Raw genomic sequence first — 461,373 nt, 5'->3', positions numbered from 1 at the left:
TATTTTAAAGAGCTGATCGCCGCTTACGAAAAAGCCAATCCAAACGTCACCATCAAATGGATGGATCAGCCTTCTGACAACTATGAGGAAAAGCTATCTTCGCAGGCGGCCGCAAAGGAACTGCCCGACATTGTCGACGCCGGCCCATCCCTGCAATATGGCCTGGCCAAGGCTGGTGCCTTGATGAACATCACCAAAGAGGATCCTGGTGCCAAGGATCAGTTCTATCCCAACGCATGGAAAGCCGTGACCTTCTCCGGTAAGGGCATGCAGACCGCTTCATACGGGTTCCCATGGTATGTCAATGACGGGCCGAACTACTACAACACCCAACTCATGCAGAAGTGCGGACTCGACCCGAATAAGCTTCCCGTGACCTGGGATGATTATTTCTCGCAGGCTCAGACGATGGTCAACAGTGGCTGTGGCGCTTACATGTCGACTATGATGGCTGCCGATGCCGGTGACTATGCCTCTGCTGGCGTTGATTTCATGAACAAGGATCAGACGGAATATACGTTCAACACGCCCAAAGCCGTCGCGTTCCTTCAAAAGTTCGTCGATTTGTTCAAGGCCAAGGGTATCCCTGCGGAGGCTTTGGACGCTTCCTGGTCACAACAAGGCGACTTCTTCCAGCGTGGCTCGATTATCGCGATGGGTGGAAGCGCGTATTCTGCGGCGGACTTTAAGAAGAACTCCCCGGATCTATACAGCCATCTGACTGTGGGGCCGAAGATAAGCGATCTGGGCAAATCCGCGACTGTGGGTTATGAGATGCTCAGCGTCAGCGCCGCCACCAAGCATAAGGACGAGGCGTTGAAGTTCGTCAAATTCGTGACGAATAAGAAGAATCAGCTTGAATTCGCCAAGAAATCCAGCACTTTCCCCTCCAGCAAGGGCGGTCTGGAAGATCCGTACTATGCAAAGATTGATGAGGGCGACTTGCAAGGCAAGGCGCTGAAAATCACGCTCAAAGCCGTCGAGAACGGCTTCTCCAGCCGACCGGCGCAGTTCACCGATGCTGCTGGAAGCAAGTACCTGCAGCAGCAAGTCGCACTTGCCCTGCAAGGTAAGCAGACGGCCAAGCAGGCCCTTGATAAGGCCGTGGACTTCGCCAACGGTAAATTGAACAAGTAATCAAGTGAATTCGGTCAAATCTATGTCAAGAAACACCAGTAACGGGTCGGAGGCTTTGTCCTCCGACCCGGCTGGGGCGAAAAGGGATAAACCGGTCAGGCATCGGCAGTCAGTGCTGAGGACCTTGGCGCCGTATCTCTTTGTGGCTCCGGCCTTTAGTATTGTCTTTATATTCGTAATTGTCGCGGCGCTTAATACCTTCAGGTTGGCGTTTACGGATTCCACGCTCTTGGTGCCCGGCAAGTTCATAGGTTTCCAGAACTTCGTGGATATCTTCCACGATGAATACTTCTGGACGGCGTTGCTCAATTCCACGCTCTATGTTGTTTGTGTAGTGCCGTTCATGGTGATTCTGCCTTTGATTTTGGCGTCATTGGTCCGTGGGAACTCCAAGATCATGGGTTTCTTCCGCACGTCCTTCTATACTCCAGTGGTCATGTCCGCCGTCGTTGTGGGCATGATTTGGACGAATCTGCTTGATTCCAAGGGATTGATCAACTCGCTGTTGGAAGGCATGCACCTTATTAAGCAACCCATACCCTTCCTTACTGATCGATGGATGATTCTTTTTTCCGCCATGTTCGTCACCATATGGCTTGGCTTGGGATATTACATGGTCATCTATTTGACGGCACTGGCCAACATCGATGATTCCTTGTATGAGGCCGCATCGCTGGACGGTGCCGGCCCCGTCCGCAAATTCGTCTCGATTACCATGCCCGGTGTTAGATCGACCATCGTTCTTATCATGATGCTTTCCACCATCGCGGCCTTCCGTGTCTTCAACGAGATTTATGTGTTGACCAACGGTACGGCCGGTCCTGGCGGACAGGACATAACCATGTCGATGATGATCCAGCAGGAGGGTACTGGCATACAAGCCCACACGGGTTATGCAAGCGCATTGTCCCTGATTGTGTTGGTGATCGTTGGATTCATGCTGATCGTTCAGCAGATCTTCCAAAGTAGGAGCGAGAACTGATGGGAAGCAGTCGTAAACATGTCACGGTAGGCAAAATTGTTCAATACGCAATTCTCGTCCTTGTCTTCATCCTTCTGGTAGGTCCGTTCGTCTGGGAACTTTCACTGTCGCTTAAGGGACCGGGGGACAACGTATATGCAGTGCCTCCCTATATCGTTCCGAAAACGCCGACGATGGAGAACTATGCTCAGGTCTTCAGACAGGTTCCTGTGTTCCATTACATGTGGAACACCATTCTTGTGGCCGTCATGTCGATTGCTGGTAATGTCCTGTTCTCGACGATGGCCGGTTATGCGCTTGGCAGGCTCGAGTGGCGTGGCCGCAAGTTCTTGTTCCTGCTCTTCATGGGGACGATGGTGATTCCCATCGAAGGCGTTATCATTTCCCAGTTTCTGATTATGCGTGCGGTCAATCTGCAGAATACGCTGATTGCGGTTGCGCTCCCGGGTATGTGCGGCGCCATCAACATTCTGTTGATGACCAACGCATTCAAGGCCATTCCGAAGGAATTGGAGGAGGCCGCCGAAGTCGATGGAGCAAATGTCTGGCAGCAGTTCATCCACGTCTGCATCCCTGAAGTCAAAGGAACGATGACAGTTGTGGGCATCTTCGCCTTCGTCGGTTCATGGAATGACTTCCTTTGGCCCCTGATTGTCATCTCGGATGAAAAAAATTATACGTTGACTTTGGGCATGAACCGTCTCAAGGGCATGTTTGTTTCAGACCCGAGGCTGATCGCTGCCGGCGCTTTGGTGTCGTTGATCCCGATATTGGTCTTCTTCGCCTGCTTCCAGCGTTACTTCTTCCAAGGTTTGGAACAGGGCGGCATCAAGGAGTGAGCGCAATGAGATTTGGTGTGAACTACACGCCGTCGCACGGTTGGTTCCATATGTGGCTTCACCCTGATTGGGATTCGGTGCAGCGTGATTTCGATGCCATCGCCAATTTGGGAATGGACCATGTCCGACTGTTTCCGTTATGGCCGGTGCTGCAGCCAAATCGTACGTGGATCAATCAGGACGGCATCGATGATGTCCGTCATATGGCTTGCTTGGCCAGTGATCGCGGTCTGGATGTGTATTCGGATGTTTTGCAGGGGCATTTGTCCAGTTTTGATTTCGTGCCTTCGTGGCTTGTGTCGTGGCATGAAACCAGTATGTTTGACGATGAGAAGGCGGTGCAGGCGCAGAGCGAATTGGTCGGGGTGCTGTATGATGCACTCTCGACGGTATCCGGTTTCAAAGGGCTGACCGTAGGCAATGAGTGCAACCAGTTTGCCGATCGGGTGCATCCCCGGCGTATGTCGGCCAACACTGAGAGCACCGACGCTTGGTTGCGTGCACTGATCGATCCAATCAGGCAGAAGGCGCATGCCAATGGGCATGTGCTGTTGCACAGCGAGAATGATGCTGTTTGGTATTCGGATGGGCATCCCTTTACTCCTCGGCAGGCTGCCGGAATTGGAGATGTCACCGCCATTCATTCATGGGTGTTCAATGGTACGGCGCAGAAATACGGTGCACTGAGCGAAGCAGGTACTCGTCATGCCGAGTATCTCGTCGAACTCTCCAAAGCGTTTGCATTGGAAGCAGATCATCAGGTGTGGCTGCAGGAGATAGGTGCCCCACAGAATGTGATCGACGTTGAAGATGTCTCGGAATTTTGCAGAAAGACCGTGGAGCATGCTCTGGATTGCACCGATCTGTATGGGGTGACCTGGTGGTGCTCACACGATGTGCCACAGGCGATGTCCGATTTTCCACCCTTCGAACATGATCTGGGGCTTATTGACGAGCAGGGGAGAGTCAAGCCAGTGGGCAAGGAGTATGCTCAGCTTGCCAGCCAATATCGGCACCGTGCGGAACCTCAAACTCGTTCGACGGCGGTGGTTGTCGAATGTGGGGATGACGGCAATCCCACGATGCGTGCGGCTTGTGCACCTGGAGGATCGGTATTCGAGAAGTGGATGTTGCTGAGCGAACAGGGCGAACGTCCCACTTTGGTGACTTCACAGACTGCCGACGATGTTATGAGACTCCGGGCTCGCGGCGTAACCGAGTGTATGAGAGTGCCGATGAAGTCGGGTGACGCTTATAGTGCGGTTTCTGATCCGTCTTTGGAGAATGCCATCGCTGAACACTAGATATTGCAGGCCGATTATGGGGGGGGGGTATTGCTGTCCGTTATCGGCCTGTACCTGCGACTCGACGATGAGGAATTGAGATGCGTTCGCAATGTAGAGAACGATGGTCAGCGGTTGGATGCCAATCGCGCGCTTATTTCTTGTCTATGGAGAGTTTTGAATTGCAAGAGGGAGATTCCAGCTTTGGTTTTGCTCCGCTAATGCCCCGTTCATAATCCTTGGTCTTTGAAGTAGCCGTTGGATTGGCAAGACCGCAGGTAATGAGACACAGAAGCACGGTAGAAGTGGAGGTGGTCGACGGAATCCATATTCGTTTATATTCGTTATTCAATGGGATGACGATAATCAAGACGGGATAATACAATGATGAATAGGAACTTGCATATCGACGTTTCCGAGAGACTGCGACCATTATGTTCGGCTGTGGCGATTGCCGTGATCGCTGCGACCATGCTGGTGTTTGCGCCGGCCGCTGGCGCCATTGGCCAGTCGGAACCATCCGCCTTGTCCGAGCAGCAGCAAACTGCTACCCAGAAGCGACATTTCATGGTATATTACCGTGCCTGGCGCGACAAAACCATGAAAGGAGTGAACACCTCGTTGACCGATGACAACTGGATCACGATGAATGACATCCCCTACGGAGTCGATGTCGTCAATGTGTTCAGCTATGTGCCCTGTGGTCAGGACGCTCAGGCCCAGCCGTTCTTTGACAAGCTGAAAAGTGACTACGCCCCAAACCTACATGCCCGTGGTGTCAAGCTGGTGCGAGGTTTCGACTATGGAAAACTGTTGCGTGTTCCTCATGCCAGTGCCGAACCCACCGAGACCGAATATCTCGACTATGCCAAGCAGCTGAAAAGCGAGCTGATGGATGCGTGGGGACTCGATGGTCTGGATATTGACATGGAGACTCGTCCCACCACCGAGCAGATCAAGCTCTCCGATGGCGTGATCAAAGCGCTTTCGACGTTGGTCGGCCCCAAAGCGAACAATGGCACAATGCTATTATATGACACCAACGGAAGCGACCTTCGTCCTTTACGCAACGTCAGTGACTGTTTCGACTACGTGGCCTATCAGCAATATGGTGACGACGCGGCGCGTACGGCTTCGGCATTGAACGACTATCAGGATCTGATCGGTAGGGACCGGTTCGTTCCTGGTCTGACGTTCCCCGAGGAACAGGACAAGAATAATCGTTGGTATGATGCCGTGGAACCTTATACGAGCAGTCATATCAATTCTGTGTCCTCATATGTCAGAGATCATGGTCTAGGTGGTATGTTCCTGTATGCTCCTGATCGTGACGGGCGTACGTATGGTGACCCGGATTTGAACCATATCTTGCCTTCGACGATGTTGTGGACCAAAACTGCCGTTGCGCAGAGCCAAGGCATGAGCCTTGCCAAGTCAAAAGCAGCGGCAAACCACTATTTGTTGAGAATGTCATATAGCAGTCCTGCGCCGAAGTCGGTCGGTGATGCGGTCTCGTCTGCGACCAATATCTACGAGGCTAACAAGGCGTTGCTGGGGCCCGATTACACCGGCGGATATAGCAAGATCTACGATCCAACACTAGAACGCCAACTGGAAAGTGTTGATTTGAACGGCTTATTGACGTTGATGGACAAGGCAGATTCGATTCTGAATGTCGCAACTGTCAAAACGAGCAGTGAAGAATTTGCAGCGCTGCGGGTTGCAAGGGATTCAGCGGCTCAGGGGATTGCTGCCAAGAGCTATGCGCAGGTTCAGGTCGCTCAGTGGAGTGATGCACTGACTAAAGCGTTAAAGCCATATGCTCCCGCACCGGTAAAGGACGCCAAACAACCGGGTACGACGTTGTGCACATCGCTTAATGCTCATGACCCTGCCACTGCTTCGACCTCGAAGAATCAAGGACAAGGCTTGGCAAAGACGGGTGTTTCCGTGGTTGGGTTGTTTGCGGCTGTTGCCGGGTTGATATCTGGATCTGGGACGTTGCTCATGTTGCGAAGACGCATGAGTCGATGACTGGAGGATTACATACCGTTGTTCCAAGGTGACGCCTAGCGGTTTGGGCGTCGCCTTACTTATAAGGAGGGCTGTGTCCAGTGTGCTTTCCATGAATATGAAAGAGGGTGTGTTTGCACAGACTAAAGCGCTTTGCCGAGAGTGTCCAATATACTGGTTCTACAGAGGTCTGAATTGTTCCCGATTCACAATGCCATGGTTCCTTCTGATGCCGGTGGAACTTGAAGTCGAAGGGCAGGTTGCCGCAGTGCGAGTTAGAAAAGACGTATCAGGGGAAGGAGCTGGTGTGCCGGCGCACCATCGTGTCAGTCTCAAGGATGTGGCCGAGGAACTTGGTCTTTCACAGACAGCTGTTTCTTTTGCAATCAATGACAAACCGGGAGTTTCCGAGGAAACGAAAAACAAGGTCAAGCAGACCGCCAAGCGCATGGGCTGGAGCCCGGTCTATGCCGCGCAGGCCCTGAGCTCGTCGCGCACCATGACCGTGGGGTTCATGCCTTCGCGTTCGGGCGGTAACCTGCAGACCGAGTCCTTCATGCTGCATTTCATGGCCGGCCTGCATGACTCGCTGAGTCGTAAAGGTTACGGCATTCTTTACCGTCCAGCCCAATCTCTACAAGAGGAACTGAATATCTATAGGGATTGGAGCCGACGTAAAAGGGTCGATGGCGTGGTTCTGGTCGATTTGCGCACTGAGGATCCAAGACCTCGGCTGCTCGATGAATTGGGGATTCCGGCGGTGTTGGCAGGTGGGCCGGATCCGAATGACCTGGTGCCGTCTCTGTCGATCGACGACTCGGGCACAATGGACAGGATTCTGCGACACCTGTTGGATGTGGGACGCACCCGCATCGTCTATTTCTCCGGTGACCGCGACCTCGACTACAGTAAGATGCGTGTGGCTGCCTTCAATGAGCTGGCCACCAAGTATGCGTTGGAGTTTTCTGCGGTGTGTTACACCAACTTCGACTCACAGTCCGCCGCCACGCAGACCTGCTCGATGATGAACGGCGGGTTTGCCCCTGATGCGTTCATCTATGAGAACGAGACGATGGCGGCTGCTAGTCTACGTGCCTTGGAGCGATTGAGCGTGTCCGAACAGGCCCCGGACAATCTGCGCAGTATGCCGGGCAGTCCTTTCCCGAAGAATCTGCCTGCTATCGTCAGCTTCGAGGACAGCTTCGTGTGCACTGCCACCTATCCGTCGATTACCGCCGTTCACCGTGATCCCGGCGAGTACGGCAAGCGTGTGGCGAATCTGTTGATCAAGCGTCTTATGGGGGAGTCGGTTTCCGGTTCTAGGCGCATCCTTCAACCGAGTCTTGTTGTCCGTGAAAGCACGGCTGGTTCGAGCGGCATATCGCAGTGATGCCGCGAATCGAAACACGCATTATTGCGCCGCTTTTATGTGACCCGGTGTCTTATGCCCTGAAGCCGCACAATAATGCATGTTTGTTGCTGTTGTTTGTTGAACGGCGACCTTACTGCGCGTTCCTGACGGCGGTGGCAATCGAGACCGCAGGGTCGAGGAACGGCACGAGCGTGGATTGGAAGGCATGGTAGACGTCCGACTTGCCCGGCCAGACGGTGCCGATGACCTTGTTGTCCTGGTCGAGCTGGTGGAACCATGAACCGCCGTCGTGGTCAATCAGGTGTTCGTCGACGTATTGGGCGAACTCGGCATACCGCTCGCGGTATTCCTCCTTGCCTGTGACCTTGTAGAGCGTGGCGCTGGTGTTGAGGGCTTCGGCCAACGTCCAGTGCATGCGATCGGTGACCACCGGCTCGCCGTTCCAATCAACGGTGTAGGCCATGCCCAAAGTGCCGTTCCTGTTCCAACCGTCGGCCACCGCCTGGTTGAACAGATGCTCTGCGGCGTGGATATAGGGTAACGTGCCCTCTTTGTTGGCGAATGAACTCAGCGCCCACTGGACGATGAGTCTGGCCCACTCGATGCCGTGCCCCGGGGTTGCACCGTATGGTTTGAATTGGTCGTCCTTCTTGTCGGCGTTGTATTCAAGATCGATTGACCAGTCCGGGCCGAAGTGTTCGGGAATGCGCCAGTGGTTACCTCTGGCCCATTGGACGACGTGGTCGATGATGCGTCCGGCACGTTCTCGATATGTATTGTTTCCGGTGGCGTCAGCCACGGCGAGGAACGCCTCGGTGGTGTGCATGTTGGCGTTGATGCCGCGATAATCGTCAAGGGTGCTGAAAGTGGTGTCCCAGGTGTCAACGGCCAGGCCTGTCTGGTCATCCCAGAAATATCGGTCGTGGATTGCAAGCACCTCATCCAACAGTTCTTTGGCCCCTGGACGTTTAGCGAGCAGCGCCGAAGAGGCCCCCAGAATGACGAAGGCGTGCGCGTAGCACACTTTTCCGGGCTCCGGCGAGCCGTCGGCCTGAATCGATGGATACCAGCCGCCGTTCGACTCATCGTGCAGAATCCCGGTAAGTCCCTTGAGCCCTGCATCCGCAAGCTTGTCGGCGCCTGGCCAGCCCAGCATCGCGCCGATCGAATAGACATGGGTCATTCGCCCGGTGATCCACGTCTGCACACCGTGCGACAGATCTATGCGTCCTTCGTCATCGAGCCAGCCGGAGCCGCCTTGCGCGGCCGGGAAGCCTTTGCCGAACTCCAACAGTTCATATGTCTCGGCCCCCATGAACACGCGGTTTGACAATGAGCCCAACATATACTTTGGATTCGTCATGACACCGTCCCCCCTTCATATAGAACGTTGGTTTCGCAGCCCTTCCTGCCACCAATCTTCCCACGACCGCTAAACGGGGTAGCCGCGCAGAACGTCCTGCTACTTAACCGTTTTAGGCTACCATTTTCAGGTGACTTCGTGTCTTTGGTGTGTCTGAGGTCGTCGGTTCGACCGTTATCGGATAATCGTCTGAGGAGTGGATTTGTGAACTGTCCGGATAAAATCACAAGAAGTGGCGACGGCTTCCCGTGTTTTGCATACCGGATTTCACTGTCCGGCGAAAGTACAGTATCGAGCGACTTGCGGTTACAAGGAAAATTGATATACTGGTCGTAGCTTCTATAAGTAAGGAAAGTAAACTAAATATTTAGATGTATTTAATGTCTTTTCGTTACTGCCGGAAGCCCGGGAAGAATCAAGGTTCCGATTTTTCCTCGTTGGCGTATTGGACGATACGCGTTCATTGATTTGATGTGATGAAACCCTCGAAGGAGTGGGCTATGAAGAAAAAGATTTTGGCGTCTGCCGCCGTTTCGTTGTCGGTCGCCATGCTGCTTGGGGCTTGTGGCGGAGCGTCCGGTAGCAAGTCCGTCGAAGATGCCAAGGATCAGACGCTAACGGTTTGGGCGATGCAAGGCGACTACACCAATGAGACGTTGGACGCCATCAATAAGGAATTTACCAAGCGGACCGGAGCGAAGGTCAAAGTTCAGACGCAGCAGTGGAACAATATCACAACTAAGGTAACCACCGCACTCTCGACCGCAACTCCGCCAGACGTGATTGATATGGGCAACACCCAGGTCATGGGCTTCGCAAGCAGTGGCGGCCTGATGGACCTGACGAGCCATGCCAGTGAGCTGCATGGCGGCAGTAAATGGCTCAGTGGCCTTGAGGAGCCGGCGACCGTGGATGGCAAGCTTTATGGTGTACCTGCATTCGGCGCCGCCCGTGCCGTTATCTACAGCAAGAAAATCTGGAAGGATGCAGGAATCGAAAAGGCGCCGACTACCTGGGACGAGTTCACCGCCGATCTCGACACCATCGCGACCAAACACGCTTCCGACCCCGACTTTATTCCGTTCTATCTGCCCGGTCAGTATTGGTACTCCGCATTGCAGTTCGTTTGGGACGCAGGTGGTGATTTGGCCAAGAAAGACGGGGACACCTGGAAGGGCACGACTTCGAGTGAAAAGTCCATTGAAGGGCTCAAGGCCTGGAAGGATTTCCAGAACAAATACTCGAACAAGGCTTCTCAGACCGCGACGGAGGTTGACCCCGTCCAGGATCAGTTCCTGGCGCAAGGCAAGGCTGCCGCTTACTTGGGCAACAGCTCCGCGATTCCACAAATCAAGAAAATCGATTCCAGTATCACCGATGACGATCTGGGCACATTTGCGCTTCCTGGTCGCCTCGGCAAGAACCAGCCGAGCTTGGTCGCTGGTTCCGATTGGGCGGTGGCCGTCAAGAGCCAGCATCAGGATCTGGCGGTCAAATGGCTTAAGATCGCTTCCAGTGAGGAGATTCAGCAGAAGTGGGTCTTCGGGCATGACGGTTGGCTGCCTAACTCCGTTCAGGGACTTGACAAGGCCATGAAGTCCAGTGATTTCAAGCAGGTAAACACGGGCTTCTTCGAGGCCGCCAAGATCTCCAAGTCCACCCCGGCCTCGCCGCAGTGGGCGACCATCGAGGGCGACAAGTCCATCAACGAGCTTGTCGAGGGCATCGCCACGGGCAATACGTCCGTTGAAAATGCGGCCAAGACCTTCGATCAGCACGTTGAACAGGTGCTGAACAAGAAGTGACGGACTGAAAACCGAAAAGTACGTGGTCGTGGCGCGACGGTTCACCAATGGCCGCTGCGCCACAAAACCGGTGGAAGCGTTTTCGAGAGCGTTTTCACCGTTTGGACATCATGATGATTGTATCGTAAAAGAGGTTGATATGCGGACTCCAAGCCAACGGCCATCGAATGTCAAGGCACCCCCTCGACGGCTGGATGCGGGCAGACCGAACAAAAAACTTTCCCAAGGGCGTTTCGCGGCGATGCTGTTGACCCCTACGGGTGTCATTCTTCTGGCTTTGGTGCTTGTGCCTATTCTGTTCCTGATTGTTACGTCTTTCACCGATTTCAATCAGGCCTCGCTTTTCACCGGGACATTCAAGTTCAAAGGATTCGCGCAATATGTCGTAGCACTTAAGGACATCGAGTTCTGGAAGGCGTTGTTGCGTACGTTCATATTCACTGCGGCTCTGGTGATAGGCAGCCTCCTCATCGGCATGGCTGTAGCCCAGATGATGACCAAGCTGGGCACGGTGATGCGCTATATAGTCACTTTCGTGCTCATCTTTGCCTGGGCTATGCCCAACGTTGCTTCCTCGGTGGTTTGGAAGTGGCTGTTCCAGCCCGGCTATGGCATCGTCAATTGGATGCTTACCAAACTGCACGTCTTTGGCAACATGCTTAACGTGGCCTGGTCGAATAACACGACCCTTGCTTTCTTATGCATTTGGATGCTGGTGATTTGGCAGGCTGTGCCATATATCGCCATCACGTTGTACGCCGCCACCACCCAGCTGGATCAGTCCTGTCTTGAGGCTGCGCAAATCGATGGAGCGGGTCATATCCGTACATATTGGCAGATTGTCGTTCCGCTCATCAAACCGAGCATCATGGTGATTGCCATGCTTTCGATTATCTGGGACTTCAATGTGTTCAACCAAATCTGGCTGGTGTCCCAAGGCGGCCCCAATGGCACCACGTCGACAATCGGCGTGTTCACTTACAAGAAGGCCTTCGTGAACTTCGATATTGCCCAAGGCGCCGCCATATCGGTGATTACCGTCATTATTCTCATGGCGTTGACCGGCGTGTACGTGCGCAATCTTTTGAAATCGGGGGAGGATCTATGAGCGAGACCATGAATGTCGTGTCGCGGGCGCATGTGAAGTCAGGTGCGGCAATGACCGGCGCCCACAGGCGTTTCGGTTGGCGTCGATGTGGCACCAATGTCATCGCCTTGATATTCTGCGTCGTGTGGATTTTTCCGGTCTACTGGATGACTGTCACCGCGTTCAAGCCACGCAACGAGATTATGACCACTACGCCGGCGTTCATTCCCAAGCACTGGTCGTTGGTCAATTTTTATTCTGCGATCATGCAGACCAGCTTCCTGCAAAACTTGGAGAACTCGGTGATCGTCACGTTCTCGGCCATCATCATCTCGGTATTCTTGGCGTTCCTTGCGTGCGCCGCCCTTACGCTGTACCGTTTCCGCGGCCGTAGGGTCATCATGGTGCTGATTCTGGCGATGCAGATGCTGCCGGGCACCGCATTGTTGATTCCCCAGTTCATCGTGTTCAACCAGATGGGACTGCTCAATCGGTATATCGGTCTTATTCTTGCCTATATCGCCATGGTGCTGCCGTTCTCGATTTGGAACATGCGCGGCTTCTTCCTCGCCATACCTGTCGATATCTTCGAATCGGCAAGGGTCGAGGGAGCCAGCGAGTGGCAGATTCTCCGGAAGATCACTTTCCCGTTGGTGGCGCCCGGTGTGGTTTCGACTTCGGTGTTCGCCTTCATCACGGCCTGGAACGATTACCTCACGGCATACACCTTCATGCGGGATCAGGCGAAGTATACGCTTCCCGTCTGGCTTTCGAGCTTCACGACTCCTGCGGGTACGGACTTCGGCGGGCAGATGGCAGCTTCCGTGCTGTTCTCCTTGCCCGTGGTCGTTTTCTTCATGATCGTGCAGCGCAATATCGCCAAGGGCTCGACCGCTGGCGCGGTAAAGTAGCCGTGTCCGGTCTTGTGTGAAGCGTATAGGTTGTGCGACAAGGGAATTGCTCAATGGTGTCGATGGGCGGAGGAGTGAGGCGTGGTCGATGATAAGTTGCGGTGGTTCGATAAGGGAGGGCGGCGCATCGATCGCACCACGAACGATCTTCTTTCCGCTGCATCGCCCACGGATGTGAGAATCCGTAATCGTACGGCTGTCCTGAGGGCGATGTACTCAGGGCGAAAACGTTCCCGTTCCGAGCTGGCTTCCATCACCGGCTTGTCGAAGGTCTCCACTTCGGATGTTGTAGCGGACCTGATGGATGAGGGCTACCTGACAGAGGGCGGATATAAGAGCTCTGCGCGGCCCGGTAAGCCTGCCCTGATGCTTGAGTTCAACCCATCGGCCGCTTCGGTGATTGCAGTCGATCTTTCGGAGACGAACGAGATCGTGGGGGCGGTCGTCGATCTGGATGGCAGAATTTTGTGCAGGGAACGCCGTGAGCTGCCTTCCGGCAGGGGGCTTTCGATCGATCAGGTCATTGGGTTGTGCCGCGTGCTTGTGGAGAGCAATCGTTCGCCGTTGCTGGGCATAGGCGTTGCCACGCCCGGTTTTGTCGATGAACATGGCGTCGTCTTGGATGCGCCGAATCTGGGGTGGAAGAACGTGGACATCGTCGGGCTTCTCGAACGGCATTTCGGTTGTGGCGTATCCGTCGCCAATGATGCCGATTGCGCGGTGTTCGCGGAACGGTGTTTCGCGAATGGTTCACCAAGCATGATGTATGTGCAAATTGCCAAAGGGGTTGGCGCTGGTCTGCTGGTTGCTGACCAGGTGGTGCATGGCGTGGATAACACGGCGGGCGAGATCGGGCATGTGGTTGTCGATCCGGAAGGGTTGCCCTGTCTGTGCGGCAAGCGTGGATGCCTTGAGACGTTGATCGCGGTGCCGTCTCTTGAACGGCAAATGAGCGAGCATCCGGAAAAACGCTGCGAAATCATCACTCATGCAGGTCATGTGCTTGGCAATGCTTTGGCAATGGTGGTGGCCATGACTGGCGTTACCGACGTGGTGGTCTCAGGTCCTGAGAACCTCGTTGATTCTTCTTTTCGGCAGGCGACCGAGCGGTGCATCAATGATTTGGTTCATTCCCGTTTCATCGACGTGGTGAAGGTGAGGGACTCGCGTTTCCAAGGCGATACGGCTTTGCTGGGGGCCGTGGCGACGGTGCTGCGTCGACGGCTGAATCTGTTGTGAAACGTCGTTGCATCCCATTTTGGAGTTTTTGAAAGGAACTTATTTGCAATACTCAATAGGTGCGCAAAAGCGTCATTTCGACCTTATCCCGGCTCCTTCAACCGCTGAATTCTCGGGGGCGGCCATGCATTTGCCCTACGCCGGCACCATCGTGGAACGAGACGTCGAATGCGATCCTGGTTGTCTGTTTGGCGCTCAGCTGGCGGATGACATCGAGCGTGTCACAGGCATTCGCTGGGATGTTGCGAAAGGGCAGTGCTGGCGGTCGTTCATCAGGATCGAAATCGATGGCTCCTTGGGGGCTCAGGCTTATCGGCTCGGTATCGCCCAGACAGGAATAAGCGTCAGAGGCGGCGATTCGGAGGGGATCAGGAACGGGGCGCAGGCGCTCCGTCAGATCATCAGACAATGCGGCCCGGTGTTGCCTGTCGTCTTGATCGGCAACAAACCGGAATACAAGGTCCGCAGCTATTACCTTGACGTCACTCGTGGTCGCGTGCCTACCATGGCATGGCTTAAACATTGGGTCGACGAACTGTGCCTCTATCAGTACAACCAGTTGCAGCTGTATATTGAGCACAGCTTCCGCTTCGACGGGCTCAGTGAGACCTGGCGTGGCGTCGACGCGCTTAGGTCCCAGCAGATCGTGGAGCTGGATTCGTACTGCGCCGAGCGCGGCATCGAATTGGTGCCATCGGTGTCCACGTTCGGCCATCTTTACCAGGAGCTTCGTACTCGTGGGCTGCGCGATATGGGCGAGTTTCCACAGGATGCGGACCGCATGTTCAGCTTCATCGAGCGGCAGCTCCACCACACGCTGAACGTCACCGATCCGAAGGCCTTCGAATTCTCGACCTCGTTGATGGATTCGTATATGGGGTTGTTCCGATCGAAGCAATTCAACATCGGGGCCGACGAGACCTTCGATCTTGGCAAAGGGCGTTCGGCCGGGTATGCGAAGGAGCATGGCGTAGCCCAAATGTATGCGGACTACGTCACCAGACTGTGCAACCACCTGGCCGAGCAGGGTCGTCGGCCGATGCTTTGGGCCGACATCGCGATCAAAATGCCTCGGATGCTGCCCTCTCTTCCGAAGGACGCCATGCTGCTCAACTGGCTTTACTCGCCCGAAGTGGGTGAGGAGGAGGTCAGGCTGCTGGCCGACGCGGGTCTGCGGCAGTATGTGTGTGCGGCGGTCTGGTGTTGGAACTCGCTTCTGCCGAGGGTCGACGATGCGTGGAATAACATAACTCGTCTGGCCCGGGTCGGCATCAAATATGGTGCGGCCGGCTTCATGGTCACCGATTGGGGGGACTACGGTCATGTCAATGATCCGCGGATGGCCATGATCGGGTTGGCTTATGGAGCCCAAGCCGGGTGGCACCCGAGTGTTCCTGTGGAACGGGACGAGATGGACCGTATGATTTCGCATGTGGTTTTCGGCGACGAGACCGGTGGGTTCGTCACGGCCGTGGCGGATGCATCGCGTTGCCGGGCTTTTGGCTGGGATGAAGCGGTGCAGTATGTTGAGCTCGATGATGGTCATGGCGGGTTGAACCGTGAAGTGTTCGATATCGTACGAACCAATAATAGTGGTCATGCTGGGATGACCGGTGACGCGCTCAGTGTGTTCCAAGCCAGAAAACTGATGCTCGCCGGTAAATCCGAACGTCTGTCGAACGTTGATGAATGCCAAAAGAGATTAAAGCAGGCCGGTATGTGTTGCCAATCCGCGCTTGCCGCGGCCAGGGGTGACCGCTCCGGCTTCATGCGGACGTTGGCGATCGCTCTTGAGGGCCAGCTTCTACTCAACCGTTTCGGTGCTGCGATGGCTCTCAAGACAGGGGCAGTGCAGGGTGGCATCGGCACAAATGAATGCGCTGAGCTTGCGGGGGAACTTGAGCGGTGGGGCGAGGCCTACGCCGATGCTTGGCGAAGCGTCAGCCAGCAGTCCGAACTCGGACGGGTCTTGTCCGTGATATGGCGTTGCGCTGATCTTTTGAGGGAGGATGACCCGTCGCTATGAACGACGGGTGGAAACGAATAAGGGGTTTGCATTGCATTGCACTTCCTCTGGAAAGGATGAAGGATGCCTTTGTCGGAGTATAAGGTTGGCGTCGATGTAGGGGGCACGAGCATTGAAGGCGTGCTGGTTGACGCTCAAGGACATATGCTTGCCCGGCATTCTGTAGGGGCCAGGCGCGGCGGTCAGAAGGTAATTGAGGACATCGTCGGCGTCGTCCGTGCATTGGCCGATGACGCCAAGGTGCGACGTTTGGATGGGGTGGGCGTCGGGATTCCCGGTAGCGTGGATACCAAACATGGCGTCGTCAGCGATGTCGTCAATCTCGACATCATCTCGCTGCCTCTGGGCCCTGAACTTGCTGATCTGTTGGACGGCGTGCCCGTGTTTGTCGAAAACGACGTCAATGCCGCCGCCCTTGGTGCCGCAAAAATGCTGCTCGCCTCCGATGACACGGTGGCCCGGATTCCGGATACTGTCGTCTTCGTCAATTTTGGCACCGGCCTTGCCGCCGGTGTCTTGCGTCAAGGGCGTATCGAGCATGGTTTCAGTGGAGCGTTCGGCGAGATCGGGCATTTGCCGGTCAACAGCCTGCGATTACAGTGCTCTTGTGGACAAAAAGGCTGTTTGGAGACGGTGGCATCGGGTGGGGCCGTCTCCCGGCTCTGGCCGCAGGCATACCCGCCGATGCCTGATTTACTTCAGGCGGCGCGAGGTGGCGACGCGCATGCACGGGAGATCCTTGACCTCGTGGTCTCGGCCATAGCGGACACCATCCAAATCGTCGCGCAGAGCTATGATCCGCAATATATAATTCTCGGTGGCGGCATGACGAAAACCGGACGGCCCTTCATGGACGTAGTGGAGGCCGAATTGCACAGGCGTGAGGAGCACAGCCATTTCCTACGCATGCTGGATCTCGTCTCGCGGCTGCGGCTTGTGTCCAAAGGGGAGCCGATCGGCGCTCTCGGCGCGGCGCTGGCGGTCGAGGACGTTCCGAGGTGACATCAGTCCGTAACGGTGCTTTGAATCGCTCTTCGCTGTGGCGAGTACGTTCGCTGGTCAAGTTCGCTTCATCGTACGCGTTGGCATATTATTCATATAATAATATATGTACGAATGACACGGAATCATGTGTGTCTGCGCTCGCTCAGCTTTTGTACAGGCGCTCTGAAGAGCACAGTGGGCTGTGATTCGGTAGTTGTCCTCACCGATTCGCAAGCAGGAGGGAACCCACTTCATGGCGGCATCCGATACGACGATGGTCAAGGCGTTGCCCACCCAGGCAAGAAGCCATAATAAAGCGGTCGTTTTACGGTTGCTTTATCCGGATCGCAGGATGACGCGTGCCGATCTGGCTCGAGCCACGGGGCTGACCCGTGTCATCATTTCCGACATTGTCGCGGAGCTCATTGATGAGGGATTCGTTGTGGAGGGTCCTTTGAGCGATGCCAAAGGACCCGGCAAGCGCGGCAGGCTGGTCAAGATCGACGAACGGAGCCGTGCGGTCATTGCAATCGACCTTTCCCAACCATATGTGCTCGGCGGGGCGGTGATGGATCTGGCTGGACATATTCTGCGACGTAGCGAAGTGGCGGTTCCGGATTGTCGTGAGGTGCCGCTGGACCTTGTCGGCCAGTTGTGTGATGATCTTACGGCCGTGGCCGATTCGCCGTTGCTCGGGGTGGGCGTTTCCAGCCCCGGCATCGTGTCATCCGATGGGATGGTGATGCGTGCGACCAACATCGGTTGGTGGCATGTCCAGCTTCATGACTTCCTGACACAACGGTCAGGTGCACCGGTTTTTGTGGACAACGATGCCAATATCGAGGCCGTGGCGGAACTGCGATTCGGTGAACGCGACCAGGACATGATGCTTATACAGATGTCTCGTGGAATCGGCATTGGGCTCATTCTTTCCGGAGGGCTCGTCCGGGGCTCCAACATGGCCGCAGGTGAAATCGGGCACGTGGTGGTTGAACCTGAGGGCAAACTGTGCCGGTGCGGCAAGCGCGGTTGTTTGGAGACTGTGGTGTCGATGGCTGATCTGCTGGCTCGGATCGAACGAGAACCCGGGGAACGGTCGAACATTTTGCGGCAGGCCGGGGCGTATTTGGGTGATGCGCTCTCCGTGGCCTTGGGGCTTGTCGATCTTCCGAAGATCATGGTGTTGGGTGATTCGCGGGTGGTGAATGGTACATTCCTTGAAGCGGTTGAAAAGCAGGTCAACAAGGATCTGGCGATGGAGTTCCGGCGGAATATCGTCGTCCATCGTTCTGCACTGGGTGGGGATGCCAACTTGATGGGTGCCTGCGCGGCGGTGCTTGACGGTTGTTTGATGAATTTCTGATGGTGGGAAACCGCCCGGTTCCGACGGTCGAGACGACATTGGGTGGATCGTATCATGATATCCCTATTTGTTAGTATAGTATACAATGCAGGGAAGCCTCGAAAGCGACGTGGTTAAATGGCTCCACGTCGGTGTGCGGCTTTACCGACGACATGTGTGAGCAAGGAGAAAACAACATGGCAGAGATCATCATCACCAACAGCGAAGACGAGGCTGGCGAGATTTACGCTAAGTGCGTCGCGGACCTGATTGAACGCAAACCGGATGCCGTGCTTGGTCTGGCCACTGGTTCAAGCCCACTGGCCGCTTACCGGCAGCTGGCCAAGGAGGTCAAGGCACGAAATCTCGACGTAAGCCGGGTCCGTGGTTTTGCGCTTGACGAGTACGCTGGTCTTGACCCGGCACATCCACAGTCGTATCGCAGCACCATCACCCGCACGGTCGTTGAGCCGCTTGGACTCGATCCTGACAAGGTGCGCGTGCCCAATGGCAACCTTGAGACCATCAAGGACGCTGGGCGTGAATATGATGCGGCCATCGAAGCCGCCGGTGGGGTGGACGTTCAGATTCTCGGAATCGGCACCGACGGGCACATCGGTTTCAATGAGCCTGGTTCCTCGCTGCAAAGCGGCACCCGTATCAAGACGCTTGCGGAGCAGACCCGCATCGACAACGCTCGTTTCTTTGACGGCGATATCGACCAGGTTCCCACGCACTGCATCACGCAGGGCATCGGCACCATCATGAAGGCACGTCAGCTTGTGCTTCTTGCATTCGGTGAAGGCAAGGCCGAGGCCATCAAAGAGACCTGCGAAGGCGGCATCAGCGCATTCTGCCCGGCTTCAGCGTTGCAATTGCACCCGCATGCGACCATCATCGTGGATGAGGCGGCTGCTTCGAAGCTTGCGCACAAGGACTACTACCGTTACTCCTATTCCCACAAGCCGGCTTGGCAGGGCATCTGATCGCTGCCGCATGATTCCGTGTGGCCCGCCTGCCGCAGGCAGGTCGACCAAAGGCAGGCTTGTTCATGAGACTGGTCTTCCCTGTGACAAGTCCTACAATAAAGTCAGCTCAAGGCGGGGTTTGCTCATCGAATCAGATTTGTGCGGTAACATCCTCGTCGAACGGAATGGCCGTTTCGGAATTCGGAATTTGCAATTCGGAACGAGGCGCGCAATCGTCCGGTCTCCGGTTGTCCTGTCAGCGTCCCTGTTTCGGCAGTAGGTGATGATATTGCCGAAAAAGGGACGTTTAGAGTCGCTAATTGGCTCTTTTTCGGCAGTTTAAATCGTCAGCGCCAATTTGGTGCGGTGGTGGTTATTGAGCGGTCTTGTTTGAGGCGGTAAATGGACATCGAAAGAGTACGAAGCTGTGGGGCGGGCCGGTTATGGTTGTGGTCGGTACCCTCGAAAGGTGAAAGATAATGAGCGATCAGGTAATGAACGGCAGAGTTCAGACGGTGGAGCAGGTGACCAAGGTCGTCACAAGTGGGCCGGATCCGTGGATTGTCGTGCGGAACGCTCGCAAAGTGGATGCTCGCGGCATCGAACAAGACTTTTGGGTGATCGCGCATGACGGCGTTATTGCGGCGACCGGTTGCGGCGATGAGGCTTTAGCTTCGGTGTACTGCGTCTTTGGAATCGAAGACGGCGCGGCGGGTATGCCTTCGGGACGAAAAGGCCTGGCTGAAGGTGAAGGCCATGACAAAGGCGACGAGCGCGCCGGCATCGCCATGAGCACATTGCGTGCATCCGACGGTGCGCCGGTCGAGGTCGTGGACGCCGCGGGCCGTAATCTGACCCCCGGATATGTCGACATCCATGCACACGGTGCTTGGGGTATGTCCTTTGATGATGGGGTAGAGGGCATCGGCACGGCGCGCGCCGGTCATATGATGCATGGAACCACGCGTCAGGTTCTCTCCCTGATCACGAACCCCATGGACGTGATCTGCGATAATCTCAAAACGGTCCGGTCTCAGATGGACCGGCGTCCGGACGTGCTCGGCGCGCACTTGGAGGGGCCGTTCCTGGCATTGTCACGTAAAGGTGCGCACGACCCGAACTGCCTTAAAGATCCGACCGACGATTCAGTGGATCAGCTGCTTGAAGCTGGTGACGGATCCATCCGTCAGATCACGATCGCCCCCGAACTGCCGCACGGAGTCAGCGCCATCAGACGTTTCGCCGCCGCCGGGGTCGTGCCGGCCGTCGGCCATTGTGATGCGGATTATGAGACCGCACGTCGAGGCTTTGAATCAGGCGCCGGCATCATGACCCATATGTTCAATGCGATGAACGGCCTGCATCATCGCGAGCCGGGTCCGATTCCCGCCGCGGTCGAGGATCCGCGCGTTACGATCGAGCTGATCAACGATGGTTTCCATGTCCAGAATCCGGTTCTGAAGATGGCGTTGAATTTCGCCCCGCATCGCATCGCATTCGTCACCGACGCCATGTCGGCCACGGACTGTCCGGACGGTCCCTACAAGCTAGGTGCACTCGACGTGACGGTGAAGGATGGCCACGCGCGCTTGGTCTCCAACGGCGCCATAGCCGGTTCGACTCTGCTTTTGGAGAAGGCGGTCCAACGTGCGATCACCGTGCTGGGCATCTCTCCGGCAGATGCCGTTGAGGCGGCCACGCTGACACCGGCTCATGCGTTCGGCTTCGACCGATCAAATCCGGTCACCGGCGCTCCGATTGGGCTGCTAAGCCCCGGATATGCAGCCGACCTGCTGTTGAGCGATCCTGAAACGTGGCGTGTCGAACGAGTTTGGTGTGCAGGACGCATCGTGCGCTAGACCGTGTAAGCGGGACGGACTGTATTTACGGAGTCGCGGAATGAGTCGCTGCTTCGATTTGATAACCCGAGTTGCGGGCTTGGGGATCTCGTTAGCCGTCTTCGTTGTCTCCGTGTCGGCTGAAGACTGAATATATCGTTGAAAAAGCAATGCCGAGCGGATTGGTTGAGCCGCTCGGCATCGTCAGTGTTGATGTAGAAGCGCAGATGTGGCTACTCTGCTGCACTTTCGGCGGCGGCGAGATAGTCCGGCATTTCAGCTGGGTAGGTGGGCCAGGCGCCGTGCTGCGTGCAGACGAAGGCGGCGGTGTTGACTGCCGCGCGATGGGCTTCGGTAAGCGTCGATCCGGTGAGAATCCTGGCCGCGAAAGTGCCGGAGAAAGCGTCGCCGGCGCCCACGGTGTCCACTACGTCCACAATCGGGGTGTCCACCGTCGAGCTTTCGCCGCCTCGCGCGACGATGGTGCTGAAGGTGGAACCGCCGGTCAGAATCACATAATCGAGGTCATAACGCTCCATGAACCAATCGCATGCCTGCTCGTCCGACGTGCCGCCAATATTGAACAGGTCGCGCAGCATCAACAATTCGACATCGTTGATTTTGAAAATGGTGGCCTGATCCAACAATTGCTCTATCAATTCTTTGGAGTAGTAATCGCCGCGGATGTTGACATCGAAGAACTTCATGGCCGAAGGTTTCGTATGTTTCAACAGTTCGATGATGGTCTCGCGTGATTCCGGCGAGCGCATCGCCAGAGTGCCGTAGCAGACCGCGTCGGCCTGGGAGGCCATGTCGATCAGTTCCCGGGTGTACAGCAGGTGGTCCCAGGCCACACCTTCGATGATGTCGTATTCGGGAATTCCGTTTTTAAGGGCAACTTCGACGGTGGAAGTGGGCCATGCGTTGCGTTGGATGATCGAATCGACGCCCGACTCCTGGGTCGCCGTCACCAGTTCATCTCCTAACGGATCCTGTCCGACGGCGCTGATGGAATGGCTTTCGGCCCCGTTCATGCTCGCATGGTAGGCGAAGTTGACCGGTGCGCCTCCTGCGCGTTTGCCGGTGGGCAGCATGTCCCAGAGCAGTTCTCCCAATGACAGAACGATTGGCTTGGTCATGATGTTCCTTTCCTGAACCCTTATGGTGTTGGATGATGCGGCTGTTTACGTTTCAATCAGCCTTCTTTGGCTCGGCCCCCATGCTTCGGCCCTGACCTGTCGTTGTCGAAGAACCGGGAGGGATGATCCAAAAATTCGGTGATTGCGGTCGCTGCGGCGCCCAGCACGGCGGCGTCGGTGGGTAGATTGGAGACCGTGATTCGCGTTGAACGCGCGATTTCCGGAACGACCCGTTGATTTACGATTTCCCGCGCGGCTTCGATGAGTGGACGGCCGCCACGGGCGGCGATGTCGCCAAGAACGATGCTGGAGGGGTTGAATGTGTTACAGATCGTCACGCAGCCATAGCCGACGTACCGACCGATGTCACGCACCAATGCGCGGGCTTGTTCTTGTATCTCATCGGAATAAATGGAGCGGCCGATCCCGGTGGCGGTATTGTCATGACCGGATTGGTCCGGCGAGACTTGATTGCATAGGGCGAACAGCGCCTCGCATGCTTGGGCGTGACCCATGTTTCTCGAGCCGTCGACGATTCCAAGCTCGTTGACGCGTTCGTGAATCGCCCCCGCCGAGCAATATCGCTCCAGGCATCCGGTATTGCCGCATTCGCAGGGCCGGCCGTTTAACGCGTCGATGGAGACATGTCCGATCTCCGTGGCCGCTCCGAGGGCGCCCCGTATGAGTTCGCCGTTTTCGACGACCCCGAGGCCCACCCCTTCCCCAAGTAGGAAATACGCCAGGCAGTCGGTGGTTTCATGCCCGCCGAACAGTCGTTGCGCCAAGGCTCCGGCACGGGCGTCCTGTTCGATGAATACCGGCACGGGGCTTTCCGTTGCGAATTCCCTGCGGAAGTTAATGGCCCGCCAGTGCGGCATGGATGAGATGAGCGCGGCGCGTCCTTCGTCTTTGAGGTAAGGACCGGGCACCGCCATGCCTATCGCCACGATCAGGCGGTCGTGCGTGAGACTGTCGTCGACGTACCGGTGAATGGCGTCTATCGTTCGCGAGATGTGGTCGTCGTCCACCGGCGGCAGGGTGGTGAGGCTCAGGCGGGTCCCTTTCAGATCGAAGACGCCGACCTGCACGAGACTGCGGGCGAACTTGATGCCCATCACGTGGAAGTTCTGTGATTTGAGTTCAAGCCCTATCGACCGACGCCGTTTGCTGCCTTGGATGTCACCGACCTCCTCGATGATGCCGGTCTCGATCAGGTGCGCCGTGATCTTGGTGATTGCCGCCGGCGTAAGGTCTAGGGCCTTGGCGAGCTGTGCGCGCGAGGAGACGCCGTGGTGATAGAGGTGCCATAGGATGTGCGAGCGGTTGGACTCGGGGTCCTTCATGCGGGCGGGGGTTTCAGGTGAGATCGATGCGACGCGGGTTTCGGGTGGCATGGGTCGGGAGTCGTCGGAGGAAGTGGAACCGGGCGCAACGGGGGAGACGAATGGCATGCTGTTTTCGCTTGGCAAGCCGACACCTCCTCGAATCGTGATCGGCACGCACCGTCAACATGCCGATAAGTTGAGTAAACTTAATTTATATATTAACTGCGTTAACAAGAAAACGCAATGTAGCGTGTCGTTGCATCGCGATTCCGAATGTCGGTGTTGACGGAGCTGATTGGGGTGTACGGATTTGGTGTTCGTTGGCCGGGGTGCAAGACGGTGTGCATCCGCCGGGATGCAAGACGGTGTGCGCCCAGAGGTTGATCAGAGCGTCATCATCGACGATGTCGCACAAATCGATGGTCACCGACTTGGAGCCGCTGCTGCTGTCGATGTGATTTCGCGGGCCTGCCCGTGGGGCCGTTATGTTGGAATGCATATGCACTCTCCTGATGTCGAGCGTCTTTCCCGGCGTCATGTCAGGCATGAGGATATCGTCCCGTGAGTGCAAGATGCCTTCTTTGTAATCATCGTATTTCCAAGCGTGCGGTAAGTGGGCGATGCTGACCGGCTTCTGTCAAATCCGTCAAAACGAATCGGCGCGTCTGATGGTCGGTGCTTTTGATAGACTGTTTGAGTCGGCATCCGCCGACGTGGGGCTTTAGCTCAGTCGGTTAGAGCAGCGGACTCATAATCCGTCGGTCCTCGGTTCAAGCCCGAGAGGCCCCACTCATATAAGCCTTGCAACCACAGCGGTTGTTAGGCTTTTTTCTGTGCCTGAATGGTTTGTGCAAAAACTGTGTGTCATCTTTCGGTTTTTCAAAAAATAGGATCTTCGGCATGCGCGCTTATTCGGGGAGTATGGACCCGGCAGTGGATGGTTTTGAATTGTGAAGCTTTCTGAATTTCCGTTCGACTGACTTGATGTTATTTCATGCTAATATTATGATATTTATGGCAACCAAGAAAGAAAGTTTCAAAAATGAAACCAAAAGGATTGGATAAGCGCCATCTGCGTCGTCATCGGCACGATATGCAGCTTGGTCAGCCTCATTGTCACGCTGATGCAATGATGATGTGAAAGCCACGGGTTTCGAACAGCCCAGAAGTCCGGAACCCGCCGCCACAATCCAATCCGAACAACCAAACAAAAGGAGAGAAATGAACAAGACCAGAATCATGTCCGGCATCGCCTCCATCGCGGCCGGAGTGTCGGGACTCGTCTGCGCGCTGGCTGCGGCACCCGCATGGGCGACCGGACTTCTCGCGCTCGCGGCCGGAATGTTCGGCCTCGCCGGAGCGCTGCACCGGTGACCGAACACTACCTCGGCCTTACGGACGTGGCGGTGCGCCTCGGAATAACCAAAGGCGCGCTCGCCACCCTGCACCTGCCCGAACCCGACGTCATGATCGGCCGTACCCGCGGTTGGAAGCCGGAGAGCATAGACCGGTGGAACGTCTCACGCCCCGGGCACGGGGGACGGCCACGGAAGGAGGATTGAACATTCTGCTTCTGGTCATCCGATAGACATTTCGGTCTGTGGGTTCATGTAAAGCCAAGGACATGTATAAGCTTTAGGACTGACGTCGGGAGCGGATAATGAAGTCGGCGAATCGAACTGCTGTTTTTTATAGGATACAGCGAAGGTCTCGCAACATTGAAGAGTTCCTGTTCGGATGGGTTTTTCGTGGCGACATGCCCCGGTTCGTTCGGTTTGACGGGGCTTGTGCGCCCGTGCCTTCTAGATGTGAGCAATGATGCCTTGTCGTTGATGCCTGTGCGCCGCAAGGGTATACGCCGCACGTACTTGACAATCCTGGTGGTCAATACAACGGATGTATGGAGGCCCACCTGCGTGATGATGTGCCCGTCCTGTATTCGCCTTCCGCTCCGATCACCGGTGTCACGATGCGCCTCATCGGCACTCATAAGGAGTTGCGGACTGGCCATTTCGGCGCCGAAATGGCGTGCTGAGTAGGCGGATATCCCATGTGCCTCGGTCCCGAGTACGGTAAGTGCTGTGGCTGTGAAACATTTGCTCAATGCGTTGTGCCGTGGGCGGATTTGCGCCGTCCCGGCAAACGACTATAGTAGTCAAGGTTCCGGTTCACGTCTAGCCGCAGGGGTTAGGCGACCCGGGTCACCTGAATTCCTTAGGAGACAACTATGAAGCAGGGCATCCATCCTGATTATCACACCGTGCAGGTCACCTGCTCGTGTGGCAACACCTTCGTCACCCGTTCGACCGCTCCCGGCGATCACATGACCGTCGATGTGTGCTCGAACTGCCACCCCTTCTACACCGGCAAGCAGAAGATTCTCGACACCGGTGGCCGTGTTGCCCGTTTCGAGCGCCGTTACGGCAAGAAGGCCAACTAGCTTTATCGAAACGCCAGCACCGCATCTCGGGTTTTCTTCTCAGATGCGGGCTGGCGTTTTCGTATGTGGCGATACGATACGCCGCGGAATATGACAGTGGAGCAGCGGGCGTACATCGAACGAGACGCTGCGAAGTCGTTTGAATCTTTAAAAACCGAAGGACTTTAGAATATGGCTGACGATCAGTTCCCTGCGGCGCAAGGCGCATTGGAAGAGTACGAGCGCATCGAACGGCGAATGGGCGAGCCCGATGTGGCCAGTGACGCCAACGCCATGCGCAAGCTCGGTCGACGCCATTCGGAACTCGGTGTGATCGTATCGGCCTACCGCAACTGGCGGCAGGTTTCGGATGACCTCGCTGCGGCGAAGGAGTTGGCCGGGGACGACGAGGACTTCGCCGAAGAAGCCAAACAGCTGGAAGAACGCCTGCCGCAAGCCGAAGAAAAATTGCGCAATGCATTGATACCCCGCGACCCCGATGATGTGCGCGATACGATTATGGAAATAAAAGCGGGTACGGGTGGCGAGGAAGCGGCTCTGTTCGCCGGTGATTTGCTACGCATGTATACACGCTACGCCGAGAAGCGCGGCTGGACCACAACCATCCAAAGCGAGAACGGCACTGAGCTCGGCGGCGTGAAGGACGTGCAGATTGCCATCCGCGCCAAAGGCAACCCTGCTCCTCAGGACGGCGTGTGGGCCTCTCTCAAATACGAGGGTGGCGTGCACCGCGTGCAACGCATTCCCGTCACCGAGTCACAGGGGCGCATCCAGACCTCGGCGGCCGGGGTCATCGTGTTTCCAGAGGCCGACGAGGATGACGACGAGATCGAGATTGATCCGAAGGATCTTAAGATTGACATCTTCATGAGCTCCGGCCCTGGTGGCCAGTCCGTCAACACGACGTATTCCGCGGTCCGCATGACGCATATACCCACCGGCGTGGTGGTGAGCATGCAGGATGAGAAGTCGCAGATTCAGAACCGTGCGGCCGCCCTGCGCGTGCTCAAGTCCCGCCTGCTTGCGATGAAGCACGAGAAGGAGGCCGAGGAGGCGGCCGACATGCGCCATTCGCAGGTGCGCTCGCTCGATCGCTCCGAGCGCATCCGTACCTATAACTTCCCTGAGAACCGCATCGTCGATCATCGCACCAATTACAAGGCCTACAACCTCGATCAAGTGCTTGACGGCGATCTGCAGGCCGTGATCGACAGCGATATTCAGGCTGACGAAGCCGAGCGTCTGGCCGGGGACAAGAAATAGGGGAGGGCGCTGAGCGCGGGGCATCCGGCTGATGGTCATGGCCCGGCATGAATCGTATCGCATTGAATCCGTCGGTCCGATGGTTTGCCTTGACCTGATGCGTTGCCAGCGGACGTCGTTTCGTTGTCCGGCTTCGGTCGTCGGATTTGATAGGGTGGAAGCCAAGCGATGCCCGTATCATCAAGGGTGTGCGGATCGACTATTGTTTCGGTGATGGTTTAAGCGTGCTGACGGGTCGAGTTTGGGGTGGGATTGTGACAATACAGAGTGCGGTGTCTGCTTCTGCAATGTTGAACGCCGCTGCAGCGCGGCTTCTGGCGGCCGGAATCGACACTCCTCGTAACGACGCAAAACTATTGCTCGCTGAAGCCTATGCGGTCACTCCAGCGGATGTTGAGAAAGCCGTTCTACTCGGAAGACCTCTGGCTGCGCCGTTTGATAGGCCTGCCGAATCCGGTCGAATCGGTTCTGATATATCTATCGGTGCTGAGTCTCCGTGCACAGCACAAGCTGACACAACTGCCGATGGTCATGATGACAAGGGCTTCGCAACGGCCGCATATCAGCGTTTTGAGGCTATGATCGAGAGGCGTGAGCGCCGTGAACCCTTACAGTATATTGTCGGTCATGCGCCCTTTCGTTACTTGGATTTGCAAGTCGGTCCGGGGGTTTTCATTCCCCGTCCCGAGACGGAGACCGTGGTGCAGGTCGCCATTGATTGGCTTGCGAATCAATGGTTGAAGGCGCCCAGACTGGTGGATCTGTGCGCCGGCAGTGGAGCGATCGGGCTTGCATTGGCCACGGAGGTTCGGAGTTCTCAGGTCTGGGCCGTCGAACGTTCCGATGACGCGCTGCAGTGGGCTCGACGCAATGAATACGCTACGTTTGGCTGTTCTGGTGACTCGAAACGAGGCAGTGTGCGCTCGCGTCGGTCAGTGAAGGACGGATCATTCGCCGCACCTTCAGGTAAACGGGACGGAGCGATTCCGGGCGATGCACCGCGGGCTGCGATGGCGGATCGCGGACAGAGTATGGGTTCAGTCGTATCAGACCTCCGGTGTAATTATCGCTTGATTCAGGGTGACGCGACCGATGCCACCACGTTGGCGGAACTCGATGGGACGGTCGATGCGGTGGTCACAAACCCGCCTTATATTCCAGCTGACCAGATACCGCAACAGCCCGAGGTTCGCGACCATGACCCTGCAGAGGCATTGTATGGCGGGTCAGTGGACGGACTGTGCATTCCGGAGCGGATCCTGTTGCGCGCAGCGAACTTGCTACGGACGGGCGGTGCGCTCATCATGGAGCACGATAGTTCGCAAGGTGACAGTCTGGTGGCTTTTGCGGTGGCGCACGGTTTCGTCGACGCCCACACGGGAGAGGATCTGACCGGACGGTCGCGTTACCTGTTTGCCGTAAGACGGTAAATAGACGGGGCAGGTCGGTTCGAATTATCGGTGCTCGCATTGGTCGGATCGAATTGTCGCCATCAGGGCATCTGCGATGGTGCGTCGTCAAGATCCGTTCGCTGATGGACATCAAATGGTATATTCGTCTGTGTTCCTTGCATCTAAAAGCACGTCGGAGAAGGTCTTTGTTCGTCTGTGGGCAATGATGCAATAGGGGCATAGGGACTTTGGGAGGTTACATGAGTCGTGTGTGCGCGATTGACGAGAGGTCGCTTGCGGAGGCCAAACGAGTGGTGGATGCCGGTGGGCTGGTGGTGCTGCCCACCGACACCGTGTATGGGGTGGCCTGTGACCCCTTCGATACCCGGGCGGTGGCACGTGTGTATGCGGCGAAACGCCGCCCTCTAAACAAGCCGCTTCAGGTGCTGCTGGCATCGGTGGACGATTTGGATGCGTTGGGTTTGGAGCTGCCTGAACCGTTGGCGCTGTTGTCCCGGGCTTTTCTGCCCGGGCCATTTTCACCGATTGCCGTGGCTCGACCCGATTCCCGCCTCGGTACCTTATGCGAGCAGGATGGTGGTCGTCGTACCCAAGCGGTGCGTGTGCCCGATTCCCAAGCCTGCCTGAACGTGCTACGCTCAACCGGCCCGTTGGCTTGCTCGAGTGCCAATCGTAGTGGGGGTGAAAGCCCTCAGACCGTCGAGCAGGCGCTCACGGCATTGGGTGATGACGTGGATTTGTATCTTGACGGCGGACCGACTGCCGGTCATGTGGCCAGTACGGTCGTTGCTGCAGATGGCAGCGATTCGAATGGTGTCCAAATCGTGCGCGAGGGTGTCATTGCCTCGGCGGAGGTCCGAAACGCGCTCGCCCTTGAGTCTGGAGGGCTGCGGGGGTGAGGGTCTATCTGTTCATCGCCGCTATCGCCGGTGGGGTCACATGGTTGATCACGCCGTTGATTCGCCATATCGCCATCGCCATCGGCGCGGTGGGTGAGGTGAGGGCGCGTGATGTTCACAAAGTGCCAACCCCGCGTATGGGTGGGCTGGCGATGCTGATTGGTCTGATGGTGGCGATGCTGTTCGCCAGTCGCATGCCCTTCATCTCGGGTCTTTTTGTCGGGTCGCATCAGGCGTGGGCTGTTCTGGCCGGAGCGGTGCTGATCTGCCTGCTTGGCATGGCCGATGACTTGTGGGACTTGGATTGGATGCTCAAGCTTTCGGGCCAGTTGCTTATTTCGGTGTTTGTGGCCTGGGGCGGCGTGCAGATCATCTTCTTGCCGTTCGGCTCGCTCGTGACGGCTTCACCGAGCATTTCCATGGCGATTACGGCGTTCCTCATCGTCGCTTCGATCAATGCGGTCAATTTTGTTGACGGGCTTGATGGACTGGCTTCCGGCATAGTGGCGATCGGCGGAATCGCATTCGGTTTCTACTCATATTACATTGCGCGTTCATCGCCGAGCTACGCTTCGATGGCGACTCTGCTTGATGTGGCGCTGGTCGGCATATGCGTCGGGTTTCTGCTGCACAATTGGCATCCCGCCAAGCTGTTCATGGGGGATTCCGGCTCGATGCTCCTGGGTTATCTCATCACCTGCGCATCGATTATCATGACCGGCCATCTTGATCCGGCCACTGTGCACACCAGTGTTTACATGCCTGTGTTCATGCCTATTCTGCTGCCGATCCTGGTGCTCTTCCTGCCGGTGCTCGACATGTGTCTGGCCATCATACGACGGTTGAGCAAGGGTCAGTCTCCGATGCATCCCGATCGTATGCACCTGCATCATCGCATGCTGCGGATAGGCCATAGCGTGCAGGGCGCCGTGCTGATTCTGTGGGGCTGGGCGGCACTGATCTCCTTTGGCTCGATCATGATTCTGTTTTTCCCGGTCATGTATGTGCTGGTCGGCATGGTGATCGCCGCCGTGGTGCTTGCGGTGTTCACCATGGCGCCGTACGTGCGTAGCCGCCTGCTTGAGATCAGGACGGAGAACGTCATGGCCTCAGCCGCTCAGGACATCAGGCGCACGTCGGTGGCGCCTGCGGGTCCAACCGCGGATCCGACGCGTGGCAACGCAGGGCATCGTCATCATGTCGCTAATTCGCGCCACGGCAAGTAGAACTTCGTCAGGTCTGGCTCCTATAGTTGGCTCATGGCTATAAACTACCAAGAAAAACAGTCTGCTTCCCCTGAACTTCCCATGGCTTTCAGCCGTCTTGGACTCGCCTATGACGATGTCCTCCTGTTGCCCAATGAAACCGATGTGATTCCTTCGCACGTGGACACGACGACACACCTGACGCGCGAGATCACCATGAAGGTTCCCATCATTTCCGCGGCGATGGATACCGTCACCGAGTCGGACATGGCCATCGTCATGGCACGAAACGGCGGTATCGGCGTATTGCACCGTAACCTTTCCATTGACGACCAGGCCTCGCAGGTCGATGTGGTCAAACGCAGCGAATCGGGCATGATCACCGACCCGCTCACCGTGAACCCTGAGGCCACGCTTGCCGATCTTGACCGGCTGTGTGGCCGTTTTCATATTTCGGGCCTGCCGGTGGTGGACAACGACCGCAAGCTTGTGGGCATCATCACCAACCGTGACATGCGTTTTGTGGCTCCTGAGGATTACGGCCGCCTCAAGGTTTCGGACGTCATGACCCGTAAGGGTCTGATTACCGGCCCCGCTGATATCTCGCGTGAGGACGCCCATGAGCTGCTGGCCAAATACAAGGTTGAGAAGCTGCCGTTGGTGGATACGCAAGGTCGGCTCGCCGGTCTGATCACCGTCAAGGACTTTGTCAAGACCGAACAGTATCCCGACGCCACCAAGGATGACCAGGGACGTTTGCGTGTGGCCGCCGGTATTGGTTTCCTCGGTGATGCGTGGCAGCGTGCCTCGGCCCTGATGGAGGCCGGTGTCGATGTGCTGGTGGTTGACACGGCCAACGGCGAGGCGCGGCTTGCGCTCGACATGATCAAGCGTTTGAAGTCAGACCCCGCTTTCGCCGGCGTGCAGATCATCGGCGGCAACGTCGCCACGGCTTCGGGCGCCCAGGCCATGATCGACGCCGGTGTGGATGCGGTCAAAGTCGGTGTGGGACCTGGATCGATCTGCACCACCCGCGTGGTGGCCGGTGTCGGCGTTCCGCAGCTCACGGCGGTCTACGACGCGGCGCAGGTGTGCCGTGCGGCCGGCGTGCCCTGCATCGCGGACGGCGGCATCCACTATTCCGGTGACATCGCCAAGGCTCTTGTGGCCGGCGCGTCGACGGTCATGCTCGGCGGCGCGCTCGCCGGCTGCGAGGAGGCTCCGGGCGAGAAGGTGCTCTTGCATGGCAAGCAGTACAAGCTCTACCGTGGCATGGGCTCGCTTGGTGCGATGGCCCCGCGCGGCAAGAAGTCGTATTCGAAGGACCGCTATTTCCAAGCGGATGTCACCAGCAACGACAAGGTCATCCCGGAAGGCGTCGAGGGCGAAGTGCCGTATCGCGGCCCCCTCAACGCAGTTTTATATCAGATGATCGGCGGCCTGCACCAGTCCATGTTCTACATCGGTGCGCACAATATCGAGGAGATGGCCGAAAGGGGCCGTTTCATCCGCATCACTGACGCCGGCTTGCGCGAGTCGCACCCCCATGACATCGTCATGACCGCCGAAGCCCCCAACTACAGTGGTTTCCACCATGAGTGAGGCCTGAGCGTCTTATTCGCAGGAGTCAGGCTCCGCCACATCAGAAGTAATGCATTTTGCAATTCAGTCTGTTGCCCGCAGGGCCTTTTCTTTTTGCATCTTAGGTGGTTGAATCATCGTTGCGGGCACCAGCTTGTTGTAGACAAGTGTCTACAGGTATTTGCGCCAAGCGCGTCCTTGGCCGATGAAATCGGCTATAGTTAGTCATGTATGACTGATGAGACTGATTCATTGGCGAATAGGAGCCAGCATGGGCTACGGCGATGTTGACAATGGCGGTACCGGCGTTGAATGCGGCGGCGATGATCCCGTGACGCAGGACGTTGGAATGGCGAAGTCGGATGCCATTGCCCCTTTGCGGCTGGCTGTGGCCGACAACGACGATTTCACCTTAGCGGCGCTGTGCGATTTGATTCCCAAGGCCGTTCCGGGTTGCGTCATCGTTTGGCGCACGACCTCGGCGGCCACTGCCATCGAGCGAATGCTGGACCCGGAGAGCATACCCGATATGCTTCTGCTGGACATGTCGCTCGGCGTTTGCTATAAGGGTCCGCAGGTCTGTCGAACGCTTCGTTCCCGACGCTGCGAGGCGCCGATTCTCGGCATCACGTCATATACCCTGCACTACTACGCCGCCGATCTTGCCGATGCCGGAGGGCAGGGCATCGTCGCCAAATCCGATTTGAAGATGATTGTGCAGGGCATTGACGCGGTGCGCCACGGCGGCACGTTTTCGCCGGTGGAAGGCGTGAGCTTCGCCACCGTTCCGCAGGTACTGCGTCGGTTGGGGAAGATTCCAAGCTCCAGTCAGGTTCCGCTGAGCGCCCAGGAGAACCACGTCATGGAGTCACTTTCGCAAGGAATGAAGTACTCTCAGATAGCCGAGGAATGCAATGTCACTGAGTCCTCCATACGAACGGAGGCGCACCGTGCGGTCAAAAAGCTCGGCGCGGCCACACTCAGTCAGGCAGTGGTGATGTGGGTGCTGGGGGAGAATCGATGAATGTCCGAGCGTGGCCGGTCAGCGTGCTGCGGTGGCTTGAAACCCATATTACGCACGACAAATTTATTATCGCGGTTGCAGTCGTTGGGGCGGTGGGATCGTTAGCTGCCAGTGTCTTTGATAAGGAGTTCACGGACTCGCCGGTGCGGATTTTCGTAGCAGGTCTGCTGTCTTTGGGGTTGCTCGCCACTTTGATGACAACGGCCGTGAGTACTAGTGTGGTGTTTTGCTGTGTAATCGTGGTTTCCTTTTGGAGCGACTATTCACCCGTCGATTGGCTAATCGTTCTGGTCTGTTGCTGTATTCTTCTTGGATATGTAGATGAACTCAAGCCGTGGTTAGATGCCTTGCCGTTTTTGGGACTAGTATTGATGCTGATCGATACGGCCATACATAATGGTTTTAACTTCAGTGTGTATGTTCTGATGGGTGGTATCTTTATCGGGGCATGGCTTGTTGGGCGATTTGCCAGAAAACAGCAACAATTGCAGCAGGTCATGAGAATAAGGCAGCAACTAGAAATCGCCAATATGAGACTTCGACAACAACAGCGCAATCACTGGCTGGCTCGGGATATCCATGACTCGGTTACGAACGAACTGTCATATATTATTTTACTTTCCACTCTTGATGATGCACCGTTAACGGTAGAGAAACAACATCTGATTGGTCGGAAAGCGAAAGAAACTTTAAACAAAGTGCATGAAATCATTGACATTCTTGATTGCAATGGGGATGCGTCTTTGGGGATTACCGAATCATCACCGCAATCTTTCAGAGAGCGAATGACTGGCTACTGTAAAAAGCAAGATGAAGATTTGCGTCAGGCTGGTTATCAAGGAACCTCAACCGTGATTGGTGAAGGTGAACTCAACGGTGTTGCAAAATCCGTTGTCTGGCACCTGTTGACAGAATTGTATGCAAATATTGTACGACACTGTACGCCTCATGTTGATACATATTCTCTTGTTGTACGATTTACCGAGAGGGACATCAGTGTTTTGCAGACCAATACTTGCGACAAAGGGGTGCGTTATGTCAATGGAATCAGATCGGGCAAGGGCCTCAATCTGCAGCAAGCCGCTGTCCAGTCGCTCGAAGGGCAGATGACGATGACATATGAAGACGGAACGTGGCTGGTTTCTGTGAGGATACCGATTGTTTGATTGTTGTAGTCAGATGTCCACAAAATGCATAGTACATTTACATGTTGCATGTTTATATGACAAAGTATAACTGAGTTTCTTGCTAGACAAGGAACTTCTGTCGGTATGAAACACCCAATTAGAGCGAAGGAGCTGTTCCGATGAGGAAGAAGGAATCAATGCATTTCACGGATTTAGGTCCGGAAGAGCTGGAGCCGGTTTTCGGTGGAGAACGTATTGGTGATTGGCTACATACGGCTTTGCATATGTTATACAAAAATTGAGAATAGGTTGGAAAGTTTCTATTTAATGAAGGGGCATCGCTATGAAAGTGAAAGAACTCACTGATGAAGAGCTCAACGCCGTCACTGGATCTGGCGGCTGGTGGAATGGCCTTTTGAATGGCATCGGAAAAGTCCTTTTGTTCCCATTAACCCACCCGGTCTTTTGCTGATGGGGTGTTGTTGCAAATTATGTCAGGCGGAAACTGTTAGTGGTTTTTCGGCTGACATAATTTTGCATAACCTGTGTAAAAATTCTGGTGGTGCTACTGGCGGTCTTCGGTAGAACACCTATTTTACTCAGTGTTTTTGTTTTATTTAGTGGACATGAGTCCACAATTGTCTCATATTTCTAACGGGACAGAATGTTCTCGGCTTTACTTGTTTTTAGGTTCAGTAATGAGCCTCCAGCTTGTCAAGGTGGAAGGTTGGAAACAGAAAGGAATGATTGTTATGGTCACCCAAAATATGAATGTCCAAGAGCTGGCCACTGTTGTAGGTGGCGACCCGGATTATTGGTGGAAGTTCGTTGATGGGGTCTCGTACGCGTTTGGTTATGGTGCAGGAAGAGCCTCGCAAAACATTGGTTTTGGGACTCCGTGCTTATACCCTATTTGGAGGAAGAGGTATTAGGTTTCGGATTCCTGTGGTTGTTTTGAAAATTGGCGGGATTCAGTTGATTCTTGGACACAAAATTTGACACACTGTAATCGGTTCAATGCGGAACGCTGTTTCTTCTGTGTGTTAATTCAAGGAAATCGCGTGAGTTGAACCGTCGATAAAATTTGTCCTGACGATGAATGATTAGCTTAATTATTAATGAGGAGAATATAGCATGACGGCTAAAACGTTTGCAATAGTTGATGCAATTGAACTGGAAAATATTTCAGGAGGAGGTTTCCCATGGCTGCCAATTCCTGACTTAATTAGGCTGGCAGGTCATTTCTGGAACCATATTATTCTCAAGGTTTCAAAAACGGAGTACATGATTGGGAATGACGTCTTTGAAGAGCTATTGCTCGTCGGGCGCGGAGTTTTAACTCGATACTGCATGTTGGACAATAGCTTTTGCTTAATTGTCGATGAATTGTGGAAACCACAATGAGAATCATCGTAAAATGGGAAGAATATATTTGCCTGTAAAAGGCAGTAGCGTACTGAGGCGGTATTATTCTGGTATGGTTCGATATCCAAGTTTTGGGTTTGCGGCTTAAAATGTTTTGATTTTTCATTGCGAAAGCGCCGGTATATCATACGGGTATGCGAAGAGGCTATAGGTATTTCTTTCGAGAGCTATTGCTGAGCGTATTTTGCGATTTCATCGCTTTTTATAAGTGCGTGGCAACGTTCGTACATATTTACAAGGATGCAGGAAGATAGGAGTTACCGGCATGACGGGTGCTACAGACGAATCCGTAAACGAGAACGTGGACAGCAGGGTTTCTGTCTTAACTGCGAAGAAGGCGGTAGGGCGGGCTGCATCTTTTGTTTTAGCCTGGATGTTAACCGCTGGACTGGCCGGAGGTATCGTAATGCCTTTTCTTTCTATGTATTTCGATAGTAAGGGAATGCCCAATATGAGTTCGCTGAAAGTCTCGACTGCCGCTTCTCTGATTGGGGAGCCGATAGGTTCGGCAATCGTATTGTTGTATTGGTATTCCCTCGTTTCGGGTTCGCAGCCGGAATATGGCAATCGCTCATCGCTGCCCACTCACCGCGACACCATGAATGTCGGGCGCCTGATAATGATTTTCGTGCTTTTGGGCACGGTATTGCTCATAGAGTCTGGTCTCGATCAGCTGTCGCGTTCAATCATCCACTTGTCCGATCTCTCGATTGACAATCCGATGGACCCGCTTGTCGCCTCGGCGGGGAATACATGGTTTGTCTGGTTACTTATGTGCATTGTGAGCCCTGTATGCGAAGAGCTGGTGTTCCGAGGGGCGATATTGCGTACTCTGCGCCAGTATGGTGAGATGTTTGCCATCGTAACTTCTTCGGTCCTCTTCGGCTTGGGCCACATGAACATCTACCAGCTTCCCGTTATTTTTTCCGGTTTGCTGTTTGGCTATGTGGCGTGCAGATACTCGATAAAATATTCCATTTTACTGCATATAGTCATCAATATATTGGCTTCGCTCTCGATACCGGATTCGGTTATATGGGTTGTCGAAGGTATCTGTGCGGTGGTGGCAATTATTGTGTATCTTAAAACGAAAGGCTGTCGGGCGGTGCCCTGGATTCCTGACGAGCCGCATGTCTACCGCGCCTGGAGATCGCCGTTGTTTTTGGTGACTGTAGCGTTCATGGTGTCCGGAATCGTCTCTCAGTTTCTATGAGTTCTACTGGTGGTCAAAAGTGTTCCAAGCAGAATGTAAGCGTTTTGCGTGGAATCTCAGATGACGGGAGCTCTGGTGCGGACGTTGGCCGATTCGTCCGGTGCATTGCTGATGGTATCGCCTATACGATCGATTTTGCACATGCAGAGTTTCGTTTTTTGTTGGTGATTGAAGGTGAGTCGTAGATGAGTATAAGGATTACTTTTTGGTCGGGTTCTGTGGAGCGCAGAAGGTAGATTTCGGGATTGTGGCGTAGCTGTCCTGGTGTAGGTGCTTTCCGTTCCGTCAATTACCCCATATCAGGCGAAAACCTTAATGCCGCCATAAGCAGAAACATGAGTATGGTGAATATGAACAGGGGCGATAGCCACGCCCGGTAAATGTGCTTAGGCGAGGCGTTAACGCGCCTGAATTCCCCGATCTTTTTCCTGTATATGACCGCTAGTACGCACAAGAGGATGAGGGCGGTGACCTCTATGGGAGGATAGGGAATCGTGGGATGTTGTGCCTCGAGTGTGGCAATGAAATTATTGAGTGCATGAATGGCGATCGACCAAGACAATGAATATCGATTGGCGATGTAGCCCAGTAGGAGACCGGCGAGAAACGCATCGGCACCTTGTGCCACGTCGCCGTGGGAGACGCCGAATAGGATTGCAGATGTGAGAATCGCGAAAATGTCACCGTAGCAACGCAGATTTTCCATAATGATTCCGCGGAAGATGATTTCTTCGCAGATGGGTACGACGGCCCAACCGTCCAATATGCCTATAACGTTCTGATTCAGCGCGCCGATATCTGCCGATACGCTCGTCTCCTTCCAACCCAGTGAGGTGGTGATGGATTGCACCAAGGCTTCTATTCCCTGTCCGCATGCCCCCACCGACAGCATTGCCGTGGTGATAATGATCAATGCCAGGGGAGTCATGCTTTGCCCGGATCTTATGGATAGCGATAGGGCTCTCGTTGATGTTCCCTCATCCTGATCATCTTTGGATAACGCCCACGCAAAGGAGAAAATCACTGCCGTCGCGACTGGTTTGGCGATGAAATCAGCCAGAGCCAGCAAGGTCGAATTGTTCGCACTATGGTTGAGCAGCATCGCTGGGGCATATACGAACCCCATCACAAGGTCGGATATCAGAAAGAAGCCCAGCACGAATCCTGATTGCCGACCCACGAATTTTCTGGCCCGGGTAATGGCGGTCGCGCCATGTGTCGTTTTAGCCAATGTGGTTCCTCAATTACGTGATGATGGGCTTGCTGAAATACATGATACGCCTGTAAGCCTTGGTTGTGTGCTTCATTGTTTTTCTGTGGACAAAGGTCTACAAAAGTCGGGTATCGCCGGCGGTCGGTGTTGTTTTCGATTTTACCTGTTCTTAGGTCCACAGATGGGCCCGCAACCTTTCAAAGAGGAAGGTGCCGAGAAGATAAGGAGTTGATCATGGCAACAATTGAGACTACGTCGCTGAAGCCGCAGGTTCTGGACATGACGTCGGCGTTTCTCGAACATCAGGGGCTTGAGAGGTACCAGCCCCTGAAGTCCGAGGACCTGGAACAGATCGATGGCGGATTAAGTCCGTTTGGAATAGGTTTTGCGATAGGGGTTGTGTGTGGATTTGGTTATTACACATGGAAGCATTTTTGTCGTTAATATGAGAGTTGTTGAAAATCGTATTTGATGGAGGGGAAAATGAATACTGTTTTGGAATTAAGCGATAATCAATTACTGGTTATTGAAGGCAGTAAAGGCTTACAGTCTTTTGTCGACGGATGGCTTGCCGGGTTTGATCTTGGACAGATATTGGGCAATCTTTTCTGGGGCTGACCGTTCCGAGATGGCGAAGGCTTATGCGCCGATACCTCGATAGCTGGAATATAACACAGCCGGTGATTGGTGGGGGATTGTTATTGTTCTCTGCCGGTCACTGACTTCACTTTGAAGTGAACAAAAGTGCGGTTTTCTGGAGTTGGTTCTGGAGATTGGATTGCGCATCTATAGTTTTTCTCAAAGATTGGTGCTGCTCAAGGCCATTGGCGTCCATGAAAGCGATCGTGTTGTGAAGGGGTAAGAGATATGACAAATGTGACGGTGGGTGTTGATATCAAAGAAGAAGTGAACGATTTGGGCGTCAACGGTAAAGGCGTTGGTCTATCTCCACGAAAAGCCGTTGGGCGCTCGGCTCTGTTTTTGTTGATACTTATGGTAGCGACCAATTTCGTCGGGTTTATATGCGTTGGACTGCTGCACGGCAAGAATGTGGGTCCTGACGAATATACGAAGTTGACGACTGCTCTCACGATGGTCGTAGAAGTGGTGGTCGTGGCGATTGTATGCTGGTATTGTCGCTGGCGAGCCTGTGGGAAACGGCGGGAAGGCGGCAATCTCTCGGCTCACCCGACCCATCATGATGCCATGACCATCGGGCGTTTGCTGATGCTTTTTGCCATGTTGGCGGCGGTGATGATGCTTGAGACGGCATCGGGCGAGCTCGTGCAATTTGGCGTTCATGCGGCGGGGTCGTCGGCAGCCAACCCAATATCGTCGGTATCCGATTTGGCTCAAAACACGTGGTATATATGGTTGTTCATGTGTGTCGTGGGGCCGGTATGCGAGGAGCTGCTGTTCCGCGGGGCGATATTGCGTACCCTGCGTCAGTACGGTGAGGTGTTCGCCGTCGTGACCTCGTCGGTACTGTTCGCCTTGTTTCATGGGAACGCGTTCCAGTTGCAGGTTGTCCTTCTGGGGCTTCTACTGGGATATGTGACGTGCAGGTACTCGATAAAGTACGCGATTGGGCTGCACGTCGTCAACAACGTGCTGGCTTCGATGTTGTCTGATATCCCTGATCTTGCGCTGTGGGTCGTCGGCGGTGTCTGTCTGGTGGCGGCGCTGATAGCGTATTACGCCTATCGAGGTGTGCAGAAGTCGCAGTGGATTCCTAATGCTCCGCACGTCTATCGTGCCTGGTTATCCCCGCTGTTCCTGATATTGGTTGTCCTTATGATTGTCGAGATTGTCTTGCAGCTGGTAATGTGATTCGTGGGTGTTCTTGAAGCCATCCGCAGCAACGCGTGTGAGTACGCTATTGGTGTGTCAACATTTGTCTACAATGTCCGTACCGATGCGATGCCCTTTTCTTTTTCTCCGTAATCTTGTGACCATCGATTCAATCCTTGCGAAGGGGCTTTTATGCTGCATCGATATGCGTATGTACCTCAGGTTGATGCTCGGGACTGCGGGGTTGCGGCCTTGGCCACGGTGGCGAAGCATTTCGGTTCCACGTATTCGTTGGCGTATTTACGTGAAATCGCCAAGACTGATATGGAGGGTACTACGGCTCTTGGCCTTGTTGAGGCTGCAAAGAAGATCGGGATGGAGCCTAAAGCCGTCAAAGCCGATATGTCCCTGTTTGATGCAGACGATGTGCCGTTTCCTTTTATCGCTCATATCATCAAAGATGGCAAGCTGCTGCACTTCGTGGTGGTCTACAAAGCCGGCAAGGATTCGTTGGTCGTTGCCGATCCGGATCCGCACGCGGGTGTGCACAAGGTTCCGAAGGAGCGGTTCGAAAAGGAATGGACCGGTGTGGCCCTGTTTATTGCCCCCGCACCAAGCTATGTGCCGCATAAGGAGAAGAACAATGGGCTGCTGAGCTTCGTGCCTCTCTTGCTGAAGAACAAGAGGCTGGTCGTCAACATCACCATTGCGGCCTTGCTCGTCACCATTGTCAACGTGCTCGGTTCCTACTATATGCAGGGGCTTATCGACACCTATATTCCCGACCAGATGAAAACGACGCTGGGCGTCGTCTCAATCGGCTTGGTTGTCGCGTATGCCGTCCAGGCGGTGCTTTCGTTCGCCCGCCAATACCTGCTCACGGTGCTCGGACAGCGCTTGACCATAGATGTGCTGCTTTCATATATTCGGCATATCTTCAAACTGCCGATGAAGTTCTTCGCCACAAGACGCACCGGTGAGATCGTCTCCCGTTTTTCCGATGCCAATTCCATCATCGACGCGCTGGGCAGTACCATCATCTCGGTGTTCCTCGATGTGGGTACCGTTGTCGTGGTCGGAGCCATGCTCGGCTTCCAGAATGTTAGGCTATTCCTTCTGACCCTGGTCGCCTTGCCTGTATACACCATCATTATCCTGGCGTTCATGAAGCCGTTTGAGCGGATGAACAACGATACCATGCAGGCCAACTCCATGGTCGGCTCCTCGATCATCGAGGACATCAACGGCATCGAAACCATCAAATCGTTGGCGAGCGAACAGACGCGGTACGCCAAGATCGATCACGAGTTCGTGGATTATCTCGACAAATCCTTTAACTATGCAAAGGCGGTGAACCTTCAGGAGGTGCTTAAATCGGCGGCACAACTGATTCTCAATGTCGCCGTTCTCTGGTTCGGCGCCCAGTTGGTGATGGGCAACGCCATCAGCGTCGGTCAGCTCGTTACGTTCAACACCCTACTGGGTTACTTCGTCAATCCGCTGCTGAATATCATCAATCTACAGACCAAGCTTCAGCAGGCGCGTGTGGCCAACAATAGGCTCAACGAGGTCTTTCTGGTCGAACCCGAGTCCAATGAGCGTCAGACCATCACGGATCAGGCCCTGCTTCGAGGCCCAATCAGTCTTGACAATGTCTCGTACAAGTTCGGGTACGGGCGTAATACGCTTACCGATGTCAACCTTGAAGTGGAACCCGGTCAGAAACTTGCGGTCGTCGGCATGAGCGGATCGGGCAAGACCACCTTGGCGAAACTGCTCGTGAACTTCTATGACGCTACAGAAGGCTCGGTATCCATCTCCGGGGTCGATGTGCGCGACATCGATCGAATGGCTTTGCGTCATACGGTGAACTATCTGCCCCAAGATCCGTATATTTTCTCTGGGTCAATTCTCGAAAACATTATGCTGGGTGCCAAACCGGGTGCCACCCAGGCCGACATCATGCATGCGGTCGAGTTGGCGGAGATTCGTGATGAGATCGAAGCAATGCCGATGAATTATGGAACCCAGCTCACCAGCGACGCGGTTATCGTTTCAGGTGGGCAGAAGCAGCGTATCGCGCTGGCCCGTGCATTGCTTGCGGATACCCCTGTTTTGGTGCTCGATGAGGCCACCAGCAATCTGGACGTTGCCACCGAGAAGAAGGTCATCGATAATCTGCTGGGGTTGGAGGATAAGACCATAGTCTTCATTGCACACCGGCTGATGGTGGCTAAACGATGCCAATCCATCGTCGTGATGAAGCGCGGTCGTATCGTTGAACATGGGTCCCACGACGATCTCATGGATCAGCAAGGTGAATACTATCGTCTATTCGTTGACTGATTCATGATTTATCGACCATAGGAAAGCGAGAAGATGAACATGGATACGGAAATCTTTGAAAGCTCGGAATTTTACCGAAGAAGATACGATAATTTCTCCACGATGATCGTGTTCCCGGTTTTTCTTGCAGTCGTGGGGATTCTTCTGTTCTCCTTCGTCGGGCATCGTGAGATTACGGTCAAGACCGTTGGCGAAATAGCGCCGGCGGGTACGGTTGCCCAGGTGCAGTCCACGAGCAACCAGCATATCGTGGTTAATAATCTTATGGAGAACAAGGTGGTGCGTAAGGGGGATACGTTGCTTGCGTATGACGACAATCAGGATTCCACTCAGATGGCCGCTCTCCAACAGCAGCTCGATGTGGCGAATCGGCAACAGGTTGCGGCGCAACAGCTCAAGGTAGGATTACAGAATGATACGAATCCATTCTCCGATCCGGATGAGTTTGGGTATTCCAGCATGTTGGACGATTATCGCGCACAAGCTGCTGTCACAACACAGGATGACGGACGCGATGCCGCCAACGTCAATAGTCAGAATCAGGCTGTAGCGGCTGCGCGCGACGCCGCGAATCAGCAGTTGAGTGAAAATGAGGCCAAGCTCGCGGACTATCGAGAGTTGCGGCAGGCCGTGGCAGGCGGAGGACAACTGCCGGCTGACAATATCTTCGCCTCGACGTATCAGCTATATCATAGTCAGATCGAGGAGAATCCTTCGCAACAAGGCTCCATCACCGCTCAGACTCTCAGCGGCATCGATAGCTCGGTACGGGAGCTTGAGCAGACCAGCGCCACCGTCAGGTCGCAGCAGGCCAGCACCAGCTTCTCGGCGAAATCCACTAGTTCAGGCAGCAAGATCTCCGCTTTACACGCACAATATGTGCTTGAAGCGGACAAGGAACTATCGAAGATCTCATCAACGAAACTTGAACTCGAAACCAAGATCGCGCTAGGTAAGTCTCAGGGCAGCGCCTCCACTGTAAAGGCGAAGTGCGGGGGTATCCTGCATGTGAACAGTCAGATAAAAGGTATGGATACGATTCCCAACGGAACCGTTGTGGCGCAGATATATCCAGACTTGGACCATGCCAGCAACATTGAAATCGTGCTTGATGTACCGGCTGACGACATTGACGGTATCCATAATGCGCAGCAGGTGCGTTTTTCCAGCTACCAGAACAGCGCCAAACCCTTGATTATCAACGGATCGATCATTAGCGTCGCTTCCTCTCCGACGAGGACCAGACAGGGCAATTACTATGAGATCCGCGCCCGTGCCTCGGTCGATGACGTGACGATAAACCGTATCCGATATGGGTTCCAAGGCACCGCCGTCATTATTACCGGAAAGAAAACGTTCTTTGATTATTACAAAGACAGGATTCTGCATCCGTGACTGTTGTGGACGTTGTCGGGTCGTGTTTTCCGTCATGCGCATGCGATAGGCTGTAGAGTTCTGTTGTTGGCAGCGAAAGGGTCAATATTATGGTGAATGCTCAGGATGACGAGACGTATTCGGCGGAGGGTTCCCGCCTGATCTGGATCGATTGCGAGATGACCGGCCTCGACATCTTCGGCGGCGACGAGCTGGTCGAGGTCTCCGTGGTCCCCACCGATTTCAACCTCAAGGTGCTCGATGAAGGTGTGGATTACGTCATCAAGCCGTCGCAAAAAGCAGTCGACCACATGGGCGACTTCGTGCGCGCCATGCACACCCGCTCCGGGCTGATCGACGAGTGGGAGCACGGGCTGAGCCTTGCCGACGCCGAACAGAAGGTGACGGAGTATGTCGCCCGTTTCACCCCCGAAGGCGTCAAACCGCTTTTGGCCGGCAACACCATCGGCAGCGACAAGAAGTTCCTCGACCACTACATGCCGAATTTCATGAGCCGCCTGCATTATCGCAGCGTTGATGTGAGTACCCTCAAAGAGCTCGCCCGTCGCTGGTACCCGGCCGTCTACCTCAACCGTCCGCCCAAGAACGGCGGTCATCGGGCCCTGGCGGACATCATCGAGTCGCTCGACGAGCTGCGCTACTACCGTGAGGCGTTCATGACGCCAGCCCCCGGTCCGGATGATGTCGCGGCCAAGCAGATCGCCGCCCATATCGAGGCCACGAGTCTGCTGAACAAGTAACGGAGGGTGACCGGATCGGATGAAATAGCTGGCTCTTCCGGCGTGCCGAGCGGTGCAAGGCATGTTTTATCCATGTGTTTTCGTTGGCGGTATCAGGTGGTTGAGCCGCGAACTGTGTGTCTTGGTTCGCGTTCGCCGGTTTGGTTGTTGATGCCGGCGGGGGGGGGCGTGGCGGAGGTGCTTCCCGTCGTTGATGCGTTTGTCGTGGTTATGGAGGTAACGGTATGAAGCAATCCGAAGCGCTGACCATATTGGGTGCCGGTGCCAACGTGTTCATCACCGGCGCCCCCGGTGCAGGCAAGACGTATGTGCTCAACGAATTCATCAGTGCGGCCCGTAAGCGCGGCGCCAGCGTGGCCGTCACCGCTTCGACCGGCATCGCTTCGACCCATATCAACGGTCAGACCATCCACTCGTGGAGCGGGGTTGGCGTCTCGCAGGTGATGACCGCCGATCTGATGAAGCGTATCCGATCGCGCCGTAAACGGAAAATCGAAGCGGCGGACATCCTTGTGATCGATGAAGTTTCGATGCTGCACGCCTGGTTGTTTGATATGGTCGATCAGGTCTGTCGTAATCTTCGCCATAATCCGGAACCGTTCGGCGGTTTGCAGGTCGTGCTTTCTGGCGATTTCTTCCAGTTGCCGCCGGTGCGCCGGCCGAATCGCGGTGACGACATGATGACGATGATACCGGAGTTCATTGAATCACGGCGGCATTACACCCAAGCAGGCAAGGATCCAGACGGATTCGTCACCCAATCGTTGGTGTGGGACGAACTGAACCCGGTGGTCTGCTACTTGACCGAGCAGCACCGTCAAGATGACGGTCAGCTGCTCACGGTCCTGACCGACATTCGAGAGGGTGGGGTCAGCCAGGATGACCATGACGTGCTGGCCGGGCGTCTTGGGCAGGTTCCTGCCTCTGGCGAGGTGGCCGTGCACCTGTTTCCGGTCAACAAGCAGGCCGATGCGCTCAACGACCTACGTTTGGCGCAGATACAGGACGAAACGCACGGATATGTAGCCGAGTCCGCCGGTGCGGCGAATCTGGTCACCAGGCTGAAAAAGAACATGCTCGCCCCGGAAAGGCTTGTGCTCAAGACGGGCGCGGCCGTGATGGCGTTGCGTAATGACGCCGACCGTCAGTACGTCAACGGATCGATAGGCATCGTCAAAGGATTCGCTGCCGAAGCCAAGGGCGGATGGCCGATCGTTGAGTTCGAAAACGGCAACACCGTGACGATGAAGCAGGCATCGTGGGACATGATGGACGGGGAGACCGTGCTGGCCAGCGTCAAACAGGTGCCATTGCGGTGTGCCTGGGCCATTACCATCCACAAATCGCAAGGCATGACGCTCGATCGTGCCGAGATGGACCTGACCCGCACCTTTGCGCCCGGTATGGGCTACGTGGCATTGTCGCGTGTCGAAAACCTTGAGGGCCTTTACCTTGACGGCATCAGCGAGCGTGCGTTCTTTGTTTCTCGGGATGCCGTGGAACTTGACGGTGTACTGCGTGACGATTCCAAGATTGCATGCGCTCGTCTTGCCGACGAGGGTGAGTGCGCTTTCACCAAGCAGGCCGCAGGCCAGCTCGCTGCCGCTGAAGGCGACGAATTCGCGCAAGGGGATCTGTTTTAGAAGATTTCCTTGGGAGGGGTGCGTAAGGCTGGCGGCCTAGATTTATGCGACGTTTCATGAGCGTTGCAGTTCGCTGACACGTTGCGTGGTCAATCCCACTATCTGTGCGATATCCGCGAGCTTGAGTCCTTGGCCCCGTAATTTCGTGATAGTCTGCCGGGTGAGTGCCGACGCTTTGTTCTGTGCGGTTTTCGCCTCGTCCCGGGCTTTATACAGCCTTTCGACCATGTTGTCGTCTTCGGTGGTGGCCAGTCGGATCGTGACGTGGACGGCATCGACCGGTTGTCCTAGCGTCCGTGCTGCGTCGTGCACCATAGGTTCGACTTGGCTGAGCCTTCTGACCTGGGTGAACAGGTCAGGTCGCTGTGGTACCTCAACGGCCCACCACGCCCCGCTCCGTGTGGCGATCGCCGTGACTTCATCTGTGCTCATTGAGGTTCCTTTCCGCAATAGCGGATGATGCTTGTCGCTGTGATCTCGTTGATTTCGCGATGGCGTGGCATGGCCACGCGCATCGTGCGGATGAGGGCGATTGTGCGGTTGCCGCCCTGTCGAAATGTGATGGCAAGGTTGTGCTTGCGCGCTATGTCGGTCAGTATTCGTTCCAGTTTCCTCCGCTTCACATTGTATTCTTTATCTATTGATATTTCAATTCAATGTGTATTGATTTTTATGCTTCGGTCGTTGTTGGCATCACACGGGTTGGGGGAGTGGGTGATATGCTTGGTATCTATTCAACGTATGTATTCAATGACGGTCAAGGCGAAACGGGTTCTGTGGACCCAATCGAAAGGCTTCGGCGTGTCGTGGATAACTCCGTGGACGAATTCCGTTATGCATAATCTGCGTTGGGCCGTGTCCAGTTGTCGGCTTGCGCGAATAATTTAGGGATTATGACTAAAGCACTTCGTATGTCCACCATGTTCCTGCGTACGCTGCGCGAGGACCCCGCCGACGCCGACGTCGATTCGGCGCGTCTGCTGCAAAGGGCGGGCTACATCCGCAAGGCCGCCCCCGGCATCTGGACCTGGCTGCCGCTGGGGCTGAACGTCCTTACCAAGATCGAATCCGTCGTCCGTGAGGAGATGAACGGCATCGGAGCCCAGGAGGTGCACTTCCCGGCACTGTTGCCGAAGGATCCTTATGAGGCGACGCATCGTTGGGAGGAGTATGGTGAGAACATCTTCCGTCTGAAGGATCGCCACGAGGCGGATTACCTGCTTGCGCCGACGCACGAGGAGATGTTCACGCTTCTGGTCAAGGACATGTATTCGTCCTATAAGGATCTGCCGCTGACGTTGTATCAGATTCAGACCAAGTACCGCGACGAGTTCCGTCCGAGGGCGGGTCTGGTGCGTGGGCGTGAGTTCATCATGGAGGACGGCTACTCGTTCACTATTGACGAGGAGGGCCTCAAGAAGGCGTATGTCGAGGAACGCGACGCATACGAGCGCATCTTCAGACGTCTCGATCTGGGCTATATCATGGTGCACGCCGTCTCCGGCCCGATGGGCGGTTTCGAATCACAGGAGTTCCTGTCTCCGATGGCCATCGGAGAGGACACCTTCGCGAAGGCTCCGAGCGGCAAGGCTTGGAACGTCGAGGCTCTGACCACCCCTGAGGTGCCTGAAATCGATTGCTCGAAGACCCCCTCCATGAGCCTGCGTGAGCTGCCTGATGCCGAGTCCATCGACGATATGGTCCGGCAGTGCGAAGCCCTCTACCAGCGCCAGGACGGTCGCGGCTGGGTCGCCTCCGACATGCTCAAGAATGTGGTCATCGCGGTCAAGCATCCGGGTGAACCCGATGACGAGGTTGAGGAGCACCGCAAGCCTTGGCGTGAAATCGTGGTCGTGGCCCTCCCCGGCGATCGCGTCGTGGATATGAAGAGGCTCGAGGCTCAGTTTGCCCCGGCCGAGATTGAAGAGGCGAACGAGGCGGACCTCAAGGGGCATCCGGAGTTCGTCAAGGGATACATCGGGCCCAAGGTGCTCGGTCCGCAGGCGCGAGGCAAGGATTCGGGCATTAAGGATCCTGTGCGTTACCTTGTCGACGCCCATATCGCCAAGGGGTCCGCATGGGTCACTGGCGGCAACAAACTTGGCGTCGACGCTTTCGATATGGTCTACGGGCGTGACTTCACCGCCGACGGTACGGTTGAGGCCACTGAAGTGCGTGACGGTGATATGAGCCCCGACGGCTCAGGCCCGTTGAGCTTCGAGCGTGGTGTGGAGATCGGTCAGGTGTTCCAGCTTGGCCTGAAATATTCCGAAGCGCTCGGCCTCAAGGTGCTCGATCAGAACGGCAAGGCCGTGCCGGTGTGGATGGGCAGCTACGGCATTGGCGTGTCGCGCGTCCTGGCCTGCATTGCCGAAACGCATCATGACGATAAAGGACTGGCTTGGCCAGCGAACATCGCGCCTGCCGCAGTGCATGTGGTGGCTACCGGCAAGCAGGAAGAGGCGTTCGAAGGCGCCGAGAAGTTGGTCGAGCAGTTGGAGGCTAATGGTCTGGAAGTCATTTACGACGATCGCAGGAAGGTTTCGCCGGGCGTCAAATTCAAGGATGCCGAGCTGATCGGCGTGCCGTTGGTGGCCGTGGTCGGTCGCGACTATCTTAACGACGGCACCATCGAGGTGCGTGGGCGTGACGGTGCCGACACCGTTGTGTTGCCGGCTGCCGAGGCATCCGATGAACTGCAGCGTCGTTTCGAGGCGTTGCTAAGTAAATAAGCGATATCGGGTCATTCCCGGACGCAACGGTGCGCCCGGGAATGACTGCTGTCGTACATGTGGGTGTGTGGTCACAGTCGTTCAAAAACCCAAGCCTTAAGCTTTAAACGCGCTTTGATCGGGTAACAAGGTTTGGCGGCCGGGCTTTTGCTTTGTATGACCCGTTCCGGGGCCGAATCTCGTCTGTTGGTCTATCGGTTGTTTTGTTTCATCACGGCGTTTCGGATTGTTTCAACAGTTGACTCTGAATTGCCTGTGTTGGGCGGTCCGATGTTGTGGATAACGCAGAGTCATCCACATGGTTATCCACGGCACGCCGAGAGGGTCTTGATTTAGACCACAGTCCTGATTTGGCTTGCCTGACCTGATGGCGACGATACATACTGATGGAACCGCGGGAATCCGGACAGATTGCACAGCAATTTGTTGAAAGCGAGGCGGTTGTGTATATAACCGCATCCCTCTGGGGGTTCCCGCAGTCCATTTTCATGTGATGACATCCATCTCGTTTGGAAAGGAATGCTGGTATGGCGCAGCAATCGACAGTAACGATCAACGGATTCGTGGGGGCCGATCCTGTCAGTTTCGGCAGGGAAGGGGATAGTGCGGCCTGCTCGTTCCGAATCGGGTGCACCCCGAGATACTACAATTCGTCAACGGGACAATGGTGTGACCGATCCACCACATGGTTGACGGTCAAAGCGTATCGTGCTTTGGCACTCAATGTCATGCGCTCCATTCACAAAGGCGATCCGGTAGTGGCCACCGGCGCCTTGTATGGTGAGGAATGGAGCAAGGACGGAGTCAAGCACGTCAAAATGGTCATGGAGGCGACCGGCATCGGACACGACCTCAGCCTCGGTGTCAGCCATTTCAAACGAACCAAGGCAAATGGCTCAACGTTCGATCCTCGTCAGAGCCGGCAGGCTCCCGGTAGCGATCCTTATCACGACGCTTCTAATGGTGCCGCTTCCTATACGGATGTGGCTGGCGCGGCTTATCCAAATCACGCTCCGCGCACCAATGATGATGCCTGGAGGTCTTCTGCGAACGCTGATTCTTCGGTGGATCAAGTTTCCCCGGATGAATTTGGCGCCCAACCCGATGAAGTTCACTGACCACGGGAAGCGTGATTCGCTATGAGATTCGTCTTTGGATCATGGGTGCTCAACGAAGGCTCGTTCGACGTGTTCGCGGGGAGAGGGAGTCGTCATCGAAGCATAGTTGTCAGTTCTTTGCAATAATAACGAAACGCCCTCTCCGCTTTGCCTCCCAGATGGTATGAAAGTCATCATAAAGGGCGTGCGAAGAGGGTGTGATGGACGGAAACGTCACCAAATGTGTACGCGTTCCTCCGGCGCCAGCCACATCCGGTTGCTCGGCGTCACGTCGAAGGCCTTGTAGAAGAGATCCACATTCCGGCTTATCTGGTTGGCGCGGAATTCCTCCGGGGAGTGTGGGTCGATCTGAAGGTACTGTTCGCAGATCTCGTCACGCTTGGAGCACCGCCAGATGGTCGCGTAGCTCAGGAAGAAGCGCTGCAAGCCGGTATAGCCTTCGATGACCGGAGCCTCTTCGAGCGAGTGCTCAATGCTTTCGGTCGAGCCGTCCTTTCTCTGGCCGTGGTCGGTGTCAAGTGCGAAGGCATAGGCCTTCAACGCGATATTGACTCCGGAAAGGTCTCCGATGTTTTCACCGGTGGTCAATGCGCCGTTGACGTGAGGCATCGAGGCGGGTTCGTCCCCATATTTGTCCGCTAGCTGGGAAGGAGTCAGCGCATTGTACTGTTCGATAAGCGCTTTGGTGCGATTCTGGAAATTAGCCTTATCGTCGGCCGTCCACCAGTCGTTCAGATTGCCGTCGCCATCGAACTGGCTGCCCTGGTCATCGAAGCCGTGGCCGATCTCATGGCCGATCACAGTGCCGATGCCGCCGTAGTTCGCGGCGTCGTCGGCTTCGGGATTAAAGAACGGAGGTTGCAGAATCGCCGCGGGGAACACGATCACATTCATGGTCGGCTCGTAATAGGCGTTGACCGTCTGCGGGTTCATCCCCCATTCCTCACGGTCCACGGGTTGGCCCACGCGCGAGAGCATATAGCCCATTCCATAGGTGCTGGAGGCCTTGATGTTGTCCATCAATCCCTTGTCGCTGCTGACATCCAAGGCGCTATAGTCGCGCCAGTGGTTCGTGTAGCCGATCATGGGCTTGAACTTGTTAAGTTTGTCGAGCGCTTTGGCTTTGGTCTGCTCGCCCAGCCAGTCGCTGCCGCTGATGGAGACGCGATAAGCCTCGATGATGTTGCCTACCAATTCCTCCATACGCTTTTTGGAGCTGGCGGGGAAGTGACGGCGCACGTACTCCTGACCCACGTCCTCGCCGGTGAGCCCATTGACCAGGGAAACGCCACGCTTCCAGCGATCGCGTTGCTCGGTGGACCCGGAAAGAACCTTGCCATAGAAGTCGAAGCTGGCCTGGTCGAAGTCATGGCTCAGGCAGCTGGCTGCGCCGATGATGGTGTGGACGCGCGTCCACAGCTTGATGTCATCGAGACTTGCGGCCGCCCACTCGTGGTCGAGACCTTGGAAGAATGGTGGTTCCATTACGTTCAGACGGGCGAACGCGGTTGTGAAGTCCGCGGGCAGTAACCTGGACGTGGGGGTTGTGTCGTACGCCTGCTGTGCGGCGTCGACCCAAGCGGCCATGTCGAAGTTCGGCATCATCGTTTGAAGCTGGTCAAAATTCATCAGATTGAACGTTTTTTGCGGATCACGTTCCGTAACATTGTCGAAATGATGTGAGGCGATTTTGGTCTCGAAAGCCATGACGCGTGCGGCTTTGTCGCGGGCTTCGGTTTCGTCGTCGCCGGCAAGGGTGAGCATGCGTACCATCATGTCCATGTATTTGGTGCGGATGTCAGCGTAGCGATCTTCGCGGTAATAGGCTTCGTCGGGCAGACCGATGCCGCCTTGACCGATCCACAGTATGCGTTTGTCGGAGGAAGGGTCCGACGGGTTGGCCTCGACGCTCATCCCGAACAGGTCTGCGCCTCCGGTCACCGTCTGCGTGCCCAACAGGCGTGTCATGGCGGCCTTGTCGGCTATTTTGTCTATGGCCTTAAGGGATTCGGCAATGGGGCTCATGCCCGCCGCTTCAATCGCTTCGGTGTCGATGAAGGAACGGTAGAGGGCCTGCGATTTTGTGGCTTTGCAGTCCGGGTCTTCGAGGATATCGTGAATCTGTTCCTCGGACTGCTCGGCGAGCCTATCGAAATTGCCGTAACGAGAACGGTCGGCAGGCATTTCAAAGGTGTCTATCCAAGGGCCGTTGGCGAAGCGAAACAGATCGTCCGCAGGATTGATGGTGGTGGAGAAGGAGGAGGTGTCAAGACCTGAAATCATCGGTGTGTCCATGGTTCCAGCGTACTGATTCTCGCTGACAAGGGACAAGGATAGCACTGTTCGTCCATCATTGCTCTCGGTTTTGGATGGGGGAGCCATGTCATGCTTATGTCGGCGGTTTCAATACCGTTGCCGATTGACTTGTGTTGTTCATGGTGTTTTTATGACGATGCTGTGTTGTTCGAAGGTTTCCGTAACTTCAACTTCTGGTCGGCAGTGTGGGTTGGGATTAAAAAAGCGGGAGTCATCATCGCACCGGATGCCCCCAAGCGTTCTATTGCACATGTGAATACCATAAAAAGCTGTGTGTGCAACCCCTGATTATGCCCTCGGCTACTAGTGGCATCATATGGCATTGCCGTCTAGAATCATACATGAACACAAGAGGCAAGGAGCTGACTGCGATGACATATGAAGACATGAACGGTAATGGCCCTCAAAACGGTGGTGAACAGCAGTACGGCGTTCCACGGGCGACCGATCCGAACGGTGCTGGGCCGCAATTCGGTGATCCGAATGGCGGGGGTACCCAATTTACGGGTCCGAACATGCCTGGCGGGCAGCCCGGTGGCGACTGGTGGCATATGAACCCATTCAAGCTGGTCGAGTCCTGGCTTCCCGAGCAGGCCAAGCGAACGATTCGCGTGGTTTACGGTGTTGTGGGTCTGGCGGCGGTTGTGCTGGGGTTGGCGCTTTTGTTCTGGCCCGGCAAGACCTTGGTCGTTTTCACCGTGGCTCTTGGGATTTATTTCCTCATATCCGGCGCCATTCGCATTGTAGGCGCCATAGTCGAGATGGGTCTGCCGGGTGGCTGGCGTGTGCTGGACATCCTCGTAGGCGTGTTGTTGGTGGTCGGTGGCATCGTGATGTTGAAGAACACCCAGCTTTCCGCCACCGTGCTCACCGTTCTGGTCACCATGACGGTGGGTATCGGCTGGATTGTCGAAGGCATCATGGCTTTGGCCGAGTCGTGGAGGATTCCGAGTTCGGGGTGGGCCATCGTCTACGCCGTCATCTCGCTAATTGCCGGCGTTGTCGTGTTGTTCTCCCCGATCACTTCGATGGTGTGGCTGATTGTGTTCTCCGGCTGCATCATGGTGGTGCTCGGCGTTCTTTCCGTGGTGCGCGCCTTCCGTTTCGGACGCAACTGATTCGGTGTGTTGAATCGTAAGTCTCAAATTCTGTTTATACGGGCGTTGCGCTATACCGATAGGTATATGTGCGACGCCTTTAGTCGTGTTGTGGCGTTGTAACCGATGCCGGCCCGGTCGGCTGCGTAGTTAAGGTAATGTGAATATGATCGAACTGAAAACACCCTCCGAAGTGGCTGCCATGAAGACGGCGGGTCGATTCGTGGGCAGCATCTTGCAGGAATTGAAGGAGACCACGAAAGTGGGCACCAACCTACTGGAGATCGACGACCTGGTGCGGCGCCGCATCGAAGGCCGCAAGGGCGCAGAATCGTGCTATGTGAACTATGCCCCTGATTTCGGAACCGGTCCGTTCAAGCATTACATCTGCACGTCCGTCAATGATGCGGTGCTGCACGGTGTTCCCTATGACTACAACTTAAAGGATGGTGATTTGGTCAGCCTCGATCTCGCGGTCAGTGTCGACGGCTGGTGCGGGGACTCAGCCGTGAGCTTCGTGGTCGGTGGCGATCCGGATCCAAGCGATCTTGCACTGATCGCCTGCACGGAAGAGGCGTTGGCTGCCGGAATCGCGGCGGCGCAGTCGGGCAATCGCCTTGGTGACATCTCGGCCGCGGTTGGCGATGTGGCTCATGAGCATGGGTATACGGTCAACATGGAGTTCGGTGGCCACGGCATCGGTCATGTGATGCATGGTGACCCGTTCGTACCCAATGACGGCAAGGCGCACCATGGATACAAGTTGCGTCCGGGTCTGACGATCGCCATCGAGCCGTGGTTCATGAAGACCACGGACGAGATATATCAGGACGCCAAGGACGGTTGGACCTTGCGCAGTGTCGATGGCTCCACCGGCGCACATAGTGAGCACACCATCGCCATTACCGAGAACGGACCGGAGATTCTCACCCTCCGCAAGTAGGCGGAACTTCGCAGCTGTCGATGGCGGTCTGGTGCCTTTGTCTAACGGCCGTTTGCCTTCGAAGGTTTGCTTATCATGGTTTGTTTGCAGTAATAAGGTGGAGCTGCGGACAAACCGGTTTTGGGCGATCCATTGCAAGTATTCCCGGTGATGTGGTGGTAGTTGTGGGGTGGACGGCGGTTTCGTCATCCTTGATCCAGGGTCTCTCGCGACGGCGCAGTGCGAATCCAAAATCACCTATATCGATGGTCGATGTCCGATTCCGCGATACCTGGGATATTCAATCGAACAGCCGTGTGGGCAATCCGATTTCCTTGAAGTCGCTTGGCTGTTCCAATATGACGAATTGCCGGATCGCTTGGAATATGAGTGCATCTGTGATGATCTGAACCACCGTAGGATGGTTGGTGATTTTCGTGGCTTCGTATCCTCCTTCCTTGGCAAACGCCCAGCCGATGAGCATATTGGCCAGTGTCATCAACGCGTTGGCGGTCTTTTACCCGGACGTCGCCGATATCGTCGATCCCGATCAACTTGAACAGTCGGTTCAGATCATCATGGCGCAGGCCCGCACGGTCGTCAGCTCTATTTTCCGCAGGAGGCACGATGAGCCCATGATCTTTCTTGATGTGGTCCGGGGTATGTCGATGATTTTTTCGCATGTGTTTCGTTGTGTCGTACGAGCCATATGAGACCCACGAATTGTCGATGCATGCGTTGGGACGGCTGTCGATCATGCACGCCGACCACGGCCGGAACTGCTCGATTTGAGCACTCAACTTGGCAATATTGCTTTGCGCGATGATTATTTCGTGTCATGTCACCTGTATCCTAACGTTGATCTTTACATCGGACTGATTTATCGCTTGCTTGGTTCCCGCTCCCTCGATGTTTGCCCCCCCCCCACTCTTTGCCCTTGGTCGGATTCCTGGTCGGATCGAGCAATACCGCGAGATGCTGGTCGACCCGTTGACCAAGATCGGGCGTCCGCGTCAGGTCCACATTGGTGAGGGCGAGCGTGACTATGTGCCGATGGATCAACGCTGAAGGCGGTTGCGTTCCAGATATGGTTTCGATGGAGAAATCCAGTGACAGGGTGTGCGCCATCGTAGGACACTGTTCTGACCGTGGACATTAAAGGTAAATGTGTCGTTACGTGAGTAGATGTGAACCAATGACTGTGTGGGAGTCACCGGACCGGTCTGTTTGTTTTTACGAATTATCCCGTTCGGCTGTGGCTGCTGGGAATCGGGAACCGTTGATGGCCAAGTGATTCATGGGCTGGTAGCGTAACCCGTTTTATAACATGGTTTCGTCAGTGGGACGAAAGCGGTGTCCCCTGAACCTCATTGGGTCATCAAGTCGGACTTGATGACCCAATGAGGTTCAGAGAAATAATCATGCTCCATCCGCTCGCTCCGGTTCAGTTCCTGTGGAGCTTGGCGTTCAGTTCGATGCCGGTCTTTCGATAGCGGGCCTCGATCGCTCCGGTCATGGAGTTGCGGATGAAAAGGATGTTGTCCCTGCCGGAGAGGTCCGCGCCCTTCACCGTTTCGAGGGGCTTGCCCGCCTCGATTCTGCTTTTGTCGTATATCGTTATCTTCGTGCCGGCCGTGATATATAGGCCGGCCTCGACCACGCAGTTGTCGCCTAGGGAGATGCCGATTCCGGCGTTGGCGCCCAGCAGACTGTGCTCGCCGATCGAGTTGCGCAGTTTGCCGCCGCCGGAAAGCGTGCCCATGATCGAGGCGCCGCCGCCTACGTCGGAGTTGTTGCCGACCACGACACCTTGGGAAACGCGGCCTTCAATCATACATGTGCCCAAGGTGCCGGCGTTGAAGTTCACGAATCCCGCGTGCATCACCGTGGTACCGACGGACAGATAGGCGCCCAATCGCACGCGGTCGGCATCCCCGATTCGAACCCCTGAAGGTATCACATAGTCGGCCATACGCGGGAATTTGTCGATTGCCAGTACGCTAACATCGGCGTGCGGGGCAGGCACGGTTGCGGTCGCGTCGCCGGTTGTCGCAGTCGATTGTTCCGCCGCGTTCATGACTTCCAACTTTCGCAGTGCGAAATCATGTACCGCGAACGGTCCGTAATTCGTCCATACAACGTTGTTCAGTGCTGCGAAGATGCCTTCGAGGTTCAGGGTGTTGGGCTTCGCCAGCCGCATGCTCAGCAGGTGCAGCTTCAGATACGCTTCGGCGGCGTCGGTGACGGGGGAGTCGAGTGGACAGACGGTGAACACCGGCACTCGTCGCACCCCGCGCGCATCGCTCTGGTTATGAGCCAGCGCTCCGAATCCGTGCTGCGGGCGGTCCGCTTCGCTTGGCGCTTGGCCGAGTTTCAGCTTCGGATACCATACGTCCAGGGTATTGCCCGCCTCGTCGATTGAGGCCAGTCCCCAGCCCCATGCGGTCTGTTCATTGCTCATCGAGTCCACCTTTCGGAAATGAAATTCAATATCTCAAATGTACCGTACGTGTCGTATTGGTCAGTGGCCTGGTCCGAGAAGGTTGGTTGGGCAGTCATCTGGAATTGTGGGCTCCGGTGATTAAGCAACCACGTGGAATAATGAAATCCGGCGTGGGCGTTAAGGTGGGTGGTATGGGACATTACAGGGGCGAGCGGGAGCGGCGCGAAGCCAAACGGCGGAACGTCGCGCGTATCGTGTGCCTGATAGTGGTGGCAGCCATGCTTTTGGCATTGGTGATTCCTGCGATTTATGCTGGTCTTTGACGACCGACAAATCAAGCGCGCGGTTTTTCGCTTTCGTATATGGCGAGTGCCGTCAGCGTATTCAATATGACTTATAGGATTGTATCGGACTGACGATTATTACAATATTAGGGGTGGGATATGGCGGAGTTTGATTTCTCGCAGGCCCTTGGTGAGGCTCGCAGCAAGTACGAGTCGATAGCCAAGGCACTTGATGTCGAACGCATCAAAACCGACATCGCGGCGCTTGAGAAGGAGGCCTCTGCGCCCAATCTGTGGGATGATGTGGACAATGCCCAGAAGGTGACCAGTCGTCTTTCCGCCGCACAGTCAAGGCTTAAGAAACTCGAGGATATGGCGGCTCGTCTTGATGACATCGAGACCCTTTTTGAGTTGGGGCAGGAGGAGAACGATGCCGATTCGATGAACGAGGCCCAGGGTCAGGTCGACCGGTTGCAGAAAGATCTCGACCAGATGGAGATCGAGACTCTGTTGGACGGCGAGTACGATGAGCGTAGCGCCGTGGTGACCATCCGTTCCGGTGCGGGTGGAGTCGACGCGGCGGACTTTGCCCAGATGCTGCTGCGCATGTATTTGCGTTGGGCCGAGCGCAACGGCTATAAGACCAAGGTGATGGACACCTCATATGGCGAAGAGGCCGGCATCAAATCGACCACGTTCGAAGTCGATGCGCCGTACGCGTATGGCAGACTCTCGGTAGAGGGGGGCACGCACCGTCTTGTGCGCATCTCTCCTTTCGACAATCAGGGTCGTCGGCAGACCAGCTTTGCCGCGGTCGAGGTGGTGCCGCTGGTCGAAGTCACCGATCATATCGATGTGCCGGATTCCGACATTCGTGTGGACACCTACTGTTCTTCGGGGCCAGGTGGACAAGGTGTCAACACCACCTATTCCGCAGTCCGCATCACCCACCTTCCCACCGGCATCGTGGTGACGATGCAGGACGAGCGCAGTCAGATCCAGAACCGCGCCGCCGCCATGGCGGTGCTGCAATCGCGTTTGTTGGTCTTGCGTCACGAGGCCGAGGCCAAGAAGAAAAAGGAGCTGGCGGGGGACATCAAGGCCAGTTGGGGCGATCAAATGCGCTCTTACGTACTGCATCCCTACCAGATGGTCAAAGATCTGCGCACCGGATACGAGACCTCCCAGACCCAGGCCGTCTTCGATGGTGACATTGACGGATTCATTGACGCCGGCATCCGTTGGCGTCATGAGCAGCGCCGCGAGGCGGCCCTTGAGGAAGAGTCGGCCGAGACCGCTTGATTCGGCTGCGCGGTCGGAGCGCGGAGCATGTCAAACGCAACTGTTGCAGGCGGGGTTTCGCAAGCGGTTCAGGCCATAAGGCATACGGAACGGCGTCTCAAAAGGTAAGGTTTTTGCAAATGTGGTTGAACTCGCGTTGCTCGTGTCGTGCATGCGATATCGTAGAGGAAGCATTATATCGGTGTCGCCGACCTGCCGGGTGGACGGCTTCAGGCGACGGTAAGGGAGACGGTGTATGGCGTTGATTACGTTGGATAGTGTCACGAAGATCTATCCCAAGGGAGCCCGCCCAGCCCTCGATCATGTCAGCCTCAACATTGAGCGCGGTGATTTCGTGTTTCTCGTTGGAGCCTCCGGTTCCGGCAAAACCACCCTCTTGAGTCTGCTGCTTCGAGAGGAAGAGGCCACGGACGGCGAGATACGTGTGGCCGGCAATGATCTCAGACGCCTGACGGCGCGCCAGGTGCCGCAATACCGACGTTCCCTCGGCTTTGTGTTTCAGGATTACAAGCTTCTGACGAATAAGACCGTGTGGCAGAATGTCGCATTCGCGCTTGAGGTCATCGGCGCAAAGCGGTCCACCGTCAGATCTTTGGTTCCGAAAGTCCTTGAAACCGTTGGCCTGACCGGTAAGGAAAAGAACTACCCGCATGAGCTTTCGGGAGGTGAGGCCCAACGTGTGGCCATCGCACGCGCCTATGTCAACCATCCACAGATCATTCTGGCCGACGAACCGACCGGTAATCTCGATCCCACGACTTCCTTGGGCATCATGGAGGTGCTGGACGCCATCAACCGAACCGGCACCACGGTGGTCATGGCCACCCACAACGAGGAAATCGTCAACTCCATGCGTAAGCGCGTCGTTGAGTTGCACGAGGGAAAGATCGTGCGTGACGAACAGGAGGGGTCCTACGATTCCGCGCTGTACTTCCCGGATGCCGAAGTGGAGTCGAAGGCTCAGCGTGTGCTCGATCCTTACAAGAAGACAGGCTCCGCTAACGTTTCCCCCAATCAGACCTCGCAGCGGCACGGTGTGGCAGGCGTCGGCATTGCCGAGTCAGCGATGACGGGGGTCACGGGGTCCGAGAATGACGGTATCGCCAGACTGGCCAAGTCCGTGCATTCGGGTCGCAAAGGTCGCTATGGCGAAGCCTTCCAGTCCGCCGAGGTCACGATGACTTGGGGTAAAGGTTTTACCCCAGTGAGCACGGAACAGTCTGCGGATGCGACCAACGGGACGCCGCACGGTCAACATGCGTCAAGCCCTGAGACACGGACTGAGGCACCTGCGATCCCTGCCCCGGCTGCCCCTGAAACTCCGACGGCACAGGCCAATGACGATTCGTCGGCTTCCGAAACCGCCGTTCGTGCCCAGTCCCATCCTCAGCCAGTTGATGCTTCGGCAGAGAAGAAAACGTCAACACCTTCGGCCGCCTCGATTCCTCCGCCTCCGACCCCGCCGGCCCGGGCAAGCCGTGCGAAAGCCGGGTCGCCGATACGTAAGACCACGACGAATGACCCCAACGAGCATAGCCAAGAGCAGTAAGGGAGATCAGGCATGAGAGCACGGTTTATTCTTTCCGAGACGTTTACGAGCCTCAAGCAGAACGTTTCCATGATACTTTCGGTGATGCTCGTCATCTTCATCTCCTTCTTGTTCATCGGCACCTCGGGCCTCATGCAGGCTCAGATCACCAAAGCGAAGGGCGACTGGTACAAGGAGGTCGAGGTCGTGGTGTGGCTGTGCCCCGACGGAGCCAGTCAGTCTCCTAACTGCTCGGCCGGCAAAGCGCCCACCAAACGTGAAATCGTCGATCTTGAGCAGAAGATTCATCGGGATCTTAACGACGAAGTCGCCAAGGTCACCTACCAGAGCCGAGATGAATTCTATAGGAAGACTTTCCTCAAGCAATACCCTGACGGCATTTACCAGGGGCGTACGTTGACGGCTGCGGATATGCAGGATTCCCTACGCCTCAAGCTCAAAGATCCGACCAAATATCATGAGGTTTCCGAGGTACTGGGCGGCACCCAAGGTGTCGAAGAGGTGCGAGACCAGCGCGAGATCTTCGATCCGGTCTTCAACGTTCTCAACAAGGCCACGGCCGTGACCATTGTGCTGGCGGCCGTGATGGTATTGGTGGCCGTGTTGCTTACCGCCACAACCATACGCATGTCGGCCGCAAGTCGGCGCAACGAGACTGAGATCATGCGTTTCGTGGGTGCCTCGAACTGGACGATTCGCCTGCCGTTCATTCTCGAGGGCGTATTCGCTTCCCTTCTCGGATCGTTGCTTTCAGTGGTGACTTTGAGCGTGATGGTGAAAGTGTTCATCACCGACTGGCTGGCCAAGACGGTGCAGTGGATGCCATATATCAATCAGACCACGGTGTGGCTGATGGCGCCTGCTCTCATTGTCGGCGCTATGGCGCTTTCGGCCTTCGCCTCGGCGATCTCATTGCGAAGGTATCTCAAAGCCTAGCTCGTTGACCGATGTTTTTGTCCTGCGTCGGCGAGGTGATTTGCCTACGGCTGTGGCATGGTGGAAAATGGTCAGACCTCTGAGATACAACGGAAAGTCGAGCGAACTGCCTGCCATATCCCTGATTTGGCGATCCGTTGGGAGTGTTGTGGAGCGATGGCTCGCGCAGGCCGGCGGTGCGGAGGCAGACATGGAGTGATACGGTCGGCCGTGGTCGAAAGTGGCGCGTAGCCATTACTATTGGGATGAACGGAGGAAGCCAGGAGGCGAGGGGCTATGGCCAAAGAGCACGGAACGCAGATGATTGCGCAGAATCGCAAGGCGCGGCACAACTACACGATTGAAGATCACTACGAGGCAGGTCTTGTGCTTACCGGCACCGAGGTAAAGTCGCTGCGCGAGGGTCGTGCGTCGCTTGCCGAGTCCTTCGTCTCCATCGACCGTCACGGTGAGATGTGGCTTGAGGGTGCGAATATCCCCGAATATCTCAACGGAACTTGGAATAACCACGCGCCAAAGCGCAAGCGCAAACTCCTTTTGCATGCCTCGCAAATAGCCAAACTTTCCCGGCAGATCGAGGCCAAGGGCTATACCATCGTGGCGTTGAGCCTGTATTTCAAGGATGGGCGCGTCAAGGCCGAGATCGCTTTGGCGAGGGGTAAGAAGGAATACGACAAGCGACAGGCGTTGCGCGAGGAACAAGACAAACGCGAGGCGTTGCGCGCGATGCGCTATAGGAACCGGCAAATGCGGTGACGCCGAAACAGGCGGTTCATTGCTTCAAGTTAGGCACTGTAGTTTGCGGGTGACTCGGATCATGCATCGGTTTTCACTGAACGTCTTTCGCGATCGATGTGGATGGATTGCCGGAACCGTTCATGTGGACAGGCTGTGTGACCGGTTTTGCATGGCTGTCGAATGGCGTGCGAAATCATGTATTCGAAGACGACGCGTGGTATGGGGTTCGTGTCATGCGAGTCGTTCTGTCACATCAGGAGGGATGTCTGCTTGCCTGAACGGTCCACCTCGGAAATGGTGTCTCGAAAAGTCCGAATACTGAGATATGTTTTGTATAAAATACATGATGATGCATAATATGCGAATGTCGGCAGACATATGGAAACACAATGATGAGGGGTGATGTGAACATGCAACATGATATGCGGAAAGTTCTGAAGCGGATGACGGCCGGTGTGTGCGTCGGTGCGATGCTGTTGGGTGTGAGTGCCTGTGGCACCAAGGATGAGGCCGATGTTGCGGCCGACAATCAAAAATCAAACGCCGCCTTTGACGTTGCTCAAGTGAAGAAGGACGACAGGATCGCCGCAATGCTGCCGAAGTCGATCACCGAGGATAATAAGTTCACCGTCGGTGTCTCACCGGATTATGCGCCGGCTGAGTTCCTCGACACGGACGGTAAAACCCCGATTGGCTACGATATGGACATGGCCAAGGCCGTTGCGGCCGTCTTCGGACTCAAGTTTTCACCGACCGCAGCCGAATTTGATTCGATCCTGCCCTCCATCGGCTCGAAATTCGATGTCGGCGTGTCCGGCTTCACCATGGATCCGGCCCGCAAGGACGTCGGTGAGTTCGTCTCGTTCCTGAATGTGGGCGCCTCGTTCGTGGTGCGGAAGGGAAACCCTAAGAAGCTCGACGCAAAGAATCTCTGCGGACACGGCGTGGCGGTGCAGACGGGAACGGTCCATGAGACCACGGTCAAAAAGTTCAACGATGAATGCGTTGCGGCGGGCAAGAAGCCGATTGACATCCAATCGATGAAGGATCAGACGGTCGTGGCCACCAACGTGGTCAGCGGCAAAGCAGACGCCTTCTGCGCCGATTCACCCGTAGCGGGCTACGCCATCAAGCAGAGCGGGGATAAGCTCGAGCCGTTGGGCAAGGCGTTCAACATGACTCCTGAAGCCGTTGTGGTCAAGAAGGGGGACATGCAAACGGCCAAGGCCGTGCAGGCCGCGGTTCAGAAGCTGATAGACGATGGCACATACGCGAAGATACTGAAGACCTGGGGCAATGAATCCGGGGCAATCACCAAGTCAGAGATCAACGATTACTCGTCGGTTCAGTGACCGGTATACGTCTGGTCAATGATTCGGTGACGTATGGAGCGTCGGGAACGGCAATGGATGTCGCTCCCGATGTCTGTCTATGCGGGGCTTCGCATAGTATACGAATTACGAGAATGATAGGTGGCGTCGTCTCGTCGCGTGATGTGTCGGCGTAACGGTGTGACGGTGTACATGTACGGCGGACGCGCGGCGCGTCTGCAGGGGGAGGGTTCCATGACACGCAGGAATCAATCGGATGGGCTTGACATCCCAGGGCGGATCAAGGCACGGCCGGTGCACCGGCCCGGTTCGCTGGTCGCCGGTATCATCGTGGCGCTACTGGCGCTGATGCTTGTTGACGGGATGGTGACCAACAAACAGTTCGACTGGCCCATCGTGTGGAAGTATCTGTTCAACGAGCATGTGCTCAACGGCATCGGTTGGACGTTGGTGCTTACCGTCACCTCCATGCTGATTGCGATTGTTCTGGCAATTGTGCTGGCGGTGATGCGCAAGTCCGTCAACGCGGTGTTGCGCGGGGTCAGCTGGTTCTGGATCTGGTTCTTCCGTGGTACGCCTATTTACACACAACTGGTGTTTTGGGGACTGTTCGCGGTTCTGGTTCCGAAGCTCACTCTCGGTGTGCCGTTCACTGATATTCACTTTTGGCAGATGGACACGGCTCAGCTCAACAAGGTGATCGCCCCGGGCTTCCTGGCTGCGATGATCGGTCTGGCACTCAACGAATCCGCGTATTTGGCTGAAATCGTACGGGCCGGGCTTGAAGCCGTTGATCCCGGCCAGGCCGAGGCCGCACAGGCTCTGGGCATGCCGCACTCGATGATTATGCGGCGTGTCGTGCTTCCTCAGGCGATGCGCATCATTGTGCCTCCGACGGGCAATGAGGTCATCAGCATGCTCAAGACCACCTCACTGGTTTCGGCGGTACCGTTCTCCCTTGAGCTGCAATTCGCCACTGATGCCATCTCGCATCGTATCTACAAGCCCATTCCCCTGTTGATTGTGGCGTGCATCTGGTACTTGGTGATTACTTCCGTGCTGATGGTTGTTCAGGCTTGGCTGGAACGATACTTTGGCAAGGGGTTCAACGCTTCACGCGCTGCTGATACTGTGGAAGGCCTACGAACCGACGGTCATGCGAGCTTCGATGACGACGTCAAGAAGAAGGCCGAGCATGTCGGTTTTCTTGGATTGAATGCGTAGGGGAGGTCGGTTATATGACAAGCGAGAATGAGGCAATCTTGAATGACGAGATCTCAACGAGCATAGGCGCGGGTGTGGGTGTTGCTGATGGCGTGCAGCCTGATGGCGGCGCCGGAACTGCTACCCAGGCTTCTGCTAAAGCCGCTTCCGACGTACCGGCTGTCAAGGCCACCGGGGTTCACAAGGCCTTCGGCGGTCTGCATGTCTTGAAGGGCATCGACATGACCGTTGAGCCGGGTACAGTGACCGTGATTCTGGGGCCTTCCGGTTCCGGCAAATCGACGTTCCTGCGGTTGATCAACCAACTGGAGACGATTACGGCCGGATCGATTGAGATCAACGGAGAACTCATTGGTTTCAAACATGTCAACAAAGGCGGGCGCGATGTGCTGCAAACGTTGAATGATCGCGAAATCGGCCGACAGCGCGCCGAACTGGGTATGGTGTTTCAACGATTCAACCTGTTCCCGCATCGCACCGCGCTCCAAAACGTGATGGAGGCGCCTGTGCACGTGGCCAAAACGCCGAAAGCCAAGGCTCGAGCCGAGGCGATGGCACAGTTGGAGCGCGTGGGTATGGCCGACCGTGCCAATTACTACCCGATGCAACTTTCAGGCGGACAGCAGCAGCGTGTCGCCATCGCGCGCGCCTTGGCGATGCACCCGAAAATCATGCTTTTCGACGAGCCGACTTCCGCGCTGGACCCAGAACTGGTAGGCGAAGTGCTTGGTGTAATGCGCACACTCGCCGATGCCGGTATGACCATGATTGTGGTGACGCATGAAATCGGGTTCGCCCGTGAGGTCGCCGATCAGGTGGTCTTTATGGACGGCGGGGTGGTGGTGGAACGTGGGTCTTCCTCCATCATTGACCATCCCGCCGAGCCAAGGTTCCAGGACTTCCTAAGCAATGTGCTGTGAACACGGTGAGTGAAATTTTGGAATGATTTGAGCTTGACCGCCCATGTCTCTGCAAAATCTCACGTAGACTTGAAAACCATGTGTGGAATCGTTGGATATGCGGGAACCGTGACGGCATGTGGCAAACCCTTGGAAGTGTGCCTTCAGGGGCTTGGACGTTTGGAATACCGGGGCTATGACTCCGCAGGAGTGGCGTTGGCTGCACCGGGTATGGCGAAAGTGGCCGTGCGCAAGAAGGCCGGCAGACTTGCGAACCTCGAAGAGGACGTCGATCGCCGTCCGATGCCTGAAGCGACCGTGGGTATCGGACATACCCGTTGGGCCACGAACGGTGAGCCCAATGATGTCAACGCGCATCCCCATGTCAGCGAGGACGGCAAGATCGCCATCATACATAATGGCATCATCGAGAACGCTGGAGTGCTACGTGCCCGGCTTGTTGAAGAGGGCTACACCTTCGCTTCGTCCACGGACACCGAGGTAGCAGCCAAATTACTCGGCAAAATGGCCAATGTCGTGATTGAGCAGACCGGCAAGCCGGATCTGTTCGAGGCATTGCGACGCGTGGCCCGCATGTTGAACGGCGCGTTCACCATTCTCGCCGTGGATGTGCGCCAGCCCGATATCGTGGTCGGCGCGAGGCATGACTCTCCGTTGGTCGTGGGTCTCGGCGAAGGCGAGAACTTCCTGGGTTCGGATGTGGCATCCTTCGTCGCGTATACGAAGGATGCGATGGAGGTCGGGCAGGATCAGGCCGTGTGCATCAGCGGAAACCGTGTGGCCGTCACTGATTTCGACGGTAACGAGATTACGGATTCCAAGCGCTTCACCGTGGATTGGGATGCGTCCGCGGCCGAGAAAGGCGGCTGGGACTCCTTCATGGAAAAGGAGATTCACGAGGATCCGACGGCGGTGAACGACACGCTGCTTGGTCGCTTCAATCAGGCCGGTGACATCGTGCTCGACGAGGTACGCATCGAACCCGACGTGTTCCGTTCGATAGACAAGATCATCGTCGTGGCTTGCGGCACCGCAAGCTATGCGGGCATGGTCGCCAAATACGCCATCGAACATTGGGTGCGTATTCCCGTGGAAGTGGAGCTGGCGCACGAGTTCCGCTATCGGGATCCGATCCTGACCCCGCGCACGCTCGTGGTCGCGATCTCGCAGTCCGGTGAGACCATGGACACGCTGATGGCCCTTCGGCATGCCCGGGAGCAGGGGTCTCGCGTGCTGGCCATATGTAATACTCAAGGTTCCACGATTCCTCGGGAATCCGATGCCGTGCTCTACACGCACGCCGGCCCGGAGATAGCCGTGGCATCCACCAAAGCGTTCGTCGCACAGATCGTCGCCGCGTACCTGCTTGGCCTGTATCTCGCGCAGGTCAAGAACACGCTTTTTGCCGACGAGATTCACCAGATAGTTGCCCAGCTCAAGGCGATGCCGGCCAAGATCCAACGAGTGCTCGATACCCAGGCCGGTACGGTCGAGGCCACCGCGAAACGCCTGCTTGATGCGCATTCGTTCCTGTTCCTTGGACGTCATGTGGGTTACCCGGTGGCGATGGAAGGTGCCCTGAAGCTCAAGGAGATCGCCTACACTTTCACCGAAGGCTTCGCCGCCGGCGAGCTCAAGCATGGACCGATCGCCTTGGTGGAGGCAGGCGAGCCGGTCGTCGTGATCGTGCCTTCCGCCAGAGGTCGCGACACGTTGCACAACAAGGTCATCTCCGGTATCGAAGAGGTCAAAGCCCGTGGCGCTTACACTGTGGCTGTGGCTGAGGAAGGCGATTCGGATGTGGGCAAATATGCCGACGTTGTCTTCTGGAGGCCCGAATGCCCCACGCTGCTTAGTCCTCTGGTGGACGTGGTGCCGTTGCAGCTGTTGGCTCTCGACATGGCGCGGTTGAAGGGGTATGACGTTGATAAGCCGCGCAACCTCGCCAAGTCCGTTACGGTCGAGTGAGGGTTGAGCGCAATTGCATGCCGGTATTGCACCTGTAACCGGGCAACGAGCATTCTTCGGGATGCTTTTTGCGGTTCAGTCTGATTTGATCGTCAATAATGCGTCTCTTCCGATGGTCGATGTTCCCGTGAGCATGTGGCACGGACTGAGTGCCGGATCAGGACGTGATCGATGAGCCGCCACCGATATGTGACCGAAGAGCCGGAGGTGCCCTTTGAACTTCGGGTGATCTACGAAGACTCGGCGATCATCGTGGTTGATAAGCCTCATTTTTTGGCGACGACTCCGCGCGGGATGTGGTATCGGCAAACGGCACTGATACGGCTGCGCGAACGTTATGGCGAGCCGCAGATCACCCCGGCTCACCGGCTTGACCGCATGACCGCCGGCGTGGTGCTTTTTGTCCGCGATCCGGCCTTTCGTGGAGCCTATCAAAAGCTGTTCGAGCGGCATCGGGTTGAGAAGACCTATGAATGTCTGGCGCCTGCGCGGCCTATTTCACGGCCCCGAACCGGCATCATTGAACGTTTGGAACCGCCGGCCGTCTTCCCGCTGCGGCGGCGTTCGCATATCGTCAAGGAGCGCAGGAGGCTGCAAGCGTATGAGAAGCCAGGCGAAGTGAACGCCGAAACCGTTATCGAGCTGGGAAAGGCTGGCAACGAGGTCGAGCATAGTAGTCAAGACAGCGATGCTTATGAGCATGTAATTGCTCGGCTTAGTTGCTGCAGTTCATCCAATTCCCAAGGATTACGTCGTTATGTTCTCCATCCCAGAACCGGCAAGACCCACCAATTGCGGGTCCATATGAATTCCCTGGGGCTTCCTATTGAAGGTGATGATCTGTACCCTCGAATTGTCGAGCCGGATTATGCCGACTTTTCACGCCCGCTTGAGTTGGTGGCCCGGCGGCTCAGCTTCGTCGATCCGGTCAGCGGTGAGCCGCGGGTATTCGTTTCGCGCGTTGCTTTGGGTGTCGGGAGATAATCCGGTGGATGCGATATAGGTGAGGTTCAGACTGTTGTGAGAAAGCGGAAGTTCGTTGAAATGAACATGGTCGACCTTTGAAGCGTAATAAACCTGGAACAAGAATAGGCTTTATAATGGCTGTAGCTAGTATTGAATCGATACAAAAGGCTCTATATGGACGAGAAACCGAATCGGGATGCGTGTGACGTGCCTACTACGAACGCTTATCTTTTCGCATATTTCACCGGGAGCGAGCAAAAGGCTTCCGATGAGCAGATATATTTCGCGCTCAGCCGGGATGGCTGTCACTGGATGGATGTCCGTCGATACGGAGATCCGGTGCTGATGAGCGACATTGGTGAACGAGGGGTGCGTGATCCGTTCCTGATTCGTGCTCATACCGGCGGTTTTTATCTGATCGCGACCGATTTGAGCATACATCATCGCGGCGGTTGGGACTGCAGTACACCGACTATGGACGGAAGTCGCAGTATTGTTGTGTGGGAATCACCGGATCTTGTCAGCTGGTCCAAGCCCTGGCTGGCCGATGTGGCTTCGTCAATACCTCAATGCGGCATGGCCTGGGCCCCTGAGGCGGTATGGGATGAACAACGTCAATGGTACATGGTGTATTGGGCGAGTAGTTGCGGAATCGGACAGGAAAACCGTGAATCGACCAATATGTACTATGCGACGACCCGTGATTTCGTCCGGTTCTCGAAACCCGTGTGCTGGATCGATCGTGAACGGAACTGCATCGATACCACCATGCTCAAGGCTGATGACGGATGGTGGTACAGGGTGTCGGGTGATGGTGAAATGACCATCGAGCGGACCCGGAATCCGTATGCGGTCGCTGATGCGGCTCAGGCATGTCTTGAAACAGGGCCAGGTATCGATGAGTGGGTCTACGTGGGTACGTTGAGTTCCATTTTCGATGACGAGAATTACAGCGGTGATTTTTTGGAAGGTCCGGAGCTTTTCCGCTTGAACCAACCGGATGTCGGTCGCATCGGCAGCAGGTCCATGAAGTATGGCCTGATGTGTGACCAGTTTAAGCGGTCCAAGGGCTATCTATCGTTCCTCAGTTCTGATTTGTCGAAGCCTTCCGGGCGATATTGGCGGCGTGTCGACGAGATCGCCTTGGGTGAGCTCAAAAAAAGGCATGGCAGTATTTTACCGATTACCGAGGCGGAATATCAGCGGGTCCATTCCGCTTTATCGCGCTGATTCGGTACATGCTTCGCGGTGTCCACGAGTCAAGGATGGATGAGCAAGATCGGGATTAGGTGCAATCGCGGCATAGGACTTCGTTTTTGCCTTCGAAGCTACGCGACGGCGGAAACTCATGGCGACGACGGAAAGTCATGAAGGAAAAACGAAAGGCGGAATTGCGCCGGATGCAAGCCATTGACGCAATCCCGCCATGAAGTTAGAAACTTAAAAACTAAGTGGCCGGATGTAGGAACCGACTTGCGGCATGACTCTCCGTATGTTGCCTTCGGCGTCATACGTCAGGGGGGCGAAGACTATTTCCCGGTGTGATCCGTCGCCGCCGTTCCAACGACGGCCGTGTGGGCCATATGCGAAGCGATGATAAGCGATGACCCATTCGTCGGTGCCGGGGATGTTGGTTATACTGTGATGGCCGGTGGCGTAGATGCCGTGCGCCGAATCCTGTGAGATCAGCGTTTTTGGTTCGCTCCAAGGGCCTTGGGGCGATTTGGACATCGAATAACGTACGCGGTATTCGGGGTCGCGGGTGTCGTTTTCGGACCAGGAGGCATAGTACAGTCCGTTGCGCTGGTGCAGCCAGATGGCCTCACGGAAGTTGTCAGGTGTCCTGGAGATCACCTGTCGCCTATCAATGCTGAGGCAGTCGTCCGATAGAGGAGAGGCGTAGGCCTGCGTGTTGCCCCATAAAAGGTATGGTTTTCCGGTTTCCGTGATGAATACGCTTGGATCGATGTTGCCCATATGGAAATCGTCGTGGTCGATCAGAGGTTGCGGCGTCGCTTCGAACGGGCCGAACGGGGAATGGGATACGGCCGTGCCGATTCGTGAATCGGCCACGAAAAACAGCACATAGTCTCCGTTGGTGTTGCGCGTCACGGAAGGTGCCCATGCACCCGCTTCGCCCTTCCACCAAGGCACGTCATGAAGATCGAGTATGGGTGTGCGTTGCCAATGTGCCAGGTCATCGGAGACATAGACGCTCAATGACGTCGTTGCCCAGTCGTCGATACCGTCGTCCGTGCAATAAAGGACATAGCGGCCGTCGATGATGGTGAGGTTGGGGTCGGCGCAATAGCGGCCTAACGGCGTGGTGCTGAGCTTTGTCGTGTTTTGTGGTGCAGGATTGAAGTACATGTTCATCGTGCTGCTCATATTGGAATCTGAAACCTTAATCGTAGTGTCGCTTGAATGGGTCGCCGGCGGTCGTGGAGAGAAGGCGCGACTGCCGGCGATGGATGACCAGGGCGAATTTCACCCCTTCACCGACCCGGCCACCAGACCGGAGACGATCCACTTCTGGCAGAAGATGAAGAAGACGAAGACCGGTAGCAATGAAAGCACCGTTATGGTCATGAAACTCGGCCAGTCGGTCGAGAACTGACCGACCGCGTTGTAGACCTGCAGAACGATGGTGCGTAGGTTCGAAGAGCTGAGGAACACATTCGCGTTCATGAAGTCGTTCCAGGTGCTCATCGTTTGGAAGACCACCACGGTAATGAGTATCGGTCGGATCAGCGGCATCACGATGTTCCAGAAGATGCGCAGGGCCCCGGCGCCGTCGATGCGTGCCGCCTCGATGAGTTCGAACGGCAGGGAACGCATGTAGCCGACGATGAGGAAGTAGCAGAAGACCGATCCGCCTAGGTAAATGATGACCAGACCGGTGAGGGTGTTGACCAGACCGGCCTGCGCCTCCATACGATACAGCGGGATAAGTGTTGATTGGGCCGGTACTACGAAGGCGACCATGAGGATGGTTCCGATAACCGCGGTGAATGTCGACTTGCGCAGAATCATGCCATAGGCCGCCAACGCGCCGACGATGACCTCAATGAGCACTCCGAATACGGTCACGATCAAGGTGTTCCACAAAGATCGCGTTGTGAAGGCGTTCGTGTAGTTTGCGAACGTCCAGTGCTCCGGGAGCGCCAATGGGTGAGAGGCCATGTCGGGAATCGTCTTGAAGGTGTTGATGATGATGTACCACAGTGGAATCGCGCAGATCAGGGCGATGGCGATCATGACCACGCTGGTAACGCCGGATATGATGCTTTTGCGACGGCTTAGTGTCAACCTGTTGGTCTTTTGCGTGCTGTCCACGTGCACGTTATTCGAGCTTGTTGCCTTGTTCATTATTCAAACCTCGCTGAAATCACATTTGAAAACCAGAGTTGGAGCATCACGACCACTGCCGTCGCCAGGAAGAACAGAACAGCCAACGCCGAGCCCACGCCATATTGCGATTGGCCGATTCCCTGTTGGATGATTGACTGGGTCACCGTATAAGTGGAATAGCCTGGTCCGCCTTTTGTCATCGTGAATGGAAGGTCGTAGACCTTAAGCCCGCCGGACATCAACAGGAACGTTGAAGTCACGATGCCTGGCATCAGCTGCGGTACGGTGATGTGCATGAACTGCTGGAAGGGGCTTGCGCCGTCCACCGTGGCCTGCTCGTAAAGGTCTGCGGGAATCGACTGCAGGAAGGCTAGGTAGAGTGTCGCGTGCCAGCCGATCTGCGCCCAGATGGCGATGAAAATGACGCAGAATTTGGCCAGTCCGGAATTGCTGAGCCAAGGGATGGGTGCTATGCCGAAAACGGACAGTACGCTGTTGACGACGCCGCTCTTCATAGGAGAGAAGATGTATTTCCAAACCATTCCCATGATGGCGAGCGATGGCACGGAAAAGAAGAAGAACACGCTTCGGACGAAGTTGTGCCCGAAGAATTTGTGGTTGACCACCACCGCCAGTGGAATCGCCAGCAGTGTCACGCCGATCATCACCACGATGGCGTACAGGATGGTGAATCCGAGCCCTTCAAGGGTCGAAGGGTCGGAGAAGACCTTGCGATAATTGCTCAGGCCCTGCCAGTGAAGGTTCATGCTGTAGCCATTGAAGTCCGTGAAGGAGAAATATAGGGTCTGGATCAGCGGGACCAGGAACAACACGACGAATACCGCCAGTATCGGTAGCAGGAACCAGAAAGATGTCACATCCTCCCTGAATCCCTGCATGCGTTTTCTGTTTCGGTATTCGCGCGATTCATGCGCCGATGCGTTGACTGAAGTTGTTATTCCACTCATCTGATGTCTTTCATGATTGTGGTTGCTGTATCCCCGGACTGGACGAACGGCGTCCTCGGCCGCTTGGGCAGTCCGGGAGCACGGGTTCATCATTGTTACTGTGCGGACGCCATCTTGGCGTCGACGTTCTTGGCCCATTGATCGGCGCTGATCTTGCCTTGAACCAACTGCTGCGTTTCGGCCTTGGTCGCGGTTTCGAAGACGTCCGGTTTCTTGTAGAAGTTGTTCATGAGGAAGTACTTGCCGGTTTTCACGTTCTTGGTGTAGACGTCCTCATATTGGCCGACGACCTTGGAGTCGAAGGCTGTCGCCGTGACGGCATCGCCGTTTCGGCTCTGCTGTTTCAATGCCCATTTGCCGGACATGAAGGCGAGGAACTTTTCGGCGGCTTTGAGCCTGTCTCCGCTCAGCTTTGAATAGATGGCCAGCCCCGGAGAAGGCGAGCCTTGTGAATAAGGCTCATAGTCCGAGGACAGCGCCGGCATTTGCGCATAGCCCCAATTGAGGCCCTTGGCTTGCTGGAACGTGCTGAAGTCCCAAGGTCCGGTGCAGATCATGGCGACCTGTCCATTGACGAACTGGGTCTTCACGTCATCGGCGCTCATGCCGACGGTGTCTCGCGTGACCAGATTCTGGTCATACAGTTTCATCCATTCCTTGATGGCCTGCTTCTCGTCTTCTCCTGGTGTTTGCCTGCTTTTGGAGGCCAGGGATGTCACATCAGTGCCATCCTTGGCGAATTTGGCTCCGGTGAAGGCGTCCGGGATGCGGCTGCGCCCGTCGGCGACCGTTTCAAGGTAGGGGGTGACGCCGGCTTTCTTCAGTTTCGCGCATGCGGCAAGAAAGTCGTCCCAGGTCTTCGGAACTTCCTGTGTGCCCGCCTTTTTCAACAGGTCTTTGTTGTAGACGATGCCGGAGGCCCATGAACTGGTCGACATGCCATAGACCTTTCCATCGCGCGTCACAAAATCCTTGTTCGCCTGCGCGATGTTCTTCATGAATGGTTCATCGGTCAGATCCTTGACGTAATGGTTGTTCATCAGGTCCGCCTTGTTTTCCGAGGTGATGACGAATACGTCAGGTGCTTGGTTGCCCACGAGTCTGGTCTGCAACGTCTGAATATATTCTGGTGTAGGAGGCGAGTAGGAGAAATCTATGCTGATGTCGGGATTCTCTTTCTCGAATTCATCGATGAATGGTTTGGAGGCCTGCTCGTTGTTCCAGCTCAGATAGCTGAGCTTTATTTTATCTGCATTTCCGCCTGCGCCGCATGACGCTAAGGGCAAGATCAACGCCCCTGCGGCAAGGGACGCCATGATGATGCGCGTTGATTGTTGAAGCTTCATTGTCTCTCCTTCATTGAAATACAAGAAGTTAAGGTATTGGGCATCCGTAGAACCGCTGAGACTTCATTGACACGATTCAAAACGGATACAATAAGTTCTACCATAAATTTGAAACGTGTCAAATCGCGATAGGACTGGTAGTATGTTGATGCAAGGCGAGCGTGCCGAGAATTCCAAAGCATTACTGTTGGTTCCGATGGGGTGATGAAAAGTGGTCACGATGGGAGATGTCGCCAGAGCCGCCGGCGTATCGCGGGCGACGGCATCCTATGCATTGCGCGGGGATTCCCGCATTGCCCTCCCGACTGCCGAAAAGGTGCGTCGGGCCGCAGTGAAGCTGGGGTATACCGCCAATCTGTCCGCTAGATCATTGCGCTCTGGGCGGAATGGTGTTATCGGCGTTGCCATTTTTGAGCTGGACAAGGCTTACCCCTCGCAGATGAGCGCCGCAATTTCCCGGGAAGCCACGCGCCGTGGCTTGCAGGCCATAGTCCAACAGACCGCGAATTCACAGGAGGGCGAGGTTGCCGTTTTGCGAAAGGTCACGAGTCAATTGTGTGACGGAACCATCTTCAGTCCTGGTCATGTTTCGGATGCGGAGATTTCCGAGCTTTCCGGGAACAAACCCATCGTTCTGCTGGACGATCGGTCTGACCGTCAGATGTTCGATACGGTCTTCACCCCTTGCCGAGCCGGAGCCAAGGCGGCCATATTGCATCTTGCTGAGGCCGGATGTCGGCATATCCTGGTCCTGGGGGCGGATCGACGCGCTGCGGCCGATGAGCCGAACGCGGTGGGCGGACGCCGCGTGCAAGGGGCGTTGGAAGGTTTCGAGCAAGCCGGCTTGCAATCATCGGAAGCTGATTTCGTCGGTCTGGCCGATTGGGATTTTGCGACCTCGCGGCGGAAGGTCCATGAACTCGTTGATCGGGGGAGCTCCTTTGACGGCCTTTTCTGCATGACGGATTCCATTGCGTTCGGCGCCATCCGCGGACTGGCGGATCGCGGGATTCATGCCCCCGATGACGTGGCGGTGATGGGTTTCGATGGGGTTGTTGAAGATGAATTTATGATTCCTTCGCTGACCACGATTGCGATAGACAACGATGATCTGGCCTGTAAAGCCGTGTCCTTGCTTGTCAGGCGTATCGAAGCAGGCGATGGGGGCGTCCAGCCGACAAGACTGACGGCCAGGTTTGATGTGGTGAAGCGCGAATCAACGAGAAGGCGGTGATGGCGGTAATGTTGTCATCGGTGATTCAGAGGGATGCGGCCACGTGGGCGAGCTTCGAAAGCCTGTGCATCGTCGAAGAGCCGCCGGGCGTGTTGAACGGGCGGTGAGTTATCGGATAATCAGCATTTTCTCAAAGCAATGGAGCGTTATATATGTTTAGCAAGGGACGATATCGTTGGCCGGAACCGTTGAAGGGCGATAAGCCACGAATCTGGTACGGCGGAGATTATAACCCCGATCAATGGCCCGAAGAGGTATGGGACGAGGATGTGCGTTTGATGCGGAAGGCCAAGGTCAACTTTGTCTCGGTCGGCATCTTCTCCTGGGCAAGGATTGAACCGCGAGAAGGGGAGTTTGATTTCGGTTGGCTCGACCGTGTCATCGACAAGTTGGGGCGTGCCGGCATCGCGGTTGATTTGGCCTCGGCCACCGCTTCGCCGCCGATGTGGCTGACCCAGGCGCATCCGGAGGTGTTATGGCGCAATGAAAAGGGTGACGTCTGCTGGCCCGGCGCCCGACAGCATTGGAGACCCACAAGCCCGGTCTTCCTCGATTACGCGCTGAGACTGTGCCGCGCGATGGCCGAACATTACAAAGATAATCCTTATGTGGTCTCCTGGCATGTGGGCAATGAATATGGCTGCCATAACCGTTTCGACTATTCCGACGATGCCATGCGGTCATTCCAGAACTGGTGCAAGGAGCGGTACGGCACCATAGACGCGGTCAACGATGCCTGGGGAACGGCTTTCTGGAGTCAGTCGATGACCGATTTCTCGCAGATTCTGCCTCCTCGTTATATCGGAGAAGGCAATTTCATGAATCCCGGCAAGCTGCTTGATTTTAAACGGTTCAGTTCGGATGCGCTCAAAAAGTTCTATTGCGCCGAACGTGATGAGTTGAGCCGTATCACCCCGGACAAGCCGCTTACCACGAACTTCATGGTCAGTGAGGCCGGATCCACCCTTGATTACGATGACTGGGGCCGTGAGGTCGATTTCGTCTCGAATGACCATTATTTCACCCCCGGTCGGTCGCATTTGGACGGACTGGCCTATTCGTCAAGTCTGGTTGACGGCATCGCACGCAAACGGCCCTGGCTGCTCATGGAGAACTCGACCTCCGCGGTCAACTGGCGTCCCGTTAACTATGCCAAGGAACCCGGTCAGCTGGTGCGGGACGCTTTGGCCCATCTGGCGATGGGCGCCGATGGCATTTGTTTCTTCCAGTGGCGGCAGTCGACCGCAGGAGCCGAGAAGTTCCACAGTGCCATGCTGCCTCATGCTGGTGAGGACAGTGCGGTCTTCCGTGATGTCCGGCAGTTGGGGGGCATTCTCGAACGTTTGGGCGATGCGGGTGTGCCTGGAACGCGGTTGTCGAAATCGGATGTCGCCATCGTCGTGGATTATGAAAGCCAGTGGGCCACCGAGCATACGGCCACACCGACGCAATGTGTGCGCCACATGACTGAACCGTTCGATTGGTTCCGCGCATTTGCCGATCTTGGCATTACGGCTGATGTCGTGCCTATTCGTGGTCATTGGGACGACTATGATGCGGCAGTGTTGCCGAGCGTCTATCTGTTGAGCGATGAGGACAGTCGGAGGGCACGTGAGTACGTCAGAAGGGGCGGAAGGCTCTTTGTCACCTACTACACGGGAATTGCTGACGAACGTGATCGCGTGTGGGCCGGCGGCTACCCCGGGTCGATCGGCGATGTGGTGGGCGTACGCAGCGAGGAGTTCGTGCCGATGGGGTCGAGCGCCGACAATGACGGTGCGCTCGATCATCTGAGGCTGAGCAACGGTGTCGTGGCCCATGATTTTGCGGATCATATAACTTCCTTGGCCGATACGGTCGATGTTTTGGCGACCTATCAGGCGGGGGAGTTCACGGGAATGGACGGCGTACCGGCGATCACCCTTAACCGGTTCGGTGATGGTCTGGCGGCCTATGTGGGTTGCCGGTTAGGGCGCTCGGGGCTTGCGTCGAGCCTGCCCGATCTGCTTGACCGGATGGGTCTGAAGCATGACCCTGATGTCGAGGGCGGCAGGTTGTTGCGTGTCGAGCGTGTGGGTGGCGCCGGGCATAGTGAAGGTGCCGCAGGCGGCAATCGGTTTACGTTCCTGTTCAACCGCACCATGGCTCCGGTCGAAACCGCCGTGTCGGGACATGTCCTGGTCGCTTCGCACGCGACGATCGACGAAGATCGGCATAATGCGATGATTGAGCCCAACGGAGTCATCGTTACCGCACGATAGGAGTTTATGTGGTCCGCATGTTAATTCCTTGAGAGGAGTCGGTCGTCAGGTGGCACGGGTTAGACTGGGCTTACCGAAACGGACGATAGAGGTGAGGTGCGGTATGGCGGCAGGCAAATGGGGCAGAAGGCTCGGAACGGCGCTGGCGACGCTTGTTCTCGCGGTCGCCTCCATGGCCGGCTGTGGTGCCGCACCTGACGACCGCACCGTCATCACGGTGTGGTCTTGGGAACCGAGCATGCGGGCCGAGGCGCGGGCCTTCGAGAAGGACAATCCCGATGTGCGCGTCGACATTAAGTCCACCAGCGGCTACGACAATCTCAATTCCGCCATTCAGGACGGTTATGATCTGCCGGATGTGGTTCAACTCGAATATTTTGCGTTGCGTCAATATGCGGTCAGTGGGCAGTTGCGGGATCTGACCGACGGCACGCGGGGCTTTGGTGATGCCTACACCCCCGGCACATGGTCCAGCGTGCAGCTGAACGGCCGGGTCTACGGGGTGCCGATGGATTCCGGCCCCATGGCCTTCTTCTACAACGAGGACGTATTCCATCAAGCCGGAGTGGACGCGTCGCGGATTCGCACTTGGGACGACTATTATGAGGCGGCCAAAAAGCTCAAGGCCATCGGGGTATACATCGCGGCCGACTCCGGCGACGCCAGCTTTTACAACGCGATGGTCTGGCTTGCCGGAGGCAGGCCGTTTAAAACGTCCGGGGACGGGAAAACGGTAACCGTCGATTTGGCCGGCGATAAAGGCACCCTGAGATTCACCGAATTCTGGCAGAAAATGATCGACGAGGGGTTGGTCGAGACAAGGCTCGCCACATGGTCCGACGGTTGGAAGTCCGCCGTTGCTTCCGGTCAGGTGGCCTCGGTGCTTTCAGGAGGATGGATGCCTTCGATGCTTTTGTCCGACGTGCCCGGAGGCGCCGGATTGTGGCGTGTGGGGTGCATGCCCACTCCCGATGGGTCGCAGGTGAACGCCGAAAACGGTGGATCGGCCTTGTCGGTGTTGCACTTGACCCGTAAGCCCAATGCGGCCATGCGCTTCGTCGAATATGTCTGTCGGGATAAAAAAGGCATCGCTCGGCGTGTGGACGGTGGGGCGTTCCCCGCCGACGTGGCCACCCTCAATTCCGAAAAGCTGTTGACGAAAACGACCATACGCGACGTACACGGCAATGACATAGCCTATTTTGGAGGCCAGGAGTTCAACCGGGTTCTGGCCCGGGCCGCAGAGAACGTGTCCACGGGCTACCAGTACTTGCCGTTCGAGGTTTACGCGCGTGGTGATTTCCGGTCGACTGTGGGCAAGGCGTATAGCTGGCAAAGCGCTGAGCAGACGCGGTTGCGTGTGCGGCGACAAATCGAAGCGGGGCGGACGAACGCTGACGGTTCCCCCTTGCAGTTGCCCGACGACCCCGGTCCCAGGGTTAGCCTTGCCGACGGCATCGCGTTGTGGCAGAAGGATCTTAAGGAATACGGCAACAATCAGGGATTCACAATCAACTGAAGGCGTGTCGTCTTGTGGAAAGCGGTCCGCACGACCTTACGAATTCAGTTGGTATATGAGTTCCATCCCCTTGAAAATAAGGTCCGGATCATATACGTCGATCATGTCCGTGTCGTCCATGAACACCGAACCAAGTCCTCCGGTGGCAATCACTTGGAATGGCTCGTCGATTTCTTCGTGGAACTGCCTGATCGTACGCTCGATGCCTCCAAGGAAATTATAGTATAGTCCTGCCTGCATGGCGGTTTTCGTGCCGGTGGCGAGTATCGAGTCCGGGCGGGTTATCTCCACTTCGGGAAGTTGTGCGGTTCCGGAAACGAGCGAATTGGCCGCTGTCTGAAGGCCGGGGCTGATAAGCCCCGACATTATGGCTTTGTGTTCGTTCACGTAGTTGAACGTGGTTGCGGTTCCGAAATCGGCCACGAGTACCGGTCCGCCATATACCCCGTAGGCCCCCACGCAGTCCGCCAGGCAATCCGCGCCCAGCGATTTCGGGTCGTCCAGACGAATCGACAGACCGGACTTGACCCCGGGTCCGACCACCATCGGTTCGAGCCCCAGGAACTTGACGATCGAGGCGCGGAATGAGTGCATCACCTGAGGCACGACCGAAGCGATGATGACGTCGTCCACGTCCTGCGCCTTGAGACCCTTGACGGCAAGGAACTGCATCAACATGAGCCCATACTCGTCCGAGGTGTGCCGTGCCGCAGTCGTGACGCGGAACGTCCCGGTTATTTGCCGGCCGTCGAGAAATCCGATGACGATGTTGGTGTTGCCGATATCGACCGCGACGAGCATACCTGCTCCCTTACTCTGGCTGAATGTGGCTGTTGGCTGCTTATTATTATAGGTAAGCCTTGGGTCAAGGCGATATCGTGGTACCGGCTTCCGACGATTGTGCGCTGCTTCGTATGGGGTTGCATAATGTCAAGCAGGACAGGAGGGGTGTAATGCCGACCGCGGCGATTGAGACAGAGGCTATTGCCGTCGTTCCGCCTGTTCGGAAGCCCGACCTGGAATGGGCGAGCAGATGTTGCGTATTGTTCTGGACGTAGTGGCATGGACGCGTACCGAACCGGATGTCTCCGGCTGGTGGTGACGCAAATTGATCCGGACAATCAGGAGGTATGGAATTATTCGGCGTAAATGGGTTCCAGGCGACGGGGTCGATCACGACGATTCTGAATTCAGTATTTGCGATATGGCACACTGGCGCCAATTCCCGGCTCGTCTGGATTCGAAGTCCGTTAATGGCGACTGCCGCGTTCCGTGTGGCGATAATGGTAGCCGTCTTTCGCGGAAAGCAGTCGGTCGTCGGTGAAATGCTGAAATTGCGGTTCTGGTTTTTACGTTTCGAAACGGTTATAGACAATTCCTTGACCACTCGATGAGGTCTTTCGTCCGATGCCGCACAATATGACGACCTTCATGGGCGACTTGACGCCAGTCTTTCAGTGCTGGGCTTCAGCATTGGCAACCTGCTTGTGGCGCTTCGGCAGTGCGGTCGTCTCCGCTGATCGGTCATGCCTCGTTCATTGGTTTTCAATCGCGGCCCTGATTTCTTGGTGGTAAGCTATCCTTGAGAAGTGCAGACGACCTTAATAGGCGGCTAGCGCAAGGGGTGTCTCCGGAGGACACCTGATAAATGGGGTACCGGTGCGTTTGATGGCGTATCGCGTTGCTGAAGAGGGGATTATGCCTAAGATGACAGGTGCGTACAACGACAATGACGCAACCGATGAAATGGCTGAGGACACTACGAATTCAAGCGTCGAGCCGGCGCCTGATGCCCATGATTCGGATACCGTCAACGCAACGCCGGGTGCGATCGAGAATGGTTCGGCTATGGTCAATGCATCCGACGCTTCTGCGGCAGGCTCGGGCTCGGGTGCCATTTCAACGAGTGGTTCAAGTACCGATCCGTCGCTCAATGCTCATGTGAAACATGTCAGAGGTGCCGGGGCTGTTAGCCGGGCTGATTCTCGTGACAGCATACATCGTCGTGGGACGGTCAGGTCGGGTGGCGGTGTTCGAGGAGTTCGGCAGGGCGTCATTTGGACCATCTTCGCTATTGTCGTGGTGGTCGCGATGATCTTCGTCATTACTTTCGCCAAACAGCAGGCCCCAAAGGTCAAGCCTGCAGGCAAGCCGGCGGATACCGTCACCATCGGGCTTAAGCTTGCGCCCACGAACCTTGACATACGTAATCAGTCGGGCTCCTCCCTCGATCAGGCGTTGATCGGCAATGTGTACGAGGGGCTTGTCGCCCGTAGCGTGGACAACAAGGTCGTTCCGGCCATCGCAAAAAGCTGGGTTAGAACCCCGGACGGCAAGTCCTACATTTTCCATCTCAATGATGGGATGTCCTTCTCCAACGGTGACAAATTGGACGCCTCCGACGTGGTGTGGTCAATCGATGAGCTTATGCGCAACGGTTATCAAGGGGCCGATACGCTACTCAATTTCAAATCCATAACGGCTGTTGACGAAAGAACGGTGCGTCTTGATTTGACGGCTCCGTATGCCGACCTGCTTTGGGTGCTGGCCGGACGGCCCGGCCTTGTGCTCGATAAGGACGGCAAGGTCGATATGAAGACGCAGGCGTTGGGGTCCGGACCGTATACCGTTGCGAAATATGTGCCCAACAGCTCCTTGACGCTCAAAGCCAATGACCGATACTGGGCAGCCACGAAGCCTGCGACTCAGACCATCGTATTGCGGTATTTTTCCGACGACAACGCGGCGGTCAATGCTTTGAAGTCTGGGGCCATTCAGGTTTTGGCGCCCATCGACCAGAGGCTTGTCTCCCCGTTCAAAAAGGATACGGACCATTATGTGGTGGCCTCCGGCGACGACACCGACAAATATGTGCTCGCGATGAATTGCGCTGGTGAGAAGACCTCTGATAGGCGGGTCCGGCAGGCGATTCGCTACGCGATCAATCACCGTGAGCTGATCGCATCCCGTGGAGGTGCCGATAAGCCCCTTGGTGGTCCGATTCCCAGCTTGGACCCGGGTTATGAAGACCTTAATGACGTATATCCATACAATCCCGACAAGGCTAGGGAATTGATGCGGCAGGCCGGCTACACTCCTGCCCATCCTCTGGAGTTGCGACTGACCTACGCCAATATCTACGGCACTGAACTGGGCGATCAGCTTCGTAGTCAGTTGAAGGCCGTCGGCATAGATCTGAAGGTCAATGTCGTCGAATTCTCCACCTGGCTTCAGGATGTGCTCAAGAATCACGATTATGATCTTTCGCTGGTAGACCACAATGAAAGTCACGACTTTGCGTCATGGGCCAACCCGAAGTATTACTACAACTACGACAATCGTGACGTGCAGTTGCTCTACGGCCAGGCAATGGTGTCCTTGAACGACAAGGATCGTGACGACTATCTTCGGCGGGCGGCGAGAAGAGTCAGCGAGGATGCGCCTGCGGACTGGCTGTTCAATTATCGAATCACCACGGCGATGGAAAAGGGCGTTGTGGGCTTTCCTCTGAACCTCAACCAGACGTTGCTGCCTTTGAGCTTAGTGAAGTATACACCGCTTGTCTAGGGTTGCCTTGTGGATTATTTGCCAAGTGGGAAGGCGGCTTGTGACTGCCGTCGGACGGGATGAGGGCAGGCAGGGTGAAGGCAAACAGGCTGTTTGTGCCCTGCATTGTTGGATTCAATGGGTTGCTTGACGGTTGCCCTATCTTCATGTAAGGGTGTTTGGAGCTTCGATGAGGTTTTTGATACGACGTCTGGTATCGTTCGCGGTGGCGTTGTTGGGGTTGTCCGTGGTGATCTTCGCGGCGTTGCGCATTCTGCCGGGAGATGTGGCTGTCGTTATGGCCGGTCTGAATTCACCGCCGGGGCGCGTCGCGCAGTTGCGGGCCGAAATGGGTCTGAATAGACCCTTGCCCCAACAATACATCGACTGGATGGCCGGCCTTCTGACAGGAGATTACGGCAAATCAATGCTGACCGGACAGTCGGTGACATCGATGGTGGTCGAGCGTGCGTCCATCACTTTTCCGCTGATTATATTTGGATTGCTCATCGCATCGGCCGTAGGGCTTGGTCTTGGAGTGGCCGCCAGTCTGGCAACCGGCAACGGTGTGCGCACCTTCTTTCGTGTCTTTGGGATAGTGGGCGGTTCGATCCCTGCGCTTTGGGGTGGATTGCTGCTTGTCCTGCTGTTTGCGCGCGGGGTCGGTTTGATTGGGCTCTTCCCGTCGCAGGGTTTTCCCCAGGAGGGTTGGGGCTCTCCTGGGGCGGCGTTCGCCTCCCTGGTGCTGCCGGCGTTGACCGTTGGTCTGATTGATGGTGCAAGTCTGATGCGGTATACTCGTTCCGCTCTCGCAGACGTAATGCATAATGGTTGTATGATCGAGGCGATGGCCTGCGGGTATACGCGAGCGCAGGCGTTGATTCACGTGGGATTGCGTGTGATTGTGCCGCAACTGGTCAGCGTGGCGGGACTCATGTTCGCCAACATGGTCACTGGGGTAATGGTCATTGAGAATCTTTTCGCGTTGCCTGGCGTCGGGTCCGGCCTGATCGCGGATTTGGGTGACAGGGACCTTATCGCGGTGCAAAGCGAGCTGTTCATGTTGGCGGCGTTCTTCCTTCTGGTTGGTTTGTTCGTTGACGTTCTGCATCGTGTGCTTGATCCGCGCCTGCGTCGTTCGTCGGAAGGGCGGATGTGATGGCACAACATGATATGTTGCCCGCGGAGACCGTGCACGACGGGCGGTTGGGAATCTCCGATGTCGTGGCCGGTTCGTGCCAGGCGGATGCCGTTGGACCGGCCGGTGCCGAGGGTTCGCCTCAAGGCAGGGATTCGAGTCCGCGGCCGGCCTTGCATACGCCTGATGAACCGGTTTCGTTGAAGGGGCTGGGCAAACTAGCCGTCGTGCTTCGTTCGATGTGGTCGCAAGGCGAGGGGCGTTTCGCGTTGGTCGTTCTTGCGTGTTGGATTGTGGTTTCACTGGCGTCTATCGTCTGGACGCCAAAAAAATTGTGGGAAACCGACGGGTATCATGTATGGGCGCCGCCAAGCGCCGATCATCTGCTGGGCACGGATGGCACCGGCGCGGATGTGTTCAGTTGGCTGATGGCCGGGGCTCGTACGAATCTGTTGATCGCGATACTGTCGGTGATGCTGGCGGGGGTGGTCGGTGTGACCCTGCTGATGGCGATGGTCTCTCGTTCGAAGATGGTTTCGGCCATATCGGTTGTCGCCGTTGACGCGCTCATCTCCATTCCCACGGTGCTTATCGCGCTTATTCTGGCTGTGCCGATGGGCGCGTCAATAGCGGTCATCATCCTTGCCTGCGGTGTGGGTTACGGGCTCAACCTAGCACGGATAGCCCGACCACAGGCCTTGTTGGCCGCTGGTTCGGACTATGCGGTCTCGGCCCGTGCCTCCGGCGCTTCCGGCGGCTACGTACTGTTCCGCCATGTGTTGCCTAACAGCCTTCCGTCCATTATGGTGCAGCTTTCGCTGTCCGCCGGCACCGCGATTCTGGCCGAGAGCGGGTTGACCTATCTGGGCGTGGGCGTGCCCAGTGGAGTGCCGAGCTGGGGGCATTCGTTGTCTACGTCGGTCAAGCTTATCGACGTCTACCCGCTCACGGTGGTCTGGCCGGGGTTGACCGTCACGGTCGTGGTCGTGGCTTTGAACCTGTTCGGAGATGTGTTGAGGCAGGCCATTGACCCAATCGTCAACACCGCCCTGCGAAAGGTCGCCGCATGAGTGTTTCGATACGCGATCTAGGTATCGTGATCGGCTCCCAAACCCTGGTTTCGGATGTCGATCTCGACATAGCGGATGGTGAGCGTGTGGGGCTTATCGGCTCGTCCGGGTCCGGTAAGTCGATGATTTCCAAAGCGATGCTGGGACTGACTCCTGATGATGCGGTGCTTTCGGGCTCCGTTAATTTGTCAGGGGTTGAGGCGGTTGGTGCCGATGAGGTCACGCTTGCGGACCTGAGGGGTCGATATGTGGGAACCATATTGCAGGATCCTTTTTCCAGCCTGAACCCGGTTACGACTGTGGGTCGTCAAATCGAACTGCCGCTGAGGCTGCACTATCGATTGAGCAAGGCTGAGCGTGCCGGGCGCGTTCGCAGGATGTTGGCTAAGGTGGGCCTTGACGCTGGTCTGGCCGACAGGCATCCAAACGAGCTGTCAGGCGGTCAGGCCCAGCGCGCCGCCATCGCCACCGCGTTGATTACCTCACCCCGGCTGATTGTGGCGGATGAACCGACCACCGCGCTTGACTCCATTGCGCAGCGTCAGATCGTGGACCTGTTGGTTCGGTTGGTGGATGATTCCGGTGCCTCGATGCTTTTCATCACGCATGATTTTTCGGTGTTGGCCAGAGCCACCACACGCGCATACGTACTGGAGCATGGACGTGTAGTGGAGTCGGGGGCGACCTCGGATTTATTGGCCAAACCCTCAACGCCGCAGGCTGGACGGCTGGTCGGTGCGGCAAGGAAACTGGCACTTGAGTAGGGATGATAATGCACATGGGTTATGTGGAGAATGCTGGCGTACGAATGGCGCGCGATGGGCGGGGGCATGATCCGCGCTTTCCGTGCGGATGAAACGGGAATCGTGAAGTTTGGTTTTTGTGTGATTGTGTCTTGACGACATTGCAGGATCCGATGTGGAATGGTGGGGAATATGGATGAAAAGCGCACCGGCATATTACGCGGGGTGGGCATAACCCGTAGCTTCGGGCGGCATTCGGCTTTGGCCGGTGTGAACGTCGAGGTGGAGGCCGGCCGGTGTCTGGCGATCATCGGTGGGTCCGGTTCCGGCAAATCGACTCTGGTGCGCATCCTTCTGGGGCTCGATTCACCGACCTCAGGCAGCGTCGATTACCGAGGTCTGCCGGTGAGCGGTCCACGTTCTGCCGGGTATCGCGCGTTGCGACGTGAATCGGGACTGGTGTTCCAAAATCCGTTTGCCTCGCTTGACCCGCGTTGGACGGTGGGGCGTTCCATCGCGGAGCCGTTGGCGATTGGTGGCGGTCATTCCGGCGATAATAGCAGTGACCATGCCGTATCGGGCCGCAAGAATACCGATGGATGGTCCGCTCGGCTTGGCGGGTTGTTTGGCATGGGCGGTCGTCGACGATTGTCCCATGACCGGCTGCGAGGCCGTGCCGCTCGGGCCTTGGCGTTAACCGGCCTGGATCCCGCCGAATTCCTTGATCGTTACCCGGCGGATCTTTCGGGCGGACAGGCGCAACGCGTGGCCATCGCCCGCGCCGTTGTCGCCGAACCGAATATCATTGCCGCCGATGAGCCGATGAGCGCCATTGACGTGGCCGCCCGTCTGCAGATCCTCGATGCGTTCGCGGCCATCCGTGAACAGCGCCCGAACACCGCCCTGATTATCGTTTCCCACGACCTTGGGGTGGTTCAGCATATCGCTGATCGCATTCTGGTGCTTCATGAAGGCCTTATCGAGCAAGAAGGCACCGTGGCCGAGGTTTTGGGCAATCCGACGTCCGACTATACGAGGCAGCTGGTGGCGGCCGCTCAATGGTGAAGCAAACTGTTTTGCTTGGCCTGCCTGTCGGCTGCGTAGGGCCATATCGCACTCATGTTTGCAAGCGCATGTTTACCGGCGCAACCGTTGTTCATCCGTTGGAGTCGTCGTTTGTGCGCCCTTGACTGATCGTTGTAAATACTGTAATTACAGATGCTGCGTACGCTGGTCATTCGGAATAACCGGTTGGCGCCTGTTGCGCGCGGACTTCGTCCAATGGTCCTGTCGGCGCGTCGTTCGTGCCGCCATATCCTTATAATCGTCAGATGCGACGATGTCGGCGGGACCTCCGTCGTGCACGCGATCAATGAGAGGCGGCATTATGGTTATCGGCCGGCGGGGTGTTCTGGCGGACAGTATACGTACGAATGGAGCCACGCCGAACCCTTGGTGGGCGGACGCGGTGGTCTATCAGATATATCCTCGCAGCTTCCAGGACACGAACGGCGACGGTTACGGGGACATCAAGGGCATCACCTCGCGGCTTGGCTATCTTGCCGACCTGGGGGTCGATGTGCTCTGGCTTGGTCCCGTCTACCAGTCCCCGCAGAACGATAACGGGTACGACATCTCGGATTATGAGGCGATAGATCCGCTATTCGGCACCATGGACGACATGGAGGAGCTTATCGCCAAAGCCCACGGACGCGGCCTGAAAATAGTAATGGATCTCGCGGTCAATCACACATCCGACGAACATGCGTGGTTCCAAGCCAGCCGCGACAAAACCGATCCGCATGCCGACTGGTATTGGTGGCGGCCGGCGCGTAAGGGGCACGAGCCGGGCACGCCAGGCGCCGAGCCGAACAAATGGGGCTCCTGTTTCGGCGGGTCGGCATGGACCTACGATCCCAAGCGTGGCGAGTACTATCTGCACCAGTATTCGAAAAAGCAGCCGGACCTCAATTGGGAGAACCCTCAGGTGCGCAAGGCCGTGTACGCGATGATGAACCGCTGGATGGACCGGGGCATTGACGGCTTCCGCATGGACGCCATCACACGGATTTCCAAACGTGTGGACCGGCACGGCCGGTTGCCAGGGGAGGCGGGCAGTCATATTCCTGACTTCCCAACCGATGCGAACGGCCATTCCTCGCCGTTCTCGGCGTGCGGCGACGGGCCTCGTCTGGACGAATTCCTGCGCGAAATGCGCCACGAGGTCTTTGAGGGACGCGAAGGCTGCCTGATTGTCGGAGAGGCTCCGGGAATACGACCAGAACGCATTGCGCGGATTACCGACCCGTCCAACGGCGAGCTTGATATGATGCTCCCCTCCGGCCATGTGTCGTTTGACGGGAAAAGGAACGACAAGTGGAATCCGGTCCCCTTCTCGGTCAAGACGCTGCGCAAGGAGCTTGAAGGCGAGCAGAAGGCCGTGCGCAAAGCGGGTTGGGAGGGTCTCTACTTCGAGAACCACGACCAGCCTCGCGTCGTCTCCCGTTGGGGAGACGACAGTCCGGAGGTGCGGGCGCGTTGCGCCAAGGCATTTGCTTTGCTGCTCCATATGCATCGCGGCACGCCCTATGTTTTCGAAGGCGAGGAGCTGGGGATGACCAACGCGCATTTCCGACTGCTCAACCAGTATCGCGACATCGAGGCCATCAACGAATACCATGAGCAGGTCGAGCAATTGCATGCGCGCAGTCCCCAGCAGATGCTCGATATCATGGACGTCCGCGCCCGTGACAATGCGCGCACGCCGATGCAATGGGACTCCTCGCGCTACGCCGGGTTCACCGCCTCCGACGCGCCCGTCGAGCCGTGGATCGAGGTCAATCCGAATCACACGGAAATCAACGCCGAGGCGGAGATGTCGAATCCGGACTCGGTCTACTCGTTCTACAAGCGGCTTATCGAATTGCGTCACACCGAGCCAATCGTGGACGCAGGCGATTTGAAGCTGGTCGACGCCCGCGACAATCTCGTCTACGCGTTCACCCGCATGCTCCGCGACGAGAAGCTGTTGGTGGCGGTGAATCTTTCGGGAGCCACCGTGCCTATTCCGGCGCAGTCCGCTCGATTGCTTGCCGAGAGCGGCAGTCTTGACGTCTCCCGCCTGCTGATTTCGACCACGGGTCGGTTGCCCGAGAACGAGCAGTTGCGACCGTGGGAGGGCTTCGCGTATCGGTTGTGACGATCGTGCGGTCATGGAATACTATGTTCGCAATGACGGCTGTGTATCAAGGCAATGATCGTGAGGGCTGGCTGGTGATGACGTTGATGGCGGCAGTACCGGCGATGACGGTGTATGGCTGGTCGGATCGGCACAATGGGGGCATGAACAGAACGATGGAATCATACAATGAGTGAAGCGACGACGAATGGGAGCGGCGGCGGTGGTCGTGCACTCGCGGCCCTGAAGCGGTATTTCGGCTATGACTCATTCCGGGCCGGGCAGTCGGGGCTTGTCGAGGCGATCCTTGCCGGACGAGATGTGTTGGGCGTCATGCCGACCGGTGCGGGCAAGTCGATTTGCTATCAGGTGCCGGCCACGATGCTGCCGGGTCTGACCATTGTCGTCTCACCCTTGATTTCGCTGATGCGCGATCAGGTCGACGCGCTGAACGAAGTGGGTATCCCTTCCGCCTTCATCAACACGACGCAAGATTCCGATGAACAGGCCATGGTGCTTGCCCAGGCTGCACGTGGGGATGTGAAGATGCTCTATGTGGCACCGGAACGGTTGGAAACCGAACGGTTTCGTGACATCGTGTCACGCATGTCGATTTCTTTGATCACCGTCGATGAGGCGCACTGCGTTTCTCAGTGGGGGCAGGATTTCCGTTCGTCGTATTTGGGCATCGGTGAGTTCATCGCCTCATTGCCAAGCCGGCCCACCGTGGCCGCTTTCACCGCCACTGCCACCGAAAAGGTGCGGAGGGACATCGCGCGACTATTGGGATTGAAAAATCCAAAGGTCACCGTCACCGGTTTTGACCGTCCCAATCTGTATTTCGACATCATCAACATGCCGACGAAAAGCAAGAACACATGGATCGCCGATTATGTGGCCAACCATCGAGATGAGTCCGGCATCGTCTACTGCGCCACCCGTAAGGAGACGGAGGCGCTCGCGCAAGAGCTCAACGATCAGGGGCTGTCCGCTGTGGCATACCACGGTGGTATGGCCTCCGAAGCCCGTGAGCGGGCCCAACGTGACTTCGTGACCGACAAGGTTCCGGTGGTCGTGGCCACCAACGCCTTCGGCATGGGCATCGACAAGTCCAATGTGCGCTATGTCATCCATCACAACATGCCTGAAAGCATCGAAGCCTATTATCAGGAGGCCGGTCGTGCGGGTCGCGACGGCGAGCCCAGCCGTTGCACCCTGCTGTGGAACGAGTCGGACATCGTCACCCGGCGCCGACTGCTCGATATGGATTCGGACAATGAGCGCCTGAGCTACGAAGAACGCGAAATCGTCCGTGCCAGTCATCGACGCCTGCTTAACGCCATGATCGGCTATTGCCGTACCACCGAATGTTTGCACCGCTATATGACTCGTTATTTTGCCGACCCCACCGGCATCAAGATTGCCGGTGAGACCGCGCCGGAGGCTCTGTCCGGCTCTGCACGTTCCGATGGAGCGAACATGCGGGCGAATGCCGGCGCTGGTTCGGTCGTGGCACCAAGTGTTCAACTTGTTGATCAACAGGTTGAACAGCCTGCCAGTGAGTTTGCAGGTGGATGCGCCGATCGGGTCAACGGGCCGACTGGCGCACCCTTTCAGGCCGGGCGGGTTACCGGTGATAGACCGGCATCTGCGGCAACGGTTGTGGCGGTTCTGCCTTCCTGTGGGCCCGAAGCGGGCAAATGCGGCAACTGTGCCAACTGCGAGCGCACGTTCGAAAGCATCGACGTCACCGACGTTGCTCGCGCCGTGAGCCGTTGCGTGCATGACCTTAACCAGAGTTTCGGCATGGGTAAGATCGTTTCGGTCTTGCGCGGTTCGAAGGCTCAGGACCTCATCAACCGCCGACTGGACCAGGTGCCCAGTTATGCGGCGCTTAGTGAGGTGCCGGACGCGCGTATTCGCGATGTGCTCAACCAAATGGCGACCGACGGATACCTGTCCATTTCGGAGGGCCGTCTGCCGGTCGTGCGTTTCGGAGATCGGGCTGCGGAAACGGTCAGTCCTGACTTCCACTACGAGCTCAAGCGTATTCAGCGCCATCGGTCCGTCGAGTCCCGTGGTCCTGCACGTGGTCTTGCGCTTGGGTCCTATGATCCCGACGATGAGGGGGCTTCAAACGCCGGCCGTGGCGTTCGCCGTTCGTCCGGCGGTCCTGGCGGCTCCTCGGCACTTGAAGACTATGAACCCACTGAAGAGGATGAGGCCCTCTTCCAGAAATTCCGCGAGCTGCGCCGCACCATCGCCAGCGAGATCGGCAAGCCCCCGTACATCGTCTTCTCCGACAAGACCTTGCGTGACATGGCCCGTATCAAGCCGGTCACCGATGCCCAGTTCCTCGCGGTCAATGGCGTAGGTGAAAACAAGTTGCGTCTCTACGGTCGGCGTTTCATGGACGTGGTTCGTTCGCAGTGAGATGTCGGTTCGCCGTATAGCGCGAATTTCCACACCCGGTGGCCTGTGTTAGACGCTACCAATGACGTGATGGAGCGACAACCACCAGTGATGATTTGTTATCGTGGGGGGGGGCTTAGGTATGTCGGGCGGCGAGGTCGGGTTGATGGCGTCAGGCGTCTGATTTGTGGCCGAGACAGTCTATATTTGACTTAGGTGTGCGATACGTAATTGCTTGGCGGTCGCTGACGACGTCATCGGTTGTGTCGGATGTGTTGGTGTTTGAGCGGTGTATAGGAGGGTTTCGGATGGGCATACACGGTGCAGCTCGAAAGGCGATGGCCGGTTGCCGTAGCGGCGGTCTTGTTCGCGATGACTACCCAGCCGGCGTTTGCGGCTGAACGTTCCAGTGCCCCCCCCCACGTTTCACAATCTGCATCCGGGGGGGGGATTCCTCGACCTTTGCACAGTCTTCTTTAACCTCCGAATCCACTGCCTCCGCTCTGTCTGATTCTGGTCCTGCGTCTTCGACTGATAGAAATTCAATCGGGGGGGGGGCTAAACGGCTTGATTCCCGGCCTCGGGCAATTCGGCGCAGGTAGGTTCTCAAACTAATTCGCCACAAACAAAAACGGTGGTTTCGCCGCAAGGCGTTACATGCGGTACGGTTCCCGCTCATACGCCATGGTCCGGCACGGGTGGAACGTTACTTCACAATATTCATCTTAGCGACGATGGCGACGATTGCGTTCTTGAGTCGGAAAGTGGCACAATACCGGACTATGGTACGCAAAGAAGCATCGTTTGGTATGGTAATCGGACGATAACTCGGATAGTCGTTTCCGGACATGTATCTGCGATATTGGCGAACCGCTTATTTGAGGGATATGATTTGGACACCGGTAACCGGTTCGCCTCGAATCTGCGGTCCGCCGATTTAGGCAAGCTCGACATTTCACGGGTGTCCGATTTTGAGAGCATGTTTGCCGATAATCATCTACTTACTTCAATTACAGGTCTGGATAAATGGGATTTGGGTCAGTCTGGCCAATCGAATGCACAAAATCTGCGGTACATGTTCGAATACTTGGGGTCTCTATCTTCGAGGGATATGTCGAAGTGGGATTTTTCTCGAATCCGTACCAAGGATGCGATGTTTTCTGATTCTCCGGGCATCCGTTTCATCCGCATCGGTGCCAATCAGACTTTGCCAGCGGCATCCTTTCGCGATGATGTTACCAGTGCGTGGCCTGGCATGCACTGGTACAGGGATGATGGTATGTGGACTGGAGAGCCCTTTGATGGCGGCATTCCATCACCTTCAAAAATGGCTTGGCATGGCCGTCCGTATACTGTCTCATTCAACGCCAATGGAGGAACAGGGTCGACGGCTGATATGAGAGGCGGATGGCCCGACCATCCGGGTGTCACCTTGGCTTCTGGTTCCGGTTTCACTCGTTCCGGCTATCGCTTGGCTGGGTGGAGCAGTAAAGCCAACGTAACTTCTCCTGATTACGCGTTGGGCAGCTCGTACACGCCAACCGACGATGTGACGCTATATGCGCTATGGGTTCCGTCGCCCATCGTCTCCAATGATTTGGTATTCCCGTGGATGAACGGCGGAGAAATTGATAAGTTGAAGGTTTCCGGTACGGTTCCGCAAGGTGGCGGTATCCGGGCGGTGCAATCCGGCGACAAGATCGAAGTCGCGCTGATGCCCAAGGGCACCCCTGACTCGACGAATCCAAGCGACGGCACGCCCGCCGCGGCTAATGACGTAACGTTGGATACGACCTCATGCTCTTCGACCGCCTGTAACTGGTCGGCCATGTTTCCGATATCCGCGTTGTCCGATGCCGACGATGTCGGTCAGGGCATGCCATATGTGTTCCGCGCGCGGCTGATGACGACCTTGGCCGGCAATTCGGATTACGCGTTCTCGGCGGGCAGACGGACTGATCTGGTCGCTCCGTCAATTGAAGGAGCGACCTTCAACAAGCGGACCCGTACGGTCTCTGCTGCCGTCTTCAGTTCCGGCGATACGTCCAAGCAGCCCAATCGTGTCGAGGAAACCAGGTTTTCGGTGACCGTGACCTGGCCGACCGGTTCGTCGCCTGTTTCCACAACGCCGACCTGAAATTCCGGCACCGGCAACATCGTCGGCGCAACCTGTCCGGCCTCAGGTTCCAACGATGGCACGTTCACGTTGCCGATACCTGATGGAGTACTGCTTAAAGGTGACTCGCAGATGCAGGCAAAGGACGCCCCGGCCGCCGAAGAACCGACGTCGATGGGCAGCGGAGAGCCCAACGTCTCGTCCACAGTGAAGTTCGATACCACCATGCCCGTGGTCGCCTCGTTGCCCATGACAGGCGGTGAGGCTCCAAAGGAATGGCGGCATCGCATCCTGCTTCCTGCCCTCTTTACCGGCGTAGTTGCGCTCGTAGTTGGCGCTTGCCGTCGGCGACACGCCCTGCGATGAGGATGTCCCGTTTTTCTTTTCGCTTAGGACTTGATGCGAACGGGCAAAAGATCCATTCGCCCTCCTGTGTCACCCAATGATCGTGTGGTTTCCCCAACTTCGTGCCTCTAACCGGTCAATAGTGCCTCCAAACGTATATTTTGTCGACAAATAATTAACGGTAAAGGGCAGGAGTGAGCGGTTAGAGGCATTTATGACCGGCTAGAGGCACGAAGTGAGGTGGATTGGGGAGGCTGCGGTTATCGTCGTCAGACGATTCATTGTCCGTGTCCGCCTTGGATCGATGCGTTTTCCGAAAGATTCTGGGTCACAGTGTGGGTGTCTACGCGCGTATGCCTGTCCGTTCATAGCGAACGGCTGCAGCCATGGATTCCAAAGCGTGAAACGGTTCGTGGCCGCTATCCGACTGGTGTGCTAGCATCTATCAGTACAAGCGCTGATCCGTTATCGGCGGGGAGCTTTCGGAAGAACGGTTGCGGGCGTGGCTTGTTTCGTGACTTATTAGAACCGACGGGAGAGCCCGAGACAGCTCGACTTCAAGTGGCTGCGCCGAGGTGCGTTGACGCGGCAAGCGGGGTGGTACCGCGGTGGTGGTGTGCGGACGGAAGCAGTACGTCGCATGGCATCCATCGTCCTCGCAGGTAGTTGATATGAACCTGCGAGCGAGGAGAGTAGCGGTGAACGAAACCACCAATGCCAATCATGTTTATCCCAAGGCCGCGGTAGGCGCGGTCGGTTCGAGCGTCGCACCGAATCCGAGCTTCCCGAAGATGGAGGAAGCGGTACTGGATTACTGGGACAAGGACGACACCTTCGAAAAGTCCATCGATCGCAACCCGTCGGGGGACCACAGCGACAATGAGTTCGTCTTCTTCGACGGGCCGCCGTTCGCCAACGGCCTGCCGCACTACGGCCACCTTTTGACCGGTTACGCCAAGGATGTCATTCCTCGCTATCAGACCATGAAGGGCCGCAGGGTCAATCGCGTCTTCGGCTGGGACACCCACGGCCTGCCCGCCGAACTTGAGGCGCAGAAAGAGCTGGGCATCGAGTCGGTCGACCAGATCGAGCAGATGGGCATCGAAAAGTTCAACGCCGCCTGCCGCGCCTCCGTGCTTAAATACACCAACGAGTGGAAGGACTACGTTCACCGCCAGGCCCGTTGGGTCGATTTCGAGCATGGCTACAAGACGCTCGACACCAGCTACATGGAGTCGGTGATGTGGGCGTTCAAGACCCTCTACGACAAGGGCTTGGCCTACAAGGGCTACCGCGTGCTGCCGTACTGCCCCAAGGACCGCACCCCGCTTTCCGCGCACGAGTTGCGCATGGATGCCGACGTGTATCAGGATCGGCAGGACACGACCGTCTCCGTGGCCGTCAAGATGCGCGACGAGGACGATGCCTACGCCGTCTTCTGGACGACAACCCCGTGGACCACGCCCACCAACTTCCTGATCGTGGTGGGTCAGGACATCGACTACGTTGAGGTAAAACCGACCGAAGGCAAGTTCGCGGGCAAGAAGTTCTATCTGGGCAAGCCGCTGGTGGGCTCGTACGCCAAGGAACTCGGCGAGAACTACGAGGTGGTGCGAGAGCTCAAAGGCAGCGATCTGGTCGGCCGCCGCTACTGGCCGGTCTTTCCGTACTTCGCGGGTGATCAGGCCGAGTCCGAGGGTCATGTGCCCGGGCCCAACGCGTACCAGATCATGGCCGCGGATTATGTCGACACCGTCGAAGGCACTGGCCTGGTCCATCAGGCTCCATATGGTGAAGACGATATGAACACGCTCACCGCCGCCGGGGTCAACTCCGTCGACGTGCTCGACGAGGGATGCAGCTTCACCTCCGCGTGCCCCGATTATGAAGGCATGTACGTGTTCGACGCGAACCTTCCCATTTTGCGCAACCTACGCAATGGTGACGGTCCTTTGGCCCAGGTGCCCGAAGACCGTCGCGCCCTGCTTTTCCAGGAGAAGAGCTACGTTCACTCCTATCCGCACTGCTGGCGTTGCGGCACCCTGCTGATCTACAAGCCGGTCTCCTCGTGGTTCGTCTCCGTGACCAAGATCAAGGATCGTCTGCTGGCCAATAACCAGTTGATCAATTGGATTCCCGACAACGTCAAGGACGGCCAGTTCGGCAAGTGGCTCAAGAACGCCCGTGACTGGTCGATTTCGCGCAACCGCTTCTGGGGCTCGCCGATTCCGGTGTGGGTCTCCGACGATCCGAAGTACCCGCGTGTGGACGTGTATGGTTCGCTGGAGGATCTCAAGGCCGACTTCGGTGACTATCCGCGCGATGGTGAGGGCAAAGTCAACATGCACCGGCCTTATATCGACAACCTCACACGGGTCAACCCTGACGACCCGACCGGTCGATCACATATGCACCGTATCACCGATGTGCTTGACTGCTGGTTCGAATCCGGTTCCATGCCGTTCGCCCAGTTCCATTATCCCTTCGAGAACAAGGAGTACTTCGAGCAGCATTTCCCGGCGGACTATGTGGTCGAGTACATCGGCCAGACCCGCGGCTGGTTCTACTTGCTGCATGTGATGGCCACGGCGCTGTTCGACAGGCCGGCGTTCAAGAACGTCATCTGCCACGGCATCGTGCTTGGCGACGACGGCCAGAAGATGAGTAAGCACCTGCGCAATTACCCGGACGTCAATGGCGTGTTCAACGACTATGGCTCCGACGCGATGCGCTGGTTCCTCATGTCCTCGCCGATCCTGCGCGGCGGCAACCTCATCGTCACCGCCGACGGCATTCGCGACACGGTGCGTCAGGTGCTGCTGCCGGTGTGGAGCTCCTATTACTTCTTCACGCTCTATGCCAACGCCGCGAACGGCGGGAAGGGATACGATGCCCATCAGTTGCATCCCGACGAGGTGTCCGGCCTGCCGAACATGGACCGGTATCTCTTGGCTCGCACGCGCCGTCTGGTGGAGTCGGTGGAGCACGCGCTCGACACCTTCGCCATCTCCGATGCCTGCGCCCAGGTGCAGGACTTCATCGACATGCTCACCAACTGGTACATCCGCAACAACCGCGAGCGTTTCTGGAACGAGGATAGGCGCGCTTTCGACACACTTTACACCGTGCTCGAGGTGCTGATGCGCGTCATGGCGCCGCTCGCCCCGATGGAGGCCGAGTCCGTGTGGCGTGGTCTGACCGGGGGGGAGTCGGTGCATTTGGCGCAGTGGCCGTTCGTCACCGAGGCCGGCCAAGGCTCGTGTGGCGCCGGGGCGGATGCGCTTTCGCCGGATGCGCTCGACAAGGGCGAGGCCACCGAACTGGGGCGTGTGCTGGTCGATGATCCGGCGCTCGTCGTCGCCATGGAGCAGGTGCGCGAGGTCGTCTCCGGCGTCCTGTCGTTGCGCAAGGCCTCGCAGATTCGAGTGCGTCAGCCGTTGGCCAATCTCACGGTGCTGGTCGATGACCCTGAGGGCGTCGAGGCGTACAGCGGTATCCTCAAAACCGAACTCAATGTGAAGAACGTCGAATTCTCCACGCTCGCAGACGCATCCAATCACGGTCTGAAGATCATTCATGACCTTAAGGTCAATGCTCGTGCGGCGGGACCGAGGCTCGGCAAACAGGTGCAGTCCGCCATTAAGGCCTCCAAGTCCGGTGACTGGCGCGTCGATGCGGAGACCGGGGCTCCCGTCGTTTCGACGCCGAGCGGCGAAGTCGCTCTTGTACAGGGTGAATACACCTTGGTCAACCAGGTCGAGAAGGACGGTGACGAGGGCCGCGCGAGCGTGGTCTCCGCAGCATTGCCCTCCGGTGGCTTCGTGATTCTCGACACCGAGATGACGGACGCACTGGAGGCCGAAGGCTATGCCCGTGACGCCATCCGTGCCGTGCAGGACACGCGTAAGGACGCCGGGCTTGACATCGCCGACCGTATCGCCCTGACGCTTAACGTCCCTGCGGTCGACGTGCCGAAGGTCGAGCGGTTCCGTGATCTGATCGCCCATGAGACCTTGGCCACGTCGATCGATGTCAACTCCGACGCCGAAGCCAAAGATCTTACAGTGAAGGTCGCCAAGGCCTGATTCCCGCCAGGCTCTTGCATCGGTTTGACCCGGCGGGCATTGTGGGCACGCACAACTCAATTTGTGCGTGCCCACAATGCCCGCCGAGGGGCTACCGGTAGGACACGAGGGCCGTAGAGACGATGGACCTTATCTGGGTACGCAAAAGCCGGGTGTATGGGTCATCGTTCAAAACCGATGAACGGACGGACCACACACCCGGCTTTTGGCCGTGCCTACTTGCTGGTCACGGATCCAACGACCTCGCCGACTTTGACGTTGCCGGAGGGGTTGACCTTAAGCGAGGCTACCTTGTCGCCGTTGGTGAAGACAACGATCATGTCGGTGCCTTTGCCTGCGGCCTTGATGGCGTCCAGATCGGCTTCGGCGACCTTCTGACCGGCGGTCAACACGTCGCCCTCCTTGACGAGGACGGTGAAGGGGGTGCCTTTGAGCTGAACGGTGTCGATGCCCATGTGCAGCAGCACCTCAAGACCCGAGTCGGTGATGATGCCGATGGCGTGCTTGGTCGGGAAGACCGTGGAGACGGTTCCGTCCAGAGGCGCACGGACATCACCGTTCGTGGGCTGCACGGCATAGCCGTCGCCAAGCATCTTCTCGGCGAAGGTCTCGTCGGAGACCTGTTCGATCGGGATGAGCTTTCCTTCGGTCGGGGCGACGATATCCTGCGTCACCGATTCGGAGGCGGACTCGACGGGGACCGCGGCCATGTCCGCTTCGACCTGTGCACGTGAGGCCTCGTCGGTAAGCGGCTCGCGGGCATGGGAACGGAACTCCTCGAGGGCATCGGCCACGAACTGAACCTCGGTGCCGACGATGATCTGGACGTTGTCTTTGCTGATGATCTTGACACCGGCGGCACCAGCCGCCTTGATGGCGGCCTGGTCGATGATGCCGCTGTCGGCCACGGTCAGGCGCAGGCGCGTGGTGCAGTTGTCGACGACCTTGAGATTGTCGGAACCGCCGAGCGCCTTGAAGAAGCGGTCGGCCATGACGACGAACCTGTCAACGCCGTTGGCCTTGGCGACCGCGTCAGTGTCGTCGTTCGTGCTGACGTCCTCGCGACCCGGAGTCTTGAGGTTGAACTTCTTGATCATGAAGGTGAAGACGAAGTAGTAGAGCAGAGCCATGACCACGCCCTGTACGAGCAGCATGTACGGCTTGTCCGCCATCGGGGACCTGAAGGCCAGCACGTAGTCGACCAGACCAGCGGAAAAGTTGAAGCCCGAGGTCCAGTGCATGAAGGCGGCGAAGGCCACGGAGATGCCCATGAGCACCGCGTGAACGATGTAGAGCGGCCAGGCGTCGAACATGAAGGAGAATTCGAGGGGTTCGCTCACGCCGGTGAAGAAGGTGGCGAAGGCCGCGGCCATCATCAGGGACTTGGTCTGCTTCTTGTTTTCAGGCTTCGCGCAACGGTAGATGGCGAAGGCGGCGGCGGGCAGTCCGAACATAAGCACGGGATAGAAGCCGGCCTGGTACATGCCGGTGACGCCGAAGGTGCCCTTGCCGGACCAGAAGTTGCCGATATCGTTGATGCCTGCGATATTGAACCAGAACACATTGTTCAGAGCATGGTGCAGGCCGGTGGGGATGAGCAGACGGTTGAAGAAGCCATAGAGACCGGCACCGAACCAGCCCAGACCCACAATGGCCTTGCCGAACATGGTCAGAGCGTTGAAGGCGAAGGGCCATGCGAACAGCATGAACAGCGAGACCACCGCCATGGCCGCGACGGACAGGATCGGAACCAGACGGCGGCCGCTGAAGAAGGCCAACGCCGTGGGGAGCTTGGTGTCACGGAATTTGTTGTAAAGAGCGGCTGCGATAAGGCCGGTCAGAATGCCGAAGAAAACGTTGCTGTTGTCGACCGCGTTGAAAGCCGGGGGAACAGGGTGTGCAGCCGAGCCGTCAAAGCCGAGGAAGGCGCCGGCGTTGGTCGGACCGAGCAGGGATGTCACGGTCAGGAATCCGACCAGACCTGCAAGTGCGGAGGCGCCGTTCTTGTCCTTGGCCATTCCGATCGCCAGACCGATGGCGAATAGAATGCCTAGGTTGCCGGTGATGGTGTTGCCGGTTTTGAACAGGAAGGCCGAAACGATATTCACGTTCTTGGGGTCGATCCAGTTTGCGATACCGATGAACAGGGCGGCTGCGGGCAGCGTCGCCACGGGAAGCATCAGGGATCGCCCTAATCGCTGTATATACTCTTTCATTAGTGGTTTTCCACCTCCTTGGGGGGAAGCTTTCGGCCTGTAACAGGCGTTGTTAGACCAATTTCAGGCAACGTTCTCTCTCGTACATCGCCTAAGCGGACGAGTATAGCACATCCCAGGAATTGTTAGCATGGTTTACTTTATGGACAGCATGTCGATGCGAGACCGTGGGCCCTCGGCACCATCAGCGCCAAGTGACCTTGCGTGCATACTGCGCCCGATATCAGTGCAGATCATGAGAAAGCGGCCGCAGATGATTGGTGTGTGCCCTCATGGTAGGGGAGTTCATTGTGGAATGGTCGTTATCGCGTTCCTTGGTTGTTCTTCGTTAAGGCGTCCGCGCCTCAAGCGCGGTATGTCATGTCCTCTTCGTTGGAATCGTATTCGTCGCGCAGGGCGTGAATTCGGGTGTCGATCAATGAAATCGGCGGCTTGTCCGAGGGAATTCGGCAGCAGCATATGGGCTATCCGCTTTGATTCTGTCCAAAGTCACGCTCTGTCTTGAACGTTACAAACGGAAACGAATGCGTTTGGTCGAGTCGTTACCTTGTGGTTTTCAAAGGCTTAGAGGCGTCGGGCGGGGGAGTTCCTCTCCCCTCGCGCCGTGGTGCACCGCCCCCCTAGGGGAAACCAGCGCGAAAGATGTTGCCGGCACCTGCAGGGGTTATGTGAGCAATGTGCCGTCACGTACGAGTCCTCAATTTGTATGTGAGGTGAACATATTTGGGACCGTCTGAGAAGTCTATCGTTGTTCTGCGTGCAAAGTGGTTTGAAAGGCCTGGCCGGCGACGTGCATCTGCCAAGCTTGCGCCGGGCATCCGGATCAAGGGGGGGGGAATCATGCAGTCATTCACGTTCGTCGTCAGGGATCTGGTCGCAAACCATCAAGGATACGGTCGTATCCTTGTCCGTCTGGCGGGTCTGTTTTATCGATCAATTCCAGGCCTTCGACTCCGTTGCGACGCTGGTGGTCAATGGGAGGAACGCGGATGACGGAAGGATTTTCGGTGCAATGGCTTGGGTGCGACGTAGAGTGACGATTTCAAGGTGACCGACGAGCATTCCGACGAGGCAACGTAGCCCGAACGGCTTCTGTCAAGAAGCGCTTCACGGATAACGCCGCCACCTAACCCGAGCGTTTCGGGAGTGCGCTGAAGAAGGCTGGCAAACAGCTCAACATGGAAAATCGATGCTCTTGCGTTCGGGGTTCACTGATGGGGGGGGCGACCCTCCGGTTGTCTGCGGTAATGTCGGAAGATGCTCGTTTCGCAGAATATCGGAAGGAGTAATCAGAGGTCAAATCGTTGGAATTTCTTGGGACTCACCGATGAGTGGTAAAAATCCGTCAATTGGGCTATACTAGACGAGTCGTCAATCTTGTGGTTGATGATGTTGCGCCCGTAGCCCAATGGATTAGAGCAGCTGACTACGGATCAGCAGGTTACAGGTTCGAATCCTGCCGGGCGCACTTTTTCTCTGTCTTTTTATGTGTTTTCATGCTTCACATTGTTATGGTTCGTTCAATGCAATGCCGCATCGGGCGGGTACGTATCCGTCGGAACCAGACATCGGGCATGTGCGCGGTGTCCTACGTTCGTCGCTTGTGCCGTGCTTCGCTGTAGGGGTAGCCTGAAATGCGGGGCGAATGGTGCCTATAATGACGAAGTACGGAGTGGTTTTACTACGTTGCTCAAAGGGGACGATATGTTACAGGGGTTCAGGAAATTCATAGAACGTGGCAACATGATTGATTTGGCGGTTGGCGTCGTCGTAGGCGGCGCCGTCACCGCTGTCGTCAACTCGATAGTTGACAATCTGATCAATCCGCTGATTTCGATGCTGTTCGGCAAACCGGATCTGAGCAAAACTTTGACCATCACCTCCAACCACGCCACTATTTCGTTCGGTGCGATCCTAGGCGCCTTGCTGAACTTCCTGGTCATCGCCGCGGTGGTGTACTTCTGCATCGTCGTGCCCGTCAACAAATTCCGCGACGTATCATCGAAACTGCTGCACTCGTCGTCCAAGGCCGGCGGGGAGGACGCCGAGAAACCCAAGACTCCGGCTCCGGACGAGCAGACCGTGAAGTTGCTGACACGTATTGCCGACAGGCTTGACGCAATGGACGAGCCCCAGGCCTCGCGGTCTCCCGAAGTGCCGCAAATGCCGGAAGTGCCGCAAATGTAACGTACCATATGCCGTGCGTTCCGGTCGGACTGCTTTCGGCTCGATGTCGAGGCGTCCGGCCGTGGCCTGTGCGTGCCTAGGTGAGTGCGGTTGCATGGACCGCGTCCTTTCAGGATGGGGGCCGGGGGTTTGCGCAAAAGGCACGGCAACGTTTCGTGGCGCGTATGTGGGGGTCATATGATGTCGAGCTATTTAAGTTGAAAATGAGAATCATTGTCAAGTTGCTGGTGTATATCTTGATTTGTCGGGCGAATTATCGTTGCCGTTATCTGCGGCGTGCAGGTAAGAGCGGATGATGGTCTGACGGAAATGATGTCCACGAAACTTAGGGGAAACGGCAGATGATTCGCATGAACCGCATGGTGATTCGTGTGCTCGCCACAGTTGCGGCGGTGTCGCTCTTCTTAGGCCTTGCGGCTTGCGGAACGACGAACGAGGCATCCAGGCACGACGGTCCCATCACAGTGGTGGCATCGGTGAACCAGTGGGGCACGCTCGCCCGGCAAGTCGGCGGACCGGATGTGCATGTGACCTCGATTGTCGATTCCATTGCGGTCGACGCTCACGATTTTGAACCGAAAACCAGTGATGTCGCACGTCTTGAAAAAGCGGACGTGACACTGACCAACGGCATTGGCTACGATGCGTGGGCCACCAAAAACCTTGAGCATTCCAGTTCGGACGCCATCGACATCAGCGCGGCCGAAGCGGCGGGTGCCAAAGAGGGCGATAACCCGCACCTGTGGTTTTCCTCCAACGCCAGGAAAAAAGTCGCCAGGGAGCTGGAGTCCGCCTTCGTCAAACAACGCCCCGATAAGGCGAAGACCTTCTCCGCGCGGCTTGAAGCATGGATGGAAACCGAGCGAAGCCTTGAACAACGCTTCCGGCAGATCTCCTCAGAACACGGTGGCGTTTCATATGCTGCAACTGAGGCAGTCGTCTACTATCTGCTCAAGGACATGGGCTTGACGGACGGCACGCCCGTGGGCTTCGCCCGTGCCGTGGCCTCGGATGGGGAGCCGGCCCCGGCCGATTTGAAGGCGTTCCGTAACGTGCTGGCCGAGGGCAAGGTCGCCATGCTCGTCAACAACGAACAGGAGGCCGATGCCACGACGAAGGCGCTGGTGAAGTTGGCGGGGCAGTCCGGCGTGCCGGTGGTCAACGTTACCGAACAAATCCCCCCGGATCGGCGGACGCTGAACGATTGGATTGGCATGCTGGCCGATCACGTCGAGCGGGCGATGGCGACGGGGGCGGGCAAGGAATCGAAGGCCCACAATACATAGATACTTGAATTCAAGGTGCCAGGGTTTGGTCTGGCCTATGCGGACAGGTCGTGAATTCGGGGGACGGTCAGCCGGTTTACGGGTTTTAGGAGCCGGGGAACAACGGTCAATTTGGAAAGCGAGGAGGTCGGACATGGTCGGAACGTACGACATTGACCCAGCTGACGGCAGGGTCGCTGCGTCGAACGTCTCTGTCACGGGCGACGGGAAGCCGGGAGAACCTCCCGCCTTCGAGTTCCGCGACGCCAGCGTGCGCAGAGATGGCCGTCTGATCTGGAGTCGTGGAACGTTTACGATTCCAGCGGGTACGGTGACGGCCATCGTCGGCACGAATGGTGCCGGTAAGACGACCATGATGAAAACCGAGCTCGGACTGGTGCCGTTGCATGGCGGCTCGATTAGGATCTTCGGCTGCAAGCCGGGTCATATGAACGGGTGCATTGGCTATGTGCCGCAGGATTACGCCAGTGACATCGAAACCAATCTGACCGCTAGGCAGTCGGTGACACTCGGACTGACCGGCACGCGTTTCGGGCTGCGGCCCGTGCGCGCATCCGAGCGCGACAAGGTGCGACAGGTGATGCGATTCGTCGGTATCGACGACCAAGCCGGTCGTCGGCTTTCGCAGCTCTCGGGCGGGCAGCGTCAGCGGGTGGCCATCGCTCAGGCGTTGGTCAGCGAGCCGAAACTCATCATGCTTGACGAGCCGCTGGCCAATCTTGACCTTGCCTCGCAGCGGGAGGTGGTGCATGTGCTCGCACGGCTTAACCAGGACTTGGGCGTCACCGTGCAGGTCGTCGCACACGATCTGAACATGCTGCTGCCGATTCTCGATGGCGCGGTCTATCTACTGGACGGACACCCGCATTACGCCAAGATGAACGAGGTGCTTGACGCGAAGCTGCTCACGCATCTTTATGGCACCACCGTGCAGGTTGTAACGACGCCGCAGGGCGACATGTTTGTCACCCCAAGCCACGACGAGCCAAGGGGCGTGGTGCCGGACACCCACGACCCGGACGAAGTCGCCTATTTCCATGTGGGGCATACTGATCATGTGCGGCACAGTGGTCGATATGACATCCATGACAATGCTGGGGATTCCCGCAATCAGGAGGTGTCGCAATGAACGGCGTACGCTTTGCTTTCGACCCGGACTGGGCCATTACGCTCACGGCTCCTTTTATGATCCATGCCTTCGAAGCCGGATTGTGCATCGCAATCGCGGCCGGTGTGATGGGCTACTTCACCATTGCCCGCCATTCGACGTTCACGGCGCACGCCTTGGCTGATATCGGCCTGCCAGGTGCGACCGGAGCGGTGCTGCTGGGGTTGCCGGTGACCTTCGGTTTTGGCCTGTTCGCCCTGCTGGGGGCTGTTGTGATCGGCATGTTGGGCAAGAAGGCATCACAGCGCGAGGTCGCGACGGGTTCGGTGCTTGCCTTCGCCACCGGCCTTGGATTGTTCTTCGCGCGCATGTCGAGCGCGGCATCGCAACAGATGCAGGCGATCCTGTTCGGCTCGATTCTCAGCGTCACCGGTACGCAGGTCAAGGGATTCGCCATATTCGACATCATACTTCTTGCCGTACTGGCATTGATCTACCGTCCGCTGCTGTTCAGCTCCCTGGATGAGCAGGTCGCACAGGCCAAGGGCGTGCCGATCATGTTGATGAACGGTTTGTTCATGGCGATGATGGCCGGGGTCATCACCATCGCAGTGCCCGCCGTAGGTACTTTGCTGATTTTCGCACTGGTCATCACTCCGACGGCCACTGCCAACATTGTCACGAGCTCACCGTTCGCGGCGATGATCGTGGCGAGTGTGCTGTGCCTGGTGGCGATTTACGGCGGGCTGCTCATTTCCGTGATGTTCCCGATGCCGCCGAGTTTTATCATCGTCACGCTTTCCACGCTGTTCTGGGCCGTAGCCAAGGTGTACGAAGCGTTGCGGCGGTGAAACGATGGTTTTGCGGAGTCGGAGCAGACAGGTTGCTGGGCAGGTTTCGGGTGGACGAGCTTAGCGTTGTAGAACAACGGTGATCGGACGCAGATTGTCCCGGGCGTAGCGGGTTCGGTCTGCGGTCAGCACCGTCCGAACGGTCGGGCTTTGTCTGGATGTATGCGTTTGGTTACAGCGACGAACTTTGTGTGAGTCTGTAGGCTCGATATCAGTGTCACCGGCCTTCCCGCGATACGAGCTGCATGACGGTGATGACCGTCTTATGGACGCATGGACGCAACGTCATCTCTGTCGGTGGCGCGCCGACGTCCAAGCTGGTTGTAGGGCGCATGTTAGTCTGGTGCCGTTAACGAACGTTGGGTTGAAGGAATTGCAGTGATGCGTGTAGATGAGGATCATGAAGACAAGAACGAGCAACAGACGGATTCGCCTTTGGGTCAGACGTATCATCGCGGGTCGGTGCTGATGCGTGGTTCGCAGATTCCTAGCCATACCTCGGATGAGAATTTGCTGCGGGCCGATCCCGATAGTGTCGATTCCGGTGGAGGTCACGCGGGTGATTGGCGTCATGCAGACCCTTGGCGCGTATTACGTATTCAGTCTGAATTCGTCGAAGGGTTCGACGCATTGGCCGGCCTGGGTCCGGCGATGTGCGTGTTTGGTTCGGCGCGAGTCGGGCGCGACGAAAAGGAATACGGCGATGCACGGCGCATTGGAACGCTAATCGCAGGCGAAGGTCTTGCGGCCATCACCGGTGGTGGGCCTGGCATTATGGAGGCGGTCAACCGCGGCGCCGCCGAGGCAGGCGGGATCTCCGTGGGGCTGGGTATCGAATTGCCGCATGAACAGAGGCTTAACTCCTGGGTCAATCTGGGCATGAACTTCCGGTACTTCTTCGTACGCAAACTGATGTTCGTCAAATACTCATCGGCGATTATTGTATGTCCCGGCGGTTTTGGCACTCTTGACGAGATGTTTGAGATTCTCACCTTGGTGCAGACAAACAAAACCTCGCCCAAAACCGTTGTGCTCTATGACTCTGCCTATTGGAAAGGCCTGCTGGATTGGCTGCGCGCAACGGTGGCCGAGCGTGGGCTCATCAAGACGGAGGACGTCGATCGCATCGTTATGGCGGATACGCCCGAAGATGCGGTGCAGCTGGCTAAGGCCGGCATGGGGCGTTGAACCCGGCGTCCGTGTTCAACGCCGAACCGGAGTTTGCCGGCACGAACCGCCAGGCGCAGCGGATTGTGTACTGCGGCCAGTCCATTGTCGTTATGCCGATGGTTTGGCACGTTATCGATGGACCGGCCTGATCTTGTTGTTGAGTGTTTACCGCTTCACCGCCAGCAACAAACCGGTCCCGGTGGGGGTCAGGGCGCTGTCGAAACGGTCGTCCTCTTCGACGGCTTTCAGCAATTCCTGCATCATGGAGGCTTTATCCGGATCGTTGGAAACCGTTCCGCACATGTCGGTAAAGGCCACAATGCCGTGGCCTCTGAGCAGACGTGCGGCTTGGTTGAACGTCGGTTGATAATTCGTTGCGTCACCGCATACCGCAATCAAATCATAGCTTTCCGCATTGAGCCTGGGCAGAAAAGCCTCGGGTGACGCATTGACGGCCCGCAGAGTCGTCTTGACCTGCCCCTGGTCGGCAATCGAGGTGAAAAGCCTGCGGATTTGGCCGATGCCGTGCGACGAGGAATCAACGGCGGTAAGCAGACTATCGTTGCCCAAGGCCTCCACCAGCTCCAATGTCTCCATAATCGAACCACTGCCGACCGTGATGACGGAAGTGGCGTTCATGGCGGATGCAATGAATCGCAGCAGATTAGCCTGTGCTTGCGAGCCTTGTTGTAGTCCGGCCTGTTCCGCTTGATTTCGGGCTTCGGACAGACTCGGCCTTTCCATGTGTCGGGCGTGTTGCTCGGCCAGTTCCCATGCTTTGGCCGCGTTGGTATATGACATTTTATCCATGGAAACCACTGTAGTGGTGAGCCTCACCGGGAGGGAATCACCGTGCGTTGACGCGTTCGGTCAGACGCCACATTTCCTCGCCTACATCTATGCCGCGGGGGCATCGGCGTGAGCAGGCGCGCACGGACTGGCAGGCCGCGATGCCGTCCTGCGACGCGATTTCCTCGAGTCGTTCGGCGGTGGCGGTATCGCGGGAATCGTTGATGAACCGTGAGGCGGACACCAACGCTGCGGGTCCGACGAATGCCTCCCCGCCCGCGTAGACCGGGCAACTGCCTTCGCACACGCCGCACGAGATGCAATTGCTCAACAGTTCGATGCGCTTGAGCTCCTCGGGGCTTTGCAGGTATTCGAACATGTCGATTTTCCCGTCAGTGGTGGTGGCAAGCTTTCCATCGGCCCTGAGATAGGGGGAAAGCGCCTTGATCTGGTCCATCATCTGGGCGATGTCGACAATCAGGTCGCGTACTACCGGGAATCCGGGTAGTGGTGCCAGCTCCACGACGCCCAGGCTTGAAGTGGCTGCGGTTTCCAAGTCCGTTTCGGGCGGTACCGTCACTGATTTGGTGAGATTGCCTGAAGTGGCCGAGCCATGCACGTCCTGCGTGACGTGGGCTGACGAGGTGTTGGTTGTGAGGGTCTGTTCCGAAGACGGTATTCCGGATGATGCCTCTGCTCCGTTGACGTGCGAATCCACGGCCGCTGTCCTTGAGGTTATGCCGCGGTTGGACGTTGCATGAGCGTTCGAAACCGCACTGTGACGAAAGGCCGCCGAGTCGTTGGCTCCATTGGGTTTGGCGAATTCTCCCACCGTCGCGGTGCACAACAGCGTGGGAATGCCATTGACGGCTACCGCGTCGGATCCGCAGACCCCGTGACCGCACGAATACCTGAACGACAGCGTTGGATCGATGGTGCGCTTGATCGTCAAGAGGCAATCAAGCAACGTATCGGTAGAGCGTGCCCGAACTACGTAGTCTTCGACTCTTTTTCTGCCACGGATGCGCGGATGACGGGCTTTAAGCGAGGCGGTGGCGTCTGTCTGGTCAGAAGTATCGCCAAATGGACTGCCTGTGCGGTGGCGCGTCGTGCGGTCGAAGGGACTTCCCGTGTGTGGTGGGCGTTCCGTGGAGTCGTCGTTTGCTTTCCGGCCGAACGGGCTTGAAGCACGTGTGCGGGTGCGCGTGTCTGACGAGGCATCCTCGATGCGGCCAAATGGATTTGAACGGCGCCCTGAACGTGAACCGAACGGGCTTGAACCGTGGTTTTGATCGCCGTCGGCCAAGGGGCTGAAACGGTGGATTCTCAGAGTAACAGTATGTATTGTGCCATTTGAAACTGTCATGCAATCCGCCTCACTTGTTGTGTCTATGTGTCAGTGTGCCACACGCCATGCCCTCAAAGGCGCGGTATGGAAAATCATCGGCTGGGTTCGGTTGGTTGGGCTGGTTAGGTTGATTTGGCCGGGTGGTCGGCCTGAGCGGTTTCGGTCTGGCCGACCACGCGCTCGGCCAGTCCCGGTTTGGTCGGTCTGGTGGCCGTTCCTCAAGAACGATCGGTTGTGAGGCGATTTACCTTGACCCGGTCGTACCCCGAGCGAATTTGCTGCCATGTCCTCCTGTCCTCCTGTTTGCCCGCTTGCATCCGTTGTCGGCTGTCCTCTGATTTCCGTGTGCATTGGGGCAGGTCGTCTGCCGCTCCGATCGTGAGCGGCATCGCATGTCAATACGCGCGGGACCGGGGCGGCATGTCAACGATATGAACCGGTTGCCAATCAACCTCGCCATGTTCGTTGGTCATGGAATGTCGCAGGAACTGCTCGTCGTTTCGAGACGGGAAGTCGGTGCGCGTGAACGCGCCTCGTGATTCGTGGCGTGCCTCCGAAGCGCTGAGCATGGCACGACCCAGCTCGATGAGGTTTTGAGTCTCCCATATCGCCGTAAGCTCCTGATTGAACGCCGCAATGGACGAGTGGCATGTCAATGCGTGCGCTCGCGGAGCGACTGAGTCGGTGATCAGTGTCCGCGCGTGGCGGATGGTGTCGGCATCGCAACGGACGGCGACGGCCCGTTCCATGATGTTTCCAAGTTCGCCTATAAGTCGATAGGGGTTATCGTCTTGCAGCGCACCGTCCGGTGTTGCCGTCGCGGTGGGAGGCGCTGCGGACGTTGCCGAGGATGCCGGGGTCGTCGCCGTTCGCTCGGCTGTGGCGGGGGCCGTGTTAGGGGCGACCAAACCATCCGTGACGTTCTGGGTTCCGGGGTCAACGGCATTGGCTTGTTTGTCGCGGCCGGTCAGCAGCCGGACCACATCCAGTGAACGTGCCCGCGCCGCATTGTGCAGTGGGTCAAGAGACGGGGCCGATGCCCGGGCGTCAAGCCGTGTGGGTATTTCCGTGCCGTTGTGGTCGCTGGGGTGGCGAGTCTGCCCGGAATGATGAGCATGGTCTTCGGCGGTGTCGTTCACCAGCCGTTTGGCGATGGATTGACCGGAACGCGACCCGAACAGGCATGCGTCCAGCAGTGAGTTGCCGCCCAATCGGTTTGCTCCGTGCGCGCTCACGCACGAGCATTCGCCGGCGGCGAAAAGGCCTTCGACGACGTGGCGTGTGCCTTCGTGCCACTGATATACCTCACCATCGAGCGTGATGGGAATGCCGCCCATGGTGTAATGGGCTGTTGGCTTGACGGGCACCCACTGAGTGCTTGGATCGAGTCCGGCGTAGTCGCGTATGGTTTGAGTCACCTGAGGCAGCAACCGTTCCATGCGTTGCGCGCCGATGCCGGTCATGTCAAGCCACACGCAGTCCTTCGGACCGTCCGGGTCTTTGGGGTCGGCTACGCCACGACCGGCGTCCACCTCCGCGATGATCGAGCGGCTTACTACGTCACGAGCGGCTAGATCCTTGTGTTCCGGCGCATAGCGAGCCATGAACGGCTCGCCGTTGGCGTTACGAAGGATGCCGCCCTCGCCGCGGGAGGCTTCCGAAAGCAGGATTCCGGTATGCGCCAATCCGGTTGGGTGGAACTGGACGAACTCCACATCTTCCAGTTCCAGACCAGCTTTGAGGGCCAGAGCCATCCCGTCGCCGGTGAGGTCCCACGAGTTGGAAGTCGTATGGAACAGCCGACCCGCGCCGCCGGTGGCCATCAGAACGTTGTGTGCGGCAATGGCGTGTGTCTTGCCGGTGTGCATGTCGAATGCGACGATGCCGGCAACTTTGTGCGTCCCCTTTCCGGTCTGGTCGATTTGGTCGGTCAACACCAAATCAGTCACATACCACTCTTCGGCGAATCCCACCCCGGACCCCACGCATTGCTGCCACAGTGTGTAGAGGATCTGATGGCCGATGCGGTCCGCGGCATAGGCTGCACGGCGTACCGGTGCCTTACCATATTGCGCGGTATGCCCGCCAAACTTGCGCTGTGCGATATGCCCGTCGTCGGTCCTGGAGAATGCGACGCCGCACCGTTCAAGGTTCACCACGGTCTGTGGCGCATATTGAGCCAAAACGGCGGCCGCGTCCTGATCAACCAGCCAATCGCCGCCCTTGACCGTGTCGTAATAATGCCAATGCCAGTCGTCGTGTTCCACATTGCCCAGACTCGCCGCGATGCCGCCCTCCGCTGAACCGGTGTGACTGCGCAAAGCCTGTAGCTTGGAGATCACCAGCAGTTTTGGTGTACGTCCTTGCGCTTTCAACCGTGCGAATTCCGATGATTCCACCACCGCAAGGGCCGCAGACAGCCCGGCCGCCCCTGCACCGATAATCACCACGTCGTATTTGTCTTCTACAAATTCTGGCTCCATAGTCACGATTCTTGCACAAGCCCTGAAAGAAGCACCGTCGTTTGGTGCTGTTGGATCAGACGTGGTGCGGCGGATGGCATTGCGCTCAATCGGTTTCGAACAAATTGGGCGCAACCGTCACGTGGCTGGTCATGTGCGAGCGGGGCGAGCGCGATCGAAAGGTTCTCTGTCGTTGGATAGGAGTGTGACGTGACATAATGGGAACATGGTCGAATCGTTCAATGCAGCCGTGTATCAAGTGGTGCAACGGATTCCAGCGGGTAAGGTCGCCACTTATGGTCAGGTGGCGGCGCTCGCTGGCAATCCGCATAGCGCCAGATTCGTTGGTTACGCTTTGCATTCCAATCCCAGTCCGGGGGTGATTCCGTGTCATCGCGTCGTGTTTCGTGACGGCTCGCTGGCTCCGGGTTTCGCTTTCGGCGGACCTGATCGGCAGCGCGGGTTGCTGGAGGAGGAGGGAGTGCTGTTTATTCCTCCTGTCTCCGGTCATCGGAATGCGGGCGACCCCGGTTGGTGCGTCGATATGGAGCATTGCCAATGGCAGGCGTGATTGACTGATTGATTGAACGGGAATCGGCTAGGGCATCAAACTCCTTGAGTGTGATGTGCTTGCGCCAGCGGATTCAGACGCGGAGCGATTTGTTGCGGCAAGGCGATGGGATCCGGTCAACTGTTGCGTCGTGTACCAATAGGACTAGGCACCTGTTGCGGCACGACAATGGGCACAAGGGATGATTCGTGTCGCGTCATCGTCCGATCGAGGCATTGCTGGTCGGACTGATGACATGTGTCGGTTGCTGTCTGCATTGTCTCCTGCCCCTCGTGTCGTCTCCTGTTTTTTCGTGTCACCTCCTGTCTTTCGTCGGTTCGATGATTCCCCGAGACGTGGTGATGAAGCCGTCCAACTCCATTTGCCCCAGCATTCCTTCCAGCTTGGCTACTGACCACTGGCTGCCGGTCGGTTCAGAATCTCCATCTGCAGAGGGAGCTTCTCTGTTAAGCGTTTGCAGGAGAGAATCATGGGTTACCGGTATCTTTCTACGTCTGCAATATTGTATTGTTTCAAGTATGTCAAGTTCCGCTTGATTGCAGTCTTTTGAGTTTACAGCTTCTGAGGTCGATTCATCATGCCTGGCCTTTTCAACGGATTCGAGGATGGACGGTGTTCCCGCAACGGTCACGTGTGGCGGTGTCGTTGTGTCTTGGGATTTTTCCAAAACGGTGTCGGGCGATATTGCTTGCTTTTCGTGCGATTTTACCGTCGAATTCTTCGTTGTCTGTTGTCCGCTGCTCTGCAAACTGTTGCCAAGACCATGGGCGATCAGTGGGGCGTGGCGCTTGTGGCAAATCTCGGATGTCATGTTCACCGAATACAGGATCGTTGCCCGTTGCTCCTGGATCAACCAATTGCAGCCGGTGTTGCTGGGGATGTTGATGTTGCCCGGGGCTGCGTAGACCGGCCGACCGAGTTCGGCAGCCCAGTTTGCGGTGTTGAGTGCACCTGAGCGACTGCGGGCCTGCGCCACGACCACTGTGTCCGCTAATGCCGCGATGATGCGATTGCGCAGTAGAAAGCGGCGTGGCTCAGGAATGGTGTCGGGACATAGTTCGCTGATCAGCGCGCCTCCATTTGATGTAATGTGTTGGAATAGTTCGTGATTGCGTTCCGGGCCGATATGATTCAGCCCTCCCGCGAACACGGCTACCGTCCGACCGCTCTCCTCGGATCCCAGTTCGCCCATGGCTTCCAATGCTCCCCAATGTGCTGCCGCATCACCACCTATTGCGCCGCCTGAAATGATGAGGTGGCCTTGTTCGGCCGCTTTTTTGCCCACGGTTCTCGCGACGTATCGTCCATAGTCGTTGACGCCGCGCGAGCCAACCACTGCCAACGGCTTGGCGCAGCTGGTAAGTGCCCGGGGATCGCCGTAACCCCACAGGCATAAGGGTGAGGCCCAGTCTTTTCGGACGGAAAGGTCATCGACCTGATGCGGCCAATAGGGGCTTGTCGGTCCGATGATCCACTGGGTTCCTCCGTTGGTGAACCAGTCGGTCAGTACTTTGGCTTGGCATGTGGGCAAAAGGTGCAAACGATCCCGCCATCTGGCCAGGGCGTTATGGAATGCGTTCATGGCTTGCGGGCCAGCTCGACGGCCCCATCGTGCAGTGCCCGTGGCAAAAGCCTCATCCAGCCGATTCTGGTTTTTGCGGTCGTCAATTCGGCCCGTGATCAGCCTTAACGCATCGGGTGCTGAGCCGGCACCTTTGATTGTGGCGAAAAGGAATGCGTCGGCGCTGTCGATGAGGAATGTAAGCACTGCCCGCGCCAACGTATCCTCGTCGACCATCAGATGGGAGGTGTTGGAATATTGCGCCTGTTTTCTTGTTGTCGTGTATTCGCCCTTGCCTGGCGACCGGGGGTCATGGGCTTGGCGGGTGGCCTCTGCCGTCTTCATGCTGGGCTTGGCTTCCGGCACTGAGTCATGTGCCGCGGATCGAATATGTCGGGCGGTCATTGTCTCTGGACTTGTGGCGGTTGATGCTCCAGGCTCTGCTTTTATCTTGTCGTGCTCCACGCCCTCGTTTTGCCGTATCATCATGCCTCCCTAGTGCGAAGTGCGATGCCCTGCATCATTTCCTCGTGACCAGGGGAGTTTTTCCCCGCCAAGTCGGCGAGCGTCCACGCAACCCGCATAGCGCGGTCCGCCCCTCGCAAGCTCAATCGTCCCTCTTCGAGTGCGCGGTCGATTGAACGTAGAGCGGAGGTTGAGGTGTTGGCGCGCAACCATGTGCCGGATGCCTGTGCGTTGCAAGTCCAATGCTTGTCAAGGAAGCGTTCCTTGGCCGCAAGACGTGCCGTAATGACATTCCGTCGTATTTGTGCGCTAGTTGTTTCGGACGTCGGTGAGGCGGTGGCAATATGTTCCACTGGGGGAACTTCGATTTGGATGTCAATCCGATCGAGGATGGGGCCGGAAAGCCTCGAAAAGTACCGTATTCTGTCTTTCTCCCGACAGGTGCATCGTTCGGCGGTTCCATATCCATACCCGCAAGGGCATGGGTTGGAGGCCATCACCAGCTGAAAACGTGCAGGGTAGTATGTTGTGCCTTTCGATCGCGACAGCGAGACATACCCTGATTCCAGAGGTTCGCGCAAAGTCTGCAGGGCGCGTGGCGAAAACTCGGGTGCCTCGTCCATGAACAGTACCCCGCAGTGCGCTCTGGTGATGGCCCCGGGTTTGGCGACCCCCGAACCGCCGCCGACCAATGCCGCTGTGGAGGCGGTGTGATGAGGAGCCTCAAACGGCGGTATGTCGCTGATGCCATAGCTTGGCAATGTGCCGCACAACGAGCGGATGGAAGCAACTTCAAGTTGTTCTTCCTCGTTCAATGGGCTCATGATGCCCGGCATGCGTGAGGCGAGCATGGTTTTGCCGCTACCGGGCGGACCCGTCATCAGAAGGTGGTGTCCGCCTGCGGCGGCCACCTGCAATGCCCATTTCGTGCGTTCCTGACCGATCACTTCGGCCATATCGCCGCCGGTGGTCGCAGTCCACGCCTCTTCGTTTTGTCCGGTGCAGTCCACGGGCGACTTGGTGTCGTCTATTGAATAATGCGATGTGCCGCCCGTCATTTCGATCAACTCGCCCAAATGCCGTATGCCAATTACATCCAGCCCGTCCACCAGTTTCGCCTCCTCCAAGTTGGCCTGCGGCACGATCAGGCGATGGATGCCGTGTTCGTGTGCGTACAGACAGATGGGCAGCACGCCGTTGACTGGCAGCACCGAGCCATCGAGGTTAAGCTCACCCAGCACCACCGTTTCGGCCAAACAATCCTTGCCGATGGCACCGGCCGCTCCCAAGACGCTCACCGCAATCGCTAGGTCGTGAGAGGCTCCGCGTTTGGGCATGGAAGCCGGTGAAAGGTTCACCGTCACGCGAGTTTGCGGCCAGGAGAACCCGCTGGCTTGGCAGGCTGATTTCACGCGTTCACGTGCTTCGCTCAGTGACGCGTCGGGCAGTCCGATAATCGAAAAATATGGCAGCCCCTGCGAAACGAACGCCTGCATCTGTATGACAAATGCTTTGAGGCCTACCAAACCTACGGAAAGTGAAGTGCCGATGACCATCAGAACGCCCCCTTGATGTGATTGACGAACAGATCCCGGCCTTCCACGAGTATCGCCACCACATCGAACCGTATGCCGGTGCGTGGTGTCGAACGTCCGGGGCCTGCAAGCCACAGTGCGGCAGCGTGGCGCAGGTGCGCCTGTTTGCGGGCACTCACGGCTTCTTGACCGGGTCCATACCGTCGGGTGTGGCGTGTTTTAACCTCCACGAACACCACGACCTGCTCGGGGGTCAGCATGATGACGTCGAGCTCGCCGTAGCGTGTATGCCAGTTTCGGGCGAGTGTGCACCATCCAAGCTGTTCCAGCCACCGTGCGGCGTAGGATTCGCCGGCCATGCCCAGTTCGCGCGAATTCAGGTCGGACCCGACAAGCCGCTGTTCAAGACGGGTCAAGGTATCGGTGTGATGTTGTGCATATTCGGTGCTGTCGAAGTCGATGATCGTTTCCATGTCTTCAACTACAGCATTGGGATGCAGGATCGCCAACTCAAAACAGGCAATGTGCATAACCGAATTGCATTTTCGAAATCTTCGGCGTTTCTGTTGATAACTTCGTGATCGACTCGGTCGGTTGTGAATAACGCGGTGGTTTGCCGTTCAATCCGTTCACAACTGCATCCACAATTGTGGCGAATGGCGTAAAACGTCTGAATAAAAGAGCGGGCGAACGAATCGATGCGATGTTTCAGCGTGCATGATCAGTTGAATATCTTGAGCCAGACCTGTCCACAAGCCGCATAAAAAGGTGCGAAACGGTAATGTCCCCAACCGAATAGCGCTTGTTCAGATTGCGAGAGGCTACTTCTGCGCCAGTCCGGTCAGCTCGCCCAAGTTGAGTTCGAAACTTACGCCACGCTTTTGAAAATCCGGCTGGTGTCGCGTGGATTCCATCGCGTGCCGCACGAACTCGCCGGCGATTCGAGCCGCTTGAGCCAAATTCCTGCCTGCCATCACCGCACCGCACAACGCCGCAGCGAAGGCATCGCCGGTGCCATGGATCATATATGGCAACTTGTCGTGAACCAGCTCGATGCGCGAGGCCGCGCCGGCCTGAGCGTTGCCCACGAAGTTACGGATCTTGCCGTCGGCGCGGTCGATGCCCTTGAGCACCACGTTCTTTGCTCCCAGGTCCAGCAGCGTTCCAACCCATTCGGTGGCTTCGCTGTCGGTCAGGCCGCGTCCGGGGTAGTCCCGCCCAGTCAACAGGCTCGCCTCGGTCAGGTTCGGCATCAAAACGTCAGCCCCGTCCGCCAACGTCCTGACGGCTTGGCACATCTGCTTGGTGTATGTGGGATACATCGCTCCGGCGTCGCCCATCACCGGGTCCACCAGCCGCAGCGCCTTGGGATATTCGCGGTACAAGCGTTTAATTAACTCCACCTGCTCTGCCGAACCGAGAAAACCGGAGTAAATGCCGTCGAGTTTGACGCCGATTTTGCCCCAAGCGTCGAGATAAGCCGGCAACATGTCGGTCGTGTCTTGGAAGGTGTACACAGGAAACTTGGTGTGCGCTGAAAACAGAGCCGTGGGCACCGGGCATACGTCACAGCCTGCCGCCGAGAGGATGGGGATGGCCGCTGTCAGTGAACACTTGCCGTAGCCGCACATGTCATGGACCGCGGCAACTCGGGGAATGTATTCCGGGTTGCGCTGATAGAGTATCGTTTCCTGTTGCATTTCATGACCTTTCAGAAAGTCTATGAATAATATGATGTCGTGCGCCGATCCTGATAAGCCTCGCTTCGTCAACACCAACTTTAGCTATGTCGGCGACAAAGTGCCGGATCTCCGTCGTTCGGCTGTTGGCGCGCTCGTCTACAGGCGTGGTGGATTTCGATGGATTTTTGTCGGTGCGCCTGCGGCCCTGACTTGCGCGTTTGTGATGCTCTTAGCGATGCGTTGGAAGATTCGTGTCGCGGATTGTCAGTGAAGTCTTGGGTGGTTGGGCGGTTGGTTTGGTACCGTGTAGTGACTGATCATGAACGGCGCTTGAGAGAGTGTTTGTGGCGTGCTTCGTGGTGTTCACTGTTGTCCGGGCAGTTGTCGGCAGGTCTTGATTCATTCAAATTCGTCTAGATTCCAACGGGTTGCAATCGGTTATAGATAACGTCGATAGCCTTTCGGCAGTGTCGCGTTCGGTGACGGTTTAAAGTGCCTGTAACAGTATCGGCAGACTGATTGAAGCAACCGCCATGCGTTCCTTAAGACATTGCACGAACGCGAAACCGCCGTTTTCAAGGAGACCTAACCCCATGACTGAAACCACCTCGAAACAGTATCATTTTGAGACACAGCAATTGCATGTGGGGCAGGAGCGGGCCGATCCGGCCACGGACGCCCGTGCCGTGCCGATTTACGCCACCACCAGTTATGTTTTTCATGATTTTGACCATGCCGCGGCGCGCTTCGCTCTTGAAGACCCGGGCAACATCTACGGGCGTCTGACCAACTCCACCGAGGACGTCTTCGAACGACGTATGGCCGCGCTCGAAAACGGTACGGGGGCGCTGGCGCTTGCCAGCGGAGCCGCGGCCGTCGAGGCCGCGATCCGCAACATCACGCAGACCGGCGACCACATCGTCTCATCGTCGCACATATACGGCGGCACCTTCAATCTGCTGCAGCACACTTTCCCTCGTGACGGCATCACGACCACCTTCGTGGACCCCGCCGATCCGAGGAACTTCGAAGACGCCATTCAGGAGAACACGAAGCTTATTTATTTCGAGACGTTTGGCAACCCGAACGCCGACCTGGTAGATTTCGAAGCCATCGCCGAAATCGCGCATGCCCACAACCTGCCGGTTTTCGTGGACAACACCTTCGCTACCCCGTACCTGTTCCGTCCGCTTGAGCATGGCGCGGATATCGTGGTCGAATCCGCCACCAAGTTCATCGGCGGACACGGCACCACGCTCGGTGGCGTAATCGTGGAGGGAGGCAACTTCAACTGGGCCACAGTGCCGGGCAAGTTCCCGACCCTGACCAAGCCTGACCCCTCCTACCACGGCATGAACTTCTACGAGGCGCTTGGCGGCACGGCCTTCGTCACCCGCGCGCGTGCCATCTGGCTGCGCGACACCGGCGCCTGCATCAGCCCGTTCGCCGCGTGGCTGCTGCTGCAAGGCACCGAAACGCTGTCTTTGCGCGTCGAACGTCACGTTGAAAATGCGCTGAAGGTGGTCGAATACCTCCGGACCGTACCTGAGGTCGAATCCGTCTCGCACCCTTCGATTCCCGGCCGGCCGGACCATGAGCTCTACGAGCGCTATTTCCCGAACGGCGCCGGTTCGATTTTCACTTTCGACATCAAGGGCGGCAAGGACGCGGCACGCGTGTTCATCAACAACCTTCACCTGTTCAGCCTGCTCGCCAACGTCGCGGATGTGAAGAGCCTGGTGGTGCACCCCGCATCCACGACTCACGCCCAGGAAACCGCCGAAGAGCTGGAGAGCCAGGGAATTCATCCCGGCACCATCCGCCTTTCGATCGGCACCGAGCACATCGACGACATTCTCGACGATCTCAAAGGCGCCTTCGATGCGGTCCGCGCGTCGGGCTTGGCGAAGTAACCCGGTCCTGCTGCGAAGGGGTCTTGCTCCGGTTTCGCCGTAACCGTTAACAGACCGAACCTGACGTAGTGTCAGGTTCCGTTTCTTCATGGTCCGGGCCGCGTGAGTTCCATCATTGTGATGTAACGGAATCTGAGGGTGCATCAGATTCCTTTGATGACAGTATGATTTCAACGGATTGATGGTGGAATTCGCTCTTGACTCGCCGTACGGTGCCGACGTGGGCGTAAAAAGCGGTGCATGCGCGATTCACCGTCGGGCCGCTGCTGCCTCATGTTTGGTACAGTTGGCCAGGAAACGAAAAGGGAGGTCGCGATGGCGTTGCTGGCGAGATATTACGTTCCGGGGTTGGCGGTGGAGGATCGCTCGATCAATGTGCCGCTCGATTGGCGTGGCAACAGGCCGGGCGAAGGGTTTGAGGGGCCGAGTCTGAGTCTGTTCTATCGCATCGTCGCCGCGCCGGAACGTGTTCACGACGACATGCCGCTGCTGGTCTTTTTGCAGGGCGGACCGGGTGGGGCCGGGCCGCGGCCATTGAACCCGTCAAGTGACGGATGGATGGCGGAGGCCATCAAGCATTTTCGCGTCATCCTGCCCGATCAACGCGGCACCGGACGTTCCTCCTGCGTCGATTCCAACGTGATGCGCCGTCTTGAACCTCAAGGGGCGCAGACTCAGGCGGATTACCTCAAGCGTTTTCTCGCCGGGTCGATCGTGCGAGACTTCGAACATCTGCGCCGTACCGAGTTCGGTGGACGGCGTTGGGTGACGTTGGGCCAGAGCTATGGCGGTTTCCTGACCCTTTCCTATCTGTCGTTGTTCCCGCAAGGGGTCGCCGCGAGCTTCACCACCGGCGGCATCCCGCACGTCCCGGCCGATGCCACTGAGGTCTACGAGCACACGTTCCCGCGTATGGTCACCAAGACTGAGCAATATTATCAGCGATATCCTTTGGATGCCCAGCGTGTGGCAATCATTGCGGACAAGCTGTCCGAGGTCGCCGATTTTCGGGATTCCGACAGTGTGTGCGTAACGGCGGCAAAGTCGACTTTTAACGGCATCCCCGCCCTGCCCAACGGCGACCTGCTGACCGTTGAGCGGTTGCAGACCCTCGGAGGAAATTTCGGCATGAAACCCAGCTTCGAACGTCTGCATTGGATTGTGGACTCGGCCTTTGCGGACGGTGACGGTTCAGCATGCCCCGATTCGCCGCTTTCCGACACATTCCTGGCCTCGGTGATGAACGCGACCGCATCGAACCCCCTGTACTGGCCGCTTCAGGAGTTCATTTACGCCGACGGCGAGCTTGAGCGCCCCATAGCATGGGCGGCGCAGCGTGTGCGCGACAGCCGTCCCGAGTTTGCTCCCAGTCATAGGCCGTTGATGTTCACTGGTGAGGCGATGTTCCCTTGGATGTTCCGGCAGGAGAAGGCTTTGCAACCGTTCCGGCCCGCCATGGACGTGCTGATGGCCGACACCCGTTTCGACAAGATCTATGACGCCGAGCAGCTCAAGCGTAACGAGGTGCCGTTGGAGGCCGGCGTCTATTTCGACGACATGTACGTTGACTCCGGGATGCAGCTGGACACCCTTTCACGCGTGGGCAACTCGCACTATTGGGTCACCAACGAGTTCGAACATGACGGACTGCACGGCGACAAGGTCTTCGGCCATCTCTACCGCGAGGCACTTGACCGCGGCGATTTGGCGGATCTGATATGACAGGTTTCGCCGCAGTGAGAACATGATGGTGGTGACGCCGGTGTTGGGGCGCCCTCCAGTATCTCTCATGTTACGAAAACCGGGGGTACAATCAAAACGTCGACATCGTATAAGGAGTACTTCATGACGCAGGACATCAGCGGAATCACCATCGGATTCATCGGGTTCGGCAATATGGCGCAGGGCATCGCCAAAGGGCTGATAAACAAGTCGGTGATCGCCGGCGAGCAGATCGTGGCCAACTCCGGGCATTTCGAGAAAGTGGAGCGCGACTGCGCCGCCATCGGAGCCAAAGCCACCCATAACGCCAAAGAGACGGTCTCCGAGGCCGATGTGATCGTCGTGGCCGTCAAACCCGGGGTCATCGAGGCCGCCTTGGCCGATGTGATCGAGGATCTGCAGGGCGACAATAAGTTCGTCGTCTCCATCGCGGCCGGGCGCACGCTCGACTACTACCGGAATCTCCTGGGCGAGCAGGCACACGTGCAATGCGTTATTCCGAATACGCCGGTCGAGGTCGGCCAAGGCGTATTCGTCACTGAAAACGCCAATACGTTGACCGACGACCAGCGTGCCACCTTCGAAGCGTTGTTCTCGCCAGTCGCTCTGATCGAACGCGTGGACACCAACCTTATGGACATCGGCTCATCGGTCGCCGGCTGCGCACCCGCCTTCACCGCAATATACATCGAGGCGCTCGCGGACGCCGGTGTGAAATATGGCCTTCAGCGCGAGACCGCCTACCGCCTGGCCGCAAAGATGATCGAAGGTGTCGGTGCGCTGTATCTGGACACCGGCACGAATCCCGGGGCCATGAAGGATGCGGTGTGCTCGCCCGGCGGCACCACCATCAAAGGCGTCGCCGAACTTGAGAAGCAGGGCTTCCGCGGAGCCGTAATCAGCGGGGTCGAGGCCATTCAGACAGGAAGATAACTCGATTACGGCCACTGCCGACCAGCGTTGTCTCGACACCGTCAGGGCGCGGCGGTGACGGGAGATTTGAGTTCATATCAAGTTCGGATATGGTGTTCCGGGCATGGCCGCTGTTCCGCGAACACGAATCACCGTAAGATAGACGGTCATGTTGCCCGCTTGACATTTGCCTAGACGTGGGGATCGTGCATGTCTTAGCGTTTTTGACGTATGATATGGGTAGCAAAAGTGCAATTGTTAGGGAGGTGGCCGTTGCACAGGTTGGTGTTGGCATCCAGACCGATGCCGGCGCTCACGGCTTTGCGATCCGTGACGGCCGGCGCCTCCAATCAGGCCGGCCTTTTGCCTCAGGACCCTCTATCCGGCCTGCGCGTAGCCTATATTCCCAACGCGAACGACCATGACCCCAGCCGCCATTTTCGTAAACTGATCCTTGGCGCTCTTCGACGGGCAGGTCTTAAGGTGCGCGTCCTAGATCTCGCCCATACCGGCCGTGACATGATTGCTCGTGTGCTTGAGGAATGTGAGGTCATCTGGGTCGGTGGCGGCAACTCGTTCTACCTGCTTCAGGAATTGCGCCGTTCCGGCGCAGGTCAGCTCATCGCCCGGTTGGTGGATCATGGCAAGCCATATGTCGGCGTTTCTGCCGGAGCCGTTGTCGCTGCGCCTGATATCGCGTACATTGAACCAATGGATTCGCGAGAAATGGCACCCGAGCTTCAGGACACCAAGGGCCTGGCACTGACTGGAATGCGCATTATTCCCCATCTTGGCAACGCGATGATGGGCAAGGCCGCCAAGGCGATCAGGGACAAGGCCGCCAAGGAGTCGGGGCCGTCCATGACGCACGCCGTGAGCGATATGGAGGCTTTGATCGTCAAGGACGATGAGATTCGCCGTCTGAATCAACGCGATTAAGCTTTCTGGTGACAGCCCAACCTTTCTCGGTTCATGACGAGGTGCAGGTTCGTCTCTCGCATACCACGTTCGCCGGTTTTCGGTGAATCTTCGTCTACGGCTGAGGCGACCCATGAATGTCGCGTTTCTTCGGTTGGGGCTACGATGGAACCTCGGGAAGCGGTTCTTACGGATAGGAGGGGCAATGGCGTCACGACAAGCCAAGGCCGATGGTCGTCACCATTTATTCAAGTTCGTATTGCGTACCGGATTGCTCGCTGTGGGAGCGGCCGCTTGGGTCGTGAGCCCTCGTTTGGCCGGCACCCGCAGACGTGACGGGGTGTCGGCCGTGCCGGATGTCTGGTATGCACATCGAGGGTTGCATGATGCAGGTTCGGGGCTGACTGCAAAGTATGCGGAAGGTTCGGCTGAATATGTGGCGCTCGCGCGCCGTATGGCGCGTAAGGCGGGCTATGGTGCCGCGGTGCCTGAGGGCACCGAAGACCCGATGGGCCCGGTGATCGCTCCGGAAAACTCCCTGCCCGCTTTTGCCGCCGCATGTGAGGCTGGTTTCGGCATCGAGCTCGATGTGCGGTTGACTGCGGACAACAAGGTGGTGGTGGCGCATGATTCCACTCTTGCAAGAGTGGCCGGCGACCGCCGTCGCATCGCCGATCTGACATATGACGATTTGTGTCTTATTCCGTTGTTTCCGGCGCCTTGCAAGGCCGGCGATGTCAAAGTGCCGGTCGGCGGGGTTGTCGTGGATTCAAAGGCGGCGCAGGACAAGACCGTGACGGGTGATGCCGCTGCCACGGCGGGTCGTCAAGAGGGCGCAGGCTCGGCAAGGCGTTCGAGTCTGCAAGCGGACTGCGTTCATGTCCCCTTGTTCGCCGACGTGCTCGAGTTGGTGGCCGGCCGCGTTCCGATTATCGTGGAATACAAAATCGATCATCAGGGGTGGGACGCCCGCGACCGTGAGTTGATGGAGCGTGGCGACACGCTGTTGCGCGACTATGAACAACGGTACGGCGGCCCTTACGTGGTTGAGTCGTTCAGCCCCATGGCGATGCGCTGGTACCGCAACGCGCACCCGCAGGTCGCCCGTGGTCAGCTGGCGGGCGCCGCGCCGTTCAAACCGGTTCTCGACCATGGTGGCGGTAGGGCGTCGGTGGACTCGGCGCGTGCCTGGCTTGCCGGGCTGCTTGCCTTCGACTGGCTTTCCCGCCCTGACTTCATCGCTTACAACTGGCATGGCGGAGATTCGTTGCCGGTGCACTTGGCGCGACGATTCGGAGCCACGCCCGTGTCGTGGACGGTGCGTAGCCCCGATGAGCTCGAGCAGTGCGAGGCTGATTTCGATCGTCACATCTTTGAAGCGTTTGTGCCGTCGCAAGCGCGCCTGGAACAGAGCTAAATCGGAGACGGGGCTGGGTTCGGCCTAGAAGAGCAAGGATGACAGTCGCTTTGGCAACACCAAGGAGGCGAGGTCGTCGAGATGAGCCCGGCTGTGTTTTCGCCTGAGGACGCAGTCAGCTGATTAATGCAACGGTTTTAGGCGGAACCGAAGTGCCACCGCCCGATTCGGTAACCGGTGCCTCGTCATTGCCTGAGTGTGTTCGAAGGCGACACATCGATTTCATCAAGCGGAATGATGTGGGTGTGGTGTTTGAACTTATAGCCTAAGTAGAGAACCAGCACCAGCGGAATGTCGATGTAGGTGATGCCGATCTGACCCCAGTCCCAGTTGACGAAGGCGTCGATGTTCTGCCCGGCGATTACCACCACGCATAGGACCAGCGCAACGATTGGCCCGAAGGGGAAGAGTTTGGCGTGGTACTTGAGCTCCGAAAGCTTGTGGCCCTGGTGCACGAACGCGCGACGGAAGCGGTAGTGGCTTAGGGCGATGCCGGCCCAGGCCACGAAGCCGGTGAGTCCCGAGGCCGCCACCAGCCACATGTAAACCGTCTGCCCAAAGATCGATGCCGCGAATGCCGCCAATGAAATGATGCTGGTGACGATGAGGGCGGCTAGCGGTATTCCATGCTTGGTCGTCTTCCTGAACATTTTCGGGGCGTCGCCGTCGACCGCCAAGGAGTAAAGCATGCGTGTGGATGCGTACACGCCGGAGTTCGCCGAGGAGAGCACCGCCGTAAGCACGATGGCGTTCATCAGGCTCGCCGCGAACGCCAATCCGGCGCGGCGAAGCACCAGAGTGAAAGGCGACATGGCTATGTTGCCCCCAGCCGACGCCAGAAGGTTCCTGCTGTCATAGGGGATAAGCGCAGCAATCACGAAAATCGACAGCACGTAGAACAGCAGAATACGCCAGAAGACGCTGTTGATTGCCTTGGGTACGGCATGTTCCGGATCCTCGGATTCACCGGCCGTCACCCCAATCAGTTCGGTGCCTTGGAACGAGAAGCCTGCCACAAGGAACATGTTCAGGATGGCGGCGAATCCGCCCACGAACGGGGCTTGTTTATATGTGAAATTGCTCAGGCCGGCGGCTGGTCGGAACAAAATGCCGAGGATCATCATGAAGCCCAGGATCAGGAACACGATGACAGTGATGATCTTCACCAACGAAAGCCAATACTCCGTCTCTCCGAACGCCGAGACACTCAGGGCGTTGATTGAGAAAATGACCACAAGCACCGCTAGGCTCCATACCCAACCGGGGGTCTCGGGGAGCCAGTATTGGATAAGCAGGGCGGCGGTGGAAATGTCGACGGCCACGGTGATGGCCCAGTTGAACCAGTAATTCCAACCCATCGCGAAGCCGAGCGCGGGATCTACGTATTTTCCGTTGTAAACGGCGAACGATCCTGAAACCGGTTGGTTGGTGGCGAGCTCGCCGAGGCTGGTCATCAAAAAATAGACCATGACCCCCATGGCGATATAGGCCACGAGCGCCCCGCCGGGGCCGGCCTTGGAGATGGTCGAGCCGGAGGTCATGAACAGACCCGTCCCGATGCACCCACCCAAAGCGATCATGGAGATATGCCGGGTCTTGAGCCTACGCTTCACCCCGCCGGTGTTGTCCGGAACAGGATCGGGGTTCGTGCCGTTGTGGTCCGAGGCTTGCGGTGTCTTAAGTCCCGCGGCGCGGGCATGTCTGTTTTCTGCCGGCATGGCTTTCCCTCCGTCACATAGAGGTTCTGACGTCGGCGTCAGGCGCTCTGCTTTCGCTTTTGCTGGAAGCGACCATGAACATCTTATCGTCAGCGCTCCGCGGCCGGCTGGCCGCGACAGTCGCGAACCTGTTCGCCCCGCGCCCAACCTCCGACGGTGCACGGGCGTCGGGGATTTCGGCTGGATCCCCTTTCGCGGGCGGTCGCAGGCTCCGTTTCGCCTCGCGTCCGATACTGATGAATCCAGCGACCTCTTCGGTAATGATTGATTAGCGACAACTGTAACGGCTTTTCAAGACAAAGCGTAAAGGGGTACGCGATTGCTGGCATTGTCGGCTTAGTCCAGCAAACCTTTAGACTTGAGGTATGTCTTTAACAATCGGAATCGTCGGACTGCCCAACGTCGGCAAATCCACCATGTTCAACGCCCTGACCCGCAACAACGTGCTTGCGGAGAACTACCCCTTCGCCACCATCGAGCCGAACACGGGCATCGTGCCTCTGCCGGACAAACGCCTGCCTGTGCTGGCCGATTTGGTCCACACCGAGAAAATCGTGCCCGCCACGGTGACCTTCGTCGATATCGCCGGCATCGTCAAGGGTGCCTCGGAGGGTGAGGGCTTGGGCAACAAGTTCCTCGCCAACATTCGTGAAGCGGACGCGATCTGCGAGGTCGTGCGCGCATTCAACGACGACGACATCGTGCACGTCAACGGCAAGATTGACCCGGCCGACGACATCGAGACCATAAACACCGAGCTGATGCTCGCGGATCTGCAGACCATCGAGAACGCGCTGCCGAAGCTCGAGAAGGACCTGCGCGGCAAGAAGGTCGACGCCGGCTACGTTGATGCGGTCAGGAAGGCGCAGAGCATCCTCGAGGCGGGTGAGACCATCGACCACGCTGCGGCCGCCGGCAAGATAGACAAGGCCGACGTTTATGATCTGCATCTGATGACCGCCAAGCCGTTTATCTACGTGTTCAATGTGGATGACAACGAGCTGGCGGATGAGGAGATGAAGAAGCGGCTTGCGGACTCCGTGGCACCCGCGCAGTCGATCTTCCTCAACGCTCAGTTCGAGTCGGACCTTACCGATCTCGATGAGAACGACGCCCGAGAGATGCTGGCTGACGCCGGGCTGGAAGAATCCGGGCTTGACCAGCTGGCGCGAGTCGGCTTCGACGTGCTGGGGTTGCAGACGTTCCTGACCGCCGGTGTCAAGGAGGTGCGTGCGTGGCAGATTCATCAGGGGTGGACCGCCCCGCAGGCCGCCGGAGTCATCCACAGCGATTTCGAGCGTGGCTTCATCAAGGCCGATATCGTCTCCTACGATGATTTCGTGGCCGCCAAGGGTTCCATGACCGAAATCAAGGAGGAGGGCAAGTTGCGCCAGGAGGGTCGCGACTACGTGATGCAGGACGGCGACATCGTCGAGTTCAAGTTCAATGTGTGAGGTTTCCATTCGTTCTTTCTAATGAGAGTGGTTGCGTTATTCCATGCACGACCACTCTCATTTGCATTTGCGCTTCATCTGCGTTAGCGGTCGTTGATGAATTCGTGTTTTTGGTGAGACGGTCGTTGAATGGAACGCGACGCACGGCTAAGATGGGATGCAAGTTTCCTCGAACTTGGATCGTTCCGTTGATGGGGGTATTCGGGCGCAGGAGGCCGAACGTGTGAGCAAACCAAAGAAGGAGCGGTGCCATGCATCTGTTGTTGACCTCGATGTTGCATCCGAAGATGAGCAAAGTGCTGACCGGCAAAGTCGTGTATATCGGCGACGCGGCGAGGACGCTGTTGGAAAGCCCCGGACGGCGCAAACATGCCGATTGGGAGCATGAGCAGGTGGAGCAGCTGGGCTTTGAGATGGTCGATCTGATGGTCGCAACAACCCCTCTGGAGCAGATCTCGGACGTTCTGGACCATGCCGACAGCATCTACATGGCCAGCGGCGAGACCTTCGATCTGCTGAACGCCCTGAAGACGTCCGGCGCTGATCAGCTGATCATCAACAAAGTGCGCGAGGGAATGCCGTATGTCAGTTCTTCCGCCGGTTCCGTGGTCGCGAGCCCGAGCATCGACCCCATCGGCGTGATGGAATTCGGCCAGCCTTGCCCCGGACCTCCACGATTACACCGCCTTGGGCTTCATAGACAGGTTCATCATTCCTCACGCGCAAGGCACGGGGTCATATGGTCCTGAAGTCATCTCCGAAACCGTCGAAAAATACGGCGGCGACTACCCGCTGTTGCTGCTCAACGACGGGCAGGCGTTGGAAGTGGATGGTGACGGTCAGCAGGTGATTTAGTCCCGATGTCGGGGCTTGATTGGGTGTCCGAGCCGTCTCTTGGCGCATTGTCGGCTCCGCGGTTTTGGCTTCGGCGCAATTGCGGCGTTGCTGTGCTTGGTTTCCGGCGATTTCCTACGGCATGCCTATTTCCTTGTTTGGCAAGCCATCAGGTTTGTAAGCCAAAACGATGAAGTTGTGACTTCCGTTCAGGCCGCCTGTTCTGCGTGGCGGTATCGTTTGGATCTCCTTGCCGGTATCAGCCGACAGAACGTTTTTTGTGCGGCAGATAACTTTTTCGTTTATGACTTTCGATTGCCGGGAAAATGAGGGGGGCGGAATAATGAACCGAAGAAATAGGAGTTTGAGCGCGGTGGCGACTTTGGCCCGGATTATGCCTTTGGCTCGGCAGTCGGCTCCGACGTGCATGATAAGCAAAGGTTCGTCCGCATTTCGTATATTGATGGGTTTAACTGGTCCTGTATGGGAAGCCATTGGCGTTGTCCCCCCCCCCTCGGTGATTGCGGGTACCATGTGCCGGTAGAGGTCGGGCCACGCCCTCACGGGCGGCGGTGTGTGGCAGGTGTCTCATATTGGGATGTTTCTTTCGCGTGTGTGCATGGTTCATGGTTGAATAGTTTTTCCACGTTTTTGAAACGAAAGGCTGATGATGCAGTGACAACAGTACGTGTGTGCCAAATGCGGCAATCAGCGGTATGTTTCGGACCAGTTCCAGGCTACCGGCGGCGATTTTGCTAAGCTGTTCAATGTACAGAACAAGAAGTTCATCACCATCAGTTGCACCAACTGCGGTTACACCGAGCTCTACCGATCTGAAACGACCGCTGGCATGAACGTGCTTGATTTTCTGATGAACTAAGCCGCTGGCATATATTTGATAGATCGCTATTCGTTGCTTGTTGGTACGGTGCCTCCAGCACAGGCTACGTAGGTGGTATGTCTTTGGTTCGGTTCCGGTTGCGTATGCGTCGCTCGTCTTGTACAACGTGGTCGGTCGCGGAAAATTACGGGTTCCATCGTGCCTGTTGGCGGACGGGTAAGTTTGTATCAACCACTCTCATGGGCTCGCCTGTGCGCCAGACGTGGTTGGCGGGCGGATAGGTTTTTCGTCGCACCCGCTGGGTTCCGGTTGTGTCATGTGATGATATGAGAGATGATTGCATCATGAGGATTATGTTGAAACGTGTGTATGAGCCGGCTGACGATGGGGATGGATTCAGGGTTTTGGTCGACCGGCTATGGCCGCGCGGCATTTCGAAGGACAAGGCCCGGCTTGACCTGTGGCTCAAGGGAATTGGGCCCAGTACCGACTTGCGTAGGTGGTTTGGTCATGATCCGTCAAGATTCGATGAATTTTCGCGCCGCTATGGTGCCGAATTGGACGTCAATCGCGAGGCGGTTGACACGTTGTTGCATATCTGCCAAGACAATCCGACCGTTACGTTGCTGTATGCCGCCAAGGACCCGGACCACAACCAAGCGGTTGTATTGCGGGATTATCTCGAAAGGCAATAATATCGCTGCGTTCGCCTTGCAATCGGTTCCGTCGCGCGACCGTGGGTCCGGTCTGACCGCTTCCCGATGTCAATGTCTCCAGCGGCTGTGTTGCCGTACTGTTGACGTTCAATGGTGCTAGTGGAGTTTTGTCTGCGCATGGTCCGTGGCGCGCGTGGGCTGCGTTCCCCGCGATGGATCCTGTCCGCTTTGATGCGGATTTACCTGAAGTGCCTGTATCCGTTATTTCGACGTGTTTAAGTCATTTTTTGGCGTAGTATAGATACTATGGCGACAGTGACGTTATCGATTCCGCGGGCACGGCGGCGTGAGCGTGCCATTTGCGAGTATTTCCACATGTGGGTGACGCGTGATTTTGACCGGCTGGACGGCATTTTTGCGCCGGATTCCGTGTATGAGGAGTGGAACGGTCATATTTACGAGAACCGTAATCAAATACATCTGTGGATTGATGATACGCTCGAACATCGGGTCGTTCTCAACTGGACGGCCGCTGGTTTCACGCATGCGCGTGGTCGAGAAGGTCAGCCTTCGATCACGGTTTTCTGGACGTTGAACAGCCGGGACGAGAAAGAGGGCAAGGGCTGCATCGACGGTGTTTCGGTGTTCGAATTCAACCGGCAGAACAAAATTCAGCGTGTACGCGAGTTCAAGGCTGAGCATCGTCGGGATTACCCGTATCGTAATCAATGATGCCACAAGGAATCCTGGTCGGCTCCTGTCGGGATCGTGTCTCATGGTTCAGCGATCTCTTTCGGGTTTAGCCATGCAATGAAGGTGGTTGATTTGCAGGTTCCGTGTTGTTTTTGAAAACTTGAGTGAGGTGCACTCAAGTTTTGTTCACTCAAGGTAAAAAACGGGAAGCATGGGTTGGAATATCGGTTGACCAAAGTGACACGCAGTGAACGGAACCGCAAGGTTCAGGGATTCACGGCCGGACGTGGTGCCAATGCCGCGTGGGTTCGTCGAATCCTTCTTGATGGTAAGGAGTTTGATTATGGCTATGTTTCCGGCTTTGATGCATGATTCGTTCAGTGATTTCTTCGATGACCCGTTCTTCTCCGGCTGGCGCAATTCCGCGTCCCATGTGGGCGCCCCGGTCGCCGCGAACCTTATGAAGACCGATGTTCGTGAGAGTGAGAAGGGCTATGACGTGGCCATCGACATGCCTGGATTCAACAAGGACGACATCGCCCTTGAACTGCATGACGGCTATCTGACCGTTTCCGCCAAGCGTGATGAGCACCGCGACGAGAAGGATGAGGGCGGCCGCTGGGTGCGCCGTGAGCGTTACGCCGGTTCGTGCTCGCGCAGTTTCTACGTCGGGGACGACGTGAAGGATTCCGATGTCAGCGCCACCTACAAGGACGGAACGTTGCACATCGATGTCGCCAAGGTGCAGCCGGCGCCCAAGGTTGAGAATCGTCATCAAATCGCCATCGAAGACTGACCGAATCGATCGTCGATTGACAAGGCCTTGTCGCATCGCCAGCATGCAGCTGGTGGTTCGGCAAGGCTTTTCGCTGTGGTAAGCGCGCTACGCCTGTCGTCGTCGTTCTCGAAGAAAACCGGGCCACAATAAAATGTTTGTGATGGATCGCTTCGAATAAACTGAGCCAAGCGAACCTGCGATCGGGTTTTACGACACTGTCTTGCGGCGACCTGCGCGTGCGTCGAGCGCAGGATACGTTCTGGGTTGTGCAATAATGGAACGGAATCGATTTCTGGGAGGTTTTCAATGGGCATGCCAATGGACCTGTATCTGGTACGACATGGCGAATCGGAGGCGAATGTCATCGTCAACGCGGGGCAGCACGGCGACAACTCCCTGTTCACGCAAGACAATGTCACCGTGCCCGATCGTTCGTGGAGACTTACCGCCAAGGGCCGCAAGCAGGCATATTGCGTCGGTCGCTGGCTGGTCAGTCAGCAGCATCTGTTTGACCGATATATGGTCTCGCCTTACGTACGCACACGCGAGACGGCCGCCACGATGGCATTGCCCAAGGCTCGCTGGGAGGAGACGCGCGTGCTGCGTGAACGTTCGTGGGGCGAAATCAGCACCGTGACGCAGGACGAGTTCAAAACGAACTATGCCCGCAACTGGATGTTCAAGAAAACCGATCCGCTGTATTGGTGCCCTCCGGCGGGTGAGTCCATAGCGGATGTCGCCGAGAACCGTGTGCATAACCTCCTGACCGCGTTGAATCGTAGGGCGGAGGCGCAGTCGGTGGTGGCCGTGACGCACGGTGATTTCATGCTCGCGATGATGCTCACGCTTGAGGATCTCTCCGATGAGGAATTCCTGCGTCGTGCCGCGGCCGAGTCGATCACGAACTGCACGTGCCTGCACTACTCTCGGCGCGATCCGGTCAGTGGTCGCACCTCGGAACGTATTCAATGGGAACAGACCGCGCGACCCGTGCTCAATGCCGACACCGGTCGTTGGCAGGTCGAGGTTTCTGCCTGGCGTGAATTTCAGCGGCCGATTCTGTCGAATGGTGATTTGGTGGATGTGGTGCAAACGGTCGATCCGCATCTGTAATCGAGCGGCGCTCACACGAATGGTCGGCACTGGATGTCTTTCGGTGGCGTAGGGCGAAACTGAGACGACAAATGCTCGCACTGCTATCGGTTCTGTTTCATTTTTCCTTTCACGGTCAGGTTCAAGCAAATGCATGACCGGATCGCAACCGAGCGGATATCAGACAGATTGTTGTTTTGTGCGTGAATCAGTCGGGTATCTGACCGTATGTGTGTGTCGTCTCTTTTGTCCGCCGTTGCACTATACTTGTCTGCGATGCGCGACGGAATCACGCCGCGTGATAAATCCGGTATTTCCGTTTTTGCGGTAGTACTATGCCTGGAGGGAAGAGGAACGATGGGCAATATGTTCACATGGAAGATTCACGGCGATGGCAAGACGTTGAAGCCTGACGATGTGGTGGCTCCCGACGAGTGTCTGACGTGGGGGCGTACTGCCGGCATCGGCGCTCAGCACGTGGTCGCCATGTTCGGCGCGACGTTCCTCGTGCCGATACTGACCCATTTCGACCCCTCGACGACATTGTTCTTCACGGCAATGTCGACGGCATTGTTCCTGTTGATCAACAAAAACGAGCTACCCAGTTATTTGGGTAGCTCGTTTGGTTTTATAGCCCCGATCATGGCTGTGGCAAGCGCCGGCAAAGGCATCGCGGTGGCGAGCTTCGGCATCATGTGCACGGGTTTGCTGCTTGCGCTAATCGGCCTTCTGGTGCATTTTGCCGGAGCCAAATGGATCGACATCATCATGCCGCCGGTGGTCAACGGTGCCATCGTGGCCATCATCGGGTTCAACCTTGCGCCCTCGGTGTGGAACAATTTCAAGCAGGCACCAGACACTGCGGCGGTGACGCTTGTCGCCGTGCTGCTTGTCACCGTGCTGTTCAAGGGGCTGGCCGGCCGTCTCAATATCCTGCTTGGCGTACTGGTCGGTTATGCCTACGCGTGCCTCCGTGGTCAGGTCGATTTCAAGGCCGTCGCTGACGCCGGTTGGATTGGTTTTCCTAAGTTTCACCTGCCGGTGGCTGACTTATCCGTACTACCTATGTTCATCCCTGTCGTCATGGTTCTGATCGCCGAAAACGTCGGTCACGTCAAGTCCGTGGCGCAGATGACCGGCCGTGATTATGACGACCAGATCGGCACGGCTTTGTTCGCCGACGGTCTGGGCACCACGATCGCCGGTTTCGGCGGCGGTTCGGGCACCACCACTTATGGTGAGAACATCGGGGTGATGGCCGCGACCCGCGTCTATTCCACGGCCGCATATTGGTGTGCCGCCGCGTTCGCTCTGATCTTGAGCCTATGTCCGAAATTCGGGGCTGTCATCAACACCATTCCCGCCGGCGTGCTCGGCGGCGTCACGACCCTGCTCTATGGCATGATCGGCATGATGGGTGTGCGTATCTGGGTAGACAACCATGTCAATTTCGATCGTCCGCTCAACAACATGACGGCCGCCGTCACCATGATCATCGGTATTGCGGACTTCGGTTTCGCTGTGGCCGGGGTCAAGTTCAACGGCATTGCCATCGGCACCGTGGTCGTCCTGGTCGTCTATCACGGTCTGAAGGCCATCGGCCACCTGACCGGAGCCATCCCCAAGGGCGAGGACGACTGAGGGGACGTTGAGCATGCGTCATGCCGGGTCGCTTCTGTTCGGTTCTCAAACCGGCGGGAGCGGCGCGGCATGGTTTTCGGTTTTGGTTCCAGTCACCCATCTGCCACAGAGTGGCGGGGTCCAATCGAACATGTCTTTTCTTTCCTCGTCACGACGGGAGTACGTCACGCGTCCAGGCAGACGGCATCGTAGTTTCCGGAGTTCGGCTGTTCCGTCGGATTACGGCACCGGATGCGGGGATTCATATCGAGACAAAAAAGTATGCTCTTTGCGTAATTTAGTCATTCTTTTGACATGACCACTGAGAACGGTTATAGTGTCCATCGTCAGTGTTCGATGCAAGGACGCAGGAGAAGTTCATCATGAGTTTTCATGTCGTGATTATGGGCGTTGCCGGTTGCGGAAAGACCACAGTCGCCGAAGCGGTGCGTGACCAGCTGGGTTATGTTATGGCTGAGGGGGACGATTTTCATTCACAGGCCAATGTCGACAAGATGAGTCACGGCATACCTCTCACCGATGAGGACCGATGGCCTTGGTTGGCATCCATCAACACGTGGATGGCCGACCACGACGCCAAAGGCGAGTCGACGGTCGTTTCATGCTCGGCGCTGAAGAAGTCCTATCGTGATGTGCTCCGCAAACAGATTAATGTGTTTTTCGTTCATCTTTCCGGTTCCCAGGAACTGATCGGCGAGCGTCTGGCCAAACGTAAAGGGCACTACATGCCGTCGTCACTGTTGCCTAGCCAGTTCGCTGATCTGGAGCCGTTGCAGGACGGGGAAACGGGGGTCGAAGTCTCCGTAAACGGCTCGCCTGAAGAAGTTGAACGACGTGTTCTGGCGGGCATTAAGCAGTATTGCGCCGAACAAGGGAAGTGACCGGCGAAACCCCGTTGGAGGGGCAGTGGATCGCCTGCTCCCGTAGGGAGTTGAGATTAAAAGGCGAACCCAGTCTGGAGGGAGGGACAACGTGAGTTTTTCCATACATGATTTTGAGCTGACTGACAAGGTGGTGCTTATCACCGGTGGGGCGAGCGGTCTGGGAAAGTACTATACCCAGGCCGTCAGTGCGGTCGGAGCGGATGTCTGTGTGGTCAGTGCCACGGAGAATGGTTGGGATGAGACCAGGTCGATCGTCGAGGGAAACGGCCGTAGGGTGGTCTTCATCCGTCAGGACGTCACTGAGGACGGCGCCGCCAAGCGCGTGGTCGATAAGGCAATTGACGAGTTCGGACGCATTGATGCGCTCATCAACAACGCCGGGATCCAGCTGCGTCATGATCTTGCCGATTTCCCTGATGAGGACTGGCGAAAAGTCATTGACGTAAACCTCAATGCGCTTTACTATCTGTCGCACGAGGTCGCGAAGGTGATGATGAAGCAGAGGAGCGGCAAGATCGTCAACATCGGCTCGATGCAGTCCTATCGCGCCGGCAAGCGTATCTTTCCGTACGCAGCGAGCAAGCACGGTGTGGTCGGGCTGACCAAAGCCTATGCCGACGCGCTTGCGCCATACAATGTCCAGGTCAATGGTCTGGCTCCCGGCTATATCAACACGCCGATGACCGAGGCATTGCAGAACGACCCTGTCCGCAGCGTGGAGATTCACGACCATATTCCCGCAGGCCATTGGGGTGAGCCGAGTGAGCTTATGGGGGCCATGGTCTTTTTGTGTTCCGCCGCCTCGAACTACGTCACGGGAGTGATGTTGCCGGTCGACGGAGGCTATCTGCTTCGCTGACCATATGTGCCGAAGCCGGCATGGAGATGTTTGTCCCCCGCGTCAACGGCGCACGAAAAAACAATAATCAATGAAGAGTAAGTAGGAATCATGCCATTAATAATCGTGGCCTGCGCTGTCGCAGTGCTTATTTTCCTAATCGCAAAATGCAAGCTGAATACATTCGTTTCCTTGGTGGTCACTTCGATACTGGCCGCATTGGTTCTGCAGATCCCGCCTGCGAAGATTCCGCAGACCATCGAAAACGGCATAGGAAGCCAGTTGGGGCACCTGGCCATCATCTTCGGGTTCGGGTCGATGCTCGGTAAACTTGTATCCGATTCCGGCGGCGGACACCGGATCGCGATGACCCTTATCAACAAGTTCGGTCGAAGGCACATCCAGATCGCGGTGGTGCTTGCCTCCTTCATCGTCGGTATCGCGTTGTTCTTTGAAGTGGGTCTTGTCGTTCTGCTGCCGATTATTTTCGTCATTGCCCGCGAGATTGACATGCCGTTCATGCAGCTTGGCCTTTCGGCAGCCGTCACTCTGAATGTGGCGCATGCCTTTCTGCCACCGCATCCCGCGCCCACGGCGATCACCGGAACGCTCGGCGCCGACATGGGTCAGGTCATGATCTACGGCATCATCGTTTCGATTCCCACTGTCATCATCTCAGGTCCTTTGTTCAATCACCTGTTGCACAAGCTGCGTCCTGGTCTCTACCGCAAAGACATCTCCATTTCGGTGCTTGGCGAGTACAAGGAGTTCAAGACCGAAGATACACCAGGTTTCGGCATCTCCGTACTTACTTCTCTCATGCCCGTGCTGTTGATCGCGGTGGCGACCATTTGCTCGTTCGTCTTGCCCAAGAAGAACTTGGTTAATGACGCGATCCAGTTCATCGGTGCGCCTGATATAGCCATGCTTCTGGCCATGCTTTTTGCGGTCTGGTCGATGGGCTTCCGTCAGAAGAAGAACATGCGGGACATCACCGGCTCAATGGAGCAGTCTGTCAAGCAGATCGCCATGATGCTCCTGATTATCGGTGGTGGCGGAGCCTTTAAGCAGGTGCTCGTGGATGGCGGTGTCTCCGATTATGTATCTCATATGTTCACCAACATTTCCATGCCGCCGCTGATTGCGGCCTGGCTTATCACCGCCATCCTGCGTGTATGCGTCGGCTCGTCGACCGTCGCGTCGTTGACCGGGGCCGGCCTCGTATTGCCTCTGCTGGCTTCCACTGGTGCCAATCCAGCCCTGATGGTATTGGCGGTCGGTGCAGGTTCTGTGTTCTGCGACCATGTCAATGACGCGGGCTTCTGGATGATCAAGGAGTATTTCGGGCTTTCCCTGAAAGACACGCTTTCGTCGTGGACCGTCGTCACGGCCGTGATTTCGGTCGTCGGCCTGCTTTCGGTGCTAGCCCTTTCGCTGTTCGTGTGAGCAACGCGCCGTTATCCTTCTCCCGATTAGAAGAGCCGATCTGAGGAGTTGAGGTCTTCTTACAACTGGATTAGCAGGTGTGGGATTGGCATCTCGGCTTCGGCTTAAGTGGTTGGGTGGGGGGTGCACCTTATGACAGATTAGGCGCCGACAACGGTTCATGCACCGGCGTCTGAAGGTCGTCTCTCTATTGTGGCTGCCTCCAGGCAGTCGGTGCTGGCCGGGGGTGTCAAGTGCAAAAAGCACAAGACCGTCTTTGTCGCTTGGATTATCTGCCATGAAACCAGCGTCGGACGACAGGATTCATGCCTGTCGTCCGACGCTGGTTGGTCTATGACTGTTCCGTCGAGGCTCGTACCTCGTCGACTATACGGGTCATTGCTTCCTTGGCAAGATCCGCGTCACCCTTCCAAATCGCATCCGCAACTTGTTCATGCGCGTCCAAAGCCTCAGGTCGTGGTTTTTCCGGGTAAAGGCCCTGCTCGACGCGGCTGACGAGCACGATGCTGACCAATGACGATAGTGCGGAAAACAATTCATTGCCGCTGTTGGTGAGGATTTCATTGTGGAACCGCACATCGATCCTGTGGAATTCGTCCAAGTTGCCCGATTTGGCCTTTTTGCGTAATTCCATAGCCAGAACCGGCATGAGTGCACGGGTTTCTATGGATGCCTTGATCGCGGTGTCCGCGGCAGCGATGGGCTCCACCGCCAGTCGCAGTTCGTTGAGCGTCAGCAGTTGCCGTCTACGGTGATTGGAGTGCAGTTTCCAGCGTATTACCTGTGTGTCAAGTGAGAGCCATTCGTGAAGGTCCTGGGCAATCAGTCCCACCCGCTTTTTGACAATGACCGCGTGGGTGGATTCCAGTGTATGGGCCACCTCACGGGCGACCGTCCTGGAAATCGAGAACCGTTCCTGGATGTCGTTGAGCGTCATGCTTTGACCCGGTTTCCATCGTCCTTCGATGATGTCGATCGCCAGCTGCTCGGTGATGGCGTAGTGCATGGCCGTCGTATGGTTTGCTTTGTCCCTGTCTTCACGTGTTTCTGATTGACTCACCTGTGTTCGCGGTGTCCTGTCGTCCTTCGAGCCTGTCATGGGTCTGTACGGTTGGGTCGTTCGAGCCAACGGCTCGCCGTGTTCGCTTTTCTGGTCATTGCTCGTGATGGACGCATACCGGGACGACTGAATCATATGCATATCGTAGCAAAGGGACGGTAAGCATGCTTAATCGGGGGCAAAGGGACGGAGTATATTCAATGATACTATTTTATATTTATTTGATAATTCTTAACTGAAATATAGTATGCTGTTTTATGAGTATATTCAGCGACGATAGGAGAATCCGATGCAATTGGGAATGATTGGTTTGGGACGTATGGGCGGCAACATGGCCGAACGGATCCGTCGAGCGGGTCACGAGGTGATCGGGTACGACGTCAGCGCCGATTCCGGTCGTGACGTCGACAATCTCGAGGCATTGGTTGCGCGACTAAACGCGCCACGCATTGTTTGGGTGATGGTTCCTTCGGGCAAACCGACGGACGACACCTTGTCACAACTGGGAACTCTTCTGGAGGCCGGTGATTTGATTATCAACGGCGGCAACTGTAGGTATACGGATGATCGTAGGAATGCGGACTCATTGGCGGCCGACGGCATTCAGTACATGGATTGCGGCGTTTCCGGTGGCGTATGGGGTTCCGAGCGCGGCTACGCGCTGATGGTGGGAGGGGACGCAGATGCTTACCAGAGGGCTTTGCCCATTTTCGAGGCTTTGAAGCCGGAGGGTGAGAACGGACTGGTGCATGCCGGTCCTGTGGGTGGCGGGCATTTTGCCAAAATGGTGCATAATGGCATCGAGTACGGCATGATGCAGGCGTTCGGTGAAGGATTCGCTACCATGGAGCGCAGCGAGTATATCCAGAACACCGCCGAAGTCATGGCTTCGTGGCGGTCGGGTAGTGTCGTGGATTCATGGCTCCTTGATTTGCTGGTGCGTGCCATGAACGATGACCCCGACCTGAAACAAGTGCCGCCGGTGGCCGATGAAACCGGTGAGGCGAAATGGACGATCGAGGCGGCGGCTGAACTTGGGGTGCCGACTCCCGCGATTAGTGCGGGACTTTACACCCGGTTGGCCTCCCGTGGCGGTGCCGATGACGTCCTGCGTGTGGTCACTGCGATGCGTGGTCAATTCGGAGGACACGTCACCAAGGCGTGAACCGGAAATGGAATCAGATATGGGGCCGAGCGGTTCGGCTGCGGCTCCACGCCTAACCACGATGTCATTTCACACCGGGAACACCGGCCGGGAACACCGGTCGGTGACACGGGTTTTATTGGTCTCGCCCGGCGTCGGTTTTCCGTCCCCGACGAAGGATGCCGTCAACGATGCCGATCGCGATGCCGGCCGCGGCGGGAATCAGCCATGTTAACTGCTCACTGTAGAGCGGTAGTGAGGCCAGGAAGTTACTGACCGTTGTCAGCTCGATGCCGAAGACTGCCAATAGCCTCACCAGACAATCGAAAACCGTGAAAACGGCTACCAGAACCACGCTCCACAGGTAGACACGGGGGAACTTGGATGAGAAAGGTCGTTCAGCCATATAGAGCAGCACCAGTACGATTGCGATAGGGTAGAGAGCCCCGAGCACAGGCAGTGAGACGGTGATGATGGCGCTCAGTCCCGCGTTCGAGACGATGAAGCTGAAAATGGCGACGATGGCGCTCCACTGCTTGTAGCCGACGGCATGACCGGCCACGGTGGGAAAGTGTTCTTCGAAATACGAAGCGCATGTCGAGAGCACCCCGGTGCACACATTGAAGCATGCCACGATGAAGACCAAACCGACAAAAGTAGTGCCGGCCGTACCGAAAGCCGAGGTCGTCAGGTTCGTCAGCACCGTGGCCCCCGTGTCTTGCGCGCCGTTGACCGACCTGATGCTCCCGCTGATTGCTCCTATGAACGACAGCACCGCGTAGACCACAACCAGTAGCACGCCCGCCTCGCCGCCGGCGATTCGTACCTCACGATGGTTTGCCTTCGGTTCCGTGACTCCGAACTGGTTGATGTTGGCCGAAATCACGATGCCGAAATACAGGCTGGCCAGCAGATCCATGGTTTGGTAGCCGTTGATGAACCCTTTGAGCAGGGCCCCGTGCGCATACTCGCTATTGGGTGCGCCGAGTGGGGCGTGGGGTACGAAGACGCAGGTGATGAACATAACCGCGATTAGGATGATCAGCAGGGGACCCATGATGCGTCCGAGCGATTTGGTCAGCTTTTCCGGGTGAAGGCTCAGCAGGAATGCGATCACGAAGAAGACCAATGAATATAGGAAGAGGGCAAGCCGGTTGTTTTCGCCGATGAACGGAGTCAGGGCCATTTCGTATGAAGTCGTCGCGGTGCGAGGTATCGCAAAGCACGGACCGATGGCCATGATGATCACGAATGCAAGCACCGCCGCGAATCTGGGCGAAACGTGTGAGGCGAGATGCTCGAACCCTCCGGCCGACGCGACCGCCAGTACGCCTAGGACTGGCAGTCCCACCGCCGAGACGATGAAACCGAGAGCCGCCGGAATCGTGGCGGATTGGGCCTGTGCGGCCATCAGCGGTGGGAAAATGAGGTTGCCCGCGCCGAAGAACATCGAAAAGAAGGTGAAGGCGGTGATCATGCGGTGTTTTCCGCTCAATTTAGTAGCGCTGTTGTTGTCCGGCTTGTGGTCGGTTGCTGTCGTTGTAGTCACGCTCATTCCTTTGTGCTGGGGACGTTGCCCGGAGCGGAGCTTCGATCCTTGCCCGCTTCGTCGTAAGCTCACTATAGGAGGGGTTCCTTATATATTTCCATGAAATGCCATATTTTGGAGCACTATCTAGACTGGGCCAGGCGGAAACAGGCTACGCTTTCGGTTTCGACGCATAGCAACGGCGGCGACGAAAAGCGTTGCAGGTTGTGTCGGGCTTCGCAGAGATGCGGCAGCATTCCGTCGTTGCTCGGCAGGTCGCTGTTACAAGGCGGTCCATGGTTTGCGGAGGAGTTGGATCGTCGTCGGATGGGAGGAATGAACGCTTTTGTTGCTTGTGCCTTCATGGTTTTTAGGGTTCGACGGTTTGAGCCTGAGGGTGAATCGGGCGACACCTTTCGGTATGATGGGCGTATGTCTTTGTTTGACTTTTTGGGCGGTTTCCCCGACCCCAGCAACTTCGACCGGCCTCGACGTAGTGGCAGCGGCGACGATGATCGGGATGACGATCCTACGATTCTTCATGTGGAAACGGACGGTGAGCATTCCGGTGCTTCCGACGAAGGACATGATGGCCCTCGCCGTCCCTCGTATGGTTGGAATGTCGGCCTCGGGAATCGGCGTATCTCCAATCGGTCATATACGGTCAGACCGCCTCAGGTGGCCCGTAAGGGCACGAAGGTGCTCATCGGCATCGTTGCGGTAGTCGCGGTTGTGCTGGGGCTGATTCTTGGCCTTGACCGGTTCGTCACTGATCTGATGTGGTACGACCAGCTCGGTTTCCAATCGGTGGTGTGGACCCAGCTGTGGACGAAGATCGGACTGTGGGTCGCCTATGCGTTGCTGATGGCAATCGTCAGCTATACGGCCGCCACCATGGCGATTCGCAAGCGCCCTGACTCGGCGGACGGTTCTACCATCCGCATTCACGGTGACGTGGTGGAAGTGGGTAGGTCGGTCTCCTCGAAGTCCGCACGCCGCGTGGCTGTTGTCATTTCGCTGATTGTCGGTCTGCTGTTCGGGTCGCAGTTCAATACGAATTGGTCCGAGATTCTGTTGATGTTCCATGCCCAGAAGTTCGGCGTAAAGGATCCTCAATTCGGTATTGACAACGGGTTCTATGTCTTTGTGCTTCCCGGTTTGCAGTTGGTGCTTTCGGCGCTGACCATGCTCCTGCTATGCGGACTTGTGTTTTCGGTCGTCACGCACTTCGCAATGGGTGGCATCCGCATCACCATGCCGATCCACGGACGTGGCATTTTGTCCATGACCAAACACGCCCGTCGTCAGATCGGTGTGTGGGTTATGCTTAATATGATATTGTGGGCCGTGCGTCAGGTTGCCGATGTTTTTGCGAATCTCACCGCCGAAGGTGACCGTTTTACCGGAGCTGATTATACGACGGTCAATGCCACGATTCCGGTCACTTTTGTTATCGCTGCGCTGACGGCGGTGCTCGGGGTGCTGCTTGGGGTCTGGTTGATTCGGTCGCATTCCTTCGATGGGCCGGCAAGTGTAGAAGTTCGTGCTACCAAAGCCCTAAGGGCATGGCGTGTGCCTCTTGTAGCCATAGCCACCGTCCTGGTTATTTCGCTCGTGTTCGGTTTGCTGTGGCCCATGCTGCTGCAACGTTTCCGCGTGGCGCCCAACGAACAGGAGATGGAGTCTAACTATATCGCCCGCAATATCGAGGCGACGCAGCATGCCTACGGACTTGACAAAATCAAAGTCGAACAATACCACGCCACCACTGAGGGCAAATCCGGAGCCCTTGCCAACGATCCCGAGACCACCGCGCAGATCAGGCTGCTCGACCCCCAGATAGTGGCCCCTACCTTCAAGCAACTGCAACAGTCCAAACAGTATTATACGTTTGCCGATTCGCTTGCGGTCGACAAATACGATATCGACGGCAAAAGCCAGGATACGGTCATCGCGGCGCGTGAGCTCGACCTGAACGGCAATGACAACCGCAACTGGGTCAACGATCACACGGTCTTCACCCACGGTTACGGTGTTGTGGCGGCATCCGGCAACAAAGTTACGGAAGACGGCAATCCTAGGTTCTTCGAGTCGGGTATCCCTGTGCATGGGAAACTGACCGATTCCGAACATTACGAACCGCGTATCTATTTCTCTCCGAAATCCCCTGACTATTCGATTGTGGGTTCGCCCGCAGGCAGTAAACCGTGGGAGTTCGACTATCCGAAGGGTTCCACCGGCGCCTCCAACACGTTCGAAGGCAATGGCGGCCCAAAGATCAGCAATCCGCTGACCCGTCTCCTGTATGCGATTCGCTTCCAGTCGGATCAGATTTTCTTTTCGGACCGTGTCACTTCGAATTCGCAGATATTGTATGACCGTAATCCACGCGAACGCGTCGCGAAGGTCGCTCCATACCTCACTCTTGACGGAAGAGTCTATCCCGCCGTGGTTGACGGACGCGTCAAGTGGGTGGTGGACGGCTATACGACTTCCGACGCATACCCCTACTCACAGACCACGGATCTAGGGGAGGCGACCCGCGACTCGACCACCATCACCTCCAAGACGATTCAAGGGCTGAATTCACAGCCCGCCAATTACATCCGTAATTCAGTCAAGGCGACGGTCGATGCCTACGATGGCTCGGTGAATCTCTACGTTTGGGACGCGGATGATCCGGTCATCAAGGCTTGGCAGAAAATTTTCCCTGGTCAGTACCACCAGATCTCTGATATCTCCGGCGACCTGATGAGCCATTTGCGCTATCCGGAGAGCCTGTTCAAGGTGCAGCGGCAGCTACTGTCGAAATATCATGTGACTAGTCCTGGTCAGTTCTTCTCCGGCGAGGACTTCTGGCAGACACCGGTTGACCCGACTGAGTCCAAGGACGCACAGCAGCGTGACGTCCTTCAGCCTCCGTATTATCTGACGCTTAAAACCGGAGGATCGGATCGGCCTTTGTTCTCGCTGACCTCCACTTATATTCCGGCCGGGGCGCGCAACTCGACCCGTGAAATATTGACCGGGTTCCTTTCGGTCGATTCCGACGCCGGACATACCAAAGGCAAGGTGGGGCCGAATTACGGCACCGTGCGGTTGCAGGAGTTGCCCAAGGATTCCAACGTGCCGGGGCCGGGGCAGGCCCAGAACAATTTCAATACCGATGCGACGGTTGCCAAAGACCTCAATCTGTTGGTTTCCGGATCGACCAAAGTGGTGTGGGGCAATCAGCTCACATTGCCGTTGGGTGGCGGATTGGTCTATATCGAACCGGTCTATATCAAGTCGAGCGGGAACACCAGCTTCCCTCTGCTCAAGCGCGTGTTGGTGGCGTTTGGCGATCAGGTCGGTTTCGCTCCCACGTTGGACGAAGCGCTCAACCAGGTCTTCGGCGGCAATTCCGGGGCATCGGCGGGGGATGCCGAGAACGCGGAATCCGGTAATCCTGGTGGTGCGGCCTCTTCCGAACCTGAAAATTCCGGGTCAGGCGACCGTTCGGCGGCCGCAGGTGCCGGACAGTCCGGCAAGGACACGACATCCGGAAAGGGCCAGAACGGCAAAGCTGACGGTTCCTCCAATTCTGCGGCGAATCCTGAATTGAAAGATGCGCTTTCCAAGGCGTCCCAAGCGATGAAGGACTCCGATGCTGCGATGAGGAAAGGTGACTGGGCTGCCTACGGCAAGGCCCAACAGACCCTTAATGACGAGCTGAACCGTGCACTGGAACTCGAAGGGACCAAGTAGCGGGGACGGCTGGTTCGCGGGGTTGTTGCAAACTTGGTCATCCTTTTGTCTGAAAGGGAGGGCCGTGCGGAGTTCCGATAAGGTTTGGGTGATACTTAAGGTGACGCGGAGCGGTAAACGGAAGCTCGATTGAAATGCGCATGCAGTTCTGTGGGCGATGCCGGAATTGATCGGCCCTTGCTGAATCCCGTTTTTGTGTGGTTCCGCCGGCATTCCCAATGTAATCCGTCTAGGCGTTCCTGAGTGCCTGTTGGTTTCGATAATCGAGTAGTTTTGGTAATCGGGGGAGGTATATCATGACCACGGCCAATCGGATTCGCGACGCACGGGAAGGCGATTTGCAAGCGATCACCGACATTTACAATGAAGCCGTGATCGCTGGTGGTTCGTCCGCCGACCTCACTCCGCGTACGCTGGACCAGCGTCGTGTTTGGGTCGAAAGTCACTGCCCACGTGACCTGTACCCGGTGGTCGTCGTAGAGGATGAGTCCGGCAAGGTGGTCGGTTTCGGTTCGCTCTCACGTTTTCACCCGCGTGCAGGCTACGACGGCGTGGTCGAGCTGAGTTACTACGTGGCTTCATCGGCGCAAGGGCAAGGTTACGGCACCTCTTTGGTCGATTGGCTTGTCGGCGCCGCGCGCGCCCGCGGGCATCGCGTCGCAACCGCCCTGATCTTCGCTACCAACACCCCGTCAGTCTCGCTCGTTCGCGCCCACAACTTCCAACGTTTTGGTCTTCTGCCGCACGCCGTCCGTACCGCGACCGTCTCCGGCTATCTGGACATGTCGTACTGGTATTTGGAGTTGTAGATAAGTGCCGTTAAAACCGATAATCGATTTGCATTGATAGCATTGAATCTATAACTGCAGTATCCTGTATGGTAAGTGGAGGTTTCAATGATGAACCAGCAGAACAATCAATCGGCCAACTGTCTGCCGGAGCGATGAGGTGGAACCATCCAAACCGTGATACGTTGATTGTTTCAGATGTCTGCCGAATCGGCGAGGTTGACTGTTTGCAACGGCTTTCGATATGCCTGGCAAGGTAGCCTTTTTTCATGGATTGGAACGTTTGTCCGACTATTTCCGTTCTATGTCGTGCAATATAGCCGTTGAAAAAATGAATTGCGACATCGCTTTTAAAAGAAAATGAATTTGTGATGCGCTGGTGAGCGCCACAGGTGGTTTTCCTATTGATGAAGGTTCCCTTCATTCTCGCCTCACTTCGCTTGGGCGACGGCGATTTCGTCCCATCGGGTCGTGGAACGCGGGGAGAGCATATCTCGGCGCATTGTCCATGCTGCCCCCGTGTCCTCATTGGCCTGACCTTTGCCGCGAATGCCCGCGTAGCCGACGCCGACTCGTAGTGGACCGAAGCGTTTGGCGGCTTCGTCGAGCACGGCACCTAGGCCGTGAGTGTCCTGTTTGGGTTCCAAACCGTTCAAGGTCTTGAATCGCGCAGCATCCGTCAGTCCCAATAACAGTACGCCGGCTCGGATGTAGCGGGCGTGGGGGTCGAAGCGGTTTTCGACCGCCTTGCATGCGGCCTTGCTGATGATCAGAGGGTCATCGCTTGGGTCGGGCAGGGTTGCCGTGACATGAAGGGAGGAATAGGTGCCTTCCGCGCCGTAAGGACTGGTGGCGCAGAACACTGAAACGTATGAACATAGGCTGCCTTGCTGTCGTAGTCGGTGGCATGCTCGTTGGGAGTAGACGCTCAAAGCCTGGCTCATCTGTGTGAAGTTGGTGATAGGGGTGGAAAACATGCGGGAGCACAAAATCTCGGTGGTACGTTTGCCGCCGTTGGCGCTGGAATTTGCATCATCGTCCGGCACGCACGGTATCCCGTTGAGTTCATGTACCGTACGTTCAAGCAGAATCGAGAACCGGTGCCGTATGTCCACAGGATCATGATGCTGCAGGTCCAGTGCGGTCACAATGCCGAGGGCCTGCAGCTTTTTAGTCAGGCGTCGACCCACGCCCCATACATCGTTTATCGGCACGTTGGCGAGCGCCGCATCTCCTTCGGCTTCGACAATGTCGTTCCACAGGGCCACGCCTTCGCATTCCGGGTGTCGTTTGGCCCAATGATTCGCCACTTTGGACAGCGTTTTGGTTGTGGCCAGCCCCACGCTCACCGGCACGCCGACGCCTTTGAGCACCGCTTCGCGCATGCGTTTGGAAGTTTCCACGGCGTCGTCTGCTTCGAGAGTGGTGGTGAAAAAGCATTCGTCGATTGAATACACCTGTTGGTCGGGAAAGTATCGGCTCATCACCGACATCATCCGTGCTGAAAGGCTCGCGTACAGCTCGTAATTCGAGCTGCGTGCCACAACCCCTTGCCGTCGTGCCTCTTCGCGAATGGTGAACCACGGCGTGCCCTCCCGGATGCCTAGGCGCTTTGCTTCGGCGCTGCGCGCGACCACGCATCCGTCGTTGTTGGACAGTACGACGACCGGTTTATTGGTGAGGCTGGGGTCAAACACGCGTTCGCATGAGGCGAAGAAACTGTTGGCATCGGCAAGCACCACGAGCCGACCTGTGGAAGGTTCGCCGTCACTCACGGTTTATTCCCCCATCCCATTCGGTGGCTGGGAAGGCATATGCATTGGTGGGTGGTTGTGCTGCGCAGGAAGACCGTTGCTGCGGTCTCGTGTCGGTTGCCTGCTGGGGGTTTTCGCTGGCTTTGTATTCGCTGTTGGCACGGATGGAGGTTGTTGCGTTGTTGTGTTGACTGTGCTCGGTGGAGTGGAGCCCTCGGGTTGAGGTATTGGGCGTGGTGGCGCTGCGAGACCGCTGCCGTGTGGGTTGCGTGGACTGTGTACGGCTCATTCCCGGTCGTGTTACCCTCGTCGTGGGTCCGGATCCGCGTCCCGCGTGGATTTGCGAGTGGAAGTTGCCCACCACCACTCCCCAGATGATCAGTTCCTCGGCTTCGGCTGGTATGAAATCGGGGTAGGCTTGGTTTTCCGCGTGCAGCACGGGGTGCCCGGCTTCGATGATCAGCCGTTTGATGGTCAGTTCGTCATCGAGGATGGCGATTACGACATCACCCGGTTGCGGGTCGAGCGAACGGTCCACGACCAGAAGATCGCCATCCCAGATGCCCGCGCCTTGCATGGAGTCGCCGGCCACGGTGATGATGAATGTGGTATCCGGATGCTGAATGACGTGCTCGTCAAAGCTGAAATCGCCCGCAAAATAGTCTTGGGCAACCGAGGGGAAACCGGCGTGTACGGCCTCCAGGGCCATAGGTATGGGTGTGGGGGCAATTTTGGGTTGGAAAACCTGCTGCACGAGGCATTGGTGAACCTTTGTGCTGGTGGGCTCGCAAGCAGTCTGATAAGTCACTCGCGTTACTGCCGCAGTCCTCATGCCTACCTCCGTAATCGAACGTTTGTTCGAATAAGTATGGCTGAAAGCTCGGACATGTGATGGATTCGGCGAGTTCGGAAATAGGGCAAGGGTTTTCGAACTCGGGAATCGATATCCGCGTCCGACGGCTTCGTTTGGATGGCCGAAGAGCTTAAAAATTCCTCAGATGCGAGGGTTCCTTGACGCTGGAAGAAGGGTGCGGTTGTTCGGCGGGGTTTCATAAAAGAGCGACGCAGAATCGACTACGACCGTGTCGTGGCACGAATCGGATCACACCAGGTTGCGTTTTGCGCTCCTTAGCGGGTTCGGTCTTCGGGAATGTGGTATTTGGGCAGGGTGATTTCGAAATCGGCCCCACGCTTGTCATCCACGACTTTGACATTGCCACCGTGCAACTGTGCCGCCCACCGCGCGATTGAAAGTCCGAGTCCGGTGCCTCCCGACTCAGTGCCGGGTCCTGTTTTGCCCTTGACGTAACGGTGGAAGATGTCGGCGCGACTTTCCTTGGGAATCTGCGATCCGAAATTGACTACGTTGGTCACCACGGTGCTATGTGTGCGGTCCTCGTGTGTCTCGATGAGGATGGTGGTGTTGTCGGCAGAATGCTTGAACGCGTTTGAGATGATATTGGTGAACAGTTGGCGCAACCGGTCCTGGTCTCCTTCCAGTTCGATGCTTTCCGGCACATGAACCTCGACTCGGTGCGCATGTCCTGAGTCTGCGATTTCCAAGGGCTTCACGGTCTCGTCGATAAAGTCCGCGAAGTTAAACCGTTCGATTTCCAGGCTTGCCGCCCCGGCCTCCATGCGCGACAGATCCAACAGGAACGCGATCAAATCCGAAAGCCGGTGCGTCTGTTTGAGGATGCCTTCAAGATTGGCCGGGGTCGGTTCGACCACCCCGTCAGCCAGGTTTTCGACCATCGCCTGGAGGGCGGAGACGGGAGTGCGTAGTTCGTGGCTTACGTTGGCCACCATGTCGCGGCGCATCTGGTCGGCGTGCTGCAACTCTCCGGCCATTTCGTTGAACGACCGTGCCAGCTGCCCCACTTCATCGGTGCGGCTTTCATCGACTTTCACGCGCATCATGTAATCGCCTTCGGACATCGCCTCGGCGGCGTCCCGCATCTGGCGCAGGGGTGCGGTCAGTCCTCGCGAGAAGAAGTATGTGATGCCAAGCGCCACGATCAACGTCAATGGCATGGAAATCCATCCGCTCAGATGCATTTTCAGAAGGAACCATGCCATGACGAACGCGATGGCCGTGGCAATGACGATAATGACGCTCAGCTCGACCTTGAGGGACGAGAAAAACCCGAACGAACGTGTGCGGTCGATGAGGTCCTTCGCGTTTGCCTTATCGTCGGTCTTCAGAGGCTTTGTGGGTTCAGCTGCTGATTGTTGCGATGGTTTCAAAACTGCCTCTTTTGTTTTCGTCCTCAGAACGATTGGGAATACGAAAAACGTCTTAGGCTTCGGGTGCGAGGTCCGCGTTCTCCGGAGGTTCAAACGCGTATCCGACTCCATGCGCGGTGCGAATCATGTCGCTGCCGAGCTTATGCCGCAGGGCTTTGACATGCGAGTCGACCGTGCGGGTGCCGGAGGCGTCGGGCCAGTCCCAGACCTCCTCAAGCAGTTTCTCGCGCTTGAACACCGACTTTGGCCGGCGTGCGAGGGTCGCCAACAGATCGAACTCCGTTGGGGTCAGGTGCACCTGTTCGCCGTTCTGGATCACAATGCGCTGGCGTGGGTCGATGATCAGGGAGCCGAAGTCGAGAACCTTTTCGTTCTCGTTGTTTTTGGCAATGATGGTGGCACGCTCAACGCGACGCAGCAAGGCCTCGCACCGCGCGATCAGCTCGCGAGGGGAGAAGGGTTTGGTCATGTAGTCGTCTGCGCCGGCTGAGAGCCCTATCACCTTATCCGCTTCGGAATCCCGCGCAGTAAGCATGAGCACGGGAACGGGGCGCTCAGCGATGATGCGTTTGGTGGCTTCGATGCCGTCCATCACCGGAAGCATGATGTCCATGATCACCAGATCGGGCTTGAGCTGGCCTGCGGCACGCACCGCACTGGCCCCGTCGGAGGCGACTCGTGCGGTCCATCCGTTCGCCGTGATGCGCTGGGCGATGGCCGTGGCGAGGTCGGGCTCATCCTCCACCACCAGAATGGTGCGTGGCGTCTTCTGGGGTGCCGAAGTGTTGAGCATGTCTCTTCCGCCTTTCATGAACCGTATAGCAGATTGTCCATTATAGTTCTCGCCACACCCAATCTCACTGCCGAAGGCAGCGTTTGCGCCGTGTAAGGTCTGTATCGCAACCATGTTTGTGCTGTTTTCATGGTAAGCGGAAGGTCTGCGCCAAGTGAAATAATCGAACGAGGTTTCTGGTTTTCAGTCGTTTTCGGAGGTTTCATGGATTACAAAGTCGGCGATGTAGTGGTATATCCGCGTCATGGAGCCGCGAAGGTGGTGGCTTTGAGCCAGCGCACCGTAAAAGGGGTCACTCGTGACTACCTCCAGCTTTCGGTCCTTTCTTCTGACGGCCTGGTCATTGACGTGCCAGTCGAAAACGCAAAGAAGGTCGGCATTCGCAATATCGTGGACGGCAACGAGGTCGAGAAGGTCTTCGAGATTATCCGCACGCCCATTGTCGACAGCGAAAAGATGAACTGGTCCCGTCGTTACAAGCTTAACGTCGAGAAAATCGCCACTGGTGACGTCAACAAAATCGCCGAGGTCGTGCGTGACTTATCGCAGCGTGATGTGGACGAGCATGGGCTTTCCGCCGGCGAGAAGCGCATGCTGACCCGTTCCCGCAGCATATTGACCTCTGAAATCGCCTTGTCGGAAAACATTGACGAGGATGAGGTCCAGCGGCTGCTTGACGTCAATCTCGGCTATGCGGATCCTCGTCCTGACGATGCCTTGCATCATACCAAGGCACCTGAGGAAGCCGCGGATAAGACGCTGGCTCGTCTCGAGGCGCAGAGCAAGGAAGCCAAGAAAAAGAAGAAGTAACTTTAGACTTTCATCAATGGTGGCCTGGCTGTGCCGTTGTTTCGGTACGGTTGGTTGTATTCGTCGCATCGTCTACAACGCTCGACTCGCTTTACGGCGGAGCCCTTTTTACCAAGGTTCGCTTATTTAAGCGGCCAATTCAGCCTAGTTGCAATGCCCTACTTGCCGGGGTCGGTTTGACCTTGATTGGATGGCATGTGCTCGCTATTCGTCGGCTGGTGTTCGGAGTCGCTTATTCCACTGTCCGGGGTGCTGTCGGAACTGTGATTCCGGGAGGCATCCGCGCCATCGACTTTGCGGTGCCCTTCTTCGGTGTTGTCGAAAGCGGTCATCGCGCTCTGGAACTGCTCGATCAGGGCCGCTATCCACGAGCCCAGCGTTTTCTGATCAGACGGCATCTGCTCCGTGATGTCCACGACCGGCAGTTGGCTACGCCCGGCCGCGCCGGTTATCGTGTTCGTCATATCGTTGGCTTGCTGTGTGTCGTTGACAAGCACGTTGATGGTACGGCTGGAAGCCAGCATCCGCAGATTGTCCATATCGGCGCGATCCGGTTGCGCTCCGGTCGTCATTGCCTGTATATAACCCTGAGGCGTCTTGTCGGTAAATCCAAGGTCATCCATGAGGTAGTACGCCACGGATTCGGTCGCCGCGTATGTCGCGTCAGGGTGGTCTTTCTTGAAACCCGCCATCGTCTTTTCCAGCTTTTCCTCATCGGTTTTCCAAGCCTTGAGCCTCGCGGCGAAGCGTCGCGCTTTCGGAGGGTCGTGCCTTGGCGAACGCATTTTCGAGTTCGGTCGCCATCGCCGAGCGGGCGTCCTTGGAGAACCAAAGGTGCGGGTTATCCCCGTTGGTGGCGCCCACGGTCGTGCTTGCGGAAACGGTCACGGCATTTTTGCCGAGCTTGCCGGTGGCCCATGAGTCATAGCCGGCTCCGTTGGCCACGACGATTTCCGCTCCGGTAAGTTTCGTCGTATCGGCGTTTTGCGGTGTGAAATCGTGCGTTTTAATCGACGTCGAGTCGAGAATCGAGCGCACGGTGACATCCTGCCCACCGATCTGCTTGGCCAGCGATCCCCATTGGTTTATTGAGGCGGTCACCATGATTGGCGCAGCCGGCTCCTGAGCCTGCGGTTGTGGTGTTGGACCGGGTTCCTTGCGACCGCAGGCGCCCGCCGTAAGTGCCAGGCATGCGGCGGCGGTCACCGCAGCAATGCGCAATCCGTGTCGTTTCATCCCACACCCCCCATCTTGATCGGTTCGGAGCGAGGCGGTCCCATTCGATGCTTTGGGCCGTGTTCGCAACGGCGACGTCACCTTACTATACTCTACAATACAAGTTATTTGGCGAACCTTAGCGGAGGAGAGGTCCTATGGCACAAAAACTCGACGGCAAACTAGTGGCGGCGGCGATCAAGGACGACCTGCGCTTGCGTGTCGCAAGACTGCGCCAAACGGGCGTCGAGCCGGGATTGGGCACTATCCTCGTGGGAGACGATGTCGGAAGCCGCAAATACGTGGCCGGCAAGCATGCGGACTGCGCCGAGGTGGGCATCCGCTCGATCGCCGTCGAACTGCCGGGCTCCGCTTCGCGTGCCGAGATCCTTGAACAGATGGAACGGCTCAACTCCGATTCTTCGTGCACCGGTTACATCGTGCAGCTGCCGTTGCCGAAGGGCGTCGATTCGAACGCCGTCATCGAGCGGATCAATCCAAGCAAGGACGCGGACGGCATGCACCCGTATAACCTTGGCGAATTGGTGCTGCATATTGACGGCGGTGATTCGTCCCCTCAACCTTGCACGCCTAGGGGAATCATCACGCTCTTGTCGCATTACAACATCGATCTTAGCGGCAAGGAAGTGTGCGTATTGGGTCGTGGAATCACCGTAGGACGCACCATCGGCCTGATGCTTGCCGCACGAGGAGTCGACGCCACTGTCACCTTGTGCCACACAGGCACGCGCGACGTGCATGAGCTGATGCGCCGTGCGGATGTTGTCATTGCCGCGATGGGCAGTGCCGGTTTCGTCAAACCTGAGGATGTCAAGCCCGGAGCCGTGCTTGTGGACGTTGGGGTTTCGCGCGTTTATGACGAAGAGGCGGGCCGTTATCGGGTCAAAGGCGATATCGACCTCGGATGTCGTGAAGTGTGTTCCGCATATACTCCGAACCCCGGTGGGGTGGGGCCGATGACGCGAGCCATGTTGCTGACCAACGTGGTTGAGATGGCCGAGCGTCGGATGAACGCCGCAAACGATTTGGCCGTCTGACGGCGCCGTGTTCTCGAGTGGTTTTCGCTCCGGTTTTCAGCCACGAAGTCGACCGTTTCGACACGCCCGGAATTGTCGTCTCGGTTTGGCTAGGGGCACTAGTATTCTAGTGCACTGCATGGTTCTGAGGATCGTGCGTCCATAACTTAATAACGATAATATCCATCCAACTAATGAACAGAAACCAATTTAATGGCAGAGAACAATAACGAAGTCGCCAAGGTCGCTATCAACGATATCGGCACTGAAGAGGACTTCATCAAGGCAGTCGATTCCACCATCAAGAACTTCGACGATGGTGATTTGGTCGAGGGTACGGTAGTCAAGGTCGATCATGACGAGGTGCTCCTGGACATCGGCTACAAGACCGAGGGCGTGATTCCCTCCCGTGAGCTTTCCATCAAGAAGGACGTCGATCCCGACGAGGTTGTTGAGGTCGGAGACACCATCGAAGCCCTGGTCGTCACCAAGGAAGACAAAGAGGGTCGTCTGATCCTGTCCAAGAAGCGCGCGCAGTACGAGCGTGCTTGGGGCGACATTGAGAAGATCAAGGCTGATGACGGTGTGGTTGAAGGCACCGTTATCGAGGCTGTCAAGGGCGGCCTGATCGTCGATATCGGTCTGCGCGGCTTCCTGCCGGCATCGTTGGTCGAAATGCGTCGTGTCCGCGATCTCTCGCCGTACATCGGTCAGAAGATCAAGGCCAAGATTCTTGAGCTCGACAAGAACCGCAACAACGTGGTGCTCTCTCGCCGTCAGTATCTCGAGGAGACCCAGTCCGAGGTTCGCGAGACCTTCCTGGCGCAGCTCAAGAAGGGCCAGATTCGCGAAGGCGTCGTTTCCTCCATCGTCAACTTCGGCGCGTTCGTCGATTTGGGCGGGGTGGACGGCCTCATCCACGTCTCCGAGCTTTCTTGGAAGCACATCGATCATCCGTCGGAGGTCGTCAAGGTCGGAGACAAGGTCACCGTCGAGGTGCTCGACGTCGATCTCGATCGTGAGCGTATCTCCCTGTCTCTCAAGGCGACACAAGAGGATCCGTGGCAGCGTTTCGCGCGTACCCACGTTCCCGGCCAGATCGTCAAGGGCAAGGTCACCAAGATTGTGCAGTTCGGCGTCTTCGTGTCCGTCGAGGACGGCATCGAAGGCTTGGTGCACATCTCCGAGCTCGCCAACCGTCATGTGGAGAACCCCGAGACCGTTGTCAAGCAGGGTGACGAAATCTTCGTCAAGGTCATCGACGTCGATCTCGATCGTCGTCGCATCTCCCTGTCGCTCAAGCAGGCCAACGATTCCGTTGATCCGGCCAGCGAGGACTTCGATCCGGCTCTGTACGGCATGCCTGCCGATTACGACAAGGACGGCAACTACAAGTACCCCGAAGGCTTCGACCCGCAGACCAACGAGTGGATTCCGGGTTACGAGAAGCAGCGCGAGGAGTGGGAAAGCCAGTACGCCGCCGCCCACGATCTGTGGGAGCAGCACAAGGCGTTCGTCGCCAAGCAACTCGAGAACGCCGAGGAGTCCGCGGAAGAGGATGGACAGGGCACCAAGGCCGAAAAGCCGGTCGAGTCGACGGTTTCCGACTACTCTTCGCAGATTGAGAGCGAGGGCACTCTCGCGGACAGCGATAAGCTTGCCGCTCTCCGCGAGCAACTGCTCAACGAGAAGAAGTGAGTGAATACCACCGATAGTGTGGATTCATGATGAGGTTCGGTGCGGGTCAACATGACCTGTGCCGGACCTTTTTCGTAGCATCGATTGTTTCGGGATGAAGGGTGATTGCTGATGAGGATCGGATTGACCGGGGGTATTGCCGCAGGCAAGAGCACGGTGGCGGCTCACCTGACCGAGCTCGGTGCTGTCATCATCGACTACGACAAGCTCGCTCGTCAGGTCGTGGCACCGGGAAGTCCGGGGCTGCAAAAGATCGTGCACGCCTTCGGGCCTGAGGCGTTGATGCAGGACGGTTCACTTGATCGAGCGTGGCTGGCCGGTCATGTGTTCGGCGTCGCGGATGAAGGCGCGCGCAGGAGGCTTGATGCCATCGAGCATCCGCTGGTGTATCAACTGGCTGAAGTCAAGGAATCCCAGACACTGTTGGAACATGCGCATGTACCGGCGGAACAGACGGAGGAAGGCCGGCATGCAGGCGGAGGCCGGAGCGCCGACTTGAGGGGTGGATCCTGCGTGGTAATCGTCCATGACGTGCCGCTGTTGGCCGAGGTCATCGATGAGATCCCGTTCGATTTCGACCATATTATTACGGTCGAGGCACCTGAGGAGGTGCGTGTGCGACGCATGATGGATACGCGGGCGATGAGCCGCGAACAGGCCGAGGCCCGTATCTCTCATCAGTCCACGCGTGCCCAGCGTGAAGCCATCGCGGACGTGGTGGTTGATGCGACGCAACCAGTCGAACAAATGTTCGAGCATGTTGATATGCTGATTGCACAATGGCAAGCGTGCTGAACGGCGTAGGTCGTATCGTGGTTGAGAAGTTGTCCGTGGTGAGGGATCCGGATATGAGTGATTTCTTCGGCTGAAGTTTCGTGCGAGGTCGAGGTTCGGGGTTCAGCGCTAGGCAGGTTTGAGAGGGGTAGACGAGTATGGGGTTCAATATCGAGCGTACGCACAAGCCGTTTGTGGTCAAGTCGCCATACCAGCCTTCAGGCGACCAACCTGAGGCCATCGACGAGCTGGCCACACGCATCGAGAACGGCGAGAACGACGTGGTGCTCATGGGCGCCACAGGCACCGGCAAGACGGCCACCACCGCATGGCTAATCGAAAAGCTCCAGCGCCCCACCCTCATCCTTGAGCCGAACAAGACGCTGGCCGCCCAGCTGTGCGCAGAGTTCCGTGAGCTTATGCCCGACAACGCCGTGAGCTATTTTGTGTCGTATTATGATTATTACCAGCCTGAGGCGTATATCCCGCAGACCGACACCTATATCGAAAAGGACTCGAGCATCAACGACGACGTGGAGCGCCTTCGTCACGCGGCCACGGCAAATCTTCTGACGCGTGACGACTGCGTGGTGGTGGCCACCGTCTCATGCATCTATGGCCTGGGTACGCCGGAGGAATATGCCGGGCGCATGCTGTTTTTGCGGGAGGGGGAGCAGGTCGATCGCGATTCACTGTTGCGTAAGTTTGTCGCTATGCAGTACAAACGCAACGATGTGGCCTTTACTCGCGGCACCTTCCGTGTGCGTGGTGACACCGTTGAAATCATTCCGGTGTACGAGGAGCTGGCCATACGAATCGAATTCTTCGGAGACCAGATCGACCGCATATCGACACTTCATCCGCTCACCGGTGATGTGATCGCCCATGAGCCGGAGGTCCATATCTTCCCGGCATCTCATTATATCGCCGGTCCGGAGCGCACCGAACATGCGCTCAAGACCATCAAAGACGAGCTGGTCGATCGTGTGGCGGAGTTTCGCAAACAAGGCAAGGAGCTTGAGGCACAACGTCTTGAGATGCGCACCAATTATGATCTGGAGATGATTCAGCAGGTCGGTTTCTGTTCCGGCATCGAGAACTATTCACGCCATTTTGACGAGCGTGAGCCGGGTAGCGCGCCGCACACGCTGCTTGATTTTTTCCCCGACGATTTTCTGCTGGTGATCGACGAGTCGCATGTCACGGTCCCGCAGATCGGTGCGATGTACGAGGGGGACGCCAGTCGTAAGCGTACGTTGGTCGACAACGGCTTTCGTCTGCCTTCGGCAATGGATAACCGGCCTTTGAAATGGCCGGAGTTCCTCGATCGTGTGGGGCAGACGGTCTATCTGTCCGCTACTCCCGGCGACTACGAGCTGGGGCTTTCCGACGGTGTGGTGGAGCAGGTCATCCGTCCGACCGGCCTATTGGATCCGGTGGTCGAGGTACGCCCTGTCAAAGGGCAGATCGATGACCTGTTGGGCGAGATCAAGACTCGTGTCGCCAAGCATGAACGTGTGCTGGTGACCACATTGACCAAGAGGATGGCGGAGGATCTGACCGACTATCTGTTGGAACGCGACATCAAGGTCGAATATCTGCACTCCGACGTCGATACGTTGAAGCGCGTGGAGCTGCTACGTGAGCTACGTGAGGGCAAGATTGACGTGATCGTGGGTATCAATCTGCTGCGCGAGGGTCTTGACTTGCCTGAGGTTTCATTGGTGGCGATCCTCGATGCCGACAAAGAGGGCTTCCTGCGTTCGTATCGTTCGCTGATCCAGACGATTGGCCGTGCGGCGCGCAACGTGCAGGGAACCGTGCTGATGTACGCCGACGAGGTCACCGATGCGATGGACAAGGCCATCGGCGAGACGAACCGTCGGCGTGCCAAGCAGATTGCCTACAACAAGGCGCACCATGTCGACCCCAAGCCGCTGGTCAAAAAGATCAGTGACGTCAACGATATGCTTGCCAAGGAGGACGTCGATACCGAAACGCTGCTGGCAGGCGGCTATCGCGACGACAAGAAGGCCGGTTCCGACAGGCGCGTCGCCTTGACTAGCCTCGATGAGCAGGACCTGCAGAAGCATCGCGATGACATCATCAACGCAGGTCTGCCCGCGCAAGACCTAGCCGATCTCATTCGGCAGATGAGCGATCAGATGCACACGGCCGCCGAGCAGCTTCAGTTCGAACTGGCCGCCCGACTGCGCGACGAGATTCGCGACCTGAAAAAGGAGCTCCGTCAGATTACTGAGGCCCAGAAGTAGAGTAGCGGTTGTATGGCCAGATGGGGCTGGCGTCTTCTATTGTTTTGGTGATGATTAAGTAGTGATTGGGCAATGGCCGGGTAGCGGTTGGAGGGTAATGACTGGGGCATGGTCTTTCTTTCCGTATCCCTCTATCCCGCCGTTGCCTTATAAAACCCGGGATGGAAGTCCTGCGTAGGCTATTCGTCGTGGGTCCGGTCGGAGTGGGGATCGAGCTGAATCGATAAGGAAAAATGTTGATAAAATCAGGAACGTTAATTTCATATTTTGAAACAAGATTGTATTAAATCTTTTATTGAGTCGTTGTTAAAGAACGATTTTCCATCAGTTACAATACGATAAAATTTGTAGATAAGAATAATATATTGCTCTGCTGTAGTTTTGCTTGAAAAAGTAACACGGAGAAGCAAGCGTTCACTTTTTTCTGGTGCTTATTGCTGAGCGTCCGCTAATACTCTGAAGTACTTTCTTGTTGCGCTGTGATGTGTTCCGCGGTACCATCTTTAATCGTTTCCATTATGTAAAGGAATGGATTCGCAATGTCGTGATCGACGAGGTGCGGCATGAGAGTGAGAGAGAAGGGTACGTAATGATCCGATTCCTAGAGATACAGCACAAGCCTCCAGTTCCGGCCGAGCAGGCCGAGTCGCTGTTCGCCAGATACAAATGGTTGTCACTGGTGGGGGTGTTCGTCGGATACGCCGCGTTCTACATCGTGCGCAACAACTTCACTCTGTCGACCCCGGAGTTGCAACAGCAGTTGCACCTGAGCAAAGGCCAGGTCGGTATGCTTTCCAGCTGCCTGCTGATTTCCTACGGACTCGGCAAAGGTTTCATGAGCTCCCTGGCGGACAAGGCCAACCCCAAGCGCTTCATGGTGACCGGCTTGGTGATCTGCGCCCTGCTCAACATCGGTCTGGCGTTTTTCGGCGTCACCTTTTGGGCGACGGCCTTCATCCTCATCCTTCTGGGCTTGTTCCAAGGTATGGGCGTAGGCCCCGCGTTCATCACGCTTTCGACATGGTTCAAGAAGAAGAACCGTGGTTTCATCACCTCGGTGTGGAACACGTCACACAATGTCGGTGGTGGTCTGGTTTCCCCGCTCGCCGGTTTCATGCTGGGCGCAGTGGGAACGGGCAACTGGCGCATCGCATACTACGTCTTCCCGGCGATCATCGCGCTCGTGGTCGCCGTGGTCATCTACTTCCTGATCAAGGGCCGCCCCGAGGAAGAGGGTCTTCCGCCGCTTGAGGAGACCACCAAGGAGCAGGAGGACGTGGACTACAAGGATCTCTCATCATGGCAGATCCTCACCAAGTACGTTTTCCCGAACCCCGGTGCCTGGCTCGTCTCGTTCATGGACACCTTCGTCTACATGATCCGTTTCGGCATCCTCACCTGGCTGCCGATCTTCCTGATCCAGGCCAAGGGTTTCAGCCACAGTCAGATGATGGTGGCCTTCACGTTCTTTGAATGGGCTGCGATTCCGTCTACCCTGCTTGCCGGCATCGTCTCCGACAAGCTGTTCAAAGGTCATCGCATGCCGCCGGCCATCATCTCTCTGATCGTCATCGTCTTCTGCATCATTGGCTACTGGACCAGCGAGTCCGTCATTGTTGTCACCGTGTTCGCGGCGCTAGCCGGATGCCTCGTCTACATTCCGCAGTTCCTAGACTCGGTGCAGACGATGGAGGTCGTTCCGCCGTTTGCGGTTGGTTCGACGGTCGGCCTACGCGGCTTGATGAGCTACGTACTCGGCTCCACCCTCGGTACGAGCCTCCTGGGTGTCGAGGTCGATCACTACGGCTGGAACGCCGGCCTGATTATGCTGCTGATCGCCGTCGTGCTCTGCACCGTGTGTGCCGTCCTGTTGCACTTGTTCACACTGAAGAAGGAGCGCGCCGCCAAGCAGGAAGCCTGATCCTGGGTCAGGTGAGGAGCGGTGACGCTTCAAAGGTGCTGTGGGCTGTTTTCGGATTTGGCCCACAGCACCCCTTTTTATATGCGTCATCTCGGGCGGTCATCGCCACGCCGTAATCTGAAGCCTATGTCTACAATTCCATTTGTCTTCAAAGCCGTCACGTTGGCCGTGCTTCTCGTGTTTTTCGTCGTCGATATCTTTGTCGTCGGTCGTAACCCACGAGAACCCTCGACCAAGGAGTGCTTGCGGCACATCGTCTTTTTCGTTGTTGCCGCACTCGTGTTCGGTGCGCTCGTCTGGCTGGTGTCAGGTGCCAAACCGGCGCTGGAGTTCTATTCCGGATGGCTGACCGAATACTCGCTGAGCATCGACAACCTGTTCGTCTTCGTCATCATCATCGCGAACTTCGCAGTACCCAAAAAGCTGCAACGGTATGTTTTGAGCGTTGGCATAGCCGTGGCTTTGGTGCTGCGCGGCTTCTTCATTCTGGTCGGCGCCGCAATCGTGCAACGCTTTACCTGGGTGTTCTTTTTGTTCGGTGTGTTCCTGCTGTACACGGCCGTAAAACTGGTCGTCGGTGGATCGGATGACGACGAGGAGTACCACGAGAACGCCGTCGTTCGTTCATTGCGTCATGTCGTGCCGATTACCGACGAATACGACGGCGAGAAGTTGCGCGTCGAGAAGGAGGGTCATCGATACTTCACCCCGATGCTCATCGTCTTCCTGACGATCGGTACCACCGATGTAATGTTCGCGTTCGATTCAATACCGGCCATTTTCGGGTTGACGCATGATCCATTCATCGTTTTCACTTCCAACGTGTTTGCTCTACTTGGCTTACAGCAGCTTTACTTCCTGCTGGGGGCTTTGCTTGATAAGCTTGAGTATTTGCCATACGGACTTGCGGCCGTCCTTGGTTTCATCGGGGTCAAGCTCGTCATGGAGGCGCTGCACGGCAACACGTTGCCGTTCATCAATGGTGGCCGGTCCATTTCCTCTGTTCCCGAAATACCTACATGGGTCTCCCTGGTCGTCATTGTGGTATGCATCGGTGCGGCCGCAGTGGCGAGCATTGTCAAAATGAGGATCGATAAGGGACTCCAGGCTGAGCCCAAGTAAAGGCATGACATCGTGCGGCAGTATGTGAGCGCTCACATACTGCCGTGTGTTGTCCGTTCTTTAGTAGTGTGTTGCTAGTAAACTGATGTCTTGTGACCGGTGCAAGCCACCGAAGTACATGGTAGTAGTAACAATTTAACGGAAGCAGATAGATTTTATGCGCAAGGCAAAGATCGTAGACACCATCGGACCAGCGAGCGAATCACTGGAGAACCTCACCAAGCTGGTGGAAAACGGCATGGATGTGGCGCGCCTCAATCGTTCTCACGGCACTCCAGAAGACCATCTTAAAGTGATGCACAATGTGCGCGAGGCAGCTAGGGCCACCGGTCGCAATGTTGCGGCTCTGGTGGATCTTCAGGGGCCAAAGATTCGTTGTGGTTGGTTCAAGGAGAATGAACAGGGCGAGGATAAGGTTCAACTGACCGAAGGTCAGGAGTTCATTATCACCACCGACGACATCAAGGGTGACGAGCACATCACCTCCACGACCTTCAAGGGTCTGCCGGGGGATTGCCACGTCGGCGATCCCATTCTGATCGATGACGGCAAGGTTCGCCTTGAGGTCACCAAGGTCGAAGGCAATAACGTCCACACTAAGGTTGTCGTGGCGGGTCCGGTTTCGAGCCACAAGGGTATCAACCTGCCGGGTGTGGCCGTGAGCTTGCCGGCGTTGACCGAGAAGGATGAGACCGACCTGCGTTGGGCGATTCAGAACGGTGCCGACATGATTGCCATGTCGTTCGTGCGTTTTGCCTCCGACATCGACCGCGCCCACGAAATCATGGATGAGGAGGGGCGTCGCGTCCCCGTCATCGCCAAGATTGAAAAGCCGCAGGCCGTGGAGAACATCGAAGAGATCGTCAAGGCGTTTGACGGCATCATGGTCGCGCGTGGTGATATGGCCGTGGAGATGCCGTTCGAGGAGGTGCCGCTGGTCACCAAGCGTTGCATTGAGCTGGCGCGCCAGTACTCCAAGCCGGTTATCGTGGCAACTGAAGTCTTGGGCTCCATGGTCAACTCGCCGGTGCCGAGCCGTGCCGAGGCCTCCGACTGCGCCAACGCCATCCTTGATGGAGCGGATGCCACCATGACCTCCAATGAGACTGCGGTCGGCAAGTACCCGTCCCAGACAGTGAACACGATGGCCCGTATCTCCAATTATGCCACCGAGCACGGTTTCGAGCGGATTCCTCGTATCAATGACCTTGACATGTCCTCGACCGGTGCCGTTTCTTCGGCTGCCGTCGACCTGGCGAGCAAGGTTAACGCCAAGGCAATCGTGTCTTACACGCTGACCGGTTCCACGGTTCATCGCGTCTCGCGTGAACGCCCGTCCATGCCGATTTACGGCATCACCAACGATGAGCACACCTATCACTGGTTGGCTCTGAGCTGGGGCACCGAGGCGTTCTGCGTCGAGGAGAACTACCATGACAAGAGCCGCCATGATCTCATGGTGTTCACGGACAAGTTGCTGCGCGACGCCGGCAAGGTTGTCAACGGCGACAAGATCGTTGTTCTCAGCTCCGCTCAAGGTGAGAACAAGCCGGGTCGTACCGACTCGATTTACGTTCATACCGTTGGCGCCTGCGACGAAGACTGAGCTGACTGACAGTTCCTTCTGATATGTTTGGGCCCGCTACGATGGTGGTCATTGCGGTTATTCCGTTTCGACCATCAGCTGTAGCGGGTTTTGCGTCTTAAGACACTGGCACCGATGTGACGAAACCGGATAGAACGACGGAAGCATGAGATCCCAGTGTCAGGGTTACAGATGAATACCGGGATGTAGGCCGTTCGGCGGTTTTGTAGGCGAGGATATCGGTTCGAACCAATTCGTGACACTCATTCGACGGCCGACCAAAAAACGAAAAGGCTCGAAGAGGCAAATATGAATCGTTGTTTACTGATAGCATAATCCGAAAATGTGATGTTTGTCGTCTGTAAAGGTGTGTCTTGGGTCTCGTCAGGTCGTTTGGTCGTGGTATCGTATCAAGAGTTGCGACGCTCAAGGTGTCGTAAGATACAAGCCCTTGTATCCCAATTGGTAGAGGAAACAGCCTCAAAATCTGTGCAGTGTGGGTTCGAGTCCCACCAAGGGCACGTCGAGTCCCTTGCCGCTTTCATATGTAGCGGCTAGACTTTTTTGCCGGTCCTCTTGTTACTATTGTTATAGAAGAAGGACTGAAGAAGCAAGAATCGCGTGTGGGAACGGAAAATGGTTATGGATGAAATATTGACGAATGAGGAATTGCAGGCGGCTGCACAGGGTGAAGTCGCTTCGACTGAGGCCACCAAGCATGAAGATGACGGCAAGCCACGTCAGCGCACGGTTGTGGTGGCCGAAGACGAATCGGTGAATCGTATGGATCTTGTCGCCATGCTTGAAGACAACGGATACAAAGTGGTCGGTGAGGCCGCGAACGGCGAGGAAGCGGTTGAGCTGACGCGTAAGTTCCGTCCGGATGTGGTGTGCATGGACGTCAAGATGCCTCGTATGGACGGCATCACGGCCGCCGGCACCATTTGCGACGAGAACATAGCACCTGTTGTGATGCTCACCGCTTATTCTCAGACTGATTTGGTCAGGCAGGCCACAGGTGCGGGCGCTATGGCCTATGTCACCAAGCCCTACGAGGAATCCAAGCTTTTGCCTGCTCTCGAAGTGGCCATGGGTCGTTTTGCCGAGATCAACGATTTGCTGGATAGCGTAGAGCGCAGCGAAGGGAGGCTCAAGGAAGCTGAAAGCAAACTCAAAGAGGCTGAGCAAAAGCTTAAGAAGGCCGAGGACTCGCTCGAGGAACGTAAGCTGGTCGACCGTGCGAAGGGCTTGTTGATGGATAAGGCGGACTTCTCCGAGCAGGGTGCGTTCCGTTGGATTCAGAAGACCTCCATGGATCAGCGAATCCCGAAGAAGCGTCTCGCTATGGCAATTATCGCCAAATATGGCGATCCAAAGCCAGAATCTGGCATCGAGCGCTAAGAGGCGAAACGATAGACCGTCCGTATCCCAGCGAGTTCGCGGGATACGGACGGTTTTGTATTTGGTTCGACAGTATGACTTACCGGTTGTAGAGCGTGGTTGGGATACTGGGTGAAGCAGTAACGAGTGCCAGGCACTACGGTGCGGGATGGCAGTACGTGGGGAGATGCAATGAGCGAAGCCGAAGACAGAGGGTCTGAACAAGAGAACGGCCGGGGTGGGAAAGCCAATGGAACATTACTGGTGGTGGACGGACACTCGCTGGCCTTTCGTGCCTTTTTCGGACTACCTGTTGATAACTTCACCACCAATGCAGGTCAGCCGACGAACGCGGTGTGGGGCTTTGCCACCATGCTCGTGCAGGTTATTGAGGATGAAAAACCCGATCACATCGCCGTGGCATTCGATATGTCAGGTGGGACATTCCGCAATAAGATGCTGCCTCAATATAAAGGCACCAGGGATGCCGCGCCCGAGGATCTGCTCACACAACTACCCATCATTCAGCGGCTTTTGACGGCTCTCGGCGTCAAATACGTCGAAATGAAAGGGTACGAAGGCGACGACATCATCGGCACTATGGCAAAAATGGGGGAGGATGCCGGGTATCGCACGCTGGTGCTTTCCGGTGATCGCGATGCCTTTCAACTGATTGACGACGATGTTACCGTGCTGTACCCGGGGCGTCACTTCAAGGATTTGAAGCATATGACACCCGAATCCGTGTTTGAAAAGTACCATGTGACCCCGCAGCAATACCCGGATTTGGCGGCGATGCGGGGCGAGACCGCCGACAATATTCCGGGTGTGCCGGGGGTCGGTGACGGGTTCGCCGCCAAATGGATCAATCAATACGGCAGCTTGGAAGGCGTGCTCGAACATGCTGATGAACTGCCCGGCAAAAAGGGGCAGTCGCTGCGCGACAACATCGATCAGGTGCGCCTGAATAGAAAAGTCAACGCGGTATTGCGGGACTTGGATCTGGGCGTGCAAATGAAGGACCTCGTGTTGGGGAATCCCGATCTTGCGGCAGTCGACAAGATATTTGCCGAACTGGAATTCGGTGTCAGGACTAAAAATAAGATCCTCAAGGCGTTTAACGGCGGAGTGATACCGAAGTTCGGGGCTGAGGTGGCCTCGGAAAGCAACAACGAGCCGGAGATCGCGAGCGTAAATGTTGAGAGCATCCAAAGCGCCGACGATTTCCATCATTGGGTTGATGAGCATATCGTTTCCGGCTTCGGCCCTGTCGACGGTTCGAATGGCGGTGACGCGGCGGGTGGTCCCGGTCCGGACGAACTTGTTGAACAGCTGATTGTCGAAGGCAAGACTGGCCCGGAGCTGGTTGATCAGAATGCGCAATGCCATGAGGATGTCGGGCATTCGTGGGCGCTTCATGCCTCAGGCAGTTCCAAACCCGGAGCATCGAAACTCGAAACCGTCACGGTGTTGGCGGGCGATCAGGCTGCCATGATCGAGGCGTCACTGTTGGGTAAAACAAAGGGTTCGGATGCGGATGATTCTTCTTCCGTGGCGCGTGAGCTTCAGATGCTGATCGATCGTTACCATGGGTCAATGGTCGTGTTCGGCTACAAGGAGCAGCTTCACATGCTTGCAACGGTGGGCATACGCATGGCAAGCCCGCTGTTCGACGTCAAACTGGCTGGATACCTGGTGCACCCCGACTTCCATGCCGAAAATATTGAAAAGGCCGCTTCCCACTTCCTCAATCTGGATTTCTCCGAACAGCCGAAGAACGTTCAGGGTGAATTGGATTTCGACGGTGCCGGCGAAACGGAATCCTCGGAGAAGCATGACAAAAGCGTGTTGTGCGGGCGACAGGTCGCGACGCTTGCGGCTCTGGCAGCATATCTTGCTCCTCTGATTGATCAGAGACAGCAGTTCGGGTTGTTGCGTTCGATTGAACTTCCCGTTTCGCGTGTTCTGAGCGGTATCGAAGACGCCGGGGCGAGAGTCGACATCGAACGTCTTACCGGTCTGCTCAACCAATTCTCGGCGGAGGCGGATCAGGCACAGAACATCGCATTCGAGGCGGCCGGTCATCAGGTCAATCTGCAAAGTCCCAAGCAGCTTCAGCAGGTGCTGTTTGACGAAATGGGACTCAAGCCATCCAAAAGGACCAAAAACGGCTCATACACCACCAATGCCGCGACACTGCAAAGTCTGTACGTCAAATATGCGAACAATCAGCAGGCGAGCGATTTCCTCGGCGCTTTGCTCCAGCATCGCGAGACCAATAAGCTCAAGCAGATCGTGCAGACCTTGTTGGATTCGGTCAATCGACATGACATGCGTATCCACACAACTTTTGAACAGACCGTGGCCGCGACGGGACGTCTGAGCTCAGTAGACCCGAATTTGCAGAATATTCCCAATCGAAACGCGACAGGTCGTGAAATACGTTCGGCTTTTGTGGCCGGTCCAGGCTACCAGTCGCTACTGAGTTGCGACTATTCCCAGGTCGAGTTGCGCATTATGGCCGACCTTTCGGGCGATGAGACCCTGATCGAAGCATTCAAATCAGGCACAGACTTCCACAAATACGTGGCAAGCCTGGTGTACGGACTGCCAATCGATCAGATTTCCGCCGATCAACGCAGTCATGTCAAGGCGATGAGCTACGGCCTGGCCTACGGGCTGAGCACGTATGGACTGTCCCAGCAGCTCAAAATCAGTCCGGCCGAGGCCGACGTGTTGAAAGACAAGTACTTCGCCACTTTCGGCAAGGTGCATGACTATCTTGAATCCCTGGTCGCAACCGCAAAGCAAAAGGGATACACGGAGACGCTGTTCGGCCGCAGGCGGTACTTCCGTGACCTGAAATCGACCAACCGAGTGCGACGTGAAGCCGCCGAACGAGGGGCTCTTAACGCGCCGATTCAGGGTACTGCGGCGGACATTATGAAGATCGCCATGATCCGCACCGATCATGCGTTGCGGCAGGCCGGTCTGAACAGTCGCGTCATTCTGCAGATCCATGACGAACTGGTACTCGAAATCGCTCCGGGAGAGAGCGAATCCGCCGGCGAACTGGTTCGTGATGCCATGGAACACGCCGTCGACCTTGCGGTGCCGCTCAGCGTCTCGATCGGGGAGGGCGCGAACTGGCAGGATGCCGCGCACTGATAGGGAAGGCGGAGCGCTGTCGCACCGGGTGGCTGTTTGATTCGCTGGATCCACCGAGCGCACTACGTGGACGATAACATTGTGCCTGTATTGTTTTTAGAGTGGCGAACAGGCATGATTGCGTTGTTATCAAACAAGGAGGATGTCATGGTAACTGCTTCATATGGCGAATCGGAGCATCCAAGGGAGCGCGCCCTCCTGTCGGCTGATGCGAAAGCGCCGACTCTGGCTGAAGTCGTAAGGGTTTTACAGACGCTCTATCCACTGCAATACGCTGAAAGTTGGGATCATCCGGGGTTGATTGTGGGTGATCCCACCGACCCGGTCCGTCGTATCGTTTTCGCGGTCGATCCCACGATGGCGACGATCGATCGTGCTCTTGAAGCCGGGGCGGATCTTATCGTCTGTCATCACCCGTTGTTGTTCCGCTCGGTGCATGAAGTCAGCGGTTTCGGCGTGCACGGTGCGATTGTGGGCAAATTGTACCGGGGGCATTGCGCATTGTGGGTTGGACATACCAACGCGGACGCGGCCTTCCGTGGGGTCGGTCAGGCGGCGGCCGATGCTTTCGGACTTGTCGAGGAACGGCCTTTGGTGGTCACTGGGCAGCAGAACGGCATGCAGATTGGTATCGGACGCGTCGGTTACTTGGCCGAACCCATGACGTTGAGGGCGTTCGCACAACATGTGGCTGACGTCGTACCGAAAACCGAATATGGCATTGAGGTGGCGGGTGACCTCGAGGCGTTGGTGACGAAAGTGGCCATTTTGCCGGGTTCTGGGGACTCCGAATTCGATCAGGTGCGAGCCGCCGATGCTGATGTATACGTAACCAGTGATTTGCGGCATCATCCGGCCACGGATGCGTTGGAACAGGCCCGTCACGAGGCGGCGTTGCGTCGTGCCGGTGTGGATGTCGGCAAAATGACGGAGCGGCGGGATGATGCCGACGTCGAATTTGATTCCGATGATGCTAATGCTTCTGGCAAGTTTGACGTTTTCAGCGGAACGGCTTGTGTTGAGGCGGCCGGTTCGGGCCATTATGTTGGGATTGGTGCACAGAATCGAGTCGAATCAGTAGGGGCGGCTGACGTGATGCGCCCGGCCCTGATCAACACTCCGCACTCGGCCATAGAATCGATGTGGTTTGACTACGCCGCTCAGGACGTGCCGGCGGCCATTGAACGAGTCACCGGCTATCGTCCCGATGTTGTAAGACTGACGGAAAGCACCGACCCGTGGCTGCTGGTGCTTGGTCGGGATTGAGAAGGCGTGTGGCCTGGCGTTTCTTTAATCGTTGTAGGTCGCGGCATTGGTGGTGTGCCGTCGGAAGGTTGAGGAGTCTCGTTCACGCCGGAACGTGCACTGGTGCTGTCGGCATCTGAGTCGCTGAAGGTGCCGGTCGTTGGTGGTTGGAAGGTGAAAGGGTGGATACCGTGATTCAAAATAGGCAGAACTCGAACAATAATGCTGAGGTTCGTCATAAGGTCAATCAGCGGTTACGGCAGACTTCGGACGGCATCGACATGGACGCCGAGCCGACCGTTCTTTCAAGTCAGACGGTGTATCAGGGCGCCATTTTTCATGTCGACGATATGCGAATCGCCCTTAACCGTGAGAAGCTTGACTTGGATGGGAGTTCGGCTCAATATGGCGAACAGGGTATCGAAGCCACCGAGCACGGCGGTTTGGAGGCTGCCCCTCGGCCAAACGACGTAGTTGAAGGTAATGGTGGAAATGGTTTCGGCTCGCACGGTCAGTCTTCCGATCAGGTGGTCATTCGCAGACAGGTGGTGCGCCATGCGGGTTCGGTCGTGATGCTGTCGCATGATACCGTCCACGACTTGTATCTTATCGAGCGCGAATATCGTGTGGGGTCGGGCGGTTTCGTCTATGGCCTGCCTGCAGGGCTCATTGACGGCGACGAGAATATCGAGGTCGCAGCTCTGCGTGAACTTCGTGAGGAGACCGGTATTGAGCCGGTCGAAGACCATCCGTTCGATTTTGAAACCATCGCCAGCTGCTACCTTTCCGAAGGCATGAGCTCGGAATGTTCGAACATCATGGCCGTGCGCATGGGGCAGTGGCGGCGTGGTGAGCGACATTTCGACCCTGATGAGCATGTGCAGTCGGCGTGGGTGAATTGGGATGAGCTCGCGGCGCTTGAATTCAAAGGGGCACAAGTGATCATCGCGTTGCAGTATGAACAGTTGCGTCGCCTTCGAGCCGGTCTGATTTCGTAAAGTGTTCCGTCGTGTTCCGCTTACGTTGCAAAATATGGATCACTGTCCCGCGATTGTAAGGTTTCGGCCCGGTATGTGTGCCTAAAACTGACGACTGTGTGCGACCCCGTGCCTCTGCGATCATTGTTCATGCGGACGGTGTGATGCGGGAGTGGATTCGTCTTCCCCTCGTTGGTTTGACCGCGTCCACCGTATGCGCGGGGATGTTGACGGTGGTCATCCCCGCCAAATCCGTAACCGCCCCGGCTGCGCTGACCGCATCCGCGGTGTTCATCGAACCGCCTGACGCGAGGCTTGTCGCAGCGGCGAGTCCGGCTTCTTCGTTGGCCGTACGCACGATTTGTTCGGCGATACGGTCGGATTCAATGGATGCGATCTGACGTGAAAACATGATGAACCAGCCAAGGAAGCACATCGCGGCCAGGGCTTCGGCGTTCGTCATGGTGCTATGCCCGGTCAACCATTGCCGCATTTCAACCGAGCAGACTGCAACGGCCAGATAGCCAGCTGCATAAATCGAAATCGAGAGCTGTGGGGCGATCCAAGGCAGCGCGATCAACAGTATCGCAGCTGCGGCGGTCAGTCCTTGTGCCGAGCCGTTGTGCAGCATCGGGTGCGGGGTGTAATGGAATGTGCCCACCCCCATGAATCCCATTCCGGCGAGCGTAAGCAATAGGGAAAGCACTGTCAGGCGCAGTTTGTAGTGCTTGATGGTGTGTCCGCCTTGCAAAGGGCCTTGGTTCTGGCGCCATTCGACGCGTTGACGGTAGGTGGTGATGAGCTCGGAGACACAGAAATAGCTGATGATGATAATGCAGATGCCGGTCAGAATCGCGGTGGAGTTGAACATTTTGGCTGCGAATGTTGTGCGATCGCCCAGTTGCGAGAAATTGTTGGTGTACCAGTTCTGGTCGTCGGTGGTCAGTCCCGCGACACTCACTCCGGCTATGACGAAAACCGGCAGCAGACTGGCCAGCGTTTTCGCGTCCATCATCTCGGCCTGCACCAGCGTTACGTACCCTGCGATGCCGGAAAGACCCGCGCAGATGGCGGTCAGATAGTCAAGAAACAGCGGCCCCATAACCGCATTGACGATGTAGAGTGCGGCATACGATGTCAGGAAAATCGTGGATGCATACACCGTCGCCAGTGCAAGCGTTTCGGCCAGTCTGCGGATACGTGAGAGCCAACGGAGTCTCGTGTTTTGCGGGTTCTGTGACGGATGCGCATAGCCGAGAATAAACGAGATGGTGCCGCATGCGGCGATGATAACAGACGCCACAAGAAGTCTGCGCAGACTGATTTTCCATGCCGCGGAGAGCAGCGTGCCTGCGAGGCTCATCGCACCGGCTCCGGCGGCTGCGCAAACGAGGAATGAAAGGATGCCTGCGGTTTCGGTGCGCTGATGCAACCCCATGGCAGTTCCTTTCGTATATGCAATGACCTACGCCATTGTAGCGAGTCGTCTGCCCCCATGCGTTATACTGATATACCGTGCCGTTGTTTATGAAGCAGAACGGCACATCGGGGCGTAGCGCAGTTTGGTAGCGCGCCTGCTTTGGGAGCAGGATGTCGCAGGTTCAAATCCTGTCGCCCCGACTGAAAACCCTTGGAAACACTGGAGTTTCAGGGTATCGCCAAAACTGGAACAAATCGAGTCGGTAACGATTGGTGACGATTGCTTGCATGTCCTCGCCGGATGGCGCTGTCGGTAGCGTTGCCGGCCCCGTCATAAGAGGTGTCGCATCGGTCGTGCGGTTATCCGTTGCGTGAACGTGAAATGGATGGGCGCCCATGGCCGACGGAAGCGTGCATGCCGGCTCGTAGGCCGCCACGGGCGGTGCCATATGCGTTGGCCCATCGCTGCCGCTCTTCTGTCGTGATGGGAACGGCTTTGGCTTGCCTTGCGGGTTGTAAGACGGGTCGATTCGACGACGGCAGGACCGAATGGGTGGACCGAGCTGTTGTGTGCCGTAGTCGTGCGTTGAATCGTCCGGTCTTTCCGTGAACGGTCATGCGGGATAGACGAAACGCGCCTGATAACGCTGTTATCTTCGGTGGTAAGATAACAGCGTTATCTTTATGCAGGGGAGGAATATGGTGCATTCGGCGGCGGATTCGGAGCGGCGCTTGCTGGCGGAGACGGTCAAGGCCATCGAGCGGAACGGGTACATGAATATCTCCCTGCGTGACATCGCCTCGTCCGCTGGGCTGACCACGGGCTGCCTGTACCGTCATTTCCCCGACAAGGAGGATCTGCTGGTCCGGGCGGGCTACGTGGTCTCCGAGGATCTCGCCCGGCGCGTGGTTCCGGAGGACGGGGGTGGTGCGGACGCGTTCGACGCTCTTCTGCATGTCGGCGTGGAACTGCTCTCGTTGACGCGGACGGACCCGAACCTGGTTGATTTCTTCTTCTATGGGCCCTTGTACGCCAAGGCGGCGAAAAGCGGATACGGCGGTACGCCACCACTGTTCCTCTCCCGGATACGTGCGATCGTCGAACAGGCCTGCCTCCAGTATGAGCACGCCGGTGACCCGGACCTTCTACTCACTCAGGTCTGGTCGTTCATACAGGGCTACAGCCTGCTGGTGCGTCATGGAACCGTCGCATACGACGAGCGATCGCTCGTGATTACGTTGCGGGATTTTCTGGGTGCCCGACGTCATTGAATCCGTTTCGGAATATGATCTCCGCCGCCATCTTCGAATACGAACGCCATCGACCAGCAACAAACCGGAAGGAACACATATGAGTAACTATGTCGTCGTGTACTGCCATCCCTACGAGAAGAGCTTCAACCACGCCATTCTTGGACGAGTCCTCGAAGCGTTGGAAAGCCGGGGGCATTCGACGCGGCTCATCGACCTCTACGCCGAAGGATTCAACCCCGTCTACGACAGGGAGGAGCTGCGGCTTTTCCACACCGGCGGGACCCACGACCCGCTGGTCGGGAGATACCTCGACATGGTCCGCTCGGCCGACGGCATTGTGTTCGTCACGCCGGTCTGGTGGAACAGCGTACCTGGAATGCTCAAAGGCTTCATCGACAAGGTCATGAAGGAGGGCGAGGGGTTGAGCCACACCGTCACCCCCACCGGCATCCACGGCGAGCTGGGCAACATACGCCACACCTACGTGTTCACGACCTCGACCTCGCCCACCATCTGGCTGAGGGTCATGGCCGGTGACGGCATCAAACGCGTGTTTGTCGATGGCACCCTCAAACAGCTCGGGATGAAGGGGCGCAGGTGGGTCAATTTCGGCGGGGTCACCGGCTCCTCGCCCGAACGCCGTCGCAGGTACCTCGACAAGGTCTCCGCGATTCGTTTCAAATAGATTCCAGGGGGCGCAGCCCATAACCGTCCGCAGAAGCGGCCGTCGGCAGGCTCAGTCCGCTGCTGGTGTTGAACTCGGACGGCCGCCACGTCAACGTCGAAGCCACCGGCACCGACCAGTCATCAGTCACATACGAGAGATTCCAATGCACCTGGTGAGCCACCGGCAGATCGGCAAACCCGTCGACCCGTACATGGGCGACGGCGCCCAATGGAACGACACCGCCGCCAAACTCGGCTACCCGGTCTCCCGCAGCCCCAGGCCCGGCGACGTGATGTGCTTCGAGGCGGGAGTGCATGACACCGACCCCGTCTACGGGCATGTGGCCGTCGTCGAGCAGGTTAAGGACGACGGGTCGGTTCTCATCAGCCGGTCTGGCACCGGATGGATGGCCGTCGTCACCGAAACCATCAGCCAGCAACAACTCCAATCCATGGGCGACGGCATCAGCTTCATCCACTAAATACACGGGAGAGAGGGGAAGAGGAAGCTTGTTGACAGGAAACGCAAGAAACTGCTGATGGTACTGGAGTAATCATTGTGACCGGACTGTGCGTGATGGCCTTCTGTTCTACTATGCCAAATCATGAAGCCGCACTCCCGTCCAACTTGTTGTTTGCCCCTCCCTCCATTCCGATTCAATCGGTTATCATCAATAAACCAAAACCGATAAACATGGAAGCGACAATGATCAGCCCGCCGAATCGCCTCCGCACCTAAGGTCGTCAACAAGACGCCGCTGTCTACAATGTATTGATTGACCCGGAAATCTTAGATAGTGTATTTTCGATTGTGGTCAAGATGAGAATCGGAAAGCGGGCAAGAGGGGACACACTGAATGCCGCTTCATAGCTGAGCCATAGATGTATGCGTACAAGTAGGTTATTTTATGTAGTTCATCGGGATGTGTGAGCTTACGAGTTTCCAAATGAAGTAGAAAACCGCGATTAGCAGGAGGTTCGCGATGATGGCCGTACCGGATATCGTTCCTAGGGCTTGTAAGCTTCCGGTCTTCTGGTTGTTCCAGACCATGATCGGAAAGATGTTGATGAATTGGCTTGCACCCGCGAAGTCGGAGTTGTAGCCGATGGCCCAGGTCAGTGCGGTTTGGTGGAGCAGTCTTGGCAGGAGGACCATGCAGCCTTCTGCGATGGTCACGGAGAGGTAGATCCCGAACGTGAAGATCGCCGATACGACGACGTTCCTGAAAAGGAATGAGAGATAGGAGACGACCATGAAGATGAGGAGGAAGGCTATGATTCCCAGCAGGCGGGACGCCCTGTCGTAGGCGATGACTTTCGCCACGTCGGCTCCGGTGAGGTGCGTGGACAGCGTGTACGCGGTGAATGGGCATTCCAACAGGGTGAATACGAGGAGGATGCAGAAGAACGTCACCGCCTTGAGGGTGAGGCCGTTGGTTTTTCTGCTTGGCAATGTCAGGAGCAGATAGTCGTTGGCCCCGTTTCCGTATCGAAACAATTCGAATGCGAAATAGCATATCGTGAAGCACCATGCGATGATGCGTATCATTCCAGCGATGCTCACGACTGCGGGCGTCGAGCGGAATATGACGCTGACGGCATCGCACAGCAGCAGCATGGCCAACAGAGCCGCGCTGAAGTGCAGGTACTTGCGTGCCTGGATTTTCGTCTCGTTGAGCAGCATTCTCATTGTCGGCCGTTTCGTCATTATCTCGCCATTCTGTCTTTGAACGCCCGTTCCAGCGTGTCGGATTCTTTTTTGAACTGTTCCACGGAGTCATTCGCGATGATGCGTCCGTTGTTGATCATGATTACGTGGGAGAATATCCCCTCTATCTCGGCGATGATGTGGGTGCTCATCAATACGGTCGAGTTTTTGCTGGTGGATTTCTGGATGATCGAGAGCAGTTTGTCCCTGGTAAACGGGTCCACCGATGCCAACGGCTCATCCAGCACGTACAAGGGGCATCCCCTGGAAAGACTCAGTATCAGATGGGCTTGCTCGGTCTGGCCTTTGGAAAAGGAGGACAGCGGCCTGTCAAGAGGCAGGTTCAATTCGCGGACAAGGCTCAGGGACTTCTCCTGATTGAAGTCCGGATATCGGTTGGCGAAAAGATTCACGCATTGCTTGATGTCGAGGAACGGGTAGAGGTACGGCTCATCCGGCACATACGATATGGCATCCGGGCTTGGGGCGCCGACCGTGCCGCCGAACCGGTTGATCAGTCCCGCCAACGTCCTGATCATCGTCGTCTTACCCGCTCCGTTCGGTCCGAAAAGCCCTATGGTCTGCCCGCTGAGCTCGAACCCGTCCGCAGGCACGTCCAGAACCGTCCGTTTCCCGTATTTGACTGAAAAATCAGTGAAATAGACTTTCCCTTGGGTGGCTACGCGTTTCATATTCATACGAAATGCCTCCAAATATCGAACACCAACATTGACGCGGAATAGATCGCCACAAACCAGCTTACAACGTTTATGATCTGTGCGACTTTACCGTAGTCATGAACATGCCTAGGTTGCGCCTCTCCAAGGATAGTGAATAGAATCTTTTGTCCGTCGGATTTCAGTATAGGCAGTAAATTCCATATGATGCCATACGTAAAGATGTTAACTGCTGAGAACAAAACAGCATTTTGGAAAAAAATATTATTAATCAAGATTGTGCCTGCACCAAGGCAAACATTAGCGAAGAGCCCAGCAGAATGGACGACTATACGATCACGCTTGGGTAAAAGGTAAACTTTGTTCATCCTGACATAGAATGCTGGGAAAACACCATAATTCATCTTCATTCCCACTTTATCTATATTCGCCTTGCAGTATTTCAAGGCTAGTATGTGAGAATACTCATGGCATACTACACTCACTAGGCTATAGCCAAAAAATAATAACAGGCCTACGGGTTTTACTAGTTGAGATAGCGACGACTTATAAGAGTTTATGTACTGGTAAAGAAGATATGCGAAGGCAATAATCCATATGACAGTATAAGCAATGAATATTGTTCTTTTGATATGTGGCACTACGGGGGCCCAAATAATATTAGTCGGTAATGAGTCGACTTGTACTTGGAAATAGTGATTGTTGCTTTTGTTTCTGATGACCGCTGTGCTGCCAGTTTTGAGTATTTCGACGTCATCATCGGAGTAATATTCTTCTAAAGATGATTTCATGACTGGACTTTGTCTGGCAACGTCTTCCTGTAGGCTTGATCGATATAGGGAAGTAATGCTTCTAAAGTCTTGGAATTGGCAAATATCTTCCGGCAAAGATCGCACGGGTCAACAACGGGTACCTTGGTCAGATCAGGTCCTATGCCATGCTCTTTACATATTTCTGCTATGCCTCGTAGACCTATTCTTTGCATGAGGGCAAATAGTTTGTTTCTGGAAACCCTCTCCAAGGCGGTGTGGGTTGGCGTATTGCTCACTTCACCTATGCTTAGGCAGGTGTGGAATACGGCTGGTGAGCAGCAGGGATAGACGTCACCGTTGAAATGATATGTAATTTGTAGGCCAGGACAGATTAAAGGATCGTTGGCGTCGTAGTGTGAATAGATATTTTCTTTCGGTAATTGTGCGGCGGCTCCTACGGGAACGACTGGGAATCTGGTGATTGGTATGGTGAAACCAGCCTCGCCTAAATCGTGGATTAGTTCTTCGCCGGTATGGTCCTTTGTGACAGCCATGCTTATGTGGCAGGGAATCCCTATATATTTATTAGCTTGGAGGATGTTGATTATTCTTTGTGTGGGGATGAACTTTTCGTGGAATTCATCAAAACTCAGCGTCAGTGTCGATAATCCTGCATTCTTTAACAAGGTCAATATATTCTGGGCGTTTGCAACAGAATGTCCCCAGAAACCGTTCGATACGAGGGTGGTCTTCAGATTTCCCTCCGATGCTCTTTTCATCAGGCTTAATAGAAGATTTCGATGAAGCAAAGCCTCTCCGCCTGAGAATCCTATCGAATTGACATGAGCATTTGCAATCGCATCATCTACGATTTTTACACTTTGCTCTTCTGATAAGTGGTCTTCTGAGTGAGGGCCACAGCTAAAGCAACAATGAGCGCACGAGATGTTGCATTTAGAACTGAAGGTAAGGCAAATTGATGTCATAATGATAGCCGATTCCATATATTCTGTTACTTTGGGAAGCCCGAGGTGGGATGTATGTCATTTTGTCCCACCTAGGCTAGCGGTTGTTGATCAAGAGCCCATAATCCAGTTGCCACCGCCCTTGATGAAATACCACAGATCGTCTTGGTCTTCGAGGTCGATGACATTCTCGTTGGCCTGCAAACTGTTTAGGATTTCAGACGACTTTTCCATAATCGCCTCCTTTCGAATAAAAAAATAACAAAATGTTATTCTTATCACAGTATAAGTTATTTATTATATTATGCTGACGGAAAATATGGTGTTGCGATTTTTGATAATGTCAGGCTTGTTGTGCACTTCTGGTTTTCAGCCTTGATTGCCTTCGTGCGGTGTTTCTACCGTTTTTTCGGTTTTCGGTTCGGGTAGGGACATGTCGAGGTATCTGCGGTCTGGCCAGCTTTGGGTGACGTGGCGGATCCTCGCGGTGACGGGCATGAGGGTGCTCTTCCCGTCGAGGAACTGGCCGACGACCCGGGTCCTGCGGCGTATCTCCCTGTTGAGGCGTTCGATCATGTCGTTGGTGCGAATCAGCTTCCAGTGTTCCATGGGGAATTCCGGCAGCTGATGGGTCGTGGTCTCTCCGATGCCCTCGCACAGGTATCCGGCGGCCTCCTTCAGTTTCATGCCGTCCAGCTCCACGGCGACCGATTCGGCCTTGGCCAGTGTCTTTCCGCGGTCCTCTTATGGCAAACACGGCCTTGAGCATGGCCACCACCTGCTTGCTCTTCCGGTGGGGCACCTTGGTTAGGACGTTGCGTTCGAAGTGGACCATGCACCGTTGGTAGCGGGCCTGCGGGGGAGCAGCTCGCCGACGGCGCGCGCCAGACCCGGGTTGCGGTCGCCTATGACGAGCCTGACGCCGGCCAGCCCGCAGTCGAGCATCGAGCGGATGAACGATTCCCAGCTGGCAGAATCCTCCTTCATGCCCTCGGCTATGCCGACGGTCTCGCGGCGACCGTCTTCGCCGACGCCGATGGCGACCAGGACGGACACGTTCTCGATGCCCCCGCCCCAGCTGCGTTCCGGCCATATCCCGTCCATGAACACGTACGGGAAGGCCCGTTCCAACGGCATGTTCCGCCATGCGTCGATGCCCCCGTAGACCCTCTTCAGATCGTCCGAGAGTGTCTGGGGCGGCACCCGCTCGCCCCAGAGCGCCTGGCTGATGTCGTCGACCCGGGGTCGACACCCCCACTGAAGTGCATCTCCATGAGCGCCTCCTCGACGCTCGACTCGCGCGTCCGGTAGCGCTGGATGACGACCGACTCGAACAAAGCCCCTCTTGAGCTTGGGCACCCTGACGGTCATGCTGCCGGCCTTCACTATCAGGCTCCTTTCGTAATGGCCCGCGCGATATAGACCTTCCTTCCTACCTGTCTTGCGCTCGTAGCGCGCGGCGCCGGCGGCCTGGTCGGGCTCCGCGTCGAGTATCGCATTGAGGATCTCCTCGACCTTCGAGGAGACGAGCCGGCCGAGCTCGGTCTCGAACTTGGACTCGTCGACCTGTATGATTCTGCTGTCGGGCATGGTCCCAACCCGCTCTCCAATCAGCGATTATTTGATCTGGCGATTGAAAATCGCACACAGGCAAGGGGCCACGCCCCCTATCAAATCCGAAAACCCAATTTGCGCAAACTACCAGACACTGCCATAGGGTTGGATACCGTTTGGGTTAGAAAACGTAATAAATAGTATTGAATTTAGGTGGTGCGCATTAAGCGTAGCTTACTTGTGCGCCACCTATGAATATCTATTGGTCCACTGTTTTCAGAGATGAAAAAAGTATTGATAGTTCAGTCTGATACTTTTCTGCTAAAAGAACTGCTCTCTGTTGAATTAATGTCTTTACGATTACACAAAAAGTTTCAGCGTTCATTATGCTTAGACGGATGAACTCGTTCTTTACTGTACTGGAAAGATATGGTTCTAGGCAGAAAACGTTAATGAATGTGTCCCATCCTTTTTGCTCATCGCCAAATTGTTCGTAAAACGTTCTGTGCTTATTGTCTGGATCGTATTTACATTGGAAATTATTTTTTTGATTAAGACAAAAGAAGCCATAGATTTTTTGTAAATAAGCATCAATATAATCCTGTAGACCGGTAAATCTGCCTCGGTTTATATCGCATTGTCTGTGGTGAGGGTGCCAGCCGTGGCCTATTCCTTTTGGAGCTATCCAAAAATTCGCAAGGCAATGATAAAAAGCATAATATTCTCTTAAATAGGGTGGCCACTCACGCTTATCTTGTGAACTTCGCTTGTTTGCAGGGGCAATGTAAAAGTTGTCGTTGTCTTTCAATTCTTTGCTTGCATTAGTGGCGATTGCATTAAAGGAGTTTATCGTATCGCCGCAGACGTCTATAAAGGATTTATCGAAATTAATTTTTTTAGAATTTCCTATATAATAATGTTAATGTAATCAGGCCATAGCGCTAGATAAAACTTCATCGCTATATCGGACATATCAGGATCGTGATTACCAGATGTCACATCACATTTGTAAGAAGTAAGCAGTTGATTATTTTTTATGCTACATGTTCTTGCTTGATTTGTGCTGATTGGTAGCAGTAGAAGTTCGCTTATTTTAGACTCTGAAAGCAATTGCATGATGCTCCTTTTGCAATACGATTATGTGGCAGTATATTTTAATTTTACGATTCTTTTCGAAAAAGATTATCAAACACTTAAATTCATCCTGCCTGCAACAATAGCGTAAGTATAGTTTTGAAAAACATTTTGCGTCCGCCTATATTCCACTCTGAGGGGTAGAGACTGATATCCGGCTGCGCGTCCGCGTGGCCGATTTTCTTGCTTTTGTAAGGGGTGTGGCTGTGACGCAGTTGCCGCAGATATTGGAGTTGTTCAGTAAGTTCGCCATCATCGGCGGCGGCCTGTGGGCCGTGTGGGGCGCAATCACGTTCGGCGGCGCGCTGAAGGACCAGAACGGTCCCGACATGAAGTCGGGCATGTGGCAGATTCTGGGCGGTGCCTGATTTGCGCGGCTGCGGCGATCTTCAAGACGGTCGCCCTCTGATATGTCCGCGTTGCAGGACCTCGTCGTCGGCATGCTCAACGCCGTCGTCGGCGGAGGGGTCGGCAACCTTGCCTCGAGCCTGCTGTTATCGAGTCCGGAGGCGTGGAACAGCGGCCTCTATCAGACTGCCCTGAACATCCACCAGACGGCGGTGAAGCCGTTGACGGCTGTCGTGCTGGCGGTCATGTTCAGTATGGAGCTGGCGCGCAACTCGGCGACGGGGACGCGTTGATCATCGCGCACAACGTCGGCGAGGGTAGCCTCAAAATAACCAGCACCCCGCGAAACATGTGGAAATGCCTTGAGAACGAACATCGCATAATTGGCGGAGGACAGAGCTGCAACATCGGCAGGCTCAGTCCGCTGCTGGTGTTGAACTCGGACGGCCGCCACGTCAACGTGGAGGCCACCGGCACCGACCAGTCATCAGTCACATACGAGAGATTCCAATGCACCTGGTGGGCCTTCATCCGCCGCCGGCAGATCGGCAGACCCGTCGACCCCTACATGGGCAACGGTGCCCAATGGAACGACAGCGCCGCCAAACTCGGTTACCCGGTCTCCCGCAGCCCGAGGCCCGGCGACGTGATGTGCTTCGAGGCGGGCGTGCACGGCACCGACCCCGTCTACGGGCGTGTGGCCGTGGTCGAGGAGGTCGAGGACGACGGGTCCATCATCATCAGTCAGTCAGGCACCGGATGGATGGCCGTCGTCATCGAAACCATCAGCCCGCAACAACTCAAAGCCATGGGCGACGGCATCAGCTTCATCCATTGAGACATACGAGGGGAACAAGAGAATGTTCGACAGGAAACGAAAACTGGCGCTGGCTGCGCTTGGCACGATTATCGTTGTGGGCCTGCTTGCGATGCCTTTGGCCTGCCGGCATCCGCCAACAGGAGACACGTCCGGCCTCCCAGACCATCGGTATCGATATGCCGAAAACCGAATACAGAAAGAAGAGCCATGCCGTCCCAGTCCTGGAGCCTGAGCAGGTGTGCGAGCGGATAGCGCCCAAGGCACTTGCCGACTACGTCACCGACAGCCCGGATCGCACTGAGAAACTAAGGCAATACTTCGCCAAGGATGCTAAAGGGTTGGATATATCGCTCTCGGACATCCAGTCGCAACCGGCCCAAACCTTCAACCGGCTACCTCGCCTTCGGCCGAGACAACGACACCCCCATCTGCAACGTATGGACCGGCCTTGAAAGCCCATGGAGGCTTACTTTTCATTATCGGCAAACAAATGGTTGAAAATCTAGACAAGTTGAAGGACCTATCCAGAATGGCCTATGAATTAACTATTAGGGTTCTCATTGGTGAGTTTTGCTCATTGCCTAGATGTGAAAGAAGTCGTGGCAACTTTGTTGGTCGCATCAAATTTCATTGGGTTTCCGGTCATTCTTTCCATTAGTCCTAGGTGTAATTGAACTTCTTCGACAAATCCAGATGCACTTATGTATTGTAAGATTGATTCCTTCAAGCTTTCTGTTTGTTTGTCTTTTGGTAAGTGGATAACGCAAAACTGTATTCCAGAACACATAAACGTAACGAGATAATATTGTTTTTTAGTTCTTGCCCCATTGAAAAAACTTATCCCTGCGGAATAACCTGTTCCGTTTTCTGCTGGTTTATCCGCACAAAAAACTATAAAGTTTTCAGGTATTTTCAACTTTCCTATTGCTTGCATCCATGATTCGGGAATTCGAACTCCCTCAGCGTAAGAGAGGAGAAGAGCAGTTTTTACGCACCAAAACTTGAACTTTTCGATATTACAGTGGCTGAGCAGTTCTCCCTTTTTATATGCTTTGCTTATGGGTATTTCGATATTATCCCCTAACAGATTTGTATTATGTTCTTTGCACAGAAGACTACTTGTATATGGTTTCACTTTTAAAAGTTCGACTAGCCATCTAGGCGTGATATGTTCTACGGTTGTTTCTTGGTCGTTGCAGAGAACACATCCAGAATTAGATTTAATACGGTCTGGAATATTGTTGCTTTTTTGATCGGACTTGAGGATAATAAAATGATCATTCGGTACATCCTGTCCTCCTGCGGCGTACATATCACCAACGCCTATTTCAAAATCCCATTTTTTATCTTTACGAAGCTTTGCCTCTATTGCTTTAGGGTTCTGAGAACTGGAAGACACTGCAATTACAGGCTTTGGGTGTCCTGCCTCGCTATCGGTAATAGTTGCTACCCATCCCACCTTATGTCTGCCTGAGTCGATGAATGGAATGCCCAAAGAATGTGTGTTCTGCAAAAACCATTTTTGTCGATCATCTGCTTCGAAAGACATCATGTTTATTAGATTGGCGAATTTTCCGGTCTTTAATGCGTGTAGTTTTATCGTTGAACCCGTGAGACTGTATTTAACACTAGTGCTTACATTCCAATTTAAACACAGGATATTCTCTTGATTCTGGTTGTCGACCGTTTCGGCTTCAAAGAATTCTGCCAATTCTTTCGTTAACTTTTCATCCTCGCAATCAATGTATGGACTTGTCAAACACAAGGAAAGAGCATCCATTCCAATTTGACTTTCTTCAAGTAACCCTGATTTGCCGAAAGGCAAGGTCGATATTGCAATAGAATATTTTAGTGCCCTGTCTAAATGATTCATTGATTGAAGCCTTCGACTCTGAAACACGATTATTACAATGACAATAACTAACTATACAACTCGAATTGAAGCCTAGCCATATATTTTTAATTTCATTCTGGTTTTCCCTTTTACGAACATTATTTATTTTCCTTTAATAAAATGACCTCACGCCTCGTGTGAAATAGATATAATGGACGATTCGGTGGTTTCGAGCGCGGTATGTGCGAACAGACATGGTTCAGGATTTGACCAGGCGGGTGATGGCGGCGATGGCCTCGTCCATTTTTTCGTCGGCCACAGGACCGCCTTGGGCGGCGGCGCAAGCCACGCAACTGTTGAGATGGTCTTCGAGCAGAATGAGCGCCGCCGATTTGAGGGCGCTGGTCGACGCGGCGATCTGGGTGAGCACGTCGACGCAGTACGTGTCACTCTCGATCATCGAGGTGATGGCGTGTACCTGGCCTTCGACGCGGCGCATGCGGGCCATGAGTTTGCGTTTGTCGTGGACGTAACCCACGTGGGTGCAGGTGAGGTCATCGCTTGAATCATGAACGTGAAGACCGTCCGTGTTTTTGGTTCCGGTCGCGTTTCGCTGCGTTTGTGCGTTGCCGCCGTGCGGGCGAATGTTCACGTCTGAAGCGGCAGAGCGCGGCCGACCGGCGGTGGTGTCGATCTGAGTGGTGCCCGACTTCTTGCGCGTGGGCTTTATTCCATTGCGGCTGTTGATGTTTTTGGCCATTCGAAACCTCCGATTTGCTGTGCCGTAGGCAGTCCGGTCGTGGTTGGGATGATACCCGGCAGCCATTTCGTGGCGTATTGCATGCTGCCGTGCCGTCTGTCTCCTTGTTTTACCTGAAGCGTTACATCTTGACACAGTATACCCTAGGGGGGTATTGTTCGTAGGGTAGATGAAAAGGTTGTACGTTATTGATGCGAGGTTGAGGGGAGGATTGCGTGATGGGCAATATCGTGGTCGTGATCATCGCCGTCGTGCTCACGGCGGCGATCGTATGGTATTTCTTCGCGCCGCGTAAAGCTGCTGCGGCGAACCGCCAAGGAGCCGTGCAGGTTGCGCATATCGTGGTCAAGGGAGGCTACAGCCCGCAGGTTGTCGAAGTTCAGGCCGGCTCGCCCGTGCGGCTCGAATTCGATCGCCAGGAGGATGGTGAATGCTCGTCCCATGTGGTGTTCAGCGATCTGGGCATCGACCGCACCCTTCCGGCCTTCCAGACCACGAGTGTCGAGTTCACTCCAAGCAAACCCGGCGAGATCCCATACGCGTGCGGCATGAACATGCTGCACGGCCTGGTGCGGGTCGTGGCCAAAGGGTGAACTGGTTTTCTGGTGGCGTTGCTTTCGAGCTGTGAGCGCTTTTAAAATAAAAATTCAAATGATAAATGGAACGATGAGAATTTCGACTCCCCGCCCATCATTCGGTTCTATCTGAGGGTTCCGGTTCGATGGTCGCGCAGACGAACGGGGCCGGTGATGCGGCGAATGTAAGGTGAACGGATGATTGAAACGATGAAAAGGACCGACGAGGCGCTCCAAAACGCCAGGACTGCGAATCTTGCCGATGATGACGGCGATTCGGAGCGCCGCCGTGAGATCAAGGCGTTGATTCGCAGGTTGGTGGTGGCGGTCGTGTTCACGGTGCCGGTTTTCGTCTTTGCGATGTTCGGCATGTGGCTCAGAACGTTCGTGCCGATGGGTGTCATTGATTTCATGACCAATCCGTGGGTTCAGCTGGCATTGATCACCCCTGTCATGTTCTATTCCGGTTGGCCAATCCATCGAACCGGTTGGCTTGCGCTCGTGCATCGTTCGCCCGAGATGAACTCGCTGGTGGCGCTTGGCACCGCCGCTTCCTACGGCTACAGTCTGGCGGTCACCGCGGTGCCGGAGCTTTTACCCGCGATGGCGAGGGAACCATATTATGAATCCGTCGGAACCATTATCTCTCTGATGCTCGTAGGTCAGCTTCTGGAGGCTCGTGCGCGTCTGGGCACCGGCGAATCGATCCGGGCGTTGATCGGGCTCAAACCGCGAACCGCACGTGTGGTGCGCGACGGCACGGAAGTAGCGATTGACGCGGAGAAGGTGAAACCCGGAGATATCGTCGTGATACGTCCGGGCGAGAAACTGCCGGTGGATGGTGTGGTGGTCGCCGGCGTCTCCAGCGTCGATGAATCAATGATTACGGGGGAGTCCATGCCCGTAACGAAACATGAGGGTGACACGGTCACCGGGGCGACCATCAACACCACAGGCGCGTTCCGGTATCGGGTCACGAGGGTCGGTTCGGATACGGTCCTCGCCCAGATTATCGACCTGGTGCGTACTGCGCAGACCTCCAAGGCTCCCATCCAACGGTTGGCGGATAAAATATCCGGATTTTTTGTGCCGGGCGTCATTATCGTGGCGATCTGGACTTTTGCTATCTGGTGGCTGATAGGGCCCGCGCCTCGTGGAGTGCACGGCCTGGTCTCGGCGGTGGCGGTGCTGGTGATCGCCTGCCCGTGCGCCTTGGGAATCGCGACGCCGCTCTCCGTAACGATCTCGACGGGCAAAGCGGCTCGCTTCGGCGTTCTGTTCCGTTCGGCCGAGGCGTTGCAGAACACTCGTAGGATCGATACGGTCGTGATGGACAAGACCGGCACCATCACGCGCGGGAAGCCGGAACTGACCGATGTGGTGATGCTCGATCCCGCCGATGGACCTTCTGGTCGGCATGGCGATGCAAAACGGCAGGAGAAGGAAAATCACATACTGAGAATTGTGGCTTCGGCGGAGAGCCTTTCGGAACATCCTCTTGCTCAGGCCATCATGGAGGCCGCGAAACAACGTAACCTCGATATTGGGCAGCCCTCGTCGTTCCAGGCAACTGCGGGTTCCGGACTTTCGGCGCAAGTCGAAGGGCGGCGGATTCTCGTGGGCAACGAAGCGTTCATCACCGGTTCGGGTGTCATTTTCACTGCTTCCGAGGTGCTTGACCGGCTTGCCGATGAAGGCAAGACTCCGGTCGTCGTGGCCGTCGACGGCGCAGCCGTCGCGGTGCTCGCGGTGGCTGATATGGTTAAGCCTGACTCGGCTAAAGCAATCGCAGAACTCAAACAACGGGGTCTCAATATCGTGATGCTTACCGGAGACAACCAAACGACCTCCAAAGCCGTGGGCGGACAGGTCGGTGTCGATCGAGTGATTGCGGGCGTGCGCCCGGAACACAAGGCCGAGCGGATAGTTGACTTGCGAAATGAAGGCAGGATGGTCGCGATGGTGGGCGACGGAATCAACGACGCTCCGGCGCTCGCGGCAGCCGACATAGGTTTCGCGATCGGCACCGGCACCGATGTCGCCATCGAATCGGCTGACGTGACCTTGGTCTCCGGCTCGCTCATGGGTGTCGTCTCAAGCGTCGACCTTTCGCGTGCGGCCATGCGTAACATATCGCAGAACCTCGGCTTTGCCTTCGGCTACAACGCATTGGGCATCCCGGTCGCGGCCGGGGCGCTCTATCCGATCTGGCATGTCATGCTCAACCCCATGATTGCGGGTGCGGCCATGGCGTTCTCCTCGCTTTCGGTCGTGCTCAACGCCAATCGTCTGCGCGCTTTTGACCCTAACGCCGTCAAGCCTCGCAGAGTCAGGTTCAAGCGGCATGAACGGCATGTCGAGCTTGACGCACAATCCCCACAGGAAGGCGACCCATCGCCCGCAGAATCCCTTCCTGCCGAGCCAGACTCAGTGCAGACCACGCAAGCACGGTCGGTATCATCCGTTGGCGCATCTTCGGATGCGCCAGCCAAATATGGTCAATCAACGAAAGGAACCACTATGGATATGGATATGAACAACGGCAACAAGGTCAAAGACCCGGTGTGCGGGATGACCATCGACCCGGAGTCGGCCGCCGGTAGCCAGGAGCACAACGGGAGGACCTACTACTTCTGCAGTGCCGGTTGTGCCGAGAACTTCGCCAAGGATCCCGCCAAATACGCGGACTGAATCGTTCGGCGAACCATTTTCGCAGGGTGAGGGCATCACTGACTCCATGGTTGCCTGCACCCTGTCGGTCCGACCTTAACGGTTGTTGGTTTCGTGCATGCCGTGTGGTTTGCCTTGAGAACCGAGCGATGGCAGTGTATTCAAGTCTCCGACTTTGCTGCCGTCGATGCCGATGAGGGCATCGAAGCGATCGGCGACATCGCCAAGGCGCTGGCGGAGCGGGTTGAATAATGTTTGGTGGTTGCCGAATCAAGGAAGTTGATGAGATGGAATTGCAGGTTGATCTGCCTGGCCCGCTGCATTTTCAGGAGAGTCGGGTCAAGTCGACGGCTGAGTTCACCGCACGTCGGGCATAGGAAGTCGACGTAGATTTCGACGGTCGGAGCTTTGTGATTATACTCGGCAGGGGTATATGCAGGAAGGGCGCCCTCGCTCGTCGAATTCGCGGGCTTGACAGAGGTGGTTTGGAATTGCCGGTATGGATCATGTGGGTTCTGGCGACTCATACGCCACCATGCGACGCCTCCGATTGTTCCGACAAGTACGAGAATCATGGCTATTGTTACGGCCACTATAAGCTTCCACACATACGGTAGATGCGGAGCGCTACGCCGGGCATGAAGGGGCATCCTTTTACGGGAGGGCGCGTCATCATGTGATGTGGCCATTGCGGTCTTGGTCTGCTCGTTGCGCATATCATTGTTGAACGTCATAGCCGTCTGACTGACCCCCATCGTGTCAAAATCTGCAATGCATTACTGTCGGCAGTCAAAAGGATATGCCGTAGTGCGGACCATAAACGTTTTTCGTTTTTGTTTTTGTTTTCTGGGACACATGTCGCGTATTCCGGCAGCTGGCGTCGTTCCGGCCATGGCGCGGGTTGATCTCTGTCGCCGTAGTCATTCTGTATATAAGTGGCACTAGACTCGATGACCATGACCAATGAGGCTATCTACCAAGCGACCAATGGTCGCAAAGATTCACATTGCGACCTTCGTCGTCAGGGTGGCTCTAAGACTACGGCTCAACTCGCTGACCCGTGGCCCGCTCCCGTGGCAAGCGGCCCGTTGAACGCGACGGTCGACGTGCCTGGCAGCAAGTCGTTGTCAAACCGGTACCTGATCATAGCCGCCTTGGGTCGTGAACCGGTGACTTTACATGGCTTGCTGCGCTCGAGGGATACGGATTTGATGGCCGCTGCGTTGCGTGGACTGGGGGTCGGTATTGAATATGATCCCAATGACGACACTCTGGCAACCGTCACTCCGCCGGTCAGTGGGCGTTTTCGTGGTGACGTGACGGTATATTGCGGATTAGCTGGTACAGTGATGCGGTTTGTGCCTTCGTTGGCCTTGTTCGCTGATGGGCCGGTACATTTCGACGGCGACGAACAGGCTTACGCGCGTCCGATGCATCCGGTGCTTGACGGGCTGGAACAGCTGGGGGCGCGTGTGCGATATGAGGGGAAGCCGGGTTTTCTGCCTTTCACGATCATTCCGCCGTCGAACGATGATGTTTCCGGGGACAGTAAGGGTGGGCTGGCGGCCGGCATCACACGAGTGTCCATTGACGCTTCAGCCTCGTCACAGTTCATATCAAGTCTGTTGCTCATCGGTTCGCGGCTGCCATATGGGCTGGAGCTTCGGCACACCGGTGAAAGCCTGCCGAGTCTGCCGCACATTCGCATGACCATGGCTGATGTGGAGACCGCAGGCGGTTCGATACGCATGCCGCAACCGGGGCGGTGGGTGGTGGCCGCAAAGCCGATTCAGTTGCCGCAGGGCGTCGTCGTTGAGCCGGATCTGTCGAACGCCGCACCGTTCCTTGGTGCGGCGATGATTGCCGGTGGCTCGGTCAGTGTGCCAGACTGGCCTGTGTCCAGTACCCAGCCCGGAGCCTTGTTGCCTGGCATCCTGACCAGAATGGGGGCCACGGTGTCGTTGGACGGTCGGCCATTGACGGGTAATGATGACGGCGGGACGGATGGTTTGGCCGGCAACGATTCGTCTGGCGCACATGGGCTGTTGACGGTATCGATGAGCGGCCCGATTCATGGGCTTGGAGACGGTTTTGACTTGGCGGCCGCGGGGGAGATTGCCCCAAGCATCGCCGCACTGGCCACACTCGCTGATGAACCCAGCGAACTGGTGGGCATCGGCCATTTACGTGGTCATGAAACGAATCGGCTCGCCGCTCTGGTCACTGAGATTACCCGTATTGGCGCCGGTGCGGAGGAACTGCCTGATGGTTTGCGCATAATCCCCGCGACCCTTGACCGTTTGCATGGCGAAACGATGGAGACCTACGCCGACCACCGCATGGCCACTTTCGCGGCCATGATCGGATTGAAGGTGCCGGGGACACGCATTCGAAACGTGGGTACAACACGTAAGACATTACCCGATTTCACGGGCATGTGGAGCGCGATGCTGCGTTGAAATTCGCAGTTATCCGGATTATTCTGATTCGTGGGATTTTTGGGTGTTGAGAACCTCGGAGATCACGGTTCATCTTTCGTTATCGATTTGACGGGGCGATGCCCTTAAAAACAAAAGCGGTCTTTTCGTGATTGTGACTAATCAAGAAAAGACCGCTTTTCCTATTCGAGCTTATTTACTTCTCGAACACGTTGCCGTATGAATCCCTGCCTTCTTTTGCGATTTTTTCGGCCTTGTGGGCGATGGCCAGTTCCTCGTTGGTGGGAATGACGCAAATGGTCACGGAGCTGTCCGGTGTGGAGATGATGCGCGGCTGCTTGGAGCGGATCGCGTTCTTCTCCTCGTCCAGCTTGACGCCGAAGGGCTCCAGCTTCTTGCACACGTGGGCGCGGACCTTGTCATCGTTCTCACCGACGCCGGCAGTGAAGGTGATGACATCCACGCCGCCCATCTGAGCGGTGTAGTTGCCGATGTAACCAACAATACGGTGCACATACATCTTCATCGCGAGAATGGCGTCTTTGTTACCTTCACCGATGAGGCGATCGATCTCGCGCATGTCCGCAAAGCCGGTCATGCCCATCATGCCGGACTTCTTGTTGAACAGGTCGTCGATCTCGTCCACGTTCATGTGGGCGTTACGGATCAGGTGGAACACGACGGCCGGGTCGATATCGCCGGTGCGCCCACCCATCATGAGCCCTTCAAGCGGGGTCAGACCCATTGAGGTGTCGATCGGGCGGCCGGAAATCTGAGCGGAAGCCGAAGCGCCGTTGCCGATGTGCAGCACAATCTGCTTGAGTCCTTCCGCCGGCCTTCCGAGGAATTCCGGTACAACGCCGCCGATGTACTCGTGGCTCGTGCCATGGGCGCCGTAGCGACGAATCTTGTATTTCTCGGCCACTTCTTTGTTCAGCGCGTAGGTGCTTGCCTCTTCGGGAAGCTGGAAGAAGAAGGATGAATCGAAGACGAAGATCTGCGGCACATCAGGAAGCAGCTGTTCCATGACTTCCGCACCCTTGGCCTCGGGTCCGTTGTGCAACGGTGCCAACACAGCGAGATCCTTGACCTGAGCAATGGTCTTCTCATTGACCAGAGCAGGCTTCGGGAAGATCGAACCGCCCTGAACCACACGATGACCGACGGCGACGATCCCGGAATCCTGAAGATTCGGACCGTACTCCTCAAAGAAACCGAGAACACGCTTCAAACCGTCCGCATGCGTCTTGATTGGCTCATCGAGCTCGTGCTTCTCTCCGTTGAACTCATGCTTGTAGTGGCCGTCAATAGGCTCACCGATTTTTTCGACCAACCCATTGGCGAGACCCTCGCCGGACTCGAGGTCGACCAGCTGATACTTGATAGAGCTGGAACCGGCATTGATGACAAGGACGGTTTTCGCCATTGTGTGCATCCTCCATATATAAATTGACCCGTGGTTGGACTCCACGGCTACCAAACGTTCAGTCTACTCACGAGCTACTACAAGAGCTGTATTCCTGTGCTTTCTCGAATTCTTGCATAGGTGAGATTATGACTCGCGTTGTCAACGCTCATCCAAACCTGGACGCAGTCACAAGGTGCACGATCACGTGTCAGTGTGAATGCAGCCTGTTTCGTTGTGTGCTTTCGATATAAAAAATTCCGTCCATATTGCCGACAATGGTGTATGGATCCCGGCGATACGGACGGAATATGGTATTCGCTGTTACTGTTGTGCCTCGACGGCGGTCAGAGCGACGGTGTTGATGATGTCATCGACGTTCGCACCGCGCGACAGATCGTTCACTGGCTTGTTCAGCCCCTGCAGGACCGGTCCGATGGCCAGAGCGCCGGAGGTGCGTTGAACGGCCTTGTAGCCGATGTTGCCTGCGGCAAGGGACGGGAAGACGAACACGTTGACATGTCCGGCCACATCATTGCCCTTGGCCTTGGTGGCCGCGACGACGGGAGACCATGCGGCGTCGAACTGGATGGAGCCGACCACGGGAAGCTCCGGAGCCTTCTGCTTGACGATCTGGGTGGCTTCCTCGACAAGATCCACGTCCGGGCCTTTGCCTGAACCAAGGGTGGAATAGCACAACATGCCCACCTTGGGGTCAATACCGAAGGAGCGGGCCGTCTCCGCGGACTGGATGGCGATGTCCGCCAGTTGCTCGGCGTTGGGGTTGAGATTGATCGCACAGTCGGAAAAAACGGCTACGTGATCCTTGGAGCACATGAGGAATGCACCGGAAACCAGCGAAGCGTTGGGTTTGGTCTTGATTACCTGAAGTGCCGGACGCACTGTGTTGGCGGTCGAATTGATGGAACCTGACACCAAACCATCGGCTTTGCCCAATACCACAAGCATCGTGCCGAAGTAGCTCGGGTCTGCCAGTTGCTTGCGTGCCTGCTCAGGGGTCATGCCCTTTTTCGCGCGAAGCTCGCAGAGTTTGGAGGTCATCGGCTCCAGCACTGCCTCGTCGTCCATGGGCTGATATGTGGCCTTGTTCAGAGACTTGAGACCGAGTTGTTCGCCGCGAGCCAGGATTGCGTCTTTGTCTCCTACGATGATCAGATTGACGATGTCGCGTTCGAGCAGGTAGTCCGCGGCCTTGATGATGCGGTCTTCCGAGCCTTCGGGCAATACAATGGTCTTTTTGTCGGCCTTGGCGCTGGCCAGAAGGCTATTTTGGAAGGCATAGGGAGTGATGGGGGCGTTGAACGGAGCGCGTGCCGCGGCGACGACTTCCGAGGCCGGCGCATTATCCAAGAAGGCTTTATCGGCCTTGGATTGCGCGTCCGGGTCATCGTCCGAAGGGAAGTCCACCGCGGGAATGGTCCACACCGGCACGGGCCAGTCGGACAAAGCCCGCTTCGCGTCCGTCGCCTTCTGATCGGTGCAGCCGGTGACGAAAACGCCGGCGACCTCGCCGCCCTCGTTCTCAATGGTCCTGGTGCAGGCTTCCACCGTCGCTCTGACCTGATCGCCATCGCGCGGAATGGTGCATACGGCCAGGAAGGTCTTGGCCTTCAGGTCGGAGGCGATTTGAGCGTTAAACGTGAAGTTCTCCGGATCGAACACCTTGGAACCATCCGTGCCGACGATGACCATGGAATCAGGGTCGATGTCTGCAAGTTCGTTATTGTACGCGGCCACGATGTCCCCACGCGCACCGGCCTTGTCGGTGCGGGCGTGCCTTGGGCACAAAGCCCTCACCTCGCCGGCTTCCGTCTGACCGGCATTGGCAACGGTGAGCAATACGTCGGTGAATGACTCATGCTTGCAGGCTACGGGGCGGTAAATGGCGGTCCTGCCGAGCGCAGCAAGCGCCTTGACTACGCCATAAGCAACGACATTACGGCCGTTGCCGCCTTCCGGACTGGCAATGTAAACGACTTCATTGGCCACGATGAAACTCCTTTGTGTGCCTTTCGGCGCATTGATGTGCGGTCAATCACGATATTGACCCTCTCTATTCTATGCGCGGGTGTGACCGGACACACATGGTTCGGCGGACTTGGGCAGGATATATTCATTACCGGGAACAAATCACTGATGATATGCGAAAGGGCGTCCGAACCGCAGTCCGGACGCCCTTTCGCATATCACACGCTGAACAATGTCAACGATCGGTCATGCTCACTCGTTGTCACCAGCTGTCGCAGCGGTAGCGGAGATGCCGCCCTGATGATCGGTGTTCACGTCGGAGTAGACCCACTCGGAATAATCCGGGTGGTCGTAGCCCTTGTCGACCGCGAACTGGAAGGCATCCTGACGGAACTGTTCCAGCTTGGCGATCTCGTCGGCGTACTTGTCGGCGTCAACCATGCGCAGCGCCTCGGCGGTCAGCTCGTAGCGATCCATCTCGTTGACCCGCACCATGTCGTATGGCGTGGTGGTGGAGCCCTGCTCTTCGTAGCCGTGAACGTTGAAGTTGTCGTGGTTCGGACGGTCGAAGATCAGGGAGCGGATGTCGTGCGCGTAGGAGTGGTAGGCGAACAGCACCGGCTTGTCGGCGGTGAAGATATCCTCGAACTCGGCATCGGTCAGCGCCTCGTCGTTCTCCTTGACTCCCTGCAACTTGAGCAGGTCGACCACGTTGACCACCTTGAACTTGATGCCGATGGCCTTGAGCTTCTCGGAAGCTGCCATGATCTCCTGGGTAGGAACGTCGCCGGCGGCGGCAAGCACGACCTGGACTTCGTCGTTGTTCTTGGCATTGGAAGCCCAATCCCAAGTGGCTGCGCCCTTTTCAAGTTCGGCACGAGCTTCGTCGAGAGAAACCCACGTTGCGGCGGGCTGCTTGCCGGCGATAATCGCGTTGATCATGTTGGTGGACTTGAACGCCTTCTCGGCGACGGCCAGCAGAAGATTGGCGTCGGCGGGGAAGTAGATGCCCGTGACATGGTCGTTGTTGAAGGTCTTGTTCAGCAGCAGCGAGGTCACGCCCGGATCCTGGTGTGAGAAGCCGTTGTGGTCCTGACGCCATACGTGGGAGGTGACGAGCATGTTCATCGAAGCGATCGGCTTGCGCCACGGAATCTCGCGCACCGTGGCCTCGAGCCACTTGGCGTGCTGGTTGAGCATGGAGTCGATGACGTGCACGAAGGACTCGTAGGAGCTCCAGATGCCGTGACGTCCGGTGAGCAGATAACCTTCGAGGAAGCCTTCCATCTGATGCTCCGAAAGCTGTTCGATGACCTGACCGGTGACGGCCATGTGTTCGTCGGTCTGCTCGGACAGATAGCCGTTGTCCCACTGCTTGTTGGTAACCTCGTAAGCGGCCTGCAAGCGGTTGGAGGCGGTCTCGTCCGGTCCGAAGATACGGAACGAATCCGGGTTCATCTTAATGATGTCGCGGGTGTAGTCGCCCAGACGACGCGTGGCCTCGAGCTGGCCCCAACCATGGCCGAACTTCTCGACCTCGGAGACCTTGTAATCTTCGAGGTTCGGCAGCTTGAGATCCTCGCGGATGCGACCGCCGTTGGCGTTCGGGTTCTGGCCGATGCGCAGTTCGCCCTTCGGCATGAACGCGGTGACCTCGGGACGCACGGCGCCCTTGTCGTCGAAGAGCTCTTCGGGCTTGTAGCTTTCGAGCCAGCCCTTGAGCACCTGGAAGTGGGCCTCGGTATCGCGGGCCGAAGCGAGCGGCACCTGATGGGCGCGCCAGGAGCCTTCGGTCTTCTTGCCGTCGATGTACTTCGGGCAGGTCCAGCCCTTGGGGGTACGGAAGATGATCATCGGGTAGGTCGGGCGTGCCATATCATCGGTCTGAGCCATTGCCTTGATGTCGCAGATCTCATCGAAGACGGTCTCGAGCAACTCAGCAAAGCGGCGGTGAATGGACATGTGATCCTCGTCGTCGAAACCGGCGACGAACTCGTAGGGTTCGTAACCCATGCCCTCGAAGAACTCGTGGAGCTCCTCATCGGGGATGCGGGAAAGAATTGACGGATTGGCGATCTTGTAGCCGTTCAGGTGCAGAATCGGCAGCACGATGCCGTCGGTGCGCGGGTTGACGAGCTTGTTGGACTGCCAGCCGGTGGCCAAGGGGCCCGTCTCGGCTTCGCCGTCGCCGACGACCGCGGGTACGAACAGGCTAGGATTGTTCATGATGGCGCCGTAGGCGTGGCTGAGGGCGTAGCCCAACTCGCCACCTTCGTGAATCGAGCCCGGAGTCTCAGGTGCGAAGTGCGAAGGAATGCCGCCAGGGTAGGAGAACTGGCGGAAGAACTTCTGCAGGCCGGCCTCATCCTTGGTGATGTTCGGGTAATACTCACTGTAGGTGCCGTCAAGGTAGGACTGCGAGGTTCCGGCGGGTCCGCCATGACCGGGGCCCATGATGAACACGGTGTTCTGCTGGTGATCGGCGATCAGGCGGTTGATGTGACCCATCAGGAAGTTAAGACCCGGAGTGGTGCCCCAGTGGCCGACCAGACGATACTTCACGTCCTCGCGGGTGAAGGGTTCCTTCATCAAAGGGTTGCTGCGCAAATAAATCTGGCCGATGGAAAGATAGTTCGCGGTGCGCCAGTATTTGTCGACGCCCTCAAGCGATTCCTCGGAAACCGGCTTGTCGAGCTTCTTCCACGGGGTTCCAATAACAGGACTAGTCATGTATGCTCCTGTACTCCTGCACGTTCACGTGCTGTTGGTTATTTCTTTTTCGGTCGTGCGTTTCGGGTATTGACGAATCGCCCGGGACGCATTCCCAAATCGCCTCCAAGTTTACGTTCCGTTAACGACTTTTGGACGTTTTTTTGCATCTGTGTGCGTAAATGTTTTATTTTTGGTTATTATTGTGGTTTTTACCAAGAGGAATGTGAGAATTTCGAACGCCCCTTCGAATCGAGCAAACGTTGCAATAGAGCCAAAACATTATATTTTCCAACGATTACGCATGTTCGGTTCGCAGAAAAAACGTGCGGCGTGTTGATTTTTGTGAGGTTATGTTTTGTTAAATTGCTACTCGAAGATATAAAACCTGCCGGCTCGCATCCGCCGACCATGACAAGCCTTTCGCACAAAGCATCATGCTACAGGGTTTATGGTATAAAACGAGTAGGCACGCGCACGAAACATGTGTGGTTGGTGCAGGACGGAACACATATGAGGGAGAAGTCTTATGGCCGAGGGTCCAGTACTTGTCGTTGATTTCGGGGCTCAGTACGCCCAGCTTATCGCACGGCGTGTTCGCGAGGCGAACGTTTACTCCGAACTGGTGCCGCACACGATGCCGGTTTCCCAGATGCTTGCCAAGGATCCGAAAGCCATCATTCTTTCGGGGGGTCCTGCGTCCGTTTATGAACCGGGCGCGCCGACCATCGACAAGTCCGTTTTTGAGGCGGGCGTGCCCGTGCTCGGCATTTGCTACGGCTTCCAGGTGATGGCGCAGGAACTCGGCGGCAAGGTCGACAAGGCCGCTCTGGGCGAGTACGGCAAGACGGACACCGTGATTGATCATGCCGACGGCGTCCTGGCGGATTCACCCAACGACCAGACCACGTGGATGAGCCACGGTGTCGCCGTGGAACAGGCACCTGCCGGCTTCGAAGTGCTGGCGCACACCGCCGGCGCGCCTGTGGCCGCCATGCAGGACAAGTCTCGTAGGCTTTACGGCGTGCAATGGCACCCGGAGGTCAAGCATACGCCGCTGGGCCAGGAGCTTATCTCCACGTTCCTGCATGATTGCGCCGGTCTGCCTCGTGACTGGGATGCGTCGGGCATCATCGAGGATCAGGTGGCCAAGATCCGCGCCCAGGTCGGCGACGCCGAGGTGATCTGCGGTCTGTCCGGAGGTGTGGATTCGGCTGTGGCTGCAACGTTGGTTCATAAGGCCATCGGCGATCAGCTCACATGCGTGTTTGTCGACCATGGCATGTTGCGCAAGGGCGAGGCCGATCAGGTCAAGCATGATTTCGTCGAGGCCACCGGTATTCGCATGATTACGGTTGACGCTTCCGAGGACTTCCTTGCCGCCCTCAAAGGCGTCACCGAGCCGGAGCGCAAGCGCAAGATCATCGGTGAGAAGTTCATTCGGACTTTTGAGAAGGCGCAGCGTCAGGTGCTCGAGGAGGCCGGCGCGCGTGGCAAGGAGGTCAAGTTCCTCGTGCAGGGCACCCTGTATCCGGATGTGGTCGAGTCCGGCGGTGGTGACGGTGCAGCCAACATCAAGTCGCACCACAATGTCGGCGGTCTGCCGGATGACGTGAAATTCGAGCTCATCGAGCCGTTGCGTACGCTGTTCAAGGATGAGGTCAGGGCCATCGGCACCCAGCTTGGTCTGCCTGAAAGCATGGTCTGGCGCCAACCGTTCCCTGGACCGGGTCTTGGCATCCGAATTGTAGGGGAGATCACCAAGGAGCGTCTCGATCTGTTACGTGACGCGGACGCCATCGCACGCGAGGAAATGAGCCGAGCCGGACTCGACCGCGAGATATGGCAGTGTCCGGTCGTGTTGTTGGCGAACGTGCATTCGGTGGGCGTTCAGGGCGATGAACGCACCTATGGTTCACCGATCGTGCTACGTCCGATTACTTCCGAGGATGCGATGACGGCCGACTGGTATCGTCTGCCTTACGACGTGCTGGCCACCATCTCCACCCGCATCACAAATGAATGCCCGAGCATCAACCGTGTCGTGCTCGACTGCACCTCCAAGCCGCCGGCCACGATCGAGTGGGAGTAAGTCATTCAGGCCAGGCTCGGGCTTAGGACGATATTCCGGTCATAAGGGTGCAAACCCTTGGTCGCCGGTCAAAGCTGCGGACACCGGCCTGCTGCGGGTCTGGCATCAGTTGCTCACTGTGTCTGCGGGCATACCGTGGCCAGCTGAGAAATGCCATTGTGAAACCTGTCGGCGAAAATCATGCGTTTGCGGATTCGCTGGCAGGGTTTATCCATGTTTATGGCTACCGGTCTGCTTGTTTCGGCCATGAAAAGGCCGTGCTGCATCCAATTACGCCCGAAGCCGATTAATCGCAGTATTCGCGCCTCGGCTATTTCAGGCGTTACAGTTGAAGTGACTGACTAATCTCGATGATGAACGAAGGTGGCGCAATGACGGTATTGACTGAAACCTATACACTGAACAACGGGGTGGAGATACCCAAGGTAGGGTTCGGGACCTGGCAGATTCCGGATGGTAAGGTTTGCTACGACGCGGTGCGAATGGCGCTTGAAACGGGCTACCGCCATATTGACACCGCCTATGTGTATGGCAATGAGAAGAGCGTGGGACGGGCGATTGCCGACTCCGGCATCTCCCGCGATGACATTTTCGTCACTTCTAAGCTGCCGGCCGAAGTGAAGGACGCAGAGGGTGTGCGCGATCATTTCGAACGGACCATGGACAACCTCGGCCTTGATGTAATCGACATGTACATCATCCATGCCCCATGGCCGTGGAGCCAGGCAGGAATGGTGCGTTGCGACGACGAGAACCTCGTGGCATGGAACGAGCTGGTCAAGCTCTACCGTCAGGGGCGTATTCGCGCCATTGGGGTGTCGAACTTCGATGATCACGATTTGAAGAACATCCTGGACCATTCCGAGGTCAAGCCGGCCGTTGATCAGATTCAGTATTACATAGGCGCGACCGAGCCGGTGAACACGGCATTCGCCAAAGCCAATGATGTGCTGGTGGAGGCCTACTCACCGCTGGCGACCGGTGGCCTGTTGGATGACCCGCAAATCAAGTCGATGGCCGAACGTTACGGCGTTTCGACCGCACAGTTGGCGATTCGCTTCTGTCTGGACAACGGTGTGTTGCCGTTGCCAAAGGCCACGACGCGAGAGCATATTGAGCACAACGCGGCTGTGGATTTCGTCATCGGTCCGGAGGACATGGCTACGTTGAATTCCATGCCCGATCCTAAATCGACTGACCACAATCCCAGCCAGCATTGAATAAATGCCGACGGTTTCGAATTTTGGTGCCCAACACTTTGTTCGGGTGTTGGGCACGCTGTATTTTCGGCCCACGGTAAGTCGCATCGAGCGATTGGCCGGGCGGCAACGATAAAAGTGGTTGAATGGAGGGGTATCTGTTGTTTGTTGAAAGGAGATATATGAATACCGATGAAACCTTGGATCTACTGCGTCAGTTCGTGGCCATGCACACCGAGAACGGTAACGAAAAGGTTGTGGCCGATCTGATTGACGGGATTTTCAAAAAGGCCGGCATAGCGTCGAAAGTGCTGCCTTTCGAGGATGACCCCACGCGTGCGAACCTTGTTGCGGAAATCGGCCACGGCAAGCCGGTCCTGTGTGTCACAGGGCATATGGACACGGTTTCGGCGCAACAGGAGGGCTGGCTCCGCGACCCCTTCACGCTCACCGAAGAGGGCGACATGTTTTACGGGCGTGGCGTAACGGACATGAAAGGCGGTTTGGCGGCGATCGTCGCGGCGATGGTCAATCTGAAGGCTCATGAAAGCCAGATGCACGGCACCGTGCGGTTCTTGGCTACTGCGGGCGAGGAGGTCGGCATGCCCGGTGCCCGCAGGCTGCATGAGCAGGGCTATATGAAAGATGTGGACGCGTTGCTGGTGGGCGAACCCTCCGGTTACAGCATCATCTACGCGACCAAGGGTGAACTGAACCTGAACATCAGGATGAAAGGCAAGGCCGCACATAGCTCCATGCCCGATGCCGGAATCAACGCGGTCGAGGCCATCGTCGAGTTCCTGACCTCTCTGAAGACGTGCATACTTGACGCGGCCAGGGGAGTCACGAGCGCCGATCTTGGCGACACGGTCTTCAACATCGACGTCATTCGTGGCGGCAGGCAGGTCAACGCCATTCCGGAATCGGCCAGCGCCGAGATCAACATCCGCATCATCCCCGAGCTGAGCAACAAGGAGATTCTGGCGGTGCTTGACGAGGAGGTCGCCAAGTTCAACGAAAATCACAAGGCTAGCGTGTCCTACGACGTCACAATGGACATCGTTCCCGTCATCGGCCCCAAGGATTCCAAGCTCTCCTCGATCGTCAAGTCGGTGGGTGAACGGCATTTGAGGAGCCAGGGCAACACGGCTCCGATTCCCGTGATCGGCGTGTCCGGCGGTACGGACGGAAGCGAACTGCTGCGGGACGCCCCGAGGGATACGGCCTATGTAGTATTCGGTCCCGGCAACCGTACGATGCACTGCATCAATGAGAGCCTACCCAAGTCCGTCTTCTTTGATTTCATCGAGATGTATAACGAGATTTTCGACGAATACCTAGGCATTAACCAGTGATCGGGAGTCGAGTTTACGCCTGATTTGGTGGCGTTGACTTTGGCGACTTTATAAGCTTGGCCCCTGCGTTTGAAGATGCAGGGGCCAAATCGTTATCGGTGAAAGGTGTGGCCTGGCGCTGTATGTGAGCGCGGCGGCCGATGACTATTCAGCGGTCCTGTCGTCATTCGGGTTGACCAGGAATCGTTCTTCGCCGGGCAGTAGGGCGTTGAGGATCACCGCGACGACAAACGATACCGCGATGCAGTTGGTGGCGAAAATCGACTGGAACAGGGCGGGAAAGTTCGCGAAGATGCCGCCCACCTGAGTGAAGCCGATGCCGATCGTGAGGGCCAAAGCGGCTATGGTCGTGTTTCGTTGGCTGAATCCTGCTTCTGCGATCATCTGGAACCCCGAGAGGATGATGTTGCCGAACATCATGATCGTGCAGCCGCCCAGCACCGATTGCGGCATGGAATTGAACACCTGCGCCACACCCGGCACAAAGCTGGCGAGAATCAAGATCAAGCCGCCGGAAAAGATTACTTTGCGATTGACCACCTTCGTGACCGCGACCAGACCGATGTTCTGTGCAAATGAGGTCAGTGGCAGACATCCGAAGAGCCCGGAAATGGTTGAAATCAGGCCGTCGCCCGCAATGGCACCGGATGTTTCGCGGTCCGAGGGCAATCGGTTCAGTCCGACCTTCGACAGGGCGGCCGTGTCGCCCAGCACCTCAACGGATGAGACGACGTAAAGCAATGCGAAGGAAACGATGGCTCCGGCGTCAAAAGTCGGGGCGAACGGCATGAACTTCGGCAAGCTGAACGCTTGCAGGTTTGAGAATTCTGAGAAGTCGACCTTACCCATGCACAGGGCGGCCACATAGCCGACGACCAATCCGAACAGCACGGAAAGTTGCTTTGCCGTGCCGCGCATGAGCAATTGGAAAGCCAGGCAGGCAACCAATGAAATCAGACCAAGTGTGAGATTCTGCCAACTGCCGAAGTCCTTGGCGCCTGCACCCCCGCCGAACGAAGAGGCTCCTGTCGACAGCAGTGAGAAACCGATGGAAGTCACGACAATGGCGGAGACGATGGGGGGTACGTACTTTTTCCAGAACGTTGCGGTCAGTCCTAGAATCAGTTCAATAAGGCCTCCTACGATCACCGCGCCCACCAACGCCCCATAGCCCTGCTTGCCGACGATCGCCACTGCGGCGGCCACATAGGTAAACGAGATGCCGGTGACCATGGGCAAACGGCTTCCGATGCGCCACAATGGGTACAGCTGGAGGCACGTGCCCAGACCTGCCACCAGCAGGCCGTTCTGAATCACCATTGCGGACTGTTCGGGACTTAAGTGCGCGGCTGCCGTCACCAGAAAGATCGGGGCAAGATTGGCCACGAACATCGCCATGACGTGCTGTAGGCCGAAGGGGATGCCGTGCCAGAAGGAAATCCTCCCGTCGAGACTGGTCAAAGCCTCGGCAGTGATCCGATTGGAGCGCGCGGACTGCGGCGACTGAAAGGCGTGTATGGCGGATGAATAGTCCTGCGTCGCTTCGGAACGGCCAAATCGGAACCCAAATCCGGAATGCGACTGCGCTTGGCGGCTCTGTTCGGCCGGCTGATGTTCCGCTGTTGACGTTGTTGGTTTGTCGGATGCCGAGGCGTTGCCTGTCGGTTGCTTATCAGTGCTCAAAGGGTCTCTTTTCCGGGTGAATTGAGATAGTGCTGACAATGCTGGACCGTATCGTGAATGTCTTATAGTCCGTTACGTCGGTTGTGATGGTGATGGATGATGATTTGACGGGGACTCAGGCGAACTCGATAGTGCCCTCATCGCCGTTCATGGACTTAATGATAGCCAGCGATTCGACATCGTAACCCGCCTCGCGAAGCTCCTTGCCGCCACGTTGGAAGCCTTTTTCGATGGCGATGCCAATGCCTTCGATGATGACCCCGGCCGCGTTGCAGATATCAATCAGACCATGCATGGCCTTGCCGTTGGCTAGGAAATCGTCAAGCAGCAGTACGTGCTCACCGGGGGTGAGGAACCGCTTGGAGACGATAATGGGAAACTCCTTCTGCTTGGTGTATGAGTAAACTTTGGCCATGTACTGATCGCCATCGAGGTTGATGGACTGGCTTTTCTTGGCGAAGACGACGGGGCAGTCGCCGAAATGTCGCGCCGCGCAGCAGGCGATGCCAATGCCGGAAGCCTCGATGGTAAGAATCTTGTCGACACGCTTGCCGGCGAAAATCCGCGCCCATTCGGCACCCATGTGTTCGAAGAGGGTCACATCACATTGGTGATTGAGGAATGAGTCGACTTTCAGCACCTCGCCGGGCTTGACTGCTCCGTCGTTGCGAATCCTGTCTTCCAGTTCCTTCATCTCGACCTCTCGTCCACGGTTGTCAACGGGTTCGGCGACGTGCGCCCGCCCAAGGGATATATGAATTAAGAGCATAACCGCCGCTAGTGACGATGCTACAATTGATGAATCGCCCAAGGTGACGTGATGTTTGCAAGCCGTGTCTGCGTCATGGTTTTTTCCGTTGTCGCATATGGTGTTTTCAGTTTGGCGGCTTCGGGCTGAGTGCAAGCAATTCGAGTATGTTATGACGTTTAATGAGGGGCTGGTCGTGGGAATTACAAATCAAGCCAAAATGATCGAGACGACGATCAAGACGGTCACCGCTCTGGCGCATTCGCCGATGGTGCGGGTCGACAGGGAGGACTTCCTGCGGAGTCAGTTCGCGGATTCTCCGTATCTGGACAAGATTCTCGCTCAGGGGCCGCAGAGCGTCTACGGGCTGGAGGAACTGCGCAGGATGGCCGATAAAGTCATTTCTGGCAGCGCGACGCAAACGGCGTTGGCCTCCTTCGTGGCCGGGCTGCCGGCCAACCCGCTGATCGCGATTCCCGTAGGCGGCGTGGATGTGTTGCAGTATTTCGGTTTCGCGCTCAATATGGCACAGAGGCTTGCCTATCTTTTCGGTGACCAAGAACTGTTTGAGGACGGCAAAACCGACATTTCCGAAAAAACGCGTATCACCATCATCGCGTACCTTGGCGGTATGCTAGGCGTGGCGGGCTCAGCCGGTCTTATCGCGAAAATCTCCCGACAGGCGAGCGCCGTCGTGGGCAAGAGGGTCGCCGCCAAGGTTCTGACGATGACGATGTGGCATCCGGCAGTCGAGAAAGTCGCGATGCTGGTCGGCAAGAAAATCACCCAGAAGACGGTTGATGACGCCATCAGTAAAGTGGTTCCACTGGTCGGCGGCGTCATTTCCGGAGGGCTGACGTATGCGACCTATAAGCCGATGGGCGCACGATTCGCCGATTTGCTGATGAAACGGGCGAAGGGCGAGCTGGCTTGAAGGCAATGACGCCAAGGAACTCGAGGGATAGCCCGAACCGCGATGACAATCGTCGCGGTTTGTGGCGTCTCGCTGGCAAAGTTAGAAGTGTTGCAGTGAACCGGACGGTGTGGTACTGCATAAACGGTTCGTTGACAAGGCTGACAGGACCGCTGATTGACCTGTTGATGTGCTAGAAATGAAATCTGCGTTTTCGTCAGGGGCCGGTGCCGGATTGGGGTAGTCAGGTGCGGTCGTGCGATACGTGGATGGACTTCATACAGCGACGAACATCGTCGGTGCAACACATTGAGGAGGAACGGGCGTGCAGCAGGATCCAGAAGTCATTGCCAGAGGCGCTCAGGAACTGGTGGGCGATTTGAACCCACAACAGGCCGAGGCGGTGCAGTACCAAGGACCGGCCCTGCTGATCGGGGCTGGCGCCGGTTCGGGCAAGACGCGCGTCCTCACTCGACGTGTGGCATGGATTCTTTCACAGTTCGGCGCGTGGCCCAGCCAGATTCTGGCCATTACGTTCACCAACAAGGCCGCGGCGGAGATGCGTGAACGTCTCGGGGCTTTGATCGGACCGGTGGCCGATCGCATGTGGATCTCCACCTTCCATTCCGCCTGCGTACGCATCCTGCGTCGCGACGGGAAGGAAATCGGCCTCAAATCAGGTTTCTCCATTTACGATACGGCCGACTCGCTGCGCCTGATCAAACTTATCGCAACGGATCTCAACATCGACAACAAGCGGTACACGCCCAAAGCCATCCTTGCGAAAATCTCGGACTACAAGAACAGGCTCATCGGCTGGCGTGAACAGCTCAAGACGTACGCCGCCGACTACAAGCCGGGTCAGCGTGGCTACCAGCTCGGCCGCTACGACAATGTCGAAGAGCTGTACGCGGTGGTCTACGCCGAGTATGAATACCGTCTGGCCGCGGCGAACGCCGTCGATTTCGACGACCTGATCGTGCGGACCGTCGAGTTGTTGCGCGACCGCCCGCAGGTGGCGCAATATTATCATCACAAGTTCCGTTACATCCTCGTCGACGAGTATCAGGACACGAACCACGCGCAGTACGTGTTGGTGCGGGAATTGGCCGGGCTCGGCGCCGATTCGGTCCGGACCAATCAAACCCGCCCCGAGGAGCAGGGCGTGCGTAGTGAACAGCCGGCTTCTGTCACCGTCGTAGGGGATTCCGATCAGTCGATTTACGCCTTCCGTGGGGCGGATATCAGCAACATCGAGGACTTCGAGAAGGACTTCCCGGGTGCACGCGTGATCATGCTCGAGCAGAATTACCGCTCCACCCAGACCATCCTCGACGCGGCCAACGCCGTCATCGGGCACAATTCCGGCCGCAAGCCCAAGAAGCTGTGGACCGCGTTGGGCAAAGGCGAGCCGATCGTCGGTTACGCGGCGGACAACGCCCAGCAGGAGGCCGGTTGGATAGCCAACGAAATCGCGAACCTACGAACCGAAGAGTCGGTGCCATACTCCGACATGGCGATCATGTACCGGGCCAACGCGCAATCGCGAGCGCTGGAGGAGGCGCTGATCAACGCGGGAATACCGTATCAGCTGGTAGGCGGCACGAAGTTCTACGAACGGCGCGAAGTCAAGGACGCCATCGCCTATTTGCAAGCCATCACAAACCCGGCCGATTCGGTGAATATGCGCCGCATCATGAACGTGCCCAAACGTGGCTTGGGGGCGCGAGCCGAAGCGTTCGTGGCGCAATACGCCGACGAGCACGAGGTGCCCTTCTGGGAGGGTGTCAATCATGTGGATGATATACCCGATCTGCCTACCCGCACCCGCACGAAGCTTGGTGAATTCCGCGATCTGATGCGCTCGCTGACCGCTTTCGCGGCCGAGAACGACTCCAAGCCCTCACAGATCGTGGCCGAGGTGCTGAACAAGTCCGGCCTTCTTGAGGAGTTGCAGCGCTCCACCGATCCGCAGGACGCCTCCCGTGTCGAGAACCTTTCCCAGCTGCAATCCGTGGCGGCCGAATTCGAGCAGAAAACCCCTGATGCCACGCTCGCAGGCTTCCTTGAGACCACGGCCTTGGTGGCCGACTCCGACCAGTTGCCCGGCGAGAACGAGGACACCGGCAAGGTCACACTGATGACTCTTCACACGGCCAAGGGCCTTGAATACCCGGTGGTGTTCCTCACGGGCATGGAGCAGGGCACGTTCCCGCATTCGCGCTCGCTTGAAGACGAGACGGAGCTTTCGGAGGAGCGACGATTGGCGTATGTCGGCATCACACGGGCCAAGCGTCGGTTGTATGTGACGCGGGCGGCCGTTCGCGCCCAGTGGGGACAGGCCAACGACATGATGCCAAGCCAGTTTCTTGACGAGATCCCTGACGGGCTGATCGATTGGAAGCGACGTGAGGCCGGTGTCGAACGCATGCGCTCCGGCTGGGGTGGTGGCGCTTCCGCCTCCGGTGACGATTTCGATGACGAATTCGGCGGCTGGGGCGATGACGACGATTTTTCGGGTGGGGTCACCTTCGGCGGATCCGATTCGTCGGCGTCGTATGGCTCACGAGGTTCGAGCCGTTCCTCCTATGGCTCTGGTTCGTCGTACGGTTCGCGTTCCGGTTCACGCGGTTCGTCGTCGCGTTCGGGTTACGGCTCGCGTTCGTCCGGCGGATCCTCCTATGGTTCGCGTTCCGGCTATGGTTCGTCCTCTCCCTACGGTTCCGGTTCGAGCTATGGCTCCGGTTCGCGCTCACGCGGCGGCAAGGTGAGCACGCGTCGCACCACACCCAAATCCGCGTTGCCATCACGAGGAGTCGAATCCGGTTCGATCTCACGTGACAACAAGCTCGACATCGCCGACTTCCACATCGGCGACAGGGTGACCCACGACCAGTACGGGCTAGGCACCATCATCGACGCACAGGACAAGGGTCGCAACTCGATCATTACGGTCGATTTCGGCACCGACGGCGTCAAGCGGCTTATGCTTCGCGTCGCACCGATTGAAAAACTGTAACGGTATCCGTCGAAGGGTTGCGCTCGCGATGCCGTAGGGACCGATGAATGCTTCATGGTCCGTTGGCTCAACAGGGATGTTCGGCCAACGGACCCAGAACCTTTCGGGTGCCTGTTGTCGTTTGGCGTATCCGGATGCATTTTGCTCGTCGTCGCTTGAGGGATACGCCTTCTGCCGATGATTCTTGCCGTTACGGCTTGAGCGTGGTCACCATCGTTTGCGGGACTGCCTATTTGAAGGTCGACGTTGATTCGCCGCCTTCGGCCGCCGTCGCCTGGATGTGTCTTCTGATTTTCGGACTCGACCCGTATCCCCAAACGCATTGAAGGATTCGGCATCTCATGTCACGTGGGGGCGTCGCTGCCTTGATGCCTGGTGGATGGCGGCAATCGTGACGAACCGTGCCTAGGGTCCGTCTGAACTATGCATGGTTGGTCTGGCATCGAACGATGCATATTCGCTCGTCGCGCTGTTCCTGCCGATTGCTTCCGCGCTCCTTTCCGCAAAGATTATCGGTTTGGAGACGTCCGGGCGCATGGATGTGAAGTGGGGTAGCCTGGGGTGTTCGGCCGTTCGTCGATTTATACTCAAGTTGTTCGTGACCGGTTTTGTCCCATATCTGTGTTTCGCTCTGCCTCAGCTTGGAGCGTTTCTCGTCACATGACGATTCGGTTTTCCCGACGGCGGCCTTGGTGCAGGTGCCTCGGGCTTTCTGCTCAAGGATGTGCGGACTCGGGATTTATGCAACGCGATCCATGCCGTCAATGAAGGCGATGCGATATTGACGCCGCGTGTCACCGGTGAGGTGATCCGCCGAGGCATTCCGAAGGTGGCGGGCGATAGTGAGGCGAGGGCATTACGCGAACGTTTCGCGACGCTTGGTGATCGCGAGCTTCAGGTTGCTTCGCTTGTGGCAGAGGGGCTGAGCAACGCGGAGATTGCCGAGCGGCTGACCATTCAGCCTGACTCCGCGAAGAAGGCGGTCGCACGCGTCATGGGGAAGCTGGGCGTGAGCGAGCGTGTGAAGGTGGCCGTGATGTGGTATCGCGCCGGAATGTGAATGCTTCCGTTGAGTGTTTCCGATAGTGGCTCGCATTGTTTCAAGCAGTGTGAACCTTTTATGATGCTTCTTTGATAAATGGGTGGTATGCGAATCGATAAGTGGCGGTTCTTCTGGACCTGTAAGCGCATTGAACAAAAGTTCAATAAAATAATTTTACATTTGTAAAAAATGTGATAGTCTTAAACTTGTTCGGTCAGGGAGACCGAATCACAGTGGAGCAAACTTTTAATGGGGAAGGATTTGCCTATGCCTACGCAAGAGAGATTCGAGGGCAATTATGTTCAATGGCTGGGTGTCGAATTCAAGAAGATAAATTTGGTTGCTGCCATGATTTGGTTCTTTGGCATTGGTTTCCAGACGGCACTGCTGGTTACCAATCCCATCACGTGGCAGGCTTTTGTCACCTATCTGGCAACCGTCGTCGGCTTGGGCTGCACCGTATACATGATGGTTGGTGCGCCTATCAATGGTCTGCTGGGTTTGATCAGCGTGTTCGGCTTTGTCACGGTCAATCTGTTCGCGCATCACTGGTGGAGCGTCGTGGATCAGATCATCTTCGCCTGTGCCATTGATATCCCGTTGATGATGAAGTGGAGGACCTGGGGCCAGGATTTCGGCGCCAAGGTCCGCAAACTGCACCTCAAGGGCTGGATGGTCACGATTCTGTCCATCGTCGTCGAGTGGGGCATCCTCTTCCAAGTGGCACGCCTGCTCAAGGATTCGCAGCCGGCAGTTGATGCCTTGGTGCTCGCCTTCGGTGCAACGGCCTCCATTCTCTGCGTGATGCACGTGTCCAACACGTATACACTCTGGCTCGCTGAAGATGTGGTGAACGTGCTCCTTTGGTTCTATGCGCTCAAGGACGGCTACAGCCCCGCTGCTTTGCCGATGCTCATCAGCACGCTTATGTATACGGCGACCGCGATTTACGGACAGTTCTTCAGTGTCTGGCATAAGGCCGGCAATGCCAATGGCAAGATCGCTGTAGAAAATTGATTTTTCGAAGCAAGACGGCTGATTGGTTCAGTGAAGGCGTTCTTCGTGCTGACGGCGGTCATGCTTCATGCAAAGGATAAAGGTAAAAATAATGAATAAATCAACATTAAGCAAATATATCGATCACACCTATCTTAAGGCCGATGCGACGAAAGACGACATCATTCGGATCTGCAACGAGGCCAAACAATATAATACGGCTTCCGTCTGCGTCAACGCTTATTGGGCGGCGCTGGTTAGCGGTCAGCTGGCAGGAACCGATATCAAGACGTGCTGCGTGGTCGGTTTTCCTCTGGGGGCGACGAGCACCGCCTCCAAAGCGTTTGAGGCGCGGCAGGCGATTAAAGATGGCGCCGAGGAAATAGATATGGTCATCAATATAGGGGAACTGCTTGCCGGTGAGGACGGTAACGTCGAAGCCGACATCAAGGCCGTTGCGGATACCGTGCATGCCTCCGACAAACTGCTGAAGGTCATCATCGAGACTTCTTTCCTGGATCATGACCAGAAAGTTCGCGCATGCGAACTTTCGGAGAAGGCGGGCGCCGATTTCGTCAAGACCTCGACAGGTTTCAGCTCGGCTGGGGCCAAGGCCGATGACGTGGCACTGATGCGTCAAACGGTCGGCGATCGTTTGGGCGTCAAGGCATCCGGTGGCATCCATAGTTATGACGAGGCGATGGAGATGATTGATGCGGGCGCCGACCGCCTGGGCGTCAGCGCCACCATCGAAATCCTTGAGGGAGCGGAGGGGAACTGATTATGAAATACAATCGTATCTTCGGGTTGGTGATGGATTCTATCGGCACCGGTGCCGCTCCGGATGCCGGCGATTTCGGCGATGAAGGATCGGACACGCTTGGATCCATCGGCAAATATTTCGACGGTAAACTCCAACTGCCGAATTTTGCCAGACTTGGCATCTCGAATCTTAGGGGCACGCCCATTGAAGGCGTACCTGCGGCTAAGCACCCCATCGGATGTTTCGGAAAGATGCAAGAGGTCTCGGTAAGCAAAGACAGCATGTCCGGGCACTGGGAGATGATGGGGCTTCCCGTTGTCCAAGAGCTGAGTTTCTTCCCGAACGGTTTTCCCGATGACATTCTTGACCCGATTTCCGAATTTTCCGGGCGCAAGATCGTAGGCAATCGCGCTGAATCCGGAACGCAGATCATCGAGGAGCTGGGCGAGCATCAGATGAAGACGGGCGACTTGATCGTCTATACTTCCGGCGATTCGGTGATACAGATCGCGGCGCATGAGGAAGTCATCCCAGTGGAGGAGCTGTATCGGATTTCAGAATATGCCCGCAGTCTGGTCAACGGCCCGAAATACACCGTCGGCCGCATCATCGCACGTCCATATGTCGGTAGCGGCAAAGGGCATTTTACCCGCACCGCCAACCGTCACGACTTCACGCTCAAGCCACTGGGCTTGACGGATCTTGATCAGTTGCAACAGGCCGGCGTCAAAACCATTGGCATAGGCAAAGTCAATGACATCTTCTCCGGACAGGGCATTGACGAAGGCTACCATAATGAAAGCAACATGGACGGCATGGATCATCTGGATCACGTCATGACGCAGGACTTCACCGGTTTCTGCTTCACCAACCTGGTGGATTTTGATGCCATGTACGGTCATCGCCGCAATCCGGAAGGTGACGGCAACGCGTTGATGGATCTCGACCGTCGTTTAGGCACGGTGATCGACAATATGCGCGATGATGATTTGCTGATGATTACGGCGGACCACGGCAATGATCCGTGCTTCAAAGGAACCGATCATACCAGGGAATATGTTCCGTTGCTTGCCTATTCGCCCGGCATGAAGCAGCCCCAAAGCCTCGGGACGCGCACGTCGTTCTGTGATTTCGGGGCCACGGTTCTTGACAATTTCGGTGTGCAAGCCGATATGCCAGGTACCAGCTTCCTTTCGGAACTGAACTAGAAGCCATTGGTTGATTATCGATTTCGGTGTGTCAAATGACGGTTTCCGGGGACGGGGATACGTCGGAATCGATATCTGGTTGACGATTACAGGCCGTTTTGTTTGGCGGCAGGTAGAAATTAGACAGGTACAAATTAAAGGAGATTTGTAAAAATGAGCACTCATATCGATGCGCGGCGCGGAGATGTCGCCCAGACCGTATTGCTTCCGGGGGACCCGTTGCGCGCGAAATACATTGCGGAAAACTTTTTGGAAGACCCAAAGCTCTATAACACCGTGCGCAATGCGTTCGGCTATACCGGGACATACAAGGGTCATCCCGTTTCCGTGCAGGGCACCGGAATGGGCATACCCTCCATTTCCATTTACGGTACGGAGCTGATTAAGGACTTCGGTGTCCAAAATCTGATTCGTGTGGGCACTTGCGGTGGAATGGGCAAAGACGTCAAGCTCCGTGATGTGCTGATCGCTCAAAGCGCCAGCACTGACTCCTCGATCATCCACAACACCTTTGGCGGTGGTGTCTACTATGCCCCGACCGCTGATTTCGGTTTGTTGGAGAAGGCCTACCATGCTGCGCTTGATAACGATATTCCCGTTCAGGTCGGCAACATCATTTCCGAGGACCGTTTCTACGATGATGAGATGGACACGCAGAAACTGATCGACTACGGTATTCTCGGTGCGGAGATGGAGGCCGCCGCCTTGTATCTGTTGGCCGCTAAATACCATGTCAAAGCTTTGGCTGTGCTGACCGTAAGCGATATGATTACAACGGGAGAGAGCACGACCGCTGCGGAACGGGAGACCTCGTTCAACGACATGATCACCGTGTCCTTGGAGGCGGCCGCCAACTGAATATGAGCGTTAGATATGAAGAGAAAAAACTGAAACAAAGCATTGCCGCCGCAAGGCTGTATTACGAAGACGGGCTTGGACAGACCGAAATCGCGCACAGCCTCAAGGTGTCGAGGCCGACGGTTTCCCGGTTGCTGAAAATGGCCCGGGAAACCGGCGTTCTGAAAATCAAGATCGACGACCCGTTGCTTGACGCGGGCGATCTTAACGAGCAATTGGTCGAGAAATACCATCGTGATATCCACGTTGTGCCCAACAACTACGACGGTGAGATTTCCACCATGGACAGCCTGGGGGCCTTCACCGCGCAGTATCTCATGCAAATGGTTCGGCGCGGGGATGTCATCGGTCTGGGCTGGGGCAGAACGATTCATGCGGTAACCACGCATCTCAATAGGCATCCGGTGGATGACACCACCGTTGTGCAGCTCAAAGGCGGTGTCAATATCAGGTATCAGGAAACGTATGCAGATGAAAGTGTCACCGAATTGGCTTCGGCGTTGGGGGCCACTCCGCATTTTCTTCCTTTGCCTCCGTTCTTCGACAGCAAGGTGACGAAGGAAATCGTGGAGCATGACCGTTTCATCAGGCAGACTCTTGAGCTTGGCAAAAAGGCGAATATAGCGTTGTACAGCGTCGGGACCGTGCGCAGCGATGCGTTGCTGTTTCAGCTTGGATACTTCAACGCGAAGCAAAAAGCTTCGCTGAAACAGACGGCGGTAGGTGATGTCGTCTCACGTTTCATCGACAATGACGGCAAAATCGTCAATAAGGAACTTGACGATCGGACCGTAGGCATCGGACCAGGGGATCTCAAAAAGAAGGAGCACTCGATTGTGGTCGCTTCCGGGCTTCTCAAGGCTCCGGTCATCCAGGCGGTAATGCGGGCAGGGTATGCCAATGAATTCATTATCGATCAAACGATAGCCCAGGAACTATTGACTTATGAAGATTGAGGTGTGGTAACCATGCGAATGGTTGATGTAATCGACAAGAAAAGAAACGGCGGGGAGCTGAGCGATGACGAGATCAAATTCTTCGTCGACGGTGTTGTCAGCGGAGAAATTCCGGATTATCAGACCAGCGCTTTGCTTATGTCGATTTATTTCAAGGACATGAATGACCATGAACGTTCCCAACTGACATTGGAAATGATGAAATCGGGCGATAGGATTGATCTTTCCGGCGTGCCGGGCATCAAAGTCGACAAGCATTCCACTGGCGGGGTTGGCGACAAGGTGAGTCTGCCGCTGGCCGCCATGGTCGCGGCGACGGGTATTCCCGTTCCGATGATTTCCGGACGCGGGTTGGGTCATACCGGTGGCACACTCGACAAGCTTGAGGCCATTCCCGGCTACAGGGTCGAAATCAGTCAACAGGATTTTATCGATCAAGTCAGGCGAGAAAAGCTTGCGATCATTGGAGCGACTGGAAACATCGCCCCTGCTGACAAGAAGATATATGCGTTGCGTGACGTGACCGATACGGTTGATTCGATTCCGTTGATTGCCAGCTCCATTATGAGCAAGAAGATTGCTTCGGGAACCGATGCATTGGTTATCGATGTTAAGACCGGTGCGGGCGCGTTCATGAAGACGCTGCCGGAGTCCCAGGCCCTTGCCGAGGCCTTGGTTGAGATCGGCAAGAGGGTCGGCATGCAGTGCATGGCGGTTATTTCCGACATGAACCAGCCTTTGGGGCGCAAGGTCGGCAACACTCTCGAAATCGAAGAGACCCTCGACACGTTGAAGGGCAGGGGGCCTCAGGACCTGCTTGAGCTGGTGCTGACCTTGGGCAGCTACATGGTCGTGCTCGGCGAAAAGGCCGGCAACGAGGACGAGGCGCGTGCCATGCTGGAACGCACCATCGAAGACGGTTCGGCGCTCGACCGGTTCCGTGCGATGGTCGTTGCCCAGGGCGGCGACGGACGGGTGGTGGACGACTACGGCCTCATGCCACACGCCAAGTACCGTATCGAATTACCGGCAAAAAGAAGCGGCTACGTCTCCCAGATGCTGGCCGATGAGGTCGGCGTCGCGAGCATGAAGCTTGGTGGTGGGCGCGAAAAGGCCGACGACAGGCTTGATTATGGTGTCGGCATCGAGCTCAACAAGAAGGTGGGCGATCAGGTCCGCGAAGGTGAATCGCTGCTGACCATCTGCAGCGACCGTGAGGATGTCGAGGACATCAAGGAGCTGCTTTATGGCTGCATTGAGATTGGCGAAAAAGTCGAGCCGTATCCGATGGTCTACAAGATCATCAAGTAGTCGATCTTGGTTCGATTCATTGTTCCCGTGTGTTCTGTGTTGCTTGACGCGACGTGCCTCATAAGAAAGTGAGCGCGAAACGGGGAGTGGTGCCTCACTGGAAGTGAGCGCGAAAACGTCAGCCGGTTTCGGCCTGGCGTTCCTCTGTTCCGTGTTCACGGGCCTGGTCTTCCATGTGGTCGGGGGCCTTGTCCAAGTATGCCATGCCGGGTGTCCGGCGGCGCAGGAGCGCCTCGGTGCGCGGCCGGGCGGTCTCCTCGATCCGGTCCTGCAGTTCGTGGATGCGGCGCACCAGCCCGGCGGGGTCGGTGTCTTTCAGCGCTTTCTCGAAGCGTTCCCGCCGTTCGTCGGGGATCCACCCGCCGCCGCCCTCGGCGCGGTCGGCCCCGTCGAGCTCCAGGAGGCGCTGCCACGGGGTGCGCGGCTCGTCGTAGAGGCGTGTGGGCGGTCGCCGCGTCCCGTCCTCCATCCGTGCGGCTTCCTGGAGGGTGTGAACAGGTTGGCCTTGATCTCGACCAGCTCCCAGAGCTCGTTGAGGGGGTCGAGCTCGGGCAGCTCGTAGCGGTAGTAGAACGCGTGCCGGCGCACGACGTGGTTGTTGCGCGACTCGACGGTGGCCCCGTCGTTCTTCCGGTAGGGGCGGCTTCTGGTCTGCTCGATGTCCCTTTGCTGGAGCCAGGCGATCATGTCGTGGTTGATGAACTCGCTGCCGTTGTCGCTGTCGAACGAGCGGATCCGGAACGGGATGCGCGCCTCGATCGCCTCCAGCGCGCCGGAGAGCATCGTGAACGAGTTGTTGCGCGCGCTGGCGTTCTCCGTCCAGCCCGTGGCGAAATCCACTATGGTCAGGGTGCGGCAGAACTCGCCCATGAGGGTGGGCCCGCAGTGGGCGACGGTGTCGGCCTCGACCGCGCCGGGCAGGCCGTCGAGCTCGTCGCCGGCCTTCCTGATCGTGATGCTGTTGCGCAGCGGCTCCGACGCCGCCCTGGTGGAGCTGATCCCCCTGAGCCTGGCGGCGTCGCGCGTGGCCTTGAGGTGGCGGTCGATGGTGGCCGCGCCCATCGCCATGAGCTCGTCGGCCTCGCCGTCCGTGAACCCGTCCAGCTCGCCGGCCGCCTCCAGCGCGGGCAGCCACTGGGGCAGCATGGCCTTCAGGTACTTGCTGCAGGGCATGTCCGCCAGCAGCCACACCTGTTCCAGCAACCTGAACGAGCCGGGCGAATAGCGTGCCGTTCTGCCCCGGCCGTCGCCATCCGGCCGGGGCGAAGCGGGTTCGTTGAGCAGGCGCCTGGCCGTGCTCCTCCCGATGCCCAGGGCCGAGCACATCCGGTCGAGTATCTCGCCCTTGCCCTTCTTCGACGCCTTCGCGTACTCCGTCCTGAACCGTTTCGTTATCTGCCGTTTCGCGGCCATACTGATCCTGTCGTCCATACGACAAGCCAACCACCAAACCGCCGGTTTCGCGCTCACTTCTTATGAGGCACCACTATATTTTTCGCGCTCAGTTCTTACGAGGCACGTCGGAAGGGGCACACGTCCGTACCCTATGAGTAGAATGAACATTTGTGCCCGCCACTTGGCAGGCATTATCTGGAGCCTTAGCCCGTCAATGGGTCGGCGGTGAAATCGCGAAAGCGGCAAACCGTTAGTGCATAGCACTGTGAAGCATTGGAGAGGCCGGCTCAACACGGTTCCGTGAGGGATTGTGTTCCGTTCAGATAACGACAGAAATAAAGGAATAACATGACTAACGTTCAGCGTTCTCGCCGTCAGGTGCGTCTTTCTCGCGCCCTCGGCATCGCTTTGACCCCCAAGGCTCAGCGCATCTTCGAGAAGCGTCCGTATGCTCCTGGCGAGCACGGCCGCACGCGTCGTCGCACCGAGTCCGATTACGCCGTCCGTCTGCGCGAGAAGCAGCGTCTGCGCGCCCAGTACGGCATCTCGGAGAAGCAGCTCCGTGCCGCCTACGAAAAGGGCACCCACACCAAGGGGCAGACCGGTGACGCCATGCTCGAAGATCTCGAGACCCGTCTTGACAACCTCGTGCTCCGTGCAGGCATCGCCCGCACCACCGCGCAGGCCCGTCAGTTCGTGGTGCACCGCCACATCCTGGTCGACGGCAACATCGTCGATCGCCCCTCCTACCGTGTCAAGCCCGGCCAGACCATTCAGGTCAAGCCCAAGAGCCAGACCACCGTTCCCTTCCAGATCGCCGCCGAGGGCGTGCACCGTGATGTGCTGCCCGCGGTTCCGGGGTATCTTGACGTCAACCTCGCCTCGCTCAAGGCGACGCTGACCCGCAAGCCCGAGGCCAAGGAGATTCCGGTCGAGGTCAACATCCAGTACGTCGTCGAGTTCTACGCGCGCTGATTTTTACAAATCCCAATGGGACATACCGTTCAAAGGCCTCACGAGTTTCCGCTCGCGGGGCCTTTGGCGTATGATGATGCCTCCGTTTTCCGTTTTTGCGGGAGCTTGTGTGCCAGGTCGAATTCGCAGCATCGAGAGTGGTGGATCATGGCCTTTTCTTGGGCCGGCTTGCCGCGTGCCGCATGCCGCAGAGAAAAATGTCCGAGGACGGAAAGTTGTCGACCAATGGCTTTAGGGGGTAAGCGTAGGCGGTTCGCGTATGAAACCGCATTCGTTCTGCTCATACGATATGAAGACATGGAGTATTAAACTGTGTAGTGGGCTTGAACAGGCTTTTGTGCATCCTGTGGGTGCCGGCATGGAGACTGAAGCGCGATTGACCGATATGACCAATGATAAGAGGTGTGAATGATGACAGATGCTGCTCACAGTGGTGTGGATCGGCGGATTACTCGACCGAAGAAATTGAAGGACGTTGGGGTGCAGGCAGGAGTTCGAATCATTGAGAATGCCGCCTTCGAGGGGGAGCGTCCGTTGTTCGGGGCAGAGTGCCTGAGCGTCAAAGCAACGACGTTCAGTAGAGGGGAGTCGCCGCTCAAAGAGGGACGCGATCTGACGGTCGAAGACAGTGTTTTCGCCGGAAAATATCCACTATGGTACTGTGACGGGGTCAAAGTGGAGCATACGGTGTTTGAAACCATGGCCCGCTCCGGCATCTGGTACACCAACGATATCAATATGAGAGACTGTGATTTGCAGGCGCCGAAGCTCTTCCGGCGCTGCGATGGGGTCAATCTCGAGCATGTGCACTTTGCCGACGCGGCCGAAACGATGTGGACCTGCAGAAATGTCGCCATGCATGATGTTGCGGTTCGAGGCGATTATTTCGGCAAGGACAGCTCGAGCATCCGGCTTGACAATGTGCATGTCGTTGGCAACTACTGCTTCGACGGCGGCAGCGACATCGAGGCGCACCACTGCACTTTCGTCTCCAAGGATGCCTTCTGGAACTGCGGGAACGTGACGATATATGACTCGACGATCGACGGCGAATATTTAGGCTGGAACACCAGGAATCTGACGCTGATTAACTGCGTGATCAACAGCGATCAGGGATTGTGCTATGTGAATCGACTGACGATGCGCGGTTGCCGAATCATGGCGGGCACCGACCTGGCCTTCGAATATTGCGCCGACGTAGACGCCGAAATCGTCGGGGATATTCCCAGTGTCAAGAATCCGCAGAACGGCGTAATCACAGCACGACACATCGGTACGCTCATCATGGATGAAACGAAAATAGACGCGGGGCTCACACGCTTCAAAACCGAGACGGAACCCGGGATGAGACTGACCGGTTCGGACACCAATAATAAGGCGGTTAACCTATGACGGCAAAGGAACAGAACAAATCGATCGATACTCGTTACGACTTCACGCATGCACCCGAGCGCCGTGGTTCCGCTTCGGTCAAGTGGGATGTGGGCGAGGGCGAGTTGCCGATGTGGATTGCGGACATGGACTTTGCCACGGCGCCGGAGATCATTAAGCAAATGCGGCACAAGCTTGATCTCGGCGCGTTTGGGTACGAAGAGCCCGGAGAGGCCTATTTCAACGCCGTAGCCGATTGGTATGACAATGAGCACCATGCCCGCCCCGAAACGGACTGGATGCTGTTCGCCACCGGCGTCGTTCCGGCCATCTCGTCCATTGTCCGGCGCGTTGGGCATGTAGGGGACAACGTACTGGTGACCGCGCCTGTGTATAACATCTTCTACAACTCAATCGAGAACAACGGTCGTCATGTGCTTTCAAGCGATCTTGTGTATCATGACGGTGCATACGATCTGGATTTCGATGACCTTGAAGCCAAGCTTGCCGAACCGCTGACGACTCTGATGGTCTTCTGCAATCCGCACAACCCAACCGGCAAGGTCTGGACCCGCGAAGAACTGGAGCGTGTCGCGCAGCTGTGCGCCAAGCATCATGTGGTGATGCTCTCCGACGAGATTCACGGCGATCTGGTTCTTTCCGGACCGGACTACACCCCGGCGTTCTCGCTTTCACCGGAGGCGCGGAGCCAGGTGATTTCGTTGGTTTCACCCAGCAAGACCTTCAACGTTGCCGCCTTGCACGCGGCCACGGCCATTATTCCCGATTCGTCTCTGCGAGCTCAGGTCAATCGTGGACTGAATAGCGACGAGGTGGCCGAACCGAACCTGTTGGCGCTCGACGGCACCATCGCCGCTTATGCGCAGGGTCGGGAGTGGGTGGCGGCGTTACGTCGACAACTGCGCGCCAACCGCGACCATGCGCGCGCATTCATCGGCACCAGAATCGAAGGGCTGCGTGTGGTCGAGTCAGCGGCCACCTATCTGATGTGGATCGATGCATCGGGAGTCATCTCCGAGGCGCCGGGAAAACCGGGCGTGGAATCCGGGTACAACCCCGGTTCAGACGCACTTGCGGCGACGATTCGCGAACAGACGGGGCTCATTCTTTCGTCGGGTTCGATCTATCGGGGCAATGGCTCCGACTTCCTGCGTCTGAATTTCGCGTGCCCGCCTGACATGCTCGATGACGGTCTTGAACGGCTGGAACGTGGGGTTCGGTCTTTCAAACAGACACAGTGAAACCGGCTCAGTTAGGATGAAAGGCAGCAAAAGCCTCCTGACCGCGCCTTAGAAACCGTCTTCGAAGAACTGCAACAAATCGTTCATCGAAAGCGAGCGTTTCTCGTTGGCGTCAAGGTCGCGCACAATACGGCCCTTTTGCAATACAATTAGCCGGTCTCCGTACCGAAGAGCGTCGTCAAGCCGATGGGTGATCATCAGGCAGGTCAGGTGTTGCGTGGTGATGGTGTGCGCGGTGATTTCCATGAGCTGCTTTGAGGTCTTGGGGTCAAGGGCGGCCGTATGCTCGTCCAACAACAGCAGATCCGGCTTGGTGATTGTCGCCATAATCAGGCTCAGAGCCTGGCGTTGCCCGCCAGATAGATTGCCTGCGGGAGTCTCGAGTTGCTCCTCAAGTCCGTTACCGATGCCGGCACACAGCTCGAGGAACCGTTCGTGGTTGTTGGCCATATCGCGTATTTTGAATCGCCGGGGTTGGCCGCGGCGCATGGCCAGCAGCAGGTTTTCGGCCACGGTCATGCGCGGTGCCGTGCCCATTTTGGGGTCTTGGAACACCCGTGCGATGTATGCCGCTCGTGCCTCTTCACCTGATGACGTCACGTCTCGACCATTGATGAATATCTGACCCCGTGTAGGTGTGATACTGCCCGCGATGAGATTGAACAGCGTGCTTTTGCCTGCGCCGTTGCCGCCAAGCACAGTGACGAATTGCCCGGGGCGTACCGAAAGGTTCGCGTGGGAGAGGATCTGTTTGGTCTCATCCATGCCGTTATCCACTATGACGGTGCAGTCGCGCATCTCAAGCCGATTGGCTCCGCCGGTTGCGTTCGAAGCCGAAACCTGTGAAACCTCGGCTCCCGTGTCATTTGTGCTCGTGAATTCGTAGCTCATGACGTCTCCTTTCCATCAATCGGCGCAGCGTTCCGTGTGGCTACGGTGTCGTGCAGGTCGTCGGGATGGTTTCTGTTCGTGTATTTTTCGAAACCTGTGGTCAGATGCAACGCCCTTTTCAACTGCGGAATGAGCATGCACAGTGAAAGAACGACCGCCGAGAAGAATTTGAGGTAGGTCGTGTCAAAACCAAGGCGAATCACCAGCAGAATAAGCAGTTGATAGATGATGCTTCCTACTACGGTGGCCAGCATCCGTTCAAAGAAGGACAGTTCGCCGAACAGCACTTCGCCGATGATGATCGAGGACAGGCCTATCACGATGGTGCCCACGCCTTTGCTCACATCGGCGTAGCCGTCGTGCTGACAGATCAGCGCACCGGACAGGGCGATCAGCCCGTTCGAGAGCATCAAGCCGACGTTGGTCATCCGATCGGTGTGAATGCCCAAGGACTTTGCCATGGACTCGTTGTCTCCGGTGGCGATATAGGCCTGGCCGAACTCCGTGTTGAAAAAGACGCACAACAATCCGATGACCACACCCACGGAAACCAGTCCAATGAACACCGTGTCATAATGTTCCGGCAGATTAAGCGGTTCCAATACATCGGTTAGCTTCGGACGATTGAGCAGGGAGAGATTCGGTGACTTCATCACGAACAGCATCACCGAATTCAGTGCCGACATGACAAGAATGCCCGCGAGCACCACCGGGATTTTTCCCTTCGTATACAGCAGTCCGGTTACCAATCCTGCGCACATGCCCGCGGCAACACCGAGTAGCGTGGCCAGGAATGGGTTGACTCCGGCGGTGATCGCCGCCACGCATACGGCACCTCCCAAGGGGAATGAGCCTTCGGTCGTCATGTCGGGGAAGCCCAGGATCCGATAGGTCATAAAGATGCCGAGTCCCAGTATGCTCCATAGCATGCCCTGCCCGATCGATGATATAATCATGTCGTTCGTACCTTGTCTGTTGCTCGCTCGTTGTCTACTTGGTGGTCATCCGTGTCGCGACGAATTTGGCTTGGGCTCTGATGTCGCTCGGCACTGTGACGCCCAGCAATGCAGCTTGATCCTTGTTGACCACGGTATCGCCGGCGGTGAATGTGTAGACGGGCATGCTTGCGGGCTTTTCGCCTTTAAGCATGCGTGCGGTCATTCTTCCCGTTTCGATGCCCAGTCGGTATTGGTTGACGCTGATGGCTGCCAAGCCTCCCTGCTCGACCATGGAATCCACGGAGTTGATGATCGGCCGATGCTTCTTATTCGCTTCCTGGGTCACGGTGGGCATGGCGTTGGCGATGGTGTTGTCAAGCGGAATATAGATGAAATCACACTGGTCGCTCATTACCTGCACGGTTTGCGCAATCTCATTGCTCGACGGTACCGCGAATCTTTTGACGTTCAGGCCGAGGCGCCGCGACGCCCGCTCGGCAGTGACGACCTGTGACTTGGAGTTGTCCTCAGTCGATGAGTAGAGAATGCCGACTGTTTTGGCTTCGGGTAGGAGCTTTTTGCCGAGCTCTATCTCCTGTTGGACTGGCGGCTGGTCCGAAACTCCGGTGATGTTGCCGCCAGGGTGTTTCATATTGTTGATCAGTCCCGCGGTCACTGGGTCGGTAACGGCGCCGAGCACGATTGGAACGTCCCTGGAGGCGTTGGCCAGCGCCTGTGCGGCGGGTGTTGCGATGCCCACCATAACATCGGGCTGTTTGCTGACCAACTGTTCGCTCATCGTGGCGAGTTTGCTCTGATCGGCCTGACCGTTCTGATCGATGATTTCGAGGTTCTCGCCTTCGACGAAACCCTCTTTCTTGAGCTCGTCCACCACGCCTTTGTGAATCTGGTCAAGAGCCGGGTGGCTGACGTATTGGAGAATGCCGACACGTTTTATTCTCTGTGATGACTGCGTATCGGTGTTGGAGCTCCGAACTTGTCGCCTACCGATGCCATACATAAATCCGCCGACGAGAATCAGCGCGATCACCGCGATTGCGGCAATCAGAGCCCTGCTGTTGTTTGCTGTCCTGTGTTCCATGGTTTTATCGTTCCTGATTTGGTTTCGTTTTGCTTCGATGCTGGTGTACGTGATGAGGTCAGGGGGACTGAAGGAAGACCGGGCGTATATGGGTTCACGCTACAACGGACAATCCTCAGTCGTCATGTTGACGGTTTTCCAAGTCGTCGGGAATGCAAATCCCTTGAAATATATGTAATACTGAATTCAGTTTCATGGCCGCAAACGGTGTGTATGCGGACTTGTTGATTCAGCTACGCCAGAAACGCGAAGCGGAACGACCAAGGAGCTGTAATGGCGATGTCATTGTCGTTGTCATTGTCACTACAAAACCCGCCTTTCGTGTTTCCGTTCGTAAGGACAACGCTACCTGGATGCATGTATCGCGGACGGCAAATGCCCGAATATTGAGATAGGGACAGTTCTGCGTCGTTCTCAAACGACATGCATCGGCATCGCCGACCGGCATTATGACGGCTCTGTCAAAGTTGATGGCGAGCCAACGGTATCGGGGGTGGCTACTTGCTGCTCACCGTTCGATCAAGCCGCCGACAATCGCTCCGACCACGGTCATGATGATCGACCCGATAACGGAGTCCCAGAAGCCCGGGATGTAGACTCCAAATCCGAACAGACCGATTGCCAGCCACGATGCGAGTTCCATGCACAGCCAATTGACCACAAGGGCCGTGAGGATGGCGAAAACGCCGAATGTCGCAATCGAAAACGGCAATGCCAGCACTTGCGAGACCACATGCATGGCGGGCTTAAGCCAAGCGTTGACCAAGGCCAGAAACAACGCAAAGACGGCGATCGCAAGCAGTTTCGGCTCTCCGATTGGTCGCATGCCCGGCAGCAGTGCCACCATGACCGCGGCGGCAATCGTCATAACGAACCAACGTGAAAAAAATCGACTCATACATAACCATTGTGCCAAATGCCACAGAAAAAACCTCCATGTTATGTCGATTGCTGAATTCCTGGCGTGCAAGTCACTGACCTATCGTCCCGGCCGACATTGGTTTGATGATCCTCGTGTCGAACACCGAGCGGCGCATTGATGATGACCTGCGAAGATGGATGGTGAGTTTTGAGTGACCGCGGGTTGAGTCGGTAACGAATGCTGCAGGTCGCCTGGTGGACGGGATGGACATGGCGGCGCAAACTTATCCATGGAGCTTGAACAATGACGCCTCATAGAGCTTTCGGCGGAGGGAAGCGACGGTTTTTAGGGAGCATGCCCGAGGGCACCCCCAGTGAGAAGATGAAGCTATGTTGCTACATCTTCATTTGGTCCGCCACGGGCAGACATACTTCAATCGTTATAACCGTTTGCAGGGCTGGTCGAATTCGCCGTTGACCGACTCCGGACTTGCCGACGCGGACAAGGCGGCTGCCAAGCTGCGCGATGTTGATTTTGCCGCGGCGTACTGCTCCGACACGACTCGCGCCCTGGAGACGGGTGAGCGTATTCTCGCCGTCAATGCCGAAGCAGGGCATACTCGTCCGCTTCTGAAAGCCGACCCGCATTTTCGTGAGCAGTTCTACGGATATTTTGAGGGTCAGGACATGAACGCAGCATGGTGGGCCGCCGGCGCTCCCCATGGGGCGAAAACATACAATGCCATCGTCGAGCGCTACGGCCTGAAGGCCACGCGCGACTTCCTCAAAGAGGCCGACCCCTTCCATGACGCCGAAAGTGATGACGAATACTGGCAGCGTGTCGAGGGTGGTTTTGCGCTGATCGCCACCGATGCCGGAACAAATGGTTTGCACGACGGTGATAACGTCTTGCAGATATCTCACGGCAATACATTGCTAAGCCTGATGCATCGCTTCGCCCCTGCCGGCTACGATCTGTCGGAACGCCCTGCCAACGGCAGCGTAACGGTCCTCGACTTTGACACTGAAAAACCCGTCGATCAGGCTGTGTCGGTGATGTCGTATAACCAATAATCGTCAGCGGGCTGCGTTGTGTTGTATTGTGTGAATCATGGTGGAGGCGCGATGATCGCAGACCCAAGTCCGCTTGCATCGTGAATGCCGTATTCGTCGCTGCGGTCTGTTCCGCCGAACCGTGCCTTCGATACGGCTTACGGCCTTCGCTTTTCGATGGTTGGAACCGTCGATTTGGGGCGCCATCAGTTGAGGCGTTGTCGTGGCGTCGCCGTCGACGTTCGCTTGATGATTATGCAAATGATTATGCGCAAGGCTTCTTGACCGTCGTGGGCGTTCGATAGCCTTGAATGGTCGTATTGGTACATGGTCTCCGTCTTCATAGGAAAGAGTCTCTCATGAGTGTTGGTGACATCGCCGGACTTATCGCCGCGATAGCGTTTGCCGTGATTGCCGGGTTCCTGATCTACCCGTTGATTCGGCTCGGTAAGCTCTTCGACCAAATCGCGCAAACCATCAAGGAGTCCGGCGACCACGCCATCCCGGCGCTCGACGAGGGTGTGGCGACGGTGCGTCAGGTCAACAAGTCGCTGGAGGACGTCAACCGCATCTCTGCGGCGGCTTCCACAACGGCCGACAATGTAGGGGCCTTGGCGGACCTCTATGGTTCATTCCTGGGCAAGCCGGTTATCAAGATAGCGTCGTCCTTCTATGCGCTCAAGGCAACGGCCAGTACGTTTATGTCCGGTCGTAAGAACCGCGCGGCCTCTGATTCCCCGTTCCCGGTTGTCAAGCAAGGTAGGAAGTAATTCATGTTCAAACGACTCTTCTGGTTCTTGATCGGCTTTGGTTCAGGCGTTGTGGCGGTGTCCAAGGCCGAGGCGTACGTCCGTGCCAATACGCCCGACAAGGCGCGTCAGTTCGTGCTTGGTCCAGACCAGAACAATGTTGCGGTCAGGACGCTTGCTGGGCTGCTCAATGACTTTAATGCCGTCCGTGTCGGCCGTGAGGCTGAACTCAACGACAAATACATCCACTGACCGGACGGTCGTATTGCCGACAATAGTGCCGACGATGGTCGGCTGAACGCTTTACTTGAAAGCGTGCGGGTCTGTCTCTTCGCCGCCATGTAAAATAAATGCGTATTTGCGGTAGTCGTTTCGATGGAACGGGCAATGACGTATTACGTTATTGAAACATGGATACGTTCTGCCCTTCGGGTGCCAGATGCCGATGCCCAAACGAGTCCGGCATCTGGCACGCGTTCGATCGTAATGAGGTCTCTGGGCGGCAAATGCGGCAGAAGACTATTGCACTACAATCTCAACCGATTTACAGGGCTTTATCTAATATAAGGAACCAGTCCATGAATGTCGCGGCGGTTTGCGCCGTGAACGGAACCAAGGAGCAAACAAGTCAATGCGCACCTCTGAAATCGCCAAACGCTTCCAACGGTATTTTGAACGGCAGGGCCATCTTGTCGTGCCTTCAGCCTCGCTGATCTCGCCAAACCCGACCACCCTGTTCACCATCGCGGGTATGGTCCCGTTCATTCCGTACCTTCTTGGCGAGCAGACCCCGCCCTCGAAGCGCGTGACCAGCAACCAGAAGTGCGTGCGTACCCTCGACATCGACGAGGTCGGCAAGACCACGCGTCACGGCACCTTCTTCCAGATGCTCGGCAACTTCTCCTTCGGCGATTACTTCAAAGAAGAAGCCATCCATTATGCATGGGATTTGCTGACCACCCCGCAGGACAAGGGCGGCCTAGGCTTCGACCCCGATACGCTGTGGGTCACCACCTACACCGACGACGATGAGGCGCGCCGCCTGTGGGCCAACGAGGGCATGGACCCCGAGCACATGGAGATCCTCGGCATGGAGGACAACTTCTGGACCACCGGCGGCCCCGGCCCCGGCGGCCCCTGCTCCGAAATCTACGTTGACCGTGGCCCCGCCTACGGCAAGGAGGGCGGCCCGAGCGCCGACGACAACCGATACATCGAAATCTGGGATCTGGTCTTCGAGAACTACGAGGTCGACAACGTCAAGTCCAAAACCGACCTGCATATCGTGGGCGAGCTGACGAACAAGAACATCGACACCGGGGCCGGTCTTGAGCGTGTGGCTTACCTGTTGCAGGGCAAGCAGAACATTTACGAAACGGATGAGGTGTACCCGGTCATCGAAGCGGCAGAGCGCATCTCCGGCCACAAATATGGCGAGAACGAGCAGGACGACGTGCGTTTCCGTGTGGTTGCGGACCATGTGCGCAGCGCTTTGATGATCATGAGTGACGGGGTGCGACCCAGCAATGTCGGCCGTGGCTACGTGTTGCGCCGCCTGTTGCGCCGTACGGTCCGTTCCATGCGGATGCTTGGTGTGAACGACCCGGTGCTGCCCACGCTGATGCCGGTTTCCAAGGATGCGATGGCGCTGAGCTATCCGGAGTTGAACGACACGTTCCACGATGTTTCCGAGGCGGCATACGGGGAGGAGGACGCCTTCCGACGTACGCTTGAGAACGGCTCGACCATTTTGGACATGGCAGTGTCCAAGGCCAAGGAGTCCAAAGACGGTATGGTCAGCGGCAAGGACGCGTTCGCTCTGCACGATACGTACGGTTTCCCGATTGAGCTGACCCTTGAGATTGCCGGTGAACAGGGCGTGCCGGTCGACCGTGCAGGTTTCGACGGCCTGATGGCCGAGCAGAAGTCCCGGGCGCGCGCCGACGCATTGAAGAAGCGTCACAACGTGGACGTCAGCGTGTATGACGATTTCAAGAAGACATTGGATGCGCCGATTGATTTCACCGGTTATCGCGAGTATTCCAGCCGTGCCAAGGTGCTGGGCATCTTCGTGGAGGGTGAAGGTTCCGTTCAGTCGGCCGAGGGGCCGAAGAACGTGGAAATTGTGCTTGATCGCACGCCATTCTATGCCGAAAAGGGCGGACAGCTGGCGGACGAGGGCGAAATCCTGTCGGATGATGGTGCCGTGGTTGAGGTCGATGACGTGCAGACCCCTATCAAGGAGCTGACGGTGCACAGCTGCCGTTTGAGCGAGGGCGTGCTCAGGGTCGGCGACGAGGTGAGTGCTTCGATCGATGTGGAGCGTCGCCGTGCGCTAGGACGTTCGCATACCGCCACCCACATGTTGCACAAAGCGCTGCGCGAGGTGCTCGGCGACCAGGCCACACAGCGCGGCTCGCTTGTGGCTCCGGACTACCTGCACTTCGATTTCCAGTGGCCCAAGGCGTTGACGCAGGAGGAGATTGCCAAGGTGGAGGCTCGTGTGGTGGAACGTGCCTGCGATGACTTGCCGGTTACGATGGTCGAGATGGATTACAGGGATGCCCTGAAACTAGGCGCGATGCACCTGTTCGGGGAGAAGTATGGCGACAAGGTGCGCGTGGTCACCATCGGTGAGGACGCGTGGAGCCGGGAGCTGTGCGGTGGCACGCATCTGAACGCGACGGGCAAGGTCGGGCAGTTCGTAATCACATCGGAATCCTCCATTGGTTCCGGCGTTCGGCGCGTGGAGGCGTTCACGGGCCAGAAGGCATACGAGTTCAACGCCTCGCAACATGCCGCTGTCTCGCAGCTGGCCGATGAGCTGGGAGTTCGTCCCGACGAGGTCGGTGAACGGGTCAAGGCCCTTGAGGCGAAGGTCAAAGAGTCCGATCGTCGTCTCGCCTCACTGTATGAGTCGCAGCTTGCGGGCGCCGTCCCGCAATTGGTCGCGTCCGCGGAAGATGAGAGCGTATCGGGACTGCACTTGGCATCTTCCAATGTCGGCCACTTCGGATCGTTCGACGCCCTGCGCAAGACGGTGCTCGATGTTCGCGGGCGGCTCGGTGAGGATGCACCTGTGGTCGTGGCACTGGCAGGTATCAACGAGGACGGCAAACCGATGGTTGCGGTCGCCACCAATGAAATGGCTCGTAAAGCTGGGCTGAAGGCCGGAGACCTCGTGCGGGTGGCTTCCAAGATCCTCGGTGGCGGTGGCGGCGGCAAGCCGGATTTTGCCCAAGGCGGCGGAGCCGATGCTGGCAAGGTGGACGAAGCGCTCAGTGCTCTGCGTCAAATGGCCGTGGAAACCATCGTCAAGGGCTGAAGGCGAATGACATGGCTTGGCGTTGACCTCGGCGAGGCCAGGGTGGGGCTGGCGATGAGCGACCCTGAGCTCTGCCTGGCTCACCCTGAAGGCAATATCGAGGCCGGGGGAGATTATTTCCGTGTGCTTGATGAGGTTGTGGACTTCATCGCCGACCACGACGATATCGATTGTGTCGTGGTCGGCTTGCCTCTATTACTGAACGGTCAGGAAGGCAAAAGCGCAAAAAAGGCTCGGCGTTGGGTCGCGAATCTGGTCAAAAGACTCAGTATCGCCAGTCAGGATGAATCCTATGGGCTCGTCCAGGTGCCTCGGGTCGTCATGGAAGACGAGCGTCTGAGCACCGTCAGCGCGCATCATCAGCTGAGCGCAGCCCGTGTCTCAAGCCGCAGCCACAGGCCAGTGGTCGATCAGCAGTCCGCCGTAGTGATTCTGCAAGGCGCACTCGATCGACATCAGGTCCCGGAAGATGGAGAAATATCAGAATGACCGACGATCTTAATGATTTGTTCGAAGCCCAGGCCGAATGGGTGGCGCCTGAGGCTACGCCGTCGCATGGTGAGAATGACCTACCTGCTCAAACCACACGTCGGGAACGTCGTCGGCAGCATGAACATAAGCGGCGCCGCTTCATTGTTCTGTGCATTTCGGTTCTGGTCGTTGGAGCACTCGTTGTTGTCGGCGGATTGGCAGCGGCTCGAACGATCAAGCGCCTTCACGCCAATCAGGCCACTACGGTAGTGGATGATTACCCCGGGCCGGGCAACACCGAGGTGGAATTTACTGTTCATGCCGGTGAAAGCGTGTCCAGTGTCGCCAGCCGTCTGGTCAAAGCCTCCGTGGTCAAGTCTTCGACTGCGTTCATCAACGCCATTGCGGCCAACAGCAGCACCATCTACCCTGGAACCTATGTTTTGAAGCATCACATGTCATCTAGTCAGGTGGTGCGCATTCTTTCTGATGCGACGAAGGCCAGCGGTTTTCTCGAAGTCAAATCCGGTCAGCGCGTGTCGGATGTGATCGTTCATGCCGCCCAGCTTTCGGGCATCGACAAGGCACAGTTCGGATCAGATCGTCGATTCCGGCGGACAAGGCATTTTGCCGGCCGAGGCTTCAGGGCATTTCGAAGGGTGGCTTGAACCCGGTGCCTATGAGGTCAAAGGCAAGGGTTCCGCCGCGCGGATCATGAAGTCGATGGTTGACAAGCGTATCGCCAAACTTGATGGGCTTAAGGTGCCTACTGGTCCCGAACGCCAACAGATACTAGCCATTGCTTCCATCGCCGAGTCTGAGGTCAATTCGACACAGTACTACGGCAAGGTCGTGCGCGTGATTCACAACCGACTTGATGCGGGCATGCCTCTCGGCATGGATACCACCGTGGCCTATGGCGCCCACGTCCAAGCCAACGAGCTCACTGACGCGATGCTTGCGGATGCCTCCAACCCATATAACACCCGTATCCACAACGGTCTGCCACCTTCGCCGATCAGTTCTCCGGGTGACAACGCCATAGAAGCGGCTCTTAACCCTCCGGCCGGACCGTGGATGTATTTCGTGACCACGAATCTGAAAACAGGGGAGACGAAATTCGCTGTTACGGCCGATGAATTCGCTCGGATTCGTGAAGAATACAAGGATTCGAACGAAAACGCGAACTAGGTTCTGCCGATTTTGCGATTGTTCCGTCTGGGGGTCGATGATCCGGAGTCATGCGCAAACCCCAGGTGTGCGACAGGAGCGAAATGGCTTGATGCCGATCGTATGCTTAGTTGCCCCTTGAATCGACGTTCGATCATGGAACATCCCGAGCTACACGGTTGCGGTTCACGGTCTCGTCCAACGCGTAGCTTAATGGTGTGTTTATGTTTTCATGGAACATGACGCTTTCGCCCGGGTGGAACCCATACTTTGCAACGACTGCGCGCCTCCCTAAGCGACAATGCAGTCGGCCGCACATTTCCCCCGGCATCTTCCGCACGGGGCCATACCCAACGGGCAGAATAATTGCAACACCCCAATTGGCGCGCATTCGTCCCGGCACCTCTAGCTGTGGGTATGCGATTGACCGAGGACTTTCAGCACAGTGCGTTTGAGATGAGATTGTCAGACCTCAGAGTGCCGCGTTCATCGCAACGGCAATAATTCCTGCCGTTACGATGACAGGGACGAACGGCACCTTCGCAACAAGTTCATTCGAACGTTGTGTACCGTCTTCCTGTGTTCCATCGGGGCCCGGTGAAGTCCGTGCGTTCGTCGAATCGTCATCCTTGCCGTTTCTATGGCGTGCGTCGCCGGCGTTCGTGCCACGGCTGACCTTCGCCGAAGTGTTTCGCTTCACCAGATGTGGCCACAGGGCAATCCAGATCAGTCCCAACGGGCCCATGACCATCCACCAGATCAGAAACGCCTCGAAACCGGCAAATCCGACGGCCTGACCGACTATGAACGACGCCGTTGCATCACCTAGGCCAAGTGAACCGGGTTGAAGCTTACCCATAGCCAGCTGAATGCCAAAAGCCGCCAGTGCATAAAGCAGTGGAGCTAAAAGGGCTATTATGCCGCCGCCGGTAGAGGCGTTGACCGCAAATACCGTGAATTGAACCAAAGCTCCCAAAGCCACCCATGCCCGAGGTACTTCGCGGTTGTGCAGATCGCTGACACTGAGTGCGATTCCGCATATCAGGCTCGGCATAAGAACGAGGTAAGGCATATCAGTTAAGATAGCGGAAGGTCGTCATTACCACCAATCGGTTCGTGTGACGGGTCGAACGTCATATGGCCCCCAAGGTATCGTTTAGTGGTGTTCGACAAGGTTCGAAGCCTTATGATCGTTGGATTACGTTGAAGGAGTAGGCATGTTGCGTTGGCAGACCGCCGGAGAGTCGCACGGGCAGGCGCTGGTCGCCATGATAGAGGGAATGCCGGCCGGCGTCGAGGTTACTTCGTCCGACGTGGTTTCGGCACTTGCACGTCGCAGACTCGGCTACGGGCGGGGCGCTCGCATGAAATTTGAGGAAGACAAGGTGCGTCTCCTGACCGGTGTGCGCCATGGGCTGACGATCGGTTCGCCCATTGCCATCGAGATCGCCAACACCGAATGGCCCAAGTGGACCGAAGTGATGAGCACCGAACCGCTTGACCACGAGCTGCCGCCGACGGGGCGCAACGAGCCTTTGACAAGACCTCGTCCGGGTCACGCCGACCTGACCGGCATGCGCAAATATGGTTTTGACGATGCACGCAATGCGCTGGAACGTTCCAGCGCGCGTGAGACAGCGTCGCGGGTGGCTTTGGGTGCCGTAGCCGCTCGTTTTCTCGAGCAGTCGCTCGGGGTGCGAACCGTGGCCCACGTGGTGGCCCTTGGCGGCGTGTCGGTTTCCGCTGATACGCCGTTGCCCATACCTGACGATCTAGAGGCTTTGGATGCCTCTCCGGTGCGTACGCTCGACAAGCAGGCTGAGGCCGCCATGATGGCGCGTATAGATCAGGCCAAGGCCGATGCCGATACCCTCGGTGGGGTGGTGGAGGTAATTGCCTACGGTGTGCCGGCAGGCATCGGCACGTATGTCGAATCCGATCGGCGTCTTGATGCGGCGCTCGCAGGGGCTCTGATGGGTATACAGGCCATAAAGGGCGTGGAGGTCGGTGATGGCTTCCTTGAAGCGGATAGACCGGGTTCGCAGGCGCATGATGAAATGGTGGTGGGACAGGATGGGCGCATCACACGCCTTTCCAACCGTGCAGGCGGAATTGAGGCGGGCATGTCCAATGGGCAGCCGATTCGTGTGCGTGCTGCGATGAAGCCCATCCCTTCGATTCCAAAGGCTTTGCGTACGGTGGATGTGGCCACCGGCGAGGAGGCCAAGGCCATCAATCAGCGTTCCGACAGCACCGCCGTACCGGCGGCTTCGGTGGTGGCCGAGGCAATGGTGCGTCTGACTTTGGCGCAATATGCCCTCGAGAAATTCGGAGGAGACAGCGTTTCGGAGGTACGGCGAAACGTGCGGTCCTATCTCTCCTCATGGCCCGAGCATATGCGTTGATGTTCCAACGGCCGAATCGGTAGGAGATGGCGGAACTGAACCTTTCGCGGTTGAACGCCCCCTATCACTGTCGATTTTGGAATTGTCGTGTGGGAAGCGGTGTCCTGTTGGAGGTGATGGGGCTGTCACGTTGTTGTTGAGCGCACTGTCGATGTGCCCATTGGTTGGTCTGGTTACGGTTGTTGACCATGTTCTGCGACGCAACCGGGTCGATGGGTGTTCTTGACGTCGAAGTCGATACGGTTGGATGCACGGCGAAGTTCGACGCGAAGTCGAACTCGATCGTGAATTGTATGTCATCTGTTAACGTCATGCGACTTGTAAGCAATGACGTTCGTATGTTGGCCGGTCTTCGTGGCCTCTTGGCGACTTGGACGCAGGAGCGCAGCGCTCCTGCCGTGACCGGTTATTATAGAGGTAGTAAATAGCCGTTAAATGCTGCCGGTCACGATGAGCATCAGATGCGTTCGTCGTGCAGGCCGGCGGAAATCTTGGAAGTTGGGTGTTTGGATGGCGGATCATCGACCGTTGGCTGTGATTATCGGTATGCCGGGCGCAGGCAAGACCCGCGTGGGACAGTTGGCTGCGCACATGCTTGATGTCGGTTTCAAAGACGCCGATGTCGAGATTGAAAAGGAAGTCGGCATGAGGATACCGGAGTATTTCCGGCACTATGGCGAAGCCGCTTTTCGTGTGGTCGAGGCACGCATCATAGCCAGACTGATCGAATCGTTCGATGGTCTCCTTGCGCTGGGCGGCGGGGCTCCGATGACCCTTTCGACTCAGCGCGTCTTGACGCGATATGTTCAACGGGGCGGCAGGTTGATTTATTTGGAGGCTGACCCTGCCGAGGCCAGAAGCCGTGCCGCCCATGGCGGTCATCGGCCTATGCTGGCAGGGGATGCCGGCAACCGGTGGAACGAGCTGTTTGCAATGCGTGATCCCGTGTTCAAGCAACTGGCCAATTTGAGTGTCCGTACCCACGGTTCGACTCCGACCGTCGCGGCAAGAAAGCTGAAAAACGCGATTGTTGAACGTACGATTCATGTCACCGGTTCCGACATCGAACCCTATGATGTGCGCGTAGGGCAGGGTGTGCTCGACGGTCTCGCGGAGGTACTTGGGCCTGAAGTGGTGCGCGTCGGCCTGATCCATACCACGCCGGTGCAGCGCCACTCGGATCAGGTGCGTGCGATGCTGCGACGTTCGGGATATGAGGTTACCGACATTGTGGTTCCTGACGCCGAAAAAGGCAAGACCGTCGCAGTGGCTTCCGGTGTGTGGAAACGTCTGGGTGACGAAGGATTCACCCGTTCGGACGCCATCGTTGGGGTCGGTGGTGGAGCGGCCACGGATTTGGCGGGATTCGTCGCCGCCACGTGGATGCGCGGTATTCGGTATGCCAACTGCCCTACTTCGCTGCTGGCCATGGTCGACGCCTCGACCGGCGGCAAGACCGGCATCAATACGGATGAGGGCAAGAACCTGGTCGGCTCGTTCTACACGCCTGCCGGTGTCTTAGCGGATCTGCGCACGTTGCAATCACTGCCGAACGATATTTTTACCGAGGGCCTGGGCGAGGTGGCCAAGTCCGGTTTCATTCGGGATACGGAAATACTTCGGATTCTTGACGACAACGCCGTGGCTCTGCGTGGCTTCGATGGTTCCGGCTTCTTTGGCACCGCTCTCGAAGATGTGGTGGGGGAGCTTATCGAACGCACCGTTCGCGTCAAGGCATATCACGTTTCGAACGACCTCAGGGAGAGCGGACTGCGCGAATTCCTCAACTACGGTCACACGCTTGCCCACGCCATTGAAGTGATTGAACGTTTCCGTTGGCGGCATGGCAACGCTGTTGCCATCGGTTGCGTCTACGCGGCCGAGCTGTCGCAGATCCTGGGGCACCTGAGCCAACATGACGTCGATTTGCATCGTTCCCTTCTTTCCTCGCTGGGGCTGCCCATCTCCTGGAACGGCGGTACGTGGGATGAGGTGCTGGCGCTGATGCACAAGGACAAGAAGACCCGCGGAAACACGTTGCGGTTCATCATCCTCGATTCCATCGGGCATCCGATGACTATCGAAAACCCGCCTGCCGAGGCGCTTGAAGAGGCGTTCAGACGAATTCGCCAGTAGCGGGGTCCTGTCTTTATAATGTCCGTCGAGGAATTTCTGTCAGCCGTCAGATTATCAGCAATTGGGTGACGAATGGATTTTCGCGCGGTTCAAGCTACAGTAGCGGTATGGAAGTGTTCGATGTCGGGTGAGGCAAGACATTGGAGGGTATGAGATGACAAAGGTGATTCGTGGTCAACGGTCCGAATTTGGGACGTCTGGGGGTTCGTGAGCCAGACGTGTACGGACGACAGGATCTGGCGACTCTACGCAAGGATTGTGTGGCATGGGGGCAGACGCTTGGCCTTGAGGTCGAAGTGCGGCAGTCCGACGATGAGGCGGAGGTGATCGGCTGGATGCACCAGGCGGTCGACGAAAAGACACCGGTGGTGATGAACCCCGCCGCTTTCACCCATTACAGTTACGGTTTGGCCGACGCGGCGCATATGGTCACCGATGCCGGCCTGCCGCTTATGGAGGTGCACATTTCGAACCCATCGGCACGCGATCAGTTCCGCAGGCACAGCGTCATCAGTCCTGTGGTCACCGGCACCATCACCGGTCTGGGCTTTTTCGGTTATAGGCTCGCCCTTGAGGCCGTGGCGCATTTGATTCAGCAATGAGTCAAACAGAACGGAACCAGGGTTTTCGCCTTGAGGTGCGTAGGAGGGATGCGAAGGACCTCAAAGGGTAAAGCGATTACGTCGACGCTGGTCCGCGATGTGAGGGTCTAGACGGTGTTTTTTGACCGGAGGCCGGTGTCTTCCTTCGATTTTTCCAGAACACGCCGAGTCCTACGGAGCTGATAGGCTGAAGTTCCATGGTCAATAGAACACATGAGCATTCCTCTGAGCACGTCACTAAGCATATTTTCGTCACCGGAGGCGTTGTGTCTTCCCTTGGTAAGGGGCTTACGGCCTCCTCTCTCGGTCGACTCCTGCGTAGTCGTGGTCTGCGTGTATTGCAGCAGAAGCTGGACCCGTACATCAACGTTGACCCTGGCACGATGAACCCGTTCCAGCATGGTGAGGTCTACGTTACCGAGGATGGCGCCGAGACGGATCTTGACATCGGTCACTATGAGCGCTTCCTTGACGTCTTCCTTTCACAAAAAGCCAACGTCACCACCGGACAGATTTACCAGTCGGTACTCGACAAAGAGCGTGCGGGCAAATACCTCGGCCAGTGCGTCCAGGTCATTCCGCACATCACCAACGAGATCAAGAGCCGCATGCGCGCTCAGGCCGCGGATGACGTCGACGTGATCATCACCGAGATCGGCGGCACCGTGGGCGATATTGAATCCCAGCCCTTTATGGAGGCCGCGCGTGAGGTGCGCCGCGAGCTCGGGCCGACCAACTGCATGTTCGTTCATGTTGCGTTGGTGCCCTACCTTCCAGCTGCCCACGAACTGAAAACCAAGCCCACGCAGCACTCCGTGATGGCCCTGCGTCAGCTTGGCATCGTACCCGACGCCTTGGTACTTCGCAGTGACCGTCCGTTGAACCAGTCCATCAAGGATAAGATTTCGCTTATGTGCGACGTCAACCCTGAAGGCGTGGTCAACTGCGTGGATGCGCCGAGCATCTACGATGTCCCTAAGATTCTGTTTAATGAGGGACTCGACGCGTATGTCGTGCGTACGTTGGAACTGCCGTTCCACGACGTCGACTGGGCCGAGTGGGATGAGTTGCTCGAGCGTGTGCATCACCCCAAGCAGGAGGTCAACATCGCCATCGTCGGCAAGTACATCGACCTGCCCGATGCGTACCTGTCGGTCATCGAAGCTGTGAAGGCCGGTGGTTTCGGCAATTTCGCCAAGGCGAACGTCAAGCTCGTGGCGGCCGATCTATGTGAAACCGAAGCCGGTGCGGACGCCGAGCTGCGAAACATGGATGGCATCGTCGTGCCTGGCGGTTTCGGCATCCGTGGCATCGAAGGCAAGATCGGTGCGCTCCGTTATGCGCGTGAGCACAAGCTGCCCGCGCTGGGTCTGTGCCTTGGCCTGCAGTGCATGGTTATCGAATACGCCCAGGACGTGCTGGAGCTTGAGGATGCCAGTTCCTCCGAGTTCGACCCGGATTGCAAGAACCCGGTCATCGCCACGATGGAGGAGCAGAAGGCGTTGCTGGCCAACGGCGACATGGGTCACACGATGCGTCTTGGCTCTTATCCCGCCAAGCTCAAAGAGGGGTCACTGGTTGCTTCCCTCTATGGCACCACCAACGTCACTGAACGTCACCGTCACCGCTACGAAGTCAACGTGGCATATAAGGACCGTCTGCGCGAATCGGGACTTGACATTTCCGGGCAGAGCCCGGACGGCGAACTTACGGAATTCGTCGAACTGCCTCAGGACGTGCATCCCTTCTATGTGGGCACGCAGGCGCACCCTGAGTTCAAATCGCGTCCGACCAAGCCGCACCCCCTGTTCAAAGGGCTTGTCAAGGCCGCGCTTGACCATCAGGATGCACGCCTTGCAGCGAAAAGCGTCGGTGTCAAGGATTGATCGTATGAGTGTCTCATGAGCGTCGCCTGGCGCGACTCCTGTGTCCTGCTCACTGAGAACCCCGCTTCGGCGGGGTTCTTCTGTCGGTGCCTCGGGAATAATCATGTTTCCGGTACTAAAGCCATCGCAGCACGTCCGAACGCCTTGCGCTAAAATGGGGGGGGGTTGATACAGTCAATTGGATTGCGGCGACAGGCAATGCCGGTCCGTTGATGGCCGCTAGACATCATGCCGGTTGCGAATGTGAAAATAGTCGATCATCGGCGTTCAAACGTGTCCTATTTCACAGTTCAGCCAACAAATAAATTGATCATGACTCTAGTAATTCAACTCGATTTCTGTTAGGTTAGAATGTGGAATCTTCTGAGGATAGGAGGCAGCGCGCGTTGGTAGATCAAGTAGCTGCGAATGTCGCGTCTGACACGGAGATGAGCCAGTATGTGGCTGATCGTGAACGTGTCAACGAAGACAAGATCAAACAGGATGATGAAATCATCCAGGAATTCGGTGAGTATAACTACGGGTGGCATGATTCCGATGCGGCCGGAGAAGCCGCGAAAAAGGGGATCGACGAGAGCGTGGTTCGCGCGATTTCCGCCGATAAGCACGAGCCTGACTGGATGTTGCAGATGCGGCTGAAAGGCTACCGTGCGTTCATTGAAAAGCCCATACCTCAATGGGGTGTGGATCTGTCTCAATTCGACGCCGATGACTTCAAGTATTACGTCAAGCCGGTCGACAAGCCTGCGAAAAGCTGGGAGGATTTGCCCACTGATATCCGTACCACGTATGATCGGCTCGGAATTCCCGAGGCCGAAAAGCAGCGTCTGGTTTCCGGAGTTGCGGCGCAGTATGAATCCGAAGTGATTTACAACTCCATTCAGGAGGACCTACGGAAACAGGGCGTGATTTTCACTGATACGGACACCGCGCTTCGTGAGTACCCTGAAATCGTCAAAAAGTATTTTGCTACCGTCATCGCCTATGACGACAACAAATTCGCCGCGCTCAACACGGCGGCCTGGTCGGGCGGCTCATTCGTCTATGTGCCCAAGGGCGTCCATGTTGACATCCCTCTTCAGGCGTACTTCCGTATCAACACACCGAATATGGGGCAGTTCGAGCGTACGCTCATCATCGCGGAGGAAGGCTCGTACGTCCATTATGTCGAAGGCTGTACGGCCCCGATCTATGCGACCGATTCCCTGCACGCCGCGAACGTCGAGATCATTGTGGGCAAGAACGCCCGTGTGCGGTACACCACCGTGCAGAACTGGTCGAACAACGTCTACAACCTCGTCACTCAGCGCGCCTATGTCAAGGAGGGCGGCACGATGGAATGGGTCGATGGCAACATCGGCTCCAAGGCCAGCATGAAATACCCTTCATGCATCCTCGCTGAGCCCTATGCCAAGGCATCCACGATGTCGTTGAGCTTCGCCGGCAAAGGGCAATATCAGGACACTGGAGCCAAAATGATTCATCTGGCTCCTCACACCAGCTCCACCATCGTGGCGAAGTCCATTTCACGTGGCGGTGGGCGCTGCGCCTACAGGGGTTTGGTAAAGGTCGTCGACGGCGCGAAGGCCTCAAGCTCGTCCGTCAGTTGCGACACCTTGCTGGTCGATGATTATTCACGTTCTGATACATACCCGCATGTCGACGTACGTGAAGATGACGTGACCATGTCGCACGAGGCGACCGTTTCAAAGGTCTCCGAAGATCAGTTGTTCTACCTGATGAGCCGCGGACTCGAGGAGAAAGAGGCGATGGGCATGATCGTGCGTGGCTTCGTGGAGCCAATCAGCCGCGAGCTGCCTATGGAATACGCGTTGGAGCTCAACAGACTTGTCGAGTTGCAGATGGAAGGATCAGTGGGCTGAGTCATGGCCGAACAAGAAATTACTATACCGGCGGCGGATCCCAACGACCCGTACGCGGTGCCGGCGGCCATGCCGTCCAGCGCCGACAACGAACCTCGTTCATTCAAGGTCGGGGATTTTGCGATTCCGAACCGAAAACAGGAGGACTGGCGTTATACGCCGGTGGAACGGATCGAGGAGTTCTTCGATGTGTTCACACCCAGTGGCAGGACGAAGGTTTCGGTCACCAACATTGACGGAACGCCGGTCGACGGTACGAATGTTCAGGTCACGACCGTGGATCGTGCGCAGGCGCCATCCGGAACCGTGATGAAACCCAATGACCGTGTTTCGGCCGTCGAATGGAACTCGGGCGACAGGACCTTGGTCGTATCCCTGTCCGGGGAACTGGTGCAACCGGTTCTGGTGGATGTTCAAGGCAATGATGCGGCATTGGATTCGCTGCATTTGGTTCTTGAAGCGGCCGATCGTACTCACGGCGACATCGTCGTGCTCCACAATGGGCTTGCCAGGTTGGCTGAAGGCGTTGAAATCGTGACCGGAGCCGACTCCCACATCTCTACCACTTTTGTGCAGGAATGGGAAAAAGGCTCCAAGCATGTGGGTAATCAGCGCATTCATGTCGGTAGCGGCGCTTCGTTGCGTCACGCAGTCGTCACTCTTGGCGGCGATATCGTGCGTATTCGCATGGATCAGGACTTCGGCGGACCGCAAGGTGATTTGAACATGCTTGGCGTTTATTTCGCCGAGGCCGACCAGCATGTCGAGCATCGCACCATGGTGGTTCACAACTACGCCGATTGCAGGTCACGCGTGGTCTACAAGGGGGCTTTGGATGGCAAAGGGGCGCATTCGACCTGGGTCGGTAATGCACTGATCAAGCCGACCGCACCCAACACCGACTCTTATGAGCTCAATCGTAACCTTGTGCTGACCGACGGTCCCATTGCCGATTCGGAGCCAAACCTTGAAATCGAAAACGGCAACATCGTGGGGGCCGGTCATGCCAGTTCCGTAGGTCATTTCGACGATGAGGAGCTGTTCTACCTGCAGTCGCGCGGCGTCTCGGAGTCCGAGGCACGCAAGTTGGTGGTGCGGGGATTCTTTGCCGATCTCATCGACCAGATCGGCGTGCCTTCCATCGCCAGTCATCTGATGGATGTGATCGAACGCAGGCTGGCGCGCGGCGAAAGCGCCGATATTCAAGCGGTATTGGAGGATAAGTAAATGTCTACACTGGAAATCAAGGATCTCTACGCATCGGTGGAGACCAAAGAGGGGCGCAAGCAGATTCTCAAAGGCGCGACTTTGACGGTCAATTCGAACGAAACGCACGCCATTATGGGTCCCAACGGTTCGGGCAAGTCCACCCTTGCCTACACCTTGGCTGGCCACCCGAAGTATTTCGTGGATTCCGGCCAGGCACTGCTTGACGGCGAGGATCTGCTCAAGATGAAGGCTGATGAACGCGCCAAGGCCGGGCTTTTCCTGGCTATGCAGTATCCGGTTGAGGTCTCTGGTGTCTCGATGACCAACTTCCTGCGTACCGCGAAAACAGAGATCGACGGCAAAGCCCCGGCCATCCGCACCTGGACCAAAGATCTTCAGGCCGCAATGAAGAATCTGCGTATGGATCCGAAATTCGCATCACGCTCCGTCAACGAAGGCTTCTCAGGTGGTGAGAAAAAGCGAGCTGAGGTATTGCAGTTGGAGTTGCTCAAGCGGAAGTTCGCCATCCTCGATGAGACCGACTCCGGGCTTGACGTCGACGCACTGCGCATCGTGTCGGAAGGCGTGAACCGTGCCAAAGAAAACACCGGGCTCGGCATTCTGATGGTGACTCATTACACTAGGATTCTCAAGTACATTAAGCCGGATATCGTTCATGTGTTCGCTGACGGACGTTTTGTGAAAACTGGTGGACCGGAGCTGGCCGATGAGCTTGAGGAGACCGGCTACGATCAGTATCTTCCCGAAGGGGCTACCGAGTCCGCGATTGCGTAGAACCCCTTTGTAGACAGTCCAGGCTCGGTATTTGGTTTCGTTTCCGCAGGTGGTCGTGGATTGGGGGGGGGTATGCGATGTTCGACCATGGTGCCTGGCCGAGCGGTCCGGAGCGTGTCGAGCGTTGCTTATCCCGCCGCTCCGCGGCAGTAGTCCTGAAGAGTTGGGCGATAAGAAGGAACACATAATGGCAGACTTTGGAACGATCCGAAACGAGTTTCCGATTCTGAAGCAGGAGATTCACGGGCGGCCTTTGGTGTACCTCGATTCCGGGGCTACGGCGCAGAAACCGCAATGTGTTATCGATGCGGAGTCGGGGTTCTACGAGACCATCAATGCCGGGGTGCATCGTGGGGCGCATGAACTGGCGGCTCGCAGCACAGTGGCGTTTGAAGAGGCACGCGCCAGGATGGCGCGGTTTGTGGGTGCTGACGATGGTGAGGGCGAAGAGGAAATCGTGGTGACGGCCGGTGCCACCGCGGGTCTGAATTTGCTGGCCACCGCCTTCGGCAATGCTTCACTTGGACGAGGGGGAGCGGCGGCACGACGGTTTGCGCTGAAGCCTGGCGATGAAATCGTGGTTTCCCAGGCCGAACATCATTCGGTGTTGCTGCCTTTTCAAGAGCTTGCGGCTCGCACGGGAGCGACATTGAAGTGGTTTGATCTGAGCCATGATGGTCGTATTTTGGCGGATACGGCCGACGACGTGATTACGGAACGCACTAGAGTCGTCGCAGTCACGCATGTAAGCAATGTCACCGGCGCCATCACCGATATGGAGCCTATCGTCAGACGTGCCCACGAAGTCGGCGCCATCGTGGTGCTTGACGCCTGCCAGTCCGTGCCGCATCTACCCATTGATTTTCATGCTCTCGGCGTCGATTTCGCCGCTTGGAGCGCCCACAAGATGTATGGACCCACCGGAGTGGGTTTCTTGTATGGCAGGCGTGATCTGCTTGAGGCTTTGCCGCCCGCTACGTTCGGCGGATCCATGGTCGAGCTGGCATGGATGGATAAGCCGGCGCAGTATATGGATCCGCCGGCGCGGTTCGAGGCCGGCACCCAACCGGTTGCGCAGATGATTGCGGCAGGGACAGCCGCGGATTGGCTAGGCGGCATCGGCATGGATAACGTAGTGGCACATGAACGCGCCATTACCGACGAACTGCTCAAAATCGTCGATATTCCAGGTGTCCGAATTCTTGGTCCAACCGAGAACGTCAATCGTATCGGCACGGTCGCATTCGACGTTGAGGGCGTGCATCCGCATGATGTGGGCCAGTTCCTCGACGCCCAAGGCATCGCCATCCGGGTCGGTCACCACTGCGCCCAACCGGTGCACCGTCATTTCGGTCTCTATGCTTCAAATCGGGCCTCAACCGGTGTCTACAACACGGTCGATGAGGCGCGCCAGTTCGTCGAAGCGGTCGCGAAAGTCCGTCCGTTCTTTAAGGTGTGAGTATGAGCGATTTTGTTATGAGCGACGATGACCTTGAGCAGATGTATCAAGAGGTCATTCTTGATGCGTCGAAAAATCCACACGGCAAAGAATCCTTTGCCTCTGACCTGACCAGCGAACAGTCTGGGCAGAACGATTCCGCCGACTGTACCGTGCATGCGAGCCACGAATACTGCACGGCGGGCCAGTCGCACCAATTCAACCCCACTTGCGGTGACCAAGTCACGGTGCATGTCGAGGTATCGAAAACCGAACCCCGCCGCATTGAGCGATTGGTGTGGGATGGAAGCGGATGTTCCATCTCCCAGGCCAGTCTGTCCATGATGGTCGATCTTGTAGCAGGCAAGACCGTCGACGAGGCGATGGGTCTCGAGGCTATCTTCCAGAAACTGATGAAGTCGCGCGGGGTCGGTCTGGGTGATGAGGCGGCGGAGGAGCGGCTTGGCGATGCCGTGGTGTTTCAGGGTGTTTCGAAATATCCCATGCGTATTAAATGTGCGCTTCTGGGATGGGCCGGCCTTAAGGATTCCCTGGCGAAAGCGTTGGCTCAGTAGGCTCGACAAGTCTGGCAGGGCTCTCCGTTTGCCCCAGTGATGGTGGCAGTACTTGCCTGATTCGTACGTGTCCGTGAACGGTTGGAAAAGTCGGGAATGTGGTCGTTTACGATTGGCGATCAGATTTCGATGCGGGCTTAGGCACGCTAAGGTCGCAGAATGTCTGTTAAGACGCTTGTGTATTTTGCGCTCAGTGCCTATACAATGGTTCTGAGCCGATGGAATTCGGGATGAATCCCGATGAAGGATGAAAAATGACTGACAACGACAATTTGGTTTCCGCCTCCGCGTCTTCGATGTCGGACGTCGAGACCAAGGTTCTTGGTAGCCAGGAGAAGGGAAGGGCGGCCATGATCAATCCGCAGACGGTGAGTGCATTGGGCGGCGAAGATGACGGTCATGCCACTGAAGATGCCTCAAAGAATTCGGTCAACGACGTCACTCGGTCCAGCGTCGATACGAGCGACACGGACTCGGTGAAGGACGAAAGTACGGGCATTCCTCTGATCGCCCTCGATGATATCGGCAGGGCGACGGCGGCGGATGTGAGCGAAGCGCTCCATCAGGTCATAGACCCCGAGCTTGGCATCGATGTGGTGGATCTTGGGTTGGTGTATGGGGTTGAGATCGATGAGCAGGGTCGTGCCATCATCACCATGACACTGACGACTCCGGCTTGCCCGCTGACCGACCTGTTGGAGGATGAGGCTGCTTCGGCTCTGGCCGGACTCGTCGAGGAATTCCGTATTGACTGGACATGGCAGCCGCGTTGGACGATCGATATGATCCGCCCGGAGGGTCGCGAGCAGTTGGAGTCCATCGGTTTCAATTTCGACAACATGCCCAAATACTGACCATGTCGAGCCGTCTGATGGTTGGCCTGCCACAGGCGGCTTTTCTCTTGTCCGTCTTCGTTCGATTGGTCGGGTCGTGCGATGTCCCTCGAGTGCTCACCGTGCAGGTGCCGATTCCTGGACCGGTGCAATTAGCGGCACACAACACGGTTGGATATCAACCCGTAGTCCGGTCGTTCCTCGTAAAAGTCACGTATACCCAAGAGTGGAAAGTTGACGGGCGGCGTTGCATCGTCACTCGGCGACCTCAGTTGCGAACGCGTGTGGCGTAGAAGGTCAATGCGCTGGAGGCTGCGACGTTGAGACTGTCCACGCCATTGCTCATCGGAATTTTCACCGTCAGATCGGTGTCGGCAATCGTGCGTCGCGTCAAGCCATCGCCTTCGGTGCCGAATATGAGGGCAAGTTTGTCGATGTGGTCGGAGGCGCTCGGTTCGTTGTTCAACCGGTGCACCAGCTCGTCAAGGGTTATCGAATCATCGCTCAACGCCATGGCCACGGTGGTGAAGCCCAATCGTTTCAACTCAGCCATGCCTGCATCCGGCCAGCAGCGTTTGTCCTGCCGTTTGGTATGACGATCGTCGTCACTGCCGCATGTCGCTTGGTTCGGAGAATCGCTGACCGTACCATCAATGGTCTTGTTCGCCGTCAACTTTTCGGTTGATGCTTCGTTGTCGTTGCGATTTTGCGGGTTGCGAACACCGCCCTGATTATCGGACTGCCATGTATCGATGGAATTTTCGGTAATGTCCGAACCGTCGCAATCAAGAGTCTGTTCGCAGATACGTGTCCATGGCACTTGGAACACGGTGCCCATGGAGACGCGTGCGGCTCGGCGATAAAGCGGGTCGCCGCACGAAGGCGTCACCAGCACGGCGTCGACGTCGAGGGCGGCCGCCGAACGCATAAGCGCACCGACGTTCGTATGGTCCACGATGTTCTCCATCACTGCGATTCGTCTCGCGCCACGGCACACGGTTTCAATACTTGGCAGCGGCCAGCGCCGCATGGCCGCCAAAGCGCCTCTGTGCAGCCGGTAGCCCGTCAATCGTCTCAATTGCTCGGAGGAAGCGACGTAGACGGGTATTCCGGAGCCCCACTGATGGTCGATACGCGCAAACATATCCGTCATGCCTTCAAGCCACTGCTGTTCGACCAACAATGAAATCGGCTCACGCCCCGCCGCCAGCGCCCGATCGATCACCTTGGGGGATTCGGCTATGAACAGTCCCTTGGCCGGTTCGAGACGGTTTCGGAGCTGCAACTCGGTCAGATTGCCATATGCGGCCACACGTTCATCGTCAATTGAATCGATATTGATTATCTGCATGCCCTTCGCCTTTGCTGTTTCTCGCGTCTGTCGGTTCTGTCCTTCGACTTTACCAGCATCCCAACTCGTCGACGTCGTGCGGGTGATCATTTTGGAAGAAGCTCGTTTGCGGTCTCGATGGGGTGGGCGGAGTGCGGTCGATTTAACGTTTTCGGTCTGAATGTTTTCGGAAAACGCGTAAGGTACCGGGGTAGCGGTGATTGCCTGCTCCTTGGCGTTGCCGCATCGAGGCAAGATGGCTGTTTGAAGACCATGGATACAAGAAAATCCCTTGCTGATTAAGGGGTTTTCTTGCTTTGATTTTCGTGCCCAGGACGGGAGTTGAACCCGTACGCCTGTAAAAATGAGGCACTAGCACCTCAAGCTAGCGCGTCTACCATTCCGCCACCTGGGCAGGTGTCGACAAGCAACAAATAGAAATGATACACCATTCTCAGCCCCGCCGTCTACCGGTGTGTCGGGAGGTAATTTGATCGGCCGGAAGATACTCGGCGGTTCGGGTAAGCCTGAAGATTCAAGGCTATGGGTTCGCCCCTATCATCGAGCAGGCCTGACAATACCCGAGGTCCAGCTCGATCGTTTTTCTCGTGCCGACATTCTGAGCGCTGAGCATTGAAGGCTAAGTCCGTCCGTTCGATACTCTTGTACTTATGACGACCCCCTTGTTTGTAATCGATCCGGCGCATGATGACGTGCCGCTTAATCGTGACGGCCTACACCCAGGTTGGAGCCTGACGCTGCCGGCTTCGGTTCGCCGTCACGCCATAGCGGCCATGCGTTTGACGGACGGGGACGAACTTGAGCTTTCCGATGGCGCCGGATTACGAATTCGGGCGCGCCTGTCTGACGCGCAGAACGGTGTTGCCGAGGTGACCGGTTTCAATACGGAGCCGCAACCGGTCACACGTCTGAAACTGGTACAGGCGCTTGCCAAAACCGGCCATGACCTTGCGGCGGTCGACATGGCCACGCAAATCGGCGTGGATGCGGTCGTGCCCTGGCGGGCTGCGCGTTCGATCGCCAAATTCAAAGCAGGGCGTACGGATGAAAAGTGGAGGCAGACGCTGGTGGCCGCCACCGAGCAATCTCGCAGGGCATGGGCGCCCGAATTGGGCGAATGCGCCTCAGACAAGGATGTCATAGCGATGTGCCGCCGGGCCTGTGTACATGGTGAAATGGTCATCGTGCTGCATCAGGACGCCACGGCGTCTTGGGCGGACGTTGAAGCAAACGTTGCTCAGATGGCCGGCAGGTGCGTTGAGGATGGTAGGCCGCGTGCCGTTGCCGTCGTGGTCGGTCCTGAAGGCGGCATCAGCGAGGAGGAAGTGGAGACTTTTGTCGATGCCGGAGCAGTCAGCTGTGTGCTTGGAGCGAACATTTTGCGGGCATCGACCGCAGGTCCAGTGGCGCTGGCGTTGTTGGCGCGGGCTCTTGGGCGGTTCGCCTAGTCGCTCCTTTCGCTGATTATCCGTGCGGGCTAATACCATTGAAAGCAGATGACGGTTCAATGGTCCCTACCGATTTCAGGAGGAGAGAAATGGCTGACGACTGCCTGTTCTGCAGGATCATCGCTGGGGATATACCCAGCGACAAGGTCTACGAAGACGAAACCACCTACGCTTTCAAAGACATCAATCCCAAAGCCAAGGTGCACGTGCTGATTGTTCCCAAGGTGCACTGCGACAACGTCGCTCAACTGGCGAAGACCGATCCGAGTGAACTGGCGCATATTGTCGAGGTGGCTCAACATATAGCCGATGACAAGTTCCACGGTTCGTATCGCCTGATTTTCAACACCGGACGGGACGCGGGGCAATCGGTCTTCCATGCGCACGCGCATGTGCTTACTGGTCAGCGGCTTGACGAGTAGGGCGGATCGGTACTTCATTGGCTAGCGCGAAACGAGTCATCACTATTCCCCACGAGCTTGATCCCGTGGTGGTGCTGGGACCTGGAGACAGTGTATTGCGCCAGGTCGAACGGGCTTTTCCGACTGTACGTATTTTCGTGCGCGGTGATCGCATTGAATTGTCGGCTTACTCGAAGAGGGACGAAGTCGAAGCGGAAAAGGCGGCTGATGCGCTCGATGACATCATCGAATCCGCTTGGCGAGGTCCGGTGGACGCACGGGACGTCAGGCGTGTGCTGGAAGGACGCGAAGTCGGGAAACGCATCCGGCTGTCTTCAGCACCTTCGGGCCATGTTCGTCATAACCCGTCTTTCGAATCGTCGGATACCGATGGCCTTGCCGTCGGCAATGATATCGATCGTCGGTACGGTTCCTTCGCGACGAACCGTGAGTTTTCCGGGGACGACGGTGGCGCGGATGATGAAGACGACGGTTTCGACGTTCGGCGAGGATCGCCGATGAAGCCTGTGCGCGAATCGGCCGAACAGGGGCATGAACGCCGCATTCCCGGAGATCCCAATGGTGCTTCCTGGGGCGAGGACGAGAGCGAACAGGCACCCCAACGCCGGTTTAAGGCTCGTATGCCGGGTGTCATTGCCTTTGCGCATGGTGAGCCGGTACGAGCCAAAACCGCTGGTCAGGTGCTCTATGCGGGCGCCATAGACGCCAATACCATCACGTTCGGTATAGGGCCGGCCGGCACGGGTAAGACATACTTGGCCGTCGCCAAAGCGGTCCGGGCATTCGAGGATGGCAGGGTAAGCCGTATCATTCTTACGCGTCCGGCAGTCGAGGCCGGCGAAAGCCTTGGTTTTTTGCCGGGCACACTCAACGACAAGGTCAATCCATATCTCCGGCCACTGTACGACGCGCTTTCGGACATGTTAGGGGCTGGACAGCTGCACCGTTTTATGACCGATGGCACCATTGAGGTGGCGCCTTTGGCGTACATGCGCGGTCGGACCCTGAACGACGCGTTCGTCATCCTTGACGAGGCGCAGAATACCACAACCCAACAGATGAAGATGTTCCTGACGCGACTGGGATTCAACACGAAGATGGTCATCACCGGTGACGTCACCCAAATTGATTTGGCGGTGCCGCATTCGGGGCTTAGGTCGATTGAACGAATATTGGGCGATGTCGAAGGTGTCCGGTTTGTGCATCTCGGTTCCGGCGACGTGGTACGCCATGAGCTGGTGGGGCGCATCGTCGAAGCCTATGACGCGTTTGATCGTCGGAATCGTGACAGCAAGACCGTCGGAACAAAAGGAAGGAACGCCGTTGAGCGTTGAGGTGACCAACGAGACCGTGTGGCAGATCGACCCCAAGATTTTTTCGGATCTGGGGTTGTGGGTCATGCAGCGCATGCAGGTGAGCACCAAGTCGGATTTGACGATCTTGTTTGTCGATCCGGACCCAATCGCCCAGTTGCATATGCGCTGGATGCAACTCGAGGGGCCAACCGATGTGATGAGTTTTCCGATGGATGAATTGCGACCGGGCGAAGGCGGCACGGTTGAGGAAGGTGTGCTTGGGGATGTCGTGATCTGCCCGTGGGTGGCCGCTCAGCAGGCTGCCGCTGCCGGTCATTCGGCGATGGATGAAATGTTGTTGCTCACCATTCACGGCGTGTTGCATCTATTGGGGTATGACCATGTTGACCCGCTTCAGGAACGGCAGATGTTCGGACTGCAACGGCAGCTGTTGCTGACCTTTTTTGCTGTGCGGGGACAGTGTATTCCGTCAGCCACGCTTCCAAGCGGTTCGGCTGATCTGTTGGCTTTGTGGGATGCTTCGCACGCTACAGGCGACAACAAAGGTGAGTCTGAATCATGATTGATGCATGGACCCTTGCAGCCGTGATTATCATGGCTTTGGTGGCGTTGTCCCTGGTGTCGTTCTCGTTGATGGTCGCTTCGAGTGAGACCGCCGTCTCCCGCGTGACGAGGGCGAGCCTGAACAACCGGATCCTCGAGGTGCAGACCGACGACAGCATCGGCCACCTGGCCAAGGCCAAGCAGATCGACAAGATTCACAAGGTTCAGCGACTGATCGTGGACCGTTACGCCACGGCCGGCTCCTGCGCGTTCCTGCGTATCACCTGCAACGTGTTCGACGGGGTGCTCGTGGCCGCCATCGCCATGACGCTCTGCTCGCCGCTGTGGGGGGCGCTGGTGGCCGGAGCCGTGTTTGCGCTCGCGGTCGCCGTGCTTTCGGTGATGCTCAGACCTCATTCCACCGAGGACTCCAAGCCGGTGGACGTCATGCTGCACTACGCGCGCATCGTCTCGCTGGCGGTGGCGCTCACCCCGTTCTCCAAAACCGGCGAGGAACGCAAGGCCCGGCGCCGTGCGGGTGCCGGCGACCTGTCCGACGACGAGGAGCTGGAGAAGATCCAGCGCGACCAGGGCCGCGCGATGGTAGACCGGCTGGTCGAGTCCAGTGACTTTGATCCCGAGGTCGGTGAGATGCTGCGTAACGTGTTGACCCTTTCGGAGACGTTGACACGTGAAATCATGGTGCCGCGTACCGATATGATCTGTGTGGATTCGAGCAGTACTTTGGAACAGTTCCTTCAGCTGTGTTCGCGTTCCGGTTATTCGCGCATACCGATGATCGGTGACGACGTGGATGATTTGAAAGGTATGGTGTACCTCAAGGATGCGGTGCGTGCCATGGCGTTCAACCCCGGGGCTCGCAAACGTAAGGTTACTTCCATTCGTAGGGAACCGATGTTGGTGCCGGAGTCCAAACCGGTGGATGATTTGTTCCACCAGATGCAGCGCACCCGGCAACATGTGGCGATGGTCGTGGATGAATATGGCGGCATCGCCGGGTTGGTGACCATCGAGGACGCGCTGGAGCAGATTGTGGGAGAGCTTGACGACGAGCATGATCGCATCCAGCATAGCAAACCCGAGAAGATCGGCAAGGGTAAGTGGCGCATGCCCGCCCGCACGCCGATTGCCGAGCTGGAAGACATTTTCGAAGTGGATATTGACGAGGATGACGTCGATACCGTCTATGGGCTGTTGACGAAGCTTCTCGGCCGTGTGCCCTTGGTTGGCATGCATGCCGTTACCCGCGGTCTGAAGCTTACCGCCTCCGATACTGCTGGTCGTCGCAAGCAGGTGTCCATGGTTGTCGTTGAGCCGGATGGTTTGGACAGTGACAGCGAAGAGGGACGGTTTGATGACAACGAGACTGAGGATGAGGCAAAGGATACTGAGCAGAATGACCGATAACGTCATGGATGATATGACTGATTGGAATGACATAAACGACATGAATGACATGACAGATGTGGATGGAATGAACGACATGAACGATACGGACAATATGAATCGGATGGCGGACGGCGGCGCGGCAGGCAATATGCACGAAGACGCGCGTGAACCCGGAATCGAAAACGGTCCGGTTTCGGACGGGTATCGCTCCGGTTTTGTTGCGGTTGTCGGGCGGCCGAACGTGGGCAAATCGACACTGATCAACGCTTTGGTCGGCGCGCAGATCGCCATCGCCTCGAGCCGTCCTGAGACCACGCGCAAGGCTATTCGCGGGATCGTCACCACCGGCAACGCGCAGCTTGTGTTGGTCGATACCCCCGGCATCCACCGTCCGCGCACCTTGCTGGGGCAGCGCCTGAATGATGTGGTCGATGAGTCCTTGAACGACGTGGACGAGGTGGCGTTCCTCCTGCCTGCCGATCAGGAGATCGGGCCGGGAGACAGGCGCATTCTGAGCCGTCTTCGCAGTGAGTTCTCACGAAAGGACAAGGTGACCGGGCGGTTTGTGTGGCGAGTGCCGCTCATTGCCGTGGTCACGAAAATCGATGAGTTGAGCCGCAAAGAGCTGATGGACAAGCTCGTGGAAATCAATGCCTTCGCGGACTTCGCCGACGTGGTGCCCGTGAGCGCTTTGAAACGTGACAATGTGACGGAGGTTCAGCAGGTGCTTATCGACCATTGCCCGCAAGGTCCGCAGATGTATCCCGACGACCAGGTCACCGAGGAGAACCCAGAGGACACCATTGCTGAGCTGGTGCGCGGTGCATTCCTTGAAGAGCTGGACGATGAACTGCCGCACTCCCTGGCCGTGGTGGTCGATGGCATCGACCGTCCGGGTGAATCGGATAACCCGGCAACCGAAGACGGCAAGGCGCATGTGACGGTCTCCATCTATGTGGAGCGCGATTCGCAGAAACCCATTATCATCGGCCGCCACGCCGAGCATTTGGTCGCCGTCAAAAAGCGTCTGCGGACCGCCGTCAATCGCATTGTCGGTCAGAAGTCCAAACTTGACCTGCACGTCAAGGTCGCCAAAGGCTGGCAGTCGGACCCTAAGCAGCTTCAGCGACTCGGCTTCTGATTCTCCCCTTCCCGCCATTGCACTCATAGGCTATTTCGGTGAGGGACCAGGCGTTAGAAGGTCGGTTTCCGCCTACATCACGGCCAGGTGGCGGTCTCTGGCGAGGAACAAAAAACAGCCGTGGAGGCATGCGATTACATGCCTTCACGGCTGGTTTGAAACAGTGGGCGCAAACCCGCGGTATCACTTCTTCTTCGTGTACATCTGTGTGTTGAGCAGCGTTTCATAATGCTTGATGACGGCGGGCCGTTTGACTTTCATGGAGGGTGTCAACAGACCATCCTCTTGGCTGAACTCCTCGGGCAGCAGGATGAACTTGCGCACTGACTCGGCGCGGGAGACGCCTTCGTTGGCCTTGTCGACCCAGGTCTGCACCTCGGCGCGCACCACGGCGTTCTCGCACGCCTCATCCATCGGCATGTCGCGATCGAGACCCGCGGACTCGAGCCACGAGCGCAGGGAGGTCTCGTCCATGGTGATCAGTGCCGAGATGAACGGGCGCTTGTCGCCCAGCACCAGCGCCTGCGAGACGAACTTGCAGCGCTGGATGACTTCTTCGATGGGTCCGGGCGCAACATTCTTGCCGCCGGCCGTGATAATCAGGTCTTTCTTCCGACCGGTGATGTAGAGGAAACCGTCGTTGCTGATACGTCCGAGATCACCGGTCGCATACCAGCCATCCTTGGTGAACGCGAGCTCGGTGGCCTCGTCGTTTTTGTGGTACCGGTTGAACACGCAGGTGCCTTTGACCTGAATCTCGCCGTCTTCGGCAAGTCGAATCGAGAAGCCGGGGTAGGGCACACCCACCGAGCCCTCGTGGAACGGGGTGCCCATGGGATTGAACGCGCATGGAGCCGTCGTCTCCGTAAGCCCATAGCCTTCGTATGCGGGGACGTTCGCTCCGCGGAAGAAGGCCAGCAGTTTCGGGTCGAGTGGTGCGCCGCCGGCCACGAACCATTCGGCGTGTCCGCCGAGCACTTCGCGTAACGATCTATACACTGGGCGGTCGAATGCGGCACGGCGGGCCCTGGCCACAAAACTGGCTGACCCATTCTCACTCATCTGGTGTTCGTACTCCTGAGCGGCCACCACGGCGGCTGCGAAGGCCACGCCTTTGGTGCCGTTGCCGGCTTTCTGCGAAGCCGCGTTGTATACTTTCTCAAGCACGCGTGGCACCATGACGGTTACGCACGGCTTGGCTACTTGGAGGTCGCCGAGAAGCGTCTTGATGCCTCCGGAGATGTAGATGCGCAGATCGCTGGCCACCACGATGTAGTTGACCGCGCGTGCGAAGGTGTGTGCCTGAGGGAGAAACAGAAGCACGGACTTGCCTTTTTGCTTCAGCAGACCCGGCATATAGTCGCGTAGGTTGAGCGCCGTGGTGCAGTAGTGCTCGTGCGTCATTTCCACACCCTTTGGCGCGGCAGTGGAGCCGGACGTGTAAACGATCGAACACAGGTCCGTTTTCTTGATCGAATCAATGCGTTTGTTGAGCATCTCGTCCGTAATGGATTCGCCGTAGTCGCGCAGTTCGTCGAGCGCTCCCGTTTCAAGGCAGTACGTTTTTTCGAGGGTTGGGCAGTCCTCCACGGCACCGCTGGCCTTTTCTCGCATCTCAATGGTCGCCACAATCAACAGGCGTGAGTCCGAGTTGTTGACGATGTTGCGTATCTGCTCAGCCGAATCGGTTTCATAAATGGTGGCCAACACGCCGCCGATGGCCATCACCGCCGCATCAACCACATCCCAGTCGTAGGATGTCTGGCTCATAAAGGCCACCGCGTCGCCCTTGTCGATACCGTAATGCAAAAGTCCCTTGGCTACGGCGCGCACGTCCTCAAGAAAATCGTTGGCGGTCTTCGTGACCCATTTGCCGTCGTCTTTGTATGTGTAGAGAGGGTCGCCGCCCATGCGTTCTGCACGATCGACGTACAGGTCATAGATTGACATGCCCTCATCAATGGGTGGAATTCCTGCGGTTTCGACTGTCAGCAGGCCGGTCTTCTCGTCCAGGAACAGGGTGGTGGGGTAGCCGGGACCCCACTCATGGCTAGAGGGCAGAGTGGCCATGTCGACAGGGGTGATGGTCACCTGATGGCGATCCTCATTGAAATCCGGATTCTCCGGATCCTCGCTGTTGACGGGATGTTGAAAACCCCCTGTGACGTTAAAGGCTCGTTGACTGAGTTTCAGGGATTGCTGCTTAAGCATTTCGATGAGTGACACGCGGAACCTCGGCCTTCTTGTTTCTTATTGTCTTGAATCAAACCGTACAAAGACCGATTCTAGCGGGTTTGTCTCTTTCCGTCACCTTACGGTAGCGTAGCAAGTTCAAGTTTCAAGGCCAGTCATCCTAGGTGGCGGGTGGCAAGGCTGCCAAAAGACGGTAAGGCATCATGAGACGGCGCGTAGTATGCGAACGCGGATATGGATAAAGGATTGTCCACCTTGACGGTATGATGGAAACGTTGTTGAGATGAGCGCTCGGCTCGTTTGAGTCGTTCGTATGTCACGCTTTGGCGAGGGGAAGTGATTCCCGTTATCGACTGAGCTGAAAGATGTTGCAGTCTCCTTTGAGACAGTGGTCTTCGGCGCGTCGATGCGTCGAGACAACAGACAAGACACCGTACAGGCATGTTAAGGAGACCATTATGGCAAATACGATCACCCTCGAAGGTGAGCTCCGTACCGAGTTCGGCAAGGGAGTGGCCCGCCGTATGCGCGTGGCCAAGCAGATTCCGGCCACCATTTACGCCGGCGGTAACGAGCCGGTGTTCGTGAAGCTGCCGATGCGGGAGAGCACGCTGGCCCTGCGTCGCGCCAACGCACTGTTCACGATTAAGTACGGCAAGGAATCCAAGATGGCCGTCGTCAAGGAGGTGCAGCGCAACCCCGTCAAGCGCATCGTCGAGCACATTGATTTCTATGAGGTCAAGACCGGCGAGAAGATCGAGGTCGAGGTGCCGGTCTTCGCCGTTGGTACGCCGAAGGGTGCCGCCGTCGCCTTCGTTGATGTGCAGATGTTGCGCGTCAAGGCCGATGTGGCCAACCTGCCTGAGCGTATCGACGTGAACGTCGAAGGTATGGCTGATGGCGATAAGATCTTCGCCAAAGATGTCCAGCTGCCTGCTGGCGTCGAGCTGGTGGAAGCCGACATGGAGGATTCGCTGGTCAGCGTTGTGGTGCCTGAGGATGCCACCGCTCCCTCGGAAGCTGTTTCCGCCGACGCCGCTCCGGCCGAGGGTGGGGATGCCGCTGCCGCAAGCGATGCAAAGGAGAAGTAGCCTGTAGGCCGGGATTTCTTCCGGCAATAGGCGTTTCGTTTACATGATCAGGCCGATGTCCAGCGTGATTGCTTCCGCTGGCCATCGGCCTGATTGTCTTAATAAGGATATGTGTTTTCACCACAGGTTTCCAATGACGCCTCGTTGATGAGTTCCGGCAGATGAAGTGAACCTTTTCAATATGTGAACGACTCGACCGTGAGGGCGGTGGTTTGTGCCACAGTATCTGGTAACGCGCGGATGCCGGAAGCGTCCCGCTGACATGAACCCGAAGGCCGTCCATGCGGCGCCAGAGAAGAAGTGAATATGACAGAGCAAACCCATCATGACCCAGCGGCGTTGTCGAAGCTTGCGGATGCTTTCGACGTCAAGCCGAATCCGAACCCCGTTAACGACGAGCGACGTGAGCAGCTCATCGACAAGCCTGCGTTCGGACAACTGTTCAGCGACAGTATGATTCATATGGTCTGGCACAAGGGCGACGGGTGGGGCGACCGCCGGGTCGAGCCCTATGGTCCGCTTGATATGCAGCCGGGCGCCTCCGTTTTACATTATGCGCAGGAGTGCTTCGAAGGGCTTAAGGCGTATCGTCACGCGGACGGCAGCACATGGCTGTTTCGCCCGGACGCCAACGCGGAGCGCTTTGCCAACTCCGCCAAACGTCTCTATCTGCCGGAACTGTCCGAGGAGGACTTCCTCGGGTCTGTGGCAGCGCTGGTCAGGCAGGATGTTCAGTGGGTGCCGACACGTCGTGAATACACGTTGTACATTCGTCCGTTCATGTTCGCCTCCGAGGCGTTCCTAGGCGTGCGTGCGCCGGAAACGGTGGACTACTGCGTCATCGCATCTCCCTCCGGTCCGTACTTCCCGGGAGGGGTCAAGCCGGTGAGCATCTGGGTTGAAGATAAATGGTTCCGCACTGGTCCCGGAGGGACCGGTTTCGCCAAGTGCGGCGGCAATTATGCGGCTTCGCTGCTCGGCGAATACCGTGGCGCCGATCACGGGTGCGAGCAGGTGTGTTTTGTCGACGCAGCTACCAGGACCTATCTTGAAGAGCTTGGCGGCATGAATATGTTCGCCGTGCATAAGGATGGGCATTTGGAAACTCCGTCGCTCACCGGCAACATCCTGCCGGGCGTGACGCGTCGTTCGCTTATTCAGCTGGCCCATGATGAGGGACGGGACGTGGTTGAGACCATGATCAGGCTTGATGGGCTGCTCGACGACATCGAATCCGGAGAGGTGACCGAGGTCTTCGCCTGCGGCACGGCCGCGATCATCACTCCGATAGGCCGCTTCAAGTCGGAGACCTTCGACGTCGAGGTCGGCGGCGGCAGGTCCGGCGAACTGACCTGCGCGTTGCGCGAGAGGCTTCTTGGCATCCAGCTTGGCGAAATCGACGATCCGCACGAGTGGATGTGGAGGGTCTGCTAGACGGTTTTCATGCAGACGTTCTGCTTTCTTTTTTGATTATTGTGCCCGAAGATGTGGCGTGCCGGCCAAGACACACCGACGTCTTCGGGCACGGGCTTTGCTGGCATAATGTGAATCATGAAGGTCGAATGTGTCGAGCGCCCGTAAAAATCGGCTGAAAGCATTGGGAGTGGATTCATGCAGCTGGCATTGGAAAGCAACGCGTTCTTCTGGGCCATCGAATATCTGGCAACGTTTTGCTGTGGCCTGCTGGGCGGTTTGTGGGCCGTCAGGAAGCGTTACGATTTCATTGCCATTCTCATGACCGTGTGGCTCACAGGCCTTGGCGGTGGAATTATCCGCGACGTGTTGCTCGGCATTTTCCCGCCTGTCGGCGTTTCGAATAAGGGGTTGGTCATCACCACTTTGCTGGCCTCCTGCGCCGTGGCGGTGGTCTATCCTGAGGTCGATGGTCTGAAGTGGACGATGGCGACTTTGGATGCACTGGCTTTAGGGCTTTATGCCGTTAACGGCACCCAGAAGGCCCTCATGTACCACACCTCTGGAATGACCGCCGTGTTCATGGGGCTGATCACCGCCATCGGTGGTGGACTGATTCGTGACGTGCTGCTCAATCGGGTCCCTTCCGTGATCGGCGACAGCCATTGGTACACGGTGCCGGCGCTTATCGGCAGTGTTCTGACGGTGTTTTCCACGCGTGCATATGCGCGGGGCGTTCTGAGCTTCACCGGTGAATTGGTTTGCGATCTGCTCATTGTGGCGCTGGTGGTGTGTCTGCGCATGCTTTCGGTAAAATTCGACTGGAAGGTGCCCGGCGCCATCAAGCGTAAGCAGTATAGGTTCTGATGGTCTTTCGTCGTCTATTGTTCAATGAAATACAGCATGTTGTCGTATTTATTGAGAAAATACAATGAAGCTCGATCGTTTCTGACGGCATTACGTGATTCAAACGATGAATCGAATTTAAAAACGTGGTTTCGGGAATGCCGTTAAGCGCCGTTGGATATCGTTGTGGTAATCGACTCGGTCCGTTCGTTCAAGGCTGAAGCCTACGCTCCGAGGGGAACATGGAGCTGATTGATGTTGCGATTCCAGTGATTAACGCCTTACTCGCGCTTGCGAATGCAGGAGCGGCCGGCTTGTTCGGGGGGGGGCTGAACCGTTGAAACGGGCTTGTCAAGCCCTCTTGAATGCATGTGCGTCATGTTACTATAACTGTGATGTGTTTCACAAAAATACACTAAGGAGAATGTCAATGAAGGCCATGGTTTATTACGGGGACAATGATGCCCGATTTGAAGAACGTCCAAGGCCGGAGATTATCGAACCGACGGATGCCATTATCCGGATGACCAAAACAACGATCTGCGGAACGGATTTGGGGATTCTGAAAGGCAAGAATCCCGAGATCGAGCAGACCGCCATCGAAAAGACGGGAAGCTTCAACGGCAGGATTCTCGGTCACGAAGGCATCGGCATCGTGGAGGAGGTCGGCTCCTCGGTCAAGAACTTCAAGAAGGGAGATAAGGTCGTCATCTCTTGCGTGAGCCGTTGCGGCACTTGCGAGAACTGCCAGAAGCAGCTGTACTCCCACTGTCTGAACGGTGGCGGCTGGATCATGGGCTACATGATTGATGGCACGCAGGCCGAGTATGTCCGCACTCCGTTCGCGGACAACTCGTTGTATGCGTTCCCGGACAACCTGGACGAAAAGGCCGGTGTGTTGCTTTCCGACGCTTTGCCCACGGCGCATGAAATCGGTGTTCAGTACGGTGACGTGAAGCCCGGCGACACCGTTGCCATCGTCGGTGCAGGTCCTGTGGGCATGGGTTGCCTGCTTACCGGTCTGCTCTATTCCCCGTCGCAGGTGATCATGATTGATATGGACGACAATCGTTTGGCCATGGCCAGGCAGATGGGCGCCACGGATACAATCAACTCCGGCAAGGAGAACGCCGTCGAAAAGGTCATGGAGCTGACGAACAACCGTGGTGTCGATTGCGCCATCGAGGCCGTCGGCATCGAACCGACGTGGGACATCTGCCAGAAGATCGTCAAGGCCGGTGGCCATTTGTCGAACGTCGGTGTGCACGGCAAGCCGGTGAACTTCGACATTCAGAAGCTGTGGATCGACAACCTGACCATCACCACCGGTCTGGTGAACGCCAACACAACAGGCATGTTGATGAAGACCTGTTGCTCGGGCAAGCTTCACGCGGAGGACCTGGCCACGCATACGTTCGATTTCGACGACATCGAGAAGGCGTATGACGTTTTCAAGCATGCCGCCGATCAGAAGGCCATGAAGGTCATGATCGATCTGTGATCGATGGCCTCCACCAATTCGGCAGATGATAGGCATAACGGAGGAGGCCCGGGAATCATTCCGATTCCCGGGCCTCCTCCGTTTGAATGGTAAGCTGAGATAAGCTTACAGCGCGTTGATCGCCACGGCGAGGTTCGACTTGCGGTTGGCGGCCTGGTTCTTGTGAATCACGCCTGCGCTGGCGGCCTTGTCGAGCTTCTGGCCGGCAATCTTGAACGCGGTCTCGGCGGCGGCCTTATCGCCCGCCTCGATGGCCTTGCGAGTATCGCGGATGGCGGTCTTCAGACTGGACTTCACGGCGACGTTGCGCTTGTGCGCCTTTTCGTTCGTCAGCACGCGCTTCTTTTGCGACTTAATGTTTGCCACATTTACTCCAAACAACGTTTTCTATTAAGGACATACAAGCGTACATGATAACACCGCGCGCGGATAAAGGCGTGTGACCACCGTTCGCCGCCTTATCGACCGGGCATCCGGCCCGTTTGCCCACCGCGGCCGATATCATGGGGACAGATACGTCTAGGGAGGGCAGCAGTGGTCGAGGCGACAAACAAACCGGGGTACACCGACCAATCGCTGATACGCAATTTTTGCATCATCGCGCATATCGATCATGGCAAGTCGACGGTGGCGGACCGCATTCTGCAACTTTCCGGCATCGTGCCGGAACGTGAGATGCGCGACCGTTTCCTCGACCGCATGGACATCGAGCAGGAGCGTGGCATCACCATCAAGTCCCAGGCGGTGCGTGTGCCGTGGACCTTTGAAGGCACTGAATACACGCTCGGGATGATCGACACCCCCGGACACGTCGACTTCACATACGAGGTCTCGCGTGCCTTGGCTGCCTGTGAGGGTGCCGTGCTGCTTGTGGACGCCACGCAGGGCATCGAGGCGCAGACGCTGTCGAATCTGTATATGGCGATCGAAGACGATCTGACGATCATCCCGGTGCTCAATAAAATCGATCTGCCCAGCGCCGAGCCCGACAAGCACGCCGAGGAGATGGCGAATCTTCTGGGTTGCAAGCCATCGGATGTTCTACGGGTTTCGGGCAAGACGGGGGAGGGCGTGGCCGATCTGCTCGATCAGATCGTCATGGAGGTGCCTGCTCCGCACGGCGAACCCGAAGCACCGGCCCGAGCCTTGATCTTCGATTCGGTCTACGACTCCTACCGTGGGATCGTGACCTACATCCGCATGGAGGATGGCGAGCTCAAAAGCCGTGAAAAGGTTCATATGATGGGCATCGGCATGACGCATGAGCCCATTGAGATAGGCGTGATCAGCCCGGATATGACCCCGACCAAGGCCTTGGGCGCGGGTGAAGTGGGCTATATCATCACGGGCGCGAAGGACGTGAGTCAGTCGAAGGTGGGCGACACGCTGACCTCCGCCGTTCACCCGGCCACCGAACCGCTTCCCGGCTACCGAGACCCCCGTCCGATGGTCTATGCCGGTCTGTTCCCGATCGATAACGCGCAGTTCCCCGAGCTGCGTGACGCGCTTGACAAACTCAAGCTCAACGACGCGGCGTTGACCTACGAGCCGGAGACCTCGGTGGCGCTCGGTTTCGGCTTCCGTTGCGGGTTCCTGGGGCTGTTGCACATGGAAATAGTGTCTGAACGACTCAGTCGTGAGTTCGGCCTGGATCTGATTTCAACGGCTCCGAACGTCACGTATAAGGTTACCGCTGAAGACGGCAGTGAGCACGAGGTCAAGAATCCCAGCGAATTCCCCGATGGCAAGATCAAGTCGATCGTCGAGCCGATGGTGGCTGCCGACATCATCACGCCCAAGGAGTTCATCGGTGCGGTGATGGACCTGTGTCAGGATCACCGTGGCCAGATGGGCACGATGGAGTACCTGAGTCCCGAACGCGTCGAAATGCATTATCGAATCCCCTTGGCAGAAATCGTGTTTGACTTTTTCGATCAGCTCAAGAGTCGCACCAAAGGCTACGCTTCGCTGGACTATCACGAGGACGGCGAGCAGGCCGCGGATCTGGTGAAGGTCGACATCCTTATCCAGGGGGAGAAGGTGGACGCGTTCAGTGCCATCGTGCATCGCGACAAGTCATACACTTACGGCGTGATGATGACCAAGAAGCTGTCCAAGCTCATTCCTCGCCAGCAGTTCGAGATTCCGATTCAGGCCGCCATAGGCTCGCGTATCATCGCCCGTGAGAACATCCGCGCTCTGCGTAAGGACGTGCTCGCCAAATGCTACGGCGGCGACATCACCCGCAAGCGCAAACTGTTGGAGAAGCAGAAGGCCGGCAAGAAGCGCATGAAGATGCTCGGTCATGTCGAGGTGCCGCAGGAGGCGTTCGTCGCCGCCTTGCAGACCGGTGAGGGGGTGGGGCCGAACGCCTCGGTCGACATCGACACCAAGAACAAGATCCGCGCCGCTGAAAAGGCGGCGAAGTAAGCGGATCCGTGGCATCGGCGCCACGGCCTAGATGCGGTATCGCGACCGGTGTGCCATAACGTTTTGACGAATACAAAAGAACATTCCAAACCCTGTTCGACGCTTGCGCGACCGATTTGCCGGATCCATTCGCCGGACATGCGGGTTTCAGGCAAATTCGGCAGATGTTGAAGGACGAACTCTACGCATTTGAGCATGTGTTCGGAGGCTATCTGGCTGAAACGCAGAGTGATCCCGAATATCGCAAGCGCGCGACCTACTATGGGAAGGCAATGTTGAAGGAAGGGCAGTTCGCTGATTCGGCGACACCCTGTGCGCGCAGCATCCTGTCGTTCAATTACACGCAACCGTTCGATCTGGACGATCTGCATGTCACTCAGATGCGGAACATCCACGGGGACTGCGGCGCGCCGATCCTGGGCATCAACCCGATCGGTCGTGAGCATGTCGGCGCGGCCTACGGTGGAGACGAACCATATACCGACCCGATTCGCGATGAGCGTTACCCGTTCACCAAAAGTTTCCGTGTGCTCGAACAGCGGGGGAATATGTCATACAAGGGTATTCTTGATCCGGCCGAAGACGGCAGGCCGTTGGATCGCATTTCGATATTCGGCCATGGTATGGGAGATGCGGACTACACCTATTTCAAAACGATTTTCGACGCGGCGAACCTCTATGATGGTTCGGTAAACATCGAATTCCTTTATACGCGAGGAGATTATGAGGATTCGGTTCGCGCTTCACTTAATGAGGGCATCAGGAACATCATCACCCGTTACGAGCAGGATGTGCCCGAAGCCGACGGGCGCACGGACCTGCTGACGAAAATGGAAATCGAAGGTAGACTGACGATCAGACCTCTGCCAGAGTATGGGGGTTTAGCGCCGTTTCGTGTCAGAATCGTCTTTATGGTAAGCCGGCGTTGATCCAAGTGATGGCCAGCTGGGTGCGGTTGGACAGACCCAGCTTGTCTAGGATACCGGTGATTCGGTTACGTACGGTTCCTTCGCTTAAATACAGGTAGGCGGCGATCGTATGGTTGTCAAGTCCTTTGGACACAAGGCTCGCTATGTCGCGCTCGCGGTCGCTGAGCGCGGCGAAGACGGAAGTCCGTTCATTGGTTGAGGCGGATTGGGAATCGGTGTTGGTTCCAATGCCCGCGTTCCTGTCCGGTGATGCGGTTGGCGATGGTGGTGTCGAATACGACGAGAACCATGATGATGCCGTTGTCGGTGCCGTTGGCGTGTGGGCTGTCGAGAGTCTGTCGAGCACTTCCGCGCCCAAGACGATATGTCCGGCCATTACGGCCTGCAGCGCGGGGCCGACCGCCGTGACGTCCTGTTTGATCAGGTAGCCTTTGGCTTCCAAAGCCAGCGCCTGATCGATGTATGCTTTGTCTGCGAAGGTCGTGAGGAACAGGATCCGTGCGGTTTTGTCGCGGGCCAGTATTCGCTGTGCGGCTTGAAGGCCATCGACGCCGGGCATTTGGATGTCGATGAGCAGCACATCCGGCCGGCTTGCGGGATTGCTGAAATAATTCGTCACGGCCGTTTCGCCGTCATTCGCGGTCCATCGGACTTCAGCGGCTTCAGTGGTTTCGAGGATCGTGGTCAGTGATGAGCAGACAATGGGGTCGTCATCTACGATTGCCGTTTTCATGCTCCGGTCCGCTCCTTGTCAATAGTAGCCATCCCGTCACCGATCGCTTCGGTCCGTGCGCCAGCGTCCCTGTCGGGTTTGGCCCATGGGGCTTTGGGTAATGAGACGAACACACGCCAACCGTCTCGGTAGGGGCCGCACAGGCAGGTTCCGTCAAGAGCCTGAACTCGTTGCTCGATAGTAGCCAAGCCCATGCCTCGTAGATCATGGCGATTCTGTGGTATGGGCCGGTGCGTTGTATCTCCGCTTTTGTTGAAGACCGACAATTGCCAGAATGCAGGGTAGTCATGCAGTGAGACGGTTGCCGTGCTCGTGTCGGAATGGCGAATGACGTTGGTCAGCGCTTCGCGGATGACGGAGGTCAAGGTTCGAGCCACCGGAGCTGGGGTGTCGGTGATATCGCAGTCCAGAGAGACTGTAAAAATCGGGTCGAGCAGCATTTATCATATCGACGACACCGGCGATTTGTGCGTTGAAATCGGTGCCGTCGTCTTCCAGATTGTGCACGGAACGTCGGACCATCGTCATCGCTTCATTGAGGCTTGTGCTGATCTCTGACAGTTCCTTGGCCGATGCCTGGTTTCCGGTTGCTGTGGCGACGGCGCTGGCTGCCTGTGTCTGCATCAGCGCGCGGGTGAGTATATGACCGACGTTGTCATGTATTTCTCGGGCGATGCGAGTACGTTCGCGCAAGGTTGCCACGTGTGTTGATTCCGCTTGACTGTCGCGTAGCGTTTTGACCTGGGCCGCGTTATGGCGTCGGGTTACTCTCATTTTGTCGAACAACTGGAGCAGGGATTGGTGCTCGGCGTCGGCCATGGTATACGCATGTCCTAACAGCGCAGCCAAACATGACAGCAGGATGACCGATCCGGCTTCCAGCGCTGGCACGGCGTTAAACTGTTGATGACGCAAAGGGGGCGGATCTCCAGCGGACGTATAAGCCCAATATGAACGGATCAGGGGGATTGCCCAACACCAGACCGTTATCAACTTCAACCATCCCGAGAATTGGTCAATCTGCCCTAGGCGTGCATTGCCGATGATTCGGTTCATCCCGTCATCGTTATACTTGACGGAAAATCGTCCTGATGCCGGCGCGTGTGTTTTTTGCCGACAGTCCGCCGTGGTGATGGGAAAATCAGCTAAGACCTTCATCGCGTCAAAAGCAAGTAATGGGGTGTATGCAAGAAATTCAGGTATCCATAGTGCCACGACGCACAGCCCAAGCCGAATGATGCATACGAAGGTCTGCAATCTGCTGGTGCTGCCGCTGCGGTCGCTCAGCCATTGTGTCAGCGCTGAGCAGCAGATGGATGCCAGCAGTGCGACGATTGCGACAGTGCTGAACGACCCGCGTTCCCGTTGCGCTTCCAGTAGGGCACTACAAGCCAGCAGCAAGATTCTGGCTGCAAAATCCCTATGTTGCGCGTTCATGGTTTCGACATTAGCACTTGGTGCCGTGATGCTCTTGCGTCTCAACCAGTGACAAATGTCATCATCGCAGGTTAAGAAATGACAACACTCACTATCGCTGACGCGGGTGTCCACGGGAGAATGGAAATAACGATTAATGGATGAGAATTGAAAGGCGACGGTATATGAACGCAAAGATCGGCGGTGATGCGCCGGCTTCAGACGGTGCTTTGGCGCTTCAGGTGAGGCATTTGGTCAAGCGATATGGCGACAGTCTTGTGCTTGATGATTTTGACCTCAACGTGAGGCAAGGCGAGATTTTCGGACTGCTTGGACCAAACGGAAGCGGCAAAACCACTTCGATCAATTGCATATTGTCACTGTTGACTTACGACTCGGGCGATATCAAGGTTTTTGGGCATGAGATGACGCCTACGGCTTACGTCCTGAAGTCGCGCATCGGACTGGTGCCTCAGGAAGTGGCGGTGTTCGATGAACTGAGTGTTCAGGAAAACATTGACTACTTCTGTTCGCTGTATGTCGCGCAAAAAGACAGGCGCAAGTCGCTGGTGGACGAGGCGATTGCCCTGGTGGGTCTCGAGGACTTTCGCAAATACCGTCCTGGGAAACTCTCCGGCGGACTGAAAAGGCGTCTGAACATTGCGTGCGGTATCGCGCATAAGCCGGATATGATTTTGTTCGACGAGCCCACCGCGGCTGTCGACCCGCAGAGCCGAAACGCGATTCTTGAAGGCATCCAACGTCTCAATCAGGCCGGCGCTACGGTGATCTATACGAGTCACTACATGGAGGAAGTCGAACAGATCTGCGACCGTGTGCTCATTATGGATCACGGTAGGCACGTAGCTGAGGGTACGGTCGATGAGCTCAAAGCGATGGTTTCTAGCGGCGAGCTCATCACCGTCGAGACATTGGATCTCGACGGTGATGCGATGGCGGCTCTTCGGGGTCTGCCGACCGTGGCCTCAACTGATTACGATGGCAAGACCCTCACCGTACGGTGCAAGTCCGGCGCTCGTAACTTGGTCGATGTACTAGACATGTTGGAGCGTTCTGGCGCGAACATCGGCCATGTCTCCTCGAACCCGCCGACGTTGAACGATGTGTTCCTTGAGATGACCGGCAAGGCTCTGAGGGATTAGGGGCACGATATGTTCATAGCTTTCAAGACCTATCTCAAAGCGGGGTTCAGAAACTTCAGCATTATCTTCTGGGTGCTCGTCTTCCCGCTGATCATGATGGCGCTGTTCCAACTGATGTTCAACGACGTCAACGACATGATGCATGTGAGCGCCCAGCCTATGGCTGTGGCGCAGGATGCCAATTGGAACAAACAAAGCGGGGTGGCCAAGACGGTCGAAGCGCTCGCCGGCAGGCACAGTGGCAGCGCTGAACAGGGTGGCGGCAACGATAGTGAGCAATTGATTTCCATTACGCGTGCATCCTCGATTGAGGCAGCCAAACAGTTGGTGGTAGACGGCAAAGCCAAAGGGTATCTGTACGTTGGCGATGGCGGGGATTTGCACATGACGCTCGCCGACACGACGGTGAATTCATCGGATCAGGTCGTCACGCTGGCAACAACCGCGATTGATTACGCATTGCAGCAATATAATGAGACCGGACGAGTGGTCGGGGCGTTGGCAGCCAAGAACCACGCTATCATGGCCGACTCGCGTTTTTCGTCAAGCGTCGGTGATTCCACTGGATTCCTGCGGCATCTCGGTTTGACTGGTCATGTATTGAGTCCTTTTGCCCGTTACTATTTTTCGATGTTGGGCATGGCGTGTCTATTGGGCATGAGTATCGCCATTGACTTGATCACTCTTACCCAGGTGAACCTTTCTGCCTTGGGCGTACGCGTCAGTGTCTCACCGTCTTCAAAAATAAGGCAAATAACCGCTGTCCTCATGTCTTCGTGGTCCATCTCGTTCACCTGCATGTTGATTGCGTTCCTGGTGATGCGCTATGTGGTCGGCATTGGCATCGGTGGTCGTGAGCCCGCCGCGGTGCTTGCCGTTGCGGCTTCGACATTGATGGCAAGTGGAATGGGGCTTCTGATTGGCGTCATCCCGAAACTTTCCGCACGCATCAAGCTGTCCCTGGGTGTGATGCTGACTCTGTTCCTGTCATTTTTCACCGGATTATACGGCACTCAGGCCATGGCGTTGGGTGATAGATTGCGTAGGCAGGCACCTGTATTGGCTCGAATCAATCCCGCAAGCCAAGTGTGCGACCTGTTCTATGACTTACTGTATTACGATGATTATCGTCCGTTCTTGATCGGATTAGGGCTTATTCTCGCCACGACGGCCGTGTTCATTTTGGTGGCGGTCGTGATGCTTAGGAGGCAACGCTATGACTATTTGTAAAACCGCTCTTGAAGTGGCCAAGGTGCACCGATCTTACATATTGCTGTATTTGGTCGGTCTGAGTGTAATCATGACGTTCTTTCTGACGCAGTCCGTGCCAGGGGTTTCTGGTTCGAAGCCGGTTTATGCCCCTTTGAAATCGCACGTGGCTGTTGTCGATAGGGATGAAGACAAGGGTGGCGTCGCTTCCGGGCTGCGGGAATACCTTGGGCGAACCAACACGGTCGTGCGCGTTGATGACGACAGGCGTGCAATTCAGGACGCGATGGCCACTGACCAGGCGGATATCGTTTTCGTTGTGCCGAAAGGGTACATGCGCGATTTTGCCCAGGCGGCGCTGTCCGGTCAACCGCCGAAACAAGTGGATTCAGTCCTTCGATCACGGAATGACAAGCACGATCTTTCCGAAATGAAGGTTCTGACCTTCCTTTCCAATTTGCGAACCGCATATCTCGCAGGTGGCATTGCCGGAGGAGACGCTCATGACGATACCTCCGGTGCCTCATCGGCGGGCTTGCCGGCGGATGGCCTGTCGGCAGATACTCTGTCGTCCGCTGATTCGGCGAATTCCAAACAAACGCTTCAACCGGACGACGAATCGGCAATGCGCAGAGCCGTGACCGATGTCTTGCGTGCGACAAAGACGGCCAGCGAGGATGCCCACGTTTCGGTGGTCGCCACAAGACACGGCTCCGGCAATGTCTCAGCCTCTCGCGTATTCGGTCTTTCCCTCACTTTGGGCAACTATCCGATCGTCGCCTCCACAATCTCCATCATCGCGTTGGTGGTCGGCGCCTTCACCAGTGAATCGATGCGTCGGCGCATGGAGGTTTCGGCTGAGCGACAGCAGTCGGTAAGTTTCGGTTTATTGGCGGCCTGCGCAGTTATCGGCCTGCTGGTGACGGTCTATTACTTGGTGCTTTCGGTTGGTGTGACTGTATGGCAGACCGGTTCCTTGGCCGGTTTGGCATGGGGGCCTGTCGTCTTGGCGACGTGTTCGATGGCGGTGTATGTGTGCTTCGGTGTTTCCATCGGTTTTGTCCTCGGTCGTCTTGCGCTCTCCTCTCGCGCGGTTAACGGGTTGGCGAACGTCGTGGGGTTGGTCATCGCCGCCACGTCGGGGGCGTGGTCGTTCGGCACTTCGGTGATGACCGGTCCGGTGGCGCTTGTCGGCAAACTGTTGTGCGGCCGTTGGTACGTGGATGCCATCGACCAGGCGATGGGTTTGGGGGCGTATGCCGGCTCTGGATCGAGCATCGCGGGATGGTTCGTGTCGACTGGCGTTGTCGCGCTTTTCGCGCTCACCATGGTCTGTGTAGGCTTGGCCGTCAGGCATTCCGTACATAAGGTTGTTCGTAATACCTAGCGCGGAATTACGGCGACCATCAGGCAGCGAGATATAACGACAACATGTCATTTTTGTCATCATCATGATCGGCCAAAGTGTTTGGACACTTCTGTGCAATCCAAGGTTGTTCGTAAAGCCATAGCGTTGCGACTGACAGGCATCGGGGGTGTGACGGGTGGACAAGAATCAGGAGGCTGCAACTGGCTTGGGTTGCCGATAGGGTTGTGGGCTATGTTTGAGGTTTATGTCCATGTGCCGTTCTGCTATCGCCGTTGCGGGTATTGCGACTTCAACACGTACACCGCCGTTGACATGGGCGGTGGGGCGTCCCGCGGGAATTACGCGAATCTGGCCATTGAAGAGATGGGGCTGGTCAAAGCGTGGCAGGAACGGCACGGCATCAATGAGCCCGCCGCCTCGACTGTGTTCCTCGGTGGGGGAACGCCCACGCTGCTGCCGGCGGACGACCTTGGGCGGGTGCTCCGCGCAGTGAACGACATCTGGGGCGTTGAACCAGGTGCGGAGATAACCACCGAGGCCAATCCCGACACAGTGGATGAACGGTATCTTGAATCGTTGGCGACCGCGGGATTCACGCGCATTTCCTTCGGCATGCAGTCAGCAGTTCCGCATGTGCTCAAGACGCTCGACCGCACGCATACGCCGGCCAATGTCGAGGCGGGGGTGAGGGCTGCGAACAAGGTGGGGTTGCGTTCCAGCGTAGACCTGATCTATGGCGCACCCGGCGAAAGTATGGACGATTGGCGGACATCGGTTGAAACAGCCATCGAGCTGGGCGTCAATCACATTTCCGCGTATGCGCTGACCGTCGAACCAACCACGAAAATGGGGCGGCAGATCAAGGCCGGCACCATCGGCAAGCCCGATGACGACGACGAGGCCGCGAAATACGAATCGGCGGACGACCTGTTCGCCCAAGCCGGCCTGCAATGGTACGAGATATCCAACTGGGCGCGTCCGGGCCATGAAAGCCGACACAACCTTGGATATTGGCGCAATGTCGATTGGGCCGGAATCGGCCCCGGAGCGCACTCGCACTATCGCACGTCCTCGATCGGTGCATGGCGAGAACATGCCGATCTCGGCGCTCGCGACATCGATGAGGACGGATTCCGTAAAGTTGGCGTCACGTCCGCAGACCAAGAACCAATGGGGCAGGAAGGCGCGGACGCCGTCCGAATGGACGCCAGCCAGTTCGGCGTGCGTGCATGGGACATCGCGCATCCGAGGCAGTGGGCTGAGGCGATGAGGCAAGCAGACGTGCCTTGGGCCGGCAGTGAGGTCATCACTCACGATCAGAACCTTGAAGAGACCGTGATGCTGGGCCTGCGGCTAAGAGAGGGGCTTGACGTTTCGAGGGTCGAACAGGCTTCCGGACATCATGTTGACCGTGCGCTCCTGACTTCGCTGGAGCGTGAAGGACTGATTGAGTTTCTTGACAACGGTCGTATCGCCCCGAGTCGGAAGGGGCGTCTGCTCAACGACACCCTGATCGCCCGAGTCTTGGATATTTGCGATATGTAGTCATCGGGCCCGTTACGATGGTGGCTGTTGCCGAATGGGCTTGGTATTGCATGGATCGACGGTTGCGCTGCGCAGGCGAAGTTTCGCCGGGTGTCGGATAAGGCGGCATCGGTCGCGTATGATATCGACGGGGAGCGGTAAGCGTCCATTATTCGAACAATTTGTTGTCGTTTGTGGACTTCGATACATTTCTGACATGATGTGAGGTTAGTCTGTGAAACGTCCGGTGCCGCAATCGGTTTGTGATGTAGGTGCGATGACATGGATAAAACGAGGTGATCTGATGGCATGTGAAACCCCACTTGATTTGACGGTCCGCCCGTCCGAAGGGCTGTACGATTCTGCCGCCGAGCATGACGCGTGTGGTGTGGGCATGGTAGCTACGTTAAACGGCGAAGCCGAACGCAAAGTGGTCGATGACGCCATGGAAGTGTTGGTGAACCTCAATCACCGAGGGGCCGTCGGAGCCGAAGAGAATACGGGTGATGGCGCCGGAATTCTTTTGTCGATGCCGGACGAGTTCATGCGTAAGGTCATTGTGCTGCCGCAAGGCCGTCAACTGCCATCGTTTGGACGGTATGCGGCCGGCATGGCCTTCCTTGACCGCGACCTGGCCAAATCCGCCGAACAGAAACAACGCATCGCGGCCATTGCCTCAGAAGAAGGGCTTGAGGTGCTCGCATGGCGGACCGTGCCCACCAACCCTGATGGACTGGGGTTGCAGGCCCTTGCCTCCATGCCTTCCTTTGAGATGCTGGTGGTGGGCTTGCCGGACGACGCCGCAAAAACAGGTCGGCAGACGGTTGGCGAACAGGAGTCGAGTGGTCTAGGTCTGGATCGCCTCACTTTCCGCGTACGCAAGCGCGTCGAACATGAGGTGGGTATCTACTTCGCCTCGCTTTCGGCGCGTACCGTCACCTACAAGGGCATGCTCACCACCATGCAGTTGACGGGTTTCTTCCCCGATCTGCTCGACCCGGCCATGAAGGCTCGTATCGCTGTTGTCCATTCGCGTTTTTCCACCAACACCTTCCCGAGCTGGCCGTTGGCCCAACCGTTCCGTTTGATTGCCCATAACGGCGAAATCAACACGATACAAGGCAATCGCAACTGGCTTTCGGCCCGCGAAGGCAGGTTCTCAAGCGAACTGATCGGGCAGTTCGAGCCTTTGCTGCCGATCACCACGCCCGGGTATTCGGATTCCGGCACATTCGATGAGTGCCTTGAACTGTTGCATCTGGCGGGGCGCAGCCTTCCGCACGCCGTGCTGATGATGCTGCCTCCGGCTTGGGAGAACGATACGAGCCTCGACCCTGACGTGCGCGCGTTCTACGAATACAACAATTCCCTGATCGAGCCGTGGGACGGCCCTGCCAACATCATCTTCACCGACGGAACGTTGGTGGGCGCTCAACTCGATCGCAACGGCTTCCGTCCCGGACGCTGGCAGATCACCGAAGACGGATATGTCGTGTTGGCCAGTGAGACCGGCGTGCTGCCCGGCACCGATCAGAGCCGTATCGTGGCCAAAGGCCGTCTTGAACCGGGCAAGATGTTTTTGGTGGACACCACGGCCGGCCGCGTCGTGCCTGACGTGGAAATCAAAAGGAAACTCGCTTCGCAGCACCCATACCGTCAATGGGTTGAAGGCAATAGCGTAAGTCTCGGAGAGCTTCCGGCCCGCCAGCATGTGCGTCATTCAGGGGTTTCCGTCGAACGCCGTCAACGCGCTTTCGGTTACACGCAGGAGGATCTGAAAATCCTGTTGACCCCGATGGCCAACACCGGCAAGGAGCCGATCGGCGCCATGGGTAACGATGCGCCGCAACCGGTGTTGTCGAATCATTCACGCATGCTGTTCGACTACTTCACCCAGAAGTTCGCCCAGGTGACGAACCCGCCGCTGGACTGGGAGCGCGAGCGCATCGTGACTTCGCTGGCCTCGGCCATCGGCCCGGAACCGAACCTGTTGGAGGATATGGAACTGTCCGCCAAAAAAATCGTCATACCATACCCTGTGGTCGATTCCGATGAGATGGCACAGCTCAAGCGCCTCGACCGTGCCAGCGTGCTAGGTGGCTATTACAAGCCGTTCATTGTTCGTGGCCTGTACCAAGTGGCCGGCGGAGGCAGGGCGCTCGAAGCCCGGTTGGATGAGATCTTTGACGAGATCGATCAGGCCATAGCCCAAGGATGCAATTTCATCGTCCTGTCCGATCGTGACTCCAATCATACTTGGGGGCCTATTCCGTCGCTCCTGTTGACCAGCGCAGTGCAGCACCACTTGCTTCAAACCCACACCAGGACGCAGGTCTCGATGGCGGTGGAGGCCGGTGATGTGCGTGAAATTCATCATGTCGCGCTGCTGGTCGCGTATGGCGCTGCATGCGTCAACCCGTACCTCGCTTTCGAGACGGTGGAGGATTTGGCGGCATCCGGATTTCTTTCGGTGGACGCCAAAACAGGAGTTGCGAATCTGCGTCAGGCGCTTTCGACCGGCGTGCTCAAAATCATGAGTAAAATGGGCGTTTCCACCATCATGAGCTACCGTGGCTCTCAGCTTTTCGAGGCCGTCGGCCTGAATCAGGATGTGATTGACCGATACTTCACAGGTACCACCTCACGTGTGGGCGGCATTGGCTTGGACCAGATCGCTCAAGAGGTGCAGTTGCGACATGGCGTGGCCTATCCCAACCAATGGACCGCCACGCCGCACCGTAGGTTGCGCGTCGGAGGTCAATACAAGTGGCGGCGGACCGGCGAGGATCACCTCAACGATCCGGAATCCATCTTCCTGCTCCAGCAGGCCACCCAGCGCGGTGATTACGACCTGTTCAAGCGTTATTCGAAGCATGTCGACGACACGTCGAACCGGATCATGACTTTGCGCGGGTTGATGGAGTTCAAGCGGGGCCGTCAACCGATACCGATTGACGAAGTCGAACCGGAAACGGAGATCGTCAAGCGTTTTTCGACCGGTGCGATGAGTTACGGTTCCATCTCGCAGGAGGCTCACGAGACGCTTGCGATTGCCATGAACTCGCTTGGTGCGCGCTCCAATTCCGGTGAAGGCGGCGAATCGGACGACCGCATCGCCGATCCGTGTCGTTCCAGTCGCATCAAGCAGATTGCCTCCGCCCGTTTCGGCGTAACCAGTGATTACCTGGTCCATGCCACGGATCTGCAAATTAAGCTCGCCCAAGGGGCCAAACCGGGAGAGGGAGGCCATCTGCCAGGCGCGAAAGTGCCGCCGTGGATCGCCAAAGTACGCCATGCCACCCCCGGTGTCGAACTGATCAGCCCACCGCCTCACCATGACATCTACTCCATCGAGGATTTGAAACAGCTCATTTATGATGCGAAGATGGCCAATCCCAAGGCGCGGATTCATGTCAAACTCGTCTCCGAGTTCGGGGTCGGCACCGTGGCGGCGGGGGTCGCCAAATGCCATGCAGATGTCGTACTGATTTCCGGGTCCGACGGTGGCACCGGAGCGGCACCGCTTAACGCCATCAAGCATGCGGGCACGCCTTGGGAGATCGGGCTTGCCGAAACCCAGCAGACCTTGATTCTGAACGGTTTGCGCTCTCGCATCGTCGTGCAGTGCGACGGCGAGCTCAAGACCGGGCGAGACGTCGTGATCGCGGCACTGCTGGGTGCCGAGGAATTCGGCTTCGCCACTACGGCGCTCATGGCCGAAGGCTGTGTGATGATGCGGGCGTGCCATCTCAACACCTGCCCGCAGGGCATCGCGACCCAGGATCCTGAACTTCGCGCACGCTTTACCGGCAAACCCGAATATGTGGTCAACTTCTTCATGTTCATCGCCCGTGAAGTGCGAGAGCTGCTGGCTGAGCTTGGCTTCCACAGCCTTGAGGAGGCGGTGGGCCATGTCGAGTGCCTCCAGACCGATCAGGCGGTGAGGCGTTGGAAATCCCAGGGCGTGGATCTGACGAACATACTGGCTCAGCCCGGCCCGACCCCCGGCACGATATTGCATAATACCGAGGCGCAAAACCATGAGTTGGACAAGGCGCTGGATCACACCCTGATCGAACGGGTACGCCCGGCGTTGGAGCAAGGCCTTAAGGTGTGTCTGAACGTACCGATTCGTAACGTCGACCGCACCGTCGGCACGATGATCGGCTATGAGATCACACGCCGGTATGGTGCCGCCGGACTGCCTGATGACACGATTGATATGACGTTGAACGGATCGGGCGGGCAGTCCATCGGCGCGTTCATTCCACGAGGCGAGACCTTGCGTATAGTCGGAGAAGTCAACGATTACGCAGGTAAAGGCCTTTCCGGTGGAACCATTGTCGTCCGTCCCCCCGAAAACGTCTGCTTCGACCCTCACCAGAATGTGATAGCGGGCAATGTCACCGGTTTCGGTGCCACCAGCGGGCGGATGTTCGTTGCGGGCCGGGCCGGTGAGCGTTTCGCCGTGCGTAACGGAGGGGCGACTTTCGTGGTCGAGGGTGTGGGCGATCACGGTTGCGAATACATGACCGGCGGTTCCGTCGTGGTGCTTGGGCCCACCGGACGCAACTTCGGGGCCGGTTTCTCGGGAGGCCACGCATATGTGCTTGACCTCGACATGGGCAAAGTGAATCCTTCGGCGGTGGACGACGGAGCGTTGCTGTTCGAGCCGCTGGATGACGGCACTTCCTCGACGGTGAGACAACTGGTTGCAGAGCATGTCAGTCGGACAGGGTCCGCGTTCGCCCGGCAGCTGCTCGAGGACTGGGATGCATCTGTCGGGCGGTTCACCCACATCGTTCCCAAGCAGTTCGTGGCCATGACGGCCGCCATGGACCAAGCGGACGAGGACGGTGTCGATTTTGATGCTCCGGGCGCATGGGAGCAGGTATATGAGCATGTGATGGAGGCTAGCTGATGAGTGACCCAAGAGGATTCCTGAACGTTCGTGCCCGTCATGAGGTTGCCGACCGGCCGGTCGCGGAGCGTATCCACGACTGGAACGACGTGCACGCCGAAGAGGGGTTGCAACCCTGGACCCAAGAACAGGCCGCTCGGTGCATGGACTGCGGCACACCGTTCTGTATGACAGGCTGTCCGTTGGGCAACCTCATACCGGAATTCAATGATCTGGTGCGTCAAGGCAAATGGGAAGAGGCGTACCACCGACTTTCCAGAACCAACAATTTTCCGGAGGTCACCGGACTGATCTGCCCTGCTCCCTGCGAACAGGCGTGTGTGTTGGGCATTCACCAGCCACCCACCATGATCAAGGCCGACGAACAGACCATCATCGACCAGGCCTACAAGCTCGGCTATGTCCAGCCGATGCCGCCGCAGAGGCTGACGGATATGACCGTCGCCATCGTTGGTTCCGGGCCGGCAGGGCTTGCATGCGCACAGCAGCTTACGCGCGCCGGTCACACCGTCGTCGTCTATGAAAAGGACGAGAAGATAGGCGGCCTGATGCGTTACGGCATACCGTCGTTCAAACTCGATAAGGGTCTGATCGACCGTCGGCTTGCCCAGATGGTCGCTGAGGGCACCGTGTTTCGCACGGGTGTGGAGATTGGCAAGGACATTTCGTGGGATGATTTGCGCTCCCGCTATGATGCCCTGGTCGTGGCAATCGGTTCGACGGTGCCGCGTGACGTGAAGGTGCCCGGGCGCGACCTGAACGGCATCCACTTTGCAATGGATTATCTGCCGGACGCCAACCGTCGCCTCGAAGGCGGTACGCTGCACCATGGCATCGACGCGAAAGACAAGCGCGTGGTCATCATCGGCGGCGGCGACACCGGTTCGGACTGCCTTGGCACCGCAATTCGGCAAGGTGCCCGGAGCGTGACCGTCTTGCAGATCAACCCGAAAGAGCCTGACGTCCGTCCCGAGAATGAGCCTTGGCCGACATACGCCCGTCTGTATCAGCCGACGACATCCATGCAGGAGGGAGGTGTCTACTGCTACAACACCGATACCGTTGAGTTCGAAGGTTCACAAGTGACCGACCGGACGAGCGTCACCCTTGACGATTCGGGTCTTGTTGCCGGATTCACGGCCGACGATACAGGTCATGTCACCGGGGTCGAAGTGGTTGACGTGCACCGGGGGATCGGTGGCGCGCGCGAACATGTGCCCGGTAGCGAACGTACGATTGAGGCCGATCTGGTGCTCGTCTCGACAGGGTTCCATCATCCCGACACCACCACGATGCTTGACCAGTTGCCGGTTGAACTCGACCGTCGCGGCAATCTCGCCAGAAATGCCGATTTCAAGACCAGCCAGGACGGTGTTTTCGTCTGCGGGGACGCCGGACGAGGCCAAAGCCTTGTCGTGTGGGCGATTGCCGAAGGACGCAGTTGCGCCGCCGCAGTCGACCGGACTTTGAGTGCCGGCGGTTCGACCGAATTGCCCGCCCCGATCGACTCGACCCAACGTCCGATGTCATTACGGTCGCTCTAGCCGTTTCCGTCGGTTTGCTTGTTTGCCTGGTTCCGGCAAAGGTGTGCGTCGTGACCGTTAGGGTTTCGGTGGTTGCTTTGCGGCATGGCGACTGCTCATGCGGCACGTTTTGGCTCGATTGGCGCCGACTGCGATAGAATCGTAGTCATACCTCATCGTTGGAAGGAGCAGAAATGCCAAATCGCGCCGAGCGTAGGGCTCAGGCCAAGCGCACCCGCCAAGGTACCCAAGACCGGTTCGATAGAACCCGAGGCCGCACCGGCATCGTCGACGAATACGCGTTGCAGGAACGTAGCCGGCACCTTATTGAAGACGGTGGTACCGGCTGGAAGCCGAAGGCCGAGACGCTTTCCTCGCCCACTTTGGACGATGACCCGGATCTGAAAAACCCGACGGTGCTCCGCGCCCCGCATTCGGTGCGTCAGTGGTTCCGTGTGGCCAGCTGGGTGTTCATCGTCGCGGCTGCCATCGCCTTCTTTGTCGTGATGTGGCTGCCGAGTCACCCGCTGTGGCTCATGATCACCGTTTCGGCCGTGTTCGTCGTCGGTGTCATCAGTCTGTTCTTCACCGCCGGGGATTACCGTCACAACCCCAATCTTGATGCGAACGGAACCGCTGTATGAGAGCCTGAGGACGCGGCGGAACGGCCCTCGACACGGACAGTGAACCGTCCGTGTCGAGGGCCGATGTTTCGGCCTGGAAACTGACGGATGTCGAGTTTCGATGCGATAGGCGTGGCGCTTTGAAGAACGTGAACCTTGACGTGCGGAAAGGTGAAAAGTAGGGGCTGTTCGGCTCCTGCGGCATCGAATGCATGCCGTGTTTTACATAGTGGGACATTCCTTTGCATATGCCTTGCGATGTGCCTAGATTGACATGGACATCATCGGTTCGAGTGAGAGGTATCCATTATGGCATTGATTCGAAAAATCGGTATCGTCGGTCAAGGGCACGTCGGCGCACACGTCGCGAATCGTCTCTTGGAAACGGGCATTCCCGACGAGCTGTATCTGTGCGACATCAATGAGAGGAAACTCGCCGCAGAGGTTCAGGACCTGACCGACACGCTTTCGTTCTATCCTCATAACTGCGCCATCGTCGGCGTGGGTGATGAGTACGAAAAGCTGGCGGGTTGCGATGTGATCGTCAATGCGGCCGGCGATGTGCTCTCCTCGGCCAAGAGCCGCGACGGCGAACTGTTTGTCACCACCGATATCGCCCGTACCTTCGTGCATCGCATCACCGATGCAGGCTTCCAAGGCATTTGGGTTTCGATCGCAAACCCCTGTGACGTAATCGCCACCGAAATCTGGCGGCTTTCCGGCTATGACCCCAAGCGTATCATCGGTTCCGGTACCGCTCTTGATTCCGCCCGCCTCCGCAACGTCATCTCACAGCATACCGGCATCGACCAGCACTCGATTAACGCCTACATGCTCGGGGAGCACGGTTTCTCCGAATTCGCCGCGTTCTCCGCGGTCACTTTCGGCGGCAAGTCGCTTGACGCACTGACCGCCGAACAGCCCGAGCGTTTCGGGTTCGATCGTGCCGATGCGAACGATCACGCGGTTCACAACGGCTATATCGCCATGGAAGGCAAGCATTGCACCGAGTATTCGGTCGCCTCCGCCGCCTGCCGCATCGTGCAGGCGGTCGTCTCCAACGAGCATTACGTCACGGCCTGCTCCACGCTGCTGACCGGCGAGTATGGGCATAGCGGCCTCTTCGCCAGTATTCCGTGTGTAATCGGTGCCAACGGTGTCGAGCAGACGCTTCCGTTCGCCCTTACCGACGAGGAGCAGAAGGCGTTCGACGCCTCCTGCGCCCACATCGCCGGCAACATCGAGCGGCTTGGTGACTGGTGGCGGTCCGAGTCTCGCGTTAAATAGCGTACGCGTCGAGTTTGGAGCGGAGAAGCCGATTCTCCGCTCTTTTATTGTGCGTTTGTCGCTCGCCACTTCATGGTTCCATGCTTGCTTGCCCTGTCGAGTATGATGTAAAAGGTTAATTTTTTAATGAATCGTCGCATAACGTGTCCAGTCATGCCGGGTTCTTGTTTGTCGCAGGTGCACGGAATGAAACAGCGGCGGGCTTGTTCGGTTGCAGCACCGGGCGGCAGGGCGATTGATGATCTGATTGTCGTTGGTGAAGAAGGGAAAGGCGAGGTGATGGCATGCCGGGATTCGGCCGGTTGCAAGCGGGGGAGAAGGTTCAGTTCACGGACCGCAAGGGCAAGCGTATCACCGATCAGCTGGTGCCGGGCGGTTCCACGCAAACCGAGCATGGACTGATTTTGCATGATGACGTGATCGGCGGTACAGAAGGGGTTGTGATCACTACCGTCACCTCCAAGCGCGAGGCGCAGGTCGAAAGCGCCGTGCCTGGCCACGACAAACCCAAACCGTGGAAGGCCGCACGCGCCATCGGAGGCTGGCAGTATGCGGTGATGCGGCCGAGGCTGGCCGACTACGTACTGTCGATGCCGCGCGGCGCCCAGATCATGTACCCCAAGGACATAGCGCAGGTCATCCAGCTGGGGGATATCCGCAACGGCATGAAAGTGCTTGAATCAGGTGCGGGCAGTGGTGCCATGAGTCTTAACCTGCTCGACGCGGTAGGTTCCACCGGAACCCTGACCACCATTGAAATGCGTTCTGAATTTGCCAAGGTGGCTCGGGCCAACGTCACGCTCTACTACGGCAAGAAGCCTGAATGGTGGAATCTGCTCACAGGAGATTTTGACAGTGTCGCGGCAAATCTCGCTGAAGATTTCAACGTTGCCGGTGGACAAGCGGTCTCGTCGTGTCATGCAAGTGCTGAATTGTTGCGTTCGGAAGATGAAACGGAACTACGGCAATTATCGCGACCATCGTCATCGTCACGCCCATATGACCGTATCGTGCTTGACATGCTGGACCCGTGGAACCGTCTGGAAGCGGCGTATCGCGTCATTGCCCCTGGGGGCGTTCTTATCTGTTACGTCACCACCACCACGCAGATGTCCCGGTTGTGCGAGGCGTTGCGCGGGGCTGAATGTTGGACGGAACCCGAAATTCAGGAGAGTCTTGAACGTCAGTGGAAGGCCGAGGGTCTTGCTGTACGCCCTGACCATCAGATGATCGGACATACGGGCTTTCTTATTGTCACGCGCGCGATGGCCACCGGATTTGCGGCCCTGCGCAAACGTGACCGGCCCACCAAAGACACGGAAACCGACATTGATTGTCTGACCGAATCGGAACGTGCCGACCGTTTGGCCGACCTCGAGCTGCGCGACATCTCCGACCGCAAGCTGCACAAGGTGCTGCGCGACTTGGGCGATCAGCTTGCCGTGGTGCCGAACCTTGGCGATGAGGGGCGATCGGCCTGAACCATCGAAGGAAAGCCAACTTCGGTTTCTCAAGAGAAACCGCACCGCACCGCCATTTTGCGCCGTTGGTCTAAATTGGATTTATAGCGACATGCACGGTGGACTAATGACCTTTGAACGTGAGGGTTTGGTAGGCTAAGGGATAGTCTGTCGTCGAATCATTTTGGAGGAATCATGTCCGTTCTGGCATCCGTCTCCGGTTTTCCGCGCATCGGGCGCGACCGCGAACTTAAAAAGGTCATCGAAGCCTATTGGAAGGGCGCCGCGCGCCTCGACGACGTGCGTGAAACGGGCGGGAGTCTTCGCTCCGCGCACTGGAAGCTGCAGGCCGACGCCGGCATCGATCTGATACCGAGCAACGATTTCAGCTACTACGACCAGATGCTGGACACGGCCATCATGCTTAATGTGATACCCCAGCGCTATCGTCGACTGGCTTTCGACAACGCAGAGGACACTCTCTTCGCCATGGCGCGTGGCTACCAAGGCCCTCAGGGCGACGTCACCGCACTGCCGATGAAAAAATGGTTCACCACCAACTATCACTACCTGGTGCCGGAAATCGATTCCACCACACAAATCAGACTCAACTCCACTAAGCCGTTCGATGAATTCAATGAGGCCAAGGTGCAGGGCATCGACACCAAACCGGTGCTTATCGGCCCCTATACCTTCCTGAAGCTCGCGCGAAATCCACAAGCCGAGGAACTCGAGCTCGATCAGGGTTTGGTTGACGCGGTCGCCGGCGTATACGCCGAAATCGTCAGCAAGTTCGCGTCTCTGGGTGCCGCTTGGCTTCAGTTCGATGAACCGTATCTTGTGCTCGATAAGGAAGATGGGGACGAAGAGCTGTTCAAGGCTCTGTATTCGGTTATCCTGTCTGCACGAAATGGCGCTGACGGATCCGTCAGGATTCTGCTCAACACCTATTTCGGTCATATCGCCGATATCTACGAGACCGCGAGCCTGCTGGGCTTTGACGGCATCGGCCTCGATTTGAACGAGGGTCGTGAAGAGAACCTTGCCGCCGTGGAACGGTTCGGCGTGCCGCAAAGCACCACTATTTTTGCCGGCGTGGTCAATGGACGCAACATCTGGCGCAACGATTACGCGACCAGTCTCGGCCTTATCGATGCGCTGAAGACCAAGACCGGCAATGTGGCCGTGGCCACCGCCTCGTCCCTGCTCCATGTGCCGTTCAGCACCGAAGGGGAGACCGGCCTGAAACCGGAGGTCCGCAAGCACTTCGCGTTCGCCGTTGAGAAGCTTGGCGAGGTGGCCGATATCGCGGCTTTGGCCGATGCCGATGATGGAACCCGTAAGGTCTCCAAGGCCCTCGCGGCCAATCAGGCCCTCTTCGACGGCAGCCGCGTCGCCGCGGACAAGGCCGTGGCCGAGCGTCTGAACGCTTTGGACGACAAGGACTTCGTGCGTCAGCCCGCACGCGCCGAGCGCCGTAAGGTGCAGCATGATCAGTTGGGGTTGCCGGAGCTGCCGACCACGACCATTGGCTCCTTCCCGCAGACCCGCGAAGTGCGTTCCACCCGGGCGAAGCTGCGCAAGGGCGAGATCTCGCAGGATGAGTATGACCAGTTCATCGCCGGCCAGATCGACCAGGTGATTGATCATCAGGAGAGAATCGGCCTGGACGTGCTGGTGCACGGCGAATTCGAACGCAACGACATGGTCGAGTACTTCGGTCAGCACCTGAACGGCTACCTGTTCACCAAGAACGCGTGGGTGCAGTCCTACGGCACCCGCTGCGTCAAGCCTCCGATCGTCTGGGGCGACGTCTCCCGCGCCGAGCCGATCACGGTGCGCTGGAGCAAGTACGCCCAGAGCCGCACCAAGCATGTCGTCAAGGGCATGCTCACCGGACCGGTCACCATCCTCAACTGGTCGTGGCCGCGCGAGGACATCAGCAACGAGTTGCAGACCCAGCAGCTGGCGCTGGCCATCCGCGACGAGGTGCTCGATCTCGAGGCCGCCGGCATCAAGGTCATCCAGATCGACGAGGCCGCACTGCGCGAGAAGCTGCCGTTGCGCCGCTCCGATTGGCATAAGAAGTACCTAGACTGGGCCGTTCCGGCCTTCCGTCTGGTGCACTCGGGAGTCAAGCCGGAAACTCAGATCCATACCCACATGTGTTATTCGGAGTTCAACGACATCATCAAGGACATCGATGATATGGACGCTGATGTGATCTCCTTCGAGGCATCACGTGGCGACCTCGTGGTGCTCGACGCCATCGAGGAAGCGAACTTCGAGACCGAAGTGGGTCCCGGCGTCTACGACATCCATTCGCCGCGCATCCCATCCACTGATGAGCTGGTCGAGCGCATCCACGCCATCCTGAAGAAGGCTGACGCTGGCCGCGTGTGGATCAACCCTGATTGTGGTCTGAAAACCCGTGGCAACGAGGAGACCTGGCCAAGCCTTGAACATATGGTCGAGGCAGCCAAGAAGGTGCGTACTGAACTGGCTGCCGGCTCTTCGTTGCGTTGATCGGTGAAGGTGTTTCGCGGCTCTCGCCTTTATCGGGCGATGGCCGCGAATCCTCTTGAAGTATAAAAGGATACAGGAGATTGACAAGGATGCATTCGCCGGTTTTTTCGCTTGAGGTCTTCCCTCCGAAGAACTCGTCTCCGGTAGGCACGATTTATGATACGCTCGACGGCCTTGAAGACGTCCATCCTGATTTCATTTCCGTCACTTATCGGCAGGGTGCGTTGGCTGACCGGACCGTTACCGCTCGGATCGCAAAGACCATCAACGACGAGTACCATATTCCGGCCGTGGCTCACCTGACCGCATTGTACAACGACGAACAGGCCATCGATCAGGCGCTTGACATGTTCGAGGAGGCGGGGGTCAAAGCGGTGTTGGCGCTTCGTGGGGACTTTATCGAAGGTGTGGAACCGTGTGGCGTGTTCAGTCACGCCAGTGACTTGGCCGCCTACATCAGCCGTCGTAAGCCGGGCATGCGCATCTATGGTGCCTGTTATCCGGAATGTCACGTCGAGGCTTCGAATCTGCAGACAGATATAGACAATCTCAAGCGTAAGATCGACGCGGGTGTGACCCGTCTGATTACCCAGCTGTTCTATGACAACGCCGACTTCTATCGGTTTGTCGATTTGGCGCGGGCCAGAGGAATCGACGTTCCGATCGAGGCGGGCATCATGCCTGTGCGCAGTGTCAAGTCCCTTGAACGCATGACAAGTTGCAACGGCTGTTGTCTGCCTCCTGCCGTAAAGGCCATGGCCGACCGTTGGCGGGACAATCTTCCGGCGCTCAAGCAGGCCGGCATGGTATATGCCTCGCAGCAGATTGCCGATCTGGTGGCCCATGGGGTTGATGGGGTGCATCTGTACGCCATGAACCGCCCCAGAACGGTGCGTAAAATCTGGGCCAACGTCAGCCCGCTATTTGACGAAGCAGCGTAGTGTTTTACAGGCATCTTCGATGGTCGCGCACGGTTCGGCTCTCTGTTCGCCATTGCGGAGCGCAACTTGGTACGCGTGCCCGCGCCTACCGTATGTATGACATTTATGTATGACATTTCAATCGTGACGAACGGCCAGATCGATCCCTGCTTACCGGTATCGGACAGCCCGGTAGGCAACATCCGAAAAATCCGGTGAACACCTCTCACAAACCTGATTCGGGTCGCGGTTCAGCGATGTTTTTTCTTCCTGTTCACGTGGTTCCTTTTCGACTTACGGCCAGGCTTGGGACTATTGACATCGGATTGTTTGACGGGCGTCTTCGGTGCGAAGGCTGGGAATTTGCCTATCATGGCACGGTGCAGGGGTGGGATGCGGGCCACGGCGACGCCGACGACCGCCGCTATAAGAATGGTCCAGGATGGTACGTCCTGTCTGGTGACCATGAGTCCCAGCACAACCAGGACGAAACCGATGCCCCACCATTGCTGCCAGCTTCGCTGCTGCTCGGTCATCAGTCCGGACCGTAGCGGCATGGTGCCAAACGCAAGCCCGACCAAGAGTCCGGCTAGAGCGCAAGCGATGGAAACGACTAGGGTGACAACATTCATGTTCCGTGTTCTTTTTCTTGATTGGTTGACGTTACTCAGCGAATTCAATATTCCGCGGTATCTACGGACCGTAAGACTCGTCGGTGCTTGCCGCCTGAAACTGCATCGTTCGGTCTATCAGAGTGCGTCGGCTCATAAGGTTGTCATATTGATTCATGCTGGTGATGGAGTCAAGATTCGCGCTGCTGCCATTGACTCCGGCGATCTCGGCGATGATCTGTTCATAGCTGGTCTCAAGTGTTTCGTGGATGCCGTTGATTCTGCCGTGGCGTAGGACGATGATTCGGTCGCTCACGGCGAATACGTCGGGTAAATCATGTCCGATGAGAATGACCGAGCGACCCTGCGTGCGCAGTCGCTTGATATAGTTAAGCACTTCTGCGGTCTGCATTACGGATAATGAGGCCGTAGGTTCATCGAGCAAAATGAGCTTCGGATCGTTCAGAAGGGTTCTGGCAAGGGCCACGGTCTGCCGCTGGCCCACGGAAAGCGTCGAAATCGGTTGTCCGACACGAATCGCAGAGGAAAACTCCTGAAGAATCTGCCGGGCCTTCGAATTCATGGATTCGTCATCCCGCATGCCGTGGGAGTCCTTCAATTCATGGCCAAGAAACAGATTCGATGAGACATCGAGGTTGTTGCAGAACTCCTGGCCTTGAAACACGGACACGATGCCGATGGCGTTTGCTTCGTGTACGCTGTGGATGCTCGCCGGTTGCCCGCCGTATTCGATATCGCCTCCGCTGGGTGTCTGAAGTCCTCCGATGACTTTGACCAGAGTGGATTTACCGGCGCCGTTGTCTCCCACAATGGCTACCACTTCGCCGCTGAAAACATCGAGACTGACTTCCTTTAAGGCATCCACAAAGCCGAACCGTACCGAAATGTCGCGGAGCTTCAACAGTGGCGCGTCATCGCGTCTGAACATCGTTGCCTCTTTTCCTTGTCCTTCTAAATTATCAGGTATTGTGAACCTTTTCCGCTTCATGTAGGGACAGTAATGCAGCTCCGAGCATCGGGCCATCGACGGGGTGGGCTGCCTGTGCAACCTCAATAGGTTTGAGGACATAGGGGAACAGCAGGCGTTGCAAGGCTTGGGAGAAGGGTCCGCTGAAATCTTCACCGGCAAGTGAAAGCTCTCCGCCGACCACGACGACCTGCGGGTCGATGGCGATGCACAGTTCTGCGCAGACGGTGCCTATACGCATCGCGGCATCGGCCACGACCTTGCGGCAGCCCGGGTCGCCTTTGCGAGCGGTTTCGACAAGGTCCTCAAGGGTGAGATTGCCGTGGGTCACATTGAGCAATGACACCAGACGGTCCTCGCCCACCACGGTGTCCAGACACCCGCGGTTGCCGCAGCTGCATATGCTGCCTAACGGGTCCACTTGAATGTGACCGATCTCCCCGGCCAACCCAGTTACCCCATGCCATAAACCGCCCTGCGTGACGATTCCGGCGCCCACACCGCCGCCGGCATTGATGTAGACGAAGTCGGGCATGCCCTGTGCCGCGCCCATCCTTGATTCGCAAACGGCCCCGCAGTTGGAATCGTTTTCCAAAACAACGGGTACGTGGAAGGCGTTGAGGAAGGGGGTGGTGATGTCGGCTCCATCCCAACCCGGCAGGATTCCCGGAAGCATGATGGTATGGGTGCGTATGTCGACCGGGGCGGACACCGCGATCCCGATGCCGAGTATTTCCTCGGCTCCGGCTCCAAGGTTGCTCAGTGTCTCGTTGATCAGGGTCAGCGATCGGTTGATGGTGGTGTCGGTCTTGTGGTCGTGCGCCAAAGGCAGATTGTGCTCGGTCAGGATTTGTCTTGCCGCGTCGATGACGCAGATACGCAGGTCGTGCCGGCTGATGTGCAGACCGATGCCCAGACCCTGCTGCCTGACTATGGTGACAAGAGTGGCACGCCTGCCGTTGCGGACGGTGTTCTGTGTGGTCAGGCGGTTTTCGTCCACAAGCTGTCTGACCAGCGTTGAGATCGTAGCGGTTGAAAGCCCGGTGGACTCGGCCAGCTCGATCTGTGTCATCGCGCCGAAACGATGGATGTGATCAAGTATGGTGGCACGGTTCGCCTCACGCAGCGACGTCTGTGAACCAAAAAGTTTTGCCATATCTTTAGCATAACCGATACCCGTAATCCGTGATGACCGATTCATTGATTCGTCTTGTTTTGTTGAGTTAGGAAACATAACAGAAAATTAATTAATTTTGTGTTATGGATTTGACAACTTAACGCAATTGGGTCAGAATTGTCTCGAACCCCAGAATGAACTGGGTGACCCTCGAAGCGGAAGGAGAATGAATGCAAGCACCAAGGAAAATCATGGCTATTGCCCTGGGAGCGGCGATGTGCCTGGGTATGGGGGCCTGCGGGTCGTCACGAGGCGGCAACACGGCGGGAAGCGAAGAGATCAAGAAGGGCGATACGATTGGCATTTCGATGCCCACCAAGTCCGAGGAACGCTGGAACAAGGACGGCAACAACCTCAAGAGGAAGCTTGAGTCCGCTGGATACAAGGTCATCCTCTCGTTCGCGGATGACAAGCCGCCGCAACAGAACGCTGACATCGAGAACATGGTGAACAACAACGCCAAGATCGTCGTGGTCGCTTCCAAGGATGGTACCGCCGTGGGGCCCGCCGTGGAAAAGGCCCGGGACGCGGGCGCCAAGGTCATCGCCTATGATCGTCTGATCATGAACACCAAGGCCGTGGACTACTATGCGACCTTCCAGCTTGAGCAGACCGGCGTGCTTGAGGCCAACTATCTGATCGACAAGCTTGGTCTGAAGACCGGAGCCAAGGGCCCGTTCAACATCGAACTGTTCACCGGTTCCCCGGACGACAACAACGCCAAGTACTTCTTCAAAGGCGCTTGGAATCTCCTCGAGCCCTACTTCAAGTCCGGTGTGCTGGTCAGCCCCTCCAACCACGGCGGCGGCGTGAAGGCCGATTTCAAGCTCGCGGACTGGCAGAAGATTTCCGTTCAGTCCTGGAAGGCGGAGCAGGCCCAGAAGGATATGGAGTCCATCATCGACTCGACCTACGCGCACGGCGAGAAGCTCGACGCGGTGCTGAGCCCCTATGACGGCATTTCCCAAGGTGTCATCAACGCCATTCAGGAGAAGCGTCCCGACATGCAGCCGGGCACAGCCTCGTGGCCATATATCACCGGACAGGACGCGATGGAGATCGCCGTGTCCAACATCGCCAAAGGCACCCAGGGGCAGACGGTGTTCAAGGACGTCAACAAGCTTGCTGACGCGACGTACGACATGATTCTCGAAATCGCCCAGAACAAGAAGGTAACCGGCATCAACGGCAAGTTCAATAACAACAATATCGACGTGCCCTCGAAGCTGCTGGATCCGCAGAACATCACCAAGGATAACCTCACCGATCTGGTGAAGGCCAATTACGTCACCCAGCAGCGCTTCGACGCGCTGACCAAGTGACGTGGGGAACAAGTAGATATGATGCCGATGCGCTCGTGTCGTGACCATTTTGTCGCGCCTCGGTGCATCGGCACCTACAAGGAAGGATGAGCATGACAGATGACGACGTCATACTGAGCATGACAGACATCACCAAGAAATTCGGGCCGGTCATGGCCCTGTCGGACGTGAACCTTGAAGTGCGTCGTGGCGAGATCCATGCGATCTGCGGGGAGAACGGCGCCGGCAAGTCCACACTGATGAACGTGCTTTCCGGTGTCTACCCTTATGGCAGCTATACCGGCACCATCAATTTTGATGGACAGGAGTGCAGGTTTCGCAACATCAATGATTCCGAGGCCAAAGGCATCGTCATCATTCATCAGGAACTGGCATTGAGTCCTTATCTTTCGGTGGCCGAGAACATTTTCATCGGCAATGAACGAGCCAAGGGCGGAGTGATCGACTGGGATGCGACGCGCGCGGAAGCGGCGGCGCTTATGGAGCGAGTCGGGTTGCCTGAGTCGCCGGACGCCAGGATCATGGACCTGGGCGTAGGCAAGCAACAGCTTGTGGAGATCGCCAAAGCGCTTTCCAAGAACGTCAAACTGTTGATCCTCGATGAGCCCACCGCGGCTTTGAATGATGAGGATTCGGCTCATTTGCTCGATCTCGTTCGTCAGCTGCGCGATGAGCATGGGGTTACCAGTATCCTTATCACCCACAAGCTCAACGAGGTCGCCTCGATCGCCGACGACGTGACCATTATCCGCGACGGATCAACCGTCGGACAGATGATGGTGACCCCCGAAACACCTCTCGACCAGGATGAACTGATCCGCAAGATGGTAGGTAGGGAACTGACCAACCTTTACCCGGATCATACGCCGAACGCGCCCGGAGAAGAATACCTGCGCATCAAGGATTGGACCGTTCACCACCCGCTCGATCCGGGTCGTGTGATCGTCGACCATGCCAATATTTCCGTGCGAGCCGGTGAGATCGTCGGTTTGGCAGGTCTTATGGGTGCGGGTCGCACCGAAATGGCGATGAGCGTTTTTGGTCGTTCCTATGGTTCGGGCATCTCGGGTGAGACCTACATCAAAGGGAGGAGAGTCGACCTTCCTAACGTGCAGGCCGCCATTGACGCGGGACTGGCCTATGCCACCGAGGATCGGAAAATGTACGGATTGAACCTTCTGCAGAACATCCGTGAGAACGCTTCGATGGCTGCACTGAAGAAGATGAGCCGATACGGCGTGATGGACGACAATATCGAGCGCAAAGACGTGCAGGAGTACAGGGAGGACTTCAATATCAAATGCACCAGCATCGAAGAGCCGGTCAGTTCGCTTTCCGGCGGCAACCAGCAAAAAGTGGTGCTCGCGAAATGGGTGCTTTCAGACCCTGACATTCTCATTCTCGATGAGCCGACCCGTGGCATCGACGTAGGCGCAAAGTACGAGATTTACGAAATTATCGACAAGCTTGCGGACGCTGGCAAGGCAGTTCTTGTGATCTCCTCGGAATTGCCTGAGCTCATTGGCATCTGTGACCGCATCTATACGGTCAGTCAGGGAGTGGTCACCGACAATGTCGAACGTAACGGATTCACACAGGAATATCTCATGAAGGGCATGACAAAGGAAAAGGAAGTGGCAATACGATGAGTTCAACAACCGCGTCTCCTAGCAAAAAACCAATCGACAATAAGGAAGTTTCCGGCAGTATGCTGTCCACCGTTGCCAACAACGCGCGGCAGTACGGTATCGTTGCGGCGCTCGTGGTCATCGTCGTCGCGTTCGAGATCTTGACCAAAGGCGTACTGCTCAAACCGAACAGTTTCGTCTCGCTGATTCAGCAGAACGCCTACGTGATCATTTTGGCCATCGGCATGGTCATGGTCATCATCGCCACGCACATCGATCTTTCGGTCGGCTCCCTCGTGGCGTTCATCGGAGGTGTCTGCGCCCTGCTCATGGAGAGACAGGGCATGAACTGGATGCTCGCCATCGTCGTTTCACTGATTGTAGGTCTGATTATCGGATGCTGGCAGGGTTTCTGGGTGGCCATCGTCGGCATTCCCGGTTTCATCACCACATTGGCGGGTATGCTTATCTTCCGCGGTCTGGCCACCGTGATCGTGGGTGAGTCCGTGCCCATCACATCAGATGCCTTCCGTGGCATCGCCCGCAACTACGTGCCCAATATCCTCGGATTCTGGGGGCCGTTCGACGGGCTGAGCATCGTGGTCGGCGTGCTGTGCATCGCCGCTTACATCTGGAGTCAGATTTCAAGCCGTAAGCGGGCCGAAAAGGTCGGTCTTGTACCTGAGCCGATGACGATGACGGTGGTCAAATGTGTCATAGTCTCCATCGTGATCGCCTTCGTCACTTACCTGATCGCCTCTTCCGGCAACAACAACCAGGGCGGCATTCCTATCATGCTGGTGATCGTAGGCGTGCTCGTCGTGGTCTACAACTTCATTCTCACGCGCACCGTCTTCGGTCGCCATGTCTACGCGGTCGGCGGCAACCGAAAGGCCGCTGTGCTCTCGGGCATCAACACCAAGCGCGTGGACTTCATTCTCTTCGTGCACATGGGCTTCCTGTCCGCGGTGGCCGCGATCTGCATGCTCTCGCGTCTGGCTTCCGCGACGGCTCAGACCGGTATGGAGTTCGAGATGGATGCGATTGCCTCCTGTTTCATCGGCGGCACCGCCGTCGCCGGCGGCGTGGGCACCATCCCGGGTGCCGTGGTCGGCGCTTTCGTAATGGGCGTGATCAACCAGGGTCTGTCGATTATGGGTGTCGATACCGCAGTCGTGAAGACGATCAAGGGTCTTGTGCTTTTGCTCGCCGTCGCGGTCGATATCATATCCAAGCGTAAGAAGAGCTGACGGCAGCCCCGTGCCTGGCGATGCCGCCTGTTGACAAGTGAGTGTCGCGTGCGTCATTTGACGGCCGGACGGTTTCGTGATTGCAAACCGTTCGGCCGTCTGACTTCAATGGCGGCGCTCATCGTCATGAAAGAAGCGGGTTTCAATCAGCGATGACGGCGCAATAGCGCATCCGGTGATATCCGGTAACCTACGGAAAGGTGTTGTGATGAAACTGTCGGGACACAGTCAAGGCGTGTTGTATGGATTGACGGCGGTCGCGTGCCTGATCTGGCTGGCGCAGTCGGCGCTTCAGGCCTGGCGGAGCGGAACCTTTATGACATGGCCGAATCTTGTATTTATGCTCTGCCTGGCGGTTGTGGTGTGCTATGGCGTGTTCGCGGCGGTTCGCAGCTTTACAACGGATCGGGTGGATTCCTCCGAAAACGGAGACGATGCCGATAGTGATGAATTACAGCGGTAGCGGATGTTCATTGACCGGCCACGTTATTGGTTGACGCCCGGTCGGGCGGCGGATTATTTCAGTTGCCGAGAATTGATGTTCGGAACCCGCTTTCAGCGCATCGGGAATTCGTTCGATGGAGGATGTTCGGCGAGGGAACGAGCTGGTTTCTGACGTGGTCGTTGTAGATTTGAGGCATGAACGATTCCCGTGACATGCCTTCATCGAGCCTAATCCACGCCGGGTTGCGCGATCTGGACGCGGCACGCGCATGTTTTGATCGTTTGGCGGATCATGGGTTTGAACGGTCGCATTTTCAAACGTTGCTTGCCGCGCTGGGGCGTGCGTGCGACGCGGATACCGCCGTCATGCATCTGGTGCAGATCGTTGACCTATTGGATGATCAATGCCGTACTGCCTTGGCCGATGATCAGGCCGCATCGACCCGACTGGTCGGCGTGCTCGGGGCTTCGGACGCGATGGGGCGGCTGATGCTGGCCGATCCGGCGATAGCGTGGGCAGCTGCTTTCGACACCTGTGCAAGCCATGCTTACACCAGAGGTCAGCGCATTGACCGCATGCGTCAAACGGTTTCGGCTCGGTCCTTTACGCTGGCAGAGGCCACGGAAGTGCTGCGTCGCGACTATTATCTGCAGCTTGCCGCGATTATGGCCCAGGACGTCGAAGCCGATGACCCCGTGGTGGTTCAGCCGGCCATCAGTCGGAAGCTCTCCGATTTGGCGGACGCTGCGCTCGAAGCGGCGTTAAGCATCGCCAAGGCTCAGGTGCCGGAGGGTCAGCGTTGTCGCTTCGCGGTCATCGGCATGGGCAAGCTCGGTGCACGGGAGCTCAATTATGTGTCCGATGTCGACTTGATCTATGTGGTCGAACCGGTGCGCCCGACCCTTGTGCCTGATGGATCGTACAAGCTTCAAACAACTGATGCCGCCACGAGGCATGATGTCTCGCAGGACTTGCGAACGGAGCGCGTTTCCAGCGTTTCCGGCGATCCCGGCGTTCCGGAGCTCTCAACTGCGGAACTGACATTGGTGGGCACCCGCATCGCGACCACCCTGCAGAAGATATGCCAGTCAGTCATCGCAGGCGTCACCATGCCGCCGTTGTGGCAGATCGACGGTGGGCTGCGTCCGGAAGGCAAGGACGGTCCGCTCGTACGTACCCTTACCTCGCACAAAACATATTACGAGACCTGGGCTGACGACTGGGAGTTCCAGGCGTTGCTTAAGGCCCGGGCCGTGGCAGGAGACAAGGCTTTGGGCGGGGAATACGAAGCCATGGCCAAACCCTTTGTCTGGACCGCCTCGCAACGTCCGAATTTCGTCACTGACTGCCAGCGCATGCGTACGCGCGTCGAGGAGGGCATTCCGCCGGCGTTGCGTGATCGAGAGATCAAGCTGGGCAGGGGAGGCCTGCGTGATGTCGAGTTCACGGTGCAGATGCTGCAGCTCGTGCACGGACGATCCGATGAGAGCTTGCGCGGCCGGGGTACGTTGGAAACGTTGAGAGCCCTTGCGGATGGCGGCTATGTCTCGCGCTTGCAGGCCGCACGTCTCGATGAGGATTATCGCTTCGAGCGCGTTCTCGAACATCGCCAGCAGATGTGGGGACTCAAACGCACGCACCTGTTTGCCGACCTGGGTGGCCAAACGAATACAGGAGGGCTGGATTCGGTGCGTCGTCTTGACGCGAAAGCGCTGTCCGGCAACGCCGAACTGACCCGGCTTGCCCGTGCGTTCGGACTACTGCCCGATTGTCTCGTGGAACGTTACGATGCCACCCGGCGCGAGGTGCGACGCCTGCACACCGACATCTATTATCGTCCGATGCTTTCCATCACTTCGAGTCTTGACGATGAGGAGGTGATGCTGAGCGAAAAAGCCACCAAAGAGCGGTTCGCCTCCATAGGCTTTGCGGACCCGGATGCCGCCATGCGCCATGTCAAGGCGCTGACCTCTGGTCTGTCGCGTGCGGCGAAAATCAACCGCATCATTCTTCCATCCGTTTTGCAGTGGCTTTCGGAGGGACAGGATCCCGATATGGGATTGCTCCAATGGCGCAAGCTCGAGGAGAATTTCGGAGGAGGAAGTCCGTATCTCGGATTTCTGCGCGATTCGCCGCTGGCGGCTCGTCGTCTGTGTCGTATTCTGTCCGATTCCCGTATCCTCGGCGACGCCTTGGGCAAATCCATCGAATCGGTCAACTGGCTGGGCGATGACGAAAAGCTGAAAGTCCGCAGCCGCGAAAGTCTGGATACCAGAGCCGTCGGTGCCGTCGAACGGTATGCGGGTGACACGAAGTCATTCGCCACGTCATTGCGTGCCATGCGCAGACAGGAGATTGAACGCATAGGCCTCGGTTGGACCTGTGACGTGGTCGATCAGCGGGCGAGTCTGACCGGTATGACCGATGTCTACGATTCCGTGATTGACGCGGCATTGACCTGGTCGGTCAATCGGCAGATCGAACGGATGGGACTTGATGCCGCCCCGGCTCAGATAGCCGTCATCGGAATGGGTCGGTATGGGGGCCGTGAAGTGAACTTCAGCTCCGATGCCGACGTCATTCTGCTTTACCGACCGATGGATCCTCAACGACTTGGGTGTGTTCGGGCCGGGGAAGATGCGGTCGGCGGTCAACGTCCGGATGTTTCGCCTGCCTTGGATGCGCAGGCCGCCGTTTTCGCGCGGCATGTCGTTGCGGATCTGCGAGAAGTCTTGCAGGGGCCGGTCAGCGTCGAAGCCGGTATCGATCTTGATTTGGGCCTGAGGCCGGAAGGGCGCAGCGGCCCGCTGATCAGGTCGTTCTCGTCGTGCAGGCAATATTACACTTCGTGGTTCAGTACTTGGGAACGACAAGCGCTGCTGCGAGCTCGGTTTGCGGCCGGCAGCGAAACATTGGCGAAGGATTTTCTCATGCGGTTGGCCGATCCTCTGCGCTATATGGATCGAGCGCTTACCGAAGACGAAATCGCCGAAATCCGCAAGCTCAAAGCACGAATGGAGTCCGAGAGACTGCCGCGAGGGGTCGCCCGCAACCGTCACCTGAAACTGGGCACCGGCGGCCTTTCCGACGTGGAGTGGACCGTGCAGCTGTTGCAACTTGAGCATGCAGGAGTCAATCCGGGGCTACGCGTCACCTCCACCCTTGCGGCTTTGGCGCAATTGGAACGACTTGGGATAGTCGTTCATGAGGATGCGACCGTGCTACGCGAGGCTTGGACTAAGCTCACCGCCGCCCGCAACGGCAACTACCTCTGGTCGGGCCGGGCGTCACAAGCCGATGTGCTGCCCTCCGACCTCGACGCACTTAGCGGAGTGGCTACGTTCTTGGGATACGATCCGAACAGCGGTCAATACTTCGAAAATGATTTGACCGCCGTGATGCGTCGTTGCCGTGAAGTGGCCGAGCGTCTGTTCTATGGTCGCTGATTCGGTTGTCTTCGTGCGGCTTGTCGTGTCCATGTCGCCATAGGACATGTTATGTTCTTGTGTCGTGGATAGGGGCGGATGTTTGTCATCCCGATGGAACATGTCCTGGAATCAAAGGCTTTGGGGCGTTCCGCCTTGCCGCCACCGATGCCTTCAGGTCCGCGAACTGGCCTGTCCCGGATTTCTTGTGGCGGCAGGCTGCGGCGTTGCTGGTCTCCATTCTGTCGGCTGGTGCGGGTATCTTTGATTTGGTCACATGTGGTGGCCACCTTGTTCGAGAAAGGTGAGCCTTGTCTGTTGCGAAAATTCCTTCGAGCTCTTCCATCGTCGGGAGTCGATCATCAACGTCGGGTCCGGGGCCGTCTCCCTGTGAAGCCTCGTTGGTCGGTAAAAGCGTGGTGACGTTGGATGACGTATCAACCGCCGATATCACCGATTTGATGAGTAAGGCTCGATACATCGACTCCCATCGTCGTCAAGTGGCTGGCACCTGTAGTTCAAGGGTGCTGGCCACTTTGTTTTATGAGCCTTCGACACGTACCCGTCTGAGCTTCGAGACCGCGATGCTGCGTCTGGGAGGTAAGGTGATCGGCTTCGCCGGTGCACAGCTTTCCTCGGCCACCAAAGGCGAGACGATTCACGACACCGTGAAGGTCGTTTCGCAGTATGCCGACATCATCGCCATGCGCCACCCGAAGGAAGGCGCCGCGTTGGTCGCCGCGCAATCGTCCGACGTACCGGTCATCAACGCGGGAGACGGCGGACATATGCACCCCACCCAGACCCTGGCCGACCTGGCCACCATCGACGCCCGCTTCGGCCGAGTCACCGACCTTACCGTCGGTTTGTGCGGCGACCTTACCTTCGGACGCACCGTCCACTCGCTTATCGAGACCCTGTGCCGCTTCGGCAACGTCCGCTTCGTGCTGATCAGCCCGAACGAGTTGAAGACCCCGAGGTACGTCCTCGATCGAATCGACGCCAGCCCGACCTGTTCATACGTCGAAGCGACGGATCTCTCGGCCGTGATCGGTGACCTCGACGTGCTCTATATGACGCGCGTGCAAAAGGAACGGTTCTTCAACGAGGACGACTACCTGCGTCTGCGCGACACCTACATTCTCGACGAAGCGAAAATGAGGCTCGCCAAACCGACGATGGCGGTGCTGCACCCGCTGCCCCGTGTCAACGAAATCGCGGCGGAAGTGGACAACGACCCGCGCGCGGCCTACTTCGAGCAGGTACGCAACGGCATGTTGATGCGCATGGCATTGGAAAGCACGTTGCTGGGCGACCCACTGCCCGGCTACGCTCAAAGCAAGGAGGTGCAGGCCTGATGGAAGTCACCAGCATCAAGGACGGCGTCATCATCGACCACGTGGAGGCAGGCACCGCGTTGACGGTGCTCGACTATCTCAACGTCAACCCCTCCACCACCAAGCTGGCGCTCATCATGAACGCCACCAGTCACGCCCTAGGGGTCAAAGACATCATCAAGATCGAGGATGTCGCGGATCTGAACCTCGACGTGCTCGGCTTCGTCGCGCCACACGCCACCGTGAACATCGTGCATGGCGGGCAGATCGTGTCCAAAATAAAGCCCGAACTGCCTCGGCGATTGATCGGGGTGGTCAAATGCAAGAACCCGCGTTGCGTCACCACCACCGAAACCGGCCTTGAGCAGCGTTTCCACTTGGCCAGTGCGGCAAGACGCGAATATCGATGTGACTACTGTGACGAAGAGGCCGAGCGGTAAAACGTGAAAAACGCTGCGACATTCGACCTGTCTACGGCCTTTTGCCATCAGAGCGCCACTGCCTCTTTGAACAAACGGATTAGAAGGGCGACATATGCTGACCATTCATGACATTGCGGTATGGGACACCGGCGAGCGAATTGACCTTGTGGTGCCGGGCGTCGACACGCAACGTTCGCTAATCCAGGCCGGTGCCGTCACTTCAGGCCATGTTGACGGTTCGGCCCTGACGGTCGCACCGGGACTTGCCGACCCGCATGTGCATTTCCGCGACCCCGGGCAGACGGACAAGGAGACCATGGTCTCCGGAGCCGCCGCTGCGGCCGCCGGAGGGTATACACGCGTGCTTATCATGCCCAACACCCTGCCGGCGGCTGACGGCCGGGATGTGAATTTCGACGATCCTGCGCTCGCCGATCGGTCAGGCATCAAGCAGTTGCGCGAGGCAGGCTGTGCGAACGTGCTGGACTATCTGCAATGCTATGAACGGATTCACGGTTCGAAGCTGCCGGTCAGATACGACCTTTCCGTGTGCGCTTCGGTCGATCGTGCCGGCGGGACGGCGACAGGAACGGGCGTTTTCGGACGGTTCATGGATCTTGGCGATAACGTTTCGGATGTTGTGTGCGAGCACCCACTGCGGGCCATCTCCGATGACGGGTCGGCCATCAGCGATCAGACCCTTGAACGCGTGCTCGAAGCGGCCAAGGCCGGTGGCTTGCCGGTTCTGGAACATTGCGAGCGACATGATGCCAGCCAGGTCAACGTCAATCGTGGCGCGGTCAGCCGGGAACTCGGTGTACCCGGTGTGCCGGCCGAAACCGAGCTTGCCGTCGTAGAGCGCGATATCGAGGCTGTTCGGCGCACCCGCGTCCATGTGCATTTCCAGCATGTCTCGACCGCCGCCGCCTTCGACGCGGTGCGCAAAGCCAAAGCCGAGGGGCTGCCGATTACCTGTGAGACGGCACCACACTATCTGGCCTTGTCTGACGAAGCCGTGCTGAAGTACGGATCGATGGCGAAAATGAACCCGCCGTTACGCAGTGAAGCGGACCGTCGAGCCACCCTAGCCGCCGTTTCGGATGGAACGGTTGACATGATCGCCACCGATCACGCGCCGCACACCTTAGTCGAAAAAAGCGGGGAATTGGGCAAGACACCCAACGGCATCGTCGGTCTGGAATGCGCGTACGGCGTGTGTCGGCGTGTGCTGGTCGAATCCGGCATCATCGGTGACGGGCGCCTGATTGAGCTGATGGCGCTGGCTCCTGAGCGTCTTATGGGCCACACGCCCACGGACGTGGCCGGACTGCTCAACGCCTCCTCGCATTGCGGGCTTAAGCGCGTGCTTGACCTCGGGGCCGTGGAACATCCGGAATTGGTCGATATGGTCGTACTGGACACGAACGAGCAATGGACCGTGGATTCCACCCAATTCCATTCACTTGGACGGAATACGCCCTTTGACGGATGGGAGCTGATCGGACGTCCCGTCGCCACCGTCATCGGGTCGAAACTTGTCTACAGTCGGCTGGAAAGGCCGGGACAATGAGGAGAAATCGAAACTGTTATGTTTATGCATAGTACAGATATGCGAACTGTGCTGTTGTAAACATAACAGTCGTTCGCGCTAAAACATCATGTCGCCAGTGAAGATTATTGAGAAAGGAACGTCATGGACCGTTTGATTGAGGCCATTGAGGCGAAGGAAAGTCCTGTCGTCGTTGGACTTGACCCGACCGAGGCGTTGGTGCCGCCACAGGTAACCGCTTGCCTGAATGATTTCAGGATTGATGATGTTGATCGGTTCATCACTGATTTGAAGGCAAGCGACAGCCCCGACGACAAGCGGCTTTTGACATGGTTGAATGAAGCCAATGAGTCCGAAACGAGACGGATTGCCGCTGCCGCGATGGCACGTTCGGCGCAATTCTCCGGCGCGTGCATCGTCATGGGCTTTTATCGGTTCAACCAGGCCGTCATCGATGCGGTCAAGGATATTGTGCCTGCGGTCAAACCGCAGGTCGCCATGTATGAGGCATATGGATCCATCGGTTTCGATGCCTATCGCATGACCTGCCAATATGCACAGGAACAGGGCTTGTATGTGCTCGGTGACATCAAACGTGGCGACATCGGCTCGACTGCGGCCGCCTACGCCAAGCACCTGACCGGCGTGAACTCCTTGGAAAATGACTGCAATGGCCAGCCGTGGCGAGAGGATGCCGTCACCGTGAACCCCTACTTCGGCGTTGATGGGATCAGGCCCTTCACCGACGCGGCGAAGGCCAACGACCGTGACGTCTTTGCGCTTGTGCGCACTTCGAACCCCTCGAGCAGAGAGATTCAGGAGCTTGAGCTCGTAGGAGGCGAACGGCTGTACGAACATGTGGCGGACCTGGTCGAGAAATGGGGTTCGGACAGCATCGGTGCATATGGCTATTCGCGATTGGGGGCCGTGGTCGGGGCCACGCACCCTGAGCAAGGCCGAGCGCTGCGCGAACGCATGCCTCATACCTTCTTCCTTGTTCCGGGCTATGGGGCGCAGGGTGGCACCGCACAGGATGCGGCGAATATGTTCGACGCCGATGGACGGGGTGCCATCGTCAATTCATCGCGCGGCATCATCGGAGCTTGGAAAAAGTCCGAACAATGGCACAACGATATGACCTCGGACGAGGCTTTGGATCTCGTGGGACGCTGTGCCCGCGAGGCTGCCATCGCGATGCGCGACGATTTACGGACGGCCTTGCATGAGCGCTGAGGGGCTTGGGACCGTGCGACGGCGGTGATGAGGCTGTGTCGTAAAAGCAAATTTCGAACCGTGGTAAATGACAGACAAGGGGAGTGGTAGCAATGACCGAAGAACGATTTATGTCAACCGCCACATCGGCGGCCGTTGTACAGGAGGCGGAACGTTTCGGGCGTAAACCCGGCAGACGCGTGGATGAAATAGTCCGTGCCGGCACGTTGGCCGAGGGGGTTTACGAACTGGTCATTCGTGATGCATATGTGGCGCGCAACGCCAAACCGGCTCAGTTCGTCAATCTGTACCCTGCTGACGCTTCTTTGCTGCTTCCGCGTCCATTCGGCGTGGCCGAAGTCACGGGCGACGAAGTGACGCTCATCTATCAGGTGGCAGGTGCCGGCACTCGACAATTCACGCAACTCGCCGCAGGGGATGCCGTCGACGTGCTTGGGCCTTTGGGCAAGCCATTCGATCTGGACAAATCCGCCAACTACGTGTTGGTGGGCGGCGGTCTTGGCATACCTCCGGTGATGCTCGCCGCGCAGGCGCTTTCCGTGCGTGACGACGTCACAGTCACCACAGCATTCGGCTACCGGAACGAACGTTTCGCGGACGATCTGGTGGCGCAGTATGTCGACGCGCCGCACAGCATCACGAATGAGGAAGGCAACGTGATCGACCTGCTTGATTCCATCGTCCCGGAGCTGGAGGCCGCCGCCAAGGCCGGCAGACCGCCGATCGTTCTTTCCTGCGGCCCTACGCCGATGATGAAGGCCGTGGCGCAGTGGGGCGGCCGTCATGGCGCCGAGGTGCAGCTCAGCCTTGAGGCACGCATGGGCTGCGGCTACGGTGCATGCGTGGCCTGTGTGGTCGATACGCCGCAGGGCCGCCTCAAAGTCTGCAAGGACGGTCCGGTCTTCACGTCGGAGCAGCTCGGCTGGGTCGTCTGAAATGACGTCACGACTCGCCTCGGCAACTCCGTTCGAAGCGGTAACGGGCATCAAAGACGCAAGTGAATCAAAGACGCAAGTGACAGGGGAACGCAACAATGACAGCAACAGTTCGACCAAGTGAACCGATGAACGTGATAGAACCGCACGAATGGCGGCACGGCACCGTGGTCGCAGGCGTGAAATGGAAGAACCCGGTGGGTACTGCCTCGGGGACCTTCCAGCTTGACGCCTGCGGCGACTACTATGACGTGACGCAGATGGGCGCTATCTGCACCAAGGGCGTCTCGCCTGTGCCGTGGGAGGGCAACCCCGGACCGCGTATCGCCGAATCACCTGCGGGAATGGTCAATTCCGTGGGCCTGCAGAACCCCGGCGTCGATCATTATCTGGCGGATGAACTGCCCAAACTCAAGGAACTTGGCGCCTTGGTCATCACGAATGTGGCGGGGCACAGCGACGAGGACTATGCCGAAGTCACCGCCAAGCTCGCGGATTCGGACGCGGATATGCTTGAGATCAACGTCAGCTGCCCGAACGTATCGCACGGCGGCATGAGCGTGGGCACCGACCCTGCGACCCTGAGCCGGCTGATCGGACGGTTGCGCAAAATGACGGACAAACCCATGATCGTCAAGCTGTCGCCCAACGTCACCGATATCGTCACCATCGCGCACGCTGCCGTGGATGCCGGTGCGGATGCGCTGAGCCTGATCAACACGCTGGTGGGCATGCGCATCGACATCGATACCGGCAAACCGATCATGGCCAACCGTACCGGTGGCGTTTCCGGCCCCGCCGTCCTCCCGATCGGTCTTGGCTTCGTGTGGCGCGTGCGTCAGGCGATACCCGACATCCCGATCATCGGCATCGGCGGCATCGACTCCGGTGAAAAGGCGCTTGAATATCTGTATGCGGGAGCGAATGCCGTGGAGGTCGGAGCCGCGGCCCTCACCGACCCCACGGCACCGATGCGTGTGGCTCGTGAGCTGGACGACCTGCTTGATTCACGTCCGGATCTGGCGGCGAAGCTCGCCCAGGGCAAGTCTTGGTGACTGATGCGTTTCGCTCCTCATCCTCGAAGCGCTGAATCCATGTAAGGTTGTGAATAATCAAAAACGGAAGGAAGACCACTATGAGTGACAGCAAGCAACAGGCGACGCAGAGCGATAAGAGCGCCGGTCGTACACCTATCGATGAGCGTTTCACCGAATTCCTGCTGGAATCCGGGGCGTTGAAATTCGGTGATTTCACACTGAAGTCGGGTAGGCAGTCACCATACTTCATCAATGCCGGCGCCTTCAACGACGGCCGTAAGATCGCCACGTTGGGGGCGTTCTACGCCGAAAAAATCACGTCGGCCATCGCCGATGGCACATTACCCAAGGACGTCGCCACGATTTTCGGACCCGCATACAAAGGCATCCCGCTGGCCGTTTCCACCTCCATCGCGCTGACGAGCATGCACGGCATGGAGGTAGGCTACACCTTCGACCGCAAGGAGGCCAAGGATCACGGCGACGGCGGCATCCTCGTAGGTACCCCGCTTGAAGACGGCATGAAGGTGCTGCTGGTCGACGACGTGATGACCGCCGGTACCGCCGTGCGCGAGGTCGTTCCCAAGCTCAAAGCCGCCGCAAACGTCGATATCGTGGGCTTGGTTTTGTCCGTCGACCGTATGGAGAAGACCAAGGGCTCCGACGTTTCCGCCGTCAAGTCGGTCGAGCGGGAGTTCGGTTTCCCCGTCATCGCAATTGCGAACGTCCGTGAGATCTTCGCCGCCGCCTCCCGCATGGTCACGCTCGACGGCACGCCTCTGCTTGACGATGACACCCGCCAGAGGGCCGACGCCTACCTGTCGGAATACGGGGCCTGATTAGATAAGGCTCCGAATCGGTGACGCTGTGTTGGCGAAGCACCGCGGCTGTGCTCGTTATGTTGCCGCCGACACGCAAATAAATCGAACCCTTTCACTAATGGCGTGAATACGTTTGCGAAAGGGTTCGCGTGCGTTTATGGCCGTATCCAATTATCGTGGGTTGAGGTTGTCAATGACAAAAAGTCGTTTTCCTTGTATTCTCATACAATGCAAAGCGACAAGTGTCGTTACGACAATGTGAACTATGGAGCTATGATGACTACTGCAAAGAAGCCTGTCAGGAGAACGATTGCGAAGAAGTCAGGGGCCAACGCTAAAGGGAAAGCCGCGGTGAATTTGAAAGCGGCCGCGGCTATCATTCAATTGGTGGAAGGAATCATCCCTCCCGAAGCGGTGGATCAAGCGATGAATTGGTTGAAGGAACAGCATTTTTCCGACAAGTTCATCGAACTGACCAAGCAGATTCGTCTTCCTGATAAGAAGGATCCGCTTTCCAAGGTTGAAAACCAGTGCAAGGCGGTCGAAGAATTGATCGAGACGCGTTCCTCGGTGCTTGCGGACGATGCGCCGATATCTCAGTGGCGGTTGGAAGTGGAGAAGATTCGAGCGGGGGTTGAACTTGTTCGCAACGCCGCCGGCGGAGACCTGAAGATGAGAAGAGAGCTCGAGAAGCGGGCCGGAAAGCTATATGACAGTGCCTTCAAAGCGGCACTGGGCAAATAGCGCCGTCACTTCTCTGGATTTAAGGAGAGTAGTTTATGACTTCAGAAGAACTGACCTCTCAGACGCAAGGTCCGCAATCCGTTCAAGTCATGCAGGATGAGAACGGAATCATGGTTCTTGGCGAAGATTCAGCCGTGGATGCATGGCTCAAGAAAACAGGGTTGGGGGCAGCAAGCCAGCTCGGTGAGTACTCGCGCTCTGCAAAGCGTGCGCCAGCGGTATTCAAACACTAGCGGAAGCCTCCCAACAGAGCGGACGTTGGGTCAAACTGACGGAGGAGTCGGCTCAGAAGGTCAAACAATTCGGGCCCACTGGAACCGGCGTGCTGCGTGATAAGAACGGTTCGATCATCGCTCATCTCAAGTTCGAAGATCTGACGAAAGTCTCGTCATTGGCCAATCCGGAGATGTTGGCAGGTGCCGGGGCGGTGATGACGCAAATGGCGCTCGAACAATCGATGAAGGAGATAACGGACCGTCTGAATAAAATCAACGGCAAAGTCGATGATTTGTTGCAGGACCAGAAAGATCAGACGCTGGCGACCCTCATCGGCACCGCGCGTTTGATCGACGAGACAAAAACCATACGTGACAAAGTGGGAACGGTTAGCGATACAACATGGTCCAAAGTGGCCGATTGCCCGCATGATTTGGCAAGCGCACAGGCATACGCATTGGTGAAAATTCAGAATCTGGCATCCAATGTTGCGAAAGAAACCAATGCCGCCAAGGCCGCAGATAAAATGAACAACTTGTCGCAGGACTGTGCCGGCTGGCTGTCGGTCATAGGCACCTCGATTCATGCCCAGGACGAGCTGAGCATCATCGAACTGGATCGGGTGATGTCCGAGAAGCCCGAATCGGTAGCGCGATATCGTGAAGGCATCAACGAGGCCCGAAAAGCAAGATTGCTCACGATTCAAAAAACACTTGAGCAGCTCGACCAGAGCATCCGGAATTCCTCCAAGATCTATCGTGGCCAGAAGGTCATTCGACCAAATGCGGTGAGCAAAGTGCTTACTGTCATGCAGGGGACCAGTTCTAAGATGTCCAGTTTTGCCAACGCTGTTGGCATTGAAGCCAATTCGACGCAGATTGAGATGGCTCCTCGGTGGACTCAGGCCGCTGGCGAACTACTGAACAGCACGGCCTTGGAAATCGAATCCAATGCCAAACAGTTAAGCGGCGAAGTTACGGAATTCGGCAAAAATGCTGTCAACGCAGTCGGTGAGGGTGTAGGATTCATGGGCGATTATGTCGGGCAGCTTGGTCGGAGCCTCAAAGAGACCCAAGACAAGCTAGCCGGGAAATTCGCTCAGAATCATTCTGACGACGACGCAAACCCTGATGCCCCAAAGGCGGGTTTGAAGCTGCAACTGCACGACTTGTTGCCAAAGCACGAGGAATCCAAAAGGTAACCATAGTTGTGATAAAGTGTAAAACAGACATGCGTGCAGCCATTTGATCACCGTCGTTATATTCCTTGAACCAGGTGGACAGAGGTTTCCTCTGCTTTATCCCGGATGGCGAATCAGCTTCATGCGCTCGCAGACTGATTCGTCGCTTGCGCTTCCGGTGTGAAGATGTCTTCAATGGTGCAATCGAAGAGTTCAGCCAAACGGAAAGCCAGCGGCAGGGAAGGGTCGAAGCGGCCCTTCTCAATGGAGATGATGGTCTGGCGGCTTACACCAACTGCCTCGGCGAGTGCCTCCTGTGAAAGCCCTTTGTCTGAACGCAGTTGTGGAAGTGTGTTTTTCACCGCGTTCCTTTCCAATAGTGGAAGCCATATCCGACCAGACATGCCATCGGTCCCAGGAAAAGGCACCCCACAAGCACCATTTGCACCAGTTCGACGCTGATTGGCCCAGTGCAAAACCATGAAGCGATAAAAAGGGCGGTATTGGTCAGCAGCAGTACACAGTAGCCCCAGCTTGTCGACTGTCGCACCCATGCGTTCTCGACGTTTTCTTCGTCGTGACTGTTTTTGCCTTTGATGGTTCGTTTGTCCACGATGACAAACCAGCAGGCGATGATGCCCACGAAAGCGATAGGGAAGGCCTCTGAGATGGCAACCGTCAAAGCATTTTTCGACGACTTGGACGCAACAACGAAAATTGCAATGCCGCAGCAGATTCCGATCAGCATGCCAACGGTCACACATATGGCCCAGAGTGCCGGTTTGCCGCCGCCGAATCTGGTGCTGGTACCGAAAGGACTCGTTTTAAATGACTCTGTCGTCAAGCAAGGCGGTTCTTCGCCAGGGACGGTTTTCATCGGTTTTCCGGTTCCGTTGGCTGAGGTAGGGTCGTTGGTGTCCATTGCCGTCTCCTTGTCGTTTGTGAGATTGCCGGGTGCCTCATTTTAGTAAAGCAAACTTTACTATGTAAAGGGAACCATACATCATGACTGAATGCAAGTCAATTTCGGAGGGGGGTGGACTGACGAAATTTGACGAATGTATGATATTTCAATTAATTTTGAAATATCTGATGAAACATGCTACGGTATGAGTATATTTCAAAGTTATTTGAAATATAGAAACATGGAATGTGGATGAAAGGGGAATAATGAGCGTACAGACTACGTTGTCAGCGCTTGCGGATCCCGCGCGGCGCGAGATCCTTCAGCTGTTGAGGCAAGGAATCATGAACGCCGGCGAACTCGCCGAGGCTACGGGGCTGTCGGCATCACGGCTGTCGTATCATCTTCGAAAATTACGCGAGGCCGGGTTGGTCACCGATAGCCGCGACGGCACGACCATCTGGTACGAGCCGAATCTGACCATGCTTGACGACACCATTGTCTGGCTGAAACAATTGCAGCGAAACGAGGCCGTTTCCAAGGCTTCCGGATATGCAAAGCGGTCGGTCACGAGGGGCGCGGTCAGGCTCGATTCGCAGAAACTCGCCGCTAGAGAATGGAATGATGAAGGAGCGTAACATGAATGACCCGAGAAATATCGGCGACGAAGTCGGGGAATCGCCCCTCCTCAAGTCCGACAATCCGGCAATGGTGAATTCGCCGATGTCAAACAGCGCAGGCTGGAAAGAGGTGCTGCTCGGAGCGAAAAACTGGAATCTCGCGATGGTGCTCATTGGCCTGCTGCCACTGATAATCTACCTGCTGGCCCTGCCCTATATGCCCGATCAAATACCGGCGCACTACAATATTCATGGTCAGCTTGACCGTTGGAGCAACAAATACGAAGGTCTCTTCTTGGGTGTGATGTCGCTGTTGATGTGTGCGGTTTGGCTGGTGTGCGAGATTCCTGTCGGGCGTTCCGCGCGTAAACTGTCAAATTCGGACATGAACCCACAAACGACCGTACGTGTGTGGGCGATGGGCGGATGTTGCATGTTCGTCGTATTCAATGTAATTAATCTCTGGATGATCTCAGACGCTTTTGGCAAGGGGCGTGCGGGTTACGTCGTCCCGTTGGAACCAATCCTGAACGTTGTGACGGGACTGGTGTTCATCGTCCTCGGCAACATCATGCCGAACGCCAAGCCGAACGGATGGTCTGGTATACGTGTGCCGGGTGCATATAAAAGCCGGGAATCGTGGCGCCGCTGCCAGCGCTTCGGTGGTTTCGCGTTCATCGTCGGCGGCGTTGTTTTGGTCATCGGCGGACTGGCCGTGCGTTCGCCGCGTTTCGTGAACCTGTATGCCATCCTGGTTGTGTGCCTGGCGATGGTGGTCACGTGCTGTATTTACGGCATCTACGCCGGCAAAAAGTATGGAGAAATCGGAGGGTCGATAAACCGGGAATGACCGGTATGTAGTGGTAGCGTCATGGTTCATCGGGCGATGGGATTCTTTGTCCGATGAACCTGTTGTGCAATCTCATCGGACAGGCGTTCGACAGGAGATTGACAAGACTGATTGTTGGCCTTTCGAAAGACGATTGGACCCGAAGGCTACGGTCGAATCCATACCGGAACCGCTGACAGCCATCGCGGAACGGACGCCTTGACGTTTGATGGGCTCAAGTGGTCCGGCGGCTTGAACGTCGTGTTATTCGATGAGCTGGTAGCCGTGGCCGGCGACCACCGTCTTGAGTTTGGTAAGGTAGCTTTCGGCGGCGATGGAAAGGTTGGCGCGCTCATTGGCGATCCAGCCGACAAGCATGGTCTCGTCGCTTTCGAGGGGCACGGTGACGATTCGTTCGTTGTTCAGGTCGCCGTTATCGATGCCGGTGCAGACCGTGTAACCGTTGAGACCGATGATGAAGTTGAGGATCGTGGCGCGGTCGGTGACGTTGATCTGCTTGGGGGAGTCCTTTGGGCACACGGCCTCCTCCGCGAAGTAGAAGCTGCCCTCCTCGCCCTGCTCGTATTGGATGAACGGGTATGGGTTCAGGTCATGCATGCTCACGGTACGTTTGGCCGCCAGAGGGTTGTCGCGCGAGATGAAGACGTGCAGCGGGGCGCGGAAAAGCGCGTGAAACTCCAGGTGCTTGGACCGCAGCAGTTTGCCTATCACGTCCTTGTTGAAATCGGACAGGTACAGCAGGCCGAGGTCGGACTGCATGTTGGCGACCTGGTCGATGATGTCGCGGGTTCGCGTCTCCCGGATGGTGAACTCGTACTCGTCGGATTTGATCGAATTGATCATCTCCACGAACGCCTCGACCGCGAACATGTAGTGTTGCGTGGAGACGGTGCACAGCTGTTTGCGCGGCTTGGCGTGCTTGTAACGCTCCTCCATGAGCTCGGCCTGATCGAGTATCTGCCTGGCGTACGTGAGGAATTCGGCGCCATCGACCGTCAGTGCGATGCCCTGCGAGGAGCGGGTGAAGATCTCGATGCTCATCTCGTGCTCCAGCTCCTTGACCGATGAACTGAGCGCGGGCTGTGAGACGAACAGCTCGTGCGAGGCCTCGTTCATCGAGCCGCACTCCACGATTTTCACGATGTATTTCAGCTGCAGCAGTGTCATAGTTGAATCTTATAACGACGAATGTATCGCCGAGGTTAACCTATAATGCGAAATGTCGGTTCAACCGACGTCGGTATGGTATCTCCAAGCCCTTGATAATCGGGACAAGCCCCGATAATCGGGATGTTGTTCAGGTGTCGACAAAGGAGACCTTCGTGCCATGACGTAATCGTTTGATCGATTCACGGACTTAACGACAGAATCAAACCAGACGCGCCTGACCGTCAACGTGCCGTATTCTTTCCGCAAACTTCGGACTGCACATCGTTTTACACCAAAACGCCGAGCGCGGACAAATCGGCTCGAGCCGTCTGGGCGTTGACGAACCGTCGTCCGTGGATCCCTACGGAGTCGGCTCCTTCGACATTGGCCGCAGTGTCGTCGAAAAAGACGCAATGGTCGGCGGTCAGGCCGAAACGGTTCAAAGCCAGCTCGAAAATGTCGGCGTTCGGTTTATGCATATGTTCGGCTCCTGACACGATGGTGTCCTTGAGCAGAACCTTAAGTCGAGGGAACCTCTCGAACGCGAAGTGGAAGGTCTCGGCCGACCAGTTCGTCAGTCCCCACACTCTGATGCCCGCGGCGATCAAATCGACGAGCAGCGATTCCATGCCGTCGATCATCTTCGGCAGAGCGTTGTCATAATGTTCGATGTAATATCGGTATACCGCCGCGAGTTCCGGACCGTATGCAGCTTCATAGTCCTTGATCACCATCGCGAAATCCTCGCCTGCGTCCATGCGAGCCTCGGCGGTGTAGAAGCCGTATACGTCCCGATCGGAGCAAACCTGGTCGATAAGCGATTCGGGGAAATGCCCTTCGAGGCACGGGCGATAGTTCAGTTCGAGCAGCACTCCACAGAAATCGAAGATGACGTCCGTGATGGCGTCGCCTGCGTCGGCGGTTGCGGCGGCAGTCTTACCGCTGGTCTCCGTGGCTGTTTCGTTGTTCATTTGAGGTCTTTCGTTTTGGTGCTGGTCCTGATGCCCGGAAGTGTCGCTTTGTCATACGTTCAACAGCATGCCAAAGACGTGGGGGAGTTGGCCGATGACATCCGACGCCACGATAGGGTGGCCGGTTTTGCGATGCTGGGCTGGTTCGGAACTGTCGTAGATATACGGCGGCCTCCAACCGCAGCAATCGGATTCAGAGGCTTCGGCAGCGGCGATACCGTGGACGAAGGCGGACGTCGCCGCCGCTTGAACGGCCGATCCCGGATTGCGTTGTAACGCTCCTTCGGGCTGCTGAGCGAGCACCCCCGACATCAGTCCGGCCAGTACATCGCCCGATCCGGCAGTCGAAAGCCATGCCGGGCCGCTGCCTGAGACGACGGTTATGGTGTGGTCTGAATCGGCGTCGATGCCGGTGTCGGTGTCGCGGCGGGTTGTGTCGTTGCTGCCATCATTTTGGGTGTCGATTACATCCGCATTGGTGACGGAGTCTTCCCCTACGACGATGGTGATTGCCCCTTTGAGCAGCACCGTCGCCCCGGTGAGTTTGTGCGCCCTCGTGGCCCAGTGCCACGGGCGATCCGTGATATCGTCCGTGGTTACCGCTTGGCCGCGGTTCGTCAACAGGCGCGCCAGTTCGGCCGCATGCGGGGTGATGATGACCTGCGGCGGAACACGTTGCGGCAACAGGTCGAGGGCTCCCGCATCCACGCAGATCGGCGGCATGCTCCAAGGATCCTGATTGCTCATATGATGCGGTGTTGTGTCGGAGTCGTTGAAGTTGTCCAAGTGGTCAGGGTGTTCGACCCCATCGTCCGACGGAGTGCCGTCCGTCCAGTCAGGTAAGGCGTAGTGGGCAAGCAGCGTGGCAATCGCTTCGCGCTGACCGTCAGTGTGACCGTCTTCGTCGTGTGCGGCCGAAGAGCTGTTCGCCGGCACTCCCGATCCGACGGCCCATGCTTGGACGCGCCCTTTGCCGAGCACGACTTCGGGAGCCTTGTCAAGCACCATGCCGCTGGCTATCGCAGGTCCGAGGTAGCGGACCATCCCTGTATTGGAATGCATCGCGGCTTCGACGCTGAGCACCGCGGCGCCGGGATAGTGCGTCGATCCGGTGATCAGCCCTGCCACACCGCGTGAATATTTGGAGTCGGCTGTTTTCGGCCGGCGTAGCATTGTCCTCGTGCGGGCCTGATTCATGGCTGAAACCGCTGGGGGTCTGCCGGTCAAGTCGAAACCGAAATCGACCAGAGTCACCTGACCGCAGGCAAAGGAAGCCGGAGGCAGCATGGCGCAGGGTTTCATCGCGCCGAACATCACTGTCGCATCCGCGTCAATCACATCGCCGGGAATTGTCCCGTCGTCCACTCCGATACCTGAAGGCGTGTCGATGGCGATCACCAGTGGTGCCCGTGCCCCATTTTCATTGGCTTGGCGTATGTTCGAGCAGATTTCGTGCGCCATGGTTGCCGCCAGTCCGCGCAGCGCTCCAGTCACTCCGATCCCGGTCATGGCATCCAGCAACACGTCCGATTTTGCGACGATCTCGATGGCCGCCCGTAGCCGTTCACCGGCTTCGCCGGCACCAAAACCGCGCAGTTCCGGTGTCATCGTTGCTCCGGGGTCAAGTATGAGCAGCTTTCCACCGGAACGGGTCAGTGCTATCAGACCTGCAGGATGCAACGACTTTCCTACGGCGATCACCGTGACTTCAGCCCCGGCGCGAGCCAGTGCAGCGGCGGCAAAAAGACCGTCGCCACCATTGTCGCCGGCCCCGGCGAGTAACGATACGCGCCCGCCGATCACGTCAATGCCGCTGTCCTCGAGCAGTTGCGCCGTCACTTGCGCCGTCGCAGAAGCGGCCATGCGCATCAGAGGCACGCCCCGTTCAAGCAACGGACGTTCCATGGAACGTACTGTTTCCGCGCGATATGCGCAGAGCCGCAAGGCCTTGCTGCGTTCCATTCCGTCTGTCGTCTTGCCCATGCTGCACTCCTTGCCGTCCAACCAACCATTCTATACGCTTTGGTCGGTTCTTTCCGGTGTGTTGCGAATTCATGACGTTATTGCCAAACGGTTCGCATGCCACCATAAAGCGATGCGGCTCAAGTGGATGTCTTACTATTCTTCGGCGACCAGATCGAGGTACTCGTCGTTCCATAGATCCTCATCGCCGTCCGGCATCAGCAGCACGCGTTCGGGGTTAAGCGCCTCTACGGCACCCTCGTCGTGGGTCACCAGCACGATGGCGCCTTCATACTTGGCGATGGCCTTCAGAATCTCGTCACGAGAGGCTGGATCGAGGTTGTTCGTCGGCTCGTCCAGCAGGAGCACGTTCGCGCGCGAGGTGACCAAAGTGGCCAGCGCGAGTCTGGTCTTCTCGCCGCCGGAGAGCACCTTCGCCGGCTTCATCGCGTCGTCCCCGGAAAACAGGAAGCTGCCCAGAATCGACCGCGCATGCGTGTCGTCGAGTTCCGGTGCCACGTGTTGTAGATTCTCAAGCACCGTGGAGTCGAGATCCAGGGTGTCGTGTTCCTGTGCGAAATAGCCGATTTTGCAACCATGCCCGTAGACCACTTCGCCGGTGTCCGCCTCCTCCTCGCCTGCAAGAATGCGCAGGGTGGTTGTTTTACCGGCACCGTTATACCCGAGGATCACCACGCGTGAGCCTTTATCGATGGCCAGATTGATGCCCGCGAACACGATATTCGATCCGAACGCCTTCGAGATGTCCTTGGCCTGGATTGGGGTACGGCCACAAGGCGCAGGTTCGGGGAAGCGGATATCGGCCACCTTTTCCTGCCGTTGTGCCTCGTTGGTGTTTTCCAGCAGCCGTTCGGCGCGGCGCATCATGTTCTGGGCCGCTACGGCCTTGGTGGCCTTGGCGTGCAGGCGTATGCCCTGCTTCATCAAGCGGGCGGCCTGTTTCTCGGCCACCTCGCGTTCACGCCGTCGGCGTTCCTCATCCACGACCCTTTGATGCAGATATGCCTTCCAACCCAGCGAATACATGTCGATGCGCGCGGTTTGCGCGTCGAGATGCCACACCTTGTTGACCACTTCGTCGAGCAACTCGGTCGAATGGGAGATGACCAGGAACCCACCTTCGTATTTCTTCAGATATCCGCGCAACCACTCAATCGAATCCGCGTCCAAGTGGTTGGTCGGTTCATCCAGAATGAGCGTGTCGGCGTCGGAGAAGAGAATGCGCGCCAGTTCCACACGCCGCCGTTGGCCGCCTGAAAGCGTCCCCAAAGGCTGCTGCATCACCTCATTGGGCAGCCCCAGGCTTGCCGCCATGGAAATCGCCTCGGACTGTGCCGCATAGCCGCCAGCCTTGTCGAAAGCCTGCAACGTCTTGTCGTATTGATTCATGGCCTTTTCCATGACTTTCGGATCCGGGCTGGTCATGTCTTTTTCGGCTTTGCGCATACGTCTGATGATCGCGGCGATGTCGCGTGCGCTCATCATACGATCCAAGGCACTCTGCTCTGGGTCGGCGGCGTGGGTGTCCTGCGGCAGATAGCCGAGTTTGCCGGTGACTCTGACCTTGCCCTCCGACGGCAAGGTCTGACCGGTGATCACGCGCGTAAGAGTGGTCTTGCCGGCACCATTGCGGCCCACCAGACCGATTTTGTCACCTTTGTTCACTCGAAAGTCCGTCGGTTCGAGCAATGTGCGCGCACCGATCTGAATGCCGAGTCCCTGCCCCTCTATCGCCATGCCGCCTGCCTATCCTGTCCTGTCTGGTCGTTTCGGTTCGTGTTCGCTTACGTAATAATGGACGTTTCGCCGGCAGTGTTTGTCGCGGTGAAGCAAGTATCGTTGCAGTCCAGAAGGCTATCATAGCGGTACGGGTACCGAATCGAACAATTGTTCGAACCTTCGTTTATGATGGATGAACAAAGCAGCATCGGTGTGAGGGCAAGGGGTTTACGTGGTAAAGCAATCCGAGGTGAAATCGACGATGGTTGATGAAGGCCGTGCCGTGTCTACGGAAGAACCGTTGGTGATCAATGGAGACGAGTTTCTCACCCAGCAGATAGCCAAGGCACCGTTGCGGCAGTCCAACGGTACGCTCGTGGCCGATATCTCCCATATCCCAAGCGACTTGAAGATCACGATACAGGGCGCTCGCGAGCACAATCTCAAGAACGTCGATCTTGCCGTTCCGCGTAACCGCATGGTCGTATTCACCGGTCTGTCCGGTTCGGGCAAGTCATCCTTGGCTTTCGACACATTGTTTGCGGAAGGGCAGCGGCGTTACGTCGAGTCGCTGAGCGCTTACGCCCGTCAGTTCCTTGGACAGATGGACAAGCCGGATGTCGATTTTATCGAGGGGTTGAGCCCGGCCGTCTCCATCGACCAGAAGACCACTAACCGCAACCCGCGCTCCACCGTGGGTACGATTACGGAAATCTACGACTATCTTCGCCTGCTGTTCGCGCGCACGGGCGTGCCGCATTGCCCGGTCTGCGGTGAGGTCGTCAGTGCGCAGACGCCGCAGCAAATGGTTGATACGCTGTTGGAAAACCCGGATGGCACACGTTTCCAAGTGCTCGCGCCCGTTGTGCGTGGACGCAAGGGCGAGTTTGAGGATCTGCTCGAACTATTGCGTTCGGATGGTTACTCGCGCGCGCTGATCGACGGAACGATGGCCCAGCTTTCCGATGACATCAAGCTCACCAAGCAAAAGAAGCACACCATCGAGGTCGTGGTCGACAGGCTGGTCATCAAGGACGGTATGCGTCAGCGGTTGACGGATTCCATTGAGACTGCTTTGAAGCTCGCCAAGGGTATCATCGTCATCGATTATGTTGACCTCGACGAAAAAGACCCCAACCGTCGACAGCCGTTCAGCGAGAAGCGCTCCTGCCCCAATGGTCACCAACTTGACCTCGATGAGGTGGAGCCTCGCACCTTCTCTTTCAATGCCCCGTACGGCGCCTGTCCGGAATGCGACGGCATCGGCTACAAGCTCGAAATAGACCCGGAACTCGTCATCCCGGACCCGAGCAAATCGTTGAACGAAAATGCCATTGAACCCTGGGGCATGACCAAGGGTACAGGGGATTATTACCGTCACGTGCTTGAAGGGCTGGGCGAGGAGATGGGCTTCAGCCTAGATACGCCTTGGAGGGACCTCCCTAAGAAGGTTCAGCACGCCGTCATGTACGGCCATGACTTCAAAGTGAACGTTTCATATCGCAACCGATGGGGTCGTCTCCGTGAATACAGCACAGGTTTCGAAGGTGTGGTCCGTACGCTGATGCGCAGGCATGACGAGACCGATTCGGAACAGATGAAACTGTATTACGAATCGTATATGCGTGAGGTGCCATGCCAGGCATGCCAAGGCAAAAGACTCAAGCCTGAAGTGCTTGCGGTTACCGTGGACGGCAAGTCCATCGCCGATGTGTGTGATATGCCGGTCGAAAAAAGCCTGGCGTGGGTGCGCTCGCTGAAACTTGAAGGTTCCGCGGCCCTGATAGCAGGTGAGGTGCTCAAGGAGATCCGAGCCCGGCTTGGTTTTATGAATGATGTCGGGTTGAATTATCTGACGCTTTCCCGCGCGGCGAAGACCCTGTCCGGTGGTGAGGCGCAGCGCATCAGGCTCGCCACGCAGATTGGCAGTGGGTTGGTCGGTGTCATGTATGTACTTGACGAACCCTCCATAGGTCTGCATCAGCGCGACAATGACCGTTTGATCAAAACGCTGCACCATCTGCGGGATTTGGGCAATACACTGATCGTGGTCGAGCATGATGAGGATACGATTCGCCGCGCCGATTGGCTGGTGGACATAGGCCCCGGTGCCGGTGAACTTGGTGGCGAAGTCGTTTATTCGGGACCTGCCGCTCATGTCGTGGACGCACCGCGTTCCATCACCGGCGATTACCTCGCGGGACGTCGTCGGATCGAGGTGCCGAAGAAGCGTCGCAAACCGAAGCGCGGCAAGCAACTGAACGTCGTTGGTGCCCGCGAAAACAATCTCAGGAATCTCGATGTGAAGATTCCATTGGGCGTTTTCACCTGCATCACGGGCGTATCCGGTTCGGGCAAATCGACGTTGATCGACTCGATTCTTTACCCGAGCCTGGCAGACAGGCTCAATGGGGCTCGCATCGTTCCGGGCAAACACACCCGGATTGAGGGAATGGACCAGTGTGACAAGGTGATTCACGTCAATCAGAACCCGATAGGTCGCACGCCTCGTTCCAACCCCGCCACCTACACAGGCGTGTGGGATAAAATCCGTCAGCTGTTCGCTCAGACCCCGGAGGCTCAGGTGCGCGGCTATGGGCCAGGGCGATTCTCCTTCAATGTCAAGGGAGGGCGTTGCGAGGCTTGTCACGGCGATGGAACGATTAAGATCGAGATGAACTTCCTGCCCGACGTGTACGTCGAGTGTGAAGAGTGCCATGGCAAGCGTTACAATCGTGAGACGCTCGAAGTCAAGTACAACGGCAAATCGGTGGCGGATGTGCTCGATATGCCGATCTCCGAGGCCGCTGACTTTTTCAAAGCCTATACGGGTATCTCGCGTTATCTCAACACTCTCGTGGATGTTGGCTTGGGGTATATCCGTTTGGGGCAGCCCGCCACCACACTTTCCGGTGGCGAGTCCCAACGTGTCAAACTTGCCACCGAGCTTCAACGTCGGTCCACTGGTAAGACCGTCTATATCCTCGATGAACCGACCACAGGCTTGCATTTCGAAGATGTGCGCAAGCTATTGACCGTCTTGCAGGAACTTGTCGACAAAGGTAACACCGTCATCGTCATCGAACACAACCTCGACGTGGTGAAGTCCGCGGACTGGATCATCGACCTCGGACCGGAGGGCGGTGACGGCGGCGGCACCATCGTTGCTGAGGGCACGCCTGAGCAGGTGGCGCAATCGCAGAAAAGTTGGACGGGTCGGTATTTGGCGCCCATGCTTGGGTCAGTCGACGCTAGTGTAGCCGACGGTTCCGAACCGGCAAAAGGTGCCGTCAAGAAAACAAAATCGGTCAAGACGTCCAAAAAGTGAAAGGCCGGGTTGGGTACGGTTCGATTCAAGCCGAGTACTGAGTGACTGATACTCGTTATTGAATCAATGTCGACAGGAACACGACACGTTGGCGGGAAGGAAGGCGACATGTCATCCACGGGAAACAGTATGTCGGATGATAGGTGGCGCAGAACGGCCACGATTTCTCAAGGTACAGGTACACACAACCTCGGAGATACACGCGACCTGTTCATTCCCGCGACCGGTGACATTCCCGCCAATCCCGGTGTGTACAAATGGCGTGACGGCAATGGTCGTGTCATCTACGTGGGAAAAGCGAAGAACCTGCGCAACCGTTTGACCAACTACTTCCAACCGCTCAATCAGCTCCATCCGCGTACGCAGAACATGGTGCTCACGGCCCGTAGCCTCGAATGGACCGTGGTCGCCACCGAGCTTGAAGCGCTTACGCTGGAATACACGTGGATCAAGGAGTTCGACCCGCGTTTCAACGTCGTGTTCCGTGACGATAAAACCTACCCGTATCTCGCCGTTTCGCTAGGAGAAAAGGTGCCGCGCGTCTGGGTCACACGAAACCGTAAACGCCAAGACACCCGGTATTTTGGTCCGTACGCCAAGGTGTGGCCTTTGCGTCACAGCCTTGATCTGCTGCTCAAGGCTTATCCGGTGCGCACATGCACCAAAAACGTGTTCCATCGCGCACAGATGACCAACCGCCCTTGTTTATTGGCTTCAATCGGCAAGTGCTCGGCTCCGTGCGTCGGTCGTATCGACCTTAAAGAACATCGTCGGATGTGTGAGCAGCTCGCTGGTGCGCTTACCGGCAGATACGGCAAGTCCTATATCAACGATTTGACCCGGCAGATGAAACGTGCGAGCGATGATTTGGAATTCGAAAAGGCTGCACGTCTGCGCGACCAGATTGACATGCTCAATACCGTATGCGAGCAAAACGCCGTGGTGCTGGATTCTGATGTGGACGCGGATGTGTTCGGTCTGGACTCCGACGAACTCGAGGCATCGATCCATGCGTTTTTTGTTCGTTCCGGCAGCATTCGAGGAGAACGTAACTGGAGCGTCGAGCGCGTGGAAGACATCTCCGACGAGGATTTGCTTTCCGACCTGATTGTGCAGGTGTATTCGGAGTTGATGGAGGAACCCGATAATAAGGCCATTACGCCGCTGAACCTGCCCAGTAACGGCGAAGAGTTGCTTGAGGCCAATGAGAGCGCGGAAACGGATTTTTCAGACGTTGCGAATGTCGGCGCTAAGAGTACGGATGATTCAGACGATTTCCAGGCTGTCGATGACTCCATAACCGTCCCGTTGCCGGCTTCGGTCGGGGGTGTTTCGATTCGAAAACGGCGTGATGCCCTGGGGTCCACCCAGGCTCTGACGGCTACCAGCGCCCTTGATCGGGCGCAGGCGACCCGAATTCGCCGTGAACGGCAGATGCAGACCGGTCGCAACGACTTCCTTGCGCCGATCGCCCCTGTGCCACGGGAGGTGTTGGTGCCGGTTGAACCGTCGCGACGAGTGGAACTTGAGCAGTGGCTCAGCGGTCTGCGTGGTTCGGCGGTCACCATCAGGGTGCCCAGCCGAGGTGCCAAAAAAGATATCATGGAGCGTGCGGTAAGCAATGCCAAGCAGGCATTGCAGCGTAGCAAACTCAGCCGCATCAGTGATATAGGTGCCAGGACGCAGGCCATGAATGACGTGGCCAAGGCGTTGGGGCTGTCCCAGGCGCCCTTGCGTATTGAAGGTTACGATATCTCCAACACCATCGGCGGCATTTATCAGGTTGCTTCCATGGTTGTTTTTGAGGATGCCGTCGCCAAGAAGTCGGAATACCGGCGGTTTGCCATTCGGGGCAAAGGCGGCAAGGGACAGGCCGATGACCTCAGTGCCGTGTACGAAACGCTGGCCCGTCGTTTCCGTCATGGGAACATCGCGGGCGACACCGGTGAAAGCATCGATAACGAAAAGCGTATCGAGCAGGCTGCCCGCGATGGGGATATGGCCGATTCAGCAAAATCGACACAGGCTGGTGTCGATGGGGTTGCTATAGTCGCACCGGTCACATTACCCGAGCAAGATGATGGCGTGCGTTCCTCTCCGAGTACGCATATGGGAGTCACCGCAACGCAATCTGCCGGTACTAAGACATTCCCGACCGACCGCGCGGGTCAATCGACCGACGCCTCGATTGTTCAGAGGGTCGACGACGAAGTCGCGGCTCAAGTTGTCCAGCAAAACACGCAGCCGCGTCACTTCGCGTATAAGCCCAATCTCATCGTTGTAGATGGCGGCAAACCACAGGTCGAGGCCGCAGCCAGGGCATTGGCGGACTGCGGTGTGGACGATGTGGCGGTCTGTGGGTTGGCCAAGCGTCTTGAGGAGGTCTGGCTGCCGGGGGAGGATTACCCGTTGATTCTCAAGAGGCAATCCGAAGGTATGTATCTGCTGCAGCGTGTACGCGACGAGTCCCACCGATTCGCCATCACCTACCACCGCAACACTCGCCGCAAAGGTGCCTTGCGCTCTGCGCTTGACGATATTCCCGGTATCGGTGACAGCTACCAGAAGCGTCTGTTGCGTGCCTTTGGTTCCGTCAAGGCGATTCGGGCTGCAAGTATCGAGGATTTACAACGTGTCAAAGGGATCGGTGCCGCAAAGGCCCATTCCATCTACAACGCATTGCATCCCGCTGCTGATGAAAAAGGCTCTACGGATTGATTCACGTTGTTCGCGCAAGTATGGTTATCCTGGGCGTCTATGGAGGGGGTCCATTTCTGTTTTATGCGGTCGGGAGGAATGAGATTCGGGCATGGGTTTGGACAGGGTATGGCAGTTCTGCAATCATCAGCATTAGGTTAATGGATCGAGGATCATAATTGAATCTAATGGCGCTTACCCTACTACTACTTGAAAAGGTTACATGCCAGAAACGTGATCAACGGCTTGCTCATCGGCGGCTCAGTGGGAGCCGGCTTCGCTTTGGTCGAGACAATGAGATACACCGGTCAATCTAATGCCCGGCTTCGAGCGCGCAGGATCCACCTCAAGGTGCGCACGGATGCCCTGACCTGCCGCTGATGACACCGGCAGGTCAACTCCTGCCGATGCCTTAAGGCGGACTTCACGGCTTGCGACCGATGCCCAATCCTGTCTTCAGGAACCGAATCGGTGGGCCGTCTCCGCTCCATCGGGTACATTGGCATAGGCTCGCGTCGTTTTGATTACGTCAACTCGATTGAGTCAAATGCAAAGGAGGGACAATGAATCCGGTCAATCATCGATGCGCTGTATTGGGCAGGCCGATCGCCCACTCACTTTCTCCTGTATTGCACAATGCTGCCTATCGTTACCTCGGTCTGACCGACTGGGTGTATGGACGGGAGGAAGTGGGCGAGGACGAGCTGCCGGGTTTCCTCTCCACCCTCGACGGTTCCTGGCGGGGCCTGAGTCTGACGATGCCGCTGAAACGGACGGTTCAACCGTTCGGTGTGCCTTCCGATGCATGGTCGAAAGAGTTGCATGTGTCGAATACCGCAGTGATCGTGCGCGAGGGTGATGACGATGATTCGCAACCTGTCATACGTCTGTATAACACGGATATCCAAGGTATCGTGCAGGCGTTCAGGCACGCGTGGGACATCGATGCCTCTGACGGAATTCCCGACTCCGATATCGCGGAGGCGTCTATCGGAAAACCGTCGGCTCGTTCATGGGCGCGCCAACAGGGTAAACCCGGTTCGACGCCGCACAAGCCGGGAGCCAATGCCGTGATTCTTGGCAATGGCAATACCGCGCTTTCCGCTCTTGCGGCGTTGAGTGAGATGACGATTCCCAAAAAAGGAAAAGTGACGAATATCACTATTTGTGCACGCACCATATACACAAGCGATGCTTTGCGGAATCTGGCAGAACGTCACCGTCAGGAATTTGCCTATCGTGCCGTTCCGCTCGCCAAAGCACCGAAATATCTAAACGATGCGGACGTGGTCGTCAATACCATACCTTCACACGGAGCCGATACGACAGCTCATGATTTCGTGGATTCGAGGCCCGCGGTTTGCGGAACACTGCTCGACGTCGTCTATGACCCAAGACCCACTGAATTGATGCTTGCCTGGCGCAAAGCCGGCGGTAAGGCCCTGGGAGGGGAGCGGATGCTGTTGTATCAGGCCGTCGCGCAAGTGCTTTTGATGACGGGTATGCACATGCCACCCCGTTCGGTTATGATGGAACCGACACGGAAATTAAACCGGACCTCTGTCCCAAAGACGGGGGGCTTGGATCTTGTCGGCCTTGAAACGGCCATGGAAGACGCGTTACGGGAGGCGTTGTGAAGTCAAGTCTTGACAGTGGAGAGGATGCAGAAGCACCGTCGTCGCAGTCCATGAACGTTGGGCTCGCCTGCGGCGAGCCCAGACCGGCCAGCGAGTTCGAGGTGTTGCTGATCACCGGCATGAGTGGCGCCGGCCGTTCTCAAGCCGCCGATAGCGTGGAGGACATGGGCTGGTATGTCGTGGACAATCTGCCGCCGAAGCTGTTGATCCCCCTGGTGGACATGATGACTTCTTCGGGTTCGAAGGTCCATCGTCTCGCCGCTGTCATCGATGTGCGTTCGCGTAGTTATTTCGACGATCTTTCCGCTGTTCTGAGCCACTTGGATGACCTTGGGGTACGTACGAGCATTCTGTTCCTCGATGCCAGTGACCAAGTGCTGGTTCAGCGCTACGAGTCGGTGCGCCGCCCGCATCCGCTGCAACACGGCAATCGACTGATTGACGGCATCCATGAGGAACGCGAACTGCTCGAGAATCTCAAGGAACGGGCTGATACGGTTATCGACACTTCCGCTTTGAGCATTCATCAGCTTTCAACGAAACTCTATGAGGCTCTGTTGGGTTCGGGTCCCAAAACAGTGGCCGTCCACATCTTCAGTTTTGGCTTCAAATACGGCATTCCGCTCGACGCCGATTTTGTGGCGGATGTTCGCTTTTTGCCGAATCCTTACTGGGTGCCGAGTTTACGCGAATTAAACGGACGTGACGGCGCCGTGAGCGACTATGTGCTCTCAAGCGAAGGAGCCTTGGAATTTCTGGATGCGTACGAGAAAGCACTGCTTATAGCCGTCAAAGGCTACGCCGAGGAGGATAAGCATTTTGTGACCATTGCCATCGGATGCACCGGTGGGCAGCATCGTTCTGTGGCCATCAGTGAGGAACTGGCACGGCGGCTTCGGAAACAGGGATTGGCCGTGACGGTTTCGGCGCGGGAATTGCAAAAAGTCGACCGTCAGTGACGGATTTTGTCGAATGGAACATAGTAGAACTATCGAGTAACGATAGGATTTGTGGTAGATTCATAGCTGTTGAGCATCTGACGAGGCTCTGTCCCTAAAGGTGCCGCTGTTCGATGAATTTACTACACTTTAAGAAGAACAGGAAGCAGGAGGTTGGACTTTGGCTCTTCTGAATGATGTCAAACGGGAGCTGGCAGGAATCGAGACCGATCCGCCGGTGGCGAAAATGGCTCAGGTCGCCACTATGTTACGGTTCGGGGGTGGGTTACGACCGGTGAATAACAAGGTGGTCATCCACGCGCAGTTCGATTCGATTGAGGCTGCCGAATGGCTTAAAAATGCCATATCGCATCATTTCCAGCGTGAAGCCAAAGTGACCAAGGTTTCCCGTCAGACCCCAAGCGGGACCGTTCAGCGTTATGAGATGCTGGTTGATCGTGGGGCTACGGCGCTGGCTCTTCAGACGGGATTGCTTGATCGGCGTATGCACGTCGTGGTCGGACTTCCCGCCGAAGTCATCAGCGGCAATATCTCGCAGATAAAAGCCGCATGGCGCGGGGCTTTTCTGGCTCGCGGAACCATTTCCGACCCCGGCAAAGCGAGCTATCTTGAGATCGTATGTCCCACCCATGAAAGTGCGGTCGCGCTCCAGGGTGCGGGTCGTAGGTTGGGTATTACCGCTCAAACCAGGAAGGTTCGTAGCTCCGAACGAATCACTTTACGTGACGCGGATGCGATCGAGCGAGTGCTGAACCTCATCGGTGCGCCGCGTGCAGCCAGGGAATGGACGGGAAAGCGCGCAGACGGCGAGGCACGGGGCAAGGCCAACCGGCTGGCCAATTTCGATGACGCCAATATGCGTCGTAGCGCCAAGGCGGCCGCTGAGGCGACGCAGAAGGTGCTTCATGCGTTCGAGGTCCTGGGCGACGATATTCCCGAAAACCTCAAGGCGGCCGGTGATCTTCGTGTGTGGCATACCGATGCAAGCCTCGAGGAATTGGGGCATCTGGCCAATCCGCCGATTACCAAGGATGCGATTGCCGGTCGTATTCGCCGGCTGCTTCAACTGGCCGCGAAAACCGAAAAGGAACGCGAACAGGGGACGAAGTAACGTCGCGTGATGCCGTAAATTATCCGCCGCATCGAAAGGACACTGAAAATTCGTAAGTCCGAAACTATGTGAGCGTTAACAAACGAAGGTATAAAACCATGATTGAACGTTCGGTTTCGAACTTATTTGTTGATTACCTCTTGTAGGATGGTAATTGAAAGCTTTTGGTGAGAGGCTCATAGTTTTGTGAGTCGGCTCTTCCAAGTGGGCTGCCTCCGCCCGTTGACAGCTGAATGCGGCTTACACGTCGGAGGGTTACGGAAAGGGAATTCATGAAGACACTCAAGGATCTTGGAGATCTTAAGGGCAAGAAGGTGCTTGTTCGTGCGGACTTCAACGTGCCGCTGAAAGGTACCACGATCACCGACGATGGCCGTATTCGTGCGGCGTTGCCGACCATCGAGCAGTTGCGTGCCGATGGAGCAAAGGTCATTTTGATGGCCCACCTGGGTCGGCCAAAGGGCAAGGTGGTTCCTGAGCTGTCGCTCGCTCCGGTGGCGAAACGGCTCGGTGAGCTGCTTGGCGTGAACGTGCCGCTCGCGAATGACACGTATGGCGAGGATGCCCAGGCCAAGGTCGCCGCCATGAACGATGGCGACGTTGTGCTCCTGCAAAATGTTCGTTTCAACCCTGAGGAGACCAGCAAGGACGATGCCGAGCGCGCGGCGTATGCCAAGAAGATCGCCGCTCTGGGCGACGTCTTCGTCTCCGATGGTTTCGGTGTGGTTCACCGCGCACAAGGCTCCGATTATGATGTGGCGACCGATCTGCCAAGCGCAGCCGGTAAGCTCATCGAGAAGGAAGTCAAGGCACTGTCTCGTGCCACTGAAAGCCCTGAGCGTCCCTTCACCGTCGTGCTGGGTGGCTCGAAGGTCTCCGATAAGCTTGGTGTTATTGAGAATCTGCTTTCCAAGGCCGATCGTCTGCTCATCGGTGGCGGCATGGCTTTCACCTTCCTTGCTGCCAAGGGTTATGAGGTTGGCACCTCTCTGTTGGAGCAGGATCAGATCGATACGGTCAAGGGTTACATTGAGACGGCCAAGAAGAATGGCGTCGAGCTGGTTCTGCCGGTTGATGTCGTTGTCAACAAGGGCTTCCCGAGCGACGACGTCCCTGCCGATCCCGAGGTCGTTGACGCTGACAAGATGCCGGCCGACAAGATGGGTCTTGATATCGGCCCGAAGTCCCAGCAGATCTTCCACGACAAGATCGTCGATTCCAAGACGGTCGTGTGGAACGGTCCTGCCGGCGTGTTCGAGATCAAGGAGTTCGAGGCGGGTACCCGTGCTGTGGCGCAGGGACTTGTGGATGCGACCGCCAATGGTGCCTTCACCATCGTCGGCGGTGGCGATTCCGCTTCGGCCGTGCGTAACCTCGGTTTCCCCGAAGACGGCTTCTCACACATTTCCACCGGCGGCGGTGCTTCGCTCGAGTTCCTCGAAGGCAAGACCCTGCCTGGACTGAAGGTGCTTGAGTAGTCCAAGAACGAGCCACACAAAGTACAGAAAGCCGCACGAGGCGCAACGATGCGTATCGTGCGGCTTTTGCATTGGTCCGACTTTTCCTTGAAGAACAACAATATACGGTTCGTTGGGCGTCTGGAGTAGAATCAGTTGAATTGTCGCGATTCGTCTCAGGCCATTGAGTCTGGCGGGTTTTAGATTCGGCTAGGGGGAAGGCGTTTATGGCTCGGGCACGTATACCATTGGTAGCTGGCAATTGGAAAATGAATTTCGACCACTTGGAAGCCACCTATTTCGTGCAAAAGCTCGCATGGCTGCTCCGTGACGCTCATTTCGACTTCAAGCGTTGTGAGGTCACTCTGATGCCCTCGTTTACGTCACTGCGAAGCGTACAGGTGCTGGTGCAGGCCGACAAGCTCAAAATCACATACGGGGCACAGTCCGTTTCGGTCACCAACCAAGGTGCCTTTACAGGCGATGTCTCGGCGGATATGCTCGCTCGTCTTGGATGCAGTTATGTCATCGTCGGCCATTCGGAGCGACGTAAGTACCATCCTGAAGACGATGCCAACATTGTCGATCAGGTGCGCGCCGTGCTGACGGCCGGCATGCAACCGATTCTCTGCGTAGGGGAGAGCATGCAGGAGCGCCGCAAGGGGATAGCGCTCGACTATGCGGTCGGACAGGTGCACGATGTGACGCGCGACCTTTCCGACGAGGAGGCCTCGCGTCTTGTGATTGCCTATGAGCCGGTGTGGGCCATCGGCACGGGATTGGTTGCGACCCCTCAGAATGCGCAGGATGCGGCTTTGGCCATACGAAACGACCTCACTGAAAGTTTTGGTTCCGATGTAGCTCAGTCCGTACGTATACTGTACGGTGGTTCGGTCAGTTCCCGAAATGCGGTTGAGCTGATCAGTGAGCCGGACGTCGATGGTTTTCTTATCGGTGGCGCTTCACTGGATCCGGAGGAGTTGGCGAAGATTTGCAGGCTCACCGAAAAAACCACGTCTGTTCGCCGCTGACATTGCATCCTTCAAGGGTTATTCGAGATACTTTAGCATTGCTGTTCCTGCTGACTGATGGTTTATTCGGTTTCTTCCATGCCATGCGATAACATGACTAAAGTATTCCGTTCATGGAGGTTAACAGTGTCGACAATGGCCATCGTCAAGCTTGTGTTGCAAATCATTCTTGTGCTCTTCAGCATTTTGCTGACGTTGCTGATTCTCATGCACCGTGGTAAGGGCGGTGGTCTTTCTGACATGTTCGGGGGTGGCCTGACTCAGAATGCCGGAACCTCTGGCGTGGCTGAGAAGAACCTGAATCGTTGGACCATCGTATTGGCTTTGCTCTGGGTGGCGATTATCATCGCACTGGGTCTTATGACCAAGTTCAAGCTTATTTAATGGCTTGACGGATCTTTTCATGTTTCACGGCCTTCGGGTCGTGGAACTTTTTTATTGCCGAAACGGTATCGCGGGCGCCAGACGTATTTTTAAGGACTTGGTTCGCGTTTCATGGTGCAATATGGAGTCGGCATCAGGTTACGTTCACGGTTGTAAACGCTTAAGCAGTCGAAGGAATTGGAGTGATGGTGAAGCCTCGGGCATATACGGTCGTTGAAGGTTCAGGAGTCCCTGTGGTGATGCTTCACGGAATGGGAGTCGATCACCGGTCGCTAATGGTGCTTGATGATGCTTTTCCTGAAGGAGTTCAACGTATTTACGTTGATTTGCCCGGCCATGGCCGTACCTCTGCATTGCCGGCTCCCGGAGGCCTGCCTGAGTTGGTGGATTGGTTCGCCGAAACCATCGATGATCTGGTGGGTAGCCGTGCCAGGTTCGCGCTGCTGGGTAATTCCATGGGTGGTCTCCTGGCTCGTGATTTGTTGTCTCGCAAGCCGCAACGTGTCCTTGGCATGGCATTGATTGCGCCCGTGGTCGATCCGGTTTATGCGCACCGAACGGTTGCCAGGCATGTGGTCAACGATCCGAATCCCGACCTCACGAGTAATCTGCCGCAGGACAAAGTCGTTGACTTCCTGCAGATGGGGGTCAACCAATCGTTTGAGGCGTGGAGACGATATCAGCGGTACATTCTACCAGGAACGGCATCATGCGATCGAGAGGCCAACGAGCGGCTCAGCGACCGCTACTGGCTTGACACGGAACCTGAAAGCCGGTTCGGTACATATTCAGGGCCCATGCTCATTGTCGTCGGCAAAGAGGACCAAATTGTTGGATATGAAGATCAACGTGCCTTGCTGTCCCATTATCCGGAGGCTGTTTTCCATATTGTAGACCCGGCTGGCCATAACATTCATATTGATAATCCGGAAGCGGTAAAACCGTTGGTTCGTCATTGGGCGCAACGATTGCTGAAGGAATAATCCTTTTATGGGCCGGTTGTTCGTAAGGAACGATAATCTGAGAATGTGCGTTTGGTTTTTCTTGCAGGCTTTGAGACATTTATAGTGCAGTGATTGTCTATCGTATGAACACAATTGACACGGGAATCCTGTTCCGTGAGTGCGGTCTTTGATGACACGGCTATTGAATCGGCCGAACGACAGGGATCGTTCCATTGGAAAGTGGCCGATGCAAAGTGAAACGCAGAACGTCCTGCTAGGAAGAATGCTTCCTAGCAGGACATCAGGCTACGGTGCATCCGATGAGACGATGCGTCGTAATCATCTACTTATACGCCTCATCAAGTTCGGCGTCGATATCAGCGAACCTCTCGACGTGCGGATGCCACACAGGATGACCGGCGGCAACGACAAGCAACGGGTGCTCCAGCGTGCGCAGATTGTCGACCGGGTTTTCGTCCAACACCAGGAGATCGGCGTATTTGCCTTCTTCGAGCGAACCGGTGACATCTGAAACGCCAATGATCTCCGCTGTCACTTGAGTGCCGGCGTGGAAGGCCTCAGCGGGGGTGAATCCGCCGAACCGCACCAGAAGGTACATCTCACGCCAGGTGCCGTACTGCGTCACAAACGGCATGGCCGTGTCCGTACCAACTCCGACCTTGATGCCGGCCCTATGTGCCTGCTGGGTGCCATTGACCATTCCCTTGACCACGTCAACGGAGTTCGCCATCTGGATGTCGGTCATGTGCAGTGCTTCCTGAGACAGGAACTTCATTGGCAGTCCCGCCGAAAGTGTAGGTTCAAGCGCGCTGTAGCCGCGCAACGACCTCGGGTTGTTCAGGAACAGATCGATAAGCTCGTCGTCAAGCTCGCAGCCGTGCTCAATGGTATCGACTCCGGCTTTCAGGGCGCGGAACACTCCTTCACGGCTTTGCGCGTGAGCCGCCACGATGATGTCGTTGGCGTGGGCGGTTTCGCAGATGGCGCTCATGTCTTCAATGGTCATCTGTGGAGCACCGGCCTCACCCAATACCTGTGAATCGGTCACGCCGCCGGTGGCCGCTATCTTCAAGGCGGTCGCACCGTGGTCGATATTCGTCTCCGCGTTCCTGCGGGCCTCCTCCGGGGTGGTGCTTTCGAGTGCGAGCAACGGAGCCCCATGGCCGTCAGGAATCGCAAGCATGGGTCCGGAAGGCAAGATGCGGGGGCCGACTTCCCGGCCGGCTTCGATGCGGTCCCGCAACGTCGCGTTTTCGTAGCCGACATCACCTACGGTGCGAATCGTGGTGACTCCGGAATTCAACAGGGTCATTACGTTGGAGCGGCTGTTGGCGTACATTGCAGCCTTGCCGATGGGGGAATGCGCCAGCTTTGCGGCTTTGCGTTGGCCTTCCGGAGTGCTTCCCTCCGGGTCGAGCGGCTTGCCCTTTGAAAACGTGTGAACGTGTCCGTTGATCATTCCGGGGGATACGACTTTGCCGGTCGCGTCGATCTTGTGATATCCCGGCGGTACGATGACCTCGCTGCTGGGTCCCACGGTGCGGATTCTGCCGAGGCCATCAACGACGATGGTGCTGTCGTGGAGGGTACGTCCGTCCTCGTCTCCGGTGGCGACGGTGGCGTGTTCAATGGCGAATGGCTCTATCTCCGTTTTAATATGGCTCATATTTGCCTCCTTAAAGCCGCGTCGTGGAATCACGGGCGACAGAATGTCGTAACAGTTTCACTTTATCAAAGTTTGATGGGCTTCGCGGGCGTTTCAGAGATAATCGGATATACCTATATGTCGTAATCGCCACAAAGCGGCAACATAAAAGTTGGGAAGCTTTCATCGCCAAGGTTGCCAAGGCATGGTATGAAAACCGATGAATGCCACTGCATAGATCAGACACAGGGCGAGAAACGCAAGGTCGCGCTTGTTCAGTTTCAGCTGATGCCAGTGTGTCCGTTCGATGCCTTCCTCGTAGCATCGTGCGTCGAGGGCCAGTGCAAGGTTGTCCGCGTGACGAATCGCACCCGCAAAAACCGGCACTATGATGGCCGCAGCCGCCCGTATGCGAGCCCGAGGAGAGCCGGTTTCGATGGATCCTGCGCGTACCGCCTGTGCTTCGACCACCGTTTTGGCTTCGTCGGAAAGCGTTGGCACGAACCGCAATGCCAGGCTCATCACCAAAGCCGTCTCCTGACTGTGCAATCCAAAACGTTTGAAGGGTGACAGCATTGAATCGAATCCGTCCGTCAGGGTTGTCGGTGTGGTCGTCTCAAGCAAAATCGCACCGAGCAGTATCACCAACGTCAGTCGGCAGATGGACAGAATGGCGGAAATCGCCCCGTCGGTGGTGATCGGCAATCCGAACACGCTGACAAGAGTATCTCCGGAACGCACGAACAGCATATTGAATATTCCGAGTATGATAAATATAATCAAGAACCCTCGGGTCTTGGACAGCAGTTGCAGCGGACTGATACGCCCGAGGACGATAAGACCGATGATCATGATGGCGCCCAAGACAAGCTCCTGCGGCGAGCCCATCGCGAACGAGGAAAACATCAACGCAAGGAAAGAGAGCAGTTTCACACGAGGGTCGAGTCGGCCGAGCCGCGACGACGGTACCGAAGTTTCCGGCTGACTCGTTTGCGGGGAGCCTCGGTGAGTCGTGGCCGTTTGAGTATCCTGTGCATTGTCGGCGCTGTTGATGGATGCGGTGCCGGTTTGAGACACGGTCTGACTGCCATCGTCCAGTCGGACCGTGCGACTGGCGGCGCCGTCAAGCGTAACGATCTGGTCGGCCAAGCGATAGGCCTGGCCGCGTGAATGAGTGATCAGAACGATTGTCACGCCTTTTTGGCGCAAGGTGCCGATCAGCTCCTCAATCCGGATCGTCGCTTCGGCGTCCAGTCCGGCGCAGGGTTCGTCAAGTACCAGGATTTGCGGCTGGCAGGCGATGATTCCGGCGATCGCTGCTAGTCGTTGCTGTCCACCCGAAAGCGAGAACGGAGAACGGTTCGCAAACCTGTCGAGTCCCAGCAGTTTCAGACTCGTTTCAACCCTGTGCGCCACCTCGTCTTCAGACAATCCAAGGTTCCGTGGTCCGTAAGCCACGTCCTGCTCAACGGTGGAGGCGAATAACTGCTGTTCCGGTCGTTGCATCACCAGTCCGAGTGTGGATCGTAGCCGCTTGCGGTCACGTTTGGATAGTTTGGAAAGATTGCCGACCCCATCCACGGTTATCGTACCGTTGGTAGGTTTTCGCAAAGCGGCCATCAGTTTGGTGAGGGTCGATTTACCTGAGCCATTGCGTCCCATGATCGCTATGGTCTTACCGCGGTTGATGGTCAATGACAGATCATGGATCGCGTCAACCGAGGACTGCGGGTAGCGGTATGAAACATGAGTGAACGAGACCGCTGGTCCGGGATCGCCCTGAACTGATTCGGTCTCAAGGACAGCGGGGGTGGATTCCGTCAGACGCTCTATCTGCTCATGCGCGTGCTGCTCCGTCGCCTCGTCGGTTGAAAGCAACGCTATGGCATCGGATCTGCTTGTTTCACGCAGGTGTCCGCCTGTCAGTTCGAGAATACGGTCGGCATCAGAGAGCTCTTGTGGTTTGTGTGTGACATGAACGATGGTGACGCCTTGGTGCTGTAATGCATCTAAAGTCTGCATGACGTCCATGCTCGCTTCGGAGTCGAGCATGGCCGTCGGCTCGTCGAGCACCACCATCTTGGGCGCCATCGCGAGGATTCCGGCCATGGCTACGCGCTGCTGTTGACCGCCGCTCATACGAGATGGATTGGCATTGGCGAAATCTCTCATATCAACGGATGCCAGGGAGGAGTCGACTTGTTCGGTGATTCGAGAGCGCTTAAACGCGAGATTCTCCGGTCCGAAGGCAACGTCGTCGGATACCACGGTGGTCACTATCTGATCCATCGGGTTTTGGAAGACGGCACCGATTCTCCTGCGAGCCGTGCGATATTGCGCCGGCTGCGAGCCGTTTTCATCGAACACGCCGTATCCTGCCAGTTGCACCGAACCGGAGTCCGGAGCAACCAGTCCTGCCAGAAGTCTGGCAAGTGTCGATTTGCCTGATCCATTACGGCCGATCAAACAGATGCGTTCGCCGGCGGCGATCCTAAGATTCACGTCGTCGAGTATCCACGACCGGCCCCCATCGTAGCTGAATCGAACGGATCTCAAGTCGGCCATGGGCACGTCGGTCATTGGCGGCCGTGGATTCGTTAGCATCAAGACCTCCGGATTCAGCGGTTCAACAGGTCTGAAATCGGCTTGTAGATCAGAAAGGTGATCACGCCGTTGATGGCGAACTTCACCAAATTAAACAGCAGGAGAATCGGAATCAGTTTGACGACTTGGGCCATGGTGGTGCCGGGCAGGTAGAGCGGTGTGATCAACAAATTGAGTCCAATGGCCCCGGCAAAGGCGAGCAAAGCTCCAACCACAATGCCGACCAGTGCGCCTTGTCGTGTGCGCAATCGTCGGTAAATCGCGGCTGCGGGCACACTGAGCAGCACACTGACCGCGATGGCTATGACCGCTCCCCACGGATCCACGAACAGATGCGGAACAAATCCCAACACGCTGACGATCAGTGCGGCAGCTGGGCCGAAGGCGAAGCCCGCAATCAAGCACACGATTCCTGAAGGGTCGTACTTAAGGTAGGAGACACCGGGAATAATGCTGATACCGATGAAGGAGGTCGCTATGGCAAGAGCCACGAAAAGCGCATAAACTGCAATGCGTTGCGTGGACCAGCGGCCACGATCCCCAACTCCGGTGGCATGTGCGGATTGGGTTTTATCACGGCCTTTGCCTGTTGCCGGCATGGGATTGTCATGATTGTTCGGGGCATGCGAAGATGCGCTCATGATGAGCCTCGTTTCTTTCATCCGGACTGTTACCGTTGGCTTCGGAATCGCACCGAATCAGCCACTTGCGCGGCGAGCGGGCTTCGTGCGGAAGCCATTATGAACTCGGCTCCACGCGTTACCGCCAATAAGGGATTTCACCTTCCTTGAAACTTGCCATTCCAGCTATACACGAACGGGTGTCCAAAGGCGAAGAATGCACCGCAAGCATCCCGTTGTTTCGAACGGTCGGATATAGGAAGAGCGGTATTGTGCAAGTCATGTCATATGGAACGAGACTTTTGAAAACAGAGAATGAAACGCTCGATTGCGCCAGAGCGGTTCGTCTACCGGAATCCGATCCATGCACGTGCGGAATGCCACTGAATGACTCGATTGCGGCGGTGCATGCCATTGGCTGCGATTGCTCGGCAGATTGACGGAGTCAATTGGAACATTGCGGACGTCACGGTGGTGTCTGGTTATGGTGGCTTACCGCATATCCGCAAAACCTTCGACGTTGATAACTGGGATATCGCCGTTGTGCGCCCGGTAGTTCGCGCTCGGATATGAACCCGTTACCACGTCATGCGCAATCGAGGTGATGTGGTCTATTGCGTCGTGGCATAGGCGACTTTACGACGACACTGTTCAATTTTCGAACCCTGCTTCCGGTTATCAAGAAGTCGACTTGTCGGTTTCCATAGATCGTAACCGCTTGGCACACGATTCGAAGGCATTGACTGAAGCTCGAATCAACCTTCACAAGGCGTTGCATCACCGGACCATAAGTGCCGTACAAACTTTAGGGGGATACGCTTTGATGACTTTGCAGGCTGGTTCGTGGACACACCGAAACACGGCACATGGCGTACACAAAACCCTTGATTCAGACCATCTGCGTGTGCTTGGGTATCGGGCGCGGTAGGATACCGAAAGTTGTGAGTTGCTGTTCAGAGCCGATTCTGTGAGCTCTTAACAAACCGAAGGGGAAGTCATGATTGAAACAGCGCAAGCTTTCGGCGTTGATATTGGCGGTTCGGGCATTAAGGCCGCTCCGGTCGATTTGGTCAACGGTGTGTTCGCGGAACCACGTCTGAAAATATTGACTCCGCAGCCGTCCACTCCAAAAGCTGTGGCGCAAACGGTGCGTGAGGAGCTTGAACATTTCGAAGTAGGGCCCGACGTGCCCGTCGGTATCGCATTTCCGGCACCTATGAAGCCGGGCAAGTCGATTGAATTCATCGCCAACCTCGATCAGGCCTGGGTGGGCATCGATCCAACCGAATTCTTCTCCGAAGTGTGCGGTCGGCCGGTCACGGTCGTGAACGACGCCGATGCGGCGGGTCTTGCTGAGCAGCAGTTTGGGGCTGCCAAGGGGCAGCAGGGCCTGGTTATCGCCACGACTCTGGGCACCGGCATCGGGACGGCGTTGATCTATAACGGCGTATTGTTGCCGAACACCGAGCTGGGTCATATCGAACTGAAAAAAGGCAAGGGTGACGCCGAAAAGTACGCCGCATCCTCGGTTCGTGACGCGAAGAGCCTCGGTTATAAGAAGTGGGCCAGGCGTCTGACCAAATACTATTCGCTGCTCGAAATGTATTTCAGCCCTGACCTGTTCGTCGTCGGCGGCGGGGTCAGCCGCATGAGCGACAAGTTCCTTCCGTTCATTGAAGTGAAGACGCCTATGGTTCCGGCGAAATTACGCAACGAAGCCGGTATCATCGGTGCCGCATACTACGCGAACGTGCAGCACAACAACGTTCCCGAGACGGTTTACCCGCCCACGGTAGTGGTGGCGTCGCGTGCGAATAATCCATCACTCGCGTGATTCGTTTCTCTTCACGCGTAGGCTCCGAGACGTTGAACGTCATCGCACGAGCAGAAGCAGTCGCACGTGCTGACGGGCGCACACTCGTCAGCGTCAATGATTCGAATCCCACACGTCATGGTTTGGCTCCCGACCAGGTGCCGGGAGCCTATGTCGCCGATCCTAGAGGGTCTCGGGCTGCTCGAGAGCAACTTGCCGACTTTCTGGGGCGGCGTTCCGCTCGCGAGGGAGTGTCACGGGCGGTCGATCCATCACGGCTGTATCTGCTGAGTTCCACCTCACAGGCGTATTCGTGGCTGTTTAAGCTTATGTGCGATTCCGGCGATGTGGTGCTCGCTCCCAAACCCGGTTATCCTCTGATCGAGTCAATCGGTCGCTTGGAGAACGTGCGGACGCTGGAATATCAGCTGGAGTTCGATGGCTCGTGGTTCATGGACATGTCATCCATAGAGGCCGCACTTGAGGGCCCGGACGCGACCGGCGTGCGTGCGATCGTCGTCATCAACCCGAATAATCCCACAGGATCATACGTCAAACCTCAGGAACGCGAACGGTTGATCACCCTGTGCCGTCAGCACGAGATCGCCATCATTGCCGATGAGGTGTTCTTTGATTATTCGCTTGAACCGTTTAGTGGCGACAGGCGTTTTGCAGGTGAAAATGGCGCACTGATTTTCGCGCTTGACGGTTTTTCGAAACTGTTGGCGGCTCCACATGCCAAAGTTGGATGGATAGAGGTCTCCGGGCCGAATGACTTGGTGGACCAGGCCCAACGTCGTTTGGATGTTATAGCCGACGATTATCTGCCGTTCAGTGACATCATCGCCGAACGTATGCCTGAGCTGCTTGCGGCCGTGCCGGACCAGCTTGAGCGGGTTCGGAACCGGACGCGAGGCAATCTGCTTGCACTTCATCACATGCTCGTTGACGATTCCCAGGGTTTAGTCTCGGTGCTTAGGGCGGAGGGCGGCTGGAACGTGCTGCTGCGATTCCCCTCGGTGATCGAGGAGAACGCTTTGGTATTGAGGCTGATCGATGATTTTGGGTTGACAGGGCAACCCGGTTATTTCTTTGATATGGTTCACAATGGCTACCTTGCTCTTTCCCTGCTGCCGGAGCCGTCTGATTTCGAACGCAATGTTCGCGCCATACTTACCGCCGTTCAGCGAGAGATGGGCAATTGAGCCGGCTTGCTGTTAAGCCGGCTCAACGCCATGCCTTGAAGGTTTTCATCACATGGCGGCTAGCCGTCATAGGAGCGCTTATAGCTTGAACCACGAGGCCACGGACTGATAAAGCGCCGGATTGGTGCGTGTCAGTGCGTCTTCGCGGCCGGGAACGAACATGCAAAGTAGATCAACGATCAAGCTGAATACTATCAGCAGTGTTGCGATGAGTCGCAACGGATACCTGATCGAGCCTCCAAGGTGTTGGATGCCGGCAATGACATGTGCGAAGAGTGGTTCTTGCTCAACCAACGTTTCGTGGCGATCGACCGAATGCTCTTTGCCGCATCGGGTGATCGCGGCCAGAGCTGTCGAGGCCGGAATGGCGATAAGCCAGCCGAAATCGACCATATATCGCCATCCGAGACCTCCTTTGAGGCTATCGAAGACGAGCAACGCCAAGGCGAGCGGAAGCATGGCAGTGACGGTCGGTCTGATCGTCGAATCGTTCATGATTCTGCGTACGCGAGGCAACGCCATACACGCGGCCAGTAGCAGTGCGGGGCACAGGGCGATCAGTCCGCCTATCATCGGTTCGTTGTAGTTCCAAGTGGGCAAAGGCGTGGGATTGATGGAAAGGAACGGAAAATCCGGTGAAGTCCGCAATGGCAGGAACAGGTAATATCCTATACTGGGCAACAGGTTCATGGTCGCCATATGGTGGTGCATCATATCGGCTACCGTGATTTGGTAACGTTCACCGAAATCCACCGCTGAACCGAAACGCAGCATGTTGTAGAGGGTCAGCGGTGCGACCACGATGAGTGCGGGGATGATGATCGAGCACAAAACGACCATAGCGGCTCTACGGTCGGAACGCCGCATCGACCGTAAGTTGCGTAATTGACGTAACTGAGGGCCAAACAATACAAAAGCCAGTAAAGCGACGAGCGTGAAGGTCGGGCGACAGCCGAAGTTGGCGGCGATGAAACATGATCCGGCCATCAGGTGCGGCCATGAAAGGGGGTCGGAATTGCCTATGGTCACGGCGTGTCGTGTGTGCGACATCGTTGCGCCGATCCAGAACCACAATCCCAATGCACTGACTGCGAGCGAAGCGGCGAATGGAATCGAATAGAAATTCATTCTGAACGACAAATATCCGGTGTTCGATCCCAATAGAAACAATGTCAGCGCCAAAATCGTTGAGGCGAGACTTGCATGGGGAACCGTGCGCGAGATGATGCGGATAATCAGCAGTGAGCCGCAAATGATGAACGCGAACAGTAACACCGCGGTGGCGGCTTGAGCCGGGAGCATCAAACCGCCGGGTACGAATATGGCTGTGATCAGACGATATGGCACGAACAGGAACAGAGCCGGCAACACTCCGAAATATGAGTACCAATGTCCCGAACGATAGACATAATCCCAGTACATCGGACCCTCTCCTTTGGCGAGCATCATCTCACGCACGGCAGGGTCATAGGGATTGGCGACGGTGGCCAGCGCGTCAGACTGCGGCAGGTCGAGCCAAGTGCGGCCTTGGATCAGAGAATCCGCCAAATGCCCGTATTGGTTGAAATCGTAAGTGTATCCTCTGGGTTCATGAAACACTCCGGGTGAAGCCGACCGGATCGAAGAGATAACGACGGTGCTCATCAATATGGCATTGCAAATAGCGAATCCCGCGAAAGCCAGGCGCTGCGGCCGGCTGCCCGTGTCAAGCCGTGTGTTCCATAATGCGGCATGGGGACGAAATGCGATGAGGAGCATTGCAAATGCAGCCATCACCACAAAGCGCCAGACATCGAACCGGAAGGGGACACGAACATTCGCCCGCATGGCGCTGATTGCAATGGCGGTGCCTTTGGGCTCCTGAATCCATAGTCTGAGGGTCGCCGCATGGCCGGGCGACCTCAGATACAACGAATGAGCCACGCGCGTGTCAACCGACTGCCCAGCCTGTGATGCTCCACCCGTGTCAAGCCGGACATGAACGTAAGTCTGAGGCATGTTATCGCTGTCGAGTTCGGTTTTGGTCGTGTGTTTGTGAAGTGGGGGCGTTGTCGCTTCCAATCGCACGAACGGGGAGCTTCCGTCGGCTGTGACCTCCATGTACGCATTGGTCGGGTCCGTGACGGTCAGAGTGCCGTCGTCTTGACGGCGTAGCCCCGATCCCAGCGGGTTAACTGCCGAAACCGAATCGGTGCTGGCTCCAAACGATGTCCAGAATGGCAAGTTGCATGGCACGACTTCGATTACGGCTATGGCGGCAAGTATCAGCGCGCACGCAATCCACATGGGGCGGTGCCGATCGAAGTCGTGCTTGAAAATGTTCATCACCATTATTCTATAAGCTTATGTCTGGTTGCGTTGCGAGAATCGTTACCATGCCTAGTTTCATACCACGCCTGCGGGATTTTGCATCGAATTGGGAACGTCGAGTTGCGCGACGGGCCGGTGGCGTGGCCAGTCATATGAGCACCGGATATGGTGATCGAGCAGCTGACCCACACGCATCGCGTCATGCCGACCATCCGGGTGAGCAACGCTCCGAAGGCTTGCGGTCGTTCACAAAACAACTATATGAACATTCCACCACGGTAGGCCCGTTGGTCAAATATCGGATTTTCTCTGATTTCCCCTCCACCTCTGAAATTATAAGGCCAGGTTGGGTTCAGATGCCGGAACTTCATGGACGCTTTTTCTCCATCGGCTTATTTTTGGACTCGCGTCGTTTCTGCCAGCTGGGGTTGGCTGACGGAAAGGGACGAGTTTTCCTCGGATCCGATACCAAAATGGACACACAAGTGCTTGAACCCGCGTTGGTATTTGGCAAGGAAGGCGAATTTACCTTAGCCGACAACGCAAGATCACGTGTCGGACACCATTTTCGGGAAGATAGGGGCGCAACCGTGACGCAAGGGAGCGTTGTCGGGCGTGATCCGTTCGGTCAGATGTCCTGGCTGGCTTCATGGATCAAAGACGGTGATCGCTACACCCTTGAACAGATGCGTCTTTTGGTACCAAGGCATATGCGTGTCGATTTGGAATACCGTGACGCGCTTTCCGTCGCGTTTTTCTCCACGTACATGCTCCCGCAGCTTGACGGCCGTCTTATGGGCTTCGGCGCCGGCAACATCTTCCGCAGGCTCAATCACGAGGCGCCGCTGGGGGCCATACGCCGCAGCGTCAAGGATTCCGAACGAGCCAAGGCCGTTGGGCTGCGAGTTTCAGGCTTGGAGGACTATTTCGAGGAACTGATGGCCGATTGCGGTGCCCTCAGGCCATCTCCTGGACTAGAGGTTGTTCATGGCGCCGAGCCATTACATCTGTTTTCATCGAGCTATTCCGGCAACTATTTCTTCTCATGGGACGATTCGCTTGATCTTTCCCCTGCTTTGGAGGCGTTGGACATCGAAGCCGGACTCAACCGCTTTGCAGCGGTGAGTCTGTGGCTTGAACGCAACATGCATATCGGTTCGTTGCCGGTTGAGGATACCGTGACGCGCGACCAGGCGGCACGCATCGATCAAACGCTACTCGACAACCCTGCCTTGCTGGCGTTGAATTTTGAAAACGCGAAAGACATCAGCCTTGATGAGTCCAGCCGTGAGTCGATACGGCGCGTTATGCAGGCGGCTGAACAACAGTCCGTCAGTGTATCGCAGACGGCTCCCTTACCGGTGGCCCAGGTTGAACTTGCCTCGAATCCGAGTGAATGGATCTACCGCCAGTCCGTATCCACGTTATTGCGCCGCCTGAAGGTCCCTTATCGTTTTGAAACTGAATTCCGTTCGAATCTGTACGATGGTGAGGTTGCAGTAAGCCTGACCAGTGTCGGTGAGATTGTCATGCCTGCCCGCAGATATGATGGTTTTTCACGCAGTTGGCGTGATCTGGACGATGCCGAACGTGCCGCTTTGGGCCGTCGTTATAACCTGCGTGTTGGTTTGATTGTGGCGGCGATGTGTTTCGGGGCGGGTCCGGACGTTGATCATGTCTCCATTCGCATGGATTCGATGGGTCTTGATCAGGCGGTCAAACAGCAGGATTCCGCGATTTCCAAACTGATCGCTCAAGCGTTGGGTATGTTCGAACGTGGTTTGAGGCCCGATCATCATGGTCCCTCGTCCAAGGCTGATCCTAAGGACGGCGATTTTCACGGGGATCCGGCTCATGCGCCCTCGGTGACGCAAACACCACTTCGGTCCACCTCAGATTCGTGGGTTTCTGCCGGGCAGGATGACCGCAATGTTCAATCTGATCGCAGCGGGTCCTCCGATCGTTCGCAGACGGCTTCCGAACATGCGGACTCGTCTCCAACATCCTCACACGCTGAGGAGGCTTCCAGGAATGGCGTTTCGGATGAGGACAGTGGTCCAGACGGCACTCATGATCTCAACGACGCGACGGTCGACTCGGAATTCGAATCACTGATGCAAGGCATCGATATGGATTCCATGGCGTTCCAGACAACGCAGGGTGAGCTTGATTCCGATGCCTCCGGCTCTGTCCTTTTCCTTGACCATCAGGACGATGGTGATGACGACGATCCAATGTCCGTGTTGCGCAACGGTCCGACCATGAGGAACATGGCATCAGTCACCTTTACACGCGACCGCTTTCTCGCTCGGATGGAGCAAGATGGACTCGATCACCCGGAGGAAACATATCGTCTGTTCGGTGCCCAACTAGATATCGATGACACTGGAGACACGGATGGGGCTGCGAGCCGAGAGCATTCCGTCGCAAATGCCGGTTCGACCGCCCAATTCACGCTGAGGGATAAACGGTTTTCGCCGTTTGGCAGCGGTGAGGAACCGGAGTTCTCCGAGGTGCCGTTTACCGATGAGCAATCCGAAGTTCTTGGCTGCCGCGATATGGTCGGACTTTCGATACAGCGGGCCGATCTGATGCAACGGGCGGTTTCCGATTTTCATCGAATTGCAGTGAATGACTCGCTGCCCAGTGTCGCCAAGGCGAATGAAGCGATGGAGATTGTCAGAGCTTTCGGAGACCCGGAACTAGCTGATTTTGCTCCCACGATCAATAGTGCGCTGATCGACGGGACAGATACGCCTGATTTGCATTTTACGTTGGCCGATGAGATTGATCGTGCGCGCCTCAAGACCCGGGATTTGCTTTTCTCCGGTGAGGTTGAACAGGCGTTGGAGGAGTTGAGTGGCACCGTCGCCAAAGTGGATGCGCAGTATGCCGGCACCAAAGCGCCACGTTATTTCAACTCATATGCAGAGCGTGTGGTATATAACCGTCTTTTCGCCACCAGCGACGAACATACGGTGCTGATACCCGACAACCTTTTTTACGCCCATATGGAGTTGGCTGACATGCTGGCTCAATTACAAGGCGCCAAGGCTGCGCTGCCTCATTTGAATGCCCTTGTGGCCTACGCCCCGGCCTATCCCCTTTCGCATCTGCGCTTGGCTGTGCAGCTGGCTCGTGAGGAGGACTGGAACTCGGCGCGTGCCGCGTGTCTTAACGCATTGCGGGTATGCCTCGATCGCGACGATGCGGCTTACGCCTATTATCGGCTTGCCTATGCCGAGTGGATGAGCGGCGAATTCGCGGTGGCAGTGGCTTGCTATATCATGAGCGAACATATTTCACCAAATAAAATCGGATCGTTGGATTCCGAGTTGCAGGAACTTCTTTCGCGTGCGCGATCTCAGTGTATTTTGGTGCCTACTTCGTACACGGCTGCCCAGCAAGTGCTTGAGGGTTATGGCGTACCGGTCTGGCCGCGAACTCAGGTGGCGGATATCGTCCGACAGGCTGCGCAGGTCTGTGTTGACGGCGGCATGTTCGTTCCTGCCCGCACCCTGTCAGTGGCGGCCGCCCGCATGAATGACAGCTTCGATGAAGGCATTGATATGGCGCAGGCACAATTCCTGCGTTCACTAAGTGCGTGAATCCAGTGGCGGTTTGACTTTCTTGTTCTGGAATAAGCGTGGGCGCCTTGCGATTGATCACGCCGGTACGGAACCAAGTACCATCCCGTTCGTAGAATCGGGAATCAGGATGGCATAGGTTTGAAATGGATGTGGGGCAAACGGTATGACGACTCATGAACCGAACGGCAATGGGACGGACCGCGAGAACGGCCGAAACGAACAACTGGCATGGGATTTGACAAGTGATGATGTTCTGCCGGCAGCCGATACCGGTAGAAGGGATTTGGTGCCCGGCTCTCTGGAATGGATTTCAGCTCTGCAACCCACCGATGCCGATGCAATCAGTCTTGACGAACTCGATGTCACTGAGCTGACCAATCAGGCTGCGGCCCGGCTTTGGGCGCGGGTGGCTTCGTGGGTGGAGAACGACCAGGTGGCATACTATATCGACGATTCACCGGTTTCCTCCGATTCCGCCTACGACGCTCGCGTACGATGCCTGACGCGTCTTGAATCGGCTTTTCCCGCCCTCGATACCCCGCAATCACCGACGCACCGCGTCGGAGGAACGTTCTCCAATGATTTCGCCTCGGTGCGGCATCCTTCGCAGATGATGAGCCTCGACGACGTGTTTTCGATTGAGGAACTGCGTGGATGGTACGACGGTGTTCGGCAGTCTCTGGGACTAGCCCAAGGTGATGTATTGCCGATGAGTTGCGAAGTCAAAATAGACGGCCTGGCACTGAATCTTCTGTACCGAAATGGGGTGTTGGAACAGGGATTGACACGTGGTGACGGTGTGACCGGTGAAGACATCACGACCAACGTGCGTACCATTGGCTCGATTCCTGCGACTTTGGCTGGCGAAGCCAGCGACATCCCAGAGTTTGTGGAGATACGTGGAGAGGTATTCATGCGTTGGGATGACTTCCGCGCGTTGAATCAGGCCAATGAGGACGAAGGCAATGCCGCTTTTGCAAACCCGAGAAACGCGGCAGCAGGGTCGCTTCGTCAGAAGGATCCTCGCATCACGGCTTCGCGGCATTTAAGTTTTTACGCCCATGGACTTGGTCAGTTGCGTTGGGGTAGCGATTCGGTCCATCGGGGTCACGATGAGGTCAACGATCAGTCCGAGGCATATGAGCTGTACCGTAAATGGGGCGTTCCAATTTCGCCGCACAACCGCGAAGTGACCACGTTCGATCAGGTGCTTGAGATGATCGATCACTATGGTGAACATCGCGACCAGATTGAGCATGCACTCGATGGCATCGTACTTAAAGTCGATGATCTGCGGTTGCAACGACGCTTAGGCGCCACTTCCAGGGCTCCGAAGTGGGCTATCGCATACAAATACCCCCCTGAAGAAGTCAATACCAAGCTGCTTGATATCGCAGTGCAGGTTGGGCGTACCGGACGTGTCACTCCGGTCGCCGTGCTTCAGCCCGTGTATGTCGCCGGTTCCACGGTGGCTGCCGCGACACTGCACAACCCTTCGGAGGTCAAGCATAAGAACGTGTTGATCGGAGACACCGTGGTTGTGCGTAAAGCCGGTGATGTCATTCCGGAAATCGTCGGTCCCGTGCTTGAATTACGTAAAGGGCATGAGGAACAGCTGCGTGAATTTGTGATGCCTGAATATTGTCCGTCGTGCGGCACGAAGCTGGCGCCGGCGAAAGAGGGCGACAAGGACATTCGCTGTCCGAACATCGAATCATGCCCGGCACAGTTCACCCAACGGATCATGAACCTCGCCGGCCGCAAGGCGTTCGACATCGAGCATTTGGGGGAGCAGAGCGCGATTGCTTTGACCAATCCCGAAGACAACCGGCCTGATTCCGTGGCCACCTATGCCCCCGATTTGCGTGATATCGAGGTGGCTCCGGGGCAGGAGCCTGAGCCGTATACGCCTGCTCCTGGATTGACCCTGCCCGCCAAGCAACTGCCGGTGCTCACCAGCGAGGCGGACCTGTTCTCGTTGAGCGCGGACGATTTGCGTGATGTCGAGGTGTGGCGCGAATCTGCGATTATCGAGGTCAGCGAAGCGACCGATGCGAAAGGCAAGCAACGCAAGATACGGCGTCGTGTGGGTGGTTCCGGATTGTGGCATCGCGTTCCGGCCTTTTGGACGGCTCCCACATCGGCCAAAAGGCTGAAGTCGAAGAATTCGGCGGGCAACGCCGATGATTCCGAATCTGTCCAGACGGCTCAAACTCCGATGGACAATTCGGCGGCGTTGGGTGACGAGCCGGGTACGCCGGTATTGAATGACCGGAATAGTTCCCGTTGGCCCGGTTACGACGTGCCAGCCGACGCCGTGGTCGTCGGCACGCGCTCCGGTGGAGTCAGGAATTTCGAAGGACGCCCCGTATATGTGCGTCCTGCAGAGAATACGCGAAAGATGCTCGAAGAGATAGGCAAGGCCAGGCAGGCTGACCTGTGGCGCGTGTTGGTGGCGCTTTCCATTCGACGTCTGGGTCCGCCCACGGCGCGGTTGATTGCTGGGCGCTTCGGCTCGCTTGATGCCATCAGTAAGGCTGGTGTGGAAGAGCTGGCTCAGATCAACGGGATTGGCACTGAGATCGCCGAATCGGTCGTCGGCTGGTTTGCGGCAGCGCGTGAGCCCGGCGATTGGCGTGGCAAAATACTCGATGCTTGGAAAGCGGCCGGTGTCGGCCAAAGCGTAGAGGAGAACACCCTACCGCAGACACTTAGCGGAAGGACCGTCGTGGTCACCGGATCGCTTGAGGATTACAGTCGTGAAGGTGCTCAAGAGGCCATTGTCGAGCGCGGTGGCAAGGCGGCGGGCTCGGTGAGTAGGAAAACCGATTACGTGGTCATCGGCGCCAACGCCGGATCAAAGGCGTCCAAGGCTGAGGCATTGGGGATTCCCATGCTTGATGAGACGCAGTTCAAACAGTTGTTGGTAACCGGTGAGCCGGGTGCAAAGGCGAATGCGTAATCCGCTTGTTGACCAGGTTGCAATGCCGTCAAGCCGTTAGGGATGAGTTGCGATCAGTTTCGTGTTCCGACACGTACAACATTGGCGGACTGCACTCACGTTTTTCTTGGTTGCTCTGGCAAGTCGCATTTCTAAACGCTATCGTATGAGTGGAATCGTGAGGAGAGACGATATGACAGATATGATGGACCCCCATACGATTGAGGCGGAGGTCTATGAACGGCTCAGCCGTGTCATTGACCCGGAACTCGGCCGATCAGTCACCGACCTCGGCATGATCGTCGCGGTGGTTGCTCGGCCTGTCGACGACTGCAATGCAACTGTCGCAACCGCAACGGACGGTGGCTCAGGCGTAAAAGACGGATCAATTCTGCCGCCGGATTATGATGGTGCGCGGTCGAGCGCCGACCGTTATGATGTCACGGTCAAAGTTGAACTGACGGTTCCGGGCTGTCCGCTGTCTGAAACGATCACGGACCAGATCAACGGCGCGATCAGCTCATATCAGGCTTGCAAGCTGATACCGCATATCGAAGTGGGCACGATGGGACCCGAGAAGCTTGACTCGCTTGTCTCTCGTCTCAAGGCCGAACGTCGGCAGAACCCGTTCAACAAACCGGGCATCAAAACCCGTATTTTCGCTGTGGCATCCGGCAAAGGCGGTGTTGGTAAATCATCGGTTGCGGCGAATCTTGCCGCCACGTTTGCCGCGCTTGGCTACGACACGGCCGCCATCGACGCGGATATCTATGGTTTCTCGTTGCCGCGTCTATTGGGAGTGCACACACAGCCCACTGATCTCAATGGCATGCTGATGCCCGTTACCGCTTGGGGCGTCAAGCTCATTTCCATCGGCATGTTTGCCGGGTCGGACCGGGCGATTCTCTGGCGAGGCCCGCGTCTGCAACGCTCGCTGGAACAGTTCCTCGCCGATGTGTGGTGGGGAGAGCCGGATGTGCTGGTGCTGGACATGGCTCCGGGAACAGGGGACATGGCGCTCTCCGTGGCGCAGACCCTGCCCAACGCCGAGTTGCTTGTGGTCACCACCCCGCAGCCGAGCGCCTCCGAAGTGGCCGTGCGTTCGGGCCTGGTGGCGCTGCAAGTGCCGATGAAGGTGCGTGGGGTCATCGAGAACATGAGTTATTTCGATCACCGTGGTGAGCGTCTCAACATTTTCGGTGAGGGCGGCGGTGTTCGCGTCAGTGAGCGACTCACCTCGGCGCTGGGTTACGATGTGCCGTTGCTGACCCAGTTGCCGTTGCTTCCGCAGATTCGTCAGACCGGAGAAGCCGGGCGACCTGCGGTGTTGCAACCTGATGGAACCTTGGGCACCGGGCCACTGGCCATGTCTTTTACGAATCTGGCCCAAACGCTGATGCGATAGTGCATGTCGCTGGGGGCGCTGCAGAGTAAATAAAAGTTGTTTTAGCGCCACATATGACGAAGGCGACGTCATTACATTCTGGCAATTGACGTCGCCTTCACATGGCATTGAGTATTCGACTTTCAGATGTTGAAGTAAAGCTCGTACTCGAGTGGGGTGGGAGCCAACCGCTGCTGGTCGATTTCATCGCGCTTCAAAGCCACCCAGGTTTCCAGCAGATCAGGAGTGAACACATCGCCGGCGGTGAGGAAGTCGTTATCCTCCTCAAGGGCATCGAGCGCTTCTCCCAATGAGGCCGGTACGTGCTTCATGGTGTTCAGTTCCTCCGGCGGAAGTTCGTAGATATCCTTGTCAACGGGAGCCGGCGGCTCGATGTGGTTGAGCACGCCATCAATGCCGGCCATCAGCTGGGCGGAGAATGCAAGGAACGGATTGGCCGAAGGGTCGGGCACGCGGAACTCAATGCGCTTGGCCGCCGGCGAGGTGCCTGCGAACGGTATGCGGATCGCCGCTGAGCGGTTACGCGCCGAGTATACAAGATTCGTCGGGGCTTCGTATCCGGGCACCAAACGCTTATAGGAGTTCAAGGACGGGTTCGTGAACGCCAGCACGGACGATGCGTGCCTAATCAGGCCTCCGATGTACCAGCGAGCAATGTCGGAAAGACCGCCGTAGCCGTTCTCGTCGAAGAAGAGCGGTTTGCCGTCCTTCCAGAGCGACTGGTGGCAGTGCATGCCGGTACCGTTGTCACCGGCGATGGGCTTGGGCATGAAGGTCACGGCCTTGCCTGCCTCGAAGGCGGTTTCGTGCACGACGTACTTGTACTTCATCAGATCATCGCCGGCATGCAGCAACGTGTTGAAGCGGTAGTTGATCTCCTGCTGGCCGGCGCCGCCCACCTCGTGGTGGCTGCGTTCGAGGATAAGGCCGACCTTTTGCAGATTCGCGACCATGTCGTCGCGCAAATCCTGATTGTGATCCTGCGGAGCCGGCGGGAAGTAGCCGCCCTTGACCCTATTCTTGAATCCGATGTTCGGCGAACCGTCCAGTTCGGCCTCGGCGCCGGTGTTCCAAGGGGCCTCGTTGGAATCGACCTCGTAGAATGAACGCTGCATGGAATTCTCGAAACGCACACTGTCGAACAGGAAGAACTCGGCTTCAGGGGCGAAGCAGGCCGTGTCGGCAACGCCGGTGGACTTGATGTAGGCCTCCGCCTTGGCAGCCACCTGACGAGGGTCTCGTGAGTAAGGCTCCATGGTGATCGGGTCCACGACGGAATGCGAAACGATGAGCGTCTTGTGCTTGCGGAACGGGTCAAGGTATGCCGTCGAAACGTCTGGAAGCAACTTCATGTCAGAGTTCTCAATAGCCTGGAAGCCACGGATGGAGGAACCGTCAAACGGTTCGCCGTCCGTGAAGGCGTCCTTGAGAAACTCGCTGGCGGGAACCGTGAAGTGCTGCTGAACTCCAATCAAATCGGTGAATCGCACGGAAACGTACTCAACACCTTCTGTATTAATTAGGGCCTCAAGGTCCTCCTTGGTTTCAAGTGCACTCATGGAGTGTTCCTTTCGTTCGAATTGGATAATGACATCAGTGTGGACGATGCGGATTTCGTCGATTCGTGATTTGGGTTACATCCATGTTTCGTTTATGTCCATAGTCGAGACATGGATCATGGCTGCACTCAGCGGCCGCGCATCGCACGACGGCTGATATGTTGGGGATGGGTTGGATCCATGCCCTTGGGAATGCCCAGGCCTCGCTTTTCCTGCAAGGTCCGTAGACGCTCATTAAGCGTGGTGAGTTCTTCCTTGGTCAGCACGAAACGTCTACGCGGATGAACCTTCTGCATGAGGAGGAACTTATGGTCCGTGGGTTCGTAGGTTTTGCACTTGAGCACTGTTTTGCGCAGATCTCTGAGCTTGGTTTGACCGGGCTCGGTGCCTACGGAAATGCTGTACACCGGAATTGACGAGCCTGCCACAACACCCTTGATGGCCCGCTCCTGACGTTGCAGGGGGCGCGCCAGACGGCTTCTGTTGCCCTCCGCCAGCAGGTAGATTCCGTTGTATCCAGTTCCGCGCCAGATGGCTTCCTTGGTCTTCGGGTCGATCCATACGGGAGTTTCAGAGAAGTAGTAACCGGCCTTGTTGATGTTGCTCAACACGCTCACCGCCGCACCCGGCTTGCCTTCGAGCTTCGCGAAACCGACCTTGTCCGCGCGATTGGTGAGCGTCATTGTGAACAGAAGCGCTCCGACCATGACCACCAAGATCATCATGAAGATCCATGTCAGCCAGTGCCAGTGCATGATAAGACCCAGAACCACGCCGAGCACGATAGGCAGCAGGAACGCGCCAAGCAACATCCAGGGCAGCAGTGGCTCCTCCGGCTTGGTGTACTTATAAATCTGAATGATCTGCCGGATGATTTTCGGCCCTTTGTTTTTGGCTTTCTTCTCTTCTGCCATTGGCTTTCCTTTGCTGTGCTTTCGCGATGAATGCTATGTCAATCCTAGCAGTGCCACTGACTGCCTATGTCAGCACTTGTTCTACCGCGTGTTGAGTGGTCGTCCGTCTGCTTTGAGCAATGCCTCGCCCATCGCCTCGGCAAAAGTCGGGTGTGGATGAATCAGGCTTGATGCACGGTCGAGCGGCACCCTATTCCCGATCAATTCTTCGGCCTCGGCAATCAGATCGCCTGCGTCGGGGGCAAGCATGTGTGCGCCGAGTAGCACGGTCACGTCCGGAAGCTCGGTGTATCGGCCGGTGACGAGCGCCAGTGAGGCGGGTTGGCCACTCATCATGATTCTTGGATTGCCCAGCATCGGATAGATGGTTTCCTCGGCGGAGATAACCGCGTCATCGTCATTCGCCTGGTCAAGCGTCAATCCCACGCTGGCGGCTTGTGGCGTGGTGAACACGACTTTGGCGACGGTGTTGTCATCCACCGGCTGTGGATGGAGTCCTGCGATCGTTTCCGCAATAGCCAGTCCCTGCGCAAAGGCCCGATGAGCCAGTCCCGGCCCTTTGGTGATGTCGCCAAGAGCCCAAACATGCGGCAAATTCGTACGTCCGTATTCATCGGTGACGACCAGGCCGTGCTCGTCCAAATTCAGCGAGTTCGTCTCGAACCAAGGTTCGTCGGTGTTCGGGTCGCGTCCGATGGCCACCAGCACGATGTCGGTCGTAAGGGTATGTTCGCCATCGTCCCCTTCGGTGATATAACGCAACGCCGTAGACGGTTGAGACCGATCGGAGCCGTCTATTCGCAGTGCATGACTGTGTGTGATGACGTTTACGCCTTGCCGCTTGAGTGAGCGGGTCAGGGCTTGGGATGTGCGTCGGTGCCAAGCCGACAGTACGCGGTCGCCACGGATGAGCAGCGTGACCTCAACACCGGCCTGACGCCACATCGAGGCGAACTCAACCGCTATGGTTCCTGATCCGATAATCGTCGCCTTACGAGGGAAGCGTGGAAGGTCGAGAGCGGTCGTGGAGTCGATGACCGTTCCTTCGAAGGGGATATCCGGCAGTGGTCTGGGCCGAGAACCCGTCGCCAGCACAATATCGTCGGCCTCGATGATGCGGACGCAAGCCTGAGCGTGCCTTGCGACCCTGTCGGAATCACCATCCGTACGCTCACCTGTTCGGTGCCGCCGGTCTTCGGATCCGGGGGCATGATCCTGGTTTGATGGGCTGACCGCGATCTGGCGGGGGCCTGTCATTTCAGCCGATCCGGTGATAACCGTTACGCCACGAGCCTTCAGAAGGGAGGACAGACCCTCCGTCATGGAGACGACCGAATCCTGCTTGTAGCGGTTGAGCCGTTCAAAATCAATGGACTCGATGCTGGCGTTGATGCCCATACGCGCGCCGTCACGCACATCGGCAATCGTTCGTGTCGCTTCGATCAGCGCCTTGGAGGGGATGCAGCCACGGTTAAGACACGTGCCTCCGAGCTTCTGGTCCTTTTCGACGAGAGCCACGGAGAGCCCGAGCTGCGCGGCCCTCAAAGCCGTGGAATAGCCGCCCGGGCCTGCACCGATGATCGCAATGTCGTAATGCTCGACCATTCTGCTCCAATCGATTTCAAATGTTTTGGCAACGGGTTGGTTTCCGGGGCGCCACTTGCTTCGGTCATTTCGACTCGATTAATGTAATGCGACGTCGTCTGCGCGGAATTCATATTGAAAGTCGTTTGAAACAACGTCGCATGAAACCATGGTTGTTGAGTCTGGTCCGCCAACCGTGTCACGCATTTATGATACTCGCTGAGCGTTGGATCGAACCGAGCCGATTCTGTGGTCTACCTCGGCCATTCACCGCGCTTCTTGGCGCGCGGCTTGGGTATGCGCCAACGTCGGGGCTGAATCGTGCGCTGCATGGCGTACGAAAACGCGCGTGACCCCTTGGCCACCGACTTTTCGCCGTATTTTTCAATCAGTTTCGGCTTGAGCTTGCGCCACATGAGCCACACATCAATGACGCAGGCGAAAAGGTAGACGTAAAGGGCAATCATCAACGGCAAATAGAGCGCCGGCCACTGAACCATCAGCACCATCATCAGCAGAAGCACGATGAGTGTGACCGGCATGAAATATTCGGAGATATTGAACCGTGCGTCGATATAGTCGCGCATGTAAATGTGCGCCGGATCTTGTTCGAGTCGGGGCATGTTGGGAATGTCGCCGGTGCGCATCGCCTCGTACTGTCGGTCCTCACGCTCACGGATGCGCTTCTTCGCCGCTTTTGCCTCGGCCTTGCGATCCTTGGGGACCAACGGATGCAGGTTGCGCGACTGCGCCTCTTTCATCTTCGGGGTGGGTCGGCCTTTGCCTTGGGTCGCTTCGGTTTTCGCTTCCGGCTCAGCGTCGACGTCCTTCTTGTTTTTGCTGCTGAAGGGGTTCCATGTCATGGCTTTGAGATTACGGGTAAGCCTCGACTCGCCGGTCGCAACGTTCGCCGTGTTCGCGTCATAGCGTTCGTGTCTTTATACTGGTTCTGACAAGCCGCTTTGAGTGCGGGTCAACAATACGGGGGGAGTGCGGATATGACGGCATTGGACGCCGAGGAGCTCAGAGGTCGCGTGGAAAGCGATTTCTCAAGGGTGGTTGATTTGCTCAACCAGAAGATAGCGTTGAAATCCGTGTCTGCGGAAGGCATCACCGGCGAGCATATGAAGCGTTCGGCGCAGTTCGTGGCCGAACAGCTGGCGCAAGAGGGCGTGGACGCTCGAGTGGTTCAGTCCCGAAATCCCGATGGCACCGACGGAGCCTATGAGGTGATCGGTTCCAAGATCGTCGATCCTGCGGCGCCCACTGTACTCCTTTACGCCCATCATGATGTACAGCCTGTGCCCGATGCTTCGGCATGGAGCACCGACCCGTTCGTCGGCACGGAGATCGATGGTCGTCTGTTCGGCAGAGGAGCGGCTGACGACGGCGGCGGCATTGCCATTCATTCAGGGGCTCTTCGGGCGTTGGGTGACGACCTCGGGGTCAATGTCAAGGTGTTTGTCGAAGGCGAGGAGGAGATGGGCTCGCCCAGTTTCATCCCGTTCATCGAAGCGCATAGGGACGAGTTCGATGCGGATGTCATCATTGTCGCCGACTCCGGCAACTGGAGCGCGGAGGTTCCAAGCCTGACCACCAGCCTGCGCGGCAACACCGATTTGGATGTGACGCTCAAAGTGCTTGAACACCCTGTTCATTCCGGACAGTTCGGTGGCCCGATTCTCGATGCCAACACGCTATCGGCCATGCTTATCGGCTCAATGTATGACAAAGATGGTGAACTGGCCATCGAAGGGCTTGCTTCGCAGGAACCTGTCGGGGGTCTGCAACGAGACATCGACGAGCAGGGTTTCCGTGCGGATGGAGGTGTTGTCGAGTCGTATCGGCTTGCAGGCAGGGATTCGCTCGCCTCTCGCCTTTGGGTGAAGCCCAGTATCGCCGTCATCGGCTTTGACGCGCACCCGGTCGAAGGCTCGTTCAACGTGATCGCCGACACCGCTCGATTCCGCTTGTCCATTCGTACCGCACCAAGTCAGCGTCCCGAAGACGCGGCCAAGGCCGTGACGGACTTTCTCATTGCCCACGCCCCGTTTGGCGCCGAAGTGAGAGTCGAGACCTTGGATCAGGGCATGGGGTGGAGCATGGATCCGGACGCGGAGGCATCGAAGGATGCCATGACCGCGATGCGCGAGGCGTTCGGTGTCGAGCCGGTGAACAAGGGCGAGGGCGGTTCGATTCCGTTCATCCCCGAACTGCAGCGCATCTTCCCCGACGCGCAGGTGCTGGTCACCGGCCCGGAGGACCCGAAGGCCAATGCCCACAGTCCGAACGAGTCCATAGACCTTAAGAGCCTGAAAAACAACATCCTCACCGAAGCGCTGATCCTATCGAAGTTGGGTGAGTAGCTACTGTGGATTGAGTTTCAACCTTGGTTGTGGGTGAGGTCGAAAGGCCCATTGTTTTCGACGCTCAAGGCGGTTCGGCCAAGCCTATGCAGAACATGGGTCTGTCCGTCGCACACCCCTGTGTAAGGGGATGTAACTGTTAAGCGCGAGTGGACATGGCATTAATTGCATATCGCGTTTATGATAACAAGCCACCTCCATGACCGTGGTTGGATCTCGTTTTTCGTCAGCGGCTGGGGCAAAATAGGTGTTGTTCGGGAGTAAGACCGGTCGAGCGACCCGGAGTGCCTCGAACAACACGTCTTTTGCCTCGGCCATGCCGTCCCATCATGCATTGACGAGGGCATGCTCTAGGATATCGAGCTGACACGGGGGCTGCGTCGGTGACGGTTACCGATATGGCTGAGATGAGGGTTGTCCCTCGACCGGATGAACGTGATTCCAGATAATGCTGGCGCACGGATGTCTATTTTCCCGTGCCTTCATGCACGCCGAAACGCGGCGCGTATAAGCGAAAGGCACAATTATGTCACAATCTGAACATGAAGTGATTGCCGGCCCGAACCTCAGGTGGAGGGTCGTTGACATCGCCGTGGCCTCGGCGATCGGTGTGGCCAGTTCGATCATCTATTGGGTCGTGGGTCTTCTGTACTCGCCTGTTTTCACGCCTCTCGACGCTTTGGTGCCGGGGCTCGCCGGGTTCATCAACGGACTGTGGCTGTTCGCCGGGCCTTTGGCGGCCCTTATCGTCCGTAAGCCGGGGGCCGCGATCTACGCCGAAGTCATCGCGGGCGTCCTGGAGTCTTTGTTCGGCAATCAATGGGGAGGGCTGGAGACGTTCCTCCAATCCTTTGTGCAAGGTGCATGTGCCGAGATCGTCTTCGTCGTCGTGGTCTATAAGATCTGGAACCTTGGGACCGCAGCATTGTCGGGCGTCGTGTCGGGCATCGGCTGCTGGACTTTCACCTTCCTGACCCATCTGCAAGGCTTTAATTTCATGGGTGTGTATGGCGTGTGGTACCTCGTGACCACACTGGTTTCGGGTGGTGCCATCTCCGGCGTGCTCATGTGGTATCTATATGTGGCCATCGCCAAGACCGGCGCAATCGACAAATTCGCGTCGGGTCGGGCCATCCGTCGCTCATCCGGTTTCGATTCGTGACCGATTTGGTGCATTGCAAGGTAACCGAACGAATTCACTGAAGAGGACGCATGCGTACTGAACAGTTCCCGGCATTTCATCCGAAGACCGCGCAGGTTTCACAAGGGGGCCAGATCGAAGCGAAGGCCGGAACGCCAACGCCCCCTAGTGTTTCCGCCCCTTCTCCCGCCGTAATACGGTTCGACAATTGGGGGTATCGGCATGCGTCGCGTCGCCATTTTGCGGTGCGGGGGCTGAATCTGACGATCGAGGCCGGCCAGCGGGTGCTGTTGCTCGGAGCCTCCGGCATCGGCAAGTCGACCATACTCGAGGGTGCGGCCGGCTTGCTGGGTGCCGAGGGTGCCGGCATGGACGGCGCTGACGAGGCCGGACGGTCTGTGAATGAACCGGCAGCCGGTGCTGCCGTGCTGATGGAGGACGCGGAAGGCGGCCTGACCGAAGGTTCCGTGCTGATTGACGGCGTGCCGGCCAGTCTGGCGCGCGGTCGCGTGGGTTTGGTGCTGCAGGACCCTGATGCGCAGGCGATTTTCGAGCGTTTGGGCGATAACGTGGCTTTTGGGCCGGAAAACATGGGTCTGCCCCGTGAAGACATCTGGCCTAGGGTTCACGAGAGTCTTCATGCCGTCGGTCTGGATGGCCTACAACTGCACCGTTCCACCATGCATTTGAGTGGCGGGCAGATGCAGCGGCTCGCCCTGGCCGGAGCCTTGGCCATGCGACCGGGTGCTCTGTTACTGGATGAACCGACCGCAAATCTGGACCCGGAAGGTGTGGAGCAGATTGTCGGCGCCGTGGGCGACGTGCTTCATGCGAGCGGATCGACCATGCTGTTGGTCGAGCACCGTGCCGGGCCGTGGATCGACCTGATTGACCGGGTGGTCGTATTGGGACTCGAGTCCGACGAGCAACGGCGTGTGCGCGTGACGCAGAGCGGTGACGCGGCTGAAATTGACCACAGCGGCTTCCGTCGCACCGTTATTGTGGCGGACGGTTCGCCAGAAGAGATTTTCGCTGACCCGAACCTTGATTTTGCGGGTTTGGGCATCTGGGTGCCAGGCCAATATCAGAGAAAACAGGATGTGATCACCCGTATCCATACCGCAAACGAGCCGACCACCGATCCGGCAGTTGGTTCGGACCAACCATTGCTTTCCGCCAACGATCTGTCGATAGGCAGGGACGGCAAGGCCATCGCCGAGCATATCAACCTAAGCTTCAACGCCGGCCAAATCACGGCGTTGGTGGGGGCGAACGGAGCGGGCAAATCAACGCTTTCGCTCACTCTGGCAGGGTTGTTGGAACCAGTGTCGGGCGGTGTGGTCGCTGCCTCAGTGCTGGCCGAAGGGGCCAAGGGTGACGATCCGATGCGTTGGCGTTCCATGGAACTGGCCGCGCGCATCTCATATGTGTTCCAAAATCCAGAGCATCAGTTCGCCCGTGGCACCGTGCTCGACGAGGTGATGCTCGGATTGACGCGTATAGGCACGTCTAAGGAGCAGGCCGAGCGACGTGCCCGTGAGCTGCTTCAACGGTTCAGTCTGTCCCAATATGCCTCGGCCAACCCGTATACGCTGTCCGGCGGGGAGAAACGCAGACTGACCGTGGCCGCGGCCCTGGCCTCCTCGCCGCGCGTCATCATCCTGGATGAGCCGACGTTCGGACAGGATCGTCGGACCTGGGCCGAGATCGTGCGACTGATTCATTCGTTGCGCGGTGACGGGGTGAGCGTCATCGTCGTTACTCACGACCGTGAACTCGTCACCGCGCTCGGCGCCCGCGTCGTCGAGCTTGAGGCCATCGGTGCGTCTGGCGACGGCCTGCAGAAGGACCGTCCTGCGTCAGACGGTACGTCAACGCTAGACGGAACGTCGCCCAACCAAACATCCGCATCAAGCGGAACGTCCACGATGAACGGCCAATCGTGTGGTCCTACGGATACCTCGGAGTCGACGGGAGCCATCAAGGCCGGAACCCATATCCCGGTCAGTCCGGTTGAACACCGCGGTGAGGCGGTTCGAGCCACGAGTCGCTCGCCGTTTTTGTCGTCCCTGAATCCGGTGTTCCGCCTTTTCGGCGGATTTTTGATTGCTTTCCCCATGATTCTCAGCCTGGATTGGGTTTCCGCAAGCGTTGCGCTGGCCATTGAGTTTGCGCTGTTGCTCTGCATCGGCTTTTCGCCGCTGCAAGTCATCAAATCGTCATGGCCCGTATGGGTGGGGGCGCCCGGTTCCGCATTGGCCGTACTGCTCTACGGCAAGTCGGGCGGGGCGTTGTGGTGGCAATGGGGCATGATTCATGTCACCAGCCGTTCCGCGTTCCTTGCGCTGGCGACCGGCATCAGAATACTGGCCATCGGCATTCCTGCGATCATCGCGGTGCTTGGCATCGAGACGACCGATCTGGCCGATGCGCTCAGCCAGATCCTGCACTTGCCCGACCGCTTTGTCTACGGCGGGCTCGCGGGCATGCGTCTCTTCTCGGTGCTGCGTGATGACTGGGTTGCCCTGACGGCCTCACGCCGTTCGCGGGGTCTCGGCGACGAGAACAAGGTCAAGGCGTTCTTCCCGCAAACCTTCGCGCTGCTGGTTTTGTCGATCCGCCGTTCCACCATGCTCGCCACCGCCATGGAGGCCCGCGGCTTCGGCGCCGACGTCCCGCGCACTCATGCCCGCATCAGCGTGGTGAATCCCCGGGACTGGGTCTTCGTGGCGGTGTGCCTCGTCATCCCCGTAATCGCCCTGACTTCGGCCGCCCTAGCCGGTGCCTTCGTCTTCTTCGGCGGGTAAACCGTCGAACGCAAATCTCGTTGATGGCGGATAGATTTAAAGGCGCGAGACGAAGACTTTGGGCTGCGATTACGCTCAAGCTGGTTGATTTTGGGCCATGCGTAGACTCTGGCCGTTGCTATGGTGGCAGATGCCGGAGGTAAGGCGGACGCCCTCTGGAACGGCGAGCCTTGGTGCTTAAATTCAGGCGCTCACGCACGAACTTGTCGGCTCGGTTCCTTTTGCGCACTTCCCGCGTTGCTTTCCCCGAATATCCGGGCGCTCAGGTGTATGCCCTGCTCTGCATTGGCGTATATGAGACTCGCCTGGGTGTTCGCGAGGCAAACCGGCATGCGCCTGCCGCGATTTTGAATCGGGGTGCGGTCTGCTTGTCGAATTCTGTTGGCTCACATCTCCGGCGACTTCGCGCAGTCCCTTGTCATCGACGACGAATACCGCCGAATTCCTTGCAAAGAGACTGCGTTCCCAAACGGATGGTGATTGAATGACACCATTCGGTTGATTGAACGATTTTGAAGATGAGAATGTCAGTATGTGCTGCATTATCGTGGGAATCGAGGCAGCTCAAGGTGCAGGAAGTGGCGGCGCGCTTGTGCGACAATTGTAATTCCGGCAAGGCTGAGTACTGGAACGGTCAGGAGCGACGACGGATGACGGCCGTTGCCATCGATCCGGAGTTGTTCGCTGACGGTTTGTGAAATGCTTTCAAAGCGCCCTGAGCCTGCCATATAGATGACTGAAAAAAGAGGGAACCTGGCTTGGTGCATGCGTCGCGTAAAGTTGGGAGCATGCCTATGAACCCTGATGTCATCGAGAACGTGAAGTCCGAGCGCGTGCGGCGCGTGGCCGATCTAGCCAAGTCGCACGGACGGAAGAAAGCGGGGAGGTTCCTTGTCGAGGGACCTCAGTCCGTCCGCGAGGCTGTGCGCTGGGTGCCCACAGCGCTCGTGGATGTGTATGTACAGATGGGGGACGGGCCGCAGGGGCTGTTTTCCAAGGTCGTAGCCGACATCGTGGACGAGGCTGACCGGCGAGGATTGTATATACATCATGTCACCGCTAGTGTAATGCATAAAATGAGCGATGATTCACAGGGCATCGTCGCCGTGGCTCAGACGGAAACCTTCGAAAGCGTGATGCAAGAACGTTCTGCCGCATTCGCCAATTCTACGTCTTTGTCGCCAGACCGTAAGACCGATGGCGCCGAAAATCCGACATCGATGGCAAATGCCGTTCCCGCCAGAGGGCGACGGATGGCTCCGGGCGACTTGTCAGAGGTCGTCTTGAAGGCCGATGCGCACACGAATTCGAACACTGAGTCGACCACGGTCGCCGCGTTCTGGCAGGTGCGGGACCCGGGCAATGCGGGTACGGTGATTCGGTCCGCGGATGCGGCCGGGTGCGCTGCGGTTATCTTCGTCGACGACTGCGTGGACCGGTTCAATCCCAAGGTCATCCGCTCGACCGCGGGCTCCCTGTTCCACATTCCCGTTGTGACGATGACAACGGACGAATTCTTTGATTGGGCGCGGTCGGACGGTCGTGAGGTGATGGCGGCTGATGTCTATGGCACGCCGGAGGTCAGGCCCGAGTCTCTTGTCGAAGTCATCGGTGGAGATTTGCACGCTTACCGCATGCCTTCTGATCGGCAGACCGCTGGCGACGAGGTGCGTAACGATGGAAGGTCACCCCGTACCGTCCTGTTCGGCAACGAGGCGCGTGGCCTGCCCGCAGAAGTGCTCGGGCGAGTCGATCGCATCGTTTCGATTCCGCTTTACGGCAAGGCGGAGTCGTTGAACCTCGCCACGAGTGCGGCGGTCATGCTTTTCTCGCTCGCTATGTCGAGTCATATTGAAACAATGGGGAGGCTGTGAAGGCTTGATATTGGTGCAATTTGCGCATGGCGCGATTCGTGCTGAAGTGAAGGGAAAGGCTACTGGTGGCAGGGAGTTCGACATTCGACGCCGAAAAGGTGACCGACGCGGTCATTGAGGGCATCGCGAAGATCAAGGATGCCTCCACGATGGAGGGTCTCAAGGCGATCAAAGCGCAATATGCCGGCGCTGATTCGGTGATGACGCAAGCGAGCCGGGCCATTGGTGGTCTCGGCAAGGACGAGAAGAAGACGGCCGGTCAGCTCATGGGCAAGCTTCGTGCGGACTTCGGACGCGCCTATGGGCTCAAGGAGTCGGAGGTCAAGGCCGAGGATGAGGCGCGAAAGCTCGGCAGCGAGACGGTGGACATGACGTTGCCGGTCAACCGCAAGCCGATCGGTAGCCGTCATCCGCTGCCCAAGCTCATGGAGGACGTCGAGGATCTTTTCATCTCGATGGGTTGGCAGATTTCCGAAGGCCCCGAGGTGGAAACCGAATGGTACGACTTCGACGCACTGAACTTCGGCCCCGACCATCCCGCGCGCCAGATGCAGGACACGTTCTACGTCAAAGGCAACCAGGCCAGGGACGCGGCGGGCTTTGTCGGTTCCAACATGGTCCTGCGCACGCAGACCTCCTCAGATCAGGTACGTGGCCTGATTGCTCGTGGCGTGCCGCTGTACATAGCATCCCCGGGCCGTGTGTTCCGCACGGATGAGCTCGATGCGACGCATACACCTGTGTTTCATCAGTGCGAGGCGCTTGCGGTCGACAAGAACCTCACGATGGGCGACCTCAAGGGTGTGCTCGACAAGCTGGCGGTCACCATGTTCGGGCCGGAGGCCAAGAGCCGCCTGCGTCCCAGCTACTTCCCCTTCACTGAGCCGAGTGCGGAGCTTGACCTATGGTTCCCAGACAAGAAGGGGGGACCTGGCTGGATCGAATGGGGCGGTTGCGGCATGGTGAACCCGAACGTTCTGAGGTCCGCAGGCATCGACCCGGATGTCTACACCGGATTCGCGTTCGGTGTCGGCATGGAGCGCACGTTGCTGCTGCGCCATGATATCAATGACATGCACGACCTTGTTGAGGGCGACGTGCGTTTCAGCAAGCAGTTTGTGATGGGGGAGTGAATTTCCAATGCCGATGATTGATATTGACTGGCTCAAGGAGCATGTCGAAGTTCCCGCCGACCTTACATACGAACAGCTCGCCAAGGATTTGGTGCGTGTCGGCCTTGAGGAGGAGGAGATTCACGCCTCCCAGGTCACCGGGCCCATCGTGGTGGGCTACGTGGTCGACTGCACGCCCGAGCCGCAGAAGAACGGCAAGACCATCAACTGGTGCCACGTGGATGTCGGTGACGAATACAACGAGACCGACGAGAACGGTGATAAAGTGCCGCGCGGCATCGTATGTGGAGCGCCGAACATGGCCGCCGGCGAGAAGGTCGTCGTCACGCTGCCCGGTGCCGTGCTTCCCGGCGACTTCAAGATCGAGCCACGAAAGACCTACGGGCACATCTCGAACGGCATGTGCGCCTCCGAACGCGAGCTGGGGCTTGGCAACGACCACAACGGCATCATTCTGCTGAACCATTACGATCTCAGCAAGGAAGAGGCCGAAGCGCTCAAGCCAGGTGACGACGCGATGCACCTGCTGCACCTCGATCAGCCCGTTCTGGAGATCAACATCACCCCTGACCGTGGCTACACGCTTTCGTACCGGGGGGTCGCGCGCGAATACCATCATTCCACCGGCGCAGCCTACACCGATCCGGTGGTCGCCTTGAACGCCAAGGCTCCTAAACCTGTTGTGGAAGGCGACAACGGCGGTGATGTCGCCGTTGAGATTGATGACGGCAATCCGATCCACGGCGTGCCTGGCTGCGACCGCTATTATGCGCGGATCGTACGTGGATTCAACCCCGATGCGCCCACGCCGGGCTGGATGCGTCGCCGGCTGATCCGTGCCGGGATGCGTTCGATTTCGCTGGCCGTTGACATCACCAACTACGTGATGCTCGATTTGGGCCAGCCCATGCACGCCTACGATCTGGACAAGATCGAAGGTCCCATTGTGGTCCGCCGCGCCAACGCGGGCGAACATCTGACCACCCTCGACGGCAAGGACCACGAGCTTTCGCCCGAAGACCTGCTGATCACTGATTCGCCCAATGGCGTGCGCGCCAGCCGCATCCTGGGTCTGGCCGGGGTGATGGGAGGACTGTATGGCGAGGTGACGGCCGAAACCAGGAACGTGTTCGTTGAGGCCGCCCACTTTGACCAAGTGACGATCGCCCGTTCGGCACGCCGTCACAAGACCCCTTCGGAGGCGTCGAAGCGGTTTGAGCGCGGTGTGGACGATCAGTTGCAGCCGGCGGCGGCTCAGATGGCGGCCGATCTGCTCGCTTCGTGCGGCGGCGGAACCCCCAGCGACACCCCGGTGGACGTGGACCGTACCCAAGCCCGTACGCGGATTGACTTCAGGCTCACCGAAACCAAACGGTTGACGGGTCTTGATACCTCCGACGAGCGTATTCGACAGATTCTCGAAGACATCGGGTGCGCCGTCTCCGAGGGTGCGGAACCGGGACGCATTCTCGTATTGCCTCCATCGTGGAGGCCGGATCTGAACGATCCGTGCGATTTGGTTGAGGAGGTCGCGCGTCTGGTTGGCTATGACGAGATTCCCGTCACCATGCCTCCGGCTCCGGTCGAGAGCTCCATAGGATTGACGCCCAACCAGTTGCGCCAGCGCCAGGTGGCGGACGAGCTTGCCGAATACGGCCTGGTGGAGACCCTGAGCTACCCGTTCGTGGGGTCGGCGGACTTTAAGGCGTTCGGCTACGATGAAGACGACATCGAACCAGTCAGCGTCGAGGTCGCGAACCCGCTTGCGGGTGACCGCCCCTACTTGCGTCGCACCATTCTGCCCACTCTGGCGCAGACCGTGCAGCGCAACATCCGCCGCGGCATCGAAGACGTGAGCCTGTATGAACTCGGCCATGTCTATCTGTGGGATCCGAACGCGCCCGCCATTCCGGCGTTGCCCGGCGGCGTCAAGCCCACCGATGACCAACTCGAGGCGCTTGACGCCGGTCTGCCGGAACAGCCATTGCATGTGGCTGCGATCCTGACCGGCAAGGCGGTCGAAACCGGTTGGCTTGGCGAGCGTCGTGCCGTTGATTGGACCGATGCCGTCGAAGCCATGCGCCGTGTGGCCGACAGGCTTGGTGCCAAGGTTCAGCTTGACCAGCCTCGGTCCCGGGATGTGCCGGCACAATGGCACCCAGGGCGTGCGGCCAAGGTGATGGTGGGCGATGTGTTCGTTGGAATGGTGGGTGAGTTGCACCCGCATGTCAATGAGGCTCTCGGTTTCCCGGAGCATTCCGCGGCTTTCGAACTCGACCTTACCGCCTTGTTCTCGACGCTGAACGGAAAGCCCGTGCAGGCCAAGCCGATTTCGACCTTCCCGCCGGTCAAGCAGGATCTGGCGTTCTCGGTGCCCAAGACCATCAGCGCGGAGCAGCTCAAGCAGGCGATTGTTGAGGCTGCAGGCGATGATCTGGAATCCATCGAACTGTTCGACGTATACACCGGCGATCAAATGGAAAGCGACGAGAAGTCACTGGCCTATGCTGTGGTGTTCCGTTCACCGGACAGGACCTTGCAGGCCGCCGACACCGAGGCTCTTCGTGCCGCCATAGTCGAAAAGGCCGCGCCTCTCGGGGCACAACTGCGGGCCTGAAAACCGCAATCGATCAACACCCAAGGACTGCCATGAACAACAACGACGATCAAATCAACAGGACCGGAGATTCCGGACAATCTGCCACCCCGGAATTTGGTGCCATGTCAAGCCAGTTCGGTGCGGGATACAACCCTTATCTGTATGGCGCTCCGGAGCCGAAGGACAACGGGCAGCCTGATGGCGGCGCTACCCCGGTCCAGACTGGTATGCCGGGCAATGGCGGCGTGGGCAATCAAGGCCAAAATCCATTCGGATACGGTTTTCGCAATCCTGGCGATCACGGCAACCAGGGCGGCGTCGGTAACTCAGCGTTCCCCGCAGGGCAGAACGGTTACCCCGGAGCTCCAGGCTATGGCTATCCCAATCAGCCGATGCGGCAAAACGAAGCAGACCCATACCCGGGTCAGCCCGGATACCAGCCTGATATTTACAACGGTATCGACATGAACGACCCTAGCCAAAACCCACTCAAAGGCCGCTGGGACGCCTTCGCAATCCTCGCATTTGTGCTGGCTTTCATCGGGAATCCGGTTTTTCCGTTGATTTTCGGCGCTATTTCCCTGCATCGTACGAAAAAATTCCATATGAAAGGTCGCGGACTCGCCTGGGCGGCAGTGATTATCGGCGTGCTTGTGCTCATTTTGGAGATTTGGTTGTGGTCTCAAGGGTTTAACCCTATGGACTACATGCAACAGATGTTGAATAGTGGTTCGGGCAACAACGGTGGTGGCGGTTCAGTCAACGCTTGATGGTAAAGGTCTTGTTCTTGTGGACAAGGCCTTTTTTGTTACTGGCTCCCTTAACGCGCGGTGCGTCTTGTCGTCACGGAAGGGCTTGTTGCGAGAACGCCGGTGGCGTCCGAACCGGCATGTGGGAATTGGTCTTTACGTGCCTGTTGACGGACAGGCCGGACAGCTCGTGTCCACTATGTGGATGAATAAATATGCATATAAATGAATATATGTATTATGTTGTACGTTACGGAAGGGGACGTCCATGCGTACATACACAGTGGCGGTGGCTGGGGCCAGTGGATATGCGGGGGGAGAGATGCTGCGCCTGCTGGCGTCCCATCCTGCGTTTGAGGTCACGACGGTGACCGGGGACTCGTCGGCAGGGCACCGACTGGGCGAGTGCCAGCCGCATGTACCCACCCTTGCGGACATGGTCATTACGGCGACGACACCGGAGAATCTCAACGGTCATGACGTAATCGTACTTGCTTTGCCTCATGGTGTCTCGGGAGCATTGACGCAGCACCTGAAAGCCAAGTGCGCCGTGGTTGATCTCGGTGCCGACCATCGGCTTGAAAATGCGCAGGCCTGGTCGGACTATTACGGAGGGGACTTTCATGAGCCGTGGATTTATGGGCTGCCGGAATTGATCGTCGGCAAGGATTCCGGTGGCGGCTATATCCGGCAGCGGCATTTGCTCATGGGCGATGGTGAAGCGCTGCAAGGCTTTAGTCACAAGGTTGCGCACAGCGAGTCCGGGTTAAACGAAAGTGACTGGATTGATGGCGAACCTCATTCCGACAAGCAGGGCGTCAAACGTATTGCAGGTCCGGGATGCAACGTCACTGCGGTGACGTTGGCCTTCCAGCCGGCTGTGGCCGAAGGACTGGTTGACTATGGTGACATTCTTGCGGATCTTGCCGTCGGGTATTCCGGAGCCGGTAAAAACCCTAAGCGACCGGGTCTCCTGGCGGCGGAAGCGTTCGGATCGGCCACCCCCTATTCCGTGGGTGGCGTGCATCGACATATCCCGGAAATCGTACAGAATTTGATGCACGCTTCACAGGCAGGTGCGGTGAACGGTCGGTGCGAAGAGGATCCGGTGGGCATGACCGTCGCGTTCACACCGATACTGGTTCCTATGGCTCGGGGCATTCTTGCGGTGGTTTCGGCGAGGCTCAGCGACAAGGGCATGACTTTGGACAACGAGGGAATCCGTTCCGTTTGGCATGAGGCATACCGCGGGGAGCGTTTTATACGGGTTCTCGACGAGGGCTGCATGCCGGCCACCGCTGCCGTGCTTGGCTCGAATGCCGCACAAATACAGGTGGCCGTCGATAGGCGGGCGAAAAGGCTCTACGGTTTTGCCGCAATCGACAATCTCGACCGCGGCACCGCCGGTCAGGCACTTCAGTCGCTGAACTTGGCATTAGGGCTGCCGGAGGAGCAGGGACTGACAACGATAGGAGTGGCGCCATGAGCGTGACATTTGCAACAGGATTTTCGGCGGCCGGCGTTCATGCGGGCATCTCAGCGAATACGCAAAGACCCGACTTGGCGCTGGTCGTCAACCATGGACCGCTTGATGCGGCGGCGGGCGTCTTTACGGCAAACCGTTTCTGCGCGGCGCCGGTGCAGTGGACCCGTGACGTGGTCAGGGATGGACACATTAAGGCCGTGGTGCTGAACTCGGGCGGCGCCAACGCCTGCACGGGTCAGGCTGGTCTGAAGCAGAGCGAAGCGACGGCCGTCAAAGTTGCGCAGACATTGACCGGTGACATGCAACGGGGCGATGATGCGGCTGTGGTTCCCATCGAGGAGGTTGCGGTGTGCTCAACGGGTCTGATCGGTGAACTGCTGCCGTTGGAGCATGTGCTCAATGGCGTCGAGCTGGCGGCGTCCGCCCTCGGCTCCGACGATCAGGCCGGCACCGACGCTGCCAATGCCATTTTGACCACAGACACCAAGCCCAAAACCGTGCGACTGTCCGGTTCCGGTTATCGCGTGGGCGGTATGGTCAAGGGCTCTGGAATGATCGCCCCGCAATTGGCGACCATGCTCTGCGTGATCACGACGGATGCCGTGGTCGATGTGGAACAGCTACAATCCGCACTTACCTCGGCAGTCAGCCAATCCTTCAATCGCATAGACGTGGACGGGTGCATGTCCACCAACGACACGGTGCTGCTGCTGGCTTCGGGCGCTTCCGGAGTGACTCCGGAATCCGATCGGTTCGCAGACTTGGTTCGTCAGGCGTGCAGCGATCTCGCTCGGCAAATTATCGGTGACGGGGAAGGCTCGACACACGACATCGTCGTCACTGTTTCCGGTGCCGACGCCGAAGATGCGGCACTGGCCTGCGCCCGGGCTGTGGCGGGATCGAATCTGCTCAAATGCGCGATTTACGGCAATGACCCGAACTGGGGACGCATCGTCAGCTCGTTGGGCACCGTGCCGGTCCATGTGGCTGCCTACGAACCCACGGACGTGACGGTCGATATCAACGGAGTGCGCGTGTGCGAACACGGGGGCGCCGGTGTTGACCGTTCCGAAGTGAAGATGGACGCACGACAGGTCGATATCCACATCGACCTTCATCATGGCACGGCTGCCGCCACGGTTCTGACCAACGACCTGACGCATGATTATGTGCACATCAACGCGGACTACGAATCGTAAGGACGGCTATGACTGACAACGGTAACGATGGACGGCAAACGACGCATCAGGCCTTCGAGCGAATCTACACGACAGGTGACTTACGACCGGATCAGAAGGCGGAAGTGCTTATCGAGGCGTTGCCTTGGCTCGAGGAGTTCGCCGGTCAGCGCGTGGTCATCAAATACGGCGGACACGCCATGATCGACGAGCATTTGAAGGCATGTTTCGCCCAGGATGTGGTCTTTCTCAGACAGGTAGGCATGCATCCGGTTGTGGTGCATGGAGGCGGGCCACAGATATCCGCGATGCTTCGTGATTTGGGTATCGAATCGGAATTCAAAGCGGGGCTGAGGGTGACGACAAAGCAGATCATGCGGGTGGTGCGCATGATACTGACCGGTTCGGTCTCCAGGGAGCTGATCGGGTTGATCAATACGCATGGACCGTTGGCCGTCGGGCTTTCCGGTGAGGATGGATCGCTGTTTGCCGCCAAGCGTTACCGTCCGGTAATCGATGGGATCGCCACCGACATCGGTCTTGTGGGAGAAGTGACTGAAGTCGACCCCTCGTCTGTCGAAAGTCTGATCGACGGCGACAGAATACCTGTGATTTCGTCCATCGCTCCGAACGCGGAAGACGCGACACAGGTGTTCAACGTGAACGCCGATCTGGCCGCCGCCGCACTTGCCGTGGCTCTTCACTCGCGAAAACTGGTTATTCTTACCGACGTGGAAGGGCTTTATTCCGATTGGCCTGACCGGGATTCACTGATCAGTTCCATCGGCGTCGATCGGTTGCGGCAAATGATTCCGACTCTGGAAAGCGGCATGGTGCCCAAGATGCGCGCATGCATACGCGCGCTGGACGGCGGTGTTCCGCAGGCCCACGTCATCGACGGGAGACGACCCCATTCGCTGCTCAATGAGGTGTTTACCAGCGATGGCATCGGCACGATGGTGGTACCGGGCGACGGGCTTACGTTGAGAAGGGGCAAGCGGTCGCCGGTTACGTAATGTAAATGGATGCCTGGAAAGGATACGAAGATTCGACCGTTGTCCTGGCCAAGGCGGGCGTCCAACGGCATCCATGATCTTAAAAGTCATCATCCATGATAAAGACACGAAATTACCTCAAAAGATGTTCAATCGAAACGAAAGCACATACCACGAAAGCTGAATCTTATGACGAATGAAGGTAAGGGCATAGGCGCTGACAATGCCGGCAATATGAACGATTTCGTACATTCCGGAATGACGAATCCCGACTGCACGGCCAAACGGGAGAACGATTCAGCAAAGCCTTCAACCCGGACTTCTCTCGGGAGCGGCAGTGCGGAATGGATCGAACTCTACAACACCGTGCACACTCATGCGTTCGGTACCCCGTTACGGGTGATGGACCACGGCAAAGGCGCACGACTGTGGGATGTGGACGGCAACGAATATCTCGATTTTTTGGCGGGGATCGCCGTCAATTCGCTGGGTTACGCACACCCAAGATGGGTGGCGGCGGTAAACGAACAGGCCGGAAAAACGGCGCATGTGAGCAATTATTTCGCTTCGGTGCCTCAAATCGAACTGGCCGCCAGACTCCTCCAAATCGCCGGAGCACCGGAAGGCTCGCTCGTATACTTCGCCAATTCCGGAGCCGAAAGCAACGAAGCGGCAATCAAACTTGCACGACTCTACGGCACAAAGCTGCTAGGAGCCGAGCGTGAACAAGCAGGTGCGCCGGCGCGTATTATCGCGCTTACCCACGGATTCCACGGACGCACGATGGGGGCTTTAAGCACCACATGGAAGCCTTCGATCAGGCATCCGTTCGAGCCGTTGCTGCCAGCGGTCGAATTCGTTGAATGCGGTGACCTTGCGGCCATGCGTGAGTCGTTCGATTCCGCCGGTCGGCCGGGGGTCGGGCCCGTGGCCGCGGTGATGCTCGAACTGATTCAGGGCGAAGCGGGAGTGAGGCCGCTCGATCCGCGCTATGTAAAGGGTGTACGGGAATTGTGCGACAGCCACCGCTCGTTGCTGATCGTCGACGAGGTTCAAACCGGTATCGGCCGGACGGGCCAATGGTTCGCGTTCCAACGTGAGGATCTTTCCGGTGGCGTCATGCCCGATATCGTGACGTTCGCCAAAGGTGTGGCCGGAGGTTTCCCGATGGGCGGCATGATCGCATTTGGGAGGCCGCTCGCCTCGCTGTTCACTCCCGGTATGCACGGTTCAACGTTCGCAGGAGGCCCGCTGGCTGCCGCGGCCGGGCTCGCCACGCTGAGCGTCATCGAAGAGGAGGGGTTGGTGGGCAACGCCGAGCAACGAGGAGAGCAGCTGCGTCGTGGGATCATGGCGTGCGGCAATCCGCTGTTCGCAGCGGTTCGGGGACGCGGTTTGCTCAACGCGGTTCAGTTGGCGCGTCCTTGCGCCCATGCCGCGATGAATTGGGCTTTGGATCACGGCCTGATCGTCAACGCGGTCGCCCCTGACGTGTTGCGTCTGGCCCCGCCCCTGATCGTTTCCGAAGCCGACATCGCTGAGGCGGTGTCGATTCTGGCTGCGATGCCGACAGACTTATCGTCGGACTGATTGGCTGCGGCTCACTGAGATCGGGCGGTCTCGTCGTCGTTTGAATGACCGTTCGAGACCGCGGTCGGAACAAAGAACAAAAATGCTCGAAAACGGCAATGAATGTGGAATGTACCAATATACAGGTATAGAATAAATATACTAGGATTATGCAGCATAGAGCGCACTGAACAGAAGGGAAGTGGCTATGGCAGGCCAGCTTCGGCATATGTTACGGGACGACGATGTTACCCATGACGAGCAACGCCAAATACTGGAATTGGGCATGAAATTCTGGAAGGACCGCTATTATAGGCGCCCTTTCGAGGGGCCGCAGGGCGTCGCCGTGATCTTCGACAAGCCCAGCACGCGCACGCGTTCGAGTTTTTCGGTCGGTGTTGCGGAACTTGGTGGATATCCATTGGTTATTGACAAATCCGGCTCGCAGCTTGGCCGGGGCGAGCCTGTGGCCGACACGGCCCGTGTGCTCACCCGCATGACCAGCGCCATCGTCTGGCGTACATTCGGTCAGGATCGAATCGAAACGATGGCGCAATATGCCGACGTTCCTGTCGTCAACGCGCTGACGGATCAGTTCCATCCGTGTCAGATACTCGCGGACTTCCTGACCATCGCACAGCATCGAGGGGGAGTCCGGGCCCTTGCCGGTATGACCATCGCCTATGTCGGCGACGCGGCCAACAACATGTCGAATTCATATCTGTTGGGTGGTGCCACAGCCGGCATGAACGTGCGTGTGGCCGGTCCGCAGGGCTTTTTGCCCGACCCGCGGATCGTTGCCGACGCCAAGCGGATCGCCGCTGAGAACGGCGGTTCGATTATGGTGACCGCTAACCCTCGTGAAGCCGTTGAAAACGCCGATTGCGTTTTTACCGACACTTGGGTGTCAATGGGCGAGGAGGGTGAATATGCCATTCGCTCCAAGCCGTTCTGGGACTATCAAGTCAACGATGGGCTGATGTCACTGGCTAAGCCGGATGCGTTGTTCCAGCATTGTCTGCCGGCCTACCGTGGCAAGGAGGTCACCGCGAGCGTCATCGACGGATCGCATTCTGTGGTTTGGGATGAGGCCGAGAACAGGCTTCATGCGCAGAAGGCCTTGCTGACTTGGCTTGTCGGGATGCAACGAGGGTGCAGTGAGTTCCTGGAGTGATGCGTATTTGCGCGTCTGAGTGTTCGTTGTGATGTTTTGATTTGGAGGATTTGGATATATGTCTGCCGAGGATTCGATGGATGAGCATGGCTCGCAGCTCTACCACCCCGCCAACCGCACGGCTCGTCTGAGCGTGATTCAGGAGATCCTGACCAATTCGGTCGTTTCGTCCCAGGCGCAGCTCTCACAGATGCTTGCCGACCAAGGCATTGAGGTGACGCAGGCCACGCTCAGTCGTGATCTTGACGAGATGAAAGCCGTCAAAACGCGCTTGAGGACGGGGGAGATGGCCTATACTCTGGGCATCGAACCCGAACATGACGATGAAACGGCGGAAAAGATCGATCAGCAACTGTCCCGTGGATTATCCAGTCTCGTCGTTTCGGCGGCGGCGGCTCGCAATCTCGTGGTGGTGCACACGCCGGAAGGCGCCGCCCAATATGTCGCGAGCAGCCTTGACAAGCAGTCCATTGATGGAATCCTGGGCATCATAGCCGGTGACGATACCCTGCTCCTGGTATGCGCGGATGACGATGTGGCGAATCAACGCATGCAGTGGCTGCTTGATATCGTTTCAAGTCGTCGCGGCGGTTCCGGACGGTGACCCATCCGCATATCGGACATATCCGTCCAAAAATTGAATGTTTATACAATTGAGCGTATATATAGAAGAGTCATGAAGAAAGGCTGAAATGAGTAACACAAATCGTATCGTATTGGCATATTCCGGCGGTCTCGACACTTCCGTGGCGATTCCATATCTCAAAGAGCGCACCGGCAAAGATGTTGTGGCGGTGTCCTTGGATGTCGGGCAGGGCGGCGAAAGCCTGGACACCATCAAGCAACGCGCTTTGGCGTGCGGTGCCGTTGAGGCGTACGTGGTCGATGCGCGCGAGGAGTTCGCCAGTGAGTACTGCATGCTCGCGCTTAAGGCGAACGCCAAGTACGAAGGGGTTTACCCGCTCGTTTCCGCCATTTCCCGGCCGTTGATCACCAAGCACCTGGTGCGGGCGGCACATCAATTCGGCGCCGATACCATTTCTCACGGGTGCACCGGTAAGGGCAACGATCAGGTACGTTTCGAGGTTTCGATCGCTTCGATTGACCCCGACCTCAAGGCCATTAGCCCGATACGCGACCTGTTGCTGACTCGCGACGTGGAGATCGCCTTCGCCAAGGAGCACGGACTGCCTATATTGCAGACCGAAAAAAGCCCGTATTCCATCGATCAGAACGTGTGGGGACGTGCCATCGAAACAGGCTTCCTTGAAGACCCGTGGAACGGACCGACCAAGGACTGCTACACCTATACCGACGACCCGGAATTCCCGCCGGTGGCCGATGAGGTGACGATTGAATTCAAGCATGGCATCCCCGTCAAAATCGACGGCCGCGAAGTGACTCCCCTGCAGGCAGTCGAAGAGATGAACCGCCGCGCCGGCGCTCAGGGTGTGGGTCGTATCGACCTGATCGAGGATCGTCTGGTCGGAATCAAGTCGCGCGAACTGTATGAGGCTCCTGGCGCAGTCGCGCTGATCGCCGCGCATGAGGAACTCGAAAACTGCTGCCTGGAAAGGGAGCAGCACCGCATCAAGCGTGACATCGACAAGCGCTGGGCCGAACTGGTCTATGACGCCCAATGGTTCTCACCGGCCGTCCGCTCGCTCAATGCCTTCATCGAGGAGACTCAGCGGTATGTCTCCGGTGAGATTCGGATGGTGTTGCACGCAGGTCGTGCCGTGGTGACCGGGCGTCGCAGCGACACCTCGCTCTACGACTACAAACTGGCCACCTATGATTCCGGCGATACGTTCGATCAGAACGCCTCCAATGGTTTCATTGAGATTTACGGTCTGCCCGACAAGGTGGCCGCAGCTCGCGACGTGCGTTTCGGCAACGGAGTCGAAGTGCCTAGCGACACCGTGGAGTGATGATGGCTGAAGAAGACAAGCATCTGGCGTTGTGGGGCGGGCGGTTCAAATCGGGCCCCTCGCCGCAATTGGCTCGGCTGTCGAAGTCCACCCAGTTCGACTGGCGTTTGGCTGGCGACGACATCGCGGGCTCGCGGGCGCATGCCCGTGCCTTGGGACGGGCCGGACTGCTCAGCGCCGATGAACTCGAACGCATGGAAGCTGCGCTCAACGAGTTGCAACGACGCGTGGATTCCGGGCAGTTTGCGCCGGTGGAGGACGACGAGGACGAGGCCACGGCGTTGGAGCGTGGGCTGTTGGCCATCGCCGGTGACGAATTGGGTGGCAAGCTGCGCGCAGGTCGCTCCCGCAACGACCAGATCGCCTGTTTGATTCGCATGTGGCTTCGACGTCATGCGCGCGTGGTGGCAGGATTGTTGCTTGACGTGACGGATGCGCTGATCGGCCAGGCCGTGGCTGCGGGTGACGCGGTGATGCCGGGTCGTACGCATATGCAGCACGCGCAGCCGGTATTGCTGGCACATCAGCTCATGGCGCATGTGTGGCCTCTGCTGCGTGACATCGACCGACTTTCAGACTGGGATAAGCGCATGGACGAAAGCCCATACGGTTCCGGAGCTTTGGCCGGCAACACGCTCGGATTGGACCCGCAGGCCGTGGCGAGCGAACTTGGTTTCTCCCGTGTTGCGGCCAACTCCATCGACGGTACGGCCAGCCGCGATCTGGTGGCCGAATTCTCGTTCGTGGCTGCCATGATCGGCGTCGATCTGAGCCGTCTTTCGGAAGAGATCATCATCTGGAACTCGCAGGAATTCGCCTTCGTCCGTCTCGACGATGCCTATTCGACCGGCTCCTCGATCATGCCCCAGAAGAAGAATCCGGATATCGCCGAGCTGACCCGTGGCAAATCCGGTCGTCTGATCGGCGATATGACGGGGCTTATGGCCACGTTGAAAGGTCTGCCCACCGCCTACGCCCGCGACCTTCAGGAGGATAAGGAGGCCGTGTTCGATCAGGTCGACACCCTTGAAACACTGCTCCCCGCCTTCTCCGGCATGGTACGCACCATGACCTTCGATCTCGACCGCCTGAAGGCTGAAGCACCGACCGGGTTCGCGCTGGCTACGGACATCGCCGAATGGTTGGTGAAGCGGGGAGTGCCGTTCCGCCATGCCCACGAACTGTCAGGCGCCTGCGTGCAATTGGCCGAGGGCAGGTCAGTGGAGCTTTGGGATCTGACGGATGCCGATTTCATTGAAGTGTTCAAAGACTTCCTGCCGCCGCAGGTTGCGCCGAAGGTGCGCACGGTGCTTACGGTGGAGGGATCCGTCTCGGCCCGTGATGGCGAAGGCGGCACCGCTCCGGTCCGTGTGTGCGAGCAGATTGCACAGGCACAGCGCCATGCGGCGCAGGCACGGCTTTTTGCGAACTCCGTGAGTGATGGCCCTGCCTACGTGGCTCCCGGAGCGTTGAACGCACAAACTTGATCCACAACCTTTAAAACACCATGCTCCGTGTAGTCTCGACACACTGGGATACTTGATGGTGCAAATTCGTGGTGAGGAGTGGATTACATGACGATTGGGATCGGGACACCAGTTGCGACGATCGAGGCTTTGTGGGCCAAACATACCATTCATTTGGCCGATGAGCCTTCAGGACAGCGTTCGGGTTTGGTGAGCCCGCCAGCCGATTCTGGAGCTTATGCGAATGTCGGTGCGGCGCTTGATTCCGATGCCCGAGCACCGTTGCGCTTATGCGCGATCGGCGATTCGATGGTGGCTGGCTGTGGCACGCCGGACCAGCGTGACGGCCTTATCCCTGCGATAGCCAGTGGTATGGCCGAAGTGACGGGGTGGGATGTTCAATGGCAGGCGCACGGCAAACTTGGAGCGACGATGCGGCGTTTGCGCTATCGCATTTTGCCTGAGGTCTTGCAGTCAGGAGAGCGGTTCGACTTTCTGCTGGTATGCGCCGGTTCGAACGACATCATGGCCAATCGCAGTCTGTCTGAATGGCGTGACGACCTTGAAGCAGTATTGGTTGCGGCGCAGCCAATCGCTGAGCGTATCTTCGTCCTGAGTCCCGGTCAGATGCAGCATGAACCGTCATTGGGGAGGGTATTGCGTCGCGTTCTGGAACGGGAGATGGACGCCCAGGCCGCGGTGAGCAACGATGTTTGCGTCAAACACGGCGCCGTATATATCAATCTGATTCATGACGACGTGCATGCTTCGGATCCCGGCTTCTTTTCTCCCGATCATTTCCATCCAAGCCCTGTGGGCTACGGGTTCATCGCCCAAAATGTTGTCGCCGATATCGAGCCCATGCTACGTTGACCCCAGCTTGCGATCGCATCTGGTGTCATCAAGCAGGATGGTCGCATCGGACGATCACGATGCGCCGACTGCGGCAATTCATTGATGTGTGACAAAGCCCGCATGTCAACGAACCGATGTACCAGGCTTTTGCGGCGGGTGTGCATGGCGTCGTCGTTATCCATGTTTTGATGCGGGACCGGCTTTGACGAACTTCGATACGAGACGGTTCTTGTCTATGTTGCGGAATGTCGCTTTGTTCCAACCGACGTCATCGGGAACCATCATTGCTGACGATTGCCTCGCGAAACGCTATGGTTCCGATAAAACCATCTGTCGATTCGCGCGTCGCATGTGTCGTCGTCTCCTGCGAAAATGGATTAGTTAAGGGTCTTTTCGGCCCTCGTCTCTGACCAACGCATAAGGGGAATAAGGTTATGGCTCACGTCACCAACTTCAAGGAAGCGGGATTCGACTCCCTCTTCGATGAATTGAACTGGCGCGGGTTGATTTCCCAGTCCACGGACCGGGATCAGCTCGCCGAGACGTTGAACGGTGGGCCGATCACCTACTATTGCGGCTTCGACCCGACGGCCGCATCACTTCACATCGGCAACCTTGTGCAGCTGATTAACATGCGCCACCTTCAGGAGGCCGGGCATCACGCCATCGCCGTGGTAGGCGGAGCCACCGGACTGATCGGCGACCCGCGCCAAAGCGGCGAACGCACCCTCAACCCGAAGGATGTGGTAGCTGGATGGGCTAAGCGTTTGGAAACCCAGATCGGGAGCATTCTGCGTACTGACGGCGACAACCCTGTACGTTTCGTCTCCAACTACGATTGGACCGCACAGATGTCGGTGATCGATTTTCTCCGTGATGTGGGCAAGAATTTTCGTATGGGCACGATGCTCGCCAAGGACACCGTGGCAAGGCGTCTGAATTCGGAGGAGGGCATCTCCTTCACCGAATTCAGCTATCAGGTGTTGCAAGGTAATGATTTCCTTCATCTATATGATGAGTATGGATGCACCCTTCAACTGGGTGGCTCGGATCAGTGGGGCAATCTCACCAGCGGTCTTGACCTGATTCGGAAAGTGCGCGGGGTGAACGTCAATGTCTTCACCAGCCCCATCATCACAGACAGTCAGGGCAAGAAGTTCGGCAAATCCGAAGGCAATGCGGTTTGGCTCGACCCGACCATGCTCAGCCCCTATAAGTTCTATCAGTTCTGGCTTAACCAGCCGGACGGTGAGATGGTTAAACTGCTCAAGGCATTCACGTTCCTACCCAAGGATGAGATCGAGCGGCTCGGTCGCGCAGTCGAGGAGAATCCCGGCGCGCGTGAGGCGCAGAAAACACTGGCGTGGGAAGTGACCAGCTTTGTGCACGGAGAGGACGCCACGCGTGCCGCCATCGACGCCGCCGATGCCCTGTTCGGCAGAGGCGGAGACATCCACGCGATTGACATGGATGTGCTTCAGGCCTCGTTTGAAGGTCTTAAGATCGTCGATGAGGATGGTGAACGCCGATTCGCAAGGGCCGTGGTCGGTGAGCGTATCGCTCAGGCCGGGGTTACCGCAGGTCTGTTCAAGTCCGTTTCCGAAGCTCGAAAGACGATTCGTTCCGGGGGCGTGTACGTCGACAACGTCAGAGTCGAGGACGCCGATCAGGAACTCGATGGCTCCGACTTTCTGGGAGGGCACTTCGCGCTGATACGTCGCGGCAAAAAGGCACTGGGCGTGGTCGAGCTCGGATGACAGATACACCGGGTACAAGAAAGACTCGGTTCTATAACGTTTAACAAAAAGTACAAAAGGTAAAGGCAATATGGCGGAACAACAGCATGGCAATCACGGCGGCAACTCCTACGGACATGGCTCGTCGCGTCCCGGTGGCGGATATCGCGGCAGGGGGGGCAAGCCGTCGTACGGTCGCGGTTCAGGTGGCTTCCATAAGGGGGGTAGCTCCGATCGTTTCCACGATGGTGAACGTCGTTCCGGCCGCGGTGGGTACCGTGGCGGCGAAGGGCGTAATGATCATGGCGATAACGAGCGTGGCGGATATCGCAGTGGTCAGGGCCACGGGGAATACCGCGGGAACGAGGGGCATGGCAGTTTCCGTCATGATGACCGTCGCGGGGGCTATCGCTCTCGTGAAGATGGTGAGCGCCGGGATTCCGGTCGTTCCGGTTTCGGCGGCGGGCGTTCAAACGACTTCCGTCGTAACGACGACAACCGTGGCGGGTATCGCGGTCATGGTTCCGATCGCGATAGCCGTGGTGGGCGTGACGGCAATGGCCGCGGTGGTTTCCACCGTGATGGAGAACGCGGTTTCGGGCGTGATGACCGGCACGATAACCGTCGTAACGGTTCCCAGCGCGACAATGGGAGACGTTCCTATCATGAAGGACGCGGTTTTGACCGTGAAGATGGCCGCGGTGGTTTCCGCGGCGGTGATGATCGTCGTCAGGGTGGTCGTCGTGACTTCAACCGCAATGATCGGCGTGATGGTGGCCGTGATTTCCGTCATGACAGCCGGCGAAGCAACGACCGTAACGACCGCCGTGATTTCAGGCGTGACGATCGTCGTAATGACGGTCGCAATGAACGCCGTGATTCACGTCAGTTTGATCGTGGCGGCTCGTCTCGTGGCGAAGGCCGTCGTGACGGCATTGATAATGGCCGTCGTCAGTTCATGGATCGTGGTGCTCGCCGCAACTCCGATGGAACCATGTCGTTCCCTTCACAGAACCCGTACACTCACCGCAGGCCTGATGAGCCGCGCATGCCCCGAGGCATGGAGTGGTCGATGCTTTCCAAAGATGAAAAGGAGCGTCTAAGGGGACTTTCCAAGGAGCACGCCGAGAACATCGGTTTGCACATTCTGGCTGCCTACGCTCTTGAGGAATCCGACCCGCAGGGCGCATTGGATCACGCGCGTTGGGTGGCTCGACAGGCGTCGCGTGTCGATTTTGCCCGTGAGACGCTTGCGTTCATTGCGTATCGTCAGGGCGATTACAAGACAGCTCTGCGCGAATTCAAGACCGCGCAGCGTATGAATGGTTTCGATGACTACACGCCGTTCATTGCGGATTGCGAACGTGGTTTGGGCGATCCGAAGAAGGCCGTGGAACTTGCGCTGGCTCAAGATTCAGCAAGACTGAGCGGTGAAGCGAAGGTCGAGTTGTTCCTGGTATACGCCGGTGCCTTGGGCGACTTGGGATTGTGGGACAAGGCCATCGACGTTGTCCGCAAGCTCGCCGGTTCGAACGGACTGCCGGGTGCCTATCGCATGCGTGCTCTGCAGGCCGAGCAATACTTCCTCGAGGAGTCTGGCCGTAGTGAGGAAGCCTTGGCTCTCGACCCCAGGATCGAGCAACTCGAACTCAGGTACGCCGATGAGGATGAGGAAGATGCCGAAGTGCCGGTTATCGACTATGATCTCGAACGCTTGCCCGACGATATGTTGGAAGAACTTGGCATTTCCGAGGACGATGCGCAATACGCTCCCGAGGATGACGACGACCACGCGGACGATGAAGAGGATGGGGCAACACGGGACGAAGACACGTCAGAAGGTGAGCCGTCCAATCACACGGTAGACTCCGACATCGTTTCGGAAGCTGAGGCAAGCGCCGCGAATCTGGGTGTCGATGCCCCGGCTGAAGGGCTTGCGCGAGAAGTCGAACAAGTTTCTGGCGACTCCGACGATGCCGACGATTTCGATGATACCGACGAAACGGATGTACCTCGTCAGGAGGTCGAACAAGGCGCGAATGCCAATGACGATCCTGCCGAGCTGACGGACACCGACGGCTCGAATGCACAGGACGCGCCGGTGGAAACCGTGCCCCTTGAGGTTGCGTCAGAACCTGAATCTTCACTGAACCAACAGGACGAAGAGGCGTGAAACCATGTTAAAAGGAATCGGCGAGGCTGTCCAGACGACATATAGGCTCGCGCTTCTTGATCTTGATGGCGTCGTCTATCGAGGTAAGGAACCAGTGGCTTACTCCGCTGAGAGCATCACCGCCGCCGAGCAGGCAGGGATGACAGTGGAGTACACCACCAACAATTCCTCTCGTTTGCAGGCCACGGTTGCCCAACAGCTCCAAGGCTTCGGACTGACCGTCGAGCCGTGGCAGGTCATCACCTCATCCGTCGTCGCCGCACGCATGGTTGCTCGTGAAGTACCCAATGGCGCGAAGATACTAGTCATCGGGGCCGAACATCTGCGACAGGAGGTGGCTGGGCGGGGGTTGACCGTGGTTGACGACGCCAAGGATGAACCCGCCGCTGTCATTCAAGGCTGGTATCCCGAGCTTTCTTGGAACGAGTTGGCGCAGGCTTCATATGCGGTCGAGCATGGTGCCAAATATTTCGTCACCAATCGGGATCTCAGCATTCCTCGTGAGTTGGGGATTGCGCCCGGTTGCGGTGCGTTCATATGCGCCGTGGTTGAAGCCACCGGAGTCGAACCCATTGCATCGGCCGGAAAACCGGAATCTGCAATGTATGATGAAGCCCGGCTGCTGGCCGCACACGATGGTGAGAATCTCGTTCCTAAAGAACAGTGCATCGCCATCGGTGACCGTCTTGATACCGATATTGAGGCGGGTAATCGCGGTGGGTATGATTCACTGGTGGTCCTTACCGGCGTGGCTGATCCGCTTCAGCTGATGACGGCACCGGTTCGTCTGAGGCCCAGCTTCATCGCGAGAGACTTGCGAGATTTGGCAAGCCCGATGCCTCAACCACTCAGAACGGGTCAGGACGAATGGGTTTGTGGTCAGGATTGTGCCATTCTGGAAAGCGGACAGGTCAAGGTCACTGATGTTTCAAGCGTCGACTCGTTGCGCGCGGCCTGCTGTCTGGTATGGGACATCATGGACAAAGGGACTCAATCGGTCGACTCGCTGGAACTTCCTGGCTTCGATCGTGCGGAGTTGATATGAGTGATTCGTCAGAACGGTTGAACCCGACCGATGAGGCAGAAGACCCGTCCTCGCTTCAGGAGCTTCGTGTACGGTATCCGGCGCTTGATGACCTCGCGGCTCAAGACGATGAGCGGAAGATTGCCGCATTTTCCTTGGTGCTCAACGACTTACGCGGCAGACTCGATCAGGATGAGCGGTAGTTTCAACGATGACCCGGTCGGCCATGTCGCCGGTAGGTCCAACAGAACCAGGCTTGATGCTGTCCTTGCACAACGCGGCTTGACCCGCAGTCGTGCTACGGCTCAACGGCTAATTCGTTCCGGCAAGGTTTCGGTGGAAGGCAAGATCGTACGCAAGCCGTCCCATGAAGTTGAGTTTTCATCGCGGATATGTGTTGACAACGGCGATGATTTTGTCTCACGGGGGGCCTACAAACTAATCGGGGCCTTCGAGCGATTCGGCCTGCAAGGTCTGTCGAGCCCCCAGGGACGAGACTGCCTTGATATCGGCGCCTCCACAGGGGGATTCTGCGACGTGTTGTTACGCCGCGGTGCAGCCCGCGTCATCGCGCTTGATGTCGGTCATGGTCAGCTCGACCAGCGTATTGCCGGCGATCCGAGGATCATCGAAATGAGCGGAGTCAACATTCGCGATGTCACCGCCGACGATCTGCCGTTCAGGCCTTCGTTGGTGGTTTCGGATGTTTCGTTCATCTCCTTGACTTTTGTCATCCCTGTCATCGCCCGCATTGCCGCCCATCACGCCGATGTCGTTCTGCTGGTCAAACCGCAGTTCGAAGTCGGCAAGGACCGGATCGGAAGACATGGTATCGTTACGAGTCAGGATTTGCGCGAGAAGGCACTGCAGGACGTTATCCTTTGCGCCGAACGTGAGGGTTTCATCGTTAGAGGTACTTGCGTCTCTCCGTTGACCGGAACCCACGGTAATGTTGAGTACCTTCTCTACGCTACCTTGCGTTGATTCCGATAAGCCGGGTCTCCGATGAATCGTGTAAGTTCGACCGAGGATGAGACGTCGCGCCGAAAACGTTCGGCATACACCAACTCGCGAATGTCGCTGTGACCGGTCAACTCGACGTCGTCTGCGACGATCTTACGGCATCGTATCCAGTGAACTTGAGCAACTTGAGCCTCGATAAGGTCGAATCGGCTGGGCGTGAGATATTTTTTCATGTCAAAACGTTCAAACATGGCGCTTCGAATGGGTTTGACAACAAGATGACATGCATCAATGGAACCGATTGAGCAGTGTCCGATCATTCTTACGTCCCCCGGTGTGCACAGTGATTCTGCTTCGAGCATGCCAAAAACAACCACGCTGGAACCGGATTGGATACGGGATGTCACGGTCATCTCGCCGGTCAAGGTTATCCGTCCGCAACGCAGCGAACCATGAATGTCAAGGTTGCCTTGCCCTTCTATACTGTCGACCGTCAAGTCGCCGTCGCAGGACAGCACACCCGATTGCATTATAATACGTCCGCCGTTACAGGCTCCGGCGATAACGACACCGCGTATGATCAACGTCGCGAACCGCACGCCGGCTTTCAACTGGCACCAGCCCTGGGCGACGACGACATCGTAATCACCGGGTTGTATCAAACCGCCGAAACTATTGAGTATCATGGCTGCCCTCCTTGCCCAATTCATCCGATACCGAACATCGGTTCTGTCTACATACCTCAGTTGAAGGCAAAATCAAAGTTGCAATGTCGAAAATCAATAAAATGGACGAAAAATGGATTTTCTGGTCTGATGATATGCACAACAGTGGGCTTCGATGCCACCGCATATCGCAATTTTCCTTGAAACGCGGTATGCGTCGGACGGCTGCTATTCGGGACGAACGGTTCCATTCCATGCCCGACTATGGCACACCTAAGGATAAGATAAGTGAGAAAGCATTGAAAGGGTACGCAATGACAGTTGAACGACGGGCCGTCGTGGTCACTCATGCCAGGCTGAGGCAGACCAGTCCTGTGGTCCGTGAAGCGGTGGATGAGCTGGCCAGTGCCGGGTTTACTGTTGAGCTCGTCGACAACATGCCTGCCAGATGTTTCGGATCAGCGTCATCGAAGGTTCGAGAGAATACCGAAATCGTCGTGGTTCTCGGTGGTGATGGTACAATTCTCGGCGCGGCCGAACTGACATACGGCACGAACGTACCCATTCTGGGCGTCAATCTGGGCCATGTTGGTTTTTTGGCCGAATTCGAAAGTTTTCAACTTCAGGAGGCCATTCGTAGGATCGCTTCGCATGACTACTCAATAGATGAACGAACCCTTGCCCGCGTTGAGGTGACTACTGGCGAAGGCGACGAACCTCTGGTGGACTGGGCCTTGAATGATATGGCACTGCAACAAGCCGGGCGGGGACGCATGCTCGATGTCTCGGTCGGTGTCGACGGCGTCGAGGCGAGTTCATTCAGTTGCGACGGTGTGATCGTTTCGACCGCAACAGGCTCTACGGCTTATGCCTTTTCCGCCGGGGGGCCCATCATCTGGCCCAATGTCGAAGCCCTGCAACTGGTGCCTCTTGCCGCGCATGCCCTGTTCACAAGACCGCTGATAATCGGTGCCGGTTCAACGTTTTCTGTCGATCTGTTGAAGGATTCAACCAGTCCGGCCTTCCTTTCGAACGATGGCAGACGCACCATGGCGTTGACGCCGGGTTCACGAATCACGGTGTCGCTTTCGGAAAACAAGTTGCGTCTGGCAAGACTTTCAGGGGTGCCGTTCACCGACCGTCTCGTCACAAAATTCAATTTGCCGGGTGTCAGCTTGCGGGAACGGGCGAGGCTTCAGGAGCGTTGTCGCGAGCAGGCGATCACCAGACGCACCGATGACGGCGCTGATGACGAAACGCCGGGAACAGAGCACGATTTGAGCACTGATTTTATCAACCGTCGTGGTGATGGCGCCCGACATGGTTCAAGGGGTGACAGTGATGCTTGAGGAACTTGAGGTTCGTGATCTGGGGCCGATTCATTCGGCGGTTCTCACGCCTGGTGCTGGCATGACCGCCATTACCGGTGAAACTGGAGCAGGGAAGTCGATGCTGCTCAATGCGATACGATTGATTTCCGGTGAGGCTTCGAACGTGGCGACCGTATCATCACGTGCCAAGTCTGCGTGGGCTCAGGGTGTGTTTACTGTTCCTCAGGGTTCCGCGGCAGCGCAGATTGCGCTCGAATCGGGTGCCTTGGATGACGACAAATCGCGAAATGACGGAAATGAAAAGGTCGATGGCGATGCGTTAGACGCCGAACTGTTCCTTTCAAGGTCCGTTCCCAAAAGCGGCCGGTCTCGGGCGGTGCTCAACGGTCATTCGGTGCCGCGCACACTCCTGGCCGAGCTGGCCGGCGAACTGGTGACCATTCATGGGCAAAGCGACCAGTTACGTATAGCATCGAGTGCGCGTCAGCGTGAGTTTCTCGATGGTGTCGCTGCCGACGAGTCTGAATTAAGCGCATACACAGAGGCCTGGCGGACTTTAACGGCTATGGATGAGAGACTGGCCAAGACGTTGGGACGTCAGGCATCCGATCTGCAGCGCGTGGATTATCTTCGTGATTCCATAGCGCGAATCGAACGGTTGGAGCCGCATCCGGGCGAGTATGCTGAACTCAGGGAGCGTCGTGCACATATAGAAAATGCCGCTGAGATCAATCACGGAGTGGGCGCAGCGCTTGGTGCGCTTGATGCCTCGCAGATGGATGAGCAGGCGGACGGTGTTGGAGCTATTTCCGCCGTAAATACTGCGATTCGGTCACTCCGTTCGATTAAAGCGGAAGGTAATTTCGGGCAACTTGCCGATCGTCTTGACACGTTGAGCAACGAACTGTCTGACGTGGTTTATGCGCTGAGCCTCGAGCTTGACTTCGATGAGGACGCCGGCGCATTAGACGATTTAAACTCCCGCATCCACGATCTCGACGAATTGATGAAGAAGTGGGGCCCGTCCTTGGAAGATGTGCTTGCTTGGCATGACAAGGCGGTGTATGAGGTTGAGGATCTCGACGCCTCACCGGAGAAAATCGAGGAGCTTAAGGCAGAACGCCAAAAGGCATTTCAAGCGGCGTTAAGTGCGGCGGAGGTATTAAGTGACAAACGCAAAAAGGCCGCGCAACGACTGTCTGCCATGGTGACTAAGGAGCTTTCGTCGTTGGCGATGGCGGGCGCCAAATTCGACATCCGCGTCAATTCTCGTGTTCATTCGGCAAAAGACAACACAATAGGCGATGGAGCTTTCGACAAATCAGGGCAAGTTCATGACACCTGGCCTCTGGATGCCAATGGCTGCGATGATGTGGAATTCTTGTTTACGCCGTTCTCGGGTTCCGCGCCATTGCCGATGGGCAAAAGCGCTTCAGGGGGTGAGCTCAGCCGACTCATGCTCGCTCTGGAACTTTCAGCGGCATCGATGAGGCCAGATGGGACAACTTCGGACAACCGGCAACAACCATCGAACATGACATTCATTTTCGATGAGGTCGATGCGGGCGTCGGTGGTAAAGCGGCGGTCGAATTAGGACGAAGGCTCGCCAAACTAGCACGTGACGCTCAGGTTATTGTCGTTACCCACTTGCCCCAGGTCGCCTGTTGGGCGGGTACGCAGTTCGTCGTCAGCAAAGGACCGACGACATCGACCGCAACGTCGACGGGAACCCGGGTTGAGACCACCGTTGCCGAAGTGACCGGGGAACAGAGGGTGCATGAAATCGCGCGCATGCTTTCGGGCAGCGAATCCGCTACATCGCTCAATCATGCAAAAGAACTGTTGGAATCAAGCCGTCTGTAGCTGATCATGGTTTGAAGACGTGATGTGCGGTCCCGACTCGTTCGGCATGTTCTGACTTACGGTCGAATTTGTAGGGCAGTTCGCTGACGGTACAACGAAACGTCACCGAATCGGCGTCTTTCGTTACGGTCTGAGACGGGCGTTGAACAAGGAAATGGCCGGGGGGGCGAGTGAGGGTGATTAATAGCGGCAAAGCCGCCATCTTCGACATCGATGGAACCTTGCTTGACTCGATGGACATATGGCATCAGATCGATCTCGATTTCTTCGCCTCGCATGGTCTTGAACTTCCCAGTGATTATATGGCCGCTGTCTGCCCGATGAAGCCAATGGAATGTGCGCGCTATACCATTGAACGTTTTCATCTCGATGACCGACCTGAGGCTTTGGTTCGACTTTGGGATCAGATGGCGTTGACGGCGTATGGGACGACCGTCAAACCGAAGCCGCACGCGGTGCAGTACGTGCGCTATCTCAAACAGACCGGTGCGAGTCTTGCCGTCGCCACCTGTCTGACTCCGGTTGTGCGTGACGCCGCGTTGAACCATCTTGGCATCGCGGGGTATTTTGACGTGGCGGTGAGCGTCGACCAAACGACAAGTGTGGACAAAAACAGCCCGGAAGTGTACCTGCTCGCAGCTGCTGGGCTTAATATCGCTCCTGAGTGTTGCACGGTGTTTGAAGACCTCCTGGTTTCGACTCAGGTGGCGAAATCCGCAGGAATGAAGGTGTGGGCGATGCGGGACGATTATGCGAAAGCTGACTGGGAGGCGATCGCCGCCGTTGCCGATGGTGTTATTGACGACTTCGACAGCGCGCCGAGACTGCTGTGAACCGACTTGGATGTAAGAGCATATTCTCTAGAGGTTCTCATGCTTGGAGCTCTCCGAAGGCAACTGTTATGTTCTGCACTTGCACAGTGCAATCAGCTGTGTTATAGTGATATATAACAGCAGATATAGTCAGGCCTATCACCGAGCTATGCTACTGGTGCCGGTACCGGTAACAAGAAGGAGACATCGATGAAACTGATCATCTCATCAGTGTCCGGGGAACCAATTTATGAGCAGATTAAACGTCAGATTCGTCATGCGGTATTTGATGGCGAGCTCAAGCCGGGGGATGCGTTGCCCAGTCTGCGCAGCCTGGCACGTGAGCTACGCATCTCGGTTCTCACGGTCACTCGCGCATACAACGAGCTTGCAAATGAAGGCATCGTGGTCAATGTGCAGGGTAAAGGATCGTACGTGGCCGATCATGCCGACGCAACAATGCGCGAAACGCTTGCCGGTCAGGTGGACAACGCCTTGCGCCAGGTGGGCGTGGCGGCAAGGGCGGCAGGTATACCGATCGTCGATTTGATGGGGATGCTCGAAAAGGCATACAACGAAGCCGGATAAAAGGCCGTTGGAATCTCAGCGGAACATTGGTCTGTTCGCTCCTGAGCAGGCTTCACCATACCCGAAGACGCAATGCTCCATGGTTCTGGGAGAGAGGAACAATATGCGCGTCAAACAGATGCAAACACCGACACCGAATGAAAACGATCATACAGTTCATCGGGCCGATGAGCCAAACCGGTCGCCGGCATTGAGCCTCAGCGATGTGAGCAAACGATATCCGTCAGGCTTCACTCTTGGTCCGGTCACCTTCGATCTGCCGCTGGGCTATATCATGGGGCTTATCGGCCCCAACGGAGCAGGCAAATCGACACTCATCAAGCTTATTGTCAACATGACATCGCTCGACGCCGGTTCCATTGCCGTATTCGGCCTCGACAGCCGCAAGGACGAGGTTGCGGTCAAGCAGGAGTTGGGTATCGTCTTCGACAGCTGCTTTTTCTCCAACTATTGGACGGTGGGCATGGCCGAGGAGTCCATGACCGCGGCCTACCCGGCATGGAACCATGAATTGTTCGAACGTCACCTTGAACGGTTCGGCGTTGATGGGAAAAAGAAAGTCAGGGATCTGTCCCGCGGTATGCAGATGAAACTTATGCTTGCGGCGGCGTTGAGCCATGATGCCAAGCTGCTGATTCTGGACGAGCCGACCAGCGGTCTTGACGTGCTGGCACGCGACGATCTCATGGACATTCTGCGGCGATACGTTGAGGATGGACGGCACAGCGTACTGTTCAGCACCCATATCACCGGAGATCTGGAACATTCGGCCGATCTGATCACCTACATCAGCAAAGGACGATTGTATTTCACCGGTTCAAAGGACGAGTTCGACGACTCGTTCCGACTCGTCAAGGGAGGGCCCGATCAGCTGCGAATCGTCAAACCGACAGCGGTGGGTCTGCGCGGTTATAGCACCGGTTTCGACGCGCTGGTGGCCACCGAGGATGTTCCCGCTCTGTTGCGAAGCGACGCTCGTCTGCTTGTGGAACCAGTGAGCATGGATGACATCATCAGACTGACCAACGGCCGTGCGGCACATGCCGCCAGTAAAGGAAAGGTTGCAAGATGAACGCTGTAAGCCTCGTACAAGTAAAACGATCGATGCGTATCGATTTTCTGCGGCTTTCTGCCACCGGGAAAAGCAGCGTGTGGGTGATCGTGCTTATGCCGCTTCTGTTTGTTGTTATGGGCATGCTCGGCGGAGATGAAATGACAACGTTCGGTTTCGCCGGTTCAGCGGTCGGTGTGTGCGGGATGTTCGCCAGCATGTTGCCGATGATTGTCGCCAGCAATGAGGAGATGTCCGGCAATTCGAGCATGAACGGCATCATACCGGCCACCAGGTTGAACCAGGTCCTCGCTCGCTACGCCTTTATGATTGTCGTTGACATCCTCGCGGCCCTCGAAGCGATGGTCTGCCTTGTTCTGCTACTTCATTTCGACGAACCACCGGTAACGTCCCTTATCGGAATCGGCCTGTCCGTTCTTTCTGCCGCTCTTTTCGTGGGCAGTTTGCTGATGCCGCTTTTTTACAGGTTCCCGGCAACGCAGGCGATCGGGTGGGGCTTCGGCTTGTTGGGTCTGTTGTGCCTCGTCGGATTCGGGCTGTATCGTTTTGTTCCGCAATCAGCTTTCCTTGCATCCAAAACGTCCTCTCTATTCACGACACATATGGGATTAATACTGGGTATCGTTGCGATCGTTGCTGTGTTGATCTGCCTTTGCTCGTTCCTCATCTCCAACCGCATCTATGCAAACAAGGAGCTGTGATGGACAAACGGCATGCCGACAGTGACCCGAACAAAACGGTCCGATACCTGATTGCCGTCGTTGTGCTGCTGCTTGCGCTGATGGCATTGATGCTACTGCTGGATTCCGATGATGGTCAGGAGCGCATGCCGATAACGGCGTTAGTGGTTATCGATATGTCGATGCTGGTGATCGTCGGTGTCCTGTCGGCCATCAATGGTGCCATGGCGGCATCCAGGACGTCGGGCTTGGCGCATCAAAATTCCCCTGCTCGACGGACACGGACCGACGTGGTGGCAGACGACGGTGACGATGGCGACGATGGCGGGCAAACACACGGTGATTCCATGCATCGGCGTCCTCGACCAACCGGATCCATCAAGAATTGATTGGTGCGTACGGGGATAGTTGTCGATCACGAGCATGTCCTGCCGATGCCGCCTTGAATCGGTATCGGCAGGACATTGCTGCCTTAAGTTCGTCAACAGCCGGTAACAATCCGATCGTCAACCATGCTGCCTGTCGTGCTCAGAGCCTGGCTGAGGCGCGACGCACATAGTCCGGCATGTCCCTGACGTCGATGACGTCCGTGAACCGTTCGTCAGCCCCCTCAAGTTTGCGCAGGTTGGCGGGGGTGGTGGTGCCGGTCGCCTCTGCGAGTCGATCCATGCAGTCGAAGTCGCCGCCTGAAACGTCCAGATCAAGCGCCTTGCCGACCACACGAGGGAATTTGTAGGGACTTGCGGTGCTCAACAGGATCCTCGGCATGCCGGCCTCACGGGGCATCTGCTCAAGCAGATAGTAGCCGCATGCGGTATGCGGGTCGATCACGTAATGATTGGCCTTCCAGCAGTCGGTGATGGCCTGGCTCACCTGGCTTTCATCGGCCCAACCGCAGGCGAAGACCTTGCGGATCCTGGCAAGCAGGGCCGGCGGGATCTCAAAGGTCCCCCAATCCTTGAGGTCGTTCATGCACATCTGAACCAGTCGCGCATCGCCGTCGGACATGTAGTAGAGCATGCGCTCCAGATTCGAGGAGACCAGAATGTCCATCGACGGGGATGTGGTCTGATGGAACGGGCGTTGGCGGTTGTAGGTGCCGGAGGTCAGGAAGTGGAACAGCACGTTGTTCCGGTCGCTGGCCACGGTCAGACGACCGACGGGAAGCCCAAGTCGCTTGGCGTAGTAACCAGCCAGAATGTCTCCGAAGTTGCCGGTAGGCACCACGAACTCGACGGGGGCTCCCACGCTGATGGCTCCGCGCTCCACCAGTTGGCAGTAAGCGGAGAAGTAGTAGACCACCTGTGGCACGAGGCGCCCCACGTTGATGGAGTTGGCGGAGGAGAGGGCCACATTGTCGCGATCGTTCAATTCGATGTTGAGGTCGGTGTTTCCGAAAATGTCTTTCACTGCTGACTGTGCATCGTCGAAATTACCCCTGACGGCGCAGACCTGCACGTTCGATCCCGCCTGAGTGGTCATTTGCAAACGCTGCACTTCACTGACCTTGCCTTCAGGATAGAACACGGTGATTCCGGTGCCGGGCGTGTCCGCGAAACCGGCGAGCGCCGCCTTGCCGGTGTCGCCGGAGGTCGCGGTGAGGACCATCACCTTGCCGGCATCCACATTCCCATCCGTGGTGCAGGCCATGAAACGGGGGAGGATCTGCAACGCCACATCCTTGAAGGCGCTGGTTGGCCCGTTGAACAGTTCAAGGATGTAGTCGCTGCCCAAAGGCTTAAGCGGGGTGATGGACGGGTCGAGCCATTGCTCGCCGTACGCCGCGGCGATGCAATCGCTTAGTTCGTTTTGGGTGAAGTCCGGCAGCAGTTCGGTCAACACCGTGAGGGCGGTAGCTTGATACGATTTGCCCACCAGCGATGAGATATCGAGTCTGCTCTTGCCCAGGTCGTCGGTGACGAACAATCCGCCGTCGTCTGCCAATCCTTGACGAATGGCCATTTTGCCGCTTAAAGCTGTATTCGTGCCGCGTGTGCTATGGAAGGTGGTGGTCATCGTCCCTCGTTTTTCTTCGTATTGTCTGAAGTGCTGCCAACTGCCAGTCTAGCTTGCTGAAAGCCCGGGTGCTTTTCGTGTCCAGAATCACAGGTTATCAGGGTTCCATGGTCAGCCATGGGCGATACCCTTGGCTTAAGAGATCTTGTATTTGCCGGTGCGTAACGCGCAATGTGTGGGAGGTATGACCTATGGTCATGAGTGATCCATCCGATCGTCCAGTGGAACTCGATATGGGCGTTTTCACTCAGGTCTGCGACATGGCCGACGCCGCACGGCGCGCCCAGAGGCAACTGGCATTGGCGAATGCCGCAAGCAGGAATGCTTTGCTTGAAGCCATGGCCGACACCTTGTGTGGCTCGAGTGATGAGATCGCCAAAGCAAACAGCGCTGATCTTGAACAGGCCATTGCCGATGGCATGCCCGAAGGCAAGATTGACCGATTGCGTTTCGATCAACCCCGAATCGTTCAGGCCGCTCAGGCAGTACGCGATGTGGCTGCGTTGCCTGACCCGCTGGGTCAGTTGGTGCGAGGTTCGACGCTTCCTAATGGTTTGCGGCTCAATCAGGTGCGAGTGCCCATCGGCGTGTTCGGAATGATCTACGAGGCTCGACCTAATGTTACCGTCGATGTGGCGGCTCTGTGTTTGAAGTCGGGCAACGCCGTTTTGCTACGGGGAGGCCACGAGGCCGAAAACACCAATGCGGCCACTGTTGAAGTCATCGCGAAAGTGTTGGAATCACAAGGCTTTGACTCTTCCCTGGTTGCCAGTGTCGACCGGTTCGGCCGTATGGGTGCCACGGCCATGATGCAGGCGCGTGGCCACGTGGATGTGCTGGTGCCCAGGGGTGGGCATGCGCTGATCCAATCGGTGGTGCGCAACTCCAAGGTGCCTGTGATTGAAACGGGAGCTGGCAACGTCCATATTTACGTAGATGCCGAAGCCGATTTTGACAAGGCCGCTGATATCGTCCTGAATGCCAAGACCCAGCGCGTCGGGGTGTGCAACGCGGCCGAAAAACTCATCGTCCACCGTGATGTGGCCGAGGCATTTTTGCCGGTGATGGCCCAACGTCTGGCTCAAGCCGGTGTCATCTTGCATGCGGACGACCGCTCATACGCCATCATTGACGAGGCGGGCTGCCCGCCATCACAGTTGGTTCACGCCACACAGGATGACTGGGATACGGAGTATCTGTCGTACGACATCGGCATCAAAGTGGTGGATTCCATCAATCAGGCGGTGTCGTTTATCGCAGAGCACTCGACCAAGCATACGGACTGCATCATCTCAGAAGACTATTCAGCCATCGAATATTTCACTCGTCGTGTTGATTCGGCGGTGGTGATGGTCAATGCTTCCTCGCGATTCACTGACGGCGGGCAGTTCGGTTTCGGGGCCGAGCTGGGCATATCGACCCAGAAGCTCCACGCACGAGGACCGATGGGTCTTGAAGCGATGACCACGACCAAATGGATTGGTTACGGTACCGGACAAGTCAGGCAGTGATGGAAAGGAAACGAGACACGATGAGTGAACCGGAGCAGACGAGGACGCGCGAACCGGAACAGGCGGGCATTGGAGCTGGAACCACCGAGGCTCTGCATACCGATCGAACGATTTCCATTGGGCTGCCCCAGCGGACCGATCTTGAGCAGGCAGCTGCCCGCGGCATCGACATCAACGATCCTCGTATCGGACTGAAGGTGGCCTCCGAACGATTGTCCATTGTCCGATATGTATTCCTCGTCGCCATCGAAGATGGCATCGCAACGGCCGATCAACGCGCAAGCCTCGAATATGCCGACGCGGCGTTGATCGGATGGCCGGAGATGGATGCGGACGACATCGTTGACTTGGAAGCCGATGAAATGACGACGGTAAGTGAATTGCTTGACTCCATGGAACGATACATCACGCAATTCCGACGCCAGGAAAGCGATGGTGACGTTGACGGCATGACCGATTCGTTGGTTCACACCACCGAATGCACGATGTCGATTCGTCGGCTGTATCAACCCGAGACCCAGCTTCCTACCTATGATGAAATCCGTCACGTGGTCCAGGATGAATGGGATAGGGACATGGATCAGATCGACCCGCCGATTCACGATGCCACCGTGGAGACGATTGAAGAGGAGACCGAACAGGCAGACGAGCAGCGCCAGAAAACAGGCAATGATAAGCCCCAGACACAAGGCAGGGTTGGCCGTGCTTTGTCTGACGCCAGGAAAGAGCGAGCGTGACTTCGGCAAAGTTATCCATGACTTCTCAGACCCTTGACAGTGTGGCGTCGCAGACGAATCGGATCGAGCTGTCGGGACGGGAGCGCAACATGTCCGGCTTGTCCCAAACGCACGAAGGGCTTGCCTGCGGCGTGTCTCTTGCGTTACCTCCGGATTCACTCAGTGCGCGAAATCCGAGGATCACACCGAGCGCGCACGCCCGACGGCGTATCGGCATCATGGGCGGCACCTTCGATCCGATCCACAACGGACACTTGGTTGCCGCCAGCGAGGTGGCTTGGGTGTATCAGCTCGACGAGGTGATTTTCGTGCCTACCGGGCGCCCAGTGTTCAAACTCGACCGTCAGGTGACCAACGCCGAAGACCGCTATCTGATGACTGTCATCGCGACAGCCTCGAATCCACGATTCACGGTCTCCCGCGTCGATATCGACCGGCCGGGCATCACATACACCATCGACACCTTACGTGATATTCGTTCGTTGCATCCCGACGCGGAACTTTTCTTTATCACCGGTGCCGACGCCGTGGCGCAGATCCTCAAATGGAAGGATGTGCACAGTTTGTTCGACCTGGCACATTTTGTCGCCGTCACGAGACCCGGCTATTCAACGTCGGCCGACGCCTTGCCGGAGGAATTCAAGGTCGATGCATTGGAGATCCCCGCGCTTTCAATATCCTCAACGGACGTGCGTGAACGAGCCAGGAAAAACGAGCCCGTCTGGTATCTGGTTCCTGACGGAGTCGTGCAATATATTTCCAAACATGGCCTGTATGCTTAAAGCGTTTCAACTTATGCCGGTGGTGCAGGCCACTCAGTCTGTGTAGTTAGCTAGTATGGAACGTGATTCACGGCAGCGAATGTTGGGAGACATTGTGGGCGCTATTTTCGAAGGCAAACCAAATAAGAATCTGATACTTGTTTCGGGTAGATCCTACCCGCAGCTAGCTGACAATGTCGCCAGTCAGCTTGGAATCGAAGTACTTAAGACCACGGCCTACGATTTTGCCAACGGCGAGATGTACGTGCGTTACACCGAATCGGTGCGAGGCGCGGATGTCTTCGTTCTGCAAAGTCACGCTGGGGACGTCAACAAGGCCATCATGGAACAGCTGATCATGATCGACGCGCTCAAGCGCGCTTCCGCTCGGTCAATCAGTGCCGTGTGTCCGTTGCTCGGTTATTCACGTCAGGATAAAAAGCATTTGGGCCGTGAACCCATTTCCTGTCGTCTGGTGTTTGATTTGCTTAGGTCTGCGGGCGCGGACCGTGTCATGAGTGTCGATTTGCACGCCGCCCAGACGCAAGGGTTCTTCGACGGTCCGGTCGATCATTTGATTGCCATGCCGGTGCTGGTCGATTACATCCGTGACCGTTTCCAAGGTGAGTTCTCCAACGTGGCGGTCGTCTCTCCTGACGCAGGGCGCATCCGCGTGGCTGAGCAGTGGGCCCAGCGTCTGGGCGGCGGTCCACTGGCCTTCGTGCATAAGACCCGCGACATCACCACCCCGAATCATGCGGTGGCCAATCGTGTGGTCGGTGATGTCGAAGGCAAGGATTGCGTGCTTGTGGACGACTTGATCGACACTGGTGGCACCATCGCCGGGGCTTGTGAGGTGCTGAAAAAGGCGGGTGCGAAGTCCGTGACCATCGTAGCCACGCATGGCGTGCTGTCCGACCCCGCCGTCGAAAGGCTGAAGAACTGCGGCGCCCGTGAGGTCGTGTTGACCGATACCGTGCCGATCGACGAATCGAAGCGTTGGGACGGTCTGACCGTATTGTCGATTGCCCCGTTGCTTGCAAGCGCCATCAAGGCCGTGTTCGAGGACGGTTCGGTTGCCGAGCTTTTCGACAACTACCCCGTTCATCACGGCCAGGGCTTCCTGTTCGCCTGAACGTGTATCGTATAATTCCAACTTGTTGATATCATGCGTCGTCTGCGGTTCGGAAACGTCCGTCGTCGACGCATGACTTGATTTTTTGGGCTGTTTTCACTGTGTGTCGCCTTGTCAGGGCACACCGGCATAATAGTCACTTGTGATTCGGCAACGAATCCACTCCTCCATGGTGTAATGGCAGCACACGGGTCTTTGGAACCCTTAGTCTTGGTTCGAGTCCAGGTGGAGGAACCGGATAGGAGTAGGTATTATGGCTCTTTCAGCGGCAATCGTCCTCGCGGCTGGCGAGGGGACGAGAATGCGTTCAACGAAACCAAAGGTATTGCATGAATTCGCGGGTAAGACCTTTCTTGAACGGGTGATGACGTCTGTGAAAGGACTCGACCCGGAGACCTTGGCCGTCGTTGTTCGTTATCAGGCAGATCGTGTAGCGCAGGCCGCCAAGGAATATGACGACGATTCCATGATTGTGGTGCAGGATGAGATTCCCGGCACTGGACGCGCAGTGCAATGTGCGATGAAACAGCTCGGCCAGGCGTGTGAGGGTGCCATGCAAGGGTTGGTGCTGATTGTAGCCAGTGATATGCCTTTGCTGGACACGGACACGCTGAAGGCGTTGATTGATTTCCATATCGCCAGTGGTGATGGTGCTACCGTGCTGACCACGCGTCTTGGCGACCCGACCGGCTATGGCCGTATCATCCGCGACAGCAACGGCGACGTCCTGCGAATCGTGGAGCAGCGTGACGCCAATAGCAGTGAACTGGCGGTGCATGAAGTCAACACTTCCGTCTATGTATTCGATGCTGCGTTGCTTGCCCAGGCCATTGAGGGGTTGAACTCCAAGAACGCCCAAAGCGAGTTCTATCTGACCGACGCACTTGAAACGGCACGTCATTCGGGCAAGGTGGGAGCGTTTACCGCACCGGACGCTTTGAGCGTGGAAGGCGTCAATGATCGCGTGCAGCTCGCGGCGCTGAGCCGTGCGCACAATCTTAGGATCTGCGAACATTGGATGCGCCAAGGAGTGACGATCCTCGATCCTTCCAGCACTTGGATCGATGATGATGTGGAGCTTGCCGGCGATGTGACCGTGTTGCCGGGTTCGTTCCTTCGAGGCCACAGCGTCGTCGCGGAAGGTGCCGTAGTGGGCCCATACACGACCCTGATCGATGCACGTGTTGATTCCGGGGCCACGGTGGAGCGAAGCTGCGTGCAGGAATCGCATATCGGGCCGAATGCGACCATTGGTCCTTGGACGTATCTCCGCGCCGGAAACGAGTTGGGCGAGGGAAGCAAGGCCGGTGCCTTTGTGGAGATGAAGAAAGCACATATCGGCGACGGCACCAAGGTTCCGCACCTAAGCTACATGGGCGATGCTGAACTCGGCGAGAATTCCAATATCGGTGGTGGAACCATTACCGCGAATTATGACGGTGTGCACAAGAACCGTACGCATATAGGTTCGAATGTGCATGTAGGCGCAGGAAATCTGTTTGTCGCACCGGTCGAAATCGGTGACGGAGTGACCACCGGAGCCGGATCGGTCATTCGGCATGAGGTTCCCGACGATTCGATGGTGTACTCGGAGAACGCCCAGCATGTCGTTCAGGGCTGGAAGCCTGAGTGGGAACGGTAGCGTCTCGTCCGACGGCTGATGGGCTTCGGCATCCGTTTCCGACACTCATCTGTCCGGCATTCGGAGCGTTTTCGTTCGCTCTGCCTGATACCATAGTTACGGATAAACACGAGTACAAAGTAAACATGAGGGTCTTTGTATGGCTCTCTGCCGCATTTCGTCACAAGGTCACAACATATGACAGCATTGCAAAGTTCCGTCGACGGCCTCAAACTGGCCGCACAGGCCGCAGACCGCATCAAAGCAGAGGACATACTCGCATTTGACGTTTCGATGGCTATGGGCATCACCGATGCCATGTTCATCGCCTCGGCATCCAGCGAACGACAGGTTCTGGCAGTCGCCGAGGAAATCGAGAAGGATTTGGCCACCAAAGGAGAACGCCTCAAGCCGCTAGGGCGAGAAGGACTTGACGATGCACGTTGGGTGTTGCTTGACTACGGTGACTTTGTCATCAATGTGATGCATGAGGATGACCGCCGATACTACGAGCTCGAACGTCTGTGGAAGGACTGCCCGTCGATCGACCTTCAACTCCTGCCGCATGTAGCCGATGACATGGCGGAAGAACACTGACGGCGATTAGCTGTGAAAGCACCGGAGTGAGGACGGCGCCCTTGTAAATATAGGCGCAAAGCGTTAAAAAAGGCTTAACGGCTGCTGATGATGCACCGGTTCGATTAGCTTCGGACCGGTGCCTTTCAGTGGTGCGACCTCATAAAAATCCAAGGCAGACGACAACTGCTTGCCGCCCTCATAAATCGCTCTCAACTGCGGGGCACCGTCCTTGAAAGGATCCAGCCAATCATCCACCATGTCGTCCGGTACCAGCAGAGGCATGCGATTATGAACGGTGGCCGGTCCCTCAATGGCGTAGCAGGTCAGTATCGTTGCGGTCAACGTCCACGGTGCGGCAGAAGAGCCGCGCCACCACGAGTAGAGACCGGCCATTGAAAGCGGTGCACCGGTTGCATCGTGGAAATAGAATGGCGTACGACGATTGAACTCAAAATATCCTGATGCGGGGATGATTGCCCTGGCCGAATGGGTGGCCTCCATGTACGTCGGGGTATGCGGAGCCGCTTCCATTCGGGCGTTGTAAGTGGTGAATCGCAGTTTCATGGTAGGAGACCAACGCGGCACAAATGACCAATGGCCTCCGGTCAGATGACGGTTGCCGTCTCGTCCTTGCGCGATCACGCCTATTGTCTGGTGGGGGACGACACTGAATGTCGGAATGGGCAGATTGTCCAGGTCAATGTCCTTGATCGCGAACCCGGTTCCGACGGCTTCCCAATCGAGCTCCATTGCGAAATCTCTGCACACGGGCGTATTCCTGCCTTCCTGAGTCAGCCCAGGCCGCAGCCGTCAGATAGAAACGTATCTGATAATATAAATTGTATCACAATATAACTAATAACCTAGGCAATCTACTGCTATCTGTCTAGCATATCATGAGAATATCGGAGACTTAAAGGGTGTCGTTGAGACATGGAACGATATTAAGGCTCTGTGAAGAAGGCCCTCCGCATATTGCATGCGGAGACCCTTGTGCAGTAAGCATTACTCGGTTCACCACCTTGGGTTCATGGTTATCGAACCCAAGGGATTTGGATTTCAGTCCTTGGAAATGGTCTTCCCGGCGTTGGGGCCCGCCGAAAGATCCTGAATCTCCGTGATCTCAAGAACGGGGATGACTGCGGGCTTCTTGGTGCCGTTCTGCTCTGCCACCTTCACCTGCTCATCATAGATGGCGTCATCGGAATGCAAGGTCACATTGCCGCGGAAACGGTAGCCCTTCTTGCTTTCAAGGTTGGCAAAGCAGATCACCAGGTCACTGCCGTCCTCAAGGTTGCGGTAGTGCTGACCTGCGGTGCGTTCGTGATAGGCGAGGTGATTATCGTCCAGCACGAACATCGACATCTTCGGGCCAAGGTCGAGTTGCCCATCCTTGCTGGAGGTCGCGATCCAAGCGAGGTTGTTGCTGATGAATTCCTTCATCTCCGGGGTTAACGTGGTCATGACGTCGTCCTTTCATTGCTTTCAATATGGCATATCCGCCACTTGCTTCCATCGTACCTGCTTTTGCCGCACCTCATCGGTAAAAGGCTGTGAACTGGCTCACCGATGCGTAATCTGAAATACATTTCCTTGCTTTCCCAACAGCCAGCATGGAACGACCATGACGTTTGCCGGTATGTGGATTCCATACCGTTTTGGGCGTGTCTTCGCTCTGCGATGAATTAAATTTGCAATGAGAAGAACAGATCCAGTCATACGCTGGGGAAAGGCATACGATGCGGTACCAAGCGGCAACACACCTGCCTGTCGAACCGAACGCTGAAGACGATTCGTCCCAGTATGTCGATGGAGGTTCCGATTTTCGCGAGCGTGACGGTTTTTCTGGTTTACGCAGCCGTTTGTCACGGAACTTTCCGCCAAATCTCGCGAGACTTATGTTGTTGTGCTGCGCTGCGTTGTGGGGCGGCAGCTATATGGTCTCCAAGGTGGCGATGAGTGCCATCAGTCCTCAATGGCTCATGACGATGCGAACCGGCGGAGCATGTTTGGTCATGCTGGTCTTGTTCCACCGTGTCATCATTCCCGCCCTCAATCGTCGCATCCTTGTTCCGGCGCTGGTAACAGGGCTTACTTACTACGGTACGATGGCCTTGCAAACCTATGGACTCAGAACCATAGACCCGGGTAGAAGCGCATTCCTGACCGCGGTCTATTGCGTGCTCACGCCTTTTGTCGCGTGGTACACGAACCGTCGCCGTCCAAGCATTACCAATGTGGCCGCGGGATTCGTCTGTCTGGTCGGCGTGGGCTTCGTGGCCCTCAAACCTGGCGGTCTGACCATGACATTAAGCGCCGGGGATTTCCTGACCCTGGCGTGCGCCGCGGTGTTTTCGTTCAATCTGACCTATCTGGGCATTTACTCGACACGGTTCAATCCCATCGCCGTCACATTCGTACAATTCGCCGTAGCCTGCTGCTGTTTTCTTTCTGGTGCCCTTATTGCGGAGCCCGCACCAAGTGCCGCATGGCTTGATCCTAAGGTCGTTGTTAGCTTCCTGTACCTCTTCCTTGGAGCCACGACTTTGGCGCAGATTATGCAGAACATCGGACTGGCGCACGTTTCGGCTTCGTCGGCCTCCGTCGTCATGTGCACCGAAAGCTTGTTTTCAGAACTGTTTGCCACCGTTTTTTGGCATGAGTGCATCGTCCCGACGACCTTGGCTGGTTTTGCGCTCATCTTCGCGGCGGTGCTGCTGACGATTCTTTATAAGCCCCGGATGGCGGGCTGACCTGAAACGGGACTGCCATCATACTGGTCAGGAGACCGGAGTCCATGTGCCTGGGAAGATGCCCGATCGTCGCGAAATGCCATACGATGACCGACGTGCATCAGGTCATTGAATCACGCATGTTCGCCCACTGCGCATTAAAGTGAGCGTTCTGATAAATTTTGGTTGACATTCAGACTTTCTTGAAGTCATGGCATTAGTTTGGAAGCGTGAAGAATTTTTTTAAAGGTATTTCTTTTTCGCAGATCATGGCGGGTGCACTGGCGGCGGTCACCTCGTTTCTGCTGTCTGCCAAAATCGGCATAGCCGGTTCGGTGATCGGCGTGGCAGTAGGTTCGATCGTATCCGCCGTCGCATCGCAGATATATCAGAACCTTCTCCGCGAATCCGGACGCAAACTTCAGGCCGCCGCGCCGTTCGACGGCGGTGACGACAACAAGGATTCAACCGTCGAGGCGACGGAACCTGGGACAGGCGAAATTCATGGGGGGAGCCCAAATCGCACGATAACAATGCAGGGACTTGGTGACGCCGTGGAGGGCACTGCCTCCTTGGCTGAGTTGGCGCGTAATGGAGCAGGCAAACCGCAGGATCCCGTTGCGACCACTATATATAAGAACGCCGATCTCAGCAATGGCGACAATACGTCAGATTCAAGCACAAGCATCATGCCGTCCGTGATGCAGGGCGCTAAAGCAATAGGTTCCGAGACGACCAAGGAAATGCGTCGTGACGGCAATGGCTCCCGATCCATTAAAGGCCAGGCTGGGAACAGGGCCGTTCGTGACATGAACGACCCCAAACGCGCCAAACGCACCATGGTCATCATTTCGATCGTCAGCGCACTGGTCGCCGTGGCCATCACCGCGGGCGTCATCACCTTGGTGACCCACGGCAACGGTACTGATGATGTGGTGCGCAATGTCGTGAACAATTCGCAGACGGGCGGAGGACGACAGCAGAAACTCAATACCGATACCGATGCCCCAAGTCAGCCAGGTAATTCGGGTAATCGATACGGCAACGGTGGCAACACAAACAGCGGTAATGGTTTGAACGATTCGGGCAAGGTGCCTGCTCCCACTTCCGGTGAATCGGGTTCAGGCTCTTCTGGAACCGGCACGTCCGGTTCGGGTTCAGGGTCTACTCCTAACTCTGGCTCCACTTCAGGCACCACTGGTGAAAGCGCTGGCTCCGACAACAACGGCAATAGTACCGGTAACGGATCAGGGAGCACTTCAGGAAACGACGGCACGGCTGATTCATCGGGCACCGGCTCTGGTTCGAACGGTTCGGATGCGCCATCCAATGGTTCGACTCCGCAGAACTCGGGTACCGTCGGCACTGGTTCAACCAAGGTGAACAAATAAAGGCAAACGTCGCAACAACTTCATCGGACACATATCACAGAAAGGCCCGGAGCATTGGAAACGTCTAGTGCGACGGGCTTTTTGCTCTTTTGAATCGGTCTTCGACACGCCGGTTTGGCAATCGTGGGATTCTGTTGTATCCTATATAAGGCTTCGCAAGGAGCCAATAACTAAACAAGACCGGGGCTATGGCGCAGCTGGTAGCGCATCTCCATGGCATGGAGGGGGTCGGGAGTTCGAATCTCCCTAGCTCCACGGTTAAGGCTTTCGAGGATTTCCTCGGAAGCCTTTTTTTCATGCTGATTCACCAGTGTTTTCAAGGGTTAGGGTACGGTTTCCATTCCAACGTCATCGTCTCACGTTGACTCACAATAGGTCAGGTTGGCGTATACTTAGGTCGCAACTTAGGTTCCACGCCTGACCGGGAGGGTCGGTGTGTCATGCCGAGGAGAAAAGCCATGCGTTCAGCGTTCGGGAGTATAAGGGGCGCAAGAACGGGAGTGGCGAGCTGGTGTCGCTTTGGGCGCAGTAGGGCGTGAAAGTTTCCGTCGTTACTTTCAGGGGCGACCTAGTTGATACTTCCATGATCGCGCCAAACTTCTTGTACAATATAAGCTTATGGATGCTCGACTGTCACTTTGCTACCAGACCATGGTTATCCGAGATCTCTGTTGGTTCAACCGGCACCTCGATGTGAGAGACATGCTCCTCTAGAATGTCTGATTCGTATGCCCCGATGAGACACATCTCGATTGGGTCACCACAAATCCGATAACCGAGTTCAGCAATCTCTTCCTTCATCTTCTCATAAATGTTTACGGATTCAAGGAACGGTCCTTCGAAGGTACGGCATGCGTACAAGCCTTCTTTGATGATATACGGTACTTCTGGGTTCTTCTCGCCGGTGTAGAGCATGATCGCTTTGGCCGGGAAACACCCATTGACCGTTTGCGTGGTGTCAACTAAATATGTGGGTATGCTTCTGAGCGTTTTCAGACGTTCGTGCTTGTTGGTGGTCATATATTGAGCGAAGGCGTAAGGGATATCCTCGTAGAACAGCAAGTCGGTGGAGGCAAGCTCGCACGGTCGATCGGGAAATCGGACAAAGGTCGTCTTTGAAGATTGAGCTTTCGAAAGTGCGGTAAGGTCGCGCTTGAGTTCCTCTGTGATGTCCCGTTCCTGTTGGACCAGTTTATCGCGTTGTTCCCTGATTGATTTCAAAGCCTTGTCCATCAAATTTAATGTTGATTGGAAATCGTGATGTCTCAGATATTCCTGAATATCTTCTAAACTCAGACCCATCGCACGTAGTTCCAGAATAACATTGAGTCTGAAAAAATTTTCGGAAGTATAGACTCTGTAAGAATTATAGGGATTTCTATGCGGCACCACTAGTCCAAGTTTCTCGTAATAATACAGAGTATCGATGCTGATGCCGTATGTTTCAGCGGTTTCTTTGATAGATTTTCCGTCATCGATAAGATGTTTGACATGCATGGATGATTCCGCCTTTGTTGTTCCTTGACCCACACTAGGGTTATAAAAAGCCATTCTATTGCTTGATTGTCCAAAATCCGCCTGACGCCCTACAAAAATAGTAAAATCTGGACCTCTTTGTCGAATTATTTTCTTTTATTTGAAGTTTGACCCTCTTGTGACTCAAGGGTATACCCTGAAACGGATTTGAGAATAGGGCATTGTGATGTGCCCATATTCTTCTCAGGGAAAGGAATAATGATGCCAAAAGTTACTACCAAAACTGGTGTACTCGTTGGTAAAGTGTTGGACGGCGATGTCGATGCATATCTAGGTGTTCCGTTCGCCAAGCCGCCGGTCGGTTCCTTGCGTTGGAAGGCGCCGCAGCCTTTAGACCCGAGTGATCGTGAAATCGACTGCACTGAGTTCGGCAAGGCCCCGATGCAGAAGGTCGATCCGGTCATGATTGATTCGTGCAGGGAGCTTAGCGAGGATTGCCTTAACCTCAACGTTTGGGTCAGGAATCCTGAAGGTAGGACGGATTTGCCTGTTATGGTGTTTATTCACGGTGGTTCCTACATGGAAGGCGGCATTGCTGATCCCGAGATTAATGGTGCGCAATTTGCTCGTCGCACCGGCGTGATTTTGGTCAATTTAAACTATCGACTCAATGCGTTCGGATTCCTTAATCTTGGATCGTTGCCAGGTGGCGAGGAATTTCCGGATGCCAGTACCTGCGGTATCCAGGATCAGATCGCCGCTTTAAAGTGGGTCCATGAGAACATTGCGGCTTTCGGTGGAGACCCCGGTAATGTTACGTTGTTTGGTGAATCCTGTGGAGGCGGATCCGTGATGCTGCTGTGCGTGGCGCAGGGAGCCAAGGGGTTGTTCAACAAGGCTATATGTGAATCTGGCCCGATCCAGTTGTACAACACGCCAGAAACCAGTGCGCCGTATGCCAAAGAGGTCATGGAACTGCTTGATTGCAGGAATGCGCAGGAACTTGCGGCCGTGCCCGTCGGAATCGTTCAGGAAGTCCTCTGCGACAAGTTCTTCCACAACCATGAGCATGATGTATCCCTGCTATACGCGCCTACCTGCGATGGTCGTGTGCTCCCGAAGAAGCCGTTGCAGGCTTTGAAGGACGGTGCGGCAAAGGACATCGAACTGATGATCGGCACCAACAACGACGAGTTCGCATACTGGGGACTTTACTGGGATCTGGCTACCCAAATGCCTGATTTCTGGCATCATCAGGCGGTCATCCACTTTGACGGCAAGCTGGACAACAAAAAGTACGAGACCGCATGGACCAATGCTTACCCGGATCAGGATCCCGGCGAGAGGTACCTCGAGTATACCAACCAGATTGGTTTCCGCGTGGGCTCTGACCTCATCGCGCAATATCAGTCTGCGTACAACAAGGTTTATCATTATCTCTTTGCTTATGAGTCCAAGGTTCCTGGCATGCATTCCTGTCATGCGCTTGAGTTGCCGTTCGTTTTCGATAACCGTGACGTGCCTGGTGTCAATAAAGGTCTGACCGGTGAGGTTCCTCCTCAACGACTCGCCGATTCGATGCAGGATGCGTGGGCGTCCTTCGCGCGCACTGGAGATCCAAGCACCCCTTCAAATCCGCATTGGGATCCCTACGACACCAATCACCGCAATACTATGGTTATGGATGAGAATTCATGGTCATGTGAGCAGAACATCAATGATAAAAATGACGGACTGTTGCGCTCTGCATTCGAAGAGTGCTTGCTCGAAGATTAGTGCAATTAAGAGAAAAGAACGATTATGGACAAGAAACAAACTCCTACATATCGTTGGGTTATTTTGGTAATTGTATGCCTTATCGGTGTGTTGTCGAATTATATGCAGTATCAGATTTCTGCTATGGCGATTTCCTTGACGCCTCTATTGAAAATTGACCCGGCAGGTTTCTCGACATTGCTAATGATGCCCATGCTCACAGCAGTGTTCCTAAGCATCCCCATGGGTACCCTCGGTGACAAAATGGGGCCGAAGCGTGTCGTCTTCGCTTGCCTGATCGTTGCGGTCATCGGCGCGTTCCTGCGTACATTCTTCTTGAATTTCCCAATGCAGGCGGTCTCGATGTTCCTGCTTGGTGCTGGCATTGCCGCGTTGAATGCCAACTTGATTAAAATTCTGAGCGTATGGTTTGGAGAAAAAACGCAGGTTGCCATGGGCTTCTTCTTCGGAGCTGCTGGTGTAGGTGTAATTCTGGCTCAAATGGTGGCGCCTCGTATGAGTGTGTTCGTTTCGTACCTGAGCTCAGCCATCATTTTGTCTGTATTCACCATCATTTGGCTGGTGCTTATCAAGGATATGCCTGACGGGATTCCGATGCCTCCATCGTCCGGAGAGTCTCCGGTCAAGTATTTTGGCGTCGCCGCCAAGTCGAAGAATGTGTGGCTCATTGCCTTTTGCTATGGCTTCTCAATGGCTGCCTCTACCTCGTTCGCGGGATTCATCCCGCAAACGTTACGAAGCCTTATACATTTCGATGTGACCCAGGCTGGCTTGGTGGCTTCCGCTGCCGCGTTTGGATCCATCATCGGCTCGGTGATCGGTCCTCAAATCAGCTCCAGATTGCGCACGTGGAAATGGTATCTGGTATTCACCATTGCGGTGGGCGCTGCACTCATGGTCTTTTTCTGGGCTGTCGTCCTGAAAATGCACGTAGTGCCCGCTATCCCTGTTTTGGTGATTATCATGATGATTTCGGGTACGTTCGGTGCCATGAACGGACCGATAGTGCAGGCTATGCCCTACGCGTTGCCTGAGATTCGTGGTAAGTATGCTGGCAGTGCCGGTGGTCTGGTCACCGCTGTTGGTTTGCTGTGCGCATTCGTGATTCCGGTATGCGTTTCCAAGCTTTGCGGGTCAAACCTTATCCTGAACCTCGCCATTGAAAGCGTCATCTTCCTACTCTCGGCAGCGTTCGTGATTGCTTTGCCTGAACTTGGTCCTGGTGGCAAGATTGCTCAGGAAATTGCGGCAGAGGAACAGCTTCCGGCGTGAATCGACCTGTAATAATGTGGGCTGATTCAAGTTCATAAACCACAACCCACATTTCCATCTGAAAGGATCCGTTGGTTTCAACGGATCCTTTCAGTGTTTCTCGCTTGTGGGTTAATCGTCGAAATGTGGGCTTTTGGATGTTGGAGCGTGTAGCTTGCATATCCTTTTCTGATGCTGGATCCTGATTTGCAGGGGGTTGATTGTAGAGTCGTCGGAGGGGTCCGCCAGTGCCGTCGATGGTGACCACGCCGCCAAGGCTCATATCCAAATCTGAAACGTAGAGATCGACGGCACCGAATGGGCGTGGGGGCGACCGTTGCGGAGGGGGATGGGCAAATTCGGGAACGATCATCCGGTGGACACGTTGTGCCGGACGGAAGGCAACCTGATGATCAGTCCGAATCGTTCATATTGCGGCACTTCGAAGGCAAGCACGACGGGCATTGTTCATGGCAGAGGTCAAGCAAGGCATACTATATCCGTTCGACGACCGAAATAAGTCTGTGGCATAAACCAACAGAGGAGCCGTCGCGAGAACAGCGAGCTGTTGTCATACGCTGGATGATCGAAGGTGGGGGTAGGTCACGGTATCCACTGAAACGCTTGCACGATAAGGGCTATCTCCTTGGTGTTTTCACGATTCTCCGGATGCGCGTCGCTTTTTGCCAGCCATCATTCGATCATGTTGTTGATGTCCGACCCCGTTTGACGCGTCTGAGACGCCGTCAACCGTAGGATGTGGTCGGAGCTCGTGCCGGCCTCCACCCATTCTTCGGCCACTGCCTCCATGTTGTCAAGGTAGCGTTCATAAGCCTGCTCATACGGGAGTGCGGCCGAGCGCCGGAACAAATCTCCTTCGTCAAACCGTTCTTCTGGCGTCTCTGACGTATCTTCATCGATGTGCGTTGCCGGCTGGTAGGCCCTCCACCAACTTTCTCTTTTGTCAACATCAGTCGGATGCATCTTTTCGACCAGCCTCATCATCGGCAGTTGTTGCAGATGATAGCTGATTGGGCCAGGGGGAGGGGGCAAGTCGAGCTGTTTGCTGATCGATCCGACGGTTTGTGGGTCGTTCACTTTCAAAGCGCCCAGGATTCTCATTCCGACGGGGTTCGATATCGCCTTGAGCATGTCCGAGTCGGATGAGTCCCCCGACTTCCTTTTGGGATGTTCTCTGGTCGCCCGAAGTTTTCCGATGCGTCCAGTGCTCCTTTATGATGGAAGTTGTCTCACAGCGAATTGTTTGTACAAGAATCTTGCGCAAACAATTCGTCGATGGTATAGAGAAACGTGTGCGTCGATCCGAAGACCTCACTGCGCTAAGGCGCGAGGTCAGGAAGCAGGCGGATCACGATACCCGTTGGCTTTGGGGACGTGTGCGGCAGCGGTGGCGTCGAAAGTGGCGTTTAATTGCCGTCAGAGGCAACGACGAATGCGTCAACTGTGGAATCGAGGCACGGAGATGGACTCGAAAAGGCTTTTGACGGCTTGAACCATACCGTTCGTGGTTTACGGCCGATACCGCTTCAGCTACAGGTGCGGCACTCGGATCGTTGGCGATATCGCTGGTCGGGTATTCCGTCTTCAATTCAACATCGACGGCGGGCTGGCTCGGCACATTCTCCTTAATCGCCCAGCAGGTAACGAATGTGTTCGGGGGGGGGACATACGTCGATAGACATGACAGGACCACACTGATCATCGTCGACGCGGCTGCGGGCTTCCTGTCCCGGGGCCTTGTGGCCGTTTTGATGGCTACCCTTGTGGTCTGCGCCATTCTGGTGGTGTTCTGTGCACCGATAAGGCGAATTCACGAAGCGGGTCGTCGGGAGGGCACCGAACTGGAATAGTCGTCATGTCGAAACTTGCGAATGTAGACGCGACCCGAACCATTTGCTTCGTCCTGAACGGTCCGAACCGGTAAGGCCGTCGCAAACCGGTGCCGTCTACGGGTTCGTAATGAGCATTGACGGGACTTTCCGATTCCCTGTGTGCGCGGCGAGGGAACCAGATGCGCCCGCTTTGCCGTTTCGTGTGCCTACCCGATCGCGGCGTTGATGGCGTCGGTGACCGCTCGGGGGTCGGCGACACCAAGAACCAGGCGGTCGTATTTCTCGTCGTGTAGTTGGATGACCAACGGTTGTTCGGGCTGTTTGATGTTCCAGAATTCGACATCGCCGTCCGCGAGCCTGAATGTGCCGGTCTTTTTACCGGACGTTGCCAGTCCCGGGGAGCGGAACGATCCATGCAGGTCGTCAAGGATTCCCCGGTCGATCGTCGCGCCCATTACATGGGCCAACGGTATTTCAAGGCCGCTGGTGAACGACCAGACCTTATCGAGGCCGTTGACTGTGACATGCAGCGTTTCGTCAGCCAAGGTCACGGTATTGCTGGCCTTGCCCTTTGGGGTGTTCTCGCTTGCGTCCAGGGCGTTATCGTCGGCGAGGTTTACTTCACTCATGATTGCATCCTTTGCTGTGTCCTTGTGGTTTTGTCCGTCTTCATTCGTCCGGTTGCCCGACGTGAATATGGCTTCGGTCGAGCAGACACCGTCCCAGTGCCTCGGGTAATGTGGATTGCCGTTCCGTGTTCAGCTTCGAAACCCAGTCGATGAGCATGCCCCGCACCTTCCGATCATTGGGGGCCAGTTCAAGGCACGCGATCGCGATCAATGTGAGGTCTTGGACGGAAGGCCGACCATGCCTCCGGTTCAAGGTCGGTGCAGGTCGCCGCTCCTCGGCGTTTGGTGCGAGCCGTTCAGGCCGCCCGTCGAACTGTTTGATCCTCGATTGGCTGTCAGACAACGCCGAATCGGGTTTGCAGGCGGCTTCCTCCTCCTCCAGGGATTGGCCAAGCGCGGCCACGAACAGACCGTGCTTGCTGCCGAATGCCTGATACAGGCTTCCCCGTTTGAGCCCGGTGGCCGCCGTCAGGTCGTCGATGGAGGTCGCTTCGTAACCGTGCGTGCAGAAAACGGCGCTGCATTGCTCGATAACGTCATGTTCGTCGAAGCTTCTGGGTCTTGCCATGAAAGACAGTCTAACAGTATTTGAACAATCGGTCAAGAACTAGCGTGTTGAGTTCCTCTCGTCGGCATGGCATCAGAAAACGAGGAATATGGATATCAAACGGCAAACGAAGCCAGGTGACCTCCTCCGATGGCTGGAACCCCGTTGCGCAGCAGTTGAGCCAAACGGACATGCGGTTGACTCACAAAGCCGAGGCCGTACCGGTTAGGTACGGCGCTTTGACAAGATCGTTCGTAGCGGTGGCATCACGGTTTGGGCTTGTATTCATCCTTCAGAACCTCGAACAGCTCTTCGGGCGTCAGGTCGCAGTCGTTGCCCAGCCACATTCTGAAGATAGCCGTGATTCCTGCGCGGAAAAAGGCCGAGTGGTACTCGATGTTCTTTGAACCGTAGTATTTTTCGGCAAGTCGCCGATCCCTGACTTGAGGGTTGAACTTCAGATCAAGCCCAAGCCTGAAGTACGCCCGATAAAACGACTGATGGTCTCTGATGTTGCAAAAGAGCTTCGAGAAATCGTTCGAATTGTATTTACGGGTCAGTTCATCGGCGTAGATGGTTTGGAAATCGCGGTCATCTTTTCCTCGATGTTGTCCATCAGGTCACGAATGTCGAGGTAGCCGGCATAGAAAGTGCTGCGGTTGACGTTTGCGCGTTTGCAGATCATCGTCACGGAGATGCGGTCGATGTCATGCTCCTGCACCAGCTCGCTGAACGCCTGTTCGATTTTGTTTTCGGATTCCGGTTTCCGTCGATTTTCGTTGGTACGCATGGTCTTCCCGTCCTCAACCCGACAATTCCTGGCTGAATCGTCGGGTTGTTGCAGCTTTTTCCCTACGGTACGGTGTACACCGGTCATACCGACAGGTGTCGGGCTGACCGAGAACGACCTGAAAGGAACATCGACATGGCCAAATCAAAACTGGTGAAAATCAACAAGAGCATAGCATCCTTAGCGCATATCGGCTTCGACGCCATACGGGATAACGTCATGGACGGGTATGAACATGTCGAGAAGCCATTCGTGGACCGATATCTGACCGAGGAAGACGAAACCGTTGAAGAGGCTCAGCGTCGGCTCAAAGCCGAACAGACCGAAAGAAAGGCGGAACAGGAACGAGGCCGGGCGCGTCGTCGGGTGACCACCGAGAAACGTCATCATTCGCACTGACTCGTTTCGGATTAAGCGGTTTCGATGGCGGACGACGGTCCGGCCCCGCCGACGATCCGATGGCGGGACCCGACCGATAACCGATTAAGGTCTCAGTCAATCACTCGGCTTTTGGAGGCACGGTGGTACCTGCGAGCGCCTTCTCTCCCGGGCGCGCCAGCGGTCCGACCAGTTCATGTGCCGTGTACGCTTCCTCCATGTAGTCGATGTCCTCCTGTTCAAGATGGACATTCATGGCTGCGACGGCCTGTTCGACGCGTTCGGGGGAGCTGCAACCCACGATCGGTGCGGAAGGCCCGTGAACCCACTGCCAGGCGAGGGCGATCTGCGCCATCGGCTCATGGTATTTCTCGGCCACCTGCGCCACCCTGTCGATGATCGGCTGGTCCTGAGCCCTTGCCGAATCGTATTTGTTGCGGATGACCTTGTCGGTCTGGAACCGCTTGGAGTCCGAGTCCCAGGTCTTTCGGGCAAGATGGCCGGACGCGAGCGGACTGTATGGTGTGGGCACGGCCCCGTACTGCCGAGCCACGGGAATCAATTCCCGTTCATCCTCGCGATAGAGCAGGTTGTAATGGCATTGCAAGGTCGACAGCTTCGTCCAGCCGTTGCTTTCGGCGGCCGCCTGGAGGTCGTGGTACTGGTATCCATACATCTCGCTGGCTCCGAGCGCGCGGACCTTTCCTTCGCGCACAAGGTCGTCAAGGGCCTGCATGGTCTCCTCGACGGGCGTATCATAATCGAAGCGGTGCAAAATGTAGATATCCAGATAGTCGGTGCCGAGCCTTCTGAGGCTTCCTTCAATTTCCCGCTTTATCGCTGCGGCCGAGCTGTGACCGTCATTAAAATACACTTTGCTGGCCAGCACGACCTTGTCTCTTGGCACGCCGATGTCTTTCAGTGCTTGTCCGATGTATTCCTCGCTGGTGCCTCGTGCGTAGCAGTTCGCTGTGTCGATGGCGTTGACGCCCAGTTCAAGGGCACGGCTGATGACCTGTTCCGTGGCCTTCTGGTCAATGGTCCACAGGTGCTGATCCGGGTCGGGCTTGCCGAAGGACATGCCTCCGAGGAACATCGGCGGAATAATCACCCCAGATTGCCCTAATTCGAAATGCTCCATGTCGTTGCCTTTCTTTCTGCCATTGCTTTGTGGCCGGCGCGCATCGTCTTGATGCGACCCCGTTGACCACCGTATTGACTTCGAGCGCTTGAAGTCAATACGCTGTAGATGGTCACGGCGCGTATCGCCGTGGAGTCAACGGAAGGAAAACGAATGAAAGCGGCCATGTTTGTAGAGCCCGGGCGAATGCAGACTACGGAAGTTCCGATGCCGGTGATTGAAAAACCGACCGACGCGATTATCCGTATCCTGCGTGCGTGCGTCTGCGGATCGGATCTGTGGTGGTATCGCGGGATTTCGAAGCGTGAACATGGGTCGCTGGCGGGTCATGAGGCGATTGGCGTGGTGCAGGAGGTCGGCCCGGAGGTCACGGCTGTGCGGCCAGGCGATTTTGTCGTCGTTCCGTTCACCCACGGTTGCGGCAGATGTGCTGCATGCCGTGCCGGTTTCGACGGCAACTGCATGAATCAGGAACCGGGCGGCAATGCCGGGTACCAAGCCGAATACCTTCGTTTTGCAAGCGCGGACTGGTCTTTGGTCAGGATTCCCGGCAAACCTTCGGATTATTCCGATGAACGGCTCAACAGCCTGCTTGCCCTCTCCGATGTGATGGCCACGGGCTATCACGCCGCCGTAAGCGCGGAAGTGAAGACCGGGGACACCACCGTGGTCATGGGCGACGGGGCCGTGGGGCTGTGCGGAATCATCTCCGCGAGATCACTCGGCGCGGAACGGATCATCGCCATGAGCCGACATGACGATCGCCAGCGCATGGCGTGCGAATTTGGAGCTACCGATATCGTTGCCGAACGGGGTGATCAGGCCGTCGAACGTGTCATGGAGCTCACCGGAGGGTCCGGAGCCGACTCGGTACTTGAGTGCGTGGGAACCGAGCAATCCACGATCACCGCCTTGAAGGTCGGTCGTCCGGGATCCATCGTTGGGCGTGTGGGCGTGCCGCAGAACAGCGAGCTGAACACCACCGAACTGTTCTGGCGCAATATAGGCTTGCGCGGAGGCATTGCTTCGGTGACGACCTACGATAAGAACGTGTTGCTCGACGCCGTGCTCGATGGCCGGATCGAACCGGGACGCGTGTTCACCAAACGGTTCGACCTGGATCACATCCAGCAGGCATATGAGGCGATGGACGAACGCGAGGCGATCAAATCGCTGATCGTTGTCGCGGAAGCGTAGGTCCCGGATGCCGCCTTTGCCCCGACTGATGGGTTGGGGCGATTGTGGATGCGGAATCGGCAGACCTTGTAAAGGTTCGTCTCCTCGGGCGGACACATGGGCTCATCGCAGGGTCGGCGTGGCGAATCGGAATCGTGTATCACGCCGGTGATTGCAAGCGGTGCCGTAGGAGTCGCCTTGGCGGTCGTCCGGTGAGCCCGATTGACTTCGAGTGCTTGAGGTTTTTATAGTTGATACTGACCGCCGGTAGAATCGGCATGATACGAAAGGTGCGACAATGACGGTACTAGATGAGGCATATACGTTGAGCAACGGCGTCACGATTCCGAAGCTCGGCTTCGGTACATGGCTGATCGATGACGACAAGGCGGGGCAGGCGGTCGAAACGGCGATCGCATGCGGGTATCGCTACATCGACACCGCCCAGGCCTACGAGAACGAGCGAGGGGTCGGCCAAGGCGTGCGCGACTCCGGGCTCAAGCGTGAGGACGTTTTCGTGAGCACCAAGGTTCGGGCCGAGCATAAGGACTACCAATCCGCCAAAGAATCGATAGAGGCTTCGTTGACCAGACTCGACATCGGTTATATCGACCTGTTGCTGATTCACGCTCCCGAGCCTTGGAGCCATTTCCATGAGGGCGACCACTGCTTGGAAGGCAACCTCGAGGCTTGGAAGGCAATGGAGGAGGCCGTTGAAGACGGAAAGGTCCGTGCAATCGGCGTCTCCAACTTCGAGGATGTCGACCTTGACAACATTCTCGACCACTGCACCGTCAAACCGGTAGTCAACCAATTACTCACCCACATTGGCAACACGAGGTTCGATCTGCTTGACTATGCGCAGAAACACGACATTCTGGTCGAGGCGTATTCACCCATCGCCCACGGTGAGATGGCGGGGGACCCGACCATTACCGGCATGGCGGAGCGGTACGGCGTCTCAGCGGCACAGCTGATGATCCGGTACTGCCTGCAAATCGGGACATTGCCGTTGCCGAAAGCCTCTTCCGAGGAACACATCAGGGCGAACGCGGATGTCGATTTCGTCATCAGCGAGGCGGATATGCTCACGCTGCACCAAATACCCAAAGTCATCGACTACGGTCGGTCAAGCGCGTTCCCCGTATTCAGCGGGCGCTGAATACGTTTCATGCTAAAACCTGTCCTCACGTGGTTCGCCTTTTATGCTCGGTTGTCGGGAAAAGCGCAACCATGTGTCCCTATCGTCAAGAAAAGAGAGATTGATGTCCACCACATTCACCAACCCCAGTCCGTTCCCGCTAGGGAAGCCAAACGATGCCTACGCCCGATATTTTGAGGGTCAGAGCTATTTGGCGCCATTGGTCGGCACGGATACCGTGGCCGTCAGCAACGTGACGTTTGAAGCCGGCTGCACCAATCATTGGCACATCCACCACAAGGCCACACAGGTTCTGATTGCGGTGGGTGGGCGCGGCTATTACCAGATCGAAGGTGAGCCGGTTCGTCAGTTGCGCCCAGGCGACGTGGCGGTCATCCCACCCGAGACCAAGCATTGGCACGGTGCCAGTCCCGACGAGCCGTTCTCGCATCTGGCCGTCATGGTGCCTCAGAATGGTTCAAGCAACGAATGGCTAGAACCGGTTGACAGTAAGACTTACAGCGAGTTGGTCTGAAACTCGAGTACGAGCCGAAACGCACGACGGATAAGGGAAAAGCATGACTATCAAACAGACCGCAGGACGCGAGCAGCTGGGGCAGTTCGCCCCTGATTTCGCGCACTACAACGATGACGTCCTCTTCGGCGAGGTGTGGAACGACGAGACCATTACACCGCATGATCGCTCCATGATCACGATTGCCGCCATCATTGCCATGGGCGCCACCGAGCAACTCGACGCCCATCTGAACATCGGCAAGGGCAACGGCATCACGAAGGAGGAGATTGCGGCCGAAATCACCCACTTGTCCTTCTATGTGGGGTGGCCTAAGGCCTGGTCGGCATTCAATCGCGCCAAGGAAATCTGGGGCGACGACGCGAAACCGGATGTCCCGGAAGACTAAGCCCGGCCGTGCTTCGGTGGATATGGAGTTGACTTCAAGTACTTCAAGTCCGTACCATAACGGATATGACCGATTCACGTGGCACCTCCGAAACTCAGTCCCCGCGCTGGTACTCCATCCGCGAGGCCTCGCTTTATTGCGGGCTACCTGAAAGCACATTGCGTTACTATGAGCAAATCGGCATCATAGCACCCGTGGCCCGGGATCCAAGTTCCGGCCACCGGTGCTATAGCGACGATGACCTGCAGGCCCTGTCGATCACCGCGTGCCTCAGTGCCACGGGCATGCCCTTGAATCAGATGCGCGACTACATGGAACATCGCGACGAAGGCGGCGATGGAGCCGATCATGAGGTCGGACTGCTGCGTGAACAGCAACAGCGGATAGAGCGCGAGCGCCACGTACTCGACATTCGTGCCGACTACGTGGGTCTTAAGATTCGTTACTGGCAGGCCGTTAAAACCGGCGACGAAGAAGAAGCCGCGCGAATCGGCCGGCAGGCGCACGATAAGATCGACGAACTTAGACGATAGTCGGCCGCGCCCGATTTGTCTTACGGGTCGGGACAGGTTTTTCTTGCTTGCTTTCAGAGCCGGCGCATGAATGCGACAATCAGTTCGGCCCGTTGCCGGCATTCGAGCGGATTGCTCCCCGATGTGTTGAAGACTGCGGTATGCTATGAAGCGTTCAATACCGATAGGGGGAGTAAGCCATGAGACGAGCGGTGGTCGGCATTGCCGCACATGTGGATGCAGGAAAGACCACCCTGTGTGAGGCGTTGCTGTATCGTTCCGGCGAGATACGCAAACTCGGTCGGGTGGATCACGGCGACGCTTTTCTCGACACGGACGCGATGGAAAAGCGTCGTGGCATCACCATCTTTTCCAAGCAGGCGATTCTTCAGACCGATAATGTCGCTTTCACTATACTCGACACGCCGGGTCATGTCGACTTTTCGGCGGAAATGGAACGAACGCTGCGCGTGATCGACTACGCCATTCTGGTGGTCGGAGCCAATGACGGTCTACAAGGGTATACCGAGACGTTGTGGCGCATCCTCGAACGCTACAACGTTCCTACGTTCATCTTCATCAACAAAATGGATGTTACCGGGGCCGACAAAGAGTCCTTGCTTTCTTTGATCCGTCACCGTTTTTCTGAAGGCTGCGTTGATGCAGACAATATCGATGGACTCGACCGTGACGAACAGGTGGCTTTGCTCGACGACACCGGCATCGCCGTCAATCAGCTGCTGGACGACGGCCGCATTCAGGATCAGACGCTACGACGCCTGGTCAATGAGCGACGGCTTTTCCCGTGTTTTTCGGGTTCCGCCTTGAAACTTAAGGGCGTCGACGAATTCCTGGCCGGACTTGAACGCTTCACCAGTGCACGGCAATATCCGCAGGATTTCGGCGCGCGAGTATACAAGATCTCACATGACAATCAAGGCAACCGCCTGACATGGCTCAAGGTGACGGGCGGGTCACTTGCGGTCAAGGACTCTTTGAGCAACATACGTTTACCTGAAGACCCCGATGAGGGCTCGAGTCCGGTGGGGACTTATGATGCGCGAACCGGCGCGGATACGCCTTGGAGCGAAAAAATCGACCAGATTCGCCGGTATTCAGCCTCAAAATACGAGTTGATCGACACTGTCGAGGCGGGTGAAGTGTGCGCCGTGACCGGATTGACCCGTACTTTCCCGGGTGAGGGACTCGGATTTGAAGATGACGCTGACGCGGCGGTACTTCAACCGGTTCTGACGTATACCGTCTGGCCGGGAGCCGACGACGACAATCGACTTCAGTCAGTTGAAGCCGTAAACAGCGTTGAAACGGCTCGCGACAGTGCTGCAGATCACGTCGGGACTCGAGACGCGCACCTGCCTTCCGGCTCGCATGACCGTACGGCGCCGATCAAGGATGGGGCGGGGCACTTGGCTCCTGAGGTGCAGGCGGCTGAGGTCACCCCGGAACTTCACCATATTTTCACGGCCTTGCGTACGTTGGAAGATGAGGACCCAAACCTGGGGGTACGTTGGGTGCCGCGCTTGGGACAGATCCAGATCCAGCTGATGGGGGCAGTGCAACAGGAGGTCATCGTGCAGATGCTGCACGACCGTTTCGGCATGGATGTGCATTGCGGATCCGGCGGCATTCTCTATCGCGAGACCATCAGCGCGAGTGGCGAGGGGATCGGTCACTTCGAACCGTTGCGTCACTATGCCGAAGTCCATCTTCTTCTTGAACCCGGCCAGCCGGGCAGTGGTATGCGCTTTCGGTCGAAATGCAGCCTTGACGATCTCGATCGTAACTGGCAGCGTGCGATCCTGTCGCATTTGGCCGAAAAGGAACACCTTGGGGTGCTGACCGCCTCGCCTATCACCGACATGAGGATTTCGCTGATTGCGGGGCGCGGACATGACAAACACACCGAAGGAGGCGACTTCCGCGAAGCCACCTACCGAGCCGTGCGACAAGGACTGATGGAGCTCAAGCGGCGCGGCGCCTGCCAGTTGCTTGAACCCTGGTATCGTTTTCGTCTTGAAGTGCCTCAAGAAACGATGGGTCGTGCGATATCGGATATCCAGCGCATGAGCGGCACGTTCGACACTCCGATGTATGACGGCGAATATGCGGTAATAGAAGGCCGGGCACCGGTGTCGCAGATGCGCGACTATTCAAACGAGGTCAATGCCTACGCCCGCGGGAGAGGACAGCTCAATTGCGTTTTTGACGGGTACAGACCCTGCCATGATGCGCAGACGGTCATCGACCGGATGGCCTACGATCCCGAAACGGATATGGAAAACACGCCGGATTCGGTTTTCTGCGCTCACGGCGTAGGATACACGGTCAAATGGAACAAAGTGCCGGACTTCGCGCATGTCACAGCCAAAACGGATAACGGCCACTGACGACTCGGGCGGTTCTTGAAGATCCATAGGATAACATGGTTGGACCGTGGTCCTATTCCATTGTTTCCGTCGGTTTCATAACTGGTTCATCGTCGCCGTTGTCGGGCCGATTGAGGACGCTGCCATAAAGCTTTCTCGGTCTTTCACGGTTCTGTCGCTTTGAGATTCTTGAAATGAACACGTATGATGTTTGCTTAGATGCGTTAAGGCAGACCTGGACTTGAAGCGTCGGTATGATCACGTTCATGCTACGGGTCCAGCCTCTACGACCAACGCAAACAACGTGAAGACCGAAAACAAGGAGAGGTGCGAAGGTGGACAAGAAATTCCAGATTTCGGCACAGAAAATGCGCGAGCAACACATGAGCCAGACCTCCATTGCCCAGTTCGAGAAGCTTTACGAGGCATGGAGGAATCAGGAGGCCAACGCCTGGATTCGCGAGACCGACGTTGAACCGTTGACGAACGTACCCAGTTTCCATGACGTCTATCAGACCATTGACCACGACAAGGCGGTGGGAGCCTTCAGCCGGACGGCCTTCCTGAAACTCAACGGAGGCTTGGGCACATCCATGGGGCTTGACAAGGCCAAATCCTTGTTGCCGGTTCGTCGTCACAAAGCCAAAAACATGCGGTTCCTTGACGTCATCCTGGGCCAGGTCCTCACGACGCGAGAGCGTTTGAGCGTCCCTCTGCCTCTGACGTTCATGAACTCGTTCCGCACCTCCGAGGATACGATGGCTGCAATCAGGAGGAACCGTAAATTCCGTCAGAGCGATGTGCCACTTGAAATCATCCAGCATCAGGAGCCTAAGATCGATCTGTCCACAGGTCTGCCCGTCGAGTTTCCGTCCAAACCCGGACTGGAATGGTGCCCGCCAGGTCACGGTGACATTTATTCCACGATTTACGAATCCGGCCTGCTTGACGTATTGCAACAACTTGGATTCAAGTATCTGTTCATTTCGAATTCCGACAATCTCGGGGCACGGCCGTCGCGCACCTTGGCGCAATATTTCGAGAACACCGGCGCGCCGTTTATGGTAGAGGTCGCCCAACGCACATATGCGGACCGAAAGGGCGGGCATTTCGTGCGTGACAAAGCTACCGGACGCCTCATTCTGCGCGAGATGACACAGGTTGACCCGAAGGATGACTCCGCGGCTCAGGATATCGAGCGGCACCCGTATTTCAATACCAACAGCATCTGGGTGCGTATCGATGCGCTCAAAGCGAAGCTTGACGAGTATGAAGGTCTGCTGCCGTTGCCCGTCATCCGTAACTACAAAACGGTTGATCCCACGGATTCGACAAGCCCGAAGGTCGTTCAGCTCGAGACTGCGATGGGCGCCGCGATTGGGTTGTTCGAAGGTGCGATTTGCGTGAAGGTCGACCGTATGAGGTTCCTGCCGGTCAAGACCACGGATGACCTGTTCATCATGCGTTCCGATCGTTTCCATCTGACGGATTCGTACGAGCTCGAGGACGGCAACTACATCTTCCCGGCCATCAGCCTCGATCCTCGATATTACAAAAACGTGAACGACTTTGATGAACGGTTCCCGTATTCATTGCCGTCGCTGGCGGCCGCCAATTCGGTGACGATACAAGGCGACTGGACCTTCGGACGAGATGTCGTGTTTTACGGTGATGCGGTTCTGGAGGATACCGGTCGACCCAGCTATGTGCCGAACGGCGAATTCGTCGGGCCGCAGGGCATTGAACCGGACGAATGGATCTGAGATTCACTGCCGAATATGGCGTTTTACACAGATAAAAGGAATGAAATTTGCAAAAATCAGCAATTCGCCGAAGAAAAGCACTATTATAGAAGAAGTGTGCGTATGCGTACACCCAAGATATGCAATGCAATGGTAATGATACGTGAGGACTAATGGCAGAAGGAAGCAACGGGAGGCGGCGATTCTCCGACAAGTGGGGCAAGCACGAACTGGATGTCTTGGCTGTGCTTTCGTCCGCGTTCCCCCAATGGCTGACTTCCCGGCAGATTGCGCAGCGGGTCAAGGCGTATGCCGATTCGTACGGAGAATTGGCCGATCAGGCGGCGAAGGCAGCTTTCGCCAAGCAATTTCAGAGGGATCGCGCCAAGCTCGCGGCCATGGGCATAGCCATCGAATCGCGACAGCCCGAATATTCATCCAAGTCGGAAGGGCAGGATTTCGCCTCCTACCGTTTGCAACTTGGAGACGAACCGAGAGTGCGTCTGAGGTTTTTGCCTGAGGATATGCCGGTACTTGCGGCAGCCAATTATCTTGCCCGCTCCATGTCCATTTCATCCTCCTCGTCAAAGCACGAGGAGCAGCATGCATCCCGCACGGCACCGCGTGTGCCGCAGACCCCGACCCCTGGTCTTGGCCTTGATTCCATAGCGCCGGGACTTGGAACGCAGCCGATTCCCGATTCATTCGTCAAAGTCATCGATTCGCGACATTTCGCGGCAACGGTGGATGTCGACGGTGAACACATGAACGTCGCATACAGCGATTCCGACGATCTGGCAATGTTTGTGCTCGAACATCCCGGAGCCTTCATCGTGTCTCCCCAGGAGGCCGTGGACGCCTGGAACCGCAGGCTTAATGCGGCTCTTGAATTCGTGCTTGCGGACGAGACATCCGGCAAAGGCGCTCGAAAGGTCGTGGCCCGTTCCATCAGCAAGACCAACATGGAGGGTGTCGACCCGGAAGACGCCAAGTCTCATGCCAAACATTCGCAATCCTTCCAGACCGGCAGCGAAGTGGACCGACGATTGCGACTTATGCTATTTTTGTCGGCTCATCTAGGCGAGGAGTATTCGCTTGGAGAGTTGGCCGAGCGTTTTATCGGAGAACCGCAGACCGAGGAAGAAAAGAAGAAGTCAATCGCGGTCATCCGTAAAGACATCAACACGTTGACGACCGTTTCGGATGATGGTGAGATGGCCGGAAGCCAGTTCTTTGACATTGATTGGTCGCTGTTGGATGCCGAGGGCATCGTGTCGGCCACCAATTCGCTCGGACTTGAGCGTCTGGCAGGTATTTCACAACAATATTTGAGTATGTTGACCGCTTCGGTCAGTTATCTTGCGCACTCCTCATTGTTGCCGGCCGAACAACGAGAACAGGCCGAGGATCTCTATATGCGCCTACGGCAGCATGTCAAACCAGGGGAGACCCCTTGGCTGAGTCTGACCGGCTATGAGGTGGAGCCGAACAGCTTCGATATGGTCAAACGCGCCATCAGCACCGAATCGTTGCTCGACATGGAATACACCGACGGAACCGGTCGTACGCGCCGTAAGCTTGTGGCTCCATCCAAGATTTTCGCAGATGAAGGAAAGTATTACGTAGCGGTCTGGACGGATGTCGATGCGGTGGCGCCCGAGGATGAAAAACGGTTCGTTTCCAAGGACACGACCATCAACAAGGCCAATGGGCTGCCTCGCATCTGGCAGGTGTTGCGGCTTTCACGCATCGAAAAGGCGACGTTGGTCAAGCCCTTGGGAAGGTTGGAGATTCCGGATGTGCCGGTAGCCGAACTCCGTAAGTGGAGTTTCGACAACGGCACTCCAGCTGTGTTCGTCACTGATGAAAAGGGACTGCCGTTCATCAAGCGCATTCAAGGAGCGACCGTCGAGCCCTGCGGACAAGGCGAGAAGGTGTATCTGACTGTTTCATCCGATTCGTGGTTCGTCGCTTTCGCCATCGCCCACGCCCGTCACATCGTGGCTGTGGCGCCAGACACTCTACGTTCCATGATCGTGGCCAGGGCACAGCGCGAACTGAGTCTAGAGACCGAATAGGGAGGCCATAATGCGTTGGTGGACGTGGCTTATTCTGGTCATATTGGCGTTGGCCGTTTTCATACTGGCAGTCGTCTACGTGGTCAGACGCGGTTCGGACCTGGCTCAACAGATTTCCGGATCGATGGGGAAAGCATCGCCGTATCTCGAACAGATGCAACAGCTGTGTTTACCTGACCGCACCGAGTTCAGGCCAGCCTTTACCGAACCGATCCGGGTTTCCGCTTCGCGCTACAGCAAAAAACACGAAGCGGTCATCCGACGTAAACAGGCTAACCAGAATCGTCATGCGGATACTTGGAACCGTTGGCAATCCCAACCGATTCCAGCCACAGACCTCGCCGAAGAAAGCAAGACTTCGATTCGATGACCAAGCATTCCCATCATCGCCGTCACGGTTCCACTCAGCACGAACGTGACCTTATTCATGACCGTATAGGCAACAAAGCGTTTTCCAACCATCGGGACGAGGATTTATCGATGGTCGCCGGTGAAAGTGCCGGCCTCTCGCCGGCGCAACGCTATGCGGCCTTCCGCAGTCGTCAGGCTTACGACGACACGCTTGTCGCGCAATTCGCACGATCGCTGCCTTTCGAGCTTGATCCGTTTCAATTGGAAGCAAACCGGGCACTTGAAAATGGTCAGAACGTGCTCGTGGCAGCGCCTACTGGCGCAGGCAAGACCGTCATCGCAGATTTCGCGATGTATCTGGCTCGGGAACATAACGTGAAAGCCTTCTACACCACGCCGATCAAGGCGTTGAGCAACCAGAAATACCATGATCTGTGCGAGGCTTATGGTGCGGACAATGTGGGACTTCTGACGGGAGACACCTCCATCAACTCAGAGGCCAACATCGTGGTGATGACTACTGAAGTCCTGCGCAATATGTTGTATGAGAACTCCGAGACGCTGCGTGCCTTGCGGTACGTGATTCTTGATGAGGTACATTATCTGGCAGATCAGTTCCGCGGGCCCGTTTGGGAAGAAGTGATCATCCACTTGCCCAAGTCCATAAAAATCGTCGCTCTTTCAGCTACGGTTTCCAACGTGGAGGACTTCTGTTCGTGGATCCGATCGGTGCGCGGGCCGACCAAGCTCGTCGTTTCGGAGCATCGACCAGTACCGTTGGAACAGCATGTCATGGTGCAACGGGACGCCGAGCATGAGCCCGAACTATTTGATCTGTACCAGCGCGACAAGCATGATGTACAGACGGCCGTGCTCAACACGAGGCTACTTGACAGAATTGACCAACTCGACAGGTTGGCCGCCCGTAATGATCCTCGAGCGCGCAGCGACGACCGGCAGTCGGCCGGACGAGGTCGCCGTCGTCGCGGCACGGGAAAGAGCCACGCGCAGACCATGTCGCGCCACCACCCGCAAAGACGCGCCCCACGACGTTCGGCCGTGGTTGATGAGCTTGATTTCCTGGGTATGCTTCCTGGAATATACTTCATCTTTTCTCGTAACGGTTGCGACGAAGCCGTGCAGCAATGTCTTGACGCCGGTCTGGAACTCACCACGGACGATGAGGTCATACGTATCCGACGCATCGTCGATGAGATGGTCGAAGGTCAGCTTCCCAAAGAGGATCTCAAAGCCCTTGATTTTGCGCGATTCCGTTTTGCTCTGGAGGAGGGGTTTGCGCCGCATCATGCGGGAATGGTGGCTCTTTTCCGTCAGATTGTCGAACGTTTGTTCGATGAAGGACTGGTAAAAATGGTGTTCGCCACCGAAACGTTGGCTCTGGGGATCAACATGCCGGCCAGGTGCGTCGTGGTCGAAAAGCTTGAGAAATTCAATGGTGTCGATCATGTCGCTTTGACGCCGGGGGAGTTCACCCAGCTGACGGGCAGAGCGGGTCGCCGTGGCATCGACAGCCTGGGTCACGCGGTGGTCGTCGATCACCGTGGGTTCGTGCCGACCACGGCCGCTTCACTGTCAAGCAAACGCGTATATCCGATACATTCGAGTTTCAAACCGACATTCAATATGGCAGTCAACCTCCTCAACAGCAGTAGCTATGACAAGGCCCACGATACCTTGGACCATTCGTTTGCTCAGTGGGAGGCGAATGCTTCGGCTTCAAGCCTTGAATCGCGTATGAGCCTGCTGCAGCATTCCATTGTCAACTATGAGCATGCTTTCCGTTGTTCGATGGGCGATTTCAAAGAGTTCATGACCATACGTCGCGAGCTGTCCGATTTGCAGCGCGACGGGCGCCGCAAACTCAAGCGTCGTCAATTTTCAGACGAGGACGATCGCAGGCAGGCATATCGTGAGCTTGACTCCCGCATCGCCTATCTGAAGCAAGCCGAAGCCGATCATCCATGCCGATCATGCCCGGACCTCGATGCACACCTGAAATGGGGCAATCGTTGGTTGAGGGAACGCAAGGAACTGACACGCACCGAAGAACGTTACGATTCTCGCACCGGCTCCGTCGCACGCCAGTTCGACCGGATTTGCGCCATACTTACGCTGTTGGGATACCTTGATCCGAACGAGCCTGCAAGTGATTCGCGTCGGTCAAACAAGCAACCACTTCAAAAACGGCAAATGGAGGGTCAGGACTATCTTTTGACCAAGCGTGGTCAGCTGCTCAGACATCTTTATAGCGAATACGATCTCGTTCTGGCGGAAGCCATTGAAAATGGCGTACTGTCCGGACTTGATGCACCGGAGCTTGCCGCGGTACTTTCCTCACTGGTCTACCAGTCCAGGAGGGGCAGCGGCAACGAACCACGACGGTATCCCGGCGGAGCCGATGGCCAGGTAGCGCAGGCATGCGCGACATTAAGGCATGTGTTCGGCCGCGTTTCAGCAATGTGCGATGATGCTGGTTTGGAACCTATGGAACCGCTGAATTTCGGGCTGGTCGATGTTATGCATGACTGGGCCAATGGAAGAAGTCTGTCTTCGATTCTCATGGGAACCGAGCTGACCGGCGGTGATTTTGTTCGTAACGCAAAAAGGCTGGCCGACATTCTTCGTCAGATTGCAGCGGCCTCCGAATACTACGAAGACACCGATCCAAGCCTGGGCAATATCGCCCACCAGGCTGCGGTCGCAGTAAATCGTGATATTGTGGCTTATTCAGGTGTTGACTGACACACGAAGTTATCTTGTGGAATATTAGGCACGTCGGAACTGTTTTGTACTGTTGGAATATCGATGTCAAATAAAGGGGAGGCTCCTATGGCGGAACGCAGTCTGCGCGGTATGAGTATCGGTGCGAAATCATTGGAATCGGATGACAACGTGGACTTCGCAGATCGTAGCGAAGTCGTCTACGTATGCCCGGAGGGTCATCGGACGATTCTTCCTTTCGCAGAGGGTGCGGAGGCACCGGCTGAATGGGAGTGTCGTTGTGGGCGTATTGCCAAGCTCGAGAATTCCGATGGAAATGACTTGGATGAGGCAGGAAAACCGGTTCGTACTCACTGGGACATGCTCAAGGAACGCCGTAGCGAGGAGGAACTCAAGGAGCTGCTCGATAAGCGTCTGAAAATGCACCGTGACGGATGGTTCCCGGATTACGAGTGAGCCTTATTGGCAAGTGACGTTCTAAATGCCGGACTCGCCTATATTGTGTAGGAGTCCGGCTTTTTCATATTGATTTCGGAGACTCTTTGACACGTTCCATTGAAGTAAGAACACCACGTCAGTGACGCGATCAAAAGCATGCAATCGTAAGTCATCCTTATCGCATTCAAAAGGGTTGCCCCTAAACAACCGCGCCAACCCATAACAAAGTCGAACGGAGGAGTGGTGCTTCGTTACGAAGTTCAAATGTTGAGTGGCACATAATGTAAACTCATGATGCCATATTGTAAATCTGACATAACGTACATTATCGGATAAACGTATATATGGTCATGCTGATATTCGCACGTAAAAAATCACCACTGACACATAGAAATATATACAACGACGAGCGTTGCGCTCTCAATCCGCAACGTTCTTGTCGGCAATATTCCCGGCATGGCTGACGTCAGCCAGATGGGCCTGCATGATCAGCAGTACGATATCAGCCAACAACATGATTCCCATATAGATTGCAGATGGTATCGAGACTTTTGAATACCACATGTCCACTTGGTTCGACAGATGTTCGACGATCGCTGGATAACAGCCATAGGGCACGCATGCCAGAACCACCGAAATCATCTGGGCGACGACCTGACCAATAGTCAGGAAACGCGTTTTTGAGATAGTAGATTTAATATGCAACGCACCTTTGTGTATTGCGATTACGGCAATGGCCAAACACCAAAGCACAGCCATCACCCAACACAAAGCAGGAATAAGCCGCATCATACCGATCCCTTCCTCTGCCCGCTTGCCATTTCTCTATGCTATTTTCGTTCGCTCCAGACGCTGTGTCTCGATCTTTTCACGCATCCTCCGCTCCATCAAGTCCTCGATGGGCTGAGTGGGCAATCCTTCGGATATCGCTCCAGAACTCACTGTGACGCACGGCTGATCTTGAAGTGCCGAATCAACTTCATGCCACATTTTTCCGACGGAAACGGCGAAAATGGCAGTACCTTCCTCCACCAGATCAAGAACCTGTTCATCTTCACGACACTGCCTGACACTGGTTCCATTGCAAATGATGGTCATGTGCTCCAACGCGTCCACGGTCTGGCGATTCAAAAACGTAATGGCCGCCGTGACGTTCTGCAGATTGACGCCTGTGTCCAACAATCGTTTGGATACTGCTAAAATCAGGATATCCTTGAACGAGTATAAACGACGAGAACCCGAACCGCTGGAGGGGTTGATTGAAGGCTCCAAAATACGTTTGCGTGCCCAGTAGTCGAGCTGACGGTAGGTGATTCCCGCGATTTTCGACGCCACCACGCCACGGTATCCCTTGACTTCACCGTTGTTTTCAAGTAGGTCGAAAATATCTCCCTGAACCAACACCGACGGTTGAACATGCGTGGATGCGTTGCCCGGCATTCGTTTTGATGTACGGGCACGAACGGACTGAGGTTTGGGGCTAAGCGTTGAAACAGGTCTGCGTGGAGTGATGACTGGTGATGTTGACGATCTGTCGCGTTCTTGGTCGGCTTCGACGATCTCCATGTTGGCTGATGCCGGCACCGACCGGGTTGAAGAATGGGAATGATTGGACACAGTCGAATCGACGGAATCTAGGTGACGGGAACTTCCCGGTCCGCCCGAGCGGCTAGACGAAGCGTCGGTGCTGGGTGAATCGGTTGCCACATGGATGTCATTGCCGACCGGAACATCGAAAAGCGGTACGTTGTCGCCCTGTCCCCGCAGTCTTTTGGTCGCCATGTTCATCCTCGATGATTATATGTCACCCCTGTTAGGTGAGAATTGTGATACACTCTGTTTTCCGAGTTTGTCGCCCGTAATCAATCACATGTTCAACGCACAGCATCAGCCGCGAAATATACCAGACGGAATTTACCGATCATGATCTCATCGCCGTTGCGCAACACCGCACTGTCCACCCTTTCGCGGTTGACATACGTGCCGTTAAGGCTTCCGGAATCGTCAATGACGAAACCATCGCCAAACCTGCGAAAGACTGCGTGGGCACGAGAAACGGTCGAGTCGTCAAGCAGAATATCGCAATGTGGATCACGTCCAACGGTCACTTTGTCTTCATCCAACAAGTATCTGGAACCCGACACGGCGCCGCGCGTCGAAACAAGCAGTGCTGAACCGGGCGAAAGACGGGTGATGGTATCCAGATCGTCCTGAGTGAGTGGACGGTCGCCCGTCAAAGTGACAGGGATGTTTACTGCAGGCAGACCGATGATCGTGGTCTCCCCTGCGCTTGGAATCGGATTGGTCATAATTCCCTATTCTATAGTCTTTGCGTATTTATACTGGCTAGGCTGTCGTGTCTTGCTGATTTCAATGTTATCGTCAGGGGTCACCGTCACCTCGGAACCAAACTTCACCTTGAGTCGTGAACCGACTCCCCCGGCAATCGTAACCGCATTCTGCAAGTTCTGCGGATCTCCTATGGCCTTCAGAGTATAGGGCGCACTGATGTTTTTCCCATCACAGATCAGACCGTTCTTAGTGTCATCGATATACGTGGAAGTGACAATCCGCACATCGTTCAGTTCCATAACTTCGACTCCTGCATTCCGCAACTCTTCAAGTAGCTGGAACATGGTCGAAGCATCCACTCGCTGTCTGGATCCCCTGTCAATCGTAATAACCACGCCTTTGCCGGTTGCCGGTAACCTGCCGGAAAGCAGGCCACTGGTCTGTTCATTCTGTTTGGCGATACGCTGCGCCTCCTGCTGTTTGTTGGCCGCTTCCTGAAGCATATTCAGTTGGTTGGATAGCTCGGTTTTCCGCTGTTGGAGGCTTTGGGCCTGCGTGCTGGTCTCGCCGATCAGGCGTGTCAATTCCTCCTCGCTCATCGTCTCATAGATGGAGGTGGAGTTATTGAGCTGGATGACATACCCCCAGCCGAGCGAAGCACACAGCACGGCGATTAACAGGCTTGAGAGCAGTCTGGCCATTCTACTGCCTTCGACCAGACGCGGTGGTTTTTTACGGATTACCGGGAATGAACCCGTTGCCGTCTCGTCATTTACCGAACCGCTTGCGTCGTTGATCCGCGATTTGCCGCTATGTTTGGTCCAGGAAGAAAGCTTTACCATCACTCACCCCTTGAAGATGAAGCGACGAATGGCGGACACATTCGAGAATATACGAATGCCCAGTACCACGATCACCGCTGTTTGCAGTTGTGAACCGACGCCAAGCTGGTTGCCGAGAAGCACAAGCAATGTGGCCGTCAAAACATTCGAAATGAATGAGATAATGAAAACACGATCGGAGAATGAACGCTCGAAATACGACCGTGCTGCTCCAAGCAATGCGTCTAGCGCGGCAACAACCATGATGGGAAGATATGGCTGCAGGACGATCGGAATGTCAGGTTTGACGAAAATCCCGACGATCACACCTATGATAAGCCCGAGCACAGCTGCCATCATTCCCTCTCTTTCGCATAGGTCAGGTCTTTGGACTCGGCCGCCGGTAACTTCAAGGTTACCGCAGGTCTAACCTGTGGATGTATGCCGGCGTCATTCAGCTCACGGTAGAACTGAGCCGAAGCCGGCGCATCGAAGACGGTCCGCATATCCTTCGCATCGCCTATCGCCTCTATATTATAAGGACTGGTAACCTGATTGATGCCAATGAGAATGGTCTGACCTGCAGTACGCACCGAGGTGGACACTCCTACGCGATTGCCGTTGATTGCGATCGCCTCGGCCCCGTGTTGCCAAAGCAGACGTACGACATGCTGTAAATCCGCGTCAGTGACAACACGTTTGAAATGTCCGGTCGTCTTTTCACGAGGGTTGAAACCAGGCTGTTTATCGTTGGCGGCTCCCGGATCGGCAACGGTGATTACAACCCCCGAGCCTTTGACCGCGATCATGCCGTTGGACATCTCGTCGCTGTTCAACGTCGGATCATCGACATCGACAGGCATCGTCCGGGTCTTTTTGACGACATCTGCATGAAGGCGATTCACCTCGTTGTTGAGTTTATCGAAATTCGTATTCTCTTGTTGGAGTTCGCCGATTAGGCTTTCTCTGACCTGTTTACGCGGATCCGTGTGCAATTGACGTACGAAAATCGCACCGGCCATACCCACGACAATGCACAGAACGAAGACGACCATTTTTGTCAAAAAAACAGTCAGTGGTGAACGGGGGCGTTTCTGGGTCAACAGCGCGTCCGAAAACAGTGGATCCATAGGTCGATTCGTCAGATCGTCAATCAGACGCAGACTGTCGTCATCCGGTCGCCTGCGATGCCGCTGTTGAAGCGTCTGGTCATCTGTGGCGCCAACATGGTTCGCATCGATGCCGACCGCTCCCCTTGAGAAGACAGCACGCCGCCTCACGGGCGCATTCGTGGCGTTGACCGGGAAGGTTCTTGGCATGCCGTCTAGGTTTCTCATGGAGTTACTGGCTATCCCTGATCAGCCTGACACCCTGACGCACATAGATGTAACCGGCCATCCAATACAGCGCGATGCCCCAGATTCCTGCGGCCAACGCCGCCAGATGAAGCATGTCCGCAAACGAATTACGCCACAAATCGGCAAAAATCAGTGCTGTGATGGAAATCATCATCAAAGCCGTTCCGGCCTTGCCTATGAAATGCACCGGCAGTGGCCCATAGTCGTATTGTGCGAGAATGACGATCAGCACGAGCAGCAGCATATCCCGCAATGCGACCACAACAAGCATCCACATAGGAATGATGCCCGCAAGACCGAGCGCTAAAATACTGCAAAAAATAAGCAGCCGATCCGCGATTGGATCGAGTATCTGCCCAATTTTACTGACCTGATTGTACCTGCGTGCAATGATTCCGTCCAGTCCGTCACTGGCGGCCGAGATCGCCAGAACGAAAAGGGCCGGAACCATCTGATGCTTTGCTACCAACCAAGCGATAAATGGTATGGAAACGATACGCAATGCACTGATGGCATTCGGAACGGTCAGATATATATCCCTCGCATCGGGACTGTAACGTTTGGTGGGCATCTTCATAAAACTGCGATTCTAGATACGTGAGGCCTGCAAAGCGGTAACGATGATGGCGTAAGAACCTACACCGTAAAGACCGTCCATCAGTTAGTTGACCTTCTCCTTGGGACCATGACGCGCAGAGCGCACCAATTTTTGTCATGCAACGGCAAGATAACGGGACTCTACAGTCCCGATGTCACGGCGACGGCAACGGAAACCTGTGAGACCGGCACATCATAATATATTATGACATACGGCCTGGCAGTATTCACGCCTTCCAGCCGACGCTTGACGACGATGGGGTTCTTGCCGTTTTCATCCATATGCGAGACGCGAATAAGGATGAAAACGGATTCCAACAAGGGCTCTGCGAAGACATGAAGCCCCGCGTTGCGCACAGTGGTGCCAGTTAAAACGACATCTGCTATCAAATATGAGCTGGCTGATTTCTTCGGCTGTACGGTCGGCGCCTTCATGTTCAGCGGCAAGACATATATGACCGGCCTCTGCTACGATTTTCTTGCCGATGAAGTGGGAGCCCTGATTGCGTTCTTCAACCGTCTTTGACTGGGCAGGACGACCGAGAGCCTTGTCGCTCAGTTTTGCGAACAGTGATTCGAATGTCTTCATTGTTCCGCCTTCTTCTTGTATGATGCTTGATCGAACGGGTCGCTGCACATGTCAATATGCGTTTTAAGATTGGTATGCTGCCTGCGCCTTGTTTCGAATCTCGTCAATCGCATTCGCACGATCCTGGGCACCGTATACGGCCGAACCTGCCACCAGAACGTCAGCACCCGCGTCCGCGACGATATGGGCAGTCTGTGGGCTTACCCCACCATCGACCTGAATGTGCGTGGACAAGCCGCGTGCCGTAATTTCATCACGCAGTCTACGTACCTTGCCCATTTGATTGGCAAGGAACTTCTGCCCACCGAATCCGGGTTCCACCGTCATGATCAAAATCATGTCGAACTCATCGAGAATATCGAAAATCGGCTCCACCGGTTCCGCAGGCCGCACCGCGAAACAGGCTTTGCAACCCATGTCGTGCAGTTGTCGCGCCAGACGCACCGGTGCGTGCGTCGCACCCATGTGGAAGCTGACGGAGGCCGCACCGAGCTTGGCATACTCCGGAGCCCATCGATCAGGATCGTCAATCATCAGGTGAACGTCCACCGGCAAATCCGTTACTTCGCAGATGCGTCCCACAATGGGCTCGCCCAAGGTCAGATTGGGCACAAAGTGATGGTCCATTACATCCACATGAACCATATCGGCATGGTCAATGGCTTTGAGATCGCGCTCGAGGTTGCAGAAATCCGCCGAAAGAATACTGGGTGCTATTTGAATGCTCATGGCTCCCTATCCTAGGCAAGACGAACGACTTGGACGCGGTCACTCCTGAGATTTTTTGGAATCACATGCTTCATGACCAACCTCGGCATGTGAAGAATTCTGCTTGGAAGCCTGTCGACGCGATTGCCCATCGGACTGTGCCTGAATCTCAACCTCGGTCAGGGTGCGTAATTGTTCCACCAAAGCCACCTGTCGGGAGCCGGTACGCTGTAGAATAACGAACGCAACGACCGCGAAAATGAACGCAATCATGGAAATCCACACATTGACACGCATGCCGAAAATTACGTGCGCAAAGTCGATTCGCAAAGCCTCGATCCAGGTGCGACCCGCGGTGTACCACATTACGTAGATCACGAAAAGACTTCCGGCTTTGATGCGTTTCGCGGCTTTACGGCCAATCCAGACGATTATCGCGGCCCCGACAAGATTCCAAACCATCTCATAAAGGAACGTCGGGTGGAACAACGTTCCTGTCGGACAGCTCGTGCCGTCGTAGCATTGTTCCTCGTGTCCGATGGCCGAACCGGTTGAGTTCAGTTTCAGTCCCCAAGGCAGTTTCGTCGGCGCACCGTATAGTTCCTGGTTGAACCAGTTGCCGAGCCTTCCCACGGCTTGCGCCACAAGCAAACCCGGAGCCACGGCATCTGCAAGAAGGGCCGTTGGATAGTGCTTATGACGACACCAGACCCACGCTGCCAACCCTCCGAGAAGCACGCCTCCCCAGATGCCCAGCCCACCGTTCCAGATGCGAAGAATTTCGACAGGGTCTCCATTAGGTCCGAAGAAACGTTCCGGAGTGGTCACTACGTGATACAGGCGCGCCCCGATGATTCCACATGGAACACAGACGAGGGTGATGTCGAGAATCTGGTCGAAATTTCCCCCTACCTTCTTCCAGCGCCTCGCAGTGATCCATACTGCAAGGATAATGCCGGCAAGGATACAGAGCGCATAAAAGCGAATCGTCAACGGACCGACTTTGAACTGAGAAATCGAGGGGGAAGGGATATAGGCAAGCGCACGGCTCGCAATGGCTGTTGAAACATGTTGTAACGTCATGGCACCTCAAAATCACGCGGCTCTGAATCATTGTGCGCCATCATACGCGCAAGTGACCCCTTCGAGGACCTCGCTCATTATTTGCCGGTTATGTTCTGCACGTGAACGCACGACGACAGGCAAAGATCCTCCGGCTCCAAAACATGAACGGGAACCGGCGTGACAGACCGCACTCACCGCATCAACCCCCGTGTTCTATCGTCCACCCGCAATCGTGACTTCAAAACTAAATTCGGTGTGCGGCTGACCACGTTCGCGCCTAGCGTCGATCGAAAGCAACAAGAACCTGACTGCCGAAGCGTCCAGTCACGGCGCTGATCGGATTCGAATTATTGATGGCGGCGTATCGACACTTATTGTATCGACCCTGTATCTGGGCGGGAGCGTCCACGTCTTCCCGCGTGCACGCTCCCGCCCACCACAACGGAATGAAACCTCTCCAGCGACCCTTGTAACGGTGTCGAACATGTGCGTCGATGGGTATTGCTTTAGGTGGTAAAGCCAAGAACCGTCAGCTCATCGGCACCTGCGTTGTAATGGCGCGCTGCCGGTTGCACCCGGCCCCCAACGTCCTTGAGATGTTCACAGAGTGCGCGCCTTTGAACACGCGTCCGTCGGCCACATCAAGACACGGGATAACCCTTGCGGCTGTCGTTATGGCATTCATCTTTCACCGTATGGCCTTTTGGCGCTAGCTTCGCTTGTTGAGAACTCGCGCAGCAAGCTGACCACAGGCACCATCGATATCCGACCCACGCGTGTCGCGCAACGTGGCCGGAATGCCCGCGCTGTTCAGTATCTCAAGGAACCGGACTTCATCCTCAGGTTTCGAGGCTGTCCACTTCGACCCCTCGATGGGGTTGAGAGGGATGGGATTTACATGGACCCAATGGTCGCCATAATGGTTGAGACGGCGTGCCAGAAGGCGAGCGTGTTCTGGCTGGTCGTTAATGCCGCGCATCAAGGCATATTCGATGCTGACCCGCCGATGGCTGGTCAAATAGTAATCGTGGGCGGCATCGAGCACCTGACCGGAATCAAAGCGACGGTTCATCGGCACCAGCTCATTGCGCAGTTCGTCGCTAGGGGCATGCAGGGAAACCGCAAGGCGCACGGGGATGCCTTCGGCGGTCAGCTTTTTGATGCCAGGTACCACGCCAACAGTGGAAACGGTGATGTTCCTTGCCGAAATGCCGAAACCGAAGGGCGGTTCAGCGCTGATCATGCGCACTGCCGCGAGCACGGACCTGTAGTTGCCCATCGGTTCACCCTCACCCATGAACACTACATTGCTCAGCCTTCCCGGACCTCCGGCGACTTTTCCTTCGGCCATCGCCTTGGCCGCGACACGCACCTGCTCGACGATCTCCGCAGCGGAAAGGTTGCGGGTCAAGCCCAATGAGCCAGTGGCGCAGAAAGGGCATCCCATGCCGCAACCGACCTGGCTTGAGATGCACAGCGTCGCACGATTGGGATAGCGCATGAGCACAGACTCGATATGTGAGCCGTCGAACAGCTGCCAGAGGGTCTTGATGGTCGTACCCGAATCAGCCACCTGATGAGTTACTTCGCTGATGAGTCGGGGAAAGAATGCGCGTTGGACATCAGAACGTAACTGCGCTGGGAAATCCGTGTAATTTGCCACGTCGGTATCGTAATGAGCAAAATAATGATTGGCGAGTTGCCTGACACGGAACTTTGGCAGACCAAGCGAAGTCGCAGTGGCGGTTCGCTCCTTTTCGGTCATGTCCGCAAAATGCAGCGGCGGCTTTCCTCGCCTGGCGTGGTCTTTGGAAAGAACATCACGAAACGTTCCTTCAAGACCTCCCGGAGTGATGCCGCTTTCAACGGTTTGGTCGATGTCTGTCACTGCCTGCTCCATGTCCGTTCCACATTCCTAAGACCACACTGATTCATATTCCATATCGCGCTTTTATTCAGCTTGCACAATCCATGTCATAGACCTGTAGCCGACAGCAAGACGACGAAGAACGGCGCGCATAGAAGAATCGAATCGACACGATCCATGACGCCACCGTGACCTTTGAGTAAATGCCCCATATCCTTGATGCCCATATCTCGTTTAAGCATCGAGGCGCACAGATCCCCGAACGTACCGACAATGCCGACCATCACACCAGCCAGTACGGGCACCCACCATCTGCTCGACCACAACTGAGGGTATGTAACGGCGAAAACGACCAAAGCCCCAGCCATCGCAAAAAGTATCGAACCAATCAGTCCCTCCACGGACTTCTTCGGCGAAATACGTGGTGAAAGCTTGTGCTTTCCAAAGAAAGCACCAGCAAGCAGACCGCCGGTATCAGAAAGAGCAGGTAGAAAAATGACCATGACCACGTGGGCGACCGGGTGTCCGTTGAAGGTCTCAGGCAGAATGATGCACGACGCAAGCACAAGAACATACAACACAATGAAAATTGAAACCGCAACATTGTCGAAGCTGTTTTCGCCTGCGCTCCCGGGCTTGGTTCGTACGTTTTTCGATTGAACCGATTCGACGCTTGCAGAGGCTGCGGCATTGCGTTTATCTTCGATTGCACTGGCCAAGCGCCTTCCGACCGTATGGCGTGCGCTTGCGGCAACCGTGACAGCAAGCACGGAGATGACTATGCCCAGGCCTGCCGCAAGCAGATGGTTTGGCGCATAATACAGCGCTATCAGTGTGCCGGTGCAGCAGACCCATAAGGTGACCAAAGGAACATACAGATGCACTGAAGCAAAATCGACATGAAGTTCGCGCAGAGCCAACAACATGAAGAAGATAACCAGGAACACAAAAAGTTCGATACGTATCATCAGACATGCCACGATGGCCGCAATCAATATGACGGCTGTCAACACCGCTTGTGGCATATTTCGTCCGGTCTTTTTGTTGATATCGGCCAGTGCCGACGCGGCTTCAGTGTGCGAATGCCTCTCTTGACCCTGTGTTGTCATCTTTTCTCGTCAGTCCATATCGATATTTGTGTCTATAGCCACCGTTGTCAATCCGGGTCGCCACGCCGGTGAACAGGCTGTCAGATCTCCATGATCTCCTTTTGTTTGCTTTCAAGAAGCTTGTCGATGCTATCACTGATTTCCTTGGTGACCTTGTCGAGGTCCTTCTGCATGCGATCGCCCTCATCCTCGCCAAGATCGCCATCCTTGACCGACTTATCAATGGATTCCTTGGTTTTGCGCCGAATATTTCGTACCGCAACCTTGCCGTCCTCGGCCTTGGTCTTGGCAAGCTTGACGTATTCCTTACGGCGATCCTGTGTCAGCTCCGGCATGGTCATGTGAATGACATTGCCGTCACGGCGTGTGCTGCCGCCAAGATCGGAATCTCGGATTGCCTTCTCGACCGCGTTCGACTGAGAGGCGTCGAAGGGGGTAATGGAAAGCGTCCGCGGCTCAGGAACACCAATCGAAGCCACCGATTTTATCGGTGTCGGTACGCCATAATAATCGACTGTCAGACCGTTCAACAGAGCCGGATTGGCACGCCCGGTACGAATGCCGGAGAAATTCTCTTTGGTGGCCTCCACGGACTTCTGCATCTGTTCCTTGGCCTGCTCTACTGGGTTTGCCATTGTAACTCCTTATTATTTGAATCTCCGCCTGACGACGGTTACATTCACTGCTATCGACCTATACGTTACGGTTTTACTGATGATTCGATGTTGTTGTCAGTCCAGAACCTGCGACTCTTGGTTTGACACCAATGTTCCAATCGGCTGGCCCAGCAAGGCCTTAGTTACGTTGCCCTTCTGCTCCAAACCGAAAACGAGAATATGCTGATCGTTGTCCCGTGCCATGGAAAGCGCTGCCGCATCCATTACGGCAAGATTGTCGACCAAGGCCCGTTTGTAGCTCAATGTCTTGAACGGCTTTGCTGTTGGATCTCTGCGCGGATCCGCCGTATAGACGCAATCCACACCGTTTTTGCCCATGAGTACGGCATCGCAATGGATCTCCAACGAACGCTGAATCGAAACCGTGTCGGTTGAGAAATATGGCATGCCGGCACCAGCACCGAAAATCACCACACGACCTTTTTCCAAGTGGCGAATGGCTTTGAGGGGTATATAGGGTTCAGCAACCTGACCCATGGTGATGGCCGTCTGGACACGTGTGGCCTGACCTTCCTGTTCGAGAAAGTCCTGCAGCGCCAAACAATTCATGACCGTGCCAAGCATGCCCATGTAGTCGCCACGGGTGCGTTCGATGCCGGCCTGCTGCAATTCGGCACCACGGAAGAAATTACCTCCGCCAACCACAATGGCCACCTGCACGCCTTGTGCTACGGCAGCGTGGATTTCCTGAGCTATGCGGCGAATCACGGTAGTGTCAATGCCGACTTTGCCACCTCCGAAAGCCTCTCCCGACAGCTTGAGCAATACTCGTCTAGGTTTGTTTGCATCTTCATGGTCAGTCATACGAACCCTTTCCATCACCCTGAAATCAAACGCACTATTACCGCTTGTCAAGATTATCTGTCCACAACGACAGAAAAGCCAACCGAATTCATACGACAGTGGGGCGGCACCCTTGAAGATGCCACCCCACTCGTAGTTCTGAAGCTAATCAGAAGCGTGTGTCGTCACTTCTCGTCGCCCTTGCCGACTTCGATGCGTGCGAACGACAGAAGCTTGCCACCGGCCTGCTTGAACAAATCGCCGACGGACTTGGAGGTGTCCTTGACATATTCCTGCTCAAGCAGCACATTCTCCTTATAGAAGGCATTCATACGGCCTTCCACGATCTTGGGGATGATCTGCTCCGGCTTGCCTTCGGCCTGGGACTTCTCGGTGGCTACCCGACGCTCGGACTCAACCACATCGGCCGGCACATCCTCGCGAGAAAGCCATTTGGCGCCCATGGCGGAAATCTGCAGCGCGGCCTCATGGGCCACGGCGGCTCCCGCCTCATCGGTGGCGACCATCGCCACAATGCTCGGAGGCATTTCAGCGGACTTCTTGTGGGCATAGATCTCGACCTTGGGGCCTTCGACCTTCGCAACCTGACCGACCTTGACGTGTTCGCCAAAGAGAGCTGCCGCCTCCTCGACCGATTCCTTCACGGTGCCATTATCGGACTTCGCCGAGAGTACCTCGTCGGCTGTCTTGGCGTCTGCACTGATGGCGTCGTCGAGCACACCGTTTGCAAATTCGATGAACTTCGGGGTCTTGGCCACGAAATCGGTTTCAGAGTTGAGCTCGACGGCATAGCCCGCCTGGCCGCCGTCAACATCGACAACTCGAGAGGCGATGGTGCCTTCCTGAGCACTACGGCCTTCGCGCTTGCCGGCTGCCTGAATACCCTTGGCACGGATGATTTCCTTGGCGCGAGCGACGTCGCCCTCGGCCTCGGTCAGCGCCTTCTTGACGTCCATCATGCCTGCGCCGGTATCCTCGCGCACCTGCTTGATAAGGGCTGCTGTGATTGCTGCCATATATGTATCTCCTTATAAGTTTTTATTCTCGTCTATGCATCATCGGCGGTGCGCCGGCCGGACAGGTCTGCGCACCGCCGATGACACCGGTAGGTCAGGCCTTGGCTTCTTCAGCCTTCGACTCCCCGACCGCGGACTTGGCCGCGGCTTCGGACTTGTCGTCGTTTTCCTTCAACAGATCCTTCTCCCAAGCGGCCATAGGCTGCTCGGTCCTGTCCTCGGTCTTTTCAGCCTTGCCGCTGCGTTCCAAAAGACCGTCGGCCACCGCATCGGCCATAAGGCTGGTAAGCAGTTCGATGCCACGGATGGCGTCATCGTTGGCCGGAATCGGATAGTTGACCAGGTCGGGATCGGTGTTGGTGTCGGCGATTGCAACGACCGGAATGCCCAGCTTGTGGGCTTCCTCAACAGCAAGTGCCTCCTTGTTGATGTCCACGACGAACATCGCCGAGGGCGTGCGGTTCATGTTACGGATGCCGCCAAGCTGCTTCTCGAGTTTGTTCTTCTCGCGCTCGAGCAGCAGGAGCTCCTTCTTCGTCAGTCCAGAGCCGCGCACATCGGTGAAGTCCATCTCCTCGAGTTCCTTCAGGCGAGCAACACGCTTGGAAACCGTCTGGAAGTTGGTGAGCATACCACCCAGCCAACGCTCCGAAACGTACGGCATGTTCACACGGGTCGCCTGAGTCGCGATGGCTTCCTGAGCCTGCTTCTTGGTGCCGACGAACAGAACGGTACCATTGTGAGCAACGGTCTGCTTGATGAAATCGTACGCGGTGTCGATCATGTCGAGCGATTTGAACAGGTTGATGATGTGAATGCCGTTGCGGGAGGTGAGGATGTACTGCTTCATCTTCGGGTTCCAGCGACGGGTCTGATGGCCGAAGTGCAAGCCTGCCTTCAGCATTTCGCTCATTGTGATTTGAGCCATGATACTGCTACCTTTCAGTCGGTTATTGCCTGGTCATGCAGGTCTGCATGCAACGTTTCCGGTTTTTGCATTACCGAATACGCCGACCGACACAGCCCATCACGCGCATGACGCGTTTTCCGTGCGTCAGGTCGGTGTTGCCTTGACTGCAGGCAGCGAGTCCATGATGGCGTGACACCCACGGGCCCATACGACGCACAAACCTAGACGATACCATACCCTGAGTATAAACACTCCTCATTCGACCTACTGCGAAAAGGGCGTCACCCTACCCACAACCGCATCTTGGCATCAGGAAACACCTGAGGCGTTTACCGGTCCGGATCCTCGACTTTCAACATGGCATACTGCGACTCGTAGAGGCGATAGTACGCGCCCTTTTGCCTCAGCAATTTCTCATGCGACCCATGCTCCACAATCTGACCATGGTCGATGTAGAAGATTTCATCCGCGTTTTCGATTGTCGATAGCCGATGGGCAATGATGAACGAGGTCCTCCCCTTGAGCAGGTTATTCAGACCGGCCTGCAACGCCTCTTCGGTTCGTGTGTCAATATTGCTTGTGGCTTCATCGAGGATGAGGATCCGTGGATCGGCCAACAGCACGCGTGCGAAGGAAATCAACTGGCGTTGTCCTGCCGACATGGTTGATCCTCGCTCCTCGACGATCGTGTCATAGCCTTCCGGCATCTGTCGGATGAACTCGTCTGCATGCACCGCGCGAGCGGCGTTCTCAACCTCTTGGTCGGTGGCTTCGAGCCTGCCGTAACGGATGTTCTCACGAACATTGCCGGAGAAAACGAATGTGTCCTGCAGCATCACACCCATTTGGCGGCGCAACGACGCAAGCGTCACCTCACGCACATCATAGCCGTCCACGGTAACGGACCCTTCCGAAACGTCATAGAAGCGCGACAGCAGATTGATGATGGTGGTTTTGCCCGCTCCCGTGGGACCTACGAGCGCAATGGTCTTGCCCGGCTCAATGTGGAAGTCGACGAGGTTGAGGATGTTACGCCCTTCCGGTTCATATCGGAAAACGACATCATTGAAGTCAACTCTGCCTCGGATGGGCGGCAGCGGAGCGGCGTTGGGCCTGTCTGTAATCGACGGTTTGATGTCCATCGTCTCAAAGATGCGCTCAAGATAGGCCGAGCAGGTGATCAGCTGATTGTAGAAATTGCCGATATCGATGATTGGGTTCCAGAAGTTGTTCGCGTAGCCAAGAAAAGCGATCAATACGCCGGTGGTGACCTTCACCCCTCCGAACTGCATGATTCCGACGTAATAGATGAATGCGATGGTGATTGATGAAATGGTCTGCACGCCGGGCCACATCAGGCTCTGGATGTGCACCGCTTTCATCCACTGGGAACGCACAATGCCCTGTTGTTCCTGGAAAGTGTCGAACTGCTTCTTTTCGCGAGCAAAGGTCTGCGTGGTTTTGATCCCTGCGATGGATTCGTGGATATATGCGTTGAGATTGCTTTGCTTGTTCGACAAAACCTGGTAGGCACGACGCTGCCAAATTTGTAATATGCGCACCCAGACAACCAACAACGGGAAGAGGATCAGGCTCCATAAAGCCAATTGCCAATCGATGGCGAACATTACCACAAGCGTGACCACGAACGTGAAGATATCGGAGATGACATTGATCAGCCCGCTTGAAAGTGTGTCGGACAACGTGTTGACGTAATTGACTACACGCACCAGAATCTTGCCATGAGGACGGGAGTCAAAATAGCTGAACGGCAAGGTCTGGATGTGGGTGAACAGATCTCGACGCATGTCCTTGAGCATCGACTGTCCGACTCTGGTAATGGCCACGGTGCGGTAACGCACGCCTATTTCGTAAAGAACGATCAGTACCGCCAAGAGTCCGGACAGTTGAGCAAGAAGCGTGATGTCTTTCCGAGGAATGGCCGTGTCGATCATGATCTTGGTCAGGTAAGGGCCGGCAACGTTGATGCAGCTCATCATCACGACGACCGATACGATGCGTGCAACCTGCCCGGAATACGGTTTGAGGTACGCGGCGATGCGGATGATGTCGTGAAGGTTGATTTTTTCTTCGAGTTCCTCGTCCTCTTTATATGTATTACGCTGTGCCATTTCGCCCCCTACTTCTCGAATCCCTGCGACTTGCCGGCTTCAAGGCCAAGTTGCTTTCTATAGATTGACCAATAACGTCCATGAGCGGACACAAGGTCCTCATGGGTGCCGCGTTCCACGATACGCCCATGTTCCAGGACAAGAATCAGATTCGCATCCTTGATCGATGAGATGCGATGTGCGATGGTGACGATCGTTTTGGAGGCGTCAAGATTCGACAGTTGTTTCTGGATTCCGGCTTCCGTCTCCATATCGACGGCTGACGTCGTGTCATCCATGATGAGGATGGGCGGATCATCCGCCAATGCTCTGGCCAGGCTCAGCCGTTGCTTCTGTCCGCCGGACAGCCCCACGCCTCGTTCGCCTACCACGGTATCGTAGCCTTGCGGCATTGAACGGATGAATGCATCGGCGCCCGCCACCGACGACACTTTGCGGATATACTCCGGATCGTCACGTCTTGTGGCTCCAAAACTGATGTTGCCGCCAATGGTGTCAGAAAACAGGAAGGTATCCTGTGCAACGATGCTCACTTGGCTGCGTAGGGTCGCCAGCGGCCACTCACGCGCGTCTATGCCGTCAATGAACACATTACCCACCGTCGGGTCGTAGAAGCGGGCAATAAGGTTGACCAATGTAGACTTTCCGGAGCCCGTCTCCCCCAGGATCCCCAGTTTTGTGCCAGCCGGCACCAGGAAGTTGAGATCCTTGAGAATCGGCGTATGCGGATCGTCCGGGAAGGCAAAGCTGACATGATCGAAACGAATTTCACCACTGATACGCTCCGGAGTGGTGGACGGCTGAGCAATGCCGACACGTTTACGGATGTCCACAGCCTGAGCCACGGTCTGTTTCGCGTCCGGTTTCTCTTGGATGCGAGCTGTGGCCGTCAGCAAACGCCGGATCTTCACGCAACTTGCATCAAAACGCTGCCAGTCATTAATCAACCAGCCTGATTGGCGCACGGGGCCGTCGAGCATCCACAACATCGAATTGAAGCTCACTAACGCGCCCAATGTCATATTGCCCTTGATGACCAGCAGACCGCCAAAGCCCAAAGTAATCAGTTGAAGCGAAAAGCCCAGCCCATCCAGCCAAGGCATGAACCTGCGATTGTTGTAGGCCGCGTCCATGTTTCGTTGCATGTAATCGTCATTACGCTCGTCAAACTTCTGCGTTTCGTAGTCCTCACGCACAAACGCCTTGACGACCCTATTGCCTTCGATGTTTTCCTCGACCATGGAGTTCAGATCTGCCAGCGAGTTACGCACCGCATAGAACAGCGGTGCCGCGTGCGTGGACAGCTGACGCGTCAGGAAGAAAAGAATCGGAGTGACGCATGCCAAAGCCAATGCCAACGGCCAGCTGAGCACGAACATAGCCGCCAGTGCGGCCACGAACATCACGATACAGTCCGCCAGCTGGTAGCTCACCCAGCTGAGGAAATGACGGATTGCGTCGGTATCGGAAGTCATGCGGCTCATAATGTCGCCATTGCGTGTGTGATTGAAATAGGTGAAGTCGAGTTCGTGCAGTTTCTCATATTCGTCGCTTACGAGACGGAATATGGAATTCTGTCCGAAACGTTCCATCCACATCTGATAGCCGTATCGCGATCCGACCCGTACGAGAGTGAGCAACACCATGGCCACGCACAGCTTTGTGAGCAGTTCCAAGTGACGTTTGGTGATTACCTCATCAACGATAACGCCCCCAAGAATCGGCAAAGCGATGGCCATGGCATCATTGACGAACAACAAAATGACCGAGCCGATCACACGAGGTAGGTCGGGCTTGCAATAAGGCAGAATCCACCGGAGATTCCCGGCGTTTTGATTGCGCGTAGGATCGACGTACATGTGCGGAGGTTCCTTGCATCTTCTGGTATATCTGGTCTATTCTACGGCTTACGTTGCCGCAACGGTTCGCAGCGACGCAAGCCGACATACACCCTGATGACGCTTCCGACGTGTCCGGTGCCTTCATACTGCAAACAGGTACCAGTCTAGACATAACCCCGTCGTATCTGGGGCAGTGTTCGGCGTGTTGCAAGTTCGAATGTTCGAAATATCGGCATGCCACATACCATATCTCGCCGCATGCTCTTCCTTGACGAATACGGCGAGATGCCCCACGATTTAGCGTGCGCTCTGTTTACGCATGAACCGTAATGCCTCGCGCCGCTCATCCTTTTCCAAACGATCGATGTAGACATGCCCGTCAAGATGATCGGTTTCATGCTGCAACATTCGACCCATAAGACCGCGACCCTCAACGACGATGGTTTTGCCGTCAAGGTCGATGCCACGAACCCGCGCATAATCCGCTCGTCGAGTCTTGTACCACAGGTTCGGCAACGACAGGCACCCTTCGTCACCGTATTGCTCCCCACTGGTCTGCTCGATCACGGGGTTGATTACGTAGCCGAGCCTGCCGTCGATATTGTAGGAAAATGCACGCAGATTCACACCGATCTGATTGGCTGAAAGACCGGCTCGACCTGGATCGTCAACCGTATCCAACAGGTCTTGGATGAGACGGCGGACCGCCGACGTAATCGTCGTTATGGGTTCGCAAGGTGTGCGCAGTACCGGATCGGGCACTACCCGAATCGTTCGCAATGACACGATAAACTACTCCTCTTTGTCGCTCTGGTCTGGTGTCGAACCTAGTTTGGCACCCTCACCGGAAGTTACCACATCCGTGCCACCCGTGACTTGTGCGCCGGTATCTGACTCGACTGAACCGTCATCGGCTTTCATATGGCCATTGACGCTTTGCTTGGCCTGATCGAAGGCTTTGCGAACCTTAGGGCTCACCGCGTCGCTGGCCTGACGCACGGACACTGCGGCTCGGTCGATCAGTTCCACGGCCGCCGAGGGAGCCTGTCGTACGCCTGCCTTGGGAGCATAGATCTGGTTGTTGATGACATCCGCATACTTCTCAAGCACCTTGGGACGCACGACCTTCATGCTAGGGGTGAGAGTGCCGGCCTCCTGGGTGAACTCGTCTTCAAGAACAACGAATTTACGAACGGATTCCGCACGGGAAACAGTGCTGTTCGCCTGATCGACATACTGCTGGATATTGGCACGGACGGCGTCGTTCTGCGCGATTTGCGACATCGGCATGCTGCTGTCCATGCCACTGGCCTTCAGCCACGAACGAACCATGTCTGGCTCAAGCTCAATAAGTGCTGAAATGAAAGGCTTGCCGTCACCAATCACCACGGCATGGGAAACCAGCGGACATGTGCCGATAACGTCTTCCAAAGGCGCGGGGCTGATGTTCTTGCCACCGGCGGTGATGATGATGTCCTTTTTGCGGCCAGTGATGTAGACGAAGCCATCGTCGTCGATCTGCGCGATATCGCCTGAATGGACCCAACCACCAGGCTCGGTGGCCTCCGCCGTCAACTCCGGTTGCTTGTAGTATCCAAGGAACACGTCCTCGCCGTTAATGAGCAATTCGTCGTCATCGGCCAACTTGACGGCGATACCCGAGCCGGGACGGCCGACGGCACCGACCTTGTTGAAATCCTGGAAAGCGACAATGCAGGGTGCAGCGGTTTCGGTCATGCCGTATCCTTGAATGAACGTAATGCCATCCATGCCGTTGAAGAAATGCGCCAGGTCTGCATTCATGGGAGCTCCGCCACAGGCGAGATATTTAAGGTTCGGCCCCAGGGCGCTGCGCACGGAAGCTCCGACCGTCTTCATGTAGAAGGAGTGCTTCGCCTTTTCGAGCAGCGTGTGGCCATTCCCGTCCTGCTCATCCTTCGACCACTTGACGAAGTGGGTGAAGGAGTTGTTGAACACCCGACCCTGCAGACCCGCTCCGGCCTTTTGGGATGCGGCATTGTAGACCTTTTCGAACACACGAGGAACACCGAGCAGATACGTAGGTTTGAAGGTTCGAAGATCGGACAACAGACGTTTCGTGTTGGACGTATAGCCGACCACGCCCTGTGAGCCGATGGCCACATATTGGATGTACCTGGCAAAGCAATGGGCCAGGGGCAGGAAGAGCAACAGGCGGCTGGGCTGATAGAGCATGTCGTCGAGCACCGCCCAGCCGATGAATACGGTCGAAACGAAATTTCGATGCGAAAGCATCACGCCTTTAGGGGCTCCTGTGGAACCGGACGTATAGACGATGGTGAGCATGTCGTCGGCCTTGACCCGGCTGATTGCCCTGTCGAGATCAGCATCGTCGATGGAACGGCCGAAATCAGCCACCGCATTCAGACCGTCCTGAGTGAAGGAGAAAACGTATTTGAGTTCATTGTGCTCATGACGCAGTTCCTCTAAGGTTTGAGCATGTTGTGAATCATCGGCGAATGCGACAATCGGGTTCACCTCTTTGACGATATGCGACGCTTGTTTGGGCGAGTCGGTCTCATAAATCGGCACGCTCACGGCACCGATCGCCGCACAAGCGAAGTCCACGATTCCCCATTGATAGCACGTGGCAGCATAGATGACGACCATACTGCCCGCCCTGACGCCCAAGCCCATCAGCCCCTTGGCGACCTGTCGAACGGTGTCCAGCATCTGACCGGCATTGACGCCGACCCACTGGTGGGTGTCATCATCCTGCCATTGCGCAATCATGCCTTCTGGATCTCTGGCGGCACGCTTTGCGATCAGGGAGTAAATAGTGTCCTCATCGGTAGTTTTGGTAATGGGATCAAGCTGAAATTCTCGCAACATACTTTGATTATAACCAATAGCAACCCCAAGCCTACGGTTCCGTAACTTTCAGGGTGTCGTCAGCCTGCGAACTACCCCAGATCCGCAGTCGTGCACACCCATCGGTTTGATTCACACCTGAACACCAGCGAAACCCAATACTGCACCTGACCGATGGTCGCCCCCACCACGAACTCGGTGGTTTCCGGGCTCACCAGCACACCATTGATCAGGGTGGGCATGACCGCGGAAGATAACAGAGCTGCTCCTTCAACTCACGATGCGTGCGCATATGGTTTTTCAACAGGTACGCCATCGTTTCCAACCGCTTCATGCAAGAGGGCGAGACTGCTCGTTGCAGATTCTGCGGCGGCATACGTCCTCTGACCACATCGACGCACATGTACGCTACCCTGCAGGCCGACATAACCAGTTCCTGACATTGACTCGACTCGAGCGTGCCGGGAAAACATCGTGATATGTGGTACGGCACCGGTCTATTAGCCAATTCCATGCCGATGGTCCCGCTATAACTCATCACAGACGAATACTGCCCGGTTTCCAGCTCATCGCTCAGACTTGCTGTTGTTCCCATGCTCACCTCCACGTTATGGTCCGGTCGCCCAACGAGCGTTGAACTGCTTCTTAGAGTCAACGTTTCCTTGAGATTCCTCTGAAGATACGCATGCCAACCATTGAAGTCAAACGCAACAGAGCCTTTAGAATGTAATTCAAGAAAGAATGGACGTTCTCAGGATTCCGGACATGGTCTTGCCCTTATGCTCCGACCGACTCGCCGGTTCAAGGTGACGGCCACGGAACCGTTCGAAAGCCCATTTAATGGACATTTCGACGTTGCAAATGGAGTCCTTGAGCGACAACCGTGTCAAGACGTCGATCGGCGCGGTGCCGGCCACGGACCAACCGGAAGACTTGACATCCAGAGCACTAAAGGGGCAGCATGGGAAAAATCAAAACTGAAGGCCTTGTGGCCGAGCCTAACGGCGATGAAATGACACGCGTGATTTGGAAGGAAATCCGCGAACGTCCTATTCTCCCCTACCTCGACATCAATCTGGACTATTGCGACCTGGGCATACAAAACCGCGACGCCACCGACTTCATCAAGCTCCACCACGTCGGGGTCAAATGCGCGACTGTAATCCCAGATGAAGCACGGGTCAAGGAGTTTGGCCTCAGGAAAAGTGCGGAAGTCCCCCGACGGCACCACTCGCAATATTCTAGGCGACACGATTTTCCGTGAATCAATCATGATCTCCAACATTCCGCGTCTGGTTCCGGGATGGACCAAACCCATCGTCGTCGCACGTCATGCATTGGGTGACCAATGCGAGGCCACGGATCTCGTCGTCGATTCACCGGGACGTCTGACGGTGACTTTCACGCCTGCAAATGGCGGTGAGCCGATTGAACACGTAGTATACGACATCCTGGCAAGGGGGTGGCTCAGGTTCAGTACAATGTGGACGCATCGATTCAGGGGTTCGCCCGCGCGTGCTTCAACTACGGACCGATGCGCCACTAACCCCATGTACCTTTCAAGCAAAAACACCATTCTGAAAGCTTATGATTGGCGTTTCAAAGGCATCTTCGCTCAGATTCACGAAACGGAATACCGTGCGGGATTCGAGGCCGGAGGTCTGACATATGAGCACCGCCTCGTTGACGACATGATGGCGAACACCATGAAATGCATGGCGACTACGTGTGGGCTTGTAAAAACTACGACAGAGACGTGCAGTCCGATTCCATTGCCTAGGGTTTCGGCTCGCCGGGGCTGATGACTTGCGTGCTGATGACCCCGGACGGACGAACGGTGGAAGCTGAGGCGGCGCACGGCACGGTGCCCGTCATTATCGACGTTGGCAAGAAGGCGAAACAACCTCGACCAATCCGATAGCTTCGATATACGCATGGATCGGAGGTATTAAGCAGCGCGCCAAACCCGACGGCACACCTCAACTCGCCCACTTCGCCGAAACGGTGAAGCACGTCATCATCGAGATGGTCGAAAGTGGGCGAACGACCAAGGATCTGGCCATGTTGGTTGAACCTGAAACCCCTTGGCTCGACACTGTCGGTTTCATGATACATTGGCCGGCGAACTCAGTCGCGCCATGTCCACCGAGTGATGGAAACAAACGCGCATCATATTCGATTAATGCAATCGGATTGCGTTTCAATCCGATTGCATTAATCGTATCCTCGGTCTGCCTTCAGCCCGAAGCCGCGCGACCGGTTTCCCCAGTGAGTCGAGTTGAACGTTCTTAGACTCCATGCGTTATCATCGGAAGCTGTAGACATCTCAAAGATATGAAGGGTTGCCATGAGTTCGTGCATCGCGCGTTACCTGACCAGACTGCTTGCCACTGTGGTCACGGTAGGTCTTTTGTTCGGTTTGGGCGGTTGTTTTGGTCAGTCACGACAACCCGATGCAGGCAGTGTCAAGACCGCGACACAGCAGATTCCAGCTGATTCCAGTGTTGCCGTGTTCACCCCTTCGGACGGCATTTCAATCTCACAGCACACCCCATTGAACAAGTGGACAAAGCTCGTGCCGCGTTTGACTAAGGCAATGGTCGCCGAAGGATTCCGACCCAAAAACATATCGCATCGCAGCGATGGGGATTTGAAAAGTCAAAGCAACGCCATTCAGGACTTCGTCGTCAGCAAATTGTCATCAGCCACGGCAACACAGGCCAGACGAACCACCCTTATCGTGGCGCCGATCATTGAAACCGATGCGGCTTGCAGGCAATATGGCGACTATTTCACCGCTCCTTCGCAGGACACCAAGGCAAAGGACGGAGGCACTGATGCAACCACTTCGAGCGAGTTTAGTCAGTCGGATCCGGCGAACGATGGGAAAGCCGGCGACAATCCTCATGACACGAGTCCTAAATCAGGCAGTGACAGACCTTCCGACACATCGGACGACATGTCAAAAGGTGGTGCCTCCAAGGACACGGATCAGCAATCCACCAGAAGACTGGCAAAAAGTTTGCGTCTGGCGCAGCGAGCAGGTGCGCATGTAGTGGTGCTCTCCAACCCCATCGACGGTGTCAAACCGGATGCCTTCGTCGACTTGTCCGACGCGAAGACGATTGGCCGCATGCAGGCCATGCAATTGACGACCAAACTGGCGTTGGACAAGGCGACCTCCAACCATCCCAAAGCCATCGAAATACTGCTGCCCGCCGAGTCTGACGACACGGGCGTTTTATCCAACAAACAGGACGACAGCCCCTCTGAATCAGATATTTCTCACCGGTTTAGTCAAGAGGCGTTCTCGGCGATATGGGAAGTCCTCGGCCCATACTTCAAAGACGGCCGCGCCATAAGCCCATCAGGATTGCTCACCGGTTCAAGCACCAAAGACGATTGGAAGCATCTCGTTGTTGACGCTTCCAAAACATCGCAGATCCGAAGCGCTCTTGATGGCCGTCTGACTGATTCCAAGGAGGAGGCCAAGCATGTGGATGGAATCATAGCCATGAACGATTTCGTCAGCTCCGCTGTCGTCGATGAGCTCTCCTCTCTCAAGTACACAGGGTCTTCGGCCGACATCAATCCGGATATCACCGTGTCCGGCATCGTCGGCTCAATCACCGGGCGTCGAGAAGTCAATCGGCAGGCGGTACCGGCTCCCAAAGGTAGCGGGGCGGATTCAAACGGCTCCAAGGATGCGGGCGAGAAAGCCGGTAAAGACAGTGAAAAAAACGCGGTTGATCTTTCCTGGCCGATCGTGACAGGTTACGGCGGATATATGGATATGTTGCCCCATATCGTGGATGGTGCCCAATGGATGACAGGCTTGGAAAACATCGACAAAATCGGACAGGATATCGCGCAGGTGGTCGTCAATCTCACCGTCGGCGAGCCGATTGATTCATTCCCCTTCATAAGTACGACCACAACAGCAGCAGGCAAGGTTCTGACCATTCGCGAAGAGCTGATCGCAATCAGTGCAAGCAATCTCAAAAGCACTCTGATCGATCCCGGATATATCTCCTTGGCGGACGCTGGCCTATAGCTTCAGACAGCTGTGAAACGCTAATCAACAGGTTTGAGCACGATTTTGCGCTTTTCGGTACGTTTGACGGGGTCGACATAGCGCTTCTGGATTTTTCGTACTCCCCAATGAACGCATGCTCCGGTGCAGTGATCGGACAAACCGGCGACAACGGCGAATGGCATTCCCCTGACGACCGGCGTTCCTATGGGGAGTTCAGTCTGAGCAGGTTCGAACGTCAGGGTCAAAGCGCGGTATCGTATGCTCACTACGGATTTTTCGGCCACAAGACCCGCGAAACTGATTACACCGTTTGCAGGAGCGAACAAGGGTGTGCCTTCCACGGCTACCAGATCGGCTCCACGGTGCCCCGAACCCCATGCATGTCGAGGAGCGTCGAATTTTCGTAGCACCACTTGCGGAATGACTGGTGAACCTAACTCAGCACGGCACTGCCCCACACCCTCTGTCTGCGGTGGCGTGGGAATTCCTCCGAGACCCGATGCCGCAGATTCGACGTCAATCGTCCGCGTCATGGAAAAGTCATCACCTGTCGCATCGTCAACCAACGTTTGATTTGATAAGTAATCCATGTCATCGGAGTCACATACGGATGAATTAAACGACGGTACACTGGTCCGGCTCAGCGCCGGCACTAGAGCCGAAACGACCACAACCGACAAGAGCATGCATGACGTTTGCATAATCGCCACGCGCGCACGCTTGCGATCACGCAATAGCTGCCGCCGAGCAAGCTGCCTTACCTGTTGAGCATGCCGGTTCTGTCCTATGTCAATCATGCCGTCCACCTTTCGTTTATCCCATACAAGCCTCATTCCGGTGGACTCACTTTGCGTCTTGTCTGGCTCCATAACCACCTGGGACTGGGCATGTGACCCAAACCGAAGGGTTATGCACATAGTTCGGGCGTGTCGCCCAATTCATCCACAGTCCGATTCCAATTGCCAACTCAAGCAGAATCGGCGACAGATGCCAAAGGGGCGATGCGCCAAGGAATTGGCGGATCTTCGACAAATTCAGGAAACGGAATAGGCGAATGAAAGCAGACATGGCCAGTTGGTCAGCACCAAGGCCTTATTGCCCGCACAGGGCTCTACGAATCATCATGGCATATGCTGCGCGTCCTCCACCCTCACCTGGGGTCAGGTGCGTGCCATCGGCATAAAAATACTCAGGATGCCCTTCGCTGACTCTATACCAATCGAGCAGACCGACATTGGAATGCTTGGCGGCTATCTTGCGCAGGATATCGTTGTTCGCGTCCTGCCAGTCGACGGGGGCGCGCACGGTCGTGAAGTACAATGGCTGGCCGTTGGCCGCATTAATGATTTGCTCAACCTGATCTTCATCGGCAATCGGCCCGTTGGTTCCAAGGGCAATGATGGCGACACGTCGGCCATGTCCCTGCGCCTGATATTGGCGATAAAGGCCGAGTCCTGCACTGAACGGCCTACCAACCAGGTTATCCTGAACAGCATGTGGAAATGTCTGTTGCACCTCAGCCTGCGCCCCCATTTCAACCGAATCACTGATGATCAGAGGGTCGGCGTTGCTCACGTCGCCATACACATCGTACGTCCACCCGGTGGTGTCAAGATTCTTGGGAACCTTCGCGGCTTTCGGGGAAAGCCGGGGCGGCAAATCCAGCGTCGGCTTAGGAACACGCTTGCGGCGGACCGTAGTCGCCGTCAGGTCATCATGCATTGCACCCGGCCTATCAACAATACGTTCCACAGCCAAATAGTCGTGACGGACCGCATCAAATCTGCTTTGTGCCAGCGCATTCCAGTCAACAGGTAGGAAAGTCACGATCATCGTCGCCATAAGGCCCAGAACAGCCAGCACCTTGCTGCAAATACGTATGCGGCCGAGTATCCCCGGCTTGGCGCAATCGACGCTACGTACCGCTTCAGCCAACTGGTAGAACAGCTCAGCAACAATCCACAGCGCCAGGACTTGGACAATCCACTCCCAAGGGCGCAACGGGGTGGTGCGTATCGCCGGGTTCATGATCTGCAACAGCGGATAATGCACCAGATACAGGGAGAAGGAACGTGAACCCAGATAGCGCAAGGGCTTTGAACCAAGCAGCAGCGCACATGGTTCTTTCTGATCGATCGTCAGCACGACAAGCGACGCGGTGATAACGGCCATGAGCTGGTAGCCTCCCACATACAGCAGCCTGTCAGAGCCGTTGGCCAGCGCGAATGAAATCAAAAGTGCGCCAAGCAGGATAAAGGGGCCTATCGAGCGCACCACAATGTGGCCACCAGTCTCGTTCAAGCGAGCGATATTGCGGGAAACCGGCACTTCATGGATATTCGGTAGCTCAAATCGTCGGCCCCTTGATTGCCCGGCGATTCGTCGATCCTTGTCATCACTGCGGCTCTCAACATAAAACGCCGCCAAAGCCCCGATCATCAATTCGGCCGCACGAGTGTCCAATCCGTAGTATGCCCGAGTGACGTCGGTTCCGAATCGGGACAGCAGCATCATGAGGAAGGTGGAGCCTACTGCGATCGTCAACGTCATGGCAACCTTCGTGTTCAATCTCAGTCGACAGCGATGCATAAGCCACAACAGCAACGGCCATATCACGTAAAACTGCATGATGACGGCCAGAAACCAAAGATGCGTCAAAGGAGACGGCAAACCCGCGGTCTGAAAATAGGGCAGATGTCGGAAGATATACACCCAATTAATCGCAAACAACGAGGCGGGAAGGCAATCCAGGTGTAGCTTCGGCAATGAACTCGGAGCAAACGCCCACAAAGCCGGCAGCAAAAGCGCTTCAAGGGCCAACAAAGGCACCGCCAGTCGTATAAGTTTACTCGCCAGATATGAGATGTAGCGGAAGCCGACCGGCCCGGACAAACGACGTTCAACACTTGCGGTGACAAGAAAGCCTGAAATGACGAAAAACAGGGTTACGCCGATGAATCCGCCTTTGATCAGCCCCGGACGCATATGGTAGCCGACCACGCCGATGATCGCCAACGCACGCAGTCCGTCGATTGCCGCGACATGGTGCCGCAGCGGCAAGTCACGACCATCTGCATGGTCGTTTTTCGTTGTGCCTGCAAGGCTCTCAACTGGAATTGCGGCACTGTATGAATGACCTTCATCGCATTCGATATCACGCTGAAAACGTCGCAATTCCAAGAGTTTTGTACCTTTCAAATTCCGCGCCTAAGATCAAGGCTCGGGTCGAGGCCAAGATTAGCAATAGGGATAGATGGCACCGTATATGAGCGTGGCGCTACCGGAACCGGATAAAAAAATTCCGGAACCTTACGATTCCGGAATCCAATCGAGCTCCCGCAGCTGGGCTTGAACCAGCGACATTTCGATTAACAGTCGAACGCTCTGCCAACTGAGCTATGCGGGAATGTCCCGTACGTTGCATCAGCACCGCACAAGACCTATACTTTACACTATTATTTTCTAGAGGCAAATCCAGCGTGTCGCCCACAAAAACAACACTGATTGGTAATGGTCATACACTTATGACGTCCATCGGCATCGCAGAATCAATCGCAAAGTCCAAGGAAGACGGCCGCACGCCAGCTTCCACCAGATTGACACCGAGCATGGCCACCATCGCCCCGTTATCAGTGCATAACCGAAGTTCTGGAATGCGCACTTCGACGTCATGACGTCGGCCGGACATGATCAATTCCGAGCGCAACTGCGAGTTGGCAGTGAAACCCCCACCTACGATCAGGGTTTTGGAACCGTATTGTTCGCACGCGTGCATCGCCTTATCCGCCAGCACACCGGCCACGGACGAAGCCAGCGAAGCGCACACGTCATCTACCGGAACGGGCCGACCAGCGGCACGTTCGGCCTCCACCCAGCGCGCGACAGCCGTTTTCACGCCCGAAAAACTGAAATCGTAGGGATGTTCCTTACCGGATTTGCCCTTCGTCAACCCTTGAGGGACATTGATTGCATCAGGATTACCCAGCCGCGCATGTCGGTCGATATGAGGCCCACCCGGATATGGGAACCCCAGAAGCCGCGCGACCTTGTCGAAGCACTCCCCTGCCGCGTCATCCAGCGTCGTGCCCACCACGTCCACATGACGGGCGACATCAGCGACATGCAACAAGGAAGTGTGGCCACCGGAAACGATAAGCGCCAATGTATCCTTCGGAAATGGACCGAACTGCAACTGAGTGACGGCAATATGACCGATTACATGGTTTATGCCGTAAATTGGCTTTCCACTGGCCCAAGCCAGGGCCTTCGCGCCGGAAACCCCCACCGCCAGGCATCCGGCGAGCCCGGGGCCAGCGGAAACGGCGATGGCGTCGACATCGTCGAGTTCCATGTTGGCATCGGATAAGGCCTTGGACACCACCGGCACGAAGGCTTCGGCATGAGCGCGCGAGGCGATTTCAGGAATGACGCCCCCATACCGAGCGTGTTCATCCATTGACGAAGCCACGACATTGGACAACAGGGTGCGCCCCCTTACCACGGCCGCCGCCGTCTCATCGCAGGTCGATTCAATACCCAGCACCACTGGTTCACTCATGTTTGGTCCCCTCTCGTCTATGGTCGTTGTCGCCGAGAACGCCTACGAAACCTACCGTCCTCGGTTCCAAATCAAGCGCCATCTCATCGGCGTCAACCCCTTGTCCGTAATAATTTTTAAGCCTCGTCGTATGCCTGAATCCGAATCCGTCGTACAGGGCTTTGGCCGGGATGTTGTCCGGGCGAACCTCCAGCGTAAGGCGTTGAATGTGATGCCTTTTCGCGTCCTCGATGATCCATTTGACCAGTCCGGCGCCCACGCCGACACGGCGATGGCGAGGATCGACATTCACGCTGGTCATCTCGCCGGACAAACCATCGTGCCAGTAACCCGCATAGCCGCGCATGACGGCAGTTGGCCTCTCGCTGGTCCACCCGTTCGCTAACCACGTTTTGGTATCGTCATCTGCCGCGAAATGACCCGTTCCTTGGAATTCAGCCTGCGATCCAATGTCCGAGCCATCTGAGCTATTCCTGATGTCGGCTATATAAGTGCGATCGGGAGCAGTCAGTTCCCGCTGCACTTGGGTTTTGGTCCATCCGGTTCGATCGTCGAGTCTTGATTCGAGAACACTGACCTGTTCGATGGCCCAACCCTCGTCTAATTGACACATGGCCACTATCATGTCACTGGTTCCCATCGTCGAGGGACGGCACACCCGCATACGAGCCCTTCGAGGTTGTGTGGTTGTCTCTAAGCACATGTTTCAGCGGGTTTGGGGTGGAAACATCAGGACGACGAAGATACAGCGGCTCGACGGGTTTATCCGCACTTGACCCCAAAGGAGCGCATTGGGCGAACAGCTCGATACCCTTGGCTTTGAAGTCCAGAATCGAATGGTCGACCAATAGGCCCATGCCATCGCCGAACGCTTCCCATGAGTCCGCGTATTTGCCGGCTCCGTGACCCATTACATCGATGACCACTCCGGTGCAATCCTTGCCAAAACGTCGCTCAGTCGCTTCGAGCACCCGCTTCGCGATATGGTCGGGGTAGTCAATATCCATATCGATAAGCGGCTTCGACCGATCTTCACCGTCGAAAAGCTCAAAATACAATTGCTTACGACGTGCATCATTGACGGCGAGGCTGACATGGCGAGTCTGATCCTCACTGACGTTTCGTTCATTCGTCGTATCCGTCTTCAAACGGCTACCTGCATTTCGAGCATCATGGCCATCCACCGACACCTCGTTTCCATGACGACTGAGCCTGAGCGCGTACGCCTGAGGGGCAAGTACATCCTGACCGATCAGTTGGGCTCCGGTTGCGAATGCCATCGCCTTTGCAGTCACAATGCCGACCCGGAGACCGGTGAATGGGGCTGGCCCCACGCCCACGACAATACGGTCGAGGTCGCTTGGAATCAATCGCGCCTGGCGGCAAGCCCGTTCGATATTGACTTGCAAGCGTTCGACATGCGTTCGTGAATCCGGCTCATAAACGGGCTCGTGACCCACGATACCCACTGTCGAGCCATACGAGGTATCTATCACCAACGTATTTGTCATTGCTACTTGTTCCTACCTCTCATGCTTGTTGGCCTGTCCCGGTGCCATCCATACCCGCATCCGTCCGCGACGGCCTCCTACAGCGAACCAATCCATTCTAAAATCTTGAAATGGATTGGCGACATTTACAAAAACGCGTTCAGTGAGCAGAACCACTCTCGCGCATCGTCTGCTCAAGCGCCCGAGGAACGTCGCGCCATCGATTGCCCACTGCAACGACGCTGACCGAACGCGGACCCTCTGCGCTCAACTGTTCGTTGGCTGAGCAGACATCGTCCGACATCGGACGGGCGATGTGAATCTCCAACCGTTCCGGAGCCAGGGCCGAAACCATCTGCTCTCCCCATTCCATCAGGATCACTGTCTGTTCGCCGGGATCCTCCAGTTCCTCATCCAAACCCATAGCCTCGAGTTCATCAAGCAAACGATCGGTACGATCCTGGCCCGGCGCATAGCCTTCGCCTCCAAGACGATAGGCATCGACATGAACGAGGTGAGCCGGGGTCCGGTCGGCAAAATGACCGTCAAGCTCTCGAGCAAGCGTGAACGTGGGTGAGACTATCGGATCCTGAATGCCCAAGCCTGCGCCGAATCCTTGCGCAAATGTTGTTTTACCGGCTCCCAGCGGGCCCGATAGCAATACCACGTCACCGCCGTGCACAACACCGGAAACCACTGCTCCGAAATTCCGCATCCGTTCGCCGGTCGAGATGATCAATGAATAACTCGACGTTCCCCGACCATCCTGAACCTCCCTATCGTCGACATCCATTTTCATGTCCTTACCGTAATCGATGGCTTCCGTCATATTTCACGCCGACCTTTCGTGCCAATCAGCGCAATCGCTTCTTCAAGGGCATAGACGGGATCCCCGCCATTCGATTTATTTTGTTCATCGACCCAAGCCAATTTTTGAATGCATCGAGACAGTCCGGCGGATGTCCAGCCGGACAGTTGCCTCATCGAATTCTTCAGCACCCACGGGTTGACCTTCGCCTCGGCCTGTGAGATCACTCCGGAACGAACCGCTGATGCCTTGGCCAAAGTTCGCAACTTCATCGCGAGCGCCCCGACCAACGCAATTGGCTCGGTTCCCTGTGCCACAGCCGAACGCATAGCCGTCAAAGCACCGGCGACATTGCCCGCGAGCGCCGTGTCCGCGACGGTGAAACCGGTAACGGTCGGATTGGATGAGAGGTATTGGTTGACCTGATCGAGGGTTATTGTCTGAGTTTTGAAGTCAGAGCACAGTTGGGCGCACATCGCCGCCAGCTCGCCTGTTTTTTCGCCCAATACCGCTACCAGTTGTTGGGCCGCGGACGGCTCGATGCCACGTTTCTCACGCTTGAATCTTTGTAAGACGAAGTTGAGCTTGGCGTCGGCCTTTTTAAGGTCGGGCACTTCCTCTTTCCGTGCCCCGGATTTTGTGAGCGTATTGAGCACGCCACGACCTTTGGGTCCGCCTGCATGCTGCACAATCACGGTGCTGGCAGGACCATCATTATTGGCTTGTTTGCAGTAGGTCGCCATCGCATCGACAAGACCCTCGTCGGCGGTTTCGGAATGACGAATCGTGACCACGGCTGTGGAACTGAACAGCGAGGGCCCCGTGGCTTCGTCAAAATCGTAACGGTCGGCCGTTTCTGCGTCCAACTCGATTAATTCGGCCTCAGCATCTTTGCGCACGGCCTGATCGACCAGTTGCCGAACTCGTTGATCGTTGAGAAAAGGGTCACCGCCTACCACCAAGGTCATAGGCGACCGCTCACTCTTGTTTGTTGCAGTCATGCCCCTCCCCGCTTGTACCTAAACTTCTTGCCTCGCTCTGCCGCGATGCCCGCGGCAGATGCTGGGCGTGATTCCTTTCCATATCGTAGCATCCCCTATCTGCTTTCGAACATTTGTTCGGTTTCATGAATCCATGTTGCCATGCGCTGCGGCCACGTGGACACGAACCGTTCACCTTCGAACTCCGGTTCATCGGTGGTTCGTCGTCGAATCCATGAGCTCGACTCCCGAGCTAGTGTGATCGCCAGAATTTCGCAGACAAGAACGAGTAAGGCCCCTGATGGTCCACCTACACAAGGCAAGGTGGAGACCGACAGGGTTCCGAACATGTCCGCGCACCAGCGCATGATTTCGGTGCCCAGGCTTGATAGCCAGGCCAGCGAATAAGCCGGCCACATGCCCAAAGGTGACAGCAACAGCGCCAAGAGTCCGGTGACGGTGGACCAGTTCACGAAAGGGGCAACAATAAGATTCGCAGGCAAGGCCAGCAGAGGCAGTTGAGGGGTCATCAACACTTGTACGGGCAAGGTAAAGGCCTGAGCGGCAAGGGTGACGGAAGTCGCTTGCGCCAGTCTCAACGGCAATATGGCGTTGAGCCATTCGGTCAAGGGCTCAGTACACAGCACAATGCCGAGCACAGCGGCACAGGAGAGCGCAAAACCAAAACTACGCGCCATGCTCGGGTCGAATAGCAGAACGGCGATCACCGTCCATGACAGTGAGCTTAGTGGCTGTGCCCGGCGTCCCAAAGTCATGGATAGCGCAGCAAGCGTGCCCATCGCCAATGCCCGCAGCACTGAATCCGACGGAAACATCAGACCTGCCAGACCGAAATAGGCCATCAAACTCAGCAAGGCCACTGCCTGTCTGGGCATACGCACAAGCGCGCAGCAACGTTTGACGAATTCACCGACAAGGGCGAAATGACCTCCCGAAACCGCCATCAAATGGATGATGCCGGAATTCCTGAAGTGCATTTCAAGAAGTTTGGCGAAAGTGGCATTGACCGGCTCTGTCCCATCAGCCCTGTCACCGACGAAGTCCTGCCCCAGCAGTCCGATGGTCAATCCGGGCACCAATACGCGCCCCTGGTCCGGAAGACGCTCCGTAACGGAGAAGAACGATCGCCGCATCGACGCGGCAATTCTCATGGGCAGTGAAGCCGGTGTAACCAACGTCACTTTGCTTCCCGCTGTTACGGTAAGCCAGACGGGGCGACTGCCATAGCGGGCTGATTGAATCTTGCCGTGCACGCGTATCGTCTGCCCGTCGTCGATCGAGCCACAGGTCGAGCCGCTGGCGAACAGCTGCACCCGAGAATGGCTGTTCGTCACGATATTTCCATGCTCGAATGATTCAATGACGGCGTTTGCCTGACAATCTGCCTGCCACGTACTTGCGGCAGTGACAGGTGACGTCAAACGCATCACTGCGACAACGAACGAATCACCTTGACGTGTTGCCACTATGGCCGGATCACGCATCTGCGTGTATTCAACGGCCATCGAGGCCTCTGTCGCTATCATGGCCGCACATATCACCATCACCGTCCATGGCCACCGGACGAGCATGCAGGCGATTTTTATCAATCGGCCGGCCTGACTTCGAACGCTCATTGCCACAACCAGAAGCACCACGGCAAGCAGCACGACCATGAGAGACGACGATACTTCAAGGTTTGCGGATCTGTCAGAACGACGAAGCGAAGCTGGTGCCGGGAAAGGCGGACGACTTGGGCCTTTGCCGCATCGCTCAAACCAAGCATGCACGCCAAGCATCGTTGCCCACATCGCCAGCGCGACAGGAAGCATACGCCAGTCCCGATCTCCGTCTTCGAGCAATGAACCCGCCCAATCGGACGCCATTCGGTTTATTTTCGTCATGTCTTCACCTGACTTCGCATTTTTCCGAGCGTCTTCTGACCGATGCCCTTGACGTTCAACAGATCATCGACACTGGTAAAACGGCCTACAGACGTCCGATACTCGATGATTCGTTTGGCCGTAACGGGCCCGACACCTTTGATGCGTTGCAGATCCTGGGCGTCAGCGGTGTTCAGATCAATAAGATTGTCATCACCGTTTGTCTGTGGCCCAGATGCGCTTCGGGAAGATTCCGCCGCATGTTCCTTGTCGGATCGAGACGTGTTCTGCGTGGTCGTTTGACCAGGGTCGTCATGGGATTTTGGTCGATTTCCCGGAGGATTTGTCCTGGCATTGGAAGTCGCCGGATGTGCCGCCCGCAGAACCGCTTGTTGGCTTGAAAAGTTGATCGACTGCTGAACCAGCAGCGTCAGGCTCGCACACAGCGCCGCAACCAGAACCAGGATGACAATGACGGCATGCAGGGGTTTGATGCTCAATCTCGGTGATCGTTGCACACGATTGAAGGCAGCCATTTCACCGTTAGACGGCGCGTCGACCCCCGATGATCGAACCGGCCTCTGAAACGTTGCTGGTTGCGGCATTGCAAAGACTTCTGTGGCTGATCGACAGGCAAACGAAGGTAGCGGAACCGGCTCGTAGTCATCGGACGCTCCACCCGAATCCTGCAAATCAAAGGTGGATGCGTCCGGAGATTGTGCTCCGAGAGCAGACGAATGCATGCGACGGCGCACGGCACTCGTCGAAACGTCATCGCGTCCACCTAAGCCTATGTTCAAATCCATCACTCAATCGTGCATACCGATCGCACGCATCGCAAACCTTGAAGTAAGATGTGGATAATCGAATGGACATATCGACATTCGAGGCGTGTCGTGCACTCCGCACGAAAGTTGTGCACAGCAAATGCGCACAACGTCGAGCACTTATCCACACCAACCTTCGACAAGCTTTGGTGACAGCAAGGAAACGGCATAACCGATCACCACGGCACGATTCGTCAATCATCGAGCCAGTGCTCGGAGCGGATATCGGCCACGACTTTCGCAGTCCGACAGGCACAGCAGCATCAGCCTCGAATCATTCTGACCCGTCATGACGCTCAACCGTCATGACACGAACCGAAATGAAGCCGGACCACCATCGCATTAGAACAGCGGGGCATCGCCGATCAGCGGACGATGCCCCACCTAACGCCGTTCAACAGGCGTCTACGAGCGAACTCTACTCGGCAGGCACAATCGACACGATCTTCGGCGCCTTGACAATAACCTTACGAGGCTCTTTGCCCCCCAGGCGTTCAGCGACGGCCTCCAGCGCCATTTTTTGCAGCTGGTCAGGATCAATCGAGGGGCTGACCTCGAGCTTGGCGCGGACCTTGCCCTTGATCTGCACCACAGCGGTGACGGTGTCCTCACCGGTGTAGCGTTCGTCAGCCGTCGGCCACGGTTGGTAGGCCAACGATTCGCCATGGCCCAAACGGCTCCACAATTCCTCACAGATATGCGGAGCGACGGGCGAGAGCATGAGAATGAGCGGCTCGACGGCGGCGCGAGGCACACCGTCCTTCAGTCCGGTCAGATGGTTGTTGAGCACGATAAGCTTGGCGATTGCCGTATTCGGGCGCATGGCCTCCATCTCCACGGTCACATCGGCGATGGTATTGTTGAGCAACTTCAATGTCTTCGTATCGGGCTCGGCTTCACAGACCGTCACCTCACCGGTCCGTTCATCGACGACATTGCGCCACAAACGCTGAAGGAAGCGCATGCCACCGACCACGTTTCGGTCATTCCAAGGACGGGACTCATCCAGCGGCCCCATGCTCATCTCATAGAGACGGAACGTGTCGGCGCCATAGCGCTCGTACATGTCATCCGGCGTAATGATGTTTTTGAGACTCTTGCCCATCTTGCCGAACTCACGGTTGGCGTGCCGACCATTCCAGCTATAGGTCGGCTCACCGGTGGATGGGTCGACTGGCCCCTCCTCGATTTCGGCTGCCGGCACATACTGGCCACGGTCATCGGTGTAGGCGTAAGCCTGAATCATGCCCTGGTTGAACAGCTTGTGGAACGGTTCAGGGCCGTCCACATATCCAAGGTCGAAAAGAATCTTATGCCAGAAGCGGGAATACAGGAGATGCAATACGGCATGTTCCACGCCCCCCACATACAGATCGACTCCCCCGGTCGGCCCGACAGAAGCATTGTGGTCCGGCCCCATCCAATAGTCGTATTCATCACGTTCAACCATGTGCTCGGTGTCGGTGGGATCGATGTATCGCATGTAATACCAGCAGGAGCCCGCCCAGTTGGGCATTGTGTTGGTGTCACGGAAGTACGTCTTGGGTCCTTCGCCAAGGTCGAGCGTAACCTTGACCCAATCCTCGTTTCGGCTCAACGGCGCCTCGGGGTCGCTTTCGGCGTCCTGCGGATCGAAGGTCTTCGGACTGTAATCCGGCACGTCCGGCAGATCGATCGGCAGCATCGAGTCCGGAATCAGATGCGGAACACCATCCTCATCGTAGACGATCGGGAACGGCTCGCCCCAGTAACGCTGACGGGAGAAAAGCCAGTCACGCAGGCGGTAACTGACGGTGCCCTTGCCCACACCGGCGGATTCAAGCCACTCGTTGACCTTTTCGATCGCGGCGTCAACACTCAAACCGTCGAGGCTCAATGCATCACCCTTTGCCTTGGTGGCGTCGATCGAGGAGTTGACGACGATGCCGTCATGCGAGACGAACGGCGCCCTGCCCTCGTAGTCGGACAGGTCATCGCCAGAATCCGGCAGAGGTTCGACCGTGTAAATGACCGGCAGACCGAACTTGACCGCGAAATCATAGTCGCGCTGGTCGCCACCGGGAACCGCCATGATGGCGCCGGTGCCATAGCCCATCAGCACGTAGTCCGCCGTGAAGATCGGCAGTTTCGCACCGGTGATGGGGTTAATGGCGTACAGCCCGGTGAACAGCCCCGTCTTCTGACCACCTTCGGCCACACGGTCCTGAGCGGTCTTCGATTCGGCGGCGACACGGTATGCCTCCATACCCTCGGCGGGAGTGTCGTAACCTCCCCTCCAGTCCTCCGGCGTGCCGTCGGGCCATGCCGACGGAACATGACGCAACAAATCATGCTCCGGTGACACGACTGCGAAAGTGGCGCCGAAAAGCGTGTCCGGACGGGTGGTGTAAATCTCCAGATCCCGTGTGCCACCGGGCGTATCGACTTCAAAATGCACCGAAGCGCCGTGGGACTCCCCGATCCAGTTGCGCTGCATGAGCTTGACTTTTTGAGGCCAATCAATCTTGTCCAGATCCTCAATCAGACGGTGGCCATAAACAGTGATGCGCATGGACCACTGGCGCAATTCGCGTTGGAAGACCGGGAAATTACCCCGTTCCGACCTACCTTCGGCCGTGACCTCCTCGTTGGCCAGAACCGTGCCCAATCCCGGGCACCAGTTGACCGGCGACTTGGAGATGTAAGCCAGACGGAAGTCATTAAGCACATCGGCTTGTTCCACGCTCGTCAAATCGGCCCACCGCTTGCCGGTGCCCTCGAAACCGGGTATGGCGCGCTCGCCGGCCTGGAACTGCGCAATCAGCGTGTCGATCGGACGTGCCGACCCTTTTCCTCCGTCTTCACGCACAAAGTCAGGGTCGTACCATGCATCGTAGATCCGCGAGAAAATCCACTGCGTCCAGCGCACGTATTCAGGGTCGATGGTGGCGAATGAACGACGGTCATCGAAACTCAGCCCCATACGGTGCAACTGCCTGCGCATGTTGGCGATGTTGGCCTCGGTGGTGATTCGCGGATGCTGGCCGGTCTGCACCGCGTACTGCTCGGCCGGCAGGCCGAACGCGTCATAACCCATGGCGTGCAACACGTTCTCACCCTTCATGCGGTGGTACCGCGAGACCACGTCGGTGGCGAGGTATCCGAGCGGGTGTCCTACATGCAGGCCTTTCCCGGACGGATACGGGAACATGTCCATGGCAAAATAAGGCGTCCTTCCTTCCGCGTTGCGCCCCTTGCCGTCCTTGAGATCGCCGCTGACGTTGGCGGCCCAGAAGGTTCCTTTATCGTCCCATTGCTTCTGCCATTTTTGCTCGATCTGCTGCGCCATAGCCGCGTTGTATCGGAAACGCGGCTCTGACGCTCGCCCGTTGTAGCTGGTGGTGTTGTTCTCGTTTTCGCTCATGGGTAAGAATTATCGTAGTTCAACTGGACACAGCGGTCACTTTGGCGCACTATGAAGACTCACCATGAACGCGAACGGACGTTGAGGCTCACATTTACTTGAAGAACTTTGAACGGGTCAGCCACCAAGCAACCAAGGCAGTCACGACCAACGATATGACGAGAACGATGATGAACCCCCAACGCGTATTGGTGAACGGCATACCGAGCATACCGTTCTGGAAGTTCATGCCGTACATTGAAAAAATCAGGGTCGGAATCGAAATGACAATGGAAATGATCGTGAAGATACGCATCACGTTATTAAGGTTATTGGAAACGATCGAGGCCGAGGCGTCCGTCATGTTCGTAAGGACCCCGCTGTAGATGTTCGCCATCTCGATGGCCTGCTTATTTTCGGTGATCACGTCATCAAGCAGATCCTCATCGTCCTCGTAGAGCCGCAGCAGGGACTGGTTACGTATCCTGCCGGAATTGGGCAGGACCGAGTCCGCCAGCCGATGCACCCGGTCATTGGGCTCGTCCGCCCGGGGCAGGATGCGCAAGCGCTCCATCACCAGCTCGTTCGACTTGAGACTGGTGGTGAAATACACCAGTGTTTTGGACAGCTCAAGCAGTTGCAGAATCTCCCGGTTCTGCATGGAATGTTGCAGTTTGAGCTCGAGATTGTCGGAATTACGGTCGATAACACGCAAATAACGCAGGTACATCGTGGCATTCCTATACAGGACCTGCAGAACGAAGCGTGACTTCATATAGGTATTGAACCCGCGGATGGTGCCTTCCATGAACGGATGAAGCACCGGCGTGTCACGCATGCAGACGGTGATGACCAGTTTCGCCGTCACGACAATCGAAAGCGGGATGGTCTCGTAATGGTCGCGCCCATCACGCTCCTCAACGGTGGGAATATCGACGATGATCATCGTATAATCATCGTCGGAGTCGACTCGCGAGCGCTCCTCATCATCCAGCGGAGCCCTCAGCGCGGCAAGATCGACGCCCGTCTCCTGTGAAACGGTGGCGAGTTCAACGTCGGTCGGGTCGGAAAGACAAACCCACGAACCTTCCTCGGTCGTTCTTACCTGCTCCACCTGCCCGTTCACGGTATTGAAGATTCTGAGCATGCTCTCACCCACCTTTCATGCATCGCGCCTCAATCGGCCGATTTGCGGCCCGCAGTCCACCGACGGCTACCAAACGTCAACAATAATGCCCGCGATGAACTTTCACACACCGCTGCACCCAACGGACCAGCAAGCAGACCATATTCATACGAATGAATCCGCATTCGACTCCCGAGCCCATCCTCACACGAGCGCCGGGAACGGGGTGGCAACGGGCATGGATGGGTTACGCAACTCCTGCGGTCCATTGGCCCAGTCGGTTAGTGCCGCGATGCGTGGTCGACCGTTGAATTCCTCAAGGGTCCAGCCGGCCACCTTGCTGTTTTCCTGATTGTACGAGGGGCAAAGGCGTGTCCAAAAAGCGTTCTGGATTGGACCCAACGTAGCTACTTCAGGGTCAAGACCGATCAGCGTCTGAATGGTGGCGGCCATGAACGAACCATGCGTGACAAGCATCAGCGTGGTAGGGATCCGTTCCGCTTCATACTGATTCACCAGTTCGTTGACCGCTTGCGCCCCTCGTTGACCAAGATGCGTCCTCGATTCCACGCCATACTGAGCCTCACCGCCCGCACCCGCCCTCCAGGAGCGGAACGCATCAGGGTCGAGCTGGCGTATCTCCTCGTAGGTAAGCCCCTCCCACCGCCCGAAACAGCGCTCTCGAAGACGTTGATCGAGTTCGACCGGAAGGCCGAGGATGTCGGCAAAAGCGTGCGCGGTCTGCGCTGCGCGGAACAGGTCGCTCGAAATGACCCGCATACGGCGCTGAGAGGCGGAGGCCTTCCGATATTCCTCGACACTGCTTCGCACCACCGCCTCATGTCCGGGCTGCGGCAGTTGTTCGGGGTTTTCGACGATGTTGCCGGCTTTCGCCCAGTAGTACCGCTGCGCCAGCTCCATGCCGGTCTGCTCCACCTGCCACTGCCCCACGATGTCGAGCGGCACGTCGATCTGGCCTTGAAGCCTGTGCGCCAGATTATAAGACGTCCTGCCGTGACGCAACATAATTACTTCGTCGATCATGCTTACTCCATTCCCCGATCATCCTGATTCAATTGTGCCCCGACCTCACGATACGGCGCGTCGCCATTCGGGTCGATCGCGAATTCCGCGGTATACATTGGCAGATGCAACGTGTATCCGTGGCCTCCCCGCGAAGAACCGACCCACAACCGAGTGAGTCGAAGACGGGTTTCGCCGCCACCGAGACGCCGGCCTGGGACACCGGTGGTGACTGGGACGAATTCCGCCCCCGACCGGATACCGAAACGACCGAATAAAACCAGACCATCGGACACGCAATCCGGCCGGTAACCTGATCGTGTCTGCAATCGAAAAGCCTGGAATCCCGATGTCTTGAAAACATCGGGATTCCAGGCTTCTATCGTTGGATCGACGGGATTTGAACCCGTGACCACTTGTTGAATTGACAGTTGAAACGTCCGGCAATGAATAGCGCCGGGAAATGCCGGCACCACAGAAATTCCAAAAAGTCCGGATACTCCAAAAACGGTACAGACGACCGGTGCCAGTCGAGGACCGCGGTCATGATGCCTGAAGGAATTGTTACGGCTGTTGCACCCACTTGGATTATTCGATCTCCGAGTGCGTATACTGCGAATCGACAATATCACTCCCGGCGAGAGAACGCTGTGAACTGCGATACCTTTCCGGCGGCCGCCCGCACATTGATTTTTGTCATACAGTCGCAGACCGATATGCATATTTCGGTCTGCGACTGTATGACTATCATCCACCTATTCGAGAATGATGCCAGGCAAGCTGATCGCCACAATCGATGCCCGTTATTCTTGATTTTCGATATTGAGGGTCTTTTCGCCTTCAACCGTGACCGCGGTTTGTGCCTCTCCACGGCGCTTGCGGAACCGTATGATCGCGATGGCCTCGAGCCCGAGAACCAGTACTGCCGTCGCGCCCCAAACCACATACATGGCCATGCGCCAGGCAGGGGTCTTGGTGCCGGGTTCGCCATGCTCGTACCGCCAGCAGTTGACGGCCGTGTAGAGGATGTTCTTGCATGCTCGGCGCATCTGCTTCACCGAAGTGGCCGACCTGTCCGTGATGTGGTTGGTCGTCTTGGTCGTGGCGAGCATCGCATCCGTGCCTCCGCGGATAATCTGATCGGCGTTCTGGTAGCTGTAGTTCGGCCCGGAGAAGTAGTCGGTCTCCACGAACCCCTTGAATCCCCACTCGTCACGGAGAATCGTCTGGTTCAGCGTCGGGTCGGCGCTGGTGTAGGTATTCCCGATGTAATTGAAAGAACCCATGATGCCCTGTGCATCGCCATCAGCCTTCACAATGATCTCGAACGGCTTCATGTAGATTTCGCGAATGGCCTGTTCGTTGCTCCAGGTGCAAAGCTGCCCGTTGCGCTGCGTCTCCTGCTCATTGAGCACAAAATGCTTGGTGAAGGAATACACGCCCTTGTCCGCGGCGCCCAGGACCTGCTGTGATGCCAAATCGGCGGTCAGAATGGGATCTTCGGAGAAATACTCGAATGAACGTCCGCCGAATGGGGAACGATGGATGTTGACCGAGGGCGCATACCAGCCGGAAACCAGCATCTCATGGGCCATGTCGCCGATGGTCCTACCGAAGTCGCGCGCCAGTTCGGCGTTCCAGGTGCAGGCGAGGGAGACGTTTGAGGGCAGACCGATGGAACCGACCTTGGTGAAGTTGTCCTTCAACGCGGCAGGGCCGTCCACGTCCGATAGACGGATCTTGCCGATGGAGCCGATCGCGGGATTCTGGTAGCCCGTATTGGCGATGAGGCTGTCCATGTCTTTGAAGGTCAACTCGTCGAGCAGTTTCTCCCATTGAGGGTCGTCATACGATTTTCCGCGCATGGAGGCGAGGCGGATGTTGTTCTTCGCACCCATTGTCGGCATTTTATCGCCGGCCTTGTCGAACTTCTTCGGGTCATAATTACCATTGTTGTAGTAATTCTTCTTGTACTTGGCACTCATGTCGAAGTCCGTCGGAGCGGCCGTGGCTGTATCGTAATTGGCGAAGTGGTTCGCACGAGAAAGATAAGTCGCGTTGCCACGAGCATCATCGAACCTGTTGGTGGCTACCTGCTTGTCACCATTGTGGGTGTTGGACTTGGTGTTATAGATGTCCTTTTTCGCCACGGAAACCGTCTGATGATCAAGCACCGTATGGGAGTCAGACCGGATGGAAATGTCATAATCACCGTCGTCGAGGACGTAGGCCTTCGCGTCCTTGTCATCGTAAGAGGCCATATCAGAATCATTGAAGGTGATCTTAATATCCTGAGACTGTCCAGGCTGAAGAGTGCTGGTCTTCGAGAACTTGATCAGGTTTGTTGAAGCCTTCTCGATACCACCATTAATATACGGCGGATCATAATAGACCTCGACCACGTCCTTTCCGGCCTTATTGCCAGTATTGGTAACAGATACGCTAAAGGAGACTTTGCCGTTATCGTGCGAGACCCGGCCCATCTTCTGACTGAACCTCGTGTAGCTCAAGCCGTAGCCGAACGGATATTGCACCTCGTCGGCGTAATTGATCAGCCCCTCTTTGGCGGCCGTCTCATAGAAACGATACCCCACGTAGATGCCCTCGACGTAGTTGACGAAACGTGGCGAGCGCACGCCACGGGCGGAGTCGATCTTGAACTCGTCAACGTTCCTGTAAGGGAAATCGCCGAAATTGTTCCACGACGGGGTCTTCTTCAGGTCGGTAAGGAACGTGTCGGAGGTACGGCCCGATGGATTGACCTTGCCGCTGAGCACGTCACCCAGTGCCTTGAAACCGGCCTGACCTGGGTGCGGTGCCCAGAGTACACCCTTGATTTGTGGGTAATTCTTCAGGAAATTCATCTGGAAGACATTCGCACCGTTGTAAACAAGAATCACATCATCGAAATTCCTCGTCACCAAGTCAAGCATGTCATGCTCGGTCCTGTTCAACTCGAGATAGTGCTGCCCCGGAGCGAAATCCTCATATTTCTTGGAGTTGTTGTTATAGACGACATCCTTGGCATGCATGTCGGTGGGCAGATCAAGACCTTCACCACCAACACGGCCGATGACCACCACCGCGGTCTTTGAGAATTGCTTCGCATTATCAACCAACGAACTCGAATAGTCCTCCGCCGGGGGCTCGGGAAGCGTCCAGTCGGCAGAGGTCACCGCGATCTCACCGCGCTTGGTCGAATACTTCGTATAGAAATCACTCAACCGCGTATTTGTCCTAAAACCGGCCTGATGCAGGCCATCCAGCAAGGAAGTGGTCCTATAGGACCCATCCAAGGAACCGGAGCCGGTTCCTCCGTAAATCGGATTGGTCGAAGCCCAGCCGAAGACATTCAACGGCTCACTGCTCTTCAAAGGTAGCACGTTATCCGTGTCCTCCAACATCGTAATCGCTTCATTCTCGATGTTGACCGCCAAATCGTTGGTCTTCCTGATCGTCGCCTGCGTCAGATGCTGCTTCGGCGCCGACGCATTGTCCATCAGGGTCTGCATGGGACCGGTCAATATCATGGACACCGCTATGACGGCACCCAGCAGCACTACGATCCAGGCCTCGCCGTGCACGAGTTTACGCACGGCCGCGTTCTGCACCGTCCTCTTGTTGACGGCGAAGCTGATGACGATACCGGCCACGAACAATACCGCAATA

Annotated in this window: 370 protein-coding genes, 8 tRNA genes, 10 pseudogenes and 2 riboswitches (2 of these 390 running past the window's edge); of the genes and pseudogenes, 263 read left to right on the top strand and 125 right to left on the bottom strand. The window is 56.7% G+C overall.

The genetic code is table 11. The annotated features are described in order from the left end of the window. The 6 genes from BBOH_RS02165 to BBOH_RS02140 all read left to right on the top strand — a co-directional run. Nucleotides 1–1,137: the 3' portion of an ABC transporter substrate-binding protein gene (locus tag BBOH_RS02165; RefSeq protein ID WP_033520766.1), read on the top strand. 153 nt of this gene lie to the left of the window's left edge; the window shows 1,137 of its 1,290 coding nt (coding positions 154–1,290); the start codon falls outside the window, past its left edge; its stop codon occupies nucleotides 1,135–1,137. A gap of 22 nt (nucleotides 1,138–1,159) precedes the next feature. Continuing rightward, nucleotides 1,160–2,119 carry a carbohydrate ABC transporter permease gene (locus tag BBOH_RS02160; RefSeq protein ID WP_033520511.1) on the top strand — a complete coding sequence of 320 codons (960 nt, stop codon included), beginning with the start codon at nucleotides 1,160–1,162 and terminating at the stop codon, nucleotides 2,117–2,119. Beyond that, on the top strand, nucleotides 2,119–2,958 hold the full coding sequence (locus BBOH_RS02155) for a carbohydrate ABC transporter permease (protein WP_033520509.1): 840 nt from the start codon (nucleotides 2,119–2,121) through the stop codon (nucleotides 2,956–2,958). The genes BBOH_RS02160 and BBOH_RS02155 overlap by 1 nt, the downstream gene beginning before the upstream one ends. A gap of 5 nt (nucleotides 2,959–2,963) precedes the next feature. Then, entirely contained in the window at nucleotides 2,964–4,262 is a 1,299-nt protein-coding gene (locus tag BBOH_RS02150) for a glycoside hydrolase 5 family protein (RefSeq protein WP_033520507.1), read from the top strand. A gap of 363 nt (nucleotides 4,263–4,625) precedes the next feature. Next, nucleotides 4,626–6,275, top strand: coding sequence for an endo-beta-N-acetylglucosaminidase (locus tag BBOH_RS02145; protein WP_052118117.1), 1,650 nt, complete (start codon nucleotides 4,626–4,628; stop codon nucleotides 6,273–6,275). Between the two features lie 286 nt (nucleotides 6,276–6,561). Beyond that, complete coding sequence (locus BBOH_RS02140) at nucleotides 6,562–7,644, top strand: LacI family DNA-binding transcriptional regulator (protein WP_033520505.1); 1,083 nt, start codon at nucleotides 6,562–6,564, stop codon at nucleotides 7,642–7,644. A gap of 112 nt (nucleotides 7,645–7,756) precedes the next feature. On the opposite strand, the gene BBOH_RS02135 is transcribed toward BBOH_RS02140, so the two are convergent. Further along, nucleotides 7,757–8,989: an AGE family epimerase/isomerase gene (locus tag BBOH_RS02135; RefSeq protein ID WP_044098029.1), complete on the bottom strand. Its 1,233-nt coding sequence runs from the start codon at nucleotides 8,987–8,989 to the stop codon at nucleotides 7,757–7,759. 500 nt (nucleotides 8,990–9,489) lie between these two features. Here BBOH_RS02135 and BBOH_RS02130 point away from each other — a divergent pair, with 500 nt between their 5' ends. From BBOH_RS02130 to BBOH_RS02090, 9 genes are all read left to right on the top strand, one after another. Next, on the top strand, nucleotides 9,490–10,794 hold the full coding sequence (locus BBOH_RS02130; RefSeq protein ID WP_033520503.1) for a sugar ABC transporter substrate-binding protein: 1,305 nt from the start codon (nucleotides 9,490–9,492) through the stop codon (nucleotides 10,792–10,794). A gap of 139 nt (nucleotides 10,795–10,933) precedes the next feature. Beyond that, nucleotides 10,934–11,902 (top strand): carbohydrate ABC transporter permease, encoded by a 969-nt coding sequence (locus BBOH_RS02125; RefSeq protein ID WP_052118129.1) that lies wholly within the window; start codon nucleotides 10,934–10,936, stop codon nucleotides 11,900–11,902. 50 nt (nucleotides 11,903–11,952) lie between these two features. Further along, entirely contained in the window at nucleotides 11,953–12,792 is an 840-nt protein-coding gene (locus tag BBOH_RS02120; protein WP_033520760.1) for an ABC transporter permease subunit, read from the top strand. 81 nt (nucleotides 12,793–12,873) lie between these two features. After that, a complete protein-coding gene (locus tag BBOH_RS02115; RefSeq protein ID WP_052118116.1) occupies nucleotides 12,874–14,031 on the top strand; it encodes an ROK family protein in 1,158 nt (385 codons plus the stop codon). Nucleotides 14,032–14,074: 43 nt separating this feature from the next. Further along, on the top strand, nucleotides 14,075–16,057 hold the full coding sequence (locus tag BBOH_RS02110) for a family 20 glycosylhydrolase (protein WP_033520501.1): 1,983 nt from the start codon (nucleotides 14,075–14,077) through the stop codon (nucleotides 16,055–16,057). A gap of 63 nt (nucleotides 16,058–16,120) precedes the next feature. After that, on the top strand, nucleotides 16,121–17,059 hold the full coding sequence (locus BBOH_RS02105; protein ID WP_033520499.1) for an ROK family protein: 939 nt from the start codon (nucleotides 16,121–16,123) through the stop codon (nucleotides 17,057–17,059). A 235-nt stretch (nucleotides 17,060–17,294) separates the two neighbouring features. Then, complete coding sequence (locus BBOH_RS02100) at nucleotides 17,295–18,404, top strand: ROK family transcriptional regulator (RefSeq protein WP_033520497.1); 1,110 nt, start codon at nucleotides 17,295–17,297, stop codon at nucleotides 18,402–18,404. A 176-nt stretch (nucleotides 18,405–18,580) separates the two neighbouring features. Continuing rightward, nucleotides 18,581–19,369 (top strand): glucosamine-6-phosphate deaminase, encoded by a 789-nt coding sequence (gene nagB / locus BBOH_RS02095; protein WP_033520495.1) that lies wholly within the window; start codon nucleotides 18,581–18,583, stop codon nucleotides 19,367–19,369. Nucleotides 19,370–19,845: 476 nt separating this feature from the next. Then, nucleotides 19,846–21,210 (top strand): N-acetylglucosamine-6-phosphate deacetylase, encoded by a 1,365-nt coding sequence (locus BBOH_RS02090; RefSeq protein WP_033520493.1) that lies wholly within the window; start codon nucleotides 19,846–19,848, stop codon nucleotides 21,208–21,210. 212 nt (nucleotides 21,211–21,422) lie between these two features. On the opposite strand, the gene BBOH_RS02085 is transcribed toward BBOH_RS02090, so the two are convergent. Then, nucleotides 21,423–22,328 carry a carbohydrate kinase family protein gene (locus BBOH_RS02085; RefSeq protein ID WP_033520491.1) on the bottom strand — a complete coding sequence of 302 codons (906 nt, stop codon included), beginning with the start codon at nucleotides 22,326–22,328 and terminating at the stop codon, nucleotides 21,423–21,425. Between the two features lie 56 nt (nucleotides 22,329–22,384). Beyond that, the gene (locus BBOH_RS02080) at nucleotides 22,385–23,671 is read right to left on the bottom strand and encodes an ROK family transcriptional regulator (RefSeq protein ID WP_044098070.1); all 1,287 of its coding nucleotides are present in this window, start codon (nucleotides 23,669–23,671) and stop codon (nucleotides 22,385–22,387) included. A 697-nt stretch (nucleotides 23,672–24,368) separates the two neighbouring features. Between BBOH_RS02080 and BBOH_RS02070 the strand changes: the two genes are divergently transcribed. From BBOH_RS02070 to BBOH_RS02005, 16 genes are all read left to right on the top strand, one after another. Then, nucleotides 24,369–24,442, top strand: a tRNA-Ile gene (locus tag BBOH_RS02070). A gap of 432 nt (nucleotides 24,443–24,874) precedes the next feature. Next, nucleotides 24,875–25,027, top strand: a complete 153-nt coding sequence (locus tag BBOH_RS08710; RefSeq protein ID WP_156097517.1) for a hypothetical protein — start codon at nucleotides 24,875–24,877, stop codon at nucleotides 25,025–25,027. Further along, entirely contained in the window at nucleotides 25,024–25,215 is a 192-nt protein-coding gene (locus BBOH_RS08480) for a hypothetical protein (protein WP_033520485.1), read from the top strand. The genes BBOH_RS08710 and BBOH_RS08480 overlap by 4 nt, the downstream gene beginning before the upstream one ends. 338 nt (nucleotides 25,216–25,553) lie before the next feature. Next, on the top strand, nucleotides 25,554–25,688 hold the full coding sequence (locus BBOH_RS09375) for a hypothetical protein (RefSeq protein ID WP_272945332.1): 135 nt from the start codon (nucleotides 25,554–25,556) through the stop codon (nucleotides 25,686–25,688). Nucleotides 25,689–25,880: 192 nt separating this feature from the next. Beyond that, nucleotides 25,881–26,093, top strand: coding sequence for a 50S ribosomal protein L31 (gene rpmE / locus BBOH_RS02055; RefSeq protein ID WP_033520483.1), 213 nt, complete (start codon nucleotides 25,881–25,883; stop codon nucleotides 26,091–26,093). A gap of 171 nt (nucleotides 26,094–26,264) precedes the next feature. Further along, nucleotides 26,265–27,356, top strand: a complete 1,092-nt coding sequence (gene prfA, locus BBOH_RS02050) for a peptide chain release factor 1 (protein WP_033520481.1) — start codon at nucleotides 26,265–26,267, stop codon at nucleotides 27,354–27,356. 254 nt (nucleotides 27,357–27,610) lie between these two features. Further along, nucleotides 27,611–28,786 (top strand): N5-glutamine methyltransferase family protein, encoded by a 1,176-nt coding sequence (locus BBOH_RS09175; RefSeq protein WP_033520755.1) that lies wholly within the window; start codon nucleotides 27,611–27,613, stop codon nucleotides 28,784–28,786. A gap of 221 nt (nucleotides 28,787–29,007) precedes the next feature. Then, nucleotides 29,008–29,667 (top strand): L-threonylcarbamoyladenylate synthase, encoded by a 660-nt coding sequence (locus BBOH_RS02040; protein WP_033520479.1) that lies wholly within the window; start codon nucleotides 29,008–29,010, stop codon nucleotides 29,665–29,667. Further along, nucleotides 29,664–30,893 (top strand): MraY family glycosyltransferase, encoded by a 1,230-nt coding sequence (locus tag BBOH_RS02035; protein ID WP_044098027.1) that lies wholly within the window; start codon nucleotides 29,664–29,666, stop codon nucleotides 30,891–30,893. Before BBOH_RS02040 ends, BBOH_RS02035 begins: the two co-directional genes overlap by 4 nt. Nucleotides 30,894–30,926: 33 nt before the next feature. Further along, on the top strand, nucleotides 30,927–32,474 hold the full coding sequence (guaB, locus tag BBOH_RS02030; protein WP_033520478.1) for an IMP dehydrogenase: 1,548 nt from the start codon (nucleotides 30,927–30,929) through the stop codon (nucleotides 32,472–32,474). Between the two features lie 250 nt (nucleotides 32,475–32,724). Next, nucleotides 32,725–33,477: a response regulator transcription factor gene (locus BBOH_RS08180; RefSeq protein WP_052118115.1), complete on the top strand. Its 753-nt coding sequence runs from the start codon at nucleotides 32,725–32,727 to the stop codon at nucleotides 33,475–33,477. Further along, on the top strand, nucleotides 33,474–34,643 hold the full coding sequence (locus tag BBOH_RS02020; protein ID WP_033520476.1) for a sensor histidine kinase: 1,170 nt from the start codon (nucleotides 33,474–33,476) through the stop codon (nucleotides 34,641–34,643). Before BBOH_RS08180 ends, BBOH_RS02020 begins: the two co-directional genes overlap by 4 nt. 140 nt (nucleotides 34,644–34,783) lie before the next feature. Continuing rightward, nucleotides 34,784–34,906, top strand: a complete 123-nt coding sequence (locus tag BBOH_RS09370) for a hypothetical protein (protein WP_272945329.1) — start codon at nucleotides 34,784–34,786, stop codon at nucleotides 34,904–34,906. Nucleotides 34,907–34,947: 41 nt separating this feature from the next. Continuing rightward, nucleotides 34,948–35,076, top strand: a complete 129-nt coding sequence (locus BBOH_RS08700) for a bacteriocin (protein ID WP_143242350.1) — start codon at nucleotides 34,948–34,950, stop codon at nucleotides 35,074–35,076. A 662-nt stretch (nucleotides 35,077–35,738) separates the two neighbouring features. Beyond that, nucleotides 35,739–36,008, top strand: coding sequence for a hypothetical protein (locus BBOH_RS02010; protein ID WP_044098026.1), 270 nt, complete (start codon nucleotides 35,739–35,741; stop codon nucleotides 36,006–36,008). Nucleotides 36,009–36,294: 286 nt separating this feature from the next. Beyond that, a complete protein-coding gene (locus BBOH_RS02005) occupies nucleotides 36,295–37,242 on the top strand; it encodes a CPBP family intramembrane glutamic endopeptidase (RefSeq protein WP_033520472.1) in 948 nt (315 codons plus the stop codon). 289 nt (nucleotides 37,243–37,531) lie between these two features. On the opposite strand, the gene BBOH_RS02000 is transcribed toward BBOH_RS02005, so the two are convergent. Next, a complete protein-coding gene (locus BBOH_RS02000; RefSeq protein WP_033520470.1) occupies nucleotides 37,532–38,473 on the bottom strand; it encodes a CPBP family intramembrane glutamic endopeptidase in 942 nt (313 codons plus the stop codon). Nucleotides 38,474–38,689: 216 nt separating this feature from the next. On the opposite strand from BBOH_RS02000, the gene BBOH_RS01995 reads away from it, so the two are divergent. From BBOH_RS01995 to BBOH_RS01970, 7 genes are all read left to right on the top strand, one after another. After that, nucleotides 38,690–38,899, top strand: coding sequence for a class IIb bacteriocin, lactobin A/cerein 7B family (locus BBOH_RS01995; RefSeq protein WP_033520468.1), 210 nt, complete (start codon nucleotides 38,690–38,692; stop codon nucleotides 38,897–38,899). 39 nt (nucleotides 38,900–38,938) lie between these two features. Continuing rightward, nucleotides 38,939–39,073, top strand: coding sequence for a hypothetical protein (locus BBOH_RS09365; protein WP_272945328.1), 135 nt, complete (start codon nucleotides 38,939–38,941; stop codon nucleotides 39,071–39,073). Nucleotides 39,074–39,322: 249 nt separating this feature from the next. Continuing rightward, entirely contained in the window at nucleotides 39,323–40,285 is a 963-nt protein-coding gene (locus BBOH_RS01990; protein ID WP_033520467.1) for a CPBP family intramembrane glutamic endopeptidase, read from the top strand. 153 nt (nucleotides 40,286–40,438) lie between these two features. Further along, complete coding sequence (locus BBOH_RS01985) at nucleotides 40,439–42,592, top strand: peptide cleavage/export ABC transporter (RefSeq protein ID WP_033520466.1); 2,154 nt, start codon at nucleotides 40,439–40,441, stop codon at nucleotides 42,590–42,592. Nucleotides 42,593–42,631: 39 nt separating this feature from the next. Then, on the top strand, nucleotides 42,632–43,987 hold the full coding sequence (locus tag BBOH_RS01980; RefSeq protein WP_162177110.1) for a bacteriocin secretion accessory protein: 1,356 nt from the start codon (nucleotides 42,632–42,634) through the stop codon (nucleotides 43,985–43,987). Nucleotides 43,988–44,076: 89 nt separating this feature from the next. After that, a complete protein-coding gene (gene orn, locus BBOH_RS01975; RefSeq protein ID WP_033520463.1) occupies nucleotides 44,077–44,727 on the top strand; it encodes an oligoribonuclease in 651 nt (216 codons plus the stop codon). A gap of 224 nt (nucleotides 44,728–44,951) precedes the next feature. Continuing rightward, a complete protein-coding gene (locus tag BBOH_RS01970) occupies nucleotides 44,952–46,370 on the top strand; it encodes a PIF1 family DEAD/DEAH box helicase (protein WP_033520461.1) in 1,419 nt (472 codons plus the stop codon). A gap of 54 nt (nucleotides 46,371–46,424) precedes the next feature. On the opposite strand, the gene BBOH_RS01965 is transcribed toward BBOH_RS01970, so the two are convergent. Together BBOH_RS01965 and BBOH_RS01960 are read right to left on the bottom strand one after the other, a co-directional pair. Continuing rightward, nucleotides 46,425–46,802, bottom strand: a complete 378-nt coding sequence (locus BBOH_RS01965) for a hypothetical protein (protein WP_033520460.1) — start codon at nucleotides 46,800–46,802, stop codon at nucleotides 46,425–46,427. Further along, on the bottom strand, nucleotides 46,799–46,993 hold the full coding sequence (locus tag BBOH_RS01960) for a hypothetical protein (protein ID WP_033520458.1): 195 nt from the start codon (nucleotides 46,991–46,993) through the stop codon (nucleotides 46,799–46,801). Before BBOH_RS01960 ends, BBOH_RS01965 begins: the two co-directional genes overlap by 4 nt. Nucleotides 46,994–47,281: 288 nt before the next feature. Between BBOH_RS01960 and BBOH_RS01950 the strand changes: the two genes are divergently transcribed. Together BBOH_RS01950 and BBOH_RS01945 are read left to right on the top strand one after the other, a co-directional pair. Next, nucleotides 47,282–49,102: a proline--tRNA ligase gene (locus BBOH_RS01950; RefSeq protein ID WP_033520456.1), complete on the top strand. Its 1,821-nt coding sequence runs from the start codon at nucleotides 47,282–47,284 to the stop codon at nucleotides 49,100–49,102. 527 nt (nucleotides 49,103–49,629) lie between these two features. Then, on the top strand, nucleotides 49,630–50,220 hold the full coding sequence (locus BBOH_RS01945) for a single-stranded DNA-binding protein (protein ID WP_052118114.1): 591 nt from the start codon (nucleotides 49,630–49,632) through the stop codon (nucleotides 50,218–50,220). 213 nt (nucleotides 50,221–50,433) lie between these two features. Here the strand turns inward: BBOH_RS01945 and BBOH_RS01940 are convergent, their stop codons facing one another. After that, complete coding sequence (locus BBOH_RS01940) at nucleotides 50,434–52,515, bottom strand: M13 family metallopeptidase (protein ID WP_033520454.1); 2,082 nt, start codon at nucleotides 52,513–52,515, stop codon at nucleotides 50,434–50,436. Nucleotides 52,516–52,907: 392 nt separating this feature from the next. On the opposite strand from BBOH_RS01940, the gene BBOH_RS01935 reads away from it, so the two are divergent. The 3 genes and pseudogenes from BBOH_RS01935 to BBOH_RS08470 all read left to right on the top strand — a co-directional run. Next, nucleotides 52,908–53,654 carry an HdeD family acid-resistance protein gene (locus BBOH_RS01935; RefSeq protein ID WP_081930264.1) on the top strand — a complete coding sequence of 249 codons (747 nt, stop codon included), beginning with the start codon at nucleotides 52,908–52,910 and terminating at the stop codon, nucleotides 53,652–53,654. Nucleotides 53,655–53,799: 145 nt separating this feature from the next. Beyond that, on the top strand, nucleotides 53,800–54,576 hold the full coding sequence (gene map, locus BBOH_RS01930) for a type I methionyl aminopeptidase (protein WP_033520453.1): 777 nt from the start codon (nucleotides 53,800–53,802) through the stop codon (nucleotides 54,574–54,576). A 178-nt stretch (nucleotides 54,577–54,754) separates the two neighbouring features. Then, a pseudogene (locus BBOH_RS08470) lies at nucleotides 54,755–55,623 on the top strand (citrate/2-methylcitrate synthase); the annotation flags it as partial. 376 nt (nucleotides 55,624–55,999) lie between these two features. On the opposite strand, the gene dapD reads toward BBOH_RS08470, so the two are convergent. Then, the gene (dapD, locus tag BBOH_RS01915) at nucleotides 56,000–57,016 is read right to left on the bottom strand and encodes a 2,3,4,5-tetrahydropyridine-2,6-dicarboxylate N-succinyltransferase (protein WP_033520448.1); all 1,017 of its coding nucleotides are present in this window, start codon (nucleotides 57,014–57,016) and stop codon (nucleotides 56,000–56,002) included. A gap of 173 nt (nucleotides 57,017–57,189) precedes the next feature. Here dapD and BBOH_RS09360 point away from each other — a divergent pair, with 173 nt between their 5' ends. The 11 genes from BBOH_RS09360 (at nucleotide 57,190) to BBOH_RS01865 (ending at nucleotide 69,446) form a co-directional block, all read left to right on the top strand. Further along, the gene (locus BBOH_RS09360; protein WP_272945327.1) at nucleotides 57,190–57,321 is read left to right on the top strand and encodes a hypothetical protein; all 132 of its coding nucleotides are present in this window, start codon (nucleotides 57,190–57,192) and stop codon (nucleotides 57,319–57,321) included. A gap of 120 nt (nucleotides 57,322–57,441) precedes the next feature. Further along, nucleotides 57,442–58,584, top strand: coding sequence for a peptide chain release factor 2 (prfB, locus tag BBOH_RS01910; RefSeq protein WP_033520447.1), 1,143 nt, complete (start codon nucleotides 57,442–57,444; stop codon nucleotides 58,582–58,584). 235 nt (nucleotides 58,585–58,819) lie between these two features. Then, nucleotides 58,820–60,133: a cell division ATP-binding protein FtsE gene (ftsE, locus tag BBOH_RS01905; protein WP_033520445.1), complete on the top strand. Its 1,314-nt coding sequence runs from the start codon at nucleotides 58,820–58,822 to the stop codon at nucleotides 60,131–60,133. Nucleotides 60,134–60,145: 12 nt separating this feature from the next. After that, nucleotides 60,146–61,069, top strand: coding sequence for a permease-like cell division protein FtsX (ftsX, locus tag BBOH_RS01900; RefSeq protein ID WP_033520444.1), 924 nt, complete (start codon nucleotides 60,146–60,148; stop codon nucleotides 61,067–61,069). Nucleotides 61,070–61,345: 276 nt separating this feature from the next. Continuing rightward, on the top strand, nucleotides 61,346–61,825 hold the full coding sequence (gene smpB / locus BBOH_RS01895; RefSeq protein WP_033520442.1) for an SsrA-binding protein SmpB: 480 nt from the start codon (nucleotides 61,346–61,348) through the stop codon (nucleotides 61,823–61,825). A 404-nt stretch (nucleotides 61,826–62,229) separates the two neighbouring features. Next, nucleotides 62,230–63,159 (top strand): ABC transporter substrate-binding protein, encoded by a 930-nt coding sequence (locus tag BBOH_RS01890; RefSeq protein WP_044098068.1) that lies wholly within the window; start codon nucleotides 62,230–62,232, stop codon nucleotides 63,157–63,159. Between the two features lie 213 nt (nucleotides 63,160–63,372). Then, nucleotides 63,373–64,362 (top strand): amino acid ABC transporter permease, encoded by a 990-nt coding sequence (locus BBOH_RS01885; RefSeq protein ID WP_033520748.1) that lies wholly within the window; start codon nucleotides 63,373–63,375, stop codon nucleotides 64,360–64,362. A gap of 14 nt (nucleotides 64,363–64,376) precedes the next feature. After that, on the top strand, nucleotides 64,377–65,282 hold the full coding sequence (locus BBOH_RS01880; RefSeq protein ID WP_081930263.1) for an amino acid ABC transporter ATP-binding protein: 906 nt from the start codon (nucleotides 64,377–64,379) through the stop codon (nucleotides 65,280–65,282). Between the two features lie 78 nt (nucleotides 65,283–65,360). Then, complete coding sequence (gene glmS / locus BBOH_RS01875; protein WP_033520440.1) at nucleotides 65,361–67,250, top strand: glutamine--fructose-6-phosphate transaminase (isomerizing); 1,890 nt, start codon at nucleotides 65,361–65,363, stop codon at nucleotides 67,248–67,250. Nucleotides 67,251–67,421: 171 nt separating this feature from the next. Then, entirely contained in the window at nucleotides 67,422–68,234 is an 813-nt protein-coding gene (locus BBOH_RS01870; RefSeq protein WP_033520438.1) for a pseudouridine synthase, read from the top strand. A gap of 156 nt (nucleotides 68,235–68,390) precedes the next feature. Beyond that, nucleotides 68,391–69,446: an alpha-arabinofuranosidase gene (locus BBOH_RS01865; RefSeq protein ID WP_044098025.1), complete on the top strand. Its 1,056-nt coding sequence runs from the start codon at nucleotides 68,391–68,393 to the stop codon at nucleotides 69,444–69,446. A gap of 210 nt (nucleotides 69,447–69,656) precedes the next feature. On the opposite strand, the gene BBOH_RS01860 is transcribed toward BBOH_RS01865, so the two are convergent. The 4 genes from BBOH_RS01860 to BBOH_RS01845 all read right to left on the bottom strand — a co-directional run bounded on the left by BBOH_RS01860 (nucleotide 69,657) and on the right by BBOH_RS01845 (nucleotide 73,881). Then, nucleotides 69,657–70,604, bottom strand: coding sequence for a family 43 glycosylhydrolase (locus tag BBOH_RS01860; protein WP_044098024.1), 948 nt, complete (start codon nucleotides 70,602–70,604; stop codon nucleotides 69,657–69,659). A 99-nt stretch (nucleotides 70,605–70,703) separates the two neighbouring features. Beyond that, entirely contained in the window at nucleotides 70,704–71,474 is a 771-nt protein-coding gene (locus BBOH_RS01855; protein WP_237743109.1) for a carbohydrate ABC transporter permease, read from the bottom strand. 110 nt (nucleotides 71,475–71,584) lie between these two features. Beyond that, nucleotides 71,585–72,535 carry a carbohydrate ABC transporter permease gene (locus BBOH_RS01850; protein WP_081930261.1) on the bottom strand — a complete coding sequence of 317 codons (951 nt, stop codon included), beginning with the start codon at nucleotides 72,533–72,535 and terminating at the stop codon, nucleotides 71,585–71,587. 95 nt (nucleotides 72,536–72,630) lie between these two features. After that, nucleotides 72,631–73,881: an ABC transporter substrate-binding protein gene (locus BBOH_RS01845; RefSeq protein ID WP_033520435.1), complete on the bottom strand. Its 1,251-nt coding sequence runs from the start codon at nucleotides 73,879–73,881 to the stop codon at nucleotides 72,631–72,633. Nucleotides 73,882–74,101: 220 nt separating this feature from the next. Here BBOH_RS01845 and BBOH_RS01840 point away from each other — a divergent pair, with 220 nt between their 5' ends. The 3 genes from BBOH_RS01840 (at nucleotide 74,102) to BBOH_RS01830 (ending at nucleotide 78,895) form a co-directional block, all read left to right on the top strand. After that, nucleotides 74,102–75,115 (top strand): LacI family DNA-binding transcriptional regulator, encoded by a 1,014-nt coding sequence (locus BBOH_RS01840; protein WP_033520433.1) that lies wholly within the window; start codon nucleotides 74,102–74,104, stop codon nucleotides 75,113–75,115. 152 nt (nucleotides 75,116–75,267) lie between these two features. Next, complete coding sequence (locus tag BBOH_RS01835; RefSeq protein ID WP_033520432.1) at nucleotides 75,268–77,376, top strand: beta-galactosidase; 2,109 nt, start codon at nucleotides 75,268–75,270, stop codon at nucleotides 77,374–77,376. Nucleotides 77,377–77,479: 103 nt separating this feature from the next. After that, nucleotides 77,480–78,895 carry an ABC transporter substrate-binding protein gene (locus BBOH_RS01830; RefSeq protein ID WP_033520430.1) on the top strand — a complete coding sequence of 472 codons (1,416 nt, stop codon included), beginning with the start codon at nucleotides 77,480–77,482 and terminating at the stop codon, nucleotides 78,893–78,895. 36 nt (nucleotides 78,896–78,931) lie between these two features. Here BBOH_RS01830 and BBOH_RS01825 read toward each other — a convergent pair whose 3' ends face one another. Continuing rightward, complete coding sequence (locus tag BBOH_RS01825) at nucleotides 78,932–79,696, bottom strand: type III pantothenate kinase (protein WP_033520429.1); 765 nt, start codon at nucleotides 79,694–79,696, stop codon at nucleotides 78,932–78,934. 1,047 nt (nucleotides 79,697–80,743) lie between these two features. On the opposite strand from BBOH_RS01825, the gene BBOH_RS01815 reads away from it, so the two are divergent. From BBOH_RS01815 to ileS, 11 genes are all read left to right on the top strand, one after another. Next, nucleotides 80,744–82,462 carry an ABC transporter substrate-binding protein gene (locus tag BBOH_RS01815; protein WP_044098067.1) on the top strand — a complete coding sequence of 573 codons (1,719 nt, stop codon included), beginning with the start codon at nucleotides 80,744–80,746 and terminating at the stop codon, nucleotides 82,460–82,462. 169 nt (nucleotides 82,463–82,631) lie between these two features. Further along, nucleotides 82,632–83,600 (top strand): ABC transporter permease, encoded by a 969-nt coding sequence (locus BBOH_RS01810; protein WP_033520427.1) that lies wholly within the window; start codon nucleotides 82,632–82,634, stop codon nucleotides 83,598–83,600. 218 nt (nucleotides 83,601–83,818) lie between these two features. After that, nucleotides 83,819–84,649 carry an ABC transporter permease gene (locus tag BBOH_RS01805; protein ID WP_044098066.1) on the top strand — a complete coding sequence of 277 codons (831 nt, stop codon included), beginning with the start codon at nucleotides 83,819–83,821 and terminating at the stop codon, nucleotides 84,647–84,649. Next, on the top strand, nucleotides 84,646–85,413 hold the full coding sequence (locus tag BBOH_RS01800) for an ATP-binding cassette domain-containing protein (RefSeq protein ID WP_033520426.1): 768 nt from the start codon (nucleotides 84,646–84,648) through the stop codon (nucleotides 85,411–85,413). Before BBOH_RS01805 ends, BBOH_RS01800 begins: the two co-directional genes overlap by 4 nt. Before the next feature lie 171 nt (nucleotides 85,414–85,584). Then, complete coding sequence (locus BBOH_RS01795) at nucleotides 85,585–86,457, top strand: ABC transporter ATP-binding protein (protein ID WP_033520425.1); 873 nt, start codon at nucleotides 85,585–85,587, stop codon at nucleotides 86,455–86,457. A 322-nt stretch (nucleotides 86,458–86,779) separates the two neighbouring features. Then, nucleotides 86,780–88,591, top strand: coding sequence for an alpha-glucosidase (locus BBOH_RS01790; RefSeq protein WP_033520424.1), 1,812 nt, complete (start codon nucleotides 86,780–86,782; stop codon nucleotides 88,589–88,591). 23 nt (nucleotides 88,592–88,614) lie between these two features. Continuing rightward, nucleotides 88,615–88,767, top strand: coding sequence for a hypothetical protein (locus BBOH_RS08695; RefSeq protein WP_156097516.1), 153 nt, complete (start codon nucleotides 88,615–88,617; stop codon nucleotides 88,765–88,767). Then, entirely contained in the window at nucleotides 88,760–91,003 is a 2,244-nt protein-coding gene (locus BBOH_RS09170; RefSeq protein WP_044098022.1) for a RecQ family ATP-dependent DNA helicase, read from the top strand. Before BBOH_RS08695 ends, BBOH_RS09170 begins: the two co-directional genes overlap by 8 nt. 871 nt (nucleotides 91,004–91,874) lie before the next feature. Beyond that, nucleotides 91,875–93,119 (top strand): InlB B-repeat-containing protein, encoded by a 1,245-nt coding sequence (locus tag BBOH_RS01780; protein WP_074428497.1) that lies wholly within the window; start codon nucleotides 91,875–91,877, stop codon nucleotides 93,117–93,119. Nucleotides 93,120–93,230: 111 nt separating this feature from the next. Continuing rightward, the gene (locus BBOH_RS01775) at nucleotides 93,231–93,464 is read left to right on the top strand and encodes a hypothetical protein (RefSeq protein ID WP_033520422.1); all 234 of its coding nucleotides are present in this window, start codon (nucleotides 93,231–93,233) and stop codon (nucleotides 93,462–93,464) included. 677 nt (nucleotides 93,465–94,141) lie between these two features. Then, nucleotides 94,142–97,528, top strand: a complete 3,387-nt coding sequence (gene ileS, locus BBOH_RS01770; protein ID WP_033520421.1) for an isoleucine--tRNA ligase — start codon at nucleotides 94,142–94,144, stop codon at nucleotides 97,526–97,528. A 215-nt stretch (nucleotides 97,529–97,743) separates the two neighbouring features. Here ileS and nagE read toward each other — a convergent pair whose 3' ends face one another. Then, on the bottom strand, nucleotides 97,744–99,744 hold the full coding sequence (gene nagE, locus BBOH_RS01765; RefSeq protein ID WP_033520420.1) for an N-acetylglucosamine-specific PTS transporter subunit IIBC: 2,001 nt from the start codon (nucleotides 99,742–99,744) through the stop codon (nucleotides 97,744–97,746). A gap of 1,394 nt (nucleotides 99,745–101,138) precedes the next feature. Here nagE and BBOH_RS01760 point away from each other — a divergent pair. From BBOH_RS01760 to BBOH_RS01735, 6 genes are all read left to right on the top strand, one after another. Continuing rightward, nucleotides 101,139–101,212 (top strand) — tRNA-Arg (locus BBOH_RS01760). Nucleotides 101,213–101,448: 236 nt separating this feature from the next. Further along, the gene (mscL, locus tag BBOH_RS01755) at nucleotides 101,449–101,931 is read left to right on the top strand and encodes a large conductance mechanosensitive channel protein MscL (RefSeq protein WP_044098020.1); all 483 of its coding nucleotides are present in this window, start codon (nucleotides 101,449–101,451) and stop codon (nucleotides 101,929–101,931) included. A 341-nt stretch (nucleotides 101,932–102,272) separates the two neighbouring features. After that, nucleotides 102,273–103,217, top strand: coding sequence for a metal ABC transporter solute-binding protein, Zn/Mn family (locus tag BBOH_RS01750; protein ID WP_052118113.1), 945 nt, complete (start codon nucleotides 102,273–102,275; stop codon nucleotides 103,215–103,217). Between the two features lie 133 nt (nucleotides 103,218–103,350). Beyond that, nucleotides 103,351–104,346: a metal ABC transporter ATP-binding protein gene (locus tag BBOH_RS01745; protein ID WP_081930259.1), complete on the top strand. Its 996-nt coding sequence runs from the start codon at nucleotides 103,351–103,353 to the stop codon at nucleotides 104,344–104,346. Continuing rightward, entirely contained in the window at nucleotides 104,343–105,176 is an 834-nt protein-coding gene (locus BBOH_RS01740) for a metal ABC transporter permease (protein ID WP_033520419.1), read from the top strand. Before BBOH_RS01745 ends, BBOH_RS01740 begins: the two co-directional genes overlap by 4 nt. Nucleotides 105,177–105,557: 381 nt before the next feature. After that, nucleotides 105,558–106,364 (top strand): LOG family protein, encoded by an 807-nt coding sequence (locus tag BBOH_RS01735; protein ID WP_081930258.1) that lies wholly within the window; start codon nucleotides 105,558–105,560, stop codon nucleotides 106,362–106,364. A gap of 147 nt (nucleotides 106,365–106,511) precedes the next feature. Here BBOH_RS01735 and BBOH_RS01730 read toward each other — a convergent pair whose 3' ends face one another. The 3 genes from BBOH_RS01730 to BBOH_RS01720 all read right to left on the bottom strand — a co-directional run bounded on the left by BBOH_RS01730 (nucleotide 106,512) and on the right by BBOH_RS01720 (nucleotide 110,966). Beyond that, nucleotides 106,512–107,156, bottom strand: coding sequence for an O-methyltransferase (locus BBOH_RS01730; RefSeq protein ID WP_033520726.1), 645 nt, complete (start codon nucleotides 107,154–107,156; stop codon nucleotides 106,512–106,514). A 37-nt stretch (nucleotides 107,157–107,193) separates the two neighbouring features. Beyond that, a complete protein-coding gene (locus tag BBOH_RS01725) occupies nucleotides 107,194–108,159 on the bottom strand; it encodes a succinate dehydrogenase/fumarate reductase iron-sulfur subunit (protein ID WP_035140115.1) in 966 nt (321 codons plus the stop codon). A gap of 719 nt (nucleotides 108,160–108,878) precedes the next feature. Beyond that, on the bottom strand, nucleotides 108,879–110,966 hold the full coding sequence (locus tag BBOH_RS01720) for an FAD-binding protein (RefSeq protein WP_033520418.1): 2,088 nt from the start codon (nucleotides 110,964–110,966) through the stop codon (nucleotides 108,879–108,881). Nucleotides 110,967–111,171: 205 nt separating this feature from the next. On the opposite strand from BBOH_RS01720, the gene BBOH_RS01715 reads away from it, so the two are divergent. Continuing rightward, on the top strand, nucleotides 111,172–111,516 hold the full coding sequence (locus BBOH_RS01715; protein ID WP_033520416.1) for an MGMT family protein: 345 nt from the start codon (nucleotides 111,172–111,174) through the stop codon (nucleotides 111,514–111,516). A 295-nt stretch (nucleotides 111,517–111,811) separates the two neighbouring features. Here the strand turns inward: BBOH_RS01715 and BBOH_RS01710 are convergent, their stop codons facing one another. The 4 genes from BBOH_RS01710 to BBOH_RS01695 all read right to left on the bottom strand — a co-directional run bounded on the left by BBOH_RS01710 (nucleotide 111,812) and on the right by BBOH_RS01695 (nucleotide 116,777). After that, nucleotides 111,812–113,566, bottom strand: coding sequence for a DNA-processing protein DprA (locus BBOH_RS01710; RefSeq protein ID WP_052362743.1), 1,755 nt, complete (start codon nucleotides 113,564–113,566; stop codon nucleotides 111,812–111,814). After that, the gene (locus BBOH_RS01705) at nucleotides 113,563–115,098 is read right to left on the bottom strand and encodes a YifB family Mg chelatase-like AAA ATPase (RefSeq protein WP_033520414.1); all 1,536 of its coding nucleotides are present in this window, start codon (nucleotides 115,096–115,098) and stop codon (nucleotides 113,563–113,565) included. Before BBOH_RS01705 ends, BBOH_RS01710 begins: the two co-directional genes overlap by 4 nt. Next, nucleotides 115,098–115,550: a YraN family protein gene (locus BBOH_RS01700; RefSeq protein WP_074428510.1), complete on the bottom strand. Its 453-nt coding sequence runs from the start codon at nucleotides 115,548–115,550 to the stop codon at nucleotides 115,098–115,100. Before BBOH_RS01700 ends, BBOH_RS01705 begins: the two co-directional genes overlap by 1 nt. Before the next feature lie 348 nt (nucleotides 115,551–115,898). Then, nucleotides 115,899–116,777: a pyridoxamine kinase gene (locus BBOH_RS01695; protein WP_033520412.1), complete on the bottom strand. Its 879-nt coding sequence runs from the start codon at nucleotides 116,775–116,777 to the stop codon at nucleotides 115,899–115,901. Nucleotides 116,778–116,799: 22 nt separating this feature from the next. Here BBOH_RS01695 and BBOH_RS08955 point away from each other — a divergent pair, with 22 nt between their 5' ends. From BBOH_RS08955 to BBOH_RS01665, 6 genes are all read left to right on the top strand, one after another. Further along, on the top strand, nucleotides 116,800–117,030 hold the full coding sequence (locus tag BBOH_RS08955) for a hypothetical protein (RefSeq protein WP_152595379.1): 231 nt from the start codon (nucleotides 116,800–116,802) through the stop codon (nucleotides 117,028–117,030). Between the two features lie 322 nt (nucleotides 117,031–117,352). Next, a complete protein-coding gene (locus BBOH_RS01685) occupies nucleotides 117,353–118,672 on the top strand; it encodes an O-acetylhomoserine aminocarboxypropyltransferase/cysteine synthase family protein (protein ID WP_033520409.1) in 1,320 nt (439 codons plus the stop codon). 315 nt (nucleotides 118,673–118,987) lie between these two features. Beyond that, on the top strand, nucleotides 118,988–120,394 hold the full coding sequence (locus BBOH_RS01680; RefSeq protein ID WP_033520407.1) for an alpha/beta fold hydrolase: 1,407 nt from the start codon (nucleotides 118,988–118,990) through the stop codon (nucleotides 120,392–120,394). Nucleotides 120,395–120,517: 123 nt separating this feature from the next. Beyond that, nucleotides 120,518–121,327: a pyrroline-5-carboxylate reductase gene (gene proC / locus BBOH_RS01675; protein WP_033520405.1), complete on the top strand. Its 810-nt coding sequence runs from the start codon at nucleotides 120,518–120,520 to the stop codon at nucleotides 121,325–121,327. 267 nt (nucleotides 121,328–121,594) lie between these two features. Then, nucleotides 121,595–122,245 (top strand): Type 1 glutamine amidotransferase-like domain-containing protein, encoded by a 651-nt coding sequence (locus BBOH_RS01670; protein ID WP_161786391.1) that lies wholly within the window; start codon nucleotides 121,595–121,597, stop codon nucleotides 122,243–122,245. 184 nt (nucleotides 122,246–122,429) lie between these two features. Then, the gene (locus tag BBOH_RS01665; protein ID WP_044098018.1) at nucleotides 122,430–123,641 is read left to right on the top strand and encodes a glycerophosphodiester phosphodiesterase family protein; all 1,212 of its coding nucleotides are present in this window, start codon (nucleotides 122,430–122,432) and stop codon (nucleotides 123,639–123,641) included. A gap of 185 nt (nucleotides 123,642–123,826) precedes the next feature. Here the strand turns inward: BBOH_RS01665 and BBOH_RS01660 are convergent, their stop codons facing one another. Then, nucleotides 123,827–125,359, bottom strand: coding sequence for an amino acid permease (locus BBOH_RS01660; protein WP_081930255.1), 1,533 nt, complete (start codon nucleotides 125,357–125,359; stop codon nucleotides 123,827–123,829). A gap of 81 nt (nucleotides 125,360–125,440) precedes the next feature. Continuing rightward, nucleotides 125,441–125,622: riboswitch (Lysine riboswitch) on the bottom strand. Nucleotides 125,623–125,724: 102 nt separating this feature from the next. On the opposite strand from BBOH_RS01660, the gene ychF reads away from it, so the two are divergent. The 3 genes from ychF to BBOH_RS09505 all read left to right on the top strand — a co-directional run bounded on the left by ychF (nucleotide 125,725) and on the right by BBOH_RS09505 (nucleotide 127,668). Beyond that, nucleotides 125,725–126,813 (top strand): redox-regulated ATPase YchF, encoded by a 1,089-nt coding sequence (ychF, locus tag BBOH_RS01655; RefSeq protein ID WP_033520403.1) that lies wholly within the window; start codon nucleotides 125,725–125,727, stop codon nucleotides 126,811–126,813. A 251-nt stretch (nucleotides 126,814–127,064) separates the two neighbouring features. After that, nucleotides 127,065–127,562 (top strand): Type 1 glutamine amidotransferase-like domain-containing protein, encoded by a 498-nt coding sequence (locus tag BBOH_RS01650; RefSeq protein ID WP_052362742.1) that lies wholly within the window; start codon nucleotides 127,065–127,067, stop codon nucleotides 127,560–127,562. Then, nucleotides 127,501–127,668 (top strand): hypothetical protein, encoded by a 168-nt coding sequence (locus BBOH_RS09505; RefSeq protein ID WP_081930254.1) that lies wholly within the window; start codon nucleotides 127,501–127,503, stop codon nucleotides 127,666–127,668. Before BBOH_RS01650 ends, BBOH_RS09505 begins: the two co-directional genes overlap by 62 nt. A gap of 114 nt (nucleotides 127,669–127,782) precedes the next feature. Here the strand turns inward: BBOH_RS09505 and BBOH_RS01645 are convergent, their stop codons facing one another. Next, nucleotides 127,783–128,142, bottom strand: a complete 360-nt coding sequence (locus BBOH_RS01645; protein ID WP_033520399.1) for a hypothetical protein — start codon at nucleotides 128,140–128,142, stop codon at nucleotides 127,783–127,785. A 193-nt stretch (nucleotides 128,143–128,335) separates the two neighbouring features. Here BBOH_RS01645 and BBOH_RS01640 point away from each other — a divergent pair, with 193 nt between their 5' ends. The 9 genes from BBOH_RS01640 to BBOH_RS01600 all read left to right on the top strand — a co-directional run bounded on the left by BBOH_RS01640 (nucleotide 128,336) and on the right by BBOH_RS01600 (nucleotide 136,516). Continuing rightward, the gene (locus BBOH_RS01640; protein WP_237743103.1) at nucleotides 128,336–128,527 is read left to right on the top strand and encodes a zinc ribbon domain-containing protein; all 192 of its coding nucleotides are present in this window, start codon (nucleotides 128,336–128,338) and stop codon (nucleotides 128,525–128,527) included. A gap of 305 nt (nucleotides 128,528–128,832) precedes the next feature. Next, nucleotides 128,833–129,183 (top strand): DUF488 domain-containing protein, encoded by a 351-nt coding sequence (locus BBOH_RS01635; protein ID WP_033520397.1) that lies wholly within the window; start codon nucleotides 128,833–128,835, stop codon nucleotides 129,181–129,183. Between the two features lie 276 nt (nucleotides 129,184–129,459). Next, nucleotides 129,460–129,876, top strand: coding sequence for a nuclear transport factor 2 family protein (locus tag BBOH_RS01630; RefSeq protein ID WP_161786390.1), 417 nt, complete (start codon nucleotides 129,460–129,462; stop codon nucleotides 129,874–129,876). 304 nt (nucleotides 129,877–130,180) lie between these two features. Next, on the top strand, nucleotides 130,181–130,633 hold the full coding sequence (locus BBOH_RS01625; RefSeq protein WP_033520393.1) for an Hsp20/alpha crystallin family protein: 453 nt from the start codon (nucleotides 130,181–130,183) through the stop codon (nucleotides 130,631–130,633). Between the two features lie 288 nt (nucleotides 130,634–130,921). After that, nucleotides 130,922–131,728 carry a histidine phosphatase family protein gene (locus tag BBOH_RS01620; RefSeq protein ID WP_033520391.1) on the top strand — a complete coding sequence of 269 codons (807 nt, stop codon included), beginning with the start codon at nucleotides 130,922–130,924 and terminating at the stop codon, nucleotides 131,726–131,728. 336 nt (nucleotides 131,729–132,064) lie between these two features. Further along, nucleotides 132,065–133,348 carry a uracil-xanthine permease family protein gene (locus BBOH_RS01615; protein WP_033520389.1) on the top strand — a complete coding sequence of 428 codons (1,284 nt, stop codon included), beginning with the start codon at nucleotides 132,065–132,067 and terminating at the stop codon, nucleotides 133,346–133,348. 362 nt (nucleotides 133,349–133,710) lie between these two features. Beyond that, nucleotides 133,711–134,229 (top strand): gluconokinase, encoded by a 519-nt coding sequence (locus BBOH_RS01610; RefSeq protein WP_033520713.1) that lies wholly within the window; start codon nucleotides 133,711–133,713, stop codon nucleotides 134,227–134,229. Nucleotides 134,230–134,320: 91 nt separating this feature from the next. Beyond that, nucleotides 134,321–135,091, top strand: coding sequence for a glucose 1-dehydrogenase (locus BBOH_RS01605; protein ID WP_033520387.1), 771 nt, complete (start codon nucleotides 134,321–134,323; stop codon nucleotides 135,089–135,091). 90 nt (nucleotides 135,092–135,181) lie between these two features. Next, nucleotides 135,182–136,516, top strand: coding sequence for a gluconate:H+ symporter (locus BBOH_RS01600; RefSeq protein WP_033520385.1), 1,335 nt, complete (start codon nucleotides 135,182–135,184; stop codon nucleotides 136,514–136,516). Between the two features lie 331 nt (nucleotides 136,517–136,847). Here the strand turns inward: BBOH_RS01600 and BBOH_RS01595 are convergent, their stop codons facing one another. Beyond that, nucleotides 136,848–137,576, bottom strand: a complete 729-nt coding sequence (locus BBOH_RS01595; protein WP_237743102.1) for a FadR/GntR family transcriptional regulator — start codon at nucleotides 137,574–137,576, stop codon at nucleotides 136,848–136,850. A gap of 289 nt (nucleotides 137,577–137,865) precedes the next feature. On the opposite strand from BBOH_RS01595, the gene gnd reads away from it, so the two are divergent. Continuing rightward, nucleotides 137,866–138,741, top strand: coding sequence for a phosphogluconate dehydrogenase (NAD(+)-dependent, decarboxylating) (gnd, locus tag BBOH_RS01590; RefSeq protein ID WP_033520383.1), 876 nt, complete (start codon nucleotides 137,866–137,868; stop codon nucleotides 138,739–138,741). A 115-nt stretch (nucleotides 138,742–138,856) separates the two neighbouring features. Here the strand turns inward: gnd and brnQ are convergent, their stop codons facing one another. Continuing rightward, a complete protein-coding gene (gene brnQ / locus BBOH_RS01585; RefSeq protein ID WP_044098015.1) occupies nucleotides 138,857–140,275 on the bottom strand; it encodes a branched-chain amino acid transport system II carrier protein in 1,419 nt (472 codons plus the stop codon). Between the two features lie 405 nt (nucleotides 140,276–140,680). Here brnQ and BBOH_RS01580 point away from each other — a divergent pair, with 405 nt between their 5' ends. Both BBOH_RS01580 and BBOH_RS01575 read left to right on the top strand, forming a co-directional pair. Next, nucleotides 140,681–143,995, top strand: a complete 3,315-nt coding sequence (locus tag BBOH_RS01580; RefSeq protein WP_033520709.1) for a UPF0182 family membrane protein — start codon at nucleotides 140,681–140,683, stop codon at nucleotides 143,993–143,995. Between the two features lie 296 nt (nucleotides 143,996–144,291). Continuing rightward, nucleotides 144,292–144,804: a GNAT family N-acetyltransferase gene (locus BBOH_RS01575; RefSeq protein WP_033520380.1), complete on the top strand. Its 513-nt coding sequence runs from the start codon at nucleotides 144,292–144,294 to the stop codon at nucleotides 144,802–144,804. Nucleotides 144,805–144,814: 10 nt separating this feature from the next. Here BBOH_RS01575 and BBOH_RS08690 read toward each other — a convergent pair whose 3' ends face one another. The 5 genes from BBOH_RS08690 to BBOH_RS01555 all read right to left on the bottom strand — a co-directional run bounded on the left by BBOH_RS08690 (nucleotide 144,815) and on the right by BBOH_RS01555 (nucleotide 149,577). Continuing rightward, complete coding sequence (locus tag BBOH_RS08690) at nucleotides 144,815–145,207, bottom strand: hypothetical protein (protein WP_143242349.1); 393 nt, start codon at nucleotides 145,205–145,207, stop codon at nucleotides 144,815–144,817. Between the two features lie 7 nt (nucleotides 145,208–145,214). After that, entirely contained in the window at nucleotides 145,215–146,558 is a 1,344-nt protein-coding gene (locus tag BBOH_RS01570) for a Y-family DNA polymerase (protein WP_044098014.1), read from the bottom strand. Continuing rightward, entirely contained in the window at nucleotides 146,551–147,369 is an 819-nt protein-coding gene (locus tag BBOH_RS09500; protein ID WP_143242348.1) for a LexA family protein, read from the bottom strand. Before BBOH_RS09500 ends, BBOH_RS01570 begins: the two co-directional genes overlap by 8 nt. Nucleotides 147,370–147,665: 296 nt before the next feature. Beyond that, nucleotides 147,666–148,784 carry a sensor histidine kinase gene (locus BBOH_RS01560; RefSeq protein WP_237743101.1) on the bottom strand — a complete coding sequence of 373 codons (1,119 nt, stop codon included), beginning with the start codon at nucleotides 148,782–148,784 and terminating at the stop codon, nucleotides 147,666–147,668. A 52-nt stretch (nucleotides 148,785–148,836) separates the two neighbouring features. Beyond that, nucleotides 148,837–149,577, bottom strand: a complete 741-nt coding sequence (locus BBOH_RS01555; protein ID WP_033520378.1) for a response regulator transcription factor — start codon at nucleotides 149,575–149,577, stop codon at nucleotides 148,837–148,839. Between the two features lie 204 nt (nucleotides 149,578–149,781). Between BBOH_RS01555 and BBOH_RS01550 the strand changes: the two genes are divergently transcribed. Further along, nucleotides 149,782–150,387, top strand: a complete 606-nt coding sequence (locus BBOH_RS01550) for a CarD family transcriptional regulator (RefSeq protein ID WP_033520376.1) — start codon at nucleotides 149,782–149,784, stop codon at nucleotides 150,385–150,387. Nucleotides 150,388–150,545: 158 nt separating this feature from the next. Here the strand turns inward: BBOH_RS01550 and BBOH_RS08455 are convergent, their stop codons facing one another. Continuing rightward, nucleotides 150,546–151,172, bottom strand: coding sequence for a metal ABC transporter solute-binding protein, Zn/Mn family (locus BBOH_RS08455; RefSeq protein ID WP_272945326.1), 627 nt, complete (start codon nucleotides 151,170–151,172; stop codon nucleotides 150,546–150,548). After that, nucleotides 151,099–151,623 (bottom strand): metal ABC transporter solute-binding protein, Zn/Mn family, encoded by a 525-nt coding sequence (locus tag BBOH_RS09355; protein ID WP_052362740.1) that lies wholly within the window; start codon nucleotides 151,621–151,623, stop codon nucleotides 151,099–151,101. The genes BBOH_RS08455 and BBOH_RS09355 overlap by 74 nt, the downstream gene beginning before the upstream one ends. A 137-nt stretch (nucleotides 151,624–151,760) precedes the next feature. Here BBOH_RS09355 and BBOH_RS01540 point away from each other — a divergent pair, with 137 nt between their 5' ends. From BBOH_RS01540 to BBOH_RS01485, 12 genes are all read left to right on the top strand, one after another. Further along, complete coding sequence (locus tag BBOH_RS01540; protein ID WP_033520374.1) at nucleotides 151,761–152,660, top strand: bifunctional methylenetetrahydrofolate dehydrogenase/methenyltetrahydrofolate cyclohydrolase; 900 nt, start codon at nucleotides 151,761–151,763, stop codon at nucleotides 152,658–152,660. 192 nt (nucleotides 152,661–152,852) lie between these two features. Next, nucleotides 152,853–154,337: a 30S ribosomal protein S1 gene (gene rpsA / locus BBOH_RS01535; protein WP_033520372.1), complete on the top strand. Its 1,485-nt coding sequence runs from the start codon at nucleotides 152,853–152,855 to the stop codon at nucleotides 154,335–154,337. 111 nt (nucleotides 154,338–154,448) lie between these two features. Next, nucleotides 154,449–155,132, top strand: coding sequence for a dephospho-CoA kinase (gene coaE / locus BBOH_RS01530; protein ID WP_033520370.1), 684 nt, complete (start codon nucleotides 154,449–154,451; stop codon nucleotides 155,130–155,132). Nucleotides 155,133–155,269: 137 nt separating this feature from the next. Further along, on the top strand, nucleotides 155,270–157,384 hold the full coding sequence (gene uvrB, locus BBOH_RS01525; RefSeq protein ID WP_033520368.1) for an excinuclease ABC subunit UvrB: 2,115 nt from the start codon (nucleotides 155,270–155,272) through the stop codon (nucleotides 157,382–157,384). A 589-nt stretch (nucleotides 157,385–157,973) separates the two neighbouring features. After that, nucleotides 157,974–159,305: an MFS transporter gene (locus BBOH_RS01520; protein ID WP_033520698.1), complete on the top strand. Its 1,332-nt coding sequence runs from the start codon at nucleotides 157,974–157,976 to the stop codon at nucleotides 159,303–159,305. 126 nt (nucleotides 159,306–159,431) lie between these two features. Next, entirely contained in the window at nucleotides 159,432–160,427 is a 996-nt protein-coding gene (locus tag BBOH_RS01515) for a TerC family protein (protein ID WP_033520366.1), read from the top strand. A gap of 157 nt (nucleotides 160,428–160,584) precedes the next feature. Then, nucleotides 160,585–162,033, top strand: a complete 1,449-nt coding sequence (gene pyk / locus BBOH_RS01510; protein WP_033520364.1) for a pyruvate kinase — start codon at nucleotides 160,585–160,587, stop codon at nucleotides 162,031–162,033. Nucleotides 162,034–162,459: 426 nt separating this feature from the next. Further along, nucleotides 162,460–162,533 (top strand) — tRNA-Leu (locus BBOH_RS01505). A gap of 115 nt (nucleotides 162,534–162,648) precedes the next feature. Further along, complete coding sequence (locus tag BBOH_RS01500; RefSeq protein ID WP_033520363.1) at nucleotides 162,649–163,413, top strand: ANTAR domain-containing response regulator; 765 nt, start codon at nucleotides 162,649–162,651, stop codon at nucleotides 163,411–163,413. A gap of 171 nt (nucleotides 163,414–163,584) precedes the next feature. After that, complete coding sequence (gene polA, locus BBOH_RS01495; protein ID WP_044098013.1) at nucleotides 163,585–166,560, top strand: DNA polymerase I; 2,976 nt, start codon at nucleotides 163,585–163,587, stop codon at nucleotides 166,558–166,560. Nucleotides 166,561–166,707: 147 nt separating this feature from the next. After that, the gene (locus BBOH_RS01490) at nucleotides 166,708–167,826 is read left to right on the top strand and encodes a Nif3-like dinuclear metal center hexameric protein (RefSeq protein WP_074428494.1); all 1,119 of its coding nucleotides are present in this window, start codon (nucleotides 166,708–166,710) and stop codon (nucleotides 167,824–167,826) included. A gap of 170 nt (nucleotides 167,827–167,996) precedes the next feature. Next, on the top strand, nucleotides 167,997–168,803 hold the full coding sequence (locus BBOH_RS01485) for an NUDIX hydrolase (protein ID WP_143242347.1): 807 nt from the start codon (nucleotides 167,997–167,999) through the stop codon (nucleotides 168,801–168,803). 127 nt (nucleotides 168,804–168,930) lie between these two features. Here the strand turns inward: BBOH_RS01485 and BBOH_RS01480 are convergent, their stop codons facing one another. Continuing rightward, nucleotides 168,931–170,220: a hypothetical protein gene (locus BBOH_RS01480; protein ID WP_074428493.1), complete on the bottom strand. Its 1,290-nt coding sequence runs from the start codon at nucleotides 170,218–170,220 to the stop codon at nucleotides 168,931–168,933. Between the two features lie 108 nt (nucleotides 170,221–170,328). Between BBOH_RS01480 and BBOH_RS01475 the strand changes: the two genes are divergently transcribed. From BBOH_RS01475 to BBOH_RS01465, 3 genes are all read left to right on the top strand, one after another. Then, nucleotides 170,329–170,402, top strand: a tRNA-Pro gene (locus tag BBOH_RS01475). Between the two features lie 498 nt (nucleotides 170,403–170,900). Further along, on the top strand, nucleotides 170,901–171,473 hold the full coding sequence (locus BBOH_RS01470) for a TetR/AcrR family transcriptional regulator (RefSeq protein ID WP_033520361.1): 573 nt from the start codon (nucleotides 170,901–170,903) through the stop codon (nucleotides 171,471–171,473). A 79-nt stretch (nucleotides 171,474–171,552) separates the two neighbouring features. Beyond that, nucleotides 171,553–172,140, top strand: coding sequence for an NAD(P)H-dependent oxidoreductase (locus BBOH_RS01465; protein WP_033520359.1), 588 nt, complete (start codon nucleotides 171,553–171,555; stop codon nucleotides 172,138–172,140). Here the strand turns inward: BBOH_RS01465 and BBOH_RS09160 are convergent. After that, the gene (locus BBOH_RS09160) at nucleotides 172,133–172,270 is read right to left on the bottom strand and encodes a hypothetical protein (RefSeq protein ID WP_237743100.1); all 138 of its coding nucleotides are present in this window, start codon (nucleotides 172,268–172,270) and stop codon (nucleotides 172,133–172,135) included. The genes BBOH_RS01465 and BBOH_RS09160 overlap by 8 nt on opposite strands. A gap of 24 nt (nucleotides 172,271–172,294) precedes the next feature. Here BBOH_RS09160 and BBOH_RS01460 point away from each other — a divergent pair, with 24 nt between their 5' ends. Next, a complete protein-coding gene (locus BBOH_RS01460) occupies nucleotides 172,295–172,603 on the top strand; it encodes a CHAP domain-containing protein (RefSeq protein ID WP_237743099.1) in 309 nt (102 codons plus the stop codon). A gap of 419 nt (nucleotides 172,604–173,022) precedes the next feature. On the opposite strand, the gene BBOH_RS01455 is transcribed toward BBOH_RS01460, so the two are convergent. The 7 genes and pseudogenes from BBOH_RS01455 to BBOH_RS08685 all read right to left on the bottom strand — a co-directional run bounded on the left by BBOH_RS01455 (nucleotide 173,023) and on the right by BBOH_RS08685 (nucleotide 178,585). Continuing rightward, complete coding sequence (locus BBOH_RS01455; protein ID WP_033520355.1) at nucleotides 173,023–173,829, bottom strand: hypothetical protein; 807 nt, start codon at nucleotides 173,827–173,829, stop codon at nucleotides 173,023–173,025. Then, nucleotides 173,829–174,527: an ATP-binding cassette domain-containing protein gene (locus BBOH_RS01450; protein ID WP_081930251.1), complete on the bottom strand. Its 699-nt coding sequence runs from the start codon at nucleotides 174,525–174,527 to the stop codon at nucleotides 173,829–173,831. Before BBOH_RS01450 ends, BBOH_RS01455 begins: the two co-directional genes overlap by 1 nt. 766 nt (nucleotides 174,528–175,293) lie before the next feature. Beyond that, a complete protein-coding gene (locus BBOH_RS01440) occupies nucleotides 175,294–176,262 on the bottom strand; it encodes a radical SAM protein (RefSeq protein ID WP_081930250.1) in 969 nt (322 codons plus the stop codon). Between the two features lie 72 nt (nucleotides 176,263–176,334). Beyond that, nucleotides 176,335–176,457, bottom strand: a complete 123-nt coding sequence (locus BBOH_RS09350) for a hypothetical protein (RefSeq protein ID WP_272945325.1) — start codon at nucleotides 176,455–176,457, stop codon at nucleotides 176,335–176,337. A gap of 135 nt (nucleotides 176,458–176,592) precedes the next feature. Beyond that, entirely contained in the window at nucleotides 176,593–176,910 is a 318-nt protein-coding gene (locus BBOH_RS09345; RefSeq protein WP_044098012.1) for a transposase, read from the bottom strand. 243 nt (nucleotides 176,911–177,153) lie between these two features. Continuing rightward, a pseudogene (locus BBOH_RS09340) lies at nucleotides 177,154–177,813 on the bottom strand (transposase); the annotation flags it as partial. A gap of 223 nt (nucleotides 177,814–178,036) precedes the next feature. Then, nucleotides 178,037–178,585 (bottom strand): hypothetical protein, encoded by a 549-nt coding sequence (locus BBOH_RS08685; protein ID WP_143242346.1) that lies wholly within the window; start codon nucleotides 178,583–178,585, stop codon nucleotides 178,037–178,039. 532 nt (nucleotides 178,586–179,117) lie between these two features. Between BBOH_RS08685 and BBOH_RS01425 the strand changes: the two are divergent. From BBOH_RS01425 to BBOH_RS01420, 3 genes and pseudogenes are all read left to right on the top strand, one after another. Next, a pseudogene (locus BBOH_RS01425) lies at nucleotides 179,118–179,320 on the top strand (hypothetical protein). 1 nt (nucleotide 179,321) lies between these two features. Beyond that, on the top strand, nucleotides 179,322–179,552 hold the full coding sequence (locus BBOH_RS08160; RefSeq protein WP_052118108.1) for a hypothetical protein: 231 nt from the start codon (nucleotides 179,322–179,324) through the stop codon (nucleotides 179,550–179,552). Then, nucleotides 179,549–180,097 (top strand): CHAP domain-containing protein, encoded by a 549-nt coding sequence (locus BBOH_RS01420; RefSeq protein ID WP_052118107.1) that lies wholly within the window; start codon nucleotides 179,549–179,551, stop codon nucleotides 180,095–180,097. Before BBOH_RS08160 ends, BBOH_RS01420 begins: the two co-directional genes overlap by 4 nt. Before the next feature lie 556 nt (nucleotides 180,098–180,653). Here BBOH_RS01420 and BBOH_RS01410 read toward each other — a convergent pair. Both BBOH_RS01410 and BBOH_RS01405 read right to left on the bottom strand, forming a co-directional pair. After that, nucleotides 180,654–181,952 carry a hypothetical protein gene (locus tag BBOH_RS01410; RefSeq protein ID WP_033520347.1) on the bottom strand — a complete coding sequence of 433 codons (1,299 nt, stop codon included), beginning with the start codon at nucleotides 181,950–181,952 and terminating at the stop codon, nucleotides 180,654–180,656. Nucleotides 181,953–182,172: 220 nt separating this feature from the next. Further along, on the bottom strand, nucleotides 182,173–182,451 hold the full coding sequence (locus BBOH_RS01405; RefSeq protein WP_033520685.1) for a metal-sensitive transcriptional regulator: 279 nt from the start codon (nucleotides 182,449–182,451) through the stop codon (nucleotides 182,173–182,175). A 440-nt stretch (nucleotides 182,452–182,891) separates the two neighbouring features. Between BBOH_RS01405 and BBOH_RS08445 the strand changes: the two genes are divergently transcribed. Together BBOH_RS08445 and BBOH_RS01400 are read left to right on the top strand one after the other, a co-directional pair. Further along, the gene (locus tag BBOH_RS08445; protein ID WP_074428491.1) at nucleotides 182,892–183,266 is read left to right on the top strand and encodes a cupredoxin domain-containing protein; all 375 of its coding nucleotides are present in this window, start codon (nucleotides 182,892–182,894) and stop codon (nucleotides 183,264–183,266) included. A 180-nt stretch (nucleotides 183,267–183,446) separates the two neighbouring features. Further along, entirely contained in the window at nucleotides 183,447–185,939 is a 2,493-nt protein-coding gene (locus tag BBOH_RS01400) for a heavy metal translocating P-type ATPase (RefSeq protein WP_074428490.1), read from the top strand. 140 nt (nucleotides 185,940–186,079) lie between these two features. On the opposite strand, the gene BBOH_RS01395 is transcribed toward BBOH_RS01400, so the two are convergent. Further along, complete coding sequence (locus BBOH_RS01395) at nucleotides 186,080–186,652, bottom strand: DsbA family protein (RefSeq protein WP_052118106.1); 573 nt, start codon at nucleotides 186,650–186,652, stop codon at nucleotides 186,080–186,082. Nucleotides 186,653–186,868: 216 nt separating this feature from the next. On the opposite strand from BBOH_RS01395, the gene aroA reads away from it, so the two are divergent. After that, nucleotides 186,869–188,377, top strand: coding sequence for a 3-phosphoshikimate 1-carboxyvinyltransferase (gene aroA, locus BBOH_RS01390; RefSeq protein ID WP_033520345.1), 1,509 nt, complete (start codon nucleotides 186,869–186,871; stop codon nucleotides 188,375–188,377). 175 nt (nucleotides 188,378–188,552) lie between these two features. On the opposite strand, the gene BBOH_RS01385 is transcribed toward aroA, so the two are convergent. From BBOH_RS01385 to BBOH_RS01375, 3 genes are all read right to left on the bottom strand, one after another. Next, on the bottom strand, nucleotides 188,553–189,782 hold the full coding sequence (locus BBOH_RS01385; protein ID WP_033520343.1) for an acetate/propionate family kinase: 1,230 nt from the start codon (nucleotides 189,780–189,782) through the stop codon (nucleotides 188,553–188,555). A gap of 303 nt (nucleotides 189,783–190,085) precedes the next feature. Then, a complete protein-coding gene (pta, locus tag BBOH_RS01380; RefSeq protein WP_033520341.1) occupies nucleotides 190,086–191,771 on the bottom strand; it encodes a phosphate acetyltransferase in 1,686 nt (561 codons plus the stop codon). Nucleotides 191,772–192,002: 231 nt separating this feature from the next. Continuing rightward, nucleotides 192,003–194,480 (bottom strand): phosphoketolase, encoded by a 2,478-nt coding sequence (locus BBOH_RS01375; protein WP_033520339.1) that lies wholly within the window; start codon nucleotides 194,478–194,480, stop codon nucleotides 192,003–192,005. Between the two features lie 508 nt (nucleotides 194,481–194,988). On the opposite strand from BBOH_RS01375, the gene guaA reads away from it, so the two are divergent. The 3 genes from guaA to BBOH_RS01360 all read left to right on the top strand — a co-directional run bounded on the left by guaA (nucleotide 194,989) and on the right by BBOH_RS01360 (nucleotide 199,105). Then, the gene (gene guaA, locus BBOH_RS01370) at nucleotides 194,989–196,551 is read left to right on the top strand and encodes a glutamine-hydrolyzing GMP synthase (protein ID WP_033520337.1); all 1,563 of its coding nucleotides are present in this window, start codon (nucleotides 194,989–194,991) and stop codon (nucleotides 196,549–196,551) included. Between the two features lie 371 nt (nucleotides 196,552–196,922). Then, nucleotides 196,923–197,771 carry an aldo/keto reductase gene (locus BBOH_RS01365; RefSeq protein WP_033520335.1) on the top strand — a complete coding sequence of 283 codons (849 nt, stop codon included), beginning with the start codon at nucleotides 196,923–196,925 and terminating at the stop codon, nucleotides 197,769–197,771. Between the two features lie 161 nt (nucleotides 197,772–197,932). Beyond that, nucleotides 197,933–199,105 (top strand): ArgE/DapE family deacylase, encoded by a 1,173-nt coding sequence (locus tag BBOH_RS01360; protein ID WP_033520333.1) that lies wholly within the window; start codon nucleotides 197,933–197,935, stop codon nucleotides 199,103–199,105. A gap of 144 nt (nucleotides 199,106–199,249) precedes the next feature. Here the strand turns inward: BBOH_RS01360 and BBOH_RS01355 are convergent, their stop codons facing one another. Then, complete coding sequence (locus BBOH_RS01355; RefSeq protein ID WP_044098053.1) at nucleotides 199,250–200,623, bottom strand: nucleobase:cation symporter-2 family protein; 1,374 nt, start codon at nucleotides 200,621–200,623, stop codon at nucleotides 199,250–199,252. Nucleotides 200,624–200,903: 280 nt separating this feature from the next. Beyond that, complete coding sequence (locus tag BBOH_RS01350) at nucleotides 200,904–201,482, bottom strand: xanthine phosphoribosyltransferase (RefSeq protein ID WP_033520331.1); 579 nt, start codon at nucleotides 201,480–201,482, stop codon at nucleotides 200,904–200,906. A 250-nt stretch (nucleotides 201,483–201,732) separates the two neighbouring features. Between BBOH_RS01350 and BBOH_RS01345 the strand changes: the two genes are divergently transcribed. The 9 genes from BBOH_RS01345 to BBOH_RS01295 all read left to right on the top strand — a co-directional run bounded on the left by BBOH_RS01345 (nucleotide 201,733) and on the right by BBOH_RS01295 (nucleotide 212,602). Then, on the top strand, nucleotides 201,733–202,470 hold the full coding sequence (locus tag BBOH_RS01345) for a hypothetical protein (protein WP_143242345.1): 738 nt from the start codon (nucleotides 201,733–201,735) through the stop codon (nucleotides 202,468–202,470). A gap of 304 nt (nucleotides 202,471–202,774) precedes the next feature. Further along, nucleotides 202,775–205,468, top strand: a complete 2,694-nt coding sequence (locus BBOH_RS01340; RefSeq protein WP_033520329.1) for an ATP-dependent helicase — start codon at nucleotides 202,775–202,777, stop codon at nucleotides 205,466–205,468. Nucleotides 205,469–206,192: 724 nt separating this feature from the next. Beyond that, on the top strand, nucleotides 206,193–206,528 hold the full coding sequence (locus tag BBOH_RS01325; RefSeq protein WP_052118103.1) for a response regulator transcription factor: 336 nt from the start codon (nucleotides 206,193–206,195) through the stop codon (nucleotides 206,526–206,528). A gap of 249 nt (nucleotides 206,529–206,777) precedes the next feature. Next, on the top strand, nucleotides 206,778–207,527 hold the full coding sequence (gene pnuC / locus BBOH_RS01320) for a nicotinamide riboside transporter PnuC (protein WP_033520325.1): 750 nt from the start codon (nucleotides 206,778–206,780) through the stop codon (nucleotides 207,525–207,527). Nucleotides 207,528–207,618: 91 nt separating this feature from the next. Beyond that, nucleotides 207,619–208,287, top strand: coding sequence for a deoxyribose-phosphate aldolase (gene deoC / locus BBOH_RS01315; RefSeq protein WP_033520323.1), 669 nt, complete (start codon nucleotides 207,619–207,621; stop codon nucleotides 208,285–208,287). A gap of 2 nt (nucleotides 208,288–208,289) precedes the next feature. After that, on the top strand, nucleotides 208,290–209,477 hold the full coding sequence (locus BBOH_RS01310) for a phosphopentomutase (RefSeq protein ID WP_033520321.1): 1,188 nt from the start codon (nucleotides 208,290–208,292) through the stop codon (nucleotides 209,475–209,477). 153 nt (nucleotides 209,478–209,630) lie between these two features. Beyond that, nucleotides 209,631–210,335, top strand: a complete 705-nt coding sequence (deoD, locus tag BBOH_RS01305; RefSeq protein WP_033520319.1) for a purine-nucleoside phosphorylase — start codon at nucleotides 209,631–209,633, stop codon at nucleotides 210,333–210,335. A 2-nt stretch (nucleotides 210,336–210,337) separates the two neighbouring features. Continuing rightward, the gene (locus BBOH_RS01300; RefSeq protein WP_033520317.1) at nucleotides 210,338–211,291 is read left to right on the top strand and encodes a sugar-binding transcriptional regulator; all 954 of its coding nucleotides are present in this window, start codon (nucleotides 210,338–210,340) and stop codon (nucleotides 211,289–211,291) included. A 12-nt stretch (nucleotides 211,292–211,303) separates the two neighbouring features. Then, nucleotides 211,304–212,602 carry a pyrimidine-nucleoside phosphorylase gene (locus tag BBOH_RS01295; RefSeq protein ID WP_033520315.1) on the top strand — a complete coding sequence of 433 codons (1,299 nt, stop codon included), beginning with the start codon at nucleotides 211,304–211,306 and terminating at the stop codon, nucleotides 212,600–212,602. A 315-nt stretch (nucleotides 212,603–212,917) separates the two neighbouring features. Here BBOH_RS01295 and BBOH_RS01290 read toward each other — a convergent pair whose 3' ends face one another. Next, nucleotides 212,918–214,033 (bottom strand): integrase catalytic domain-containing protein, encoded by a 1,116-nt coding sequence (locus tag BBOH_RS01290; RefSeq protein WP_081930246.1) that lies wholly within the window; start codon nucleotides 214,031–214,033, stop codon nucleotides 212,918–212,920. A 312-nt stretch (nucleotides 214,034–214,345) separates the two neighbouring features. Between BBOH_RS01290 and rpsD the strand changes: the two genes are divergently transcribed. From rpsD to BBOH_RS01275, 3 genes are all read left to right on the top strand, one after another. Next, complete coding sequence (gene rpsD, locus BBOH_RS01285; protein WP_033520313.1) at nucleotides 214,346–214,972, top strand: 30S ribosomal protein S4; 627 nt, start codon at nucleotides 214,346–214,348, stop codon at nucleotides 214,970–214,972. Between the two features lie 411 nt (nucleotides 214,973–215,383). Further along, on the top strand, nucleotides 215,384–216,364 hold the full coding sequence (locus BBOH_RS01280; protein WP_081930279.1) for a DUF3737 family protein: 981 nt from the start codon (nucleotides 215,384–215,386) through the stop codon (nucleotides 216,362–216,364). After that, nucleotides 216,361–217,605, top strand: coding sequence for a MalY/PatB family protein (locus BBOH_RS01275; RefSeq protein WP_044098009.1), 1,245 nt, complete (start codon nucleotides 216,361–216,363; stop codon nucleotides 217,603–217,605). Before BBOH_RS01280 ends, BBOH_RS01275 begins: the two co-directional genes overlap by 4 nt. A 48-nt stretch (nucleotides 217,606–217,653) precedes the next feature. Here BBOH_RS01275 and BBOH_RS01270 read toward each other — a convergent pair whose 3' ends face one another. From BBOH_RS01270 to BBOH_RS01255, 4 genes are all read right to left on the bottom strand, one after another. Next, a complete protein-coding gene (locus BBOH_RS01270) occupies nucleotides 217,654–218,496 on the bottom strand; it encodes an ABC transporter ATP-binding protein (protein WP_081930245.1) in 843 nt (280 codons plus the stop codon). Beyond that, a complete protein-coding gene (locus BBOH_RS01265) occupies nucleotides 218,493–219,452 on the bottom strand; it encodes an ABC transporter permease (RefSeq protein WP_081930244.1) in 960 nt (319 codons plus the stop codon). Before BBOH_RS01265 ends, BBOH_RS01270 begins: the two co-directional genes overlap by 4 nt. A 34-nt stretch (nucleotides 219,453–219,486) precedes the next feature. Then, on the bottom strand, nucleotides 219,487–220,536 hold the full coding sequence (gene trpX, locus BBOH_RS01260; protein ID WP_033520311.1) for a tryptophan ABC transporter substrate-binding protein: 1,050 nt from the start codon (nucleotides 220,534–220,536) through the stop codon (nucleotides 219,487–219,489). 508 nt (nucleotides 220,537–221,044) lie between these two features. Next, nucleotides 221,045–221,434, bottom strand: a complete 390-nt coding sequence (locus BBOH_RS01255; RefSeq protein WP_033520309.1) for a phage holin family protein — start codon at nucleotides 221,432–221,434, stop codon at nucleotides 221,045–221,047. Nucleotides 221,435–221,787: 353 nt separating this feature from the next. Between BBOH_RS01255 and BBOH_RS01250 the strand changes: the two genes are divergently transcribed. The 6 genes and pseudogenes from BBOH_RS01250 (at nucleotide 221,788) to mltG (ending at nucleotide 228,186) form a co-directional block, all read left to right on the top strand. Continuing rightward, on the top strand, nucleotides 221,788–222,471 hold the full coding sequence (locus BBOH_RS01250) for a histidine phosphatase family protein (RefSeq protein ID WP_033520307.1): 684 nt from the start codon (nucleotides 221,788–221,790) through the stop codon (nucleotides 222,469–222,471). A gap of 338 nt (nucleotides 222,472–222,809) precedes the next feature. Then, on the top strand, nucleotides 222,810–223,220 hold the full coding sequence (locus BBOH_RS01240; protein ID WP_033520303.1) for a DUF948 domain-containing protein: 411 nt from the start codon (nucleotides 222,810–222,812) through the stop codon (nucleotides 223,218–223,220). 3 nt (nucleotides 223,221–223,223) lie between these two features. Beyond that, entirely contained in the window at nucleotides 223,224–223,451 is a 228-nt protein-coding gene (locus BBOH_RS01235) for a hypothetical protein (protein WP_033520301.1), read from the top strand. A gap of 379 nt (nucleotides 223,452–223,830) precedes the next feature. Beyond that, on the top strand, nucleotides 223,831–226,524 hold the full coding sequence (alaS, locus tag BBOH_RS01230; protein WP_033520300.1) for an alanine--tRNA ligase: 2,694 nt from the start codon (nucleotides 223,831–223,833) through the stop codon (nucleotides 226,522–226,524). 6 nt (nucleotides 226,525–226,530) lie between these two features. Then, entirely contained in the window at nucleotides 226,531–227,013 is a 483-nt protein-coding gene (ruvX, locus tag BBOH_RS01225) for a Holliday junction resolvase RuvX (protein ID WP_033520299.1), read from the top strand. After that, nucleotides 227,010–228,186: pseudogene (gene mltG / locus BBOH_RS01220) on the top strand (endolytic transglycosylase MltG). The gene ruvX and the pseudogene mltG overlap by 4 nt, the downstream one beginning before the upstream one ends. Before the next feature lie 451 nt (nucleotides 228,187–228,637). Here the strand turns inward: mltG and BBOH_RS08155 are convergent. Further along, complete coding sequence (locus BBOH_RS08155) at nucleotides 228,638–229,237, bottom strand: hypothetical protein (RefSeq protein ID WP_052118101.1); 600 nt, start codon at nucleotides 229,235–229,237, stop codon at nucleotides 228,638–228,640. 145 nt (nucleotides 229,238–229,382) lie between these two features. Between BBOH_RS08155 and aroC the strand changes: the two genes are divergently transcribed. The 10 genes and pseudogenes from aroC (at nucleotide 229,383) to BBOH_RS01160 (ending at nucleotide 241,948) form a co-directional block, all read left to right on the top strand. Further along, the gene (aroC, locus tag BBOH_RS01210; RefSeq protein WP_033520296.1) at nucleotides 229,383–230,570 is read left to right on the top strand and encodes a chorismate synthase; all 1,188 of its coding nucleotides are present in this window, start codon (nucleotides 229,383–229,385) and stop codon (nucleotides 230,568–230,570) included. Nucleotides 230,571–231,080: 510 nt separating this feature from the next. Continuing rightward, complete coding sequence (locus tag BBOH_RS01200) at nucleotides 231,081–232,706, top strand: bifunctional shikimate kinase/3-dehydroquinate synthase (protein ID WP_033520293.1); 1,626 nt, start codon at nucleotides 231,081–231,083, stop codon at nucleotides 232,704–232,706. Nucleotides 232,707–232,860: 154 nt separating this feature from the next. Then, nucleotides 232,861–233,308: pseudogene (locus BBOH_RS01195) on the top strand (type II 3-dehydroquinate dehydratase). A gap of 197 nt (nucleotides 233,309–233,505) precedes the next feature. Continuing rightward, the gene (locus tag BBOH_RS01190) at nucleotides 233,506–235,194 is read left to right on the top strand and encodes a CTP synthase (protein WP_033520292.1); all 1,689 of its coding nucleotides are present in this window, start codon (nucleotides 233,506–233,508) and stop codon (nucleotides 235,192–235,194) included. Between the two features lie 428 nt (nucleotides 235,195–235,622). Then, nucleotides 235,623–237,077, top strand: coding sequence for a Fe-S cluster assembly protein SufB (sufB, locus tag BBOH_RS01185; RefSeq protein WP_033520291.1), 1,455 nt, complete (start codon nucleotides 235,623–235,625; stop codon nucleotides 237,075–237,077). A 3-nt stretch (nucleotides 237,078–237,080) separates the two neighbouring features. Continuing rightward, nucleotides 237,081–238,304 carry a Fe-S cluster assembly protein SufD gene (sufD, locus tag BBOH_RS01180; protein WP_033520290.1) on the top strand — a complete coding sequence of 408 codons (1,224 nt, stop codon included), beginning with the start codon at nucleotides 237,081–237,083 and terminating at the stop codon, nucleotides 238,302–238,304. Then, entirely contained in the window at nucleotides 238,305–239,081 is a 777-nt protein-coding gene (gene sufC, locus BBOH_RS01175; RefSeq protein WP_033520289.1) for a Fe-S cluster assembly ATPase SufC, read from the top strand. It abuts the gene before it with no gap. A 187-nt stretch (nucleotides 239,082–239,268) separates the two neighbouring features. Then, nucleotides 239,269–240,540 carry a cysteine desulfurase gene (locus BBOH_RS01170; protein WP_033520288.1) on the top strand — a complete coding sequence of 424 codons (1,272 nt, stop codon included), beginning with the start codon at nucleotides 239,269–239,271 and terminating at the stop codon, nucleotides 240,538–240,540. A 2-nt stretch (nucleotides 240,541–240,542) separates the two neighbouring features. Continuing rightward, nucleotides 240,543–241,094, top strand: a complete 552-nt coding sequence (gene sufU / locus BBOH_RS01165) for a Fe-S cluster assembly sulfur transfer protein SufU (protein ID WP_033520287.1) — start codon at nucleotides 240,543–240,545, stop codon at nucleotides 241,092–241,094. 254 nt (nucleotides 241,095–241,348) lie between these two features. Then, the gene (locus BBOH_RS01160) at nucleotides 241,349–241,948 is read left to right on the top strand and encodes a metal-sulfur cluster assembly factor (RefSeq protein ID WP_033520285.1); all 600 of its coding nucleotides are present in this window, start codon (nucleotides 241,349–241,351) and stop codon (nucleotides 241,946–241,948) included. A gap of 247 nt (nucleotides 241,949–242,195) precedes the next feature. Here BBOH_RS01160 and BBOH_RS09155 read toward each other — a convergent pair whose 3' ends face one another. Beyond that, nucleotides 242,196–243,278 (bottom strand): TrmH family RNA methyltransferase, encoded by a 1,083-nt coding sequence (locus BBOH_RS09155; RefSeq protein ID WP_033520667.1) that lies wholly within the window; start codon nucleotides 243,276–243,278, stop codon nucleotides 242,196–242,198. Between the two features lie 306 nt (nucleotides 243,279–243,584). Further along, nucleotides 243,585–243,672: transfer RNA gene (locus tag BBOH_RS01150), tRNA-Leu, on the bottom strand. A 256-nt stretch (nucleotides 243,673–243,928) separates the two neighbouring features. Between BBOH_RS01150 and BBOH_RS01145 the strand changes: the two genes are divergently transcribed. From BBOH_RS01145 to era, 6 genes are all read left to right on the top strand, one after another. Beyond that, nucleotides 243,929–244,726 (top strand): 16S rRNA (uracil(1498)-N(3))-methyltransferase, encoded by a 798-nt coding sequence (locus tag BBOH_RS01145; RefSeq protein ID WP_033520284.1) that lies wholly within the window; start codon nucleotides 243,929–243,931, stop codon nucleotides 244,724–244,726. Nucleotides 244,727–244,815: 89 nt separating this feature from the next. Further along, nucleotides 244,816–245,148, top strand: coding sequence for a histidine triad nucleotide-binding protein (locus tag BBOH_RS01140; protein WP_033520282.1), 333 nt, complete (start codon nucleotides 244,816–244,818; stop codon nucleotides 245,146–245,148). 17 nt (nucleotides 245,149–245,165) lie between these two features. Continuing rightward, nucleotides 245,166–246,482, top strand: coding sequence for a PhoH family protein (locus tag BBOH_RS09150; RefSeq protein WP_052118100.1), 1,317 nt, complete (start codon nucleotides 245,166–245,168; stop codon nucleotides 246,480–246,482). Beyond that, nucleotides 246,472–247,026: an rRNA maturation RNase YbeY gene (gene ybeY / locus BBOH_RS01130; protein ID WP_033520281.1), complete on the top strand. Its 555-nt coding sequence runs from the start codon at nucleotides 246,472–246,474 to the stop codon at nucleotides 247,024–247,026. The genes BBOH_RS09150 and ybeY overlap by 11 nt, the downstream gene beginning before the upstream one ends. Then, on the top strand, nucleotides 247,023–248,435 hold the full coding sequence (locus BBOH_RS01125) for a hemolysin family protein (protein ID WP_143242344.1): 1,413 nt from the start codon (nucleotides 247,023–247,025) through the stop codon (nucleotides 248,433–248,435). Before ybeY ends, BBOH_RS01125 begins: the two co-directional genes overlap by 4 nt. Before the next feature lie 130 nt (nucleotides 248,436–248,565). Next, on the top strand, nucleotides 248,566–249,558 hold the full coding sequence (gene era, locus BBOH_RS01120) for a GTPase Era (protein WP_044098049.1): 993 nt from the start codon (nucleotides 248,566–248,568) through the stop codon (nucleotides 249,556–249,558). Between the two features lie 183 nt (nucleotides 249,559–249,741). Here the strand turns inward: era and BBOH_RS01115 are convergent, their stop codons facing one another. Then, nucleotides 249,742–251,784: an AMP-dependent synthetase/ligase gene (locus BBOH_RS01115; RefSeq protein WP_033520280.1), complete on the bottom strand. Its 2,043-nt coding sequence runs from the start codon at nucleotides 251,782–251,784 to the stop codon at nucleotides 249,742–249,744. A 425-nt stretch (nucleotides 251,785–252,209) separates the two neighbouring features. Here BBOH_RS01115 and BBOH_RS01110 point away from each other — a divergent pair, with 425 nt between their 5' ends. The 4 genes from BBOH_RS01110 (at nucleotide 252,210) to BBOH_RS01095 (ending at nucleotide 256,602) form a co-directional block, all read left to right on the top strand. After that, nucleotides 252,210–252,842 (top strand): 50S ribosomal protein L25/general stress protein Ctc, encoded by a 633-nt coding sequence (locus tag BBOH_RS01110; RefSeq protein ID WP_033520278.1) that lies wholly within the window; start codon nucleotides 252,210–252,212, stop codon nucleotides 252,840–252,842. A 306-nt stretch (nucleotides 252,843–253,148) separates the two neighbouring features. Then, on the top strand, nucleotides 253,149–254,276 hold the full coding sequence (locus tag BBOH_RS01105; protein ID WP_033520277.1) for a branched-chain amino acid aminotransferase: 1,128 nt from the start codon (nucleotides 253,149–253,151) through the stop codon (nucleotides 254,274–254,276). Between the two features lie 177 nt (nucleotides 254,277–254,453). After that, on the top strand, nucleotides 254,454–255,122 hold the full coding sequence (locus tag BBOH_RS01100; protein ID WP_044098004.1) for a trimeric intracellular cation channel family protein: 669 nt from the start codon (nucleotides 254,454–254,456) through the stop codon (nucleotides 255,120–255,122). 409 nt (nucleotides 255,123–255,531) lie between these two features. Next, nucleotides 255,532–256,602: a zinc-dependent alcohol dehydrogenase family protein gene (locus BBOH_RS01095; RefSeq protein WP_202805391.1), complete on the top strand. Its 1,071-nt coding sequence runs from the start codon at nucleotides 255,532–255,534 to the stop codon at nucleotides 256,600–256,602. A 105-nt stretch (nucleotides 256,603–256,707) separates the two neighbouring features. On the opposite strand, the gene rpsT is transcribed toward BBOH_RS01095, so the two are convergent. Continuing rightward, nucleotides 256,708–256,968, bottom strand: coding sequence for a 30S ribosomal protein S20 (gene rpsT, locus BBOH_RS01090; protein WP_033520274.1), 261 nt, complete (start codon nucleotides 256,966–256,968; stop codon nucleotides 256,708–256,710). 168 nt (nucleotides 256,969–257,136) lie between these two features. Between rpsT and lepA the strand changes: the two genes are divergently transcribed. Next, a complete protein-coding gene (lepA, locus tag BBOH_RS01085; RefSeq protein ID WP_033520272.1) occupies nucleotides 257,137–259,032 on the top strand; it encodes a translation elongation factor 4 in 1,896 nt (631 codons plus the stop codon). A gap of 164 nt (nucleotides 259,033–259,196) precedes the next feature. After that, nucleotides 259,197–259,961: a hypothetical protein gene (locus BBOH_RS01080; RefSeq protein WP_033520271.1), complete on the top strand. Its 765-nt coding sequence runs from the start codon at nucleotides 259,197–259,199 to the stop codon at nucleotides 259,959–259,961. On the opposite strand, the gene BBOH_RS01075 is transcribed toward BBOH_RS01080, so the two are convergent. The 3 genes from BBOH_RS01075 to BBOH_RS01070 all read right to left on the bottom strand — a co-directional run bounded on the left by BBOH_RS01075 (nucleotide 259,942) and on the right by BBOH_RS01070 (nucleotide 262,176). Then, nucleotides 259,942–260,694, bottom strand: coding sequence for a response regulator transcription factor (locus BBOH_RS01075; RefSeq protein WP_033520269.1), 753 nt, complete (start codon nucleotides 260,692–260,694; stop codon nucleotides 259,942–259,944). The two genes, BBOH_RS01080 and BBOH_RS01075, sit on opposite strands and share 20 nt — an antisense overlap. After that, complete coding sequence (locus BBOH_RS08150; RefSeq protein ID WP_156097515.1) at nucleotides 260,691–260,882, bottom strand: hypothetical protein; 192 nt, start codon at nucleotides 260,880–260,882, stop codon at nucleotides 260,691–260,693. The genes BBOH_RS01075 and BBOH_RS08150 overlap by 4 nt, the downstream gene beginning before the upstream one ends. 97 nt (nucleotides 260,883–260,979) lie before the next feature. Beyond that, on the bottom strand, nucleotides 260,980–262,176 hold the full coding sequence (locus BBOH_RS01070; RefSeq protein WP_156097514.1) for a sensor histidine kinase: 1,197 nt from the start codon (nucleotides 262,174–262,176) through the stop codon (nucleotides 260,980–260,982). A 119-nt stretch (nucleotides 262,177–262,295) separates the two neighbouring features. Between BBOH_RS01070 and BBOH_RS01060 the strand changes: the two genes are divergently transcribed. From BBOH_RS01060 to metF, 11 genes are all read left to right on the top strand, one after another. Next, nucleotides 262,296–263,273: an ABC transporter ATP-binding protein gene (locus BBOH_RS01060; protein ID WP_044098002.1), complete on the top strand. Its 978-nt coding sequence runs from the start codon at nucleotides 262,296–262,298 to the stop codon at nucleotides 263,271–263,273. Between the two features lie 9 nt (nucleotides 263,274–263,282). After that, on the top strand, nucleotides 263,283–264,503 hold the full coding sequence (locus BBOH_RS01055; protein ID WP_033520267.1) for an ABC transporter permease: 1,221 nt from the start codon (nucleotides 263,283–263,285) through the stop codon (nucleotides 264,501–264,503). Continuing rightward, nucleotides 264,490–265,869 (top strand): ABC transporter permease, encoded by a 1,380-nt coding sequence (locus BBOH_RS01050; RefSeq protein WP_033520266.1) that lies wholly within the window; start codon nucleotides 264,490–264,492, stop codon nucleotides 265,867–265,869. The genes BBOH_RS01055 and BBOH_RS01050 overlap by 14 nt, the downstream gene beginning before the upstream one ends. A 213-nt stretch (nucleotides 265,870–266,082) precedes the next feature. After that, nucleotides 266,083–267,396 (top strand): radical SAM family heme chaperone HemW, encoded by a 1,314-nt coding sequence (gene hemW / locus BBOH_RS01045; protein WP_033520265.1) that lies wholly within the window; start codon nucleotides 266,083–266,085, stop codon nucleotides 267,394–267,396. Nucleotides 267,397–267,679: 283 nt separating this feature from the next. Then, nucleotides 267,680–272,296 carry a glutamate synthase large subunit gene (gene gltB / locus BBOH_RS01040; RefSeq protein WP_033520264.1) on the top strand — a complete coding sequence of 1,539 codons (4,617 nt, stop codon included), beginning with the start codon at nucleotides 267,680–267,682 and terminating at the stop codon, nucleotides 272,294–272,296. After that, nucleotides 272,296–273,840 carry a glutamate synthase subunit beta gene (locus BBOH_RS01035; RefSeq protein ID WP_033520263.1) on the top strand — a complete coding sequence of 515 codons (1,545 nt, stop codon included), beginning with the start codon at nucleotides 272,296–272,298 and terminating at the stop codon, nucleotides 273,838–273,840. The genes gltB and BBOH_RS01035 overlap by 1 nt, the downstream gene beginning before the upstream one ends. Nucleotides 273,841–274,013: 173 nt before the next feature. Further along, nucleotides 274,014–274,463 (top strand): membrane protein, encoded by a 450-nt coding sequence (locus tag BBOH_RS01030; RefSeq protein WP_033520261.1) that lies wholly within the window; start codon nucleotides 274,014–274,016, stop codon nucleotides 274,461–274,463. Between the two features lie 288 nt (nucleotides 274,464–274,751). Continuing rightward, entirely contained in the window at nucleotides 274,752–275,729 is a 978-nt protein-coding gene (locus tag BBOH_RS01025; RefSeq protein WP_033520259.1) for a lactate/malate family dehydrogenase, read from the top strand. Between the two features lie 284 nt (nucleotides 275,730–276,013). Further along, nucleotides 276,014–277,210: a tRNA (adenine-N1)-methyltransferase gene (locus BBOH_RS09145; protein WP_035140089.1), complete on the top strand. Its 1,197-nt coding sequence runs from the start codon at nucleotides 276,014–276,016 to the stop codon at nucleotides 277,208–277,210. 174 nt (nucleotides 277,211–277,384) lie between these two features. Beyond that, nucleotides 277,385–279,715, top strand: coding sequence for a 5-methyltetrahydropteroyltriglutamate--homocysteine S-methyltransferase (metE, locus tag BBOH_RS01015; RefSeq protein WP_033520257.1), 2,331 nt, complete (start codon nucleotides 277,385–277,387; stop codon nucleotides 279,713–279,715). An 89-nt stretch (nucleotides 279,716–279,804) separates the two neighbouring features. Beyond that, nucleotides 279,805–280,656 carry a methylenetetrahydrofolate reductase [NAD(P)H] gene (gene metF / locus BBOH_RS01010; protein WP_033520255.1) on the top strand — a complete coding sequence of 284 codons (852 nt, stop codon included), beginning with the start codon at nucleotides 279,805–279,807 and terminating at the stop codon, nucleotides 280,654–280,656. Nucleotides 280,657–280,886: 230 nt separating this feature from the next. Here metF and BBOH_RS01005 read toward each other — a convergent pair whose 3' ends face one another. The 3 genes from BBOH_RS01005 to BBOH_RS00995 all read right to left on the bottom strand — a co-directional run bounded on the left by BBOH_RS01005 (nucleotide 280,887) and on the right by BBOH_RS00995 (nucleotide 283,390). Further along, nucleotides 280,887–281,267 carry a hypothetical protein gene (locus BBOH_RS01005; protein WP_052118098.1) on the bottom strand — a complete coding sequence of 127 codons (381 nt, stop codon included), beginning with the start codon at nucleotides 281,265–281,267 and terminating at the stop codon, nucleotides 280,887–280,889. Nucleotides 281,268–281,328: 61 nt separating this feature from the next. Further along, nucleotides 281,329–282,195, bottom strand: coding sequence for an ATP-binding cassette domain-containing protein (locus BBOH_RS01000; RefSeq protein WP_033520253.1), 867 nt, complete (start codon nucleotides 282,193–282,195; stop codon nucleotides 281,329–281,331). Nucleotides 282,196–282,226: 31 nt separating this feature from the next. After that, a complete protein-coding gene (locus tag BBOH_RS00995; RefSeq protein ID WP_033520251.1) occupies nucleotides 282,227–283,390 on the bottom strand; it encodes an ROK family transcriptional regulator in 1,164 nt (387 codons plus the stop codon). Between the two features lie 191 nt (nucleotides 283,391–283,581). On the opposite strand from BBOH_RS00995, the gene BBOH_RS00990 reads away from it, so the two are divergent. The 15 genes from BBOH_RS00990 (at nucleotide 283,582) to BBOH_RS00920 (ending at nucleotide 300,976) form a co-directional block, all read left to right on the top strand. Then, nucleotides 283,582–284,733 carry a substrate-binding domain-containing protein gene (locus tag BBOH_RS00990; protein WP_033520249.1) on the top strand — a complete coding sequence of 384 codons (1,152 nt, stop codon included), beginning with the start codon at nucleotides 283,582–283,584 and terminating at the stop codon, nucleotides 284,731–284,733. A 92-nt stretch (nucleotides 284,734–284,825) separates the two neighbouring features. After that, nucleotides 284,826–286,382, top strand: coding sequence for a sugar ABC transporter ATP-binding protein (locus BBOH_RS00985; RefSeq protein ID WP_033520650.1), 1,557 nt, complete (start codon nucleotides 284,826–284,828; stop codon nucleotides 286,380–286,382). After that, on the top strand, nucleotides 286,379–287,611 hold the full coding sequence (mmsB, locus tag BBOH_RS00980) for a multiple monosaccharide ABC transporter permease (protein WP_033520248.1): 1,233 nt from the start codon (nucleotides 286,379–286,381) through the stop codon (nucleotides 287,609–287,611). The genes BBOH_RS00985 and mmsB overlap by 4 nt, the downstream gene beginning before the upstream one ends. Before the next feature lie 208 nt (nucleotides 287,612–287,819). Next, entirely contained in the window at nucleotides 287,820–288,074 is a 255-nt protein-coding gene (locus BBOH_RS00975) for a hypothetical protein (RefSeq protein WP_044098000.1), read from the top strand. 176 nt (nucleotides 288,075–288,250) lie between these two features. Then, on the top strand, nucleotides 288,251–291,502 hold the full coding sequence (locus BBOH_RS00970) for a bifunctional [glutamine synthetase] adenylyltransferase/[glutamine synthetase]-adenylyl-L-tyrosine phosphorylase (protein ID WP_033520246.1): 3,252 nt from the start codon (nucleotides 288,251–288,253) through the stop codon (nucleotides 291,500–291,502). 380 nt (nucleotides 291,503–291,882) lie between these two features. Beyond that, nucleotides 291,883–292,839, top strand: a complete 957-nt coding sequence (gene pyrB / locus BBOH_RS00965; protein ID WP_033520245.1) for an aspartate carbamoyltransferase — start codon at nucleotides 291,883–291,885, stop codon at nucleotides 292,837–292,839. Beyond that, the gene (locus tag BBOH_RS00960; protein WP_033520243.1) at nucleotides 292,839–293,258 is read left to right on the top strand and encodes an aspartate carbamoyltransferase regulatory subunit; all 420 of its coding nucleotides are present in this window, start codon (nucleotides 292,839–292,841) and stop codon (nucleotides 293,256–293,258) included. The genes pyrB and BBOH_RS00960 overlap by 1 nt, the downstream gene beginning before the upstream one ends. Before the next feature lie 94 nt (nucleotides 293,259–293,352). Continuing rightward, complete coding sequence (locus BBOH_RS00955) at nucleotides 293,353–294,810, top strand: amidohydrolase family protein (RefSeq protein WP_033520242.1); 1,458 nt, start codon at nucleotides 293,353–293,355, stop codon at nucleotides 294,808–294,810. A gap of 123 nt (nucleotides 294,811–294,933) precedes the next feature. Continuing rightward, nucleotides 294,934–296,022, top strand: coding sequence for an orotidine-5'-phosphate decarboxylase (gene pyrF / locus BBOH_RS00950; protein WP_033520241.1), 1,089 nt, complete (start codon nucleotides 294,934–294,936; stop codon nucleotides 296,020–296,022). A gap of 92 nt (nucleotides 296,023–296,114) precedes the next feature. Continuing rightward, a complete protein-coding gene (locus tag BBOH_RS00945) occupies nucleotides 296,115–296,957 on the top strand; it encodes a dihydroorotate dehydrogenase electron transfer subunit (protein WP_420304694.1) in 843 nt (280 codons plus the stop codon). Between the two features lie 98 nt (nucleotides 296,958–297,055). Further along, the gene (locus BBOH_RS00940; RefSeq protein WP_033520240.1) at nucleotides 297,056–298,012 is read left to right on the top strand and encodes a dihydroorotate dehydrogenase; all 957 of its coding nucleotides are present in this window, start codon (nucleotides 297,056–297,058) and stop codon (nucleotides 298,010–298,012) included. A gap of 80 nt (nucleotides 298,013–298,092) precedes the next feature. Continuing rightward, nucleotides 298,093–298,833 (top strand): orotate phosphoribosyltransferase, encoded by a 741-nt coding sequence (pyrE, locus tag BBOH_RS00935; protein WP_044097999.1) that lies wholly within the window; start codon nucleotides 298,093–298,095, stop codon nucleotides 298,831–298,833. Nucleotides 298,834–299,043: 210 nt separating this feature from the next. Continuing rightward, on the top strand, nucleotides 299,044–299,559 hold the full coding sequence (locus tag BBOH_RS00930; protein WP_152595378.1) for a hypothetical protein: 516 nt from the start codon (nucleotides 299,044–299,046) through the stop codon (nucleotides 299,557–299,559). A 35-nt stretch (nucleotides 299,560–299,594) separates the two neighbouring features. After that, a complete protein-coding gene (locus tag BBOH_RS00925; RefSeq protein WP_033520238.1) occupies nucleotides 299,595–299,792 on the top strand; it encodes a hypothetical protein in 198 nt (65 codons plus the stop codon). 158 nt (nucleotides 299,793–299,950) lie between these two features. Next, entirely contained in the window at nucleotides 299,951–300,976 is a 1,026-nt protein-coding gene (locus BBOH_RS00920; RefSeq protein WP_143242343.1) for a hypothetical protein, read from the top strand. 119 nt (nucleotides 300,977–301,095) lie between these two features. On the opposite strand, the gene BBOH_RS00915 is transcribed toward BBOH_RS00920, so the two are convergent. Further along, entirely contained in the window at nucleotides 301,096–301,317 is a 222-nt protein-coding gene (locus tag BBOH_RS00915) for a helix-turn-helix transcriptional regulator (protein WP_033520236.1), read from the bottom strand. After that, nucleotides 301,314–301,877: a hypothetical protein gene (locus tag BBOH_RS09140; RefSeq protein WP_033520235.1), complete on the bottom strand. Its 564-nt coding sequence runs from the start codon at nucleotides 301,875–301,877 to the stop codon at nucleotides 301,314–301,316. The genes BBOH_RS00915 and BBOH_RS09140 overlap by 4 nt, the downstream gene beginning before the upstream one ends. 248 nt (nucleotides 301,878–302,125) lie before the next feature. Here BBOH_RS09140 and BBOH_RS08420 point away from each other — a divergent pair, with 248 nt between their 5' ends. Both BBOH_RS08420 and BBOH_RS00900 read left to right on the top strand, forming a co-directional pair. After that, a complete protein-coding gene (locus BBOH_RS08420) occupies nucleotides 302,126–302,497 on the top strand; it encodes a metalloregulator ArsR/SmtB family transcription factor (protein WP_074428487.1) in 372 nt (123 codons plus the stop codon). Between the two features lies 1 nt (nucleotide 302,498). Next, complete coding sequence (locus BBOH_RS00900; RefSeq protein WP_033520234.1) at nucleotides 302,499–303,329, top strand: SdpI family protein; 831 nt, start codon at nucleotides 302,499–302,501, stop codon at nucleotides 303,327–303,329. Nucleotides 303,330–303,572: 243 nt separating this feature from the next. On the opposite strand, the gene BBOH_RS00895 is transcribed toward BBOH_RS00900, so the two are convergent. The 4 genes from BBOH_RS00895 to BBOH_RS00880 form a co-directional block, all read right to left on the bottom strand. Continuing rightward, on the bottom strand, nucleotides 303,573–304,496 hold the full coding sequence (locus BBOH_RS00895; RefSeq protein WP_033520233.1) for a LysR family transcriptional regulator: 924 nt from the start codon (nucleotides 304,494–304,496) through the stop codon (nucleotides 303,573–303,575). Between the two features lie 269 nt (nucleotides 304,497–304,765). After that, complete coding sequence (locus BBOH_RS00890; RefSeq protein ID WP_081930241.1) at nucleotides 304,766–305,449, bottom strand: HAD family hydrolase; 684 nt, start codon at nucleotides 305,447–305,449, stop codon at nucleotides 304,766–304,768. Between the two features lie 51 nt (nucleotides 305,450–305,500). Then, nucleotides 305,501–307,432 (bottom strand): bifunctional ADP-dependent NAD(P)H-hydrate dehydratase/NAD(P)H-hydrate epimerase, encoded by a 1,932-nt coding sequence (locus tag BBOH_RS00885; protein WP_033520232.1) that lies wholly within the window; start codon nucleotides 307,430–307,432, stop codon nucleotides 305,501–305,503. 135 nt (nucleotides 307,433–307,567) lie between these two features. Next, a complete protein-coding gene (locus tag BBOH_RS00880) occupies nucleotides 307,568–309,169 on the bottom strand; it encodes an ABC-F family ATP-binding cassette domain-containing protein (protein WP_033520231.1) in 1,602 nt (533 codons plus the stop codon). Between the two features lie 244 nt (nucleotides 309,170–309,413). Here BBOH_RS00880 and uvrA point away from each other — a divergent pair. The 10 genes and pseudogenes from uvrA to BBOH_RS00835 form a co-directional block, all read left to right on the top strand. Continuing rightward, nucleotides 309,414–312,389: pseudogene (gene uvrA / locus BBOH_RS00875) on the top strand (excinuclease ABC subunit UvrA); the annotation flags it as partial. A 156-nt stretch (nucleotides 312,390–312,545) separates the two neighbouring features. Next, nucleotides 312,546–315,197 carry an excinuclease ABC subunit UvrC gene (gene uvrC / locus BBOH_RS00870; RefSeq protein ID WP_420304688.1) on the top strand — a complete coding sequence of 884 codons (2,652 nt, stop codon included), beginning with the start codon at nucleotides 312,546–312,548 and terminating at the stop codon, nucleotides 315,195–315,197. Between the two features lie 189 nt (nucleotides 315,198–315,386). Then, nucleotides 315,387–315,557 (top strand): PrsW family glutamic-type intramembrane protease, encoded by a 171-nt coding sequence (locus BBOH_RS09495; protein WP_143242342.1) that lies wholly within the window; start codon nucleotides 315,387–315,389, stop codon nucleotides 315,555–315,557. A gap of 182 nt (nucleotides 315,558–315,739) precedes the next feature. Next, nucleotides 315,740–316,813: a shikimate dehydrogenase family protein gene (locus tag BBOH_RS00865; RefSeq protein ID WP_052118097.1), complete on the top strand. Its 1,074-nt coding sequence runs from the start codon at nucleotides 315,740–315,742 to the stop codon at nucleotides 316,811–316,813. Between the two features lie 50 nt (nucleotides 316,814–316,863). Continuing rightward, nucleotides 316,864–317,772, top strand: a complete 909-nt coding sequence (rapZ, locus tag BBOH_RS00860) for an RNase adapter RapZ (RefSeq protein ID WP_033520636.1) — start codon at nucleotides 316,864–316,866, stop codon at nucleotides 317,770–317,772. Nucleotides 317,773–317,932: 160 nt separating this feature from the next. Beyond that, nucleotides 317,933–318,883: a DNA-binding protein WhiA gene (gene whiA / locus BBOH_RS00855; RefSeq protein ID WP_033520229.1), complete on the top strand. Its 951-nt coding sequence runs from the start codon at nucleotides 317,933–317,935 to the stop codon at nucleotides 318,881–318,883. 272 nt (nucleotides 318,884–319,155) lie between these two features. Then, the gene (locus tag BBOH_RS00850; protein WP_033520228.1) at nucleotides 319,156–320,361 is read left to right on the top strand and encodes a phosphoglycerate kinase; all 1,206 of its coding nucleotides are present in this window, start codon (nucleotides 319,156–319,158) and stop codon (nucleotides 320,359–320,361) included. A 206-nt stretch (nucleotides 320,362–320,567) separates the two neighbouring features. Continuing rightward, nucleotides 320,568–321,371 carry a triose-phosphate isomerase gene (gene tpiA / locus BBOH_RS00845; RefSeq protein WP_033520227.1) on the top strand — a complete coding sequence of 268 codons (804 nt, stop codon included), beginning with the start codon at nucleotides 320,568–320,570 and terminating at the stop codon, nucleotides 321,369–321,371. A 135-nt stretch (nucleotides 321,372–321,506) separates the two neighbouring features. After that, entirely contained in the window at nucleotides 321,507–321,755 is a 249-nt protein-coding gene (gene secG / locus BBOH_RS00840; protein WP_033520226.1) for a preprotein translocase subunit SecG, read from the top strand. Nucleotides 321,756–321,940: 185 nt separating this feature from the next. Next, nucleotides 321,941–322,738: an alpha/beta fold hydrolase gene (locus tag BBOH_RS00835; RefSeq protein WP_033520225.1), complete on the top strand. Its 798-nt coding sequence runs from the start codon at nucleotides 321,941–321,943 to the stop codon at nucleotides 322,736–322,738. 304 nt (nucleotides 322,739–323,042) lie between these two features. Here the strand turns inward: BBOH_RS00835 and BBOH_RS00830 are convergent, their stop codons facing one another. From BBOH_RS00830 to BBOH_RS00820, 3 genes are all read right to left on the bottom strand, one after another. Continuing rightward, on the bottom strand, nucleotides 323,043–324,386 hold the full coding sequence (locus BBOH_RS00830; protein ID WP_033520224.1) for a metal-dependent hydrolase family protein: 1,344 nt from the start codon (nucleotides 324,384–324,386) through the stop codon (nucleotides 323,043–323,045). 162 nt (nucleotides 324,387–324,548) lie between these two features. Beyond that, nucleotides 324,549–326,930: an energy-coupling factor transporter ATPase gene (locus BBOH_RS00825; protein ID WP_237743098.1), complete on the bottom strand. Its 2,382-nt coding sequence runs from the start codon at nucleotides 326,928–326,930 to the stop codon at nucleotides 324,549–324,551. A gap of 53 nt (nucleotides 326,931–326,983) precedes the next feature. Beyond that, on the bottom strand, nucleotides 326,984–327,610 hold the full coding sequence (locus BBOH_RS00820) for an ECF transporter S component (RefSeq protein ID WP_033520223.1): 627 nt from the start codon (nucleotides 327,608–327,610) through the stop codon (nucleotides 326,984–326,986). A 5-nt stretch (nucleotides 327,611–327,615) separates the two neighbouring features. Continuing rightward, nucleotides 327,616–327,768, bottom strand: a riboswitch (FMN riboswitch). Nucleotides 327,769–328,586: 818 nt separating this feature from the next. On the opposite strand from BBOH_RS00820, the gene ppgK reads away from it, so the two are divergent. Further along, entirely contained in the window at nucleotides 328,587–329,423 is an 837-nt protein-coding gene (gene ppgK, locus BBOH_RS00815; RefSeq protein WP_081930240.1) for a polyphosphate--glucose phosphotransferase, read from the top strand. Next, nucleotides 329,423–330,607, top strand: coding sequence for a pyridoxal phosphate-dependent aminotransferase (locus tag BBOH_RS00810; protein WP_033520630.1), 1,185 nt, complete (start codon nucleotides 329,423–329,425; stop codon nucleotides 330,605–330,607). The genes ppgK and BBOH_RS00810 overlap by 1 nt, the downstream gene beginning before the upstream one ends. 78 nt (nucleotides 330,608–330,685) lie before the next feature. On the opposite strand, the gene BBOH_RS00805 is transcribed toward BBOH_RS00810, so the two are convergent. After that, nucleotides 330,686–332,932: a glycosyltransferase gene (locus BBOH_RS00805; protein ID WP_143242340.1), complete on the bottom strand. Its 2,247-nt coding sequence runs from the start codon at nucleotides 332,930–332,932 to the stop codon at nucleotides 330,686–330,688. Between the two features lie 575 nt (nucleotides 332,933–333,507). Between BBOH_RS00805 and BBOH_RS00800 the strand changes: the two genes are divergently transcribed. From BBOH_RS00800 to BBOH_RS00790, 3 genes are all read left to right on the top strand, one after another. Beyond that, a complete protein-coding gene (locus tag BBOH_RS00800) occupies nucleotides 333,508–336,525 on the top strand; it encodes a tetratricopeptide repeat protein (protein ID WP_143242339.1) in 3,018 nt (1,005 codons plus the stop codon). Between the two features lie 145 nt (nucleotides 336,526–336,670). Further along, nucleotides 336,671–339,469 carry an NAD-dependent DNA ligase LigA gene (gene ligA, locus BBOH_RS00795; protein WP_052118094.1) on the top strand — a complete coding sequence of 933 codons (2,799 nt, stop codon included), beginning with the start codon at nucleotides 336,671–336,673 and terminating at the stop codon, nucleotides 339,467–339,469. 181 nt (nucleotides 339,470–339,650) lie between these two features. Continuing rightward, complete coding sequence (locus tag BBOH_RS00790; protein ID WP_033520623.1) at nucleotides 339,651–340,853, top strand: P-loop NTPase; 1,203 nt, start codon at nucleotides 339,651–339,653, stop codon at nucleotides 340,851–340,853. 122 nt (nucleotides 340,854–340,975) lie between these two features. Here the strand turns inward: BBOH_RS00790 and glnA are convergent, their stop codons facing one another. The 4 genes from glnA to BBOH_RS00770 form a co-directional block, all read right to left on the bottom strand. Further along, nucleotides 340,976–342,412: a type I glutamate--ammonia ligase gene (gene glnA / locus BBOH_RS00785; protein ID WP_033520222.1), complete on the bottom strand. Its 1,437-nt coding sequence runs from the start codon at nucleotides 342,410–342,412 to the stop codon at nucleotides 340,976–340,978. Nucleotides 342,413–342,540: 128 nt separating this feature from the next. Continuing rightward, complete coding sequence (locus BBOH_RS00780; RefSeq protein ID WP_033520221.1) at nucleotides 342,541–343,326, bottom strand: DUF4191 domain-containing protein; 786 nt, start codon at nucleotides 343,324–343,326, stop codon at nucleotides 342,541–342,543. A gap of 81 nt (nucleotides 343,327–343,407) precedes the next feature. Then, nucleotides 343,408–344,931, bottom strand: a complete 1,524-nt coding sequence (locus BBOH_RS00775; protein WP_033520220.1) for a dihydrolipoyl dehydrogenase family protein — start codon at nucleotides 344,929–344,931, stop codon at nucleotides 343,408–343,410. 233 nt (nucleotides 344,932–345,164) lie between these two features. After that, nucleotides 345,165–345,773 (bottom strand): DUF3043 domain-containing protein, encoded by a 609-nt coding sequence (locus BBOH_RS00770; protein WP_033520219.1) that lies wholly within the window; start codon nucleotides 345,771–345,773, stop codon nucleotides 345,165–345,167. Between the two features lie 135 nt (nucleotides 345,774–345,908). On the opposite strand from BBOH_RS00770, the gene BBOH_RS00765 reads away from it, so the two are divergent. From BBOH_RS00765 to BBOH_RS00665, 23 genes and pseudogenes are all read left to right on the top strand, one after another. Further along, nucleotides 345,909–347,276, top strand: coding sequence for a dipeptidase (locus BBOH_RS00765; protein WP_033520218.1), 1,368 nt, complete (start codon nucleotides 345,909–345,911; stop codon nucleotides 347,274–347,276). 526 nt (nucleotides 347,277–347,802) lie between these two features. After that, nucleotides 347,803–348,438, top strand: a complete 636-nt coding sequence (locus BBOH_RS00760; RefSeq protein WP_033520217.1) for an ECF transporter S component — start codon at nucleotides 347,803–347,805, stop codon at nucleotides 348,436–348,438. A gap of 50 nt (nucleotides 348,439–348,488) precedes the next feature. Further along, the gene (locus BBOH_RS00755; RefSeq protein ID WP_081930239.1) at nucleotides 348,489–351,224 is read left to right on the top strand and encodes an ATP-binding cassette domain-containing protein; all 2,736 of its coding nucleotides are present in this window, start codon (nucleotides 348,489–348,491) and stop codon (nucleotides 351,222–351,224) included. Nucleotides 351,225–351,742: 518 nt separating this feature from the next. Next, nucleotides 351,743–351,922: a hypothetical protein gene (locus tag BBOH_RS08675; RefSeq protein ID WP_143242338.1), complete on the top strand. Its 180-nt coding sequence runs from the start codon at nucleotides 351,743–351,745 to the stop codon at nucleotides 351,920–351,922. Between the two features lie 90 nt (nucleotides 351,923–352,012). After that, nucleotides 352,013–353,098, top strand: a complete 1,086-nt coding sequence (locus BBOH_RS00750; RefSeq protein WP_033520216.1) for a TrmH family RNA methyltransferase — start codon at nucleotides 352,013–352,015, stop codon at nucleotides 353,096–353,098. Nucleotides 353,099–353,163: 65 nt separating this feature from the next. Continuing rightward, a complete protein-coding gene (pheS, locus tag BBOH_RS00745) occupies nucleotides 353,164–354,231 on the top strand; it encodes a phenylalanine--tRNA ligase subunit alpha (RefSeq protein ID WP_033520215.1) in 1,068 nt (355 codons plus the stop codon). A gap of 7 nt (nucleotides 354,232–354,238) precedes the next feature. Further along, nucleotides 354,239–356,848 carry a phenylalanine--tRNA ligase subunit beta gene (gene pheT, locus BBOH_RS00740; RefSeq protein ID WP_033520214.1) on the top strand — a complete coding sequence of 870 codons (2,610 nt, stop codon included), beginning with the start codon at nucleotides 354,239–354,241 and terminating at the stop codon, nucleotides 356,846–356,848. A gap of 32 nt (nucleotides 356,849–356,880) precedes the next feature. Then, nucleotides 356,881–357,600: a DUF4190 domain-containing protein gene (locus BBOH_RS00735; RefSeq protein WP_052118093.1), complete on the top strand. Its 720-nt coding sequence runs from the start codon at nucleotides 356,881–356,883 to the stop codon at nucleotides 357,598–357,600. A gap of 247 nt (nucleotides 357,601–357,847) precedes the next feature. Beyond that, nucleotides 357,848–358,276 (top strand): annotated as a pseudogene (locus BBOH_RS09430) (N-acetyl-gamma-glutamyl-phosphate reductase); the annotation flags it as partial. Nucleotides 358,277–358,285: 9 nt separating this feature from the next. Further along, nucleotides 358,286–359,065, top strand: coding sequence for an Asd/ArgC dimerization domain-containing protein (locus BBOH_RS09425; RefSeq protein ID WP_337588427.1), 780 nt, complete (start codon nucleotides 358,286–358,288; stop codon nucleotides 359,063–359,065). Further along, entirely contained in the window at nucleotides 359,062–360,264 is a 1,203-nt protein-coding gene (argJ, locus tag BBOH_RS00725; protein ID WP_033520213.1) for a bifunctional glutamate N-acetyltransferase/amino-acid acetyltransferase ArgJ, read from the top strand. Before BBOH_RS09425 ends, argJ begins: the two co-directional genes overlap by 4 nt. 8 nt (nucleotides 360,265–360,272) lie before the next feature. After that, the gene (gene argB, locus BBOH_RS00720; RefSeq protein WP_081930238.1) at nucleotides 360,273–361,259 is read left to right on the top strand and encodes an acetylglutamate kinase; all 987 of its coding nucleotides are present in this window, start codon (nucleotides 360,273–360,275) and stop codon (nucleotides 361,257–361,259) included. Nucleotides 361,260–361,496: 237 nt separating this feature from the next. Next, the gene (locus BBOH_RS00715) at nucleotides 361,497–362,828 is read left to right on the top strand and encodes an acetylornithine transaminase (RefSeq protein ID WP_081930272.1); all 1,332 of its coding nucleotides are present in this window, start codon (nucleotides 361,497–361,499) and stop codon (nucleotides 362,826–362,828) included. A 187-nt stretch (nucleotides 362,829–363,015) separates the two neighbouring features. Further along, the gene (argF, locus tag BBOH_RS00710; protein WP_033520212.1) at nucleotides 363,016–363,981 is read left to right on the top strand and encodes an ornithine carbamoyltransferase; all 966 of its coding nucleotides are present in this window, start codon (nucleotides 363,016–363,018) and stop codon (nucleotides 363,979–363,981) included. 76 nt (nucleotides 363,982–364,057) lie between these two features. After that, nucleotides 364,058–364,585, top strand: a complete 528-nt coding sequence (argR, locus tag BBOH_RS00705; protein WP_033520613.1) for an arginine repressor — start codon at nucleotides 364,058–364,060, stop codon at nucleotides 364,583–364,585. Nucleotides 364,586–364,673: 88 nt separating this feature from the next. Beyond that, nucleotides 364,674–365,912: an argininosuccinate synthase gene (locus tag BBOH_RS00700; protein WP_033520211.1), complete on the top strand. Its 1,239-nt coding sequence runs from the start codon at nucleotides 364,674–364,676 to the stop codon at nucleotides 365,910–365,912. 2 nt (nucleotides 365,913–365,914) lie between these two features. After that, on the top strand, nucleotides 365,915–367,399 hold the full coding sequence (gene argH, locus BBOH_RS00695; RefSeq protein ID WP_033520210.1) for an argininosuccinate lyase: 1,485 nt from the start codon (nucleotides 365,915–365,917) through the stop codon (nucleotides 367,397–367,399). An 87-nt stretch (nucleotides 367,400–367,486) separates the two neighbouring features. Further along, complete coding sequence (locus tag BBOH_RS00690) at nucleotides 367,487–368,251, top strand: GDSL-type esterase/lipase family protein (protein WP_033520209.1); 765 nt, start codon at nucleotides 367,487–367,489, stop codon at nucleotides 368,249–368,251. Nucleotides 368,252–368,667: 416 nt separating this feature from the next. Next, nucleotides 368,668–369,990, top strand: a complete 1,323-nt coding sequence (gene tyrS / locus BBOH_RS00685) for a tyrosine--tRNA ligase (protein WP_033520208.1) — start codon at nucleotides 368,668–368,670, stop codon at nucleotides 369,988–369,990. A 70-nt stretch (nucleotides 369,991–370,060) separates the two neighbouring features. Beyond that, nucleotides 370,061–372,142 (top strand): tetratricopeptide repeat protein, encoded by a 2,082-nt coding sequence (locus tag BBOH_RS09135; RefSeq protein ID WP_237743097.1) that lies wholly within the window; start codon nucleotides 370,061–370,063, stop codon nucleotides 372,140–372,142. A 4-nt stretch (nucleotides 372,143–372,146) separates the two neighbouring features. Further along, the gene (locus BBOH_RS00675) at nucleotides 372,147–373,187 is read left to right on the top strand and encodes an HAD-IIA family hydrolase (RefSeq protein WP_033520207.1); all 1,041 of its coding nucleotides are present in this window, start codon (nucleotides 372,147–372,149) and stop codon (nucleotides 373,185–373,187) included. Beyond that, nucleotides 373,184–373,369, top strand: coding sequence for a hypothetical protein (locus BBOH_RS00670; protein ID WP_033520206.1), 186 nt, complete (start codon nucleotides 373,184–373,186; stop codon nucleotides 373,367–373,369). Before BBOH_RS00675 ends, BBOH_RS00670 begins: the two co-directional genes overlap by 4 nt. Next, entirely contained in the window at nucleotides 373,359–374,150 is a 792-nt protein-coding gene (locus BBOH_RS00665; RefSeq protein WP_044097995.1) for a TlyA family RNA methyltransferase, read from the top strand. Before BBOH_RS00670 ends, BBOH_RS00665 begins: the two co-directional genes overlap by 11 nt. Here the strand turns inward: BBOH_RS00665 and BBOH_RS00660 are convergent. Continuing rightward, the gene (locus BBOH_RS00660; RefSeq protein ID WP_033520205.1) at nucleotides 374,132–374,815 is read right to left on the bottom strand and encodes a hypothetical protein; all 684 of its coding nucleotides are present in this window, start codon (nucleotides 374,813–374,815) and stop codon (nucleotides 374,132–374,134) included. The genes BBOH_RS00665 and BBOH_RS00660 overlap by 19 nt on opposite strands. A gap of 293 nt (nucleotides 374,816–375,108) precedes the next feature. Between BBOH_RS00660 and BBOH_RS00655 the strand changes: the two genes are divergently transcribed. The 7 genes from BBOH_RS00655 (at nucleotide 375,109) to BBOH_RS00625 (ending at nucleotide 381,530) form a co-directional block, all read left to right on the top strand. After that, nucleotides 375,109–376,143, top strand: a complete 1,035-nt coding sequence (locus tag BBOH_RS00655; protein WP_081930271.1) for an NAD kinase — start codon at nucleotides 375,109–375,111, stop codon at nucleotides 376,141–376,143. Next, nucleotides 376,136–377,989, top strand: coding sequence for a DNA repair protein RecN (gene recN, locus BBOH_RS00650; RefSeq protein ID WP_033520204.1), 1,854 nt, complete (start codon nucleotides 376,136–376,138; stop codon nucleotides 377,987–377,989). Before BBOH_RS00655 ends, recN begins: the two co-directional genes overlap by 8 nt. 170 nt (nucleotides 377,990–378,159) lie before the next feature. Then, the gene (locus BBOH_RS00645; RefSeq protein ID WP_074428481.1) at nucleotides 378,160–378,822 is read left to right on the top strand and encodes an HAD family hydrolase; all 663 of its coding nucleotides are present in this window, start codon (nucleotides 378,160–378,162) and stop codon (nucleotides 378,820–378,822) included. Between the two features lie 189 nt (nucleotides 378,823–379,011). Further along, complete coding sequence (locus BBOH_RS00640; protein ID WP_033520202.1) at nucleotides 379,012–379,389, top strand: GntR family transcriptional regulator; 378 nt, start codon at nucleotides 379,012–379,014, stop codon at nucleotides 379,387–379,389. A gap of 205 nt (nucleotides 379,390–379,594) precedes the next feature. Continuing rightward, a complete protein-coding gene (locus tag BBOH_RS00635; protein ID WP_420304672.1) occupies nucleotides 379,595–380,461 on the top strand; it encodes an ABC transporter ATP-binding protein in 867 nt (288 codons plus the stop codon). 32 nt (nucleotides 380,462–380,493) lie between these two features. Then, entirely contained in the window at nucleotides 380,494–381,162 is a 669-nt protein-coding gene (locus tag BBOH_RS00630) for an ABC-2 transporter permease (protein ID WP_162177109.1), read from the top strand. After that, nucleotides 381,162–381,530, top strand: a complete 369-nt coding sequence (locus BBOH_RS00625; protein WP_033520200.1) for a hypothetical protein — start codon at nucleotides 381,162–381,164, stop codon at nucleotides 381,528–381,530. The genes BBOH_RS00630 and BBOH_RS00625 overlap by 1 nt, the downstream gene beginning before the upstream one ends. 139 nt (nucleotides 381,531–381,669) lie before the next feature. On the opposite strand, the gene thrC is transcribed toward BBOH_RS00625, so the two are convergent. Then, nucleotides 381,670–383,157, bottom strand: a complete 1,488-nt coding sequence (thrC, locus tag BBOH_RS00620; protein ID WP_033520199.1) for a threonine synthase — start codon at nucleotides 383,155–383,157, stop codon at nucleotides 381,670–381,672. A gap of 197 nt (nucleotides 383,158–383,354) precedes the next feature. On the opposite strand from thrC, the gene BBOH_RS00615 reads away from it, so the two are divergent. From BBOH_RS00615 to rsfS, 7 genes are all read left to right on the top strand, one after another. Next, complete coding sequence (locus BBOH_RS00615; RefSeq protein ID WP_033520608.1) at nucleotides 383,355–384,668, top strand: glutamate-5-semialdehyde dehydrogenase; 1,314 nt, start codon at nucleotides 383,355–383,357, stop codon at nucleotides 384,666–384,668. Between the two features lie 20 nt (nucleotides 384,669–384,688). Further along, nucleotides 384,689–385,405 carry a hypothetical protein gene (locus BBOH_RS00610; protein ID WP_074428480.1) on the top strand — a complete coding sequence of 239 codons (717 nt, stop codon included), beginning with the start codon at nucleotides 384,689–384,691 and terminating at the stop codon, nucleotides 385,403–385,405. Between the two features lie 89 nt (nucleotides 385,406–385,494). Next, the gene (nadD, locus tag BBOH_RS00605) at nucleotides 385,495–386,187 is read left to right on the top strand and encodes a nicotinate-nucleotide adenylyltransferase (protein ID WP_081930269.1); all 693 of its coding nucleotides are present in this window, start codon (nucleotides 385,495–385,497) and stop codon (nucleotides 386,185–386,187) included. Between the two features lie 91 nt (nucleotides 386,188–386,278). Continuing rightward, entirely contained in the window at nucleotides 386,279–387,301 is a 1,023-nt protein-coding gene (locus tag BBOH_RS00600) for a ribose-phosphate diphosphokinase (RefSeq protein ID WP_179855848.1), read from the top strand. Between the two features lie 163 nt (nucleotides 387,302–387,464). After that, nucleotides 387,465–387,535, top strand: a tRNA-Gln gene (locus BBOH_RS00595). Between the two features lie 19 nt (nucleotides 387,536–387,554). After that, entirely contained in the window at nucleotides 387,555–388,943 is a 1,389-nt protein-coding gene (gene glmU, locus BBOH_RS00590; protein ID WP_033520196.1) for a bifunctional UDP-N-acetylglucosamine diphosphorylase/glucosamine-1-phosphate N-acetyltransferase GlmU, read from the top strand. A gap of 177 nt (nucleotides 388,944–389,120) precedes the next feature. Further along, nucleotides 389,121–389,519 carry a ribosome silencing factor gene (rsfS, locus tag BBOH_RS00585; protein WP_033520195.1) on the top strand — a complete coding sequence of 133 codons (399 nt, stop codon included), beginning with the start codon at nucleotides 389,121–389,123 and terminating at the stop codon, nucleotides 389,517–389,519. Between the two features lie 63 nt (nucleotides 389,520–389,582). Here rsfS and BBOH_RS00580 read toward each other — a convergent pair whose 3' ends face one another. Continuing rightward, nucleotides 389,583–390,269: an SOS response-associated peptidase gene (locus tag BBOH_RS00580; protein ID WP_033520194.1), complete on the bottom strand. Its 687-nt coding sequence runs from the start codon at nucleotides 390,267–390,269 to the stop codon at nucleotides 389,583–389,585. A gap of 291 nt (nucleotides 390,270–390,560) precedes the next feature. Continuing rightward, nucleotides 390,561–390,965 carry a pyridoxamine 5'-phosphate oxidase family protein gene (locus BBOH_RS00575; RefSeq protein ID WP_033520193.1) on the bottom strand — a complete coding sequence of 135 codons (405 nt, stop codon included), beginning with the start codon at nucleotides 390,963–390,965 and terminating at the stop codon, nucleotides 390,561–390,563. Between the two features lie 434 nt (nucleotides 390,966–391,399). Between BBOH_RS00575 and BBOH_RS00570 the strand changes: the two genes are divergently transcribed. The 3 genes from BBOH_RS00570 (at nucleotide 391,400) to BBOH_RS00560 (ending at nucleotide 393,879) form a co-directional block, all read left to right on the top strand. Beyond that, entirely contained in the window at nucleotides 391,400–392,254 is an 855-nt protein-coding gene (locus BBOH_RS00570; RefSeq protein ID WP_081930268.1) for a DMT family transporter, read from the top strand. A 209-nt stretch (nucleotides 392,255–392,463) separates the two neighbouring features. Continuing rightward, nucleotides 392,464–393,624: a hypothetical protein gene (locus BBOH_RS00565; RefSeq protein ID WP_033520192.1), complete on the top strand. Its 1,161-nt coding sequence runs from the start codon at nucleotides 392,464–392,466 to the stop codon at nucleotides 393,622–393,624. Between the two features lie 182 nt (nucleotides 393,625–393,806). Beyond that, nucleotides 393,807–393,879, top strand: a tRNA-Ala gene (locus BBOH_RS00560). A 378-nt stretch (nucleotides 393,880–394,257) separates the two neighbouring features. On the opposite strand, the gene BBOH_RS00555 is transcribed toward BBOH_RS00560, so the two are convergent. Continuing rightward, nucleotides 394,258–395,175, bottom strand: coding sequence for a MerR family transcriptional regulator (locus BBOH_RS00555; RefSeq protein ID WP_081930237.1), 918 nt, complete (start codon nucleotides 395,173–395,175; stop codon nucleotides 394,258–394,260). 186 nt (nucleotides 395,176–395,361) lie between these two features. Here BBOH_RS00555 and BBOH_RS00550 point away from each other — a divergent pair, with 186 nt between their 5' ends. Continuing rightward, on the top strand, nucleotides 395,362–396,876 hold the full coding sequence (locus BBOH_RS00550; protein ID WP_033520190.1) for a carboxylesterase/lipase family protein: 1,515 nt from the start codon (nucleotides 395,362–395,364) through the stop codon (nucleotides 396,874–396,876). 24 nt (nucleotides 396,877–396,900) lie between these two features. Further along, nucleotides 396,901–398,148: an MFS transporter gene (locus tag BBOH_RS00545; protein WP_074428479.1), complete on the top strand. Its 1,248-nt coding sequence runs from the start codon at nucleotides 396,901–396,903 to the stop codon at nucleotides 398,146–398,148. 672 nt (nucleotides 398,149–398,820) lie between these two features. On the opposite strand, the gene BBOH_RS00540 is transcribed toward BBOH_RS00545, so the two are convergent. The 4 genes from BBOH_RS00540 to BBOH_RS09060 all read right to left on the bottom strand — a co-directional run bounded on the left by BBOH_RS00540 (nucleotide 398,821) and on the right by BBOH_RS09060 (nucleotide 401,946). Beyond that, nucleotides 398,821–399,249 (bottom strand): winged helix-turn-helix domain-containing protein, encoded by a 429-nt coding sequence (locus tag BBOH_RS00540; protein WP_161786380.1) that lies wholly within the window; start codon nucleotides 399,247–399,249, stop codon nucleotides 398,821–398,823. 937 nt (nucleotides 399,250–400,186) lie between these two features. Continuing rightward, nucleotides 400,187–400,609, bottom strand: a complete 423-nt coding sequence (locus tag BBOH_RS00530; protein WP_237743094.1) for a hypothetical protein — start codon at nucleotides 400,607–400,609, stop codon at nucleotides 400,187–400,189. A 40-nt stretch (nucleotides 400,610–400,649) separates the two neighbouring features. Next, nucleotides 400,650–401,177 (bottom strand): TetR/AcrR family transcriptional regulator, encoded by a 528-nt coding sequence (locus BBOH_RS08145; RefSeq protein WP_052118090.1) that lies wholly within the window; start codon nucleotides 401,175–401,177, stop codon nucleotides 400,650–400,652. Between the two features lie 535 nt (nucleotides 401,178–401,712). Then, nucleotides 401,713–401,946 carry a TetR/AcrR family transcriptional regulator gene (locus BBOH_RS09060; RefSeq protein WP_052118089.1) on the bottom strand — a complete coding sequence of 78 codons (234 nt, stop codon included), beginning with the start codon at nucleotides 401,944–401,946 and terminating at the stop codon, nucleotides 401,713–401,715. Nucleotides 401,947–402,081: 135 nt separating this feature from the next. Here BBOH_RS09060 and BBOH_RS00515 point away from each other — a divergent pair, with 135 nt between their 5' ends. Further along, entirely contained in the window at nucleotides 402,082–402,345 is a 264-nt protein-coding gene (locus BBOH_RS00515; protein WP_033520187.1) for a hypothetical protein, read from the top strand. Nucleotides 402,346–402,445: 100 nt separating this feature from the next. Here BBOH_RS00515 and BBOH_RS00510 read toward each other — a convergent pair whose 3' ends face one another. Continuing rightward, the gene (locus tag BBOH_RS00510) at nucleotides 402,446–403,465 is read right to left on the bottom strand and encodes an aldo/keto reductase (protein ID WP_033520186.1); all 1,020 of its coding nucleotides are present in this window, start codon (nucleotides 403,463–403,465) and stop codon (nucleotides 402,446–402,448) included. Nucleotides 403,466–403,618: 153 nt separating this feature from the next. Here BBOH_RS00510 and BBOH_RS00505 point away from each other — a divergent pair, with 153 nt between their 5' ends. The 12 genes and pseudogenes from BBOH_RS00505 (at nucleotide 403,619) to BBOH_RS00455 (ending at nucleotide 416,973) form a co-directional block, all read left to right on the top strand. Continuing rightward, nucleotides 403,619–404,662 carry a zinc-dependent alcohol dehydrogenase family protein gene (locus BBOH_RS00505; protein WP_033520185.1) on the top strand — a complete coding sequence of 348 codons (1,044 nt, stop codon included), beginning with the start codon at nucleotides 403,619–403,621 and terminating at the stop codon, nucleotides 404,660–404,662. Nucleotides 404,663–404,939: 277 nt separating this feature from the next. After that, nucleotides 404,940–405,803 carry an aldo/keto reductase gene (locus BBOH_RS00500; protein ID WP_033520184.1) on the top strand — a complete coding sequence of 288 codons (864 nt, stop codon included), beginning with the start codon at nucleotides 404,940–404,942 and terminating at the stop codon, nucleotides 405,801–405,803. Between the two features lie 103 nt (nucleotides 405,804–405,906). Continuing rightward, entirely contained in the window at nucleotides 405,907–406,317 is a 411-nt protein-coding gene (locus BBOH_RS00495; protein ID WP_033520183.1) for a cupin domain-containing protein, read from the top strand. Nucleotides 406,318–406,360: 43 nt separating this feature from the next. Next, on the top strand, nucleotides 406,361–406,705 hold the full coding sequence (locus BBOH_RS00490) for a carboxymuconolactone decarboxylase family protein (protein WP_033520182.1): 345 nt from the start codon (nucleotides 406,361–406,363) through the stop codon (nucleotides 406,703–406,705). 65 nt (nucleotides 406,706–406,770) lie between these two features. Next, the gene (locus BBOH_RS00485; RefSeq protein WP_081930235.1) at nucleotides 406,771–407,238 is read left to right on the top strand and encodes a MerR family transcriptional regulator; all 468 of its coding nucleotides are present in this window, start codon (nucleotides 406,771–406,773) and stop codon (nucleotides 407,236–407,238) included. 179 nt (nucleotides 407,239–407,417) lie between these two features. After that, complete coding sequence (locus BBOH_RS00480; RefSeq protein ID WP_033520181.1) at nucleotides 407,418–409,625, top strand: elongation factor G; 2,208 nt, start codon at nucleotides 407,418–407,420, stop codon at nucleotides 409,623–409,625. 347 nt (nucleotides 409,626–409,972) lie between these two features. Next, on the top strand, nucleotides 409,973–411,367 hold the full coding sequence (locus tag BBOH_RS00475; RefSeq protein WP_044098040.1) for a UTP--glucose-1-phosphate uridylyltransferase: 1,395 nt from the start codon (nucleotides 409,973–409,975) through the stop codon (nucleotides 411,365–411,367). Between the two features lie 152 nt (nucleotides 411,368–411,519). Continuing rightward, nucleotides 411,520–412,260, top strand: a pseudogene (locus BBOH_RS09490) (helix-turn-helix transcriptional regulator); the annotation flags it as partial. 75 nt (nucleotides 412,261–412,335) lie between these two features. Continuing rightward, nucleotides 412,336–413,424: pseudogene (locus BBOH_RS09485) on the top strand (helix-turn-helix transcriptional regulator); the annotation flags it as partial. 10 nt (nucleotides 413,425–413,434) lie between these two features. Beyond that, nucleotides 413,435–413,794: a hypothetical protein gene (locus BBOH_RS00465; protein WP_033520178.1), complete on the top strand. Its 360-nt coding sequence runs from the start codon at nucleotides 413,435–413,437 to the stop codon at nucleotides 413,792–413,794. A gap of 110 nt (nucleotides 413,795–413,904) precedes the next feature. Continuing rightward, the gene (locus BBOH_RS00460; protein WP_033520596.1) at nucleotides 413,905–416,538 is read left to right on the top strand and encodes a DEAD/DEAH box helicase; all 2,634 of its coding nucleotides are present in this window, start codon (nucleotides 413,905–413,907) and stop codon (nucleotides 416,536–416,538) included. A gap of 87 nt (nucleotides 416,539–416,625) precedes the next feature. Beyond that, nucleotides 416,626–416,973 (top strand): RNA polymerase-binding protein RbpA, encoded by a 348-nt coding sequence (locus BBOH_RS00455; RefSeq protein WP_033520177.1) that lies wholly within the window; start codon nucleotides 416,626–416,628, stop codon nucleotides 416,971–416,973. A gap of 402 nt (nucleotides 416,974–417,375) precedes the next feature. Here BBOH_RS00455 and BBOH_RS00450 read toward each other — a convergent pair whose 3' ends face one another. From BBOH_RS00450 to BBOH_RS09335, 21 genes are all read right to left on the bottom strand, one after another. Further along, complete coding sequence (locus BBOH_RS00450) at nucleotides 417,376–417,747, bottom strand: hypothetical protein (protein ID WP_033520176.1); 372 nt, start codon at nucleotides 417,745–417,747, stop codon at nucleotides 417,376–417,378. A 33-nt stretch (nucleotides 417,748–417,780) separates the two neighbouring features. Beyond that, complete coding sequence (locus tag BBOH_RS09130) at nucleotides 417,781–418,737, bottom strand: MerR family transcriptional regulator (RefSeq protein ID WP_237743093.1); 957 nt, start codon at nucleotides 418,735–418,737, stop codon at nucleotides 417,781–417,783. A gap of 92 nt (nucleotides 418,738–418,829) precedes the next feature. Beyond that, on the bottom strand, nucleotides 418,830–419,264 hold the full coding sequence (locus BBOH_RS00440; protein ID WP_033520175.1) for an FHA domain-containing protein: 435 nt from the start codon (nucleotides 419,262–419,264) through the stop codon (nucleotides 418,830–418,832). A gap of 6 nt (nucleotides 419,265–419,270) precedes the next feature. Next, complete coding sequence (locus BBOH_RS00435) at nucleotides 419,271–420,089, bottom strand: DUF881 domain-containing protein (RefSeq protein WP_074428478.1); 819 nt, start codon at nucleotides 420,087–420,089, stop codon at nucleotides 419,271–419,273. A gap of 3 nt (nucleotides 420,090–420,092) precedes the next feature. Beyond that, a complete protein-coding gene (locus BBOH_RS00430) occupies nucleotides 420,093–420,425 on the bottom strand; it encodes a small basic family protein (RefSeq protein WP_033520588.1) in 333 nt (110 codons plus the stop codon). After that, nucleotides 420,425–421,405 (bottom strand): DUF881 domain-containing protein, encoded by a 981-nt coding sequence (locus tag BBOH_RS00425; RefSeq protein ID WP_033520174.1) that lies wholly within the window; start codon nucleotides 421,403–421,405, stop codon nucleotides 420,425–420,427. The genes BBOH_RS00430 and BBOH_RS00425 overlap by 1 nt, the downstream gene beginning before the upstream one ends. A gap of 4 nt (nucleotides 421,406–421,409) precedes the next feature. Next, entirely contained in the window at nucleotides 421,410–422,003 is a 594-nt protein-coding gene (locus BBOH_RS00420; protein WP_033520173.1) for a CDP-alcohol phosphatidyltransferase family protein, read from the bottom strand. A gap of 294 nt (nucleotides 422,004–422,297) precedes the next feature. Beyond that, nucleotides 422,298–422,612, bottom strand: a complete 315-nt coding sequence (locus BBOH_RS09125; RefSeq protein ID WP_237743091.1) for a nucleoside triphosphate pyrophosphohydrolase family protein — start codon at nucleotides 422,610–422,612, stop codon at nucleotides 422,298–422,300. Between the two features lie 63 nt (nucleotides 422,613–422,675). Continuing rightward, nucleotides 422,676–423,341: a ribulose-phosphate 3-epimerase gene (gene rpe, locus BBOH_RS00410; protein WP_033520172.1), complete on the bottom strand. Its 666-nt coding sequence runs from the start codon at nucleotides 423,339–423,341 to the stop codon at nucleotides 422,676–422,678. Nucleotides 423,342–423,380: 39 nt separating this feature from the next. Then, complete coding sequence (gene lgt / locus BBOH_RS00405; protein ID WP_044097994.1) at nucleotides 423,381–424,403, bottom strand: prolipoprotein diacylglyceryl transferase; 1,023 nt, start codon at nucleotides 424,401–424,403, stop codon at nucleotides 423,381–423,383. Between the two features lie 691 nt (nucleotides 424,404–425,094). Beyond that, entirely contained in the window at nucleotides 425,095–426,285 is a 1,191-nt protein-coding gene (rlmN, locus tag BBOH_RS00400; protein ID WP_033520170.1) for a dual-specificity RNA methyltransferase RlmN, read from the bottom strand. A gap of 74 nt (nucleotides 426,286–426,359) precedes the next feature. Beyond that, on the bottom strand, nucleotides 426,360–427,361 hold the full coding sequence (locus BBOH_RS00395; RefSeq protein WP_033520169.1) for a phosphatidate cytidylyltransferase: 1,002 nt from the start codon (nucleotides 427,359–427,361) through the stop codon (nucleotides 426,360–426,362). An 80-nt stretch (nucleotides 427,362–427,441) separates the two neighbouring features. Next, nucleotides 427,442–427,996 carry a ribosome recycling factor gene (gene frr / locus BBOH_RS00390; RefSeq protein ID WP_033520168.1) on the bottom strand — a complete coding sequence of 185 codons (555 nt, stop codon included), beginning with the start codon at nucleotides 427,994–427,996 and terminating at the stop codon, nucleotides 427,442–427,444. A gap of 96 nt (nucleotides 427,997–428,092) precedes the next feature. Continuing rightward, a complete protein-coding gene (gene pyrH / locus BBOH_RS00385; protein ID WP_033520167.1) occupies nucleotides 428,093–428,842 on the bottom strand; it encodes a UMP kinase in 750 nt (249 codons plus the stop codon). Nucleotides 428,843–429,006: 164 nt separating this feature from the next. Further along, nucleotides 429,007–429,858, bottom strand: a complete 852-nt coding sequence (gene tsf / locus BBOH_RS00380; protein ID WP_033520166.1) for a translation elongation factor Ts — start codon at nucleotides 429,856–429,858, stop codon at nucleotides 429,007–429,009. Between the two features lie 94 nt (nucleotides 429,859–429,952). After that, a complete protein-coding gene (gene rpsB / locus BBOH_RS00375; protein WP_033520165.1) occupies nucleotides 429,953–430,786 on the bottom strand; it encodes a 30S ribosomal protein S2 in 834 nt (277 codons plus the stop codon). A 311-nt stretch (nucleotides 430,787–431,097) separates the two neighbouring features. Next, nucleotides 431,098–432,900: an ABC transporter ATP-binding protein gene (locus tag BBOH_RS00370; RefSeq protein WP_033520164.1), complete on the bottom strand. Its 1,803-nt coding sequence runs from the start codon at nucleotides 432,898–432,900 to the stop codon at nucleotides 431,098–431,100. A gap of 8 nt (nucleotides 432,901–432,908) precedes the next feature. Continuing rightward, nucleotides 432,909–434,759, bottom strand: a complete 1,851-nt coding sequence (locus tag BBOH_RS00365) for an ABC transporter ATP-binding protein (protein WP_033520163.1) — start codon at nucleotides 434,757–434,759, stop codon at nucleotides 432,909–432,911. A 279-nt stretch (nucleotides 434,760–435,038) separates the two neighbouring features. Continuing rightward, on the bottom strand, nucleotides 435,039–435,527 hold the full coding sequence (gene def, locus BBOH_RS00360) for a peptide deformylase (protein ID WP_033520162.1): 489 nt from the start codon (nucleotides 435,525–435,527) through the stop codon (nucleotides 435,039–435,041). Nucleotides 435,528–435,533: 6 nt separating this feature from the next. Beyond that, on the bottom strand, nucleotides 435,534–437,612 hold the full coding sequence (locus BBOH_RS00355) for an AMP-dependent synthetase/ligase (RefSeq protein ID WP_033520161.1): 2,079 nt from the start codon (nucleotides 437,610–437,612) through the stop codon (nucleotides 435,534–435,536). A 71-nt stretch (nucleotides 437,613–437,683) separates the two neighbouring features. Beyond that, nucleotides 437,684–437,806 (bottom strand): hypothetical protein, encoded by a 123-nt coding sequence (locus BBOH_RS09335; RefSeq protein ID WP_272945323.1) that lies wholly within the window; start codon nucleotides 437,804–437,806, stop codon nucleotides 437,684–437,686. Nucleotides 437,807–438,552: 746 nt separating this feature from the next. On the opposite strand from BBOH_RS09335, the gene BBOH_RS09480 reads away from it, so the two are divergent. The 3 genes from BBOH_RS09480 to BBOH_RS00335 all read left to right on the top strand — a co-directional run bounded on the left by BBOH_RS09480 (nucleotide 438,553) and on the right by BBOH_RS00335 (nucleotide 441,645). Beyond that, the gene (locus tag BBOH_RS09480) at nucleotides 438,553–438,855 is read left to right on the top strand and encodes an isocitrate/isopropylmalate dehydrogenase family protein (RefSeq protein WP_161786378.1); all 303 of its coding nucleotides are present in this window, start codon (nucleotides 438,553–438,555) and stop codon (nucleotides 438,853–438,855) included. Next, a complete protein-coding gene (locus BBOH_RS09475) occupies nucleotides 438,761–439,393 on the top strand; it encodes an isocitrate/isopropylmalate family dehydrogenase (RefSeq protein WP_081930234.1) in 633 nt (210 codons plus the stop codon). Before BBOH_RS09480 ends, BBOH_RS09475 begins: the two co-directional genes overlap by 95 nt. Before the next feature lie 545 nt (nucleotides 439,394–439,938). Further along, nucleotides 439,939–441,645, top strand: a complete 1,707-nt coding sequence (locus BBOH_RS00335) for a substrate-binding domain-containing protein (protein WP_033520159.1) — start codon at nucleotides 439,939–439,941, stop codon at nucleotides 441,643–441,645. A 20-nt stretch (nucleotides 441,646–441,665) separates the two neighbouring features. On the opposite strand, the gene BBOH_RS09115 is transcribed toward BBOH_RS00335, so the two are convergent. The 15 genes and pseudogenes from BBOH_RS09115 to BBOH_RS00260 form a co-directional block, all read right to left on the bottom strand. Continuing rightward, nucleotides 441,666–442,424: a M23 family metallopeptidase gene (locus tag BBOH_RS09115; protein WP_237743090.1), complete on the bottom strand. Its 759-nt coding sequence runs from the start codon at nucleotides 442,422–442,424 to the stop codon at nucleotides 441,666–441,668. A gap of 295 nt (nucleotides 442,425–442,719) precedes the next feature. Next, on the bottom strand, nucleotides 442,720–444,687 hold the full coding sequence (locus tag BBOH_RS00325) for an acyltransferase family protein (RefSeq protein ID WP_033520580.1): 1,968 nt from the start codon (nucleotides 444,685–444,687) through the stop codon (nucleotides 442,720–442,722). A gap of 273 nt (nucleotides 444,688–444,960) precedes the next feature. After that, nucleotides 444,961–445,033, bottom strand: a tRNA-Asn gene (locus BBOH_RS00320). A gap of 108 nt (nucleotides 445,034–445,141) precedes the next feature. Continuing rightward, nucleotides 445,142–446,185, bottom strand: a complete 1,044-nt coding sequence (gene tsaD / locus BBOH_RS00315) for a tRNA (adenosine(37)-N6)-threonylcarbamoyltransferase complex transferase subunit TsaD (RefSeq protein ID WP_033520158.1) — start codon at nucleotides 446,183–446,185, stop codon at nucleotides 445,142–445,144. After that, nucleotides 446,178–446,798, bottom strand: a complete 621-nt coding sequence (locus tag BBOH_RS08130) for a GNAT family N-acetyltransferase (RefSeq protein WP_161786376.1) — start codon at nucleotides 446,796–446,798, stop codon at nucleotides 446,178–446,180. The genes tsaD and BBOH_RS08130 overlap by 8 nt, the downstream gene beginning before the upstream one ends. A gap of 13 nt (nucleotides 446,799–446,811) precedes the next feature. Continuing rightward, a complete protein-coding gene (tsaB, locus tag BBOH_RS00305; protein ID WP_044097992.1) occupies nucleotides 446,812–447,696 on the bottom strand; it encodes a tRNA (adenosine(37)-N6)-threonylcarbamoyltransferase complex dimerization subunit type 1 TsaB in 885 nt (294 codons plus the stop codon). A gap of 2 nt (nucleotides 447,697–447,698) precedes the next feature. Beyond that, nucleotides 447,699–447,770, bottom strand: a pseudogene (locus tag BBOH_RS09470) (GCG_CRPN prefix-to-repeats domain-containing protein); the annotation flags it as partial. A gap of 65 nt (nucleotides 447,771–447,835) precedes the next feature. Further along, nucleotides 447,836–448,390: a tRNA (adenosine(37)-N6)-threonylcarbamoyltransferase complex ATPase subunit type 1 TsaE gene (tsaE, locus tag BBOH_RS00300; RefSeq protein ID WP_237743106.1), complete on the bottom strand. Its 555-nt coding sequence runs from the start codon at nucleotides 448,388–448,390 to the stop codon at nucleotides 447,836–447,838. A 110-nt stretch (nucleotides 448,391–448,500) separates the two neighbouring features. Further along, the gene (gene holA / locus BBOH_RS00295; RefSeq protein WP_044097991.1) at nucleotides 448,501–449,484 is read right to left on the bottom strand and encodes a DNA polymerase III subunit delta; all 984 of its coding nucleotides are present in this window, start codon (nucleotides 449,482–449,484) and stop codon (nucleotides 448,501–448,503) included. A 95-nt stretch (nucleotides 449,485–449,579) separates the two neighbouring features. Then, complete coding sequence (locus BBOH_RS00290; protein WP_081930231.1) at nucleotides 449,580–451,367, bottom strand: ComEC/Rec2 family competence protein; 1,788 nt, start codon at nucleotides 451,365–451,367, stop codon at nucleotides 449,580–449,582. Further along, nucleotides 451,364–451,882: a ComEA family DNA-binding protein gene (locus BBOH_RS00285; protein WP_044097989.1), complete on the bottom strand. Its 519-nt coding sequence runs from the start codon at nucleotides 451,880–451,882 to the stop codon at nucleotides 451,364–451,366. The genes BBOH_RS00290 and BBOH_RS00285 overlap by 4 nt, the downstream gene beginning before the upstream one ends. Nucleotides 451,883–452,591: 709 nt before the next feature. Further along, nucleotides 452,592–455,576: a leucine--tRNA ligase gene (gene leuS / locus BBOH_RS00280; RefSeq protein ID WP_033520155.1), complete on the bottom strand. Its 2,985-nt coding sequence runs from the start codon at nucleotides 455,574–455,576 to the stop codon at nucleotides 452,592–452,594. A 94-nt stretch (nucleotides 455,577–455,670) separates the two neighbouring features. After that, nucleotides 455,671–456,702, bottom strand: coding sequence for a magnesium transporter CorA family protein (locus tag BBOH_RS00275; RefSeq protein WP_033520154.1), 1,032 nt, complete (start codon nucleotides 456,700–456,702; stop codon nucleotides 455,671–455,673). Nucleotides 456,703–456,885: 183 nt separating this feature from the next. Continuing rightward, nucleotides 456,886–457,725: a histidine phosphatase family protein gene (locus BBOH_RS00270; RefSeq protein WP_033520153.1), complete on the bottom strand. Its 840-nt coding sequence runs from the start codon at nucleotides 457,723–457,725 to the stop codon at nucleotides 456,886–456,888. 782 nt (nucleotides 457,726–458,507) lie between these two features. Continuing rightward, nucleotides 458,508–461,373, bottom strand: the 3' portion of a protein-coding gene (locus BBOH_RS00260; protein WP_033520570.1) for a beta-glucosidase. The gene runs 65 nt beyond the window's last position; the window shows 2,866 of its 2,931 coding nt (coding positions 66–2,931); the start codon falls outside the window, past its right edge — the gene reads right to left on this strand; it ends in the stop codon at nucleotides 458,508–458,510.

This window comes from Bifidobacterium bohemicum DSM 22767 (genome assembly GCF_000741525.1).
Classification (GTDB): Bacteria; Actinomycetota; Actinomycetes; order Actinomycetales; family Bifidobacteriaceae; genus Bifidobacterium; species Bifidobacterium bohemicum.
Note: the sequence above shows the minus strand (reverse complement) of the source record. Positions and strands in the feature narration are given on the sequence as shown.

Bases quoted from the DNA above. Each gene is read 5' to 3' on its own strand.
- BBOH_RS02160 (WP_033520511.1), top strand. From the start codon at position 1,160: ATGTCAAGAAACACCAGTAACGGGTCGGAGGCTTTGTCCTCCGACCCG.
- BBOH_RS02155 (WP_033520509.1), top strand. From the start codon at position 2,119: ATGGGAAGCAGTCGTAAACATGTCACGGTAGGCAAAATTGTTCAATAC.
- BBOH_RS02150 (WP_033520507.1), top strand. From the start codon at position 2,964: ATGAGATTTGGTGTGAACTACACGCCGTCGCACGGTTGGTTCCATATG.
- BBOH_RS02145 (WP_052118117.1), top strand. From the start codon at position 4,626: ATGATGAATAGGAACTTGCATATCGACGTTTCCGAGAGACTGCGACCA.
- BBOH_RS02135 (WP_044098029.1), bottom strand. From the start codon at position 8,989: ATGACGAATCCAAAGTATATGTTGGGCTCATTGTCAAACCGCGTGTTC.
- BBOH_RS02130 (WP_033520503.1), top strand. From the start codon at position 9,490: ATGAAGAAAAAGATTTTGGCGTCTGCCGCCGTTTCGTTGTCGGTCGCC.
- BBOH_RS02125 (WP_052118129.1), top strand. From the start codon at position 10,934: ATGCGGACTCCAAGCCAACGGCCATCGAATGTCAAGGCACCCCCTCGA.
- BBOH_RS02120 (WP_033520760.1), top strand. From the start codon at position 11,953: ATGACCGGCGCCCACAGGCGTTTCGGTTGGCGTCGATGTGGCACCAAT.
- BBOH_RS02105 (WP_033520499.1), top strand. From the start codon at position 16,121: ATGCCTTTGTCGGAGTATAAGGTTGGCGTCGATGTAGGGGGCACGAGC.
- BBOH_RS02100 (WP_033520497.1), top strand. From the start codon at position 17,295: ATGGCGGCATCCGATACGACGATGGTCAAGGCGTTGCCCACCCAGGCA.
- nagB (WP_033520495.1), top strand. From the start codon at position 18,581: ATGGCAGAGATCATCATCACCAACAGCGAAGACGAGGCTGGCGAGATT.
- BBOH_RS02090 (WP_033520493.1), top strand. From the start codon at position 19,846: ATGAACGGCAGAGTTCAGACGGTGGAGCAGGTGACCAAGGTCGTCACA.
- BBOH_RS02085 (WP_033520491.1), bottom strand. From the start codon at position 22,328: ATGACCAAGCCAATCGTTCTGTCATTGGGAGAACTGCTCTGGGACATG.
- BBOH_RS02080 (WP_044098070.1), bottom strand. From the start codon at position 23,671: ATGAAGGACCCCGAGTCCAACCGCTCGCACATCCTATGGCACCTCTAT.
- BBOH_RS08710 (WP_156097517.1), top strand. From the start codon at position 24,875: ATGAACAAGACCAGAATCATGTCCGGCATCGCCTCCATCGCGGCCGGA.
- BBOH_RS09375 (WP_272945332.1), top strand. From the start codon at position 25,554: ATGGAGGCCCACCTGCGTGATGATGTGCCCGTCCTGTATTCGCCTTCC.
- rpmE (WP_033520483.1), top strand. From the start codon at position 25,881: ATGAAGCAGGGCATCCATCCTGATTATCACACCGTGCAGGTCACCTGC.
- prfA (WP_033520481.1), top strand. From the start codon at position 26,265: ATGGCTGACGATCAGTTCCCTGCGGCGCAAGGCGCATTGGAAGAGTAC.
- BBOH_RS02040 (WP_033520479.1), top strand. From the start codon at position 29,008: ATGAGTCGTGTGTGCGCGATTGACGAGAGGTCGCTTGCGGAGGCCAAA.
- guaB (WP_033520478.1), top strand. From the start codon at position 30,927: ATGGCTATAAACTACCAAGAAAAACAGTCTGCTTCCCCTGAACTTCCC.
- BBOH_RS08180 (WP_052118115.1), top strand. From the start codon at position 32,725: ATGGGCTACGGCGATGTTGACAATGGCGGTACCGGCGTTGAATGCGGC.
- BBOH_RS02020 (WP_033520476.1), top strand. From the start codon at position 33,474: ATGAATGTCCGAGCGTGGCCGGTCAGCGTGCTGCGGTGGCTTGAAACC.
- BBOH_RS09370 (WP_272945329.1), top strand. From the start codon at position 34,784: ATGAGGAAGAAGGAATCAATGCATTTCACGGATTTAGGTCCGGAAGAG.
- BBOH_RS08700 (WP_143242350.1), top strand. From the start codon at position 34,948: ATGAAAGTGAAAGAACTCACTGATGAAGAGCTCAACGCCGTCACTGGA.
- BBOH_RS02010 (WP_044098026.1), top strand. From the start codon at position 35,739: ATGACGGCTAAAACGTTTGCAATAGTTGATGCAATTGAACTGGAAAAT.
- BBOH_RS02005 (WP_033520472.1), top strand. From the start codon at position 36,295: ATGACGGGTGCTACAGACGAATCCGTAAACGAGAACGTGGACAGCAGG.
- BBOH_RS01995 (WP_033520468.1), top strand. From the start codon at position 38,690: ATGGCAACAATTGAGACTACGTCGCTGAAGCCGCAGGTTCTGGACATG.
- BBOH_RS09365 (WP_272945328.1), top strand. From the start codon at position 38,939: ATGAATACTGTTTTGGAATTAAGCGATAATCAATTACTGGTTATTGAA.
- BBOH_RS01990 (WP_033520467.1), top strand. From the start codon at position 39,323: ATGACAAATGTGACGGTGGGTGTTGATATCAAAGAAGAAGTGAACGAT.
- BBOH_RS01985 (WP_033520466.1), top strand. From the start codon at position 40,439: ATGCTGCATCGATATGCGTATGTACCTCAGGTTGATGCTCGGGACTGC.
- BBOH_RS01980 (WP_162177110.1), top strand. From the start codon at position 42,632: ATGGATACGGAAATCTTTGAAAGCTCGGAATTTTACCGAAGAAGATAC.
- orn (WP_033520463.1), top strand. From the start codon at position 44,077: ATGGTGAATGCTCAGGATGACGAGACGTATTCGGCGGAGGGTTCCCGC.
- BBOH_RS01970 (WP_033520461.1), top strand. From the start codon at position 44,952: ATGAAGCAATCCGAAGCGCTGACCATATTGGGTGCCGGTGCCAACGTG.
- BBOH_RS01965 (WP_033520460.1), bottom strand. From the start codon at position 46,802: ATGAGCACAGATGAAGTCACGGCGATCGCCACACGGAGCGGGGCGTGG.
- BBOH_RS01950 (WP_033520456.1), top strand. From the start codon at position 47,282: ATGTCCACCATGTTCCTGCGTACGCTGCGCGAGGACCCCGCCGACGCC.
- BBOH_RS01945 (WP_052118114.1), top strand. From the start codon at position 49,630: ATGGCGCAGCAATCGACAGTAACGATCAACGGATTCGTGGGGGCCGAT.
- BBOH_RS01940 (WP_033520454.1), bottom strand. From the start codon at position 52,515: ATGGACACACCGATGATTTCAGGTCTTGACACCTCCTCCTTCTCCACC.
- BBOH_RS01935 (WP_081930264.1), top strand. From the start codon at position 52,908: ATGACATATGAAGACATGAACGGTAATGGCCCTCAAAACGGTGGTGAA.
- map (WP_033520453.1), top strand. From the start codon at position 53,800: ATGATCGAACTGAAAACACCCTCCGAAGTGGCTGCCATGAAGACGGCG.
- dapD (WP_033520448.1), bottom strand. From the start codon at position 57,016: ATGAGCAATGAACAGACCGCATGGGGCTGGGGACTGGCCTCAATCGAC.
- BBOH_RS09360 (WP_272945327.1), top strand. From the start codon at position 57,190: ATGGGACATTACAGGGGCGAGCGGGAGCGGCGCGAAGCCAAACGGCGG.
- prfB (WP_033520447.1), top strand. From the start codon at position 57,442: ATGGCGGAGTTTGATTTCTCGCAGGCCCTTGGTGAGGCTCGCAGCAAG.
- ftsE (WP_033520445.1), top strand. From the start codon at position 58,820: ATGGCGTTGATTACGTTGGATAGTGTCACGAAGATCTATCCCAAGGGA.
- ftsX (WP_033520444.1), top strand. From the start codon at position 60,146: ATGAGAGCACGGTTTATTCTTTCCGAGACGTTTACGAGCCTCAAGCAG.
- smpB (WP_033520442.1), top strand. From the start codon at position 61,346: ATGGCCAAAGAGCACGGAACGCAGATGATTGCGCAGAATCGCAAGGCG.
- BBOH_RS01890 (WP_044098068.1), top strand. From the start codon at position 62,230: ATGCGGAAAGTTCTGAAGCGGATGACGGCCGGTGTGTGCGTCGGTGCG.
- BBOH_RS01885 (WP_033520748.1), top strand. From the start codon at position 63,373: ATGACACGCAGGAATCAATCGGATGGGCTTGACATCCCAGGGCGGATC.
- BBOH_RS01880 (WP_081930263.1), top strand. From the start codon at position 64,377: ATGACAAGCGAGAATGAGGCAATCTTGAATGACGAGATCTCAACGAGC.
- glmS (WP_033520440.1), top strand. From the start codon at position 65,361: ATGTGTGGAATCGTTGGATATGCGGGAACCGTGACGGCATGTGGCAAA.
- BBOH_RS01870 (WP_033520438.1), top strand. From the start codon at position 67,422: ATGAGCCGCCACCGATATGTGACCGAAGAGCCGGAGGTGCCCTTTGAA.
- BBOH_RS01865 (WP_044098025.1), top strand. From the start codon at position 68,391: ATGGACGAGAAACCGAATCGGGATGCGTGTGACGTGCCTACTACGAAC.
- BBOH_RS01860 (WP_044098024.1), bottom strand. From the start codon at position 70,604: ATGAGCAGCACGATGAACATGTACTTCAATCCTGCACCACAAAACACG.
- BBOH_RS01855 (WP_237743109.1), bottom strand. From the start codon at position 71,474: ATGATCGCCATCGCCCTGATCTGCGCGATTCCACTGTGGTACATCATC.
- BBOH_RS01850 (WP_081930261.1), bottom strand. From the start codon at position 72,535: ATGAGTGGAATAACAACTTCAGTCAACGCATCGGCGCATGAATCGCGC.
- BBOH_RS01845 (WP_033520435.1), bottom strand. From the start codon at position 73,881: ATGAAGCTTCAACAATCAACGCGCATCATCATGGCGTCCCTTGCCGCA.
- BBOH_RS01840 (WP_033520433.1), top strand. From the start codon at position 74,102: ATGGGAGATGTCGCCAGAGCCGCCGGCGTATCGCGGGCGACGGCATCC.
- BBOH_RS01835 (WP_033520432.1), top strand. From the start codon at position 75,268: ATGTTTAGCAAGGGACGATATCGTTGGCCGGAACCGTTGAAGGGCGAT.
- BBOH_RS01830 (WP_033520430.1), top strand. From the start codon at position 77,480: ATGGCGGCAGGCAAATGGGGCAGAAGGCTCGGAACGGCGCTGGCGACG.
- BBOH_RS01825 (WP_033520429.1), bottom strand. From the start codon at position 79,696: ATGCTCGTCGCGGTCGATATCGGCAACACCAACATCGTCATCGGATTT.
- BBOH_RS01815 (WP_044098067.1), top strand. From the start codon at position 80,744: ATGGTCAATGCATCCGACGCTTCTGCGGCAGGCTCGGGCTCGGGTGCC.
- BBOH_RS01810 (WP_033520427.1), top strand. From the start codon at position 82,632: ATGAGGTTTTTGATACGACGTCTGGTATCGTTCGCGGTGGCGTTGTTG.
- BBOH_RS01805 (WP_044098066.1), top strand. From the start codon at position 83,819: ATGTGGTCGCAAGGCGAGGGGCGTTTCGCGTTGGTCGTTCTTGCGTGT.
- BBOH_RS01800 (WP_033520426.1), top strand. From the start codon at position 84,646: ATGAGTGTTTCGATACGCGATCTAGGTATCGTGATCGGCTCCCAAACC.
- BBOH_RS01795 (WP_033520425.1), top strand. From the start codon at position 85,585: ATGGATGAAAAGCGCACCGGCATATTACGCGGGGTGGGCATAACCCGT.
- BBOH_RS01790 (WP_033520424.1), top strand. From the start codon at position 86,780: ATGGTTATCGGCCGGCGGGGTGTTCTGGCGGACAGTATACGTACGAAT.
- BBOH_RS08695 (WP_156097516.1), top strand. From the start codon at position 88,615: ATGTTCGCAATGACGGCTGTGTATCAAGGCAATGATCGTGAGGGCTGG.
- BBOH_RS09170 (WP_044098022.1), top strand. From the start codon at position 88,760: ATGAGTGAAGCGACGACGAATGGGAGCGGCGGCGGTGGTCGTGCACTC.
- BBOH_RS01775 (WP_033520422.1), top strand. From the start codon at position 93,231: ATGCAGGCAAAGGACGCCCCGGCCGCCGAAGAACCGACGTCGATGGGC.
- nagE (WP_033520420.1), bottom strand. From the start codon at position 99,744: ATGAAAGAGTATATACAGCGATTAGGGCGATCCCTGATGCTTCCCGTG.
- mscL (WP_044098020.1), top strand. From the start codon at position 101,449: ATGTTACAGGGGTTCAGGAAATTCATAGAACGTGGCAACATGATTGAT.
- BBOH_RS01750 (WP_052118113.1), top strand. From the start codon at position 102,273: ATGATTCGCATGAACCGCATGGTGATTCGTGTGCTCGCCACAGTTGCG.
- BBOH_RS01745 (WP_081930259.1), top strand. From the start codon at position 103,351: ATGGTCGGAACGTACGACATTGACCCAGCTGACGGCAGGGTCGCTGCG.
- BBOH_RS01740 (WP_033520419.1), top strand. From the start codon at position 104,343: ATGAACGGCGTACGCTTTGCTTTCGACCCGGACTGGGCCATTACGCTC.
- BBOH_RS01735 (WP_081930258.1), top strand. From the start codon at position 105,558: ATGCGTGTAGATGAGGATCATGAAGACAAGAACGAGCAACAGACGGAT.
- BBOH_RS01730 (WP_033520726.1), bottom strand. From the start codon at position 107,156: ATGGATAAAATGTCATATACCAACGCGGCCAAAGCATGGGAACTGGCC.
- BBOH_RS01720 (WP_033520418.1), bottom strand. From the start codon at position 110,966: ATGGAGCCAGAATTTGTAGAAGACAAATACGACGTGGTGATTATCGGT.
- BBOH_RS01715 (WP_033520416.1), top strand. From the start codon at position 111,172: ATGGTCGAATCGTTCAATGCAGCCGTGTATCAAGTGGTGCAACGGATT.
- BBOH_RS01710 (WP_052362743.1), bottom strand. From the start codon at position 113,566: ATGATGATACGGCAAAACGAGGGCGTGGAGCACGACAAGATAAAAGCA.
- BBOH_RS01705 (WP_033520414.1), bottom strand. From the start codon at position 115,098: ATGGTCATCGGCACTTCACTTTCCGTAGGTTTGGTAGGCCTCAAAGCA.
- BBOH_RS01700 (WP_074428510.1), bottom strand. From the start codon at position 115,550: ATGGAAACGATCATCGACTTCGACAGCACCGAATATGCACAACATCAC.
- BBOH_RS01695 (WP_033520412.1), bottom strand. From the start codon at position 116,777: ATGCAACAGGAAACGATACTCTATCAGCGCAACCCGGAATACATTCCC.
- BBOH_RS08955 (WP_152595379.1), top strand. From the start codon at position 116,800: ATGAATAATATGATGTCGTGCGCCGATCCTGATAAGCCTCGCTTCGTC.
- BBOH_RS01685 (WP_033520409.1), top strand. From the start codon at position 117,353: ATGACTGAAACCACCTCGAAACAGTATCATTTTGAGACACAGCAATTG.
- BBOH_RS01680 (WP_033520407.1), top strand. From the start codon at position 118,988: ATGGCGTTGCTGGCGAGATATTACGTTCCGGGGTTGGCGGTGGAGGAT.
- proC (WP_033520405.1), top strand. From the start codon at position 120,518: ATGACGCAGGACATCAGCGGAATCACCATCGGATTCATCGGGTTCGGC.
- BBOH_RS01665 (WP_044098018.1), top strand. From the start codon at position 122,430: ATGGCGTCACGACAAGCCAAGGCCGATGGTCGTCACCATTTATTCAAG.
- BBOH_RS01660 (WP_081930255.1), bottom strand. From the start codon at position 125,359: ATGCCGGCAGAAAACAGACATGCCCGCGCCGCGGGACTTAAGACACCG.
- ychF (WP_033520403.1), top strand. From the start codon at position 125,725: ATGTCTTTAACAATCGGAATCGTCGGACTGCCCAACGTCGGCAAATCC.
- BBOH_RS01650 (WP_052362742.1), top strand. From the start codon at position 127,065: ATGCATCTGTTGTTGACCTCGATGTTGCATCCGAAGATGAGCAAAGTG.
- BBOH_RS01645 (WP_033520399.1), bottom strand. From the start codon at position 128,142: ATGGCTTCCCATACAGGACCAGTTAAACCCATCAATATACGAAATGCG.
- BBOH_RS01635 (WP_033520397.1), top strand. From the start codon at position 128,833: ATGAGGATTATGTTGAAACGTGTGTATGAGCCGGCTGACGATGGGGAT.
- BBOH_RS01625 (WP_033520393.1), top strand. From the start codon at position 130,181: ATGGCTATGTTTCCGGCTTTGATGCATGATTCGTTCAGTGATTTCTTC.
- BBOH_RS01620 (WP_033520391.1), top strand. From the start codon at position 130,922: ATGGGCATGCCAATGGACCTGTATCTGGTACGACATGGCGAATCGGAG.
- BBOH_RS01615 (WP_033520389.1), top strand. From the start codon at position 132,065: ATGGGCAATATGTTCACATGGAAGATTCACGGCGATGGCAAGACGTTG.
- BBOH_RS01610 (WP_033520713.1), top strand. From the start codon at position 133,711: ATGAGTTTTCATGTCGTGATTATGGGCGTTGCCGGTTGCGGAAAGACC.
- BBOH_RS01600 (WP_033520385.1), top strand. From the start codon at position 135,182: ATGCCATTAATAATCGTGGCCTGCGCTGTCGCAGTGCTTATTTTCCTA.
- gnd (WP_033520383.1), top strand. From the start codon at position 137,866: ATGCAATTGGGAATGATTGGTTTGGGACGTATGGGCGGCAACATGGCC.
- brnQ (WP_044098015.1), bottom strand. From the start codon at position 140,275: ATGAGCGTGACTACAACGACAGCAACCGACCACAAGCCGGACAACAAC.
- BBOH_RS01580 (WP_033520709.1), top strand. From the start codon at position 140,681: ATGTCTTTGTTTGACTTTTTGGGCGGTTTCCCCGACCCCAGCAACTTC.
- BBOH_RS01575 (WP_033520380.1), top strand. From the start codon at position 144,292: ATGACCACGGCCAATCGGATTCGCGACGCACGGGAAGGCGATTTGCAA.
- BBOH_RS08690 (WP_143242349.1), bottom strand. From the start codon at position 145,207: ATGAAGGGAACCTTCATCAATAGGAAAACCACCTGTGGCGCTCACCAG.
- BBOH_RS09500 (WP_143242348.1), bottom strand. From the start codon at position 147,369: ATGAGGACTGCGGCAGTAACGCGAGTGACTTATCAGACTGCTTGCGAG.
- BBOH_RS01555 (WP_033520378.1), bottom strand. From the start codon at position 149,577: ATGCTCAACACTTCGGCACCCCAGAAGACGCCACGCACCATTCTGGTG.
- BBOH_RS01550 (WP_033520376.1), top strand. From the start codon at position 149,782: ATGGATTACAAAGTCGGCGATGTAGTGGTATATCCGCGTCATGGAGCC.
- BBOH_RS08455 (WP_272945326.1), bottom strand. From the start codon at position 151,172: ATGCGTTCGCCAAGGCACGACCCTCCGAAAGCGCGACGCTTCGCCGCG.
- BBOH_RS09355 (WP_052362740.1), bottom strand. From the start codon at position 151,623: ATGAAACGACACGGATTGCGCATTGCTGCGGTGACCGCCGCCGCATGC.
- BBOH_RS01540 (WP_033520374.1), top strand. From the start codon at position 151,761: ATGGCACAAAAACTCGACGGCAAACTAGTGGCGGCGGCGATCAAGGAC.
- rpsA (WP_033520372.1), top strand. From the start codon at position 152,853: ATGGCAGAGAACAATAACGAAGTCGCCAAGGTCGCTATCAACGATATC.
- coaE (WP_033520370.1), top strand. From the start codon at position 154,449: ATGAGGATCGGATTGACCGGGGGTATTGCCGCAGGCAAGAGCACGGTG.
- uvrB (WP_033520368.1), top strand. From the start codon at position 155,270: ATGGGGTTCAATATCGAGCGTACGCACAAGCCGTTTGTGGTCAAGTCG.
- BBOH_RS01520 (WP_033520698.1), top strand. From the start codon at position 157,974: ATGATCCGATTCCTAGAGATACAGCACAAGCCTCCAGTTCCGGCCGAG.
- BBOH_RS01515 (WP_033520366.1), top strand. From the start codon at position 159,432: ATGTCTACAATTCCATTTGTCTTCAAAGCCGTCACGTTGGCCGTGCTT.
- pyk (WP_033520364.1), top strand. From the start codon at position 160,585: ATGCGCAAGGCAAAGATCGTAGACACCATCGGACCAGCGAGCGAATCA.
- BBOH_RS01500 (WP_033520363.1), top strand. From the start codon at position 162,649: ATGGTTATGGATGAAATATTGACGAATGAGGAATTGCAGGCGGCTGCA.
- polA (WP_044098013.1), top strand. From the start codon at position 163,585: ATGAGCGAAGCCGAAGACAGAGGGTCTGAACAAGAGAACGGCCGGGGT.
- BBOH_RS01490 (WP_074428494.1), top strand. From the start codon at position 166,708: ATGGTAACTGCTTCATATGGCGAATCGGAGCATCCAAGGGAGCGCGCC.
- BBOH_RS01480 (WP_074428493.1), bottom strand. From the start codon at position 170,220: ATGGGGTTGCATCAGCGCACCGAAACCGCAGGCATCCTTTCATTCCTC.
- BBOH_RS01470 (WP_033520361.1), top strand. From the start codon at position 170,901: ATGGTGCATTCGGCGGCGGATTCGGAGCGGCGCTTGCTGGCGGAGACG.
- BBOH_RS01465 (WP_033520359.1), top strand. From the start codon at position 171,553: ATGAGTAACTATGTCGTCGTGTACTGCCATCCCTACGAGAAGAGCTTC.
- BBOH_RS01455 (WP_033520355.1), bottom strand. From the start codon at position 173,829: ATGACGAAACGGCCGACAATGAGAATGCTGCTCAACGAGACGAAAATC.
- BBOH_RS01450 (WP_081930251.1), bottom strand. From the start codon at position 174,527: ATGAATATGAAACGCGTAGCCACCCAAGGGAAAGTCTATTTCACTGAT.
- BBOH_RS01440 (WP_081930250.1), bottom strand. From the start codon at position 176,262: ATGGAATCGGCTATCATTATGACATCAATTTGCCTTACCTTCAGTTCT.
- BBOH_RS09350 (WP_272945325.1), bottom strand. From the start codon at position 176,457: ATGGAAAAGTCGTCTGAAATCCTAAACAGTTTGCAGGCCAACGAGAAT.
- BBOH_RS09345 (WP_044098012.1), bottom strand. From the start codon at position 176,910: ATGAAACTGAAGGAGGCCGCCGGATACCTGTGCGAGGGCATCGGAGAG.
- BBOH_RS08160 (WP_052118108.1), top strand. From the start codon at position 179,322: ATGTCCGCGTTGCAGGACCTCGTCGTCGGCATGCTCAACGCCGTCGTC.
- BBOH_RS01410 (WP_033520347.1), bottom strand. From the start codon at position 181,952: ATGAATCATTTAGACAGGGCACTAAAATATTCTATTGCAATATCGACC.
- BBOH_RS08445 (WP_074428491.1), top strand. From the start codon at position 182,892: ATGGGCAATATCGTGGTCGTGATCATCGCCGTCGTGCTCACGGCGGCG.
- BBOH_RS01400 (WP_074428490.1), top strand. From the start codon at position 183,447: ATGATTGAAACGATGAAAAGGACCGACGAGGCGCTCCAAAACGCCAGG.
- BBOH_RS01395 (WP_052118106.1), bottom strand. From the start codon at position 186,652: ATGACGTTCAACAATGATATGCGCAACGAGCAGACCAAGACCGCAATG.
- aroA (WP_033520345.1), top strand. From the start codon at position 186,869: ATGACCATGACCAATGAGGCTATCTACCAAGCGACCAATGGTCGCAAA.
- BBOH_RS01385 (WP_033520343.1), bottom strand. From the start codon at position 189,782: ATGGCGAAAACCGTCCTTGTCATCAATGCCGGTTCCAGCTCTATCAAG.
- BBOH_RS01375 (WP_033520339.1), bottom strand. From the start codon at position 194,480: ATGACTAGTCCTGTTATTGGAACCCCGTGGAAGAAGCTCGACAAGCCG.
- guaA (WP_033520337.1), top strand. From the start codon at position 194,989: ATGGCCGAGGGTCCAGTACTTGTCGTTGATTTCGGGGCTCAGTACGCC.
- BBOH_RS01365 (WP_033520335.1), top strand. From the start codon at position 196,923: ATGACGGTATTGACTGAAACCTATACACTGAACAACGGGGTGGAGATA.
- BBOH_RS01360 (WP_033520333.1), top strand. From the start codon at position 197,933: ATGAATACCGATGAAACCTTGGATCTACTGCGTCAGTTCGTGGCCATG.
- BBOH_RS01350 (WP_033520331.1), bottom strand. From the start codon at position 201,482: ATGAAGGAACTGGAAGACAGGATTCGCAACGACGGAGCAGTCAAGCCC.
- pnuC (WP_033520325.1), top strand. From the start codon at position 206,778: ATGCCTACGCAAGAGAGATTCGAGGGCAATTATGTTCAATGGCTGGGT.
- deoC (WP_033520323.1), top strand. From the start codon at position 207,619: ATGAATAAATCAACATTAAGCAAATATATCGATCACACCTATCTTAAG.
- BBOH_RS01310 (WP_033520321.1), top strand. From the start codon at position 208,290: ATGAAATACAATCGTATCTTCGGGTTGGTGATGGATTCTATCGGCACC.
- deoD (WP_033520319.1), top strand. From the start codon at position 209,631: ATGAGCACTCATATCGATGCGCGGCGCGGAGATGTCGCCCAGACCGTA.
- BBOH_RS01300 (WP_033520317.1), top strand. From the start codon at position 210,338: ATGAGCGTTAGATATGAAGAGAAAAAACTGAAACAAAGCATTGCCGCC.
- BBOH_RS01295 (WP_033520315.1), top strand. From the start codon at position 211,304: ATGCGAATGGTTGATGTAATCGACAAGAAAAGAAACGGCGGGGAGCTG.
- BBOH_RS01290 (WP_081930246.1), bottom strand. From the start codon at position 214,033: ATGGACGACAGGATCAGTATGGCCGCGAAACGGCAGATAACGAAACGG.
- rpsD (WP_033520313.1), top strand. From the start codon at position 214,346: ATGACTAACGTTCAGCGTTCTCGCCGTCAGGTGCGTCTTTCTCGCGCC.
- BBOH_RS01280 (WP_081930279.1), top strand. From the start codon at position 215,384: ATGACAGATGCTGCTCACAGTGGTGTGGATCGGCGGATTACTCGACCG.
- BBOH_RS01275 (WP_044098009.1), top strand. From the start codon at position 216,361: ATGACGGCAAAGGAACAGAACAAATCGATCGATACTCGTTACGACTTC.
- BBOH_RS01270 (WP_081930245.1), bottom strand. From the start codon at position 218,496: ATGAGCTACGAATTCACGAGCACAAATGACACGGGAGCCGAGGTTTCA.
- BBOH_RS01265 (WP_081930244.1), bottom strand. From the start codon at position 219,452: ATGATTATATCATCGATCGGGCAGGGCATGCTATGGAGCATACTGGGA.
- trpX (WP_033520311.1), bottom strand. From the start codon at position 220,536: ATGGAACACAGGACAGCAAACAACAGCAGGGCTCTGATTGCCGCAATC.
- BBOH_RS01255 (WP_033520309.1), bottom strand. From the start codon at position 221,434: ATGAGTCGATTTTTTTCACGTTGGTTCGTTATGACGATTGCCGCCGCG.
- BBOH_RS01250 (WP_033520307.1), top strand. From the start codon at position 221,788: ATGTTGCTACATCTTCATTTGGTCCGCCACGGGCAGACATACTTCAAT.
- BBOH_RS01240 (WP_033520303.1), top strand. From the start codon at position 222,810: ATGAGTGTTGGTGACATCGCCGGACTTATCGCCGCGATAGCGTTTGCC.
- BBOH_RS01235 (WP_033520301.1), top strand. From the start codon at position 223,224: ATGTTCAAACGACTCTTCTGGTTCTTGATCGGCTTTGGTTCAGGCGTT.
- alaS (WP_033520300.1), top strand. From the start codon at position 223,831: ATGCGCACCTCTGAAATCGCCAAACGCTTCCAACGGTATTTTGAACGG.
- ruvX (WP_033520299.1), top strand. From the start codon at position 226,531: ATGACATGGCTTGGCGTTGACCTCGGCGAGGCCAGGGTGGGGCTGGCG.
- BBOH_RS08155 (WP_052118101.1), bottom strand. From the start codon at position 229,237: ATGCCTTACCTCGTTCTTATGCCGAGCCTGATATGCGGAATCGCACTC.
- aroC (WP_033520296.1), top strand. From the start codon at position 229,383: ATGTTGCGTTGGCAGACCGCCGGAGAGTCGCACGGGCAGGCGCTGGTC.
- BBOH_RS01200 (WP_033520293.1), top strand. From the start codon at position 231,081: ATGGCGGATCATCGACCGTTGGCTGTGATTATCGGTATGCCGGGCGCA.
- BBOH_RS01190 (WP_033520292.1), top strand. From the start codon at position 233,506: ATGGTCAATAGAACACATGAGCATTCCTCTGAGCACGTCACTAAGCAT.
- sufB (WP_033520291.1), top strand. From the start codon at position 235,623: ATGAGCCAGTATGTGGCTGATCGTGAACGTGTCAACGAAGACAAGATC.
- sufD (WP_033520290.1), top strand. From the start codon at position 237,081: ATGGCCGAACAAGAAATTACTATACCGGCGGCGGATCCCAACGACCCG.
- sufC (WP_033520289.1), top strand. From the start codon at position 238,305: ATGTCTACACTGGAAATCAAGGATCTCTACGCATCGGTGGAGACCAAA.
- BBOH_RS01170 (WP_033520288.1), top strand. From the start codon at position 239,269: ATGGCAGACTTTGGAACGATCCGAAACGAGTTTCCGATTCTGAAGCAG.
- sufU (WP_033520287.1), top strand. From the start codon at position 240,543: ATGAGCGATTTTGTTATGAGCGACGATGACCTTGAGCAGATGTATCAA.
- BBOH_RS01160 (WP_033520285.1), top strand. From the start codon at position 241,349: ATGACTGACAACGACAATTTGGTTTCCGCCTCCGCGTCTTCGATGTCG.
- BBOH_RS09155 (WP_033520667.1), bottom strand. From the start codon at position 243,278: ATGCAGATAATCAATATCGATTCAATTGACGATGAACGTGTGGCCGCA.
- BBOH_RS01145 (WP_033520284.1), top strand. From the start codon at position 243,929: ATGACGACCCCCTTGTTTGTAATCGATCCGGCGCATGATGACGTGCCG.
- BBOH_RS01140 (WP_033520282.1), top strand. From the start codon at position 244,816: ATGGCTGACGACTGCCTGTTCTGCAGGATCATCGCTGGGGATATACCC.
- BBOH_RS01125 (WP_143242344.1), top strand. From the start codon at position 247,023: ATGATTGATGCATGGACCCTTGCAGCCGTGATTATCATGGCTTTGGTG.
- era (WP_044098049.1), top strand. From the start codon at position 248,566: ATGCACGAAGACGCGCGTGAACCCGGAATCGAAAACGGTCCGGTTTCG.
- BBOH_RS01110 (WP_033520278.1), top strand. From the start codon at position 252,210: ATGGCAAATACGATCACCCTCGAAGGTGAGCTCCGTACCGAGTTCGGC.
- BBOH_RS01105 (WP_033520277.1), top strand. From the start codon at position 253,149: ATGACAGAGCAAACCCATCATGACCCAGCGGCGTTGTCGAAGCTTGCG.
- BBOH_RS01100 (WP_044098004.1), top strand. From the start codon at position 254,454: ATGCAGCTGGCATTGGAAAGCAACGCGTTCTTCTGGGCCATCGAATAT.
- BBOH_RS01095 (WP_202805391.1), top strand. From the start codon at position 255,532: ATGAAGGCCATGGTTTATTACGGGGACAATGATGCCCGATTTGAAGAA.
- BBOH_RS01080 (WP_033520271.1), top strand. From the start codon at position 259,197: ATGTTGAAGGACGAACTCTACGCATTTGAGCATGTGTTCGGAGGCTAT.
- BBOH_RS01075 (WP_033520269.1), bottom strand. From the start codon at position 260,694: ATGAAAACGGCAATCGTAGATGACGACCCCATTGTCTGCTCATCACTG.
- BBOH_RS01060 (WP_044098002.1), top strand. From the start codon at position 262,296: ATGAACGCAAAGATCGGCGGTGATGCGCCGGCTTCAGACGGTGCTTTG.
- BBOH_RS01055 (WP_033520267.1), top strand. From the start codon at position 263,283: ATGTTCATAGCTTTCAAGACCTATCTCAAAGCGGGGTTCAGAAACTTC.
- BBOH_RS01050 (WP_033520266.1), top strand. From the start codon at position 264,490: ATGACTATTTGTAAAACCGCTCTTGAAGTGGCCAAGGTGCACCGATCT.
- hemW (WP_033520265.1), top strand. From the start codon at position 266,083: ATGTTTGAGGTTTATGTCCATGTGCCGTTCTGCTATCGCCGTTGCGGG.
- gltB (WP_033520264.1), top strand. From the start codon at position 267,680: ATGGCATGTGAAACCCCACTTGATTTGACGGTCCGCCCGTCCGAAGGG.
- BBOH_RS01035 (WP_033520263.1), top strand. From the start codon at position 272,296: ATGAGTGACCCAAGAGGATTCCTGAACGTTCGTGCCCGTCATGAGGTT.
- BBOH_RS01030 (WP_033520261.1), top strand. From the start codon at position 274,014: ATGCCAAATCGCGCCGAGCGTAGGGCTCAGGCCAAGCGCACCCGCCAA.
- BBOH_RS01025 (WP_033520259.1), top strand. From the start codon at position 274,752: ATGGCATTGATTCGAAAAATCGGTATCGTCGGTCAAGGGCACGTCGGC.
- BBOH_RS09145 (WP_035140089.1), top strand. From the start codon at position 276,014: ATGCCGGGATTCGGCCGGTTGCAAGCGGGGGAGAAGGTTCAGTTCACG.
- metE (WP_033520257.1), top strand. From the start codon at position 277,385: ATGTCCGTTCTGGCATCCGTCTCCGGTTTTCCGCGCATCGGGCGCGAC.
- metF (WP_033520255.1), top strand. From the start codon at position 279,805: ATGCATTCGCCGGTTTTTTCGCTTGAGGTCTTCCCTCCGAAGAACTCG.
- BBOH_RS01005 (WP_052118098.1), bottom strand. From the start codon at position 281,267: ATGAATGTTGTCACCCTAGTCGTTTCCATCGCTTGCGCTCTAGCCGGA.
- BBOH_RS01000 (WP_033520253.1), bottom strand. From the start codon at position 282,195: ATGTTCAGACGCGATGACGCGCCACTGTTGAAGCTCCGCGACATTTCG.
- BBOH_RS00995 (WP_033520251.1), bottom strand. From the start codon at position 283,390: ATGGCAAAACTTTTTGGTTCACAGACGTCGCTGCGTGAGGCGAACCGT.
- BBOH_RS00990 (WP_033520249.1), top strand. From the start codon at position 283,582: ATGCAAGCACCAAGGAAAATCATGGCTATTGCCCTGGGAGCGGCGATG.
- BBOH_RS00985 (WP_033520650.1), top strand. From the start codon at position 284,826: ATGACAGATGACGACGTCATACTGAGCATGACAGACATCACCAAGAAA.
- mmsB (WP_033520248.1), top strand. From the start codon at position 286,379: ATGAGTTCAACAACCGCGTCTCCTAGCAAAAAACCAATCGACAATAAG.
- BBOH_RS00975 (WP_044098000.1), top strand. From the start codon at position 287,820: ATGAAACTGTCGGGACACAGTCAAGGCGTGTTGTATGGATTGACGGCG.
- BBOH_RS00970 (WP_033520246.1), top strand. From the start codon at position 288,251: ATGAACGATTCCCGTGACATGCCTTCATCGAGCCTAATCCACGCCGGG.
- BBOH_RS00960 (WP_033520243.1), top strand. From the start codon at position 292,839: ATGGAAGTCACCAGCATCAAGGACGGCGTCATCATCGACCACGTGGAG.
- BBOH_RS00955 (WP_033520242.1), top strand. From the start codon at position 293,353: ATGCTGACCATTCATGACATTGCGGTATGGGACACCGGCGAGCGAATT.
- pyrF (WP_033520241.1), top strand. From the start codon at position 294,934: ATGGACCGTTTGATTGAGGCCATTGAGGCGAAGGAAAGTCCTGTCGTC.
- BBOH_RS00945 (WP_420304694.1), top strand. From the start codon at position 296,115: ATGACCGAAGAACGATTTATGTCAACCGCCACATCGGCGGCCGTTGTA.
- BBOH_RS00940 (WP_033520240.1), top strand. From the start codon at position 297,056: ATGACAGCAACAGTTCGACCAAGTGAACCGATGAACGTGATAGAACCG.
- pyrE (WP_044097999.1), top strand. From the start codon at position 298,093: ATGAGTGACAGCAAGCAACAGGCGACGCAGAGCGATAAGAGCGCCGGT.
- BBOH_RS00930 (WP_152595378.1), top strand. From the start codon at position 299,044: ATGCAAAGCGACAAGTGTCGTTACGACAATGTGAACTATGGAGCTATG.
- BBOH_RS00925 (WP_033520238.1), top strand. From the start codon at position 299,595: ATGACTTCAGAAGAACTGACCTCTCAGACGCAAGGTCCGCAATCCGTT.
- BBOH_RS09140 (WP_033520235.1), bottom strand. From the start codon at position 301,877: ATGGACACCAACGACCCTACCTCAGCCAACGGAACCGGAAAACCGATG.
- BBOH_RS08420 (WP_074428487.1), top strand. From the start codon at position 302,126: ATGAGCGTACAGACTACGTTGTCAGCGCTTGCGGATCCCGCGCGGCGC.
- BBOH_RS00900 (WP_033520234.1), top strand. From the start codon at position 302,499: ATGAATGACCCGAGAAATATCGGCGACGAAGTCGGGGAATCGCCCCTC.
- BBOH_RS00895 (WP_033520233.1), bottom strand. From the start codon at position 304,496: ATGACACTGCTGCAGCTGAAATACATCGTGAAAATCGTGGAGTGCGGC.
- BBOH_RS00890 (WP_081930241.1), bottom strand. From the start codon at position 305,449: ATGAACAACGAAACAGCCACGGAGACCAGCGGTAAGACTGCCGCCGCA.
- BBOH_RS00885 (WP_033520232.1), bottom strand. From the start codon at position 307,432: ATGGGCAAGACGACAGACGGAATGGAACGCAGCAAGGCCTTGCGGCTC.
- BBOH_RS00880 (WP_033520231.1), bottom strand. From the start codon at position 309,169: ATGGCGATAGAGGGGCAGGGACTCGGCATTCAGATCGGTGCGCGCACA.
- uvrC (WP_420304688.1), top strand. From the start codon at position 312,546: ATGTCGACAGGAACACGACACGTTGGCGGGAAGGAAGGCGACATGTCA.
- BBOH_RS00865 (WP_052118097.1), top strand. From the start codon at position 315,740: ATGAATCCGGTCAATCATCGATGCGCTGTATTGGGCAGGCCGATCGCC.
- rapZ (WP_033520636.1), top strand. From the start codon at position 316,864: ATGAACGTTGGGCTCGCCTGCGGCGAGCCCAGACCGGCCAGCGAGTTC.
- BBOH_RS00850 (WP_033520228.1), top strand. From the start codon at position 319,156: ATGAAGACACTCAAGGATCTTGGAGATCTTAAGGGCAAGAAGGTGCTT.
- tpiA (WP_033520227.1), top strand. From the start codon at position 320,568: ATGGCTCGGGCACGTATACCATTGGTAGCTGGCAATTGGAAAATGAAT.
- secG (WP_033520226.1), top strand. From the start codon at position 321,507: ATGGCCATCGTCAAGCTTGTGTTGCAAATCATTCTTGTGCTCTTCAGC.
- BBOH_RS00835 (WP_033520225.1), top strand. From the start codon at position 321,941: ATGGTGAAGCCTCGGGCATATACGGTCGTTGAAGGTTCAGGAGTCCCT.
- BBOH_RS00830 (WP_033520224.1), bottom strand. From the start codon at position 324,386: ATGAGCCATATTAAAACGGAGATAGAGCCATTCGCCATTGAACACGCC.
- BBOH_RS00825 (WP_237743098.1), bottom strand. From the start codon at position 326,930: ATGGCCGACTTGAGATCCGTTCGATTCAGCTACGATGGGGGCCGGTCG.
- BBOH_RS00820 (WP_033520223.1), bottom strand. From the start codon at position 327,610: ATGAGCGCATCTTCGCATGCCCCGAACAATCATGACAATCCCATGCCG.
- ppgK (WP_081930240.1), top strand. From the start codon at position 328,587: ATGATTGAAACAGCGCAAGCTTTCGGCGTTGATATTGGCGGTTCGGGC.
- BBOH_RS00805 (WP_143242340.1), bottom strand. From the start codon at position 332,932: ATGAACATTTTCAAGCACGACTTCGATCGGCACCGCCCCATGTGGATT.
- ligA (WP_052118094.1), top strand. From the start codon at position 336,671: ATGACGACTCATGAACCGAACGGCAATGGGACGGACCGCGAGAACGGC.
- BBOH_RS00790 (WP_033520623.1), top strand. From the start codon at position 339,651: ATGATGGACCCCCATACGATTGAGGCGGAGGTCTATGAACGGCTCAGC.
- glnA (WP_033520222.1), bottom strand. From the start codon at position 342,412: ATGAGTGCACTTGAAACCAAGGAGGACCTTGAGGCCCTAATTAATACA.
- BBOH_RS00780 (WP_033520221.1), bottom strand. From the start codon at position 343,326: ATGGCAGAAGAGAAGAAAGCCAAAAACAAAGGGCCGAAAATCATCCGG.
- BBOH_RS00775 (WP_033520220.1), bottom strand. From the start codon at position 344,931: ATGGTCGAGCATTACGACATTGCGATCATCGGTGCAGGCCCGGGCGGC.
- BBOH_RS00770 (WP_033520219.1), bottom strand. From the start codon at position 345,773: ATGACATGGAACCCCTTCAGCAGCAAAAACAAGAAGGACGTCGACGCT.
- BBOH_RS00765 (WP_033520218.1), top strand. From the start codon at position 345,909: ATGACGGCATTGGACGCCGAGGAGCTCAGAGGTCGCGTGGAAAGCGAT.
- BBOH_RS00760 (WP_033520217.1), top strand. From the start codon at position 347,803: ATGTCACAATCTGAACATGAAGTGATTGCCGGCCCGAACCTCAGGTGG.
- BBOH_RS00755 (WP_081930239.1), top strand. From the start codon at position 348,489: ATGCGTACTGAACAGTTCCCGGCATTTCATCCGAAGACCGCGCAGGTT.
- BBOH_RS08675 (WP_143242338.1), top strand. From the start codon at position 351,743: ATGAGAATGTCAGTATGTGCTGCATTATCGTGGGAATCGAGGCAGCTC.
- BBOH_RS00750 (WP_033520216.1), top strand. From the start codon at position 352,013: ATGCCTATGAACCCTGATGTCATCGAGAACGTGAAGTCCGAGCGCGTG.
- pheT (WP_033520214.1), top strand. From the start codon at position 354,239: ATGCCGATGATTGATATTGACTGGCTCAAGGAGCATGTCGAAGTTCCC.
- BBOH_RS00735 (WP_052118093.1), top strand. From the start codon at position 356,881: ATGAACAACAACGACGATCAAATCAACAGGACCGGAGATTCCGGACAA.
- BBOH_RS09425 (WP_337588427.1), top strand. From the start codon at position 358,286: ATGGGCGATGGTGAAGCGCTGCAAGGCTTTAGTCACAAGGTTGCGCAC.
- argJ (WP_033520213.1), top strand. From the start codon at position 359,062: ATGAGCGTGACATTTGCAACAGGATTTTCGGCGGCCGGCGTTCATGCG.
- argB (WP_081930238.1), top strand. From the start codon at position 360,273: ATGACTGACAACGGTAACGATGGACGGCAAACGACGCATCAGGCCTTC.
- BBOH_RS00715 (WP_081930272.1), top strand. From the start codon at position 361,497: ATGACGAATCCCGACTGCACGGCCAAACGGGAGAACGATTCAGCAAAG.
- argF (WP_033520212.1), top strand. From the start codon at position 363,016: ATGGCAGGCCAGCTTCGGCATATGTTACGGGACGACGATGTTACCCAT.
- argR (WP_033520613.1), top strand. From the start codon at position 364,058: ATGGATGAGCATGGCTCGCAGCTCTACCACCCCGCCAACCGCACGGCT.
- BBOH_RS00700 (WP_033520211.1), top strand. From the start codon at position 364,674: ATGAGTAACACAAATCGTATCGTATTGGCATATTCCGGCGGTCTCGAC.
- argH (WP_033520210.1), top strand. From the start codon at position 365,915: ATGGCTGAAGAAGACAAGCATCTGGCGTTGTGGGGCGGGCGGTTCAAA.
- BBOH_RS00690 (WP_033520209.1), top strand. From the start codon at position 367,487: ATGACGATTGGGATCGGGACACCAGTTGCGACGATCGAGGCTTTGTGG.
- tyrS (WP_033520208.1), top strand. From the start codon at position 368,668: ATGGCTCACGTCACCAACTTCAAGGAAGCGGGATTCGACTCCCTCTTC.
- BBOH_RS09135 (WP_237743097.1), top strand. From the start codon at position 370,061: ATGGCGGAACAACAGCATGGCAATCACGGCGGCAACTCCTACGGACAT.
- BBOH_RS00675 (WP_033520207.1), top strand. From the start codon at position 372,147: ATGTTAAAAGGAATCGGCGAGGCTGTCCAGACGACATATAGGCTCGCG.
- BBOH_RS00670 (WP_033520206.1), top strand. From the start codon at position 373,184: ATGAGTGATTCGTCAGAACGGTTGAACCCGACCGATGAGGCAGAAGAC.
- BBOH_RS00665 (WP_044097995.1), top strand. From the start codon at position 373,359: ATGAGCGGTAGTTTCAACGATGACCCGGTCGGCCATGTCGCCGGTAGG.
- BBOH_RS00660 (WP_033520205.1), bottom strand. From the start codon at position 374,815: ATGATACTCAATAGTTTCGGCGGTTTGATACAACCCGGTGATTACGAT.
- BBOH_RS00655 (WP_081930271.1), top strand. From the start codon at position 375,109: ATGACAGTTGAACGACGGGCCGTCGTGGTCACTCATGCCAGGCTGAGG.
- recN (WP_033520204.1), top strand. From the start codon at position 376,136: ATGCTTGAGGAACTTGAGGTTCGTGATCTGGGGCCGATTCATTCGGCG.
- BBOH_RS00640 (WP_033520202.1), top strand. From the start codon at position 379,012: ATGAAACTGATCATCTCATCAGTGTCCGGGGAACCAATTTATGAGCAG.
- BBOH_RS00630 (WP_162177109.1), top strand. From the start codon at position 380,494: ATGCGTATCGATTTTCTGCGGCTTTCTGCCACCGGGAAAAGCAGCGTG.
- BBOH_RS00625 (WP_033520200.1), top strand. From the start codon at position 381,162: ATGGACAAACGGCATGCCGACAGTGACCCGAACAAAACGGTCCGATAC.
- thrC (WP_033520199.1), bottom strand. From the start codon at position 383,157: ATGACCACCACCTTCCATAGCACACGCGGCACGAATACAGCTTTAAGC.
- BBOH_RS00615 (WP_033520608.1), top strand. From the start codon at position 383,355: ATGAGTGATCCATCCGATCGTCCAGTGGAACTCGATATGGGCGTTTTC.
- BBOH_RS00610 (WP_074428480.1), top strand. From the start codon at position 384,689: ATGAGTGAACCGGAGCAGACGAGGACGCGCGAACCGGAACAGGCGGGC.
- nadD (WP_081930269.1), top strand. From the start codon at position 385,495: ATGTCCGGCTTGTCCCAAACGCACGAAGGGCTTGCCTGCGGCGTGTCT.
- glmU (WP_033520196.1), top strand. From the start codon at position 387,555: ATGGCTCTTTCAGCGGCAATCGTCCTCGCGGCTGGCGAGGGGACGAGA.
- rsfS (WP_033520195.1), top strand. From the start codon at position 389,121: ATGACAGCATTGCAAAGTTCCGTCGACGGCCTCAAACTGGCCGCACAG.
- BBOH_RS00575 (WP_033520193.1), bottom strand. From the start codon at position 390,965: ATGACCACGTTAACCCCGGAGATGAAGGAATTCATCAGCAACAACCTC.
- BBOH_RS00570 (WP_081930268.1), top strand. From the start codon at position 391,400: ATGTTGTTGTGCTGCGCTGCGTTGTGGGGCGGCAGCTATATGGTCTCC.
- BBOH_RS00555 (WP_081930237.1), bottom strand. From the start codon at position 395,175: ATGGCTTTTTATAACCCTAGTGTGGGTCAAGGAACAACAAAGGCGGAA.
- BBOH_RS00550 (WP_033520190.1), top strand. From the start codon at position 395,362: ATGCCAAAAGTTACTACCAAAACTGGTGTACTCGTTGGTAAAGTGTTG.
- BBOH_RS00545 (WP_074428479.1), top strand. From the start codon at position 396,901: ATGGACAAGAAACAAACTCCTACATATCGTTGGGTTATTTTGGTAATT.
- BBOH_RS00540 (WP_161786380.1), bottom strand. From the start codon at position 399,249: ATGAGAATCCTGGGCGCTTTGAAAGTGAACGACCCACAAACCGTCGGA.
- BBOH_RS00530 (WP_237743094.1), bottom strand. From the start codon at position 400,609: ATGAGTGAAGTAAACCTCGCCGACGATAACGCCCTGGACGCAAGCGAG.
- BBOH_RS08145 (WP_052118090.1), bottom strand. From the start codon at position 401,177: ATGGCAAGACCCAGAAGCTTCGACGAACATGACGTTATCGAGCAATGC.
- BBOH_RS09060 (WP_052118089.1), bottom strand. From the start codon at position 401,946: ATGCGTACCAACGAAAATCGACGGAAACCGGAATCCGAAAACAAAATC.
- BBOH_RS00515 (WP_033520187.1), top strand. From the start codon at position 402,082: ATGGCCAAATCAAAACTGGTGAAAATCAACAAGAGCATAGCATCCTTA.
- BBOH_RS00510 (WP_033520186.1), bottom strand. From the start codon at position 403,465: ATGGAGCATTTCGAATTAGGGCAATCTGGGGTGATTATTCCGCCGATG.
- BBOH_RS00505 (WP_033520185.1), top strand. From the start codon at position 403,619: ATGAAAGCGGCCATGTTTGTAGAGCCCGGGCGAATGCAGACTACGGAA.
- BBOH_RS00500 (WP_033520184.1), top strand. From the start codon at position 404,940: ATGACGGTACTAGATGAGGCATATACGTTGAGCAACGGCGTCACGATT.
- BBOH_RS00495 (WP_033520183.1), top strand. From the start codon at position 405,907: ATGTCCACCACATTCACCAACCCCAGTCCGTTCCCGCTAGGGAAGCCA.
- BBOH_RS00490 (WP_033520182.1), top strand. From the start codon at position 406,361: ATGACTATCAAACAGACCGCAGGACGCGAGCAGCTGGGGCAGTTCGCC.
- BBOH_RS00485 (WP_081930235.1), top strand. From the start codon at position 406,771: ATGACCGATTCACGTGGCACCTCCGAAACTCAGTCCCCGCGCTGGTAC.
- BBOH_RS00480 (WP_033520181.1), top strand. From the start codon at position 407,418: ATGAGACGAGCGGTGGTCGGCATTGCCGCACATGTGGATGCAGGAAAG.
- BBOH_RS00475 (WP_044098040.1), top strand. From the start codon at position 409,973: ATGCGCGAGCAACACATGAGCCAGACCTCCATTGCCCAGTTCGAGAAG.
- BBOH_RS00465 (WP_033520178.1), top strand. From the start codon at position 413,435: ATGCGTTGGTGGACGTGGCTTATTCTGGTCATATTGGCGTTGGCCGTT.
- BBOH_RS00460 (WP_033520596.1), top strand. From the start codon at position 413,905: ATGGTCGCCGGTGAAAGTGCCGGCCTCTCGCCGGCGCAACGCTATGCG.
- BBOH_RS00455 (WP_033520177.1), top strand. From the start codon at position 416,626: ATGGCGGAACGCAGTCTGCGCGGTATGAGTATCGGTGCGAAATCATTG.
- BBOH_RS00450 (WP_033520176.1), bottom strand. From the start codon at position 417,747: ATGATGCGGCTTATTCCTGCTTTGTGTTGGGTGATGGCTGTGCTTTGG.
- BBOH_RS09130 (WP_237743093.1), bottom strand. From the start codon at position 418,737: ATGGCGACCAAAAGACTGCGGGGACAGGGCGACAACGTACCGCTTTTC.
- BBOH_RS00440 (WP_033520175.1), bottom strand. From the start codon at position 419,264: ATGACCAATCCGATTCCAAGCGCAGGGGAGACCACGATCATCGGTCTG.
- BBOH_RS00435 (WP_074428478.1), bottom strand. From the start codon at position 420,089: ATGGTAAAGCTTTCTTCCTGGACCAAACATAGCGGCAAATCGCGGATC.
- BBOH_RS00430 (WP_033520588.1), bottom strand. From the start codon at position 420,425: ATGGCAGCTGTGCTCGGGCTTATCATAGGTGTGATCGTCGGGATTTTC.
- BBOH_RS00425 (WP_033520174.1), bottom strand. From the start codon at position 421,405: ATGAGAAACCTAGACGGCATGCCAAGAACCTTCCCGGTCAACGCCACG.
- BBOH_RS00420 (WP_033520173.1), bottom strand. From the start codon at position 422,003: ATGAAGATGCCCACCAAACGTTACAGTCCCGATGCGAGGGATATATAT.
- BBOH_RS09125 (WP_237743091.1), bottom strand. From the start codon at position 422,612: ATGAAGACATTCGAATCACTGTTCGCAAAACTGAGCGACAAGGCTCTC.
- rpe (WP_033520172.1), bottom strand. From the start codon at position 423,341: ATGAGCATTCAAATAGCACCCAGTATTCTTTCGGCGGATTTCTGCAAC.
- lgt (WP_044097994.1), bottom strand. From the start codon at position 424,403: ATGACGTTACAACATGTTTCAACAGCCATTGCGAGCCGTGCGCTTGCC.
- rlmN (WP_033520170.1), bottom strand. From the start codon at position 426,285: ATGGAGCAGGCAGTGACAGACATCGACCAAACCGTTGAAAGCGGCATC.
- BBOH_RS00395 (WP_033520169.1), bottom strand. From the start codon at position 427,361: ATGACAACACAGGGTCAAGAGAGGCATTCGCACACTGAAGCCGCGTCG.
- frr (WP_033520168.1), bottom strand. From the start codon at position 427,996: ATGGCAAACCCAGTAGAGCAGGCCAAGGAACAGATGCAGAAGTCCGTG.
- pyrH (WP_033520167.1), bottom strand. From the start codon at position 428,842: ATGACTGACCATGAAGATGCAAACAAACCTAGACGAGTATTGCTCAAG.
- tsf (WP_033520166.1), bottom strand. From the start codon at position 429,858: ATGGCAGCAATCACAGCAGCCCTTATCAAGCAGGTGCGCGAGGATACC.
- rpsB (WP_033520165.1), bottom strand. From the start codon at position 430,786: ATGGCTCAAATCACAATGAGCGAAATGCTGAAGGCAGGCTTGCACTTC.
- BBOH_RS00370 (WP_033520164.1), bottom strand. From the start codon at position 432,900: ATGGCACAGCGTAATACATATAAAGAGGACGAGGAACTCGAAGAAAAA.
- BBOH_RS00365 (WP_033520163.1), bottom strand. From the start codon at position 434,759: ATGTACGTCGATCCTACGCGCAATCAAAACGCCGGGAATCTCCGGTGG.
- BBOH_RS00355 (WP_033520161.1), bottom strand. From the start codon at position 437,612: ATGTTGCGAGAATTTCAGCTTGATCCCATTACCAAAACTACCGATGAG.
- BBOH_RS09480 (WP_161786378.1), top strand. From the start codon at position 438,553: ATGGGAAAAATCAAAACTGAAGGCCTTGTGGCCGAGCCTAACGGCGAT.
- BBOH_RS09475 (WP_081930234.1), top strand. From the start codon at position 438,761: ATGAAGCACGGGTCAAGGAGTTTGGCCTCAGGAAAAGTGCGGAAGTCC.
- BBOH_RS00335 (WP_033520159.1), top strand. From the start codon at position 439,939: ATGAGTTCGTGCATCGCGCGTTACCTGACCAGACTGCTTGCCACTGTG.
- BBOH_RS09115 (WP_237743090.1), bottom strand. From the start codon at position 442,424: ATGATTGACATAGGACAGAACCGGCATGCTCAACAGGTAAGGCAGCTT.
- tsaD (WP_033520158.1), bottom strand. From the start codon at position 446,185: ATGAGTGAACCAGTGGTGCTGGGTATTGAATCGACCTGCGATGAGACG.
- BBOH_RS08130 (WP_161786376.1), bottom strand. From the start codon at position 446,798: ATGTGTCAATTAGACGAGGGTTGGGCCATCGAACAGGTCAGTGTTCTC.
- tsaB (WP_044097992.1), bottom strand. From the start codon at position 447,696: ATGACAAATACGTTGGTGATAGATACCTCGTATGGCTCGACAGTGGGT.
- tsaE (WP_237743106.1), bottom strand. From the start codon at position 448,390: ATGCGGAATTTCGGAGCAGTGGTTTCCGGTGTTGTGCACGGCGGTGAC.
- holA (WP_044097991.1), bottom strand. From the start codon at position 449,484: ATGACTGCAACAAACAAGAGTGAGCGGTCGCCTATGACCTTGGTGGTA.
- BBOH_RS00290 (WP_081930231.1), bottom strand. From the start codon at position 451,367: ATGACGAAAATAAACCGAATGGCGTCCGATTGGGCGGGTTCATTGCTC.
- BBOH_RS00285 (WP_044097989.1), bottom strand. From the start codon at position 451,882: ATGGCTGCCTTCAATCGTGTGCAACGATCACCGAGATTGAGCATCAAA.
- leuS (WP_033520155.1), bottom strand. From the start codon at position 455,576: ATGAGCGAAAACGAGAACAACACCACCAGCTACAACGGGCGAGCGTCA.
- BBOH_RS00275 (WP_033520154.1), bottom strand. From the start codon at position 456,702: ATGCTCAGAATCTTCAATACCGTGAACGGGCAGGTGGAGCAGGTAAGA.
- BBOH_RS00270 (WP_033520153.1), bottom strand. From the start codon at position 457,725: ATGATCGACGAAGTAATTATGTTGCGTCACGGCAGGACGTCTTATAAT.